The sequence below is a fragment of the Marinobacter sp. M1C genome (assembly GCF_023314135.1).
Classification (GTDB): Bacteria; Pseudomonadota; Gammaproteobacteria; order Pseudomonadales; family Oleiphilaceae; genus Marinobacter.
On sequence record NZ_CP092289.1, the window covers coordinates 1840602 to 2301974 of the forward strand.

The window sequence follows — 461373 nt, forward strand, 5'->3', positions numbered from 1 at the left end:
GCAGCGTTTGTTAACAGTCACGAACGCCCTCAAGACCCACGTCGCCGGCAGCAGAGCTCACTGGATGTAACCGCAAGCACCTTTCATAACCACGATGGCTTTTACGGAAAGTCCGTAAACGGCAAACGCCTGGGTGATCACGACAACTACGGTGAAAACCCTGGGGTTGCCAGCCAGTAAAGACAAAACGCCGTCAACCACAACAGTTGACGGCGTTTTGTCTTAGGTTTGAGCTGCGGCTATTAGCTTTTCTTATCAAGCGCTTCTTTCAGGCCAGCAAACGGATTGTGCGTAGCCGCCTCCCGTCTTTTTTCACCGCCGCCACCGTAGCGCACGAAATCCTCAAATTTACTGTGTTCGTTGTCGTGGCAGTAAACGCACAATAATTCCCAGTTACTGCCATCGGCGGGATTGTTGTCGTGGTCATGGTCGCGATGATGCACCGTCAGTTCTCGCAAATTGACGCGGGTAAACTCTCGGGTGCAGCGCCCGCATATCCACGGGTACATTTTTAGGGATTTTTCGCGATAGCCGCCTTCGCGCTTCGCGATGTACTCACGCTGCTCAGCCAGAATCTTGTCAAGTTTGCTTGTGTCGCCGACGTTCTGGCTCATGGGTGTTTCCTCGGTGCGGTAGGCTTGCTTTCGTGTTTGAGGGTCAGGATACCTTACAGAAAGGTTAGGCGGCATAATGGCTTCACCGTTTGAACTCATCTCAACCTTTAGCTACCGTATTATACAGGCGCAAATTGATGCATGGCCGGGAGCGTACGGTAAATCCTACGTATTGTTTTCAAATGTCTCAATTTGTTTGGATAAAATACAGAGGAGTATGGCCGTGGCTAATCAACCATTTCTCACCGATATCAAAATCATTCGCGAACGCGCTCGCATGCACATTGAACAAGGCGCCGTTACCGAAGGCTACATGGCAGATCGTGAAAACGTCATCAACCTGCTCAACGCGGCCCTGGCTACTGAAATTGTTTGCGTACTGCGCTATAAACGCCACTACTACATGGCAGACGGCTTGAGCGCGAGCATCGCCAAGGCAGAGTTTCTGGAACACGCTCAACAAGAGCAGCAACACGCGGATTGGTTGGCTGAACGTATCGTACAGCTAGGTGGAGCGCCGAACTTTTCGCCTGAAGGCTTGCTAAGCCGCTCGCACGCAGAATACGTCGAGGGCGAAACTCTACGGGAAATGATAAAAGAAGATTTGATCGCCGAACGTATTGCTATCGACAGTTACCGCGAAATTGCGAGTTATCTGGGGGAGAAAGATCCCACGTCCCGACGTATTATTGAAGACATCCTGGCTCAGGAAGAAGAGCACGCGGATGATATGGCGGGTTTGCTCAAAGGGTTGGATCAAATGCAGGGCAGCGGCGGTTAAAGTGCCGTTTTTGGTGTATTAACAACATCAAACGAATTGCTACGGCTACGGCTATGGCTATGGCTGTTGCGTTGCAGGTTTTATCCAGCTTTATCTTTGAACATAAAAAAACGGCCCCGCGGGGCCGCTTAGAAAGCTTCATAGCAGAGTATTACATTCCCGGCATGAGCACTGTATCGATTACGTGCACAACACCGTTGGACTGTACAACGTCGGCCTGAATAACCGTCGCCACATTGCCCTGGCTATCTTCGACCATCAGCTTGCCGCCTTTGGTGGTAAGCTTAAGTTTTCCACCCTGAACCGTTGGGGCGGGGTGCATTCCACCATCGTCTTCTACCATTTTCATGGCTGCCATTGAGCTCGCATTAGCTGGCACCACGTGATAGGTCAGTATCGATTGAAGCTTTTCCTTGTTCTCAGGCTTCAACAGCTCTTCAACAGTGCCTTTAGGCAGTTTTTCAAAAGCAGCGTTTGTTGGCGCAAATACGGTAAACGGACCTTTGCCGGAAAGTGTTTCGGCCAATCCCGCAGCTTTGACAGCGGCAACAAGCGTCGTTAGGTTTGCAGCATTTGATGCGTTCTCAACAACGGTCTTGTCGGGATACATTTCAGCGCCACCAACCATGGGGTTGCCGGCAGCAGCGGCATAACCCGCCAGCCCGGTGCCTGCGACAAAGATCATGGACGCCATCAACGTTTTCAGATTGCCTATGTTTTTCATTATTTATTCCTCAGCGTTTACAGTTTGAATACACATAGGTAAAACGCGTCGACGTCTTGTTTAGATGCAGCTGCTTAAAAATAAAATTGATGCACTGACATTGGTTCCGTGACGCACTCGAGTGTCATTCAAATTCTGGCCCCTCGTGCTGCATGCAGCTTCTTATAGCTTTCAATCAGCCGTAGATGTTTGTCCAGGCCTTCCAGCTGCATATTGGTTGGGGTAAGGCCGTAAAAGCGCACGTGGCCATTCACCGAACCCACTACCGCGTCCATCGTCTGTTCACCGTACATGCGCCTGAGGTTAAACAGGTAATCACTCAGCTCAAGTTCGTCATCGATAACAATTTCCAGTACCGCGCTCACCGCCCGATAAAACAACCCGCGTTCCACGGTATTGTCATTGAACTGGATAAACGTTTCTACCCGCTCAAGGGCATCTTCGTACTGTTCCAGAGCCAGGTTAATCAGCAGCTTTAACTCCAGAATAGTGAGCTGACCCCAGACTGTGTTTTCGTCGAATTCAATACCGATCAAGGTAATGATGTCCGTGTAATCGTCGATCTGGCTTTCTTCCAGGCGCTCCACCAGAGCATTCAGTTGGTCGTCATTTAAAGAGTGGAGGTTGAGAATATCTTCGCGATAATCCAGGGCCCGATTGGTGTTGTCCCAGATCAGATCTTCTATTTGGTAAACCTCGGAATAGTCAGGCACCAGCATGCGGCAGACCGGGGCGCCCAAGTCGTCATAAACCGCTGTATACACTTCTTTGCCCAAGTCTTTGAGGATGTTGAATAGGGTGGCGACTTCTTCTTCGTTAGTGCCTGAAAAATCCCACTCGCGAAACTCGAAATCCGCTTTGGCACTGAAGAAACGCCAGGAGAGCACACCGCTGGAATCAATAAAGTGCTCTACGTAGTTGTTGGGTTCGGTGATCGCAAGGCTGTTAAACGTGGGGGGCAGAAAATCGTTCAAGCCTTCAAAACTGCGGCCTTGCATCAACTCAGTCAGGCTGCGTTCCAGTGCTACTTCCAGAGAAGGGTGCGCACCGAAGGAGGCAAAAACGCCAGAGGTTTTCGGATTCATCAGAGTGACACAAGCCACCGGGAACTGGCCGCCAAGAGAGGCATCTTTGACCAACACCGGATAACCCTGTGCTTCCAACGCCCGAATGCCTTCCAGAATATTGGGATATTTTTCCAATACGTGTAGGGGCACATCCGGCAGTGCAAGTTCTTCCTGAATGATCCGTTTTTTAACCGCCCGCTCAAAAATCTCTGACAGGCACTGAACTTGCGCCTCAAACAGGGTGTTACCCGCACTCATGCCGTTGCTTAGGAACAGGTTCTCAATCAGATTGCTGGGGAAGTACACCGTTTCGCCGTCTGAATGGCGCGCAAAGGGCAGCGCGCAGATTCCGCGCTCTGCATTGCCGGAGTTGGTGTCAATCAGGTTAGAACCGCACAGTTCATCATCCTGGTTGTAGATGGCCAGGCAGTGCTCATCCAGAATGCCCTGTGGTAGTTCGTCATTGGGCCCTGGCTTGAACCAGCGTTCATTGGGGTAATGAACAAACTCGCTGTTGGCGATTTCTTCGCCAAAAAACTGATCGTTATAGAAGAAGTTGCAGTTCAGGCGCTCAATAAATTCGCCCAGGGCCGAGCACAGGGCGCTTTCTTTTGTTGAGCCTTTGCCATTGGTAAAGCACATGGGTGAGGCCGCGTCGCGAATGTGCAGTGACCAAACGTGAGGCACAATATTGCGCCAGGATGCGATTTCAATTTTCATGCCCAGGTCCGCCAGAATGGCGGTCATGTTGGCGATGGTCTGCTCCACCGGCAGGTCTTTACCCAAAACATAGGTGCTGGTGTCGCCTTCTGGCTTCGCCATCAGCAGGGCCTGGGCGTCTTCATCCAGGCTGTCTACGATTTCAATCTGGAATTCAGGGCCGGTTTGCACCACCTTTTTGACCGTGCAGCGGTCGATAGAGCGCACAATGCCCTGACGGTCTTTGTCAGAAATGTTTTCTGGCAGCTCAACCTGAATTTTGAAAATCTGGTTATAGCGGTTCTCGGGATCCACAATGTTGTTTTGCGACAGGCGGATATTGTCGGTTGGAATGTTCCGCGCTATGCAGTAAACCCGCACAAAATAGGCCGCACACAACGCCGATGACGCCAAAAAATAGTCAAAAGGGCCGGGCGCTGAACCATCGCCTTTATAACGAATGGGTTGATCGGCAATCACCGAGAAGTCGTCAAATTTGGCTTCAATGCGGAGGTTGTCGAGAAAATTGACGTTAATTTCCATTACGAGGGTACCGATTTGTAGAATTTGGCGCTTTATGGCCTTAGATTGCGGCTATTATCCAGTTTTTGACGCCGAACGTCTTTCAATTCGGTGAAAGTTAGCCATAGCTAACAGAGAATGGTAGGACACAAGATAATGGGATGGACTAAAAAATGGAGAATGACCGTATTAGCGCGACGATAGAAGGGCCAGACGGAAAACAACGTTGTCTCTGGTGCGGCACCGTACCGGAACTGCGTGTTTATCACGACACCGAATGGGGCTTTCCTGTGGGTGATGATTTTCGCTTGTTTGAGAAGCTGAGCCTTGAAGGCTTTCAGTCTGGATTGAGTTGGCGCACCATTTTGGCGAAGCGCGAGAATTTCCGTGCGGCCTTTCATCAATTTGATTTCAATAAAATTGCATGCTTCGACGAGTGCAGTGTCGAACGCTTAATGATGGATGAGGGCATTATTCGGCATCGCGGCAAGATTGAGGCGGTGATCAACAATGCGCGATTGGCTAAACAGATCGTTGAACAGGCGGGCTCCTTGGCGGCTTTTGTATGGCGTTTTGAGCCCGACGCAAAGCCGCCCGCGGATCTACAAACAGTATCGACTTCTGCGGAATCCATCGCCTTGTCGAAGGCACTTAAGAAACTGGGTTGGCAGTTCATCGGGCCAACCACGGCTTACGCCTTCATGCAGTCAATGGGGTTGATCAACGACCACGCCGCGGATTGCGTCATTCGGGCCGGCGTAGAGCAAGCGCGTAAACGTCTTACCCATTGCCACATTCGATGATGCTTACCGAGTCCGGGAGGCCTTCCCGCTGCTGATTGGGCATAACGTCGGTGTATAAGCGATCAACATACTTGAACGAGGCGACTTTACAGTACGAGCTTAGCGTCCATTTGCTGTAATCGGCCACCAGCAGGCGGCCCCGGGTATTGCTTATAATGGCCCGGCTGACTTCGGCCTCACGGATATCATGATCCATCAAACCGTGCTGAAGATCCATGCTGCCAGTACTGATGATGCCAAAGTCGGTAACGAACGAGCTGAAAAAATGGGTGACTTCCGGCCCGACCACGTCTTGGTCTTTATGCCGGTACTGCCCGCCAGACACGATAACGTCGATATTGGGATTCACTGAAAGCGCTGCGGCCACGCGGAGGTTGTTGGTCAAAATCTTGAGCGACCGGTGATGGATCAGCGCTTGTGCCACCCGCTCAATGGTACTACCCACCCCAAGGCTGACGGTGGCCCCTTCCGGAATATCCGCTGCGACACGCTCGGCCATGCGCTGCTTGGCCCGTAAATTACGTACCTGTAGTTCGTCAATGAGATGAGTGGCAGCGCTGGGGGGTAAACTGACGCCCCCGTAACGACGGCGCAACAAGCCTTGCTCGCAAAGCTTGTTGATGTCGCGACGAATGGTCTGAGTAGTAACGCCAAAGCGCTGTGCAATGTCTTCAACTTCGACATGCTCCTGCTCGTGCACCCATTCTATTATGCTGTGCTGCCGCTCTTTGGCGCCCATCAGTTTACAGTCACGGTCAGTTGACTCATGTTGTTGCTATGTGCGGCGGGTGTCGGCCTGGCTCAGCCCAGACTCGGTGCGTTGCTGCAGCCAGGCATCCGCCATTTCAGCAAAGCCCAGCCCGGAAGGCTGGCTGGCGATCGCTGCAGGTTGGTATGTCATCACCGGCAGGTGCCTGCGAATGTTTGCCACACCAATACTCAGCGGAAAGTTGCGGAACATACATTCGTCATTGGGCGCATCTCCAATAAACACAGAGCGTTGCCGCAATGCCTGCGAATCCAGGCCCAGTAAATCACGGCCTACCCGCATGGCCATGGTGGATTTATCGAAGTCACCCTGCCAGATGTTGATGTGAATCGAGCTCTCCCGAACGTTGAATCCCTGAGCTTTTAGGGCATCGTGAATCTGATCCACCTGTTGAGAATTTAATGACTCTTGCTGGTTATAATCCACCGCCACATCCACCGTGCGAAAAGCCTGGTCGCCGGCCAGTTTGGGTTCAAAGTCCAGCTTCAATGCAGCAACAGCCGCCAAAATGCGAGCCTGGTCTTCACGGTGGGACAATTCGTTATCCCAGTAGTGCCAACGAACGGTCATGGGTGCGGTGCGTTCTGCGTAAAAGGCACCGCCTTCACCAATCACGGCCTTTACGGGCCAGGTTCGAATGATTTGATCACACCAGCCGGCGCAGCCTCCGGTGACCGGAATCACTTTGATACCCGCAGCCGCCAGCTTACAAATCGCAAGGTAGGTTTCGGGCAGCAGCTGGCCTGCGGTAGTCAGCGTATCGTCCACATCGGTGAACAGAATATCCGCGTTACCAAACTCAAAATTTTTCAACATATTGTCTGCTTTCTCGTTCAAATTACTTTTTTGCGCAGGACACTGGTGATTGCCTCGCCCAGAATAACCAGAACGATGATGGCTAACAGGATTGTCGCAACGGTTTGCCAGGCGAACAGGTCAATCGACCCCTGCAGCAACACCCCGATACCACCGGCGCCCACCAGGCCTAAAACGGTAGACTCACGAATATTGATGTCCCAGCGCAAAATGATGATGGCAAAAAATGCCGGCATTACCTGGGGAACAATCGCGTAGAGCACCACCTTCATCTTACTGGCGCCCGTTGCCTGCATGGCCTCTACCGGGTTGCGGTCGATCTCTTCAATGGCTTCACCCATCAGCTTGCCAATAAACCCGATGGACCGGAACATAACCGCCAAAATACCGGCCAGCACGCCCGGGCCAAAAATGGCCACGAACAGCAGCGCCCATATAATGGTGTTCACTGAACGGCTGGATACCAGAATAAACCGGCCAAGCCACAGCGTTGCCTTGTTCGGCGTTGTATTCTGCGCCGCAATATAAGACACCGGTAAGGCGATGAATATCGTCAGCATGGTCGACAGCGTGGCAATGTGAACGGTTTCCAGCATGGCGCTTAAGATTGCGTCCCACCGGCTGAACTCTGGTGGCCACATGCGTGAACCCAAGCTTTGAATCTGATTGGGGGCGTCCCATACCCAAGGCCAAAAAATGTCGATGTCTTTTATCGTCCAGACAACGGCCACTAAAGTTGCCAGATAGATCGCGTAGCGGATCAACTGCTCTTTCCGGTCATAGCGTGACCAGACGTGGTCTTTCAGTTTTGCAGCGTGATCTACCATACTTTTTTCCTCACCCATCCGCTGAAACCTTCACTGATCAAAATGATCCCGATAATCATCAGCAGAATGGCAAATGCGAAATCGTAATCGTAACGTCCGAAGGCGTTCATCAGCGTGCCACCAATACCGCCTGCCCCTACAATACCGACCACCGCCGAAGCGCGAAGGTTGCTGTCCAGCTGGTACATAGACAGCCCTATCTGGCGCGGCATAATCTGTGGAAAAACCCCAAAGACCAGTATTTTGAAATACCCGGCGCCTACCGAGCGCATGGCTTCAACCTGACCCCAGTCGATCTCTTCGATTTCCTCAGCCAATAACTTGGCGACAAAGCCGATGGAATACAGGGTTAGGGTGAGAATGCCCGCCAGCGGGCCAAAACCGACCGCGGCTACAAAAAGAATCGCTACGATAACCGGGTGAAAGCTGCGGGATATAACAATCAACGCGCGCCCTAACAAATAGACAGGCAAGGGCGCCACATTTTTAGCGGCCATCACCGCGATGGGCAGCGACAGGCCAACACCCATCAGGGTTGCCAGAAAGGCAATCTGGAAACTTTCCTTGAACCCGGTCCATAACAGACCGCCGCGCTCGAAACTGGGCGGAAAAGCGCCACCGAAGATTTTAGCGGCACGGGGCAAGCCTTCTGAAACCCGCTCCCAATTGAACGGCAAGGTTGAGAAGGCCCAGTACAAGTAGGTCAGGGCTATGACGATCAAGCCATAGCGAACCCAGGGGTTTGCTATGAACGGTGGCTTTTTCCAGACCCTGCCTGACTGGGCGTCGGCCCCGGTTCTGAGGCGTGTCATGCCGAAGCCTCCTGATCCTGCGATGCCTGCTTCGCCGAATCGTCACCGTCTTCTTCCGGTGATTCGATACCGCCGTATATGGCGTCTAGCGCATCCTGATTGAAATCTTTGGGTTCACCGTCAAAAATCATTTGGCCATGGCGCATGCCCACAATGCGGTCGGTATACATTCGCGCCTGGGTTACGTTGTGAATATTGATCAACACCGGCAGTGACATTTCACTCGCCAGGCTTTGCAACAGGCTCATGATCTGCTGCGACGTTTTTGGGTCCAGCGACGCTGTTGGCTCATCGGCCAGCAAAATCTGCGGCTCTTGCATCAGCGCACGTACCACCGCAACACGCTGCCGCTCGCCACCCGATAGCTGGTCTGCGCGTTTGTCGGCGTATTGGGCAATGCCCACACGCTCCATCAAGCTGAAGGCACGGTCGATGTCAGTTTGCGGAAAGCGGCGGGTTAAAGCCTGGAAAAAAGACACGTAACCCAAGCGCCCGGACAGCACGTTCTCCATCACGGTCAAACGATCAATCAGGTTAAAACCCTGGAAAACCATACCAATGCGCCGGCGGGAATGACGCAATGCACTTCCGCGAAGATTGACCAACTCGTGGCCGTTCAGCTTGATCGAACCCGATGTTGGTTCGACCAACCGGTTGATGCAGCGCAACAGGGTACTTTTCCCGGCGCCTGAAGCGCCAACAATGGAAACAACACTGCTGCCATCGACCGTCAGATCAAGACCTTTGAGCACGGGATCGTTCTGCCCGTATCGCTTGACGAGGTTGGTAATCTCTAACATGTGATTAACTCCGGATAGAGCCTCTGGCGGGTTAGCCGGAGGCTCCGGTTTTCTTATTGAAGATTATCGGGGGTGTACTGAACGCCATTGGACGCCTGAATGGTGCGAATGACGCGCCAGTTGTCCTTGTAGTTGATCGGAATGAAGGTTTCAACGCCTTCAAACTCGTCACCCAGCTCGGTGCCGGCAAATTTAAAGGTATAAAAAGCTTCGCGAATTTTTTCGACCAGATCAGGGTGTAGGTTGTGCGCATAGTTATAAGACGTCGTCGGGAAACGATCTGATTCCCAAACCAGGCGCACGTCTTCTACGTCATACAATCCACGCGCGGCCATGCGCTCTACCACTTCTGAGGCGACTGGAGCGGCATCGTAGTCGCGAGCGACCACACCAAGCATGGATTGATCGTGGCTGCCCGAAAACGAAATCTCGTAGTCTTCACCCGGTACTATCCCCATTTCTGGAAACAGCGCTCTGGGTGCCTGGTTGCCCGAGTTGGAGGTTGGCGACGTATGCGCAACCCGCTTGCCTTTAAGGTCTGCCATTTCATAAATGTCAGAATCGCTGTGGGTGAAAACCTGCAAGGTATAGCCAAACTGGCCCGTGTCTGACCCCATCAGCGCAAAGGGAACGGCACCGGCAAGATTAACGGCGAAAGGCGTCGGGCCAGTGGAGAAGCCTGCGATGTGCAGGCGCCCACTGCGCATGGCTTCCACCTGGGCAGAGTTGGATTGCACGGCGAAGAAGCGAACATCTTTACCGGTCACTTTCGCCAGGTGGTCAATGAAAGGCTGCCAGATATCCGAATAAATGGCCGGATCTTCAACGGGTGTGTAGGCAAAAATCAAGGTGTCGGGATTAACCCACTCTGACTCATCCGTCGGCAAGTCGGCTACCATGTCGCCGTCTGCATCGCAGTACATGGCATCGAGTGCGCCGCGTTCACAGTCCGCAAGAGCCGGGCTGCTGAAAGCAAACAGTAAAGCCGAGGCTGCCAAGGTGACAGACGGCAAAGCGCCGGAAAACAATTTTTTCTGCATATTCATTGAGATTCTCCACTGGAAACGGTCCCTGCATAAGAGTCTCATGCGTTGAATTGAACATCCTGAGAGGACCCGTTCCGCCAGGTTATTGTTATAAGATGTTCAATTGAACACTCATAGTAGCAGCAAAGCACCATTAGGCAAGGTACCTATGCCTGCAACGACAGTCTGCAATGAGCGTGTTCGGCGGAGAAGCTCCCGCGGAGCGTGTTCAATTGAGTGTTGAGGTGCCTTTTTGGGCGCGTAAGCATTGGCCAATGTGGTCTGCCAGGCCTGTGAATTGCGTATTCTTTACCTTAAGCTTGAACTAATACATTGGCAGAACAAGGCGGTTTGCAAAAGCGTATGTCTGACAAAGAGCTCCGTACAAAATCCGATAAGCAGTCGATTGACCAGTTTATCCATCAGGTCCGTAAGTTGCCTCAGCAAGGTGGAGGGCAGGGCGGCGAGCAGGGCCGGCTGATTTTCGCCCTGGATGCCACCGCCAGCAGAGAGGCTACCTGGGACCAGGCTTGCCACTTGCAGAGCGAGCTTTTTCTGGCGACCCGGGATTTGGGTGGCCTGGCCATTCAGCTTTGTTATTACCGCGGTTACGGGGAATTCAAGGCCACCGGGTTTGTTAACCAGACCAGCCAGCTGCTTAACCTGATGAACGGCGTTTCCTGTCTGGGCGGCCGTACCCAGATTCACAGGGTTTTAGCGCACGCCAGAGCAGAAACCCGGTCAAAGGCCGTCAAAGCCGTGGTGTTTATTGGCGATTGTTGTGAGGAGCCGGTAGACGAGCTCTGCCACATCGCCGGCGAGCTGGGCATGTTGCGCACCCCGGTGTTTATGTTCCTTGAAGGTGGCGACGCACACGCCAAGGCGTTTTTTCAGCAAGTGGCCAAACTGTCGGGTGGCGCCTATGCACCCTTTAACAGCAACAGCCCGCAAATGCTGAAGGATCTTATGGCCGCTGTTGCGGTCTATGCTTCCGGGGGAGCCAAAGCGCTGCAGGACTACTCTAGCCGCAGCTCACCAGAAGTGAAGCGCCTGACTCAACAAATCCGTTAGGGCTTGTTTCATTTAATCGGTGGGCCAATCGGCCCGAGGTATCCGAGTGCTATTCGTGCTTTTGATTGCTGTGATGACCGTTGTTGCCTGGGTCTGGTTGCGTAACCAGCCGCCCGGCCAGCAAAAACCGGCCATTATCAAGCTGGTGGTGATTGCCGGTGTCGTGATGGTGGTTCTGATGGTCATCACCGGTCGCCTGCCCATCTTGTTCGCAGCGTTGGCTTTCCTGTTTCCGCTATTACGGCGGGTTCTTCCTTCGCTATTGATGGGTCGTCTGTCGGGTTTGGGCGGCGGCCAAGCAAAGGCAAAACCGGGCAACCAGTCCCATGTTTCCAGCGATATCCTCAAAATGACTCTGGACCACGACTCCGGAGATATGATCGGTGAAATAGTGAAAGGCCCCATGGCCGGGCGGGCACTGGCGGACTTGGCCGAGAGTGAATTCATCGGGCTATTGCAGTATTGTCGGGAACAAGACGAGGATTCTGCCCGGCTTTTGGAAACCTATTTAGACCGCCGCTTCGGCGATTCCTGGCGTACTGACGATCCGACTGGCGATGACAGGGCCCAAAACGGCGAGCAGAACGGTGAGCGCAAAAGCTCGAACAGTAGCGGCACTCTGACCGACAGCGAAGCTCTGGATATTCTGGGGCTTCAGGAGGGCGCCAGCCGCGACGAAATTATTCAGGCCCACCGCAGAATGATGCAGAAAATGCACCCGGACCGCGGCGGCAGTAATTACCTGGCTGCCCGTGTTAATGAAGCCAAAGAGCGGTTGCTGAGCTAAGGTGCCGCTGAAGCTGCTTCCACCCGCGCTAAAAATCCGCTTATGTCGTCAAACGCCTCTTCCGCCTCTGGTAACAGTGGCGTAAACATGTGCCAAACATGAACCATGTCGGGCCAGGTTTTCATTTCCACCGGCGAGCCGGCCTTTTGCGCCTTTGATACATACCGTTGGGCGTTTTCGTGCAGCAACTCCGATTCGCTGACGTGAATCAGTGTTGGCGGCAGATTGTGGAGTTTTCCCCGCAGGGGTGATGCCATTGGGCTGGTGGGCAATATGCGAATGCCAAAAACGGTTCCCCACCACAGCAGCGGTGAGGGTATGCGCGCCAGCTTTTCAACGGCTGGCCCCAGCATTGCGTCGGTTTTCAGGTTGGCTCTCTTGCTTAGTGACGTAAGCATGAGCTCGGTGGAAGGTGAGAGGGCAATCGCGGCATTCGGTGATGGCAGATTCTGGTCTCGTATCCAGGCAATCAGGCCCAGGGTGTGACTGCCGCCGGCGGAATCCCCGGCGATCACTACAAAATCGGGCGCAGCCTTTCCGTCCGGGCCGTTATCGAGTATCCAGCGGTAAGCCTGCTGGCAGTCGACAATGCCTTCAAGATAGCGGTTTTCTGGCATTAACCGGTAATCAACGGCGAATACGCAGGCGTGGGCCAACCTAGACAAACGATCAGTGATTGCGCGATGACTTTTGGGGCTGCCTGCAATCCAGGAGCCGCCGTGAATGTAGAGAATCCGGCGGTTGGGGTCTGATCCGGGTGCAATCACCCACTCCCCATTGGGCTCGCCCTCTTTAGCCGGGCGGATATCTGAGACGAGTTCCAGCCCGTCGTTCATACTATCCATGTAGCGCCGCAGGGCCTCTATCCGAGCCCGGCCGCGCAGGCCTTCAGACGCAGCGTGCATTCCCTTTACCTTTTCAAGCACTTGCTGCCGGGCATCGCTTTGCGGCTGGTGGGTGATCGTTCCGCTATCAGTCCCGGCATCGTGTTTTTTGCGCAGAATAAACACCACTGCAGTCACCAGTGCGACCATCACCAGGCCAAGCCACATCATTACAAACCAGGCGATTCCGAAAATCATCTTTAAACCCCTGCGTAGTTTTAAGACAGCTCGTTTGTGAGCCGCCATGTTAGTTTACTCATGGTTCTTACACTGATCTGTCTAGCTATGATCGCTCTAGCCTCGAACATGCTAGTTTTATCACTCTAGCATGGCGCGAATCAGCGTCTATAATTCTGGTCACAGAGTTTGAAAGCCCATGAAATGCATCACTAAAAAATGGGCAGGGTGGGGCATTTCGAGAAAATACGTTGACCCATTAAACCGTCAAACATCGCCCGAGCGAATGATTTATGGCCTACTTTAACAAACACTACCACAGCCCAGGTACAGCACCCGGAACCCTGGTGACCATTCAAAAACCGGTAGCGCCGGTTACCATAAATCTGATTGATTACACGGAGTCCTCGGTTGAGGAGCACCGACTTGCTCTGGCACGTGATTGCCAGCCATTTCTGGCTCGGGAGAGCAAAACCTGGATTCAAGTAAACGGGCATATTGATCCAGACACCCTTCGAGATTTTGGTGAGCTGTTTGATCTTCACGACCTGGCGCTGGAGGACATCATCAACAGCGGTCAACGCCCCAAAATCGAACTGTATGACGACCAGGTTTTTATCATCGCGACACTGCCTGTTTACGATGGCCAGAATTTGGAGCTGGTTCAGGTTAGCCTGTTTGTTGGAAAGAACTATCTGATCTGCTTTTGCCCTCTGGCGAATGACCCTTTTGAGCCGGTGCGCAAGCGAATGCGGCAACCCAACAACCGCCGCTTCGCAAACCGCGGGATTGATTATTTACTTTATGCGCTGATGGATTTTGTTATTGATGCCGGTTTTCCGGTATTGGAACAATTCGGCGGCGAACTTGAAGCACTTGAGGAGGAGTTGCTGGAGCGCCCGAGTCAGAAAACGCTGGCGTCATTGCATGAGTTAAAACGCGAGCTGCTGACCCTGCGCCGGGTGCTCTGGCCCCAGCGGGAACTGATCACAACGCTCATGCGGGGTGAAGACGAGCTGATTCTGGCAGACACCCTGGTGTATTTCCGGGACTGTTACGACCACAGCATTCAGATTATCGAATTATTGGAAAGCTTTCGCGATATGGCTGCCAGTATGCTGGATATCTACCTGTCCAGTATTAGCCAGCGCACCAACGAGACGATGCGGGTGTTGACGATCATTGCAACCATCTTCATTCCATTGACGTTTGTGGTGGGTGTTTACGGCATGAATTTTGACCATCCGGGCAGCCCCTGGTCGATGCCGGAACTGGGCTGGTATTACGGTTACCCGATGGTCTGGGGCACCATGGTTCTAATCGTTCTGGCGTTGCTGTGGTTCTTCAAACGCCGACACTGGATATAGCCCTTCACGTAGCCCTTCACGTAGCCCGCTTCGGTGGCCGTTATGTTGTTCTGCGATGGCAGCCAACAGGCTGGATACGGCGTCTTCCACGTTGCCATTGTTCTCGATGACAAGGCAGTCTGAAGGGAGTTGCTGTTCCAGCTCTCGGGCACGGCGAATCCGCGCGTCGATCTGTTCGGCGCATTCCCGGCCGCGCAGCATCAGGCGCTGTTGCAGCCGGTCCGGGTCGACACGGATCAGTACCGGAATAAGCGTGTCGCCATAGCGCGACCGAGCCTCTTCGAGATAGCCGCGGGATCCATTCACAAGTACCTGGCCACCGCGAGCAAGCCACTGGTCGATCTCGCGGCCGATCCCGTAGCGGAAACCATTGGCTGACCAGTGCATGGCAAAGGCATCTATGGCTACCCGCTGCTTGAACTCGGTGTCTGAAAGCCAGATATGGCGCTCGGTGCCGCCATCCGGCTTCCGGGTTATATAGCGGTGGGCTACGAGTGGCCTCAAATCATCGTTAGAGCCTGCCCGGCAGCCTCGCAGTAGTGTGTCCTTGCCCGCTCCTGACGCCCCCATAATGTAAAACAGGCGTCCCAGCCCGGCCGTGAGGGGCTGTTTACTGTTTGATTCTGGCACCTTTAGCTCCTCATTAGCGTTTTAATACACGCGTTTTCCGCTTCGCCAGACGTTTTGAATCACCGGCAGTTGATTTCTGGGTTGCACCAGCACCAGGTCCGCCCGTTTGCCACGTTCGATTACGCCGCGGTCATGGAGGTTGGCGCAGCGCGCGGGGGTGGCAGTGACGGTGGCGATGGCCCGAGCGATGTCATAGTCGTTGTCTTCCATGCTGGCCAGGCGAAATGCCGCGTCCAGCATGCTGGCGGGATAATAGTCGGACGACAGTATGTCGAGCACCCCGGCGGAGGCCAGTTCGGCCGCTGCAATGTTGCCAGAGTGGGAGCCGCCCCGGACAATATTGGGCGCACCCATCAATACCCGCAACCCCTGCTCATGGGAGGCTTTAGCCGCTTCCCGGGTGGTGGGGAATTCCGCAATACGCATACCTAATGCTGCCGACTCTGCAACGTGGTCCAGGGTCGCGTCATCATGGCTGGCCAGCGGGATGCCTCTGGCCTGGCAGATGGCGACTATGGCTTTGCGGTTCCGGTCGCTGTGCAGCAGGGCGGATTCCTTGCGCTTGTGCGTAAAGGTGTCCATTTCAGCATCATTGAGGTTGTGCTTGCCCTGGTAATACTGCCGGTACTTGTCTTCCCGGACGAATTGACGCTGCCCTGGCGTGTGATCCATGACCGAGACAAGCTGGAGCAAGGGGTGATCAACCAAGTCTTCGAACAACTGCAGGGTTTCGCCAAAACTGACTTCGCAGCGCAGGTGCAGCAGGTGATCTGCCCGCAATAGGCCCGCGTCACGTGTTTCTGACAGAGCGTCGACGAGGGTCCTTAGGTGGGTCAGGCGGTTGCTGTCATCAATAATATCACCGACGGACAACGCGTCGAATACCGTGGTTATGCCAGACGATACGATATGGGCGTCGTGGGTGAGCACGGCCGGGTGGCTGGGCCAAATAACGCCCGGCCGTGGCGAAAAGTGCTTTTCAAGATTGTCCGTATGCAGTTCCACCAATCCCGGAATCAGATAGGCTCCCTGGCAATCCTGGGCTTTGGCTGCCCGGGTGTTCCCCCGATCTATAGCACTGATCAAACCATTCCGGACTTTGAGTGTGCCGGTAAATACTTCGTTTTCAGTCACAATACGGGCGTTGGTGAGCAGTAATTCACTGCTTTCAAGCTGCGGCCGTTCCAGTGTCAGGTCCATGGCGCTCATGCTGCTTCCTCTTTTGCGGGGCTGGTCAGAGGTATTCTGCGGTCGGCCAGCTGATCGCGTAGCCCGGCGTCGTGGAAAATTCCTACAATAGCCGCGCCGCGTTCCCGGGCCTGCTGGATAAGCGACACCACAACAGCGCAGTTGTCTGCATCTAAAGACGCCGTGGGTTCGTCCAACAAAAGGATGGGGTAATCAACCACGAAGCCCCGGGCGATATTGACCCGCTGCTGCTCGCCGCCGGAAAAAGTCGAGGGAGCCAGGTGCCAGAGCGTCTTGGGTATGTTCAGTTGGCGCAGCAATCCGGAGGCTTTTTCGCGGCAGGTCTCCCGGTCTACGCCTAGGGCCCTTAGCGGTTCCATCACCACTTCGAGGGTCGATACCCGGGGAATAACCCGCAGGAATTGGCTGACATAGCCCAGGGTTTGCCGCCGGATGGTCAGAATCTGCCTGGGTGTTGCTGTGACCAGGTCGGTAAGCTCGCCCTGGTGCCGAACATGAAGTTGACCGGACTGGGGCTTATAATTGGCGTAAAGCGAACGCAAAAGGGTACTTTTGCCGGACCCGGAGCGCCCATCCAGTACCACGCATTCGCCAGCGTTCACGTTAAAGGACACATCCGTGAGGACAGGGTAGGAAACACCACCCTGATTGTGCAGGGTGAATCGTTTGTTCAGGTCGGTAACCTGGATCATGACTGTCATTGCAGTTCTCCAGTTCGATCACAGTGCGGTGTCACGGGGTCAACACCGAAGACACAAGCAACTGACTGTAAGGGTGTTGTGGGTCATCCAGTATCTGGTCGGTAAGACCCTGCTCAACCACTTTGCCGCCACGCATGACCATGAGCCGGTGGGATAACAATCGGGCGACAGCAAGGTCGTGGGTAACCAGCACAACAGAAAGGCCCAGGTCTACCACCAGGTTGCGCAGCATATCCAGCAGGCGGGCTTGAACTGAAACATCCAGCCCGCCGGTGGGTTCATCCATGAAAACCAGGCGCGGCTGGGTGACCAGGTTGCGGGCAATCTGAAGGCGCTGCTGCATGCCTCCGGAAAACGTGCGGGGCAGGTCATCAATACGGGCGGTATCAATCTCCATTTCTCGCAGCCAGGCCTCCCCTGTTGAACGCAGGTTGCCGTAATGACGTTCACCGATGGCCATCAATCGTTCGCCAATATTGGCGCCGGCGCTTACGCCCATCCGCAGGCCATCCCGGGGGTGCTGGTGAACAATCCCCCAGTCGGTGCGCAGCAAAAGCCGGCGCTGGCTTTCGGTAATTTTGTAGATGTCGAGTTTATCGCCTTGTTTGCCTGTGTACTCAATCTGTCCGGAGTCTGGTGTCAGCATTCCGGACAGGCATTGCAGCAGCGTGGTTTTGCCGGAGCCAGACTCGCCCACTATTCCCAGTACTTCGCCGGGCCAGAGTTCAAAGTCGACGCCATCCACGCCTTTGCCAGGGGCATAGAGTTTGCGCAGATTTTTCACCTTCAGCAGAGGCTCAGCCAAGGCCTCTTGTGTCATGGCCATTGCCGCGTTCGTCATACAGCCTCCTGACGGGCGCCGTTCGCGAAGCGCTGATTGCAATAGTCGGTGTCCGAACAGATGAAAATGCGCCCGCCCTCATCGTCTGTCACCACTTCATCCAGGAAGGAATGGTCCGATCCGCAAAACTCGCAGGTCTGGTCCCAGCCCTGAATCTCGAAGGGGTGATCCTCGAAATCAAGACTTTCAACCCGGGTAAACGGCGGGATAGCGTAGATGCGTTTCTCCCGGCCAGCGCCGAACAGTTGCAGTGCAGGGCTGCCGTGCATCTTGGGATTGTCGAATTTGGGGATGGGCGAAGGGTCCATCACATAGTGGCCGTTGACTTTGACCGGGTAGGCGTAGGTGGTCGCAATGTGGCCGAAACGAGCAATGTCTTCATACAGTTTGACGTGCATCACCCCGTATTCCTGCAGTGCATGCATCTTTCGGGTCTCGGTTTCCCGCGGCTCGATAAAGCGCAGAGGGTCGGGAATCGGTACCTGATAGACCAGTATCTGGCCGTGGCTGAGCGGCGTCTCCGGTATCCGGTGACGGGTCTGGATAACGCTCGCTTCACGGGTAGATTCTGTGGTGGCAACGCCGGCGGTGCGGGCAAAAAAGCGCCTGATGCTGACCGCATTGGTGGTGTCGTCTGCGCCCTGGTCGATCACTTTGAGAACGTCATCCTGACCGATAATAGTGGCCGTGACTTGCATGCCACCGGTGCCCCAGCCATAGGGTAACGGCATCTCGCGTCCGCCGAAGGGTACCTGGTACCCGGGCACCGCCACGGCTTTCAGCAAGCATCGGCGAATCATCCGTTTGGTCTGCTCGTCCAGGTAGGCGAAGTTATAGCCGGTGCTGTTACTTTGGCTGTTACTTTGGCTGTCATTCTGGCCGTCATTCTGGCTAACAGGGTTGTGGTAAAGAGCTGCGTTGGTCATGCCTGTTTCACCTCACGGCGTTGTTCGTTATCCGTGCTCGGCTCATCTTGGTTGCCGGGTTTGGATGTGGTGTTAACTTTTGGGCCCTGGCGGCCTGATTTGCGTTGTTCAAACTCTTTGCGGAGCCGTCGCAGCAGTACCAGCTCAGACTGGAAATCGACGTAGTGGGGTAGCTTCAGATGAGACACGAAACCCGAGGAGTCGAGGTTGTCGCAGTGAGCAAGAACAAACTCCTCGTCTTGCGCCGGCGAAACCACGTCCTCACCCAGCTCCCGCGCCCGCAGTGCGCGATCCACCAGCGCCATCGCCAGTGCCTTGCGCTCGGAATTGCCAAACGCCAGGCCGTAGCCACGGGTGAAGCGTGGTGCCTCGGTTTCAGTGCCGATAAACTGGTTGATCATGTCGCATTCGCTAACCTGAATGTCACCGACAATAACGGAAAAACCCAGTTCTTCCGGTGCGATTTCCACCGCCACTTCGCCCTGGCGGATTTCCCCTGCAAACGGGTGATTGCGGCCGTAACCGCGCTGGGTAGAGTAGGCGAGTGCCAGCAGGAATCCCTCGTCGCCGCGGGCCAGGGCTTGAAGGCGCAGGTCCCGGCCAGCGGGATAGTCCAGTGGTTGGCGGGTAAGATCGGCCGGCGCTTCTGACTCGGCTGAACCGTCGGATTGAGTGCGACCGCTATTGGCCAGCGGGCTTTCAATCAGCCCCTCGCTGTTGAGGAAATCCAGTACCCGCGGGCAGTCTTCTATGGTCTCGTCGCCGGAGGGTGGTGCTGAGGCACGCTCGCCATTGGCCAGCAAGGTAAAATCCAGCAGTCGGTGAGTGTAATCGTAGGTCGGGCCTAACACCTGGCCGCCAGGCAGATCCTTGTAGGCAGCGGAAATCCGGCGCTGGATAGCCATGGTGTTGGTTTCCATTGGCACAGACGCGAGAAAACGCGGCAGAGTCGTGCGATAGGCCCGCAGAAGGAATATGGCTTCAATGGCATCGCCGCTGGCCTGCTTGAGCGCCAGTGCTGCAAGTTCCGGGTCGTAAAGAGAGCCTTCGGCCATCACCCGGTCTACCGCGAGCCCCATTTGCTGGCGAATCTGGGCAACGCTTAGTTCCGGTAGCGAGGTGTCGCCGCGGCGGGTTTCGTCAAGCCAGCTGTGGGCCTGATCGATGGCTTTTTCGCCGCCTTTGACAGCTACGTACATGCTATATCTCCACTCGGGTGGTGCGTGGCAGGCCCATCAGGGCCGTTCCGGCGGTGAACAGAAGGTCAACTCCACAAGGAAATCGACTGCAATTATCGGCCAGCATGCCAGGCCAACGCGGGTCCAGACCGGCGATGCCGACCTTGCGTATGCCATCGATCCCCGGGCCACGCAGAACCCAGGTGCTGGCTGAATCCAGGCTCTCCACCTGCACGATAACCGTGGTGGAGCGGTCTGGGTATTCATGGCTGCCTTGGGCAAATTGGGTCAGATCGCCGTCAAAATCAGTTGATATCAGAGCAAACTCTGCCTGGCCCGGCTCGTCCACAAGGCGACAGCCACAGTGAAAACGCAGCGCGCTCACCAAGGCATCGGTTCTTAGGGCCGGGGCGATCCACAAGGGTGTTTCCGCGTCCAGAAGTGCCAGGCAAAGCTGGTATGAAGCAATGTTTGCGCCTTCAGGCGCTGGGCTTTCCGACACGTTTTGCACGGTTCCGGGCTCAGACAGCGCCGTGAGCGCGCGACGAAAAACCTGTTGTGACTGATGTACCGGATCGTCGAATCCGGCGCAAAGTCCGGCTAGTGAGAATGTTGAGGAGAGAGCTGGTGAGAGCCCCGGCATGGCGAATGGATGAATTTCGTTTGTCGCGGTCATCGGTTAGCTCCCTCTTACCATGGTCATGAAGTTAACTTTGGTTGTGGCGGCTTTGCGAGAGACTTCTTCACGGCGAGCTAGCCACTGCTCGTGCAGTGGCTGTATCAATGCAGGGCCGTGTTTACTGCTGTTTTCGCACATCAGCCCGTCGAACAGTGCCGCCAGTTCAGCGTGGCGCCGGCTGCGGCCAGTAACATAGCCAAAGCCCTGTGCACCACCACCCAGTTCCACCACACATCGGGTGAGCGTTATTTCGCCGAGATTAAAGGGCGAACCTGTGCCTCCGGTGCGGCCACGCAACATGGCCATGCCAATTTCCGGTTTACGCAGGTGGCGGAAAGTCGGTCGGTTTGCCAGGTTCTGCCAGTAAGTCTCCAGATCATTAAGGTCTGCTCTTGCCAATACCGACATCCAATATTGACGATTAGCGACCTCGGACGTGGAATCCGCAGTTTGTGACGAGTTCTGTGAAGAGTCCTGTGAAAAGGCCTGCGCATGGGTCATGGGCCGTTTTCTCCTGTAGATGGGTCAGTTATCTAGATAAAGCGTTTGCGGATCCACTGAGAAGTGATATCCAGTGAGGTCACGACCAGAATAATGATGATCATCACCGCGCAGGTTTGAGCGAACTGGAAGCCGCGCATGCTCTCCCAGAGAATCACGCCGATGCCGCCAGCGCCCACCATGCCCACAACGGTGGCGGAGCGGACATTGGATTCGAATCGATACAGTGAATAGGAAATCCACAACGGCAGAACCTGAGGGATAACGCCATAAATGATTTCCTGCAGACCACTGGCGCCGGTGGCTCGGACACCTTCTACCGGCCCTGGGTCAATGGCCTCCACGGCTTCGGAAAACAGTTTTGCCAGTACCCCGGTGGTGTGGATGAACAACGCCATGACCCCGGCGAACGGTCCCAGCCCCACAGCGACCACAAACAGCATGGCAAAGACCATCTCGTTGATGGCGCGGAACGAATCCATCAGGCGGCGAACCGGCTGGCAGACCCACCAGGGCACCAGATTTTCCGAGGACATGATTCCGAAAGGGATGGCCAGAATGACCGCCATCACGGTGCCCCAGATCGCAATCTGTACGGTGGTGACCATCTCGCTTAGATAGAGCCGCCAATAATGAAAATCGGGCGGGAAAAAATCAGCGGCGAATACGGCCATGTTGTTACCGTCGGCAATCAGAGCCGCCGGATTCATCTCGGCGCCTTCCCAGGCCCAGATCAGGACGGCGCCGGTGATGCCCCAGCCCAGCAAGGCCGCCCAGTTCCGTGAAAGCAGGTTGTTTTGGCCTTCGGGAAGATGTGAGTGTGTTGATGCGCTATGCATGAGAGCTGCCTGTCGCGTTTACGTCTGGAGGTGCCGGGGTCTTCTCTGGCGCGAAAAGGGCTGGCGGTATAAGCCAGCCCTGAGGCTTGTCAGTTGGACTCTTCGCGGGCAGCGTCTAGCGCTGCAAGCCGACGATCCAGACCGGCCAGCTGGGCTTCGATGTCAGCCAGCTTTTCGGTCTTTTCCTGTGCTGAGTAACGGATGTCGTTCTCGATGGCCGCTTTTTGCTTGAACATTTCGAGCTGACGAATGGGGATCAGCTGGTCATTGCTGGAAGCACGGAAGGGCGCCCACTGAAGGTCGGCCAGAATTTTCAATTCTTTTTCGTCGCCGGTAGTGCCGTAGCTCATCAGGAAGTCGTAGACCTTCTGTTTGGTTTGTGCCGGCAAGTTTTTGCGCCAGACCAGCGGGTCAGACGGAATCAGCGGTGATTTCCAGATCACTTTGAGGTTGTCCGCTTTTTCCGGAAACGTGAGCTGCAATCGTGCCATGCTCTCGGTATTGAAGGTGGCCACGTCTACCTGTTTGTTAGCCACGGCCATGGCGTTGGTTTCATGGCTCGAGTTTAGAGTGCGCTTAAAGGCTTCTTTGGGATTGACGCCATTTTTGGCAAAAATGTAGTAGCTGGGAACCAGGAAACCGGAGGTGGAGTTCGGGTCGCCATTACCGAACGTAAGGTCTTTGGCGTTGGCCAGAACATCCGCGACCGTATTCAGGTGGGTACTGTCTTTGTGAACGATCATCAGGCTCCAGTAGCCTGGTGAGCCGTCTGCTGCAACGGTCTGGGCCATAATTTCACCACCGGCACGGTCCACAGCTTCCATGGCCGACTTGTTGCCGTACCAGGCAATGTCGACCTTGTCGAAGCGCATTGCCTGGATGATGCCGGCATAATCCGGTGCAAAGAAACCTTTCACCTCCATGTCCAGCTTTGCAGACATGTCTTCAAGAAAAGGTTCCCAGACGCCTTTCAGATTGCTGGAAGATTCGGTCGAAATGATGCCAAAATTGAGGGTATTCAGTTCCTCTGCCTGCAGGCCAGCGGCGCCCACTGTGACGGCTGCCGCCAGGGTCATGCGGCCTATCCATTGTTTGAACATAATTGTTTCCTTTGGCTTTTAAGTGTTGGTGAAAATACAGGGCCGTTTTCCAGTCAGCCGGCGGCTGCCAGAGCAAACCCTTTGGCGGGTGTGGGGATTTTTCGGTTCTTGACCGGTTCGCCGTCGATGTCGAAAGAGGTGGTGCCGTAAATACTGGCCAGCACCGCGGGAGTCAGATTCGCGGATGGGCCGTCGTACACTATTTCGCCAGCCTTCAGTGCTACCGCTCGGTGGCAAAATTCGCGGGCATAATCGACTTGATGAAGTGTGACCACAACGGTGCGTCCGTCCTGGTCATTAATGTCGGCAAGAATTTCCATGACCCGGCGGGCCGATTCAGGATCCAGCGAAGCGATGGGTTCGTCGGCAAGAATCACTTCGGCTTTCTGAGTAAGTGTGCGGGCGATGGCAACCCGTTGCTGCTGGCCACCAGACAGGCAGGATGCCCGCTGGGTTGCCCACAGATCCATTCCGACGCGGTTCAGGCATTTTAGGGCCAGGGCTCTTTCTTCAGCATTGAAAAAACCGAGGCATCCACGCCAACCGGGCACGCGGCCCAAGGCGCCGGTGAGCACATTGGTCATTACCTTCATGCGGCCCACAAGGTTGAACTGCTGGAAGATATAGCCTATTCGCGCCCGCGTTCTTCGGACGTCCGGTGACAGCCGTCCGTTGCATTGCACGACTTGTCCCAGTACGCGAATTTCGCCGCTGTCTTCATCGCCGCAGCTCAGCCCGGCCAGGTGCCGAAGGAGCGTGGACTTGCCAGAACCGGAGGGGCCGATAAGGGCCACCATCTCGCCGGATTCAATGGAAAGGTTGATGTTCTTGAGGGCTTTATCCTTGCGTTTGTTTTTGCCAAACGTCTTTGATAAACCTTGAACCTGAATTTCGGGATCCATAGATCGCCTATCCTGTCGTGTTTCCAACGTGTGCAGGTAGTGTCTCTGGCGGCTGTGACGATTCGATGTCGTTTAGATGACAGGTAGTTGAAGGTTTTAAGACGGGAGTGTGAAATCTACCCGGTCCCCATCCTGGGCAACCTTTATACGATTCGGCAAGTTCGGATTCGTGCTCTGGCGCCAGCTATCCACCTCGTGGCTGATGTGGATGAGCCATGCGCGGTCTGGATTTACAGCTTCAATGCAATCCAGGGCCATGGTCCAGTCGTTATGGCCTTTCGGCTGATCAGACGGCGGGAAGGAACAGTCTATTGCCAGCCCATCAGGCTTCATTGTTTGTAAAAAGTGCTGGGTGTCATGGGGTAGGCCGCGGGTATCGGTCAAATAGGCAAACGTGGGCCCACCGGTAACTTCGAAGACGTAGCCAAAGGTGGGCTTTGAGTGAATCAGCGGCACAGGTGTGACCTTTAACCCCCCGACTCCAAACGCAGAGAACGCTTTTTGGGGGTTGAAATCGAGTATGCCAGGATGGCGGAACAGATCGCCGCAGCCGTCAGGGTCAGGCGGCATGAACACGGGGATACTTGGCCCCTTGCCCCAGCGCAGGTGAAACAGCCCCTGAACATGGTCAGGGTGAAAATGCGTCAGCACAATGGCGTCCAACTCGCCGGGAGCAAAGCGTTTGTGCAGATCCATCAGGCCGCCATCAATCAGAATGCGGGTGGTTCCGGATTCGATCAGGGCGGAGCAGGGCTCGCGCGCAAAGGCTGCATTCATTTTGGCGACGGAACAGGCCGCGCAACGACAGCCGTAAAGTGGTACGCCACCGGCTGCGCCCGTTCCTAAAAAGGTTATCCGCATCGGATGCTCCCGGAAGGGTCAGGGCCCGGACAGGCCTCATGGTTTCCAGACCATAGAATAAGTGGTGATGATAACCCTTCAGAGTTAAACAAATGTGACAGTCAGAAACAGGTGTCCCTATTTACGGTTGCTCACCACTTTCCACGGACGCCACTTCAGTTTTTACGAGCGCGCGGCCAAATTCTCTAAGCATGAAAGGGCGGAAGCTTGCCATGCTGGGGCCATCCTGATTCAAGTCCGGTTTTGCACCCGTTTGAAACCCGGGTAATCCTCCGCCGTTGTCTCCGATCGCAAGGAATGGCGCAAGTAATGCCGGATTGCCGCTGATCACGTGAACAATAACGTCCCGGCTGGCGCCTTCGCCGGTCACCAGTGGTGCCGGCTGGTGATCGCCTAACAGCACCAGCAGGGTATTCTCATCCACATGGCGCGTTGCATAGCCTGTTGCCACGTTCAACGCGTAATCGATAGCCAGGGCGTAGTGTTCACGAACTCGATTAGGCTCTCGCCACAGGCTGGCAGGTGTTTCGCCAGCGCCTTTCCATTGATTGAACGCCGTGCCGTTGCCAACGCTGTCCCAATCGTCCAGCACCGGTAAAATAGGCACCCAGGGAGCATGGCTGCTAATCAGAGCCACTTCTGCAAACATCGGCCCAGCAGCTTGTTCACGAACGCTCTGCTGAAACCAGGACCAAGTGTACTGATCCGGCATAGTCACCCAGTTAAACGGGGGCCCCTGGTAATCCATGGTGGTGGATTCGTAAATACGGTTGTAGCCAAAGGCCTGACCTTCTGGCCAGTCTTGGGTAATAGCCGGCATCACCGCGACGGTATCGTGGCCGGTTTCCGCCATATCGTCTATCAGTGTGGGGTAGTGGCTGGCTAGCAAAATCTCGTAGTCCAGCTGGGTATCAATCCACTGACCGCTTAATAGCGTGGCGTGCGCCAGCCAGGATTGCCCACCTTGCACCGGTGAACGCAAACGGCCAGACACCATATGCAGGCCCGCTGCGCTAACGGCGGCTTCCATTTTGTCGAGACGGGGCCCGATAAGGTGTTTAAAGCGGTCGTCTGCGAGGCTGGAGATACCGTAGGATTCGATAAACCCAAAAATCACATCGATGCTGGCCAGGCCGGGCAGCGCCACAGGCTTTCCTGCCGCCGGATCGTTCGCCAAACTCTGGCTGAACTCAGCCGTTGACCGACGGGTGTCGATAGCCAGCTGTATCTGGTGGGTTGCTAGCTGCGCAGCGCTAAGGCTTACCACCGACTGCGGCACAAATGACACCGCCACCACCAGCAAACCGGTGGCAAAAGCCGCTTTGCCAAAATTAGAGTGCAGGCCTCCGGCAAGGCGACTCAGCAGTTTGCCTACCCACAACGCCAATCCGCAAAATGCCAGTAGCAAACCCAGTAGTATCAGCAATGAAAGGCCAGTGCCGAGGTTACTTAGCATCAGATCGACCACAGAACCGACCACTCCCAGTTCCAGATAAAGGTTGAGTCCCCGCCCAAGACTTTGGCGAATCAGCAAATCGCTCAGCGTAAATAACGCCAACACGGCGTACAGCGTACCCACCACGCCGGCCAGCACCCGGCTAAATAAAGAGGGCGATAACAGGCTAAACACCGCACATACCATTAGCGCCTCGGCGGCAACCCAGGGAATCCATGGGTAGCGCGGCAACAGTAACGCCAGCAACAAACCATTAAACAGCAACAACGTGAGCGCAAAACGCTTCAAAAGGGGACTTCCTTTAAGAAAGGGCGCCCGCTGGTGGGGTGCCCTGTTTCGATATCGATAAAAAACAGATACGCATGAGGCGGGGTTTTCGGATTGCTAAGTGTGTGAAATGTCGTTCAAGTATTTAGCCGCATGGCACATAGCCATTAGCTAACTGTACGATACTGCAAAATAAGACCAACAATTTCATGATCACTTTTCGATGATGCTAGAGAATCATTCAGAGACGTTCTCTGGGGCAAGTGAATGTTGAATTTAGAACGTAAAATATTTTCCACTTGGCCATCAACAGCTGGGTCAAAGTCTTTGCCAACATAAATACGAATGCGCTGATAAATAAATTCTTTATTGGCCATTATAATCATTTCTGTTATTTAGCATTAAAGTGTTTTCCAATATCTTGTTGGGTAACCTGAGCAGGATGTTTTCGAATAATGACCAGCGCGATTCCGCCGAGAATGGCAGCGGAAGCCAACGCCAATCGCAAGGTGATGGATTCGTCCAAAAAAACAATGCCGCCTGCGGCTGCAATCACGGGAACACTGAGCTGTATGATAGCTGCGTTCGTGGCTTTTAGCATGGGCATTACCATGTACCATACAACATACCCTAGCCCGGACGTGAGCGCACCTGAGGTAATTGCGTACCAGATGCCCGCAACATCCAAAGAAAGCCGGCTTACCATGAAAATGCTTAAAACGACCGTAAAGACAAGGGCGCGCGTAAAGTTCCCGGCGCTTATGCGAACGGGATCGCCTGCGCCTCTGCCGCGCAGAGAATAAACACCCCAGAAAACTCCGGCTGCCAACATCAACAGGGAACTGGTCAATGGCGGTGTTGTTGATAAACCAGGCAGAAACAACACCAATAGCCCGCCAAAAGCGAGCGCAAGGCCGGCTAATTGCAGCTTGAATAGGCGTTCTCCTACCCACAAACCGTAAACAATCATGGTGACTTGAACTGCGCCGAACAACAGCAGTGCGCCCGTGGCCGTGGGCAAGCTCACATAGGCAAATGAAAAGCCCGCCGCGTAGGCAAATAAAGCCGCCGCAGACCACCAGCTTCCGCTGCCGCCGCTGGGCCGGTTGCTGATCCCCACGGCCAGCAACAGAACAATCGCTCCGGAAATTAAACGGATCGTCGTGAAGCTCGCAGCATCAATATCCGTGTGTTTCAAGGCCATCCGGGCCAGTACCGAATTGCTCGCAAAGGCAATCATGGCGAGGGTTGTCAGAATGATTATTCGCATAAGAAACGCTCTATCTGACTGCTCGTTGCCACCACGTCAGCCTGTCTGTTACTCAAATAAGGAGCATTTTCTTGCTGACGAAAAGGCACGGCGCGCCAACGAGTATGTGCTCCGGCGAGCGCCGCGAACGAGTTTGATGGGATTATTATATCTGCTTGTGGCTACCATCACACAGTGGCTGTGATGCTGTTAATTTGCAGCCGCAAAAAAATACTTTTTTAGTTTCTGACGCCGCGTATTTCACGGGTTTAAAATCTGAGCCACTATGAGAGCCGTCGCAAAAAGGCTGTTTTGCGCTTTTACCACAAGCACACCAAAAGTAATTTTTACCAGATTCCACTTCCACTGCGTAAGGCGTATCAGATGCCCGAATGGCTTTTGTCATCATTATTCTCTCTCAATCATCGAATGAACACAGCGCAGACAGTTTACACCAATACCTGCCGCGTATTAGCAATGTAGTGATGGATCTGGCGCTCAACTTTGGCTCCAATCATGACGTCGGGGCGACGACCGTTAGGGCAGGGCATACTGGGGGTTGTGCCAAACAACCGGCAGATTAAAGGGCGCTCCCCGTAAACTGTGCAGCCATTGGGGCCAAGGTGCACACAGCTAAGGTCACCTAATGCGGTTTCATGTTCAGCGTCAGTTTTTACAGGCAGGCGCGATATTTCTTCCGAAGACGTCGTTACCGGCCCGCAACAATCGTGACAACCCGCCACACACTCGAACGATGGGATCTGCTCGCGCAGACGCGCAATAATATCTCGATTTTTATACATCTATACCCGCCATTTACCCAAACATAAACTGTGTTTCAAAAACCTGCTGTGGTTCAAAAAAATCCATTCTATCGATGTAGCGCGCAGATTTTGTTGCCCGAGGGATCTCTTAAGTAGGCAATGTATAAGTTGGCTGCCCCGCGAAGGCCGGGTGGGTTTTCGCATGACGTACCACCATTAGCAGTGCCGGCGGAGTGCCAGGCATCAACGGTTGCGGAATTTTCTGCAGAAAAGCCGATGGTGGTGCCGTTACCATGGCAAGCGGGCGCGCCATCAATGGGCTTCCCAATCGCAAAGGTGCCGCTGTTCGTTCTATAAAAGCAGCGCCCTTTGTCATCCACCAGGCCGGGCTCGTACCCTAGAGCACCAAGAATTGCATCGTAAAAAATCTTTGATTCCTGAACGTCGTTTGCACCAACCATAATGTGACTGAACATACTAACTCCCGTATAAAATGCGAATGGACTGTGTTGCCCAGAGCTGAGGTATTGTCGAGGGAAAGCGAAGACGTAACAAGCCAAGATTCATTTGCCGCTATAACGGGCACTATGGCGCGCGAGTCAATATTTTTTTAAAAGGAGGCAAAGACAGGAAACGAGGTTAGCGAGGCACTTGATCAGTACAGCCGAATATAGCCGCTTGTCACAGGCTCCGTTAGACGGAGCCTGTGTTCCTCGAATTTCAGATTCAGAAGTTAAAGCCAATACCGGCGCTGTACGCCCACGCGCCATCGTCGAAGTTATCGTTGGCTTCGCTCGCGCTATCAAAGAATACTTGATATTCCGCCTGAACTGTAATGAAGGTTTTTGGCTTTACGTAGTATTTCACGCCGGCTTCCGGTCCAGCAAAGAAGGTTTCATCGACACCGTCTCCGTAAATACCGCCAATGTTTGCACCAACAAATGGCTGCCATTTTCCCGCATTAAAATGATAGTCGGAAAACACCCGGGTTGCACCGCTCCAACTTGAATCATTCTCGCTATCCGCAAAGCCAACACTTTGGCGGAGACCAAAAGCTGTGCTGTCAGAGTAAAATTTACCCAGATCAAAGCTGACACTGGTTGTATTGTTATCAAAGCCCGAATCGCTTGCTCCTGAACCGGTAAGAGTAAAAAGCCGATCACCGGCCTCAGGTTCAGCTAATGCTAACGCCGGCGATACGGCCAGACACAGAACAGCCACAGAATTTTTCCATTGCATAGCGCTTACTCCTGCATGATTCGGCAGCATATGACCAAGATGGTGAGCTGCCGAATGTTAACGAACACTACGAGCTTAGAGCAGACTCGCACAGTTGGTAATCGCCCAGCAGATTTTGTAATATCCAGCACGGATGTGTGTCACAAATATACATATTAAAATTTGCAATGAATCGACGCATTTCGACTCTCGCCAAGCATTTACTTTGAGGCTTAAAAAGCTTTTACTTGCAGCATCTTTAATTATTTGTTTTTATGGATTTTTTCAGAGTTTTTGATATTTTTTTTAAGGTCTAGTGACAAAAAAAGCGACGTATTATTATGAGGTTATAAACAGGTCTTATGGTAATTTCTAGAGTATGTTATGGATCACTTTCAGGGTGAGCAGGAGGTAATGTCAATGAAAAAGATGAACAAGAATTAATAAAAAGACACGATTATTCAATAAATACACCTAGAATTTAAGGTCCATTCAAGACCTTTCTCATGCATGCTTAATACATCAATTCCGTATATCGTTTTGACGCATGGGCATTGCGTCAATTTTCAGAAATAGTGCCTTTAAGTCCACACTGTTGTCGCTCTGAACGTTATCAACAACGATAACCCTGTTCTTCCACTGTAAGCCGGTTGAGTCAGTAACCTTAGATAGCTCCTTAACCCCTGCGTTACCCCGTGCGCTGTGCATAGTGATCACTGATTTCTTGAAGTCATAACGTTGTAAGTATGCCCTTATGCTGAGTACCAACCCTGAATCTGAGTCAGGACTTTTTGGCGGAATAATCCTTGCCCGTGAACACCTCTGAAAGAATTGCCTGTTCAATGTAACTACGCTGCCCGGATTTAGTGGGCAGGCGAACGGTAAGGTGAATTTCGCTGGCCACTGGAACCTGAATGGTCACCCTGGGGTCCACGGAGGGCACTTCCAGGCTCCGCTTTGCGCCAACTTTATTCATGTATTTGCGCACCGACTCCAAATAAGGCTCGCAATGGCGATTGGCGGCAGCCAGTAACGCTATTTGGGCGGCGTGCCAGTCGTCTTCCCGCTTAAAAGGCACAACGAAAACGTGGAAATCCCAGTGGTCTGTAAAGCTCTCGTTAATGACCGGCTCAGACACGAACAGCGAGTTGGGTATTATAATCATCCGCCCGGTACGCTGTTGAGCTGTTTTGCCGGGGCCCACTTCAAGGACTGTCGTTGCCAAGAGGGTCTGATCGATGACATCACCCCTAAAATCTTTAATCTGGATGCGGTCGCCCAAATTGAAAGAGCCGGCTCCCCCTTTTAATATTGAGCCGGAAACACACATGATCAACTCTTTGGTGGCAACCACAAAAGCGACGGCGATCGCGACGATAGACAGGGCCAGAGATCGGATCTGGTCGCCCCATATTAGCGCCAGACCCAGTAATCCCAATAACAGGAAACCATTGCGAAAGTTCATCAGTAACCGGCCCCGCAACTCCGACGACGTGACGTGTCGACGAATAAAGCGAGCGGTCAGCGTCCGCAGAATAACGATGGCCAGTAACAACAATCCAGTGCTGATCAGCAGGCGCCAAATCGCGTCTGGCAACGAAAAATTCTGAGGCATCAGCGCCATAGTTTCGAGCATATTTTGGTCTCATGACAAGTAATTCAAAGGGGTATTGTCGGGGCAAAGCAAGGGCGTAACAAGCCGAGATTCACTCCCCGCTCTGCCCCTGTTATCGTCAGATCTTCAACATCGAAACCGAAGCGCGATATGACGCAGAGTTTTATACCGTAGCCGAGGTGCCACCCCTGGCTGCAGGTGAATTTAATCACCACTTTTGCCGCGGACCCAGCCACCGCCAGCAGTATTTTTCTGATCACCTTTACCAACATCATTGGCATGGCCCTGATGCGGTTCCTGGCAACCTTACTGGTGCTGTGAACAGGCTGCATTCACAGGGTAGTGCCAAATCCGGGCTACCTGGTCGGCATAGTCTTTCCAGCACAACGACTTTTCTGAACGCAGGCGCTGTTTCAGTTTTTCCAGTGTATCAGGTTGCCCTACCACCGAGGCAGGCAGGTACACCAGGCTCTGCAATAGCTGCTGGCGAGTACTCGCCAGCAAATTGTAATCCGACTTAGCATGCGGCGTTAGGCTCGCAGGAGCCACCGGAACGTTTTACCGTACAGAGCGCGAATACCAAAGCGGCGGTTTCGGCAATCCAGACAAACATCCCTATGTCTGGGCGGTGGCTTTACTGGTCGACGGTCTGTGGGCGCGTGTGCACAACACCCGTGACCAGGGCCGGGAATGGAGTAATCTGGGCCGGCTGGAAATATGGTTGCGCGAGCAGGGCATCTCGCGGTGGCAGGTTGTTAATGATTTAGAGGAAGTAGGCGGCAAAAGGATAGGTGACGCTTATTACACGCCACCGAAATAACCTTTATCCAATACCTTATTACGCCCGGTTTCCTTGGCTTCGTAAAGTGCATCATCTGCTTGTTGTATCAGCACTGCAGGTGACATTTTTCTGGTGGGAATCAGACTACAAACTCCGGCGCTGACGGTGATCACCGGCGCCACATCCGAGAGCTCATGAACAATGCCAAGCGCCTGAATAGCGACCCGACAGGCCTCCGCAACCGCGGCCGCATTTTGGGTGTCCGGCAGCACCAGAGCGAACTCCTCACCGCCGTAACGTGCCGCCAGGTCGGTAGGCCTCTGTACTACCTGTTCCAATGCTTGCGCAACCTGTTTCAGACACTGGTCACCGAGCGGATGACCATATGCATCATTAAATGCCTTGAAGTAATCTATATCCAACATAACCATCGAAATTGGCTGACTTTGGCGTAAAGCCCTTGACCATTCCTGCTCAAGGTAAAGGTCAAAATGCCGGCGATTGGCAAGCCCCGTGAGGGCATCGGTCAGGGAAATCTTTTCTAGTTCGCGCTTGGTTTGGTTTAGTTCGGCGTTCTGTCGCAGGCTTCGTACCGCAAAGAACACCAGCAATACGATGAAAGAAAATCCGAATCCAATGACTAATAAAGGCAGATAGCCCCGTCTGGCACTCACAAACGTCGCCCCGGGCATGGCTTGAACCACCCAGTTTCGGCCCGCGACGGGCGCGAGAGGTATTTCGTGAATCAGGCTTCTGAGCCAGCGCTCATCGCTGGAGCGGCCAGTGCTGTATATCACGTCCTGGGCGCCATCGGTGCGATCCACAATCTGAACCAGAATGTTGCTGTCAATCGCCGTCGGAATCGACTGTTTAACCAGTTCACCGATCCGAAACACGCCGTTCATAAAACCATAATTGCGCGCCGCCCGGTCCTCTGGAGTGGTGTCGGAGGCCCCGCTGTACAAAGGTGCGAAAACCAGCAAGCCGTTTTGATTGTCCTGCTCCTGCAACAGCTCTATGGCAGCCGTCGAGACCATTTCCCCGGTCTCCCTCGCGGCCAACAGCGCCGTCCGCCGCTTGCTCTCGCTCGACAAGTCAAAGCCGATAGCTGCCCGATTATCCGCTATTGGTTCGATGAACTGCACAGGAACGAGCCAGGGCGGCGCTTCCGCTGGCAGTGCGCCTGCCGCTGCCGGAATCTCAGACAACACAAACCCGGGATACCAGTTCTGCTGCCGTTGCTCGAACCCAGCCCGGTCTTCCTGACTGACAACCGGCGACCAGGCAATCGCCTTGATGGCCGGAGAGCGCTCAAGTACTTGCCGGGTCAGCTTTTCAAAAAGCTTTGCATTCATCTCTGGCATCATGCCCACAGAGGCCTTCAAGGCGAACAGAATTTCAAGATTCAGCTGCACTTCACGCTCAAAGGCGGTCGCAAGCAGAGTAACATCTGCACGAAACTTTGCGGTGATGCTTTTGTTTTCTTCCAGATACAGGCTACGGCTAAGGGCGGCACAAAACCCCAAACCAATCAACGCTAGTAAAATCACCATTAGTGAGGGGTGCCGCTTCATAGAGTCCGAATCGCTATCCCATTCACTGTAGGGGCTAGATCATTCCTTGTTGTATTCAAAAAAAACCTCCATTCCCTTGTGAATTCGGCAGGTAGGCCCGCTTCGGCGACCACATAAATTAGAATGTTAGCAAATGTAACCAGGCGGAACACGGTGTTATTGAGTTGGTTAACAGATCCTCACTAACCGCTTGCGATCTGGCACCATGGGCCTAGGATAAAGGTAATCAGAGAAGGTATCTCACTGTGTGGAGGAAAGGGATATGAAATGGATTATCTTGATCATTATTGGCGCTGTTGTGGCCTTCTGGCTTTTTCGGGGCCGCGGTAGTAATCGCATTGAAGATCCTGAGGTGAAAATATTCGAGGAAAAGGATTACTACCTCACATCCGATGACAACTCATCCGATGAAAAGCCATCCTCTGGTGATAGTAACCCGCGTCACTGAGTTGTTGTAGGAGTGCACCCAACAATCCCAATAATTAGAAACTGTCTAAAAATTTCATCATTAACTGGCCTCGCAACTCCAACGACGCGACCTGCCGACGAATAAAACAGGCGGTCAGCGCCCGCAAGATAGACAGCCCCCGACACTCGTCGGGGGCTGTCAGGTCGTCAGGCGGGTGTCAGTCTTCTAGCGCTTCAATCGCGCGCTGACCCACTTCGAAGCCGGTTTCGGCGTTGACGATGCGAGCCAGATTGGCAGGCGTTTGCTGGTCTTTATCCAGCGCGTCGAACTGGCTATAGAAGATATCGCCATAGGAGGACTTCTGTTCGTACAGTGTGTCCAGGGTCGCCACGTCGCCGAAGTTAAAGGCGGGCTTGAACTGCTGATCTTTGAACACATTGCCTGGCAGGTCACGTCCGTGGGGTAGGTCGTTGGCAGAGTAGCTGAAACCAAAACCACCGGTTTCGTGATCGGCGGTCACCACAATCAGGGTGTCATCACGGCCTTCAGCCCAGCCCAGCACGTAATTCAGTGTTTCGTTTATCCGCAGCATTTCGTGCAGCATGGTGCCGGTGTCATTGTAATGCGCGGCCCAGTCAATTTGCCCGGCTTCGATCATCAGGAAGAAACCTTTGTCGTTCTGGGACAGCGAGTCAATCGCCTTTGCTGACATTTCTTTCAGTGTCGGTATGGTGCGGGCGGGGTCGTCCTTGGTCTGGGTTTCGGTGATGCCGTTGGGCAACGCCGAGTAGGCAAACAGGCCGAGGATTTTGCCATCGGCTTGTGCCAGCTGCGAGCGGTTGAACGCAAGGTCGTAGTTCTTCTGCTGCGCTTCGGTGATCAGGTTACGATCGTCTTTACGCTTTGACTTGATGCGCACGCTGCCTTCCGACAAGGTTTCCAGCTCTTGACGCGCGGCTGACTGTTCGTCATTGGCAGATTCCGGAATCCAGTAACGCAGGCCGTCTGACAACATAACGTCCACGTTGTTGTTCAGCAGATCGACCGCAATTTCATTTTCGAGGCTGCGATGGCTCTGGTGGGCAGCGAAACCAGCCGGGGTCGCATGGGTAATGCGGGTGTCAGATACCAGCCCGGTGGATTTGCCAAGTTTTTTGGCTTTTTCCAGAATGCTTTCCGCGCTGTTACCGTCTTTATCTGTGCCAATCATCTCGGCGCAGGCCAACTGACCGGTTGCCAGTTGCGTGGCGGAAGCGGCGGAATCCACCACCAGGTTGTTGTTGGCGTGGGTCATGGAAAGGCCCATGCGGCTGTTGGCGGCGATCCAGTCAAAGGCCGTGGTGCCGTCGGTGATCACCGAATTTGGCGCCTGCTTGGCGTACGCCAGTAGCAGACCGATTTGTTGTGGGCCCATACCGTCGCCAATGATCATGATGACGTTTTTGGCCTTTTTCGGTGGGTGTCGTTATATTCACAAGGCATCGTGCGGCCACATATTGCGACCGCCGATGTTTCTGCCCTAGCTGTCGTCTAAATGTTTACCCAGCATCGCGTGGTATAGCTCCCGGTCGCCGATGGCGCCGGTGATCTGACCGTTCTCCTCCACCAGCAGGCTATGACCGGTGAAGTACCGAATCTCCACGGCATCCCGTAAGGGGGTATCTGGTGCGATGCGGGTGGGCTGCTGGGCCAGGCTTTCGATGGACTGACCTTCTTGCCAAAGCTGGGTCTGGAAGGTTTGGCCACCGCTGGTGACCACCGCTTTTTCCGCTACATCCGGTGTGTGTAGCCAAATGCCGTAACGTTTATTAATGCAACGGTTACCATTGGCGTCTTCCTGTATCTGCCCGATGGGTAGCGCCAGGGAACGCGCGGCCAGAACATTGAGCGGATTGGTGCTGGCAACAAAACTTTTGACGTAATCGTTCGCGGGTTGCAGCACGATGGCTTCCGGCTTGCCATGTTGAACGATCTGGCCGTCCTTCATGATCGCAATGTGCGAACCCAGCTTTAGTGCTTCATCCAAATCATGACTGACGAACACAATCGTTTTCTGCAGTTCTTCCTGCAGGGTCAGCAGTTCGTCTTGCAGCTGGTTACGAATCAGCGGGTCAAGGGCAGAGAATGGCTCGTCCATAAGTAGAATTTCCGATTCCGTTGCCAAGGCCCGGGCCAGCCCCACGCGCTGCAGCATACCGCCAGACAGCTCAGCCGGTCTGGACTTGGCCCAACCGGAAAGGCCAACCAGCTCCAATTGACGCGCGACCTTTTTGCGGCGCTCGGCCTTGCCCAGGCCTTGCAGCTCCAGACCAAAAGCGACGTTGTCTTCCACTGTTAGCCAGGGCATCAGGGCGAAGTTCTGAAACACCATGGAAATGCGACGAGTGCGGATGTCCCGCTGAACTTTATCGCTGGCCTGGGTGAAATCCACCATCTCACCATCGTGCCGAATGCGTATAGCGCCACTGGTGACATCGTTTAAGCCGTTAACACAGCGCAACAAGCTGGATTTGCCGGAACCGGACAGCCCCATCAGAACGCAAATCTCACCTTTCTTGACACTCAGGCTGGCGTTCTGCACCCCGACTACTAATCCGGTCTGGTCACGGATTGCGGCGCGGTCCAGGCCCTGTTCGATCAACGGCAGCGCGCGTTTGGGATTTTTGCCGAAAACGACATTTACATTCTCAAATTCGATCATGATGACGTCTCCTTAGCATCACTTTGGCGGAAGAACCGGTCCATCCAGATGGCCAACAGCACAATCGCCAGACCGGCTTCGAAGCCTTTGCCGATATCGACCGTATTCAAAGCCCGAACCACCGGGACACCTAAGCCATCGGCGCCTACCAAAGCAGCAATAACAACCATTGAGAGCGACAACATGATGCACTGGGTAATACCGGCCCCAATGGAGCTCATGGCAGCGGGTAACTCAACCTTGAACAACAGTTGCCGGTTGGTGCAGCCAAAGGCCTTGCCCGCTTCGACCAATTCTTTCGGCACTTGGGAGATGCCCAGGTGAGTCAGCCGCACCGGGGCAGCGATGGCAAAGATCACGGTTGAAATCACGCCAGGAACCACCCCCAGACCGAACAAGGTCAGCGTCGGGATCAGATATACAAAGGGTGGAATGGTTTGCATCAAATCCAGCACCGGCTGCAGAAATTTGTACAGCCAACGGCTATGAGCCGCATAAATGCCCAGAGGAATGCCGATCACCACACATAATAGGGTGGCGTACAACACCAGCGACAGTGTCGCCATGGTGTCTTCCCAATAACCAATATTCCAAATCAGCAAAAAGCTGAAGGCGGTAAAAGCGGTCAATCCCCAACGGCGATGACGAAGATGTGCCGCCACCGTAAAAAACAATACCAGAGCGCCAGGCGGTACCCATAACAGGGCCTCGGTCAGGCCGTGGATCATGCTACTCAGGGTATCGGAAACAGCGTCAAAAAAGCCGCTGAAATTGACGACGAGAAAATCAACAATGCCTTCGACGAAGTCGCCGAAAGGCAGTTGGTGCTCAGTTATCCAGCTCATGGCGTTCAGTCTTGTTGGGTGCGGGCCTTGGCCGACACCGGAAATGGGAGGTGTTCGTTACACAATCGGGCGCTCTGAACAGGTCAGTTCAGAACGCCCCCAAAGTGCTCGCTAAGTTAATCTCTAAATTATTCTCATCAGTGCTTTTTTCGGTGCTGTCTTCATTACTACTTCAGGGATGCCTTAACGGCAGGCAGCGCTGCATCGCCGTTCAAGGTCGTAACACCTTTGAGCCAGCCATCCAACACGGCCGGGTTGTTGGCGAGCCAAGTGTGAGCAGCATCCCGTGGCTCTTCGCCGTCATTCAGAATGGTGCCCATCACTTCGTTTTCCATGGGCAGTGAAAACGTCATGTTCGTTAGCAGCTTGCCCACGTTCGGGCATTCGTTCAGGTAATTCTTGCGCACGTTGGTGTGAACGGTTGCGCCGCCGTAGTTGGGACCAAAGAAATCGTCACCGCCGTTCAGGTAGGCCAGGTCATGATTGGCGTTCATGGGATGCGGTTCCCACCCCAGAAATACTACCCATTCATTACGACGAACTGCGCGGCCCACCTGGGACAGCATGCCCGCTTCGCTGGACTCTACGAGCCGAAACTCACCAAGACCGAACGCATCTTGGCCGAGCATGTCCTGAATCAGGCGGTTGCCATCGTTGCCGGGCTCAATGCCATAAATACGGCTGTCAAATTGGTCGGCGTGCTTGGCAATGTCGGCAAAACTGGTCACACCGGCATCGTAGACATACTGCGGTACCGCCAAGGTGTATTTGGCGCCTTCCAGGTTAGTGAGGATGGTTTCAACATCACCACTTTCCAGGTAAGGGCGCACGTCTGCCTCCATGGTGGGCATCCAGTTGCCCAGAAACACGTCAATGTCTTTGTTCTTAAGCGACCGGTAAGCCACGGGCACCGACAGCACTTTCGCTTCCGACTCGTAGCCCATGCCTTCCAGTACCTCGGAGGCCAGGGCGGTGGTAGCAGTGATGTCGGTCCAGCCAACATCGGCAAAACGAACGGTTTGACATTCGGTGTTCGGAGCCGCCACGGCAGCGCCGCTAATAGCAAGGCCAGCACAGGCCAAAATAAGTTTTTTCATTTGTCGTTCTCTTTTATGGATTGTCGGTCACAGCGTCAGCGCTGTGCATTTTTCCAATCAGGGTGCCCGCACAGGGTAGTTTTAGGCCACGGGTTTGATCCGCGCATTAAAGATGGTGGGAGCTGCTTTTGGCGCCTCGCTCGGGGGCGAAGCAAATGCAAATAGCGCTCAGATTCGAACGATCACCCAAAAAGTTGAACAAGCGTTCAATGAATATAGGTTAATGGTATGAAGCCTAAATATCAAACGCGTAAAAAAAGGCCAGAACAATAAGGGCTTAGCGTTAAATGCGGTTAAAAGCGGTAGAGCAGCATAGAAAATTATTTAGAAGACAAAGAAAAGTAACGTTTGATTATTTTCGCTTTTGCCGGTTTGTGGAAGTTGATTTTTGTACGGTCGCCGTCCACATGCGAGACCAATCTGGGGTTCATCACCGCAAACCACAGTGGCGGGATGTAGGCGAGAATAAACATGCCGAGGTAACCGTTCGGCAGCGTCGGCAAATTGTCGAAGTGGCGTAAAGACTGATAGCGACGGGTCGGATTTGCGTGGTGATCCGAGTGACGCTGCAAATGGAACGTCGCCCAGTTTGAAAAGATATGATTACTGTTCCAGCTGTGGTGGGGCTGTGTTGGCTCGTAACGACCGTTTTCACGTTTTTTGCGCAGCAGACCGTAGTGCTCGATGTAATTGGCAGAGGTGAGCTGGAACATTCCCCAGAAGGCGATTGCGATAATAAAGGGCAGAACCTCAATGCCGAGCAGAGCGACGGCGGTCCCCCATGCGAATGCGGTGATTAACGCCGGTTGCAAAATCTCATTGTTGAGCGACCAAACCGGCTTGCCAGCTTTGTTTAATCGCGTTTTTTCAATGTCCCACGCGCGAAAGAAGGCGCCAGGAATTTCGCGCAACACAAACCTCCAGATTGTTTCGCCCATGCGTGATGAAGCCGGATCTTCCGGGGTTGCAACGTCACGGTGGTGGCCTTTGTTGTGCTCGACAAAAAAGTGACCATAGGCGCAGGGCGCAAGAATGATTTTCGCCAACCAGCGCTCCATTCTGGTTTTTTTGTGGCCCAATTCATGGCCCAGATTAATGGCCGTGCCCTGAAGCGTGCCGATCACAAGCACGGTCGCGATCATGCCATGCAGGGGGGCTTCTTGAGTGCCCACAAACCAAACCCCGAGCGCCCACATTGCCCAAAGCACAGGGACCAGTAAGTAGGTGACATAGCGGTAGTAGCGATCTTGCTCTAGCTGCGCCACAACCTCTTCTGGCGGGTTGTTGGTGTCTTCGCCGAGCACCATGTCCAGAACCGGAATCACCACGAAATAAAATGCCAGCGGAGCCCAAAGCCAGAGCGCATTGCCGGTGACGAAGAATAGGCCGGGGCCGACAAGGGCTAGCATCGGTACCAGCACGGACAGGGCCCATAAATAGCGCTTACGATCTCGGTAGATCTCGCCTGATGGAGCAACAAAGACACCAGCTTGGTTCATGTTACCGTCCTCATAGGGATTGGGGGGATGTCGCCATATTGGCCCCTTCCGCCGGCGTCGGTCACCGCTATAAGTGGCAATTAATCGTCAAATAGTGCCATTATAATGATTGTAAATGGGTGCAATGCAGGAAGCGTATGGCGTTATTGGCAACGGAAAGACTTCGACCCGCGATACACCCGACCTATGCGCGGTTGGTGTGCGCGTATTTGCATCAACAGGGCTTTGATAACGAGACGATTCTGCAAGGTACGCGGTTGCACTGGGACCAATTATTGGGCGGGAATCGCTACCTCAGTCTTGAGCAGCTTGCGCGTTTATTGCGGCGTGCCACAGCGCTAACCCGAACGCCGTGGCTGGGCCTTGATATCGGCGGCATTACCTCGGTTTCTGCCCATGGTGCGCTCGGTTACGCCATTGTGTCGGCGCCGAATCTTCGTGTGGTGTTACACACTCTGGCGCGCTTCACCCGCTTGCGTTTTCAGTTGGTGAACGTCGTTATTTCTGAAACGGACGAATACTTTACGGTGAGCATGGAGGAGCTGTCAGACCTTGGCGATGTGCGCGAATTTGTCTATAGCGCGCTACTGGTTACCTATCTTCAATTGGTCGACACCGTGACCTCTCAGCGCTTGCGCAATATTCAGATTGAATTGCCGATACCGCACCCGCAATGGGCAGACGTTTACCAACAGCGTTGTGGTTGCCCGGTGCTGTTTGATGCGCCGGTGTTTCGTTTGCAAATGCCAGTGAGCGTGCTTGATACACCTTGCCTGACCGCCGATGCCGGCACCTTTCGCACCGCACTGCGTGATTGCGAAAATCAGCTGCGCCAGCTCGATAACGGCGGCGCGTTGAGCCAGCAGGTGAGTCATTGTTTGCTGAATAGCCCGGAGGGCTACCCGAGCCTTGACGATGTGGCGTCCCGATTAGCTATGTCGCGACGCACGTTGATCCGTAAATTAAAAACCGAGGGCACCAGCTATCAAGAGCTGCTGGATGGCGTGCGGCAAGAGCTGGCTGCCTGGTATCTGTTGGAAACCACTGTCGCGGTTGAGCAGATCGCGGAACGACTGGGTTATCAAGACACCTCTAACTTTAGCCGCACCTTTCGTCGCTGGTTTGGTGTAACCCCGCAGGCCATGCGTGGCGGGGGCTTAAACTAGCCTGCTAATAGCTTTTCAAGCAGCTCATCTATTTCTTTTTTAAGATTTTTATCGTCAATTCTGTCAGCGCTGATTTTCGCATTTTCAAGATTTTTGATCGCTGCGTCAGTCTGGCCTAATTCGATTTGCATTGTAGCCATGGAAAATGCGATGGATGACATATGGTCTTTCGAATCCATAGTGATGGCTTTCCCCAGGGCTTTTTCGTAGCCAGCCAGAGCATCCTCTATCTCTTCTTCAAAGTCGGCCAGAGTTTCCCATTGTTCCGGATGATCTTTATCAGTGTTTTCGTTATCGATGCAAACCGCTTTCAACTCTGCATAGAGCGAGTTGAAGGCCTCTCTATCGTCTTTATCGGCAGCCTTCATTAGCTTTTCAGCTAACTCATAGACGGACTTGTGTATTTTGGTATTAATCATTACGAACCACCTGCTGCCGATGCCTGTTGCAATAAAAATCTAGCTGAATTGCTTACTTCGTAGGCGCCTTTGCAAAGCGCAGGTAAGGCAATTTAATGTCGAGCTTGCCGAACTTCTCTTTTGCCTGCTCATCGTTCAGAGCCAGCCCTACAATCACGTCCTGACCGGGAACCCAGTTAGCAGGCGTTGCGATACCGGCACCGTCTGTGATCTGGACAGCGTCCAGCGCACGCATGATTTCCGCGAAGTTGCGACCTACAGACATGGGGTACGACATGGTCAGGCGAACCTTCTTGTCCGGACCAATAATGAACACCGTCCGTACGGTAGCACTGTTGGCAGGCGTACGATTGTCGGGCATATAGGCGCCGGCCGGCAGCATGTCGTAAAGTTTGGATACCAGCAAAGACGTGTCATCAATAATTGGGAAGTCGGCAGCCGCACCGGAAAACGCTTCGATATCGCGCTTCCACTTCATGTGCTCTTCAACGTTGTCTACCGATACGCCCATCACCTTGGTATTGCGTTTGGCGAACTCAGGGACAAGCTGAGCAACCGCACCAAATTCGGTGGTACAGACCGGTGTGAAATCCTTTGGATGTGAAAACAGGATCGCATAGCTGTCACCAATCCACTCGTGAAGCGTGATCTTACCGTCTGTGGAATTCACAGTGAAATCTGGAGCTACATCGTCGATACGAATAGACATAATTGTATTCCTTGGTTGTTGTGACGAAGCAGCAGCGACTAAACCGTCACTCTGCCTGCTCTGGTTAAGCTGCGTCGAAATCCAGGGGACGAATACCGCCCGGGTTGATCGTACTGCGGGCCACCCAAGAATTATACATAGTTTGCATCGCCAAGCGGATCTCTAGGTTCGCTGGTCAAGCGGCACATCGTCGTACCAGTCCTCCATTGTGTCGTACATCTCACCCTTGAGGATGTAGTAGGGCGCTTTCTGGTAGATCTTGATGTCGTGAAAAGGGTCAGTGAGAATCTTGGTCATCCACACCAGGCCGGACTGCACACCCATGAGTTTGAACAGATGTAGCGTTCTGAACACCACGGCACCCAGGCCGACGAACAGCCATATCAGTGCGGTGCTGCTGATGAATCCAACCAGATCCGTTGCCGGGGAGAGCAGGCCGAGCAGATCGGGGCTCAGCAGCAATGCCACCGGGGTCAGTGCCCAGACCGATAGCAGCACCACCTTGCGGTTGAGGTTGTAGCCCACTTTCACACGTTCCTTGAAGTCGTGGCTGGCCTTGTTCACCTCATCGTAAGTCTTGGGTTCAAAGAAGAAATGACCGGTCTGGCGCAGTGTCATGGCCAGTAGCCAGCCAACAAGAGCCGCTGCCGCCGGATAAAAAAACACCAGGGCATAGCTGATCAGAAAACAGCTGGCGCTGAGCAGGTGCAAAAACTGGTTGATCCGGTTGTGGTGATAGTAGCGGTGATCGTCCCACCGCTGTTTTTGTAATTCCTCACGAAATGTCATGGCAGCGTCCTTATACATCAAGTGTTGAAGTGGGTTCTTTGGAAAGACCGGGATCGTGCAAAGGTCGGGCTGGCAATGGGTGGCCTGACAACAGCGCTTCACCCATCCTGACTGGCTCACCTTCGGCGATTCCGGGGCTTAGCTGGTATTGCTCTGAGGCAAAAACAAGGATGGTAGAGCCGTGCTGGAAGTAGCCCATTTCCTGGCCTTTGCGCAGCGTCGCATTGCACGGAATCAGGTTGGCACCCCGGTATTTCAGATCCAGCGGCTCGGCCAGAAAATGAAATTTCATGCTGGCCACCAGAATGGCGGCAACCGGCACCAGCGTCAGGCCGTAATCTGAACGGCCAAACTCCAGTTCCAGAACCGCCCGCTCGTTTTTGCAAAACAGTTTTTCGACTTTTTTCAGGGCGATGGGGTTCACGTTCCAGGTGTCCCCGGACACATAGTTCACCCGGCGAATCTGGCAGTCTACCGGCGCATGAAATCGGTGATACATGCTGGATTTAAGCCGCAGGGTGACAAACTGGCCGTTGCGGTAGCGCGCTGCCAGCCTGGCATCCGGGATCAGTTCTTCCAGGGTGTAGGGAAAACCCTTGGCCTGGAACAGCCGGTTGTTCCGAATGCGGCCGCAGGCGCCAACGATGGCGTCGCACGGGCTGCTGACAGTATCCAGCCGGCTGTCTAGCGGGCGCAGGCCGGGTTTGAGCTGCCGTGTGAAGCACTCCTGCAGGCTTTTAAAACGCGGGTTTTTAGCGTCCTGTAATCGGAGGTCGTCACAGAAGCACTGCCAGATGGCAATGGATAGCCGGGTCAGGGCGGGGCTTTCAATACGGCTGAACCAGCCCATAAAAAAGGTGAGCCAGCGCCGGGGCAGGCGGTTGGTCAGCAGAAAATTCAGTTGTTCGCCGGTGGTTAAACCAGGCGTTGTCTTTTTAACCGAACTCACTAAGCTACCGTCACTTCAGCGTGAACCTGTTCCGGGTAGTCCAGCCCCAAATCCTCAAGAAATTTCCGCATGATGGGTTCTGCCTGGAACCGGGCAGCGCGTTTGCGAGCATTCTCGGCCATAACATTGCGGTCGGTCGAGGCGCTGAAGAAATCCACAACGGCTTCGGCCATCGTGTTTACATCCTCCGTCAGGTAACCGCTAACCCCGTGCTCAAGGATGTCTTTCGGCCCCTTGCAGTTGTAAGCCACTGCGGGCATGCCGTGGGTGAAGGCTTCAAGCAGCACGTTGCCGAAGGTGTCAAAACGCGAGGGAAATACAAACAGATCCAGCCCCAGATACAGTGACGCCAGTTGCTCCCGGGTTTGCCAGCCTAAAAATACGGCATCTGGCATGGCTCGCTGAAGGTCGTCGCTGGCAGGGCCTGAACCGGCCACAACGATTTGCAGGTTGGGTAGTGAACGGCGCGCCTCCTGAACGATTTCGGGCAGATCGAAAATGCCTTTTTCGCGGCTTAGCCGGCAAGCAATAAACAGCACCGGTGTTTTGTCGTTGGCGCCTGGAATCAGGTCCGACTTGCGGACAGGTTGCACCTGGAGGTCCCGCGGGGCGGTGTGGTGGGCGGTCAGGAATACCCGGTCTTCTGGCAGCTGCATTTCATGACCGGTCAGCCAGTCTCTGTGTTCACGGTTGAGCACGAACACACCGTCAAACCGTCTGTAAAGCGCCCGCATCAGGCGGCGAACCCGGTCTCTTTCGTGCTGATTCAGATGGGTGGTGTGAGCTATAAAATCAATCCAGTCTGTGTGCATGAAGAAGTAGCAGGGCACGTTGAACATCTGTTGCAGAAACAGGGCAACCAATGCCATGGGGCCTTCGGTGGAGCAGACAATCCGGTCGTAGCCGCCTTCATAGAATATTCGGGCAATTTCCATCACATCCGGCACCCGCAGGGTTTGATCGCCGAAGGGGTGCAGGTCAATGTCCGCAATAGGCCGCACCACGCTGAGGTGGGGCTCGGGCACGGCGTCGGAATGGCAGATCAGAAAATCAAGCGGCAGGTTGGTGCGTTTGATCTCTTTGAGCTTCCCGCTCAGCGAGGTGGATACGCCATTTTTATCCAGCAGCGTGTCGGTCAAACACAACGCCCGCCGGGAGTGCTCGTTTTTGCCAAGTTGCCGGGCGAACCGGTTGAGCAGATCGCGGTTCTGATACAGCACGCGGGTTGAGGCAAGAGTAGACCCTGCCAGTACGGTGCTGATCAACACCGGGAACGAGAGGCTGTCCAGAACCTCGGCCAGGTTAATATTGCTCATGTTATCCTGGCGCTTGCCGTCGCCCAGAAACAGGGCCGTGAGCTGGCTGGGTATTTCCAGTTTGCGGGTTAGCTCCTCGGTGGAAAAATCTTTCAGGCTGGGGCCCTGATGCTTGTCTACCGCTTTGCGAACCCGTTTGGCAATCAGGTGGTTCAGGTGGTTGAACAGCTCGCCGATGATCTGGTTGACGGTGTCCACAAACGCTTCGGGATGGTTGCGCTTGCTGTCGGCGATTTTATCCAGCTGGGTAATGCAGAACGCGTAGTCTTTCGACGCCTGCCATTTCAGAAACCGCTTGGGCTTCTTGCCTTGAAGTGCATCGTGTATGAGCGCGAAAAACACGGTGGTTTTCTTGTGCTTCTGCATTTCCAGAAACAGGTTGGCGACCATAAAGCAGCCCATCTTGTCCCAGGTAGACCCGCGGTGAAGGAGAATTCGAAGCAGGCCCGGGTCCTTCAGTTTGGTGGCCGCCTGGGCGAAGTAATCCAGCAGGGCAATGTTGAGTTTCTGGTTCTCGCCAACGTTGCCGAAAGGCGCGACCTGGCCGTTGCGCAGCGCTTCCAGTGCCAGATGGGATGCGGGTTGGGTTTTCAGGCGTTGTTGCAAATCGGGCACGTAAAGCTGTGAGCCGCAAAGGCCGGCAAAAATGCCGGTGTGGTCGTCAGAGCCGCCCGTCACCACTTTGGGCTTATCCGGGTTCACCCCAAATTCTGAGGGGTCCAGCTTGTGCTTGCGGGCATAGGCTCGAATGCGGTCTGGCGTCAGGCTTTGCACCCAGTTCAGTGTGAGTACGCTCTGCCATAGATCGCGCTGGCCGTTCAGCACTTCAAAGCGCCAGAACATCACCGCCAGCTTTTCGAACAGGCACAAATCAATCCGCTCGTTGCGGCTGTAAAAATAGAGCGGGTGGGGCAGAATCACCGGGATATCGTAACGGGCGGCGTAGCGTAGAAAGTCGTAGATATTCTGGCGCTTCTCGTTAAGGAGTACTTCCTGTTCGCGGGTGAAACCGTAAGTGAGCACGTGAATAAACAGATCGTACTCGGGGAAGAAACAGGTGAACTCGCAGCCCACCAGCACATCCACGCCTTTGTCTTGAAGCGCCCAGCAAGACCGCGCGTTGTTGTGGTTGGTGACGGTCACCACGGAACTGCCGTTCTGCCCCAGAACCTCCATCAGTTTCTTGGTTTTAACCCAAGTTTCGGGCAGGCGCAGTATTCGGCCCCAAAGTTCGTCGGGCACGTCGCTGTTATGGTCGTGGCAGTGAAAGTCGATCTGCAGGCAGTTTTCGGGCTCGAAACGCCGGGCCTGCTGACTGAGAAAGTCGTCAAATTCTGCTCTAAGCCCAATACGGAACTGCGGTTCGCCGTTGCTCTGCCATTGCATAGTCATACTCAACCCACCTTCCTGGAGTATTGGCGTTGGTTCGTCATCGGGCCGGAACCGGACGCTTTACCTAATTCTTCACCCGACTCTTCACGAAATGTTGTCAGCGGGCCAGACAGCCTGCCTGCAAGAAACGGGAATCGGGCGGTCAGCATGTCAACCAGAAACTGTCGCTTGATCGCCTTATTGGTCAGCTCCGGGCTTTGCCACCACCAGCCGTCTGCCTGCATTTGATGAGCGGCGCTGACAAATCGCTCAATCACCTGGCTGAAGTCGTGATCGGTAAAGCGGTAAGTCATGATCAGCCGTCCGGTGCCGGTCCAGCTCAACTCAAGGCCTGCCTGTCGGAGGTAGAACTGGAACATCCAGTTGTAGCGGCCGGGCAGGGTATAGAGCACCGACAGAATCGAATGAATGTTGGTGATTCGCAGTGGCAGCCCTTCGCTTTCCAGCCGCTGATTGAATTGGGCCACCCGGCTGTTCCACAGGCTTTCGGATTCGAGGTATTGCTGCTGTATATCAGACTGCCCTATGCGGTTCAGGAACACATTCATCGCACCCATTACATAAGGGTGGGAGTTGAACGTGCCGCGGGCAAAGGAGACGTTGACTGGCTGGTTGTCTTTGAAGCGCTGCATCAGCTTCTGAGTTCCCGCCAGCACACCGACCGGCAGGCCGCCGCCCAGGGTTTTGCCGTACGTCACCAGGTCCGCCTGTACGCCGTAGAATTCCTGGGCACCGCGATAGGCCAGCCGGAAGCCGGTAAACACCTCGTCAAAAATCAGCACAATGCCGCGTTCAGTGCACACATCCCGAATTCGGGTGAGCCACTCGCTATAGCGTTGTTTGTCGAAACCGTTGCTGCGATCGCTGGCGACAAGCGCAGTGTCAGAGGGGGCGTCACTGTTGGGGTGGAAAGCCTGCAGGGGGTTAATCAGCACACAGGCGATGTCGTTGCGGGTGCGCAGTACGTGCAGGGTCTGTTCGCTCAGGTCTGCCAGAGTGTAAACATCGCGGGCTTTGCGGGTGTTGCCGATGCCCGGCTGAACGCCATCCCACCAGCCGTGGTAGGCACCGCAGAAACGCACAAGATGGGTCTTGCCGGTGTGGTAGCGCGCCAACCGCACCGCCTGCATGACGGCTTCAGTGCCGGACATGTGAAACGACACCTCGTCTAGCCCGGACACCTGGCGGATAATATTCACGTTTTCAGCAATCAGTGGGTGATACGTGCCCAGCACCGGCCCGAGGGCTTTGGTTTGTGCGATGCCCTCATCCATGCACTGTTTGTAGAAGTCATAGCCGAAAACGTTGACGCCGTAAGAGCCAGACAGGTCATAGCGCCAGTTGCCGTCCAGATCGCGAACCTGGGAGCCACGGGTTTCATCGGCCATGGAGCCGAGCAGGAAGCAGTCTGGCAGTTGCCGGCTGTAGGGGAATGGCACCCGGTACCGGCTGGTAAAGCGCATATCCGAAACGCTGTTTTGAATGGCACGGCAGTGCGCCAGGGTTTCGGCACACTGCCGCTCGGCATTGGCCTGAAGCCCTTGAATTGCCTGGCGCCGCTGTTGCTGCACGGCTGATGGTGCGCCGTCACTGGCGAAAAAGCCGTGCTCGCTGTAGCTGAAGAAAGGAATCAGGCGGGCAACGCGCCGGGACAGGTTACTGTGCCCACGGAGCGAGGGATGTTTTGCCCGAGAAAGCTGAAGCCTGCCCGCAAGCCTGTAAATAAGATAAGGGCTGGCCATGGCTGCGACGGCGTAGAAAACAAAGATAGACGTCATACACTCTTTTCCTGCTGGATTACGCTGAAACTAGCAGGGCAAGGTGAAGGCTGTGTGTCAGTTTTCCGACAGTTAGATGACAGGGTTGAATGCACCCCGCAAAATATCTATGGCATTAAACGGTGATGTAACCTCTTGAATACTGAACCGCGCTGCCGGAAATGAGCACCCGGTCGCCTGAAACTACACAATTGAGCAGGCCTCCTCGTTTTGAGGCTTGATACGCCACCAGGTCAGTTTTATCCAAACGCTCTGCCCAGAATGGCGCCAGGCCCCTGTGAATGGAGCCGGTTACAGGGTCTTCATCTGAAAACGAAATCTGTAAAAGCATCTACTACGGTTATTTCAAGATCCATTCTACTTACTCCATGAAAACATCATCTGACGGGGTAGGTACCAGTCCATCGTCAATAAAAACGGGAAGCTCAGCTCGGCTGACAGCGAAGAGCGGAAACTTTGGGATGAGTACAGAAGGGCCCATAAAACCGGCCCGGATAACACAGACAATGAGGATTTTCCGTGTGTGGCAGCCTGCAGACGACAAAAAAGCGCACGACTAGCGATCGGCTCAGGTCAGCATAAATAGATCTAGCCTGCCCGCATTTTCGACCAGAGACACTGAATCAAAATTTTCATCAAGGATGGCGCCAAAACAGACCAGCTGATCTTTGGGTGCAATCGGTGAACGGGAATGTAGGTGCTGATTTATTGGCGCTGTCGCTGACCCAGCGCCGGTATAGCTCCACTCTGGCAAATTGTAATAAATCGAGCGCTATAAACTGCCTGCTTCACAAAACTGCTCCCAAGGCTCAGTCTCTATAATAGTGTTGCGCTTGGCGCGTAAGACCGCCCTTTAACCTAATTCTTAGCCTTGTAAGCTAGACAATACCTTGGCTTTAGAGGCGTTTTCACGTTCGGCGTAAAGGGATAATTCATCTGTTATCCGCACACCCAGAGAATCTTCAAAGGCAACGCGATTGGCGCTACCTGCATAGGCCTCATTCTTTTTGCCCCCGAGGTTCGACTGGAATATACCCGCTGCACTCACCGGCAAAAAGTCTTCATAGGTAATCGGCTGCGCTTCAACCAGTTCTTGCGCGATCAAGTCTTCCATCTCTTTGTCGGCGCTACCTTTAGCGGTTTGACCAATCTCGGTCAGATGATAGTGGAAATAGGCCAACCCCTCACGACGAATTGCCTCATCACTATCCGGAAACGCGGCAAATACTTTGTTCATTACTGTTTGGTGCCCATCGTTATCCAATCCTGTTGCTTGCTTGCGGCCTTCATTAAGGAGTTGGTCATAAAGCGCACGCCCTTTTGGCGTAAGCGCCATCCCGCGCTGCTCAATTTCACCAAAGCGAGCAGTGTGGGTACTTTGCGCATTACCGGCGAAGCGAATCGACTCCTCTAGCGCGTTAAAGCTCGTTTGGCGCAACAGAATAGGGCATTCACGCCGTGGTGGTCCTTCAATCACGGCTTTGGGATTCATGCCCACGCCAGGCATGCGGCGCTGAACCTCATCGATATCTAACGTGCGCGGAGTGAGGTGATTGATGTGCGGCCCACGGAAGCAGACCACATCGGCAATCAAACGATGTTCGTTATACAGCGCATGATATGTATCCAAATCTACAGTGGCTTCCTGATGCCAACGGAATGTTTCCAGAGCCTCCTTCACAAACTGATCAGTTTCCTCGCTGGACAGCCCGCGCTGCGACTCATGGCGCTCGATCAGCTTTCGCACTTTGGGTGTAAAAATATCGCGCGCTGCTAAAATGGTTTCTGCACGCTGGCGAAGCGCTTCATTTTCAATTAACTCTAAGCGTAGCAACGAGGTAAAAATACGGAACGGATTTTTTGATAGCGCATCATCTTTGATGGGTCTGAAAGCGGTTGAATGAACCGGTACACCCGCTTCAGAAAGGTCGTAATAACCAACCGGATACATTCCCATAACGGCAAACAAACGCCGCAGCATAAATAATTCGTCCGCAGTCCCCACGCGAATGGCTCCGTGGCGCTCTACGCTAATGCGTGCCAGTTCACTCAGCGCTTCCAAACGGCGGTGAAGCTCAGGTTGTTGGGTAAGCGTTTCCTGGTTTACGCGTTCTACAAGCTCAAGCAGCGTGCCGTACTGAGGTACTTCTGCTTGATACATGGCCGACATAGCCTTGGAGAAACGGTCGCGAACATCATCGGTTGAAAGAAGTGTTTTTTCGGGCATTTCATGGCTCTCTATTGCATATTGTTGGGATGAAGGTGAGATGCCTGCGGCAGCAGTAGCCCGCGGCTTCAAATGGGAATGGAGGTGGTGTCGCGATCTTGCCGGAGTTGAGTTGGTTATCGGGATCATACCTGCAGCGTACACAGCGCTTGCTTTATCATGTCAAGTCCCTCAGCCATCACCTCTGGCTCCGTAGTCAAGGGTGGCAGCAAGCGTAAGACATTCCGTTTCCGGCCACTTGCAATTAATAAAACGCCTGCATTGCGGGCTGCTACCAATAGATTGGCTAAGTGCTCTGCGCCTGTCGCGTTTTCGGTATCTTCAAAGACAATGCCGCGCATAGCGCCAATACCTGTCAGAGCTCCTACCATTGGAAAGTGCCCACACTCTTGCCACGCCTGGTGCGAATGAACAATTGCCTCCTCTTGCTCGGTTGCCCATGCCGTTAGTGCATCGTCTTGCATTATATCCATCACTGCTAATGCCGCTGCACAAGCCACAGCATTGCCTGAATAGGTACCCCCCAAGGCTCCTTTTGGTAAGGCATCCATAAACTCTTTGCGGCCTACTAATGCAGCGAGCGGCAGGCCGCAGGCAATACTCTTTCCCAGAAGCATCAGGTCGGGCTCGATACCTAAATGGCTGAAACCAAAACGCTTACCAGTTCGTCCAAAACCTGACTGAATTTCATCACAAATCAATAAAATGCCGTGCTTGGTGCAAATTGCGCGCAGGGTTTTGGCAAATTCAGGGCAAAGCAAACGAAAGCCGCCTTCTCCCTGGATTGGCTCAAAGATGAAACAAGCCACCTCACTTGGCGCAATTTCCACCTCAAATATACGGTCTAATGCAGCAAGCGACTGTTCTGCAGATATTCCACTATCTCGACTAGGAAACGGTATGTGATAAACCGGACCCGGCAAGGCTCCCAGTCCTGCTTTGTATGGCTTAACTTTGCCGTTTAAATTAAGTGCTGCCAATGTGCGCCCATGAAAAGCATCGTCAAACGCAATAACGGCTTGGCGGCCAGTGACTCCACGGGCGACTTTCAGTGCATTCTCTGTCGCTTCTGCACCACTATTTGTCAGCATGCATGAAAGAGGATAGGAAACAGGAACAAACTGGTTGAGTCGATCTACGACAAAGAGGTAGGTACGATGAGGCAGCGCATTAAAAGCAGAGTGCATCAGGGTGTCGACCTGAGCCTTGACGGCCTCGACAATCACTGGATGGCAGTGGCCCAGATTGAGAACGCCAATACCGCCAATAAAATCGATATAGCGCTGTCCCTCCTCATCCCATACTTCTGCATTACGTCCTTTCGCAATACAAACTGGATGTAGGATGCCCAATGCACTGCTGACGTGGGGAAACTCCATCGCTGTAAACGCTCCTGAAATTGCCAGATTTTCCGCTATCAGACAGGTTCTTACGGCAGATCACAAACGAAAAAAAACGCTAAATGCATGCCGCGCAGGAATGTATAAAATGAGACATGTGGTGTAAAGTCGTATCCCAGCATTGGCTGCTGCACCGCCTACTACAGGAAAACCTTTCGTTGCGAGAGCTCTGAGGCGGAGTGTGGCAATGGTGTGCGCCAAATGAACTTGCGCCGGTCACTCAAAAATACGTGCATGAAAAAAAGGAATGCATACGCAACTTAATTTCTTTTGTCTGTAGGGCTGCGTACGTGAACAATGACCAAATACTTTTTCGTGAGGGTTTTCGCTGATTGATTTTCAGGTGGTCAGATTTTGAAAATCTTCCGAAACAAGATTATTACAAAAATTCTAATTAGTAGGAGCAAATATGAAACATTTTCTGTCTAAAGCACTATGCGGTATTGGTGTTCTATTTTTATTGACAGGCTGTGGTGCCGAAAGCAAACCTAATGTCGCCATTGGACCTCCCGCAAGTACAACCCAAAGTGTTTCTCAATTACTGTTTGATGCCTACGGAATAGGTGACGATAGTTACAGTGCGTATCAAGAAGGTTTTGGGGCTGCACTTAACGGTGTACAAGATGGCAATATCGATATTTCTATCGGAATTCTTGGTTTGCCTTCCGGCAGTATCGAAAACCTGCAAGCTACCAGCGGGGATGCCCGTCTAATCAGCTTAAGTGATGATGCAATCGAATATATTGAAAAAAATAGCGCCTATCAACGTTTTACTATTCCAGCCGGCAGCTATGATTTTCAAAAAGAAGATGTAAACACCATCACGGCTTATGCGATTTTAGTCGGAAACACGAATACGATTGACGAAGAGCTAGGGTATGAATTAGCGCGCATAATGCACGAGTACGCTAAAGAGAATACCCACTCTCAATCTTCTTTTATCACGCTTGAAAATGCATTGAATGGTTCAAACGATTTGCCAATTCATCCTGGTGCAAAAAGGTACTATGAAGAGCAGGGGCTCACAGTAGAAAATGCTGTTGCTGAAATTGGTGATGTAGTGCCTAAAAGCGAGTTTATATTAGGCACCGGTAGTCAGGGCGGCACCTATTATCCGTTGGGTGGTGAAATGGCCACTATATGGAACCGCTACGTGGATGGCCAAAACTTCACTAATATAGAAACCGGCGCTTCAATCGAAAACTTAGTCAGCATTCGTGATGACAACATGGACCTCGGGATGACCGTGCACGCACCCGCGCAAGATGCTGTTGCAGGACGCGGAGAGTTCACAAGCGGGTCAATTGATAATGTGGCATTTATTGGACACATCTATCCTGAAGTAATTCAGATTGTCACGCGTGATCGCTCTAACATAAAAAGCCTAAGCGACCTGGCTGATTGATTGTTTATTTTCGCCGCTGACTTTGTCAGCGGCGTTATCTGTATGGGGTTTAATTGTGAAAAAAAAAAACGTCTAATGAATCGACTTTATTAGAAAAATACGATCGAGAATCGCAAGTACGCTCGGCAATCCAGCTGGGTAAGTGGAGCTGGCTCGTTACCTTAATGGGTTTGTCACTTACTTGCTTTCATCTCTATACAGCTTACTTTGGAACATTACCCTCACAGCAGCAGGGCGCAGTTCACTTAGGGCTTGCCTTGGGTATGATATTTATTCTGTTTCCTGCAACCCGCAAAGGGGCGCCTCGCCATGGAGTGCCCTGGTACGACGTGCTATTGGCATTCACAGCAACATTTGCTGCTTACTATAAAATATTATTTTATGAAGAAGTTCTCCGGGCACGAATCACGGGTTACTCAACCATTGATCTAGTGATTGCTGCACTGGGTATACTCTTTTTGCTAGAAGCAACTCGCCGTACGATTGGCATGCCAATCGTTGTTATGGCCACGCTTGCAATTCTATACGCGCTATTCGGCAATCTAATTTCGAGCCCGTTGCTTTCGCATCCCGGATTTTCCCTTGAACAGGTTTCTCCATACTTATGGTTCAGAGAAAGCGGTGTGTTTGGCACGCCTCTTCAGATATCTGCTCGCTTTATCTTCTTGTTTTTGTTTTTCGGTGTTGTACTGATGCATACAGGCGTAGGTCGCTTTTTTAACGACCTGGCCTTTGCGGTAACCGGGCGTTTTACAGGCGGCGCGGGAAAGGCTGCTGTAATGGCAAGTTCTTTACAGGGAATGATTTCAGGAAGCTCCATCGGCAACACCGTTGCCTCTGGTTCTTTTACAATACCAATGATGAAAAACGCAGGCTTTAAGCCGGAAGTGGCCGGGGCGATTGAAGCTTCCGCCTCAACGGGCGGCCAGATTATGCCTCCATTAATGGGCGCTGCAGCGTTCATCATGGTGGAATATGTTGGTGTCTCTTATCGGGAAATAATGTTTTCGGCTTTGATCCCCGCAATACTTTATTTTGCGAGTATTTTCATAGGAGTTCATTTTGAAGCTAAACGCCACCGTATTTTAGGCCTTCCCAAGGACCAGTTGCCCAACAAGCTTAAGCTGTTGCTGTCAAAAGGCTACATGCTGCTGCCCTTAATCGTCATTATTACAACCGTTTCCGTTGGTTTTACAGCACAGCGTGCAGCACTTCTGGGCATAGCGTGTGCCTTTGCCGTTAGCTTGGTGAGAAAAGATACCCGGCCATCTCTAAAAGATGTGTTGGATATTTTCGAAAAAGGTGCCCGCGTTGCGTTGCCTGTGATCGCAGCCGTCGCGTCTGCAGGCATTATTGCTGGTGTGGTCGGTATGACCGGATTAGGAGCGAAATTTGCCGCCGGCATCATAAGTTTGGCTGATGGCGTTTTGATACTCGCGCTACTGTTCACGATGATTGCGTGTATTGTACTCGGGATGGGTTTGCCCACGACAGCAAACTATGTTGTAACGGCTACGATTGCAGCACCGGCGCTTATTAATGAGTTTGGTCTTCCACCAATGGCTGTGCATTTATTTGTATTTTACTTCGGTATCATCGCTGATATAACGCCCCCCGTTTGTTTAGCCGCTTTTGCTGGTGCGGGAATTGCACAAGCTAACCCGATGAAGACGGGCTTTACAGCGGTTAAGTTAGCAATTGGCGCGTTTATTATTCCTTATGCTTTCATCTATAATCCCATGCTGGTTTTAGTTGACCCTACGCTACTTGGTCTTTCAAGTGCATTGGTCTTCTCACTGTTGGGAATTATGGGAGTGAGCAGCGCACTCTTGGGTTACTTTGTGCGTGATTCACTCTTTTGGGAACGTCTGGTACTCTTTGCGGCAGGGCTTGCAATGGTGGTTCCCGAGTTGCTAACGAGTGGCGCGGGTTTAGTTGCCATGGTGGCGGTGGGTTGGCTTCAATCACGCCGCTCTGAAACGCCTCAAGAGGCCGAATCGCTCGCTTCTTGAACCATTATAAAAGCCTTGTTTCCCCCGGTTTTTGTTCACCGGGGTGGCTTACAGGTTATCAGGAGCTTTTGGCTTGGCATCACGCAATCTTCCTTCAACAGCTGCCATGCAGTGCTTCGAAGCGGCTGCCCGTCATATGAGCTTTACTCGGGCAGCCGACGAGTTGAACCTCACCCAAAGTGCTGTCAGCAAACAGGTAGCTCATCTCGAAACTGCCTTGCAACATAAATTATTTCGACGGGTGCGACGTAGTTTGTTGCTTACACCAGAAGGAGCCATGTTTCTAAGTGACGTGCGTAAAGTGCTGACTCAGATTGAAATGTCGGCTCACGCCATTATGACGTACAGCGGAAATAGCGAAGTTCTAAAGATTGCTACATTGCCTAGTTTCGGTAGCCGTTGGCTCGCAAAAAAATTGCCGGCTTTTTTATCATCTAACCCAAATATTAGTTTGGAGTTTCATGACCGGGTAAAAGACTTTAATCTTGAACAAGAAGACATCGATGTCGCATTTTTTTATGGCCATGGTAGTTGGCCAGGTCTTGCATGTCATAAACTCATAGATGAAGAAATGGTCGCGGTTGCCTCTCCAGAACTACTGGGTCAGTGTTCTATTCACACAGTCGACGATTTAACTCAATTGCCTTTGCTCCACCTTTCGACCCGGCCTGATGCCTGGCACCATTGGTTTTCCGTGCAAGAGATTATTACTGATCGCAGTTATCACGGTACTCGCTTTGAGACCTTTCCGATGCTCGTGCGAACCGCAATGGCAGGGGGGGGAGTCGCGTTGGTTCCTCATTTTACCGTAGATGAAGAACTGGAAGCAGGTCGATTAAAGCTGGCCTCGCCCCATAGATTGCTTAGCAAAAGTGCTTATTATCTTGTTTATCCAGAGCACTTAGGGGAACTTGCTAAGGTGCGGCGTTTTGTAGAACATATTACTGAGTCACGTGATTAACAGTAAACTGCTCGCAGACTTCTTTTAAGACGCTTTGCATCGTTTTACGCACTTACTCGGCATAAAATTATATTAATATTTTAATTATCTGAGGGTGATCTCCCTATTTTTTGCAGGAAATTACCCAGCGATGGCATTTATAGGCGCGAAGAAGTTGAGCGTTATGTCTACAATCAATGGGTTTTACTTCAAATAGTAGAAAGATCTTTAATTACCACTTAATCATGTAGCAAAGAGCATAGTTCGAGGTAGAGGTTTTCCGATACCTCAATACCGTATTTCTCGCTTTTCTCTCTGCTTTCGTAGCGTCTTTTAGACGGAAGCCGGGCGCCTTGAAACTCGACCAAGCTGAAAAAGGTTTCGGCGCGAGAGAGATGCATCTCGACGTTGTTTCCTGCCGTAAACGTAGGATCGATGGCGATGATAACTTGGCCGTGGTAGGGCAACGCGCCTTTGCCATCATCGTGTTGAGACGATTCGTAGCTCATCAGGTCGCCTATCAAAGGGCCGGCGATCAACTCGATCATCATTGAGAGAGCCGTACCTTTGTGCTCACCAAAGGTCAGTAGGGCTCCTTCCTCGAGCACCACCTGCGGGTCGTTGCATCCTTGTCCTTGTGCGTCGACTCCCCAGCCATCAGGTATCTGCTTGCCTTCGCGTTCGTGAAGTTCGACATCGCCTCTTGCGATCGCGCTGGTGGCAAAGTCAAAAACGAAAGGAAGCTTGCCGGGCCTTGGCCAGCCAAATGCGAACGGGTTGGTGCCAAGAAGCGGTTTGCTTCCTCCATGAGGCGCTACGTAGGCTTGGGTAGGATTGCAGACGATAGCGACCAAACCCCTTTTAGTAATCTGCTCCACTTCAATCCAAAGTGCGGAAAAGTGTACGCAGTGGTTAATGGCAAGAAGCGCGATACCATTTTCTTTGGTCTTTTCTATCAGCACCGGTAAACCGAGAGAGAAGGCGAGTTGTGAGAACCCTCCGTTAGCGTTTACTTTGACGATGCCGCCAGAAGACGGCTCGATGTAAGGCTCAGCATTAGGGTCGACGCCTCCTGATGCTAATGTATTTATGCAACCCAGAATCCGATAAAGGCCATGCGACCCACATCCATCCTTTTGCCCCGCAGTAACCGTCTCGCTTATCGCGCGAGAAAAATCATCGCTAAAGCCTTTTTTTAATAATATTTTTCGGGACAAGCTCAGCGCTTCTTCCTCGCTCAATAACACTGTTTTTTCGGACATATTAACCTCGTTATTGTTGAATGAAGTGTGTGTATGGATGATCGGCCTGGGTCGAATAACACTCTTTGCGTGCTCGCGTGAATCGACAAGCCAAGCATGGTGTGAGTCTCGATGCAGCTGATCGACTGTCCTTTGTGGGTTCTAGATTTTTCATGTCATGATTCGCAAGCATTGGCCAGCGTGATAGAGATTAAACCCGTTTTCGTAGGCAAAGCTGCGCGCGCGGATAGCAGACACGGGCTTTGAATGGCGAATGGGCAGTGGAAGACCATCATCAGAATTTTCATGAATTAGCTTGGCAAACCCTTTACCAACTACTGTGCCTGTGGTGACACCACGGCCGTTGTAACCAGCTACCGCCAATATGCCTTGAGCAGGCGAGAACAGGCGTAGCATATGGTCGGGAGTGAATGCCATTCTACCCGTCCACGTGCACTCCCATTCCACTTTAGCCAGGTCCGGAAAGTAGATGCACTTCATACGATTGGCCCAGGCCCGGATGAAGGCTCGAGGCTTGGTCTCGCCACGCCCCAGGGTTCCCATCATGAGCCTGCCTTCCACATCGCGCCTGATGCTACTCAAGACTGTACGGGTATCCCAGGCGCCTTGACGACCGGGCAGGATATGTTTGGCCGCTTCGCCGAGAGGCGCGGAGGCCACTTGGCAGTAATAACCCGGGAAAAAATGCTTCTTGACCGCGTTCCAATCCTCCTCGGTGTAGGCATTCGTGGCGAGCACAATACGGTCGCAGTGGATCCTTCCCTTCGGCGTTTCCACCTCCCACTTGTCACCCTTGCGGGCGATTCGTATTGCCGGGGTATGAGTATAAAGTTTCGCCCCCGCACTGTCGGCCGCTCGGGCGAGTCCACGCGTATAGGCGGCCGGATTGATGGTGCCGGCGCGGCGATCTAGCAAGGCACCGTGAATATGCGAGCTTCCTGTGGCGTCCGTTGACTTCTGACCCTGAAGTAGCTCCACAGGAGCGCCTCGCTGTCGGAACTGCTCGCAGCGACGCTCCAGATCCTTCATGCCACTTGCATTGTGCGCCATGTGCAGGGAACCGGTCCGAGTGTCGTCGCACTGGATGTCGTAGCGGTCAATTAGTTTGAAAACTTCGGATGGGGCACTGCCGAGAAGGTTGTTGATACGCTCACCATCGCTTTGGCCCAACAACTTGACGATATCAAGGGGAGGTAGCCAGAGTCCCGCATTTACATAGCCAACGTTGGCGCTGGAACCTCCGGTGGGAATACTTTCTGAGTCGATCACCACCGTGGATGTATTGCCCTCTGCCAGATGAAGTGCCGTGGAAAGCCCGGTAATTCCACCTCCGATGACACATACATCGCTGGTGACCTCACCCTCGAGGGTTGCGTAAGTTGACTTCTCTTCTTTGGACGTTTTTAGCCACAGACACTCTTCACGCATCTCTCAGTCCTTTACTAAGTATAGTTTATAAACATCAGGGGCAGCCAAACCAAGACTTACAGCGTTGTTTGGCTGCCGCCGAGCTATATCTCCTTCATAATTTCAACATCGGACTGGTCCCAAATATAGAAGTAGCTTTTACACTTTTGCAGTGCTTCCCGCTGCTCATCATGGACGTCACGCATCTCTTGAACATGTTCGCTCGTGTTGTTTTGTTCAATCCAGCGATCAAGGTCGCGAAGCGCCTTAGGTGAATAAGGCTCAAAGCTGCCCTGCTTTTTTATCAATTGTAATTTACGTTCCTCTTGGCGCATCGAATAAACGAGAGCCACGCTGGCTACACCCCACAGGACAAAAATGCATGTAATCATGACGATTATGGCAGCGATACTCATGATGATTGGCCTACGACGTTAGTAACAGAGTGGGCGTTTGCCTCGCGGCGACTCATGATCCACATGCAAAGCGGGATCGTCAGCGTCAGGATTGCAAGGCCACTGACGGTCTTCCAAGGCGTTGTGGTCAGGTTGCTATAGAGGAAGTAAACCATGATAAAGAGCATAATCGCGGGAATCCCGAAGCGAATGATGCTCTCCCAGAATTTAGGCACGTACAGATCGGCACCGCGATTGAGGCTGAGGGTGCGCAAACGGCTGGCATCGAACTTCCATCCGATAGTGATCATGATGATGAAAGTCGCTAACGGCAGGCCCCAGTTGCCCACCACGAAGTCGAGATAGCCGAGAATGGAGGAGTCCATGGCACTCGGAATGCCTAGCAGCCAGATGATGCCGCACATGGTCAACACCGCTTTGCTGCGCGAAGTATTGCGCTCTTCCTTATAAGTTGTAACGCCGACTTCAGTAATAGCTATCGCGGTCGTAAGGTTGGCGAAGAAGAAGCCCATGAAAAACAACAGTGCCCATCCATAGCCACCAGTCATGCTACCGAAGGCGCTGGCCAGCGCGACGAAGGTCAGTTCCGCTCCCGATGTTGGCGATATGCCGAAGGCAAAGACGATTGGGAAGACAGCGAAGATGGCCAGTAAGCCGAAGCTAGTATTACCGATGGCGGTAAATATTCCACCCCCTAGGGGGATATCGTCATTACGTCCCAGATAGCTCCCATAGGTTAAAGCGATGCCCCAACCGAGCCCCGTCGAGAACAGTGCCTGGCCCAGGGCGGCGAGCCAGGTCTCACCGCGAGCCAGATACTCCCAGTTGGGCGAGAAGGCGAACTCGAGTCCTGCCATGGCTCCTGGCAGGGTAACGCCGCGAATGGCAATGGCGATCAGCGAAACGGTGAGGATGGGCATCATCCATTTGGCCATGCGCTCGATGCCGCCCTTGATACCCATCAGCAGAATGCCCGTGACGATTAGCATCGCGACGGTGTGCATGCCCACGTTCAACGCCGTGTTGCTACTGAATGCTTGCCACAATGCGGCGGTATCGAACTGCGTCTGAGTGAAGGAGCCGATCACCGCGTGGTAGGCGTAATAAAGCGACCAACCGACGATCGATGAGTAATAGGACATCAAGACGACGTTGAAAATCAGGATCACCAGCCCCAAGCCGACGAACTTGTTATTACCGTAGATTTTGCGGAAGGTGCCAAGCAGCCCTTGCCGGGTATAACGCCCGAGGCTGGTTTCTCCCATCAGGCCGGGAACGGCAATCAGATAAAGCAGCACGAAGTAGGCGATCAAAAAGGCGCCACCGCCGTTCTCACCAGTGACATAAGGCATTCGCCATATGTTGCCGGCGCCGACCATGGCGCCGACTATCGCCATCAGGTAGCCGAACCGGCTACCCCATTGCTCTCTAGAAATTATTGTTTTTGTCATCTGTTGGCTCCATAGCACATTATTGGGCTTTTTGTGTCCAAACGTTGCCACCCGGCTACAAGCCGGGTGGCAACGTTTGGATCAATCGAACTTGATTCCTTGAGCTAAGGGCAATTCGCGAGAATAATTGATCGTATTGGTCTGGCGGCGCATATAGCTTTTCCAGACATCTGAGCCAGACTCGCGACCACCGCCGGTCTCCTTCTCGCCACCAAAGGCGCCACCGATCTCCGCGCCGCTGGGGCCGATATTGACATTGGCGATGCCACAGTCGCTTCCCACATCGGAGGTGAACATCTCAGCTTCGCGCACGTCGCTGGTGAAGATGCACGACGACAGCCCCTGAGGCACATCGTTATGTAACGCCATGGCCTCATCGAACTCCCCATAGCTCATGACGTAGAGGATCGGTGCAAAGGTCTCGCGCTTAACCAGTTCGTTCTGCTGGTCAACCTCGACGATGGCGGGTGTCACATAGTAGCCACCCGCTGCCTTGTCGATCTGCTGGCGCTCACCGCCGAATATCTTGGCGCCTTCCTGGCGTGCTTGGTCGAGAGCGTTACGCATCTGATCGAAGGCTTGGCCGTCGATTAGTGGGCCGACCAGGTTCCCTTCCATGGGGTTCCCGATGGAGACGCCGGCGTAGGCCTTTTTGAGGCGTTCGACGACCTCGTCTTTGATAGACTCATGGACAAGTAGACGGCGTAGGCTGGTGCAGCGCTGTCCCGCGGTGCCCACCGCCGAGAACAGAATGGCGCGCACGGCCATGTCCAAGTCGGCGCTGGGGGCCAGGATCATGGCGTTATTGCCGCCCAGTTCGAGAGTGCTGCGCCCGAAGCGTGCCGCAACCCGTGGACCTACATCGCGACCCATACGCGTGCTGCCAGTAGCGCTGATCAAAGGAATTCTAGGGTCATCGGCCAAGCGTTCACCGGCATCACGACCACCAATGATTACTTGGCTTAAGTGCTCAGGCGCATCATCGCCGAATTCGGCAATCGCACGCTCCAGTAAGGCCTGACAAGCCAACGCAGTGAGCGGAGTTTTTTCTGAGGGCTTCCAAATCAGGCTGTTACCACAAACCAGCGCTAGGGCGGAGTTCCAGGCCCAAGGGGCCACTGGGAAGTTAAACGCGGTAATCAATCCGATGGGGCCGAGTGGATGCCAGGTTTCGCGCATGTGGTGGCCGGGACGTTCGGAGGCGATAGTCAGCCCGAACAGCTGGCGCGACTGACCAACGGCAAGATCGCAGATATCGATCATTTCCTGTACTTCACCGATACCCTCGGGCAGGATTTTTCCGCATTCATAGGTGACTAGGGCGCCGAGATCGTCCTTATGGCGACGAAGCTGTTCGCCGAGCAAGCGCACCAGCTCGCCGCGTCGCGGCGCTGGAACCCGACGCCACTTCTCGAACGCTTGCTCGGCCCTGGCGATGCGTGCATCGATCGCATCGGCACCTTCCATGGCGACCTTGCCGATGACGCTGCCATCGATAGGCGTAATAACCTCCATGCTGCCCTGCTGATAGTGTTCAGTCTTGACGCCGAGGCGTTGCATAATAGTATCGATCATTCTATCTCCTACTGGATTTATTCGAATTTTGTGTCACTGCGGTTTGTGCGTATAGACAGTATCTATGCGGGAGTTGACACGTTTCAAGCGATGTTTAATATGGAGGTCATTCGATTTTTTCGCATAGTGAGGTCTTGCGATGAGCCGTACTCAATTGCCAACGTTGACTGCAATGCAGTGTTTCGAGGCTTCGGCTAAGTATCTCAGTTTTACGCGAGCTGCCGATGAGCTGAGCCTGACGCAGAGTGCAATTAGTAAGCAGGTTGCCCAACTTGAGTCGGTGCTTCAGCATCCGTTGTTTCTCCGGGTGCGCAAGCGTCTTCAGCTCACACCAGAGGGCTCGCAGTATTTAACCGAAGTGCACAAGATTTTGGCGCTGGCGGAGATGTCCACACGCTACATGCAGTCTTACGGGGCTCAGGGCGAGGTGCTAAACGTGACCACGTTGCCGACGTTCGGCGCACGCTGGCTGCTCCCGCGTATCAACGGTTTCCGTTTCCGGTATCCAAATGTCTATCTCAATATCGCCAACCGTATGGAGCCCTTTGACCTGGAGAAAGAGCGTATCGACGTGGCGTTCTTTTTTGGTCACGGCACCTGGCCGAATGCGGAGTGCATAAAACTTCTAGACGAGGAAATGGTGGTGGTATGCGCGCCGTCGATCATCCCAGCCTTGGGGATTGATGATCCCTTGGCGTTAACCCGATTGGTTCTTCTACAAAGCGCGACGCGCCCCAGTGCTTGGCATGACTGGTTCGAAGCCCAAGGTGCTTATACCGAGCACAGTTACTATGGGCCACGCTTTGATACCTTCGATATGGCGTTACGGGCCGCCCGTTCGGGTTGCGGTGTGGCTCTGGTGCCGCGCTTTCTAGCCGAGGAGGAGCTATCGGCGGGTCAACTCGTCATTCCGTGGCCGTTCTCGTTAGCCAGTCGCGATGCCTACTACATAGCCTACCCCGAACATAAAGCGGAGATGACCAAGGTGAAGGGCTTCATCGAGTGGATTCTCGAGCATCTTGAGGTGCCACCCACGAAGCCAGAGGCCGGTTGCCGTAGCCTTCCAAAGGCGTAATCTCGATACAGGGCAGTAATTGGAAAGTGGCGGATTTTTGGGTGTACTGTAATGTCACCGACGTACGCCTTGTCAGGCTCAGCGGCGATAAATTCTTGTGCCAGTACGTTGCCGAACACCGGCTACCTGCCCGCAGACCTCTTTCAAAGCGTTTTGCAGCGTCCCGTTCAGTTCGCTCGAGTAGGCCAGCCCGATCTGAATGTCCGATTGGAAATCCGTCAAGGGTCGCAAAACCATGTCCAGGCGTCGCCGGGTTTCTGGCCAGTCTGGCACCAAAGCCAGGCCTATGCCCGCCGCCACCAATCCCAAACTGTATTCAATAGTGCGCAGGTGAGCCCTCGGTGCGATGACCACCCCTTGATGAATCAATGCCTGGCGTAACGCCTCTGTTGCCTCGCAATAAGCACGCAAGATAAAGGGCTGCTCGTTAAGGTCACTCAATGTCAGCCGCTTTTTGAGTGATAAAGGATGTCCCGACGGTAATGCCAAACGATAACGATCGTTCCAGATAGGCACGAAAATTTCATGAGGTTGGCGCATGCCGGCCGTTACGATACGGGCATCACTAGCTTCTTCCGGATCAACCAGCGTCAGCTCCAGGTTTTCGCTGTGGGCCATTAAACGTTTTAACCAATTACTCATTCGTTCAGCACCGAGCGACCGCATCAACCCCAGTCTTAGCGGCAGGGGCCGCCCGCTGCGGTTGAAGCTGCTTACTATCGCCTCGCTGTCTGCAATCAACCGCGCGGCAAGTGGGTAAAGACGCTGACCGGCACTGGTTGGGCGAACCCCTTTGGAATGGCGTTCGAACAACGGAATGCCTAGCTCACCTTCCAGTTGGGCTATGGCGGCAGAAATGGACGGCTGCGCGACAAAGCAACGGCGTGACGCGGCGCTGACCGAACCTGTTTCGTAGGTAGCGAGAAAGTATCGCAGCAGTCGCAAATCCATAGGAAAAACCGATGTCACATAGAGTCATTGGATATTATACCTCTGGCTATCGAGGCGATAGGATAAGTAAGCAACTAAACTGGAGAATTACGCCATGACTGTCGAACTCTTCCGGGCCCTGCGGCATCGGATTACCGAGGGAGAACTTCCGGACGTTTCCGCCGGCACCGCTCACGCGGCAGGGTTAAGTCGTTTCGACCTCATCGAACTGTTTGAGAGCCAGGTACAAAGTCGACTGATTGATTTGCGGGCCAGAGTGCTGCAAGCCCGTGGCGATGCTTATTACACGATCGGCAGCGCCGGTCACGAAGGCAATGCTGCTATCGCAAAGGCGCTGCGACTGACCGACCCCGCTTTTTTGCACTACCGCGATGCCGCCTTCTTCATCCAGCGAAGTAAGGCGTTACCCGGGCAGACCGTTAGCTGGGACATGTTGCTAAGCTTTATGGCGTCTTCCGATGACCCGATCGCCGGTGGTCGGCATAAAGTGCTGGGGTCGAAAGCGCTAAGCATACCTCCGCAGACGAGCACCATTGCTTCCCATTTGCCCAAAGCAGTGGGGGCAGCCTATGGCCTGGGCTTGTGGAAACGCCTGGGCGGAGCAGGAGAGTGGCCAACAGACAGTGTCGTTTTATGCAGTTTTGGTGATGCCTCTCTCAATCACTCTACCGCCCAAGGCGCGATCAATACGGCGTGCTGGACTGCCTATCAGGGCCTGCCCATGCCGCTGATCTTTGTATGCGAGGATAATGGTCTCGGTATTTCCACACCAACGCCCCAGGGCTGGGTGGCCGCCTCCATGGCGAATCGCCCCGGCCTGCATTATATCGCTTGCAACGGCCTGGACCTGCTGGACACCTGGCAAGCGGCTAGCCGCGCCGCCATTTTTGCCCGCACCCACCGGCAACCGGTTTTCCTTCACATGCGCTGTGTGCGCCTTTATGGCCACGCCGGATCTGATGCACAACAAGCTTACCTGAGCCAGGCCCAGATTCAGGCCATGACCAATGAAGACCCGCTGGCCCACGGTGCCGCCCGACTGCTGCGTGAGACCCACCTCAGCCGAGCCGATCTGGGCCAGCTGCTCGATACGGCCTGGAATCGCTTAAGTGCCGTTGGCGATCAAGCATCCCAACGCCCACGCTTGCGCGGCTCGGAAGCCGTAATGAGTGCTATCGTGCCACCCATCAGGCCCAGCCTTGCCAATCCGGCTGCAGAATTACCGGCAATCGATCCCACGCCCCAGCCCATGGCCCGATTAATCAATCAGAGCCTACACAGGCTGATGGCACGCTTCCCACAATTGGTAATGGCGGGCGAGGATATTGGCAACAAAGGGGGCGTCTACGGGGTAACCCAGCGACTTCAGCAACAATATGGCCGCCATAGAGTGATTGATACTCTTTTGGATGAGCAAAGCATACTGGGGCTGGGCATCGGCATGGGGCAGAACGGCCTGATCCCGATTCTGGAAATCCAGTTTTTAGCCTATCTACACAATGCCGAGGATCAACTGCGTGGCGAAGCGGCAACCCTGAGCTTTTTCTCTAACGGCCAATTTACAAATCCGATGGTCGTTCGTATCGCCGGGCTGGGTTACCAGAAAGGCTTTGGTGGCCACTTCCACAATGACAACAGCCTGGCCGTATTGCGCGACATCCCCGGTTTACTGGTGGCTTGTCCCAGTGATGGCACCAGTGCCGTAGGCCTCCTGCAAGAAGCAGTACGCCTGGCCGATGAAGAACAGCGGGTGGTCGTAATCATCGAACCCATCGCCCGTTATCATAATCGCGATCTGCTGACCGAAGGCGACCAGTTGGCCTGTCAGCCAGACCCCGGACCGGATTACCGCTTGCCCCGCGGCCGCTTCCGCCAATGCCGTCCAGGTAGCCACCTGGCTATCATCACTTACGGCAATGGTGTGACGCTCAGCCTGCAGGCGGCCGAGCAACTGGCACCGGAGGGTATCTCGGTGCGGGTAATAGACCTCTGCTGGCTAACCGAAATTGACCATGCTGCCCTTTATGAAGCGGTGAAGGATTGCAAACAGATTCTGGTTGTCGATGAATGCCGTCGACACGGCTCGATCAGTGAAGAGCTGATCAGTGAGTTGAGTGCTCAGGGTGTCGCCAGTTCCCGCATGGATCGCGTGACCGCGCTGGACAGCTTTATCGCCCTGGGTGAAGCCTCCACCAGCACGCTCCCAGCCGTTGGAGATATCCTTGAGCATGTTCGTGCCCTGACCGGGGCCGATTCCACTGCAATTGAGAAAGGTGCCTGATGTCCACATCCAAACAACGCGTTGTTGTCGTCTGTCCCGGACGCGGCACCTACAATGCCCCCGAATGGGGCTACCTCAAGCGTCACCATGCGGATAAAAGCGCTTTGCTGGAGAGCTTCGACGACTATCGGCGTCAACACCAGCAGCCAACTCTGACAGAGCTGGACGAAGAGAAAGCCTATTCGCTGAAACTGCACAGCCGGGGAGACCATGCATCGGGACTGATCTACGCGTGTGCCTACGCTGACTTTTTGGATATCGACCAAGATCGCTATGAGATCGTTGCTGTTACCGGCAACTCCATGGGTTGGTATATCAGCCTGGCGATCGCCGGTGCGCTGGATGCACAAAAGGGCCTGCATCTGGTCAACACTATGGGCGGATTAATGCAGGAGCGCCTGATTGGCGGCCAACTTCTCATTCCCTGGGTGGATGACGACTGGCGTCCAGACTGGGATGCCCGCGCCCGCTACCTGGCTTTAGCCGATGAGATCTGCAAAAGTGGCGAAGGCCGGGCTTATCTGTCCATCGATCTGGGCGGTATGATGGTGTTTGGTGCCGACACACCGGGTATGGCAGCCCTGAATCGTGGACTGCCCAAAAAAGACCATTTTCCCATGCGGTTGCTCAATCACGCGGCCTTCCATACGCCACTGCAAGAGCCGGTGCGGGCGATGGCAAAGGAAGCCTTGGGGCCAGCGCTGTTCGGCAGGCCAGAGATTCCTTTAATTGACGGCCGCGGCCACATCTGGTCTCCCTGGAGTACAGATCACAAGGCGCTTTGGGACTACACCCTGAGCCATCAGTTGACCCAACCCTACGATTTCAACGCTGCTTTGCGTGTTGCTGTTCGTGAATTCGCGCCGGACAAACTGATTATTTTGGGGCCGGGCACAACCCTGGGAGGAGCCGTCGCCCAGAGCCTGATTCTGAGCAACTGGCAGGATATGAACAGTAAAGCCGCCTTCAAGCAGCGACAGGAAGACAACCCACTGATGATATCCATGGGAATGCCAGAGCAGCGGCCAATCGTGCTTCGCCAGTGATGAGCATTTTTGCGGCTGAAACGGGCCGCATTTATTATTTCGACTCAGAGTCATAAGCCGTACGCGCTCGATCATGGTGGTCTTGGCATGGTCGAACAGGATTTTTTGAGGCACTGCGCCGAAGAATTGGCACGTATCTTCAATACTACGCAACCAGTCATCTTGGAGGTTAAAACGGTTTAAGTGCTTAGTGTTAAGAAGGAAAAACCACAACGTCATCTCCCTCTTGCCATGGCCTAAACTTGGTCATGACTTGCAGAAAGAATGAGTGCTCTAACCAGTGTTGTAACCACAGATGCAGGTTCGGATAAGGGAGGCTGTAAAAAACATCGCGATCCACATGGGCGAATTGGCGGACAAAAGGCATGATGCCAATATCGGCAATAGTCGCGTTATCCCCCAGTAAGCAAGGGTTTTTAGTCAGCAACGCCTCTAAAACCTGTAAAAAGACCTCACCCCGTTGCCGGTACTCTGATTGGCTCATTTCGAGATATCGGTCGGCGTATTTGTAGCGATCCAACCAATGTTTAAATTCGTTGTCGTTTTGCTCAATCAGAGCATTGGCCTGATGCAAAACCGTTGCATCCAACAGCCCTTGTGGATCTTGCTGCCGAAGCGCCCACACCATTATTTCCCGGCTCTCTTCAACCACGGTACCATCACAACGCTGTAAAACAGGCACGGTGCCTTTCGGACTAATCGCCAGCATCTGGTCCGGTTTGTTTTTCAATATTATCTCCCGCAGTTCCACCTGCAAACCAGCAAACAAGAGGCCGAGACGGGCGCGCATAGCATAGGGACAGCGACGAAAAGAGTACAGGCGATGACGTGAGGAAGTCATGGGTATTTTTCGCAGTTGAATCGAAATCCGTGGGCTTAGAGTCACTGATTTCAGTGGTTACTTAATGTCACTCTTGATCGCTGTTAAAGAGGGAAGTCCTGTACAGATTTATATCGTCAATTTTTTAAAATTAATGATTTTAACCTGAATGGCGCTCAGCCGACGCAATTGCACCGATATCTACACATAGAAACCCAGCTGTAGTGGTCAAGAGCACTTGAGATCGCTTTCTGGACTTGTTTGGCTTGAGGATTCCAGCTCCTTAAAGATTCCAAACATGATGATTACCTGTGGAGTACGCTCAAACCTAACGCCCGGCTCACGCGCCAGTTTGGAGCCGCGAAGCGGCGGAAAATCGGTCGCTGTGCAGACGTTGGTTATGCCCTGTGCCCCATCTCTGGCCCGGAGTTCCAGGGGCGAATATTCTTCAACTGATCCTCAAGGGCATCTTCTGCAATCTCAGTGTCATAGGCTGTCTGAACCCGCAGCCAGTAGCCGTTAGATAAACCAAGAAAGCGACAGAGCCGGAGATCGGTGTCTGCGGTTATTGAACGCTTACCCGCGATAATCTGGCCGATTCGCTGGGCCGGGACCCCAATTTCTTTTGCAAGACGGTATTGAGAAATACCCATGGGCTCAATAAATTCTTCTTTCAGCAACTCGCCGGGCGTTACAGCATCAATGTTGCGCATGATTTAGCTCCTAGTGGTAATCAATAATTTCAATGTCTTCCGCACCAGCTTTGGTCCAGCGAAAGCACACCCGAAACTGCTTGTTGATTCGAATGCTATGCTGACCTCGACGATCACCAGACAACGGCTCCAGCTTATTACCGGGTGGTACTTTAAGATCATCCAGCTGACCTGCTGCCTGAAGCTGCCGAATTTTCCTCAAGGCAACGCGCTCAAAATTGACGAATCGCCTTACACGGCGACCACCTGCCAGCTTCTCGGTATCCTTACACTTGAACGATATGATCATGCATAGATAATGACGCGATGCGTTAATAACGTCAAGCGTTAATGCTGGAGCGATCAGGCTTTACGAAAAGGCATAACGTAAAAGTAACCGGCGCTGCGCGGTTTCATAGCGCAGCGTCGGGTTGACTGCCGGGTTGGGCGGCACTATCCGGCATCGGAGAGCACCGCCCCCCAAAACTCCCGGCACCGGACTTAACTTTTCACCTTCTCGATCATGTGGTTGATGACATGGCTGTGCTCGCGCTGAGGGCTGAACATAACGATCTCCGCGTCTGCATCGACCTTTACGTTGTGCCCGGGTGGCCAGTAAAACAGATCATTCGCGTTGACCGTCTCCTGCGCGCCGCCAACGTCGGTCGTGGTGAGTTGACCACGCAAGACGTAGCCCCAGTGGGGGCATTGGCATAAGTCGCCTTCCAGTCCCTGGAACAGCGGGGTGGTATCAACGCCCGCCGAGAGACTGAAGTACTCGCAGCTGATTTTGCCTAATCCGGTCGCATCGCCGAAATCCGTTCGCTGACGGATCACGGCACCTGGGATATCCATCTTAACGTCCACGTCCTCTTTGGCTATTCGCATGCTCGTTTCTCCGATGTATCAATGGGATGCTTTTGTTTGGTGATCTGTCTATCGCCGCATCCGCTTCAAGCAATAGACGCCCAACGCTGCCAACACGTGCAGCTTTGTAGTGAAGGCAAAGCCGCAACGAAAAAGCTGTCGCTGTGCTTGGCCTTGTTAGGGCTATTGCGATATAGTTGTACGGATTTTCCGTACGTGATGGTGAGACTATGAATATAATCAGTGTAAACAAGTTCAGAGACAACCTGAAAAGCGTTGTAGAGCAGGTTATTAGCAGACACGAACCTCTCAAGGTGACGCGTCGTGCTGGAGAAGCATTCGTGATCATGAGTGCTGAGGACTGGGAAAGAGAACAAGAAACACTGCATGTTCTTCAGAATCAAGATCTGATGCAACAAATTGCGGCCTCCCTCGATACTCACAGCCGTGGCCAAGGATACATACCTAATAATGAGCAGATGAATGAGATTACTGGTATTTGAGGGCAGCACCTGGGAGGCATATGAAAAGATGCGCGAGAAGGACAAGAAGCTGCACAAAGCTCTCTGCAAACTGCTGAAAGAAATGCTCCGCTCTGACGATCCATCAGCTGGCATCGGCAAACCCGAGCCGCTTAAACATAGCTTGTCAGGTTTGTGGTCAAGGCGCATCTCACAGAAGGATAGGTTCATATACCGGTTCGACGAAAGATCCATTTATGTTTTTGCCATTGGAGGACATTACGATAAACCCTAACGCCAGCAGCAGGCGCGGTTTAGGTGTTGCGACGAAGGATCAACGACTAAACAGTCGCCCGGCCTGCACTGGTTAAGCTGCTTCGAAGTCCAAGGGATGAATACCATCCAGATTGACCGTGCTACGGGCTACCCATAGATCATACATATCTTGCATAGCCAACCAGCTCTCAGGAGTACGCCCGAGAACCTTAGATAGCCGCAAAGACATCTCCGGGCTGATACCACTATCCCCTTTGAGCAAGCGAGACAACGTAGAAGGGGAAACGCCCAAACTGGAAGCAAGCTGACGGGAACTGATGCCGAAAGGCTCCAGATACACCTCCCGAATGAACTCACCAGGATGTGGCGGGTTATGCATAGTCATTAGTGGTAATCCTCATAATCAAGAATGTAGGCGTTGCTGTCCTGAAATTCGAACGTCATGCGCCAATTTCCGTTAACCCAAATCGACCACCGCCCTTTGTCTGTTCCCTTCAATGAGTGAAGCCGAAAACCAGGGATGTCTATGTCTTCTACCGAAATGGCGGTATTCAGAGCAGCGAGCTGCATGCGCAGCTTCTTGGCGTGATCAGACTGTATGCCAGACGAGTAGAACCGTTTCAGACCTTTGTGACGGAATGATCTAATCATGAGGGAGCTCTAGCATGTTGCGCACCACGCAACAACAAGGCATAACGCCCGCATAAACTGCGGAGTAAAGTTGGCGCCTTTTTTGCGGCCTTTTGAAAAAAAGACGACAACTTTACGGAGTCAGATTTAATGCGTTTGTGTACGCCCAGCATGGGCATGAACTAATGGGGTGAAAGTCCCCTGTGGAAAGATCACCGTTCAGCCGGTTTTACCGATTGAACGCTAACCACTAGCGAATGGCAGGGGCCAACCCGTGAGGCGCGGTCTCCGGAACGCCGGCCGAAAGTAAGCCGCTAGCACAGCTGCGAGCTGATGAACAGTAAGCGCCCTTAAATCGACCCACTTGTCCTCAGTCGATCTGCGACACTTTTTTTGAGACCCGCTCCAGATCCACATTCCACGGCAGTAGTGCCTCTAGCTTTTCCAGCGTGTCTGCCTCGGCAATGCGCTCCAGTATATGTTGGATATAGACCGAGGGTTCCAAGCTATTTGCCTTAGCGGTCTCGACAAGGGAATAGCACGTTGCGCTGGCGCGTGCGCCCCGCGAAGTGTCTGCGAACAGCCAGGCGCGGCGTCCCAGAGCAAACGGGCGGATGGCATTTTCGGCCAGCACGTTGCTGATCTGCAGATCGCCTCGCTCGCAGTAACCGATCAGAGTAGGCCACTGGTTCAGCGTATAATCCATGGCCTTGCGAGTCATCGTGCCCTTGGCGACCTTGCCGGCATTGGCCTCAAGCCAGGCCTTGAATGACGCCAGTCTGGGCACGCTCAGCTCCTGACGGATGCGATGACGCTCGCCTTCACTCAGCTCTTTGATCTGACGCTCGATGGCGTAGAGTTTGTTGATATGGCTTAGAGCTACATCGGCCTTGGAGACCTTTATGGCTTTGCCTTTACCTTGAGGCTTGGACCCTTTGATAGCTTCCACGAACTTACGTCTCGCGTGGTCCCAGCAACCAATTCGAGTGATGTTGTTATCCCGGCAGACTTTGCCATAGCCAGAGTAACCATCGGCTTGCAGGATACCGTTAAAATCATCGAGCAGACGCACCGGTACTTTGCCTGCTCGTGAAGGGTCGTATTCAAATAGAACCGACGGTCGCCCTGGCGGGCCACCGCGGGTGACCCACATCCACTTATCAGATTGCGCCGTTTTGCCGTCTTCTTTCAGAACGTACATTCGGGATTCATCGGCTTGCAGGTAATCACTGCTGTTCTGCACTTCTCGCATCAGGTTGATCAGCGGTTTGAACACGTCATCCAGGCGGATCACCCAATGGGCCATATTGGTACGGCTGATCTCATGCCCCAAGCGCTTGAACATGTATTCCAAACGATACAGCGGCAAGCCATCGGCGTATTTTGAGGTGATGATGTACGCCAGTAAGGAGGGTGTGGCCGTGCACTTGCCCAATGGGTGTATTGGGCGAGCGGCTGCCACCAAACGTTCCTCACCGTTGTTTTCGAATACGGCTTTTTCCTGCCAGTATTCGAGAACCTTGAATTGGGCTGGAATGAACTGCAGTTCTTCTTTCACTTTAGTGAAGAAGGTCTTACTGGCACCGGCTTTGTCTTCGTCGCTCAGAGTCAGTTCGATGCGCTCACGCACCAGCTTATCCGAGAAGCCACGTTGGCGACGTTTACGGGTCGCAGGTGGTGCCTCTTCTTCTTTGACATCGTCTGGCAGCTGATTGCGCAGATCATCAATCTCGGCTTCCAGTTCTGCTTCGTCAAACAAATGAATCTGGTGTTTGGACTTTTCGCTGCTGGCGCCGAACTGCTGAATGCGCTTCCAACGCAGCAGCTCTTCGAGGATCTGGATGTATTGGTCGCGTTGTTTGACCGCCTGGGTGCTCTGTGCAAGCGCTTCATCGCGCTGCTCAACTTCAGCGCTCTTGGCGGCCAGTTCTTGCTGAAGCCCCTCAATCACCGACAGCAATTCAGCGGCCATTAGGCCGCTGATATCGGGTGCTTCTGAAGGGGTTTCAGGCTTTAATTTCATGAACAAATTATAGCAAAACCAGTGCCTTGAAGCACGTAAAAAGCCTAAATAACCGCCTCATAATGCAGAGTTTTATGGCCTTTTAGCAGGGCAATATCGTAGCCGTCCAGCAGCCAGTTAATCTGCTCGCCGGTCAGTGCCATCAGCTCATCCGAGGCCTTTGGCCACTTGAATTTCTCCTCAGCCAGCGCCTTGTAATAGAGGACAAATCCGTTGTCTTCCCACATCAGGCATTTGATCTTATTCCGCTGTCGGTTGGTGAAGGCGTAAAGCGCCCCGGTGAACGGATTGTGGCCCAACTCCTGCTCAACCAGTACCGCCAGACCATTGGCCTGTTTGCGAAAATCCACCGGCGCCCGATACAAATAAATCTGGGGCAACGATAAGGATGGACGTAAGTAACGATGGCGCATCACAGTTGCCTCAGCACTGCGCCCAGCAACTCAATATTGCCGGCGTGTAAACCGGTGATCGCAACACCGCCGGGCAAGGATACGGTCAGGCCATTGGCGTCGCCGGCATCAACACCCATGCGAGAAGCAGAAGAAACAACCCGCGTGAATCCGGTGGTTACCGGCGCCTGAGTTCGATAATCTTCACCAGACGTTAGCTTCTGGCGCCAATAAACGAATTGATGGTAAATCAAAGACTGCTGTTTACAGAAAGCGTTGCCGGACAAGCCCGTGGCTTCCCAGTCGTTAATCTGCTGCTGCCAGAAGTGCACTTTTTCGGTCGGGGTCATGCTGATTCCTCATGGAACGGGTGAGGAGTTCAGTGTGTGCAATTGCGGGGCTGGGGTGTAGGTGCTGATTTATGGGCGCTTACGATGAACAAGAACATCATATGAGGCGTAGGCCGGAGGCGAGTTCGCACAAGCCGACGGGGCGGCCTCCCGCGAAGCCACGTGATCTGACGGCCACCGTAAATGATGCAGTTGTGCAGTGAAAGTTCATGTTCTTATCTGGGGCGGTCCGACGCATCGGGATCTGCTCAACGAGCGATCGGTCAATTACCAGTCAGGCCACTGGTCGATCAAGCCTAGGCGCAGCCGTTGCCATCGGCGGTTGCGAGCGAACGAGGTGGACACCGATAGCGCCGATGGGGGCAATCCCGCCGGTGATTGAGCAGAAGTCAGCAGCCGGCATAGTAGCCAAACGCCCATCGTAATGGTTGGGACACGGTGAAGGCCTGAACACTTAGTTGAATAAAGCCGAAAGGAGGAGCCATGACAGACTTGAACACACGAACACCGTCCGGTGATGACGTGATTCAGCGTATGGATATGAAGCCAGCCTTTAGCGAAGATCTACTCGGACAAGCGTTGCAACCTGAAAACCTTCAGGCGGCATGAAAACGCGTTCGAGCCAATAAAGGGGCGGCTGGCATCGACGGGATGACCGTTGATGAGTTCCCCGCTTGGGCAAGGTGTCGACTGGTACAACTTCGAGCACCATCACGGCGGTCTGGCCGGGTTCACGCCGGAACAGGTGTTTACCGGTCGATATCAGGAACTGGCTGTTACACGGCAGCAAGCGCTGGACCGCTGGTATCAGGCAAACCCTGAACGTTTTGTGTGCGGCCGGCCAGTTGCCCACATGCCGCCGACATCCGTGGCCATCAATCCGATTTCATCGGAAGAGGCTAAACTGGGAGTGCCATCTGCCGTGAACTTTCCCACACTCGCAAGAGCAAAACACACAGCACGAGAAACTACATTAATTCTGGAGTAGCTGTCCGAAACAGGTTGACAGGTTCCGCCCTCGGCTACCCGATTATGCTATAAAGAATAGATACTAGTGTGATCCTTGCTATATACCTTTAACTACCTTCTTAATGGATTCACTTTCCAGAAAATCAGAGTCTACCTTCACAAGTTTGCCGTTATCCCCAATTATGAAAATGTACGACTTTTCTTTATCGCCAGAGTACACGATAGAGTATTCGCCTGAAGACCATCTCTCAACATCCCGACCTTCGACAAAGGACTCTTGCATTAGCTTGATATTATCTTGGTCACATTCAGGTTTATCGGTATCGAAGAAAACAGTTTTAAAGAAAGTACTGGATGGGCATCCATAATTAATGGTTTTGTCATTTGTCATATCTGAAAAAGCCAAGAACCTCTTACCCAGCTCATCCCCGTATCTAAATATTAAAATATTTTGGTTATCTCCTGCATCGCCTACCACAGAGAAGTTCCCGGGGATTTCAAACCTGAGATCAGAATAAACCAGTTCAACACCTGTCTTTGCAAATGCGCTAATAGAAAAAAATGACAGAAGAATAAAAAATCCGGTTTTAAACATATTAAATTCCTTTTAACGCCATAGTTACTTCAGATTTATAGCTTGCGCTAATTTTGACTTTGCAAACATGGTAAACCGATGTATTTCCGGAAATTATATTCTTACCAATACTTGCAATCTGTTTAACTATGTATGAGATTCCCGGCTTGCCGCCACTGGGCCTTGGAACGAGATCCATTGATGCAGAACACGACTGAGCTTCAGAGATTGCTGTGTAAACTACCTCAGCAGATCTCTCATTTACTGACTGAGGCGATGCTGTGCCGTTCCCCCAAAAATAGTTGATAACTGCAGATATGTATTCCCTATCGTAGTAATCCATGCCCAAATCTCCCTTTGGCTTGTTTTATGAATGATGTCCTCGTGGACCGCTTAGAAACTACCAAAAAATGATGGCTCCCGCCAGAGCATAACGCCTGGCTCACGCGCCGGTTTGGAGGCGCAGGGCGGCGTAAAACCGGTCGCTGTGCAGCCGATGGTTATGTTGATACTGTACCGTCGCGTACTTTCAAACTTGCCCGGCGAGGTTGGACACGCACCTACTAAGGCAGCAATTCCTTAGATAGATCCTGCCAGTGGGGACTTGCTTCCACGCGAATATCCCTCGCGGTCACCGGCTCACCGCAACAGGAGCATACAGTAACCGGCTGCATGGCCTGGCCGCACTTTCTATGTATGTGAACAATCGGGCCACCGCGTTCACCTACCATATGCTTATCACCCCAATGAACCAAAGCCAACATAACCGGGTGCAGCTCCAGTCCTTTCTCTGTTAACCGGTATTCTTCCCGCACAGGTTTCTGCTGATACGGGGCTTTGTACAAAACCCCGTTTTCAACCAGCTTCTTGAGACGGTCGGCTAGAACGTGACGGGTAATCCCGAGGCGCTTCTCGATGCCATCGAAACGCCGCAAACCCAGAAAGCATTCCCGCAGAACCATCATTGTCCACCTGTCCCCGACAACCGACAGCGTTCGAGCCAACGAACAAGGCTGTTTGTCCAGATCCTCCCACCGCATAAATCACACTCTCTTAGAAACTCCTGTAAAGAATAGCTTGACAGGTTCTAAAAAGGAACCCAGTCTACGTGGGTTCCAAAAAAGAACTTAGGAGAGGGCACATGAAAGAATCGCAAAAAGCGCCACCTGTAGCAGTCGTTATCGGCGCTGGTGATGCAACTGGCGGGGCCATTGCCCGGCGGTTTGCCCGCGAAGGTTACACCACCGTGGTCACTCGCCGACGCCAGGAAGCTTTGACTTCACTGGTAGAAACCATTAGGGCGGAAGGCGGGCAGGTTCACGGGTTTGGGTGCGATGCTCGTGACGAAAAGGCCATGGTCGAGCTGTTCAGGCACGTAGAGGAGCAGATTGGAGAAATCGATGTCGTGATCTTCAACATCGGCGCCAACGTCCGTTTTTCAATCACCGAAACCACCGAGCGTGTATATAGGAAGGTTTGGGAAATGGCCGCACTAGCCGGGTTCTTGACCGGCCGTGAAGCCGCCAGGGCCATGCTACCGCGAAACAAAGGCACCATTATATTCACTGGTGCCACCGCGTCACTTCGCGGAAGCAGCGGCTTCAGCGCATTTGCAGGGGCCAAGTTTGCCCTGCGCGCCCTGGCTCAGAGTATGGCCCGAGAGCTAGGCCCCAAAGGCATACACGTTGCTCACCCCATTATTGACGGCGCGATTGATACCGATTTCATCCGCGAAAATTTCCCAGACAGGTATGCTCAAAAGGACCAGGACGGCATCCTGAAGCCTGAACACATCGCCGAGCAGTACTGGCAAATACACTGCCAGCCCCGGGACTCGTGGACCCACGAGCTGGACTTACGGCCCTGGATGGAAACTTTCTAATAAGGATGAAATTATGAGCGAAACGATAGACGTATACTTCGACGTAGGCAGCCCCGCCAGCTATCTTGCCTGGACGCAATTGCCCGCACTGGCTGACCGGAACAACGCCAGTATAAATTGGAAGCCCATGCTTCTGGGTGGTGTGTTCAAGGCGACAGACAACCAGTCTCCGAGCACCATACCGGCAAAAGGACGCTACACAAGAGTCGACCTTTCGCGTTTTGCCAAACAATACGACGTCCCGTTCGAAAGCAATCCATACTTTCCGATAAATACCCTGCAACTGATGCGGGGAGCCACGGGCTACCTTGATAGCCCTCGCTTTCAGGAGTACCTGACCGCCGTCTTCACAGCTATCTGGGTGAACAAGAAGAACCTGAACGATCTGGAAGTTGTGTCGGAGGTCCTCACTAATGCGGGGTTTAATCCATCCGAAGTGCTGGCACTCAGTAATAGGCCGGAGGTGAAGGAGCAGCTCAAACAAACTACTGAGGAAGCCGTTTCCCGGGACGTTTTTGGCGCGCCCACTTGTTTCGTAGCAGGCGAAATGTTCTTTGGACAGGATCGCCTTGACTGGGTAGAAAAGGCGTTGCGTTGACAGGAATCAAGGTACCCCACCCCAATTACGCTTGATGGGGTGAGGTGCGTCATAGAACTCATAACGCCTGCCATCACCGGTGACAAAACCGCAGCGAAGCGGAGGGTTTGGCCTCCGGTGCATGGATTGGTTATGTGCTGCTTTAGGCCGCAACAAGCTTCTTCACCTTGAGCTCTTTGCGATGTTGTTCAGCATGCCAGAGCTCATATTGGGACTGCTGGTTTAGCCAGCTCTCTGCCGAAGTGTCGAATGCTATAGAAAGCCGGATAGCCATTTCGGGACTAATACCAGCCTTGCCGTTCAGCACGGCGCTCAAAGTCTTACGACTAACACCCAATGCCTCTGCGGCCGCCGTGACCGATAGGTTCAGGGGCTCCAGACAAAGCTCTCGCAGTACTTCACCAGGGTGGGGGGGGTTATGCATCAACATTGGCGGTACCTCAATGGTAATCTTCATAATTTACGATCTCGGCATCTCCGTCCTCAAATCGGAACGTCACTCGCCAGTTGCCACTGACCATCACTGACCAGATTCCGGCGCGATTACCGGAGAGTTCGTGCAACCGAAGGCCTGGCAGGTCCATATCTTTGGCATCTGAGGCTGCATTTAATCTACCGAGAATAAGCCGAAGCCTCTTGGCGTGAGCGGCCTGAATCCCTGCGATGCTGCCGGACTTGAAGAATTTGGCCAAGCCCTTGTGTTTGAAGCTTCGAATCATTCCTTGAATGTACCCTGTAACGTATCAGGTGTCAAAACACATAACGAGGCTGTAGAAAAACCCTTCTCAGAGCACAATCCGCAGCCGCTTTGTTATTTTTTCACCCGCTGCGATCAACTGGCTCACGTTTGATCATTTGATGGCAACACCGCAGCATTATTAATATCTGGCGCTAAATACCCTTCACATAACCGTCTGTGGCCTATATCTGGCCATATCCTAGCCCGGTATCATGCCGCTAACGGCCCATAGTTCGCCAGCTTCTTAATATTGTGCACCAGGCAATACAATTGCCACTGGCCTTGCACCTTCTTTTTACTCCGCAGGCTGAAGCGATTCAGACGTTTGTTGCTGCCGATGTTACCGAACACGGGCTCAACCACCGACATGCGATGACCGTAAATCGCTTTGCCTTGCTGGCTATCGACTCGGTGTTTCATCCAGTCGGTATACGTTGGGCCTCGCCTGAGCTCCAGGGTGTAAGAGACCTGTCTTCCTTTGCCTTTACGATGATCTGCTGAGCTGGGGTTTTGCATGCATTGATGTTTTTTTGGACAGTGGCGACACTGCAATAACCGGCCTTGGAAGTGGACTCTGGGTACGCCGTTTTGGTCGGTTCGGGTGCCTTCGTGGCGCAGGGATTCTCCGGCGGGACAGATGCACGTCATCGTAACCGGGTCGAACTGAAATTCACTGGCGGGAATCACGTGTTTCCAGCCGCTCTTCGATGGAGTTTGTGAGCGCTTACCGTACTTTTCTTTCTGCTCGGCGAACTTGGGATCACGGCTGCGGAAGCGGTTGTCCGGGATGTAGCCGTTGATCTGTTGCTCATGCAAGTACTTCATATTGGCTTCGTTGGCGAAGCCGGTGTCGGCGGTCACGATCGCGCCGGTTTGACAGATGTTGTCGGCAATGCCGAGCTTTTTATAGCGCTGCTGAACTGCCTCCAACACAGGTTTTAACGTGTGGAGTTCCTGGCCTTCACCGAAAGCTTGGGCATCGATGATAATCTGGTGTTTTTTGTCCACCGTAGCCACGCCGTTATAGCCCTGGATCGTGCCTTTGCTGGTGGTCATCTTGCCGCTTCCGTTTCAGCCTCGTCCCGCTCGTGATGCTCATGCAGGTGGTGGCGAATCAACCGTTTCAACTTGTCGCGTTTTTCGCTAAGTTCCTTAAAGGTGCCAGACCATTCCTTCGCGGCGTCCGACGACATTTTGCAGCCGTCGATAGCAAACAGCTCGTTGCCCAGAAGGCGCTGTTCATGGTACACCAGCAGTATTTGTTCGAACAGTTCTTCAATCTCATCGGCGTGCTGGCTGACAAACTTGGCCAGGGTGGTGAAGTGCGGCACGGTATCGCAGGATAAAGCTTTAAAAATGATGTTGGTCTCGCAGCACCACTGGATCTCGCGGCTGGAGGTGATGCCTTTGGAGTACGCGAACAGAATGATCTTCAGCAAGATGGCGGGATCGTAGGCCAGGCGGCCGGTGTCGTCGTTACGATATTTCGGGTGAAAAACCGTCAGGTCTAGCTTGTGCTCAATCAGGTAGTGAACCGCGTGTTCAAAGGTGCCGGGCTGGAGCTGCTCTCGGTAGTTGATGACCACCATCGTATCCTGGTCGTAGTTATAGTGCTTGAAACGAGGCATTCCGACGGCTCCCTGTCTGTTTTCTCAATACTACCAAAATCGATCCGACTTGGGGTTTTTCTACAGCCTCAACGCTTGCAGCATGCGCGCCCATGGAATGAAGCCAAAGGCGCAATGTAATGGGCGTCGCCGTGCCTGCACTGGTTATGGGCTTTAGAGTATTAGTAGCAATCAGGTTCAGGAAAATTATAGATAACTTGAGAATATGTCCTTGATTCCCTCTTTGTTCAAAAAATTTGACTCTATTTTATATGTTTTATTATTAGTGCCTTTTTTTATCAAAAATACCGTAGACTTATCTGACCCGATAAAATAGAAAAACTCCTTATTGGTGCTTGACCAAATTCCCGACTCTCTGTCTTTCATAAAAACATACCGAAAAGAATCAATGGCCTTTACATCACATTCAGATTTATTTTTACTTAGAACAGATTTAAAAAAAACTCCCGGACTACAGCCACCTGTATTTACCTCTTTGTCTAAACTAAAGCCAACAATATCTTTGCCAGGTTCGTCACTATATTTGGCGATTAGAATTTCGCTATCTGTCCCAAGGTAGCCCACTAAATTAGGATTATTAGGAATATAAAATTCAAGTTTTCCATAAACTATACGCAAATCACTGCCGCTCGCGGATAAAGAGAGCGGAAGAATTGACATAAGCGCCAAAATAAAAAATTTATTCATATTAAAGCCCCCACAATGCTGCGCGAATATGAGTTTTATAGTTTGCAGCGACTTGATCCCGACACATATTATAAATTGAGGTATCTCCAGACATTATTCGCTGGCCAATTTTTGCTATCTCTTTGATTATGTAATTAATGCTTGGCGTGTAAGTCGGTCTTGGCACTAAATCTATTGAAGCAGTACATGACTGCGCCTCTGTGAGGGCTTCATACATGACTTTTGCTGAGTTTTCATTCACTGAGTGAGGCTGTGCCAAACCTTGCCAGAAAAAATTGATTACAGCAGCTACATATTCCCTGTCATCTGATCTCATTCCCTTCTCCTTTTTGAAAATCACTCCTCGGCATCTTCCTGATACCGAGAAAAAGTCTATCAAGTCCGCTTAGTTAACTCCAGAGATGAAAGCGGCGATCCTCCCGATGGCCCGTGCCCATAACGCTTGCAGCATGCGCGCCCTTGGAATGGAGCCGAAGGCGCAATGGAAAAGGCGTCGCCGTGCCTGCACTTGTTAGGCTTTGTGGCTCTACATTGATAATTCGGGAGCCAAGGTGCTCATTGTGATCCCCACTAACAACCAAACAAGACCCAAAAGTGATGTTACCAAGTAACCTGTGTGCAGAGATTCAAGATTTTTCTGAATTTTTTCTTGTATCTCAACTCTTTCTTTAGCAGTTTTTTTCTCATGTTCTTGGTGCTCAGTTGCAAGACTATTAATCAATTTCTTCTGACTTCCTTGATCAGCCCTAAGTTGACCAAGATTTTTTATGACTGCGTTCAATCTATGCTCCAGTGTACTTTCTGGATTGTCAGGGGCCCAAGCCTCCACATGCGGATCTAGCGCTGTCATTACTGAATAGGCAGTAGGCACGCTTATATGAGCCCCGACTTTCCATTTCGGAAATCGTTTCAACCATCTTAGACACATAATCCCCAGTGAGGGATGCCCAAAATGAGAGCGAACCATAAATAAGCCTTTGACGGCTACGATCATACCTATTAATTGGAGTACATAGCCTATTATCCTGATTGAGGTTTCGGTTGGCCACACCACGAACCCAAAAAACACTGCCAATAGGATCACAAAAACGCCTATAAAAATCAGCTTGGCTTCTTTTAGCCAGTGCTTAAGCTCTATTATCCAGCGTTTGAATTGATGCATAATTATCGATCCTACTTTGGCCTAACGAGGCTGTAGAAAAACCCTCGAGTATTTTTTGATGACGCTCCTACGTAAAATCTGGGTGTGTTTTCGATGATGGGTCCTCCAGATTTTAAGAATAGGCGCTATTTTTAGATCGTTTATTGATCAATTTCAGATCGAGGATTGTCTTCGACCTTTTTCTACAGCCTCAACGCTGAAATAAGCGGCGGCCCGACAGGGGCCGTCTGGTGGAGGCCGCAGGCCGGAACGAACTTGATTGACTGGTTACAAAGCAAGAGCACCCGTTTATCCCCGCAGCTCTGGTGAAAACCGATGCTCGATGACTTCATAGTGCTGCACTGAAAGGTCAGGTTCAAGCTCGTAAACCTCATCTTCCGGGTACAAACGCGCCTGTGAAATATCGTGGCCAGCAAATGTGTGGATTGATTCCAGTTTGTCCCAGTACGTGATGAGGGTAAGTTCAATTTTGCCAGTCAGGGAGCGGCGGAAAATCTGAGCACCGAGAAAGCCTGGTGTTGCGGACGAATCCTTGACGCCGGTTTCGTATAAATAGGCCGTGAACCCTTCATTATGGGCTTCAGGCACTCGGCATTTCCATTCCCTGGCGATCATTGGTACGCACTCTCCCTTGCTTTGTAACGCTGAGCTTAGCGGCACCCTTGTAATGGAGGCGAAGCCGCAATGTAAAGGGCGTCCGGCGGCCATCGGCCGCGTACTACAGCGATTTGTTATCTTATTCTCGCAGCGACGCACGGTGAATCGCGTCTATATGAATCAGTGCGCTGTCGGTGTAGTTGAACCCACAATCCTGCCCATCGAATGCAACAAATAGGTCGGTGCCAGCCAACACGATCGTTTGAGCACCCTGTTCCTCACACATTTTTTTGCCGGCTTGAAAAATGGTGCGCCTCTGTTCCTCCGTGACCGCTCCCGAGACAGCAATACTCATGTACGCTTTGTGGACATCATCTAAGCTCTTCTCAGGTGGCACAACAATCTCGATGTTCTGAAAACTATCAAACAGCCGCGTTTTCATGACCACTTTGTTTCCTAAAACGCCCACCTTTCGATAATCGCTTTCGCCCAACACGCTCTCAAGCCCAGATAATGCGTTGATTATGGGAATGGGTGAAATTTTCTCCAGTTCAGATATACAAAAATGCCCCGCTATAGACGTTACCGCCATAACATCAGCTCCAGCCGCCTTCAGACGGTTAGCGAATACCTCAAAGATTTTCACTTGCTCGTCTACGGCACCGGTTTGGATATTCTGTATGAGATCGGAGGCTTGCGCGTGACAAATCGTCAGCTCAAGTTTCGAACCGTTACCAGATAATTGGTGCGCCTTGACAAGGTTTCGGTAGTAAAACTCTGTTGCGGCGGGTCCAATACCGCCGATCATTCCGATATGCATAGGCCTCCTCCTTGATGTGCAGTAACTACTTAAAGATAACAGCGTATTGGGCAGCGCCCTTCATTATTGAATCATCTGACATCTTCGTTTTCACCCATCACGATTACGCAGTTTCCAGGCAACTTACTCATAAAACTAGCCCAAAAACAGACAATTACCAGCCTACCGTCGTCAAATTTGGTAATATCACAACGTAATAACGAAGCAGCCACGCGATTACCAAAAATACTCGGCCACCATCCAAAAAAAAGACCCGAAGCAAACCCCCGGGCCTTTTTCTCACTTCATTGCGCTATCACCTCAACCACACTTACTATCACCACAATTCAAGCAAGTCGCACAGCCATCCATCACAATTACCGCTTTGGTGCTGCACTTGCCACACGTTGTGGCGTTGGGTGGAAAGTCACCGGACGTATCGTCGTTGGTGGCTTTGCTCTGATTGGCTTCAAAATCAGCCCGCTTTTCAGCCAGGATGCGTTTGGTGGTTTCGCTCATTTCTTCGCTTTCCATCAGGCCAACGGCTTTCAGGTGCTTTTCAATCACGGCGCCAATTTCGGCCACCAGTGAGGGCATGAACACGCCGCCTTTTTTGAAGTAGCCGCCGTTGGGGTCGTATACCGAGCGCAGTTCTTCCACCAGGAAGGTCAGGTCGCCGCCTTTGCGGAATACCGCAGAGATGACGCGGGTGAGGGCGATAACCCACTGGAAGTGTTCCATCGACTTGGAGTTGATGAACACTTCGTAGGGCTGGCGGCTTTCGTGGTCGGTGTCTTCATTCAGCAGAATGTCATTAATAGTAATGTACATTGCGTGCTCCGCCACCGGCGGTTTGATTTTGTAGGTGGTGCCCAACAAAAACTCTGGCCGCTCGATGTATTCGTTCATCTTAACGAGTGTGCTTTCTACAGCCGGCGCAGGCTGGTTGTTTTCGTCGGCTTTGGTTACCCGATAACCGACGATTTTATTGCTAATTTTTACTGGCATGTCTGTATTCCTGTGTCGGTTTTCGGATCAATATTTTCCGTAAGTGCCTTCTTTCAAAGCATCAAACAGGTTGGCGGCGCTGTGAATTTCGCCGTCGTAATCGACCTGTTCGTTACCCTTCAGTTTTACTTTGGTGCCATCGTCCAGGGTGAATTCGTAGACGGTGTTTTCCAAATCGGACTCTTTGACCAGTACGCCTTGGAAAGCTTCTGCGTTGAAGCGGAAGGTGGTGCAGCCTTTCAGGCCTTTGTCGAAGGCGTACATGTAAATGTCTTTGAAGTCTTTGTAAGGGAAGTCTGTGGGCACGTTGGCGGTTTTGGAGATAGACGAATCTACCCACAACTGGGCCGCGGCCTGGATGTCTACGTGCTGGGCCGGGGTTACGTCATCTGATGTGGTGAAGTAATCCGGCAGTTTTTTGTCAGCGTCGTCCGAGAACGGCATGGCGCCCGGGTTGCTCAGGTGGCGGTAAGCCAGCAGCTCGAAGGAGAACACGTCGACTTTCTCTTTGGTTTTACGGCCTTCGCGAATGATGTTGCGGGCGTAATGGTGCGAGAAGCTTGGCTCTATGCCGTTACTGGCGTTGTTGGCCAATGACAAGCTGATAGTGCCGGTGGGCGCGATGGAGGTGTGGTGGGTAAAGCGGCCACCTTTCTCGGTCAGTTGGGCTATCAGTTCTGGCTCTACTTCAGCGATGCGCTGCATGTAGCGGCTGTACTTGGCGTGAAGCACACGGCCCTTGAGCTTGTCGCCCAGGTTGTAACCGTCGGCTTTCAGCTGCGGGCATTTGCCGAGCATTTTCGGGGTAATTTCGAACTCGTCGTCCATGATCGGCGCCGCGCCTTTTTCCTCGCCCAGGGCCAGGGACTGGCGCCAGCCTTCTACGGCCATTTCACGTACGACGTCTTCGGTGAACACCACAGATTCTTCAGAACCGTAAGGCATACGCAGCATGGCGAGGGTAGAGCCCAGGCCCAAAATGCCCATGCCGTGGCGGCGCTTGTAGGTAATTTCGTGGCGTTGCTGTGCCAGTGGCAGGCCGTTGATTTCCACCACGTTGTCTAGCATGCGGGTGAAGATGCCGACGACTTTTTTGTACTTTTCATAGTTGAAGCTGGCTTTGTCGGTGAACGGGTAGTCCACGAACATGGTCAGGTTCACCGAGCCTAGCAGGCAGCTGCCGTAAGGGGGCAGGGGCTGTTCGCCACAAGGGTTAGTGGCACGGATGTCCTCGCAGAACCAGTTGTTGTTCATCTGGTTTACTTTGTCGATCAGGATGAAACCCGGCTCGGCGTAGTCGTAGGTGGAGGTCATGATGGTGTCCCAGATGAACTGGGCTTTTAGAGTGCGGTAAATGCGGCAGGCTACTTTGCCTTCGGCGTTCATCACGTAGTCTTTTACGACCGGGAAGTCACGGTATACAAACTTGGCCGGGTCGGTCAGGTCCAGGCCTTCTTCTTCCACTTCTTTATCGGTCACCGGGAAGGACAGGTTCCAGTCGGCGTCGTCACGTACGGCGTTGATGAAGTCTTCGGTGATCAGCAGCGACAGGTTGAACTGGCGCAGGCGGCCATCTTCACGCTTGGCCTGAATGAAGTCGATGATGTCTGGGTGGTGAATGTCAAACGTAGCCATTTGAGCGCCGCGGCGGCCACCGGCTGAAGACACGGTGAAGCACATACGGTCGAAGATATCCATGAACGACAGCGGGCCGGATGTGGTGGCACCGGCGCCGGCGACGTAGGCGCCGCGGGGGCGCAGGGTAGAGAATTCATAACCAATTCCACAGCCGGCTTTGAGCGTCAGGCCTGCTTCGTGGTTTTTCCCCAGAATGTCGTTCATAGAGTCGTTAATGTTGCCACTAACGGTGCAGTTAATCGTAGAGGTGGCAGGCTTGTGCGACTGTGCGCCGGCGTTGGAAATAATGCGGCCGGCAGGAATGGCGCCGTGTTTCAGGGCCCAGGCGAAGTCTTTGTAATGTTTGGCGCGCAGGTCTTTGTTTTCGACTTCTGACAGGGCACGGGCTACGCGCTCATAGGTGGCCAGAATGTCTTTGTCGACGGCGTCGCCGGTTTTGGTTTTCAGCTGGTACTTGCTGTTCCAGATGTCGAGTGATGCGTCTTGCATCGGAATGGTTGTGACTAATGCCTGTGCTTTAGCGTTCATTGCCGCCCTCGAACTGTGTGTGTCGGGAAAAAAAGCGTCGCCGCGTACAGCGCGCCATGTCATTACTTTATCAGTGCTTTCGCCAGACGCTTCTAGTGAACGCCGGACTGGAAATTTGCGTGTGTTTACGTATTTATTTCTACAACAGATTAGTGTGTAGCCCTATATATAGGCCGGAATGAGTATGAGTATAACAGGATGTAGTGTTTTTAAAAGAAAAGCCCGGCTATGGATCGGGCTGATTCGAGGGTTAAAATCAATGGTAAAGCGCTTGCAAAATCGCAACAAACTGAAAGCCAAAGGGCTTCAATGTGTTGGGGAGCGGGTGTGTCTTTTCAGACAATCGCCTTGTGGCAGGGTTTAACTTAGCAGCAGGTTGTCGTCTACGGCCAGGCCACCCGCAGTCTATTTGTCCGCAAAACGAGCACTCACCCAGGACCCGACACTTGTTCAAAAAATCGTCAGGTATTTTTACATGTGAAGCTAGCCGCCAAAGACTAAAAATACTAACCACTTGCTTTTGATCAATTAAATATGATGGCTTATTTTTTGCTTCAATAACTTTTGGGAAAAGTTGTATCGGGCGTCCGAAGGCAGTATGTGGTGCCCGCTTGACGGATTCACAGAAAACAATTGCCTTTACACGACAACCGAAACAAGGATTTTTCTCATGGCAAGTTTGAGCAAATTTAAGCAAGTGATGAACAGCTTCCAAGGAGCAGGTGTGGGTATTTGCCTGTTGACGATGGTGGGAACGGCCAATGCCGCGTTTATTGATCTGACGGGAACGGTAACCGGTGGCGGCGCATTCGATCCAGTGCCTGCCGCACCCTTCACGATCGGTGACTTGCTCACCGGGTTCATCGAGATCCGTGATGATGCGGCGACCGCCGGCTCGTCTTTTGATGTCAGCGATCTTCTCGGCTTCAACGTCACCGTAGGCCTGGCCAATTTCAGCCTTCCCACTGCTTCGCCGTTCGGTTTCTTCAATGGCACCATCTCGGAGGATGGCCGCACCCTGACGCAGCTCAATGCAACCACCGAATTTGCGACTTATCCCGGATGCGGATTTTGCAACCTGACCCTGAACGCGGACGCGGATTCATTTCTAGTCATCCTTCTCGATCAATTCGGATTCGCTGAAGGATTTGATTTCAAAGCCACGGTGCGCCAGCAGGCTGTTCCAGAACCAGCCAGCGTGCTGCTCTTTGGTGCCGGCCTACTCGGCCTGGGACTGGCACGCATCCGCAGGACCTGATTCCGGTTCAGATGGATCCTCATAAATGCGAGTAATCAGGGGCAATTTACGCTACCCCCGATTACTGCTTTTAATCGCATCGCAAGAACCCGCCTGACGGCCTGATGGGATGTAAAGTGTTTAAAAGAAAAGCTCGGCTATGGGCCGGGCTGATTCGAGGGTTAAAATCAATGGTATAGCGCTTGCAAAATCGCAATAAACTGAAAACCGAAGGGCTTCAATGTGTTGGGGGCGGGTGTGTCTTTTCAGACAACCGCCGTGTGACAGGGTTTAGCCCAGCAGCAGGCTGTCGTCGTCTACGGTCAGGCCGCGTTGTTGTTCAAACAGGTTGAGCAGATCTTTTACTTCCAGCCCTTCGCGGTCTTTGCCGGCAATGTCGAACACCACTTCGCCTTGGTGCAGCATCACGGTGCGGGTGCCTACTTCCAGCGCCTGCTTCATGCTGTGGGTGACCATCAATGCCGTAAGTTTCTGTTCAGCAATAATATTCTGGGTCAGCTCCAGCACGAAAGACGCGGTTTTTGGGTCCAGCGCGGCGGTGTGCTCGTCTAGCAGCAGAATGCTGGACGGTGTCAGGCTTGCCATCAACAGGCTAACGGCCTGGCGCTGGCCGCCAGAGAGCAGGCCCATTTTGTCGCTCAGTCGGTTTTCCAGGCCCAAACCCAACGTGGCCAGGCTGGAGCGAAAGCGTTCCCGATACTGTTTTTTCACGGCTGTGCCCAGGCCGCGGTGTTTGCCGCGTTTGATGGCCAGGGCCAGATTTTCTTCAATGGACAAGCCTTCACAGGTTCCCGCTAACGGGTCTTGAAATACCCGCGCTACGCGACCGGTGCGCTTGTGGGTTGGCAGCTTGGTTACGTCGATGTTATCCACAAGAATTTTGCCGCTGTCGACCAGTACTTCGCCGGCCAGGGCGTTCAAAAAAGTGGATTTTCCGGCGCCGTTACTGCCAATAACGGTGACAAATTCGCCTTGGTTGACGGTCAGGCTCATGCCACGCAGAGCCGGGTTTTCCAGGGGGGTGCCTTCGCCGAAGGTAAGCCGGAGGTCAGTTGCGGTAATCATGGTGCCTCCTCAGGCTTTTCTGCGTTTGAATTTGTTCATCAGTGACACGCGGGCACCGGGCAGAACAATGGCCAGGGTGACCAGCACAGCGGTAATCAGGTTCAGATCTTGCGCCTTCAGGCCCAGTGCATCGGCGTTCAGTGCGAAGGCGATGGCCAGGCGGTAAATGATGGCGCCGACCACGCAGGCCAGCAACGCGCGAAACACGCTGGTGGGCGTAATAACCGCTTCACCGCCAATCAGCGATGCCAGGCCGATCACAATAACGCCTACGCCTATGGTGACGTCGGCTGCGCCCTGGCTTTGGGCGAACAGTGCGCCGGCCAGGCCCACCAAGCCGTTAGATACCGCGACACCCAGAACAATCATGCCACCAGTGGCGATGCCCTGGGCCCGAGCCATACGGGCGTTTGCACCGGTGGCGCGCATGGCCAGCCCGGTTTCAGATTTCATGAAGCGCCAAAGCAGAAACAGCGACACACCAATAACGAGGGTGAACAGCAACACCGGTACCTGATGATATTCAAGCCCCAGGCTGTACCAGGGCGTTAGCACCGTGTCTTCCATTAACAGCGCCACGTTGGGGCGACCCATAATGCGCAGGTTTATGGAATAGAGCGCAATCATCGTCAAAATAGACGCCAGCAGATTCAGGATTTTAAGTTTTACGTTAAGCAGGGCGGTTACGGCACCGGCGGCCATGCCGGCCAGTATCGCGGCACCGGTTGCCAGCCAGGGGTTCCAGCCGGAAATAATCAGCATGGCGGCTACGGCGGCACCAAGGGGGAAGCTGCCGTCTACGGTTAAGTCGGGGAAGTCCAGAACACGGAATGACAGGTAGATTCCGAAGGCAACCAGGCCGTATATCAGGCCGGTTTCTAATGCGCCATAAAAGGCAATGTTACTGAGCATGAATAAGGTTCGCTGTAAAAGAAAACGGACAGGTCGGGTTGGTTACCGCCTGCCCGTGTAAGTCAGGCTTTACTTGGCGTTGGAAACCACTTCTTTGGCTTCCGCAATAATGTCATCGGCAATGGTCATGCCCATGCGTTCGGCGGCTTCCGGGTTCACAAACAGGTCTAGGGTGTCCATGGTTTCTACCGGCATATCGGCGGTGTTAGCACCTTCCAGAATGCGTACCACCATGGCACCGGTCTGGCGGCCGTGATCGTAATAATTGAAGCCCAGCGCGGCAGCTGCTCCGCGGGAAACCGTGGCTGTGTCAGCGGCGAATACTGGAATTTTCGAGCGTTCACCCACAGAAATCACGGCTTCTGCTGCGCTGATGACGGTGTTATCCGTGGTCAGGTAGATGGCATCTGCTTTGCCCACCAGCGAACGCGCAGCGCCCAGTACTTCGGAGGTTTTGGTGGCGGCGGCTTTCACCAGCACCATGTCGCGGGCTTTCATGCTTTCTTCAATCATGTCTACCAAGGCCACGGCGTTGGCTTCACCCGGGTTGTAAACCGTGCCGATACGCTTGGCGTTGGGTACCAGGCGCTGCAGCAAATCCAGGTGCTTTTCGATGGGCAGCATGTCTGATACGCCGGTGATGTTGGCGCCGGGTGCATCCAGTGATATCACCAGCTTGGCGCCCAGCGGATCGGTTACCGCGGAAAATACAACCGGAATATCGCGGGCTGCGGCCGCAACGGTTTGCGCAGACGGCGTGGCGATGGCGACGATAACAGCCGGGCTTTCACCCACAAATTTACGCGCAATCTGGGCGGCAATGCCGGTGTTGCCCTGAGCGCTTTCGTGGATGATGCGAATGTTGTCGCCGTCTACATAGCCGCGCTCTGCCAGTTCATCTTTTATGCCTTCATAGACCGAGTCCAGAGCGGGATGTTCTACAATCTGGGTAATAGCAACAACAGGGAGCTCTGCGGCCTGAACAAAACTGGCAGCGGCAAGCACGGATGCACCAATCAGGGTGCGCAACATTCTCTTGGCCATACAACCATCTCCGGGTCGGTTAACTGATTTTATGTCGGTTATTTTTGCTTTGCCTGTGCAAGGAGCGGAAGTTTACCACAGGATTTGCGCTTGCGGGCTTAGGGAGCCCGGCGCGATTTTGCCTTGGTCTGGCGGGCGTTACAAGGCCGGCAGGCGATTGCGGATATTGGTAGCATTTTATGTTTGGCTCACATATTTTAAGACATCATACGTTGGTGTAATGTGTCATCGTGATATACAGACCAATAAGCGCTTACTGCCAAGGTTTACAAGGCTGCTGTCTAATCGGACTGCATGAGCAGGGTATCAAATGAAAACAACGAATAAGCTACCTCTCGACATGATTTACCACTGGGAGGCCACCATAGGGGACTCTTTATACCTGACTCAGCCGATAGGAAACGGCCAGGTTGACGAGTTTACCTGGCGCCGTGCAGCTGATGAAGCCCGGCGCATGGCTGTGTATCTGCAATCGCTGGATCTGCCGGCTGGCAGCAGTATTGGGCTGATTTCGAAAAATTGCGCCCACTGGGTGATGGCGGACTGGGCAATCTGGATGTCGGGCTATGTGTCTGTACCCATTTATCCGACGCTGAACGCGACCACGGTTGGCTATATTCTTGAGCACTCCGAGTGCAAGGCGCTGTTCGTTGGCAAGCTGGACGACTGGGACATGATGAAACCCGGTGTGCCAGAGACCCTGCACTGCATTTCGTTTCCAACCAGCCCGCCCACCGATTTTGTAACCTGGAACGACATTATTCGGGATACGGCGCCGCTGGAAGGCGAGGTAAAGCGCGAAGCCGGTGAACTGGCAACGCTGGTTTATACGTCTGGCAGCACCGGTCAGCCCAAAGGCGTTATGTTGAGTTTCGAAAACATGGCGTTTGCCGCCGAGGGAGGCACCCAAACACTGGGGCTATCGCAGAGTGAGCGCATGCTGTCTTATTTGCCGCTGGCCCATGTAATGGAGCGCACGTTTGTTGAGCTGGGCTCACTGTATAACGGTTTCCAGCTGTATTTTGCTGAATCTATGGACACGTTCGTGAGCGATATACAGCGTGCTCAGCCCACGCTCTTCCTGTCTGTGCCCCGGCTGTGGGTGAAATTCCAGCACGGCGTACTGAAAAAAATGCCTCAGAAAAAGCTCAATCTGTTGTTGAAAATTCCTCTGGTCAGCGGTGTCATCAAGAAAAAAATTGTCAATGGCCTGGGGCTTGGCAAGGTGACATTGGCGGGCAGCGGGTCTGCGCCGCTGTCTAATGATGTGCTGAGCTGGTATCGCAGTCTTGGGCTGGAATTGCTGGAAGGTTATGGCATGTCCGAGAACCTGGCCTATTCCCACATGAACAAACCGGGGCGCTCGCGAATCGGTTATGTTGGCGAGGCCTTGCCCGGTGTGGAAACGCGCATCAATGACAACGGTGAAGTGCTGATAAAAAGCCCGGCCACTATGATGGGGTACTACAAAGATGAAGAGCGCACCCGCGAAGCCATGAGCGAAGACGGTTTCCTGAAAACCGGTGATAAAGGCGAGATGGACGAGATGGGGCGCCTGAAACTGACCGGTCGCACCAAAGAGATGTTCAAAACCAGTAAAGGTAAGTACATTGCCCCGGCCGCTTTGGAGAACCGGCTGATGGCAAATCAAAGCATTGAGATGGTGTGTGTTTCCGGCGCCAATCAGACCAACCCGTTTGCACTGGTACTGCTCAATGAAAATTTGCGGCCGCAGATGGCAGACCCGGCGGTACGCAAAACCGTTGAAGCAGAGCTGAACACCCTGCGGGAGCAGGTAAACAATGCGGTGGACCCACATGAGAAACTGGCGTTCATTGCGGTGGTTACGGATGAGTGGTCGATCGAAAACAGTTTTTTAACGCCTACGCTTAAGCTTAAACGTAACGTGGTTGAAGCGGCTTACGAAAGCCAGGTAGAAGGCTGGTATGCCGAACGTAAACCGGTGATCTGGCATTAAACACCGGTGATTCTGTGAAAAGCCCGGCAATGGCCGGGCTTTTCTGTAAAAAAACCAAAGTTTATTTGTAGGTATGCCGTTATAGGGGTGTACCTTTTTTTCAGGAACATGTTTTCCGCAGCATGTTTTCAGGAGTATGGCATGTCGAGCCTTGCGCAGTTTCAAAAGCGTATCAATCAGCAGATTCCATTAACCAAGGCTATGGGCCTGACATTGCTGGAGTGGGACGGTACGGCCTTGCTGTTGAGCGCTCCGCTTGCACCCAACAGCAATCACCAGGGCACGGGCTTTGGTGGCAGCCTTTACGGTATTGGCGTAACCGCTGCCTGGAGCCTCGCTGAACTGGCACTGGCTGACCTTCAGCTGGCAGGCACAGTGGTGGTGCAAACGGGCACGATTGAATACAAGTCGCCGGTGGATGGGGACTTCTTTAGTGTGTGCCGTTTGCCCGACGGCGAGATGCCGGACCACTTTCGGAAAAGCCTGGCTCGCCACGGACGTGCGCGGTTGGAGCTGACGGCCGAGATTTTTTGCGGTGCACCCTCGCTGACACCGCAGCAAGAGCCTGCGGCTATTTTTAAGGGGCGTTTTGTGGTCACTGACGTGCGTTCGCGAGCCGGTTAACGCGCTGAAAGTCTTTTAGAATAAAAAGGGGCGTCAGTTCATGGCTCGCGAGTTGGAAATGGAGCGGCTCATCAGAATAATGGGGATAATGCCGGCCACCACGATAATCAGGGCCGGCAATGCGCTGTGAAACAGCTTTTCGTCAGAGGCAAACTGGTACACGTAGGTTGCCAGGGTTTCAAAGTTGAACGGCCGCAGAATCAGCGTGGCTGGCAGTTCCTTCATGGAGTCTACAAACACCACCAGCGCTGCGGTTACCAGGGTGCCCCGCAGCATGGGCAGGTGAACTTTCACCAGAGTTTTGCCCGGCGTATGCCCCATCGAGCGTGACGCCATGTCCATACTCGGGGTGATTTTCTGCAGGGCGCTTTCCACGCTGCCGGCGGACACCGCCAAAAAACGCACGGTGTAGGCGAATATCAGTGCAAACGCGGACCCGCTAAGCAGCAGGCCGCTGCTGAAACCAAAGTAATCCCGCATCAGGCTATCTAGCCAGTTATCAAATCCTGCTAATGGCACAATCACACCGACCGCAAGTACGGCGCCGGGCATGGCGTAGCCCAGGCTCGACAGCCGCATTAGCACCTGCATGCCACGGGTGTTATGCAGACGGCGGCTGTAGGCCAGAGTTACGCCAATAACCAGCGTGGTGAGCGCGGCAGCGCTAGACAGGAAAAGGCTGTTCAGGGTGTTTTGAATAAAATCCGGGTTCCAGCTTTCGCTGAAATATTCGATGGCGTAGGTGGCCAGAGTGGCGCCTGGAATGGCAAAGCCCAACAAAACCGGAATGCCACACACTGCCACACAGATCATCTGGCGTGGAAACGACATGGTAAAGCGGCGAATGGGCTCGCGGTTGTCGCGGGCGGCAAACTGCTGCTGGCGGCGGCGGGAATAGCGTTCGAGGGTAACCAGCACCAGTACAAATATCAGCATGACGCTGGCTATCTGTGCAGCGCCGCCAAGATTGCCCAGGTTCATCCAGGTATCAAACAGGCCGGTCGTGAGGGTTTGCACGGCGAAGAAGTCGACGGTGCCAAAATCGTTGAGGGTTTCCATCATCACCAGTGACAAGCCAACGGCAATCGCCGGGCGGGCGATGGGCAGCACGATACGAAAAAACGTGCTGATGGCGGAGTGGCCCAGGCTGCGGCTAACAGCGAACAGCGACGGTGACTGTTCCAAAAACGCCGCGCGGGCCAGCAGGTACACGTAAGGGTAGAGCACCAAACCGATCATCAGGATGGCGCCTTCCAGGCTGCGGATTTCGGGAAACCAGTAATCCGCTGCGCTGGTCCAGCCAAACACGGAGCGCAGGGTGGTTTGCACCGGCCCGGCGTAGTCCAGCAGGCTGGTGTACACATACGCAATAACGTAAGCCGGCACGGCGAAGGGCAGTAGCATGGCCCACTCAAAATACTTGCGGCCAGGGAACTCGCACATGGTGACGGCCCACGCACTGGACAGGCCAATGCCCAAGGCAAGTATGCCTACGCCCAGCATCAGTTTAAGGGTGGTTACCAGGTAGCGCGGCAGGGTGGTGCTCATCAGGTGCGGCCAGATGTTTTCGTCTGGGAAAAACGCCATGTAAATAACGGCAAGCACAGGTAGAGCGACAATGGCGGTAATCAGTGCCGCGGCAATCAGCCAGCGTTTAGATGTGCGCTTGATGTGCAGCGGTTGGGCCAGCGCAATGTGGGCGCCGGTGGCAGCTTCAGACATGTGGATCCTTCTGATTCAGCCCGACACAGAGGCTGAAAGGCAATGAACCATTGACGAAGACTGGTTCAAAATGATGATGAAAAGGATTCCGATTCTAGACAGCTGAGGGCTAGCCTGCAAGCAAGCCTGCGGCAGAAAGTCGCTGCCGCAGGCTGTTTCACGATTAAACGGGCTTATTCGCCGTCAAAATCTACGCGGTCCACCAGTTTCACGGCGGCGTTGCGATTGTCAGCAATTTTCTGCAATGAAAGGGAGTCCGGATGAATTTCGCCCCACTCGGCAACCAGGCCAACGGGCTTAACATTCGGGTTGGCCGGATACTCTGAGTTCGCTTCGGCGTAGATGCTTTGCGCTTCTGCAGAAGACAGGAATTCCATCAGTTTGATGGCGTTGTCTTTGTTCGGTGCGCTTTTGGTCAGCGCAATGCTGCTGATATTAATATGGGTACCGCGGCCATCGGCGTTGGGAAATACCAGGCGCACAGCTTCGGCGGCTTCACGTTCGTTATCATCCTGCAGCATGTTGCCGTAGTAGTAGCTGTTGCCGATCGCTACGTCACACACGCCAGCTGCTATGGCCTTAATCTGATCGCGATCGCCGCCTTGGGGTTTGCGTGCCAGGTTATCTTTCACGCCTTCCAGCCACTTTTCGGTGTCTGCTTCACCGTGGTGAGCAATCATCGAAGAAATCAGAGCGATGTTATAAGGGTGTTTGCCGCTGCGGATACAAATGCGGTTGTTCCATTTTTCGTCTGCCAGGTCTTCGTAGGTGGTGATTGCGCCTTCTTCAACGCGGTCTTTGGAGGTGAAGATTAAACGGCCACGGGTTGTCAGTGCGAACCACTGGCCATCTGGGTGGCGCAGGTTTTCAGGGATGTTCTTATTCAGACTCTCATTGTCAGTAATGCCCTGCAGCAGGTTACGCTCTACCAGTTCGTCGATGCGGGAAATGTCGACGGTCATCACCACGTCGGCGGGGCTGTTACGACCTTCGCGGTCCAGGCGCTCGGCCAGGCCTTGCTTGGCGAATACCACGTTGGATTCGATACCGGTCTCTTTTTCGAATGCGTTCAGCAGAGGTTCCAGCAGGTAAGCCTGGCGGTAGGAATAGATGTTCACTTCGCCATCAGCAAACGCGGCCATGGGCATGGCGGTCAGGGCAATGGCAGCTGTGGCAGCAAGTTTCAATCGCATAATGGAAACCTTGGTTGGGGGAGTGTGTTTTGTCAGACTTTGCTGAATGAATATTAACAACGCCAACCATTCTCATTTGTATTACCCAAATAGTCAATACTGCCTGCCTATACTTTGAGAAATTTGGTGGTACTCTTCATGGAAACAGCAACCTTCAGCATTGGTGCAAATTCTATGAGCCCAGATGATCGCCGCGAACACTTGCGTACATCCATGAGTGCGACTGTGAAAGTTGAGCATGAAACCCTGGGCAACTTTGTGTTTGGTACCCGCGACATATCTGACGGTGGCGTGTTTATTGCGATTGAAGACCAACAATTTGCCCCTCAACTTGGGGACAAAGTGACCGTTCAAGTGCAGGGCTTGCCAATGGCGGCTCCGATTTTGCACATGGTGGTGCGGCGTAAAACCCCTGAGGGTTACGGTTTACAGTTTGCCGACAGCAACCCATAACGGTTAATATTCCTGCTCGAACAGGTCTGCCGTGCGCTTTGAGGAGTGGCGCGGCACGCAGTCTATAAAAAGTGACGCAGTATCCAGTCACGCCGTTCCCGCATTCAGCCCCATGTTTTTCTTTCAGGAATGTCTATGGCTTACGCTCTGGAAATCCAGGGCCTGACCAAAACCTATGGCAATGGTTTTCAGGCCCTCAAAGGTATTGACCTCAAAGTGGCCAAAGGCGACTTTTTTGCGTTGCTAGGCCCCAACGGCGCCGGCAAATCCACCACCCTGGGGGTGGTGTCATCGCTGGTGAATAAATCCGCCGGGCAGGTGCGAGTGTTTGGCCATGATCTGGACACCGAGCTGTCGGCGGCCAAGCTTAACTTGGGCGTGGTGCCCCAGGAATTCAACTTTAACCAGTTTGAAAAAGTGCTGGATATTGTGACGACTCAGGCCGGCTATTACGGTATTCCACTAAAGCAGGCGTTGATCTCTGCCGAGAAATACCTGAAACAGCTTGGGCTATGGGATAAGCGCAATACACCGTCGCGCATGCTGTCTGGCGGCATGAAGCGGCGCCTGATGATTGCCCGCGCGCTGGTGCACGAACCGCGCCTGTTGATTCTGGACGAGCCCACCGCGGGCGTGGATATTGAGCTGCGCCGTTCTATGTGGACGTTTCTGCAAGAAATGAACCGCAATGGCACCACCATCATTCTGACTACCCATTACCTGGAAGAAGCCGAAGCCCTGTGCCGTAACATCGCCATTATTGATCACGGCCAGATTCTGCGAAACACCAGCAAGCGCGAGTTGCTGCAGCAGTTGAGCGTGGAAACCTTTGTGCTGGATCTTGCCAGTGGTCGTCAACAGCTGCCCGAGCTCAACGGTTATGTTTGCCGCTTTGATAATGACGGTGCTTTGGAGGTGGATGTGCAAAAAGGGTCCGGTTTGAACCAGGTTTTTTTGCAGCTACAGCAGCAGGGCATCGAGGTAGACAGCATGCGCACCAAAGCGAATCGCCTGGAAGAGTTGTTTGTTCGCATGGTCGAAGCCAACGCCGATAATAGTGACAACGATCCAAAGGCTCAGTTATGAACTCGTACGCGTTATGGACCGCATTTTATACCATTCTGAGCCGTGAAATTCGTCGCTTTACCCGTATTTGGCCGCAAACCCTTTTGCCGCCGGCGGTCACCATGACCCTGTATTTTATTATTTTTGGCAATTTGATTGGTTCCCGCATCGGTAAGATGGACGGTTTCGACTACATGCAGTTTATTACGCCTGGCCTGATCATGATGGCGGTGATTACCAGTTCCTACGCCAACGTGGTGTCGTCGTTTTTCTCGATGAAGTTTCAGCACAGTATTGAGGAACTGCTGGTATCGCCGGTGCCAAACTGGATTATTCTGGCCGGCTACGTGTTTGGTGGTATGGCCCGAGGCCTGGGCATCGGGGTGATTGTTACGCTGGTATCGCTGGCGTTTACCCACTTGCAAATTCACAACCTGCTGATGGTTGTGGTTACGGTGTTTCTGACCTCGGCGCTGTTTTCCCTGGGCGGTTTTATCAACGCCATGCTGGCGACAAAATTCGATGATATTTCCATTGTGCCCACGTTCATACTGACACCGCTGACCTACCTGGGCGGCGTTTTTTACAGCATCAATCTGCTGCCAGACGTCTGGCGCGCGGTGTCTATGGCCAACCCGATTCTGTACATGGTAAATGGCTTTCGCTACGGCATTTTGGGTGTTTCAGACGTGAATCCGTTTGTGTCTCTGGGTATGATTCTACTCTTTATTGTGGTGTTGGCAGCGGTTGCATTGAACTTGTTGCGCCGTGGCAAAGGCATTCGTAACTGATTCAGGAAAATGTATGGCACTTGATAACGCGCCGCTGGGGAAAGCCAGCGAATACCCGGACACCTACGATCCCGGCCAGCTGTTTCCGATTCCGCGGCTGCACAACCGGCAGCGCATAGGCCTTCAAGACGGTCGCTGGCCCTGGTTTGGCGGGGACTTATGGCAGGCTTGGGAAGTGTCTTGGCTGCGCCCTGGCGGTGTGCCGGTGGTGGCCTGGGCGGAAATTGAGTTTCCGGCAGAATCGCCGCAGCTGGTTGAGTCAAAATCGCTGAAGCTGTATCTGAATTCACTGAACCAGACCGTGTACGCCAGTGCTGAGCGGGTTTGCGAAGTGATTGTTGCAGACCTGTCGTCAGCGTGCGGCGCCGCGGTTCGGGTGACCCTGCACAGCGTAGATGAAGGCGCTCTGGCCCAGGGGCGGCCGCAGGAATATCAGCTGATTGATGACGAACCTCTGGTGGATGTGGTTTACGACTATGCGCCAGAGTCCCTTGTAACCGGTACAGAAATCGTCAGCGAAAAGTTGTGTTCACACCTGTTGAAAAGTAATTGCCCGGTAACCGGGCAGCCAGACTGGGGTTCGGTATTGATTGACTATACCGGGCCGAAACTGGATCGGGTTGGCCTGCTGCGTTACATCGTGAGTTTTCGCCAGAAGCAGGACTTTCACGAGCATTGCGTAGAGACTCTGTTCACCGACCTGATGCGTCATTGTAAGCCGCAGGCGCTGACGGTAGCCGCCCGCTATACCCGCCGCGGCGGCCTGGACATTAACCCTTGGCGCAGCACCCGTGCTGATGCCAATTCCGGCCCGCGCCTGATACGGCAGTAGCCTTTTTTGAGTCGCGTTTGCGCTGTCTAGTCCCGCTGATGGCGCAAGCGGCTAGAGGCTTCGTCTAGCGCTCGCAGTATGGCGGTTCGGTCGTTTTCGTTCACTTTTGCGGAATCCAGATACAGGGTAAAACCACTGTGTTCGTGTTCCAGAAAGCTGCGGTTGCGGCCCAGGTCGCAGCGATAATCGATTACCTGATACACCGCAATGGGCCTGCTGAAGCCCTTAACCGTTACCTCGCCTTTATCGCGGCACATGATGCTGTCTTTAATCAGCGAAAAGGCTTCGTGTGTTACCAGAATTTCACTGGCCTGTGCCAGATGCTCCAGGCGGCTGGCGAGGTTCACTTCCTTGCCAATGATGGTGTAATCCATGCGATTCTCGGCGCCAAAGTTGCCAACGGTGGCATAGCCGGTGCTGATGCCCATACGAATCTGCAGCGGGGTTTTGATGCCTTTACTGCGCCAGTTCTGGCGCAGTATTTTCATGTGTTTGCGCATGTCGATGGCCATAGACACGCAGGCCAACGTATCTGCCCGTTGACCACGGCTGGTGGGGTCGCCGAAAAAGATCATGATGGAGTCGCCCACAAACTTGTCAATGGTGCCGCCGTGTTTGAGGGCAATTTGCGACATTTCATTGAGGTAGTGGTTTAACACATCGGTCAAGGCTTCCGGCTCCATTTCTTCCGACAGCTCGGTAAAGCCCTGAATGTCTGAAAAAAACACCGCCAGTTTTTTGCGCTGGGTTTCCAGGCGTACATCCCGCTGGCCGGTAAAGATGGTTTGCCATACCTGCGGTGACATGTACTTCGACAATTTTTGCGACAGTGCGATGGACTGTTCGCGCTGGATTTGAATCAATAAGGTTGCGTGGCGCAGGGCTTTGGCTTGCTGGTGGGAAAACAGAGCGGTTGCGCAAATGTAAACACCGGCTACGATCACCGCCAGTAAATCTGCAAGGGGGGGTAGGGTGATGGCATGGTCAGGGTTGAATAGAAAGAACATGGCCAGCGCCGACGCAGAAAGTATCAGGCTACCCTTTGCCCATTGCTTTAAGCCTCCCACCATAAAGCAGGTGAACATCACCATTAACGCAATGGTGGCGGCGGATATGCTTGCCAGCCCCAGGCTACCGATAAACGCCCCGGAAATGGCGCAATCTATTAGCAACAAATTTTGACCAACAGTGGTTGAGTTCCGCTTGCGGGCATCCAGGGAAAACAGCTGGGCCAGGTGTGGCCAAACCAAGGCAAACCCCGCCATGCCAAAAAGCCATTCTGAGTGAAGCCTACCCACAGCAGCTGCGACCACAATCACGGCGACGGCGGCGTAACCCAGTGTGCGGCCAAGATAAGGGGGCATGATGGGCACTGGTGTTTCTTCAGCGGTGTCGATAGCGTTAGCGGGGGTTGTTCCGGTACCGCGAATGTTGGCAGATGCTCTGCTCATTTCAGAATTGAATCCTTCCTGTCAGCATGTCTTTGAACATAACCCAGTCGCCCATCAAACTATAAAGGGGGTGGCGGAATGTAGCAGGGCGATTTTTCTCATAGCCAAAATGGCCAACCCAGGCGAAGCCGTATCCGATCACCGGCAGCGCCAGCAGCCAAAGCAGATTGCCAGACACAGCCACCCAGGCTATGACCGCCAGCACCAGTGAACTGCCAATAAAGTGCAATCGCCTACAGGTTCGGTTACGGTGCTCATTTAAGTAAAAGGGGTAGAATTCAGCAAAGCTATGAAAGATGTTGGGCGCGCTCACAGTAGCCTCCATGTCGCTTTTAATTGTTGGTTTTACACGAGGGCACTCAGCCTAACAGCAATATTCGATTGTCACCATTGAGTGCTATACCAAGGATTTATTTTAACACCTGACAGGATTATATGACGGCTATCAGCGATTTTATTCTTGCCCGAAGCTCTGAGCCCCGGCTGCAGGCACCGGCGCCGGGGCCAGACGTTCTGGCGCAGGCTTTTTCCTGCGCGGCACGAGCGCCAGATCATGGCCTGTTGCGGCCCTGGCGTTACCTGGTAGTAGAAGGCGAAGGTCTTGAACGCTTGGGCGATTTGTTTGCAGACACCTACGATCCGGAAGCCGATGAGAAAACCCTGGCGAAACTTCGCAAATCGCCGCTTCGGGCGCCCATGGTGATTATCGCGATTGCGTCACCGGTCGAACATCCGAAAATTCCGGCCAGCGAGCAAGTTTTGTCCGCTGCAGCGGGCACCACGTTGCTGGAGCTGGCGCTTCAGGATGCGGGCTTCGGTGTTATGTGGCGAACCGGGTCGCCGGCTTATAATCCGGCGGTTACACGGGCGTTGGGTTTGAGCGAGCAGGAATCGGTGATTGGCTTTATTTACACGGGCAGCGTTGTTTGTGCCAAGCCTGCGGTGCCACGTCTTGAGCCGGGGGCGTTTGTGTCACGCTGGCCGCAGTAGCCAGCGGCTATTTACGCTTAAAAAACACCCTTAATAGAGCACTTCCCAAAGCACCCTTTTTAGGGCACTTTTTAGGGCACTCTTTAGGTAAGGGCACTCTTTAAGCCACTCTTTAGGGCACTCTTTAGAGGTCGTTCAGTAGCCCCAGCGTTTGGGCCAGGCGCTGGGGCGCTGAATCCATTTCCAGAATTTCCTGCATGAGCTCAGGCTCAAACTGCACCACGCCAAACAGCGCCAAGCTGAACTGGCCGTCGGTTTTTGCCTGCCATTCTTCCGATTCCGCCAGTTGGTTTACCGATTTCCGAATCGTCGGGTCGCCGTGGCCCAGAGCGGCCAGCCGATGCAGAATTTTATCCCGCAATTCGGCGCATTCGCGGGTTTCACTGTCGCTAAGCGGTTGGTCATTAAACTCTGTGCACTCATAGATTTGATACGGCAACTGCTGCAGTTGCTGATCCAGCCGGTAGCGCTGCTGTATGTGCACGTTCAGCAGCAGGCGACCGTCTTCCATGGTTTCCAGAAGCTCGCAGCGGCCTGCGCTGAACACGTTGTAGGGCCGATAGGTGGCTTGATTAGAACTCAGCGCTTGCTCCAGAGACTCTGCTTGTTTGCCCGGGCTTAACTGTTTTTCGGTGTGGCAGATGGCCAATAGGGTGTCGGTTTCCAGGCAGTGTTGAATCATCGCGCGGTAGCGCGGTTCAAACACGTGTAGCGGGAACACAGTGCCGGGGAAGGTGACGCACCCGGGAATGGGGAAGATGCAGATCTTTGCCACGGGCTTGCTCCACAATAATTGGCTTGAAGATTCAGTAGCCAATCTACGTGAAAGAGCGGCTTTTCGCTCAATAGTGTGACGAGAATAAACGTTTTTCTGACAAGGCAACACAGCCGGAGCGAACCCCGGCTGTCATTGTTACAGGTGGAAGGGTAAGTAAAGCGCAACAATAGGGAAGAAATAAACGATTAACAGGCAGCCAAACATCAGCAAGATAAATGGCCATACGCCGCGCACAACGTCCATGATTTTGCCCCCGGCAACGGCTTGTATCACGAACAGGTTAAGCCCCACTGGTGGTGTGATCAGGGCGCATTCGATCATGATCACGAAAATGATGCCGAACCATATGGGGTCAATGCCCAACGGGGCCAGCGACGGATAAAGCACCGGCATCATAATCAGCAGCATCGATATAGACTCCAGGAAAAAACCCATCACCAGCAACACCAAACACACCGCCAGTATGAACAGGCCGGCGCTGCCAATGTGCATGCTGACGAACATCGAGATGTCCTGGGGAATCTGATACAGGGTGATGGCTTTGCCGAATACTTTGGCGCCGGCCATGATTATGAAAATGGTTATTGTTGTTTTCATGGTGGCAATACAGGCCACCTTGAAGCTATCCCAGCTGAACGTTTTCAGGGCCAGCACAATAACCAGCGACAAGGTCACGCCGATGGCTGCAGATTCCGTAGGCGTGAATACACCGGCGTAAATACCGCCAATAATAATCACCGCCAACATAATGATGGGCAGTGCGCGCAACGTTGCTGCAAGGCGTTCGCTTTTGGATGCCTTAGGCACCGGAGTGCAAGCTTTGCCAAGTGTTGCGTACACAAAGCTGAATACGATAAAGCTACCCGCCATGATCAAGCCCGGCCCAACGCCCGCCAGGAACAGATCCACTATGGATTCTTCGGTAATAACGCCGTACACAATCATCGGAATGGACGGCGGAATCAGAATGCCGAGCGTGCCCCCGGCCGCAATCAAGCCCAATACAAAAGGCCGATGGTAGCCGCGGTCGGTCATCTCTTTAATGGCAACACTGCCTATGGTTGCGGCTGTAGCCACAGACGACCCTGAAATAGCCGAGAAAATCGTGCACGAGGCAATGGTTGCGATGCCCAGACCGCCGGGCCAGTGGCCAACCCAGGTTTGAACCGCATTGAACAGATCTTTACCGACGCCACCTTGCAGCAGGATGTTAGACATCAACAGAAACAGCGGAACAGACAGCAAAATAAAGCTGTCGAACGAAGAATACAAAGCCATGGGGACCATTAGCGGCGACATGTCAGCCAGCAACAGCATGGCAAGGCCAAGCCCGCCCAGTACAAAACCCACCGGTATACCTGAAAGCAAAAGCATTAGCAGGGCAAATATAATCAGCGCAACAGACATCAGACGTGCACCTCTTCAGCGGGCTGCAGATGGCCTGTCAGCACAAGTGCGGCCTCGGTCAGGCATTGAATAAACAGTAAACCAAAGCCCAGCGGAATAGCGCTTTGGGTGATCCACATCGGCAACCCCAGCATGGAGGCGGATGCAGCATTTATGGCAATGGCGCCAATCACGATTTGCGCGCCGTACCACGTAACCCAGCCTGAAAACACCGCAATAACGAGCAGCGACCAAAGCTCTGCGATGACGCGTAAGCGTGGGCCAAAGCGGCTGATAAGCATATCTATCCGAATCAGAGCTTGATGCTGCAGCAGCCAACTGGCGCCCAGGCAAGATGCCCAGATCTGACACATCAATGACAGATCTCCCGCCCAAATGGTGGGGGACAGGAATAGGTAACGGGCAATCACTTCGTAGGTAATCATGGCTGCAATAACCACAAACAAGGCCGCAGCAAGTCGCCCGCAAAGGGTGACAATAGCGTGGTTTATGCGCACCCAAAGTGATGGATGAGTGGCGCGCCATGCCTGCGGATCTTTTAATGAGGCGTTGACATCTGACATGAGTAATTCCGACAACAGAACATCGACAGTAACGGACGCCTGTTAAGCAGGCGTCCGTTACTGGAGGGTATGGCTAGATTTAAAGCGCGCGAGCGGCGTCAATTACTTGCTGTCCGAGTGGGCCTGCGTTTTCAATAAAGCCATCAAGCACAGGGAGGGTTGCCTCCTGCCATTTGGCGATATCCGCTGGGCTAAGTTCAATCACATTCATTTCGTTCTTGGCGTTTGCGATGGCATCGGCCTCAAGGGTCTGAATTTTGTCGCGCAGCTGCTTTTCCACCTTTACGGCTGCATTATGCAGAATAGTCCGTTCGCCATCGGTAAGGTCCTGCCACACTTTTTCGTTGATGATGGTCATGAACTCAATGTTGGCGTGGTTTGTCAGGGTCAGGTGGTCCATTACCTGATAAAGCTTGCGAGGGCCAACGGCTGTCACGCCTGTCATGCCGGCATCCACGGTTCCGCGCTGGTAAGCCAAAAACTGTTCAGACCCTGCCATTACGGTAGGGGCGGCGCCCACAGCTTTGGCGAATTCACCGAGGGTTTTGCCGAACACGCGCACCTTCATGCCTTTCATGTCGTCCGGCAGCTGAATAGGTTTGCTTTTGGAAAGCAGCGCTACGCCGCCGTACGCCTGCCACCACAATGGGCGAGCGCCGGTTTTAATGATTTCATCGTCTAGCAGGGTACGCACGGGGCTTCCAGGCGCGGTGGCTTTTACAACTTTGTCGTTGTTTGGAAATAAGAAGGGTACGTAAAAAACGTCAACCGCCGGAATGGTGCCAGCCAACTGGGTGACGCTTATGACGCCCATTTCGATGGCGCCAGAGCTCACGGCGCCGTGGACTTCTTTGTCTTTATACAGCTGCGCCGACGGGAAGATCTGAATTTTGATGTCGCCGTTGCTGTTTGTTTCTACTTCGTTTTTGAAATCGACCAGGTTCTGACCCAAGTGGTGCGTCAGCGGCAGTTGCAGCGTCACCTTTAAGGTGGTTTCAGCAAGTGCTGGCATGGCGATAAGGCCAGACACGAGTACGCCGGAATAGAGAAGGTGTTTTAATTTCATGATCATTCCTTGTTTTTTTTAGTTCTCTTTGGGGTGGCCTGATCAGTTGCGGCCGTTTTGCATCAATTGCTTTACCGATTGCGGGAGTGGCCGGGTCTGGTTTCGTGGCCCTGCTTTGCGAACCTGCCCGGGCAGGTCGTGATTGACGATCTCGGCCAGGCGTTGTGATTGCAACAGCAAGCCGTTCAGGTCTACGCCTGTATTCAGGCCCATTTCATTCAGCATGTGAACCAAGTCTTCGGTACAAATATTGCCGGTAGCACCTGGTGCAAAGGGGCAGCCGCCCAACCCACCTAACGAGGCGTCAAACTGGTTAACCCCGGCGGCGAGTGCCGCAAGCACGTTTGCTAGGCCAAGCCCTCGGGTGTTGTGGAAGTGTAGTGTCAGTTCCAGCTCTGGCCAGCGTTCGCGCACAGCCATGCACAATGACTGTACCTGGTTGGGCACTGCCATGCCGGTGGTGTCGGCCAAGGTTAGGCTGTGCAGGCCGCGCTCGAGATAAGCGTCAACAAAGCGCAGTACCCGCTCTTGTGTTTGCTGGCCTTCAAATGGACAACCAAAGCTGGTGGCCAAAGAGCCATTCAGGCGCATAGGCGTTCCGGAGGTCATTTCGGCAATTCGCTGAAATTGCTGCAGCGACTGGTCGCAGGTCATGCGCATATTCGCCAGATTATGGCTTTCGCTGACCGACATTACCAAGTTGATTTCATCAACGCCGAGTTCCAGTGCACGGGTGCAGCCTTTTTCATTTGGCACAAGCGCTACATAGCGTGTCTGGGTGTCATTGTTGATAGCCCGAATGACATCGGCGGCATCACTCAGGTTAGGCACGGCGCGCGGCGAAACAAACGAAGTAACCTCAATTTTGTTCAAACCAAGGCTGGCAAGGGCGTTTATCAGGTCAACTTTGGTAGCTGTCGGAATAAAATCCGGTTCACTTTGAAAACCGTCACGGGTGACGACCTCGTTGATCAGTATTCGTTTTGGCAGTTCGGTAAACATCAGATCACATCCTTGTCTTTTAGTGCCTGAATGTCTGCTGCAGAGTAGCCCAGGCCCTCCAGAATCTCGATGTTATGTTCGCCAAGGCCAGGGCCCAGCCAGCGGGTGGTGCCGGGGGTGGCGCTCAGTTTAGGCACAATTCCTGGCAACGATATTTCACCGCCACCGGGAAGTGGTTGTTCGGTAATCATTCCGCGAGCTCGGACGTGAGGGTCTTCAAAAATATCGGCCGCGGTATTGATCCGGCTGGCAGGCACCGCCGCGTCTTCAAGCACGGCCAGGGCGTCAGCAAGATTATGGCTGGACGTCCAGGCTTCAATGGCTTCATCCAGTTCGTCGCTGCGCTTTGCGCGGCCATCGTTGTGGGCAAGCTCGGGGTCGTCCGCCAGGTCTTGACGGCCAATCGCATTCATCAGTCGTTTGAATATGCTGTCGCTGTTTGCAGCGATAACAATGTAACGGTCGTCACCGCTGCGGTAGGTGTTGGAGGGTGCAATACCCGGCATGCTGGCGCCGGTGCGCTCACGCACAAAGCCGAACATTCCATATTCGGGAATCATGCTCTCCATAACGCCAAACACAGCTTCGTAAAGCGCAACGTCCACGTATTGGCCATTGCCGCCGTTTACCTTGAGGTGGTGCATGGCCATCATCGCGCCAATCACGCCGTACAGCGACGCCAGGGTATCGCCAATGCTGACGCCTGCTCTTACCGGGGGGCGGTCCGGATAACCTGCAAGATAGCGCAAACCACCAATCGATTCGGCAATAGCTGCAAAACCCGGACGTGAGGAGTAGGGCCCATCCTGGCCATAGCCGGATACCCGAATCATGATTAGCGAGGGGTTTATAGCCGACAATTGCTCCCAGCCCAGATTCCACTTTTCCAAAGTTCCGGGACGAAAGTTTTCGATAACAATGTCGCTCTCTTCCACCAACTTATGAACGATGGCTTGAGCATCGGGGTCTTTCAGGTTCAGCGTCAGAGACTTTTTGTTGCGGCTCTGTGAATACCACCAGAGAGACGTATCTTTGTGCATTTTTCGCCAACGCCGCAGTGGGTCACCGGTGCCTGGTGGTTCAATTTTGATGACGTTAGCGCCAAACTGGGCAAGGAGGCTGGCGGCATAGGGGCCGGCAATTAGCGACCCTAATTCGAGGACACGTACGCCTTCAAGGGGCAGCGGTTTGGTTTCCTGATCCCCGGCGCCGGAAGATTCCTTGGTCATGTTCATCTCACCTTAAAATGGTATCGCTTTCTTAATGTTTTCCAAAATAATGAGCTGGAACCTGAAAATGCCAAAATGGTTAAATGTGAGGCTGCCATCTCCGTTTGCGATGGCTGGATTCAGGAGCTTGGTTTCAGATGTTCAAGCAGGCGTAGCGTTGCATGTGACAACGGGTGCAGATTGCTTGTGCAAAGCTTCAGTTTGCGGCTTGCCCAGCGGTCGGTGAGGGGTATGGTTTTGATGCGATGGGTGTTTACGTAAGGCCGCGCAATGTCTTGCGGCATAATGCCGATGCCCAGGTCCTGCTCGACCATTCGCATCAGCGCTTCGTAGCTGGTTACCTGAATACGCATGCGGAATGTTTTTTCTGCGGCGGCGGCTGCCTGCAACAGTTTGTTGTTAATGGCGCTGCCGGTGTGCAAGCCAACGTAATCGTACTGCAGGGTATCCACAAAATTCAGACTCTTGGCTTGGCTTAGCGGGTGTTGGTTGGCGGTAATCAGAGCCAGCCGATCGCATTGGTAGGGGTGAATCGTCAGGTTTTCCGTGTTGCCAAGTACTTCGGTAAAAATACCGATGTCCGCCTGGTTCTGCGCCACGGTTTCAATAATTTCCGAGCTAATCCGTTCTTCCAATTGAATCTGGATAAAGGGGTGCTGGTCCAGAAATGTTTTCAGCTGCACCGGAAGAAACTGGGTGATGGCGGAAATATTGGCGACGATGCGCACTTCGCCCCTTACTCCCTGGGAGTATTCGTGCATGCGGGCATGCACTTCTTCCAGTTGATGCAGCACGCCTCTTGATAGCTGGGCTAGCGCCTTGCCGGCCTGGGTTCCTTCAACGCCACGGTTGGTGCGTACCAGCAACTGGGAATTCAAACAAATTTCGAGCTCACTGATGCGCTTGCTGATGGCGGAGGCGGCGATAAACTCCTGCTCGGCAACCGCTGCGATGGTGCCCGTTTCCAAAACCCGCACAAACAAGCGTAATGATGTGGGATCCAAATGCATACAAACGCTCCAGATACATATAACGCAGTGGAGTCTATGGGTTTGTGCCTAAAAGGAAAGTGTGACGCGACATATTTCCTTGTTAATCCTCAGCTCTGACATTGCCAGATGGCAGGCAGGGCATTGCCGCTTTTCCGATTCTGTTTCTTGCACGTGTTTTTACAGGTGTCTTTATCTTAGCTGTTTTCCGCCTTTTACCTTTTTCAGGTTTGTAAATCGGGCTATTTCAATTAAAAACAGTCGATTTTAAGTGTGAGCCCTAATTCTGGCATCGAGCTTGCTTAATGTTCTGCATACACCTGAAACCGGCAATCTTTCGTTAACCGCCGGCACAGAATTGCGGAGGCAGCATGGCAATCTCATTCGATAGTGCACTGGGTATTCATCAATACGCACTTCAAGCACGGGTTCAGCGCGCAGAAATTCTGGCCAATAATCTCGCCAACGCCGACACCCCGGGCTTCAAGGCCCGTGATATCGACTTTCAGTCGATGATGAAGCAAGCGCAGAGTAACGCCGGCGGCTTCGGCATGAACACCACTAACAGCGGCCATATAACCGAAGGTGGCGGTGCGCCCGGCTCTTTAAGCGACAATGATTTGTTGTATCGCACACCGCACCAGCCGTCGGTAGACGGCAATACGGTAGACGCCCAGCAAGAACAGAGCCGCTTTATGCGCAACGCCATGGACTATCAGGCCAGCTTTCAGTTTCTTAGCAGCAAATTCAGTGGAATTAGCAAAGCGCTGACAGGTCAGTAAGCCGCAGTCAACACGGTGAACACAGGAGGTTTTTATGTCACTGGGTAACATTTTCGACATCGCCGGTTCCGGTATGACTGCGCAATCGCTGCGGCTAAACACCACAGCTTCTAACATTGCCAACGCCGAAACCGCCAGTTCCAGCACTGGCGAGACCTACCGCGCCCGTAAGCCGGTGTTTGCGGCGGTTCAGCAGTCGCTTTTAAACGGCAACCAACCGGCGTTCGGTTCCGGGGCAGAAGGCGGTGCCGGTGTGCGGGTGGAAGGTATCGTCGAAAGCGATGCCGAGCTGCAGATGCGCTACGAGCCCAACCACCCGGCTGCCAGCGAAGACGGCTATGTGTACTACCCCAATGTGAATGTGGCAGAAGAGATGGCCGATATGATGTCGTCTTCACGCAGCTTCCAGATGAACGTAGACATCATGAACACTGCCAAGTCGATGATGCAGCGCATTTTAACTCTGGGCCAGAACTAACAGGCGGTAATCAATCATGAGTGCAGTAAACGCAAGCCAGGCAACGGATGTACTAAGCCAATACCAGCTGAAACAGCAGTCGGCAAGCGGCAAAGGTGAGCTTGGAAAAAATGAATTCATGGAACTGATGTTGGCCCAGCTGAAGAATCAGAACCCGCTGGAACCGCAAGACAACGGCGAGTTTATTTCCCAGCTGGCACAATTCAGTTCGCTGGAAGAAATGCAGAAGTTGTCTGGCAACGTGGACAACGTGGTCGGCGAATTCCGTTCTACCCAGGCTCTGCAAGCTTCCGCCATGGTTGGTAAAACCGTATTGGTGTCGTCGGATTTGGCGATGCTGGGTGCCAGCGGCGAGGTTAACGGAACCGTCGATGTGCCTGCCTCAACCGGCGGCGTGCAAGTGTCGATATTGAACGGTTCGGGTGAGTTGGTGCGGCAGATGGAATTGGGTGGCAAGCCCTCCGGTTCTGCCAAATTCACGTGGGACGGTAAAGACGGCAACGGCAGTGCTTTGCCGCAAGGCTCTTATTACGTAGTGGCTTCCGGTGCCTATCCTGGTGGTTCGCAGCAGTTGGGCACAATGATGAGCGCAAACGTCGACAGCGTGTCTTTGGGCAAAGGCGGCTCTATTTCTCTGAACCTTGCGGGCATGGGGTCTATTGATCTGTCGCAAGTTCGGCAAATCAATTAATACCGGCGTCAGCAGGGGTAAATCATGGCATTTAACACAGGATTAAGCGGCCTGAGGGCCGCGGCGGTAGACCTGGACGTAACCGGCAATAACATCGCAAACGCTAGCACCGTCGGCTTTAAAAGCAGCCGCGTGCAGTTTGGGGATTTGTACGCCAACGGCTTTTTAAGTTCGGGCAACGCGCCAGTTGGCGACGGGGTTCGGGTGCAGGGCGTTAAACAATCGTTCGGCCAGGGTAACGTCAGTTTCACCGATAACGGATTGGACCTTGCTATCGACGGTGACGGGTTCTTTGAGCTGAATAATGGCGGCGAAAAGCGATACTCCCGTGCCGGTCAGTTTGGTACCGACAAAGACGGCTTTGTGGTGAACAACCAGAATATGCGGTTACAAGGCTATATTGCAGACGCCGCCGGCAACTTGTCAGGCAGAACGGGTGATCTGCAAATTGGCAGCGATAATCTGGCGCCACAGCGCACCACCGATCTGCGGACAGACCTTAATCTGGATGCGCGGGAGCAGGTGCTCACTGCAACTCCGTTCGATCCGTTAAATCCGGGTACCTACAACCACGTTACCGCAACCACGATTTTCGACAGTTTGGGTAACCCTCATGAACTCACCCAATTCTATGCCAAAAAAGACCCATCGAGTCCGTCACCTGGGGTAGACCAGAGCAATTGGTCATTATTCTTGCAAATAGATGGTGAAGATGTAGGCGACACGACTACAACTGGAGCTACGTCCAACCCTGCTGCTAGCTTAGTGTTCGATCAAAGCGGGAGCCTGACATCACCCGCCAATGGCGTAATTCCAATCAATAATTGGGTGCCGAAAGATGGAAGCGGAGCCAGCAATGGCGCCGCAACAATGGCTAACGCGAAGTTTGATTTGGATTTGGGTAACACCACTCAATATGGCGCCAACTTCGGTGTCAATGATCAGCGCCAGAATGGCTACACCACCGGCCGGCTGTCGGGGCTGGATGTGTCGCAGCAAGGCGTCATTTTTGCCCGCTACACCAACGGCCAGTCAAAATCGTTAGGGCAGGTGGCTTTGGCCAGCTTTAATAATACCGACGGCCTGTCACCGTCGGGTGACACCAGCTGGGTGGAGACCTTCGAATCTGGCCAGCCGATTATTGGCAGGCCAGACACCGGAACCCTGGGGGCGATTCAGGCCAGCTCAGTTGAGGAATCCAACGTAGACCTGTCTGCGGAATTGGTGAATCTGATTATTGCCCAGCGTAACTACCAGGCGAATGCCAAAACCATTGAAACCTCGGATGCGGTCACCCAGACCATCATCAACCTGAGGTAAGTAATCGAGCGCCCGCCAGGGTGCTTTTAGCAAAACCGGGCCAGATAAGGCCCGGTTTTGCTTACTCCCGAACTTTTCTTATTTCGTCGCCAATAAAGCTGGCACGACTCCTGCTTTAAGACTGGTAACAGTCAAATATCCGGCAGGAACCTTCCCCATGGACAAAGCCCTTTATATCGGAATGTCCGGTGCCAAGCAGAACATGCTGGCCCAGCGCGCCCATGCTAACAACCTGGCGAACGTGACCACCACTGGTTTCAAGAGAGACTTCGCCCAGGCACGCAGTATGCCGGTGTTTGGCGAGTATCATCCTACTCGCGCCTACGCCATGACCGAAAACCCCGGCACAGACTTGTCTTCAGGTGCTCTGATGGAAACCGGGCGGAAACTGGATGTGGCGATTGAAGGCGACAGCTGGCTGGCGGTGCAAAACAACCTGGGTGAAGAAGTGTTTACCCGCAGTGGCTCCCTGCAGATAGATGTCAATGGTCTGCTGCGATTGGCTAACGGTGAAATGGTTCTGGGCAACGGTGGCCCGGTGGCTTTGCCGCCTTTTGATAACGTTGAGATTGGTGCCGACGGCACCGTGTCTATTGTTCCGGTGGGTGGCCCTCCCGATCAGTTGGTGGAGGTGGACAGGCTCAAGCTGGTAACGCCGCCGACAAAGGCACTGGAAAAAGGCCCGGATGGCTTTATACGTCGCAAGCCCGATCAAGCGCTTGGTGGTGGTGAACCGGCTGATGCCAACGCCCGGGTTTCCAGTGGCTTTCTGGAAAGCTCTAACGTAAACGCGGTGGCCGAAATGATTTCCAATTTGCAGCTGTCGCGGCAATACGAAATGCAGGTGAAGGTAATGAGCACCGCGAAAGAAAATTCTGAAGCAGCGGCACGGCTATTGCAGAACCTCTGATAACACTTGCATCAAAACGTGTATCAACACTTGAAACAACACGCCGGCGGGCGTGAAAGCGGCAAGATTTCGCCGCCATCCACAACAGCCTGACGGTAGGGAGCGATTAAAATGCATCCAGCATTATGGGTTAGCAAAACCGGGTTAAGCGCGCAGGACACTAACATGTCCACCATCTCTAACAACCTGGCGAACGTGAACACTACCGGTTTCAAGCGCGACCGCGCGGTGTTTCAGGATCTTCTGTATCAGGTGAAACGCCAACCCGGTGGCCTGAACACACAGAACACCGAATTACCCTCCGGGTTGCAGTTGGGTACCGGTGTGAGGGTTGTGGGTACCGCCAAACAGTTTACCCAGGGCAACTTGCAGATAACCGAGCAGCCACTGGATATGGCGGTTAACGGTCGCGGCTTCTTGCAAGTGCAATTGCCAGACGGCCAAACCGCCTATACCCGCGACGGTCAGTTTCAGTTGAATTCCGATGGTGATGTTGTAAACCCCGCGGGCAACGCCTTGCAGCCCAACATCAACATTCCGGCAAATGCCACTAATGTGACCATCGGTCGCGATGGCACTGTAACCGCTGTCACCGACGATCAGGCCGCTCCCATCAACCTTGGCCAGATAACCCTGGTGGACTTTATTAACCCGCAGGGTCTGCAGGCGATTGGCAATAACCTGTTCAAGCAGACCAATGCCAGTGGCGACCCGACCGAAGGTGAACCGGGCTTGGCCGGCCTGGGCACGCTGGAGCAGGGCTCTATTGAATCGTCCAACGTGGAAGTGGTGGAAGAGCTGGTGAATATGATTACCACCCAGCGCGCCTACGAAATGAACTCGAAAGTAGTATCGACTGTTGACCAGATGCTGCAGTTCATCACCAACAATATTGGTTAACGCCGGTTGTTGCCGGCCAGAGGTTTCGCTATGACAGCTAACACCGTTTTTTTACAGTTCCGTCGCAGCGCCAGCGTTGCGTTGGTTCTGGTGCTGGCGGTGCTTCAGGGTTGCACTGCCATGAGCCGGCCCCGTGCCATGCCGGATGACCCGGAATACGCTCCGGTGCGGGCCCAGGCGATGATGCAGCGCGATCTCGAAACCGGTTCTATTTACCAGATTAGCCGCAATTACAATTTTTACGGCGACACAGTGGCGCTCAACGTGGGCGATGTGCTCACGGTGACCTTGAAGGAGTCTACCCGCGCCAGCAAAAACGCGGAAACCAGTATCTCGAAAGACAGTGACATCAGCCTGGCCGAGCCCAACATATTGGGTAGAAACCAACTAGGGCTAGCAACGGCTATCAAACAACAGCGAGATTTTCAGGGTGCCGCCGACGCCGATCAAAGCAACAGCCTGGCCGGCAGCATTACCGTGACCGTGACCGAAGTGCTGCCTAACGGCGTGTTACGTATTCGTGGCGAAAAGTGGCTGTCGCTGACCAATGGCGAAGAATACATTCGCCTGACAGGATTGGTGCGGCCCCAGGATATCAAGCCGGACAACACTTTGGCGTCTAACCGCATTGCCGATGCCCGCATTGCTTACGGTGGCACTGGTGATTTTGACCAAGCCAACCAGATGGGCTGGATGGGGCGTTTCTTTAACAGCGAATGGTGGCCTCTGTGAACTTATTTAAAGCGAGCTCTTTTAAGGTGAATCTGCGCAAGTGTGTGGCTACAGCGTTAATGGCTCTGCTGGTGGCGTCGCCGGTGATGGCAGACAGGCTGAAAGATCTGGCCCGCATTAAAGGTGTGCGCAACAACCAGTTGGTGGGTTATGGCCTGGTGGTTGGCCTCGACGGCAGCGGCGACAAAGCGCCATTCACTAATCAGACCTTCCGCAACATGATGAACCAGTTTGGCGTTACTTTGCCGGAAGGTGTTGATCCAAAGCTGCGGAACGTCGCTGCGGTTACGGTAAACGCAACCATTCCGCCGTTTGCCAAGCCCGGTCAGGAAATCGACATTACCGTGTCGTCCATCGGCAACGCTAAAAGCCTGCGCGGCGGTACCCTGCTTATGACCACACTAAAAGGCGCTGACGGCAACGTTTACGCACTGGCTCAGGGTAGCCTTATTGTTGGTGGTTTTGGCGCCGAAGGGCTGGACGGCTCCCGCATTACCGTTAATATTCCCAGCGCCGGCCGAATCCCCAACGGAGCTACCGTCGAGCGCGAAGTGGCTTCGCCATTTAACAATGGCGATACCGTTACATTTAATCTGTTGCGCTCAGACTTCACCACAGCCCGCCGGGTTGTTGAAGCCATCAACGGCAACCTGGGCCCGGATATGGCTTACGCCCATGACGCCACTTCTGTGTCTGTGCGCGCCCCGCGGGACGCCTCCCAGCGAGTCAGCTTTCTGTCGATTCTGGAAAATATTGAAGTAAATCCGGCTGAAGCCGCCGCCAAGGTAGTCATCAACAGTCGCACCGGCACCATTGTGGTGGGCCAGAATGTGAAGGTCAGTGCGGCTGCGGTCACCCACGGCAACCTGACGGTGATTATTCAGGAAAACCCCAATGCGGTGCAGCCTAATCCGTTAGCGGCTGGCAACACCGAAGTGGTGCAAGACACTCAGATTGCGGTGACCGAAGACCCGGCTCGCATGTTCAAGTTTGGCCCTGCGGTCACCTTGAACGAGATAGTTCAGGCGGTAAACCAGGTGGGTGCGGCTCCGGGTGACGTAATGGCGGTACTGGAAGCGTTAAAACAGGCCGGTGCACTGCGCGCCGAGCTGATTGTTATTTAGGACAGCAGGGGCAGAGCGATGCAGGACTACCGGATTCAACAGGCCAATGTCTACACCGACTTCGAAGGCCTGAACGCGCTTAAAACTCAGGCCCGTACCGACAAGGAGTCGGCGCTGCGGGAAGTGGCGCGGCAATTTGAAAGCCTGTTTCTGGCGGAAATGCTCAAGTCTATGCGCAAAGCCGGCGATGTGATGGCGGAAGGCAACTACCTGAACACCAACGAAAGCAAGGCGTATCGGGATATGTTCGACAACCAGATAAGCCTGTCGATGTCTGGCAACCAGGGCACCGGCCTGGCGGACGCTTTGGTTCGCCAGCTCAGCCCGCAGGTACCCGGTCTGAGATCTGACGGTAGCCCGTTGGCCGGCCAAAAAACGACGTTGGCCGATTACGATCGCAGCGTGCCGCCTTTGTCACCACGGTTGCCAGCGGAAGTTAAAAGTGTGCAACAGCTAGCGGAAGCCTTGCCGGTTATGGCTGACAGCTCCCAGGACGACGCGCCACTACCCGCGCGCTTTGAATCTCCGGAACAGTTCGTGCAAACCCTGCTGCCCATGGCGCAACGCATCGCCAAAGACAGCGGCATTAACCCACGGTTTATGGTGGCCCAGGCCGCGCTTGAAACCGGTTGGGGCAAACACATGATTGAAGGTAAGGGCGACAGCTCCAGCCCCGTCCCGAGCTACAATCTGTTTGGTATAAAGGCCGACCAGCGCTGGCAGGGTGATTCGGTTGCCGTTACCACCACCGAATTCCGCGAAGGCGTACCGATGAAAGAGCAGGCGGAATTCCGCGCCTATGCTGACTACGAGGCCAGTTTGCGGGACTACGTTGATTTTCTGGAATCTAACCCGCGCTATCGGGACGTGTTGGCCGTGGCAGACAGGCCAGCCCAGTTTGCTGAAAAACTGCAACAGGCCGGTTACGCCACCGATCCGAATTACGCTGAGAAAATTCGCAGCATCATGAACCGGGATTCTCTGATGACGGTTTCCATGGGCCAAGCTGAGGCCAGGGAGTAAACGCAATGGCAGGATTACTGGGCATTGGTTTAAGCGGCATACTTGGGCACCAGGCTGCGCTGAACACCACCGCTAATAACATCACCAACGCCAACACACCGGGTTATAGCCGCCAAGAGGTGCAGTTTGGCGCTCAGACACCCCAGCGCACCGGCGCCGGCAGTATTGGTACTGGCGTTAATGTGGAAAACATTCGCCGCCTGGCAAACGAATATCTGACGCAGCAAATTCGTGAGGATTCCAGTCTGGAGGGCGAGCAAAGAGCGTTAAACACCGAGCTGAGTCGGCTGGACAACTTGCTGGGCGGCGAGTCTACAGGCCTCAGTAAGGCCTTGAACAACTTTTTTGCCAGTCTGCAGAACGCCGCCGAAGACCCCACGTCATTGCCTCAGCGCCAGCTGGTGTTGAGCGAAGGCCAGCAGGTGGTAAACCGCTTTTCCGCGCTTAATGAAAAGTTCATTCAGCAGCGTGAATCGGTCAAAACCCAGATGCAACAGGGCGCTAGAGACGCCAACGCGCTGATTGCCAGCATTGCCGATCTGAACTCGGCGATATCCCAGTCGCCCGGCATCGCCCAGGGCCGTATGCCAAACGATCTGCTGGACCAGCGCGATGAAAAACTGCGCCAGCTGTCTGAACTGGTCAGCATTAAGGTCAGCCGAACCGAAGGCGCTCAGGTGAATGTCACCCTGAACAACGGCCAAGGTCTGGTGATCGGTAATATCGCGGCAAAACTGGGTACCGCGCCAAGCTCCACCGACTCATCGATGTTGAAGTTCACGCTTGCCACCAGTGGCCGAGTTGTGAACATCGACAATGAAATTAACGGTGGAACCTTGGGTGGACTGCGCCACTTTCAGCAACAGGCATTAGCGCCGGCGTTTGACGAGCTTGGCCGTATTGCCATCGCACTGGCTGACACCATGAACAGCCAGCATCAGATTGGTATGGACCTGAAAGGCGATTTTGGGGGGCTGTTTTTTAAAGACTTCAACAGTGCGGCGTTGCAGGCTAGCCGGGTGATTCCCAATGCCGATAACCTTGGCGACGCCCAGTTTTCGGTGAGGATCAGCGACAGTTCAAAACTGGCGGCTGACACTTATAGCCTGAAAATTGGTGCAACTAACTATCAGCTGATTAATGACCGGACCGGCGCGATCGAAAGAGATCAAGCTTTGCCTGCTGCCGGCGACGAAATAGATATGCCCGGATTCAGTATCAGTTTCGACGCCGGCACATTCAATGCGGGTGACCGCTTTCAGATTCAGCCTACACGCAGCGGCGCGGCTGATATTGCCATGGTAGTTAGGCGTGAAGAAGACTTGGCCTTTGCCAGCCCGATACGCGGGGCAAGCGGAGACAATAACAAGGGCACGGGCACCATTAGCCAGGGCACCATGCTGGCGGTGATTGACCCGGCCACCGATTTGCCGATGAGAGTTGAATTTTTCAACGACGTTAGTGGTGGGCTGGCATATACCGTTTTTGATGCAGCTAACAACCGCGTGATCACGGAAGAACCATATATAGAGGGCCAGGGACTGTTTAGCGAAGACCCATTAAATGCCCTCTACGAAGGCTTCCAATTTGACGTGACCGGGCAGCCCAAAACAGGTGACGTCTTTACAATCGAATTCAACACAAACGGTGTATCCGACAACCGCAACGTCGAGTTTCTGGCATCGTTTGGCACAAAAAACACACTGAACAACGGCAGCCAGAGCTTCGCCGAGGGCTACGCCGGGCTGGTGGAAAACGTCGGCGTGCAAACGCGCCAGAGCCAGCTGGATTTGGAGGCGGGGAAGACCCTGCTGGAGCAGTCGTTCAATCAGCGCGAGTCTGTTTCGGGGGTGAATCTGGATCAGGAAGCCGGCAAATTGATTCAGTACCAGGCTGCCTACAACGCGTCGGCCAAGGTAATTACTGTTGCACAGGATCTGTTCAACACATTGCTGCAAACCTTCCGCTAAAACGGGCAAGGTTCAAAAAGGTAATGCGAGATGATTAGAATATCTTCACAGCAAATTTTTTCCGGCGGCATCAACCGGCTGCAGGATCTGAGCGCGCAGCTGAACAAAACCGATGAGCAGATTGCCACCGGCAAGCGCGTTAACCGACCGTCAGACGACCCGGTCGCCGCGGCGCGTATTCTGAAGCTGAACCAGGAAGTGAAGCGCATCGAAACCTACGAGCGCAACGCGCAACTGGCTAACAACCGGCTGGGCCAGGAAGAAAGTGCCGTCTCAAGCTCCCTGGATATTCTGCAGCGCGTGCGTGAGTTGACGGTACAGGCAGGTAACGGCTCGCTGTCGGCCAACGATCGTCTGTCTATCAGTTCGGAAATGAAAGAGCGCCTGCAGCAGCTTGCGCAAACGGCTAATACCCAAGACGCTTCTGGCGAATATATTTTTAGCGGTTTTCAAGGCGGCACACCGGCCTTCGCTAACGAAGGTGGCGGTTGGACGTATCAGGGCGACGAAGGGCAACGGATGCTGGAAATTGATGACGGCGTTACCGTGGCCATCAGCGATAATGGTAAAGGCATTTTTGACCGTATTCCTGCGACGGCGAGTGGGGGGCTAACCGGCCCTCTCCCTCTTCCAGTGCCGCCTCCCGATGGGCGCATTAACAGTATCAGTGTGATTAATCGTTCGGATTTACAGGCTGGCGGTTTCTCTACGCTCGAGGTGCGGGCGTCGGCTTCGATTTTAGGCGGCGAGTTGGATGAGCTAGACGTGCTGAATACAGATGGCACGATTAATAAAACAGTGCCTTTCGTCGTTGGCGAGCCGGTCACCGTCAACGGTGTCCAGTTCACACTGACGGATCCGGTTGACGGCGATATATTCACTATCGAAACGAGCGAAAAGCAGTCAGTGTTTAAAACCATAGAAAATCTGATCAGCGGCCTGGACAATCTGAGCAAAAGTGATGGCGCAGGGTTAGACGCCTACAACGATCTGATTGCCGGCTCTCTGGCCAACCTCGATAATGCTCAGGAAAGTTTTATTTTAAAGCAGACCGAACTGGGTGGGCGGATGAATTCGGTGGAATCCACCCAGGCGTTTCTGGAGGATTCCGCACTCTACAGCAAAGAGATTCGATCTCAGCTGCAAGACATTGATTACGCGGAAGCTATCAGCACCTTGAGCTTTCAAAGCTTTGTGTTGCAGGCGGCACAACAGTCGTTTGCGCGGGTTTCCCAGCTGTCATTGTTCGATCGGTTGTAAATTATTGCCAATTCAGGGCAATTGCTCTGATTTTATTGTTGATTTAAGGCTCAGCGTCAGTATAATTGCCCCTCTTCTGATGGCGGCGTGGTGGAATTGGTAGACACGACGGATTCAAAATCCGTTGCTAGTAATAGTGTGGCGGTTCGAGTCCGCCCGCCGCTACCATATATTTATAAGCCGCACCCTGCGGTTTCGTGCATAGTCATTTTTCATGAATGTCTCCGACTTTCGTTTTGACTTACCGGATGAGCTGATTGCCCGCTATCCGTTGAGTGAACGCTCTGGTTCCCGTCTATTTTGCCTTGATGGTCTTTCTGGCGATATCAATCATCGCCGTTTCACAGACCTACCCGATCTTCTGCAGTCTGGTGATTTGCTGGTGTTCAACAACACCAAGGTAATTCCTGCGCGCCTGTTCGGAAAAAAAGAAACCGGCGGCGCGGTAGAAATCTTGGTGGAGCGCATTACCGGCGATAAGCAGATGCTGGCCCACGTGCGCGCGTCAAAATCCCCCAAGCCCGGGCAACAAGTATTGTTGGAAGACGGAACTGCGTTGAACGTTATCGCCCGCGCCGACGCATTGTTCGAATTGCAGGTTGACGGCAGCGAATCACTGCTGGATATTCTGGATCGTCTGGGTCATATGCCCCTGCCACCTTATATTGATCGCGCGGATGAGGCGTCTGACCGGGAGCGTTACCAAACCGTTTATGCCCGCGAGGCAGGTGCGGTTGCCGCGCCAACCGCTGGCCTTCATTTTGATGAAGCGCTGTTGCAAAAACTCGCAGCGATGGGCGTAGACTCCACGTTTGTGACCCTGCATGTTGGCGCCGGCACCTTTCAGCCGGTGCGGGTAGACAAACTGGAAGATCACGTAATGCATCATGAACTGGTGCATGTGCGCCAGGACACGGTAGATGCGGTGGCCCGTACCCGCGCCCGTGGCGGCCGCGTGATTGCCGTGGGAACCACCTCGGTGCGCTCGCTGGAATCAGCCAGTCGCCACGGCGTCCTGCGCCCGTTTACGGGCGACACTGACATATTTATTTACCCCGGCTACAGCTTTCAGACCGTAGATGCACTGATTACCAATTTCCATTTACCCGAATCTACGCTGATCATGCTGGTCAGTGCCTTTGCCGGTTACGAATACGTGATGGGCGCCTATAAAGAAGCCGTGCGCGAAGGTTATCGTTTTTTCAGCTATGGCGACGCCATGTTCATTACCGGACAAGTGCCCAGTCGTGGCATGCTGCAGCACTCTGCAACGGAGCCGCAGGGCGGCCCCGAAACACAAGAATTTCACGGAGAAACCCGGTGACTGACGTCTGTTTCATGAGCTTTGAAAAACTGGGTGAAGACGGCCGTGCGCGCCGTGGTCGCCTGAGCTTTCCCCGCGGTGTGGTGGAAACGCCGGCGTTTATGCCCGTTGGCACTTACGGTACAGTGAAAGGCATGCTGCCCCGTGACATCAAGGACATTGGCGCCCACATCATTTTGGGTAATACCTTTCACCTGATGCTGCGCCCTGGCACCGAAGTGATCAAAGCCCATGGCGACCTGCATGATTTTACCCAGTGGCAGGGGCCGATTCTGACTGACTCTGGCGGCTTTCAGGTGTTTAGCTTGGGCGAAACGAGCAAAATTACCGAGCAGGGCGTGATTTTCCGCTCGCCGGTGGATGGCTCGCCGGTGGAGCTGAACCCGGAAATTGCGATGCAGGTGCAGCGCGACCTGGGTTCTGACATCGTGATGATTTTTGACGAATGCACGCCTTACCCGGCTACCGAGAAAGAAGCTAAAGACTCCATGGAGTTGTCGTTGCGCTGGGCGGCCCGCAGCAAGAATGCTCACGAGGGTAATCCTGCGGCGCTATTCGGCATTGTGCAGGGCGGAATGTACGAAGGCCTGCGCCAGCAGTCGCTGGACGGCCTGACCGACATCGGTTTTGACGGTTACGCCATTGGCGGGCTGTCGGTGGGCGAGCCCAAAGAGGACATGATTCGCATTCTAGACGACTTGCCGCCAAAAATGCCGGCGGACAAACCCCGTTACCTGATGGGCGTAGGCCGCCCTGAGGATATAGTAGAAGCAGTGCGTCGCGGTGTGGATATGTTTGATTGCGTAATGCCTACCCGCAACGCCCGTAACGGGTATCTGTTTACCGCTACCGGCACTGTTAAGATTCGCAACGCCAAAAACCGCCACGACACTGCGCCGCTGGATGACAGTTGTGACTGCTACACCTGCCAGAACTTTTCCAGAAGTTATCTGCATCATCTGGATAAGTGTGGAGAAATGCTCGCTTCGCAGCTGAACACCATTCACAATTTACGTTATTATCAGAACCTGATGAGTGGATTGCGTGGGGCCATTGAAGCAGGTACATTGTGCAACTTTGTAACCGAATTCTACGCCTTGCGCGGCGCAACTGCGCCCGAGCTTAGCGGCGCCTGAACCTGTTATTCACACTTTATTATTCAATTAACGGAGAAAATGCATGAAATCGATCAAATTACTCGTTGCCGCTATGCTGGCACTGGTTCCCACGTTGGCAATGGCGCAAGACGCGACCGGCGGTAGCATGGGCGTTATAGGGCAGGTTATCTTTTTTGCCGGCTTTATTTTGATTTTTTACTTCCTTATCTGGCGTCCGCAGTCCAAGCGCGCCAAAGAGCACAAGTCATTGATGTCTGGCCTGAACAAAGGCGACGAAGTGGTTACCTCTGGCGGAATGGTTGGCAAGATCACCAAAGTGTCTGATGACTTTATTGTTCTGGAAGTGGCCGACAACGTTTCAGTTCGTATTCAAAAAGTAGCGATTTCCGGTGCTTTGCCAAAAGGCTCGTTGAAAGATATCTGAGCCGCGCCAACGGACGTTCAGCCGGGCTTTTTAGCCCGGCTGGTTCTATCTGGCTGAAACACCACGGTCGGCGCCAGCCCGGCTTATAGGAACCCCATGCTTAACAAGTATCCGCTCTGGAAAAACCTCATTATTCTGGTTGCCCTGGCAATCGGTTTTATATATGCACTCCCCAATCTGTTCCCGGATGATTTTGCCGTTCAGGTTACCGGTGCCCGCAGCAGTACCGAGGTCGACGCACGCGTTCTGGAACGTGCGGTGCAGGCTCTCGAGGCCCAAGGTATCGAGGTAAAAAGCAGCAGTTTGCAGGATCGTGACGCGCTTATTCGGGTAACCAGCGGCGAAGATCAGCTTCAGGCCCGCCCTGCAGTGCAAGCGGTACTGGGTAAAGACTATCTGGTTGCGCTGAATATGGCTGCTTCTACCCCTGGCTGGCTACGCAGCTTGGGCGCAGGCCCAATGAAGCTAGGCCTGGATTTGCGCGGCGGCGTTCACTTCCTGCTGGAAGTGGATATGGAAACCGCTGTGAACCAGCGCCTGGAGGCGTTGGCCGGACAAATCAAACGTGAACTGCGCGAGGAACGCATTCGCTACCGCGGTGGTGAGCTAGAGAGAGATCTGGAAGGCAAACGGGAAATTATTCTCAGCTTTCGTGATGACGAATCCCGCGCCGAAGCCTTCACCCTGATTCGCCGCCAGTACCTGCAGTTTTTGATGGACGAGCGCACCCGTGGCGATGAGCGCTTGATTGCGCTAACCCTGTCGGAAGCCGAAGTGCGCTCCATTCAGGAATACGCCCTTGAGCAGAACCTGACCACCATCCGTAACCGGGTGAACGAATTGGGTGTGGCCGAGCCGCTGGTGCAGCGCCAGGGCTCCAGTCGCATCATTGTTGAATTGCCGGGTGTTCAGGATACCGCGCAAGCCAAACGCGTATTGGGCGCCACCGCGAATCTGGAATTTCGAATGGAAGCTCGGCCAGACACGCCTGCCGGCGGTGTCGAAACCTTTGGTTTTCGCGATACGCCCCAGCGTACCGCTCGCTTAGAGCGTGAGCTCATTGCCACAGGCAATAACGTGGCCAATGCCCAGCAGCAGTTTGATGAGAACGGCCAGCCACAAGTCAGCATTACAATGGATTCTGTGGGCGGCGATTTGATGAACCGTGCCACTCGCAACGCCGTTGGCCGGCGTATGGCGGTGCTTTTTATTGAGTTTCGCACCGAAACCGAAGACCGTATGGTTGACGGCGAAGTGGTCACCGAAGAAAAGCGGGTAGTGGACAAAGGCATTATCAGCCTGGCAACGGTACAGTCTGCATTGGGTGCGAGCTTCCGTATTACCGGCCTGGATTCGATTCCGGAAGCGTCAGAGCTATCACTGCTGCTGCGCGCCGGTGCACTGGCCGCGCCCATGTATTTTGTGCAGGAACGAACCATTGGCCCCAGCCTGGGTCAGAAAAATATCGACGCCGGTATGATGTCGGTATTGCTGGGCTTTGTGCTGGTGCTGATTTACATGGCGCTTTACTACCGCGGTTTCGGGCTTATTGCTAACGCATCCTTAACACTGAACCTGATGTTGCTGATTGCCTGTATGTCGATTTTGTCGGCCACGCTGACGTTGCCAGGCATTGCCGGTATCGTGCTGACGGTGGGTATGGCTGTAGACGCCAATGTGTTGATATTCGAGCGCATACGGGAAGAGCTGAAAGCCGGCGCTGCGCCGCAACTGGCCATAAATGCCGGTTACTCACGGGCTTTTGTGTCCATTTTTGACGCCAACATCACAACGTTGCTGGTGGCGCTTATTTTGTTCGCCATGGGCTCCGGCCCGGTGAAAGGTTTTGCGATTACCTTAAGCCTGGGCATTATGACATCGATGTTCTCTGGCTTGTTGGTCAGTCGCAGTATCGTCAATGTGGTTTATGGTGGCCGCAAGGTCGAAAAACTTTCGATCGGAGGGAAGCAGGCTAATGCTTGACGCTCAGAAAAAACCGTTTGATTTTATGGGCTTTCGGAAGATTGCTTCAATACTCTCGATTGCTCTGGTAGTGCTTTCCATTGGTTTGCTGGGGGTGCGCGGGCTGAATTTCGGTATGGATTTCACCGGCGGCACGTCGGTTGAATTTGAATACCAGCAGGCGCCAGCTCTGCCCAAGATACGTACAGCGTTGAGTGACGCCGGCTATGAGCAGTTTGTGGTGCAGAATTTCGGTTCTGACAAAACGGTTCTGGTGCGGCTGTCAGAGTCGGGTAACGATATGCTGGCCCAAGAGATTACCAGCACCTTAACCGCGGGCGGAGCTGAGCTGAAGCTAATCAGTTCGGAGTTTATCGGCTCCCAAGTGGGCGAAGAACTGAAAGAGGACAGCGGTTTGGGTATGCTGATTGCCTTGTTGGTGGTGCTGATTTACGTTGGCATGCGCTTTCAGTTCAAATTCGGTATTGCTGCCGTGTTGCCCTTGGCTCACGACGTCATTATTGTGCTGGGTATTTTCTCGCTGTTTCAGTGGACCTTTGACCTTACGGTTCTGGCCGCCCTGTTGGCCATCATCGGCTATTCGCTGAACGACACGATTGTGGTGGCGGACCGTATCCGGGAAAACTTCCGCACCATGCGGGTAGGGGACTCATGGGAGGTAATCAATACCTCCATTCACCAGACCATCAGCCGTACCATCAATACCTCTGGTACCACGCTGGTGGTGCTGGTTGCGCTTTACGTATTTGGTGGTGAGGCGATTAACGGATTTGCTCTGGCGCTGATTATCGGCGTGGTGGTGGGTACCTACTCATCTATCTACGTATCGGCGAACCTGCTGATTGCGCTCGGCGTGTCTCGTGAAGATCTGATCCTGCCGGTGAAGGAAGGTGTGGTCGGCCAAGATGAAGACGAGAAGCCCCCAGAATGGCTGAACCGTATGTAGATCTTTTGATAAGGGCTGTTTAGCGACCCTGCCGATAAACCTTGTTGGTTTATCGGCAGCGGTTTCGCAACCATTAAAAAACCGCCAGTCCCTCGGGATTGGCGGTTTTTTTGTGCATGCCTTGCTAGCAGGGTAAGTGCCCTTTAGCGGGGCAAGCGGCCGCGGAACGGATGCAGTTCCTTCAGCAATTCACGAAACAGTTTCGGGTTAGCCACAATCAACTGTTTTGCGTTACTAGCCGATGGGTTGCCAGAGAAGTCCCCGGTCAAGGCGCCCGATTCCATCGCCAGAGCCACGCCTAGGTCCAGTTCGGCGCCTTCCGGACGAAAAGCAATCACTGCGTCCAGATGGCCGGCTGATACCCGTGCGATATCCAGCACCACGCATCCGGATGTACGGAAAATGCGTGAGTTGGTCGCCAGAACAGTGGCTATTTCGCCCCACAGTTGTGGATTTTCGTCTTTACGGGCCTGGTCCAGAACGTTGGTAGCCAGCGCTGCGCTGGTTAGTTGGCGCACCTCTGATACCCGCACCCGGCGGCTATTCAGTGCGGCGCCGTGGCCACGGCTGGCCGAGTATTCTTCGCTGGTGATTGGGTTAACAATCAACAGACTCTCAATCCGGTTGTTCTTTTTCTGGGCCAAAGCCAAAACAAATTCCGGAATACCCCGCAGAAAATTATCGCGACCCAGAACCGGAAAGATGTGCCAGCTTTTGTCATAGGTGCCGGCATCTGCTTGGTTCAGGGGGGCAATGTGGTGGTCTTTGTAGGCTTTTTCGAGCTGTTCTACGAAATTATCGTAAATGGCCTGTTCGACGCGATCCAGCTGACGCTCACGCTCGCTGTTGTCTTTGTCGCTGGGTTCCTGGCGCTCGAAATGTGCTTTCAGGTAGTCCGACCCCTGGCGCGCAACGCGCAGGGCCATTTTAATCGCTGGTTGCATCTGAGTAATCATTATCCGAGTGTATGGAGGCGCAGTATTGTAGCAGTCGGTGTGCGCTTTGTCTGTTTTTAGACTCCGCACAAGCACGGATAATGGCCATTTGACTCACGGGTTGCCCGCCGGCTTTCATGATTTATCTGTTATTATTGCCACCTAATTTTGCTGACAGGCCGTTACCATGCACAAACCGTCCCGCCCGCTGGGCTCACCCGACACCTACAACGACCGAATTCGTATTGTTCTGGTGGAAACCTCCCACTCCGGCAATATTGGTGCGGTAGCGCGAGCCATGAAAAATATGGGGTTGGGAAATCTGTGGATGGTGAACCCGCGATCGTTCCCGGATGAAACCTCGTACGCTCGAGCCGCCGGAGCATCGGATGTTCTGGACACTGCAACCGTGGTGGGCAGCCTTGATGAAGCGCTGGCAGATTGCGTGTTGGTGATGGGCACCAGCGCTCGCGGGCGCAAGGTGCCCTGGCCCGTGATGCCGCCGGATCAGGCCGCAACTGCCGCAGCCAGTCATTGCGGCCAAGGCACAGTGGCGCTGGTGTTTGGTCGAGAGAATCATGGGTTGAGCAATGACGAACTGCAACGTTGCCACTATCATATTCATATTCCGTCCAATCCGGATTACAGCTCATTGAATCTGGCGATGGCGGTTCAGGTAATGTGTTATGAATTGCGCATGAGTTATCTGAAGGGCCTTGACGCAAATGCCCAGCGGCCCTATTTAGAAACAATTGCGCAGCCTGGTGACGCCGGGTGGGACGTCGCTCCTGCCAGCGTTGGCGATGTCGAAGGCTTTTTTGGCCATTTGCAGCAGGTGCTGGAAGAAATTGATTTTCATCGCCGGGACAAACCGCGCCAACTGATGGCGCGTCTGCGCAGGTTGTTTCAGCGGGCGAAAATGGACCAGATGGAAGTTAATATTCTAAGAGGCGTTTTGTCGGCCGTTCAAAAAACGGCAGGCGCCTCGGAAACCGAGCAATCAACCTCCGGTACCGGGCCACAAGCGCCGGAGCAGGACCAGGGCAAAAGTCATGTTTAGACATTTAAGAGAAGATATCAGTAGTGTGTTCCGCCGCGACCCCGCTGCGCGTAATACCTTTGAGGTTCTGACCAACTATCCTGGCCTGCACGCACTTTTACTGCATCGGGTGGCACACTGGTTATGGGGGGTGGGCCTGAAGTGGCTAGCTCGCACCCTCTCTACGCTTACGCGCTGGTTTACCGGTATTGAGATTCATCCCGGTGCCACCATTGGTCGACGCTTTTTTATTGACCACGGTATGGGCGTGGTCATTGGTGAAACTACGGTCATCGGTGACGATGTCACTTTGTATCAGGGCGTTACCTTGGGCGGCACCAGTTGGAGCAAGGGCAAGCGCCACCCCACTATTGGTGACGGGGTAGTTGTAGGCGCCGGAGCCAAAATATTGGGGCCCTTTGAAGTAGGCGCGGGTGCCAAAGTGGGTTCCAACTCGGTGATCACAAAAGCGGTTCCAGCAGGCGCAACCGTTGTTGGCATACCGGGCCGCGTGATTGAAAAAGACAAAGACGAGCGGAGCTCGCGGCGACGGGAAATGGAAGAGCGCATGGGCTTTGACGCCTATGGCGTTACCGAAGAAATGCCAGACCCCCTGGCGCGGGCAATGCGTTCGCTGCTCGATCACATGCACGCGGTAGACGACCGCATGGAAATAATGTGTAAAGCCTTGCGCAAGGTAAGCGCCGACTATCCGAACGGAGACTTGCCGGTGTTGTCAGAGGACGATTTTGATTGCCTACGCGATACAGACAGCGAGGCTTTGCGCAAAAAGAACCGCGAAGACGCAAAAGTAGTTGCAGCGGCGGCGGTCGAGCCGAGCGCCAAAGTGGGTAGTCTAGACAATGCAAAGGAGAACGTTAAAGAGAGCGCTGAAGAGAGTGTGGAAGCAGGCGCCAGGAAGAATGCAAGCGAGTCCACCAAGGATAGCCGCTGAATACTTGACTGAATTAGTAGGTCAATTCATACTCATGACTGCGAATAGAGGTCAATTTCCATCGCGGGGCGGAGTTTATGAAGTTGACAACAAAAGGCCGGTATGCGGTAACCGCTATGCTGGACCTTGCACTGCACGGTGATCATGGGCCGGTTACGCTTGCTGATATATCAGCCCGCCAGGAAATCTCCCTGTCGTACCTGGAACAGCTATTCTCACGGCTGCGACGCAGGCATTTGGTGGCCAGCATTCGCGGCCCGGGTGGTGGCTATCGCCTGAACCGCGGCGCTGATGCCATTTTTATATCAGAGGTGGTAGACGCTGTGAGCGAATCACTTGATACCACACGCTGTGGTAATAAAGGCGATTGTCAGAGCGGTGAGAAGTGCCTGACTCATCACCTGTGGTCTGATCTCAGCGAGCAGATTTATCAGTTTCTGGATAACATTAGCCTGAGCGACCTGATGAAAAAACGTGAAATCCGTCAAGTGGCGGACCGCCAGAATCTGCGCCAGAGCGATGCAGGTTTTGAAACGATCAACACCCGGCTGCTAAGCGAACAGGCTCCGGTTTAAGTCTGGTTTCTAACGCCATGAAAAAACCCGTTTACCTCGATTATGCGGCCACTACGCCCGCAGATGTCGCTGTTGCCGAAGAAATGATGCGCCACCTGACATTGGATGGTGCCTTTGGTAACCCGGCTTCGCGTACCCATGGTTATGGTTGGCAGGCTGAAGCGGCAGTAGAAACTGCACGCCGCCAGGTGGCCACATTGATCAATGCCGATCCCCGCGAGATCGTATGGACATCTGGTGCGACCGAGTCTGACAATTTGGCGATTAAAGGCGCGGTGGCCGGGCACGATGCTCCTCACATCATTACCTCTATGATTGAACACAAAGCCGTTCTGGATACCTGTGGCTGGCTGCAGGAGCAGGGCGTGAAGGTTACCTGGCTGAAGCCTGATGCCTGTGGGCGTATTCATGTCGAACAAGTGGTTGAGGCGCTAACGCCCGAGACCGTGCTGGTGACCCTGATGCTGGTAAACAACGAATTGGGCAGCATTAGTGACATTGCGGCCATTGGTGCCCAACTGCGTGGCCGCAATGTGCTTTTTCATGTTGATGCGGCCCAGGCCCCTGGAAAAATACCGGTGGATGTAAAGGCCTTGAACGCCGACCTGCTGTCACTGTCGGCGCATAAGGTCTATGGCCCCAAAGGGATAGGTGCGCTCTACGTGCGACGCTCTCCGGATGTGCGTATTCAAGCGCAGATTCACGGCGGCGGTCATGAGCGCGGTATGCGGTCCGGCACCCTGCCGACGCACCAAATTGTGGGCATGGGTAAAGCGTTTGAGTTGGCAGCAGACAGCCTCTCTGCCGATAGTGCCAGGCTGGAACAACTGCGTGGGCGTTTTCTGGGGGCGCTGGCTGAGCTTGAAGGAGTTTCCCTTAACGGGAGTCTCAATAACTATCTCAACGGCGATGACCCCAGCTTGCGAGTGCCCGGCATTATTAATTTGTCATTCGCGGGCGTTGATGCAGAAACCCTGATGCTGGGCCTGCGTGAATTGGCAGTGTCTTCCGGTTCCGCCTGTACATCGGCGACACTGGAACCGTCTTATGTCTTGCGGGGCATCGGGCTAGACGATAAGCAGGCTCACCGTTCGCTGCGGTTTTCATTTGGTCGGTATACCAGCGGCGAGGAAGTAGACTTTGCGGCGGCACACATTATTGATGTTGTTAGCCGGCTGCGGTCTGCGCGGTAGGCACCGGCCCCGCGACTGCGTATAATTAAATGCTCGTTTTTTTACCCAACCTCTTAATGGAGAATCCCCATGGCAAATGAACGCACGCTGTCGATCATCAAGCCTGATGCCGTTGCAAAAAATGTAATCGGCAAAATCATCAGTCGTTTTGAAGATGCAGAGCTGCACGTTGTTGCAGCAAAGATGATGCACCTGAGCCAGGAACAGGCTGAAGGCTTTTACGCCGAGCACAAAGAGCGTCCGTTCTTTAACGACCTGGTTGCGTTTATGACGTCTGGCCCGGTGGTTGTTCAGGCTTTGGAAGGCGAAGGTGCCATTTTGAAAAACCGTGATCTGATGGGTGCTACCAACCCGAAGGACGCAGAAGCGGGCACTATCCGCGCCGACTTTGCATCGTCTATTGATGCCAACGCGGTTCACGGCTCCGACTCGGCTGCTTCTGCCGAGCGCGAAATTGCTTATTTTTTCAATGATAACGAAATCTGCCCGCGCGGCTGATTTTGTACACCGGGGGCGGCGTTGCTGCCCCCGGATTGGTTATTTGATCGAGGTTATACAATGACAGCACCCGCTGAAAAAACGAATCTTCTGGGAATGCCCAAAGCCAAGCTTGAGGCCTATTTTGAGTCCCTGGGGGAAAAACGTTTTCGCGCTACTCAGGTGCTGCAATGGATTCACCAGCGTGGTGTGGGTGACTTCGATGAAATGACCAATATGAGCAAGCCCCTGCGGGACAAGCTCAAGTTGATCGCTGAAGTACGTGGCCCGGAAGTAGTCTACGACGAAGTGGCCAAAGACGGCACCCGTAAATGGGTGATGCGGATGGACAACGGCAACAACGTAGAAACCGTGCTGATACCTGACGGTGAGCGTGGCACTTTGTGTGTGTCATCACAGATTGGTTGCAGTCTGGATTGCAGTTTTTGTTCAACGGGTAAGAGAGGCTTTAACCGTAACCTGACTTCTGCCGAGATTATTGGGCAGGTGTGGGCTGCGCGCAAAACGTTCATGCCCTATGCTCCGGGCCCAGATCGTCCGATTACCAACGTGGTGATGATGGGCATGGGCGAGCCCTTGTTGAACTTCGATAACGTCGTAGACGCGATGAACCTGATGATGGAAGACTTGGCCTACGGCATTTCCAAGCGCCGGGTAACCCTGAGCACGTCGGGCGTGGTTCCAGCGATCGACAAATTGGGTGAGGTTACCGATGTTTCATTGGCTATTTCTTTGCACGCCGCAAATGATGAATTGCGTAATCAATTAGTACCTATTAATAAAAAGTACCCAATAGCTGAGTTGCTGGCAGCTACCCGCCGTTATTTAAGCCGTCTGCCAGACAAACGCAAAGCAACGATTGAATACACTTTGATGGCTGGTATAAATGATCATGTCGATCAAGCGCGAGAACTGGCCGAGGTTCTGCGTGGTTTGCCGTGTAAGATCAACCTGATACCATTCAATCCGTTCCCGGAAAGTGGCTATGAACGCCCGAGCATGAATGCCACCCGACGATTCCAGACGGTGTTGAACGAGGAAGGGTATATTGCGACTGTACGCATGCCCCGTGGCGATGACATAGACGCTGCTTGTGGCCAGCTGGTGGGCAAGGTGGAAGACCGAACCCGCCGCAGCGCTCGCTATATTGCTGTGCAGCAGGTTTCAGCGTAAATGCCCGGCTGTGGATGCGGCAGGTCTTCTCCAATAGCAGCTTCAGGATGAGTTCACGGCTATGGTAAATCAGTTTGTCAGTGCCCGTTTTATGATGTCGCTGATGCTGGTGGCAGCGATGTTATCGGGCTGCGTGACGACCACCGACAGCCGCTTTGCCCGCGAAGCCGATCGCCAAAAAGCGTTGGCAGATTACGTTCAGTTGGCATCCGCGTACATTGGCCAAGGAAATTTTGAGCGAGCCCGTCATCACTTGGACCGGGCTCTGGAAATTGATTCGAATAACTCGCCGGCGTTAGCCGCAAAGGGCATTATTTTCGCCAACGAGGGTGAGCCCGAGCTGGCTGAAAGCAATTTCAGACGCGCAATCTCCACCGATTCAAAAAATACCCGCGCCTACGTTTATTATGGCGCATTTTTGTATGGTCAAGGCCGAATGGAGCAGGCACGCGATCAGTTTGCCAAGGCCTCTGGCGATACCGGTTATCGGGATCGAGGTTCCGTTTTTTTCAACCTGGGAATGACCCAGGAGCAGCTGGGTGATTTTCCAGCTGCGGTTAGCAGCTATCGCCGTGCCACCGAGTTGGCGCGCAGTGATCCCAAAACATTGCTGGCGTTGTCGCGAGTACTGTTAGAGACCGGTGATGTGAGAGCAGCCGATTTCTATTACAGTCGGCTGCTAACTACAATGCAGCGCAGTGACCGCTTACAGCACTCGTCTGAAAGCCTATTGGTGGGAGTTCGCATTGCCCACCTGCTCGACAAACGTGACCAAGAGGCCAGTTTGGCATTAATGTTGCGGAATAATTTCCCCGAATCAGCAGAACTCCGGCAATACAAGGTACTGATGTCTAATGGCCAATGAAGAGAATCGAGCTATCCCTGGCAACCGGCCGGTGGGCCCACAGTTAAAAAAGGCCCGCGAAGCGAAAGGGCTCAGTGTCGTCGAAGTGGCGGAAGCCCAACATCTTCGCCCGGCCATTATCCAGGCCATCGAAAATGGCAAATACGAGCTGATTGATACAGAGCTCTTCCTGAAAGGCTACATACGCGCTTACGCACGCCAAGTAGGCTTGGATGGTAACGCCCTGATTGCCGACCTTAACCTCGAGCTGGAGCCCATGCGCCAGGAACAGGCGCAGGCGAAAGCTGCGAATCCGCTGGTTGATATAGAACGCCGGCGGCGCAAAAAACGCCGTGTAGCAAAAGCCGCATTGTGGCTGGTCGCACTGGCGGTATTGGGCCTTTTGGTGTTTTCGTTTATTTACAATCCTTCGCAGCTGGCTAATTTGACGGGCGCCGGCGATGACTCAACAACACAATCTACGCCAGATAACTTGTTGCCAAACGAAACGAGTGATGGCGATGTGACGGCTTCGCCCGCGAACGCAGAGGGTGAGTTAAAACCGCTTATAGCGTCAGGCACAGGAACTTTTTCTGACGGTGAGGCTCCAGCTGACGGCTTGGGGTCTTCACCGGCGCAGCCAGTAGGAAATTCGGCCGTTATCGCCGACAATGAGCGTTCGACGATAGACACGGAGCCGTCACCCCAAGTTGCAGACAACCGGGGTCGGTTGGAAATTGACTTTATTGATGACTGCTGGGTCCAGATTCGAGATGCTAACGGCAGAAGCCTGGCCAGCGGTCTGAAGCGCCAGAGCGACCGCATTGATTTGCGTACTGAAACCGACATTCGCCTGGTGATTGGTGCCGCTAATGCGATAGGGAGCATGCGCTTTGAAGGCGCCCCGGTCGATCTTGGCAGTAAAGGTGTCGTTGGTAATCGTGCCGAGTTTGTTTTAGCTTTGAATTAATAGCTCAACGTAAACGCCGATACTTTTGGTTTTCACAGATTGGTTCTCGCAAATGAAACACGAATCTCCGATTAAAAGACGTAAATCCCGCCAGATTATGGTGGGCAATGTGCCAGTGGGTGGCGACGCGCCGATTGCCGTCCAGAGTATGACCAACACCGAAACCTGCGACGTGGAAGCAACGCTGGGGCAGATACAGGCTCTTCAAGACGCCGGTGCCGATATTGTCCGCGTGTCTGTGCCGTCAATGGAAGCCGCAGAAGCGTTTGGCCGTATTCGCGCCCGCGCGGGTGTTCCGCTGGTTGCCGATATTCATTTTGATTACAAGATCGCGTTACGGGTGGCCGAACTGGGCGTTGACTGCCTGCGCATCAACCCGGGTAACATTGGTCGGGAAGACCGCGTCAGTGCGGTCATCAGTGCCTGCCGCGACCGCAATATTCCAATTCGGATCGGCGTTAACGCAGGCTCGTTAAGTAAGGACCTGCAGCGTAAATACGGCGAGCCTACTGCAGACGCGCTGGTAGAATCTGCCATGCGCAACGTCGATATTCTTGACCGCCACGACTTCCAGAATTTTAAGGTCAGCCTTAAAGCGTCCGAAGTGTTTATGACGGTAGAAGCCTATCGCAAGATCGCCACGCAGATTGACCAGCCTTTGCACCTGGGCATCACCGAAGCCGGCGGTTTCCGTTCCGGCACCGTGAAGTCGTCCATCGGGCTTGGTTTATTGCTGATGGATGGCATTGGCGACACCATCCGCGTATCGCTAGCTGCAGACCCGGTGCAGGAAGTCAAGGTTGGCTACGACATACTCAAAAGTTTACGTTTGCGCTCCCGCGGCATTAACTTTATTGCCTGCCCCAGTTGTTCGCGGCAGAATTTCGATGTTATCCAGACCATGAACGATCTGGAAGTGCGTTTGGAAGACGTGCAGCAGGCTCTGGATGTGGCCATTATTGGTTGTATCGTGAACGGCCCGGGCGAAGCGAAAGAGGCCGACATTGGTTTGACCGGTGGCAGCCCAAAAAACCTGTTTTATATGGGTGGTAAGCCTCAGCAGAAATTGGACAACGCAAACTTGACTGACGATCTTGAGCGCCTGATTCGCGAAGAAATTGCGCGCCGTCAGGAAGCCGAAAACGCCATTATTGTTCGCTCCGCTGACTGACAGGCAACGAATACGGTGACAGCTATCGATAACACCGACCGATGACAACAGGCATAACAGGCAGGCAGTGCATTGGCGCAGTGCCACTGCTCAAACCACAGAGACGCTTAAGGGTTTAACTTGGCTAAGATTCAGGCAATTCGCGGGATGAACGATATCCTGCCCGAACAGACTCCGGTCTGGCAATATGTTGAAGCAACGGTGCGCAAGGTGTTGGGGCAATACGGGTACCAGGAAATCCGTATGCCGATTGTGGAACAGACCGACCTGTTCAAGCGCTCTATCGGTGAAGTTACCGACATTGTTGAAAAAGAAATGTACACCTTTGAAGACCGTAACGGCGATAGCCTGACTCTGCGCCCGGAAGGCACTGCGGGCTGCGTGCGCGCGGCCGAAGAGCACGGCCTGCTGTTCAATCAAACCCGGCGGATGTGGTACACCGGCCAGATGTTTCGCTACGAGCGCCCACAAAAAGGGCGTTACCGCCAGTTCCACCAAGTGGGTGTCGAGTGTTTTGGCATGGCTGGGCCAGACATAGACGCAGAGCTTCTTATTCTGACGGCGCGTTTGTGGAAAACGTTTGGTCTGGCTGGTCATGCGCGTCTCGAAATCAACTCGATTGGCACCGCTGAAGCCCGCCGAAACTATCGCGAGGCGTTAGTTGCTTACCTGCAGCAATTCAAAGCCGAGCTCGATGAAGATAGTCAGCGCCGCCTTGAAAGCAACCCTTTGCGGATTCTGGACAGCAAAAGCGCGGCTACCCGCAAGATTCTGGAGCAGGCACCAAAACTGGACGCCTGGCTTGACGACGAATCTCGTGATCATTTTGAACGTTTGAAGCAATTGTTGGACGCCGCCGGAATCACGTACACGGTGAATCCGGCGCTGGTCCGCGGCCTGGACTACTACGGTAAGACGGTATTTGAGTGGATTACAGACAGCCTGGGCGCCCAAGGCACGATTTGCGCTGGTGGCCGCTATGATGGATTGGTAGAGCAACTGGGCGGGAAACCCACGGTCGCCGTTGGTTTTGCCATGGGCGTCGAGCGTCTCATCCTGCTGTTGGAAACCCTTAATTTGATACCCGAGTCGGTCAATAACCAAGCCGATGTTTACGTTACCGCCATGGGCGATCAGGCAGTTGCGCCGGCGTTGCTTCTTGCTGAAGAACTGCGGGACCAACTTCCTGGCTACACCATTATTAGCCATTGCGGTGCGGGCAGTTTTAAAAGCCAAATGAAAAAAGCCGATCGAAGCGGTGCCCGTTATGCACTTATTCTGGGTGATAACGAGCTTCAGAATCAAAGTGTTGGCCTTAAACCTTTACGTACAGACGAGCCCCAGCAAGAGCTTCCGCGGCAGCAGGTTGCCGAGGCTCTAACGCAGGCGCTGTCGCAGTAATCCTTTTAAAGCGCCGTTTCTAATTTACAACAGGAGTTATCATGGCCGAGTTGCGTACAGATGAAGAGCAGGTTGAAGCGATCAAGCAGTGGTGGAAGAACAACGGTAGTTCGCTGCTGATTGGTATTGGTGCGGCCCTGGCGATTGTGTTCGGATGGCAAGCGTGGCAAAACCAACAGGCCCAGCAGCGTACCGAGGCTGCCAGCCAGTTTGTTACTCTGATGAACGCCTTTGGCACCGAAGATGAAACCAGCGCCGACACCGTCGCTTTTGTGGCTAAAACCCTGCGCGATGAACATGCCGACAGCGCTTACGCGGTTTACGCTAATTTGATGCTGGCTCGGGTTCAGCTCATGCAGAACAGCGACGCCGAAGGCGCTGTTGAATCCTTGCAGTGGGCACTGAATAAAGCGGCGGAGACTCAGCCTCTGGCTCTGGTCGTGCGCAGCCGTCTGGCTCAAGCCCAAATGGCTCTGGACGATTATGATGCGGCGTTGGCCACCATTGACGGTGCCAAAGACAGCGACGCTTTTGGTGCTATGTTTGCCGAATTGCGCGGTGATATTTTGCTCGCGAAAGGCGATCAAGAAGGGGCCCGTGAAGCCTACCTGGCGGCCCGCGAACAGGGCGAAGAAAATCGCAGTGGCGTTCTGCAACTCAAACTGGCGGATCTGGGTGTCGGGGGTGATGCGTGACGTTAAGCGCAGGTTTTCGGCAGCTGCGTGCCAGTGCTGTGGTGCTTATAGCAGCCGCCCTTGTAATTGGTTGCAGCGCCAACGATACGTTTGAGCAGCCCGCACAATTGCCTGATGTGAATCAGCAGGTGTCATTTGAACGGGTGTGGGACGTTACGGTGGGTGACGGCCATGACGGCGAGTTTTTGTACCTTGCACCGCTGAACGCCGGCGACGTTGTGTACGCCGCATCGGCTGACGGAGAGTTGCTTGCCCTAAACGCAGAAACCGGCAAACAGATCTGGGAGAATTCGGTGAAAGACCGGATTTTTGCCGGTGTTGGTGGCGATGACAAGCAACTGTATCTGGTGAGCCGTGATGCCGATTTGCTGGCGCTGTCGCGGGAAGATGGCAGCGAGCTTTGGCGCGCGTCATTGCCGACCGAAGTTCTGTCGGCGCCGCAGTCCAATGGCAGTCTGGTGGTTGTGCAAACCACCGACGGCCGTGTGCTGGCATTCAATGCCGCTGACGGTGAAAAACGTTGGCAATATGACAGTGTTGTGCCGGCCTTGTCGGTTCGCGCCTCAGCAGCACCACTGGTAGGGGCTGACGTTATAATAAGCGGCTTTGCCAACGGCAAACTGCTGGCTCTGTCCGCAGAATCTGGCCAGCCGCTGTGGCAGTACGAAGTAGGTGCGCCCCAGGGCCGCACAGAGCTTGAACGCTTGGTCGACATTACCAGCCAGCCTTTGGTGCTGGAAAACGCGATTCTGGCGGTGGGCTATCAGGGCAAGCTGGCGCTGATTGATTTGCGCACCGGCAATGACATCTGGAGCAAGACAGCCTCCAGCCTGTATTCACCAATGGTCAGTAACGGCAACATTTTTCTGGCATCTGCTAACGGCGACCTGGTTGCTATGCGCGGTTCTGATCGCCGTGACCTGTGGACCCAGGACAAACTGGCCTGGCGCCAGCTGACCCAGCCGGTGCCCCTCGACGATTATCTGGTGGTAGGTGACTTTGACGGTTACCTGCACGTGGTGTCCCAGGAAAGTGGTGAACTGGTAGGGCAGATGAAATTTGATGGTGACGGTATCCGCGTACCGGCCCAGCGCCTGAGTAATGGTAATCTGCTGATCTTTGGCAACGGCGGTAAACTCGCCGCTTATAAGTTGCAATCGAAAAACTGACGCGACACGCGGCCCGGCCTCCAAACCGGGCCGACTTCTTTTGTGAGTAGCGAATGACATTTTTTTTGAGTAGTGAAACACTATGAATCCAGTCATTGCCCTGGTGGGCCGCCCGAACGTGGGCAAGTCCACACTGTTTAACCAGATGACCCGTTCGCGGGATGCACTGGTCGCCGATTTTCCGGGACTGACCCGCGACCGTAAATACGGTGAAGGCAATTACGAAAATCAGCGCTTTATTGTCATCGATACTGGTGGCTTGATGGGCGACGAGCTTGGGCTTGACGCCGCGATGGCCAAGCAGTCTTTGCAGGCGGTTGAAGAAGCCGACATCGTTCTGTTCATTGTGGACGGCCGCGCCGGTGTGATGCCTGGTGATCAGGTACTTGCTGATCAGCTGCGCCGATCGGGCAAGCACGCGCACCTGGTGATTAACAAAACGGATGGCCAGGATCCAAACCTGGTAGCATCCGACTTTTATGCACTGGGTTTTCAATCCCAATTTCGCATTGCCGCATCCCACAATCGCGGCGTTCGATCTATGTTGGAGATTTTGCTGCCGACGCCGGAGGAAGATGCAGATATAGACGCAGCGCATAATCACCCCGGCATTCGCATTGGCATTGTTGGCCGCCCCAATGTGGGCAAATCGACCCTTGTAAACCGCATGCTGGGTGAAGAGCGCGTCGTTGTTTACGATCTGCCGGGTACCACCCGCGACAGCATTTATATTCCCTACGAGCGTTTGGGCCAGGAATACACCCTGATTGATACGGCCGGGGTGCGGCGGCGCAAAAATGTGCGAGAGACGGTTGAGAAGTTCTCGATCATCAAAACTTTGCAGGCCATAGACGACGCCCACGTAGTGATTTTGGTGATCGACGCCCGCGAGGGGTTGGTTGACCAAGACATGCATCTTATGGGCTTCGTGCTGAGTGCTGGCCGTTCGTTGGTGATTGCTATCAATAAATGGGATGGCATGAACGGCGAAGACCGTGACAAAGTAAAGGAACAGATTCGCCGGCGTCTGGATTTTCTGGACTACGCCGACAAGCATTATATTTCGGCTTTGCACGGTTCTGGCGTGGGTGTGATGTACGAGTCGGTTAACGCCTGCTACGAATCGGCTATGGCAAAATGGCCAACCAATCGGCTGACCACGATTTTGGAAGATGCGATTGCCCAGCACCAGCCGCCCATGGTTCATGGCCGTCGTATCAAGCTGCGTTACGCTCACCAGGGTGGCTCTAATCCGCCGACCGTTGTGGTACACGGCAATCAAACAGATTCTTTGCCCAGTTCTTACAAACGGTACTTGGAGAATAGTTTTCGCAAGGTGTTAGCGGTAACCGGCACGCCGATCCGCTTCGAGTTCCGTTCCAGTGAAAACCCGTTTGCCCATAAAGTGGACCGGATGACGCCGCGACAAAAAGTCAAAAAAGACAATGATGAAAAGAAGGGCGGGGGCAAGCCTAAAAAAGCGCGCCAGAAGAGCCTGAAGCGCTGATAGTCAGAATAGCCTGAAGCGCTGATAGGTAGGAAAGCCTTAATCGCTAACAAAAAACCGGCCCGTAATAAACAATAACGGGCCGTTTTTTTATGGGCGGTGGCTATGCAAGACCGTAAAACCAGACACGATCAGGCTTTGCTGGCGTCTTCCACTTGCTTGGCTTGAACAGCGGTTATGGCGATGGTGAATACGATGTCCTCCACCAGCGCTCCCCGTGATAGGTCATTCACCGGTTTACGCAGACCCTGCAGCATAGGCCCAATGCTGACCACGTTAGCGCTTCGCTGCACCGCTTTGTATGTGGTGTTGCCGGTATTCAGGTCGGGAAACACAAACACAGTTGCGCGGCCGGCTACCTGGCTATTAGGTGCCTTGCTAAGGCCCACGCTTTCAATGGCGGCGGCGTCGTATTGCAGGGGGCCATCAATCAGCAGGTCTGGGCGCCTTTCGCGCGCTATCCGGGTAGCTTCGCGTACCTTATCCACATCTCGGCCGCTTCCAGACTCTCCAGTGCTGTAGCTGATCATCGCCACGCGTGGCTCGATGCCGAATGCTTCGGCTGATTGGGCGCTCTGGATGGCAATATCTGCTAACTGCTCCGGGTTAGGGTCCGGATTTATGGCGCAGTCTCCGTAAACCACAACCTGTTGCGGTAACAGCATAAAAAATACTGACGACACCACTTTGGCGTTGTCGTGGGTCTTGATCAGCTGCAGGGCAGGGCGCACGGTGTTAGCGGTGGTGTGGATGGCGCCGGACACCAAGCCGTCGGCTTCGTCCAGCGCGACCATCATGGTGCCCAAAACGACATTGTCTTCAAGCATGCTTTCCGCCACTTCGGCTGAAATGCCTTTGTGTTTCCGCAATTCTACCATGGGCGCCACGTAGCGCTTGCGCACCACAGCCGGCTCGATAATTTCCAGATCGGGTGGTAATTCCAGGCCTAGGGAGGCCGCTACGGTACGTATCTCGGTGGCGTGGCCGATCAGCGCGCAGCGCGCAAGCTGGCGCTGATGGCAGATGATGGCTGCCTGTACTGTGCGTGGCTCGTGGCCTTCTGGTAAAACAATGCGCTTGTTGGCAGCACGGGCACGCTCAGAAAGCTGGTGGCGAAACGCCGGTGGTGACATACGGGTTTGGCGCGGCACCTTAAGGTGTTCCTGCAGCCAGTCGGTGTCAATACGCGGCGCGATCAGGTTCATGGCGGTGTCGATCCGCTCCGGATCGTCGATAGGGATAGACCTCGACAGGCCGGCCAGCATGTGTGCGGTTTCGTAGGTGTTGGTGGTGGTGCTAAGAACCGGCATGCCGGTTTCCATGGCCCGTCGACACAATTCGATCACCCTCTGGTCTGGTATTAGACCGCCGGTGAGCAGAATGCCGGCCATGGGCACGCCATTCAGGGCCGCCACTGCGGCGGCCACAAGGATATCCTCCCGGTCTCCGGGAGTCACCAGAAGAGTGCCGGACTTGAGGATTTCGGTCATATTGCTGATGGTCCGGGCGCAAACAGAAACACGGTGCACCCGGCGGGCCTGCATATGGCCCTCGTGCAGTATTTTTACCTTCAGTTCGCGCGCTATGTCTGAAACCCGCGGTGCCAGCAGGCTCGGTTCCCAAGGTATTTCGGCTAACAATCGATACTGCCCGCTACTAAACACTTTGCATTTGTTGCGGTAATCTTCAGACGGTGTCGCGGTAAGGGTCGTCATGCCGGGCATGTTGCGCTCTTTTGGCGCACCGATTTTGTTAAGAATGACGCCCAAAACGTCAGCTTCATTCTGCCCCGAAAACAGTCGCGCAGAAAAGCCCAGTTGTTCGTCCAGCTCGACGGGGTCACAGCCTCTAGGTGACGTTAGCAGAATGATCTCAGAGCCCAGGTTCCGCGCGACTTCGGCGTTCAGACGGATAATGTAGGTGCCATCCTGGCCGGGTTCCAGGCCCTCTATAATCACCACGTCGACCGTGCACGCCACTTTCTGGTACTCACCCACCACACGCTCAAGCAACAGGTCAGATTTGTTGTGATTGAGCGCGTACTGTGCTTCTTTCAGGGTAATCGGTGTCGGCGGCTGAAGATGGCTGTGTGTGCGCACAAACTCAACGGAAGAGTCTTTGCCATTATTGTGGGTTGCATCGGCTTGGTGCACCACCTGGCAAAACGGCTTATAAAAACCAACGCTGACACCCACCCGCTCAAGTGCTCGCAACAGGCCCAGGCAGACGGACGTCAGGCCGGAATCTGTGGAGGTTGGTGCAATAAAAAGACTTTTTGCCATAGTTAAAAATTCCGCCGCTAGCGTGGTACAAATCGGTTAGTTGAGTTTCGCCAGGCGTGCTGCTTCGCCAGCGATGACCCGTTCTTCGTCGGTAGCAATCACCAGTATTGGGAAGCGCGATTCTTTACAGTCAATTCGGCCATCACGATTCAGGCCGTTATCATCGTTATTGTGCTCATCAATGGCGAAACCAAGCAACGCCAGGTGTTTGACGGTCTGCTGGCGTACGCGGGCGCTGTTTTGACCAATGCCACCGGTGAACACCAGGGCGTCGAGCCGGCTCAGCGATGCCATCATGGCCGCGACATATTTGGCCAGGCGGAAGCAGAATACATCGATGGCCAGTTGCGCTGGTTGGTCGCCTTGATCCGCCAGGTCGCTCAGGGTGCGCATGTCGTTGGTTTGCCCCGAGATCCCCAGAAGACCGCTACTGTGGTTGAGTTCGTTGTGCAGTTGCTCGGCGCTCACGCCTTTGCTCTGCAAGTAATCAAACAGTCCGGGATCGACATCCCCACTTCGGGTACCCATTACCAGCCCCTCAAGAGGTGTCAGGCCCATGCTGGTGTCAACGCTTTTGCCATCGCGTATGGCGGTAATGCTGCAGCCGTTGCCCAGATGCGCAGAAATGATGGAGGTTTCAGCCGTGGATTGTTCCAGGCGGAGAGCTGCCTGTTGCAGCATATAAGCGTGGCTCGTGCCGTGGAAACCATAGCGGCGTACACCCCAGTCACGGTAGTAGTGCTGTGGCAGTGCGTAGTGGAATGCCTGTTCCGGCAGGGTCTGGTGGAAGGCTGTGTCAAACACCGCAATCTGAGGCACCAACGGAAACAGCTCGCGGGTTGCCATAATGCCTTCAAGGTTAACCGGGTTGTGCAGTGGGGCCAACGAATTACAGGCCTTTATAGTGGCCATTACTTCGTCGTCGATCAGTACCGCTTCGCGAAATGTTTCACCACCATGAACAACCCTGTGGCCAATAGCCGCCGGTTGTTTCGGCATCAGGCCCTTTTTCTGCGCTATATCCACCAGCACGGCCAGGGCTTCCCGGTGCGTGGTGTTGGGAGGCAGCATGGTGACGTCGCGTTGTTTTCCAATACGAAAGCGGGCATTGGGAGTGTTCAGTCGTCCTGCCAGCATCGAGGCAATCTTTTGTCGATCTTTGTCAAAAAGCGCAATTTTTAGCGATGAGCTACCGCAGTTCACCACTAACAATGTGTCTTTCATAGTTCTAGATTTCCGGTTTGTCAGATTCTTTAACGGCCTGTGTACGAATCGAGCCACTGACTGAATTCAATTGCGGGTAATGGTCGGCTGTAAAGGTAGCCTTGGGCGCAATCGCAACCTGCCTTTTGAAGAAATTGGACCTGTTCTTCCTCTTCAACGCCTTCTGCGATCAGTCTGAGCCCCATGCTGTGCGCCATATTGATGATCGCGCTGACAAGAGCTGCGTCATCCGGATTTTTGAGAACGTCTTGTACAAACGATTTATCAATCTTGAGTGTATCAAACGGGTAGCTTTTTAAGTAACTAAGGGCCGAATAGCCAGTGCCAAAATCGTCTACCGACAGGCGCACGCCGTGCTGGTCAAGCTCCCGTAAAATCTGGGCGGTTTCAATCGAGTTATCCAGAATGAGGCGCTCGGTAATTTCGAGTTCCAGAAGCTCGGCTGCGAGGCCGGTGGTAGACAGTGCGTCCATCACGGAGGTAACAAAGCCCGGGTCGCGGAACTGGCGAGGTGAAACGTTCACCGAAATTCCAACATCGCGACCCAGTTGGTTTTTCCACGTCATGGCAGTTTTGCAGGCCTGTTGAATTACCCATTCACCAATGGCCGTTATAAGCCCGGTCTCCTCCGCCAGAGGAATGAATCGGTCGGGCATGACCTGGCCAATTTCCGGATTGTTCCAGCGCAGTAAAGCCTCTGCCGCCAGAAGGTTGCCGTTAGCGGTGTTTACAATGGGTTGGTAAAATAACTCGAATTCTTCTTGCTGCAGAGCGCGCCGGAGGCGGGATTCAAGCTGAAGGCGTTCGTGGGATACTTCGCTCATCTCTGGCGAAAAGTGCACGTAATCGCTTTTGCCGTTACGTTTGGCCTGGTACATAGCCGCATCGGCGTGCTGCATCAGCTCGCCGCTGTTGTTAGAATCTGCTGGGAACGCCGCAATACCGATGCTGGTGGTGACGTACACCTCGTGACTATTTAGCTGGTAGGGCATTGAAAAAGTTTCGAGTATGCGTTCGGCTACTTGAGACGACGCCTCGGCGTTTTGCAGCCCAGGCAGAATCACCAGAAATTCATCGCCGCCCAGGCGTGCGACTGTGCTGGTGCCTCGCAGGCAGCTGGAAATGCGCCTGGCGGCTTCGATCAGCAGGGTGTCACCGGCATCGTGGCCCAAGGTATCGTTAATGTGCTTGAAGTTGTCGAGGTCAAGAAACATCACTCCAACTTCGGTGTTTTCGCGCCGAGCTTGCGCCAGCGCCAACTTCAGGCGGTCCAGTGCCAGCATACGATTTGGCAGTCCGGTCAGGATATCGTAATTGGCCTGGCGAAGTAGCTGGCGCTCATAGCGTTTCCGAATACTGATGTCTTCACCCAGAATAAGAAATCCGGTGGTATCTGCTTTTGCATCCTTAATGGGCGTTACGATGAGCTGCTCCCAGAAGCGCTCTCCGTTGCGCCGGGCACTGGTCACTTCGCCCTGCCAGACACCCACTCGCTGCACCTGCAGGCGAATGGACTTCCACAGTTTTTCGGCATCCCGATTATCCGAGTCACCGCTGCCCAGTGACCCCGGGTGTTTGCCGATGATGGCGCGGGCACTGTAACCGGTCAGTTGGCTGAATTTTTGATTAACAAACTCAATGTGCCATTGACGGTCGCAAATGATGACGGATGAAGGGCTTTGTTCAATGGCCTGAGAAAATTTCTGGATTTTAAGGGCATCTTGCTCTTGGCGGGCGATGTCCTGATTCAGGCGCTCGCGCATTTGGTTAATCGCGTCGGTTACCTGGCCCAATTCGTCTTGACGCCGGCCGGGCGTGTCCGGTCGATTCAGCGCCAGCGGACGGTTCAGATTATGAATTGAAAATTCTCTGGCGTAATTCGCCATGGTGGTCAGATGTCGGGTAACAAAAAACCGGAAAATCCAGATAATAAGAATGGAAATAAACAGCGTCTGTAAAAACTGGGTGGCGAGAATAATGCCCACCCGTCTGTTCATTTCTTGATTTACCCGCGCAAGGTCAGCGGTAATGGTAAGTCGCCCCAGCTTGAACTCGCCACCCTCACCATGAGCTAGCGTAAAGCTGTGAACGATGGTGGGAACGTCGCGGGGAATTTCACCAATCACCAATTCAGAGCCGGGCTCAATCGCAAGCCGTAAGTGCACAATATCCGGGAGGCTGAGAATTCCTTCCAGCTGGATTTGCAAAAGCTTCTGATCCAGTGCCCACAGGCTTCGCGCCAGCCCGGAGCCATCGCTGGCTTCAACGGCCTGCATGCGTGCTGTGATTTGCGTAAGCTCTTTGCGGTAGTCTGAGTAAAGTTGAATGGCAGAAGAGATGAATGTAAATACCAGGCTGAATATCAAGACCCAGGCCAGTAAACGCAAAGACAGCAGCGAGCGCTGACGAAGCAGGTTCAGGTGCTTAAAAAATGTTGTCATATCAGGGATCGGTTGCCCGCAAGTGGTCAGAATCCAGCGAAAGATTTTAATGGACTATAGCAGCCAAGGTTTCGCGTTGTCTTGTCTTGGTCGGGGTTAGAAGGAAGAAAAATGCACGTTGGATTAACATGCAATGGCTTATTTTTTTAAGCCGTTGTAGAGCTTGATGTAGATCAACATGGGGGTATGCGGCAAGTCGTAACCTGAACTCAGATCGAAACACGAGAATTTAGGAGATTTGCCATGTATCTGGACACTGTTGTTATCGCTGGAATCGTAACTGTGCTGCTGATGGTGGCATTCTTTGTAGGGTTTGGCGTCTTTATTATGCGCGATCAAAAAGCTCATGGTCCTGACGTTACCAAAGTCGCGGGTAAGAAGGTCGACAAGCCAGCTAAGGCCTAACAAGAGAAAAGTAAGGCGTGTGACATAAAAAATCTCCGGAAACTTAAACAGCTTTCGGAGATTTTTTTATCCCAAAACGAAGTACTGGTAAGTAGAACAAATTGGCGTCCCCTAGGGGGTTCGAACCCCTGTTGCCGCCGTGAAAGGGCGGAGTCCTAGGCCGCTAGACGAAGGGGACGCAACATATTCAACTACTTGCCTCGTTGAGGTGGCGCATATAGTATGAGGCGACCTTGCCCGTGTCAACACTTTCTGTAGCTATTATTCAGTTTGCGATCGCATCCTTTAGTGCAGGCTCCAGATCCGTGAAACGGAATTCGAAACCCTCAGCCTGAAGCCTGGCGGGAATTGCGCGCTGTCCGGTCAGCAGCAGCCCGGACATTTCGCCCAGCGCCAGCTTTAGGGCCACGGCGGGTGCCGGCAGAATCGTGGGGCGATGGAGCACACTGCCCAAGGTTTTTGTAAAGGTTGCGTTGGTCACGGGAGATGGGCTGACAACGTTGTATGCGCCCGATGCGGCCTCGGTATTCAGCATCCACAGCACAGCCCCTACAACATCCTGGCGGTGTACCCAAGGCATGTACTGCTCGCCGCTGCCAAGCTTGCCACCCACACCGAGTTTGAACGGCAGAATCATGCGTTGTAAAAAGCCGCCGTTGGGGCCGACCACGATTCCGGTGCGCGACAGGCAAACGCGCACACCCATCTCAGCGAGTTCCATAGCGGCCTGTTCCCAGTCACTGCAAAGGCGATGGGTGAATTCGTTGTGTGGAAGCGTTGCTTCGGTTACTTCAAGGCCACCCTGGGCGCCGTAAAAACCAACAGCGGACCCAGATACCATGACTTGCGGCGGTTGCTGCCAGGTTTTTACCACCTCTACCAGCTGCTGTGTAAGTTCAATGCGGCTGTTGCGAATTTCCTGTTTGCGTGTCTCGCTCCAGCGCTTTTCAGCAATGCCTTCTCCTGCCAGGTTAATAATGGCGTCAAAGCCTTTATGGCCCTGCAGTTTGGCCAAATCCTGCAGCGCTTCAACTCGACCGCATACAGCGCTCACATCAACTGCACTCTGGCGGCTTAAAACCGTAATCTGGTCTCCGTTTGCCAGTAATTCGCGGCATAAAACCCGCCCGATAAAACCGGTGCCACCGGTCAGCAATATGTGTCTGCTCATGGTGTATCCATTCCTTGCGTGGAAGACCCCTTAGTGGTGAAGGGTGTCTGTTGCCCTGTTTCCCACGTACACTGGCGCAGAGACAGGTAATATGTCAGCAACCTTAACAGGGTGATAGTGAATGTTCGATTGGAAAGACATTCTGGATTTCTGGTTTGGTGAGTTAGACAAAAATGGGCTGCCTGACTCGGCTCATCGCAACCGCTGGTTTCTGAGTAACCGAAAGTTTGATCAGGAAATCCGTAGGCGTTTTTTGTCGCTGGTGTTGTTTGCTTCGGAGCAGGGTCTTGACCACTGGCAGAAAGAAGCTGGCGGCGTGCTCGCTGAAATTCTGCTGCTTGACCAGTTTTCGCGCAATATTTTTCGCGGTGGTGCTTTGGCATTTGAGCAGGATGTTCTGGCTCGGAAGTTATGTAAGCAGGGTATGAATAAAGGTTTTGACGTGTCGTTACCGGCCATTCAGCGGGGATTCTTCTATATGCCCTTGCAACACTCAGAACGTAAAGAAGATCAGTTACTTGCGATAGAGTGCTACGAACAGCTCATAGCATCCACCAGCGGTTTGTTAAAGGAGTTCATGGGTAGCTTTTTGGAATCGGCTCTTGAGCACCAGGCAATAATCACGCGTTTCCGTCGTTTTCCGCATCGTAATAAAGCATTGGGGCGAACCAACACAAAAGAAGAGAGCGACTATTTGCTCAATGGAAAACGTTTCGGCCAGTAAGTTTATAACGTTGGTATTACCGGCTCTATAAGTAACGGACTTTCCTCAATAGGGACGCTATGCACCAAGCAATCACCACTGCGCAATTTATTTATGATCTGATCGGGCGTGGAAATCCGCTCGGTGTCATTTTGTCGGCGATAAGTACGATGGTTGAAGAGCAATTTCCCGATGCCATGGTGTCGGTGATGCTCTATTCGGCGCAGAACCGAACGCTGAGTTTGGTCGCCGGTGATGCTTTCAGCCAGAACTACCAGCAAGCAATGCGCGACATGCAAATTGGTCCGGAGGTGGGTTCTTGCGGAGCTGCCGCCTATCTTCGCAAAATTGTGGTGTGTGAAGACCTATTAAACGATAGCCGCTGGGTGGGTTTTATCGACCTGGTGAGGTCAGAGAAAATCGCAGCCTGCTGGTCAGCACCGATCATTTCCCCCTCTGGTGAACTACTGGGAACCTTCGCCACCTATTACCGACACTGTAAATCGCCAGAATTGTCTGAAATCACCCTTATCCGCAAAGCGGCCGGCCTTGCCGCCCTTGCGATAGAGCACCAGGCGGAAAGAAATCGCAGAGTGTCGAATGAGCAGCGTTTCCGGTCTCTGTTCAGCCAGCACCCTGATGGTGTCTTCGAGATTGGGCTTGATGGCCGCTTTGTGGACTGTAATCAGGCAGCGGAAGTCATCGCCGGTTATGGTCGCGACCAATTGGTCGGAGAGCATTACAGTAAGGTGCTGTTACCCGAGTTTTACGACGTCGCCAGTGACGCGTTGATTTTGATGGCTGAAGGTGAGTCTCATAGTTACGAAATCGCTGGTTTGAACGCGTCGGGCCAAGCCATATTTGTAGACGTCATTAACCTGCCCATCGTTGTTGATGGTGAAGTTAGGGGCGGTTACGGCATCGCCCGGGACATCAGCGAGCGTAAAAAAGCCGAAGATCGTATGCGTTTGCTTGAACGCGGCATTGAGGCAAGTCCGAACGGCGTCGTGATGCTAGATGCGAGCGTGCATGGCTATCCAATGGTCTATGTGAACCCGGCATTCACTGAAATGTCGGGCTATCAGCCCGAGGAAGCGATCGGGAAGGGTTTTTTGGTGCTCTTTGGCAAAGGCACTGCGCCGGAAGCGTTGCACTTGATTCAGTCAGCGTTGGAGGATCAGGAAGAGCTTGATATTACGCTCTTGTCGTACCGAAAAAATGGTTCCACCTTCTGGAAAAAACTAACAATAACCCCGGTCTACGATGGCCGTGGAGATTGTACTCACTATATTGCGGCCCAGCAGGACATTACGCGTCAACTCAAAAGTGAAGAGCTTCTTGACTATCAGGCTTGCCACGACCCTGTTACCGGACTGCAAAATCATCAGCTGTTTGAGGCGCACCTCAACCAGGCATTTGCCCGCGCGCGCGGCAAGCCCAGCGACATGGTGCTGTTATACGTCGACCTCGACGATTTCAAGTCGCTGAACGAAAGTCTTGGTCGCCAGGTGGGGGATTTGTTGTTGGCGGTAGTCGCCGATCGCCTGCGCAATTTGTTAGCCAACGATGATGAGCTCACCCGCTTGGCGGCAGACGAATTTGTTGTTATGCGGCCGGCCCTGAAAACCGAGGCCGAAGTAAAGATGCTTGCCAGCCGCATGTTGACTCGCCTTGCGGAAGCCTATGACATAGAAGGCCAGCGCTTGAGTATCAGTGCCAGTATTGGCATTGCGTCAGACGACGGTTCGGTCAAACAGACAAAAGAGCTTTTGGATAACGCCGCTTTGGCAGCGCGCGAGGCCAAACTCCAGGGCGGTAATACCTTTTGTTGGAACCATGGTGCAGCGTCTACCAGCGGCGCCGAACAGGTGATTATGCGGCGTGAATTGATGGAAGCCATCGAAGATCGGCAGTTTGTGGTGCATTACCAGCCTCTTTTGGATGCGAAAACCGGGCGCTTGCGCAGCGCGGAAGCACTGGTGCGCTGGAATCATCCGGCTCGCGGGCTGTTGCTGCCCGGGGCCTTTATTTCGTTGGCGGAACAGACCGGGCAAATTGTTGCCATTGGCCGCTGGGTGCTGCATCAAGCGTGTATGGACATGGCCCAACGTTGGCGCCAGACGGGCCAGGCGGTATCGATTGCGGTTAATATTTCGCCCTTACAGTTTCGTCGGCCAGAGTTCATCGAAGACGTGCTTGCCGTGCTTGAAGCCAGTGGGTTACCGCCGGAATTGCTGGAGCTGGAAGTGACTGAGGGTGTGCTGCTTTCTGGCATTGATAAGGCCATCTCCATGCTCAAGAGTCTTCGTGACCTGGGAGTTCAGGTGGCTATTGATGATTTTGGTACCGGCTTTTCCAGCCTGAGCTACTTGCGCCAGCTACCCATTACCAAGGTAAAACTGGACCGCAGTTTCATCATCGATGTCACAACCGATCGGGGCAGTGCTGCGATTGTACAAGGGGTGATTACCATGGCGCACCATCTTGGCCTGTTGGTAGTGGCCGAGGGCATAGAGACGGTTGAGCAGCAAAACTACCTGGCAGTCAGTGATTGCGATTTGCTGCAGGGGTTTTTGTATTCCAGACCCGTGCCATTGGGCCAGTTCGCTCTGGGGCTGGAATACTGATTCGCTAAACATACTTTACTGGTCGGGGGTGTCTGCCGTCTGGTTTAGCAGCTCGGGTCTTTTCAGTGCCCGCGCCAGCAGCTCCCGTTCTTGTGCCAGCACCAGCGCACATTGCTCAGCCATCTGCTCGCCGATGCCTTCTACCCTGCGCTCCAGAAATACCCGCAGTTCGTCAGAAAACTCCAGCATTTTATCGCGTTCATCTGCTTCCTTTTTAGAAGTGAACAGCAGATTGTTGGGATCAGCCATTGCTTTCTCCTTGCCATCACGGTCGCTGAAGTAAAGCGCTTGTACGCCCATATACGTCTCCTTGCCGGGTGTTTAAGCCGGTATCGACTGTTTAAAAATGAAAAGAACCTGATCAAGGCAAATGCCCCGATCAGTGCGCGAGGCAGCTTAGCACTGTTTATATATACAGTGCTAGTGGCGCAGGCTGCACCAAACAGTATATTGGTGTTAATGTTTCGCCTTTAATTTCACCAATCAGGCCATTACCATGCCAAGGTTCCTTCATACCGCCGACTGGCAAATAGGGCGCTATTTCAATCGCTTTGATACCGATAACAGCAGTGCACTTGCCGATGCACGCTATGGCGTTATCGAACGCTTGGCGCGACTGGCGGTTGAGTACAATTGCGATGCCGTGCTGGTTGCCGGCGACGTTTTTGATGCGCAAACCGTATCTGATCGCTGCATCCGCCGCACTTTTAACGCGACCTCGGGTTTTAAAGGGCCTTGGGTAATGCTGCCCGGCAACCACGATGCAGCGTTGGCCGAAAGCGTGTGGACCCGCGCCCAGCGTATCAACGCCGTGCCGGACAACGTGCACCTTGCGCTACAAAGTGGCGTTATAGAGTTACCGCAGCAGAAAATTGCGGTATTGGCGGCGCCTTTGACCCAGCGCCACACTTACGAAGATTTGACCGCGCCCTTCGATTCAATCAGCACTCCGCCGCAATGGCTGCGGGTGGGCCTGGCCCACGGCAGTGTGCAAGGCGTGTTGGCGGAAGACATTGACGCCACCAATCCGATTGCCGCTGATCGCAGCGTAAGCGCCGCGCTGGATTACCTGGCGCTGGGTGATTGGCATGGCCTGAAGGAGATTAATGAGAGAACCTGGTACAGCGGTACGCCGGAGCCTGAGCGCTTCCGTAATAATCAGCCGGGTTTTGCACTGTTGGTGACCGTGTCCGAACCTGGCGCTCTGCCGCAGGTGGAAGCACTGGAAACGGCACGCTATCACTGGCATCAATGGCAAGAAAAGTTGGTGGTAGAGACCGATATTGATGAGCTGCTAAAGCGTCTTGACGAGCTACCGGAAACGTCCGTTTTGGATCTAAAGCTGGAAGGTAGCATCACTCTGGCGGGTGAGCAGCGTCTGGCGGATGCTTTGTCCCGCGCTGAGGCGCGTTATCGCAGCGTTACCTACGATCGCTCCCGTTTGTTGCTGGCGCCCACGGAGGAAGATCTGGCGGGGTTGCAGGCTAGCGGCTACGTCGGTGATGTGCTTGAGCTACTGCAAACCCGGCAGAGTGGTGCAGAAGCGCAGACTGCCCGCGATGCCCTGGCCATACTCGCCAGCCTGTTACTTGAAGCCCGCAAGGAGGAGCAACCATGAAACTTGAAAGTGTGCGGGTGGAGCAGTTTAAGCGGTTCAAAAAATCGTTTTTATTGAATGGTTTGAGTGGTGGTATTAATGTCATTTCCGGACCAAACGAGGCGGGTAAGAGCACACTGGTGCGGGCAATTCGGGCGGCATTTTTTGAGCGCCATCGCTCCAAGTCCGGCGAAGATTTGCGGCCTTGGGGTGATTCATCCGCAGCACCCGCCATCGAATTGGTGTTCCACCATAACGGTCAGAAATGGCAGTTGAACAAGAGCTTTCTGCAGCGTAAACGCTGCGACCTGTCGATACAGGGCACCACTTACAGTGGCGAGGAGGCAGAAGAAAAGTTGGCTCAGCTGTTGGGTTATCAGTTCCCCAAAAAAGGCGCGAGTAAAGAAGAGCACTGGGGTATTCCGGGGCTACTCTGGGTAGAACAGGGCAGTGGGCAGAATATTGAGCAGGCCGTTGTGCATGCGGGCGATCATTTGCAATCGGCGTTGAACAGCCTGGTATCGGAAGTTGTCAGTGAGGGCGGTGATGGGTTGATTCACACCGTACGCCAACAGCTTGGCGAACTGTTGACCGCAGGCGGCGTACCAAGGGGTGAATACAAGCAATTGCTGGCTGACGAACTGCCCGGACAGCAAGAGCTTGATGCGTTAGCAAGCCGCATAGACCAGTATCAAAACCAGGTAGACCGGCTCGCCAAGGTTGCGCGGGAATTTTACAAGATTGACCGTGAGCAACCCTGGATAAAGGTGCGTCAGGCTCTTGCCGAAGCCCAGGAGCGTTACCGACATATTGAATCGTTGCAGGGTCAGCAGCAAACGTTGAACCAAGCCTTGACCTCGGTACAACAACGGGCGGCACTGTTGCAGCGCAATAAGCAGCAGGTACAGGCAGATGCCAAACAGTTGCAGCAGCGCGAGGAGGAACACAACACGGCGCAGCACGCATTGAATGACGTTCAAGCGTCTGCAGCCGGTTTGCATGCTGCCTTAGAGCAGTGCCAGAGCCAATATCGCGATGCATTGGAGGTAGAGCGTCAGGCCGGGCTGCTGGAAGCTCGGCAACGACTGGAGCACAGCAGCGAAAGAGCAAAAACGCAGTTGCAGCAGCTGTCTGAGCGCCAATCACGGGCGGTAGAGTTGCAACAGGCCCTGGGCGAGAGCCGTAAGCTGACGGCACGGCATCACATCAGCAAAGCCGCCGTCGATCAGTTGCGTACAACCCAACGCCAGCTGGATGATGCACGTCTGCGTTCGCAGGCGATTGCTACGCGAATTGAATGGCAACTGGAAGCTGGCCAACAGATCGAGTTGGGCCAGGATACGTTGCCGCCTCAGGGCGAGCAATTGTTGCTAAGCAGCACGCGCCTGCGCATTGCGGGTGTTGGCGAATTTACAATCACCCCTGGTGGCGGTGATTTGGCCCGCTGTCAGCGCCAGCTGGAACAATTGCAGTTGGCCTTGGGTGAGCAGTTGCAGGCTCAGGGTGTTACAGACCTGGCGGCGGCAGAACATACGCTGGTCGCTCAGGAGCGTGCGCAAGCGGATGTGCATCGATTGCTGGAACTGTTGCAGTCTTTGGTGCCCGGCGGTCTGGCAAGTCTGGACAGCGACTATCAGGCCTTGAGCGCGGAGCTTGAACGTAACTGCGCAGAAAAAGAGGCTTTGGCACCCGTAACGACAGTGGCTAAAAGCTTACCGGCTCTGGCTCAGGCGCAAGATCTGCGAGCTGACGCTGAAAATCGGTTATCAGCATTAGAGAAACGCTTCGGCGAGCACGAAAAGGCGCTTTTGGCCGCATCCCATCGTTACCAGAACGCCGATCGCGAGTGGCACACGTTGCGCACCAGTCTGAACAGCGAGCAACGCCAGCAGGAAGTGGCACAGTTAAACAGCGATTTGATTGCAGTCGAGCAAGAGCAGGTAGGGCAACAGGGGCGTTTACAGCAGATGCTGGCGCACATTGCCGCGGCGCGGCCGGAGTTAGTGCAGCAGGACATTCAGCGCTTGGGCGCCAGCGCGGATCAGCTTGAGCAAGCCCAGCGAGGGCGCGAGCTTGAGTTGAAGGAACTGCGGGCACGATTGGAAATCTGGGGTGCCGAAGGCCTGGAGGAGCAGCGTGGCCATTGCCAGGCTGAACTGGAGCAAAACCAGCGCCGTTGCCAGCAACTGCAGCGCCGGGCAGAAGCGCTGCAGTTGCTGCTCCAGTTATTAACGGAAAAGCGCCAGGCGTTGACTCAGCGTTTGCAAGCACCGTTACAGAAACATCTGAATCATTACGTTACGGTGTTGTTTCCCGACGCTCAGCTGGAGGTAGACAGTCAATTGCTCCCGGGCCGTTTCACCCGCGACGGGGAAACTGGTCAGATGAGCGAGCTCAGTTTTGGCGCCCGAGAGCAGATGGGCCTTATCAGTCGTTTGGCTTACGCTGATTTATTGAAAGAAGCCGGCAAGCCGACGTTGATCATTCTGGATGACTCGCTGGTACACAGCGACAGCATTCGGCTCGACAGCATGAAGCGAATTCTGTTTGACGCGGCGCAGCGCCATCAAATTCTGTTGTTTACCTGCCATCCGGATAGCTGGCAGGACATGGGCTCAGAGACTATTAATCTGGAAGCGTTAAAGGCCAGGGCAGCGCTTTAACGGACCAAACGCGGGTGTCCTGATGATTATGTTGAAAATTTTCGCGTAAGTTTGTTGACCCTAGAGAAAACATCCGTATAATGCGCATCCGTTGTCAGGCAACAACTTACGACAACATTAGCGGGAATAGCTCAGTTGGTAGAGCGCAACCTTGCCAAGGTTGAGGTCGCGAGTTCGAATCTCGTTTCCCGCTCCAAATTTGAAAACCCGGTCTTGTAAAAGGCCGGGTTTTTTTATGTTCGTTTCGATCACAAGGGCAAACACAAGGGCAATGGCGTTAGGGCTCGGTTATACTCTTCCGTCTTCATTTTTCATGCTGTCCGCCGGGAGACCTTCATGCGCGTGCACTCGTTGTTTCTGTATCCGGTTAAATCCCTTGCGGGTATTGCCGTGGACTCGTTTGGGCTGGACGAATTTGGCCCGGCCGGCGACCGGCGCTGGATGCTGGTTGACGACGAGTGTCAGTTTGTAACCCAGCGCACCCTGCCACAGCTGGCATTGGTTCAGCCTTCGCTGGGTGCCGATGGCGAGGTTTCTATTACCCTGCCAGGGCAACCACCTATTGTGCTGCAAGCCAATGGTGAGAACCTGTCTGTGCGAGTGTGGCGCGATTGGGTTCAGGGCCAGGCGGGTTGTGACGTGGCCAATGGTGCCATCAGTCGCTTTTGTGGCCTGTCTTTGCGCTTCGTATTCATGCCTGATAGCAGCTTTCGCCAGGTGCAGACCAATCTGGCAACAGAACGCCGGCGCGTGAGCTTTGCCGACGGTTATCCGTTGCTGATGACCAATATCGCGTCGTTAGCGGAGCTGAATGAACGCTTGGCGGTGACGGTGGATATGCGTCATTTTCGCCCCAATATCGTGGTTGATGGCGCCGCTGCCTGGTCGGAAGATAACTGGCAGGCCGTGACCATAGGCGAGGGCAGTTATCGGGTGCTTAAGCCCTGTTCCCGCTGTGTAATGACTACTGTTAACCCGGATACCGGGGAAAAAGCCGCCTCGGTTCAGCCATTGCGGACCCTTGCGACCTACCGCCGCACCGCTGGCGGCATCATGTTCGGAATGAACGCCATTCACGACTCGCCTTGCCGGCTGAGCGTGGGTGACTGCGTTATCGTGAATCAATCGGAGTAATAGACTACGTGCCTTTGTTAACGCTGGACGGGGTTTCCCTGTCGTTTGGAATGCAGCCGCTGTTGGACAATGCCTCATTGGTGATGGAAGCCGGTGAGCGGGTGTGCCTGTTGGGCCGTAACGGCGAGGGTAAGTCTACCCTGCTGAAAATCGTCAACGATGAAGTAACGCCAGACGGCGGCATCGTCCGCCTGGAAGACGGCGCGGTGCTGGCGGTGTTGCCACAGAATTTGCCCTCTGGCGATACCCGCACCGCCTACGATGTGGTTGCTGGCGCTTTTCCTGAAACCGGCGCACTGCTCATTGAATTCCACCACCTGACCCAGCAGACAGACGAAAAAAGCCTGAACCAGATGATGAAGGTGCAGGAGCGTCTGGAGGCTTTGGACGGCTGGCGCCTGGACCAAAAAGTCACCAGTATGCTGGCGCAGTACGGCGTAGACCCCGATCGCACGCTGAATACTCTGTCGGGTGGCTGGCAGCGCCGGGTTCTGTTGGCGCGGGCGCTGGTGTCCGAGCCGGATATTCTGCTGCTTGATGAGCCTACCAACCACCTGGATGTGCCCGCTATTGCCTGGCTGGAAGACGCTTTGGTCCAGTTCCGTGGTGCCATCCTGTTTGTGAGCCACGACCGTGCGTTTATTCGCCGAATGGCCACCCGGGTGGTGGAGCTGGATCGCGGACAGCTGGTCAGCTTTGCCGCCAGTTACGATCACTATCTGGACCTAAAAGAAAAGGCCCTGGAAGAAGAAGAGCGTCACGCAGCCTTGTTTGATAAGCGCCTAAAGCAGGAAGAAACTTGGATTCGCCAGGGCATCAAAGCTCGCCGTACTCGCAATATGGGTCGGGTAAGGGCACTTAAAGCGATGCGTGAAGAGCATCGCCAGCGCCGAGTGCGCGGTGGCACGGCCACTTTTGCGGTGGAAGACGCTGCTCGATCTGGCAAGCTGGTGGCCGAAGCCTTGGGCGCCGGTTTTGCTTATCAGGGTCACCCCGCGGTTATCCGTGACATGAATCTGACCATTCTGCGCGGTGACAAAATCGGCCTGGTGGGTGAAAACGGCACCGGCAAAACCACGTTGGTGCGCCTGCTGCTGGGCGACCTGGAAGCCACTGAAGGCAGTATTCGCCGCGGCACCAACTTGGAAGTAGCCTATTTCGATCAACTGCGGGGCGAACTAGACTTAACTCGAAATGCGATTGATAATTTGTCGGAAGGCCGTGATTTTATTGATATTAATGGTCAGAGCAAACATGTTATGGGGTATCTACAGGACTTCCTGTTTACCCCGGAGCGGGCACGGTCGCCTGTCAGTGTGTTCTCCGGTGGCGAGCGCGCCCGCTTGCTGCTGGCTAAGCTGTTCAGTAAGCCCGCCAACGTACTGGTGCTGGACGAACCCACCAACGACTTGGATGTTGAAACTCTAGAGCTGTTGGAAGAGCAGCTGTCGGAATTCCGCGGCACGGTGATTGTGATCAGCCACGATAGGGAATTTCTGGACAACGTGGTCACCGAAACTCTGTTTTTGGACGGTACTGGCCAGGTGCACGAGTTTGTTGGGGGCTACACTGACTGGCGCCGCCAAGGCGGCCAATTTCCAGCCGAAAAAAGCGGCAGCCGGCCCGACAAGCAGCAAAAGCCGGAAAGTAAGAGCAAGAGTAAGCCAGCTGCGCAGTCCGGCACTAAGCCCACGGCGGCAAAAATCAGTTATAAGTTGAAACTGGAGTTGGAGCAGTTGCCGAAAACCATTGAACGCCTGGAGCAGGAGCAACAACAGCTGCAGGACGCCATCGGTTCAGCGGACTTCTACGCTAATTCTGCGAAGAAAGTTGATGAAACCCTGGCTCGTCTGACAGCGGTGGGATCAGAGTTGGAAACCGCAATGGAGCGTTGGATGGAACTGGAGGAAATGACCGGGAAATAAGCCTGGCTCTTTTAATTGCCGAATTGCTCGATAGCTTGCCGGAGTTTCGCCGGCAAGCTATCAGCTAATTACGATCAGTGTTAAAAAATACGTACGGCCAGCACATCGCACTCGGTGCCGTGCAGAACTCCGTTTGCAGTAGAGCCGAGCAACAACTGGAAGCCTTTGCGGCCATGGCTGCCCACAACCACAAGGTCAATGGCGTGTTCTTTGACCAAGCGATGCACTTCAGACTCGGGGCGGCCAACGGTCACCACCTGACTTTCTTTGGGAATGCCGTATTCTTCACCGTACTTGGTCAGCTGCTCACGGGCAGCCTTGTCGAGCTGGTCCTGTAATTCGGTCAAATCCATCGGAATATCGCCACCATAGGCGTAACCTACAGGCTCTACTACGTGTGCCAGGATCAGTTCAGCACCTTGGCTAATAGCCATTTCTTTTGCTTTGTGCAGGACTTGTGGCGCTTCTTCCGTTAAATCAATGGCAACCAGCAACTTCTTGTAAACAGACATGGCTCTATTACTCCGTGTGTTGCGAATGTCAGAACTCCTGATTACAGGATAGTATGGTTCAGCCCGGCGGAAAAGGGGTTAGGCTGACTTAGGCGTTGTTAGCAGCGCTATTGAGTAAACCTGCGCAGTACCAATTGCCGGTGCCTGCGATGGGGCGTGTTAAGAAAGAAATTGACAAACGGACGGTTTCTTCTCATCGTGTGGTCTCGATATTCAAACGGCTGTATGAATTTGAATTGAAGATCGGGCAGCGGCCGCAGTGGTTAAAGGTTCGCTGCATCTGCAGTCGGGATCTTGCAATTAAACGTGCAAGCACACCGGCGCACAAAACAGTTTCAATCACAGACTGGAGATCAGTTGATGATTTACGAAGGTAAAGCCATCACGGTTAAAGAGATCGAAGGCGGTATCGCTCAGTTGAATTTTGACTTGCATGGCGAGTCTGTCAATAAATTCAACCGTCTTACCCTGGAAGAACTCCGCAATGCGACAAACATACTGACGTCACGGACGGATCTGAAGGGTCTTGTTGTTACCAGTTCCAAAGACAGCTTTATTGTTGGCGCAGACATCACCGAATTCAAAGACTTGTTTTCCGGCCCGGAAGACGAGCTGGTGGCCAACAACTTAAGCGCCAATGAAATTTTTAGTGCCATTGAAGACCTACCATTCCCCACGGTTACCGCGATCAACGGTATTGCGCTGGGCGGCGGTTTTGAAATGTGCCTGGCCACCGATTACCGGGTTATGGCACCAAAAGCCAAAGTGGGCCTACCGGAAACCAAGTTGGGAATCTTCCCGGGCTTTGGCGGTACCGTACGCCTGTCGCGCCTGATTGGCGTAGATAACGCGGTTGAGTGGATCAGTGGTGCGACCGAAAATCGCGCAGACGTTGCGCTCAAGGTGGGTGCGGTCGATGCGATTGTTGAACCGGATAAGCTGGTTGACGCTGCGCTGAGCATTATTCACCAGGTAAACAACGGCAAGCTCGACAATTTGGCGCGCCGCGAAGAAAAGAAAGGCAAAATAAAACTGAATGTCATGGAAAGCATGATGGCGTTCGAAATTTCAAAAGCGTTTGTAGGTGCCAAGGCCGGGAAAAACTACCCGGCGCCGGTTGAAGCGATCAAGGTGATGCAAAAGCACGCCGGTATGACGCGCGACAAGGCCATTGAAGTAGAAGCCAAGGGCTTCGCAAAAATGGCGAAAACGGACGCTTGTGCAAATCTGATCGGCCTGTTTCTGAATGACCAAGAACTCAAGCGCAAGGCGAAACGCTGGGCCAAAGACGCTGCCGATGTAAAACTGACAGCGGTTCTGGGTGCAGGCATTATGGGTGGCGGCGTGGCGTATCAGTCTGCGCTTAAAGGCACTCCCATCATTATGAAAGACATCAATCCCGAAGGCATCGCCCTGGGCCTGAAAGAAGCCAAGAAGCTTCTGCTCAAGCGCATTGACAAGGGACGCATGAAACCCGATCAGATGGCGGACGTTCTGAACAGCATCACGCCAGCGCTAAACTACGGCGATTTCAAGAACGTAGATCTGGTTGTTGAAGCCGTTGTTGAGAATCCCAAAGTGAAAGATGCGGTTCTGCGCGAGGTTGAAGGCCAGGTTCGCGAAGACACCATTCTTACGTCTAACACCTCGACCATCTCTATCGACCTGTTGGCAAAGAATCTCAAGCGCCCGGAAAACTTCTGTGGCATGCACTTCTTTAACCCAGTGCACATGATGCCTCTGGTTGAGATTATCCGCGGAAAGAAAACCAGCGATCGTGCGATTGCGACCACCGTGGCTTATGCCACTGCCATGGGTAAAACGCCAATAGTGGTTAACGACTGCCCGGGCTTTCTGGTCAACCGGGTGCTATTTCCGTACTTCGGCGGCTTTATTGGACTGGTACGTGACGGCGCCGACTTCCAGAAAGTCGATAAGGTGATGGAAAAGTTTGGTTGGCCCATGGGCCCCGCGTATCTGCTGGATGTGGTTGGCATGGACACCGGCAAGCACGCTGGCGAAGTGATGGCTGAAGGCTTCCCTGACCGTATGAAGCACGAAGGCACCACCGCCATCGACGTGATGTTTGATAACAAGCGTTACGGCCAAAAAAATGAGAAGGGCTTCTACCGCTACGAGCTGGACCGCAAGGGCAAGCAGCAAAAAGTAGTCGACGAAGAATCCTATAAACTGCTGAAGCCGGTTGTTCAGGGTGATAAAGAGTTTGAAGACGATGAAATCATTGCGCGGATGATGATCCCGCTGTGTATGGAAACCGTTCGTTGCCTGGAAGACGGCATTGTAGAAAGCCCGGCTGACGCCGATATGGGTCTGATCTACGGTATTGGCTTCCCTCCGTTCCGCGGTGGTGCACTGCGCTACATCGATCAGATGGGCGTGGACAAGTTTGTGGAGCTGGCTGACAAATACGCAGATCTTGGGCCGCTGTATAAGCCCACCGACAAGCTGCGTGACATGGCAAAAAATGGCCAGACCTTCTTTGCTTAACCCTGAACGAGATTTCCGAACGGAGAAAGATCTATGAGCCTTAATCCGAGAGACGTTGTCGTCATTGATTGCGTGCGGACTCCGATGGGCCGCGCCAAAAACGGCTGTTTCCGCAATGTACGTGCAGAAACACTGTCGGCAACCCTGATCGACGCACTGTTCGAGCGCAACCCCAAGCTCGATCCGAAAGAAGTAGAAGATGTCATTTGGGGCTGCGTGAACCAGACCCGCGAGCAGGGCTTTAATGTGGCACGCCATATTTCCCTGCTAACAAAAGTGCCCCACGAAGCCGGTGCGCAGACAGTTAACCGTTTGTGTGGTTCAGCCATGAGTGCGATTCACACCGCCGCCCAAGCGATCATGACCGGCAACGGTGAAATGTTCGTGGTGGGTGGTGTCGAGCACATGGGTCACATTAGTATGACTGACGGGTTTGATCACAACCCGGCGGCGTCTAAGTACACTGCGAAAGCTTCCAATATGATGGGCCTGACAGCAGAAATGCTGGCCAAGATGCACGGCATTACGCGTCAGCAACAGGACGAATTCGGAGCGCGTTCCCATCGCCTGGCGCAGGAAGCCACCGAGGAGGGCCGTTTCAAGAACGAAATCGTTCCCATAGAGGGCCATGATGAGAACGGTTTTAAAGTGCTGATTGAGCACGACGAAACCATTCGTCCGGAAACCACCGTTGAATCACTGGGCCAGTTGCGCCCGGCGTTTGATCCGAAAAATGGTACGGTCACGGCCGGTACATCATCGCAGCTCACCGACGGTGCCGCAGCGATGATATTGATGTCTGCCGAGCGTGCCCAGGCCCTTGGCCTCAAGCCTATGGCGCGTATTGTGAGCATGGCGGTAGCGGGCGTTGACCCTGCTATTATGGGCTACGGCCCGGTACCTGCGACCAAAAAAGCGCTCAAGCGTGCCGGCCTGAAAATCGAAGATATCGATTTTTGGGAGCTGAACGAGGCCTTTTCCGGGCAGTCCTTGCCGGTGTTGAAAGATCTCAAACTGATGGGTGTCGTGGATCAGAAAGTAAACCTTAACGGCGGTGCCATTGCACTTGGCCATCCGTTAGGCTGCTCTGGTGCGCGCATTTCAACCACGCTGCTGAATATCATGCAGGCCAACGGCGGTAGATATGGTGTGTCCACCATGTGTATCGGCTTGGGTCAGGGTATATCTACGGTGTGGGAGCGGCTGTGATTCCCTGCGGGACATAGCTGACATTTAACAACAAGGCCCGGCAATTCGCCGGGCCTTGTTGTTTATCAAAATGAAAAAAGTTGTTTATCCGGATGAAAAAAAGCCGGTTGGAAACCAAAGAATGGGTTGTCTTGCTATTCTTGACCCTGTAAAACAGTGATCCTATACATGTCAGCGGCAAGGTTGTATTTATAGCCGACTGATTTTACAGCGAGTTTGCGGTTTGCTGCACAACTGACCGATTTATCGCCAAGGATACAGATCTCCGATATGGGTAAAAGTCTCGTAATTGTCGAGTCGCCAGCGAAAGCGAAGACCATCAATAAGTACCTGGGGGACGACTTCATTGTTAAGTCGTCCGTCGGGCACATTCGTGATCTTCCGGTTAGCGGCAGCGGGTCCACCAGCGACCCCAAAGAGCGTGCTCGTCAGGCCGCCGTCACGCGTAAATTGAGCCCTGAAGACAAGGTGGTGCACAAGAAGCGTAAAGCTCGTGAACAGCTGGTCGCCCGTATGGGGATAGACCCGGATCACGATTGGAGCGCGCGCTATGAAATTTTGCCGGGCAAAGAGAAGGTCGTTAATGAGCTGAAACGCCTGGCCAAGTCGGCCGACCACATCTACCTGGCGACGGATTTGGACCGCGAAGGTGAGGCCATAGCCTGGCACCTTCAGCAAACCATTGGCGGCGAGCCGGAAAAATACCGGCGCGTTGTGTTCAACGAAATTACCAAGCGCGCTATTCAGGGCGCCTTCGAAAATCCAGGCAAGCTAGACACCGATATGGTGCATGCCCAGCAGGCAAGGCGGTTCCTGGACAGGGTAGTTGGTTACATGGTGTCGCCGCTGCTTTGGGCCAAATTGGCCCGCGGTTTGTCTGCCGGCCGTGTGCAATCGGTTGCGGTAAAGCTGATTGTTGAACGTGAACGGGAAATTCGCAAGTTTGTGCCGGAGGAGTACTGGCAGTTGTTTGCAGGCCTTGCAACCACCAGCGCCAAGCAGCCGGTGCGTTTTGAAGTGACCCGCTACAACGACAAACCTTATCGCCCGGTTAACGAAACCCAGAGCAATGACCACGTCACGCGGTTAAAAGTGGGTAAGTTTGCGGTAACCAAGCGTGAAGACAAACCCACCCGTTCGCGCCCGGGTGCTCCTTTCATAACGTCGACGTTGCAGCAGGCTGCCAGTAACCGCCTGGGCTTCAGTGTTAAGAAAACCATGATGTTGGCCCAGCGTTTGTACGAGGCCGGGTTCATCACCTATATGCGTACAGATTCCACCAACCTGAGCCAGGATGCCGTTAACAGCAGCCGCGACTACGTAGAGGCGACCTTTGGCAAAGAATACCTGCCGGACAGCCCGCGAATCTATGGCAGCAAGCAAGGCGCTCAGGAAGCTCACGAGGCTATTCGGCCGACCGAAGCTACCCGCAAGGCGGTCGCTATTACCGGTATCGAAAAAGACGCCGAGAAGCTTTACGACATTATTTGGCGCCAGTTCATTGGTTGCCAAATGGCCGACGCCGAATTTCTCAGCACGTCTATCGTCGTGTCCAACGGCGATTACGAGCTGCGCACCCGTGGCCGCATCAGCAAGTTTGAAGGTTTTTTGAAAGTGGCGCCCCAGGCGTCAAAAAAAGACGAAGATTTAGTGCTGCCAGACATCCATGTTGGTGAGAACCTGGGCCTGGATAAGCTCGAACCCACGCAGCACTTCACCAAGCCGTCACCGCGCTTCACTGAAGCGAGTCTGGTTAAAGAACTTGAAAAGCAGGGTATTGGCCGGCCTTCTACCTACGCCTCAATTATTTCGACCATTCAAGACCGTGGTTACGTGCGCCTGCAAAACCGTCGTTTTTACGCCGAAAAAATGGGCGAAATTGTGACTGAAAGGCTGTGTGAATCCTTCGGTAACCTGATGGATTACAGTTTTACTGCGCAGATGGAAGGTGATCTGGATCATGTTGCCGAAGGCAATGTGGAATGGAAAAAAGTATTGAATGATTTTTATGGCCGTTTCCGACAGCAACTGGAAGTGGCTGAAGCGGATGACGACGACGGCGGCATGCGCCCTAACGAGCCTACCGAAACAGACATTCCGTGTCCTACGTGCAGTCGGAATATGCAAATTCGCGTGGCCAGCACCGGCGTTTTTCTGGGCTGTTCGGGTTACTCGTTACCGCCAAAAGAGCGTTGTAAAACCACCATTAACCTGGTGACCGGCGACGAGGTGGTCAGCGCCGAAGAAGACGTGGAAGGTGAGGGCGAAAGCCGCCTGTTACGGATGAAGCGCCGCTGCCCGAAGTGCAGCACGGCCATGGACAGCTACCTGGTAGACGAAACCCGCAAGCTTCACGTGTGCGGTAATAACCCGGATTGCTCCGGGTATGAAGTCGAACAGGGCAGTTTCCGTATTAAGGGTTACGATGGCCCGACGTTGGACTGCGACAAGTGCGGCAGCGAAATGCAGCTGAAAACCGGTCGTTTCGGTAAGTATTTTGGCTGCACCAACGATGAGTGCAAAAATACCCGTAAGCTGCTGAAAAGTGGCGAGCCGGCACCGCCCAAGATGGACCCGGTGGCGATGCCGGAGTTGCAGTGCCAGAAAGTGGACGACACCTATGTGTTGCGCGATGGCGCGTCCGGCATGTTCCTGGCAGCCAGCAAGTTTCCCAAGAATCGGGAAACCCGTCCGCCGCTGTTACTGGAAATTAAACCTCACCGCGAAGAGATTGATCCCAAACACAACTATTTGATGGAAGCACCGGAGCGCGATCCTGAGGGTAATCCGTCGGTGATCCGCTACAGCCGGAAAACCAAAGAGCAGTATGTAATGTCGGAAAAAGACGGCAAAGCGACTGGTTGGTCGGCTTGGTACGTGAGCGGCAAGTGGCAGTCTAAACAGAAATGATGGCGGCGGATTGAGTCTTGAAGCGATGGGCGGGTGAAAACTCGCCCATCGCCGTTTATAAAGACGAAAAAATTCGCTATTGAACTTAGTCGCTTTACTTTTTAGGGCGCAAACGCGTGATAAGCGATGACGTATCCCAGCGCTCGCCACCCATCTGTTGTACATCTCCGTAGAACTGATCCACCAGTGCCGCTACCGGCAGACGAGCACCGTTTTTGCGCGCCTCTTCCAGGCAGATGGCCAGATCTTTACGCATCCAGTTCACTGCAAAGCCGTGTTCGAATTCACCAGCAATCATGGTGGCGGACCGGTTTTCCATTTGCCAGGACTGGGCTGCCCCCTTAGAGATCACTTCAACGACTTTACTGGCATCCAGACCAGCCTGTTCGGCAAAGTGCAGGGCCTCTGACAGCCCCTGAACCAACCCCGCAATGGCAATCTGGTTGACCATTTTCGTCTTTTGACCCGCGCCAGCTGGCCCCATAAGATTCAACGCTTTAGCGTAAGTGCTTAATACCGGTTCTGCTGTTGTAAAATCGCTGCTGCTACCACCGCACATGATGGTCAGTTGGCCCTTTTCGGCGCCTTGCTGTCCGCCAGACACCGGCGCATCCATAAAGCTCAGCTGGCGCTGTGCGGCTAGTTGGGCCAGGCGTTCGGCAGCCATCGCTGAGGCGGTAGTGTGGTCAATCAGCAGTGTGCCCTGGGTGGCATTAGCGAGAATGCCGGCGTCGCCTTCATACACCGCCAGTAAATCATCGTCGTTGCCCACGCAGGTAAGAACGATGGTGCTGCCTTGCACTGCCTCGGCGATGCTGGCGCAGGCTTTGCCGTTATAATCTTTTGCCCACTGCTGGCTTTTGCTGTTGGTACGATTCCACACCTGGACATCGTAGCCGGCAGCTGCCAAATGCCCGGCCATGGGATAACCCATAACGCCAAGACCAATAAAGCTCACGGTTGTCATGATTTGCTCCTCAGGATTGGTACAAAACAAAAAAACCGCTAAAACTAGCGGTTTTTCTGATATTTGATCAGGATGTTTGCATCACTGAATCAATCTTTTGGGTAATCGCGCTTGGGCGAACCCGTGTAAAGCTGGCGCGGACGACCAATGCGATAATCGCCGCTGACCATTTCGTTCCAATGAGAGAACCAACCGATGGTGCGTGCCATGGCAAACACAACGGTGAACATGGACGTTGGAATGCCGATCGCTTTGAGAATCAGGCCAGAGTAAAAGTCTACGTTCGGGTAAAGCTTACGCTCGACAAAGTATTCGTCTTCGAGGGCGATCTTTTCCAGGCGCTTGGCAATGCGCAGCAGCGGATCGTTTTCAAGGCCCAGTTCGGTTAGTACTTCATGAGCGGTTTCGGCCATGACCTTGGCCCGGGGATCAAAGTTTTTGTAGACCCGATGACCAAAACCCATCAGGCGGAACGGGTCGTCTTTGTCTTTGGCTCTTTCGATGAACGCTTCGATGTTGGCTTCGTCGCCAATTTCGGCCAGCATGGCCAAAACCGCTTCGTTGGCGCCGCCGTGAGCAGGCCCCCAGAGTGCTGCAATGCCGGAAGCCATACATGCGTAAGGGTTGGCGCCGGTAGAGCCCGCCAGGCGCACGGTAGAGGTGGATGCGTTCTGTTCGTGGTCAGCATGCAGGATAAATATTTTGTCCATTGCGTTGGCCAGGACCGGATTTGGCTTGTATTCCTCACATGGGGTGGCAAACATCATCTGCAGAAAGTTTTCGGCGTAGGTCAGATCATTACGCGGGTAAACAAACGGCTGGCCAATACTGTATTTGTAACACCAGGCTGCGATGGTGGGCATTTTCGCGATCAGGCGGTGGCCGGTAATTTCGCGCTGGTGCTCATCGGTTACGTCCATCTGGTCGTGATAGAACGCCGATAAAGCGCCCACAACGCCGCACATTATGGCCATTGGGTGCGCGTCACGACGGAAGCCGTTAAAGAAATTGCGCATTTGGTCATGCAGCATGGTGTGGTTTTTGATGGTTTCGTGAAATGCTACGTTTTCTTCGGCAGTGGGGAGTTCTCCGTGCAGCAGCAGCCAACATAGCTCCAGGTAGTCAGAGTGTTCTGCCAGCTGCTCGATCGGGTAGCCACGGTGCAAGAGCACACCCTTTTCGCCATCAATAAAGGTGATGGCGGACTCGCAAGCCGCTGTGGATACAAAGCCGGGATCGTAAGTGAACACGCCTTGCTGGACCAGGCTCCGTACATCAATAACGTCTGGGCCGACGGTGCCAGAGTAAACCGGCAGCTCAAGGGACTTGTTGCCCACTGTTAGCGTGGCTTTCCTGTCGGTCATGGTGCTCTCCTGTTTAGAAGCGTGTCAGATTTTCTGATTTTCAGAGTTTAACAATGCGCGAGTAGGGCGCGTATTATCGCAAAACTGGCGGCAAAATATAGGCTGATCGCTTTCTTTGTCAACAAAAGGCTACGCAAAAGATAAAAATGCTCGATAACGTCAATGAGTAAATGCCGGTATCCGTTATGGCGGTTGCAGGGCTTTGTTGTCAATAAGCCTTTTGTCTTCATATACATTCGTTTACTGGCAGTGATTTGCGTCAATTGCAGGTTTGTAATTAATTCGCTTACTCCTTATAATCTTTAGCCCGGAATTGGGGGGTTTAGCCAACCGTGGCGCCTTTCCCCAACGCAACCTTGCCAGCGCGCAACGAGTTGTCGGGGAAAAATCCCTTCATACCCTGAGCCAATCGTGTGTCAGCCTCGTATTTGCACACTGATCCTTACAAACCAATCATCTGCGTCCGGCTTGCCGGTTCCGCGGCAACAAAGAGAGTGTGAGAGCGCTGTGAATAGTAAACGACCAGTAAATCTCGATCTCGGCAAGTTTCATTTTCCATTGCCAGCCATTACTTCCATATTGCACCGCGTCAGCGGCATCATCATTTTTGTCGGTGTAGCGTTCATGCTTTATGGTCTGGATCTTTCCCTGTCAGGGGAAGAAGGGTACGGCCATGTAAGTGAATTGCTGAGCGGCTTCTTCGCCAAACTGATTATCTGGGGCATTTTGTCTGCCCTGCTATATCACCTGGTGGCAGGCACCAAGCACCTGTTGATGGACATGGGTATTGGTGAAGAGCTGGAAAGTGGCCTGGTGGCTGCCAAAGTGACTCTGGCCGTTGCCATAATTCTGATTGTACTGGCAGGAGTTTGGATATGGGCAATGTAAGTAGTGTAACCAATCTGGGCCGTAGCGGTGTTGCAGACTGGCTAATGCAGCGGGTTTCAGCCTATGTTCTCGCATTGTACACGGTGGTTCTTTTTGTCTTCATTATCGCCAATCCCGGCTTGGGCTACGAAACCTGGGCAGGCTTCTTTAGCCAGACCTGGATGCGCATTTTCACGCTGATGGCTCTGCTTTCGATTGGCGCGCACGCTTGGGTTGGTTTGTGGACAGTAACGACTGACTATATGAAATCAGCCTTACCGCGCTTTCTGGTGCAGGCCGCGTGCGGTCTGACCATGTTCGTGTATGTGGTTTGGGGTATTCAGATCCTGTGGGGGGTTTAATTAATGTCTAACATCAAGACCATGACCTTTGACGCCATCGTGATTGGCGGCGGCGGTGCCGGTATGCGCGCAGCGCTACAGTTGACTGAATCCGGCGTTAAAGCCGCGTGTATTACCAAGGTGTTTCCAACTCGTTCGCACACTGTGTCTGCCCAAGGTGGCATTACCTGTGCGATCGCCAGCGCGGATCCCAACGACGACTGGCGCTGGCACATGTATGACACCGTGAAGGGGTCCGATTACATTGCTGACCAGGACGCAGTTGAATATATGTGTTCGGTAGGTCCGCAAGCTGTATTCGAACTTGAACACATGGGTCTGCCATTCTCACGCACCGAGCAGGGTCGTATTTACCAGCGCCCGTTTGGTGGTCAGTCCAAAGGGCCGAATGATTCTACCCAGGCAGCTCGTACCTGTGCGGCGGCCGACCGTACAGGTCATGCGCTCCTGCACACGCTGTATCAAGCCAACCTGAAAGGTGGAACCACCTTCCTGAATGAATGGTATGCGGTAGACCTGGTCAAAAACGCCAAAAATGAAGTTGTTGGTGTTGTTGCCATCGAAATCGAAACGGGAGAAGTGGCATACATCAAGGCCAAAGCAACGGTTCTTGCGACCGGCGGCGCTGGCCGTATTTATGCCTCTACCACCAATGCCCTGATTAACACCGGCGACGGTATCGGCATGGCCCTGCGTGCCGGTTTCCCGATGCAGGATATGGAAATGTGGCAGTTCCACCCCACCGGCATTTACGGTGCGGGCACGCTTGTGACCGAAGGCTGTCGGGGTGAAGGCGGTTACTTGATCAACTCCGAAGGCGAGCGGTTCATGGAGCGCTACGCGCCCAATTCCAAAGATCTTGCAGGCCGTGACGTTGTTGCACGCTCTATGGTCATCGAGATTCTTGAAGGCCGTGGCTGTGGTCCTGAAAAAGATCACGTTCTGTTGAAGCTCGACCACTTGGGTGAAGAAACCCTGAATCTGCGGTTGCCGGGTATTTGTGAGCTATCAAAGACCTTTGCCCATGTAGATCCGGTGAAAGAGCCTGTTCCTGTTGTTCCAACCTGTCATTACATGATGGGCGGTATTCCGACGAACGTCGGCGGCCAGGCGCTGACCCAAGACGATGACGGCAAAGATCAGCCAATCCGTGGTTTGTTTGCCTGTGGTGAAGCGGCTTGTGTTTCAGTTCACGGTGCCAACCGTCTTGGCGGCAACTCGCTTCTGGACCTGGTCGTGTTTGGCCGTGCAGCTGGCCTTCACATTGAAGAGCAGTTGCGCAACGGCTTTGACGTAGACGGCGCCAGTGACGCTGACATCAAGCGCGCCATGGCGCGACTGGATCGGTTGGCGAATGCCCGCGAAGGTGAACACGTGGCGGCGGTTCGTAAAGATCTGCAAACCTGCATGCAGCTGTATTTCGGTGTGTTCCGCGACGGCGAAAGCATGGAAAAAGGTCTGCAACTGTTGAATGAAATCGGTGAGCGCGTTCGTAACACCCGCCTGACCGACACCAGCAACGCGTTCAATACCGCGCGTATTGAGGCGTTGGAACTGGATAACCTGTTTGAAGTTGCTTACGCCACTGCCGTATCAGCGGTAGAGCGAAAGGAAAGTCGCGGTGCTCATGCCCGCAACGACTTTACTGAGCGTGACGACGAGAACTGGTTGAAGCACTCGCTTTATTTCCCGCTGGACAAGCGGGTTGGCAAGCGTGATGTTAACTTCTCGCCGAAGACTGTCGACACATTCCAGCCGATGATTCGGTCGTATTAAGGGGACGAAGACTATGTTGGTAAGCCTTTATCGTTACAACCCGGAAGCAGACAACGCCCCGTTCATGCAGGATGTCGAGGTTGAACTTCCGAAAGGTAAAGACCTGATGGTGCTGGACGTGCTCAATCTGCTGAAAGAAAAAGACGTCACCCTGTCTTACCGGCGGTCATGCCGTGAAGGCGTGTGCGGCTCTGACGGCATGAACATGAACGGCAAAAATGGCCTGGCGTGCATCACGCCGGTGTCTCAGGTGATCAAAAAAGACAAGCTGGTATTGCGCCCGTTGCCTGGTTTGCCGGTTATCCGTGATCTGGTTGTGGATATGAGCCTGTTTTACAAGCAGTATGAAAAGGTCATGCCGTACTTGGTCAACAACCAGCCGGCACCCGCTATAGAGCGTTTGCAGACGCCGGAAGACCGTGAAAAGCTCGACGGTCTTTACGAGTGTATACTATGCGCATGCTGTTCCACGGCTTGCCCGTCGTTCTGGTGGAACCCGGATAAGTTTATTGGCCCCGCAGGCCTGTTGCAGGCTTACCGCTTCCTGGCGGACAGCCGTGACACCGCCCAAGCCGAGCGTTTGGCTGATTTGGACGATCCGTTCAGCGTGTTCCGTTGCCGCGGTATTATGAACTGTGTCAGCGTGTGCCCGAAGGGTCTTAATCCGACCCGGGCTATTGGTCATATTCGGAACCTGTTGCTGCAGCGGGCAACTTGAGCAGCAAAATGTAATACAGACGTTATACTGTGTCTGCTGAGTAAGACCCTTGAAGGCCTCGCCAATTTGGCGGGGCCTTCAACCAAAGGCGTATAGTCAATAGTCTGGTAGCGGTTCAAAATTCGTGTGCCGTGATTGTTAGCCGTTAGATGGCTTGCACTGCGTCGCTAAGTATAAAAAATTTCGGGGAAAGCAGGCATCCGTTCCGGATGTGGCGGCCAAAGTCGACAGCGTAAAAACCCGTATTGACTGGCATGAGGCACTGGCCGACCATAACGGCTTCCCGTACCAGCCCAAGGTGAGCTATTCAAAATGCACGAAAGCATCATGGAGCAGTTGTGGCAAACTTCCCATTTACAGGGAGGTAATCTTGCCTACGTTGAACAGCTTTTTGAAACCTATCTTTCAGACCCTAACGCCATTCCTGAAGAGTGGCGAAGTTACTTTGACAAGCTTCCCAGTGTCGATGGCTATCAGGGTAAAGATATTGCCCACTCCGCAATCCGCGAACAATTTAAGCATATTTCCAGCAATCAGCGTTTCCTGGCTAGCAATACTGCGCCAGAAGGTGCCGTACCTGATGCGGACAAAAAGCAGACACGCGTACTGCAATTGATTAACGCATACCGCTTTCGTGGTCACCAGCACGCGAAACTGGACCCGCTGAATGTCAAGCCGCGTGAATTGGTTGAAGATCTTGACCCGGCTTTCCACGAGCTTTACAGCGCCGATAACGATATCGAGTTTCAGACTGGCTCGCTGAGTTTCGGTTCGGAAACAATGAAGCTGGGCGACATCATAGAAGGCTTGCAGCAGACCTATTGCGAGAGCATTGGTGCAGAATACATGCACATTGTTGACACTCGCATCAAGCGTTGGTTCCAACAACGTATGGAGCCGATCCGCTCCAACCCCGGTTTTGAAGCCGACACCCGCATTCATTTGCTCGAACGCCTGACCGCCGCCGAGGGCCTGGAAAAATATCTGGGCTCACGCTACCCCGGCGTTAAGCGTTTTGGCCTGGAAGGTGGCGAAAGCCTGATTCCCTGCCTTGACGAAATCATTCAGCGCGCCGGTTCCGGTGGCACCAAAGAAATCGTTCTGGGAATGGCGCACCGTGGCCGCCTGAATGTGTTGGTTAATATTCTGGGTAAAAATCCGACAGAAATCTTTGACGAGTTCGAAGGCAAAAAACTGGCGGACTCGGGTTCCGGTGACGTTAAGTATCACCAAGGCTTCTCATCCAACGTGATGACCCCGGGTGGTGAGGTTCACCTGGCCTTGGCCTTTAACCCTTCGCACCTGGAAATTGTGTCCCCGGTGGTTGTGGGCTCGGTTCGCGCTCGCCAAACCCGCCGTGAAGATAAAGACGGCAGGCAGGTTTTGCCGGTGATCATGCACGGCGATGCTTCGTTTGCAGGCCAGGGCGTGGTGATGGAAACCTTCCAGATGTCACAGACCCGCGGTTTTGGTACTGGCGGCACTGTACATATTGTGATCAACAACCAGGTTGGCTTTACCACCAGCAAAAAAGAAGACGCTCGTTCTACGGAATACTGTACAGACATCGCCAAAATGGTACAGGCTCCGATTCTGCACGTGAACGCAGACGACCCGGAAGCGGTGTTGTTTGTAACCCGAATGGCAATGGACTATCGCACCGAATTTAAAGGCGACGTGGTTATTGACCTGGTGTGCTACCGCCGCCGTGGTCACAACGAAGCCGACGAGCCTGCCGCTACTCAGCCGATGATGTACGAAAAAATTCGTAAGCTGAAAACCACGCGCAATATCTACGTAGATAGTCTGATTGATGCTGGTGTCGTGAGCGAAGACCTCGCCAAGCAGATGGAAAATGATTACCGCACGGCTCTTGATAATGGTGAGCACGTAGTCAAAGCGTTGGTTAAAGAGCCAAACGCCAAGTTGCATGTTGACTGGACGCCGTATTTGGGCCATGAGTGGACAGCCAAGTGCAAGTCTAGCGTGCCACTGAAAACGATTCAAAAGCTGGGTAAAAAACTGAGCGAAGTACCGGAAGGTTTCAGTATTCAGCGTCAGGTGTCTAAAATCGTTAAGGATCGTGACAAGATGACGGCCGGCGCCTTGCCTCTTAACTGGGGTTACGGCGAGATCATGGCCTATGCAACATTGTTAAACGAAGGCTATCCGATTCGTATAACGGGGCAGGATGTGGGCCGTGGTACTTTCTCCCACCGTCACGCCGTATTGCATAACCAGAAAGATGGCTCTACGCACATTGCGCTGACTCATTTGTCTGACGATCAGCCCAAGTTCGAGCTTTACGATTCTCTGCTATCCGAAGAGGCTGCACTGGCCTTCGAATACGGCTATGCGACCACATCACCTAGCGCGCTGGTTGTCTGGGAAGCGCAGTTTGGCGACTTTGCCAATGGTGCCCAGGTGGTAATCGATCAGTTCCTGACCAGCGGTGAGCACAAGTGGGGCCGTCTGTGCGGCCTTACCATGTTGTTGCCCCATGGTTATGAAGGTCAGGGCCCAGAGCATAGCTCGGCGCGCATTGAGCGCTTCCTGCAGTTGAGTGCGGAACAGAACATCCAGGTGTGCGTACCCACAACGCCGTCGCAGGTATTCCACATGCTGCGCCGACAGGTGAAGCGCCCGGTTCGTAAACCATTGATTGCAATTACGCCAAAGAGCCTGTTGCGCCATAAAGAAGCTATTTCCAGCCTGGACGACCTGACTTCAGGTACATTCCAGACCGTTCTGCCGGAAAAAGAACCGTCTGATGCGAAAAAAATCACTCGGGTTATTCTTTGCAGCGGTAAGGTCTACTATGAATTGCTGGAGAAGAAGAAGACCGACGAGCGTAACGACACGGCCATTATCCGTATAGAGCAGCTGTATCCGTTCCCGGGTGAAGATCTGGACGAATTACTGGCGGGATTCAGCAAGCTTAAGCACGCTGTCTGGTGCCAGGAAGAACCGATGAACCAGGGCGCCTGGTATAGCAGCCAGCACCATATGCGCAACGCGCTGCAACGGCTGAACCCTAAACTGCACCTCGAATATGCGGGTCGTGATGCCTCGGCTGCACCCGCGGCCGGCCACATGTCTGTGCACATCGAACAGCAGAAAAAACTGGTTAACGACGCATTTGAAGTTTGACGAGCTACCGAGCTATCGAACTTCCGAGCTATCGAACAAAGGAACCGTAATGTCTACAGAGATTAAAGCCCCCGTATTCCCGGAGTCGGTCGCAGAAGGTACTGTCGCGACCTGGCACAAGCAGCCGGGTGAAGCCTGCGCGCGCGATGAGCTGATCGTTGATATTGAAACCGACAAAGTGGTGCTGGAAGTTGTTGCACTGGCTGACGGTGTCATCGAAGAAATCTTGAAAAACGAAGGCGACACCGTAGAGAGCGGTGAAGTGATCGGAAGATTCAAAGCAGGCGCTGCTGGTGAGTCTAAGGGCTCCGACAGTAAAGACGCTGCTGAAAGCAAAGACAAAGCCGAAAGTAAAGACCAAAGCGCCGACGTGTCGCCCTCTTCAGACACGATTCTGAGCCCGGCTGCGCGTAAGCTGGCTGTCGAGAACAACGTTGAGCCAAGTACATTGAAAGGTACTGGGAAAGACGGCCGGATTTCTAAAGAAGACGTTCAGAGCCACATTGATAACGCCAAGTCTTCCACTGACTCGTCTGCTGCCAAGCCTGCCGCTGCGCCCGTAGCCGAGATCAGTGCCGGTGAGCGGATTGAAAAACGCGTTCCCATGACTCGCCTGCGCGCCAGCATTGCGAAGCGCCTGGTCAATGCACAACAGAGCGCTGCCATGTTGACCACCTTTAACGAGGTGAACATGGGGCCGATCATGGAACTGCGCAAGCAATACAAAGAAAGCTTCGAAAAGCGCCACGGTATTAAGTTGGGCTTTATGTCTTTCTTTACCAAAGCCGTTACCGAAGCCCTGAAACGCTTCCCTGCGGTGAATGCGTCCATCGACGGCAACGACATGGTTTACCATGGCTACCAGGACATCGGTGTGGCGGTATCCACCGAACGCGGTTTGGTGGTTCCGGTAATACGTGACGCTGACGCACTGAGCCTTGCTGACATCGAGAAGAAAATTGTCGAGTACGGTACCAAGGCCAAAACGGGCAAGCTGGGCATTGATGAAATGACCGGTGGTACCTTCACCATTACCAACGGAGGCACCTTTGGTTCCCTGTTGTCGACGCCTATTCTGAACCCGCCACAAACGGCGATTCTGGGTATGCATAAGATCCAGCCACGCCCGATGGCAGTGAATGGTCAGGTGGTAATACAGCCCATGATGTATTTGGCGCTGTCTTATGACCATCGCATGATTGACGGCAAGGAAGCAGTGCAGTTCCTGGTTGCCATTAAGGATATGCTGGAAGATCCTGCGCGTATCCTGCTGGACGTATAGGCACTCCACTTATCGAATCGGAATACAGGATTAACTATGGCTGACAAGTTTGATGTAATCGTAATTGGCGCCGGCCCCGGTGGTTATGTGGCCGCAATTAAAGCCGCACAACTGGGCCTGAACGTCGCCTGCGTAGAAAGCTGGTCTTCTGACGAAGGCACGCAGGTGTTGGGTGGAACCTGCCTGAACGTGGGTTGTATCCCGTCCAAGGCGCTGCTGGAGATTTCTCACAAGTACGAGGAAGCTCAACACGGCTTTGCCGAGCAGGGCATTATTGCCAATGACGTCTCCATTGACGTTGCTAAAATGATGGAGCGTAAGAGCGGCATTGTGAAGCAACTGACCGGCGGCATTGCGGGGTTGTTCAAGTCAAACGGCGTTACCGCGATTTATGGTCACGGCAAGCTGCTGGCAAGCCGGCAGGTGGAAGTGACGGATAACGACGGCAAGACTAAGACCTATGAAGCCGATAACGTTATTTTGGCGACAGGCTCTCGTCCGATTGAAATTCCACCAGCGCCAAAAACCGAAGGTTATATCACCGATTCTGAAGGCGCTCTGGAATTTACCGAAGTGCCCAAGCGATTGGGTGTGATTGGTGCCGGCATTATTGGTTTGGAGCTGGGCAGCGTTTGGGCCCGACTGGGTTCTGAAGTGACCTTGCTGGAAGCCCAGGATACGTTCTTGCCAGGGGTGGACCAGCAGATTGCCAAGGCCACTTTGAAAGAGTTCCAGAAGCAGGGCCTGAATATTGTCATGGGCGGCCGTGTAACGGGTGCCGAGGTCAAGCGCAAGTTGGTCTACGTCAGTTACGAAGACAGCAAGGGCAAGCAGGAGCTGATGGTCGATAAGCTGATTGTGGCTGTTGGTCGTCGCCCCTATGCGGACAACCTTCTGGCAGCAGACTCCGGTGTCAACATGGACGAGCGCGGGTTCGTATCCGTGGACGACCACTGTAAAACCGACGCCCCAGGCGTTTGGGCGATTGGTGACCTGGTGCGTGGCCCGATGCTGGCCCACAAGGCTTCTGAAGAAGGCGTTATGGTTGCCGAACGCATTGCCGGCCATAAACCACAGGTAAACTATGACTGCATTCCCAATGTCATTTACACCGCGCCGGAAGTTGCGTGGGTTGGGAAGACTGAAGAGCAGCTAAAGGCTGACGGTGCAGCCTATAAAGTCGGAACCTTCCCGTTTGCGGCAAACGGGCGCGCCATGGCCGCCAATTCGGCGGTGGGCATGGTGAAGATTATTGCGGACGAGAAAACCGACCGCATTCTGGGCTTTCACGTGTTGGGCCCCGCGGCGTCTGAAATTGTGGCTCAGGGCGTTATCGCCATGGAGTTCGGTTCCAGCGCAGAAGATCTTGCGTTGACCTGTTTTGCCCACCCGACTCTGTCTGAGTCAGTGCACGAGGCAGCGCTTGCAGTTAACGGTGGTGCAATTCACATTGCTAATCGTCGCAAGAAGAAATAGTAAGCCAGAAAGTCATGGGGCGCCTTAGGGCGCCCCATGACTTTTAGAGACTCTTGTTTTAACGACTCTGGTTTCTCTATACGCAATCGTTGGGCCGGTGTCATCAGGGTCCATCAAGATGGATTTTCCGCTAGCGGGTTTATCCCACAGGTGTTTATCCTTCATCAAAAAGCAGGACATAAACTATGAATTTGCACGAATATCAGGGCAAGCAGCTTTTCGCTGAATATGGCTTGCCTGTATCACAGGGCATTGCCTGTGATACCCCGGATGAGGCAGTAGCAGCTGCAGAAAAGATTGGTGGCGATAGCTGGGTTGTTAAAGCCCAGGTTCACGCCGGTGGCCGTGGTAAAGCCGGCGGTGTAAAGCTGGTTAAAAATATCGACGACATCCGTGCCTTTGCCGAGCAGTGGCTGGGCAAGAAGCTGGTGACTTTCCAGACTGACGAGCACGGCCAGCCGGTTAGCAAAATTTTGGTTGAATCCCTGACGGACATCGACCAAGAGCTTTATTTGGGCGCGGTTGTAGACCGTGGTACCCGCCGTATTGTATTCATGGCCTCCACCGAAGGTGGCGTTGAAATTGAAACGGTTGCGGAAGAAACCCCGGAAAAAATTCTTAAGGCCGAAATCGATCCGCTGGTAGGCGCACAGCCTTACCAAGGACGCGAGCTGGCGTTCAAACTGGGCCTGGAAGGCAAACAGATCGGCCAATTTACCAAGATCTTCATGGGTCTGGCGAAGCTGTTTGAAGATTACGACCTGGCGCTGTTGGAAATTAACCCGCTGGTTATCACCCCGGCTGGTGATCTTCACTGCCTGGATGCGAAAATCGGCGTTGATGGCAACGCTCTTTACCGTCAGAAGAAACTTCAGGCCATGCGCGATCCGTCACAGGAAGATTCCCGTGAAGCCGAAGCTGCAGCCTGGGAACTGAACTACGTAGCGCTGGATGGCAACATCGGCTGCATGGTTAACGGTGCTGGTTTGGCCATGGGTACCATGGACATCATCAAGCTGGCTGGCGGACGCCCGGCTAACTTCCTGGACGTTGGCGGCGGTGCTACCAAAGAGCGCGTAACCGAAGCGTTCAAAATCATCCTGTCTGACGATGCCGTGCAAGCCGTACTGGTCAATATCTTCGGTGGCATTGTACGTTGCGACATGATTGCTGAAGGCATCATTGGCGCGGTTAAAGAAGTAGGCGTGAAAGTGCCTGTGGTTGTTCGCCTTGAGGGCAACAACGCTGAACTGGGTTCTAAAGTTTTGGCAGAAAGCGGTTTGAACATCATCGCCGCTAGCAGCCTGGCCGATGCCGCAGAGCAAGTCGTTAAAGTCGCGGGGGGCAAATAATGAGCATTCTGATCAATAAAGACACCAAGGTAATCTGCCAGGGCTTTACCGGTTCACAAGGCACATTCCACTCCCAGCAGGCTATTGAATACGGCACCAACATGGTCGGTGGCGTAAGCCCCGGCAAAGGCGGCACCGAGCACTTGGGTTTGCCGGTGTTCAACACCGTACGTGAGGCTGTAGAAAAGACCGGTGCACACGCGACCGTGATCTACGTTCCGGCTCCGTTTTGTAAAGACGCCATCATTGAAGCGGCAGATGCCGGACTCGAGCTGATTGTGTGCATCACCGAAGGTATTCCTACCATCGATATGCTGTACGCCAAAGAGTACGTTGACCGCAAAGGCGTGCGCATGATCGGGCCCAACTGCCCGGGCGTTATCACACCGGGTGAGTGCAAAATCGGCATCATGCCGGGCCACATTCACAAGCCGGGCAAAGTCGGTATTGTGTCGCGCTCTGGTACTTTGACCTACGAAGCCGTCAAGCAGACGACAGATTTTGGCTACGGCCAGTCTACCTGCGTCGGCATCGGCGGCGATCCGATTCCTGGGTCTAACTTCATCGACATCCTCAAGCTGCTGCAAGAAGACCCGCAGACTGAAGCGATTGTGATGATCGGCGAAATTGGCGGCACTGCGGAAGAAGAAGCCGCAGCGTACATCAAAGAGCACGTCACCAAGCCGGTGGTTTCTTACATTGCCGGTGTAACAGCGCCTCCTGGCAAGCGTATGGGCCACGCCGGTGCGATCATTTCCGGTGGTAAGGGTACCGCAGACGAGAAGTTTGCTGCTCTGAACGACGCCGGTGTGAAAACCGTGCGCAGCCTGGCCGACATTGGCAAGGCTCTAAAAGAAGTGACTGGCTGGTAAAACCCGCAGTCATTTTTAAAAACCCCCGTTTCTGTTCTGCAGAGCGGGGGTTTTTTGCTTATAATGTCTGGTCGCCTGGCGTAATATGTCGCCTCTTATGTTCCATCAGAAGGAGTTCTTGCTTTGAGTTCTGTAGATTCCCAGCAACGGATATTGTCGGGCATGCGTCCGACAGGCAAGCTTCATCTTGGCCACTACCACGGTGTGCTTAAAAACTGGGTGAAACTCCAGCATGAGTTCGAGTGCTTCTTCTTTGTCGCCGATTGGCATGCATTGACCACGCAGTACGACGATCCATCTAGTATTGAACAAAGTGTGTCGGACATGGTTATCGACTGGCTTGCCGCAGGGGTTAACCCGGGTTCGTCCACTCTGTTTATTCAGTCACAAGTGCCTGAACACGCCGAGTTGCACCTGCTGCTGTCGATGATTACACCCTTGGGTTGGCTTGAGCGCATTCCGACCTACAAAGACCAGCAGGAAAAGCTGCGCGAAAAAGATCTCGCCACCTACGGGTTCTTGGGGTATCCGCTGCTCCAGTCCGCTGACATTCTTATGTACCGGGCAGGGCGCGTACCAGTGGGTGCCGATCAGGTTTCGCACGTCGAATTTACGCGTGAAATCGCACGTCGCTTTAATCACCTTTATGGGCGTGAGCCGGGGTTTGAAGACCAGGCCGAGGCGGCCATCGTGAAAATGGGTAAGAAAAACGCGAAACTTTATCGCAACCTGAAGAAACGTTATCAGGAAGAAGGTGATCTGAATTCGTTAGAAACGGCCCGTGCTCTTTTGAAAGAGCAGCAAAATATTTCCTTGGGGGATCGCGAGCGCCTGTACGGCTACATTGAGGGTGGTGGCAAAGTGATTTTGCCGGAGCCTCAAGCGTTGTTGACCCCTGACTCAAAAATGCCAGGATTGGACGGGCAAAAAATGTCCAAGTCCTACAACAATTACATTGGCCTGCGGGAAGCGCCGGAGAGCGTAGCGTTGAAAGTACGCACCATGCAGACCGACCCGGCGCGGGTGCGTCGAACCGACCCGGGCGAGCCGGAAAAATGCCCGGTGTATGCCATGCACAAGGTTTATTCCGATGCGGACACCCGCAGCTGGGTGGAAATCGGCTGTCGCAGCGCCGGCATCGGCTGCCTGGACTGCAAAAAACCACTGATTGACTCCATTGTGGAAGAACAGCGGCCCTTGCACGAACGTGCGGCCGAGTACGAGGGCAATCCGGATCTGATTCGTTCCATTCTAGAGGAAGGGCGCGAACGCGCTCGCGACGCAGCCCGTGACACCCTGGGCGAAGTGCGCTCTGCCATGGGCCTGAGCTATCGTTGAAGTGCTGGCGGGCCCAGCAGCCCCAGCCGGTCCGGCGGCAAAGCCACAGGGAGTGAGTTCGCGGCCCTTGGTGCTGATAGCGGGCAAGCCGCTGGCGCAGTTGCCGCTTGATCTTTATATCCCGCCAGACGCTCTGGCGGTGTTTTTGGATGCGTTTGAAGGCCCTCTGGATTTGTTGTTGTACCTGATTCGGCGCCAGAATATGAACATTCTGGAAATCGACGTCAGTGCCATTACCCGCCAGTACATGGAATACATTGCCGTTGTAGAGTCCATGCGATTTGAGCTGGCGGCGGAGTATCTGGTGATGGCGGCCACGCTGGCCGAAATCAAATCCCGGATGCTGCTGCCGCGGCAGCAGATTGAAGAAGACGAAGAAGACGATCCACGGGCAGAACTGATTCGCCGTTTGCAGCAGTACGAACGTTTTAAAAAAGCGGCAGAAGACATAGATCAGATGCCGCGCCAGGAGCGGGATATTTTTGTTGCCGATGCCGGGATGCCAAAACTTCCCTCGGTACGCAGCCATCCTGAGGTGGCTATGGCGGAGATTTTACTGGCACTGCAAACCGTGCTCAAACGTGCAGACATGTTTAGCAGTCACCACGTTGAGCGAGAGAAACTGTCGACCCGTGAGCGCATGTCGGCGATTTTGGCTCGGCTGCAACAAGGCGGTTTTATTCGTTTCGAAAGCCTGTTTCTACCAGACGAAGGGCGTCTGGGGGTTGTTGTCAGTTTTTTGGCAATGTTAGAGCTGGTAAAAGAGCAGCTGATTGAGCTGGTTCAGGCTGACCCGTTTGGCCCCATTCATTTACGGGCGCGGGTTGCGGTCTCAAAGCCCTGATTACTGGTGCAACGAATTATGATGAGTGATGCTGCCTTACCTGTTACAGGGATTATCGAAGCGGTTCTGCTGACAGCGGGTAAGCCGTTAACGGTGCAGCAGCTCAGAGAAGTGTTTGACGAAACCGAGCGGCCAACTCATAAGGCAGTGGAGCAGGCATTGGTGGAATTAGAACAACTTTGCTGTGGTCGTGGTATTGAGCTGAAAAAAGTTGCCAGCGGTTACCGCCTTCAGGTGCGTGAATCTTTCGCTCCCTGGGTGGCTCGGCTGCTTGAAGAAAAACCACCGCGTTATTCGCGGGCACTATTGGAAACACTCGCATTGATCGGTTACCGCCAGCCTATTACCCGCGGTGAAATTGAAGATATTCGCGGCGTTGCGGTAAGCAGCAATATCATTCGTACGTTGGTTGAGCGAGAGTGGGTACGAATTGTAGGTCATCGGGAAGTACCGGGCCGGCCAGCTATGTATGCCACCACTCGGCAATTTCTTGACTACTTTAACCTAACAAGCCTGGACCAGTTGCCGCCCTTGTCTGATAGTCGGGATCTGGACGCGATCGGGCGCGAAATTGAGCAGAAAATCGAACAAACACCATTTCACTGATGCAGGCCCTGCATCGGTCCGTTATTTAAGGATTAACCCATGGCGTCAGAACGCCCCTGGACTACCGGCAAGCCGGCAGCCAAATCAGCATCGAATGCGAACAAGCCGAACGCTAATCGCCGTAACCCAACCAAATCATCGGCAAAAGCGGCGAAGCCAGGCAAACCTGCGCCAGAGGCGCTGGCGACTGTGCCAGTAGGCGGTCCTGAGCGAATTCAGAAACTGCTGGCACGTGCCGGTGTTGGGTCGCGGCGCGAAATTGAAGGCTGGATGGACGCGGGTCGCCTGTTGGTCAATGGCAAACCCGTTACTCCAGGCCAGAAAGCCACGGTGAGCGATGTTTTTGAACTCGACGGCAAGCGCTTGGAAGTTGCCGCCGCTGCTGAGGTTTTGCGCCGGGTGCTGATTTACAACAAGCCAGAAGGCGAAGTAACCACTCGCAAAGACCCGGAAGGGCGCCCAACCGTTTTCGACCGGCTGCCGCGATTGCGTGAACACCGTTGGATTTCTATTGGCCGGCTGGATTTGAACACCACTGGTCTGGTGATGTTCACCACCGATGGCGAGCTGGCTAACCGGCTTATGCACCCTTCTAGCCAGATTGATCGGGAATACGCGGTGCGTATTTTTGGTGAAGTAGACGACGCCATGATTGAGCGCCTGCGTACCGGCGTCACTCTGGAAGACGGCGAGGCTAAATTTAGCGACATTTCTGCCGCCGGCGGCACCGGTATGAACCGGTGGTTCCACGTGACTTTGTTGGAAGGGCGCAACCGAGAAGTGAGGCGCCTTTGGGAATCCCAAGGCGTGCGCGTCAGCCGCTTGAAACGGGTTCGTTACGGCTCAATATTTTTGCCCAGCAGGTTAACCGTGGGTAAATGGGAAGAGTTGGATCAGAAAGCCGTGGATTTGCTGAGCCGCACGGTTGGCTTGGCTAAAATGGCGGTTCCGCAACAGACACCGGATGAAGCGGCGGCGCAGGCGCGCCAGCAAAGAAAGGCAGCTCCGGTAACCAATCGCAGCAATCGTGCGGCAGGCTCCCCTGGTTCAAAAGCGGGACAAGGCGCTCGCAAATGGGCGGTTGCAGACTCTAAACCCCAGCGTAGCGGCGGCAAAGCGCGCACAGATAAGTCCCGCGGTTAAGTGCCCGAGGTTAAAGCTGGCGTTAAACAACAGAATGCCATCAGCTAATGGTCGCAAACACGCGCGTGCAGTTGCGGCCTTGGTCTTTAGCTCGATACAGAGCTTCGTCTGCGCGCGCTAGCCACTGCCCTGTGCCTTCACCAGTGCGGTGAAGCGCAACGCCGCAGCTGGTGGTCACCGTCACTGAATGTTCTCCGCAATCAATTTGTAAGGCTTCAATGGCTGAGCGAATACGCTCGGCCACATCGACTGCATCAAGCTGATCGGTATGAGGCAATAGCGCCGCAAATTCTTCGCCGCCGAACCGGTATACGCTGTCGGAGCTGCGCACTGCGGATTCCAGCGCTTCTGCCGCGCGCTTAAGTACAATGTTGCCTACCACATGGCCGCAGTTATCGTTTACTGCCTTGAAGTGATCGAGGTCGCACAGTATCAATGAGTAAGTCTCGTTGTGACGGCCGGCTAGCAGCTGAGCTTTTTGCAAGGCTTCGTCCATGGCGCGTTTATTGCCAATCCCGGTCAGTGAGTCGGTCAACGACGCCAGCTCCATGGCGCTGAACTGACAGGCGTTGCGCAGCGGGCATATTGCCGCACCAATCAGTATTTCAAGGGCTTGCAACTCATCGCTACTGAAGCGTTTACGCCGATGCAGTGACAAGGTGCCATAATTCTCGCCCTCCAGGTTCAGGCGGAACTCGCAGCGGTGAGGGCCACCCATGCCAGTGGTAAACATAAACTCTTGACGCGCAAATTGGTGGCGGTACTGAAAGGCATCAAAAGGAACAACCTGTACCATTTCTTCTGCCAGTATGGTCAGCTGTGCTTCCAGCTTCAGGGTGGTTGAAAGTCGGCGTACCAAGCGGTTGAGAATACCGGGTTCGCTGTTCCATTCCTCAAAATTCTGGCGCAACTCTGCCAGTTTTTGTGGCTGTGACGCTGTAAGCGGGAAAGGCGAAATGTGTTTCACGGTGGCTCAACTCACTCTGTCATTGCGTGGCAGTTTGCACACTGGGTAGCTGGCAAATTTAAAGCATATATTGTGCCTATTTTATAAAAAATTAATAAATCAGTATCTTGAGAATAATTTTTGGAGTTTTCTTTCAGTTTTGAGGCTGTTATTGGATTTTTGTCAAAAAATCGGCAGGCGCACCTCGCTGGGTCCCTGTGTGTTAAACTCAGCCTTTCGTCACCGATGCCATCATGAGTCGAGTTTCATAGTCTATGCGGTTGAAATCCATAAAGTTGTCAGGGTTCAAGTCGTTTGTGGATGCGACCACGGTAGCGTTCCCGTCAAACATGACAGCGGTAGTAGGGCCAAACGGCTGTGGCAAATCGAACATCATAGATGCTGTGAGATGGGTCTTGGGTGAAAGCTCAGCCAAGTATCTGCGCGGTGAATCCATGACCGATGTGATATTTAACGGCTCGAGCGCGCGCAAACCGGTGGGCCAGGCCGCGATTGAGCTGGTGTTCGACAATCACAATGGTTCGGCCCCGGGTGAATTCGCCCAATACAGCGAAATTTCTGTGCGCCGCCGGGTGTCCCGCCAAGGCCAATCTGATTACTTCCTCAATGGCACCAAGTGCCGCCGCCGCGATATTACCGATCTGTTTCTTGGTACAGGCCTTGGGCCGCGCAGCTATGCCATCATTGAGCAGGGCATGATTTCCCGGTTGATTGAAGCCAGGCCCGAGGAGCTCAGGGTTTATATAGAGGAAGCTGCTGGCATCTCGAAGTACAAGGAGCGTCGCCGTGAAACCGAAAACCGCATTCGCCGCACCCAAGAAAATCTTGAGCGCCTGAGCGATGTGCGCGCCGAGCTCGGCCGGCAACTTCAGCACCTGGAGCGGCAAGCGGTTGCCGCTGAAAAGTACAAAACCTTCAAGCAAGACGAGCGTCGTAAACAAGCCGAACTTGCCGTGTTGCGCTGGCAGCATCTAAACACCGAGCTGCAATCTTGGCATGGGCAAATTCGTGATACCGAATTGCAACTGGAAAAGCACCTGACCGGACGTATTCGACTGGATACCGAGCTCGAAAATATGCGTGCAGAACATCAGCAGCGCAATGAGCAGTTTAACCGTACCCAGGCGCGCTACTACGAAGCCGGGGCAGATATCGCTCGGCTTGAACAAAGTTTGCAGAACAACCGCGAACGCAGCCGTCAGGCCGGCCTGGAAGCTGATCAGGCACTGGCCAGCGAACGCGAGCTGGCCAGTGAGCTGGAGCAAGACAACGACAAACTTGTAGCGTTTGAAGAAGAACTGGCAATACTTGAGCCAAAGCAGGAAGAGTTAAGCTTGCGGGTAGAAACCGCTGGTGAGCAGCTCCATAACGCCGAACACGCCATGGCCGACTGGCAGCAACGCTGGGACGATTTCAGCGTTCGTTCAGCAGACGCGCGTCGCCAGGCCGATTTGGCACAATCGAGCATTTGCGCTTTCGAAAACGCTATCGAGCAGCTGCGGCTGCGGGATCAACGGCTGCAGCAGGAGCACCATACTCTGCAGCAGCAGCTGGATCACGAAACCCTTGATGAACAGCGCGAACTGCAGGTTATTGTTGGCCTGAAGCGCGAAGGCGCACAGCAAATCATTGAAGATAGCCAGCAGCAGTTGCAACAGCAGCGTTTGCAGCAGCAGCAAGCCGAACAGCATCAAAATCAGCAACGCCAGCAGGTTCAGCGCCTTGACGCCATTCTTGAGTCACAACAGCAACTGCTGGGAGAGCAGCTGGGCAATACCAACGGTGCGCTGCAAGACTGGCTGAACCTGCATCAGTTGGCACAAGCACCACGCCTTGCAGCCGCTCTGGATATTGATGATGGCTGGGAATTTGCAACGGAACAGGTGCTTGGTCGCCTTTCCCACGGCTTGGTATTACCGCAGCTTGCAGCGCAACTGACGCTGCTTGACGATGCCCCCGCTGGCGCTGCGCTGGTGTCTGCGGATGCTAATGCCGATGCGCCAGCAGAATTACCAGAGGCCACCAGCCTGGCTGCCAGAGTACGCGGTAATGCGGCCATTACTGATGTATTGGCGAATATTTTGGTGGCAAACAGCCTTAAGCAAGCGCAGCAACAGCAGCGGCAGCTGCAACACGGACAGAGTGTGATAACGCCGCAAGGGGTATGGATGGGGCGCCACTGGGTATTGATGCCCGCAGCCGATGCCAGCCAGACTGGGGTGATCGAGCGTCAAAAAACCGTACGGAGTTTGAACGCACAATTGGCGCAGGCGCAGCGGAAGCTTGAGTTGGCCGAAACGACGAGCGCAGATGCAAGTCAGGCATTGGAACGGACAGAACAGAAGCGTGAGCAAGCCCGTCGCGAACTGACCGAGGCAGATCAGCACCTGGGCACCATTGCCGCTCAGCTTGGCGCCCTGCAAGCCCGTAGCGAGCAGATTACCCAGCGTTTGACTCAGATTGACGCTGACGCCGCGGAGTTAGAGTTCGAGCGTGAGCACCAACATCAGGAGCTGGAGTGCGCACGGGAAGAATGGCAGCAGGGACTTGAGGCAACAGAGGAACACGACGAGCACAAAGAACAGTTGCTGGGGCAACGTGACGGACTGCGAGAGAACCTCGATCAGCTGCGCCAGCAGGCTCGCCACGAACGCGACTTGGGCCACCAGCTGCAACTTACGCTGCAGAGCCTGAACAGCCAGAGCGACGGCTTGCGCCAGACCATCAGCCGCGCACGCCTGCAACAGCAAAGGCTGGAAGAGCGCCTGGAGCTGTTGCGGCAGTCCCGCGAGCAGGCGGAAGAGCCTTTAGAAGACCTTCAGCTGGAGCTGGAAGGCTTGCTGGAGCGCAGGCTTGCCGAAGAAGACAAACTGTCTGAGGCCCGCGAGGGGCTAGAAGACCTCGACCGTCGGGTGCGCGAGGCAGATCAGGGTCGCAGCGGAGCCGAGCAACAGATCCAGCAGGTGCGCGCCACGTTGGAAACGCAAAAAATGGAATGTCAGGCGCTGGAGATTCGCGCTGGTAACCATTTGGAGCAGCTGAGCGGGTTGAACATCACTTTGCACGCTGTGCTTGAACAGCTGGACGATTCTGCCAGTGAGCAGGAATGGTCTGAGGAACTGGAAAAGATTGCCAGTCGAATACAACGTTTGGGCGCCATTAACCTGGCGGCTATTGACGAGTTTCAGGTGCAGAGCGAGCGTAAAACCTATCTGGACAGCCAGCACGAAGACCTGACCGAAGCGCTGGAAATCCTGGATGGCGCCATTCGCAAGATTGACCGTGAAACCCGTCAGCGTTTTAAAGAGACCTTTGATCGGGTTAATGAAGGTCTGCAGGGTTTGTTTCCCAAAGTTTTTGGCGGAGGCCACGCCAGCCTGGAACTGACAGGTGAGGATTTGCTGGAAACCGGCGTTACCATCATGGCGAGGCCACCGGGTAAGAAAAATAGCACCATTCACCTGTTATCCGGGGGTGAAAAAGCGTTGACCGCCATTGCTCTGGTGTTCGCAATATTTCAGCTTAATCCGGCGCCTTTTTGCATGCTGGACGAAGTGGACGCTCCGCTTGATGATGCCAATGTTGGCCGTTACGCGAATTTGGTGAAAGAGATGTCAAAGCAGGTACAGTTTATTTACATTACGCATAATAAAATCGCCATGGAGCAGGCTGATCAATTGATGGGTGTGACCATGTACGAGCCGGGTTGCTCGCGACTGGTTACAGTAGACGTGGAAGCCGCCGCTTCGCTGGCCGAGGCCTGATTGGGCCGCGAGTATGACAATCCAGCCATAAGCCGTGGTTGTACGTTGTATTACGCCGGTTCAATTTTTATAGTACCCACTTTGATAGTACCAAATTTGCTAGTATCGATTTTAATAGCACCGACTTTCATAGTACTGACTCTGATAGTAACAACATTCTCCGATCCGCAAACAGGACAGCAGCACTATGTCACCACTTAGGGAATGGCTAATCGCCATCGGTACCCTGGTCATTATTGGTATTGTCGTTGACGGCATTCGGCGCATGCGCCGCGCGCGCAAAGAGTCTTCGGCTATTTCCTCTGGCATGGGCGTTGATAACCTGCAGGATTCGCCGCTGGACGAGCATTTCAACCCGGAATTGCCATCAGGCGGTGCTCGAACCATTGCCCGCAACGAGCTGGGTCAGGATCGTACGTCCAAGAAAAAATCACGGACTGCGCCCCACGTGCAAAAACCGACTCGGCCGGTAATCGCAGCTGGCCGAAACAAAAGCTCTGAACCTGCAAAAGTGGCAGCGGCGCCCAAATCTCATTCAGCGTTTGTGACCGCTGCTGATAGCACCGAAGCTGATAGTATTGAGCCTAATAGTATCGAACCTAATAGTATTGAAGCTGATAGTGCCAAAGCAGATCGCGACAGCAGCGAATTTACCGAAGCGCCGCTGAGTGGCATCCACGATCAATGGGAACCCGAGCCTTTCAGCGCAGACGTAGGCGATACCCATAACTTCGAAAGTGATTACCCTGATATCCGCCACGCCGATGAAGACGCAGATCCACCTGTCATTGAGACGGCTGAGCCCAAACCCAAACTGGCCCCTCTGCCCCGCGACCCTTCCCAGCCTTTGCCAGGTGCCAACCGCCCGCCGGCCAAAGAAGTGATTGTTATCAACGTACTGGCCCGCACCGGTGAGGAGTTTCAGGGCCCGGCTCTGCAGCGGCTTCTGGAAGCTTGTGGCCTGCTATACGGTGATATGGACATTTACCACCGCCACGAAACCACCGATACCGCAAGCCCTGTGCAATTCAGCGTAGCCAGCGCAGTTGAGCCGGGCACCTTCAGGCCCGCAGAAATCGCGGCTCTGAGTACGCCCGGCATCAGCTTTTTTATGAGCCTGCCAGGGCCGGGTAATGCCCTGCAGGCTTTTAACTTCATGTACGAAACAGCGCAGGCCGTGGTGCGTAATCTCGGAGGTGAACTGAAAGACGAACGCCGCAGTGTGATGACATCACAGACCGCTGAGCACTGCCGCCAGCGCATCCGCGAATTCGAGCGCAAGCAACGTTCAAAACGGGATTAACATGAGCTCAGTCAGTACCAGCGTGCGCGACCGGGTTGACCAGCTGCGCACAACCATTACCGATCACAATCATCATTATTACGTGCTCGATGATCCGCAAGTTCCCGACGCCGAATACGATCGGCTATTCCGTGAATTGCAGGCGCTAGAAGCCGAGTATCCGGAATGGGCGATGGCAACGTCGCCGACCCAGCGTGTAGGCTCTGCGGTCGAAACCAGCTTTGCGGAAGTGACCCACCGTATCCCCATGTTGTCTTTGGATAATGCCTTCAGTGCCGACGAGTTACGGGATTTCGATCGCCGCGTGCGCGAGCGCCTGAACCGGGGCAATACCGCGGGTGAAGACAGCACTAAGGAAGAGGGCTCAAAGGAAGAGAGAACCATAGAGTACGTGTGCGAACCCAAGCTCGACGGCCTGGCGGTCAGTCTGCATTATCAGAACGGAGAGCTGGTTCGGGCTGCCACCCGCGGCGATGGTTACACCGGTGAAGATATTACCGCCAATATACGGACCATTGCGTCTGTGCCTCTTACCCTGCGAGGTGAATCTTTTCCACAAATCGTAGAGGTGCGAGGTGAGGTGTATATGCCCCGCGCCGGTTTCGACCGGCTGAACCAGCGATTGGCTGGGCGCGGTGAGAAAACCTTTGTAAATCCCCGTAACGCCGCTGCCGGCAGTCTGCGCCAGAAAAAATCCAGCGTGACCGCCAGGCGTCCATTGGAAATGTGCGCTTACAGCGTAGCGGTCACCGACGAGTCATCGCTGCCGCCCACACATTGGGAAGGTTTGCAGCAAGTCAGTGAGTGGGGCTTTCGCATCAACCCTGAAATGTCTCTCGCCATCGGGGCTGATCAGTGCCTTGAGGCTTACGAGGTATTGATGGCCAAACGCGACAGTCTGCCTTATGAAATCGACGGTATTGTGTTCAAGGTAAACCGTCTGGATCTTCAGCAGCAGTTAGGCTTTGTCAGCCGCGCGCCGCGCTGGGCCATCGCACAAAAATTCCCGGCTCAGGAAGAGCTGACGATGGTTGAAAGCGTGGAGTTTCAGGTCGGCCGTACCGGCGCTATTACGCCCGTGGCCCGCTTGAAGCCGGTGTTTGTCGGTGGTGTTACGGTATCCAACGCAACCTTGCACAATATGGACGAAGTACGACGACTGGATTTGCACATCGGCGATACGGTATTTATTCGCCGCGCTGGCGATGTTATCCCGAAAGTGGTCAAAGTGGTGCAAGACAAACGGCCCGCCAATGCCGGCGTAATAGAGCTTCCGGCGCAGTGTCCGGCGTGTGGCTCTGACATTGTGCAGATTGAAGGCGAAGTGATCGCCCGCTGCTCTGGTGGTCTGTTTTGCCCGGCTCAGCGCAAAGAAGCCATTCGCCATTACGCCTCACGTAAAGCACTCGACATAGAAGGCTTGGGTGACAAGTGGGTGGATATTCTGGTGGACAGCGAAAAGGTGGAAACCATTGCCGATCTGTATCGGCTGCGTAAAGCAGATTTGACCGGGCTAGAACGCATGGGCGACAAGTCTGCCAGTAATTTGATTGCTGCTATTGACGCTTCCCGCCAGCCGTTATTGTGGCGGTTTCTTTATGCGTTGGGTATTCGCGAAGTGGGCGAGGCAACCGCCAAAAGCCTTGCTGGCTATTTTGGCAGTTTGGAGGCTATTGCCGAAGCCGATGAAAACGCCCTGCAAGCAGTGTCTGATGTTGGGCCCATTGTGGCCGGGCACCTGCATGTGTTTTTTGAGCAGCCCCATAACCAGGAAATTCTGCAGAATTTGAAGCAGGCCGGCGTCATCTGGCAAACCCAGGAAATTACCGCGGCTAGTATGCCTCTGCATGGGCAAACCTGGGTGCTGACCGGCGCTATGGAGCAGATGACCCGCGACCAGGCAAAACAAATGCTGGAAGGTTTGGGCGCAAAAGTGGCCGGCAGCGTGTCGAAAAAGACGGCGTGCGTGGTGGCCGGTGAAGCGGCGGGTTCCAAACTGACCAAAGCGCAGCAGTTAGGCGTTGAGGTTCTGAGTGAGCAGGGTCTATTAGACCTGCTGCGTGGGCATGGCTTAGAGGTCTGATTGCCCTTGATTGCATCAAATGGCAGGGTTGGTGTTATTGGCCGTCAGACGTCAGCTTGATAACTGCCTGAATCGGCATAAAGGCGCAGATAGTCGATGCTGGTAACGATACCCACTGGCTCGCCAGATGTATCAATAATCAAGGCTGCATCCAGCTGGTGTGCCAGCATCAGTCGCGCTAACTGATGCGCATCGGTTTCCGGAAAAGCGGTTAAAAATGCCGGCAGCTCGATAGTTGCCAGGCTTTGATCTGCAGCCTTGCCCGGGAACTCGTTGGCCCAAGTCAACAGCCAGAGTTCGTCTACCATTCCTGCAATGATGTTACCCACCGTAACCGCTAAGTGGCGAGTCTGGTTCTCCCCCATGGCGACCAGTGCCTCCGCCAGAGTGGCTGTTGCCGGTACCGATGGTACGCCCGACACACACATGACAGACACTGGCAAGTAGGCGCGCTGCTCTATAGGTTCGCCGGCGGTACTGCGGCCATACTGTTGGGCTTTACGTTTGCCAGCCTGCACTCCAGCCTGGAATTCCGCGTCTGTTGTTTCGCTGTACTCCGGGTTTATTTTTGCGCTTTCGGCCACCTCGCTCACGTCTCCCACCCGGCGGTTGCGAAATATTTCTGGCAGGCGCGTTCCTATTGGCCGGCCTGGTTCACTAACGTGGATAGACATGGGCGTTTCCCTTATTCCTGCTGTAAAACGCGCTCGACACGGAGTCTGTGTGCCAATGCATGGGGTAGGGCCGCTGGCTGGCTACACATGCGGTCAGCCAGGTATTCTGCCAGCAGCGGTGCGTAGGTCAGGCCCTTACTGCCGAGACCGGTGAACATCCAGGCGCCGGCATTAGTCTTCATGCTGTGCGTAGCAACGGCGCCTGCCACCGGTTGATAATCGTGGGTAGTGCAGCGAAAAGCCACTCGCCCTTGCAGAATTTCGCCCGCCACAGCCGGGTGGTTTATGTCTACTACGCCCGGTAGCAAGCGGTCCAGTTCCGTCAAATTTTCCTGATGACTGGCGGTGGTCGGCAGCGGGTTTCCATCGCGTAGGTCGAATGTGGCGCCGGTTACTGCTATGCCGTCGTGCTGTGGGTTTAAATAGCGTGAACCACAAATAACGGCGCTGGGCGAGGTGATCGCAGCCGCGGGTAAATGGCTGACTTGCCCGCGGATGGGTTTTAGACGCAGGCGCTCGCCAGGTGCCAGCCATGCCTGGGGGAACAGTTCGGGGGTTTGTGCACCCGCGCAGATAACCAATTGATCTGATTCTAGATTAAAGAGTTCATCGGACCCCGTCGCCGCATCGCTCTGTCGCGCACTAATTTGCCATAAGCGGTCGCTTTGGATCAAGCCGGTTACCCTGCAGTGGGGGTGCACTGTAATCAACGGATGTTGCACCAAGGTCTGGCACAATTGCGACGGCGCCAGCCATCCGCCCTGGGGAAACCAGAGCCCGCCGCGATGAACCGTTACACCCACCAAGTCACTGGCCTGTTGCGCCGTCACCGGATACAGCACGCCGGTGGGATAGTGGTTGCGGGCCAAAAATTTATGCTGGCGTTGTTGTTCGTGGTCGTTAAAGGCCAGTTGTAACAGGCCTGTAGCGTGGAAAAAGGGCGCGTGACCGGTGCTGCTCTGGTGCGTTTGAAACTGCTGGTAAAAACGCCCTGCGAACAGCAGTGCAGACAGCGCTAGCGCCGTTTGCGGCGAATAATCCACACCCAACTTGGCGTAAAGCGCACCCTGCTTATTGCCCGAAGCGGCTTGGCCTGGCGCCAGTGAATCCAGTATTTGCACAGGCACTCCGCGTTCTGCCAGGTTGCGCGCCAGGCAGGCACCGGCAATGCCAGCGCCGATAATCACCGCGGAATCCGGGCGGTAGGCTGGCTGCGGATCGGGTTTGTTCAGGTCGTGCCAGGCGTCGCCTTGCGGGCCGAAGTGCAGTGTCAGTCGTACTTGCCCATCCGCAAATACCAATCGGTGCAGGCCCGCCACGGCGGGTGGCCAGGCTTGTACCAGCTGCTCGCTGAATTTCGCCAGTTGCGGCCAGAGTGAGACTGCACGCTCGAGATCGTCGCGGCTAAGGGGGTGTTGCTGGTGGGCAATAAAATGCAGAACATTGCCGGGCTCAGGGCGTTGAGCCATCCAGTTCTGCCAGCAGGCCAGAAAGTTCAGCCCGAGGTCGAATTCGCCCGCGGCAAAAACCGTCTGCTGAGAGTGGGTGACTCGCTCAACGTGCTGTATCTGTATTTTCTCCAGACTGAGCTCGTCATAAATCCGGTTACTGGCGCCGTTTAAGTAAAGCCTGCCACTCCCCAGCCAGGTTACTTCAGCGTGAGCAAGGGCCGGCCCGATCATTGATCACTGGAATCAACAATCGACATGCTTTCAATCCTAATCGTCTGAAGCGGAACATCATTCATGCCTTGGCGTGGCCCGGTTTGTAAAGTGGCTATGGCGTCAACCACGTCCATGCCGGAAACAACCTTGCCAAACACCGCGTAACCTGCACCGCGCGAGTTGGGGTTAAGGAAGTCGTTATCGATCAAGTTGACAAAAAATTGGGCCGTAGCCGAATCTGGCGCATTCGTCCGCGCCATGGCGAGGGTACCACGCAGGTTTGGCAGAGAGAGAGTGGCTTCGTTGCGGATGGGCGGGCTGGTTTGCTTGCGCTGCAGCTGTTCAGTGAAACCGCCGCCTTGAATCATAAATCCCGGAATCACCCGATGAAATACGGTGCCTTCGTAATAACCCGAACGCATGTAATCCATAAAATTAGCCACGGTTTCCGGTGCAACGTCTGGCCTGAGTTGAATCGTAAAACGGCCTTCGGAGGTTATCACGTCTACTTTTACCAAATCCTGAGTGCCGAGGTCGCTGGCGCTGTCGTCAGCATTGGCGGTGCCGGACATTGCGACAGATGCGGTCAGAACGGAAAAGCAAAATGCGGAAAGAAAACGTTTTACAGCGGGCATACTCTGGCTACCTTGGCAGATTGGGATTGAAAATATGATTAAAAGACGGCAGCAAAGCGCAACAGATCACTGGCGCCTCAGGCGCTGGCCAGAATAGTACTGGATGACACCGCCGTATGCTGGCCACCAGCACCGTAGAGTTTCTGCCGGCTGCTGGAACCGCGCACTATATCACTTAATCTGGCCAGGCGTTTTTGCATATGAGCCATTACCCGGCCGTTGTTTTGATTCAGCTGCTGGCACTGGGTCAGTGCCTGATCGGCCTGTTGCCAGAGTTGGTGAAGTTCAGTTAGTCCAGCGGCGGCAATAAAGCGGGAAGGATTACCGCTCTCAGGACGAAAGCCCATAGCAACCAGAGCGTGAATTTTGAGTTTGGCGCGTTCGCGAATTTGCTCTAGCTGAGCGTTTTTTTCATCAGTCAGTGCTTGCAGCTGCTTCATGTCAGAGGTAGACAGCAGTTCTTTTTCAGCGCGCAAAAGATCCGCCATAGCAGACAACTGGCGGATATCTTGCGCAAGAAGGTTTTTCAGATCATCAATAGCGGCCATAATTTATTCATCCAAATATGCTTTTATCCATATCAAGCATTTTCTGGGCCAATTGTTGAGCGTCTACCTTGTAACTGCCGTCTTCCAGAGCACTGCGAATCTGAGCGATCCGCTCATCGTCCATTTCCGGGAAGTCGCCCAGCTTTTGTTCTAGCTGTTTGAGATCGCGGGCCTGACTGCTCAAATTAACACTCTCACCGCGGGCCTGCGTGCTTTGGGCCGTGGCCTGCTCCACCGTTGCGGTTTTGGCCGCGTTGCCGGCTTTGTCGGCAGTGGGGCGCTGGGTGTTGATTTGGCTTTGGTTGATTCCATTGAAGTCAACGGACATGTTAGTACCTGCTGTATTGGTTGCGGCGCCGATCGAGGCGCAAAATATGGTCTATGACTGAGTAACGGCGGCGGTCAAAAAAGCTTTAACATATTTTTACAAAAAAATAGCCGGTTAGTTTTTGCCGCTTGTGTTTTCGCGGCACGGGCTTACGCAATGTAAACGGCAAAAAAGTGCCGGACAGCGTCGCCTGGTTTTTCGTTCGTTTGTTACATCGGAATCAGCACTTGGCCGGGCGCGGTCACTCGGCCTTTGATGGTCCGTAAAGACTGAAGATTTTCTACCAGCACCTGCTCACCAATCGCCGCATTGGCCAGGGCCTTCCCGCGCGAACGTACGGTAAAAGAGCCGCTGCTGGCGGTGATCATAACATGGTCGCCACGCTCCACGGCATCGGGTGCCGAAAGTAGATCCGGGGTGATCAGCGAGCCACTGTTAATGGACCGACGAACTTCCATACCGATGATTAACTGCGCTTCAGCAATGGTTCCACGGCGGCTGGCATTCACCACAACGGTCTGCTGGCTTAACATATCGGCGCGAAGGCGCTCGCCGCGGGCGAGTGGGCGGCTAGCCACCAAAGCCGGTCCCCGAATGTCTACGGTAGCACCCAGATACATGCGCCATGGTCGCTCGCCGCTGCACTCGATTAACATAGAGGGCTGGCCGGATTTCCAAGGGTCACCGCTGAAATGAACGCTCAGCGGACCACTGCAGGCAGCCAATGACAATCTGGGGTCGGGTTTTGCACTTTCATAGCTGACTTCATAGCCTGCAGCGGCCTGTTCTGTGGCAAACTGTTGCAAAAACAGATTAGCCGCAGTGTGAATGTCATGTGCGGTAGAGTTTGCCAGTGCAAACGGGCTTAGGCATAGGCCGAGAAGGGCAGTGACAAGAGTGTGTTTGCGCATATATATGAAAGCGTCCTGTTTTGCCGATGTGTTGGTAAAGCCGGTTGTGCTGCGAAAAATTCATTCCGGTGGCATCACGATTTGCGGGCACTGGCCGTTAAACCTGACATGCGATAGCGATATTTTGGCGCATGTGAGAAAAATTGCTCTTTCAAGACACTTGAGAAAGCAAAAACTGTGCCGGTTAGCCCGGCCGTCGGGAGAAAGAACTATGGCAGGTGTATTGGACAGCGTGAACCAGCGTACGCAGTTGGTCGGAAAAAACCGGCTGGAGTTGCTATTGTTTCGGCTCCGCGGGCGCCAGGTTTATGGCATTAACGTGTTCAAGGTAAAAGAGGTATTGCAGTGCCCTAAGCTGTTCAGCATTCCCAGCAGCCTACCGGTGGTTCGCGGCGTGGCCTACACACGCGGCGCGACTATTCCGATTATTGATTTGGCGATGGCGATTGGTATGCCGGCCATTCCTCAAGAAGATCTGGTCACCAGTTTTGTGATCATTACCGAGTACAATCGCAAAACCCAAGGCTTTCTGGTGAGTGGCGTGGAAGGCATTGTGAATATGAACTGGGAAGATATTCTGCCACCGCCTAAAGGCGCAGGCCGCGATGTATACCTGACAGCCGTCACAAAAATTGACGACAAACTGGTTGAAATCATTGATGTAGAGAAGGTTCTTTCGGAAGTGGCTCCGTTAAAGGAAAACGTTGGCGAAGACATTCTCAGCCGCAGTGCAGGGCGGGTACAAGGCCATCTTCCGGTGTTGGTGGTGGACGACTCGAATGTGGCCCGGCGGCAGATTGAACGTTGTTTGAAAGCCATAGGTATGGACGTTGTTGCCCATAATGATGGCAAGCAGGCTCTGGACTATCTGACGGAGATCACCGCCGACGGTTCCAAAGCGACGGACCATCACTCGATGATGATTTCCGACGTTGAAATGCCTGAAATGGACGGCTATACACTGGTTGCGCGCTGCAAGGAAAATCCGCTGATTAGCGAACTGTTTATTATGCTGCATACTTCCCTGAGCGGCGTGTTTAACAAAGCGATGGTTCAGAAAGTGGGGGCAGACGATTTTATGGCGAAATTCAGCCCAGACGAACTGGCCGAGCGGGTTATGGATATTATTGATGGAAAATAAACGTGTTACTTCACAGGCTGTCAGAATCGAGAATGCATGAAATCTGAAATCACTCCTCAGGAATACGCGGCGTTCAAGACCTTTTTACAAAACGCATCGGGCATTCTGCTGGGCGACAATAAACAGTATCTGGTGAAGAGCCGGCTGCGCCGGATTCTGGAAGACAATCAGCTTGGCTCTCTTGGCGAGTTACTTGATCGCCTGAAGCGTCCAGGCCGCAATAATTTGAGTGAAGTGGTTATTGATGCTATGACCACCAACGAAACCTTATGGTTTCGTGATAATCACCCGTTCCGCATTTTACAGGCTATTTTGTTGCCTGAGTTTGCAGACCGTAAAATGTCGCAACCGTTACGTATCTGGTCGGCGGCATGTTCTACCGGACAAGAACCTTATTCCACAGCAATGGTGATTGAAGAATATCGCCGCCTGCGGCCCGGGCGCCTGCGTGACGTGAAGATTGTTGCCACCGACATTTCCAAAACGGTTCTCGATGCGGCGCGCCGCGGCGAATACGAAACCATTGCCATTGGCCGGGGCTTGTCGCCGGAGCGGCAAAAACAGTTTTTTACCGCTGCTGTCAACGGCAGTTGGCAGATCAAACCACAGATAAAAGCGATGGTGGAGTATAAGGAAATCAACTTATTAGAGCGGTATCTTCTCGGCAAGTTTGATATTGCCATGTGCCGCAACGTGTTGATCTATTTCTCCGCGGAGCACAAACGCGACATTCTTACCCGTATTCACGCGTCGTTGAACCCAGGCGGTTATCTTATACTGGGCGCATCGGAATCCCTTACCGGGTTAACTGACTTGTACGAGATGGTCCAGTGCAGTCCGGGTATTATCTACCGAAAAAAATAAACTATGCCATTGAATGTCTGGGTGTTAATTGCGGCACAGGCGATGGCCATGTGTACGGCGCCATTTATTGTGTTTATTGGCAGTATTCAGGGCCGGGCGCTAGCTGGCAGCCCTGAATATGCGACCTTGCCGGTAGCATTCGTGGTGGTCGGTACGGTGTTGTCCATCAAGCCCGCCACCTGGCTTATGGCTCGCGTCGGGCGCAAGCCGGTGATGCTTTTGGGCACTGTTATGGGCGCGGTCGCTGCTGGAGTGGGTGCGCTGGCTTCCTGGCAAGGTGCTTTTGCCCTTTTGTGTCTAGCGGCGGTACTTGGCGGCAGCGGCCTTGCAGTTGTGCATCAGTACCGCTTCGCCGCTATGGAATCTGTTCCCCCCAAACTGGCCAGCACTGCAGCGGCCCGCGTTCTGTTAGGTGGATTGGTTGCGGCCTGGGTCGGTCCGGAAATTGCCTCGATTGGTGGTGACGATCCGCTGCACCCCTTTCTGGCCAGCTGGCTGGGACTGGCAGCGGTTCAGCTTGCTGCCATGATCATATTGGTGCTCGGTTACCGCAGCAGCGGCGAACTACCGCGACCGGTGCATGAAGGCGGTGGTCGGCCAATGCGTGAAATTCTTGCAAATCCGGTGATATGGGTTGCTATTAGCGCTGCTGCGGTGGGTTACGCGACCATGAGCTTCATTATGACGGCAACGCCCTTAAGCATGACCGAAATTGCAGGGCACCCCCTGAATGATGCCAAGCGTGTTATTCAGTTGCACATTATGGCTATGTACTTGCCATCCCTAATAAGCGGCTGGTTGATTCGAGTGGTAGGCATAGGGCGCATGATGTTAGCGGGTATGGTTGCCTATCTGATCTGCATTGCCCTGGCGGTCAGCGGCGTCAGCTTTCATCATTACTTGAGTGCGTTGATTTTACTGGGTATAGGCTGGAATTTTTTATTCGTTGGTGGTACCAGTTTGTTGCCGCAAGGCTATAACGATTCCGAGCGTTTCCGCGTTCAGGGACTGAATGACATGATGGTTTTTGGCTTTCAGGCCGTTGCGTCCATGTCAGCCGGCCTGGCCTTAAGCTCCCTCGGCTGGGGCGGCCTTTTGCTGCTTGCGATCCCACTTTTACTGTTGCACTCTGGACTTATGCTTTTTTGGTATCTGCGACGCAACTCGGCCATCACGCAGCTGCCCTGATACTTTTACTCTTTGGCTCCTATCCACTCACCAACCGCAAGGAGTGACGATTATCCTGTACGACTTCCGCAAACTCATTATCGCACCGCTGTTATTGATGGTGGGTGCCTGTACCGGCTTACCCGAGGGTATCCAGCCGGTAAACAGCCTTGATACCGAACGCTATCTGGGTACCTGGTATGAAATTGCCCGGCTTGATCACTCTTTCGAGCAAGGTTTAAGCAGGGTGACTGCCAAGTATGAAAAGCAGGACGACGGAAGTCTGAAAGTGATCAACCGCGGTTACAATGACGAAAAAAGCGAATGGAAAGAAGCTAAGGGTCGGGCGCTCTTCGTGAATGAAGACACTGACGGCCACCTGAAAGTGTCGTTCTTCGGCCCCTTCTATGCGTCGTACGTTATTTTTGAGCTGGATGACCAGTACCAGCAGGCCTACATTACCAGCTACAACCGGGATTATTTGTGGTTTCTGTCACGCACCCCGACGGTTAGCGATGAGGCCATGGCCGAGTTCAGAAAAACAGCTCTGGACGCAGGGTTTGATCTGCAAGAGCTGATCGTGGTGGATCACAGCACCGTCAATTAACTCGTCTGTTCAACAGGCAAGTGGCCGATTTTTACCCAGATAATAGTCTCCTGTTCTACAAAAGGATGATGTTGGCTTAAGTGAGGGCTTCTTATCCAGGTTCCTTGAGGATACCGCCCGTTCTCGTCACAAAACTCCCCTGAAATAACATAGATTTCTTCCCCGCCAAAATGCCGGTGGGGCTGGAATCGTTCGTTTGCCGGCCATTTCACCAGTGCCACATGTTCGTGCTCGAATTCGTGTAGGGGCATGACTTCAAGCCCACCGATTCCGGGAAGCCAGGGAGTTTTCTGGGTATTGATTCGCACCGGAGTGCGGTCGCGTTTGTCGAACTGATGCAGTTTTACCAGCAGGGTACAGCCAGGCTTGCTAAAAGGCGCGTGACCCGTGCCCGGCGGGTTGCGTAGATAGGTACCTGCCGGGTAATCGCCGGTTTCATCCGAGAACACGCCCTCAAGTACCAGTATTTCCTCACCCAGTGGGTGCTCATGGCGACTGAACGACGCACCGGGCTTATAGCGAACAATACTGGTAGCGTGGCCGCGCTCCGCCTCTTCTCGGGCCAATGGCTTTCTGTCCACGCCGCCTGAAGGGCTGGCAAGCCATTCCTGTTCACCGGTATGAACCACAACCCGGCGGGCAAAATCCATATTCAGCATTGTTGACCTCTTTACTGGTGAAAACAGGGCTAATTTTTACGCTGCCCGGTTATGAACGGATGATTGGGTTTTATGCCTACTTAATCAACCGCTGCACCTCTTTGAAGGCCGTGTTTTTACAGTGTCGCATCCACTCGAACGCGACCATTTCAACGGTAACGATGTGCGCGCCGCAAGAGTTGAGCCGGTCAAGGGCGACATCCCGATCGAATTCTTTACGCGACCCTGTAGCATCTGCCACAACCCAGAGCGAGTAGCCGGCATCAATCAGGCTAAGTGCCGTTTGCATCATGCACACGTGGGTCTCGCAGCCGGCAATAACAATATGTGGCCGGCCTTCTGGTAGAGCCTCGACCAGACCGTCCGAGCAGGCATCGAAGTGGTTTTTGGCCAGGGTAAGGTGGCAAAGCTCCTTAACCGTTTTCAGATTTGATCCCAGTTTTTCTGGCAACTGCTCCGTGGCTAAAACCGGTACGTTCAACAGACCAGCAATCTTAGCGAGCGTGACACACTGGCTGACGACATCCTGCCCATGGGCAATCGCTGGCATCAGTTTTTCCTGGAGATCGATTAGCAGCAGAGTCGAGTGTTCAGATCGCATCAACATTCATTATTCGCCTTTAAGTTCTGCTCATATCCTGAAACGAATCACGCTGCCTGATAGACACATAAGGAATGACGTCTATCGTACAGACAATTACCTGCGCAAGCTGGAAGTTTTGCGGCTTTTGGTTTCAAGGTGGTTGCCAAGCGCCGATAAAACGATTAAAGTCTGCGCCCTCGAATCGACGATCATCTTGCTGATTCGACACCGTTTTAGGAGAGGTGGCCGAGTGGCTGAAGGCGCACGCCTGGAAAGTGTGTAAACGTTAATAGCGTTTCGAGGGTTCGAATCCCTCTCTCTCCGCCAATACTGCTTTTTGCTTATAAATCATAAGCTTAGAGCCACACAAAAGAGTCAATGTTGACTTCCTTGTTGACTGCTTTATTTAGCCCGACACATGAGCCTATCGTTCGTAATGTCGGGCTTTTTCTTATCTGTACACTGCAATAGATGCGCGTCTGAAGCTGGTAGGTAATCTACCGTAATTGGTCACTCGCATAAAGTCTGCCTCAACGTGACGTCCCCGTGACCTCAAGTGCTCTCTGTGTCTGACCTTAGGCCCGTACTCTAGGTTCTCTTTGCGCAGCCTGCTGCTTGCCTGAGGACGTTTGAGTGACCCTTTGACTCAGTCATAGCGCCCTCCTATCTATTTAGATTAAAGACATTCTTGAGTGCGGTTATGGCCTTTTGGTTACGCTTGGCGTCATCAGCCAGAACGCTTCCAAGAATCCGGGTGCACTTACGGGTGCGCCGGGGTCATACGTAACCGAAAAACCATCCACTACAGCCGATAAGCAAATACACTGCTGAAAGCTGCTAGCGAGTTAACCAACTAGGACGGTACTGCGCACAGTTACAGTGCTTACGCAGGACCTAGCAGTAAAGTTAAAGACTAGAGCCTCAAAGGTTGTCCTCAGGTAAACGCTACTGTTGATTTCTTGTCGATTGGGCTTGTAGCCGTCGGCCTGGCTCACTTTTTCTGGCGCGTCCCTATGAGCGATTGGAACAGCTGCAGGATATCGATTTTCGTTCGGCCGCTGCTAATAATCGCGAGGAACTTGTCAAAAGTGAGCCTAACGGTTGCACCACTACGCGGGTTAAACAGGGCAAACTCCTTCCATTCGGTGCCTCGTCCCTCGATTGCAGCGGCGTAGCTCAACAGCCAATAGATTGCTACCTGCCGATAATCCGAAGAAGAAAAACGCTTGGCGGTACATTTAACTTCGATAAGGCACTCTCCTAAAGCAAAGTCGCCTTTTCCGCTACCAACCCACTCCAGTCCTGGGATGTCAGGTCTCTCCACCAAGGGCAGACCATGGGAGCGACTCATCTGCTGAAGCGACTCAGCTAAATTCTTTCCAACTAGCTCGGCCACCTCTTTATCTGCAGTATCAAATTGTTCTGGAAGCTTGGCATCAAAGTATGCCCGCTGACGCTCTAGGGTAGCTTCGCAGCACGCAGTCCAGTCGATAAACTGTCCTCTAAGGATGTTTTCAGCCACCGAATATGCCAACTCAAAAAGCATCGCCCGCTGGAGTGTCGACGCGTCCAAGAGTTCTTTGGGTAACGCTCGAACCGGCATCGTTTGGGCCTGCGAGTTGAAATGCTTAACGATGCTAGGTGTCAGCTGCGGAAATATCTCATCGAAGATGCCAGGAATATCGCGCGCGATTGTGCGTGGGTCAACCTGCATCATTCATCTCCAGCGCCCAGCTTTCGTACAAGGTTGAAAAGCGCGGCTCAGCTCCACGCGGATGTGCTTCGAGTTTATCCTTGTCTTTCTTCTTATCAAGTGGCACCTCAACGCCAAGAGCCCAACCCTGACGCAATGAGGGCTCGAATTGACGGCGAACGCTTTTGCCTTGGTTGCCGAACGAGAACGTCGCGAGCCAAAATATACGCTGGCAATCGGGTGACATTTGATCCCATCGGTTTCGTAAAAAATTAAAGGCAATACTATCTTTCCAGCTCCGCCAACACTCAATGCAAGCACGCTGTATAACATCGGACCCCCTTCCATCGAAGAGGGTCTTTATGTATCTGCGTCTTTCGGGCGTCGCCTGGAACCTGAGGCACCTTAAGTAGTGGAGTCGGTTCGTATCCACCTGCAATAGGTGGCCAGATGTAACCGGAACGGCGTCAAGCAGGATATCGATTCTGCCATGTATATTGGCAAATGTTGCATCCGAGCGGAGATGCGCAATGCCGCGCATAATAGTCGAAAACGATGAGCGAAACGCATGCAGGTTTGCTGGCATCAGCAAGGTCGTAGCGATCTCTGATGCTACGCCAGGCGAATGCAGGCGCATGGTCCGCCCAATCTGCGCAACAAGGAAGTTATCTGGTAAGGATTTCTCGAGCTCGCGATTTAGCAAGCGGCGAACATCCAATGATTCTACAATTCCCTTTAGCGATTCGTAATCAATATCTGGTTCGTCTGAGTACGGATCAAATTTTAGGTCGATTCTTCGAAGCTTTTCGGCCTCCTCGTCATTGTCGCCAAGCTGTGCGCGAACATAATCCTGATAGTGTTTAGATGTCAGGAAAATCGTCTTGGATTTGTTGAGCGATAGGCCATAGTCGGCTAAAATTTGCGCGAGTGTACCAAGTACCCGGTATGCATCCGAAGTGTCGGCAGCTATGAGAATGTAATCGTCGACGTACCTGTGCCAGCTAACACCGGCTGCACTAAGAGCGTTGTCGACGTAGCTGAGAAAGAGCTCCGAAAAGACCCTGGATGCCTGGCCGCCAACGGGCAACCCAAATGAGCGTTTGCCTGAAAAACGACCTAGTAACGCGTCGATCTGACTCGCCATTACTGCGGATTCCCCCCCAAGGTCGTTAATAAAGTGCTCTAGGTGGTGATGCGAGACATGATCATAGAAACTCGATATATCCGTTTGCACAATGACTGCTTCCGTACCTGCTTCATTAGCGTGCTGAACGGTGGCCTCTTTAAAGGCACGCCAAGATCGGTTGGGATCAAATAGCTTTTCTTCACCATGGGGTAAAAGCCGGTACGAATGTGCATGCTCGTCGCGCAGGGGTTCTAATGTTTCAGCAATCGCAATCGCCAATCCATTTAAGTAGATATTCCAGAACGGATGAATTTTCGTTACTACACGGAATCCGTTAGTGCTAGACGGGGCGATCAGCCGTTCGCTGTATACCCTCAGTCCATGGAGCCGAGTTCTATTCTCCTTAGGTGTCCCAGCTTTAAGCTCTGAATAAAATCCGAAGGCAATTGCAGCGAGTTCGTTTGCCTTCTGACCTACAAATTTCACATCTAGATCAAAGGGCAGCGTATCGTTATCTCCGTGCGCAGCAATCTCCTGTGCGGCGCGCTCAAAATGTCGAAGCTCTGGTGTTGCCAATTCGTTTTCCTCTCTGAATACGTCATCACATCGAACTAACGTTCGTTATCGTGCGGGCAGTTAATTATTTTCTGTTGTCCCGAGAATTGTACCGAAGGTCTGGCAACTCTTCGATGGCATGCCGATCTATCATGGTCTTTTCTTTCCAAAAGGAACCTATGGAGTTGCCTTTGGATCGCTTAGAGGAAATCCAAGGCTGGCGCAGCCGGGACACGATGGCGCACCGCTTCGGCGAACATACTGAAGTGGTTGAATGGATGTGACCAGCCCAGTTAAGGAATAATACCCTGAACCTGGAGAACCTACATGACCACAAGAAAACTGTACTCAAAAGAATTTAAGCTGGACGCCATCAGTCTTGTACTGGAGCAGGGCTATTCAAGAGCCCACGCGGCGCGCAGTCTGGAGATCAACCCAAACATGCTGGGGCGTTGGATAAAAGAGCATGAGTCGGTCGATGGGCAGGCTTTCAGAGGGAACGGCAAACTGACCGCTGAACAGTTGGAAATTCGTCAGTTGCGAGAAGAAAATCGCCGTTTGAAAATGGAGAAAGACATCTTAAAAAAAGCGACGGTCTTCTTTGCCAAGGAAACGCATTAAAGTACGCGTTCATCACCCAGCATAAGAAGACCTGGCCGGTCGACGTAATGAGTCGGCTCTTGGGTGTCAGTCGCAATGCCTATTATCGCTACTGCCAACGTCAACGCGAACGGCTGCCGAATGCGGAGCACGAGGCGATGATTGAGGCTGTGAAGGAGGTCGCTCAAAGTAGCGACAAGAGCTATGGCTCCAGGCGGATGAAGCACGCTCTGAACGCCCTGGGCTATCCAGTGGGTCGGCGAAAGGCGCGGTCGCTGATGCGTGAAGCAGGCGTTAAAGCCCGGTACCGGAGGAAGTTTAAGGTAACCACCAACAGCGACCATAAACAGCCGGTGTTCGACAATGTACTGGCACGAGACTTTAGCGCTGCTGAGCCTGATCAGGCGTACGTCGGTGACATCACTTACATTTGGACCCGAGAGGGCTGGCTGTATCTGGCGGTGTTCATTGATTTGTTCAGCCGACGGGTAGTCGGTTGGAGCATAGGGTCGCGGATGACCACCAGGCTGGTGACAGACGCCCTGAACATGGCCCTCTGGCAGCGGCAACCGAAAACCCGGTTTAATCGTCCATTCGGATCGAGGCTCTCAATATGCCAGCAACGCTTATCGGCGGTTGCTGTACGCAAACGGCTTCGTTGGTAGCATGAGTCGTAAAGGCGATTGCTGGGACAACGCGGTCGCCGAAAGCTTTTTTGCGAGCTTGAAAAAGGAGCGTGTGCAGTGGCGAAGCTACCAGACGCGCACCGAGTCACAGCGGGATATTCTGGATTACGTTGTGATGTTTTATAACAGTCGACGACTGCACTCTACGCTGGGTTATCTCAGCCCGATGGGTTACGAAGCAGCCGCTGTTGAACTGAGGAAAGCAGCTTAACTGGGTCGTCACAAAGTGCTTGACCACTCCATACAGCCCTGAAGAACATGCAAGAGGGATTACTGAAGTCGTTGACAGTTAGTGCTGAGGGTTCATAGCGGTAACACCGTACGCTCCAAAATTCGACCCTCCGTCATTGCCCGGTTCGCTAAGGTGTCCGCCAGTTCGTTGCCGGGGTTCCCGCTGTGACCCTTCACCCACGCCCACTGTACGTTATGCTTTTGGTTCAATTCGTCGAGCCGCTGCCATAGTTCTTTGTTCTGTACAATCTTCTTGTTTGAACCGCGCCACCCCTTAGTTTTCCAATTCCTCATCCATTCGGTCATCCCCTTAACTAGATAATCGCTGTCAGTGAATAGCTGAATAGGGCGGCCTTGGTGTGCGCCCAAAGACTCCAGAGCCTTAATGGCGGCTGTCAGCTCCATCTTCTGGTTCGTCGTGTTGTCAACGCGGCCCGCCTTGCATAGACGCTTGGCCTCATCTTCGATAACCAAGCCCCACGCGCCGGGGCCGGGGTTGCCCTTGCAGGCGCCATCTGTATGTACTGTTATTGCTGTCATTCGTTGTTGTCCTTCTGTTGGTTGTGTGCTTCGTCAAGGATGTGAAGCAACGCTACTGGGCGGGATACTCGGCGCACACCTAAGCGGGCAGCGAGCTCTTTCTGTGTCCGTTCGATGAGTGACCAATGGTAAGCGCTAAGCCTTACCTGCCGGGTCGTGGCTGTTTTATCGTGGCGCAGGTATGCGCGGCAATCCGTGGTGTACATGGATTCTCCAAAGCTGTGTAGGAAGTTGAAAAAAGTAGGAGTCGGCAGGGGATGCCAAACGATTATGTCCGGTGTCGATTTGACAAGCCGTGGGCTTGCTCGGTGCAGCTGAATATCAGGCGGGAGTGCAGCGGGCGCCGCATCCTAAGGCGTGGGCTATGCTATGCGGTTGGCTGCGAACTTCATGATCTTCAGGAACTCTGCGCGGCTAGCGGCTCTGGCCTCGTTGTCGTCAGTGAGGTAATCATCAAACGTAGCCTTGCCGTGCTTCTTCCAAGCGCCGATCAGCATATCAAAAGCGGCTTCAACTTCTTGAGCGGGTATCTTCTCTCTAGCCTGGCGCTTATTCTCAAGCTGTTCCAGTGCTTTTTGCTGGGCCTCGGCTGGGTTAATTACAGGCGCTTCGCCTTCCTCTTCCTCAAACCCGACGAACTCTGGATTTCCGATTTCGTCAGCACTGAATCCGGTTTTCGTACTGTGCGCTTTACGGATTTCGTCAGGCGCCGTAACTTTCTTGAGGTAATCACCCAGCCCTGAGGTAGACATACCCACAGCTTCCGCGATTTCCTTCTGGGTATGGCCTTCCGCCCGCATCTTTGAAATCTTTGCGTTGCGTCGTGCAGTGATCTGTTCGCGTACTTGAGCTGTGCATTTTTCCAGCCAGCGTTGGGACGCCTTAACGCCTGCTCTCCTGAGGGCTGGGACAACGGCCTTGGCGTCATATCCAAAGCTATCCATCATCGCTTTACACAGCGTCTCAATCGCATTCTTCTGGTCACTCGCTGAAGGCTTGCTGCCTCCTTTCAGGTGCGCGAAGTTAGCAGCCATGGCGTACTGGATCGCTTCTTCTCGTGTGCCATGAATCACCTTGGCGATAATATCTTCTGACCCAGCCTTTTCATGTGCAAAGAAGCGGTGGAAGCCGTCAGTGAGCAGCAGCTCCGTGTCGTTTGCGTTCGTGACTTCAAAGACGTGGACTGGAGGTAGGTGTGCCAGATTATCTGCGTAGTCATCAATAACGCTGTGGTCCATCTTTTCGCGCATCTGGAAGTCGGAGTCTACGCTCAGTTCCTTCATGCTGATCAGGAAGGACTCGGCTTCATTGAGCTTTTTCACTAGCGCGGCGTGGCCGTAACTGTCGGTCATGTTGTCACTCTGTGTGTGAGGGTGCGAAAAGGGGCGCAATAATCCCATGCTCTGGGAAAGGGCGCAACGGTAGTGCCACGGGTGATACTAAAACCCTGAACAATCCAGTAAATTATTGTTTATAAACGATTATTTATCGTTATGTTAACCCGTCAGCGAACTAGCGAACTAGCGAAGTATCAGAAATGATTAACCAAACCCCATTAGTCCATGATGTCCTGAGCATTCACTCGAAGTTTGACGTGGTGGGCATTTTCCCGGACGCCGTTCTGTCCCATAGCTGGTGGGCTGTGGCACCTGTGGTGGCTGAAGAGGCTTTAGAGTGCGTGAGTGCTCATGGCGGCTCGGCTGGGGTACGGTTAGCCGTGGCTACGCTGGATGGTAACGCTTGGTTGGGCATAGCTGCTTAGTGTCGCTGAAGCTGGTGACCATATTATATATATCTAATGTAGAGCTTAGAGTCTGACCTACAATCACTTAAAGTCTGACTGTAGGTTTTACATTAAGTCATCTTTTAGTTTCACTAGGTTTTTCCTAAGGCGTGGGTTATCAAATAACCAACTCATCCCGCTTCTCTGGCTTCCGCCAGAACACGACAAACCGTCGCCTTGAAGTATCCGGCAAGCCTGGCAATGTATACCCCACTACGACCATCACATACCTTCCTTTCAAGTGTCGAAACACGTAATGTTTCTCGGAGACGAATCATAACTTGAGGAGGTGAAAGAATACGTAATGACAGCCACGAATCCATGGGACATACCAGAATGGCATGCCATTCGCCGAGAATGCATCCTTGCACGTGACCTGATCGGCTCAGGAGCCACAGCATTGTCACCGCCACAGTAATACTGACCCACCAACGCCAACTTAAAATTGACCCACCTGAGGCAAAATAGCCGCTTAATCACACGATCAGAGCGGCGGCCGATGTTGACTCAGGAGACACTTGTGGAAATTCATGTATTGCATCGTCAGGGCGAGAGTATTCGCGCCATCGCTCAGAAACTGGGCGTGTCCCGCAACACCGTGCGCCGCTATCTGCGGGATCTGAGCGCGGTGCCCACCTATCCCGACCGAACGCAGAGAGCGACTAAGCTGGATTCCTATAAAGACTATTTGCTGGCGCGGATCGAAGCCGCGAAGCCACACTGGATACCGGCAACCGTGCTGTTAAGAGAGATCCAGGACCGCGGCTATGCCGGCGGGATCAGCCGGCTCAAGTCCTACATTGCCGACTTCAAAACCGTCGAATCTGATCCGGTGGTTCGCTTTGAGACGCCGCCTGGCAAGCAGATGCAGGTCGACTTTACGACCATTTCCCGTCACCGGCGCAAGATCAAAGCCTTTGTGGCCACGCTGGGGTTCAGTCGTGCCACTTACGTCCGGTTCTCCGAGCACGAGCGCCAGGAAGACTGGTTGCAAGGCATCGAAGAGGCCTGCCATTACTTTGGCGGAGTCCCCCAGGAGATCCTGTTCGACAACGCCAAGACCATCATGATCGAGCGTGATGCTTACGGCGAAGGCCGCCATCGCTGGAATGCTCAACTGTTGGCAACGGCTCAGGATTACGGTTTTATCGCCCGCGCCTGCCGGCCCTACCGAGCTCGCACCAAGGGCAAGGTTGAGCGCTTCAATGGTTATTTGAAGGGCAGCTTCATCACGCCTCTGGCGGCCACCCTGAACCAGGCTGGACTGAGGTTGGACGTGGCCACGGCCAACGCTCACATAGGGCCTTGGCTTGAGTTGATAGCGCATCAGCGCATTCACGGCACCACCGGTGTTAAACCTCAGATACGGCTGGATCAAGAACGCTTTGAGCTCGCGCCGCTGCCATCACGGCCACAACCGGTGGTACAACAAGCGCCGGCCTCAATCCGACCTGTTCCGACAGAGAGCTTTCAGCATCCCCTCAGCGTGTACGACCGGCTGTTGGAGGCTCGCCTATGAACCTGCAACATCAACGTATCGAGCACGCCTGCGCAAGCCTAAAACTTGATACCTTGGCCAGTGAATGGGCGGCTATCGCCGACCATTCTGCTTCAAACGAAGGCACCCTGGCTGACTTCCTGGAACAGCTATTAAACCTGGAACTGAACGCCCGGTCACAACGATCCCGAGAGACGTTGCTGAAGTTCGCGGGTTTCCCGGGGCGAAAGTTATTTGAAGATTATGATTTCAAGTTCGCCAGCGGAGCCCCGCGTAAACAGCTGAATGAACTGACGAGCATGGCCTTTGTAGAGCGAGCAGAGAACGTGGTGCTTCTGGGCCCCAGTGGCGTTGGCAAAAGCCACCTGGCCATCAGCCTGGGCCACAAAGCCGTCAGCCAAGGCATTAAAACGCGCTTCATTGCCGCGGCCGACATGATGCTGCAACTGGTCATTGCCCGAAAACAGGAACGTCTGGATCAGTACTTAAAACGCAGTATCTTAGCGCCACGGCTATTGATCATCGACGAAATCGGCTATCTGCCATTTGGTCGCGAAGAGGCCAATCTGTTCTTCAATGTCATCGCCAAACGCTACGAGCACGGCAGTGTCATCGTCACCAGTAACCTCCCATTCTCACAGTGGGCCAGTGCCTTCTATGGCGACACGACATTAACCGCTGCGCTATTGGATCGGCTGTTACACCACGCGCACATCGTCCAAATCCGGGGAGAAAGTTATCGATTGAAGGATAAGAAAATGGCGGGTACCGCACCGATCTCAACCAGCAGCCAAGACCTATTAACCAATACTTAAACGCCCAGGGTGGGTCAGTTTTAGATTGGCGATATTGCCAATAAGTGGGTCAGTTTTAAACTGGCGTTGACACAGCATTAGGCAATGCCAACTACGCAGACAAACTCGGACAGTACTACACCGCATTTTTTGGACTCTCGGTCGGAATCGAACGTCTCTGCAAACTCGTGCTTGTTGTTGATCACGCCCTAAAACACCAAGGTGTCATGCCGGCAGAGAGCGTTGTCAGAAAGTACGGACACAGTCTCACAAAGCTCCTAAACACTGTTGATCAGCTTGCATTAGAAAGTGGAGTGCGGCTGACCTATCAACGTCCAAAGGACACCATCGCTCTTAGCATCGTTGGATGCCTTGACTCCTTTGCGGACGCTCGGCGTGGACGTTATGCAAACTTTGGCTCACTCGATACTCCGAGTCTCAACAGCGACGAGCCGATTCAAAACTGGTGGGAGATTGTTGCAGTAACCATCCTCGCTAAGCATTACGAGAACAAGCCAATTCAACGGAAGGTCGAAAGCCAAGCGTCTGTAGCCGATAGCATGCTGTCACAGTTCACCCAAGTGCTGCACTTGAATGAGTCGGGGCACGCCATGCAAGACGTGAGAACTGCATCAATACGAACTGGTCAGGCTGCGCTCGTCCAAAAGTATGGTCGCTACCACGCTCTGAGCACTGTCCGCTGGCTTTCTGATGTCTACTCTCAGCTCGCTCGCTCAGCTGCTTATCACCATCGCATAGATGCGTTCTTTGGTAGCTGGGAGTTCTTTCAAACATACACTGTCGATGACAGCTTCTTAAAAACCCGAAAGGTCTGGCCACTTGTCTAGAATGTGCTGCACATCGGGCACGGACTCCCAGTCTATGACCGTGCTGAAACCCGTTAGCTCGCTATAGCTTTCGGCAGCTAGGGCCATAACCCAGTATGCATGCTCAGTGGAAATGACAAAGCTATCGTGAACCGGCAGGATCGGAATCAGACGAGCGGCGGTCTTAGTTAGCACTGCATCGACAATCTGGCTGTCGAGATATTGGAGTCGCTTCCAACCCGCCGCAAAGAAGCGATGAGATATTATCGCATGCTCCTCTGAGTAAGACTTCAGGTGCTCTCTCGCCTCATCAGAGGAAAGCTTAGTCTCTCGCATGAGAGCCCGATGCGCTTGGCTAAAGGAAGTGCAGTTAATACTGAGTAGACTGACCAGTTTCGTCAACGCTCTCGATCGTTTGGCGGACGCATAGCAGTCTTCGGGAGCCTCGATACCCTCCAAATTGTAAATTAGGCGCGGGTGAAGGCTTTTGTAGTCCAGTTCAATCGTCGGCTTCCCATCAACGGTAATTGTCGCTCTCTCGCTTTGTCGCAAGCCTTGGGCTCCACAGTAGAACCGCCCGCCTGACCGAAAGTCGCCGTTAAATACGCGGTAGCATCGTAGGCTACTCGAGAGAATGCCATGTCGCTCGTTACCTTCCAGATAGCTTTGCGCATTAATCATCGGAACATATGACCAAGAAAAGGATGACCTTAAGCTATTCCCAGCCTCGACCCGCTCTCGCATAGCTTTCACGGTGTCATCGTCATCGTATTCCTGAAGGCGCTTATTGTCGTCTTTGAGAATAATCGTTTCGTGAGATTGACACAGCGACATCACCCTTAAGCTTTTAAAGTTCTCGTTAAGCCACAAACCGAAGGACTTACTTGGAAGCCATAGCGAAGTAACACCTCTTACCGAATGTTTCCCCTTGAATCCCTTCCAGCACTCAACAAAATCCAAACTTACAAGAGCATCGAGCGCCTTCGTGAATTGCGTAGTGCTAAAATCGCACACTTTATAACGTCGAGGCGTTCCAGTGCGAGATGTCGACCGCTCATGAAGGAAACCGCAGTTAGCGCCCTTCAACTGGCTACAATTCACAGCCTGCGCTAAGGCGAGGAGTGCGCTCATTAGCGCCTGACATTGGCCACGCTTAGCCCTATTCCCGACCGAAGGAAACAGATTATCAAACATCACGTCCACGCCAGGGCCGCTCAGAGCCGATCCAAAGTCCGGACGGAATGACCATATAGGCTCATCTAGTCCCGAGTTCGACACTGCCTGTTTCTGGCGCGTTACTTCCCAGATTGGGTTGCGCTTGATATTCGCTAAGGGAAGGATCGAGTAGGCCATTGGTTCTAAGTGATTTCTTAACGAGACGAAGGGGGGCGAGGAGTGTACCTATCTCCTGCTATTGGCTCTACAACGGATTGATACTATTAATGAACTATTCTTGTATCTACTTGAGGACAGCAGGGGTGTAGACACCCAGAACAATCCGTAACCAGTATCTTTTCTTCCTAAGGCGTGGGTTATCAAATAACCAGCTATAATTGATCAACTATTAACCTCCCAGCGCCATCCCACCCAGCGCCCACCACTGGCCAGATGGTCAACCTGAAGTAAGGGGCGCTGTGTATGCTGTGTGGCGTAGTGTCGACGCTAGGTGGCGTGGTGAAAACGGCAGGGCAATGGACACACGCGCCACCATAAGAAAGAACTATTAACCTTATCTATCCCTAAGGTGTGGGTTATCAAAACTTATGCCGCCTCAGGCTACCTCAAGTGCCGTGTACAGCGTTTGTCTGCTAACCCCATACTCACTAGCCAAACCCTTCTTAGCGTAGCCTGAGGCCACTCTAGCCCTTATTTCGTCCACCTGTGCCGGCGTCAGCTTCTTCTTAGCGCCTATCTGCTTACCCTTTGCCTTCGCGGCTGCTATGCCTTCCCTCTGGCGCTCCTTGATCATGGCCCGCTCAAACTCTGCAAAGGCTCCCATCATCTGCAATTGTAATGTCTGAAATGGATTGACCTCACCAGTGAAGGTTAGCTTCTCCTTGTGAAACTCAAGGGCCACACCACGTCCTGTAAGCTCATCCACCAGCTTCAGAAGGTCGGACATATTGCGGGCTAGGCGGTCAATGCTGTGCACATGCAGCGTGTCACCCTTCCTCACATGGCGTAGACACTCAGTCAGCGCGGGTCTGTTCGTGTCCTTGCCGCTGGCCTTGTCAGTGAACGTGGCATCAAAGGTCAGACCGTGCAGCTGGCGGTCTGTGTTCTGGTCTACTGAGGATACGCGGATGTAGGCTATGTGCTGACCACTCATGTGCTTGCTTCCCTGTGTCATGCGATAGTGTCCAACAGACTCTAGACTTACCTTTACAATGTGTCAATTATTAATTAATCAACTCAACTAGACACGGCACAATGCGGGCTGGCGGCTAGGTGCTGAGCGTGTCCAACAAGTTTACTTAACTGGACATATGCAAAGCTGCAGTTCACTAAATATGTTTTCCAGTGTTTTGTCGGAAAAGCTTTAAAAATCAGAGATAACTAGATAGTCAAGTGCTTTGTCATTGATTCTAACCGTCATATCAGTCCGGGTCATAGGGGGGCTTTTCTTTTAAAAACACTACATCCTGATATAGTCCTCATAGCTTTAGGGGCGTTGAGGCATAAAAAAACCCTAAGGCCAGAGACCCCAGGGTTTCGATCGGCAGCGAAGGTGTTCTCTTGGTCGGATTATGACCTTCGCTTAAACACACAAGGCCAGAAGAGACCAAAGTGCGTGAACTGATGGTACAGAACCTCATGGTAACTAGCCAAGAAATTTTGGCTGTTGCAAGGAGCTTCACTTCGATACTGCACTCTCTCTGGTCCCTACACGAGGGCTGTCCTTATGCTCGTTCGTCCTGATGTTTATGTCAGGTCTTACTGTCGGACGGTGCGAGGCATACTGCAGTACGTATGCTCGCATTTCCGCAGTAAACCTAGACGATAACCGACAAGCTATCTGGCTGGCGGTTTTTCATACATGGCCGTCAGCTTTTATATCTGGACACCAGAGAGGTTATTAGCAATGTCTAGCCCAAAGAAACATCGAAGTGCAGTAAATGGCCGGTATGTCACTGAGCGCTATGCCCAGTCACACCCAGACACCACGGTGTCTGAAGCTTCGAGCAAGCGGAAGAGGCGGAAGAAGTAAGAAGTAAAGGACTACCGTGACACAAGGATGTGTCATTGACCTATTTGGCGGAGCCGGTAGTCTCAATTATATATATGCTGTGACGTTTAGGGCAGCTTAACCCTCGCGGGTCATATTTATAGACATCTCAATTATGTCTGTAGGAAATAAATGGGTCGAACTTCTAGGCCCAGCCGTGCCGTCTTTCTTGCCTTGAGGGCGAGTCTGTTCTAGGCAAAGCTTTTGTGACATCGCAACAATGTATTGCAAGCGTGATTCATCAAAGTCATGTTCAGAACAAAACTCAGTGACGGTGACGCACCCTGCTAATCTATCTGGGCCTGCCCCTTCAGTTATCCGATTTGCTAAAGCTTCAATTCTCGCTTCATGCTCGTCAAACTTGAGCTTGGTCTGACGCTCCAACTCTTCCCGTGCTTTGATCTCTTCCAGCAGAAGTTCAGTGGCTCGTCTGATGTCAGATGAATTGCTGTGATCTAGCGGCGGCGGGTAGGTGCCGTGTTTCTGAATAGATGGGAGTACCTCATGGAGAACCCAGCGCTGAAACTGTTTTGCAGCGGGGCTAGTGTCCCGAAGTACAACCCTGAATAGGCCAGGCTGGGTCACGTAGGTTTGATGGGGAAGGTCGTAACGCCGGACTTGAGGCTCTGTTACTAATACTTGTTCGTCAGAGTCCAGCGCTTCTATTTGCGCAGCAAATATTCCCTTAAAGCCCTTTCCGCGCTCGTCACCAGAGAGTCGGCCATTTTCTGCAGCCAGCACTTTTACAACATCCTCAAGACTGAAGAGTACTTCATCGCCTCTCTTGATGGTTCTGACTGCTTGTTGTCCTGCGGTCCCTGGGTAGGACAAGACAATGTGGTTAAATGAGGTGGAATTGTTCAAGGCTACCCCCAGTTCTTTTGCGTCCATGGAAACCGTAACGTTACCACAAAGCTCCGTTCTGGGTGTGGTATCCGTCTTTGAAGGCGTTCTCGGTCCTCCCGTATGGCCACCATGAAGAAGTGTTGCAATAACCTGATATGGGGCGCGGGGGGGAAGACTGGTGGTCGAGTCTTTTAAATGTGCTGATAGATTTTTGAGTATTTTATGATGGCTCTTTGATTGGCTTCGGAATGGTATCAATAGCCGCCTTTAGTTCTGTTATGGCCATACCTTTCGAGTACAGGCCATAACTCAGCGATAGGTTACGAGTGTGGCCCATAATCCATACAGCCGTTGTTTCCTCTACCTTGCCTCTCTCTAGGTTGGTCGCCATGTGTACGCGGAATGAATGAAAGGAACGGCTGCGCCCGCCTGTGATATTCAGCTGCTTCTTCAATCGACTAAACCACTTAGACGCTTTGTCACCGTGTTTACCGTCATTGCGCTGCGTGGTTAGGGTCGGAAATAGTAGGCCAGAGCCAGCTCGTTCCACTTGCCGCATCACATCGTCTTTCACCCAGTCGTGCAGGGGTATCTTTCGCTTGGCGTTGCTGTTCTTGCCGGTTCTGACTTCCAAATAAATAATAGCCGTATCAGGGTCAGTCACGATCTGGTCACACTGAAGGCTGCATAACTCCTCAATGCGGCATCCTGTCATGTACCCAAGTCGGGGCAGGAGGTACTTGTAGCAATCATTTGCTGATTCTTTGTACTTGCTGGTTTCTTTGAATATGGCCTTCAGTTGTACGTCTTCAAACAGTTGGTAACTCTCTGTCTGGCGCTCTACTTTATGTTCACTGAAAGGATTGTCACCTTCCACATCCTCAAGGTTTCTGGCGTGTTTCCAGATAGTCGAAAGGAATGACACATAATTGTCTACGGTCGAGCCTGAGCGCAGTTCCGATGAGTGAATAATGAATTGGTGAACCTGCTTACGCCGGATTGATTTAAGCGCGACGTCTGGCCTGTCTGAGAACTCAAGAAAACGGGCTACGGCGTTGCGTGTCTGTGTTCGGGTATTGACCTTTACTCGTGGCCCGTTGTCCTTCAGGTGTTGCTCAAGGGCTTCTTTGAGGGTCACGTGTGCTAGGTCGGACTGGTAACCAAGCGCCACTTGCTGAACGGCTTTAGCTCGCGCCCCCTCGCTCTGCTGGGTCTTCAATCTGGTCATAGAATGCAGATTGCACTGTATTGGCGTGTAGTTTAATCCTGTCCTCTTCGGGCAGGTTCGCCAACTTATCGGGCAGGTCTTCCGGTATCTCAATGCGAACACCACTGCTGACCATCTCGGTTATCTGCTTTTGATATGACACAAACTCTTGCCAGACGCTTTGCTTATCCATCATCACCAGCTCACGCACAGCATTACGATAGCTGACTGCTTCGCTGTGGCCGCGCCGGTACTCCTGAATCTGCTGCTCAATTTCCGCCAACATCTGGTTGCGGCGAAATCTAGCCTCGGTAATGGATTGGGTCTTGAGTGATTTAGTTATGAAGGCCTTGCCGCCGAAAACGTCTTTACAGTCCTTCGGGACGCGCCAGTTGAATGACCAAGTGTTGCTCTTGAGTACCAAGTATTTTCTATCGGACATAGTGAGGTTATTGGCCAATGTTGACTGATTTGTTGACACCCTAACCGCTTGAATGCCTTATGTCCCGTGCCTTCTGGGGTTTCGAGGTGATTGGAAAAGTATCCCTCTCTCTCCGCCAATTTAAAACCCCTGATTTTCTTATAGAAGATCAGGGGTTTTTTCATTTCCGGGACAAAACCAAAGCGGAATTTAGGCCTTTCTGTCCGTTGTTACTTTTATCAAATCCTAGCATCTCTGAGACCTGCGCTGTGCCACTATACATAGCGCCCACGTTGCTGTGGGTTTCCCAAGCGTAGCTAAAAGTGGTGCAACATACTGCGATTCGCGAACCGCTAAGGATGATCAGTTTCCCGGTGCAAGAATTCTTGTATAGCAGCGACTTAACCGGTGGTTCTTTGTTGGTGTCCATCCGGAAAAAGTGGTTTTCAGCACTACCTCTGATCGTATTTTATACAGTCGTGTGGTGGTCAATCTACCATTAGCTGTAGCGGGCGGCATCTCTTTCTGGGGCCATCTTTTTGGCCATTCAGAAGACGGCCAAAAGCCGTGCCACTCATTCTGGCGTGATATGTGTTTTGCTCAGCGGCTACCGGTTCAGGTCTGAAGCAGTCGTGCCAGCAACAGCACGTTTCTCGAGACCATCGCAGATCAGACTCGATCCAGTCTAGTACGATCGGGTGGGCGTCGAGCAGGTTGGACATGGTTTGGCTTTTCAGGATAGCTAAGGCAAACAGCGGCTTCTCTTCCTTTATTGTAATTCAGTAAAATTTAGACTTTTACGTTCCCGAATGGACATGCGCTCGCGGCAGCTCGCGCATATGTTTATAGTAAGCTGTGTTTATATTTCGTAGAATTTGAATTCTATCAAGCGTAGTTCGGGCCGGTAAAATCAGTACGGTCGATCGAATCCTCGTTTACCATCAATAAGGAAACCGCCATGATTAGTGCTGTTGCCCGACACTCTGGCACCGCGCTGTACCCGCTTCACCCGCTGCATGCGTTTGTTCTAGCCGGAATAGTGCCTCTGTTTATCGGAGTTTTACTCAACGATTACGCCTATTGGTCCAGCTACGAGCTGCAATGGAAGAATTTCGCTTCCTGGATGCTTATAGGTGCGCTGGTGTTCAACGGCCTGGCCTGGCTGGGCTCGATTGTATCCCTGGTCCGCGCTGATAAGCGCATGGGTGCACCAGTGGCCTATTTTCTGTTGCTACTGGCGACCTTTATGTTGGGTGTCATCAACTCGTTCATCCATGCAAAGGACGTCTGGGCCAGCATGCCGGCCGGGCTTATTCTATCCGTTATCACTGTCATCCTGGCCTGCGTTGCAACCTGGATTGGCCTCGCGAGCTGGCGTATTGGAGGTGCAAGATGAAACCCCTCAATATCCTGTCGATAGCTTTGGTCGCTGCGCTCTTAAGCGCATGTGGCGAAAACAATGTAGACGACGCAGCACAGTTAGGTGCCAACCCGACCTTGCCCAAAGCTCAACGCGGCCTGTTACCCACCTTGAAAATCGCCGAGCCGGCAGGTTGGGATGATCGTCAGCCTATTGTGCCGTCCAACTACGAAATCAAAGCCATTGCCACTGACCTGAATATTCCGCGGCAGACGTTAATCTTGCCCAATGGCGACATTCTGGTGGCTGAGGGCCGGGGCGGTAACGCGCCTAAGCTACGCCCTAAGGACCTCATTGCGGGTTATTTCAAAGGTAAGGGCACGACTGCGGTCGAGAGTGGTGACCGTCTGACTTTGCTGCGCGACAGTGATGACGATGGCACTTATGAGACACGTACCGTGTTCGCCGAGAATCTGAATGCGCCTTATGGCCTTGCGCTAATCGACGACCAACTGTACGTCGCCAATCAGGATGCGGTGATGCAGTTCGATTATCAGCCCGGTCAGACCATGGCTAGCGGACCGCCACGCAAACTCACGGACCTGCCCAGTGAGGTCAATCATCACTGGACCAAGTCCATGATTGCCAGTCCTGACGGGCGTTTCTTGTACGTTGGCATTGGTTCCAACAGCAACATTACAGAAAATGGACTGGAGGTAGAGCAGAATCGCGCCAGAGTCTGGGAGATCGACGCCAAGAGCGGTGCTCACAGACCCTATGCAACCGGTCTGCGTAACCCAACGGCACTGGGTATTTTGCCCGGCACTGACCAATTATGGGCGGTGATCAACGAGCGTGACGAGCTCGGTCCACGACTGGTACCCGATTACTTGACCTCGGTTCAAGAAGGTGAGTTTTATGGCTGGCCCTACAGCTACTGGGGACAAAATGTCGATTCGCGGGTCAAACCGCAGCAACCCGATATGGTAGCCGCTGCGATTGTCCCAGATTACAGCCTGGGGTCGCACAAAGCCCCTTTAGGCCTGGCGTTCTCAACGGCGACCATGGGTGACAAGTTCAGCGAAGGGGTATTCATCGGCGAGCATGGCAGCTGGAACCGGTCTGACCCGGCGGGTTACAAGGTAGTCTTCGTCCCCTTCAGTAACGGCAAGCCAGCCGGAGACCCATTGGACTTCGTCACCGGCTTCCAGGGTGAGGATGGCAAGACCCGTGGCAGACCGGTGGGCGTGACTGTGGATCCCGAAGGGGCACTCATCGTTGCCGATGACCTTTCTAATACCATCTGGCGGGTGACCCCAACTAGATAAGCGGTATGTAAAAAACCTCCTGCGCGGGTCGCTTTAATCCGCGCAGGAACACTGAACAACAGTTCCCCTATCATGACCTGAGCGGTATCGACTACAACCGCGCCAGATGACTTTTCGGAAACCCGATACCTCCAACACTTTGGGACCGGTCCCTTGGCACCGCTGCACGTAATGGCTCGTTTGGTCTGAAATCTCATCTGCCATTTACCATCGGAACCCCTAATAATGGCGGTTCAGTCATTACCGCTGGCGGCCTGACTTTTGTGGTAGCGACTACCGATGATATGCTACGGACGATCGATCTGCGGACCTGTGAAACCGTCTGGCGCACCAGTTTGTTAGCGGGAGGACAGGCAATATCCCTCGTCTACTCTATCGATGGTCGCGAGTATGTGATGATCATGAATGCCGGGCATCACTTCATGGGAACACCTGGTAACGATTCGCTGCTGGCGTTTGCCTTGCCGAAATAGAGCAGTGTTAGAGCCGAGGATCAACTCGTAATTCAATTGGAGTGTTATTGAAACACCCGCTAATTATTCGATAGGTTGGTCCAGAGTGGACCAACTGCTATTGTCCCTCACCTGTAAACGGAACGTCATGACGAAGCTGATTGGCTCCACGATATCTCCGGGTAGAGCGCCCAGAACTATGAAACAACCAAACTACACCTTTCTTTTATTCAGTGGACTGATCGCCCCGTCAATCACAATGGCAGCACCTGGCCAGCCAACGGCCGATATTGTGGTTACGTCACCTATTATGGAACGTACGCTGTACGAAACGCCGGCCGCTATGTCGGTGGTCAGGCGAGAACCCATTCAAGAAGGCCAACCCAGGCTAAAGCTGAATGAAACTCTAAGTCAGGTTCCGGGCATTTTCCTGCAGAATTCTGAGAACTTTGCCCAGGGCGAGCGCATAGCTATACGTGGATTTGGCGCACGGGCACCTTTCGGGGTTCGGGGCGTTACTATTATGGTGGATGGCATTCCTTACACGCTACCGGATGGTCAGGCGCAGCTCGATGCTATCGACCTGGACAGCGCCGAGCGTATTGAAGTCATTCGCGGGCCTGCCTCGGTTCTTTACGGTAACGCTGCGGGCGGGGTCATCAGTGTAACCACTGCCGATGGGCCTAACCAGCCAGATCAGACATCCGTTCGGGTTATCGGTGGCAGCCATGACTTTGGCAAACTTTCGATAAAAAACAGTGGCAGTGATGGCCCCTGGTCGCACAGCATCAGCGGTTCGGCCCTTAACTATGAGGGTTACCGCGATCAGGCTAAGGTCGAAAAATACCTGCTTAACACCAAGCTACGTCGGGAGCTGGGTAACGATCGCTCAGTGACTGCCATCCTGAACCTGCTGCAGAACCCACGGTCGGAAGACCCTGGGGCGCTCACGATTGAACAGGTTAAAGCAGACAAATCCCAGGCCGGGAAATTCACCAAAAAATTTGATACCGGGCAAACCGTTGATCAGCAAGTGCTTGGGCTGCAGTATCAGGATCTTTCCGCGGGACCAGGCGAATTACACATCAAAACCTTCTACATGCGGCGGAACTTCGAGCAGCAGCTTCCTTATCCCGGGGATAGCCGTATCGACTATGACCGCGATTATTTTGGAGCCAGTGCTGATTATCGCCAGTCTCTTGAGCTTGCCGGGTTCCCGTTTCGCTACGTTGCGGGTGTGCAGGCAAGGGAGCAGCGGGATGACCGTATCCGCCGGGAAATGAGTTTTAATGGCAACCTGGAAAAATTAACTGCCGACGAACTGCAAACGGCAACGGCCCTGAGCACGTTTGCGCAAGGTGATATGAATCTTACGGATGAGTTGATTTTGTCCCTTGGCGGTCGTTTCGACCGGGTTCGTCTAAAGATTGACGATGATTATCCGCGGGATGACGACCCAAGTGGAAGTCAATCGTTCAATGAATGGAGTGGCTCTGCGGGATTGAGCTATCGCTACTTGCCATCTCATCAGGCGTACGCGAATATCAGTACCGCCTTCGAAACGCCGACCTTCTCAGAGTTTGCTAATCCATCGAGAGTTGGCGGCCTTAATCCAGAGGTTGAACCGCAGAAATCACTCAATCATGAATTAGGGCTGCGCGGGGAATTCAACAGCGGTATCGATTATGATTTCGCGCTGTTCTGGATTGATGTTCGTGATGAATTAATTCCTTATGAGTTGTCCGACCCCGATGATACGCGGACGTTCTATCGCAACGCCGGCGACACGACTCGCAAGGGTTTCGAAGCCGCCGTCGGTTGGCTGTTTACCCCAAGCTGGCGTGTAGACAGTGCGCTAACGCTGGCCAGCTACGGATTTGATACCTACCGTGCGGATGACAACAACTACGATGGAAACAGGTTGCCCGGCCTGCCGGAGCAAACTTGGAGTAACCGTCTGCAATGGCACGGCTTCGGTGGTGCTTTCGCTGCGCTGGAAACCCATTATGTTGGCAGTATGGTCGCCAGTGATGCCAATGACACAAAAGTTGATGACTACTGGTTATTGAACGTGCGCGGTGGACACACCGTGTATGCCGGCCAAAACCTGCTTCTGAAAGGCTTTGCCGGCATTCGTAACCTGACTGACAGAAATCATTTCGCCAACGTGCGTATCAACGCCAACAATGATCGTTACTTTGAACCTGCTGTCGGGCGCACCTGGTACGCCGGAGTCGAGTTCGTTTTCTGAACCCCGACCCCTTTATATAACAGAGTGCCGTTTAAGGTAGCTTATAGGCAATCACATAGTCGCCGAAGGTGGTCCCAATGGAGCCGTGGCCACCGGCGACCAGCACCACCATCTGCTCTCCTTTGCTGTTCAGGTAGGTCATTGGTGTGGCCTGGCCACCTGCTGGCAAGCGTTCTTCCCAAAGTTGCTCACCGGTTGTCAGGTCATAGGCTCTCAGGTAGTTATCAACGGACGCTGCCAGAAAGGCGACGCCGCCACCTGTGATGATAGGCCCACCGATGCCCGGTACTCCTATTTCAATGGGCAGTGGCAGGGGCGTCATATCGTAAATAGTGCCGTTTTTCTGCTTCCAGACCACTTCGCCAGTGCGAAGGTCTGCACCCGCTACATAACCCCAGGGCGGCTGCTGGCAAGGAATGCCAAGAGGCGACAAGAAGGGCTTCATCTCAACCGCATAAGGCGCGCCGGCGTTCTCATTAACACCCTGTTCCCCCTGATTTGTCTCGCCAAGGTCGGCGCCTTCTTTGGGAATAAGCTTTGAGGTAAACGCCAGATAAAGTGGCATACCAAACATCACCTGTCTTTCAGGATCAACGGCGATGCCGCCCCAGTTAAAGACGCCAAAATTACCCGGATAGACGATCGTGCCTTGCTCGGAGGGCGGCGTGTATTGCCCCTCATAACGTAGGGAACGGAATGTGATGCGACAGATCATTTGATCTACGGCACTGGCACCCCACATGTCTGCTTCTGTCAGTTCGGGAGGTCGAAAGTTAAGGCCAGAAATCGGCTGCATTGCTGAGGCGTAGTCCTCCTCGACGGTGCCTTGAGGCGCTTTCTGCTCGGTAACCGGAATGATTGGCTCACCTGTTTCCCGGTTCAGTACATAGACATCACCTTGTTTGGTCGGAACTACGAGTGCGGGTTCCCGACCTTTTTCCGTTTTCAGATCTACGAGGCTCGGCTGCGCCGGTGTGTCCATATCCCACAGGTCGTGGTGCACAAATTGCTGTACCCAGGCGACCTCACCGGTCTCCAAGCTTAACGCGACAACGGATGAAGCAAACTTTTCATCATTTTCCGAACGGTACCAGCCTAGCTGGTCCGGTACCCGGTTGCCCATGGGGAAATAGATCAGCCCAAGTTCTTCATCGGCACTGGCGACGGCCCAGCTGTTGGGAGAGCTTTTGCTGTAAGTCTCATCTTCAGCAATAGGGTCTGTGTTTTCAGGATGACCCGGATCCCAGTTCCATTCCAGCTCTCCAGTTTTGACGTCGTAGGCGCGAATTACGCCGGACGGCGAGTCAATGTCGTAATTATCGTTGACGGCACCCGAGACGACCACAACGCCATTAGCCACAACAGGCGGCGACGTAGCGTAATAAAAACCGGCCTGTTTAAACGGCATGTTGTGCAGCAAATCCAGCTCGCCATCGTCAGCAAAGTTGCTGCACCGCGCACCTGTCTCAGGATCGACCGCTATCAGTCGGGCATCAGATGTCGGCAGAAACAATTGGGCATCGCACTGAACGCTGGCAAGCTCTTCTGCGGGTTCATTGATTGCCCTGGCGCTTATATTATTTGCGTCACCCTCAGCAGGAGGCAGATAGGAAACGCCCCGGCAGGTCTGGTGCTGCCGCTGGCTTTCCATGGGCACTTTTGCATCGTAAACCCATTGTTCCTCGCCAGTATCGGCGTCCAGCGCTATCAACCAGTTGTGAGGTGTGCACACGTATAGGCTATTGCCAATTTTTAGAGGGGTTGCCTCATAAGTGATTTCACCAACGTCTTTTGGCCCCTGCAAATCTCCGGTCTGGTATACCCATGCCTTCTCTAGGGTGCCAGCATTCTCAACCGTAATTTGGTCCAACGGTGAATACCGCTGTCCCATATTGCTCCGGCCATAGGCATGCCAACTGTCATCTGAAATGTCTCCCATTTCGGGGTCGGCAAACACACTGTCTTCGTTAAGTTGCCCATCAATCCGGTGTTGGTCAAAGGCCAGGCTTGATACCGTGATTAAACCGACCACCACCCATACCGGAACCAGGGCCATAGCGCCGCCCCGCTGAGCCTTCGGACCGGGGAACAATAGCGGGATAGCGAGCAACAAAAATAACCCTAAGCGTGTGGCCAAAGGCCACCAGTCGAGGCCGGACTCCCACAATGCCCAGATGGCGGTGGCAGCCAGAAAAAGGGCGTATACCCAGCGGGCAGTCGGTCTGCGCGTTTTGGCTGTAAGCCCGGCAATAATCAGCGCTATGCCTGCAATTGCGTAATATAGGCTACCGCCAAGCGAGATAAGCCAAACGCCACCGGCCAGCAGCACTAAGCCTAACAGCAGCAAAATAATCGAGAGTACAATCATTTGTTGAGCTCCATAATCAGCTGATATTCCATGTTGTGTGGAGGATGTATTTCAGAAAACAGAAAATACCTGCCACTCATGTACCAGCAGTCTGGGTGAAGGAAATATGTCAGTTATGGCTGAGTTGATGCTTAGCCAAGGAAGTGGTCAAGGGCCGGCAATATAGAGTGAGACTCAAGGTGATTCGCCTCATTATTCCGCGTCAATATATTCAGTGTGGCGGTTTGCATAGCCTGTCATCCTCTTTAAAGAGTTTTGCATTAATTCTCAGAAAACGATGCAGTTTGAAATATATGTTTTTTGCACTAACCAAGCGCGTAATTACCGTGTCTGTTAAATATAGTGAAAAACAGATAAAATATCCAATTGGATAGTTCAGAAATAGCGCACTGTGGTCTAAGACGAACAACGGAAGGCCTCAGAATTTCCCACATTGCTAATACTAATAGTGACGATCCGGCAGACGGCTCTACTAGCACTGGCAACCATACTGGGGTTCCGGTGACATTCCGTTTTAATGTAACGTTTATCGCTACAGACCTTGCCTCATAGGGTATCTAGAGGTGTCTTAATTTTAATTTTGTACTATTGAATGCATAATCTCATCCAAGTCGAGCGGATTTTGTTCAAAGCTGAAGCTGTAGGTCTCGTTCAAATTGATATTATTTCAGGCCGTTGGTAAAACCCGCTTGATAATTTCGAGATTCTTATCGTCACCTTCCTCTTGAAAATACCCAAATTAATATAGTTTAGTAAGTATATGGCCTGGAGCATACGGTTGCACTGAGTTAAAGCTATCAGCGAGGGATGGTTTTGACTATAGCCGGAACGCTTTCTAACAATTGTTGCCTGCGTTATCGTCTTTTGCTGCAGCGATATAATAATGCATTTATTAGTATCCCAATCATCGATAATTAGTGCTGTATTGATAAGATTTTTCAATGAGAGCGTCGCCTTATTATATTCTCCCTCGCTTACATCAAAAAAATCTAGTATCATCGTTCCAGGCTGAGCATAGCGCGGTGTATAGGTATAGCCAAACAGGTCCAGCAAGGCAAGGCTTACATGATTAACTCCCTGCCTATCCATTGATAATATATCCGAATTAATTTCAGAGGTGTTATTATAAAGCAAGTCTAAAATAAAGTGTGATTAATATTCATTAGCACCGATAATTCGAACATTCAATGCTATATGATTGGCAATCAGCGCGCTTTCTCCAACTCTGAAACATTAAAATTTTCGCAGCCTGCTTAAGTTATTTGACCGTTAGTGTACTTTCTCCATCGACTAAATCCGCCAGTTTCTCAGCCAAATCAGCAAATATAGTTGCTTTTAATGTGTCAGAAAATTGCTTACGATCATGCTTGACTACCTGACTTATAATTCGTTGAAGTATAGTTTATTTTGGAATAGATATATGATTACAGTCCAGAGATTCGGGACAGGAATAAAATAAAAATCGTATTTATATCAAGGATTTAGAAACTTTTTTAAATAGATAATAGGAGGTTCCTAATGTTGCTTTGCATCCCATTTTTTAAAACCCTGAAGGTTGAGAATTTTGTCGTCGATACGTGATTTTGGAAATTAAGGTGCCTCTGGATGCCTTATGGCAGTTAGGCTGTAGCGATAAGTGTTACATTAAGACGGAATGTCACCAGAACCGCTATGGTGGCGGTATCAGATGACGAGTTCAGCCCGCTTGCGGTTGGTTTGAACTACAAATTCTAGTCAGGCTGACTTGTGAAAGAGCGTCCCCTCGCAGTTCATTGGCGCTGCGCCTTTAAAGTATTGAAAGATTTGATTATATTTAAAGAATGCTTCTGGAATGCTCGCCGTTGAAACAAAACTGTCATGATCATGACTTATGCTCAGCGTGAACGTTTCGAGAGGTAGTTCACGTTATGCGCCTTACCGTCCATCAGCGCTTAGTAGTGTTTTCCGGGTTTTGTTTAATAGCTCTTGTTGGTCTGACATGGCTTTCTATGTCAGTGGTACGGGAGGCTGAGGAGGCGACGGATCGACTCGTGCGAGAGCAGATGTCGGATGTCTGGCTGCTGACGGATTTAGATCGCAGCCATCGCCAACTCAAGGATCTTTCCTACAAAATTAAAGCTCAACTGCTGCTGTGGGATGAGATCAACGCACAGTTCGAAGAAACCTCGCTGGCGATAAAGGCGCAATGGCAGTCAGCTCTTGGTAACCCGCGCCTGCAAGGTTGGGCTGAGAAGAACACAGAGGCCCATCAAGCAGTTTTGAGCCTGCTTGTGGCTCTGAAAGAACCAATCGATGAAGCCAGTTATTATTCGGCCGGTAAAGTGGTGGACTTTCAGCTTTATCAAGCTCTTGATCCCATGCTTGAAGATATTGATGCCCGGCGTTCGGTTGGCCGCCAACAGGCGGAGGCAGGGTCTGCCGCGCTGGTCGAATTTCTCGAACAGCAACAACACTTGCTGGTTGGGGGGGCCCTTTTTGTCTTGCTTGGTATCCTGCTATTAACGTACTGGCTCCGCCGCACGGTGACCACCAGGCTTCAGTTGATCGCGGAACGTCTCCGATCCATGGAAGCCGCGTCAGACCTTTCCACCCCGCTGCCGATTTCAGGGGGTGATGAAGTTACGGCGGTGGCGCTAGCAATCAACGGTCTGATCGAAAAATTCAAACTGTTCGTGGGGGACGTCACAGACGCTGCGGCTGCCTTACAGCAGCGTTCAGCCAATCTGGATGAGCAGGCGGATGCCGTGCAGGCCTCGTCGCTACATAACACTCGCCAGATTCACGATGTGGTTTCATCAATGAGCGCCATTACGAATAGTGCGAGCCAGATTGAGCAATCGGCACAGCATTCCCGGACGCAGGTTACTGGCGCTGTGGAAGGCAACGATGATGTTCAGAATCAGCTGCGCGAGAGTGAGCGTGCCGCTGAACATGCGATTGAGGTTATCAATCGCGTGGCAGGAGCGATTGAGGCGCTTCACGGTTCCAGTAAAAAGATTGAACAGGTGATCGGCGTGATTGCGGACATCGCTGAGCAGACCAACCTGCTGGCCCTGAACGCAGCGATTGAGGCGGCCCGCGCCGGAGAGCAGGGTCGGGGTTTCGCCGTTGTGGCCGATGAAGTGCGAAGCCTGTCCCGCCGCACTGGTGAATCCACCAATCAGGTGCGTCAGTGGGTTAGCGAGCTTGTCACCCAGGTTAATAGTGCTAACGGCTTACTGGATGAGACCCGGGCAGCCGGTGGCGCTAACCGGGAGACGTTGGGAACACTCAAGACCCACCTGGTGGCACTTAAACAAACCTTTGATGATCTCAGCCATTTTAGCAATGAGGTAGACGAGGCAATTCACGTTCAACGGGATGAAATTGGCCGGGTGGGGCGGCGCGCGGATGCGCTGGGAGAAAGCTCTCAGGGTCTGGAACAGCATATCGGTCACACTAAAACGGTGAGCGATCAGTTGCGTGGGCAGTCAGAATCGCTGCGAGCCCTGATTTCTCGTTTCCAGATTCAGGGGGCATAACACAGAATGACAGCCGGTGACCAAGCGAGAGAGCTACAGCGCATTATTGATCAGCAGCTCATTTCAACGATGTTTCAACCCATTGTTGACTGTCAGAAAGGAACTGTTCTTGGCTATGAGGTACTTAGCCGGGGACCTTCGGACAGCCCGCTTCACGGGGCTCCCGCATTATTTCAGGCAGGAGAGCAATGCAAGCAGGTGATCAGCCTGGAACAGGCGTGTCTGCTGGAAGCCGGGCAAAGCTGCATTCGTCACGGAGTCAGCCACCTGGTTTTCGTGAATGTTTCACCGGGTCTGCTGCTACCGACAGAGCTCGCAGAGGATCGCTTGCAGTCTTTGTTGACGATGAACGGCCTCAAGCCGGAAAACGTGGTTATTGAACTATCCGAACGTTATCCGGCGGATAACCCGGAAGCGTTAAAGGCTCGATTGATTGCATTGAAAAAAAGGGGTTTCCGGGTTGCGATAGACGACCTGGGTACGGGTTATTCCGGGTTAAAACTCTGGTCTGAAATTCAGCCGGATTTTGTCAAAATTGACCGCCATTTTATTCGCGATGTTGATCGAGACCTGGTGAAAAAAGAGTTTGTTCGGTCCGTCATCAACCTCTGTGAAAGGCTGGGGTGCCGGCTGATTGCAGAAGGCGTTGAGACGGTTGCTGAGCTGACGCTGCTGCGCTCAATGGGAATTCATCTGATTCAGGGCTTCCTGCTGGGGCGCCCCAATCCGTTTCCTACTGCCGAATTGTCAGCACTGGACAACCCGGTTCCCGTCGGCGGGGGCCAGGCGACCTCGGATGCGGGATACCTCGGGCGCTACATCGTGCCACTTGCTCCAACGGCGTCACTGGGCGATGCCTGGCAAGTCTTGCAATCTTCGCCCTCCATATTTGCGTTGCCCGTGGTGGACAATGACCGGCCTCTCGGTCTGCTGCATAAATGGCGTGTAATGGAAGTGTTCAGCTCTACCTATGGCCGTGCACTTAATGAGACAAAGCCGGTGTCGAGTTTGACCGCCTACGATGCGCTTGTCGTGGAGCATGACGAATCTTTGGAAGCCGTCAGTCAGTCGCTTTTAGAGGACGACCTTCATTATCTCAAGCAGCATTTCATCGTGACCAGGAACGGCCTGTACATAGGGTTGGGTTCAACCCGGTCTCTGCTTCGTTTGATGACCCGGAGCCGGGTGGAACAGGCAAGACATGCCAATCCTCTTACTCAGTTGCCGGGGAATGTTCTGATTCAGCAGGAAGCCGTTTGCCGGCTTCAGCAAAACAATCCGTTCACCTGCATCTACTTCGATATTGACCACTTTAAGCCTTTCAATGACTTGCTGGGCTACAGCAAAGGTGATGAGGTGATCTTGTCGTTGGCACGACAACTGTGTGCGGTTTTCAATGGGGATAATGAGTGGGTCGGCCATATTGGCGGAGATGATTTTGTGGTATTTAGCGACCGACTTGAAAACCGAAAGCGCTGCGAAGAAGTGCAACAGCTTTTCGCCTCGGAGGCAGCGACGCGTTATCCGGAAGCGATACGTCAAGCGGGGTTCATAACCGGTGAAGATCGTGATGGCCAGCCAAGACAGTTCCCCCTTGTGGCTCTCTCAGCAGGAATCGTTGTTGCAGATAGCCGGGCATTTGGGTCCGCGGCAGATCTGGCAGCGACCGCAGCGGTTGCCAAGTCCAAGGCCAAGAAAGCAATAAGCGGGATCCAGATTGTAAGTAACATTTCGGCTCTAAACGAGATGCCTGATGAGCACAAAACGGCTCTTTTGGCCTGACGTGGTTTAAACGGCCCGACTGGCTTTGGTGCGACCGCCGGGCGTCTCTACAAGGTGCTACCGGCAGCTAATAATCTGATCGGCGAGGTCAGTCAGTTCTGCTGCAACCAGGTCGGGAAGGGGTACGCCAGGCGCCGTCAGAATAGCGTTGTAAGGGCGTGTTAAAAACGCACCGCGGCAACCGGCTGCCTGGGCGCCTATGGTGTCCCAAAGGTGACAGGCGACCAGGCACAAGTCTGAGGTCTCGACAGACAACGCCTTCGCGACCAGGCGATAGGTTTCAGGGGCGGGTTTGAATTTACCGGTCTCCTCGATGCTGAAGGTTCGCTCAAAAAAGTGACTTAATTCCGCCTTTTCCAGCGGGGTGGGCGAAGCGCCGCTGGCCGAGTTGGTCAGGGTTACCAGTCTGAAACCTGCATCGCGCAGCCGGGTAAGAGCGGGAATAGCGTCCGGATGCGCCGGCATTGTACTCATCCGCTTTTTCAGCTCCGCAATATCGTCATCCCCAATGTCCACCTGGTGAATGTCGGCGGTCATTCGCAATGCGCCCACGCCAAGCTCTCCAAAGGGCGTGTAAAGACCGGACAGAGTCATTGTCTGTGAATAAAGCACCAGTGCCGAAAACCATTCCCTCAGCACCTGTCGATCGCCGAACACGCGATGAAATAAAGGCTCCAGAGTCGTTATATCGAGAAGTGTTTCATTCACATCAAACACAATAATGGATGGAAACTTCTTGTTGGGCATGAGCATTCTCTTTTGGGTTACAGTATTAATCGCGGAGACGAGACATCAGTTCATGGCTAGTTGGGCATCTGTGCGTTTACAGCTTAAGAATTCAGACGTTGCCAACCACTCGGGATCCGGGTAGTAGGTAAACAGATACTGGTTTTCTTTCAGACTATCGATCAGTTTGATGGCGACTTCCTGGCGAACCGCGGGGCAGCCGTGGCTGCGCCCCAAACGCCCGGTTTGTTCTATGAAGTTCTCGCTGACGTAATCGGCACCGTGAATCACGATGGCCCGCTGGTAGGCCAGGTCGTTTACGCCTGCCTCCAAGCCTTCCAGGCGTAATGAATAGCCGTTGCGGCCACGATAGCTGTTAAGCGTGCGAAACAGGCCGATACTGGATTGATAGCTTTCCGGAATGTTCGAAAATGACTTGGCCTCGGCATTGCCCGAGCCCCGGCCATGGGAAACAAGCTCTTTAAATAGCAGTTTCTGGCGTTTCAAATCAAACACCCAGAGCCGCTGCTCAGTGGATGGCAATGAAAAATCAATGACGGCAAGCCTCTCGGCATCGGGTTGGGCGCAGGCCAGTGCCCGCGCTGCCAGGCGCAAGACTTGAGGATTGGCTTTTGGTGCCAGCTTTGCCAGCGTGTTGTTGAGGCGAGTTTGCTGGGCTGAAGGCGTTGCACTATTAGAAGTTGCAGTATTAACGGTCGCGTTTTTTGCTGGTTTGTGGGAGTTGGCGGCCATGGCATTGTGGCCCCCCAGAATTATTTGACTACACAAAGCTGCGCCGAGCAGCCATCGGTTTAAACGTATCATCGGCATTCAGAAAATCCGTATTAAAGGCAGGATCTTACCTGACGTTGGACTGTCTTACTGGTAATGGCGGATCATGCTGTCATTATAAAAGCGGAGCATCCGGTTTTCCGCAAGGTCCATTATTATAATGATAGAAGCTGAAATAGCCAGATTTCCGCTGGCACATGGAGGAACTGTATGCTAAGGCGCTATGCGCTAAGCCGCGTTTTGTTGCTGCTTGCATTGTGGCTGGGCGTTGCTTGCCACAGCGTGGCTGTGCAAGAAAACAGCGAACCAGACGAAGTTTTTGCGGTCTATCTATTGTCTGAAACCGAGGATTTACGCGCTTTTTACGCGGCCAGAGACGGTCGATTTGTGTGGCAGCACAGCGAATCAGTTGCGGCTTTTGCGGCTGCACTCAATACCCTGCAAAGTGATGGCCTGAATGTAGCCGACTATCAACCCGGCGCCATTATGGCGCGTTATCGTGAACTGCAGACACCGTATACGACAGCCGGTGATCGTCTGCGCTTTGAACTGTCAGTGAGCCGAATTCTGTTGACCGCGTTGACGCACCTGCAGCGCGGCAAGGTGGACCCATATCAAATTGATCCTCAGTGGGAAATACCGGTGTTGGCGCGCGCTTTGGATTATCAGGGGATTTCCGAGGCGGTAGATGCGCAGCGTTTTGAACAGGCGTTTTCCCTGGCACGGCCGTACGCTGCGCCCTACCAGCGCCTGCGTGCAGGGCTGGCATACTATCGCAATATCCAGATGGAAGGCGGCTGGCGGCAGTTGCCGCAACGGAGTCAGTCACTAAGGCCGGGCGATGTCGACGCCGATGTCCTTCTGTTGCGCCAGCGATTGGCGATGATAGGAGGCCCGGGCCTACAAAGCGCCATGCCTGCTGGCCAGCAGGACCTTCAGGCTGCGACTCTTCTTCAATATGATGAAACCCTGGTAGAGGCCGTGCGCCTTTTTCAGCAGCATCATCTGTTAGAGACTGACGGTATTGTGGGTCAACAAACCCGAGACGCGTTGAATGTTTCTGTTGACGACCGTATTAACCAGATTCGAGCCAACCTGGAGCGCGCTCGCTGGTTGTTACACGGCGAAGCCAGCGCTTTTATTCTGGTGGATATTGCCGGTTATCGCATCAGCTACTTTCGCCCCAACGGTAAAATCTGGCGTTCGCGGATTGTGGTTGGCCAGCCCTACCGCAGCACGCCGTCGCTGCGGTCCGAGATCACCCACTTAACCGCCAACCCAACCTGGACAGTGCCGCCGACCATTTATCGGGAAGACTCGTTGCCAAAAATCCGCGACGACATTGGCTATCTTTATCGCCAGAATTTGAGCGTGCTTAATCTTCGGGGGCAGCGCTTGGACCCGCAACAGATCGACTGGTGGAATCCCGGTAGCATTATGCTGCGCCAGGATCCGGGCCCGACGAACGCGCTGGGACAATTGGTTCTGCGTTTTCCTAACAATCACTCGGTGTACTTGCACGATACGCCTGCGCAGGCACTATTCGGGCGCCAGCAGCGGGCATTCAGCTCGGGTTGTATTCGGGTGCAAGGCATCACGGAGTTGGCACAACTGCTGTTTGACGACACCGACACGGCTGCGGATGTAAAAGCATTAATTGCGACTGGAGACACTCGCAATATTAACCTGCGGCGCGCGATGCCGGTCATATTGCATTATTGGACGGTACACCCGGGCGAAGACGGCGAGCTGGTGTTCCGCCCGGATATTTATCGACAAGATGCCAGATTACAGCAGGCACTTGACCAGCCTTTGGAGCCGCAGGGCTGGTTCGAGTTTACTCATTTGACGCCAAGTGAGTTCGTATCAGGTCCGCCAGTTGACGTGCCGGTTCCGATGGCCGTCCAATAGAGCGGTGCAGGGCGATTTCAACGGATTGTAACGCTGGCATGCCACTGCGCTCGTCAATCACCCGCAGTTGATCGGTTAGCATGTTGCGGGTTACCACAACCACCGCCAAACCGGCTACTACAACCGGTAAAAGGCCGGTCATGGATTGGCTGGAATAGGCCATGCGCCAGCTCCGGCCTGCAGAGGCCAGCGACGCTTCAGCAACATCACGAAACACGTCTGCGCCCGGCGAATAAAGCGCCAGCGGTATCGGGTCGGCCAATGATGGCTGCGCGGTGGCGCCAACGGCCCATACCAGCGGTTCGCGGCGAATCACTTCACCGCCCGGTGAACGCACCTGGCGCGTTACCACCGCCATATCCAGATCGCCATCCTGTACCTGCTTCACCAGATCAACGCTGGAGCGGCAAATAACCTGTAACTGAATCGCCGGATATCGCTGACTGAAGTGCGATAACACGGAGGTCAACAAAAAGGCATAATCCTCGGGAATGCCCAGGCTCAGCTCGCCGGAAATCTGCCGGCGCTGAACGTCGTCTACCGCTTCACTGTTCAACGCCAGCATTTTCCGCGCGTACCCCACCAGCTTTTGCCCCTCCGCTGTCAGGCGAATTTTACGCCCTGCGGGTTCATGCAGGGCAACGTCCAATGATGCTTCCAGCCGGCGCAGCTGCATGCTCACAGCCGATTGTGTGTAAGCCAGGCGTTCAGCCGCCGCGGTCACGCTGCCGGCGTCGGCAATCGCGACCAGCGTGTGCAACATGTTCAAATCCAAAATGCGCCGTCTCAAATCATCAATTCCTGTTAGGTTATCAATCAAAAAATGTCGATTTTGTGATGTGTTGAAAGTGTATAGGGTTAAGCCCTGTCTTGCTAATTCACCAGCGCAAAGGGAGCACTAACCGTGAGCAGCCACTTCATTGCTTTACATCAACCTCTTTACGTCAGCGTTTTTGCGGCGCTTGTTGCCGTTGTTCTATGGGCGATCGCGCCGCTGCTGGTGGATATCGCAAGCGCGGTACCTCCGTTTCGGCTGGCAACAATTGCTCTGTTAAGTGGTGCTGTGGCGGCTTTGCCCACGACGTTGTGCAAGCGCAAAAAAGCGCAAATTAAACCCATGCAATTAACGCTGTCGTTCAAGTGGAAACTGGTGATTTACGGATTGGTACCTGCGCTGATTTTTGGCGCTGTGGCAAGTTATCTGGTGGGAATGGGTAAGGCGCCTGCTGCGGAGGCTGCGTTGATTACGTACACCTGGCCCATACTGTTTATTGTGCTCAGCCAATGGATGTTTCATCGGCGTATTCCATTGCCAGTCATCGTCGGGGCCGGTATTGCATTTTGTGGCGCAGCGGTCTTGATAGGGCCCGATTCTCTAGGATCAGGCGCTAGCGCCCATTACTCCGGTTATGCACTGGCACTGTTGGCCGCTTGTTGCTGGGCCTTGTATTCGTGGATTTGCCAGGCGGCACCGGTGGCAATTACACCGTTGATGCCATTGCTGTTTCTGGTTGCAGGCGCCGGAGCGGCAACCGCTGACACCTTGGCTGGAAGCGCACCGGGAATGCCTACCGGTGGCGCATTGTTGGCCGGCATCGCTCTTGGCCTTGGGCCTTATGGGCTTGCTATGGTGGCTTGGGATTTGGCTTTGCGCACCGGGCCTACTGCGTTGATTGGCAGCTTGGCTTACGCGGTGCCGGTATTGGCCGCGGTGCTGTTGGTTGTTGCCGGCATTGCCGCCCCGGACTGGCGTTTGCCGGTGGCGGCGTTGCTGGTAGTGGCGGGCTCATTGGTGGCGTCGATGAAATATGGCCGCCAACAATCGGCCTAGATTTAATCACGCTATTATCAACCCGCTTAGAACCAAACTTATTGCTTGATAGCTTCAAAACCAAAACGCAGGGTAACTTCGTCGCCCACCATGTCGCCATCAAGGCCGTAGGTCATGCCCCATTCGCTGCGTTTCAGGCTGGTTTCGGCGCTAATGCCCAGCGTGTATTCCTCGTGCCCGAACGGGTAAACCGCCGATTTGTTGAGTGTTACGTTTAACACAACCGGATTGGTTTGGCCGAGCATGGCCAGGTCTCCAGTGACCTGGCCGGTGTTATCGCCGGTGGTGTTGAAATCGGTCACAGTGAAAACGATGTCGGGGTGCTTGGAACTGTCGAGGAAGTCTTTTTTGGTGACGTGCTCATCGCGCTTTTTGTGATTGGTAAACACACTGTCGCTTTTAAATATCAGTTTGCCGGAACTAAGCTCTCGGGTTTCTTCATCATAGACAAATTCACCTTCTATCTCGCGGAACATGCCCATCACCGGGGCATAGCCGACGTGCATAATTTCAAACACCATGGAAAAGTGCTCATCATCAACCTTGAAATTGGTCGGCTCAGCGTGAACCAGCGGGGCTGAAGCCAAACAAGCCGGCACTAGAACAGCGGTAGCAATTCGGCGCAAGGATAGGAAAGCGATTTTGGAAGTACGGTTTTTCTCAATGTGTTTCATGTTGTTCTCTCCATTATCTTCTCCGTTGATAGAGCCAATATATGTCTAGAAAAAACGACCAGGTTAACAGTAACAGCGCCGTTGCCAGCGACACGCTGACAAGCAGGGAAGGCGCTGGCGGCACAATCGCCACCATTAACGTGACAATCTGCCATACGCACACTGTTTTGCGGCGAAAGCTCGGCGGTAGCGGCTGGTTCATCCAGGGCAGAGCCCAGGCAGCCGCCACAAAGCCATAACGCATCAGGCCCAGCGCCAGCACCCAGGCGCCAGCTTTGCCAATGGCGAAAACCATCAGGCACAGGCCAAGAATAAACAGGGCGTCCAGTTCCATATCGAATCTGGCGCCGAACTCACTGGCGCTGTTGGTGCGCCGCGCCAGTTGGCCGTCTACGCCGTCCAGTATAAGTGCCAACAAAGCTGCAACGGCATACCACCAAAGGTTGTTAACCGACAGTTTAGCGCCTGCGGCCACAGCGCAGGCAATGGCAATCAACACAATGATCATGCAACCGCGCAGCAGAGTTGCCCGATTGGCCCAGCCAAAATTTAGGTGTGACGGCCAGCGTGTCAGCACACTCGCTACAATAGCACCATAAAGAATGATGGTTACCGCAGTGGCCAGCGTGGCTGCTGCCCGGGTTGACGCAACAGGTGGAATCACCAGTGCAAACAAAACCGCCATTACAACGGCACTCCACAGCAGGTCCATCCATGGCGCAAGGCCCTGCGCCCGCGCTTGGGGTGCTGAATTCATCAGTGAACTCCATCAAGAAATCTGTAGACTGTTTAGCTTTTAGTATAGACACAAGGAGTACTGGATGAGTTCCATAAATGATGGCTCATCGCACACAGCGACACGGGCATTCTGGATTACCGCCGCTGGCGAAGGGAAAATACTGAACACGGTTCTGAATAGTCCGCCAGGCACGAATGCAAGTACCAAAGACAATGAGGTAACGGTGCAATCGTTGTACTCCGGTGTCAGCCGTGGCACCGAATCTCTGGTGTTTCACGGCCGAGTGCCTGCCAGCGAATACCAGAGTATGCGCGCACCTTTTCAGCAGGGAGATTTCCCTTGGCCGGTCAAATACGGCTATGCCAATGTTGGACGGGTTGTTAGCGGCCCCGAGGCGCTAGCCGACAAGACGGTCTTTTGTCTGTACCCCCATCAGCAGCGTTATAAAGTGCCTGCCGCGGCCGTTATGCCTTTGCCGCCGGGGTTACCTGCGGCTCGTGCGATTCTGGCTGCTAATATGGAGACCGCCGTAAATGGCCTTTGGGATGCCATGCCGGGCGTGGGCGACCGTATTGCGGTGGTGGGCTTAGGGGTTGTTGGCTTGCTTGTAGCCTGGTTAGCCAGCCGCATACCTGGAACCCGGGTAGTCGCTTTGGACACCAACCCGGGTCGCGAGGCAGTGGCGCGCAAGCTGGGCTTAACCTTTGCCAGCCAAAGCAGCGCGGATGATTTTGACCTGGTGATTCATGCCAGTGGCCAAAGCGCCGGCTTGGCAACAGCTCTAGGCTTGGCAGGTCCGGAGGCAACAGTGGTGGAAATGAGCTGGTACGGCGACCAGCCCGTTAACGCACCCCTGGGCGCGGCCTTTCATCCCCGTCGCCTGACCCTGAAATCCAGCCAGGTGGGTGGGATTAACCCGCTTCGCCAGCCGCGCTGGGATTATCGCCGTCGCCTGACGCTGGCTCTGGATTTACTGCAAGATCCGGTGTTGGACGCTTTGATCAGCGCAGAAACCCCGTTCGAGAAAATGCCGCAAACCATGGCGCAAATTCTTGCCCCGGGTGATGATACGTTATGCCATCGAATTCGTTATTAGTCATAGTTCGTTACAGATAGCTCTTCATAGACAGTTCTGCACAGTAGGCTATTCACTTTAGGCTTTGCCAAAGGAGATTTAAATGTACAGCCTGACCGTTCGCGATCACATCATGATTGCCCACAGTTTTAACGGCGAAATTTTTGGGCCGGCTCAGAAAACCCACGGCGCTACTTATATCGTTGACGTTAGCTTTGAGCGTAAGACGCTCGACCATGACGATTTGATTGTGGACATTGGCCTGGCTTCGGAGCAGCTGAAAGCATTGCTGGCGGAGTTCAACATGAAAAATCTGGACGACGTGGAGGAATTTGAAGGCCGCAATACCACCACCGAATTTATGGCAAAAGTCATATTCGAACGACTTGCCACAGCAATTCGGGCCGGCCAGCTGGGGGAGTCAGGCAAGGGTGTTGAAAGCGTAAAGGTAACCTTGGCGGAATCCCATATTGCGTGGGCCAGCTACCATGGCGACATTTGAATCCAGCCACGAACTGCTGTTTGTTGTGCCGGGTGATCCGCAACAGAACACCGGTGGTTATCGCTACGTGCGCGAGTTAGTAGCCGCGCTAAACAAAGCCGGCGCGTTAAATCAGCCCGGTACAAGCGCACGAATAACCGGGTTGCCCGGCCAATTTCCGCAGCCCGACACCGTGGCATTGTCTGCCATGAACGAGTTGCTTGCGAGTGCGGCAGAGCAGTCTTGGGTGGTGCTCGACGGACTTGCCATGAGCGCCATGCCAGAAATACTGGAAGCACACCGGTCGAGGCTGAATCTGGTCGCGTTGATTCACCATCCGCTGGCCGATGAAACCGGCCTGAGCTCGCAGCAGCAAGCCTGGTTTTTTGCTGCTGAAAAGCGGGCGCTGGCGGCGGTGCCCCATGTTATAACCACCAGCCGCTTCACTGCAGAACGCCTTCGGGGCTTTGACGTGGCGCCAGACCGAATCCACGTTGCTGAACCGGGGGTTGAAAAGCGTGCGTCTGCTGCGCCGGAACACTCTGCTAATGGCAGGGCTGAAGGTGCGAAAACGATACGGTTGTTATGCGTCGCGCAACTGTCGCCGCGTAAGGCCCAGCATCAGTTGGTCGAAGCTCTTTCCGGGTTGAAGGAGCTGCCATGGCAGTGCGTTTTGGCGGGCGCTTGTGACCGCGATCCGCACTACGCCGAGCAGGTGCGCCAGCAGATTCAGCAGGCTGGTTTGTGTTCGCGTATTACGCTGACCGGCGAGGTGGATGGCGATGCGCTGGCAGCGCTTTACAACAACACCGACGTTTTTGTGTTGCCGTCGCTGTATGAAGGTTATGGCATGGTAATTGATGAAGCACTGGGTGTTGGTTTGCCGATTATTTCCTCAAACGGTGGCGCTTTATTGCACACCGCCGATCGCCCCGGCGTTGCGATGTACCACGCGGGGGATGTGGCAGCGTTGCGTGAACGTTTGGTTATTTGGATAACCAACCCTGACGTCCTTGCGCAAGCCCGCCTTAGTGCCGAATCCGAGTCGCGGCTTGTGCGCACCTGGGCTGATACAGCCGCTGCTTTTACGGCCGCGCTTGCCCATTTTCAAAGTCATCACCCACATACCGAGTTCAGCGCTGACTGGCTCAGCCTGCGGCAGCCGGCGGATTATAAGGCGCGGTCGCATAACCTTAATACCATGTTGCGTGATTGGCTAAAACAGCAATCGGGCGACCAAGTTGAGCCACTTCCGCCAACGCTGGTCGATCTGGGGACCGGGCTGGGGTCCAATGCCGGGTATTTGGCCAAGGTACTTGATAGCCCGCAGACGTGGCTTTTGATCGACCAGGACACGGGTCTGTTGGCAGCCGCAGCAGCGCGACTAGAGCCGCTGGGCCTGAGCGTTGAAACCCGGGCTTTACAGCTGTTACCACAGACGTTTGCCGGGCTATTACCCACACAGACACGCCTGGTGACTGCATCGGCGCTGATTGACCTTGTGTCGGCCGAATGGTTGCAGGCGCTGGTGAAAGAAGTCGCGGACAAACGCGCGGCCCTATTGGTTGTGCTGAGCTACGCCGGACGCTTCGAACTTATCCCCCAGCACCCTGATGACGACCTGCTGCGCGTACTGGTTAATCAACATCAGCACGGCGACAAAGGCCTGGGAGCGGCACTGGGGCCAAGCGCCACCGCAACGCTGACCGCAGAACTACAAAGCTGTGGTTATGAGGTGCACATCGCCGCCAGTGACTGGCAGCTGGGTATGGATGCAGGTGAACGTGAAGGTGATGGTGCAGATGAAGGTAAAGAGCATGCTGAGCTGGCGCGCCAGCTGATGCGCGGTTGGGTCAATGCCGCCATCCAGCAGGATTCGGATCAAAGCGCGCGCTTAAGGGTCTGGTTTGACGCCAGAGAACGGCAGCTGGGCACAGGGGAGTTGCGCATTAAAGTGTGCCATGAGGATCTGCTCGCGTTGCCGCCAAGGGTCGGGTAGCGATGTCTGCTACGGCAAAAAAGGGTGGGCGGGGCAGCGCTGCCTGGCGATGGCTGACGAGTGCAATTTTGCTTGGCACACTTTTTCTGTTGGTGGATACCACGGCCCTTTGGCGGGAGTTGCAACGAATTCCGCTCTGGGTGGTACTACCGGCCGTTTTACTGAGCGTGGTTCAGGTCGTCATTTCTTCCTGGCGCTGGCGTTACACCGGCAAACGCCTTGGCTTGAGCATCGGCTTAGGTGATGCCGTGCAGGAATATTACCTGGCCACGTTTATAAACCAGGTTTTACCCGGCGGCATTCTGGGGGATGTGAGCCGTGCGCTGCGCCACGGCGCCAAAGCCGGCAAACGACAAAAAGCGGCCCACGCGGTGGCGATTGAACGGTTGTCTGGGCAACTGGTTTTGGCGCTGATGGTTGGCCTGGGCCTGGTCGTGCTTTGGCAGGCAAATGTGTTCAAACCGTCGCTGGTGGGCTCTTCTGCTGCAATTGGCTGGCTGCCCATTATTTTGCTGCTGGCAATAGCGTGCGGTTTGCTGTTACTACGACGGTACAACGCCCGATTCAAATCTTACCTTTTGGCCTTCCGTGACGACGTGCACCAGGCGTTGTTCAGCTGGCCAGCTTTGCCGCTGCAGCTGATATCCTCGCTGTTGGTTATGGCCAGTTATCTTGCGGTTTTTTTATTGCTGGCGGTGGCTGCGGATTACGTCAACAGTGCCGCTGCAGCGGCTGTCATTCTGGCTCTGTGCACAGTGTTATTACTGAGTATGGTCGTACCATTGACCGTGGCCGGTTGGGGAATCCGCGAGGGCGCCGCGGCTTTGTTGTGGCCACTGGCGGGGCTGCCGGCCGAGCAGGGCGTGGCGCTCAGTGTTGGCTACGGTGCGCTGGTGTTTATCGGCAGTTGCCCCGGCGCCCTGGTGCTGCTTAAAGGCGGCCGCGATTTGAGTTGAATTCCAGGGCAAACAGCATATCGGAACCCAAATTGACCATGGTTGCCTGGGGCCGCAACGCATCGTCGAGTTGATCAATTTCGGGCAGTGTAAACGCTGGCCGACCGCTACCGATGATTATTGGCGCCACCATCACGTGCAATCGGTCCAGCAATTGCGCGTTCAGAAATGCCGATACAGTCACTCCCCCACCTTCTATGAATATTTTGTGCAAACCAAAATCTGCCAGCACTGCCAGTATCTGCGCGGGGCAAACGGGTTGTTGGTTGTGACCCAGGCAAGGAACTTCTAAAACACCCCGTTGCAGCTTGGGTTTCGGGCCGGGTTGGTAATCGCCGGCGATCAGCCGAAGCGTTGGGGCTGCGTTGTCGGTAAACAAGTGATGACTGGCGGGCACCCGGCGGCGGCGGTCGATAACCACGCGAATCGGATTGTCACCAGAGGTGCGTCTGACCGTAAGCTGGGGGTTGTCGGCAACGGCCGTTCCAGCGCCCACCACAACCGCGTCTGATAACGCCCTTATGCGATGTAAGTGAGTAATACCATCGTTACCATTAATAAATCGCGAATGGCCGCTCACCGTGGCAATGCGGCCGTCCAGGCTTTGGCCTAGTTGTCCGATAACCGATGTGGTCCGGCCCTCTGCCAGTGGGCTTGCCAAAGGTAAAAACAAATCAAACAGCCGCTGTGCCTGTTCGTTGGCAGGCCGCAACAAGCGCCAGTTCCCGCCGGCTTCAGACAAGGCAAGCGCGGGCACGGTGCTGTTTGGGATAGGCAAAATAACGTTGGCACAATCCCGAGCCTGCAGTATAAGTTGCCACGCTAAGTGGGTGTCCAGAAGTGGGGAATTCATAACCAGTCTATTCATAGCCATTCTATCCATAACCAGTCGGTCCATAGCCAATCGGTCCGGTTGCGTTGGCTTTATCTAAACAGGGAAAGCGCGCAAGGTACACCCGCCCACGCTAAATAATGCCGGAACTGCGCAAAACAAATACCCCTATTGTAACGGTTACACTGGCAAACAAAGTGGTCAATCCGATAATGTTTGCGGCCAGGCGGTCGTTCCCCCCTAACGCTTTAACCATCACAAAACTGGCGGCTGCCGTCGGGCTGGCAAAAAACAGGAACATTAAGCCCAGTTCCGCGCCGCGAAAGCCCCAGAGCCACGCCGCTGTTGTGGCCAGCGCCGGAAGCGTTACCATTTTCATCAGGCTGGCGCCCATCGCCGTGCGGCTGTCGATGCGAATGGAGCTCAGTGATACGGTCGCGCCAATGCACATAAGCGCCAGCGGCAAGGTAAGCGAGGCAAAGTAATCCCCCGATGTCATTACCCAGGCGGGCAGTTCCAGATTCAGCGCGGCGACTGGAATGGAAATAACCACTGAAATAATCAGCGGATTGCGCAAAATACTATGGAAGATTTTTCCTGGGCTGGCGCTTTGGCCTTGCTGATAGGCCAGCAGTACCACCACAGACAAGACGTTGTAGGAAATAATCACCAGGCCCAGCAGAATGCCACCGGCAGACAAACCATAATCGCCGTACAGATTGGCCGCTAGAGCCAGCCCCACGACGCCACAGTTGCCGCGGAATGCCCCCTGCACGTAAACACCTCGGTTTTCCCGACGCACGCGGAAGTGCGCCCACACCCAGGCCAGGCCAAAGGTGCCAACGGTCGCCATCAAAAAGAACACAAGCAAACCGGGATTCAGAGCGATGCTCAGATCCGCACGGGTAATGCTCAGAAAAATCAGCGTTGGCAATGTTGCTTTGAACACCAGGGCCGAAGCGGTATTGACGAACGCATCATCTATCCAATTAACGCGGCGCAGCCCCATGCCAATAAAGACCATGATGAATACCGGCAGTGTGGTTTCCAGGGTTCGGGCAAAGTTATCCAGCAATTCCATAGAGGTGTTTTCCAATGATTCCGGCCCGGTCATTCAGAACGCTATGACTCAGAACGCTATGACTCAGAACAGACCGGCCTGTTGAATGGCCATATACGGAAGGGTACCCGCAGCGATAGACAGCAGGGCATTGCGGCGCCAAAGGTGAACCAACGCCACCAGAACGCCGGGGATTAGTGCGTCCAGACCAACAACCGGTACCGACCATGTCGCCGAACGTTGTAAAAATATGATAGCCAGCAACGCCATAACAGCGGCGGGTAAATAGCGCCCCAGGTGTTTGATGAGGGGGTGTTCGGTATGGCGCTCGAAAAATACAAACGGAATGATGCGGGTGGCGAACGTTGCTAGCACCGTTACTGCTATAAAACTGGACAGATAGTAGTTTTGAAACAGGTTCTCAGCCATGAGTTGCCTCCCCGCTGCGATTGCGGGCCAGAGTGTCTCTGTGGCGGCGGTATTGCAGTAACAATACCAGTGAAACAATCACAATAGCTCCGATGAGTTGGTGCGGTGCTGGTAGGACGGCCATAGCCACCCCGGCGGCCAGAGCACCCAGCCAGAGCGGGAAGGTTTCACCCAGGGCTTTGTACTGCTCAATAGTTAGCACAATGAACAGCGCGATCAGCGCAAATTCAATGCCGGTGCTGTTGAAGGCAACGCTGTGCCCCAAAAACCCACCGGCTGCACAGCCAACTACCCAGTACAACTGGTTCAGTAGGGTAATGCGAAAATCCGTATGCAACTCCTGCTCACGGGTTTCGGTGCGCTGGCGGCTGGTGAGAAGCGAGTAAGTTTCATCGGTCAGGCCGAATATCAAATACAGCTTGCGCCAGCCAGCGCCGCGAAATTGCCCTAACAAAGACAAGCCATAAAACAAATGCCGGGCGTTGAGCACAAACATTGCAATAAATACCTCCAGCAATCCGGCATGGGCGGCCAGCAAACTGACAGCCAGTATTTGCCCTGCACCGGCGTAAACCAGCACGCCCATTAGCGGGGCTATCCACCATGGGTAATCAAGCTGTGTGGCAAACAGCACGCCAAACGCCATGCCCAGCGGCAAATAGCCGAATAGGATTGGCAGGGTGAGTCGAAACGCAGAGGGAGTCATTAGCATCCAAACTATTTTAGAGGCGGCCATGATAGTCAATTTAAAGCCCAGATTGAAGAACCAAAAAACCGCGACGAAGCATAAGCTTCGCCGCGGTTTTCGGGTGGATCACTTCATACTCTACGATCAGCTTTTCGCCGCATCCGCTGCGCGGACTTTCACGTAGCTGCCAGGGGCATCTTCCAACGCCTTCAGCTTACCGTCGCCTGGGACGCGGGCAGGAACCTGGTCGCCTTGATACTGCGCCAGCCACTCAACCCAGTGCGGCCACCATGAACCAGGGTGCTGCTCGGCTTCTGCCAGCCAGTCGTCCGGATTTTCTGGCAATGTATCCACATTATTGGTCCAAAAACCGTACTTTTCTTTGTACGGTGGGTTAATAATGCCGGCAATGTGGCCGGAGCCGCCCAGCAAGAACTTCACTTTTCCGCCGTGAGCCTGAGCGCCGGTGTAGCAGGATTTCCACTTGGCAATGTGATCCTGGCGTGCGGCTATGAACATAGACGGCACGTCAATATCCTGCAGATTATTGGTCTCGCCACAGAATGTCAGCGAATCCGGTTGCACCAGTCGGTTGTTCAGATACATTTCACGCAGATAAGGTCCGTGCAGAGCCGCGGGCAGGTTAGTGCCATCGGTGTTCCAGTACAGCAGGTCAAAGGCCGCTGGTTTTTCGCCTTTCAGGTAGTTTTTGGTCCAGAAAGACCAGAACAACTCGTTTTCCCGCAGCAGATTGAAGGTGAAGGCCATCGCGCGGCCATCCAGGAAGCCCTTCTTGTTCATCATCTTCTCGATGCCCGCAAGCGAACGATCGTTGATGTAAATGCTGATGCCGCCTGGATCAGTGAAGTCCAGCAGCGTGGTAAAGTAGGTAACGCTGACGGTTGGTTTGCGGCCTTTTTTCTTCAACCAAGAAAGGGTTGATGCCACCAGGGTGCCACCAACGCAGTAGCCAATAAGGTTCATTTTCGCTTCGCCGGTCGCTTTGGTAACGTTGTCCATCGCCGCTACCACGCCTTTCTGCATGTAGTCGTCCCACACCAGGTCTCTCTGGCTGGGCCCTGGGTTTAGCCAGGAAACAACAAATACGGTTTGACCCTGATTAACCAACCACTGAATAAACGAGTTGCGAGCGGTCAAGTCCAGAATGTAAAACTTGTTGATCCAGGGCGGCACGATTAACATCGGGCGCTTTGCTACGGTTTCTGTTGTCGCGGTGTACTGAATCAGCTGAATCAGTTCGTTCTGAAATACAACTTTGCCTGGCGTCGTGGCCAGGTTGCCACCGACCTCAAACGCAGAACGGTCGGTCATACCGACGTTGAACAGCTTCGGGTTCTGGCGGTAGTCGTCAATGAATTGCTTGCCACCCGTTACCAGGTTTTTGCCTTTGCTTTCCCAGGTAATGCGCAGGGCTTCCGGGTTAGTGACCAGGAAGTTAGCAGGGGACAGCGCACTGGTGACCTGGCGCGCGTAAAAAAGCATTTGGTCGCGGGTGTCTTTGGGCAGGTTGTCCATGCCCTCTAGCCAATCTTGAAATGCTTGGGAGTTGATCAGATAAGCTTGTAACAGCAAATCAAAGGGCAAGTGCTTGGACCAGTCCTCAGCTTGAAAACGGCGGTCGTCTGATTCCGGGCTAGCCACTGCGTCCTGATCTTTACCCATTGCGCGGCTAAACGTATAGGAACCAAGCGCCAGATATTTGCGCAGCAAGTCGCTTTCTGCCGAAATCGTGCGCAACGGATTCTTGGCAACATCGGCGGCCATGGCCTTATAAATATCCGACATTTCTCCCATCATTGACAAGGTGGTTGGGCTGACCAAGCCTTTATCGCCCAGCATTTTTGCCAGTCGCTCTTGACCACGACGCACATTAGTGTCGACGACACCCGCCACTAATTTTTTGGTTTTACTTAATTTCTCCATTCCCAGCATGCAGAATTCCTCAAACGAAACAAGAACAGCCGGTCAAGCATTAGAGCCTGACCGACCGCAAAAATCTTAGTTTTAAACTAGGCGCAATTAACTTTTTTGCGTGCCCGCTTTGCCTTTTTGTGTGGCAGACTCATCCGCACTGGCTATGGATTTTTGCACTTTTTCGCGCGCTTCGCTGGAATAATCCTGCCATGCTTTCATGTCGGCAGTAAATTGCTCGTTCAACGCTTTCAGCGTCTCGCTTTGCTCAGAAGCCAGACTCTTCAGGCCGTCCAGATCACGAACCTCAGAGGCTTTTTTTGCCTGGCTCAGTGCCATTTCGGAATAGCGTTGAAATGCATTCATTTGCATCTCGGCGGCTTTGCCTAATTGCTCCAGCAAGGTTTCGTTCAGGCGGCTCGCTTTTTCGAATATATCGTTAGACATATTAAAACTCCTTTGTGGTTGGAATCAATAAAGAAACACACTTTGTATTACCGTATAATAACTTTACGCAAAAAGTGAATACCGTGAATTCATCCTTTTATTCTTTGCCATAGTATACATGCAACTAATCAAATGACGATTGAAACAATATATGGTTTTTACGAGCGTACGCCAATTAGACCTTCGATATTTATGAATCACTGACTGAGGTTTTAAATAATGAACGAGTCGCGTTCTACCGTATCTGAACAGGACCCGCGAGAAGAACTATTTGTTGTACCTGCCGATTTGCTGGCCGACGACCAGATACAGGGTCTTGTTGAAGAATACTGCACCCGCTATCACGGCCTGAACGATCAGGAAAATCCTCTGGGGGAAACCAGTAGGGTCAAGGCTGCGGTCGACAAGGGGGAGCTGGTTGTGTGGTTTGATCCAGTCACCAATACCGCCAGTTTGGACAGGCCGCAGGCCCATCATTGACAGCGTTTCGTCACGGTCGGTTGCCTATCGTGATTCGGCGTTAAACGTTACAATTGCGGCTTGAATGTTAACAGCTGTGTGTGAGGTGCATATTGATCAGAGTGTTACTGGTAGACGACCATGACCTGGTTCGATCAGGGATTTCACGCATGCTGTCTGACAACCCGGACATCGAGGTAATCGGCGAGGCTAAAAATGGTGAAGATGCCATTGAACAGGTGCGCCGTAACCCACCCGATGTGGTATTGATGGACATCCGCATGCCAGGTATTGGTGGTCTTGAAGCAACCCGCAAAATTCTGCGATTGAATGACGCCGTTCGGGTAGTCGTGGTAACCGGTTGTGCAGATAACCCGTATCCGGTTCGGGTTATGGAGGCCGGTGCGTCCGGCTATATTACCAAGTGCGCCGATATCCGCGAGATCATTCGTGCTGTGCGCAAAGCCCACGCCGGACAGCGCTACATCAGCCCGGAAATTGCGCAGCAAATGGCGTTGGGGCAGAGCAATGAAGATCACCCGGAACTGACGTTGTTCAAACGTCTTTCCGAGCGGGAACGTGAAATAGCGTTGATGGTGGTGAATTGCAGAAAGGTTCAGGACATATCCGACGCACTTTGCCTGAGCCCGAAAACCGTCAATACCTACCGTTACCGCGTGTTTGAAAAACTTGGTATTTCCAGTGATGTTGAGCTGGCCCTCATGGTTGTACGCCTCGGGTTTCACGATGCCAGTATCGTCTGATGTGGCCGCCCCTTCGGCGGCGCCTTTTGATAGCCGGCACTTCCTCAAGCAACTTACCGAAAGGCCAGGCGTTTACCGGATGTTCGACGCCGCCGGCTCGGTGCTGTATGTGGGTAAAGCGCGCAATCTGAAAAACCGGGTTAGCAGCTACTTCCGTAACAGCGGCCTGGCGCCAAAAACCCAGGCTTTGGTGGCAAAAATCTGTTCCATTGAAGTCACCATAACCGGCAGCGAAACCGAAGCTTTGCTGCTGGAGCAGAATCTGATCAAGTCGTTGCGGCCGCCTTACAACATATTGCTGCGGGATGATAAATCTTACCCCTACATATATGTATCCGCGCACCAGGATTATCCCTCACTGACCTTTCGCCGGGGCCGTACGAAAAAAGGTGGCGGAACCTGGTTTGGGCCTTTTCCCAGCTCGGGCGCGGTTAAAGAAAGCCTTAATGTGTTACAAAAAGTATTCCGCATAAGATCCTGTAATGAAAGCTATTTTAGGAACCGAAACCGACCTTGCCTGCAATATCAGATCAATCGATGCACCGCGCCCTGTGTGGGCTATATCTCGCCAGAGGACTACCAGCAGGATATACGCCGAGCAGCGATGTTTCTTGAGGGCAAGAACCCGGTAGTAATTGAGGATCTGATGCAGGCTATGGAAACGGCCGCGGCAGAACTGAATTTTGAAAAGGCCGCCGCTTACCGCGATCAGATGAACCACCTGCGACATGTTCAGGAGCAGCAGTCGGTTGATGGTGAAGGCGGCGATGCCGATGTGATCGCCATAACCCAAGACGCGGGCATCGTATGTGTGGTGGTCATTATTGTGCGCGGTGGCAGAGTGCTGGGTACCAAAGACTACTTTCCGAGATTTATCATTGAGCAGTCTGACGGCGAATTGCTGGGAGCGTTTTTGGGCCAGTACTATTTTGCCGGAAACACCCGTCGCGAGATTCCCCAGGATATTTTGGTGAGCTCTGAACCCGAGGGCATGGCGCTGTTAGCAGAAGCTTTGTCAGAGGCAGCCAAGCGAGACACCCGCATTCGTGGTAATGTGCGCGGCGAGCGTAGGCGTTGGTTAGAGCTGGCGCAAACCAACGCCCGCCAGACGCTGCTGACGCACCTGGCCAGCAAGGAAACTGCATACCGCCGCTTATTGGCGCTAAAAGACCTATTGGACCTGGCAGAAACGCCGGCGCGCATGGAATGTTTTGATGTCAGCCACAGTCATGGCGAAAATACAGTGGCGTCTTGCGTGGTATTCGACGAAAACGGCCCATTGAAAAGCGATTACCGGCTCTACAATATTGAGGGTATCACCGGCGGCGATGACTACGCCGCTATGCGCCAGGTTCTGACCCGTCGCTACAAGCGATTGGTAGCCGGAGAAGGCAAACGGCCCTCATTGGTGTTTATTGACGGCGGCATAGGTCAGCTTAATATTGCCCGTGAAGTCTTTGAATCGTTGGAAATTACAGACATTCCACTGATTGGCGTTGCAAAAGGCGCCGCCCGACGGGCGGGCATGGAGCAGTTGATCGATGCGGTTACCGGACGGGTGTTTCGGGTGCCAGCAGATTCACCCGGGCTGCACTTGATTCAGCACATTCGCGATGAATCACACCGTTTCGCAATTACCGGCCATCGCGCACGCCGTGATAAAAAGCGCCGCCAGTCTACCCTTGAGGGAATCGAAGGTGTAGGTCCAAAGCGCCGGCGGGATCTGATACGTTACTTTGGTGGCATCCAAGAGCTGCGCAAAGCCGGCATTGAAGAAATGATTAAAATTCCGGGCATCAGCAAAGCTCTGGCTGAAACCATTTACGCAGCATTGCACGACGAATAGGCACCGAATGAACATACCGAATATTCTCACTCTATCGCGCATCGTGATGATTCCGGTGTTTGTTTTTATCTTTTACATGCCGGTGCAATGGAGCTACCTGGTCAGCGCAGCTATTTTTTCACTGGCCGCCGTAACGGATTGGCTAGATGGTTATCTGGCGCGCAAACTGAATCAAAGCACGCCCTTCGGCGCCTTTCTGGATCCGGTCGCTGATAAACTTATGGTAGCTGTGGCTCTGGCGGTGCTTATTGAAGAGCATGCGGCGTTAATTCTGACGTTACCTGCAATCATTATTATTAGCCGCGAGATTGTAATTTCTGCACTGCGGGAATGGATGGCAGAAATCGGCAGCCGCGCCAGCGTAGCGGTGTCTTACATTGGTAAAATTAAGACCGTTGCTCAGATGGCCGCGATTATCGGACTGCTGGCTTTCCCGCCTGGTGTGGTTCAATCCGACATTGCAATCGGGTTGCTGTATGTCGCCGCCGGGCTGACATTGTGGTCTATGGGGTTATATTTGAAGGCGGCCTGGCCGGACCTGTTTCCGCGCAAATAAGCGTTCAAGGCCATTCGTTTCCCCTTTTCAGTCGGCCGATAGCCCCTCACAGGCGCTCGCCCAAAGCGCAAGCTCTTTCATCAGGCGTTGGCCGGCGCCATCAAATGCAATAATGACATCGTCCAAACGATTACTCGCGGCGCTGGTTTTAATATCAAAGACCTGCGAGCACGCCGTTCTGCGACTGCGATTTTCCATGACTTCGCTGTATAGGCGGATGACCACATCGCTGTGGTTAGCGCCGGGTTGGCTTTGAAAAGCCAGCAATTCGGTGACCATGGTCAGATCGGCTTCGGCCGGGCTAACGTCAGTAATGACCCGCTCAAAACCCTGACTTCTGCGCAATGCCGCAGTCATCGCATCGCGCATGATAACGGGCGCTGTGTCGCGCCAACGCACGCCACCGTATATCCGAAATTCTGTAGCCTCGGGTTTTGCCAGAATACGAGTGCTGTTGATGGGCTCGGATGCAACAGGTGTATCTACACGAAGACTATAAGGCTGCTGGTCACCAGCGCGGCCGAGGGTTAAAGGCGCGGGCGCGAAATCCATTACCCGTGGCGTCTCGGGAACCGGAAAAATGGTGCAGCCGGTCATCACCAGTACGCATAAGGTAGCCGGTACAAAACTCATTGAGTAGCGAATCATTGTGGCAATTCCTTGATAGTGTCGACGCCCCAGAGTGTCCCTGCCGGGTTTTCATCCAGCCGGCGGGTAAAGCGATTCAGGTTACTAAGTGTGTTACGCAATTCCCGCAGTGCCGGTGCCAGCTCGCCCATGCCCTGCAGCCCTGCATCCAGTGCGCCGGCGTTGTCGGAGGTAAGGGTGTCCAGCCTGTGCATAACGGCGTCAAAATTACCCAGGGCGCGGTCCATCGAGCGCAGCGCCGAGCGACCCTCGTTACGCAACAGCGCATCGGCGGTGCCGGACACTTCGGCTATTTGGGCGGCGGCCTGACTGGCATTCGCGCTGGCCTGATTCAGATTTGTAAACAGCTCGTCCAGAGCGGCGCTCTTGCGCACCAGAGTTTCGCTGGCCTCACGGGTATTGCTCAGAATGGCAGACACCTGATCGATATTGTCAGTAGAAAATAACTGATTGGCGTTACGAAGCAGTTGGTCGGCTTTGTTCATTAGCATCTGGCTGTTGTCCAGCAGGCCGCTGAGCGCTGAGCGCTGGGCGTCAATAATCGGGGGGTTCTCACGGCTACCGATTAACAACGGGCTGTTCTGGCTGCCGCCGCTGAACTCGATGCTCATACTGCCGGTGATGTTCGCCAGCGCCAAGCTGGCCCGGGTGTCTTCATGCATCGGAATGGTTTCATCGACGCGTACCAGCACTCGCACTTCCCCAGGATTTTCCCGCACCAAACGCAAAGACACCACGTCGCCCACATCGACGCCGTTGTAAAGAACCGGATTGCCTTCAGAAAGGCCACCTACGGTGTAATCAAACGCCACTTCATACCAGGCCCATTCCCGCTCATTACTGGTTTTGCCAAGCCACAACGCGAACACCAGGGCGGCAGCCGCCGTAATAATCGTAAACATTCCAATCAGGAAGTGATGGGCCCTGGGTTCCATTATGATAACTCCTGCTGGGAATGGGGTGCTTGTGATGCCTGGTTGTTTTGAACCGCGTAGCTGGCGGCCCGCCCCCGTGGCCCAAGAAAATACTCCTGAATCCACGGATCGGGATTTTCGATAACTTTCTGCAAACGGTCGGCCACCAGAACTTTTTTCTGCGACAGTACCGCCACTCGGTCACAACTGGTGTAGAGCGTATCCAGGTCATGGGTCACCAGAAACACGGTTAAACCCAGTGCATCACGCAGGGTGACAATCAGTTGGTCGAAGGCGCCTGCGCCGATTGGGTCTAGCCCGGCGGTTGGCTCGTCCAGAAACAGAATTTCTGGATCCAGAGCCAAGGCTCTTGCCAGCGCAGCGCGCTTGATCATGCCGCCAGATAACTCCGACGGATATTGGGTAGCCGCTTTTACCGATAAACCGGTCAGTGCCAGTTTCATGCGTGCAAGATGCTCTGCTTCGGATCGCGGCAGTTTGCGATGCTCGATTAGCGGCAGGGCAATGTTTTCCTGAAGATTGAGCGAGGTAAACAGCGCGCCTTTTTGAAACAGCACGCCAAAGCGCTGTTCAGTGAGCGAGCGTTGGCGAGAGGACAGTGCGAGCAAATCCTTGCCAAATACTCGAATGTCGCCGCCTGACGGCTTGACTAAACCAACGATGCTGCGCATCAAAACCGACTTGCCGGTACCAGATCCGCCAACCACTCCCAGAATTTCACCGCGAAACAGGTCCAAATCAAGCTGTTGGTGAACAATGTGATTTCCAAAGCGGTTTTCCAGGTTTCGCACCTGGATAATCGGAGTTTGGGATCTGTTTTTTTCGTCCGTTGTTTGTGTCATTTACCAGCCCATCTCCATAAAAAACAGCGCCGCGATGGAGTCGAACAAAATAACCATAAAAATCGACTGTACTACGCTGGATGTGGTGTGTACGCCTACCGATTGGGCGCTGCCGCTGACTTTGAAACCTTCAAGACATGCCACAGCTGCAATTAGAAAAGCGAATATGGGTGCCTTGGATAAACCCACTAAAAAGTGCTTCAACGCGACATCCTGCGACACAATCGATATGAATTGTGTCGCAGGAATGTCCAGCGTCACTGCGCACACCAGGGCGCCACCCACCATGCCGGATATCATCCCCACAAATGTCAGTAGCGGGAGGCTCACCATCATTGCAAGCACCCGCGGCAACACCAGCAGTTCGATGGGGCTGAGGCCCAGCGTGCGCAGCGCGTCCACCTCCTCATTCACTTTCATGGCGCCAATCTGGGCGGTGAAGGAACTGGCTGTGCGGCCAGCCAACAGGATAGCCGCCAATAAAACGCCAAACTCCCGCAGGAACGAAAAAGCCACCAGGTTAACGGTGTAAATGGTGGCGCCAAAATCTGCCAGTACGGTGGCCCCGAGGAAAGCGACAACGGCACCCACCAGAAAGGTGAGCAGGGCCACAATGGGTACCGCATTCAGCCCGGTGTCTTGAATCGCAGCCACAAAAGCCGTCATGCGCCAGCGCCGTGGGTGCAGTGTTGTCCACGCCAGGGCCGCAATAATCTGGCCGATAAAGCCGATAAGGGTAACAACGACCTGGTACAACTGATCTACCCAAGCGCCGATATCGCGCACCATACCAAACAACGTAAAGCCGGGCGGGGCTGGCGGTGGCTGGTGATCGGCCATGGCGGCTGCGACCACACTCAAAAGCGCGGCGGTTTCGCGACTAACCGCTTGCGGGTTGTCCGCCAGCCATTGCTCCAGATTATGAGGCCCAATGAGTTCGGCCAGCAGTGACGCACCGGCGGTGTCTATACGCCCCAACGTTTGCAGGTTCAGTGTTTGATAGCGGTCAGAGTCTTGGCCAGCTGCGGTAACGGATGAGTAGAGGGCGTGGTAGTAGGGCAGGGTCCAGTCGCCGCAGGCGCTTATTTGGTCGCCGTCGATCAGCAGTTCGCCAGCGGCGCTCGGGCCAGGTTGTGAGTAATCCGACATGTCAGCACGGGTCACGTTGTTGCCAAACTCCCAGGATCATCATTAATTGATATCAGCTTAAAGACTCCAGACCTTATCCGCCAGTACCTGGCGGTCTTCCACATCGTGGCTGGCCAGTATCATCGCCACGCCGTCGCGTTTTTGGTCCAGCAGCAGGCCGTGCAAAATATGACGGGCGTCTGAATCTAGCCCGGTCAGTGGTTCGTCTAGCAGTAACAGAGGTTGGCCGCGCAGCAGAGCCCGTAGCAAGGCTACCCGCTGACGTTGGCCGCCGGACAGTTGTGCAGGGCGGCGCTTAACATGAAACCCAAAAACTCCCTTGCCAGCGCTTGATGTTGTGAACTGGGGGCCACGACTGCCAATAGCCCAGTGGCGCGAGCCAGTTCCATTGTGCCTATGACGAGCTAAGCCTCATAAAAACGATACCGGAAATCGACAAAACTATACCAACATGCAAATGCTCGTTTAAAAACTCAAAGCGGCATCGGAGATCGCATCAAACTCGGTGGTACACGAATGTTTCGCAAAAGTGTTTAACCAACGCATCCATTACGCAAACCCCACTAACCAAAGCACGGTACTATTGCGAATTTAATGGCTTGTAGCTGTACTTGAGTGGTTGTTCAATATAAAATTGAGCAATTACTCAAAATGTTTCCTTGTGCCCTATATCGGCCTCAAAAATCTGGAATTAACCATGGCTCGCGCGATGATTCACAACCGGCAAGATTCTCTAGAACGGGCTCTTCAGCTGTTCTGGCAAAAGGGCTTTCATGCCACCTCGTTGAAGGATCTGGAGAAAGCGCTCGACATGCGGCCGGGTAGTATCTACGCCACCTTCGGCAGCAAGGATGGGCTTTTTCAGGAGTCTCTTGAGCGCTATGCTCGCTTGGGACTGGCCGAGTTTGAGCGCACTTTGAGCGCTTACCCATCACCACTGGCTGGGTTGGCTGCCTATTTGCGCGGGTTAGGTGGCCTTCGCGATCGGGAATTGCCAAGTCGAGCGTGTATGCTGGTCAAGAGCCTGTTGGAGCTGGGCGAACGAGAGCACGCCGCCTGGCGTAAGGCAGAAGATCTGCTGGCAAGTATGGAAGAACGCTTTATTGACCGTTTCGATGCGGCACAGCAGATCGGTGAACTGGATAGCCGGCTTGATCCTGTTCGCCTCGGCCGGCGGTTGCAGGCCGAGGTCATGGGGCTGCGCGCTTTTGCTCAGCGCGACGTCGACAGTGCGACCGTTCATGCTCTTGCTGAAGATATGGCACTGTCCCTGGAAGCACTGCGTAAGGACGATGTTATAGGTAAACGATAATATTTTTCGCATACTTGCCTGTTCTTGTTGCCTTATGGCAGGGAACAGGCTGTCTGCAAAATAGACTCTTCAGTCAGCTGTTGAAGATGCCACTTTGTCCTGGGTTTTCAAATCAAAATCCGAGGCATCATGCCGCTCGTGCAGTTGCTCTGAAGGCTCACCCCAAGTCCGGTTCACTTTGCGGCCACGTTTGACAGCGGGGCGTTCAAAGATCTCTTGTGCCCAGCGGCGCAGGTTCTTGTAGCTTTCGACCTGCAGGAATTCACCCGCACCGTAGGCTTCTCCCAGCACCAGGTTGCCATACCATGGCCAAGTGGCTATGTCGGCAATGGAATACTCGTCTCCGCCGAGAAAACGATGCTCGGCTAGCTCTCGGTCAAGCACGTCCAGTTGGCGTTTCACTTCCATCGTGAAGCGATTGATTGGGTATTCTAACTTCTCGGGTGCATAAGCGTAAAAGTGCCCGAATCCGCCGCCCAGATAGGGCGCTGAACCTTGCAGCCAGAACAGCCAGTTCAGTACTTCGGTGCGTGCAGCCGTGTCCTTTGGAAGAAAGTGCCCGAACGTCTCAGCCAGGTAGAAAAGGATCGCACCGCTTTCAAAAACTCGGCTGCCGCTCTCCGTATCAAACAGAGCCGGGATTTTCGAGTTTGGATTTACGTCAACAAAGCCGGATGAAAACTGGTCGCCTTCGCCAATCTGGATCAGGTGAGCATCGTATTCGGCACCGGTTTCACCGATGGCCAACAGCTCTTCGGCCATAATGGTGACTTTCTGGCCGTTGGGTGTTCCCATCGAATAGATCTGCAAAGGGTGCTTTCCACGCGGCAGCGTCGCCTCATGTGTAGCGCCGGCTATGGGGCGATTAATGCTGGCCCATGTTCCGCCGCTTTCGGCGTCCCAGGTCCAAACCTGTGGTGGTTCATATTGATGGCTGTTCGACATGATCCTGGCCCTCTTTCAAAAATAGATAATGCGTTCAATACAGCAGCGACAAGTCAGAGCGGCTAATGAGAACCGCCTCCGACTTGCTCGGCATGTTAGTCAGCCTTGTGCCACTCAAACTTCTGGAAGGGCTTGTCTATCGGCGTGTCGGCAAGGTGATTTGTGTAGTTGCTCATCACCTTCTGTGCGGTGCCAAGAACGACCTCAAGAATCTGGCGCTTGGTGAAACCAGCCTCCAGAAATGCTGCCACGGCGCTGTCATCCACGTTGCCGCGGCCGCGCACAACGGCGAGGGTGAAGTCGCGCAGGGTTTCCAGCCGGTCTGTCGGTAACGGTGTTTCGTTTCGCAGAGCTTCAGTGATGGAGTCATCAACGTTCATGCTTTTGGCGATGCCGGTGTGAGCGGGCACGCAGTAATGGCAAGCATGCTCGACGTTGATGGTTTGCCACACAACGGTGGTTTCTTCGTCGTTGAAGCTGCTATCAAGAAAGAGCTGATGAAGCCGTTGATAGCCTTCAAGCAGTCCCGGCGCTTCGGACATAACAGCGTGGAGGCCTGGAACCATACCGAAAGCTTTAATAGAGTTGTCGAGCAAACTCTGGCTTTCTTGTGGGGCGCTTTCTTTGTTGTGAAGAGTAAAGTTTGTCATGGAATGACTCCTTGCCGTAAAGATAAAAGTGATGTGACTTACATCGAGTTAGAGGTTACCGCTTAAATTGAGTGATCGATCAAATTTAGGCGTTAACTTTTCGGAGTAGGTTCAACAGGAATAACTGTAACTGAACTTGAGTGATCGTTCAATATTAATTTGAGCGATTACTCAAAATTAATTCAATGAGGCGGCCCGGCCCATCATCGATATTGTTGAAGGAAGAATCGTATAGAGTGAGTGCAGAGTATTGGAGCCGCTCAGCACTCATTTTGAAAAGCCGATAATGCAGTGGATAAAGCGAAACTTTGGAGTGGAATACTCGCCAGTCTTTTTCCGTGAGTTGTGTAATTGCCGAAGGTTTCTGTGCGCGGTGATGGGAGGAATTATTTTATAGTGACGCTGGCCCACTGACAGATCACTAACGAGGGCTTCCGGGTCGAGGCCGGGTGCCAGTTCGCTTAGGTAGCTGAGAATCTCGCCGGAGCTTGCAGTCGAGGTTTCAAACAGACGGCGGAAAGTCCAAAAGGGTGCCTTCGGATACGCCAGCAAGAGGTTGTCCAGTACCGAGAGTGCCGGAATAAGGTTGAAAGGGTGCCAATATCATGCTTCGCACCGCCGGCTACACCGCACCTATCCGTCACTCTTGGAAAATTACCAATCAGGCCAATGTTTTTTGCAACCTAATGGTCACCGCCAACGTCTGTCTGGCGGGCACCGATGGTACCTTCAATTCTATGGGCGAAGGCATGATAGTGAACTTTGATGGCGTTCCCATGGTGGAGGGCAACGGGTTGGCTGATGAGATCATCACCGCCGAAGTCCGTCCCGACCTGGTGGACGAGGCCCGAATTCACTGGGGGGTAGAAAACAATATTTACCAGCTTGGGCACCGCGGGTACGTGGCGGTGAAGGGTGGGGCAACTGACTGTCCCTATACTTTCATGCACGATTTGGTCAATCAACGATATGTTTTGCCCTGGGACAAGAATGTTGTGGTGACAGACGGCCGTGACTTCGGGTTTCCGGCGCCAGAGCGAAGCTACCAGCCTGAAGATTGATATTCGACGGATTTAAACCAGGCAAAGTAGCGATAGTGCATTCCACGAGTTCAAACAGAGTGCCGTACTGAGGTACTTCTGCTTGATACATCGCCAACATAGCCTTTGAGAAACGGGCAGGGGTCCTGCCCCTTATCGCTTCCCAATACTTACCGGTAAATAACTGAACCCGCCGGTCGGGAAAGCTGCACGTTCAGGCGTCTCATGGAGTGCGAATTCCAGGGTATCGATACCGCGAAGAAATTCCTCCATCAGAATTTTGAGTTCCATCCTGGCCAGAGGCGCGCCAGGGCAAACATGAATGCCTGCACCATAGAGCAGATTTTGGTCGCGGTTTTTCTCGGGACAAAAAACATCCGGATCGCCAAATACGCCTTCGTCACGATTGGCGGATGCCCACAGAACGGTGACTTTTTCGCCGGAGAGAATCTTTCTGGTACCCATTTTTATTCCCCGTGTTGTTATCCGGCGATTGGATATTAAAGGTGCGTCGATACGCAGTATTTCATCGATCGCATCCTGTACCTTGTTGATATCGTTGGTCAGGCTTTCTTTTAAGTCAGGATGTTCAGCCAAATAATTCAGCAGAATCGATACGCTTGAGCTGATGGTGCCGAGTTCACCAACCGTCCAGTTTCGCATCAAGCTGGTGAGCTCTTCATCGGTTAAGGGCCGACCGTTAACGGTTTCTTCCATCAGTAACGTGGTGACGTCCCTTGGGGCGTTCGCTCCGGCTTGCCGCCGGGTTTTCAGTAGGTCATGAATATAGCCGTCAAATTCTTGGGCAACATCAGCCATGGCCTTGCGGTCTCGGGCGAGCGTGGCCTGATGGTTCTTCAAGACCCACTCACGAAGTGGTTCATGGAGGGAGTCGGGCCATCCCATAAAAGCGCACTGTATTTGTAACGCAAAGGCTCTGCTGAACCGTTCGACAATATCAAACGCTTCACCACTAGGCAGGCTGTTTACAAGATTACGAGCTATGTTCCGACAGATGGGCTCAAACTCGCTCATCGCCTGTTCTGAAAAATAGGGTTCGATCACCTGGCGATAATGGGTGTGCTCGGGCGGGTCCATGCCATTCGGCACAGAAAGATGGCTGGACGACGCACTGCTAAACGTTTGGTGATCTTCCAGCGCCCGCATAACATCGCTATGCCTGAATAATGTCCAGTGCTGATAGTCACTCCACGCGACCGGGCACTGAGTACGCATGGTGTCGTAGGCGCGTATCTGGTCTTTTAAAACCCCACCTGCACGGGGGTTCCAGTCTGGTTCGCGGGGCTTGTTGACCATTGCAAATCCTCGAAAGAAAATCGTTTTTTCAGACTAACAGATGGCCAAATTGTCTTCTTAAAGATAAATCAATTAGCGCTCAAAGTTTCATACTGCCTCTCCAGCGGTCCAGGCTTGATCTGGAACAAGTAGTGCCATAGCTCAACCACCTCGGTGGCGTTATCGTGCGATGAGTGTTTGTTGCCTCTCTAGAACGTGTTAATACGCCACTTTTGAGGCTGCAATTATTTGTACACGTGTCTGTATTTATCCACTAAAATTTATCTAACATAAATCAAATAGGACGGTTTATGACGCCTACCATTGCCATTCTGCTGATCATTACCTTCGTGCTCTCAACGGTTGGTTTGCTGTTGCTGATCTGGTCTATCGCCAACAATCAGTTCAGCCATGGCCAGGAGGCCGCACGTAGCATTTTCTCGCCGGGCGAGGAAGGCCACAGTGAGGACCCTGCGCGCCCCGCCGACCCGTTGTTCACCGGCGAAAACACAGCTCAGGCCGCCGCGATCAAAGCACGCTGGATTGCCGATCAATCTTCCCGAACGGCCGTGCTGACGTGGCTGAGTTCGTCCATTTTCTGGTTGGTGTTAGGCTCGTTTTTCGGCCTGGTGTCGTCCATCAAAATGCATCTCCCCGAATTTCTGGCGGCCAGTGAGTTTTTAACCTTCGGCCGGATACGCCCTGCGCACCTAAACGCAGTTACATACGGTTGGGCGTCTATGGCCGGCATTGGGGTAGCGTTATTCCTGATTCCCAGGTTGTTCAAAACGTCGTTGGCAGGTGGAAAGTACGCCGTTTTTGGTGCTGTTATCTGGAACATTGGTCTGATTCTTGGCTTGACGGCCATCATCATCGGCCTTTCCGATGGCAAGGAGTGGCTGGAGTTTCCATGGCAGATCGACATTCTATTTGTGGTTGGGGGTGCTCTGTGCGCTATACCCTTGCTGTTAACCGCTGCCAACCGCCAGGTCGAACACCTGTACGTGAGCAGCTGGTATCTGATGGCGGCGCTGGTGTGGTTTCCGATTCTGTTTCTGATCGCCAACTTGCCTTTTACTTTTCCCGGCGCATCCGGCGCCACGGTCAACTGGTGGTTCGCCCATAACGTTCTCGGGCTTTGGGTAACGCCCATCGGCATCGGCATAGCCTATTACATGATTCCAAAAATTCTCGGCAAGCCGATTATCTCTTATCAGTTATCTTTGATTGGTTTCTGGTCTTTGGCGTTGTTCTACAGCCAGGTGGGTATTCACCACATAATTGGCGGCCCCATACCGACCTGGCTGGTGACTCTGTCAATCGTCCACAGCGTGATGATGTCGATACCGGTTATTACCGTCGCCATCAACCACCACGGGACGATGATGGGCAACTTTGGGCGTCTTAAAGATTCGCCGACACTTCGATTTGTGTGGATTGGCGCTCTCATGTACACGGTGGCGTCGCTTCAGGGATCTATGGAAGCACTGCGCAGCGTTAACGTAATCACTCACTTTACCCACTACACCATTGCCCACGCGCACCTGGGTATGTATGCCTTTCTGAGCTTCATTCTGTTTGGTGCGATTTATTTCATCATGCCCCGCCTGACCAACTGGGAGTGGCCATGGCGCAGGCTGATCAGTCTGCATTTCTGGCTGGTGAGCGTTGGCATCGTAATTTATGTGGTGTCGCTGACCATTGCCGGCTGGAAGCAGGGTGTGGCTTTGCTCGATGCGGCAATGCCGTTCATGGACATTGTTCGAATGACAATGCCGGCACTTCAGGCCCGCACGGTAGGTGGCGCTCTGATGACGCTTGGGCACCTGGTGTTTGCGTTCCATTTCGTTGCGATGCTGACGCGTCGTGGAATTGGCAATCAGCAACCAACTCTCTTTCGTCCTGCTATTAAGGAGATCACGCAATGAAAGGTGCTCTTGCAATTATGGTCGGTGCGGCCCTTATTTTATTGTTGGCCATGCTTACGCTGGTGGTTATGCCGTATCTGCAAATGTCGGCAGAACAGATTCCGCCTGATCTCAAGCCTTATACCGAAACGCAGCAGCGCGGTCGGCAGTTGTACATTGCGAACGGCTGTATTTACTGCCATAGCCAGCAACCGCGGGATCCGGGTTTTGCTCCCGGAGACAGAGATCGGGGCTGGGGGCGCCCTTCCGTACCCGGGGACTACGCTTACGATCAGCCCCACCTGCTTGGCACCATGCGCACCGGACCTGATCTGTTCAATGTCGGCGCACGGCTGCCCAGCATAGACTGGCAACTGCTGCACCTTTACAACCCGAGGGCGGTCTATAAAGACAGCATAATGCCGGCGTATCCCTTCTTGTTTCGTCATGTAGACGAGGCTGAGGCGGGTGACAAAGTCGTTTACCTACAGGCGTCTTTTGGCCCTGAGTCCGGACAGATTGTTGCTACCGACGATGCGCTGGCACTCGCCGAGTATCTGCTTGCCCTTGACCATACTTATCCGGCACCTACGTTGCCGAAAATCGATAACTCCAGGGAGTAACGAGCGCTATGAACCAGCATGATCATCGCGCCCAAAACCGGGAAGCAGCCGAACCGGAAGAGGGCACTCGCGCCGCTCCAAAAATTGTATTCGTCTGGATTGCCATTCTGATTGTCTGGGGCGTTGGCTACTACGCCTGGCAGATTGGCAAGCCATTGATGGGTGGTGACAGCCGCACACCCGTTATAGCTGACCATCAAGAAGTGAGGCCGGCAGATGGTTCAAGCGCTGATAGCGTTATTGAATCTAATGATGTTGCAAACGCTGGCAGCGCTGAAGTCCGGGTAAACCCGACTGCGCCGAACACGGATAAATCAGATACTTCGAATGCGGGTTCGTCAGGTACGTCGGATCAAGCAATTTCAAACACTGCTAACTCAGAAGGTTCGGTCTCTAACAGCAGCGTCGCAAGCGCAAAACCGAACGGCGCTGCTATTTTCAGCGCCCAGTGCAGCGCCTGTCATCAGGCAACTGGACTGGGTATACCGGGCGCCTTTCCACCCTTGGCTGGAAGCGAGTGGATTTTGGCCGACGCGGCCGTCCCTGTCGCTATCGTCCACGATGGTCTGCAGGGGAAAATTGAAGTTGCAGGCAATCAGTTTCAGGGTGTTATGCCCAAGTTTGGCGGCCAACTTTCCGATGCGGAATTGGCGGCTGTATTGAGTTATGCGCGCAGCCAATGGGGCAATAACGCGAGCGCGATCAGCCCGGGCGCGGTCACCGAACATAGAGATCGTTTCGGTGACCGTAAGGAATGGTCAGCAGAAGAGCTAACGAAGGTTTTCGGGAAACTCTGAGATGCCCGCCAATAACGCAAACACAGCACAGGAACCTCTGCACCGGGACCAAGAGCACCAAAAACCCGAGCACCAGGAAATCCTGATGATTGAAGGGATGCGCTGCGGCAGTTGTGCTATCGCCGTCGAAGCCCTGTTAAAAAAGCAACCGGGCGTTAGTGATGCGGCGGTTAATTTTGCAGCCGACGTCGCCATGATTTGCTGGGTCAAGGAAAAGCCTCCGCTTGCCAACCTTCAGCAAGCCGTCGCCCGTTTGGGCTATCGATTGCACGGTTCGGTTGACCCCGAGCGAAGCAAATTCCAGGCAGAGTCCGTGCGCAAGCACCTGCAAAGGCGACTGGCGGTGGCGGTTGTCTTTGGCATGTGGAGCATGATGCCAGCTTTGTTGATTTATCTGGCACCGTTCGGAGCGGCAGAGCCGGAGGTTTTGTGGCCGCTTGCTCTGGCCAGCGGTCTGTTCGCGGTGCCCGTTGTACTTTACTCCGGATCCCACTTCTATCGCGTAGGCTGGCGCACGCTGATTGCTGGCGCACCGGGTCTCGACAGTTTGATTTTTCTGGCGGTTTTTTCGGCCTGTATCATCTCCACCTGGCAGCTTTTTTCCGGCAGCCACCATGTGTACTTCGATGCGGCCGTTATGCTGATCACTTTCCAGCTGATCGCAAGACTGCTGGATACCAGCGTGCGCCGGCGCGCCTCGGAGATTATTCGCCGTTACCTTCAGGACGTGCCCGAGCAGGTCACCCTGAGAAACTCTGACGACAGCTGCGAAATTCGCCATGCCAAGGACGTCGAGGTCGGCGAACACATTATTCTCCAGGCCGGCGAGCAGCTTGCATTGGATGGCGATGTTATTCACGGGCATGGTCAAGCCGACCTGTCCATGTTGACAGGCGAGCACCTGCCACAACCGATCGGGCCGGGGGGCGAGCTGCTTGCGGGATGCCAGTTGGTTGAGGGGGAACTCGAACTGACAGTAACTGCCATTATTGGCCAGCGCCGCATCGACCGCTTGTCGCGATCGATTAGTGCTCTGCTCAGCCGTAAAACAACCCTGCAGCGGCTGACTGACCGTATTGCCCGAATCCTGCTGCCGGTTATTGTAATAGCGGCCGCGTTGGCCGTGGGTTTGGCTCTTTTTCAAGGCGTTTCTGCACCGGAAGCTGCAGCCCGTGGCCTGGCCGTTATGATTATTAGTTGCCCTTGTGCCCTTAGCCTCGCCATTCCGCTGGTAATCACCATGGGCCAGGCGAACATGGTAAGCCGCGGCATTATATTGCGCGATCCCGCTGCACTGGAGGCTGCCGCAGGGGTTGGCGCTATTGTCTTCGACAAGACAGGCACCCTGACTACGGGCGAGCCCAGCGTGGACAACATCACGCCGGCGGGCCAATGGACCGAAGGCACACTGCGGCAGCTAGCACGGGACATTCTCCGGGAGTCGACGCACCCTGTCGCCCGGGGGTTGTTGGCGGATGCGGGATCTTCGTTTGCAAGAGCCGCCGAAGGCACACGAGAGAGTTTTGCAGGCGCAGGCACGCTCTGGGTCAATGGCGGGGATACCGCTCTGGCCGGACAAGCGAGCTGGCTCCGCAAACACGGTGTCGAGGTACCCATAACCGAGGATACCGGAATGAGCGTTCACTTAGCTTGCAACGGCCTTTACGCGGGTAAAATCGGTTTTCAGGAGACACTCAGGCCGGAGTCTGAGGCGACTATCCGCCAGCTGAATCGCGAGGGCTATACCCTTTACCTGCTCAGCGGCGATACGCGCAACGCATGCCTTGATTTGGCCGAACGCCTTGGAATTTCGCCCGCCCATGTTCTTTCCGGCTATTCCCCCGAGCAGAAGCACCGTTTTATCGAGACTCTCGAGAAGCAAACTAATGTGGTATTCGTAGGTGACGGCCTCAACGATGGCCTCGCTCTGGCGGGCGCCAGGCTTGGCATTGCCGTCGGTAATGCCGCGTCTGCCACCGGTGCAGCAGCGGCCGTTTACCTGACCGAGAGCATCGCCAAAGTGCCTGCCACTCTGCAGTTCGCGCGACGAGCTCGAAAGCTTATGCACCAGAACCTGTTCTGGGCAGTAGGTTACAACGCTGTAGTGATCCCACTAGCCGTTATCGGCTGGGTTCAGCCCGTCATTGCGGCCATTGCCATGTCACTCAGCAGCGTATGTGTTTTGGCTAACAGCTTGCGTATGCAGAAGGCGGTGTCTGGTGATGATCCGAATAGCCCTTTAACGCCCGGATGTTCAGCGCTGAGATAGGCCGGCACTGACTCTTGGCTTTTAAAGCGTTCGCATCGAGTCGCGAGAGAAAATGCTTCAACACTCGGTTGAATTCTACAGTCTTTTCAATGTTTGGAAGATGGGCCGCGTCATTGATGACGCAGAGCGTCGAGCCCGTGATGTGGTCGTGTATGAGTTGCGCCTCACTGGTGGTTTGCTGCTAGAAGATAACTGGAAGGAGTTTTCTGTACAAGCGTAAGCTCATGTTCAGACGAGTCTTTCCCAATATGCCGGTTACGTCAACTAAACACGGTAGGGCTGCTGACATCCAGCGATTCCAAGACATCTCTCAGATTTCCAAAACGCGCTAGGTTTATAATTAAATGTCTTCGTGAAAAGGCTAATCGGGACGGGTGCATAGGTTAGTGAGAAATGAAATTTAGGCACTGAACAAGGCGGATTATTTTTTCAGTATATTGTCAGGGCACTCGACAGTTAATTTGATCTGTCTGGCGAGATGAAAAATAACGAAAAAATGGAGGCGCGGGTCGGAATCGAACCGGCGTTAACGGAGTTGCAGTCCGCTGCATGACCACTCTGCCACCGCGCCTGATAAAGCCTCTTGGCTTTGTGCTCTCAAGTGGGGTGAGAGACTTTTGAAGCATTTTCTCTGATTTATCCAGAAAAATTGGAGCGGGAAACGAGATTCGAACTCGCGACCTCAACCTTGGCAAGGTTGCGCTCTACCAACTGAGCTATTCCCGCAAATGTTGTCGTAAGTTGTTGCCCGACAACGGAAGCGAATTATACGGATCTTTCCTCGAGCGTCAACAACCTGATGAAAAAATATCGGTAGATGCTGTAGGGGACAAGGATTTTCTAGTTAGCCTTAGAAAATACTAGCGTGGGTAACCGCTAATCCGGCGAATGGTTTTTTATAGGCTTTGCAGTTGCGGATAGATTTTCAGATATACCTCGCTCTACAGCTGTTGGCAAAGCACCGTGACTAGCCGCATCTGGTGGGTTCGTTGTTATCGAGTTTCAGGGTTGTGCGGACTGTTGCATCCGCTGGTTCAAATCGCGCCAACGAGACAGTTTGTCGGCCTCGCCTATACGTTTGTTTTGGCCTGCTTTGTTGGACCAAAGGCCGCTACCGTTGAAGCTGTAAACGGGCTCAAGATCCGATCGTTGTGAGGCAAGTTTAATGTCGTTTATCAGGTTGTCCAGAATCAGTGGGTCGGCATCCGGGCGTGGATACCAGGCCAGAACCATGTGCGCTTGATTTAGCTCCAGAGCTTTGACATACACAATTCGTAGCTGCTCGTCGGGCACACCCATTGAAAGCAGAGTCTGGTATTTGGCAATGGAAAAATCCTCGCAGTCACCGGCGTTGGTGGTCAGAAGTTCCACCGGCGTGGCCCAATAATCTTCTTCGCCCCAGTGTTCAATGTCGCTGACAAAGCGCGCCTGGTTGAAAAACGAATTTACCAGGCGTAACTTTCGGTCTATCGGGGCTCTACTGGCCAGCAGTTGCAGGCGCTGATAATTCTGCAGGCGCTGGTAGGCTTCTTCACCAAACTCGGTGCGCACATAGCTCATCAATTTATCGGTGAGCTCTAACGCGTTCCCAACCGAGCCCAGTGTGGCCGTCAGTAAAATTGCACACAACCAAGAGCGGCCATCAAGAAGCCGGCGCAGCGCCAATATTGTGGCTGCGGGTAACGAAGCGCGGTTTTGGGGCGCTAGAATCAATCTTATCAACCTCCATTGCGCAAACTGCGGCGTAACTGCTCAAGCCTTTCGCGTATTTCGGCTCGTCGTTTTTCGTCCGTAGGTGTAGTGGGAGCGCTTGTAGATTGTGAAAGTGTGGGCTGCGTAAGTGCCGGTGGAGTGTAAGCGGACTCTAGGATTTGCGTTTCATCGGCAACGGCGCTGAAACCACTGCGGTTGTCAATTTCTGGAAAATACAAATTTTCCAGCTTACCTGAGCGCTCAATGATGATCCGTGCAGGGTGGACCGAGCGTAATGTTGCGTTGCCAGGCAGGGTGTCGCCCACTAGGTAGGCGTCGGTGTTATTGCGATCGTCTTCAATCAGCGCACTGCCAGAAAAGTCGCCGTCGGCAGCCAAAACGCCCCGTAGGATCAGTTGTAGATTGGTTTCGGGCAGATTCTCTGTGCTTTGTTGAACGCTCGTATCATCGGACTGTGCATTGCCAAACAGCTGAAGATTGGACAACGAAATCTGTGGAATTTGCTTTTGCGTCGGGGCTGAGCCCGTGCTGACGGCTGCGATAACGCCGCCCCCGACCAACTCCTGTTGCCACACGCCCCAAGCTTGCCAGGCCGTAGATGCTAGCAATAATACTGCCAGCGCAAGGGAGGCCGCCGTTATAAGATGTTTCGAATCCAGGCGCATGTGTTGTTCCGGCTAAGACAGGTTTGGCAGATAACACCAACAGGTTACCAGAGAGCCACCGATTAATGGCAGTATAGAACATCGGGTGATTCAGCCGGCTTGCCCGCTATGGTAGACTTTAGCCTTGTTTTATCGGCACGCCGACCAGCAGCGAGAAACGTCGTGAGTTCAGAAATCCAACAACTGCCGCACAACAATAATAGCGCTTCCAGCAGGCTGCCGTTTTCGTTTGCGAAACGCAACGGCGTGATTGTGACCCGTGCAGGTAACGGCGAAACGATTATTCTGGTGCGCCCCGGCTCTTCCCACATGGCGCTGGCCGAAGCCAACCGTCTGTGCGGAGGGCGCGCCCGTTTTGCCACCGTTGAGGCGGACCAGTTCGATCAAGCCCTGAACGACGCTTACCAAAAAGACTCTACCGCTGCCATGCAAATGGTCGAAGGTATTGGTGACGATATGGATTTGGCGTCGTTAGCGGATTCGGTGCCAGAGACCGAAGATCTGCTGGAGCAGGAAGGCGATGCGCCCATTATACGCCTGATCAACGCAATACTGACCGAAGCAGTAAAAACGGGCGCCTCAGATATTCACATTGAAACCTATGAAAAACATTTGATAGTGCGCTTCCGTGTAGACGGCGTGCTGCGCGAAATTGTGCAGCCCAAGCGTGCATTAGCGCCTTTATTGGTGTCGCGCATCAAGGTTATGGCCAAACTCGACATTGCCGAAAAGCGTGTTCCCCAGGATGGCCGCATTGCGCTGCGGGTTGCGGGTAGGGAAGTGGATATCCGCGTGTCGACCATGCCCTCGGCGGCCGGTGAAAGGGTGGTGCTGCGATTGCTCGACAAGCAAGCTGGCGCTATACGCCTGGAATCTCTGGGTATGGGCGGCGACGACCTGAAAAAACTGCGCAAGCTAATCTATCGCCCCTACGGCATTTTGCTGGTAACAGGCCCAACCGGCTCCGGTAAATCCACAACGTTGTACGCGGCGTTGCAGGAAATAAATGACCGCAGCCGCAATATTCTAACGGTGGAAGATCCCATCGAGTACAACCTGCCCGGTATTGGCCAGACCCAAGTCAATACTAAAGTGGACATGACCTTTGCCCGTGGCCTGCGCGCAATTCTGCGGCAAGATCCTGACGTGGTGATGATCGGTGAAGTGCGGGACCTTGAAACGGCGGAAATTGCGGTTCAGGCGAGTTTGACTGGCCACCTGGTGTTCTCCACTTTGCACACCAACTCTGCGGTGGGTGCGATTACGCGAATGATGGACATGGGCATCGAACCTTTTCTAATTTCATCAAGTATTGTGGGCATTGTGGCCCAGCGCTTGGTGAGAGTGCTTTGCTCCGAGTGCCGTGAAGCCTATAAACCGACACCCGAGCAATGCGATTTTTTACAGCAGGATTCAGACAATCCGCCGACTATATTCCGGGCCAAAGGTTGCGCGCAGTGTAACGATTTAGGCTATCGAGGTCGTGTCGGTATTTACGAAACCGTAGGAATTACTGAGCGCATCAGTGCGCTAATCCACCAGCGCGCTGGTGAGCGGGATTTGGAAAAGGAAGCCCGCTTGCACAGCCCGAGCATCCACGCAGACGGTGTAGCCAAGATTTTGGCGGGCATCACCAGCGTGGAAGAAGTGCTGCGCGTTACCCACCGGAACCAATAAATCATGCCGGCTTTTGAATACAAGGCGCTGGACGCTCGCGGAAAACAGACGCAAGGCGTACTTGAAGCCGATGCACCACGGGCGGTACGGCAGCAGCTGCGAGAAAAAGGGTTGACGCCACTGGCGGTAGAGCCTGCTGTGGAAAAACCGGGGCGAGGCCCCTCATTGAGTGGCCGAGGCTCCCTAAGTGCAGCAGATCTGGCCTTGGTTACGCGGCAAATGGCGACTTTGATCCAGTCCGGAATTCCCATAGAACAGACCCTGAGTGTCACCTCAAAACAGTCGGATAATCCACGTATTCGCAGTATGTTAATCGCCATTCGCGCCAAGGTGATGGAGGGTTATAGCTTCGCCGATAGCCTGGGAGAGTTCCCGCGGGCTTTTCCGCGGCTGTTCTGCTCAACCGTGGCTGCTGGCGAACACGCCGGCCACCTTGACCTGGTACTGAACCGGCTCGCGGACTACACCGAAAGTCGCCAGGAAGCCCGTCAGAAAATTCAGTTGGCAGCTATTTACCCGATTATTCTGAGCGTAGTCGCCATCTCCATTGTGGTGTTTTTGCTCACCTATGTAGTGCCAGACATCATTGCTGTGTTTGTGCGCCAAGGGCAGCAGTTGCCATTGCTGACGCGGGTCATGCTCGCCATGTCGGATTTTTTGCTGAGCTACGGTATCTATCTGCTAATGGCTCTGGGCGCTGGGCTGGTGGCGTTTCGCTTTGCTATGGGCAAACCGGCGTTTCGCTTGCGCGTGCACAAGCGTCTTCTGCACCTGCCGCTACTGGCAGGCATGGTGCGGGGCGTTAACACGGCCCGCTATGCAAGTACCCTGAGTATACTGACCACCAGTGGTGTGCCGCTGGTAGACGCCATGCGCATCGCTGGCGAAGTGCTCGGCAACGACTATTTGCGCCAGCAACTGAAAGACGCTGCGCGCAAAGTCAGTGAGGGCGGGGCACTGCACCGGGCCCTGGACCAGAGCGGCTATTTTCCGCCGATGATGCTTCATATGATTGCCAGCGGTGAAACCAGTGGCGAGCTAGACAGCATGCTGGAACGCACGGCTAGAATGCAGGAAAACACCCTGCAGGCAAAAATGGCCGCCATTGTCGGCCTGTTTGAGCCATTGATGCTGTTGCTGATGGGTGGAGTGGTGCTAATTATCGTGATGGCCATTATGCTGCCGATTCTGAATATGAGTAACCTAGTGGGCTAAATTATCAATGCTCTTGAAGCGCAATCCAAACAGACCCATAACCAAGGACACGAATATTATTATGAAGCGTTCGAACTCTACCGATATTCGCCACAACCGAGGCTTCACCCTTATTGAAATTATGGTGGTGATGGTCATTCTTGGTTTATTGGTCGCCATTGTGGCGCCCAACATCATGGGCCGTAGTGACCAAGCCAAGGTCACAGTAGCGCAGACCCAGCTTAGCAATATTGGTAATGCCCTGGATTTGTATCGCCTTGATAACAGCCGTTACCCGTCAACCCAGCAAGGGCTTGAAGCCTTGGTTACAAAGCCCGCGGGCAGTCCGGAGCCGAAAAACTGGAACGCCGACGGCTACCTGAAAAACGTTCCAGAAGACCCTTGGGGCACGCCTTACCAATATGTTAGCCCGGGCACGGAAGGCGATTATGACCTTTACTCGTTGGGTTCAGACGGCCAAGAAGGCGGTGAAGGCGACGCTGCGGATCTCAGTATATGGAACACCAAAGGCTGATACACCGTGCCACGTAACTCTGTCCAGAACGGCTTCACTCTGATAGAAATATTGGTGGTGTTGGTTATCATTGGCCTAATGGCGGCCCTGGCGGTGTTCACTATGGGCGGCAGTTCCCAGCAGCGTGAGCTGGAAGTCGAGGTTCAGAGTCTGTACTTATTAATGCAGGTGGTGTCCGAGCAAGCCGTGTTGAACAATCTGGAAGCGGGTTTGGTGATAGATACTGACACCTATCAGTTTGTGGTGTTCGATGATGAAAACCAGGCTTGGGAAATCAGTCCGGAACGGCTGTTTCAGGCCCACGACCTGCCACCTTGGTTGTCATTGGATGCAACCGTGGCGTCTGAAGCTCCACGCTTAACGAATGACAACAAAGAGTTACAGCCGAGTATTGTATTTTTTTCTAGCGGGGAAAGCACCGCTTTCGACATCGAGCTGATGGTGAAGGGCCAGGCATCTCCCCCCCATCGTTTGTATTCTGACGGTATTGCACTCATACATTGGCAAAAGCCCGGCGCTGAGCCGGAGGGTCTATGAGGCGGTCACGGGGCTTCACTTTGATTGAAGTGCTTGTGGCCCTTCTAATTTTTGGTTTGATTGCAACCGCGGCGGCGGAAGTGGGCAGCCAGTATATCGCCAGTTACGAGCGTGTTCGCGACAAAACTCTAGCGGCGTGGTTGGCGGAAAATCGAATCAACGAAATACGGCTGGAAACCCGTTTACCAACTACCAGTGAAGTCGCCGACGACAGAGAGTTCGGGCCTTATCGCTGGCAGGTGATCACTCGTGTAACAGCCACCGCAGACGCCAGCATACGACGCGTTGAAGTGAGTGTTGGCCGTTACCGTAACGAGTCTTCGGACCCTGATACTGTTCACAGTCTGGCGGCTTTTGTGGGTGAAAAATGATGGCCGGCCAGCGCGGCTTCACGTTAATGGAAATGCTGATAGCCGTTACCATTACCGCAGTGATTGGGCTGGGCGTTTGGCAGGTTTTAAACGGCGTGATCAACGCCCGTGACCGGGTAGACGAAGTTGCCGATGAGTTCGCAGCGCTTCAGCGCACCATGCTGTTGTTTGAACGAGATGTGAACCAGGCTATCAATCGCCCGGCGAGGGATATTTTTGGTGACGTTCAGCCCGCAATGACCAGTCTTAGCGAACCTTTCAACCTGCTATTTACCCGTCAGGGCTGGCGTAACCCTCTAGGTCAGCGCCGCAGCGAACTGCAGCGCGTGGCATGGGAATACGATGGCAATGCACTGGTGCGTAGTTACTGGCCAGCGGTGGACCAAGGCCAGGAAGACAATCGTAGGCAAGCGCAGGTGCTGGACGGGTTAAAAACGTTCAAACTGCGTTTTCTGGACAAAGACCTGCAGTGGCAGGACAACTGGCCGGTGCAGGATCCGTCTACCGGCGCTAAATCGCTCGCGCTGCCTGCGGGTCTGGAGTTGACCATAGAGCACGACCGTTTTGGCACGCTGGAGCGCCTCTTCGTACTGACAGATTTCGATGCAGGCAAGGCTCAAGCCGACCTGAGTCGTCCCGTTGAAGGTGGTTCCACTGACAGCGCTGCTGATAATGATGAAGAGTCGGCTCTAACAGGTGTCCAATGATGCGCCACAGTAACGCTTCCTCGAAGTGCGGGACACAGCAGGGTGTGGCATTAATCATGGTGCTGCTAGCGATGGCACTGGTGGTTATACTGGCAACCGGGATGACACGCCAACAAAGCCTTCGAGTGTTCAAAGCAGGGCATTATTTGGCCCAGCAGCAAGGGCTGAGTGTGGCTTTGGGTGCAGAAGCGTTCGCCCGCCAGATACTGATCAAAGACCACGACGAAGACAAAGAAGCCGGAACGCCAATCGACAGTCTGGACGAATTCTGGGCGGCCAACTCCGTTGTACTGCCTTTAGATGACGGTGGCGTAGCCGAGATACAGCTGGATGATTTGGGAGGCAGGCTAAATCTGAACGATCTGATTGGTGCGGATAACGAGCCAGACCCTGTCAGCCGGAAACGCTTGGACCGATTACTGCAGAACCTTCAGATAACCGGACTGAAAGCCGATGTGTTCATTGATTGGGAGGATGCCAATGACCAGACCATCAGTGCTTTTGGCGCCGAAGACGGTCAATATCTGCTGGCGCAGCCCGGTTACCGGGCGGGCAATCAGAAATTTGCCAGCGTAACCGAGTTACGCCTGCTGGAAGGCATGACCGAAGAAGCTTATCAGACGCTTCGGCCCTTCGTAGCGGCGCTGCCGGTCAGCGGCCTGGGTATCAATGTAAACACCGCCAGCGCGGAAGTGTTACGAACCCTGCATGCGGATTTGAGTGCAGCCCAAGTGAATGCGGTAATTGACCTGCGAAAAGAACAACGCTTCGAGAACATCAAAGATTTTCTGGCGTTGCCGCAATTTTCCGGTCTAGGCTTGAGACCAGAGGGCCTGACGTTGCAGACCCAATTTTTTGAGGTTGTTGCAAGAATTACCTACGATAAGCGAGTTGTACACATGGTTAGCACTGTTTACCGCGACCCGGAGGGTAAGGTGTCTACGTTGCACCGGGACACAGGGCAAAAAAACCGAATTACCAAAGCGCCGTTTACCATTTTGGAAGGATAACCATGTCTTATCGCCTATACGTGCGGTCGGTTTCAGGCTTTGCGACTGTAGAGCAGCAGCCAAGCGAACGGCGTTACAGTTGGGCGCTGCTGGACAGTGCCGGCCATTGCCAGGCCAGAGGCGAAGCCGATAGTCAGGAGGACATCGAGCAAACGCTGGCGCAGAACGCTATTGAACGCAGCCTCCTGATTGGGTTGATTCCCGGTGACGAGGCGGCATTTTGTTTGGCCAGTATACCCGCAAAACAACAGCGGTTTATTGCCCAAGCACTGCCTTATGCAGTTGAAGAACAGCTAGCGCAGGATATAGAAACCCTGCATCTGGCGCTTGGTAACCGCGGCAACCAGGGTTATCTTGTGGCCGCGATTGATCGTGAGCGCATGGCCCACTGGTTCAGTGTGTTCAGCGGTTGGCGCGATCTTACCTTGAGTGGCATATACGCCGACGCATCGCTGCTCCCGCCCAGGGCCGACGGTTGGAGCGCCTGTATGGATGGCGAGGTGACTATGCTGCTGGGCCCGGCCGGTGAGTGGTTAAGTGTGCAAACCGTTAATTTGAGCATGTTCCTGCAAACACTGGCAGTGCCCGGCAGCGGTGAGGCTATGGCTTTGACGTTGTATCTCGCGGGGCAGACGGGCGATGAGCCGTCTTTACTTATGGAGGACAGGGTCGCTCAAGATGGAATAGAGATTACTACTGAACATTCCGAGCGCTTGCCAGTGGAACTATTAGCGCTGTCTCACCAACGCCAGAGTGCAGGCGCCATTAATCTGTGCCAGGGCAATTTTGCCGCTGGCCCGGCGAAAAAAAGTGCCTTGGCGCCTTGGCGGCCTTTGATTCTGGTAGCGGCGGCCTGGCTGGTGCTTCAACTGTCTTTGGACACAGGGCTGGGTTGGTACTATCAACATCAGGCCGACAATCTGAATGCACAGGCCATGAATGTGTACCAACAGGCGTTTCCAAACGACCGGCGCACCCACCCCGGCAACGTGCGCAGGGTGGTCGAAGGCCAGCTCAAACGAAACGCTGACAGCGGCCCAAGTCTGAATTTTATAACCCTGATGAAATTTACCGGCCAGCAGTATGCGGCTGTTTCTGGCAGCAAGGGTATTCGCTTCAACTCACTGAATTACAACCAGGCCCGCGGTGAGCTGATAGTCGATTTACGAGCAGACAGTTACGACCTGATGAGCCAATTGCGCAACGGGCTCGCGGCACAGGGGCTGGATGCGCAAATTGGCTCGGTGGTGAACGAAGCCGGTGAAATTCGCGGGCGTTTAACGGTTTCAGGAGGTTAAACGATGCTGGAAAAATTGAAAAACCAGGCCGGTGTTCGCAAACTTCAGGTGCAGTATCTGCAACTTCCCCCTCGCGACCAGAAAGCCCTGCGATGGCTAGTGGTTGCCGTACTGGCGGGTTTTTTGTACTTCGCACTGTGGCTGCCCGCTACCCATTATCACGATCGCGCGCAGGCATCTCGTGATAACGCCGCCCAGCTACTCGTCTGGATGAACGGCAACGCTGCCAGTATAAGCACGCTAGCGGGAGCGAGCCGTATTGATGCTGACGCAGACACCGCTATCGAAAAACCAACAGATAGCCGCGCGTTGATGGCCCTGGTCACCCGTTCGGCACGGGAGTCCGGGCTGGTGTTGCAGCGCTTTGAGCCTAGTGGTGATAGCTCTGTTCGTATATGGATGGATAACGTACCCTTTTCCGATGTGGCCGCCTGGCTGGAAACCCTGAGTGTCGAAAATGGTGTTTTAATAGATCAGGCGGCGCTGGAAAAGACCGCCGAAGGGGGCAAGGTAACAGCCCGTTTGACACTTGGCCTCTAATCGCCCTGCCAGCGTAAAACTGAACGGAATGAAACAGCTTCAAATCAATTAATGACGGGAGACCTTGTGTCTAACTCAGCAGATTACGACTTGATTGTGATAGGCGCCGGCTCTGGTGGCGTTCGATTCGCCCGCATGTCCGCCCAGCGCGGTGCGCGGGTAGCGGTGGTGGAATCGCGTTACCTGGGTGGCACCTGCGTGAATGTGGGTTGCGTGCCAAAAAAACTGTTTGTTTATGGTGCCCACGTTCACGATGAACTGGAAGACGCCGCCGGCTACGGCTGGCAGGTGCCTCTTGCCGACGTAAAATTCAACTGGCCCACATTGCTCGCAAATAAAAACACCGAGATCGAGCGCCTGAACGGCATTTACGGACGCCTGTTAGAAAATGCTGGCGTAACCGTTATTAATGGCAGTGCCCGCTTGAGCGGTCCAAATACCGTGGTGGTAGACGACAAAAGCTACAGCGCCAAACACATTACCGTTGCCACTGGGAGTTGGCCCGTGGTGCCTGACATTCCCGGCAAAGAGCACCTGCTGACGTCCAACGAAATGTTTTTCTTGCCGGAACTTCCACAGCATGCAGTCGTTTGGGGCGGTGGTTACATAGCCGTGGAGTTTGCCGGTATTCTGGCTGGCCTTGGCGTTAAAACCACACTGCTGTACCGCGGCGATCTGTTTCTTCGTGGCTTTGATGACGATATCCGCACATTTACAGCCCAAGAGATGGCGAAGAAGGGCGTAGATTTGCAGTTTAACGTCACCATCGAATCGGTAGCCGGCGTAAACGGCGATTATTCAGTGCTATTGAGCAATGGAGAAACACTTAAAACCGGGCTCGTTATGGCAGCGACCGGACGCCGCGCACTGGTTGACGGCCTTGGGCTGGCTGAGCTTGGCGTGGCGATGAATAACTCAGGCCATGTGGTGGTAAACGACTATTTTCAGACGGAAGTGCCCTCAATCACCGCGCTGGGTGACGTGATTGGCACCCCCCAGCTGACCCCGGTCGCTTTGGCCCAGGCGATGGTGCTGTCACGCAGATTGTTTGGCGACGGTGAAGGCGAAATGGACTATGCGGCGATTCCTACCGCGGTTTTCTGCCAACCGAACATCGGCACCGTTGGTTTGACTGAACAGGAAGCGCGCTTGGCCGGGCATAGCCTGCGAGTTTACCGCTCGGAATTCAGACCCATGAAGTACATCTTAAGTGGGCGAGATGAGCGCTGCATGATGAAACTGGTGGTCGATAAACGCACAGACAAAGTGCTGGGCGCTCACATGGTGGGACCAGACTCCGGTGAAATCACCCAGGGCCTGGCTGTTGCGATCAAGGCCGGGGCCACCAAAGCGCAATTTGACGCAACGATGGGCATTCACCCAACGTCAGCGGAAGAGTTTGTAACCATGCGTGAGCCGGTGCTGGTCGATCCTGACTGACAATCAAGGCGAAATCAAAACGCTGGCTCTGGCGAACGGAGCTGGCGTTTTTTATTTTTACTGCAAAACTTCATCACGCCATTCTTTTCGATGACCCGAAGGCCCGAACCGCGCTTTCAGCGCACGAGTGATATCTCAGCATTCCAGGGCGTTGCCCAATACTACGATCTTGACACTCCGGTTATTCAGCGCATGAAGCGCATTATCTATGAGATGGAGGTGGCGTTTTGGCAAACCGACACCGCCGTGCAAACCGATTTGGTCGAGCATGGCTTTCGACGTCTACAGGAAGTGAACGGGCGGACGAGCGTCTCTGCGCAGTGTTATCTCCGGTTCTTCGATAGCGTTGAGCAGACTCTGAATGCTCATGATTCGGGGGAGTTGTTTCCACTTGATGCTCTGCTGAGTCGTTGCGAGTCCTCCAGAGCCGTCACCACCGCTTCGAAAGCGGATGCTCATACACCAAGTGACGTTCGTGAGGTGGATCTCGAAGCGGTTCTATCAGCCATTGACCGAGGCAAGCGCGTGGTTTTCGTCGATGTGCGCGAGCCGAGTGAATTCCATGAGCAGCATATACCGGGCGCCCTGAATATTCCTATTCGCGATCTAAATGAAACCACGCTGAGTCAGATCGGTCCGGCGGATTATGTGGTCAGTTACTGCGTCAAGGACTTCAGAGGCTATGAAATGGCCAAATTGCTTGCCCGGGCTGGAGCTCAAAACTCCGTGATCATGAATCCTTACGGCCTCAAGGGCTGGATGAGCTCGGGCTTACCGGTGGCTGGCCAGAGAGCATTGGCTCGGGACGAGGCCAGTCGACAACTTACAGACTGTGCAGCAACCGGACACTGTTTGAAGAGGTAATGTGCGATGGATCGCAGAAAAATTTCATATCTTATAACATCGATGATATTTCTGGTGCCTTTGGGTTTGTGGCTACTTACCACTGGTAACCCGTTATTTTATTTCCTCGAAGACACCCCCCCGGGGCAAGGGCTTTACGTTATCTCTAAAGGCTTTGCACTGCTGGCGCTGAGTCTTTTCTGGTTTCAGTGCGTAGCGGCTCTTACAAAAAGCACGCCGAACATTGCCGGATTTTTCCGATTATCTCCCCGCGCTCACAAACTCATTGGCAGTACATTGCTGGCACTGATCCTGGCTCACGTCTTTCTCTTTTTTTACGCGGTTTCCCTGCGTAGCGGGCATTTCGCATTCGGTGTGCTCATACCAAGCTTCAGTCATGGTTTTTATAAATTCTACGTCTCCCTCGGCGTGATCGCGCTGGCTTTGCTTATTGTGGGTCTCGTGGCGGGCATTTTGCGCTCAAAATATCTTAATGTTTTCACCCGCTGGGGCCATCGGCTTTGGTTTGTCGCCTTCGGCCTGATCTTCCTGCATGGCGTCAACATCGGTACGGAAACACGGCTCGGCATTATGCTGTACGTCTATTATTTCATTCTTGTCAGTATTGTTTTTTTGGTCGCCAATAACGCGGTTTACGGGCTGCGGTGCAAGCTGGCCGAGCGTGCGCAGCGGAATGCAAATGTTTTCACCGATGGGTAGGTCTATGGTTCATTTACTCAAAGCATCACTCGCCATCCTGGTGGCTCTTGCCTGTCAGGGAGCGTTCGCTGCCAGGCTTAACGACACTTCGCAGCGACTATTGCTCACCGCACTCGTTGATGATCAGTGGGCACTCTATCACTCGGACAATCTGGCTGACTGGTCCGCGATCAATGTCGAGGGTGAGCCCAGAACGCCAACGATCAGCAACAACGGCAACCGTGTCGCCTTCGTGACGGCAGATGGATCACTTCGTGAGCTAGAACTGTCGAGCCTTGAAGTTAAATCGATCACCGATGGCAGCACACTCTCGCTAACTCACCCCTCTTACGATGATGCCGGCAATCTGCTCGTCGTCAGACTGATTGATGGTGCTAGCGTGAACACTGAGATCGGCGTCATTAAAGGAGGCGGCTACCGTCCGATCCATCAGCAGCGTTCGGCGCATTTCGAACCCGTCTTTACCCCAACACCCGAGCCCCGCATTTATTTCAGTCATGTGTCTTGCACCGTGGCTTGCGGTGGTGTGATCCAGGAGATATGGATGCGTGATCTGGTTTCTGGCGTCGCCCGGCAAGTCACCTTACTGAATAGTACCTCTCGGCAACCCTTTGTAGGTCCGTCTGGCGATGTTTATTTCTCGTCGAACGCGCAGGGCACCTATGACATCTGGACCGTCTCGTCTGGCGGCACCAGCGAAGCAGTGACAGCGGGCCCCGAATTCGATAGTCAGCCGGTGGTGCGTTTGAATGGCGATCTGCTGTTTATTCGCCATTCCGTCGATGGCGCATCACTTATGCGTCGAGCGGCAGGTTCCAGTGCGCCTGAGCGTGTTTCCCTGCCATTCGATTTCTCCGACCTTAAAGATCTCAAGGTGAGCCAATGATCTTCTCTCGAATCACTCAACGCCTTTTGATTATAGCACTCTGCGCCGCTGTACCGGGTTTGGTATTACCCGCACCGTTGGAAGCTCTGCCAGCGGCAAGCCAGAGTTTCAATCCCTCTGCGGGCGACGTCAAAACAATTCGCTTTTCGCTGGAACAGCCGGGCAAGGTGCAATTGACCCTTTACTCGGGCGACGGCAATGCCGTTAGAGTGTTGGAGACAATCGTAGCGAAGGCCGGCAACCATGCGCTGCGCTGGGATGGCAAAGACGAGTCGGGGGTAGTCGTCCCTGATGAAGCGTATACCCCGGTCTTTCAGTGCGTCTGTGGCGGAGAGCTAATAACCGTCGACTCCAGGGGGACTTCGGGTGGGTATCCGGTCGCAGTTTCGAATGTGCAGATCGACCCGTCAGGCGCCGTCAGCTATCAGTTGGCTAAGCCCTCTCGGGTATTGGTTCGCGTCGGCATCAAAGGTGGCGCTTTGGTGCGCTCTATAGCGACCTGGGTACCCAAAACCGAGGGGCGGCAGCGCCAGCCCTGGGACGGTCTCGACCACGCCGGCCAAAATCTTCTGTCCCACCCAAAATTGACGCTTCTCGTGCGCGCTATTGCACTGCCTGATCACACGATTCAGACGGTTGGCAATAACAACGTTTCATACCGAACTTACCGTGAGCAGAACGAATGGGCGCTTCCGACCGCTGATTTCAGCCAGGTCAAACTCGAAAGAAATGGTGAGCGGATCGCTCGCGAGTCCCAGATTCCGATCAGCTTGCTGCGCAACCCGGAGACACAGCTCAGTTTTGAGACCAATGAAACCCAAAACGGTATTGCGGTTGTTCGAGGCCCGGTCACCTTTCGAGTCGATATGTCGCCGAGCAACAAATGGGTGATGCAGCAGAGCCTGTATGAAGTTGCGTTCTTTGTCGACTATCAGTTCGTGTCAGAGGAAGAAACCGGATACACGCCCCTGAGTTGGCGCTGGTCCGCAGACGTGGATCCGGGGTTCCACACGATGACCGTCAATATATCGGGCCTCTGGGGTCAGGTTGGCGTGGAAACCGTTCAGTTCCTGGTCAAGGAATAACGCATTCCAGACAATGGGCATTTTCGTTAGTTTTTTTGAGAGGGATCGAATATGAGATGGGTAGGGATACAACGGATGGCAAACCGCTTAAGGGCGAATCGAAACTGGGTGCTGGTCGCGCTGTTGGTTTCCACTTTCGGGTTTCCGGCCTCAGCAACGGCCGCCGGTTCCAGTTGGTGGTGGTTCTTTGGGGATGACCTCGCGCCCGTCTTCTATAGTGTTACGCCGTCAGCAGGCGCCGAGGTTGCAAACTCTTATGTAATCGTTGAGTTTGACGTATACGACCCATGGCGCATCGGCCTTCGCACCAGTCGCCTTGACGGCGGTTCCATTCAGGTCTCTCTCAAAGGCCAGCCCTATGACAATGTTGAATTTGAGCGCAAAGGGTTAAGCCAGTGGTTTCCATGGATATTGCCTATTAAGGGGACGATTCAGGTCAAAACAGCACAAAGCTGGGAAGACGGCCCGCAGCATTTTATTGTTTCTATCGCCGATAAGTCAGGCAACCGGGGTAGCGTCGAGCATTCCTTTTTAATGGATACCAAGGGCCCGACATTTACTCGCGTTGCACCGGCGCCCGGCAACCCGATAAAAGATTCAACAGCCGCTCTTCAAATCAGAGCGGCGGACGACGGTGTGGGAGTTGATTGGGAAACCCTGTCGGTCAATGCGTCGCCAAGTTCGGCTGTGATCACCGGTTATGATACCGAATCCGGTGTCATCGAAATTGTGCCCGAGTCGGAATGGTCCGAGGGCGAGCTAGCCATTGCACTGTCCCTCAGCGATAGCCTTGCTAACGAGTCGAGCCAGACACTGGTCTATGATGTTCAACCAGAAGCCGGGTTGTCTGCAACCATTGACGCCGAACCCCTGTCCGGTAGTTCCCCACTCACGGTATCTTTCTCGCCTGAAATCGAGACCAATACGGCCATCGAAGTTTATCGGTGGGACTTTAATAACGATGGCGTCTTTGATCGGAGCGAGCCCATTGGGCGCGATCAGTCATACACATTTGACGCCCCGGGATCCTACCCCGTAACGCTCCAGGTTCTCGACAGCGCCGGCGAAACCGTTGATGCCATGGTCACCATTGAGGTCGACAATGCGCCACCGGAAATCACCGCCGAAGCGCAACCTTCTAATGGGACACCACCGCTGGTGGTCAGTTTCAGTGCCACTGCGTCCGATGACAATGGCATCGAAAGTTATGAATGGGACTACAACGGTGACGGTGTCTATGACGAGAACACCTCAACAGGCAGCACCACATTCACCTACGCGAGTGAAGGTCAATTCCAGCCCCGAATCCGCGTCACGGATACGCTGGGTGCTGCCGCAGACCTAGCAATTCCATCTATATCTATTCGAGTTATCACCGGTGCGCCAACTGTATCTGGAACGGCCAGTCCCACATCGGGCAAGGCGCCGCTGACGGTGCAATATAATGCAACGGCGTCGGATCCGGATGGCTTGCCGATCACGGCGTGGGCCTGGGATTTTGATGGCGATGGTACCGACGACTACACCTCAGTTGACAGTGGTTCGGTGTCCCACACTATCCCGACACCCGGCACCTTTTATTCCCGTGTGACGGCGACTGCCGAGGACGGTGGCACCGGTGAAGATTTCGTCAAGGTGACGGTGTTGCCCTCATTTGCGCTGTCATTGTCGCGCGACACGATCGATACCGAGCTGGCCGAGAATGTTCAGGTGCAGACAACCCTGGGCGGTGATACCGATGTCAGTGTTGTGATCCAAGACTCGGCTGGCGGAACGGTGACCACGCTAGTTTCCTGGCAAGTCAGACTAGCGGGCGACTATACAGACGCCTGGGATGGTCGCAATGCGGCCGGTGAGTTTGTGTCTGAGGGCGACTACCGCGCCGTCATGTTTTATCGTATTGACGGTGTCGAAAAGCGCTTTAATACCGTTCTCTCGACGGGTGGCCGGGAGTACAACCCGCCGCGTAATCGTCTGCCAAGCCAGTTCTCGCCATTTGACGGCGACCCGCTGGATATTACGTTTACCCTGAGTGAGGCGTCGGAAGTGACCGCCTTCATCGGACGCTACAATGTCAATACACGCTTGGTGACGTTCTACCAGCGCAAACCGTTGGGCCGTGGTAGCCACACCATTACTTGGCATGGCGAAAACAACAATGGCGAACTTATTCACCCCCCAGGCAATGATCGTTTTCTATTCGGCATCTTCGCTTTCTCACTTCCGGACAACGCGGTCTATGTCAAAAGCGGTGTGCATGTAAGTGCTATTTCCGCCGCACCTCCAATCGTAGACCCCACAAGATCCGGTGACGAGGACAATCAAGGCACCTCCACAATCAGTTTCCTACTTAGCCGGGGCGGAGCGGCGGAAATGACCGTTTACGATGCAGACACCGGTGCCTTTGTGGCACAAAAAATGGTCAGCGGGCTCTCGCAAGGCGAAAACACGCTCACCTGGAATGGCAAGGACAACAACGGAACGTATGTCAGCCCCGGAACCTACCGTATTGGCATCCTTGGTCTTGACGAGCGTGGTTCACGAACCATGGAAGTGTTCACCCTGCAACGGGTCTATTACTAGGAGGGCATGACGATGCATTCAGCGCGAAATGGACTATTGACGATCATTCTACTCACACTTATGACGTCGTTTGCACAAGCGGGCGGCGTAGGCGCTGCCGAAGATTTTGTTTACCTCGACCAGCAAGCCCGACTCATTACGCTGGAAGGCATGAAGTCCCGACGCGACGGCCTGAATGCGTCGCTGACCCGATCCGAGTTGATGAAAATTGATGAGGGCACTCGCGACGAGGTGATTGCCCTCTTTGCCGAGCACGGTGTAACCCCGAGCCAGCACGCGACCTATGGCAGTCGTCATGCGCAAGAGATTGATCAATGGCTCGAAGCACACCCCTCCTGGGATGCAACTTACGATGAACTGCAGCGGGAATTCGACTCGCTGTCTGCGGCGATGAGGTAAGACATGGACGTGAAACGACTCTCCAAAATGACGAAAGGTGGAACGGCTACCAGTGGCTTCTTCGCTACCCTGCTGGTGTTCCTCGTCGCACTCTCGGTACAAAATCAGGCGTTAGCTTACCATTACCCCTGGGATCAGGGGCACGACACCTTCGATTGGAATGATCCGAACCAGGAAGGACCGTGCGAGGGGTCGGAGTGCGACCCTTGTAAGAGTACCGGGTCGCCCGTCTATATCCCGACGGGACACTTCGTCTGGAGTGAACAGGATGTTCAAATCCCGGGTCGGCCGGGCCTGTCTATTTCACGCTCTTACAATTCAAACGATCCCCAGGTAGGCATGTTTGGCAATGGATGGAGTTCGAACTGCGACTCCATCGCAATTAAAACCGTCGATTGGGAGCAAGGCGCCGAGGGCACCCCTTTATCGTCAACAACCTACCTACTGCGTGAACCCAACGGCAAGCGTTACTCCTATACTGTGGGTGATGATGGCCAGATCGAATCGCCGGTCGGTCGCGACGATCAGGTTGAGCTGCTATCTGAAGGGCGCATCAAGTTGTCCGCACAGGCGGGCAGTTATCGAATTTACAGTGCCAGCGGTCAGCTGCTAAAGGATGCAGCACCTTCGGGCGAGTCGATCAGCTACGAATACAACGCCAACGGCCAACTAACCCGGATGGCTGCGTCGTCTGGCGCCTACCTCGACTTCTACTATGACCCCCAAGGTTTTGTCAGCGCCATCACCGACAGCGCCAGTCGTCAATGGCAGTATTTTTACGATATCGATGGCAATCTTGTGCAAGTACAGGAACCAACAGGGGGTGTTTGGGCGTACGGCTACCGGAAATACAGCCCGCCTGCTGACGCCCAAACGTATTACCAACTGACCAAAATTACCGATCCAGACGGTGTGGTGGTCACTGATGTGACCTATAGCGGTACCCGGGTATCGAGCTATACGTTGGGTGAGAACACTTTCTCCTACAACTACAACGTTAGCCAGAAAACCGTGGTCAAAACCGACAGGGTCGGTTCCTCCTGGACCTTTGTTTACGACGATGATGCGGTGATTACCAAAGTCACGGCGGCAGACGGCACCAGCCAGGAATACGTCTACGACGACGAGGGCAATCTGGTCACCTTCGCTGACGAAGCGGGTAGCCAGTGGACGTCTACTTATGATCAGCAAGGGCGGCGCATTTCCTTCACCGATCCGCTGGGCAATACCGAGCAGTGGACCTACAACTCGGAACTGCTTTACCCGACGACGACCACCTCGCCAACAGGGCGTACTACCACCGCCCGTTACGACGAGAACGGCAATCTCGCGGCTATTACTGATCCCTCCAATGCGACCACGCAATTTGAGTGGAGTGAGCAAGGTTTTATCCAGTCCTCCCAAAATGCGTTGGGCCAGCAGATGACGTTCGAGACGGATGCGTCGGGATTACCCGTCTCGGTGACTCAGCCTGACGGCAAAACCGGCCGGATTGGTTATAACGCCGCAGGTCACATTGTCAGCCTGAGTGACAACACCGGGGCCGTTTACGCCATTGAGCGGGATGCGCTCGGAAGAGCGCTTAAAAATATCGAGCCATCCGGAATAACTTTGACCTACCAGAGAAATGCGGCGGGTGATGTCTTGTCGTTGACTGACGGCAAGGGACAGCTAACCCGCTACAGCTATGACCAGTATGGCCGCCTGGCCGCCGAGACACTCACCGACGGCCGGCAGCGCACCTACGACTACCGCACTGACAACCTCCTTGAAAGCGTCACCGAACCGGACGGAACGGTCGTTGAGTTCACCTACGACACCACCAAACAGCTCGTCTCGGTGTCCAGGGGCAGCCAGACAAACACCTACGAGTACAACGCACGTGGTTTGCTCACCAAAGCCTCGAATGAGGTGGGGGTGGTCACACGTACATACGATGCCGCCGGGCGGTTAGTCACGGAAAACGTGAACGGCGAGACCGTTGCCTATGCCTACAACGCTGAAAATGAGTTGATGTCCGTTTCGGCACTGGGTCAAACTCGCAGCTATGAGCGCGACTCCCGCGGCCTGTTAACATCCATGACGGCGCCGGAAGGGCAGTATGATTTTGGTTACGATGCCCTGGCACGACGCACGTCTATGTCGATGCCTAACGGTGAGAACGTCGCTTACGGTTACAACGTTTCGGGCCAACCCACAAGCATCAGTCATGCCGGGCCTTATCAAAATAACCTGCAATACAGCTATAACCCTCGTGGCCTTATCAGTAACTACTCGGGCAAGTGGGTCGATTTAAGGGCGCTTACTCACTACCAGCAAATTCTGAACAATGGAAATTTTTGAGCGTCGTGTCGAAAATTAACAAAAATTTGTGTAATCAAAACCCTAGAAATAAATTTGTGACTTGACGATTAACATTTTTTCATGTGACCCTATCTAAAAGGACGTTACACGATATAGAGGTAAAGGATGTTCTCTCTCTTCTCAAAAGCAATCCTGCTTTCATTTTTTTTCATCTATTTTTCAGCCAGTGCAGTAGCAAGCCCCATAGTCCTCAACGATTGGGCTTTCAATATTGACGATGACCTATACGAATACTTTGCCGGGGATACCATGCCGGGAAGTGCGCAATTGGACGCGTCGGGTCTGGGGCAGGTTGATCTCGAGTTTGCCTCAAACGGCAGCCACTCTGTTGGCGCATTCTTTGACTTTGAATTTGGCCGTTCCGCCAACACCTATTTCAATGAATATGGGCAAGCCGTTGGCGCTCCCGCACCTGGCCAGAGTTGGGAGATCGACGAGCCCGGCTTTATTTTCGGAGACATCTACGACAACCTGGTATTCAACTCATTGGGCAATGACAATGCAGTTCCGCAGGGCTCTGAAGAAGATGTATCTTTTGCCCTTGGATGGGACTTCAATCTTGCCGCCGGTGAAACCGCTTATCTGTCACTCTTTACGGCCCTGACAGCGCCGGTCGATGCTTTTTATCTCTCCCAAACCGACCCTGAAATGGGCCTCTCCTTCAATCAAGAACAGTCGCTTTATTTCTGGGGCGAGCTGGACATTGTTGGAAAACCAGTAGCGGTTTCAGAGCCCTCTGCAGGACTTCTCCTGGCGATTGGCCTCTTCTCACTGCTTGTAAGAAGGCGCGTTATCGCATCCTGAATCACCAAGATGCGACTCCCCTCACTTCTTGATACTGACAACCTGTATAGCAATAAGGGATCCCTATGAAACGGAGTTTCTATCGCGCCCTGATGGCCAGCGTCTTCGCCGCTGGCATGGGCTCCGCCCCCCTAACCGCCAACGCAAATCAGGCCCCTTTAGCAGCAGATGTCATTGTGGTTATAGATGAGTCTGGCTCTATGTCCGGAGAGCAGCGCTGGATCGGTGAAATGGTTCGCTTGCTTGACGAAAACCTTCAGCAATACGGAATAGGCAGTGAGTCGCAGGCGAATCTCTATGGTCTGGTAGGATATGGTAGTCGCTCCGTTGTACCCAGAGTATTGCAGGTAGACGGCGAGAAGCTTGGGTCTGTCGCGGGGTTTGAGGCTGCATCGAATCGTTTGGTTACCAGCGGTGGCACAGAGGATGGCTGGCGCGGCATTGAATACGCGCTGAACGAGTACCCCCGAAGAAACGGTGCCGCTGTCAATATTATCCTGGCCACGGATGAGGATCGGGATAATACGAGAAGTTCAATCACGTATCAATCTGTCCGGTCTCTTCTCGAAGCCAATCGCTCGCTATTGAATGCTGTTGTGAACGCGAGAATAAAGTGCGGTGATGGTCGAAGGGCTCTAGGGTTAGACAGCCTGGGGACAGGTTACGTCGTGGACGGAAACGGCGGTTTTACCCGATGCGATGGCGCTTATGCAACCTCAGGCTCCGGGCGGACCGTAGATGATTATGTCGACCTTGCATTGGAAAATGGTGGGGCAGCCTGGGACCTTGCGTTTCTGCGTTCAGGGGGAACGAACGCGGAGTCTTTTACCAAAGCACTTCTTGATATCAAGGTTGAAGAAATTCTCAGTCAGCGGCCAACCGGTGATCTGGTAGCCGTTGCGCAGGCTACTCCAAATCCGGCTGTGGCCGGGGAACAGATATCACTGGATGGCACGGGTTCTTTCCACCAAAAAGATGAGCGAAGCATCATTCGCTGGGAGTGGGACCTTGATGATGATGGCACCTATGATGCCCAGGGGCCGATCATTACCACCAGCTTTCCAGAACTTGGAGACTATCCGGTAACTCTGCGTGTAACGGATGATGGCAGTACGCCGCTTGTTCAGACGGCTCAGGTTGTTGTCAAAGTTGACACGCCACCACTGAGTCCCACAGCGGATGCCGGCGGGCCCTACCTGTTCTGCCCGCAGACACAACCCTGGTATCTGGATGGCACGGGTTCCGTTAATCCGGATGATGGTCTGAGTGAGCCTGGTCAGCCAGGCGATCAGTTGGTCTCCTGGCTCTGGGATCTTGATAACGATCTGTCGTACGGCGATGCCAGTGGCGATCTGGTGGATGTGACCAGCCGCTTTGCTGGCGAGGGCGCGGGAGACTATCTGATCCGCCTTCAGGTCAGTGATAATACTTCCAATGCCTTCCCCAGTAGTGGAAAGCCCGACCTGACTGACACAGCTGTCAGGCAGGTGCGAATCCGAGACGAGTCCGATGCCGCCTGTAACTGTCTGACCGATATTGCTGTTCGTGGAAAAATGACGATTGCCCAATTGACCTGGACAGATTCCGGCGCGCCGTCTTATGCCGTGCATCGCAGCACCCAGGCCGGTGGGCCCTATCAGCAGATTGCAGTGACGGACAACCGTTACTCCACCTATCTGGATATGGGGCTGGATCTCGACACTACCTACTACTACACGGTGAGTGAACTTGGCACGGATGGACGTCCGACCTGTCGGTCCAGAGAAGTGAGCGTTACCCCGTCGGCCCGCAGGCGCAATGTCTCGAACCGCGCCCCTGTTATTCAGTCTGATCCGGTAGTTAGCGCAATCGAAGGACAAGCTTACACCTACCAGGTTGAGGCGACCGATCCTGATCGACGCGACCGCAAAGAGTTCTCTTTGCAGGTGGCTCCGGCTGGAATGGTGATCGATGCTGTTTCGGGTCAGATCGAATGGACGCCATCGAATGTGCATGTGGGCAGTCAGACAGTGGTTGTGCGTGTAGCAGATACTCAAGGGGCCTTTGATGAGCAGGCATTTACGATCAGCGTAACGAACGTGAATCAAGCCCCTGCAATTGTGAGCTCGCCGGAGCTGGCTGCGACGGAACTCGAAAAATATAGCTATCAGGTTCAGGCGGTGGATCCGGATCTTGGCGATACTTTGAATTTCGAGTTGGTTAACGGCCCTGCCGGTGTAACCATTGATAGCTCCGCAGGTTTGCTTACCTGGACCCCCGAACAGGGCCAGCAGGGTACTCGCGAAATTTCTCTGAAGGTTATCGATAGCGAGGGCGAGTCCGACAAGCAGTCTTATCAATTGCAGGTTAGAGAGCGCAATTACCTGCCCTCCATTGATAGTACGCCCGTGATTGAGGCCGAAGCAGCTTCGGAATACCGTTATCTGGTGCAAGCCTCAGACGCCAACTCAGACGCAACACTGACGTTTGCTCTGGGCGACTTCCCGGAAGGCATGACCATCGATCCGGTGACCGGGGAAATACAGTGGGTGCCAGCTGCAGACCAGGTCGGCGTGCAGCCGGTATCCGTCGTGGTTTCCGATGATCGCGGCAGTTCGAGCTCGCAGAACTTCGAAATCCGGGTGCTGGAAGAAAATATCGCTCCCGAGATCATAACGCAGGCTTTACCGGCTGCCAGGGAAGACCAGAGCTACACTGCCACGATTGTTGCGGAAGATCCGAACACTACGGAGACCTTGCAATTCAGCTTTATTTCTGGCCCGACCAATATGCAGCTAGACCGGGAGACCGGCGAACTGAGTTGGTTGCCACTGACAACGCAGATCGGTAACAACCCGGTCACGATCCGGGTGAGTGATAGCAGAGGGCTCAATGCAGAGAAAGACTTTGTCATTGAAGTTCTGGATGTGAACCAGGCCCCGGGAATCACTTCAGTGGCGCTGGAATCTGCAGAAACCGGCAAACTGTTCACCTATCAGGTTCAGGCGTCCGACCCGGACAGCGGTGACGTACTTGAATACCTGCTCGTGTCAGGGCCAGCGGGCATGTCAATGGATCCTGAATCTGGCCTGCTGGCATGGACGCCTGGCAGTGAGCAAGAGGGTACTTATCCTGTCAGACTGCAGGTCAGGGATGCTGATGGGCTATCAAGCAATCAGACATTTGATATCAGTGTCAGTGCTGTCGATGCACCACCGGAAATTACCTCCACGCCGGTCATTTCGGTTTTGGCTGGTGCCGAGTGGCAGTATCAGGTAATGGCATTGGACGATCAGGATACGGAACTGGTTTACCAGTTGGTTGCAGGCCCCGATGGAATGTCCATGAACACGGCTAACGTTGCCACCTGGAGCCCGTCAGAGAGTGATGAAGGCGCTAATGCGGTAACGGTTCGGGTCTCTGACCAGAGCGGCAACGCGGTCAGCCAGAGCTTTACCCTCACTGTGGTGACCTCGAACGAACCGCCCGTGATTAGCAGCAATCCACCGGCGAGCGCACGGGTCGGACAGGCATACCGCTACCAGGTTGTGGCTGAGGATCCCGAATCCGGAGCACTCACCTATAGTCTCGGGCAGGCACCAGTTGGTATGACTATCGATGCTGGCAATGGCAGTCTTCAGTGGACGCCCGCTGAGACCGATGAGGGCGCCCAGCCCGTTGCCGTTGATGTTTCCGATCCGCAGGGAGCAACAACGCGTCAGGCCTTTACTCTAGATGTGACCACCGACAATGCGCCACCGTCTATTACCAGCCGTCCTGGCTCTGGGGCTCTGGTTGGCGAGACGTACAGCTATCAACTCGTAGCCACAGATCCTGAGAACGAAGCGCTGACCTACGCTCTGCTGTCCGGCCCATCTGGCATGACCCTGTCTGCCAATGGCCTGGTGCAATGGACGCCGGATGGAAGTCAGACGGGCGAGTATTCTGTCAGCCTTGAGGTGCGTGACCCACAGGGTGCATCGGCGACACAAAGCTATATTCTGAATGTGCAGGCAGAAAACAGTGCGCCGGTGTTTGAAAGTTCGCCGACCACCACCGCGAGAGTGGGCGTTGAATACAGCTCTACCATGACTGCAACAGATCCTGAAGGTGATGCACTGACATGGAAGCTGGTCTCTGCCCCTGCGGGTATGGCGATCAATTCAGGAATGGGAGAAATCTCCTGGGTGCCCAATGAGAACCAGATTGGCACACACCAGGTTGCCGTTACAGTCACCGACGGCCGTTTCCCGGTTGGCAGGACTTATTCGGTGACAGTAGCTGGCGATATGCTGCCTCCGAGTCTGGGCAATGTGCCAAAGGATACAGCCGAAGTCGGCAAACCGTACGTTTATCGCATCGTTGCGATCGACGCTGAAGGCTACTCGGTGGACGTCGAACTCTTATCTGCCCCGGAGGGAATGACGCTGGCCGATGAAAATGGCGTGCCGACCATCCGCTGGACGCCGGTAGAGGGTGACTGTGTAAAGAATGTGCGCCTGGGGCTGGAAGACAGGTTTGGCCAGACCGCAGAACCGACCTGGAGCATCCAGGTATATGCAGCACCCAAAAAGCTGAATCGTATCCAGTGCTCAGCGCAGTCTGAAGCGTGTGGCGGGTAAGAGAACTCAGGGAGAGAGACAATGTTTGCCGATTTCAGAACCGAAGCCATGTTTTCCCAGCGCCTGAAGCGGGCGGTCAGTGCCCTGGTGCTGTTCTTCTTCTCATTCACCTTCTATTCGCCGGCGGTCCTCGCGGCATTCAATGAAGCGGATCGGCAGTCAAATCCGCCGCGAAATTCGTTGGCCTACACGAATCCGCTCGGCGAGACCATAGAGAGCCTGGAACAGCAGGTCAGTTCGCTACAACAGACGGTCGCTGGAGGGCGGATGGATCTGATTCCTGCCCACCTGGACGCGATAGGGGAGTTGGCGGAGGTATTTCACGAACGGGATGCAGGGGTCAGAAAAGAGCTCGATGCTGAGCGCCAATCCCTGATTGCTAAAGGATTGCCCGATGACATTCTTGCCCGCCACCAGACGTTCGAATCTAATTATCTGGACCATGCTAAAAGCATAGGAATCGGTCTCGATAAGCTCTCTCGCTGGAAAAATGGTGCCACTGATAAAGACGGGTTGCTGAACATAGCGAACGCTCTTCAGAGCCACCTGCAATACCCGGTGCGCAACCCGCAACAGAGCTTCAGTGGTGATCTGGATTTCGTGACGCCGCCACCGCGAAACCTGTTCACCAGTCAGGCCGCGATTGAAGGCCTGCTTGGCGTCAGTGGCGAGCCCGCCTGGGATTTAAGTGATTATCTGCAAACGGACAGTGCGACCGCTAACACCGACCGAGTCCGGGATATCGTGGCAGATCTGGGCCCGGATCCATTGGCGTTGTACAAATGGGTACACGACACCATCCGTTTCGTGCCCAGCTATGGCGTAATGCAGGGTGCTGATTACACCATTCAGAGTGAACAGGGTAATGCCTTTGATACGGCCAGTACCCTTATTGCGCTATACCGCGAAGCGGGCATACCGGCGCGTTACAGCTATGGCACCGTAGCCGTCCCTGCCGAGGGTGCTCAGAACTGGGTTGGCGGTGTCTCCAATGTTGACGCCGCCACCAACATCCTAAGCCAGGGAGGCATTCCCCAGCAGCAGTTTTCCTACGGCGGATCGATTGAAGAAGTGGAGCTGGAACATGTGTGGGTCGAAGCGTGGATCAACGGCCAATGGGTTGGCCTTGATCCCAGTTTCAAAGAGCATACCTTCACCGAAGGCCTGGACATTGAGAATGAGGTACCCCTTGATGCAGAAGCGTTCCTGAGCAACCTGCAAGCCTCCGCAACCGTAAACGAGGCAGAGGGCTGGGTTCAGGGTCTGGACGCCCTTGCGGTCCAAAATGAACTGGAAGATTACCAGGCCCGGGTCCAGTCGTTCATTGACGGCACTGGCAACGACACCACCCTGGGCGACGTGCTGGGCACCCAGCAGATCGTTCCCGAAAACGCCGACGTCATCGAAGACGTCGCATTGCCCTTTAATCACGTGCGCGCCAGCGCCGTTGTCCCGAATCTTCCAGAGTCACTGTACTATCGCTTCCGTCTGCAGATTGGCAACACCTTTGGCGGCAGTTTTGGCGCCCCCGTGCAATGGGCCGGAACAGCAGCGGAGATCGACCGCCTGACGCCAGAGCTCGTTGGCAAGTCACTGGCGATCAGCTTCCGACCGGCCACTGAGGCCGACCAGCAGACGCTGGAGAGCTACCTTCCCGACACCGTCGAATCGTTGGAAGACCTGCCCTCCCAATTACCGGCCAATACCGTTAACATGATTGGCGAGATCACCATCGACGGCAACGTGGTGGCAACCACGTCCTCGGTCACCCTGGGCCAGTCATTAATGGCGCGCCTGGGTTTTCACGCGCCCGAACGAAGCTGGAACTACAGCGAAAACAACCTGATTGCCGGCCAATATCAGGCTGTGGGAATTGATATGCAGGGCATCAGCCCAGCCCAGCTGACGGCATTGCAGGGGCAACTGGAGAACGTGAAAACCAAGCTGGATGCAGAAGATTTCGCCGGTCTGACCAAGCATGACCTTGTCGGTGGCATCCTTCAGTCTGGAATCCAGGGCTACCTGGCAGAGACCTACGCCATGGATAAAATTGCCGCCAAGGCATCGAACATTGTGTACAACCGAAGCCCAAGCTACGGCACCTTCTCTACGCAGATGAACGTATCCTACTTCTTTGGCTCCCCGCGAAATGTTCTGTTCAGTGGTGTGGTGATGGACGTGGATAGGATGTCAGCCAATACGGAATCGGTGGATAATTGTTATGAGGACTGGGTGGCGTTTAATCGCAGTTCCGGCATGCGCTCCAGCGCGTACGAGCACCTGATCCCGGAACGTATCTTTTCGACCGAAGAGCAACCGGCGGAAGGCGTCTCAACGGCCAAAGCGCTAACGCTGGCTATGGCCCAGGGCCAGAGGATCTACACACTGACTTCTGAAAACGCCTCGAGCCTGAACCTGATCACCATCGACTCGGCGGCGCGTTCTGAAATCCAGACCGCCTTGCAGCGTGGCTATGAAGTGACTGTTCATGCGCAGCCAATCAATGTGAATGGCTGGGAGGGGAGTGGTTATTCGATTATTGATCCTGAGAATGGGGTTGGGGCTTATAAAATTAGTGGTGGGGCCAGCGGTGGTTTTGTCGTCGCGCTGGGGACTACTGTCTTAGGCATATTGGGAGGTCTGGCACTGCTTTCTGGTGGGTTCTTTTTCTTGGGCCTTGCGTTACTTGCTTGGGAATTAATCAACTTCTCGTTCTGGATTGATTCAATTCGAGAAGCGGATAGTAGCGATGAACTCAATGAAGCAAACTTTGGGCAGGCAATCGTTGGATCGCTAGGATTGCTTTTGATCCCCGGAATAGGCGCCCCGGCGCTTGCGACGGTGGTATTCGGTATATTGTTTTCAGCAATTCTTACTTCCGTTCTGTGAGAAATTAAAATGCTGTCAATTTCTTTTGGATGCTTATATTTCGCATTCTCTCTCATTTACATGCACGGAGAAGAAAGCTCGGGTGCTCTTGGGCTTTCTTGTTTGTATGCATTTGTATCGTTCCTGGGTTTACCCTTTTTCTTAAGGTACTTTGAGGCAAATAGTGTAAAAACCAGGCTAATCGTAGGTTTCGAGAAATTGATTTTTATAGTATCAATAGCTGCAATATCAACGAAGTTAGAAGTGTTACTCGAACCGAGACTTTTGCCTTCGTTTTTATTTTTTGTTTACGTCATGTTATTTCTTTTTTTCTCAAGCGCTCTTGATGCAAGCTACCGAAAAATCGGTATCTATTCCCAAGAGTACTACAGTCGGGTTTTCGGTGAGTTTCCGTTAAAAAGTGAAAAGCAAATTTTCAAAATGCGAGTTTTAATTTATGCGATTCCACTAATGATCATAGCAGCGAGCCTTTTCTGGGGGAGTATATCTGAATCCGGTTGATAGCTGCCGCGTTTTACGATGCAGAGTCGTTTCTGGGCGACCTGCGAAAATCCTCAACCTTATTAGCAACACTACTATTTGGCGTGATATTTTCTTGGATACTTACTACGGCTTTATAAAAGTAAAAATAGCGTGAGGTCCATAATATGTTTTATTTTTATTTCCAGATAATTATATTCAGGATTGACGATGAGTAATATTATTACAATCCAAGATTTAAAATTTTATTCGCCTAAAGCTTGAAGGCTATAGGTATTCTCAGGATTTTAAATATTTGGTTATAAAATCGCATGATATTATGTTTTCATGCAATTATTAATATAATAACTTATAAGGTTTAGTGAAATGTATGCGTTTATATTTAATAGTTTTTATTTTTTTTGCATATATTTTAATATAAAAAGCGGTTTTAATGAATTAAGTGCCATAGCTATGTCAGTTCTTATCACGACATTTAGCGTTTCGTCGACTCCGATTTTCATTAAATATTTTAAATCGAAAATTTCGCTCTCAAGAAAAGTATCTCAGGTAGAGAAGTTGATCGTCCCACTAATGTTAATAGTTGTAGGGACACAAGCTAATATATTCATGAATTTTCATCTCGTGTCGTTGATTTTTGGAATTGCATATTTTTTAATGTTCATCGCTCTTTTAAGTAAAATTGATGACAGTTACTCGAATCTGAGGATTTATTCTGAAAAATATTATCGTAAAGCTTTTGGAGAATATCCTATAGAAAGCAAGAAAGCTACTAATGAAATCCGGAAACTGATTTACTTGATTCCATTTGTAAGTTTTATTGTATACCTATTATGGACACCCTTGAGTCTTGGATTCGAGTAATAGTTTGCTTTACTATACGGGTTGCAATGATTAGTCTTCGATTTTTATTGGGCGCTGTCATATCAGCGCTCATTTGTATAAAAATACAAGGAGATTATTTAAATTTCGCCCGCTATTATTCAAATATAGCGGCTGGTGTTTTCTCTGGTTTGATGTCATTGCTATTGTTTGTACATGGGAAGTGGGCCTGTTTTATTGAGCGCAACAATGGTAGTCCCTCAAAAAAATGGAGGTTCTTTGAGTTCTGGGTTCTACCATCATCGCTTGTTTATATGTTTACTCTGCCCTTTGCAGGAATTCATGTCTTTACCTTAGAGTTTTTTTTCTCCTTATTGCTGTGTGTTGCCCTGTTGGGTGACCGTAACCACGATATCTCTAAATACTTGTGGGAAAAGCGTCCAAAGGAGTATCGGAAATTCCCAGATTCTGGGGAGGCCTCATGGCGGACGTTGAACGAAAAAAAAATGCTTTGTGTCGTAACTTTTTTCGGGCTGCCTATTGGGATATATCTGTTTTCCGCACTGTATCAGCTTTGAGAATATAAAATAATTAGGGAGACTCTGAATAAGTCTCCATGGATCCTATGGCTATGGCCGGTAAGCGGGGTTAAGTACACCCCCCATGCTGACAGGCGTCTGCCTGCTGCAGGATGGATAGCTTATACTCTACAGTGAATGCGCGGCACCCCCGCTTTTCTAGCTTCGGATTTGGCAAAATTTGTGTCATCGGCTTCGGCATAATGATCTCCTAAGGCACCCTGATTTCTATGTTAACTCAAAATCAGTTGGTTCATGCTTAGGTTGACACACAGGGCGCTAATATTTAATGGTTTTATTTATATACCTTAATGCAAAGGATAGTTTTAATGAGCTAAGAACGACAGCTGGGTCCGTTTTTTAGGACATTTAGTATTTCTTTAGCTCCACTTTTCATTAAATATCTTAAATCGGAAATTGCATTTTAAGAAAAGTAACTCGTATTGAAAAGTTTATCGTTCAAATGGAATTTCGAAGCGTAATAGCGAATGCCCATCGGCGCTGGCTTCTACTTTTAGTTGGCCTCCCATCAGTTCAATAAGCCGTTGTACCAACGGCAGGCTCAGGCCCATAAACCCGGTGTTTCCGCTCAGGTTACCCTTGCCTATCTTGTCGAAGTCATCAAAATTGTCAAAGTTAGCGCCTAGGCTGTGCGATAAGTTTTGCGCCGCGGTATTAGACACTGCAATGCTCAGTAATGCCGCCGGAGGAAGTTGATCGGCATCGTTCCGATGAACCGGCAATTGTGCGGAATCCAGGATTTTCAGGCAGGCTTCAATCTGTATGCTGCCGTCGTGACTGCCTTTAATAGAGTTATCCAGAAGGCCTGCTATTATTTGGCGCAATTTTGGCGCATCTCCATACACCATCGCTACGTCTGGAAAGCCCGATTGAAAGCTGAGATCCAGGGTTAATCCGGCTTCTACCGCGATTTGTCTGTGGGACGCCACGCAGTTGTGAATCAACTGGTGCAAATCAAATGGATAAGACCGCAGCACCGCAGTGCCGCGATCCAGACGTGAATACTCCAAAATATCGTTTATCACCAGTAATAGGTCCTGCGCAGCGCGACTGGCGGTCGTTAGGTATTCGCTCTGGCTATTGCTCAGGCTTTCGCCCTCGATCAGTTTGACAGTGCTCAGCACGGCCCGCAGAGGAGTCTGTAACTCATGACTCGCAATGTCCATGAAGTCGGATTTGGCTTGGCTGTTGCGCTCGGCCTGATCCAGGGCAGAGCGGGTTTGAGTCAAGGTGTGCTCCTGCAATTCTCGTTGCTCTTCTAGATGTTGTGCTAGCTCGTTTAAGCGTATTTCTATGGTGATCAGTTCCTTAGAATTACGATATTGATTTACCGGCGTTACGCTGTAATCGTGGTGGCTGAGGGCTTTAATTCGTAGCCCGATGCTACGTATGGGGCGCAGGATACCGGTAAGAAAGTAATTAACAAGAAACATAGTCAGAAGCAGCAGGGCAGTACTCAAAGCCAGTGACGTCCAAAGGATGCCGCGGCGCTTGCTGGCCAGAAGGTTCGGATCAACACCTACCTGCACGCTGCCTACCCGCAAGGCTCCGCCGACGAAGCTCAAACCTGGATCGAACCACACAGGGGTATCTAAGCCATTCATGTTTAAAGGTTTTTGAAGAATCTCAGCCGTATAAATGTTTTTGTCCAAAGCGGGTGCTGCAAACGTCGCTATTCGCGCTTCCACATCGGCCCGCTTGCGATCACTGGCGTCGGCGTTCGCGTTACTGACAAAGCCGATCACATCGCCGCGAACGTTAGTCACGCGTATCCAGTCAGCATGGCTGCGGCGTAAAGATTCGGAAATAATGTCGTTGAGCACACTGGTGTTGCCGGATACGACCGCGTATTCCAATGCGGGCGCCAGGCTGTCAGCGACAATCTGGCTGTGTTCCGCCACCCGGTCGTTGGCGTCTTGCAAGCGCACATAGGTAAAAAATAACATCAGTGCGGCGAACATCAGAACAGCGGGCAAAGCGCCAAGAATAAGCAATTTTCGGGCAAGCCTGGCTGGTGGACTGTGCGCCTTAAAGGACCGCGGCCGAGATGTCATGGCAACATTCCTCTCTTTTCGGCATCCGCGACCGCGTCTTTGGTGGCGGGCATTGCCTGTTCACGCAACTGTTCTATTACCTGTTCCTTTACGTTGGCCTCTGACGGCAGAGGGATGTTTAGGGAGCGTCCGACTTGCTCGTTTATTTGAACATTGAAATCGGTCGGGTACGCCGGTTTCGGCAAGAAACCCTCGTGAAACCACTGTTCCAGAGCGTTAACCAAGGCTTGCGCCACCGCAGAGTAGGGCGCGTAGCTTGACGCCAGCGAACCAGCTTTGACATAGGCTTGGCTAGGACCAATCACCATGATGTTTCGCCGGTAGGCGGTCAGCAGAATGTGTTTGATGGTGCTTGGGTTGTAAATACTGGGGTCTTGAGCTGCCAACACGAAATCACCGTAATAGAGCGCGCGCACCAGAGCCGGTATGAGCTCGCTACTACTGTTTACAACAAACATCTGCGCTTCCAGATTGTACTTTGGCAACTGCGACAGCAATTCGCTGTAAAGGTGAGTGCTCTTTGGAGTAGCCAATAGGGCAATCCGGCGGGATTGGGGCAGTATGGCCTTGCCGGTAAGCGCTTGGTTGAGCAGAGGCACGTCGTAGTAAATGGCAGACACAGAGCGCTCCGTTTTCTTATCCGAACGCGCATGGGTTATAGCCCGATAGTATTCCTGTGAAATCAGTGTTGCCAATATCGGCGACTGCGGATATCTGCCCAACGCCGTTGTAAACGCTCTGCGGCCAATGGTCACTATGGGTATGCCCGGGTTTAATGCCGCTTCAGACTCGTTAACCGGCATAACGCGTACTTCTCGACCAACCAACTGGCGAACTTGATCCAGCAAATAGTTGTCCAAGACATCGTTACCCGAACCCACCACATAGATCAACGGAATCGTAATGTCTGAGCGAGCAGCGCCGGCGGCCAGCATCAGGATAAAACAGAAGAGCGCAGCAACCGCAAGACGTCCGGGAGCGATAAAATATGTCGTCCGGAACAGGCGTACCTTGCTAAGCGATCGATACATGGGAGCCATTATCTATTCACATCCATTAAAAACGTAGCCCTGCTTCCACAAAAAATTGGTTGTGGTCCGCAATATTGTTATCAGAGCTAAGATCAAACTCCCGGTTCAGGTAGTGCTGCATAACAAACGCAAATTCCGCAGTGTAACGTGGCTGAACAAGCTGCTTGGCCAGGCGAATATCCAAGCGCTCAAATTGGGAGTTTCGGAACTCATCTACCCAGTAAAATGCGCTCGCCGCGGTAATATTCCATGGAAGTCGTTGAATGGCTGCAATGCTTCCAGAATGTCTTGCGGAAAGGCGCCCAAGCCATGTTAGCTTGTTTCCCTTCTCCTCGGCGGATAACGGTTTGCCATCATAACTATCAGGGCCGCTGTAGCGAGAATCCTGATCGAGATAACCATAGCTTAGACGCAGAGTTGTTGAAGGAAAGACCACGGAGCCTTCAACCTCAAAACCTTTTTGATCAATATCCACGCTATTATCAATATTCCATTCCTCGAACTGGATTACACCACCGATCATATCCCGCATCTCGTCCCTGAATCCACGCACCTCCAGTGTGAGCAAGACAGGTGACACGGGGAACTGGCCGAAATAACTGATTTCGTGAGAGCGGATTTTTTCCTCAGTCAAATGAACATCCAAGGTGTTGACGTAATTTTTATCGAGTAAGTCGTTTGTCGTTAAGCGGTAACCCTCAAGTTCCTCAGCGTACGCAGCGTTGACGTTTCGAAGTGTATGACCGTAGTCCGGGTTTTGCTCAAAACTGTCCGGTGTGCGCACGGCCTCAGAGTAAACAAAACGCAGTGCATGTTGATTATTGAAAATCAGGTTGGCCGCTAAGCGCGGGGAGAAGTAACCCTGGCCGGTCGTGTCTGTATGTTCCCAGTTGCCACCGCCGTTAAAGGTCAGCCAATTTGTAGGGCTATATTCTACATTGGCGAAAACTCGGTACTGTTCACTGGTGCCGCGGCCATTGAAAAAGGTTTCCGAACGATAGGTGTCGTGGCGATAACCCAGCCCAGAGACCAGTTTGGTCGTGTCAGACAGAATCAACGTGTCCTGCAGCTCCAGCTCCAACCGGGAATCTTCTGAATCGGCGTTCAGATTAGCTGATAATGGTTCAGGCGCGGTGTTCAAGTTTGAGCAGTTAACGGAAATACCCGCTGGGTTTGAACAGATTCCATTGAATAAAGGCAAGACGTCCTCTGTGGGTACCTTAATTGGCCACCGCTGGCGCCGTTTGAAATTCTCGAAACTTACCTGAACGTGGAAAAAATGATCGGCTGATGGGATGACGTTAAAGCGGCTATCCAGATAATAATCGCGTACATCAATATCTGGATTGGCTTGCGCCGGGAAGTAGCCCGTTTTGTATTGATCTTCTTCGTTAACACCGTCTGTAACGCCAGCCCGCAATTCTATATTGAAGTCTGGTTGCAGCTTCAAGCGCGAGTCGAACGTCAGAAAGTTCAGATTCTGGCCATCATGGAACGGTATAAAATCACCATCCTCCCTCTGGTAATCGAATCCTCCAAACTCGCGTTTCTCGAAAGCCATGCGCCAGTCAATGTTGGCGTTGGCATCGCCGACGCTGGCAAATGTACGCCGATAATCGCGAGATCCGGACATTACCCGCAGTTCCGTACCGGCAGTATCGGCCGGGTCTCGGGTAATAATATTGATGCTGCCCAGAAACGCGTTGACGCCGTAAGCCGCAGAGTTGGGCCCGCGGCTTACTTCAATTCGTTCAATCAGCTCCAGCGCCACCGGCATGGTTTGCCAGTCCATATCTGACAGAGTGGCGCGATGGGCTGTGCGGCCATCAATCAGCACCTGCATGCGCCGTTGCTCGTAATGCGCGGTGCCATGGTAGGTGGTCACTGGTGTACTGCTACCGACCTCTGCGACGACCATGCCGGGCACGAGCCGGAAAATTTCAACCAGGCTGTTGATGCCTAATTGCCGCACCAGATCACCTTCAATAACGGTGGTACTGCCCGGCACCCGAGTTTTGGGCTGCCGCAAGCGGGTTGTGGTCAACACTTCTGGAATGTCATCGTTGAAACTGTAAAAGCCGGGCAAAGGCTCAATCTTATCGGGAATGTCATTGCCGTCGGCCCAGGCGGGTGCTATCGCCGCCGTGACTCCCAGCAAGGTTGCCGAAAAATATGGCCGAAAGCTGCTGATTGCCTGGGTTGCACAGCGTAAAATGGCCGCGCGCGGAGCCACTTGCAACGGCGTTATTGCAAAACCCGAGCTCGCCCCATCACTGTTCGGGCAACAGAAGCAATTCGTAACGGCCATGATTGTCACTCTATACTGGTGGTGTAGTGCAGTTTGAGTAATCGATTTGTATAGCGTAAAGCGTATGCTATTGCAGTGGGGCTTAATTGTCTCGCGTAAATGTACATTTGTTAATAATTGGAGACCCGTAGCAATGAACTGCTGGGACCTACTTGGAATAGAACCGACATCCGATCGCCAGCGCGTAGAACAGGCTTACCAGCAACAACTGAAATTTGCCAGCAGCGATGAGGCGCGAAGCCTGGAGCAAGCCTTTCGCGAAGCCACCGGCGCAGCACCAGCCGCCTCCGATATCGAGGCACAAACGTCGCCAAACACTCCAGGCGCGCAGCCTGAGCAAGGGCCTGAGCAACCCCAAGAGCTGGGCGCTCATTCAGCGCAAGTGGCGCGTGAGGTGGTTATTCAGATCAAAGCGCTGCTGAACGACAGCATCCGGGCGGAAAATGCAGACGTGTGGAAGGCCATTCTGTGTGAGCCACCGGCTGATCAGCCTGCTTTGCGCGCTGAGATTGCCCGCCGGCTTGAGTCACAGTTGCGTCCGATGGCCGAAAACGGCGTGTTTCCGGTATCAGTGACGGCATTTTTGGGTGACTGGTTTGAATGGCCGAGCCTGCGAGAAGCGCCGAGCAGCCATGGGAAAAAGCAACAGCCGGACGAGCGTAATTATCCCGAACCAGAGATGATGGGCGGGGAAGGAGAGCAGAATGAACAACCACCGCAATCCGTTAACTTCTGGCCGGCGGTGATTGGTTGGATTATTGGACTCGCTATTTTGACCAGCCTGTTCGGCGGCATGGGCGGGAGCTGACGAACCCCTTAAATCTGATTTAGAAAATCGCCTGCCGGCTGGGCCAGCAGCCGGGCCAGAATGGCAGGCTCGAATCGGCGGCGGATGCTGATGGCGTAAAATTCCTCGAAAACACCGGGTAAGGCACCGTAATCCACCAGGCTTCCGGCTTTCAATTCGTCACGGACGACCACCGGGGGTAGTACCGAAAAGTAGCGGGTGTCCCGTGCCAGCAGCCGCATCATGGCCATGTCGTCCACCTCTGCTATCAGCCTTGGCCGCACTTTGTGGTAGTCGCAGAATTGGTCAAAAGCGTGGCGTATATTGTTTTCGGCCCCGGGAACAATGAGCCGCAAACCCTGGAGAAAGTCAGGGAATACTACGTTGGTGGCCGCGTCGGGAGGCCCGATAATGCTCACCGGCTGACGTGCGATGCGGCGAGAGCGAAATGGGTTCTGTTGGTCGCCCTGAACCGGCTGATTTGACAGCACCAGATCCAGCCGATGTGCCGACAGGCGCCGCAGTAAATCGTCAAGCCCGCCGCTTTGTAGGCTGAGCTCCAGATCATCCCGCTCTAGTAGCGGCGCAAGAAACCCTTCCTGAAAGTTCCGCGACAGCGTCGCCACAGCACCTACCTTTAATGTTTCTCGCGCCGGTTGGTGCCCGCTTTCAAACAAAGCAGATAACTCCGCCCCTTGGCGAAATATTTCTTCTGCGTAGCTGAATGCCACGCGACCGGCCTCTGAAAGCTTCAGGCGCCGCCCTTCGCGAATAAATAGCGCTTCACCAAAACTATCCTCTAGTTTTCGTATTTGTCCCGACAGTGCCGATTGCGATATGTGCAAAGCTTCCGCAGCGCGGGTCAGATGTCCGGTGCGGGCTACTTCCCAGAAGTAGAAAAGATGGTGGTAATTGAGTTTCATGTATTCGTTCTTTAAAAGTGAATGTTACGTTCTTTATAAACTATTTTTTAAATGTATGCACGGTGGGCATAGTAGCGAGGTTGCCTAATTTGCTGTTCAAGGAGTTGCTGAATGAACCCCATCGCCACCGTCGTTGCAGAGCTTGCCCTGTTGGGTTGGCTGCTAGTCCCGTTGTCGTTGCTGTTGCTTGCGGCATATGCCAACTGGACCAGCAACCCACGCAAACTTGCCCATTGCTGGACCGCCGCCAAGAGCTTATTCGTTGCCTTGATGGCCATCACGGGGTTTGTCGGCCTGATGTTGTTGGCCGATGGCCCGGGCTTCACAACCGGCTTGCCGGAAATTGGTGCCCAGTTTGGCCTGTTCCCCAGCGGCCTGGCATTGTGGATGTCGATGCTGGTTGGTTTTATTGGCTGGGTCATCATTCGTTACGCGGACGACTATCTGCGCGGCGACCCGGGCCGTGCGCGCTTTTTCCCCTGGTTCCTTATTACCCTGGCCAGCGTTCTGGTTCTGGTGTTGACTAACCACCTGCTGGTCCTTGTGGGTGCCTGGGTGGGCGTGAGCCTTTCATTTCACCACTTGCTTACCCTTTATCCCCAACGCGCCGCGGCGAATGCGGCTGCTTTGCAGAAGTTCATTATCAGCAGAGTAGGAGATGTGTGTGTACTTAGCGCGGTTTTGCTGCTGCACCATCACTACGGCACCTTTTATCTTCCAGAAATGATGGCCGCTGCGGGCGATGGGGCGGGCCAATCGTTGGCCTTGCAATCTGCGTCTGTACTGCTGGCTATAGCGGCGCTGCTGAAATGTGCTCAGCTGCCAGTTCATGGGTGGTTGCTGCGGGTTATGGAAGCGCCGACGCCGGTTTCGGCACTGCTGCACGCGGGCATTATCAACCTGGGTGGTTTTCTGTGGCTGCGTTTGTACCCAGTGTTTGACGGCTTTACGCCGGGCCACGGCATTCTTCTTGTTGTCGGCGGTGTGACCGCAGTCGTTGCTGCGCTGGTGATGATGACGCAGTCATCAGTAAAGCACTCACTGGCGTGGTCTACGTCAGCACAGATGGGGTTTATGTTGTTCGAAATTGGTTTAGGCGCTTACACCTTGGCCTTCCTGCATCTGCTGGCGCACTCGCTGTACAAGGCGCATTCGTTCCTGGCCAGTAGCCGCACGGTTGTGGCCAGCCATTCGCTGGCAGGGTACGCCGGAGTGGAGCGGGTTCAGGTGATAAACGGCGTGCTTGCCGCCGTGGTCGCCGCGGTTATATTGTCGGCGGTGCCGGCACTGGTGGAAGGGAAACTGGTTCTGGGTACGCTGCTGGTGTTGGCGTGCACCGCTGCCGCACTGGGCATTCCAGCTTGGGTGAAGGCTCCGGTTCGAGCCAGCCTGCTGCTTTGTACCCTGATGTTGTTGCCACTTTATAGCTTACTGCATGCGTTGCTGTCGCCGGCTCTGGGTTCAACCAGCAACTTGGTGCTTCCACTTGCAGCACAAGTGGCGGGCTTGGCCATCGTCGCTGCTCTGGCGGCTGGCTCTCTGATGATTTTGCTTAAACCGCAGAGCCGCATCAGCCAGGCACTCCATCATTACTACTGCGAAGGCTTAGGGCTAGATCTGCCGTTGAACCGCGTCAGTGCCGCATTGGCAAGAAAAACCAACAGCTTGAGCCTTCGCGGCGCCAAACCGACCAACCTAAATAAAGTTATCCCGTTGAGTTCAGGAGAGCGGTCATGAGCCCTAGCTACCTTGTACAAAATGAATTACAGGCGGCTGTAATCGCGGCTTGCGAGGCCATAGCGCCGATATGGCCTCTGGACCAGTTTATTGCCGTCAATCCCTGGTGGGGAATGCGGGAGCAATCGGTGGCAGAGGCGGCCGATCAACTGCAGCGCCGTGGCGGTATCAGCATGTTAATGCCTGCGTCTTTTTACTTGTCGGCCTGGGACGGCGGGCGCATACGCCCCGAAGACGTGCAGGATGTGTTACAGGCGGTTGGCCCTGAACCTGCGCCATCGCTTGAAGACCTGCTGAAGCGCTTGCGCGCGGGTGATTTTGTTCAGCCACGGGCGGCCTGCTCTATTTTCCTGAGCCATGAAGGCCTTGCGCCGGCCGGCGATGGCAATTCCCAAGAAGCCGTTGTACGTCAGACAGGTCGTTTCTGTGCCCGTTACTTTGATCAGCGCCAGGCACGCTGGGCTGCAGACAAGGAACACAGCCTTTACACGGCCTGGCATGAGCATGTAAATGCCAGTCATCTGGTAGACAAGCAGATTGGCGTTAAAGGCTTACAACGTATGCTTGCAGGCTTGCCGCAAGAGACCGAACAGGCCCTGGCACAACTGACCCGCGATCTGGCCCTGCCGCCCGCGGCGTTGGAAGCGCTTTGCCACGGATTGTTACTGGATATGATTGGCTGGGCGTCCTGGTGCCGCGGAATAGACTGGCGAGCCGAAAACCAAGGGGGCACCAGTAAGATCTGTCGTGAGCTGTTGGCTGTGTTGCTGGCATGGGAATGGGCAGGGTTCGCGCTTGCCAATAACGCTACCCAGAAAGCTTGGCAAAGCCAGTGGTTTCTGGCAGCCAAGAGTGGGTTTGATGAGGACGGGCTCGATAACGGCGCAAACACTGACGGCCAACTCTGGTTGTGGCAGCAGGCGTTTGAGCGGGCCTGGCAGCGGCAGCTGCTATCAAGCCTGAATCTTGATGCAAGCCCGGTTGCCGCGGTAAGGCCAGACGTTCAAGCGGTATTTTGTATTGATGTGCGTTCGGAAGTCATCCGGCGCAACCTGGAACAAGCGGACGGCGGTATTCAAACCAAGGGTATGGCCGGCTTTTTTGGTTTGGCGCTGGCCCATCAGACACTCAGCGACAAGCCCGGCATGCGTCAGCTTCCGGGCCTGTTGGAGCCGGCAATCATAGCCGCTGACACCACGGGTACCAGCCAGGGTGATAACGCACAGCGAAGCAAAACCAATCAGCAAGAACTGTTCCGTCAGGCGGTTCGCAGCGCCAAGTATGGCAGCTTGTCAACTTTTACCTTGGTGGAAACCACCGGCTTGGCCTGGGCCTGGAAGCTGGTGCGTGACAGTCTTAATAAAGGAAATAGCAGTAAAGGTGAAGATCACGAGCCTGGACAGCTGCGCATGCATCATGCCGGAACCGGAGATCCGTTGTCTGATGCGAACAAAATCCGCCTGGGCACAGATTTTTTGCGGTCGCTGTCGCTGACGGAACATTTTGCCCCGTTGCTGGTTCTGGTGGGCCACGGCGCGCGCACAGACAATAACGCTCACCACGCGGGTTTGGCGTGTGGCGCCTGCGGGGGCCGCAATGGCGGCCTGAATGCGCAGATTGTGGCTGATATGCTGAATGAGCCGGTGGTGCGTGCAGGTTTGGAAAAAGAAGGTATCGTTATTCCGCAGGAAACCTGGGTGGTTGCGGGCCAGCACTGCACGGTGACCGACCAAGTGCAGATTATTCGCCGCAGCGCCTTACCAGCCAGTCATAGGGGTGTCCTGTCGCGTTTTGAAAAGGCCCTTAGCATTGCTGGCACCAGCATGCGGAGGGAGCGGGCGACACCGCTTCAGCTAAACGGTTTGGGGGATGACGCGCTGCTGGCCGAACTGCAAAGACGTACCCGGAACTGGGCCGAGGTGCGCCCTGAGTGGGGTTTGGCCAACAACGCCGCAATGCTGATTGGCAATCGCACATTGTCGCGCGGACGCGACCTGGGTGGCCGGGTGTTCATGCACGATTATGACCCCGAGGCAGACGAGGATGGCAATGTACTGACCGCCATATTTGGTGGCCCTGTGGTGGTTGCCAGCTGGATTAATTTACAGTATTTCGCCTCGGTGACTGCACCGGAAACCTACGGTGCGGGCAATAAGCTGCTGCATTCGGTGATCGGCGGCAACGTGGGCGTGATTGAAGGCGATGGCAGCGATCTGCGGATTGGCTTGCCGTGGCAGTCGGTTCACGACGGCACGAACTGGCGGCACGAGCCCATGCGTTTAACGGTTCTGATTGATGCGCCTCAAGAGCGGATTGATTTGGCTTTGGAGCGCACCCCGGCGCTCGCCACACTGGTTAAAAACCAGTGGCTGAGCATGACCAGCCTTCAGCTGATCAAGCGAACCCGGGGTGCCAGTTCCGCTTCGGCCCAGTTGACCGTTGCGGGCTGAGCGTCGTTACCGGTAAACAGATGCCCGACCTCCGGCACTGCATAACGCAGATCGCCGCGAGTCGGGCGCTGACTGTTGAATTCAGCATGGCTGATGCCCACTTCCCAGATGTTATTCGAACCTTCGCTGTGCCAGCCTTCAGGGCGTAACTCAACCCGCACTTCCGAGCCAATGAGGCTAACCGCTTCAATGCGTAGCGGCAAATTGGCGTGTGCCACCGGCGCTGTTGCCAGCCGCACTTCATGTGGCCGCAGGTAGATCTGGGCGTCTCCCTTGTGCTGCACTCCGGGTAAGGTTACCCAGGCATTACCCTGGCTTAGGCTGCCTTGCCTTACCTGGCCAGAAATAACATTTACCTGGCCCAAAAAATCGAATACAAAGCGGCTCTCTGGCCGAGCGTAAAGCTCTATGGGTTCATTCACCTGCTCCACACGGCCCTGGCTCATAACCACTACCTGATCAGACAGTTCCAAGGCTTCTTCCTGGTCGTGGGTCACGAAAATGCTGGTGAAGTGGAATTCATCGTGAAGATTGCGCAGCCAACGGCGCAAGTCTTTACGTACTTTGGCGTCCAGCGCTCCAAAGGGTTCATCTAAAAGCAGAATTTTCGGTTGGGTCGCAATCGAACGAGCCAGTGCCACCCGCTGTTTTTGACCGCCGGACAATTGCGCCGGGTAGCGTTGGGCCAGGTGCGGCAACTGAATCATTTCCAACAGCTCGCTAACGCGCTTCTGAATATCCGTTTTTGACGGGCGCTGTTTGCGTGGCAGAGAATCCAGGCCGAAAGCAATGTTCTGTGCCACGGTCATGTGGCGGAACAGAGCATAGTGCTGAAACACAAAACCGATGTTGCGCTCGCGTACGTGAAGCCCGGTAACATCCTGGCCTGAAAACGAGATTTGCCCGCTGTCTGCAGACTCCAGCCCGGCAATAATGCGCAGCAGAGTCGTTTTGCCCGAGCCGGAAGGACCCAGTAAAGCGGTGAGTTTGCCCTCGGGAATATCCAGAGAGACGTTATTCAGCGCCTGAAACTTGCCAAAGCGCTTGTTGATGCCATCAACGGTAATACTCATGAAGCGATCTCCTGTGCTTGCAGGCGGATCAGGGTGCGAGCCTGCCGCCATTCCACAAAACCTTTAGCGGCCAGCGTAAACACGGCAATGCCGGCCAATAGTGATGCGCTGGTGAACGCGCCGACAACGTTGTAATCCTGGTACAACAATTCCACGTGTAGGGGCAGGGTGTTGGTTTGCCCGCGAATATTACCCGCCACCACGGATACCGCGCCAAATTCGCCTACGGCACGTGCATTGGTCAGCACAACGCCGTAGATAAGCGCCCATTTGATGTTAGGCAGTGTAATGGTACGAAATATTCTCCAACCCGACGCGCCAAGCACAACGCCGGCCTCTTCTTCCTCGCTGCCTTGCTGTTGCATAAGCGGAATCAGCTCACGGGCAACAAACGGGCAGGTAACAAACACGGTTACCATCACAATGCCGGGCCAGGAGAACATCAGCTGAATGTCATAGTCCGCCAGCCAGCTGCCAATCCAGCCGTTACGGCCATACAGCAGCAGATACAGCAAACCAGCCACCACCGGCGACACCGCAAACGGGATATCAATCAGGGTGATCAGCAGTTTACGGCCGGGAAAACGAAACCGGGTGACCAGCCAGGCCAGCGCTACACCAAACACCAGGTTTAGCGGCACGGTCAAAGCGGCCACAAACAAGGTCAGCCCGATCGCGTGTAGGGTGTACTGGTCTAGCAGGTTATCAGCGAACGTGCTCCAGCCGGCGCTCAGGGCTTCGGTAAAAATAACCACCAGCGGCATAATTAAAAGGCCAGCGGTGACTGCGATGGCGATGCTAATCAGCAGCCACTTTATGGCCGGACTGTCGCCAACGCGACGGTGTTGTAAGGAGTGTAAGGAGCGGGCTCGGGTGCGTGCCATGGCGCTAGCGTCCTTCCAGGCGTTTGAGGTAGCGCGCTTGCCATACGGTAATGGCAAACAGCAGCAACAGTGATGCCAGCAGGATAACCGAGGCAATCGCGCTGGCCGCGGCGTAGTCGTACTCCTGCAGGCGGATAAAGATCATCAGACTGGTGACCTCACTGATGTAGGGCATGTTGCCGGCAATGAAGATAACCGCGCCAAACTCGCCAAGGCTGCGGGTAAACGACAAAGCCACACCGGTGACCAATGCCGGCCATAGTGCCGGGAAAATAACCCGGCGAAACACATGGGCGTCGCTGGCGCCCAGGCTTACGGCGGCTTCTTCATCTTCCGGTGCCAGCTCTTCCAGAACCGGCTGCACAGTGCGCACCACAAACGGCAGGCTGGTAAACGCCATGGCCACCACAATGCCCACGGGTGTGAAGGCGACGTCTATACCCAGTTTGGTCAAAAATTGCCCGTACCAACCGTTTGCAGCGAACAGCGTAGCCAACGTAATGCCGGCAACAGCGGTGGGCAATGCAAAGGGTAGATCTACCACCGCATCAATCAGGCGTTTTCCGGGAAATTCATAGCGCACCAGAACCCAGGCCAACAGTAAGCCAAAGGCGCCGTTAAACAGTGACGCAGCTAATGCGGCCAGCGCAGTCACTTTATAAGAGGCTACAACCCGTGGATCAGTGATTACAAACCAGAATTCACTAAGGCTCATGGCCGACACTTCAATAACCAGCCCTGTCAGCGGCAATAGCAAAACCAGGCTGATAAAGAACAGCGATATGCCGAGGCTCAGACCGAACCCCGGCAATACCCGCTTACTGCGGCTCTTGGTCAGCGGCCAGCGCTGTGATTTCACTGCGCTGGCCTGATTAGCGGTGGACATTGATTACTTACGACGCTGCAATTGGTCAAGTTTTCCGCCACTGGCAAAGTGCTCTTCGGTGGCGCTTTCCCAGCTGCCGGCAATGGCGTCTATGGACAGTAATTTCACGTCCGGGAAGCGGTCAGACGTTTCTTTTTTCACGGTGTCGTTGTGCACGCGGTAGTTGAATCCGGCCAGCAGGCGCTGGGCGTCTTCACTGTAAAGGTGCTCAAGATAGGCTTTGGCGAGGTCTTCGGTGCCGTTCTGCTTAACGTACTCGTCTATCCAGGTAACCGGAAATTCGGCCAAAAAACTGATCTTGGGCGTGACCACTTCGTATTCGCCATTGTCGTAACGGTCAACCAGGTTCAGCACTTCCGATTCGAACGTCAGCAGAACGTCGCCAATTTCGCGTTCAATAAAGGTTGTAGTGGCGCCGCGACCACCGCTGTCAAATACTTTTACCTGACCCAGAAAATCCCGAAGGAACCCGTCAATTTTCTGCTGGTCGTCACCAAAGGTTTCTTGAGCGTAGCCCAGCGCAGCAAGATAGGTGTAACGGCCATTGCCGGAGGTTTTCGGATTGGGCATAACCAGAGCTACGTCTTCTTTTACCAGGTCGTCCCAGTTTTGAATATTTTTTGGATTACCCTTACGCACCAGAAATGCCATGGTGGAGTAATACGGGGAGCTGTTGTTTGGTAACCGCTCGGCCCAGTTTTCAGGAATCAAATTGCCGCGGGTGTGCAGAATGTCAATATCGGTGACTTGGTTAAAGGTAGCCACGTCGGCTTTCAGGCCTTGAATAATCGCTTGTGCCTGCTTGGAAGAACCTGCGTGCGACTGGCTGACTTCAACGCTGTCGCCGGTCTTTTCTTTCCAATATTCATTGAAATGCACGTTGTAAGCGGCGAACAGTTCGCGGGCGACATCATAGGATGAGTTCAGCAATTCTCGTTCGGCCGATACAGCCGCGGGGGCAAAAAGTGAGGCGCTGAGCGCGAGGCCGGTCACCAGGCCTTTGAGTTTACGTTGCATGACATTCCCCTAAAACAGATGATGTGTTGAGGGGTAAGTTACCAAAGCGCGGTTAAAACTGGAAAGAATAAAGAATAACTAAAATATAAATTTTTGGAATAAGAGCGGGAGGAAGAGGTTCAGTCGATTACATGACAGCAAAAACTCCGGAGCCCGTGATAAGTGCGGGCTCCGGGGTTGGCCGTTACTGCTTGGAGGCTTCGGCGACGTAATGCGCCACCGCTTTCATCTGCTCTTGCGACAGGCTATCTGAAAAATCCGGCATAATGCCAACACCGCCGTTAAGCGCCTTCCAAACCTGCTCTTCGGAAGGCTTCAGATCATTGAAGTTGGGCCCAATAGCACCAGCCGATCCGGCGTCTGCCAGTGTGTGACAAATGGCGCAGGAAGGCTCAGCCTGATCAAACACCTGCTTACCCTGTGTGTAAAGCTCGTCTGCATAAGCGGTCCCTGCGCACAGACACAATATAAGACTAACAACCGCTATTTTCATAAAAGAGTTTCCACGCTCAAGACACGCTAACGGTGACGCCGTGATCTTGCCAACTGGCGTTGCCATAACCGCGTTCGTTCGGCGTACGCTCAGGTGGTTGAGTGTTGCCTTCAACATCGGTAGCACGGCTGACAATAAGATGCTCACCGGCCGGCAGATCGGTGCCCAGTACAAACGGACGCCATGCAAAAGGTCCTAAATCCGGCCCCAGGAAACGCGCCTGTTTCCAATTTTTGCCACCGTCGACAGAGACTTCTATTTTCTCAAGATCATTCACGCCGCCTAAGGCCACGCCATAAATCATATTACGACCAGTTTTTGCGCCTTCCAAAGGAGCCGTTATCCAGGATTTGACCGGCATTTCCCACATGGAGGGTTGGTCCGGGGCGCCTTTTACGCCAACGTCGCGAAGTCGATAGCCCGAGGCCTGGATTTTGGCGTCGGTCTGGTCTTTTGTGAAAGAAATGTTTTTGACGTATTTAACGTTGTTAACACCGAAGTAGCCCGGTACAACGAATCGCAATGGTCCACCGTGGCTCAACGGCAGCGCTTGGTCGTTCATTTCCCAGGCCAGCAGAACCTGATCCAGAGCCTGGACGGGCACTGACCTTTCAACCATCAGGGTTTTCGGGTCCAAACCTGCAGGCAGAGTCTCGCCGCCCGTGGCGGTTATGTAACGGGCATCTTCGCTGTTGCCACCCAGTTCTTTGATCACATCGCTTAGGGGCACGCCTGTCCAAACGACACAGCCTGCAGCACCGGTTGCCCACTGGGTTCCGCCTGGGCCATGGGTAAAGAAAGCTCGGCCATTGCCGGAACATTGCAATACAGACGCAACCGACGTCACATTCATTTTTTTCAGATCTGCAACCGTAAAGGTTTTGGGCGAGGCCACACCCTCGATGGTGACTTCCCAGGCATCCGGGTTATCCGTGATTCCGTCGGGCGCGGGCAGGTTGTTGCGCACAAACAAATGGGTGCTTGGCGTTACCACGCCGCTACCAATGGCACCGCGCTGGGTTTCCATGGTGTTCGCGCTGTGCACGATCAACGCAGATTGATCTTTCCATTTCACGAAGTCAGGCAGGGTTTTGGGCTCGTCGGCGCGCGCCAATGGCACCATGCCTAACAAGCTGACAGAGACCATGGCGCCGGCGCTGCCAACCAGTAGCCGTCTACGGCTGAGGCTCGCAGGTTGGGTTGTCATAGCTTGAGTATCCCGAGGTGACATTTTCATCATTTCTTCCTTTTATTTTTTTTGATGCACATCGGGACTAAGCTTAAACCAGCTTCTTATATGCTGCCACTTAAAAACGTAGTAACGCAGACCCCCAGGTAAAACCGCCGCCAAACGCTTCCAGTAAAACAACCTCGTTACGCTTGATCCTGCCATCACGTACAGCTTCATCAAGGGCCAGAGGAATAGACGCTGCTGAGGTATTGCCATGCTTGTTAACGGTTACCACAACCTGATCCATCGGCATGTTCAGTTTTCTAGCGGTCGCTGCGATAATCCGCATATTAGCCTGGTGGGGCACAAGCCAATCAATATCCGATTTTTTCATATTGTTGTGAGCAAGGGTTTCATCAACAATTCTACCCAGCGTGTTTACCGCCATTCTGAAGACTTCATTCCCTTTCATTTCCACATAGCCCAAGCCTGCCTTGAACTTTTCAGGATTTTCGGCGATGCCACATGGCACGTGAAGAAGTTTTTCATAGCTGCCGTCGGCGTGAAGATGGGTGGACAAAATCCCAGTTTCATCACTGGCTTCAAGAATAACCGCACCGGCGCCATCGCCGAACAACACGCAGGTACCACGATCGCTCCAGTCGATAATACGAGAGAATACCTCTGCACCAATGACGAGCACTTTTTTGCTGGTTCCCGTTTTGATGAATTTATCCGCGGTGGCCAGCGCGTACACAAAACCGCTGCATACAGCCTGAATGTCAAAAGCGGGACAGCCTCGAATTCCCAGGCGTGCCTGCAGAATACAGGCGGAGCTTGGGAATACTTTATTGGGCGTAGAAGTAGCAAACACGATCAGATCAATATCCGCAGCGTATATTCCGGCGGCCTCTATGGCTCTTAAGGCAGCCTGTTCGGCCAGGTCAACGGTGGTTTGACCTTTCACCGCAATATGGCGCTGTTCAATGCCGGTTCGTTCGCGGATCCACTGGTCCGTGGTGTCCACGGTTTTTTCTAGATCCTTATTGGTCACAATCTGGTCCGGCAGGTACGAGCCGGTGCCGGTAATACGTGCGAAGGTCATTCGTAACTTCCTGCAGCATTGATTTTTTGTCAATCCGCCATGCTATACCGGTCTGTACCAGCGGCGTTATTAGCGATTTGTCGGTTGAACGTTAGTTTGTCATCTTGCAGCATGGCAGCGACGGCTAGTTAGGTCTAGATTTAATCTTCGACTCGACCGCAATACACTTGAATGGAACGGAATTATGACACAGGGACGTTTGGTAAAATCTACCATTAGCTTTTCTGGTGCAACCTCCGTTAGCCTTGCGTTAAGCATTCAAGCTTGGAGCCGTCACACATCTTCTACCGCGGCAGCTCGCAAACCCTTGGTTCAACATTGATATGGTCACCGAATGACACTCACTGAAATGGTTTTGCTGGCTGCCCTGGGTGGGGTCGCCGGCTTTATTAATGTGCTCTCCGCCGGTGGCTCAATGCTCACCTTGCCCTTGCTGATGTTTCTGGGCCTACCGCCTCAGGTTGCTAATGGCACCAATCGGGTCGCTATAACGTTGCAGAGCATTACCGCCGTTGGCAGTTTTTTCCGTAACGGACACGGTCAGCTGGGTATTGGTTTGCGGCTGGCTGTGCCTGCCGTGCTGGGGTCATTGCTTGGAGCTTGGCTAGCGACAGACGTCTCCGCAGCCGTTTTTGAATTCATTCTGGTTGCCGCCATGATCGCCACTTCGACATTTTTGCTGCTGCCCGCTCCAAAGCTGGACACTCGTCCGTTAACCCCCGAGCGACTCGGCCCGGTGATCTACGCCGCCATGTTTGTGGTGGGTCTTTACGGTGGATTTATTCAGGTGGGGGTAGGGGCGCTGTTTATTGTCGCGCTGCACCGTATGCTGAAAATAGACCTGCTTCAGGTAAACGTGCTCAAAGTCTTCATCATTCTTCTATATACCATCCCGGCACTGGCGATATTCGCCGGCAGTGGGCAAGTACGCTGGGCGATGGGTTTGACGCTGGCCGCAGGTAATATTGCCGGGGCGATCATTGCGGTGAAGGTCAATGTTGGGCCACGGGGTGCACAGTGGGTGAAATGGCTGACTCTGATTATGGTGTGCGCCATTATTATTCGCCTGATTGTCGCGTAATTGCCGGCTGACCATTGTGATCTTTTACTTCCCCAGCAATTCACCCAGGGGCTTCAAGTTGACCACCGAATCACACAGGGATTTTGTCATCATCAACAAGGGCGTGGCGACAATTAAACCGACCGGCCCCCACAACCAACCCCAGACCAATAACCCAATAAAAATAACAACAGCGTTTAGGCTCGACATCCGCGCCGTTAATACCGGTGTCAGTATGTTGCCCTGAATACTGGTAATGATCAGTGAGGTGCAAGACACCACAATGGCCATATTGAGAGTGCCAAACTGAACAAACGCTGCTACACCCGTGCTCAAGAAAATTAGCACAGGCCCTAAATAAGGAACGGCACTGGCGACACCGGCGAGTACACCCCATAGGCCGGCTTGTTCAAAGCCCAAGGCCATGAACGCCAGCCAGGTTATAACGCCTACAAAAACGGAACCGATGAGCGTCACAAACAAGAAGCGCCGTACCTGATAATGGAAGTCGGCCATGATATGGGCCGCTTTGCGCATACGGCCAAACGACGGCCCGGCAATTCGCACAACTTTTAAACGGTAGAGCTTGCCCACAGCCAACAGGAAAAACACCAGCAGCAGCACTGATAGCACCTGCGAAAACAGCACCAATGCCGCGGGTGAGCCTTGCATAATGAAATTGCGAAGGTCAAAAGGTTCCTTTGCAACGCGCACCAATGTAGCCCGAGGCCCAGAATGGTCTGTTTGATCGTCTGGCGACGTCGTCTCTTCAATTTTGGCTGCGGCCTTTTGCGCCTTGTCCATAACGCTGGCTTCTGCTGCCGGCTTTTTGGCCTCTTCACGCTGAAAGCGCTCAACCGCTTGCGGAATTTTGTCCAGCAGATCCATCGCCTCATTTTTCAAAGGCACGCTTGCGGCTGCGCCTATGGCTATAACTATAGTGATCACCAACCCAGCGGAAAGAGTTCGCGGCAGTCGTAAACGTTCGAGCCCTGTTACCAGCGGGGCGAGCGCATAGCTGATCAGCACTGCCACCACCAAGGGCAATAAAATGGCTTGCGCCCAGTCGATAAAAACCAACGTTGCGATGGTCGCTATAATGACCAGTGACACGCTTTGCACGTTTACCGCCTGAGTCATTCCTTGGGAAGCGTTTAGGGGGTTCCCATTGGTTTTATCGGGCTCTTTAGAACCGGTCTGTGCTGTCATGAACCTGTGCCTGGCAGATTGGTGAAATGGGGTCATTTCAGTCTAGTCAACGCAGAGACACAAGCCTATACATTTTGTTAATAGCTACTCAACCTTCCCGCAGCAGCAGGGCCGGGTTCAACCGCAGCGCCCGCAGTGTTGGCAGCAGGCCTGCCAGCAGGGCAAGCGAACTGACGGCACCCGCCACCAGCGCGCCAAGCCACCACAGATCGCCTGCTGGCAGTTTTAGCAGCATGCTTGCCAGTGGTAGGGCGATCAGCGCTCCGAGTGCAGTTGCGAACACGGTAGAAAGCAAGGTAAGTAACCCGGTTTCCAGTAACATGGACTGCCGAATAGCCTGGTGCCTGGCGCCAAGGCAGTGAAGCAGGTTGGCCTCGTAGAGCTGTCGTCTGCGACTGACACCGACCACACTGGACAGCACAAGAAGACTCGCCGTCAGGCTGACCATGGCAACGGTGGCAAGGCCGGCCGCCGCCTTGTTCAGCAGATCACCAGCTGTTTCGAGCCAGTCGGCTGTGCGCAGGGTAATCACATTCGGAATGTTTCTGGCGAGCCACTGCTGTGACGTTTTTGCAGCTCGGTCGGTTTGATAGACCACGCCTACGTACCTGCCAATCAATTCGTCCAGCGCGCCATCTTGCAGAACGCCTTCGAACCAGAATCGGGTTTGAAGGCCTTTTTGCTGGTATAGGGCTCTGATTTCGGCGGCAATTGTCTGGCCCTCAGCCTGAAATTCCACCCTGTCGCCTACCGTCAGCCCAAGCTGGTTGGCTTCCCGATCTTCCATCGCCATGAAGGCGGGCTTACCCTCTGGTGCCGGTGACGACCACCAGCTGCCACTGACGAGTTCTAGATCCTCCGGGTTTCCAGACAGATAACTGAGCTTGTACTCATCACCCATGGCCTCGCGTCTGGCTTGCGAGTTGTCGGCCAGAACATCGGCGATTGGCTCATTGTTGATCGCTGCCAGGCGGCCACGAACCAATGGCAACAGTTCAATCTGGCTGGCCGGATCAAGGGATTCGAGGCCAGACTTGAGCGGGTCAATCTGATCAGAAAAAACTTCATACAGAATCAGGGCAGGTGCTTCCGCCGGTATCGTGGATTCCAGCGCTCGAAGGAGGGTGCCTACAAGCAGAGTGCAAGCCACCACAAGCGTCAGCGCGGTGCCCAGCGAGAGCAGGGTTGCCCGCAATGGTGAATCTGGCCTGTGCAAATTGGCCAGCGCCAGTCGGCGGGCAAAATTTCGACCAGCAAAGCCGCTGTCTTCCAGAGCTCTGGCAGCGCGTTGCAGTCCCTTGACCAGACCTTCCAGCAAGCCCCAGAGCACCACAACAGCCAGCAGGAACAGGAACCCGAGTTGTGGAGAGGGCAACCAGAGCAGAGTGGCGGCAATGTAGACCACTAGCAGAAGATAACTCGCTATCCGCCAGCTACGAGGCTCATGACTGGCCGCCTGAACCCGGCCTCGGAACAGCCCGGCCGGCGACGCAGCAAGTGCTCTGGCCAGCGCCGGCAGTGCGAACACGTAAGCCGTCAGCACAGCAAACAGCCAGCTCAGCAGCAACGGCACCACCCAAAGAGCTATCCACTGGCCCGCCACACCAGCGTCGCCAGATCCGGGCAGCGCAAAGGCATCGCCGGCCAGGCCAATAGCTGCAGCAGACAGCGCCAAGCCGATGGCGCCGCCGATGATGCCTGCCAGGCTGCCCAGCAGGCCAATCTGCAGTAGATAAATGCCCACTAAAGGCCTGCGCCGCAAACCCAGAGTTTGCAGTGTGGCGATGGTGCCAAGCTTTTCGTCCAGGTAGGCATGTATGCTGTTGGCGACACCCAGGCCGCCAATGAACAGCGTGGTAAAAGCGATCAGAATGAGCGCCGTTGCAATCTGGTCAAGCCGTTCGGACAAGCGTTCGCTGCGCTCGGCAAAGGTTGTGGTATCCCAGCGAGTATCGGGAAACGCCTGCTCGAATTCATCCAGCCAGACGTTCAGGTTGCGGTCAGTCTGCACCCGGTACTCGTAGTCAACGCGGCTGCCGGGCCGGATCAGCCCGGTTGCCTCTACCGCCGCTTCGGAAATCATGATCGGTAAACCGCGCCAGTTGGCATTCAGGCTACGATCCGGTTGCGCCTCAATCAGGCCGCTGATGCGAAAAGTTGCTGCGCCAATCTGTATCTGGTCGCCAATGGACTGGCCCAGACGCTCAGCCAGCAAAGGGTCGATGATGGCCCCCCAAAGATCATCCTTGGGTGCCGTGAGTTCCGACAGTGGTTGGTCGGGCGTCAGTTGTAGCTCGCCGTAAAGCGGGTAGGCGGCATCAGGAATCAGTATCTCGGCTCTGACGAAGCTTGCGCCTCCGTCTTCACTTGAACCACTGACCGTTGCACCACTAACCATAGTGTCTAGCTCTCGAACCAGCGAGAGGCTGCCGGTCGCACGAACCCATGCAAGCACTTCATCCGGCAGAGGCTCACTGGCTTCCAGCTCGACGTCGCCGCCTAGAAGCATGCGGGTATCCGCTAGCAGACTCTGCTCGATAACCCGGTAGAGACTGGCCGTGGCAGCCACCAGGGTAACGCCCAGTATGAGGCAAGCCAGAAAAACCTTGAGCGCGGAGATGCGCGAGCGCAGATCCGAGATCGCGAATTTCAGCATCCAGAACGGTCTTGCGGATGTTTCAGATTTCATAGAGGTGCCCGCCGTCCATCCGAACCCTGTGCTGACAGCGTTCCGCGACACGCTCGTCGTGGGTCACCAGCACCAGCGTAGACTTGCTTTTCTTATGCAGGTCGAACAGCAGCGAAAGCACTTTCTCGCCGGTTTCCTGGTCCAGATTGCCGGTAGGCTCGTCACCCAGCAGCAAACTCGGCTGATGTACCAAAGCCCTGGCAATCGCGACACGCTGCTGCTCGCCACCAGACAGTTGCGACGGATAGTGCTGCAATCGATGGTTCAGCCCAACGGCCTCTAACATGGCAATAGCTTGCTCACGGGCGTGGGCTTGCCCGGCAATTTCAAGTGGCAGGCTGACGTTACCCAACGCGCTGAGGCCGGGCAGCAAATGAAACGACTGAAAAATAATGCCGAGGTGTTTACTGCGCCAGTCGGCCAATGCATCTGAATCCATGTCACCAAGGCGCTGACTGCCAATCAGGATCTCGCCCTTGTCCGGGCGCTCAAGACCAGAAAGCAGCAAAAGCAGGGAGGTCTTCCCGCTTCCGGATGGGCCAGTAATCGCCAGTGTCTCGCCGGGTGGAACCTTGAGTGATGCGTTATTGAGCACTGCGACAGCACCTGATTCTGTTGGATATGTAAGGTAAATGCCGCTCATTTCGACGCTGGTGGACACAGAGGCTCCTTGTTTTGTGATTAATGCGAATCTGATCTGTTCGTCATGTTACTGTATAACACTATGAAGCCTAATAAACGTGAACTTAAACACATGGAACGACAGCTTGTTGTGGCGCTCACCGAAGCCTGCGAGGCTGCAAAAACGGAAATACCCGGTTTTTGCTGGCTTACCCACGATAACGGGGCAAATCAGTTTCCGGCGGGCCTTCGAGTGACCTGGATTTTTGATACCCGGGCCAACCTTGAGCAAGCGCTTGTGGATGGATTTAAACAGTATGCGCGTGTGCGGACCCTGGCCGCGCTTGAACAAACCGGCCTGGACCCAGGCATCATTTCCAATTGCCTGCAGTTCGACAGCGAGGAAGCCTGCACGAATTCCCAAAAGGGTAACTGGTTGGCGCGGCTGGCGCAGTTACGGCGCATCAGGCATTTAGGTGACAACTGACGATCTGCTGGCCGGTATTCTGCCGACAGCCGCTTAGTATTTGCCAACTCGATTCCCGATAACTTGAGTGAAAAGTGTCAAATCAAAGAGTTCCAGCATGAAAATCACTAAAGCAGTACCAACCAATATCATCACCGGATTCCTGGGGGTGGGCAAAACCACTGCCATTTTGCACCTGTTGGCCAATAAACCCGCCAATGAGCGTTGGGCGGTATTGGTCAATGAGTTTGGCGAAATAGGTATCGACGGCGGTTTGATGGCTGGAGGCCCGGGGGCTCAAACCGGCGTTTTTATCCGCGAGGTACCCGGCGGCTGCATGTGTTGCGTTTCAGGTTTGCCCATGCAAATGGCGTTGAACAGATTATTGATGGCGGCAAAACCAGACCGGTTGCTCATCGAACCAACGGGGTTGGGGCACCCTCAAGAAGTTATTGAGTCTTTGCGCCAGCCGCATTACGCAACCGTTATTGATTTGAGGGCGACGCTGACCTTGATTGATCCTCGGCGCATACGAGATTCGCGTTATACCCGGAACGCCACATTCATACAGCAAATTGCAGTAGCCGATGTACTTGTGGCGAATAAATCCGATCAGTGTACGGATGAAGACTTTTCTTCCCTGGACGCTTACCTTTTGGAAAAAGCCAGTCACGAAAAGCCGTTATATCGAGTGAGTTTCGGGGAGATCCCGTTCACGGCTCTTTTGGCCCCTTCTGCCCACGCAACGTCCGAGCCTGAATCGTCGAGGCGCTTTACGATGCCCGCATTATCAAAAAACGTCGTTGGGCAATCCGAATCCACAGAGCGTTCAGATCACAGGCCATTGCCTGAGGGTGATTACATTAAAATCAAAAAACAGGCTGACGGTTTTACGTCGGTTGGCTGGCGTTTTCACGCCAGTATTCTGTTTGATAGGGGCCGGTTGTTTGAGTTCTTTTCCGGTCTCACCCTTCAAAGGGTTAAAGCCATATTGATCACGCCAGACGGTGTTTTTGGCTACAACTTCAGTGATCAGGCGTTAACTGAGGTGGAGTTGGACGAAGCCCAAGAGAGTTGCATCGAAGGCATCGACAATGACGAGACGGTTTTTGAAGGTTTCGAAGCGGGCCTTCTGGCCTGCAAGGTCCGCGTCAGTTGATGTCTGGATGCCCATCATCAATAGCGACGACAACGAAAACGATCGCCAATGACAATAGGGTCTTATGGGTAAGTGTAAAAAAGTGTCGAAATAACATAATTGCGAGCTGTCTCCCCGAGCTGCACAGAATCGCCGGTCAGGCATGAGTTTTTTGTGGCCGGATGAAGTACCGGAAAGCGCTGGATACACCGAAAAGCACAGCGACAATACAGACGATTGTTGGGCCTGTCGGGGTGTCCATAACGTAAGACACCTGCAATCCGGCCAGTGAGGCACCGCACCCGATAATCGCTGCAATAATGGCCATGGTTTCTGGCGTTCTGCTGAAGGGGCGAGCCGTCGCTGCCGGTATGATCAGCATGGCGGCAATCAGCAATACACCCACAACTTTAATGGCGACAGCCACAACAACCGCCAACGATAAGGTAAGAATCATTTTCTCTCGCTTGGGCGAAATGCCACTTGCGCAAGCGAGTTCAGGGTTAACGGTTGATATAAGCAGAGCCGACCAGCGCCAACCAACCAGTGCGAGAACAAGGGCTGCGCCACCCCAAATTACACCAAGGTCAAGTGTGCCCACAGAAAGAATGTCACCAAACAGATAGGCCATCAGGTCGATGCGAATACCCGACAGAAAGGACACTGCCACCAGGCCAAAAGCTAACGAAGAGTGCGATAACACACCAAGTAGTGTATCCATGGCGTAACCGCGCTCACTCAGAGTTGCAACGGCCAGAGCCATTAACAGAGACACCACCAAAACCCCTGCGAATATTGGCATGGATAACGTGAGTGACAACGCTACCCCCAGAATGGCGGCATGTGCGGTTGCATCGCCGAAAAAAGCCATACGTCGCCAAACAATAAAGCAGCCAAGCGGCGCCGCGGCGATTGCGACACCGAGGCCGGCAAGAGAAGCACGGAACATAAAGTCATCGAACATTAAACAGCTTCCTCGTGCTGGGGAGCCGCATGGTCATGGTGGTGGTTCTGGTTATCATAGCTAGCGAACATTTCCGCATTATCGAGGCCAAATAATAATCGATATTCGGGGGCGACCCTGACAACCTCCGGCGCGCCTTCGCAACAAATACGGCCGTTCAGGCAGATAACCCGATCCGATGTTCGCATCACAGTGTGCAGTTCATGGCTGACCATCAGGATGGCGCAACCCAGTTCCTGCCGCACCCGCTCAATCTGTCGGTAAAAGTCTGCTGAGCCAGAATGATCCAGCCCTTGGGTGGCCTCATCCAACAAAAGCAGATCGGGTATCTCTATAAGGGCCCGAGCCAGCAAAACGCGCTGGAACTGTCCTCCGGACAAGGTACTTAACTGATGTTTGCCAAGGCCTGACAACCCCGCTTGCTGGAGAGCAGTCTCCATGTCGTCCTTTTGCTGGCGTTTAGGAAGCGATAGAAACCGATAAACCGTCATTGGGAGGGTTTCATCAATATTAAGGCGCTGTGGAACGTAGCCGATGATCTGTTTACTGATAATTTCAACCTGACCGGACGTGGGTACCTGGGCGCCGATAATTGCGCGCAGAAGCGTCGATTTTCCTGACCCGTTCGGGCCAACAATCGTCACAATTTCGCCCCGCTCTATATGGATATTAATGTCTTGCAGCACACTGTTCCCGCCAAAATTAACGGACAGGTTTTTGGTGGCAAGGACTCTCATTTGTTTTTCCATCGAAAACAGGTCTCACACATCCGCACAGGTCTGCAGCTTTTTTCAGCTTTCACAATATAAGTCTCTCTTTTCGCGTTTTATATATGTTATAACATAACATTAAAGCGATAAAGCTTCCACCAGGAAAAAGGCTGAAAGAGAATGAGAAAGCGCCAAAAATTAATGACTACTGCGTTTTTAGCGACCTTGCCGTTTAGTGCAAACGCTGTCCCCAATGTAGCGACCGACATCACACCCATTCACTCCCTCGTGTCGCAGGTAATGGCGGGAGTAGGCACGCCGGATCTGCTTGTTCAGTCTGGCGCTTCGCCGCATAACTATTCGCTCAGCCCGTCGGAAGCTCAAGCCTTACAGGACGCGGACCTCGTGTTCTGGGTAGGTGAGGGCCTGGCACCCTGGCTGGAAAGGTCTCTGGATAACCTGTCTCCCGATTCAAAAAAAGTCGAGTTGCTGGAGGCGATGGGCACAACGACCTATACCTTCAGAGAAGGAGCCACGTTCGGCGCTCATGAGGATAGCCATCATGACGGAGAAAAGGAGGGTGAGCACGACGCTCATGATGACCTCCATCATGGTGAAGAGAAAGAAGATGAACATAGTGAAGGCCATCATCATGAGCACAGCGGTACTGACCCGCATGCGTGGTTAGACCCCGCCAACGGAAAGGTCTGGCTTGATGTGATAGCCGCGGCTCTGGCAGAAAAGGATCCTGACAATGCCACTCAGTATCTTGAAAATGCAGCGACGGGAAAAGCTGACATTGATGCCGCAGTCAGTCGTATTGAAATCACCATAGCGCAGCTCAAGGATAGACAATTCATTGTTTTTCATGACGCCTACCAATACTTTGAAAAACGCTTTGAGATTCCGGCAGCAGGGGCGATCTCGATCGGGGATGCATCAAAACCAAGCCCGGCCCGCATTGCAGAAATCAGAAAAATTGTGACGGATTTAAACGTCAACTGCGTGTTCACTGAGCCGCAATACAATCCAGGTATCGTTAAGGCTGTTTTTGGCGGAACGGGTGTTAATACGTCTGGAGTTATTGACCCATTAGGATCAGGCCTGGCTACCGGTGCCGACCTGTACCCGGACTTACTGATCGAGATCGCGGACGGGTTCCAATCATGCCTTGGAAAGAAATAGGGGACTACGAACCCTCAACTTTTCTCATACTTTCCGCTCGCGGCCTTCAAACCGCTTTCGGGCCTGATCCGAGTTAACGTAAACCGACTCGGTAAAAGCCGCGCTGGCATGGCCGAGTTCTTCGCTGATGTGGCGAATATCCGCACCGGATTCGATGGCCTGGCTGGCGCCGGTGTGGCGCAGGTAGTGAGTTTCTGACCTTATAGCTTCAAGCTGTCTGGCTTCGTCAAAAAAACCGGCGTCCTCCATGCGCGCAACAGCGAACATAACGGCCTGCTCGTAAATGCGTTGAACCTGACGTTTGCCCAGTGCTGTGCCATGGGTTGAGGGTAGGACAGGGTGGTGATCGCCCGGGTCTGGCATAGGCGATGGCAGACCCAAGTAGGCGCGCCAACGTTTTAAGAAGGGCAGGTAGGCATCGGGCAGGGTGACTGAACGGGCTTTATCACCTTTACCAAACACAAAATACGACCAATATTGCTCGCCTTGAATCACTTTCCGGCGGAAATCACCAAAAACCGGAATCCGTTCTGCGCCATCCTCTAGCGGGCGCGGCGCCAACTCGCCAACTCGAAGAAACAACGATTTCATGGTTACGATCACAAACAAATGTCGCTCACATTTGGGGTTTTGATCGGCTTCGGTAACCAAGGTCTCTAGCAACCAGGACCACTGCCAATCGGTTAGCCGGCGCACAGCAACTTCGAGATCTTTGGCGAGTTGCGGTTTGGCGCGACGATCACGGCGGCGTAGATCGTTAAGCGGGTCTGTTAGCAGATATTGCTGATAAACCAGATATTTAAAGAAGGTTTGTAAAGCAGTTCGGCTAGCGTTCAGGCTGGCTTGGCTGGCATTGTAAACGGCGTTTTCATCACTGGAGCGCAACGCGAACGGACGCCATTGCCGGTTTGGTAGGCGTAAACCGTTGGCATGGGTGAAAGCCGAAAACACGCCGCGAGCAATCCAGCTATGCGGTGGATTCTTCAGGGTCTTGAAATACGCAGTCACAACATCGGCGTCGGTTTGCGCCAGCGTGCGTTTGGTGGTTACCCAAAGATAATTCAGAAAACGCTGAACCTCACCGCGAAAGCGTGAAAAGGTTCCAGGTACATCGGCGTATTTCATCAAAAATTGGCGACTAATTTCATAATCGTCGCGCAGTGTGGCTAAGGGCTGAGGTAAGGACGCCAGAAATGTCGGTATGGATGGGTGGCAATGAAAGTCTGACAGATCTTCAAGGTAATGAGCGGTATCGAACAGCGGCTGACCGGTAAAGGGTGCTGACACGTTAGTCCTTGATATCGATGATTTTTGGATTGCGCCGCTAATCTAATCCTTTTAATGTTCGATTTGGCCATTATTTTCAATAAAGGTCTGAAAATAATCATATTGAGGTTATTCCGCTTCGGCCGGTTGGTGCCCGGCGACGCGCCAGCCACCGCCAAGGGCTTTGTAAATGTTTATAACGGCAACGAGTTCAGCACGTTGCCTGGCAGAAATTTGTGTTCTCGAGAGGCGTAAACCTCGTGGTTGCATCAGCATGCGGATCCACTGAGTTGTGTTTGCTTCGTGTTGTTATTGACGTGTATAACTATTTGGCGATCGCCATTTTTTCTGGCATGGAATGGTCCAATTAATTGTAGCTCTGCTACTGAGGTCGGTATGAGTTCTAGCGCTGTTCCCGAGCAGAATCGTCTGCTGGCCGCTTTGCCGGCGGGTGTCAGAAAGCGGTTTTTTTCCCGTCTTAAGTTAGTTGAACTCGAACTGGGTGATGTGGTTTACGAATCTGACCAGTCCCTTGAGTTTGTTTATTTCCCCACCAATTGCATTATTTCGCTGCTTTACGTGATGCGTGATGGTGCTTCCGCCGAAATCTCGGTTGTAGGGAGCGAAGGCATGGTTGGCGTTGCAGTGTTCATGGGTGTCGAAAGCACCCCCACCCGGTTGGTTGTGCAGAGTAAAGGCTTCGCATACCGGATGTCCTCGGTGGACTTAAAGGAGGAGTTCAATTCCAATGCCGAGATACGGGCGTTGATGCTGCGCTTCACCCACGCACTGATCATTCAGATGTCTCAAACGGCCGTGTGCAATCGTCACCATTCCATTGATCAGCAATTATGTCGCTGGCTGTTACTGTCTCTGGACCGCCTCGGGGATAATCGCCTGAACATGACCCAGGAACTCATCGCCAACATGCTGGGTGTTCGCCGCGAGGGTGTCACTGAAGCCGCTGGTAAACTGCAGAAGCTGGACGTTATAAAATACCATCGCGGTCAAATAACCGTCATCGACAGGCCGGCACTCGAAGTGCTTTGCTGCGAATGCTACGCCGTGGTCAAGCGAGAAACCGACCGTCTGTTTTCCTACGGCATCACTCCTTAGGCCATGAAATTGTCCGTTATCACACGGGCTGGCTCAAACTCCTATGATCTATTACATGTTGTTCAGAAATTTTGACAAGATCTTAAACGCCGTCTAGATTTTGAATTCAGAAGAGAGTTAAATAAGTACATCGCGATTGGGTCGCCGCTATGGGTGAACCACTTTAGCAGGTACACCCAGAAATCGTGATCAGGACAACTATGCAACAGAATGCGACTGCGTTGATTGCGGAGTATTGGGCCATCGGGCTTTTCGTCTTAGCTGTCATCGGCCTGTGCGCTTTTATGATCGGCGTGTCCGCGCTGCTTGGCGGGCGCAGCCACGGACGCAGCAAGGACTTGCCCTTCGAAAGCGGCATTATCGGCACGGGTAGTGCACGTCAGCGTTTTTCCATTCAGTTCTATCTGGTTGCAATGCTCTTTGTGATCTTTGATATCGAAGCCGTGTTCCTGTTTGCTTGGTCTGTGTCGGTGCGAGAGGTAGGCTGGAGCGGTTTTTGGGGTGCGGCGGTGTTTATTCTGATACTTCTCGCCGGTCTGGTTTATGACCGCCGTGCCGGTGCATTGGACTGGGCTCCCCAAGGCAGTGATCGGCCGCATCGAGGAATGTAATCAGTTATTGGCTTTCATCTGAGAGGCAAACATCATGGCGTACACCCTAACGCGGGTTGAAGATGCACTTGCAGCGGAAAATGCACACTATCCTTTAGGTAAGCGTCAACGCGTCGAAGACCCTATGCAGCAGCAGGTGCACCGCAGTGTGTTTACCGGCAAGCTTAAAGACGCGCTCAACTCGACGGTCAACTGGGGGCGTAAAAACTCTTTATGGCCGTACAACTTTGGACTGTCTTGCTGCTATGTCGAGATGACCACAGCGTTCACTTCGCCCCACGATATCGCTCGTTTCGGTGCGGAGGTGATTCGTGCCTCCCCGCGCCAAGCAGACTTTATGGTGATTGCCGGTACCTGCTTCGTCAAGATGGCGCCGATTATCCAGCAGCTCTATGACCAAATGCTTGAGCCCAAGTGGGTGATTTCCATGGGCTCCTGTGCCAACTCCGGCGGCATGTACGATATTTATTCAGTGGTGCAGGGCGTTGACAAGTTTCTACCAGTGGATGTTTACGTGCCGGGCTGTCCGCCGCGTCCGGAAGCTTTTTTGCAAGGATTGCAGCTACTGCAGGACTCCATTCAAGAAGAACGTCGACCGCTGTCATGGGTAATTGGCGATCAGGGCGTGTACCGCGCCGAGATGCCGTCCCAGCGCGAGAAGCATCGCGATCAGCGTATTCAGGTGACGGAACTGCGCACACCAGACAGCGTTTAACCCACCTGCCTGCCATCAGCGTCGCAAGATTATGGGTGGGTTCCAGACTGGCATTCTTACCGCATTCCAGAGTGAGAGGGACTTTGCCAAGATGAGCACTGCTAAAACCGACACCTTCAAGACAGCCGCTACCGATCACCGTGCAAGTTCCCTTGTGGCGTTGCTGCGAGAGAAATTCGGCGATCAGGTGCTTTGTGAACAGGCCACCTTAACGGGCATGCCGGTGTTGTGGGTGAAACGCAGCGCACTGGTCGAGGTTCTGGCTACGCTGCGTCGGTTGCCCGAGCCATTCGAGATGCTGTTTGATTTATCCGCTGTGGACGAGCGCCTGCGCAGTCATCGGCACGATCTGCCGAAGGCCGACTTTACGGTGTTCTATCAACTGCTGTCGGTTTCCGGTAATCGCGACATCATGCTCAAGGTAGCGCTTTTTGAACACGATCTGTCGCTGCCCACAGTGATCCCGGTCTACCCCAACGCCAACTGGTATGAGCGTGAAGTATGGGACATGTTTGGCATTCGCTTTGAGGGTCACCCCAACCTGTTTCGCATTCTGATGCCGTCTACCTGGAAGGGACATCCGCTGCGCAAGGATCATCATGCCCGGGCAACAGAGTTTGATCCTTACACCCTGACGGTTGAGGGTCAGGACAGGGAGCAGAAGGCGCTGCAATTCAAACCAGAAGAGTGGGGCATGCGGCGCCAAAGCGATGATACCGATTTCATGTTTCTCAATCTGGGGCCCAATCATCCTTCCGCGCACGGCGCTTTTCGCCTTGTATTACAGCTCGACGGCGAAGAGATTATCGACTGCGTGCCGGACATTGGCTATCACCACCGCGGCGCGGAAAAAATGGCGGAACGCCAGTCGTGGCACAGTTTTATTCCCTACACCGACCGTATCGATTACGTCGGTGGCGTGATGAACAACCTGCCTTACGTGCTGGCGGTAGAGAAGCTCGCCGGCATACAGGTGAACGATCGCATCCAAACCATTCGGGTGATGATGGCGGAGTTGTTTCGCATCACAAGCCATCTGCTATTTCTTGGCACCTATTTTCAGGACCTCGGCGCCATGTCGCCGGTGTTCTACACCTTTACCGACCGCCAGAAGGGCTACGATGTGATCGAGGCGATCACAGGTTTTCGCATGCACCCTGCCTGGTTTCGCATCGGCGGCGTAATGCAGGACTTGCCGAAAGGCTGGGACAGGCTCATGCAGGGCTTCGTTGATTGGATGCCTGCCCGCCTCAAGGAATACGAGCGAGCAATGATGGAAAACTCACTGGTTCGCGATCGCACCAAGCACATCGCCGCTTTTGATACGGCCAACGCCCTGGCCTGGGGTGTTACCGGCCCCAATCTGCGCGCTACCGGCTGCGACTTCGATCTGCGCAAGCAGCGCCCTTATTCCGGGTATCAGAACTTTGACTTCGAGATACCACTCGCCCACAACGGCGATGCCTTCGATCGCGGCCAACTGCGTATTGATGAGATGCGCCAGAGCGTGAGAATTCTCCAGCAGTGTATCAATCACATGCCCGCAGGCGATTACAAGGCGGGTCACCCACTGACCACGCCACCCCCCCGGGAGCGGATGCTTGAGCACATCGAAACGCTAATTACCCATTTTTTGCAAGTGTCCTGGGGCCCCGTATTGCCCGCTAATGAGTCGCTACAAATGATCGAAGCCACTAAAGGCATCAACAGTTATTACCTGACCAGTGACGGCAGCACCATGAGCTACCGCACGCGCATTCGCACGCCGAGCTTCCCGCATCTGCAGCAAATTCCCGTACTGATGCGCGGCGGCTTCATACCAGATTTAATCGCGCATCTGGGCAGTATCGATTTCGTCATGGCCGACGTGGACCGCTGATTATGTCGCAAACACCTATGTCTCCTAGCTCAGCCAAAAACGTCATAGTCACGGATGGTTTTCAGCTGCATGAGGACGACCGCAGCGCCATGCTCACTCAGCGTGATCACTACGAGCAGCCCCAGGCGGCCTGCATCGAAGCGCTGAAAATTGTACAGCGGCGCCACGGCTGGGTGCCGGACGGGGCGATTGTTGCCATCGCCGAAACCCTGGGCATCGGCGCAGGCGAGGTAGAGGGCGTGGCGACGTTCTACAGCCTGATCTTTCGCCAGCCGGTGGGGCGTCATGTGATTCTTTTGTGCGACAGCAGTTCCTGCTTTCTCACCGGCTATGAGCCATTAAGCCTGGCCTTGAGCGAGCGGATCGGCATCCGCTTTGGCCAGACCACAGCAGACGGGCGCTTTACCCTGTTGCCGGTGTGCTGCCTGGGAGCCTGCGATCGCGGCCCTGCGATGATGATCGGCGATGACACTTTCGGCCCCATCGGGGTGGACGATCTGGATGAACTTCTGGAGGCCTATCAATGAAGGCGATACCCAAGGATTCACGGCTGCGCTATCACTGCCAGTTGCGCCAGAGTGTCGAAGAACGCCACGCCGATACACATCCGTTGACCTGGCGGCTGCGCGAGGACGGCGCCCGAGTCGGTTACCAGGAATATTGTGCGAAGGAAGGCTATCAGGGCGCAATGCTCAGCCTTAAGGAGTGCACGCCTGATGACGTGATCAATACCATGAAGCAGGCCAATGTGCGTGGTCGGGGCGGCGCCGGCTTTTCTGCTGGCGTCAAGTGGGGACTGACCCAAGCCGGGGGGAATCTCCCGCGCGGTTACCTGATCTGTAACGCCGACGAGATGGAGCCTGGCACCTTCAAAGACCGTCTATTGATGGAACAGCAACCGCATTTGCTGATCGAAGGCATGATCATCGCCGGCTATGCCAACCGCTCCCGCTACGGTTACATCTTTCTGCGCGGCGAATACGTTGAGGCGGCGCACGCCCTGGCCCTCGCCATCGAAGAGGCGCGGCAAGCGGGATTGTTGGGGAATGATATCGCCGGCAGCGGCTTCGATTTCGATATTGCCGTGCACACCGGCGCCGGGCGCTACATCTGCGGGGAAGAAACCGCGCTGATTAACTCCCTGGAAGGCAAACGCGCGAACCCCCGGGCCAAACCGCCGTTTCCTGGCCAGTCTGGCGCTTGGGGCAAACCCACGGTGGTCAATAACGTGGAAACCCTATGCAATGTGCCAAGCGTTATGCAGCGCGGCGCAGACTGGTATCAAGGACTATCCGGCGGGCTCACTGAAGATGGCGGCACCAAGCTGTACGGTGTCTCCGGGCTGGTCCAGCGCCCCGGGCTTTGGGAACTGCCTATCGGCACCAGCGGTCGGGAAATTATCGAACGGGCCGGCGGCATGCGCCAGGGCCACACCCTAAAGGCCTGGTTGCCTGGCGGTGGCAGTACTGGCTTTTTATTGCCCGAGCACCTCGAACTGCCCATGGATTTCGACACCATCGGCAACCATGGCAGTCGCATGGGTACCGGCCTGATCGCGGTGGTAAGCCAGCGTCAGAGCCTGTTGTCGCTGCTGCGTAACCTGGAGCAATTCTTCGCTCGGGAATCCTGCGGTTGGTGTACCCCCTGTCGCGACGGTCTGCCGTGGACAGTAAAGCTGCTGTTGGCCCTGGAACGCGGTGAGGGTAAGCCGGGCGATATTGAGATCCTCGAGCAACATACGAAAGACCTGGGGTCAGGGCTGACCTTCTGTGCCCATGCTCCGGGAGCGATGATGCCGCTGGAGACAGCGCTCAAACACTTCCGGGGGGAATTTGAAGCCGGTGTTGCGCAGCCGACGCTGGCAGGGGTGAGCTGATGGCAACGATTCACGTGGACGGCAAAGCCTTTGATGTGGACGGTGCGGACAATCTGCTGCACGCCTGCTTGTCTTTGGGGCTCGATATTCCTTACTTTTGCTGGCACCCCGCCTTGGGCAGCGTCGGCGCCTGTCGGCAGTGCGCAGTAAAGCAATACAAGAACAAGGACGACATCCAGGGCAAGCTGGTGATGTCGTGCATGACGCCGGCTAAAGACGATAGTTGGATCTCCATCGCGGATGAAGACGCCAAGGTGTTTCGTGCTCAGGTAGTGGAATGGATGATGACTTATCATCCGCACGACTGCCCGGTTTGCGAGGAGGGCGGCCACTGCCATCTGCAGGACATGACGGTAATGACCGCCCACGACCGGCGGCGTTACCGCTTTAGCAAGCGTACGCATCGCAACCAATATCTGGGGCCGTTTATTGCCCATGAGATGAACCGCTGCATCAACTGCTACCGTTGCGTGCGTTTTTATAACGACTACGCCGGTGGCACCGATCTGGGCGTGTTCGGCATGAACAACAATCTGTATTTTGGCCGCCATCAGGAAGGGGTTCTGGAAAGTCCGTTTGCAGGCAACCTGACCGAAGTGTGTCCCACCGGGGTGTTTACCGACCAGACCCATTCGGATCGTTACGTTCGCAAGTGGGACATGCAGTTTGCGCCCAGCGTGTGTCACCAATGTGCGGTGGGCTGCAATATCAGCCCCGGGGAGCGCTACAGCGAGATTCGCCGCATCGAGAATCGCTACCACGGCGAGCTCAATCGCTATTTTCTGTGCGATCGTGGGCGTTTTGGCTACGGCTACGTCAACCGTGCTGACCGGCCCCGTCAGCCTGAATGGCACAGTGACTGGCGCAGCGAGCGCGCCGATCATGTCACGATTCTGGACGTGGACCCTGCGCTGGACCGCGGTGCGGATTTGCTGCGCAGCGCCAAGCGGGTGATTGGCATCGGCTCACCGCGGGCCAGCCTGGAAAGCAATCATCAATTGATTGCACTGGTCGGACGCGACAACTTTTCCAGTGGCATCGTCGCCGCGGAACTGGTGTGTCTTGAACGCATGGCGGAACTGGAGGTCTCTTGCGGCTTGCCGATTCCTACCCTGCGCGAGATAGAAGCGCACGACGCAGTGCTGGTGCTGGGCGAGGATTTGATGCACAGCGCAGCGCGCCTGGCGCTCGCCGTGCGTCAGGCGGTACTGGCTCGGCGCGAAGCCCTGGCACAGGAGCGCGGCATCCCGACGTGGAACGCCGAAGCCGTCAAAACTCTGGGTCAGGATAGCCGGCATCCATTGTACATCGCCTATCCCAGCGCCACCGAGCTCGACGGGGTCAGTGCTGGAAGCTGGCGGCTGGCGCCTGCCGATATCGCCCGGCTGGGTTTCGCCATTGCTCATGCTATCGACAACAACGCACCGGCGGTAACAGAGCTTGATGAAGCCTTGGCAGCGACGGCGCAGACGGTGGCCCTCCAGCTGATGGCGGCAGACAAACCGCTGGTGATCAGCGGTGGCTCGCTGCAATCCATTCAGATACTCGACGCGGCAGGTAATATTGCCCAGGCGCTGTCACGGCGCGCTAAACCCGCCGGCCTTATGCTGGCGCGCCGGGAAGTCAACAGCAATGGCGTTAACATGCTGGGCGGCCGGCCGCTGGAGTGGGCCCTGGATGAGGTTGTTGAAGGCCGTGCGGACGCTCTGCTCGTATTGGAAAACGATCTGTACGCTCGACTGCCGGCAGCGCGCGTCAATGCTGCGCTGGATGCTGCGACCACTTTGGTGGTGCTGGATCATCAGCGTACCCGCACGTGGCAGCAGGCGATACTGGGGTTGCCGGCGGCCAGCTTCGCCGAGGCGGATGGCACTGTGGTCAATCTGGAGGGTCGCGCCCAGCGCTTTTTCCAGGTTTTCGATCCGCGCTATCTGCGCCCCGAGTGCCGCATCCACGAGAGTTGGCGCTGGTTGCACGCGCTGCGCGCCAGTCTTGCCCGAGACGAAGACAGCACCATTACTCTGGACCAAGCGACTGCGGCCTGTGTCCGGGACTACCCGGCAATGGCCGGAATCGTGTCTGACGCCCTGGGGGCGGATTATCGAGTCGAAGGCGTGAAACTGGCCCGAGCCCCGCACCGTTACAGCGGGCGTACCTCTATGCGCGCCAATATAGCGGTGAGCGAGCCACGTACTCCCCAGGACCCCGATACGCCCTTCAATTTTTCAATGGAAGGCTACAGCGGCTTCGACCAGCCACGAAAGGAAGTGCCGTTCGCCTGGGCGCCAGGCTGGAACTCTCACCAAGCCTGGAACAAGTTTACCGATGAAGTGGGCGGACATTTGCGTGCCGGCGATCCCGGTGTGCGCCTGGTTGCACCTCGTCCTGGTGCTTATTGCTATGCCAGCGATATCCCCGCGGCCTTCCAGCTGCGACAAGATTGCTGGCAGTTACTGGTGCTGCCGCGACTGTTTGGCGGCGAGGAAACCTCTGCCCGTTCTGCGCCCATCGAAGAACGGGCGGAAGCGCCGAGCATCGGTTTATCCAGCGCTGATGCAGCGCGGCTGGGGTTTGAACCAGGTATGTTGCTGACACTGGCAACCGCCACGGCGCGTCTGACCTTGCCGCTGCGCTGCGATCAGCGCTTGCCAAGCGGTATTGCCAGCGTGCCAGAGGGAATGTCCAGCGACGTAAACAGCGGTGACTGGGTAAGGCTTGAGGTTGCGGATCCGAGCTACAAAGAGACGCGCGCATGAGCCCCTTGGGCGAATGGCGCCCCGATTGGTTAACCCCAGCGCTAATGGATATCGCTGTGGCCATGCTGCAGGCGCTGGCCATTCTGCTGGTAGCGGTGCTGGTGGGAGCGGTTCTTACGGTGGTAGAGCGCCGCCTGTTGGGCTGGTGGCAGGACCGCTACGGCCCCAATCGGGTCGGCCCTTTCGGCTCCCTGCAGGTGGTCGCTGACATGATCAAGATCTTCTTCAAGGAAGACTGGATACCGCCGTTTGCTGATCGGACCATTTTCGTGCTGGCGCCGGCAATCGCCATGGCCTCGTTATTGTTGTCGTTTATGATCATTCCCATCACGCCAAGCTGGGGTGTGGCGGACTTGAATATCGGCCTGCTGTTCTTTCTGGCGATGGGCGGCATCAACGTTTATTCGGTGCTGCTAGGAGGCTGGGCCAGCGCTAACAAGTATGCGTTGATCGGTGCCATGCGATCTTCGGCTCAGACCATCTCCTATGAGGTGTTTATGGGTTTATCGTTGATGGGTGTTGTCGCCATGGCAGGCACCTTCAACCTTCGCGAAATCGTCAACGCGCAGCAAGATATGTGGTACATCGTTCCGCAGTTTCTGGGCTTTTGTAACTTTCTCATCGCCGGCTTCGCGGTGGTACACCGTCACCCCTTCGATCAACCCGAGGCGGAGCAGGAGCTGGCAGACGGCTATCACGTCGAATACTCCTCCATGAAGTTCGGCATGTTTTTTATCGGCGAATATGTCGGCATGTTGCTGATATCGGCGCTGGTGGTCACGCTGTTCTTTGGCGGCTGGCACGGGCCTTTTTTGCCGCCCTTCGTCTGGTTTGTACTCAAAACCAGCGTCTTTTTGATGTTGTTCATTCTCGTGCGGGCGTCTTTGCCGCGCCCGCGTTACGACCGGGTGATGACCTTCGGCTGGGTGGTTTGTCTGCCGCTGACGCTGATCAATCTGCTGGCGACCGGCGCGGCAATACTGCTGGCCGCACCGGGCTGAGAGTAATGATTCAAGATACGGAACCGAAACACGGGCAGGGGCATTCAAACCGATCATCAACATGGAGCAGTTGCCATGTATAAGGGGCTTTTAAAAGGCATCTGGTCGCAATTGCGCACGATGGGCATCGTTTTCATGCATGGCTTTCGCAAGCGTGAAACCCTCAACTATCCAGAGCAAGAGGTCTATCTGTCGCCGCGCTATCGCGGGCGCATTGTGCTAACCCGCGACCCAGACGGCGAGGAGCGCTGCGTGGCCTGCAATCTGTGCGCCGTAGCCTGTCCGGTGGCGTGTATCTCGCTGCAGAAGGGCGAACGGGAAGACGGGCGCTGGTACCCGGAATTCTTTCGCATCAACTTCTCGCGCTGCATTTTCTGCGGTATGTGTGAAGAAGCCTGCCCGACCTCAGCGATTCAGTTGACGCCAGACTTTGAGATGGGCGAATACAACCGTCAGGAGCTGGTGTATGAAAAAGAAGACCTGCTGATCAACGGCCCCGGCAAAGACCACAACTACAACTTTTACAAAGTAGCGGGCCTTGCCATCGCCGGCAAAGACAAAGGCAAAGGACAGGCCGAGGACGAGCCAATCAATGTCACCACGCTGTTGCCCTGACGCTGTAGGGCGGGTTTTGCTTGGCTGGAAAGGAGGGGAGCATGGAATATGCATTTTATCTGAGTGGTTTGGTCGCAGTGCTGGCGACTCTGGGGGTTATCAGCAATCCCAATCCGGTGCATGGAGTGCTGTATCTGGTGGTGTCGTTGCTGGCGGTGGCCATGGTGTTTTTTGCTCTGGGTGCACCCTTCGCCGGGGCGCTTGAGATCATCGTTTACGCCGGGGCGATCATGGTGCTGTTCGTATTTGTGGTGATGATGCTCAACCTGGGCCAGGCGGCGGTCGCTCAGGAACGCATTTGGTTGCAGCCACGTACTTGGCTGGGGCCATCGCTGCTCGCGGTTGTGCTGCTACTGACGTTGATCGACATATTGTGGCGCGGCGATGCGGGCATGCTGATTCAAGGCGATGTGCTAAGTGCCAAGCAAGTCGGCATGGTTCTGTTCGGCCCCTGGCTGCTGGTGGTAGAGCTGAGCGCACTGCTGCTGCTGGCCGCGCTGGTTACAGCCTCTCATGTAGGGCGCCAATCAAGGTCTGACTCAACGGCTGGCAAGGAGGCTCCATGAACGGTGTACCCATGGAGCATGGCTTGGTACTAGCCGCCATTTTGTTCGCATTAGGGTTAGCGGGGCTGATGTTCAGACGCAACATGATTTTCGTGCTTATGAGCCTTGAGATCATGCTCAACGCGGCTGGGCTTGCCTTTATTGTCGCCGGCTCAGGTTGGCAGCAACCGGAAGGCCAAGTCATGTTTTTGCTGGTGATCACCGTGGCGGCGGCAGAGGCCAGCGTTGGCCTGGCGCTGCTGATTCAGCTGCACCATCGCTTCAAGTCGCTGGATATCGATGCGGTCAGCAGGATGCGTGGATAATGGAATTAATGACGTTACTGCCTTCGACGGCGCTACTGCTGCCACTGACCTTCGTGTTTCCGCTGGCGGGAGCGCTGATTCTGGCTTTCTCGCGCGGTACGCTTAGCTACCGCATTAGTACCTTGGTGGGTGTGGGCAGCGTGGGATTGGCCGCGCTGGTTACTGCGCTGCTGGCACTGGGTTTTGTGGACAGCACGACTCATTCCGGTCAGCCTCAAATCGTTACCCTGTGGACCTGGATATCTGTGGGGGACTTTCAGCCGACAATCGGATTGGCTCTGGATGGGCTGTCGCTGACCATGCTAGGTGTCATCACCGGCGTCGGTTTTTTGATTCATCTGTTCGCCGCCTGGTACATGCGCGGTGATGACGGCATCACGCGTTTTTATACCTTTATGAACCTGTTCGTGTTCAGCATGGTGTTGCTGGTGTTGGGTGACAACCTGCTGCTGCTGTTTCTGGGCTGGGAAGGGGTAGGTATGTGCAGCTATCTGCTGATCGGCTACTACTACCAGACCAGCGCCAACGGTTGGGCGGGATTCAAGGCCTTCATTATCACCCGCATCGGTGATGTGTTTCTGGCCATCGGTATGTTTCTGCTGTTCGCCAAGCTTGGCACCCTGAACATTGCCGAGATCCTTTCCTTGGCACCGCAGTTGTGGCGCGCTGGAGACCCAACCGTAGAGCTTGCGGCATTGCTACTGTTGGGCGGAGCGCTGGGCAAATCTGCGCAACTGCCACTGCACACCTGGCTTGCCGACGCGATGGCCGGCCCCACGCCGGTGTCGGCTCTGATTCACGCCGCGACCATGGTCACCGCCGGGGTGTATCTGATCGCGCGCATGCACGGGGTGTTTGAGTTAGCGCCCACGGTGCTTTACCTGGCGGGCGTGATTGGCGCCCTGACGTTGCTGGTGGCCGGCGTTGCGGCTTTGGCCCAAACCGATATCAAACGGGTGCTGGCCTATTCCACCATGAGCCAGATCGGCTACATGTTTCTGGCGCTGGGTGTGGGTGCCTACGATGCAGCGATCTTTCATCTAATGATTCATGCCTTCTTCAAGGCACTGCTGTTCCTGTCTGCCGGAGCGGTAATCATCAGTTGTCATCACGAACAGGATATACGTCGCCTGGGCGGGCTGTGGCGCAGGCTGCCTCTGGCCTACATGGGCTTTATTGTTGGTGGTGCGGCCCTGGTGGCCTTGCCACTGGTTACTGCGGGTTTCTACAGCAAGGATGAGATTCTTTGGCAAGAGCTGGCGGCAGGCCGCCAAGGGTTGCTGGTTGCCGGTCTGATTGGCGCTTTTTTGACCTCGTTGTACACCGTGCGGCTAATCATTGGCATTTTTCATGGGGATATGAAAAGTGACAACGCCCGTCAGGCCAAGGCGGGGCGCGGCCTGGCCCACGGCTTGCCCTTGGTTATTCTGGCGTTGCTGTCAACGCTGTTGGGCGCCTGGATTACGCCACCGCTGGGCGGGATATTTCCCGCTGGCCCCGGTGAGGGCGTGGAAGCGGGACATACCGCACTGGAGCTGATTGCTTCGGCGACCGCGTTGACTGGCCTTGGCCTGGGCGCCTGGTTATTTGTTTTCCGCCGCGCCTGGCTTGCGCGCATCACGCGGCAGGGGATAGGCGCCGGGCTGTGGGCCTGGTGGCATATGGCGTGGGGCTTTGACATTGTTTTCGATTGGCTGCTGGTGCGGCCTTATCGTGGCCTGGTGCGCGCACTGCAAGGCGATCTGTTCGATGCTTTCTTTCGCCTGATTGCCCAAACCCTGCGCGCCGTGCATTTCGGGCTTTCCCGAACTCAGACCGGCAAGCTGCGCGGCTACGTTGCCACTATGGTGGTCGGGGCGGCACTGATTTTGCTAAGCCTGGTGTTGGTGCTTTAGGAACTGTGCAAAATCCAGATAAGGAGATCCAACGTTTATGATACTGGTGTGGTTAATCGTGATCCCTTTTATTGGAGGGCTCTTGTGCTGGCAAATGGAGCGGTTCGGCGACAAACCGCCGCGCTGGATCGCGCTTGCCACCATGCTGGCCGAGCTATCGATTTCGCTTTGGCTATGGACCCAGCTCGACTTTCAGTTACCAACATTAGATGGCGCGGCGACCCAGTGGGCGCTGGAGTATCGGGTGGTCTGGATTGAGCGGTTTGGCATTGACTTTCATCTTGCCATGGATGGGCTCTCGCTGGTGCTGATCGCTCTGACCGCCTTTTTAGGCGTGTTGGCGGTGCTGTGTTCGTGGAAAGAAATCGTGCGAAGAGTTGGCTTCTTTCATCTTAACCTGCTTTGGATTCTCAGCGGTGTTATCGGGGTGTTTCTGGCTATCGACCTGTTTCTGTTCTTCTTCTTCTGGGAGCTGATGCTGGTACCAATGTACTTCCTGATTGCTCTGTGGGGCCATAGTGGTTCGAAGGGCATAACCCGCATTGGCGCGGCTACCAAGTTTTTCATTTATACCCAGGCCAGCGGGCTGCTGATGCTGGTCTCTATTCTGGGGCTGGTGTTTGCCAACCATGCCACTACCGGCGAGTATTCATTCAGTTACCAGGTACTGCTGGAGACAGAGTTATCGCCCACGCTTTCCCGGTGGTTGATGCTCGGTTTCTTTATCGCCTTTGCCGTCAAGCTACCCGTGGTGCCGCTGCACGGTTGGCTGCCGGATGCCCACGCTCAGGCACCTACTGCCGGTAGCGTCGACCTGGCAGGTATACTTCTCAAAACCGCCGCCTACGGCATGATGCGTTTCGCCTTGCCGCTCTTTCCAGAGGCCTCAAAGGCGTTTGCGCCCATCGCCATGGGGCTTGGGTTATTAGGTGTCTACTACGGTGCGGTGTTGGCTTGCGGACAGCAGAACGTTAAACGCTTCATTGCTTATACCAGTATCGCCCACATGGGGTTCGTGCTGATCGGTATTTATTCTGGCTCTACGCTGGCGTTGCAGGGCGTGGTGATATTGATGCTGGCCCACGCCTTTTCTGCAGCTGGATTGTTTGTTCTCAGCGGGCAGCTTTACGAGCGCCTAAATACGCGTGAGCTGGGCAAAATGGGCGGTCTGTGGGGACGGCTAGGGAGTCTGCCGGGGTTCTGGCTGTTCTTTATCGCCGCTTCGCTGGGCATACCGGCCACAGCCAATTTCGTCGGTGAGTTTATGGTGCTGTTCGGCACTTTTCCTACAGCACCTTGGGTGGTGGTGATCGCCAGCGTTGGTCTGGTGCTGGCCGCAATCTATTCGCTGATCCTGATGCAGCGCGTGCACTACGGCCCGCCCCGCAGCAAAACACCGTTGAAGGGGCTTGATGCCCGCGAATTTGCCATGATGCTGAGCATCGTTGCACTGCTGCTATGGCTTGGCATTTACCCCCAGCCAGTGCTTGATACCACCGCCGCCGCGATGCACGAGGTGCAGCGGTTGTTCGAGCCCCCGGGCGCCTTGGTGCTGGGCGTCCAGGCCGCGCCGGGTGCGGTCATTCCGCTGATGCCGGAGGCGCGCTGATGCCCTTTGCTGTGATTACCGCTTATCTGCCATTGATTATGGTGGCCGCAACGGCTGTTGCAGTGCTGCTTGGCATTGCTTGGCGCCGCGACCACACCGTGACGGTGGCGGTCAGCGTTTTAGGTCTTGGGTTAGCCCTGGTCGCTCAGGCATTTGCCTGGCGAGTGATCCCCCTGCACACACTGCTGCTCGAGTTCGATGGGCTTGCGTTATTGGCCGGGCTATTAATTCTGGCGTCGACCCTGGCCTGCGCGATTTTGTCTCATGCCTACCTTGAGTCTTTTCACGAACGCCGTGAAGAGTTCTATGTATTGTTGTTGTGCGCGGCCGCTGGGGGCATGGTACTGGCAGCAAGTCGGCACCTGGCCAGTCTGTTCATTGGTCTGGAGCTGCTGTCTATGCCGCTCTACGGAATGCTGGCGTATGCTTTCCATGAGCAACGCTCTCTTGAAGCCGGCATCAAATACTTGATTCTTTCGGCCGCCGCCAGCGCCTTTTTACTGTTCGGTATGGCGCTGCTTTATGCGCAGACCGGTGAGTTACGAATTGATGTGTTGATGGCAAGCCTGAACCAGAGCGAGGGTGTATGGGGCCTTGCTGGAATTGGCTTGATGCTGGTAGGGCTGGGTTTCAAGCTGTCGGTGGTGCCCTTTCATTTATGGACCCCGGACGTTTACGAGGGTGGCCCGGGGCCGGCGACAACCTTTCTGGCCACCGCCAGCAAGGTGGCGGTATTCGCGCTGTTAATGCGGCTGATGCTATCGACGCCCGTTCTGCAAAGTGAGTGGCTGCGCGCAGTGCTCACCGTGTTGGCACTGGCCAGCATGCTGGTGGGCAACCTGTTGGCGCTGACGCAATCCAATCTAAAGCGCATTTTGGGCTATTCGTCGATTGCTCACTTCGGTTATCTGTTGACCGTGCTGGTGGTCGCGGACGGCCTGGCCGCGGAAACGGGCGGTGTTTACCTGATTACCTACGTGCTGAGCACTTTAGCGGCGTTTGGCGTGGTCATCCTGGTTTCCAACACTGCCGGCGGCGAAGATGCAGCGGCACTGCACTACTATCGCGGCCTGTTCTGGCGGCGCCCTTACCTGACCGCCGTGCTGACCGTTGCCATGCTGTCACTGGCCGGCATTCCCGCGACCGTCGGCTTCATCGGCAAGTTCTATCTCATCGCCCTGGGCGTTGAATCCGAGCGTTGGTGGCTAGTGGGCGGCATCCTCTTGGGTAGCGCCATCGGGTTGTACTACTACTTGAGAGTTACGATCACACTGTTTATGGCACAACCGGGAATGCGGCGTCGCGACGCCTCCGATGATTGGGGCGTGCGCGCCGGTGGGCTGGTGGTGCTGGGTGTTGCGGGGTTGGTGATATTCCTGGGAATCTATCCGACGCCGATGATAGAGCTTGCTCGACTTCTTAGCGGGATAGGTATGCCCTAAGGAGCATTTTAGCCTGGCGCAATGACCATGAGCTGAACGTACCGGCTCATGGCGACCCAAACCACCCGTGAGGCCCGCTATGTCCAGCTCGCTCGATCTTGAATGCATCAACACGCTCCGGTTCCTGTCAGTTGACATGATTCAACAGGCCAACAGCGGGCATCCCGGCCTGCCGCTGGGAGCGGCCACGATGGCCTATGCCCTGTGGACCGGTCACCTGAAGCACCACCCGGCCAACCCGCACTGGCCCGATCGCGACCGGTTCGTGCTCTCCGCAGGACATGGCTCTGCGCTGCTCTACAGCTTGTTGCACGTGACCGGTTATGACCTGTCGCTGGACGACCTGAAACAGTTTCGGCAATGGGGTAGTAAGGCGCCCGGGCATCCGGAGCGCGGTCATACGCCGGGCGTCGAGATCACCACAGGCCCGCTGGGCCAGGGTCTGGCGAATGCCGTTGGCATGGCGATTGCCGAAGCGCATCTGGCGGCGTGCTACAACCGCGACGGCCATCTGCCTATTGACCACCGCACCTGGGCCATTGTCAGTGACGGTGACTTGATGGAAGGTGTGGCCTCCGAGGCCGCGTCGCTGGCCGGGCACCTGCAATTGGGCAAACTGGTGTGCCTGTACGACGATAACCGTGTCACGCTGTCAGCAGGCACCGACATCGCTTTTAGCGAAGACTGTGCGCGGCGATTCCAGGCCTACGGTTGGCACACACTGGTGGTCGACGATGGCAACGACCTGAACGCGATACACGCTGCACTGGATGCGGCGCAGGCCGAGAGTACGCGTCCGTCTCTGATTCTGGTGCGCACCCACATCGGCTTCGGCTCACCGGAACAGGACAGTTTTAAGGCCCATGGTTCAGCGCTGGGAGTTGAAGACATCAAACGCACTAAGGATACGCTGGGTTGGCCGCTTGATCCGCTGTTCCTGGTGCCAGCGCCGGCACTGGCGCATTTTCGCCGGGCGTTGGAGCAGGGCGCGAAGGCCGAAGCCGACTGGGACACGCGCTGGTGCGCCTACGCCGAAGCCTTTCCGGCCCAGGCTGCCGAACTGCAAGGCCGCCTGCGGGGTGATTTGCCTGCGGGTTGGGATGCCAATATCCCTGTTTTCGCCACCGACGACAAAGGTATGGCGAGCCGTGTCGCGGGTGGGCAGGTAATGAACGCGATTGCGTCGCGCCTGCCCGCTCTGTTCGGCGGCTCGGCCGACCTGGACCCGTCGACCCACACCGCGTTGAAGGGGCAGGGCACCTTCAACCCACCCATCCGCGAAGGCGAAGACTCGCAGGGCAGTGACGCGGGTGGCTGGAGCTGCACTGGCCGCAACCTGCATTTCGGCGTGCGCGAGCATGCGATGGGCGCTGTCGTCAACGGTCTGGCGGCGCACGGCGGCTACCTTGCATTTGGCTCGACCTTCCTCATTTTCTCCGACTACATGCGCCCGGCTATCCGCCTGGCTGCGCTGATGGGCTTGCACGTGGTGCATGTGTTCACCCATGACAGCATTGCGCTCGGCGAAGACGGTCCGACGCACCAACCCGTCGAACAGCTCGCCAGCCTGCGCGCGATGCCAAATCTCACGTTAATCCGGCCGGCCGATGCCAATGAGACCGCGGTGGCGTGGAAGGTGGCGGTCGAAACCCGGGGTCGTCCGGTGCTGTTGGTGCTTTCACGGCAAGACTTGCCCACATTGGACCGCAGCTTATATGCCAGCGCCGAAGGTTTGCGGCGGGGCGCCTATGTCTTGGCGGAGCTGATCGCGGCCGATAAAAATGCCAGCGCGCCTGATCTGATCCTGCTGGCCAGCGGTTCGGAAGTTGGCTTGATTCTGGCCGCCGCCGAACGCCTGCAGGCCGAAGGCATCGCCGTGCGCTGCGTGTCGATGCCGAGCTGGGATCTGTTCGACGCGCAACCCCGCAGCTACCGCGACGAGGTGTTGCCGCCGGATGTGCACGCCCGGCTGGCCGTGGAACTCGGGGCCTCGCAAGGCTGGCATCGCTACGTTGGCGATCAGGGCGACGTGCTGGGTGTCGATCGCTTCGGTGCATCGGCGCCCGCCGACGTGCTGATGAGCGAATACGGGTTCACAACCGACATTGTCTATGCCCGGGCCAAGGCATTGGTCCAGACACCGTGATAGTCAACGAGTGAACCACCACCGTCTAAGCAATGCCATCCATCGAGGCGGCGGGGTATTGGAGTGGGCCATCGCCGCTTTTCTGATGCCCTCGGCCTGTGTTGGGTAGGCGTGGATAACCTGCGCGATGGTCGAGAGGCCGATGCCGGCGACCATCGCGAGCGACAGGCTGTTGATCATTTCGCCGGCATGGCGTGCCACCACGGTCGCGCCCAGGATCTTGTCGCTGCCGTCTTGCACATGGATTTTCACAAAGCCATTCTCCTCACTGTCGGTGAGAGCTCTGTCGATCTCGTGCAGCGGCACTGTATAGGTTTTCACCGGGATGCCGCGCTCGCGTGCCTGCCGCACATACAGACCGACATGGGCAATTTCTGGGTCGGTGTAAGTGCACCAGGGAATGGTCAGCGCACTCAAGCGCACGCGGCCGAAACACAGCGCGTTGCGCACCACAATGCGCGCGGAAGCCTCGGCGGTATCGGTGAACATATGTTCCAGGCAAGCGTCGCCAGCGGCGAAGATAAGCCGGTTCGTGGTTCGCAGGAAGTCGTCGACCACGATGCCACGGTCAGGATCGTAGTCGACCCCGGCGGCTTCAAGGTTCAGGCCTGCAATGGCTGGCAAACGGCCGATACCGGTGAGGATTTCATCGACCTCGATTGTCGCGACGTTGCCATCGTTGATCGTCTCGACGAGTTTCTTGCCGCCTTCGACACGCACGTTGACCGCTTTGGTGTTCAGATGGGTCTCAACGCCGTCGCGCGCGAGTGCATCGGCCAGTAACTGGGCGGCATCGCGTTCTTCTTTTGGCAGGAACAGCGGCTCGGCATGGGCAATGATGGTGCGACAGCCGAAGCGGCACAGTGCCTGTGCCACCTGGCAGCCCACCGGGCCGCCACCAATAACCAGCAGGCTCTTCGGCAATGCCGTTATATCGAACAAGGTCTCGTTCGTCAGGTAGCCGGCATCATCGAGGCCCGGAATCGTCGGCAGTAACGAGCGCGATCCGGTGGCAATCAGCGCTTTTTTGAATCGTAGGCGCACGCCGTCGACGTCGACGGCGTCGCTATTGACGAAACGCGCCGAGCCGAAGAACAGGTCAACGCCGGCTGCGGCCACATGCCGTGCCGAGTCGACGCGGCCGGCGCGAGCACGAATGCGGCGCATTCGCTCCATTGCCAGCTGAAAGTCGACCTCGATGGCTTGCGGCGTACGCACACCGTAGACCTCGGCATTGCGCATTTCGGCATACAGGCGCGAGGAGCGGATCAGCGCCTGTGATGGCACGCAGCCGTAGTTCAGGGAGAGGCCGCCCAACAAATGCCGTTCGACGAGTGCCACGCGCGCGCCCAGAGCGGCGGCGGCGCGGGCGGCGACCAGGCCGGCCGGCCCCGCACCAATCACCAGCAGGTGGTAAGGCTCTCGCGGCTGTGGATTGCGCCAGCCCGCCGGACGACTGTTGAGACCGAATTCATTGTCGTCGGCCACAACGTGCAAAGGGTTCGGCAGTGGGTAGGAATGGAACATTGTTATTACCCTGACCGGCCGGCTACAGCCAGCCGCCTTTGAAGCCCGCGCGGCGCAGCCCGGTGCGCACGAACGGATTGGCGCGGCCCAATCGCCACGGTAGGCCGCTGCGGTAGTTCTCGATCATCAACACGATCATCCCTTGGTCGAGGCCGAATTCACCCTCCGAAATCCAGCCGTTCGGGCCGGACTCAACCAGTGTCGGGTTGAAGCCACTGGCGCGGGCAAAGCTGGCGTGATCGCCGTTGGAGCGCAGCCAGAGCGCCCGCAGCGCGGGCAGCACGAGTTCGGGTGCGAAGACCAGTGACGACAGCGTCGACGAGCCGCAGAGCGTGCCATCGTCCGGGCCGTAGGGCACGCCACGGGCCGCATAGCCGTAGAATGTCTGGCACCGGCCGGCGATGCGGCGCGCGCTCGCCTGGGGCCCGTCGCCGGCCGACAGGCCCCAGCAATTCGCACCATAGTCGACAAAGCTGCCCGGATTGCGGATCGCGTACTCGCGCTGCACATAGGTGGCGCGGCGGCTGTTCTCGAAGTAGTCACAGTTTTTCTCGCGCATGAAGGCGTCGCGGATGCCGCGAAAGTCAATCCACGCGTGCGAGAACTGATGGATAAACAACGGTCCGGCGTACAAAAACTCGTATCCGTATAGGTTCTCCCATTGGTAGGTCACGGTCCATGCGCTGAAGCTCTCGTCGGTCAGCCTATGGGTCGGTGAGCCCAGGCCCAGCGCATAGAGCAGAATCGCCTCGCTGTAGCCTTCCCAGCCGTAATTGAGAAAGCCACACTCGGGCTTCCAGCCGTGCGTCACCGCGCCGCCCTCGCGCTGTGCCCAGCACCAGTCAACGCGGCAGTACAACGCGTCGGCTAGTCGCCGCAGTTCGCTTTCATCCGGTTCGTCGGCGTCGAAGTAAGCCGCCGCCGTCAGCACCCCGGCTATCAGGAACCCGGTGTCGATGAGCGAAACTTCCGAGTGCCAGACGCGCGTGCCGCTGTGCATATCGAGAAAGTGAAAATAGAAGCCGCGGTAGCCCGTCGCCCGTGCGCTTCCCGACTGGTCGCTGGCCATCAGAAAGCGCAGCGTCACCAGCGTGCGCTGCACTGCGTCGGCGCGTTCCATCCAACCCCGTTCGACGCCCACCGGATAAACCGACAGCGCGAAGCCGATCACCGCGATACTGCACGGTGCGCCCTCGTGGTTGGTGTCGGCCACTAGGCCGTTGGTAGGGTTATAGGCCGTTTGAAAGTAGGCAAACGCAGCGCGTTGCAGTTGTTCGAGTAGTGCGTCGTCCGACGGCGGCTGTGGTGACTGCGCGCGGTTCACCGGGCGTGTATTCATGGTGATGCAATCGCCTTATCGACGATTGTCTGCGCCTCTTTCAGGATGCGTTGCAGGTGCTCGCTGCCGTTAAAACTCTCGGCGTAAATCTTGTAGATGTCTTCGGTACCCGACGGCCGCGCCGCGAACCAGCCGTTTTTGGTGACAACCTTTATGCCGCCAATGGCCGCAGCGTTGCCCGGGGCGTGATCGAGCACAGCGGTGATCGCTTCGCCGGCCAGGTCGTGCGCACTGATGCTGGTTGGCGTGAGCGCCGCGAGTTGTGTCTTCTGCGCCGCCGTTGCTGGCGCCTCAACGCGATCAGCAACCGGCTCGCCAAGCTGTTGAGTCAGCTGCACATAGGCCTGGGCTGGGTTCTGCCCGCAACGCGCCGTGATCTCGGCGGCCAGCAGTGCCGGCACCAGGCCGTCTTTGTCGGTGGTCCAGACCTTGCCGTCGCGGCGCAAGAAGCTGGCGCCGGCACTTTCCTCGCCGCCAAAGCCAAGCGAGCTGTCCAGTAGCCCGGGCGCAAACCACTTGAAGCCGACCGGCACTTCGTACAATTTGCGATCCAGCCTTGCTGCGACGCGGTCAATCAGACTCGTGCTGACCACCGTCTTGCCGATCGCAGCGTGTGCGCCCCACGCCAGGCGGTGTCTGAACAGATAGTCGATGGCCACCGCGAGGTAATGATTCGGTGGCATCAGGCCAGCTGCGGGCGTAACAATGCCGTGGCGGTCGTGGTCGGTATCACAGGCGAATGCGATGTCGAAGTTGTCCTTCATGCCCTCTAGCCGCCGCATTGCATAGGTTGACGACGGATCCATGCGGATCTGGCCGTCCCAGTCGACCGTCATGAAACCGAAGGTTGGGTCGACCACGTCGCTGACCACGGTAAGGTCAAGCCGGTGTTGCTCGGCGATGCGCGCCCAGTAGTGCACGCCGGCACCGCCGAGTGGATCAACGCCGATGCGAATCTTGGCGTCGCGGATAACGTCGAAGTCGATCACGCTGTCGAGATCGGCAACGTAGGCGTTGAGGAAGTCGTAGCGGTGCGTGGTCGAGGCGCGCAGTGCCCGCGCGTAAGGTACGCGCTTGACCCCCGTCAGCCCGGCTTCCAGAAAGCGGTTTGCGGCGGCCTCGATGCCGGCCGTGATGTCGGTCCCGGCCGGGCCGCCGTTCGGTGGGTTGTACTTGAAGCCGCCGTTGTCGGGCGGGTTGTGCGACGGCGTCACCACAATACCGTCGGCCAGCCCCGAGCTTCGTCCCCGATTATGGGTCAGAATGGCGTGGGAGATGGCCGGTGTCGGCGTGTACTCGTCGTCCGTCGCCAGCATTACATCAACGCCGTGGGCGGCCAACACTTCGAGCGCACTCGCGCAGGCCGGCTGCGACAGGGCATGGGTGTCGATGCCTAGAAACAGCGGTCCGCTGATGTGCTGGCTCTGGCGGTATTCGCAGATCGCCTGGGTAATTGCCAGCACGTGCCATTCGTTGAACGAGCACTCGAACGACGAGCCGCGATGGCCGGAAGTGCCGAAGGCAACACGCTGCGCCGGCACCGTTGGGTCGGGCACGCCGGTGTAATACGCACTGACCAGGCAAGGCACGTCGACGAGCAGTGAGCGGGTCGCCGGTTTGCCGGCCAGAGGGCTGATCATAGTGGGCATCGTTGGCTCCTCAGGGTTGGGTTGCAGGCGTATTGGCCGAATGTCGGCGCCGATAACGCCGGATCAGCGCGTTGGTTGAACTGTCGTGGTTGAGTGGTGTGGTGTTCGCGCTATCGAGCTCGGGCAACACACGCTGCGCCAGTACTTTGCCGAGTTCGACTCCCCATTGGTCGAACGAATCGATGCCCCAGATCACGCCCTGCGTGAACACGCTGTGCTCGTAAAGCGCGATCAGCGCGCCCAGAATTTTAGGCGTCAATTGTTCGGCCAGGATCGTGTTGCTCGGCCGATTACCTTCGAAAACATGGTGCGGCACCTGCTCGGATGGGATGCCCTCGGCCGCCACGGATGCCGCGTTCTTACCGAACGCCAGCGCCTCGCTCTGCGCAAACAGGTTGGCGATCAGCAATTCGTGCTGATCGCCAAGCGGGTTCAGGCCCTGGCAGAAGCCGATAAAGTCGCACGGCACCAAGCGAGTACCCTGGTGCAGCAACTGATAGAACGAATGTTGGCCGTTGGTTCCGGGCTCACCCCAGAGGATGGGTGCGGTGTCGACGTCGACGCGCTGGCCGGTCTGAGTCACATGCTTGCCGTTGCTTTCCATTGTCAGCTGCTGCAGGTACGCCGGAAAACGCTTCAGGTACTGCTCGTACGGCAACACCGCGGTGGTTGCCGCGCCGAGAAAGTTGTTGTTCCAGATCGCCAGTAGCCCGAGCAAGGCGGGCATATTCGCCTCAATCGGCGCCTGGTGAAAGTGTTGATCCATCGCGTGGAAACCGGCCAGCAAGTCGCGAAAGTGCTGCGGGCCGATGGCGATCATCGTCGACAGACCAATCGCCGAGTCCATCGAGTAGCGGCCGCCCACCCAATCCCAGAAGCCGAACATGTTTTCGGCGACAATACCGAACTGCGCCACTTCTTGAGCATTAGCGGAGACAGCGGCGAAATGCCGCGCGACAGCTTTGTCGGCGCCGAGCTGGTTGACACTCCACTCGCGCGCCGCACGCGCGTTGGTCAGTGTCTCCTGCGTGGTGAAGGTCTTCGAGCAGACGATGAAAAGCGTTTCGGCGGCGTCAAGATCGCGTGTTGCCTCAACCAGATCGGTGCCGTCGACGTTGGAAACAAAACGCAGCGTTAGATCGCGCTGGCTATAATGACGCAAGGCTTCATAAGCCATCACCGGCCCCAGATCAGAGCCGCCGATGCCGATGCTGATGACGTTACGAATACGCTTACCGGTGTGGCCGAGCCAGCCGCCGCTGCGCACGGCGTCGGCAAATGTCGCCATACGCTGCAGCATCGCCTGCACCTCGGCGACCACGTCGACGCCATCGACGAAGAGCTTGTCGTTAGCCGGTGCACGCAGCGCGACGTGCAGCACAGAGCGCTTCTCGGTGGTGTTGATCAGGTCGCCACGGAACATGGCTTCAATACGCTCGGTCAGACCACAGTCGGTGGCGAGTGCGGTCAGTAGCTGCAACGTTTCCCCGTCGATGCGGTTCTTCGAATAGTCAAGATACAGGCCGGCCGCTTCAAGTGAGAATTGTTGGCCGCGCTGCGCGTCGGTCGCGAACAGATCATGCAGATGAGTGTGGCCAATTTTCCTATGGTGGGCCACGAGTGCCTTCCACGCCGGCTGCAACGTTGGCGAGCTTGGAGTGGCGCGTGATGTCGCGCCTTGGCGGGCGCTCATGTGTCGCTCCCGGTCAGGCTGGTGCGCTTTTCGGTGATGCGCGCAAGCAGTGCCTGCCACGATGCGGCAAAAGCATCGGCGCCCTCGCGCTGCAAACGAGCGGCCAGGGCTTTGTCGTCGATGCCCTCGCGCCTGAACACTTTCAACTCCACCTCGGCGTAGCCCCCATCGATTGGCAGCGTGGCGCTCACCTCGCCGTGATCGGCAAAGGCATGCAGGGTCTTTTCGGGAATCGTGTTGATGGTGTCAGGCGCCGCCAGCGCCTCGACGTACAGCGTGTCCGGTGCGGTAGGGTCCTTGGTTCCAGTACTCGCCCACAGCAGCCGCTGCGGCCGTGCGCCCGCTTCAGCAAGTTGCAACCAGCGCGGCGACGCGAGCAAATTGCGATAGGCTTTGTAGGCGCCCATGGCGACCGCAATGCCCAGGCGATTGTGGAAGACTGGCGCGACGTCGTCCTGCACGGCCACGTCCCAGCGGCTGACGAATATTGAGGCCACAGAGCGTACGTTTGGGTCTAAACCCGCCTCGATACGGCGTTCGATGCCACGCATGTAGGCCTCGGCCGCCGCCAGGTACTGTTCTTGCGAGAACAGCAATGTCACGTTCACCGGCACACCGGCGAAGATCGATTCTTCGATGGCTTCGGCCCCGGCGGCTGTGCCGGGTATTTTAATAAAGAGATTTGGCCGGTTGGCCGCGGTATGCAACCGGGCTGCGGCCTGGATGGTGCTGGCGGCGTTGTCGGCCAACAAAGGTGACACTTCGAGAGAGACCCAGCCGTCAAGCCCGCCGGTGGCATCAAAGACCGGACGAAACAGATCGGCCGCAGCGGTCAGATCCTCCAGCGCGAGCGCAAAGAACAGATCCTCTACGGATTCGCTGCGTCGCGCCAGGCGCTTTATCGCTTCATCGTAGAAGCTGCCGTGACCAATCGCGTGTTCGAAGATCGTCGGATTTGACGTCAAGCCGGTCACCGACCAGTCGGCGATGTAGCGCGCCAGGGTGCCCGTTTCGAGCATTTCGCGGCTGATGTTATCGACCCACAGGCTCTGGCCCAGATCGTGCAGTTTTCGGGTGTTGGTGTTCATCATGCCTCCTTGTTCGCGCGCGGCTTGATCAATTGCAGGAGATCGAGATCTGCGAGTTCGCCGATGTGCTCGATGGTGATGTCGGCAGCTGGCTGGCTGGCAACCACGGCCGGGTCCAGAGCGTAATGACCCTGGCGTGGAAAGATGGTGGTAAGCCGCTGCTGCCAGATTGCCTTCATAGCCGTGAGGATGCGCAGCTTGTCGTCGACCATCACGTAGTGGCGTGCCGGATAGTGGCGGTGTACGGCGTCCAGCACTTGTTCCTTGTGCACGTACACCAGCGCACGACCCTCTACGGCGTCCCACAAGCCCGAGCGCTGCAGTTTGCGCGGCTGGAACACCACGTCGCCGTCGGTCAGGATCACCGTCTGCCCGAACTGATCCAAGTGTCTGATAACCTCCAGGGTGCGCGGATACAGTCGATCGGCGAACGGGTAATCGATCAGAAATGACGACATCAGCAGCAGACGCTGTTCGTCGAAACTGCCCTGTTCGACGTCAATTCGGTAGCGTTGCAAGGCGCCCAGGTAATCGACATAGCCGAGTTCTTCGCGCATGCCGTCAAAAATTGTCCAATAGCGCTGCGCGCAGGCGGCGCCGAACTCGCGCTGCAAGTGCTCGCGCAGGTCGCTGACGATGCGGTCGCCGTCGAGCAAGGTGTTGTCGACGTCGAGCAGAAAGACCCGGTCGGCCGTCATTGCGGACCTCGTTCGGGCTTGTCGTTCTGAGTCGGTGCGTCAGTTGCGGGGTCGTGCCAGCCACCGTCATCGGCGATCAGCATGTCGGCTGCGATCGGGCCCCAGCTCCCGGCTTCATACGACAGTGCGGGGCCATGCTCGGTCAGGACTGGCTCAACCACTGTCCAGGCCGCCATCACCGCGTTCGCGTCGGTGAACAGCGCGCCGTCGCCTGCCATCGCGTCACCGAGCAGGCGTTCGTAAGTGGACATCGCACCCGGCTCTTCTTCGCCATCTCTCCCCCCCAAATATAGCTCACGCTGAACGCCAACGAACTTTTTGCCCGGGCGTTTGATGCGCGCTGCCAGCGCAATGCTGGCCTCGGGCTGCAAACGAAAGCGGAAGTAGTTGGCGCGGCCAGCGGCCGGCCCCGAATCGTCGAACAAACATTGTGGCGGTGGCTGCATCTGCACCTGAACCTCAACCACCGAACGCGGTAGCTGCTTGCCGGCGCGCAGGTACCAAGGAACGCCGGCCCAGCGCCACGAGTTAATGAACAGGCGCAGCGCGCAGAATGTTTCGACATCGGAGTCGTTGGCGACGCCTTTTTCATCGCGGTAACCGATGTATTGGCCGCGTACCAGATCACCAGGCTTAAGCGGCTGCATCGCGCTAAGCACGCTTGATTTAGCGCTGTGCACGGCTTCGAACCCTTGGAAGGCCGGCGGCTCCATTGCCAGCATCGCGACGATCTGGAACAGATGGTTTTCGATCACGTCGCGCAGGCAGCCAGCGCTTTCGTAAAAGGCGCCGCGCCCACCCACCCCGAAGTCCTCGGCCAGCGTCACCTGCACGCTGGCGATGTGGTGGCGATTCCAAACCGGTTCGAGAAACGAATTCGCGAAGCGAAAGTACAGGATATTCATGATCGCCTCCTTCCCCAAGTAGTGGTCGATGCGGAAGATCGATGACTCGGGAAAGACAGCCTGCGCCACGGCGTTCAATTCGCGCGCGGATGCGAGATCGCGACCGAAGGGTTTCTCGACGATGACCCGCGCGTCCTGTGCCAGGCCCGCGTGGCCCAGGCTCTGGATCACGATGGCGAACAGCGAGGGGGGGATCGCGAGGTAAAACGCTGGCCGCTGCGCGCCATCAAGTGCCACCTTTAAAGCGGTGAAGGTGGCGGCATTATTGTAGTCGCCGCTGACGTAATTGAGCAGCGCGATCAGACGATCAAATGCGGCGGGGTCATCGATGCCGCCGGCATGATCTTCGTGCAGCAGGCTGTCGCGTACGTGGCTGTGCCATTCGTCAACGCTCCACTTAGATGATGCCACGCCGAGCACTGGCACTGTGAGTGAGCCTTTCTTCACCATGGCGTAGAGCGCAGGGAAGATTTTCTTGCTGGCAAGATCGCCGCTGAAGCCGAAGATCACCAAGGCGTCGGAATGCGACCGATCTGCGCTCGCTCCGGTGCCATCGGTGGCGTTCATCGCGAGCCGTCCTGTAGCTTCTCGATATGGCCGCCGAAGGCGTGGCGCATCGCCGACAGCAACTGGTTAGCAAAGTCTGCCTCTCCGCGAGACGCGAGACGCTCGTGCAAAGCCGCGCTGAGCACTGGCGTAGGTACCCCCTCGTCGATCGCCGCCTGGAGAGTCCAGCGACCTTCACCCGAATCTGAAACACGGCCGTCGAAGGCTTCGAGCTGCGGATCCTGCAGCAGCGCGCCGGCGGTAAGATCGAGCAGCCACGAGCCGATCACGCTGCCGCGGCGCCAGACCTCGGCAATCTCGGGCAGATTCATCTCATAGCGGTAGAACTCGGGGTCGCGCAGTGGTGTGGTTTCCGCATCGCTGGTTTGTTCTTGTTGGCCGATGTTGGCGCTACGCAAGATGTTCAGGCCTTCGGCATAGGCCGCCATGATGCCGTACTCGATGCCGTTGTGAACCATCTTGACAAAATGGCCCGCGCCCGACGGGCCACAATGCAGAAAACCTTCTTCTGCCGGTGCGTTTGCGCCGCTGCGCCCGGGCGTGCGCGGTGCCTTTCCAACGCCGGGTGCCAGCGCAGAGAAGATCGGTGTCAGGTGTTCGACGACAGGCTTTTCGCCGCCGATCATTAGGCAGTAGCCGCGATCTTCACCGGCGACGCCACCGCTGGTGCCGACATCCAAGTAGTGTATGCCTGTCTCGAACAGGCTTTTTGCGCGTCGAACGTCGTCGCGGTAATAGGAATTGCCGCCGTCGATGACGATATCGCCCGAATCCAGATGTGGCGCTAGCTGTTCGAGAGCCTGATCGACGATGGCGGCCGGCACCATTAGCCACAGCGCCCGCGGGCGGGCCAGTTTGGCCACGAGCTCCTCCGGCGAGCTTGCGCCAGTGGCGCCTTGCGCGCACAAGGCGGCGACCGCATCGGGTTGCGTATCATGAACGACGCACGTGTGCCCATTGGCCATCAGGCGTCGCGCCATGCTGGCCCCCATCCGTCCCAGTCCGATCATTCCGAGTTGCATGTTGTTCTCCGGTTTTCTTTCGGTCTTTTTTTCGATATACAGCCTTAGCGATCAATTGCTTTGAGGCAGGTTCACGATGACCAAGTGCACCTGACCGTCATCGACGAGTGTGAAAGAGCCACCGTCAATTTCGGCGCCATCTAGGACAACGCTCGTAGTAGTTGCAGCTTCGGCGCGGCGACAGGTGATGTCGTAGCGCGAAGCGCCGAAACGGTATTGCATATCGAACGTCATCCAGTGCGGCGGCAGGAGAGGGCGCATGCGCAGTTGGTTGCCGCAGCGTTGCAAACCGAGCAACGACTCACTGATCAACTGAAACATCCACCCAGCCGACCCGGTGTACCAGGCCCAACCGCCGCGCCCGACGTGTGCCGGGTTGGTGTAAACGTCACCTGCGAGCACATAGGGTTCCACTTTGTAGGTGGTAACGGCCGCAACGTCCGCCGTGTGGTTCAGCGGGTTCAGCAGAGCGAACAATTCCCATGCGCGCTTGGCGTCGCCGAGTGCCGCGAAGGCCATCGCTGCCCACACCGCCGCGTGGGTGTATTGGCCGCCATTCTCGCGCACGCCTGGCACGTAGCCCTGAATGTAGCCGGGCGATGGCGTGCTGGTATTAAACGGCGGGTCGAGCAATTGCACGAGTTTGGTGTCACGGTGTACGAGCCGCTCATCGAGTGAGGACATTGCGCGCTGCGCGCGCTCGGCAGGTGCTGCGCCGGACAAGACCGACCAGCTCTGCGCAATCGAGTCGATCTGACATTCGGCGTTCGTGGTAGAACCGAGCACGCTGCCATCGTCGAACCAGGCGCGCTGGTACCAGGCACCGTCCCAGGCCGAGGCCTCAGTGCGCGAGCGTAGCTCCCGAGCCTGGTGTTCGCACAGCTCGGCAAAATCGAGCTCGCCATGCGCCCGTGCCAGCGGCGCGAAGCGCGTGAGTACTTCGTACAGGAAGAAACCCATCCAGACGCTTTCACCACGGCCACCGGCGCCCACCAGGTTCATACCGTCGTTCCAGTCGCACGAACCCATCAACGGCAGGCCGTGAACCCCTTGCGTCAGACCCCGGCGGATCGCTCGTACACCGTGTTCATAAAGGCTTGCGACTTCGTCCGATACATCCGGCCGTTCGTAATTCGACATCTCGTCTTCTCTTAATAGTCGGCTTTGCAGAAAGGCGCAAGTCTCGTCAAGAACGCCGGTGTCGCCGGTGGTTTCGACATAGCGACAGATCGTCAGCGGCAGCCACAGAAAATCGTCGGCGCAGCGCGTACGCACTCCCTTGCCGGAAGGTGGATGCCACCAGTGCTGGGCATCGCCTTCTATGAACTGGCGTGAGGCGGTGCGCAGCAGGTGCTCACGCACCAGGACCGGCGCGGCATGGACCAGCGTCATCACATCCTGGAGCTGGTCGCGAAAACCAAATGCGCCGCTGGATTGATAGAAGCCGGTGCGGCCCCACAGCCGCGATGCGATCACCTGATACAGCAGCCAGCCGTTGGCCAGCACATTCAGCGTCGGATCGGGCGTCTGCACCTGAACCGCGCCCAGTGTGTGATGCCAAAACGCGTTCACGGCGTCGAGCGCCTCGTCTGCCGCGCGGGGCCGGCGCCAGCGGCTTACCAAGTCACGCGCCTCGTCAGCGGTCTTGCCCGCACCGAGTTTGAACACCAAAACGTGCGTTTGTCCCGGTGCCAAGTCAACGCCGACGCGCAGGACCGCACACGGGTCGAGCGCGGCGCCGACCCGGCCCGACAGGTGCGCCTGCGACAGTGCGGCCGGTGCAGCCAGACTGCCTGCTGTGCCAAAGAAGCCGGCTCGGTCGCCGCAGACCTCGGTCGTGGAATTAACGCCGTCGGTATGGACATCGAAAAACGCGGTGCGACCTTCGAAGTCGGTGTTGTAAGCGTTGCGCGCGAATAACGCACCGGTCTGCGCGTCAACCTCCGTCACCACGTGCATTTTTGTCTTCGCGCGTTCGTCGCCGAGCACCCAGTCGACGTAACCGGTGACCGCCAGCTGGCGCGGTCGATCTGATTGGTTGCGTAAGCGCAGAACCGAGAACTTGACCGGGCTGTCGATCGCGACGTAGATGCGCAATTCGGACTCGATGTCGTCTTCAGTGTGTTTGAATAAGCTGTAGCCGAAACCGTGGTGGATGGTGTACGCGCCGGCGCCGGGCCTGGGCAGCAGCGTCGGTGACCAGGCCCGGCCGCTGACGTTGTCACGGATGTAGAGCGCTTCCGTGTTGGGGTCGCTCACCGGGTCGTTGGACCAGGGTGTCAAGCGGAATTCGTGGGCGTTCTCGCTCCAGGTAGTTGCGCTGCCGCTCTCTGACACCACGGTGCCGAAGTCGGGGTTGGCAATCACGTTGACCCAGGGGGCGGGCGTCATGCGCGTCGCTGACGTGGTGATGACGTATTCGCGGCCGTCGGGCGTGAAGCCGCCGTAGCCGTTGAAAGCGAACAGGTTATCGGGTAGGGGGTGGTTTGCGACCGCGAGTGCCGGCGCCTGCTCGGGTTCGTAGCCGGGGCCGGGTGTTGCATCGGTGAAGTGAAGCGCGAGTGGTGCGCTAAGCTCGTTGGCGTCGGTGATGACGATTCTCGCGACGCTTTGCAACAGGATGCGATCACCCTCGTCGAGCGTTGTGCCGTCGAGCACGAAGATCCCGCCGGGTTTGCCAATAAGGGCCGCTCCGGGTCCCGCGTCAACCTCCTGCCGGGCCCGATCAAAGAGCCGCGGTTCATCGTCGGTCGAGGTTGACGGCGTGCACAGCACGGCCAGTTCGCTGCGCAGACCGAACGCGGCCCAGTAGGCGTGCGCGCGCACCATCTGTTGAATGGCTATCGTTAATTTCGGGCCGGTCAGAGCCAGCAGTACAACAGGTACATCGCCCGAGATGCCAAAGCCCCAAAGTCCCGACTGTCCACGTCGGTTTTTCTCGATAACGTCGGCGTTTGCACGCAGCCCGGCTGTGCCGTAGGCAACCGATACCGCCATGCGCTGGTAGAGCACTGCGTCAGCGTCGTGTGCGCCGAGCCTGCGCAGCAGGGCTCGGCGATATGCGCCAGCCTGTTGCAGAATCTGTCTTGCTGCTTGGGCCTTCCGAACTTTTTGTACCAGCGCTACGCAGGCCTCGCGCGTGGTCGCGACACCGGTCAGCCAGTCGATGGTGATTGACCCACCCGCTTCGAGAACGAATGGGACACGGATGGCGGCCACCGCGTCGAGCACGGGGCCCACGGTGCCCGATAGTGAGGCACCATCTTCCAAGGCCTGCGGATTGCCCGCGTCGCGGCCGCGCCCGATGAAACGCATGCGATCGGTCTCGAACGTCATGGTTCCGGCCGCCGCGCCGCCCACCAACGCCGTGTGAAAGAACCAAGGCGTGGGGTCGGCGGGCGCGCTTGGCCGCCGGGTTGCGATGATCGCTTGTAACGGCCGATAAAATTCGGTTTCAATGAAAAGCTTGCTGAACGCCGGGTGCGCAGAGTCGGTTGCCGGCGGGCTCAGCACAATTTCCGCATAGCTGGTCGCGCTGAGCGTCAGGCGTCTTGTAGAAATATTGGTAAAAACAACACGGCGCAATTCCACCGGCTCGTCCAACGAAACCGCGAATTCACTGCGGGTCTCAAGGGTTTCGTCATGCGCCCAGACGCTGGAACGGCCGTCGCGAAAGTCATGTCCGGCGGTTCCTTTCAGCCCTCTGCCTGGCGCTGCATCGCCCCGCACATGGAGGCGCGTGCCGCAGAGGTCGAGCGTCGCGTCTGCGCACCACCGCGTGACCGCCAGGCCCTCCCAAAAGCTGGTTCCATGACCCGACTCAGTGACCATGAGGTGATACGAACCGTTAGACAGAAGTTGAAGCTCAGCCATGATTGGACCGACCTCGCAATACGGTGGCGGTAAACAGTTAGCTCAAAGAGTATGCGCCATTTAAGGTGTTGGTCGGTACGCTGGCGCACAAACCACGCCCGGTGTGGATTAATGTTGCGGCAAACAGGGACATCACAGCATTCCGTGGGTGGACGACGATCGTAGCTGTTAAAGTGCACTCTATCCGATAACACCGAATGGAAATGTTAATGATGAGCACCAACACGGCACTGGGCAGGCTATTTGCGCGGGCTCGATCACGCACCGTACTTGTGTATATCATCGGGGGTGTGTTTCTCGTCGCCGCTGTGATTGCTAGTGTCGATCTGGTTCACCACGTCGCCGCAATCGAAGCCTGGATTGCTCATCTCGGTGTGTGGGGAATTACGGCGTTCATCGTGCTTTTTGTTATCGCGACGTCGTTGCTGGTACCCGAATCGGTCTTGGCGATGACGGCCGGCGTGCTGTTCGGTTTTGCCTGGGGGCTGGGTGCCGTAATGGTGGGCACTTTTATCGCAGCGAGCTTTCAATACGCTTTATCGCGATGGTTCTTGCGTAACAGGATTGCGACGGTGCTGGAATCCCGGCCTTCATTACGCGCGATTCAGCAGGCGGTTCTCACCAACGAATTTAAGCTTCAGGTGCTATTGCGACTGACTCCGCTGAACCCGGCAACCATCAGCTACATGCTTGGCGCAACGGGTGTGCGTTTTTCAACGTTTTTACTCTCCTGCTTTGCCCTAGTGCCGCACGCAGTGATTGAAGTGTATTTCGGTTATGCCGGACAGCACGCGGCACAGATGGTTGGGCGTGACAAAGGCGGGCTAAACCTGCACGACTTTGTCATTTTCGCAGGCTTCGTTGTGACCGTTATCGTCGTCGCAGTCGTTGCGAAGATAGCGCACAAGGCTGTCGTGGAAGCCGCATCACAGGTCGAAGCAAGCGCGTCTGCTGTTGCAACCAACAATACTGCGCCCAAGCTCAAGCCCAAGCCCAAGCCCAAGCCCAAGCCCTGAATAATAGCCGTTTGATACTGACTTGGCGTTGCCTTACGTTTACCTACGAATTTATTGAACCATTAAATCGATTATTCCTTTCTTTTTGTCAGCCAATTTAAATCTGTTTCTTTCATTATTTTAAAGTTTCTGAAAACTTTAATCTTCTATGATTATGGTAATAACAGTGTGGTGCACGGTGGGTATGTGTCGTCTTTTCTTTAAATTGAATACGCAGCAGTTTTTTATTCGCATCCTACTCGAAAAAAAAGGCCAATAGGGCATGTCAAATAATGGGTTGAGCAAGTCGGCCATAGCCTGGCCGGTGCTGATCGGGCTGGTGTTGTTCGGATTGGCAATCTGGTTCATTCATCGGGAACTGGCGCACCTTGATTTGCGCATCATCTTGGCGCAGATCGCTGCCACGCCGCCGGGCCTTATTCTGCTTGCCGTTGCTGCCACGGCGGGCAGTTATTTTACCCTTATCGCCTACGACCGGTTGGCGCTGCGCTGGATCGAGCGCCCCTTCACTCATCGCCGTATCGTTCTGGCCTCTTTTACGGCTTACGCGCTGGCGAACAACGTTGGCTTCGGCGTGCTCAGCGGGGGTGCTGTGCGTTACAAACTCTATGGAGGCTGGGGGTTGAGTGCTGCGGAGATTGCAAAGATCATAGGCTTCGTTGCTCTGACCACAGTTTTGGGGATATCGACCATTCTGGGGATTGCCGCCATCGGCGAAGGCCAGCGTCTGGCGGGGCTGGTGGGTTTGCCAGGTTGGTTCGGACCGCTTTTCGGCGTGGTTGTGCTGCTGATACCTCTGGGGTGGTTGGTGCTGGCGGCGTTGAAGGTTGTGAAACTGACCTGGCGCGACCACACCTTGGCGGTGCCGAGCCTGCCAATTGCGACTGGTCAGATCGCCGTGTCGCTCATTGACCATGCCTTCGCGGCGCTCGCACTCTACGTGTTGTTACCGGATTCGGTGGGATTTGGTCCTTTGGGCTTTTTGGGTCTTTATATCATCGCTAACACCGTTGGCCTGATCAGTAATGTACCCGGCGGGATAGGCGTTTTCGACGCGGTTATTCTGCTCGCCGTGCCTCACGAAGCCAATGCCAGCACGGTGGCGGCCTTGGTGACTTATCGCGTTATCTATTATCTTTTGCCGCTTGGCCTGGCCGGTCTATTGTTTGCGGGACACGCGCTACGCCACTCCGGCCGGGGCTTGATGACCTGGAGCCTGCCCCTGGCGCCCTCGTTGTTCGCGGTTCTGGTGTTCGTCTCGGGCTTGCTGCTGCTTGTTTCGGGGGCGACGCCCAGCATTGAATCACGGGTTGGTTGGTTGAACGCTATTGTTCCTCTTGGCGTGATCGAGTTGTCGCATTTCTTTGGCAGCCTGGTGGGGGTGGCGTTGCTATTGGTCGCCGATGGGCTACGCCGCCGTATCGACGCCGCATGGCTTCTGGCGTGTGGCTTTCTGGCTGCTGGAATTCTCTTTTCGCTGCTGAAGGGAGCGGATTACGAAGAGGCGTTAGGGCTAACGGTCACCTTGGTAATCCTGCTGCCATGTCGTCGCGCCTTTGATCGTAAGACCCGGCTGCTCGCCTTGACTCCATCCCCCAGCTGGTTGGTAACCAGTGCGGCGGGCGTAGCCGCCTGTTTGTGGCTTGGCTTTTTCGCCTACCGTCACGTCGATTACGTCAACGATCTATGGTGGTCCTTCATGCTTGATGAGGACGCGCCGCGTTTTTTGCGGGCAAGTGTCGGTGTCGTTCTGGTGTTGGCAATCGTGGCGCTGCGGCTGGTTCTGCGTCCCGCACCCGCGCTGTTCACCTTGCCAGAGGCCGACGACCTGACCCGGGCTGAAGGCGTGATTCAACATGCCGACGGGTTAGGTAGCTCCGCCTCGCTGGCACTGCTCGGCGACAAGTACTTGCTGTACAGCCCCAGTGGCGAAAGCTTCATTATGTTCGGCATTCAGGGCGTCAGTTGGATCGCGATGGGGGAGCCGGTTGGCCGTCAGAATGAGCGACGGAACCTGGTGTGGTCTTTCGTGGAAGCCTGTCATCGACATGGTGGACGACCGGCGTTCTATCAGATTACGCCAGACGCTATGCCGATGCTGGCAGAGGTGGGCCTGGCCTTCCAGAAGCTTGGCGAGCAGGCCTATGTGCCGCTCGGACAGTTCGATCTGCAAGGTCCGGCCAAGGCCAAGTTGCGCCAGACCTGGAACCGTGGTCAACGCGATAAACTCGTTTTCACGGTCGTGGCTAAAGCGGAAGTACCTGCCATCATCAACGATTTGCGGACGATTTCAGATCAATGGTTGGGCAACAAAAACGCTAAAGAGAAGGGGTTCTCCCTCGGACGTTTTAATGCCGACTACATTCGCCGTTTCCCCGTCGCGCTACTGCGCCTTGAAGGGCGCATCGTGGCCTTCGCTAACCTCTGGACAACACCGGATTGCCGCGAGTTATCCATTGATCTAATGCGCTATGTTGAGGACGCGCCCCATGGGGTGATGGATCTCTTGTTCATTGAGCTGATGCTGTGGGGACGACAGCAAGGCTATGCGGAATTCGACTTGGGCATGGCGCCGATGTCGGGGCTGGAAGCGCGAGCGCTGGCACCCAGGTTGTCCCGAGCGGGGGCGCTGGTATTTCGTCATGCTGAACACTTCTACAATTTTCAGGGCTTGCACGCCTACAAAGAGAAGTTTGACCCGGTTTGGCGCCCCCGTTATCTGGCGGCGCGCCCCGGGATCGAGATGGCGCTAACGTTAGGTGACACGGCGTTGATCATTAGCGGCGGCATGAGAGGGTTGATAAGCCAATGAGCAAAAGAAAGTTTTTTGCTGGTGCACTGTCGATACTGACGCTCGTGGCGGCTTGCCAGCCTCAGGAGACGACGATTGAGGCAGGGCGGATGGGCGAGGTTGCCTATCTGGCACCTGAGGGCGAGCCGAATAACGTCATTTTTCTATTCTCCGATACAACCGGCTGGAACACCGACCTGGACGAGGTGGCCCAAACCTGGCAGAGCAAGGGTGCTGTCGTGCTTAAGGTGCCCCTGCCGAGCTATCTCGACGCGCTGCGAAAAAGCGATGACGGTTGCCACTATCTGATCAGCGAGATCGAGGATACGAGCTATCGACTCCAGACCGAACTGGGTACCGAGCGCTATCACGCGCCGATTCTGGCGGGTACCGGGATGGCGGCGACTTTGGTTTATGCCGCACTGGCCCAGTCACCGGCAGCGACGATTGCAGGTGCGGCAAGCGACGGCCTGTTGTCCCGTCTCGACACCAAGGTGCCGCTGTGCCCCGGTGCCGCATCAACACCGGCAGCCGGGGGCGGTTTCACCTACGCGCCCACGTTGGCTTTGAACGGGTGGTGGCGCTTGTTGTCGTCTGGGGATCAACGGGAGCCGGCGCAGAACTTTGTTCATGGCATGGCTGGCGCCGAGTGGGTCACTGCGCCGCGAAATTCAGGTCTGACCGAACGCTTCGATCGGCTGTTGCAGGCCGCCTTTGTCCCGTCAGTAGGTGGCGGTGACGCGGCGTTGGCGAAGTTGCCTCTCATTGAGTTGCCCGTCAAGAACGACGGAAATCTAATGGTGGTGATTTGGTCGGGTGACGGCGGTTGGCGGGATCTCGACAAGACCATCGGCGAACGCATGCAAAGCCTGGGCGTTCCGGTGGTCGGTGTCGACTCCCTGCGTTACTTCTGGCGCGAAAAGACGCCGGAACAGATCGCCACTGATCTTGCTGCCATCCTGCGTCATTACCAGACAGCGTGGGGGCGGCCGCGGGTGATACTGGTCGGTTATTCCTTCGGTGCCGACATTATGCCTTTTGCCGTCAATCGTTTGCCCGAGGATCTTCAGATGCAAATCGCGCGCATCTCTCTGCTCGGAATGGCGCAGAATGCAGTTTTCGGTATCCATGTTACTGATCAACTGCTGGGCCGCACGAGCGACGACGAGCTACCCGTATTACCGGAAGTGGAGAAGCTCGACCTTCGAAAAGTGCAGTGTTTTTACGGTATAGACGAAGAAGATACCGCTTGCACCGCGGGTGTTTTCGATCGCGCCGAGCGGATCGAGACCCAAGGCGGGCATCATTTTGACGGAAATTATGATGCTCTGGCGCAGCGCATTCTGCGTGGAGCCCAATAGCCGTCTATCAAAACGTGAAGAGACGGAAACTCAGGAGATGATGAAATGATTAATATGTTGATTATCCAGCCTGTTTTAGCACTTATCGCAGGAATTCTGATTCTGTTCATTCCGCGGTTACTGAATTACGTGGTGGCGATCTATCTTATCCTGATCGGATTGGCGGGCTTGGTGCCGCATTTCATGGGCACGGGGATGGGAGGCATATAGGGCCAACGCAATGAAGCATGTCAAGGTGCTGATCCTAGTTGGGATGGCGGCATTACCGCTCAGGCGCAGTTCGATCTGGCGACCCAGAGTGCAGGCGCGAGCGGGTCGAACGTGGCTGTGGCGCGAGGCTGGTGAGTGTCACGGCGGCTCTGACCGAGGCGATGGCACTGTTCGGGTTGGGGGTGGTCGTGGCGCCAATATTAGGCCCGGCGGTCGGCGCCTATCTGCTTCCTCTGGGCATTGATCCACAGTCAAGCGTAGGGGCGAGCGAACTGGCCGCACAGGTCACGCAGCAGGCCAGCATGCTAGCTTTTCAGGATGCTTTCTGGCTAACCGGGATCGCGGCCCTTGCCATGCTGCCGGTGGTACTGATTCTTCAGCGTCCAAAGACGATTGCGGCGCATGCGACCTCATAGCGCAGGTTCTGGCTGGCTGACCACAGCCATACTTGGCTCGACCGGGGCTGAGAACTCATCGCCGAAGTATTCAGCACGCGGGTTGCGTAGGGGGTAACGAGTTAGATACTCATATTATGTTCTCCGACGTTTGCCGGTCCGATGATCGGTGATAAAACCTTTGTAGCGCATCAACCGGACGGAAACTTCGCCCCAATCTTACGTTTGCGTAAGAATCGCGATCAGACTGGCCCACGCTGATGCCGTGACCTAGTGTTAGAAGGAAAAACAGAGGCGCCTATGAAAATCCTGTTGGCCGAAGATGACCTGAAACTGGCCGAATACCTCATTGCCGGTTTAGGCGAGCATGGCCACAGTGTCGATCATGTGACGGATGGGCGTGATGCGTTGAGCTATTGTCTTTATAACGATTGCGACATTGCCATTGTTGATCGGATTATGGCGGGAATGGACGATCTCTCTGTGGTCAAGGCACTTCGGGCTGCGCACAAGGAACTGCCCGTTCTGTTCCTGTCGGCCATGGGTCAGGTCGACGATAGGGTCGAGGGTCTACCGGCCGGGGGCATACGCCTGATGCGGCGACCAACGTCATGGCGAATGGCTGGTTGCTTTACCAGACTCTGGCCTGCCGGGTTTGGGCGCGCAGCGGCTATTATCAATCGGGTGGGGCCTTTGGTTTCAGAGACCCGCTACAGGATGGCATGGCACTGGTTCACGCTGCCCTGGCGGCGTCGGTACAGCGGAGCGTGCAATGATGAAAAAAAAACAGGACGTGCCGACAACAGAAATTCTCGAGCGCATGGACGCTTACTGGCGAGCGGCGAATTATCTGTCTGTGGGCCAGATGTATTTACGCGACAACCCGCTGCTGAAAGAGCCATTAGCGCTGGCGCACGTTAAGCCACTGGTCGTGGGCCACTGGGGCACCACGCCGGGCCAGAATTTCATCTACGTGCATTTGAACCGGATCATCAAACAATACGATCTGAACATGGTGTATATCGCAGGCCCTGGCCACGGCGGGCCGGCGTTAGTGGGCAACGTTTATCTTGAGGGTACCTGGAGCGAGGTGTATCCCAACGTCCCTCAAGACGAAGCAGGACTGAAGCGGTTGTTCACCGAATTTTCCTGGCCTGGCGGCATCTCCAGCCACGTGGCACCGACCACGCCAGGTTCGATCCACGAGGGCGGCGAACTGGGCTACTCGCTTAGCCATGCCTTCGGTGCGGTGTTTGATAACCCAGATCTGATCGTGGCCTGCGTGGTCGGCGACGGCGAGGCCGAAACCGGCCCGCTGGCAACCGCCTGGCATTCTAACAAGATGCTCAATCCGGTCTGCGATGGGGTGGTGCTACCGATCTTGCATCTCAATGGCTATAAGATCAGCAATCCGACCTTGCTGGCGCGCATCAATCATGACGAACTGGAACAGTATTTCCGCGGCTGTGGCTGGTTGCCGTATTTCGTCGAGGGCGACGACCCGGCAACCATGCACCAACAGATGGCGGCCACGCTGGATCAAGTGATGACCGACATACAAACCATCCGCCATGAGGCGAAGAAGTCCGGGCAGGGCATTCGGCCGCGCTGGCCGATGATTGTGCTGCGCTCGCCCAAGGGCTGGACCGGGCCAAAAGAGGTAGACGGGTTGCCAAACGAGGGGACCTTCCGATCCCATCAGGTACCGATTCTGGTGGACGCGGCCCATCCTGATCATATTGGGCAGCTCGAAAGCTGGCTGAAAAGCTATCGCCCAGACGAGCTGTTTGACGACAAAGGCCGCCTGCGGCCCGAACTGGCCGAGCTTGCGCCAGTAGGCGAGCGGCGCATGGGCGCTAACCCCCACGCCAATGGCGGGTTGCTGCTGCGCGACCTGCGCATGCCGGACTTTCGTGCCCATGCCGTAGCGGTGACGGCGCCGGGTTGCGTAGAGGCCAAAGACACGATGGTATTGGGCGAATTCCTACGTGATGTTGTGCAGCTGAACGACGATCACCGGCACTTCCGGATTTTCGGCCCGGACGAGGCTCTTTCTAACAGGCTGGGCGCTGTGTTCGAGGTTACCAATCGCCAGTGGAATGCCATTTACGAAGACACCGACGAATTCCTGGCGCCGAACGGCGCTGTACTTGATTCAATGCTCAGCGAGCACCAATGCCAAGGCTGGCTAGAAGGCTATCTATTGACCGGGCGGCACGGCCTGTTCCACAGCTACGAAGCGTTCATTCGCATCGTTGATTCCATGTTCAGCCAGCACGCCAAGTGGCTGAAAGTTACCCGCGAACTGCCGTGGCGCCGGCCGATTGCCTCGCTTAACTACCTGTTGACATCGCACGTCTGGCAACAGGACCACAACGGCTTCACTCACCAGGATCCGGGTTTTATTGATCATGTGATCAGCAAAAAATCCGACATCGTGCGCGTGTACTTGCCACCCGATGCCAACTGCTTGCTGTCGGTATTCGATCACTGCCTGCGCAGTCGTCAGTATGTCAACGTTGTGATCGCCGGCAAGCACCCGATGCCACAGTGGTTGACGATGGAACAGGCCGTGGTGCATTGCACCCAGGGCATCGGCATCTGGCCATGGGCCGGCAACGACCAAGACAGCGAACCCGACATAGTGATGGCCTGCTGCGGCGATACTCCAACTATGGAAACATTGGCGGCGGTGTCTATTCTGCGGGCTCATTTGCCGGAGCTGAAAATTCGCGTAATCAACGTGGTCGATCTGATGAAACTGCAGTCGGCATCCGAGCATCCGCACGGTCTGAATGACCGCGACTATAATTCGCTGTTTACGACTGACAAGCACATCATTTTCGCTTTTCACGGTTATCCGTGGGTGATCCACAGGCTGACCTACCGTCGTGCCAATCGCAATTTGCACGTTCGTGGTTATATCGAGGAGGGCACCATCACCACTGCGTTCGATGTTCGTGTGCAGAACTCGCTGGATCGTTTTCACCTGGTGCAAGACGTGATCGATCGCCTGCCAAACCTAGGCTCAAAGGGCGCCTATCTGAAACAACAGATGCGCGACACGCTCATCGAGCACAAGCACTTCATTTGTACCCATGGTCAGGATATGCCGCAGGTCCGCGATTGGCGGTGGGAGGAGGAGCAATAAGCTTTTTGATCTAGACAATAGGCGAATGGTAACGCTGCTTCGCTACTGACGCGCTGTCTCCAAGTGGCCGAGGGCGTCGCTAAGGAAGACGCAGACCCGAATAAATGGTCGGAATTCCAAAAGCGCTTGCGTCGTCTGATCCTAGATCTGATGTGGTCGACTGGTGAGCGGGTTTCCATTTTGTCCAATACTCCTAAATATTGGACATTATAGAGTAGGCTCTTCGGAGAGGTTTGGCTCGAAACCTTCGACGCCGTTCCTCGAATGTGGCTGGGCTTCACGTTACCGTCATCAGTTGATGGCAAGGCCACGCTCTATAAGACGACTCCTCAGTAACTCGACTCTGCGCCGATTCACTCCCAGATCGTAAAACCCGATAAGCGATTGAGACCTGACGTCCAGTTGTTGTTTGTCTGAATCGACCAGAAGCTCGAGGTAATCCGGGAAACCCAGCAAATCGCTGCGACAGGTGATATCCGCATACCCAAATCGAGCACTGTTGAGCGAAGCGCCAGGCAGTTCGATCGCCACGGCTCTGATCAACTCCCAGGACGACTGACTCAGTGGTTCGGCCAAACGGATAGGCTCCACAGAATAAAGCCCATTTGTGGACGTGCTTGATACGCAGTTTAAAAACGGCGCACAACCATCGAGGCTGAACTGGACTCCTGAAGGCGGCACTTTACCCGTGGAGGCGCAGCCTGCGAGCAAGAGTATTGAGACGGCCAAGAAATGACGCATAGCTATGAAATACTCCTGAAACGTGTCCCAGTGGGAAAAAGAGGCTTTGGTAATGTGCATCTTGCACTGCTGGCCTGTGAATAGACAAATCCTTACTTCTAGTCTGTACTGCGCATAATGTATATTATGTTAAATGTGATACTGAACAGTGCTCAGACTTACAATTTATTGGTGATTAAACTTTGGAGTGAAATGATTCAATTTAGAGGAGTCGTTTCAGAGATTTCCTGATGAGGTTCTCACCACTGACGAGAATCACGCCCGCAATAACCAGAGCACTCCCCGCCAAAAAGCTCGGTTCTAACGGCTCGGATAACAGCCAGGCACCAAGTAAAACCCCAAAGATGGGAGTCATAAACGACATAATGCCGATTGGCGAAGCGTGATAATTCCGGAGCAACCAGAACCAGATCAGAAAAGCCAAAAAGGCGATAAAGACACCCTGAAAAGCAATGCTGCTAATAGCAACCGTACTCGGAATGAAACCAAGCTGGTCTGTTGCGTAGGCGGCGACTGAAAGCAGGACAAACGCCATCAACAGTTGATATAGCAGAGTTTCTCGGGGCGATGCTTCGGACAATCGGGAGGTTCGAATCACCACAGTGGTTGCGCCCCAGGCAGCGCCCGCGAGTATGGCTAGTACGTCACCGATAAGAATATCTGAAAGGCCGTCTGGCGACGAACCGGATTTGTTGCCGAGAAAGGCTAGAGCCGTCCCTGAAAATCCCAATGCTATACCACTCCATTGCATACGATTCATGCGCTCTGTTGCAATCAGGAAATGAAGGATTAAAGCCGCAAATACGGGTGCGGTGTATAGAAATACCACGGCATGGGAAGCAGACGTGAAGCGTAGTGCCTCGCCCAGGAACAAGTACTCAAGAGCAAACAGTAATCCCACCCATAGGCCCGGCTTCCAGTTTCCACTATTAAGCGATACATGTTCCCGTTGCACCCGCATGTAGAGCCACACCAGGATAGCTCCAATGCCTGAACGGATCGCAATCTGGAGGATTGGGGCCACGTCCGCGGACGCCGCTTTAAGGGCGACTTGTTGCATGCCAAGCATCACGCAAAACAAGGCCATCAGCCAGAATGCGCGAGTATCTGGTGCTTCCCTTTGTTCCACCTGTTCCATCAATTACCCCCAGTTAACTAAAAAACTGGGGGCATTATCCTCCTGTCGCAACTTAAATATATAGCTTAAAATGGACAACATCTTCGGAGAAATTGACAGCCCCCATGGTTTCATCGAAAAAGTACCATCAAACCCCGCCCTTCAAGGACGCGTTACCAGAAAAAGTATTTTTCAGAGCCGCCGACATGCCTGCAGATTCAGAGTATCCGATACACACCCACGACTGGGGCGAATTTGTATACGCGTACATAGGTGTAATGGAGGTAAAAATTGGTAAAAACAGTTACTTGGCTCCGTCACAATACGGGCTCTGGCTCCCACCCAAAATTGAGCATCAGGGATTGAATCGTTACGAGGCCAGCCACTGCTCACTGTACGTCTCTGCGCCTATCACAGAAGATCTACCAAAGGTGCCCTGTGCCCTCGAAATCACACCGCTGACTCGCAGCATCTTGGTGCACCTCAGGAGCCATTCGATATCGTCCCCATATTCCCAGACCGACAAGCGTTTGCTTCAGGTGCTTGTTGACCAGCTCATCTCCGCAAAATGTGCAGGGAGTTACCTGCCCGGCTCAGCTGACCCGATACTGGGTCCAATTCTTGATTTCATTGAGCGAAATCCGGGCGATGCTCAATCTCTCGCTCAGTTGGCGAGGCTATCCCATACTACCGAAAGAACCGTCATGCGAAGGGCAAAAAGGGATTTAGGGATGCCGCTCTCTGAGTGGCGTCAGAGGCTGAGAACAGTCGAAGCTATGAAGCGTCTTGACTCAGGTATTAAGGTAGAGAGTATTGCTCTAGATTTAGGCTATGCCAGCGCATCTTCGTTCATTGCAATGTTCAAGAAGTTAATGGGAGTTACGCCTGACGAATACAGGCGGGGCACAAGATAGGAGTTTTACAGCTTCCATGCCTAGCGTCACTGACAGCCTGAGTTCAGACGCTTACGCTGAAACAGCACATCACCGGTTATGTGCAGCTTAATTCATAACCGGAGAACGATCGCTTAGAACGACGATGGGGACAGCCTGAAAAGCTCCTGAAAATCCCTCGTCATATGGGCCTGGTCAAAGTAACCGTGATTAACCGCCACTTCGAACAGGAAGCGGCACCGAATTCTTGAAAATCAACCCAATGACGTGCTGCATTACCATGTCTTAGCGCACAGCTTTCTATTGGGGTGATAACCGCGAGTTCAGCGTGAAAAGCGATAATCCCTAGCGTTGTTGTACATTCGACAAAACCACCCAATATTATTAGTTTTTGAAGTGGTCGCTCACCAAATTACCCGCATGCTCCCACAACGCAGTAGAGCCTTTCTGGATGGTGATGCCGTACCTCTTTTGGACTTGCTGGTGCGTTACAGCCGCTTCGTTCCAGGTGCCACCGCCAGTAGCAACGTTTTGTATCAACGGCTGCAATCTATCAAGAGCCTTCGCAAAAATTGCGTCATCTGACTCTCCCGCTTCAAACTCAATCCATAGATTTCGCAGACTCTCCACTTGAAACTCCGGTAATAACCCGAATATTCGATCAGCAGCGTCTCGTTCTAACTTATCTTGCTTATCTGTATCAACGGTTTCATGAAGCGGATGGTCGCCTGCATCGATTTCAACAATGTCATGAATCAACAGCATTCGTATTACACGATCCATGTTGATCGCTCTATCGGAGTGGTCGGAAAGTATCAGAGCGTACATCGCCAGATGCCAGGAATGTTCAGCAGAATTTTCCCTCCTTGACCGATCTGTCAAAGGAGACTTGCGAATAATATTCTTAAGTTTGTCTATCTCGTTCAGAAAAGAGATTTGATTATCGATCGTGGCCGGCATAAAACCTACTCGTTTAGTGTCTAAGTGGCGGGACATGCATCATGCAGATTTCAGTGGCACGCTTCAGCACGTCCGCTGACATAGCAAAAAGCGTATCTACAATCCTCTGCCCTGTCACTAATGATAATTGGTTGGTTATCACACCTTGCTAATGGTCGCCGGCGTCCAGCGGTGCGATAGCAACTCAGCAATGGCGTTGTTTTTCTGCGTCGGCAGTCTCGTCATTTTCCTTTATGACGAGCGCTTAGCGATTACTGGCCGTGAGCTTTTATTCGATCAGCTTAATCGGCGTGCCTCTCACTTTGGACACACTTTGATCATTACAGACGTTGGATTCGGTCGTTCTTGATTTTATGTCAACTTTGATGAAATCGGTTTTTCTGAAGACGATCCGGACTACGAAGCCCTCATCGAAAATTGGAATGAGCTGCTCGAATCGTAATAAAATACCTACAGACGTAATGCAGGCGTCGCAATCAAAAATAAATATCCCCGAATAACATGAAATTCTTGTTAAATGCACACTCTACTTCTAAGGTTGAAATACGCAGCCAATGCACCAGAGCCCATCTTGAGCGCACCAACAAGCTGCGTTTTTTGTGCCTGACATACGCAAAGATGAGCGGCCATTTTTAGGAATAAAAGACTATTCCTATAATAATCATAATGTTAAAAAATTTGGCTTATTCTTTGCTGTGACGCATTTGCTGTGTACCTAACGAAACCTTGGAGACTTGCAATAATGAAAAAACAACTTTTACTGGTCGCCATTGCAACTACCCTCGCCGGCACTATGATGGCGGGCAGTTTGCAGGCAGCAACCCTGGATGACGTGAAATCAAGGGGGCATGTGCAGTGTGGCGTAACTTCCGGCTTGCCGGGTTTCTCCCAGCCAGATGAAAACGGCAACTGGACTGGCCTCGACGTAGACACCTGCCGCGCCGTAGCAGCCGCAGTCTTTGGCAGTGCCGACAAAACTCAATTCACACCACTAACGGCGAAAGAGCGCTTTACCGCATTGCAGTCTGGTGAGATCGATATTCTTTCACGTAACACCACCTGGACACTTACCCGCGATGCATCCCTGGGTCTTAATTTTGCTGGCACCAACTACTACGATGGTCAAGGTTTTCTGGTCAGTAAAGCCTTAGGCGTAGACAATGCCGAGCAACTGGACGGTGCCACCGTCTGTATCCAAGCCGGCACCACCACTGAGCTTAACCTGGCCGACTATTTTCGCACCAAGGGCATGAAGTTCAACCCTCTGGTATTTGATACCTCCGAACAGACGGTCAGTGGTTTCGCTGCTGGCCGTTGTGATGTTCTAACCTCTGACCGTTCACAACTGGCCGCCTTGCGCAGTAAGCTGGAAGACCCCAGCAGCGCTATTATCCTGCCGAACATTATCTCCAAGGAACCTCTTGGCCCCGTTGTTCGCCAAGGCGATGACCAATGGTTCAATATTGTAAAATGGACGCTGTTTGTCCAGATCAACGCTGAAGAACTGGGCATCACTCAAGCCAACGTTTCAGAGATGAAGTCATCCACGAACCCTGAAATCCAGCGTCTGCTCGGCACCACCGGCGACATGGGCGAGAAGCTTGGCGTACCAGCTGACTTTGGTTTCCGGATCGTCCAGACCGTCGGTAACTACGGCGAAATGTACAATCGTAACGTTGGACCAGACACCCCGCTTGGGCTCGACCGTGGTCTGAACGCGTTGTGGAGTAACGGCGGTATTATGTACGCGCCACCGGTTCGTTAATACCCGATAGCCATGACATTCCGGTTGCTGCGTGACCGGAATGTTTGACGTTCAGTGGCCCTTGAAAACCAGGGGCGTTTTTCGGGTTAATCTATGAACGAATCCAATATGACTCCTTCAAACGCCGCGCGGCCAAAGCCTTGGAACAACCCTAAGGTACGGACGTTTGTATTTCAGACCCTCGCGCTGGCGACTGTTTTCTGGTTTGGCTGGACACTGTTCCATAACACCCTGAGCAATATGGAAAGCCGTGGTATCAGCACAGGTTTCGGCTTCCTGGACCAGACTTCCGGCTTTGGCATCATCATGAGCCTGATTCCCTACGACTCCACCATGACCTATGGTCGTACATTCTTTGTGGGTCTGCTTAACACCTTGCTTGTGTCGGCCATGGGTGTCGTGGCGGCTACGATCATTGGTTTTGTTGTTGGTGTAGCACGACTTTCCAGCAACTGGCTAATTGCCAAGTTGGCGCTGGTTTATATTGAAACCATTCGGAATATTCCGCTCTTACTGCAAATTTTCTTCTGGTACTTTGCGGTGCTGCAAACGCTTCCCAGCCCGCGTCAAAGCATTGATGTGGCTGACATGTTTTTTCTTAGTAATCGTGGCTTTTACTTCCCGACTGCGAGTGCGGAACCCGGATTCGGCTGGGTAATGGCAGCGTTGATTATGGGCGTCGCCGCGGCGGTTTTCGTACACCGCTGGGCTAAGAAACGCCAACTCCGCACTGGCCAGTTGTTTCCCGCCCTACGGATCGGGGCGGGGCTAATTCTGGCTCTGCCGCTTCTGGTGTTTGTGCTGGTCGGTAGGCCGCTGATTTGGGAAATGCCAGCACTGACCGGTTTTAACTTTACCGGTGGGGCCTCAATCCTGCCGGAGCTTGCAGCACTCTGGATTGCCCTGTCGCTCTACACTGCAAGCTTCATCGCGGAAATCGTTCGGTCCGGCATTCTGGCGGTAGACCGTGGCCAGACCGAAGCTGCCAGTGCGCTTGGTCTGAAGTCCAGTTTCACCTTGCGGCTGGTCGTTATTCCACAGGCCATGCGGGTCATCATTCCGCCTTTGACCAGCCAATACCTGAACCTTGTAAAAAACTCTTCGCTGGCAACGGCGATCGCGTATCCCGACCTGGTTGCGGTATTTATGGGCACTACCCTTAACCAGACCGGACAAGCGGTTGAAGTAGTAGCCATCACCATGGCTGTATATCTCACGATCAGCCTGATCATTTCCGGTCTCATGAACATCTATAACCGCGCCGTAGCGCTGCAGGAGCGATGATGAGTCTTCCATCGGAATTACCGCTCCGGCAGGACATCGGTGTTATCGGCTGGGTGCGTAAAAACCTGTTCTCAACCTGGTACAACATCGTGCTGACACTGGTAGCCGCCTATTTGGTGATTACGAGTGTGGGGCCGCTGCTGAACTGGGTGATTCTTGAAGCGACATTTACCGGTGAAAGTGCCGCTGACTGCAGTGGTGAAGGCGCTTGCTGGCTGTTTATCGGTCAGCGGTTGAACTTCTTTATCTACGGATTTTATCCCGATGCCCTGCAATGGCGCGTTGACATCATGTTCGGGCTGCTCGCGGTAGCCTTCGTCCCTCAGTTCATCGAGCGCTTCCCTTGCCGTAAGTGGTTTGGCATTTTCGGGCTGACTGGCCTGCCGCTGATCGGGTACATCCTGATCCCCGGCGGTTGGTTTGGACTGGAAGAAGTTCAGAGCAGCCGATGGGGCGGCCTGATGCTGACGTTAATCCTTGCCTATGTAGGCATTCTGGCCGCTTTGCCAATAGGTATCGTACTGGCACTTGGGCGTCGCTCAGACATGCCGATCATTCGTGGTATGTGCGTCGTTTTCATTGAAGTCTGGCGCGCCGTGCCTTTGATTACCGTGTTGTTCATGGCTTCTGTGATGCTGCCTTTATTCCTGCCGGACGGGGTCAACTTCGAAAAGCTGATGCGGGCACTGATTGGTATTACACTCTGGCAATCGGCCTATATGGCAGAGGTGGTAAGAGGCGGCCTGCAGGCGATCCCAAAAGGCCAGTATGAAGCTGCAAGCGCCCTTGGACTAGGCTACTGGCGCAAGACTGGGCTAGTAGTCTTGCCGCAGGCACTGACACTGGTCATTCCCGGTATCGTCAACACTTTCATTTCTCTGTTCAAAGACACTACGCTGGTCCTCATCATTGGTCTGTTCGATATTCTGGGGGCGGTACAGTCGACCATCACTGACCCGGCCTGGCGTAACGTCACCACGGAAGGCTATGTTTTTGTGGCCTTCTGTTTCTGGATTTTCTGTTTCGGCATGTCCCGGTACAGCCAGAACCTTGAACGAAAACTCGACACTGGTCATAAATCTTGACGGGACACCAACATGGCTGAGCACAACACTACACAAGATCCGGAGGATGGGCGCAGCTCTCCGGTTGAATTCACCAAACGCACTGACAAGACCATTATCAAAGTCGCAGATATGCATAAATGGTACGGCACCTTTCACGTACTCAAGGGCCTGAACCTTGACGTAAAGGAAGGTGAACGGATCGTTATTTGCGGACCTTCCGGTTCGGGCAAATCGACATTTATTCGGTGCATCAACCGGCTGGAAGAACACCAGCGTGGCCAGATTATTGTAGACGATGTTGAGCTCACCGACGACGTGAAGCAGATCGACACCGTGCGCAAGGAAGTCGGTATGGTATTCCAGCACTTCAACCTATTTCCGCATCTGACCGTCTTGGAGAACTGTTGTTTGGCGCCACTGTGGGTGCGTAAGGTACCCAAGCGAGAAGCCGTCGCCACCGCCATGGAATATCTGGATCGAGTGAAGATTCCAGAGCAGGCGAACAAATACCCGGGTCAGCTTTCCGGCGGCCAACAACAGCGGGTTGCCATCGCCCGCGCACTGTGCATGAAACCAAAAATCATGCTGTTTGACGAGCCCACCTCAGCGCTGGACCCGGAGATGATTAAAGAGGTGCTGGATGTAATGGTTGAACTTGCTGGCAGTGGCATGACCATGATCTGCGTCACCCACGAAATGGGTTTTGCTAAAACTGTAGCAGACCGCGTGATCTTCATGGACCAGGGCGAGATTGTGGAGTTGGCGCCGCCGGAGGAGTTCTTCTCGAACCCCAAGGAAGTACGCACCCAGCAGTTCCTCGAGCAGATTTTACATCACTGATACGGAGGCGGCGGATGGCAACTGACGTCGTTTCTGCAGCTTCCTCCTTACGGGAGTGCCACATCTTACTCATAACCGGCAGCCCAACTGCTGCGGCCGAGTTCTATTGCGCGTTCAACGTCTGTGTCCGGAACGACTGATATGTCTCCCAATTCTCTCGAGTCGTAATGAAATACGCACAAACGTGACGCAAATTCGGCGAACAGCAGCGATGCTTCGCCATGCCATTCTCCATTGCTTTGAGTTGAGCAGTTAATCCCCTGCCCCCAATCCTGGCCGCTGTCATTATTGGGGTTATAAAAGTAGATGCGCATCTCGCCATTGCGATCAAGGCTGACGCGGATGATGGTTATGGCATGGCGTCCAACGAGGCGCCCTCCACTGTCGGTGACGGCGATACCAGCCGGTTGCGGATGAATGACGGGTATATTGCCGTTGTAGTAAGGGTGATAGCAGGCATAAAAGTGGCGTATAAAGTGCTGGTAGTCATGAATCTTTCCTGTTTCGCGATCAAAAATACTAAGAAATCCATGACCTACCCACCAACCGTACATTTCAGGGTTGATCCAACGGTGCAAATCGTCGTCGCGTTCGCCGCATAAGCGCCCCATCTCGGCATAGATTCGATCAAGATGAGGCACCAGAATCAATGAAACCGGGTCTACATCGGTTGGAGGCTCTTTCGCAAGGCCTGCTTTCAAATGCTGTGAGGTGATTTGCTCTCCCTCGAAACGCATGATGATGTCGTCGTCACGGGCCGCCCAGGCCACCAATTGTAATAGAAAATCGGCGTCGTTAAAGGCCCACATCGAAAGACCGATGACCGACTGACACGTCGGGTTATTCCCTTGGCCAACACCCAGCGGTTGCCCAAGAAGACTCAATACACCGGCGAGTAAATACACCCTTGGGGGGTGAGCATCGCCAAAAACCTCGGTCAGCGCACTGGCTGCTGCCGGGCAAAGTTTCAGTTCGAGTTGTCGCCACAGGCCCGCCGCTACCGGAGGTGTAAACAGACCACCACGTTCCAGAAACATAGCCAGACCGTACACCGCCTGGCAAGTTTCAGGGTGTATAACCTGATCAATCAGTTCGAAGACAATTTCTTGGTAGCACTGAAGAACATCGATACCGGTGCTGCTTAGGCCCAATGCCAAAGGTATAAGGTCATCTTGAAGCCCGCGCAGATGTCGTAAAAGGAGGGGGTGATACGGCGAGACCATGCCCGTTTCATGCATCGCTCTGGCAAAACCCAGCGCTTCGGCAGACAGTGCCGGTTCGTCCATGACAGCCAGGCGCTCGCCGTAAACCGCAAAGCCGGGGTCATCACGACAACCTATAGCAGGACCGAACAAAGCACGGACGAGGCGCGCGGCCTTATCCATTCCTTCCGTTTCTATGTTTGGATCAAACAGGCATTTGGCGATCTGGCCGACCATCTGCTTGATACTGGCGGTTTGGATCGGACGTTGGGCCAACAAACGGCGCACCTCGTCCACCAGGCTGTCGAGAATACTTTCGTAGCCCAACCTGCTGAGTAGATACTGATAAAGCGAATTGACGATTTGCCCTAGCCCCTGCGGCCGTTCCCGATCGGCCTCGTTCATCTGTCCTGATAGCAAGTCCAGATTCAATGCCGTCACTTGGGTCAGAAAGTTCTTGGCCTGCTCCGCAGAAATGCCTGGGTGGCGGTAGTCACCCATAGCCACTGCCAGCAGACGAAGCTCACTCAGGGCCTCTATAGCAGTGTAATCCGGCGCTCCCTGGCGCAGGGTGCGCACGGCGAGCGCGGGTCTCAGAATGGCTGGTTGGCCCCAATCACTGTTGGTAAATACGCCATTGGCTTCCATTGCAGGCACTCGGGCGTACAACGCATCCAGCCCTTCGGGAGCTTCCATAACGTAAAGCGCTGCTGCCAGCACTTCCCTGTTTGACGCCATTCGGTCAGTCTGGCGTGAGAGCCCCAGCTGTTCCAGCATTTTGTCAAAACTTGCCACTAAGGCGTTGGTATCTGGATCAAAACAGGTAATAGTCACCATATTTTCCTTACGTGCTAAATAGGCTATTTCGACCGCGTAAAGATGCGCTTAAGGCCTTTCGGAAGCAAACTATTCTGGTAGCTTTTGTATCAATTTGTAACCAAATCGTCTATATTTACCTCGAGTGTTGCGATTAATGACATTGCTTTAACTGCGCCGCAAGAACGTCCCCAATTTAAGTGTCTTGCTTGGTTTCAGGTCATTCAACCCACTCCATTAATGAAAATGTCTGATAATTCAGCTTGCATTTTGAGCTTAAAATTCAGCACATTTTTTAGACACATCATCAAGGAGTACATCGAATGTCAATGACATCTGAGAAAGAGCTATCCCAAGCGGTATCAGCCTGGCTCGACCCGGATATGGACTCGGTTAAAGGTACTGAAACCCCGAAAGACCCGAATAAAGGCTATATCGCCCTGCTTGGCTGGAGCGTTAATGCGATTAAAGCCGCGCAAAAGTTCGATCGCCGCTACATCGTAATTGCACCAGATTGGGCTGCTGATTTTTGTACAGCAAACAAGATCCCTTTCATTGCATGGGATTTTCTCCGTTTGAATGATCGGTCCCTGGAGATTGCAAAAAGACTGCAGGCTGAAGGTGTTGACGTTGCAATACCGCTGTTCGAAGAGACCGTCGAATGGTCTGGTGCAATTAACTCTGTCTTGCTTAACAGCCCGCGCATGTTCGGACAGTCCATTTTGTTCCGCGACAAATCTCTGATGAAGCGCCGCGCTCAACTTGGTGGCATTCGCGTCGGGATTTTTGAAGAAGCACACGATAAAGAAGATATCGTTCGCTTCATGAAGCGCGTCAACCAGACGCTGCTTAAGCTTGACGGTGACCCGGATGACCCCATTCACGTCAAGGCGTTCGACAAAGCCGGTTGCCTTGGTCACAGGATGATCCGCAAGGTTGAAGAGATCGATAACATTCCGGCGGAAGAATATCCCCTGCTGATGGAAAGTCACCTTGATGGCTGGGAGTTTGCCGTCGAAGCCTGGATCCATGACGGGAAGATCAAGTTCCTTAATATTTCCGAATACGTAACCCTGGGTTACTCGGTGTTTGTTCCCGCTACCGAGCAACTGGAAAGCTGGCGCAACGCGATCACCAAGCAGATCGAGTTGCTGGTGAAAACCTTCGACATCCAATTCGGTTTGATTCATCCCGAGTACTTCGTAACGGCTGACGGTGAGATGTACTTTGGCGAAGTTGCTTACCGGCCGCCCGGCTTTAAGGCGTTCGAACTGATAGAGCGAGCTTACGGATTCAGCGCTTATCAAGCCTCAATGCTGGTATTTGATCCCAAGAGCACGAAAGAGGAAGTGGATGCCTTTTTCCCGCGGGAAGTGGTAGATGCGAAATGCTATGCAGGCTGCTTTGGTGTTTACCCAAGGCGTCGTGTGGTCAGCAAACTGGAAATGCCCAAGGAGACGATTGAACATCCCTACTTCGAGTCTCACGAATTGGTTGCACCTAAAGAAGAGACCGTTCCTGATCGGTCAGCCTTCGGAACTCATTGGGGCCTGATCTTTTTCGCAGGTGATGACCCTATCAAGATGCGGGATCTGCTGAAAGCCCAGGAAGATTTGGACTTCTACGTTTAAAGGTTTGGCTTAATATGCCTGGTTTCTCCATGGGAAACCAGGCATATTGTCAGTCTTCAAGAATTTACTCCGCTAGCCTGGCTCAACACCGGGGATTTCATTGTCACCAGGCGCCAACACACCGGCGACCAAACCAACATACGACGACTCGCCAATTTTAAGGTCTGACTGATTTCCTGCATGTGGCTTCAGACGGGGTGAATGCCCTGAGAGCTAGATGCCATTGACTTGGGTGTTCGTGAAACCGATCATCAGGCGATGCAAGTTACAGTAGGTGGTAAGGCAAAAAATGAGTGAAGATGTGTGCGAAAAAGTATCGTTCGACGACGAGCCGCTGATACTCGTTGACGAGAGCGACAACGAAGTTGGCTATCGCTCGAAGGGCGACTGCCACGAGGGCCATGGGATATTGCACCGGGCGTTTTCGATTTTCCTGTTCGACAAACAGGGCCGGGTTCTGTTGCAGCAACGTGCCATAGGCAAGCGGCTCTGGCCACTTTACTGGTCCAACAGCTGCTGTTCGCATCCGCGACGCGGCGAAGCGATGGACCAGGCGCTTCACCGTCGTTTGCGCGAGGAACTAGGGCTGGAAGCGTCACTGGAATTCGTTTACAAGTTCACCTACCAGGCCGACTTCGGCGATCGTGGTGCTGAACACGAACTGTGCCATGTATATATCGGCGCATCGGGCGGAGAGGTCCGGGTGCACCCGGACGAAATTGCCGACTGTCGCTGGGTCCCCTTGGAAGAAGTGACCCGCGAGCTCGAAGACGCGCCATTCCGGTACACCCCCTGGTTCAAGATGGAATGGAAGGCGCTAATGGACCAGTGGCGCGACCATGTCAGCGCGCTGAGCGAACCTTAAGGCCCACGTTGCCTTCTTCTTTGACTCTGGGCACCAAGCTGTCACTGAGAAACAGCGCGGTGCCCAGTGGTTATGGGGCCTTGTCTGATGGACTGACTGCTTTTTACATCACGTGGTTGGCTGTTCTAATCGGTGCAAGTGTTTTGTAGCGATAGGATCGCCTTGCAGTGCTGCGAGGGAATAACAATGAAACGCCAGATTAACGTTCGACTCAGTACCCAACCCATTTTCGTAGAATTCCCCCAGACTTCGCTGCGCCAGCGCAAAATTTTGTTGCGCGGCGAGCTGCATCCAATGAAAAGCGATGGCTTCGTCTTTAATTACGCCACGGCCGCGCTGGTAGCGCATGGCCAGTAAACGTTGCGCGCGAGCGTCGCCCTGCTGAGCATCCGTTTGCAATCCCCCAAACGATTCTTCCCACGTCACAAACGCCTTCTTCTTGTTGAGTTCATCCGTCATGCCCGCGGCTCCTGAATCGGCTTGTGACTTTCGGTTTTCAAAAAATTACGACGAACAGCTATAAAACGACGATCCACCAACCTCAAAAAGCTCCAGCGGCTTCAGCCGATAGTATTTCTCTTCCACGTCTTTCGATTGATCGGCGTACGGCTGAGTCATGACTTCTTGCAGCTCTCGTAGCAAAGAGTAATCTCCCACAGCTGCTTGCTGATACGCAGGCACAACAAACCACTCCCGCAAAACGTATTTCGGGTTGACGAGTTTCATCTGGCTAGAAAGCTCCTCACGAGAGCGTGGCGGAGTCGCAATTTCGCCGGTCGCGCTGCCAATGCCGGCAAGCGATTTCCATTTTTTGAGCCACTCCGACCAGCGTTGATCCATGCCTGTGGGGCCTGATTCATGCGCTGAGCTGTTGTAGAAGCTTTTTTTGAGCGGACTAATGTCGTCTGGCACCGCCGACAGCTGGCGGAAGAACAGGGTGTAATCAACAGGCGTTTGCACCATCAGCGTTGCGAGCTCGCCGAACAGCGCCGCGTGAAAAGTGGCAAGCCCGAGTTTGGCAGCCCACATCTTTTCCATCTGCGCGTTCATTACCTTTGAAAAATCACGTTGAATTTCTTCGAGCTGAAGCAGGCAGCCTTGGTTCGCCGTCAGCAGCGGGCGTAACGCCGAACAAAACGTGTGAAAATTACGTTCTGCCGCCATCGGTTGGTTCAGAAACGAAAAGTGATGTCCCCCACCCGTCCATGGCTGGAACTGTGGATCAAACACATCGCAGAATCCGAAGGGGCCGTAATCGAGTGTGAAGCCGCCGGCCGCGCAGTTGTCACTGTTGAAATTGCCCTGGCAGTAGCCAACGCGAATCCAGTTCGCTACAAGTGACGTGAGTCGGCTGAGAAACTCGCGCGCAAGCAACACCACTTTTTCGGTGGTTTGCAAGGTCTGGTCGATAACGTCACCGTACTCACGATCGATCAGGTGCAACACAATTTTCTCAAGCTCTTCCATCGATTGCGGGTGTTCTTTCTTCCGAGCACGGCGACCGAAGAGCTCTAGTTGACCAACCCTAATGAACGAAGGTGCGACGCGCGTCGAGATGGCAACCGCCTCTGATACCAGAGTATCTGGATCCTTCGAGCGTGAGCCTTCCGAGTACCACGGCCGCCTGACCTTCTCTGTTTTCGACACGTACAAACTCAGCGAACGCGATGTTGGCACCCCAAGCGCGTGCATGTGCTCCTGCGCCAGGAACTCGCGGACACTTGACCGCAGAACGGCACGGCCGTCGGCGCCACGGCAGTATGGCGTCCGGCCACCACCTTTTAGCTGCATTTCCCAGCGCTGACCGTTGATAACGGCTTCGAGCACTGAAATCGCGCGACCGTCACCGTAACCGTTGCCGGTTTGGAACGGGCACTGTTGGGTGTATTCGGTGCCGTAGATGGAAAGTGCATAGCCACACGCCCACCCGACCTTGCGCATCGGCTCCGGAACGTTCTCAAGGTCGCCGGAGAACACGCGAACGAAGTCAGTCGCTTGCGCCATGCTGTCGGCGAAGCCCAGTTCGCGAAACAGGTTTTGGCTGTGGGCGACATACTCGGGATTTTCGATGGGCGTAGGCTTGACGGGCACATAGTGGCCCGTGAAGACTTGCCGCGGGGCGTGATCGTCTCCGTTTACCCTAGCCTCAGGGTCGCAGTTGAGGGAATCCATCAGCGAATAGTTTGCCAAGGTTGCGAGATCGTCGAGGGTCGTCACCATAGGGGCGGTTTCCTGGGGTGGGCGCTTTATCATAAGGGCTCCTGATGGCGCGGATAAAAAGGCTGCTTTCCCGCTGCGTGGTCAGTTACATCAATAACTTCCTCGATTTCTGGGGCGACTCTTTTAAGCATGACTTCGAACCCTTGCCTCAGCGTTACCTGAGAGGAAGCGCATCCCTGACAGCCGCCGCTCATGAAAATGGAAAGCTTGCCTTGCCGGATCTCCACAATGGAAATTTTTCCGCCGTGGTTCGCGATTGAGCGATTGACCTCTTTGTCCAGAAGCTCCTGAACAGCCGCAATAAGCTCTACATCGGACCTCCCTTGCGTGCCGTTATGAACCGGCATTTCCAGAATCGCCGGCACGCCCGTCCGCAACTGTGTACGGATAGCCATTCCGATGTCCGCTTTCAACCCTGACCACGAGGCGGCCGGCTCTTTGCACACGGTCACTACGTTATCGGCAATGAGCAGATTGGCCACGCCCGGGAGTGCAAACAGTTGCTCGCCGAGCGGTGAGCCAACGGCTCGTTCTTTATTGCCAAAAAAGAACGGGCCGCCGGGGTGCAAACTACGGCTCACAATGAACTTACAGGTGTCGGGGTCGGCCAGCGAAGACTCTGCGCGAATGCTGACCGGCTGATCCGCCCGTAAAAAATCAGACATTTTCAATATCGCTTGCTGCGGCGCGCGAACCTAAGATACGCAGATTATTAAACGTATATATTCCGCTGTTATGGCCGTCGTTCCAATCAAACTTGATTGCATAGTTACCTATGCTCACGATCTGTCGCGGCGCCACATCATGGCGTATTGTCTTAGGATCGAGTAGCTTGCGCCCGCTCATTTCCTCGACACAAAGGGCGCAATGGCAGGCCAGGCGCAGATCGCGGACGTCAAAGTCGTCGCGATGACCATCCTCCCAGAGGATGGATAACGTGCGCGGATCGCGACGCAGTAAACCGATCGGGGTGTTCTGCGATCCAGCAGGCCGTGCCGCATCTTCCGTCCAGTCAGGGGCGCCCTCGTTGCTGTCCCACGTCCAGACAAACGGCTTCAGCACCGTGACCGACCCGTTGAGCTGCTCCACAAGCGCCGTGGCGATGGTGGCATACACCTTGGCGCTGACCGACGCTGGTTGCTGTGCCACTATCGGGCGACCCTCATCACCGCTGGTAACGACATCGGCATCGAGAGGTAAGGCACCCAGAAACGGGACGCCAAGCTCTTCGCTCATCTGCTCGCCACCGCCGTGACGGAAAATATCCGTATTCTCCCCGCAGTGAGGACAGGTAAAGGTGCGCATGTTTTCGACGAGCCCAAGAATCTTGACCTGCACCTTCTCGAACATCCGCAAGCCTCGGCGGGCGATCTTGAGGCTAACGGCCTGAGGTGTTGTTACGATCACCACACCCGACAGCGGCATACTCTGTGCCAGCGTCAACTGGACGTCGCCGGTGCCGGGTGGAAGGTCAAGAATCAGGTAGTCCAGCGATCCCCATTGCACGCCGTCGACGAACATTTTCAGGTATTTCCCCACCATCGGTCCGCGTAAAACAGCCGGTTGGTCGTCTTCGGTGAGCATGGCCATCGACACTACCTTCAGGCCATGCCCCTCCGCAGGGATCATCTTGCCACTCTGGGTCGTCGTTGGCTTCTCACCGGTTGCGATGCCGAGCATACCGGGAATACTAGGGCCAAGAATGTCGGCGTCTACGATTCCGACGCGCGCCCCAAGCTGCTGCAGTGCCAGCGCTAAATTCACACTCACCGTGGATTTTCCGACGCCGCCCTTGCCACTTCCGACGGCGATGATATGACGTATCCCCGGCAGTTTATCCGAATTACCGGCCGCCCCGGATGGTGTGCCAGGCGTGTGGGGTTGATTACGGTCAGTGGTCGGCATAGTTAAGTTCCTTAATATTGTCAAGATAGTTTCCAAACGCTACTATTGAAATACCATCACTGCAACCAGGATGGACAAATACCCTATGAATGCGGTTTGACCAGCGAGCCACTGATTCTCGAAGAGCTAGGTGAAGTCTGCATTTACTTTGCTCCAGGCAAGCCCATAACTATCACGGATGTTTCATAAACCTCTCTCTTCACTATTTGGCTTTGACAATTTTTTGATACTTTCTTGACCCGCTAATGACGACGTCTACCCTATTCTGTAGGTCCGTTAATCAGTCGCCTTGGGCAAATGTTCTAACTGCCTAAGCGAGGTTTTCAACTGTTTCAAATGAGAGCTCTGTTATGGTCTCCGTTTCCTCCAAAAATCACTCAATGCCCGACCGCGCGTATCGATGTTTCAGCTGGGCCGGTGCCTACGCTCCGATATTAATGCTGATTTTCGCAATACTGTTGATCGGAGGTCTTTCCCGGGCGTTGTTGGTGGCGTGGCAGTTTGACCGGGTTATGGAGACGTCCGTATGGCCCAGCATATTTTTCCATGGTTTAAGGGTTGACCTGATCATGGCTGGCATGGCCGCAGCACCGCTGGTTTTGCTGCTGCCCATTCTGGGCCATCGGTTCAGCTGGACTGCCTGGAAGCGTGTGACAGCGCTGTGGGCGCTGGTTGTCGTTTTTGGATTTCTGTTCATGGAGCTGTCAACGCCAACTTTCATCACAGAATACGATACCCGGCCCAACCGTCTGTTTATCGAATATCTGAATTATCCCAAGGAAGTGCTGAGCATGCTTTGGGAAGGCTATTTGCCAACTGTGGCCACGGGGGTCTTTTTTTGCGTTTCACTGACTGCTGTTTTCGCCTGGTTAATGCGCCCCTGGTTACGAGAGGCCAAGCCAGGCCGCTATGGTAGAGCGATTCTGGTATGGCCAATCGTTGTTCTCGCCGTATTTATGAGTATTCGCTCCACCACTGGCCACCGCCCTGCCAATCCGGCGATGTTTGCGCTGACTTCCGACGCACTCGTGAACTCGCTGATTATCAACTCTACCTGGTCCGTGGCGTTTGCGATCTACAACCTCAAGCATGAAGTAGATGCGAGTGCCCGTTATGGCGATATGGAAATGGCTGACATCCTGGCAGAGGTCAAGAGCGCGCCTTGGCTCAGTGGCTCAAACTTCACCTCCAGTCAGTTTCCGACCTTGCACCATCAAACCCCTGTGCAACAGAGACCGCGCCCTCTTAATTTAGTGATCGTTCTTGAGGAAAGCCTGGGGGCGACCTTTGTCGAATCGCTTGGTGGCACTCCAGTGACTCCTCGTTTGGAAGCCTTGAAAGAATCCGGTTGGTGGTTCGAAAATCTGTACGCAACTGGTACAAGATCTGTTCGGGGTATTGAGGCTGTGGTGTCTGGATACCTGCCTTCTCCGGCGCGCAGTGTTGTGAAACTATCATTATCACAAACCGGTTTTTTTACGCTGGGTGAGCTGCTGAAACAAAAAGGCTATGACACCGGCTTCATCTACGGCGGAGAAGCCCACTTCGACAATATGCGCAGCTTTTTCACCGGCAACGGCTTTGACGCGATCGTGGACCAGCAGGACTACGATAACCCCGTGTTTAGCGGTAGCTGGGGGGTCAGTGATGAAGATTTATTCGCAAAGACCCATGAAGACATTCAAAAGCTCCATGCTTCCGGGGAACCCTTTTTCCGCCTGGTTTTCTCGTCGTCCAATCACACCCCGTTTGAATATCCGGACAACAGAATTGAGCAGTACGACGAAGAGAAAAACACCGTTAACAATGCCGTCAAATACGCAGATCACGCCTTGGGTGATTTCATAGATACCGCGCAGAACAGCGCCTATTGGAAAGATACAGTGTTTCTGATTGTTGCTGACCATGACGCCAGGGTGTGGGGCGATGAGCTGGTTCCCATCAAGAATTTTCAGATTCCGGGGCTGATACTCGGCGCGGACATTGAAAGCCGTCGTGTCAAAACGATCACAAGCCAGATTGACCTTGCACCAACGCTGCTTTCGCTCATGGGCATTGCCAGCGAACACCCGATGGTAGGCCGTGATCTGGTGAGATTTCCGGACCAGCCCGGTCGGGCGGTGATGCAATTCAACGATTATTACGCATGGATGGACGACCGCTACAACGTGACCGTATTACGCCCCGATCAAAAGCCGTTGGCAGGAATATATTCACGAGAAGCCGGAAGCACTCAATATCTGCAAGATGCACCCGAAGAAATTGCCGTAAGAAAAGCGTTGGCCCATGCACTTCTTCCTCTGGAACTGTATCAGGAGAAGGCCTATGGGCTGCCTGAACAGCCTGACCCGGGCCGCTAGATTAATGAATTGCTGTGCAGCGAGCCGTGCCTGTCAAGCACTATTTTGAAAGTGTATCAGGAACTCCGTTCCCTTGTTGTCTGACTGTGCGATCTCCAGATTCCAGCCCAGTCGTTCACAAACCAACCGTACGATCAGCAACCCAAATGTGGTGTTACTGAACTCGCCAGCCGTGGAGATAATGGCACGGGGCGCTCCGATAGCGCTCAAGTGCTCCGTTATTTTACTAGGAAGCCCGGGGCCGAAGTCTCGCACCGAGATTTTGTTTTTGATCATGCGAACCTCCACTCCGGCATGAGTGTGCCTTAGCGCATTCTGCAACAGGTTGCGCAGTAACATTCGCACCAGCGCGGGCTGGGTTTTGATTCTCGTCCTGTGGCTATCGTTGCAGACAGTGATTCGCCCGGAGTAGGCCGAATTCCCATGCTCCAGATCATCAATGGTGTTTTGAACGATCTCCTGCAGCACAATGGTTCTGGCATTGCCTTCGGGCGCCTCACTGCGGGCAAGCTCAAGCAGGACTTCGGTGTCGTCGCGCATGGTCTGCATTGCTCGACGGATGCGGGCGAGGGTCTTCTGATCCGCCGCCGACAAGCTTTGGCGTTGTTCCAGTACATTCAAGGCGCCACTCATCACCGCCAGAGGCGTACGAAGTTCATGGCTGGCCAACTTCACAAACGATTTTTCCCGCTCGATGTGGTGTTCAAGCGCGAATAGAAACCGGTTAAACGCCTCGGCGATATCGCAAAATTCCTGATCACGATAGTCCGTGGCGATTTGCTCCATCGAAGACCCGGGCACTGTGTTCAGTACTTGGTGGGTCAGCTTTCTGAAAGGACGTATCAGATACTGCGCTCCTGTGCGGGCAACGAAAAAGCCAATAAGGAGCATTAAACCCGCCACACCCATCAGGACGAGCAGAACCAAATTCTCGCGACTCTCCATGATGGTGATATCTTTGGCCAGAAAGAGCTTGCCATCAGGCGCTTCCAACTGCTCGCCGTAAATCAGCAGTGTTGTCTGCCCTACTTCAATTTCCCGGGAAAATGGCAAGGAAAGGCTCTGGAAATATTCTGGCATCACTGCGTCTGCTTCGCCTTCTGGCAGAAAAACGGCCTCAAGCTGCGCCGTTTTGAGGTTCTGAAAACGCCCTTGCTGAAGTTGCTCCGTGAAATACTCGGCTTCAGCCTTTAACTCCAAACGCAGAATGGTGTCCTCAACGTCGTTAACAAACACTTCGACAATAAACATCGACGTTGCTGTGGTGGCGGCAATCAGAAAAAACAGCGTTCGCACCAGGCGTGCGGTCAAAGACGACTTCATGGCGTCTCAGGATTCCCTGTTACTGGCACTTCCAGGCTGTACCCCCGCCCATGAATTGTTTTTACCAGCCCATGGCCCAAGCCTGACTGCAAGGATTTTCGAAGCGTATAAATATGAGTGCGAAGACTGTTGCCCTCGGTTTCGCCATGGCGCGCTCCCCATACGGAATCTGTTAGCGCCTCGTGGCTAAGAAAGCTCGGATACGCCCGCACCAACAATTCAAACAGGCGGGCTGGAGTGCCCGATAAAGTTGTTTTTGATCCACGCAATTCCACTTCCAGCGTACCTGGATCAAACCTTATATCACCGGCCGTTAATACCGGCCTTTGCGGCGAATGGCGTCGATGCAGAGCTTCAATTCTTAGCTGTAATTCGCGCAACTCAAACGGTTTAACCAGGTAATCGTCGGCACCGCAGTCAAATCCTTTTTCCTTGTCGGCCATGGCGCTCAGTGCCGTCATCAGAATAACGGGGGTCTGGCATTGCAGGTCTTGACGAATACGCCGGCAAATATCATAACCATTGACGCCGGGTAGCATCAGGTCGAGTACGATAACGTCATAGCTTTGCGTTGCCAGCAGATGCAATGCCGTCAAACCGTCCGCGGCAAAGTCCAGTCTGTAGCGGTCTTCACCCAGAAACTCGAACAGGTTTTCTGCAAGATCCACCTGATCTTCCACAACCAATAGTCTGAGAGGGGATTGGAGAGGGGGTTTGGGAGAGACCTGACTAGATGTCATTCGAGCGAACTCCGTTGGTGTCAGACACCGGTTGTTGATCACTGGGCAATCCCTCAACGACCAACAGTTGATAGCGAAAATTTTCCATAACCTTTCGAGCGGACGGTAATAAATCAGCTACTTTGTCGTTAGACCATTTTCGGGGCACCGCAATATAAAAGTTTTGAAATTCACGTGTGCCGGGCAATTTATCCAAACCGTTTTCTGTAACTTCCAGAGCCGTTCCACCTGAGTAAAATCTGGCTGAAAATGGCAGGTCATTCAGATAGATCAGCGGGCTGTCATTGGCTTCCTTGATTTCCTGATAATAGCTTACCAGTTTCTTTTCTGTTTTGAGCGGCGTCCAGCCCAAGACCGCAGCACCCACAAATACGGTCAGTAATACAGGCACAAGCGCCACCAAGCCACCACGCACTGAAGATAACCAGAAAGGTTTACATTCTGACACCCAGCGGCCGATCAAAATGGCGGTAAATGGCAACGAAGGCAGGATGTAAGTCCAGAGCGTATTACCTGCGAGCGTGAAAAACAGCATCGGTGCCAGTGCGCTTACCAGCAAAAAGCTAACGCCCGGGTTCGACAGTGTCCTGCTTACGATGCCGTGTCTTTTACCCCTGAACCACGCCAGGGCCAAACTCAGCAACGCGACTATGCCCCAGGGGAACGAAGCCCACAACCAGAACATCCAGATCATGCCTTTTGGCTGATTATGGGCGCTGCCGTAAAGGTCACCCGCCCACCCCGGATCCAGAAACCGGCGGATATGTTCCCCAATGATAAAGTAATCCAGAAATCCGGGCGTCTTCAACTCAGCCAGTATATACCACGGGCAGACCAGCACGGCCGTCATCAGTGTTCCTCGGAACCAGGGCAGCCGCCTCAGATTGTTGGCGGCTTCGCGCCAAGAGAGCAGTAACCACAGCACGATGGGAATTCCGATCAGCACCACGGCCAAAGGCCCCTTGGACAGCAGCCCGATCACCAAGCCAACAAAGAAAAGCCAACGCCACCGACCGCTCTCCCCCATCATCACCAAACAGAAACTGACTAATGTGAGGGTTGTACCCAGGGCTAGAAAGGCGTCTGTCATCACCGCGCCGGCGCTGATGTAAGTCAGGGCCATGGTGGCAAAGACCAGGCTACTCCATTGAGCCACCTGAACACTCCAAAGTTGCCGCGCCAGTCGCCAGACCAGACAGACCATGGCAAGCGTTGCCAGCCAGGAAGGGAAACGCAGCGAAAACTCTGACACACCAAACACCTTGATGGCCGCCGCCTGGGCCCAGAATGACAAAGGCGGCTTACCCCAAAAAGGAACGCCGGGCTCAAACCAGGGTGTAATCCAGTCACCGGTTTCAGCCATCAGGCGGGCAATTTCCGCGTACCGGGGTTCGGTGGTATCAGCAAAGGGAAACAGCGCCATGCCAATGAAACGACTGACCATTATTGCAGCCAGTATCAGCAGCCAGACGTTAAACCGCTTTGACATGTCGCCTCTCCGTCATTTTTTGGCTAGCCTGCTGGCGCATACTATCTCGGCTTTCAATGACTTCCTCGGTCAGATAAATCGGCCGCTGCTTCGATTCCATATAAGTCTTGCCAACGTATTCACCCACGATGCCGACACTCATCAGCTGCATGCCACCCAAAAAGCTGATAATGGCCACAAGCGAGGGATAACCGCTGGTCGCATCGCCCAGCATGATGGCTTTTACCACAATCCACACCCCGAATATCGCACCCAAACTGGCGGCAATGAGCCCGATCACGGTTGCCCAGCGCAAGGGTGAAATAGAAAACGAGGTCAGCCCTTCAAGAGCCAAGCCTACTAGCCCGGGGTAATCCCACTTCGTCTCCCCGGCCACTCGCGGTTCACGGTCGTACTGGATGACCTGAGTGGGCATGCCAATCCAGGCAAACAACCCTTTCATATAACGATTGCGCTCCGTCAGCGCCAACAGAGCGCTAACGGCTTTGCGGCTCATCAACCGGAAATCGCCGGTATCCACCGGAATATTGGTCCGACTGGTCCGGTTCAGTAGCCGATAAAAGAAGTGCGCGCTCCAGCGTTTGAACGCAGTTTCGCCCGCCCGCGAACGACGCTGCATAAGAACCACATCAACCCCGGACTGCCAGCACTCGACCATAGCCGGGATCTGCTCGGGTGGATCTTGCAGATCAGCGTCCAACACGATCACTGCATCGCCCCGGGCGTGCTCCAGCCCCGCCGTCATCGCAGCTTCTTTACCAAAATTGCGGCTCAGTTTGATCAAACGTACGCCCGGCGTTCGGTCGATAACACTGCGGATGTACTGGGCACTGCCATCGTCACTGCCATCATCAACCAGCACAACTTCCCAGTGCAGGTCCAGTGTGGCAAGCACTGTTAAAACCCGGTCAAAGAAGATGGGCAGCATCGGGCGTTCGTTGAAGAGTGGTACCACCAGCGATAGCAGCTGCTTATCACGCGAAACATCAAATGGTAAAACAGGGAATTCAACGCGTTTGTTCATGGAAAACCAGCCTTTGGTAGACGATGTAATTCAGTGCAGCAACAAGAGCTGTTGCCACGACTTGTGACAGCGGTACGGAAAGTGTCAGAACGTTATGGAGCAGGAAGAAAAAGACGAGATTGGACAGCCAGGCAACAAAGCAAGAGCCGATATAGCGCCAGAGCGTTACCCTATGGGGACCGGCATTGCGAAATGCCAGGCGGCGTTGAAGGCCATAGTTGAGCACGGCGCCAGACACGCTTCCGCTTGCGGTTGCCAGTGTTGGCTCAAGGCCTGCGCCGATTAGCGCTGCCATCACAACCCAGTGGAACAGCGTGGCCAGGCCGCCGGCGGCCATAAATCCTTGCAATTGAAGCGGTAAGAATTTGCTCATTACGAAAAACTCCACCACATTGACGACTATTGAAGTCAGCCTGACATTGAGACCTGACGATAACCCACCCCATGTCATGGCTGTGTGGAGGTTTCGTCAGGAAAATGTCAAAAATTGGCAGATTGCGGTCTGTCTCGGAAAGTTTTAAAAACTGGGATGTTTGATGATCCGCAGCCCTCTTCCGTGAGGAATCATGCAACCACACCAAATATTCGACCCACGCCAGCTGTAAGCGCCATTGCCAGTGCACCCCAAAATGTGACCCTGATTGCGCCGATAGCAATTGACGCCCCACCCGCACGCGCAGCCATTCCGCCTAGAAGAGCGAGGAAAACCAAAGAAGACGCTGCAACAACAGAAATAAGTTGGCTACCTGGCACAAGCCACGCCGCCGCTAACGGAAGTGCGGCACCCACGGTAAAAGTGCTTGCGGACGAGAACGCCGCCTGAACAGGTTGGGCGCGGGCGCTTTCCGAGATACCGATCTCATCCCTGGCATGCGCACCCAGTGCATCGTAAGCCATCAGCTGCTCAGCAACTTGCTTCGCCAGAGCCGACTCAAGCCCTCTGCGTTCGTATATTAAAGCGAGCTCCTCTGTTTCAGATTCAAAGTGTTGTTCCAACGATTTTTTCTCAATGGCCAGATCGGCTTTTTCAGTGTCAGACTGAGAGCTGACGGACACGTACTCACCCGCAGCCATAGACATAGCGCCTGCGACTAGGCCGGCAAGTCCTGCTAACAGAATACCTTCATGAGCGCTGTTGGCCGCAGCAACACCAATAATAAGGCTCGCTGTAGACACTATTCCGTCGTTCGCACCCAGGACTGCAGCGCGTAGCCAACCTACGCGATGTGATCGATGGTTTTCAATATGGCTCATAGGCTTCACCAATCACTCAGGTTGTAGAGAACGACGCTGCAGAAAACGCCTTTCAAGAGAATAGTCCGCAGCAGGCTCAATTCTTGATGGTCAATACATTATTGATGGTGTGGGCGCCGTCCGCTCCCTGCGCCAGCTTTATAACAGCATCGATTTGCGTCTGTTTGTCAACGACACCGACCAGGCGCACATCACCCTTCCGCGTGGTCACGTTAATGTCAAAGCCATTAATAGCAATATCACCATCAAGCGCTATCTTGACATTTTTCGTCACGTCGGCATCCGCTACGTTGACGGCGTTCGAGATATTCTGCTGGATACCTTCGAAATTTCCAGGGGGCTTATTATTGCAAGCCGTCAACAGCAAAACGCTGAACAAGGCGATGCTTAAGAGTTGGGTTCCACGATAATGATTCATTTTAGTCTACTCGTTGCTGGCGGGATTTCCGCCCATTTTTAATTTATCAGACTGTGCCTACACACGACGCCGGCCTGTGCGTTGCAAAACACCATCAGCCCCTCAGTGACCGGGGCTGAAAGACGAACTCTATTTCAGCGAAACTCAAAAATTTCCTGATGAAAGCGTACCGACACGGACGGTTGCTTAAGTCCGCTTCGAAGGGCTTTTGCCAGGCCTTGCGGCCCGCAAAACCAGACGTCCACCTTGGAGCTAAGGATCTGCAGTTGGTTTGCGGTCAACCGCTGCCCCTGCAGGCTGTCGTAGATGTGCAGTGATATTGACGGAAGTTGCTCCGTCAGTTGTTTCAGGCGAGTCACCATTGGGTCATTCACGGCTCCGGCGGTGCAGTAGTGGAGTGTCACCTCAGGATGTATTTTTTCTTTATTTATCAGTTGGTTGTCAAGTGCTGCCAGAAACGGTGTGATGCCGATGCCGCCCGCCACCCAGATCTGCTGGGCGCTTTTTCTGCCGCTGTCGAGATCAAAACGACCATAGGGGCCTTCGAGCGTCACCGCCTGGCCACTGTGCAACTGCTGCGGAATCTTGCGGGTGTAGTCTCCTAATGCCTTGATCTGAAAACTGAGTTGACCGGTGGCATTGTCAGCACAGGACAGGCTGAAAGGGTGTGCCCCTTCGACCCTGTCGAATGTCACCAGGGCGAATTGTCCGGCGCGATGCCCGGGCCATCGTTTTCCCATATCACAGACGACTTCCGTGATGTTGGCTGACGTCTGCTTGACGGCCTGAACCAGCCCCTTGTAGCGGTGACTTCTGCCGATCTTTCCGGTCAGTGATTGCAGGCTCGCGGTGGCACCACCCACTATTAACAGGGCCATCAGCCAGCCAGTAGGTTGTTGCCACCACAGCAGCGGAGCCAACAACAATGCGTGGGCGGCCAGTGCCAGATAAATCAGTGGCATCACTCGGTGCAGGTAACGCCAGTAACCGTATGGCACCCAGCGAATCAGGGTAATAACAACCAAAAACACCAGCAGGTACAGGCCGGGTTCGCCCAGATCTTCAGCACCATCCTGGAGACTGTCCAGCAAACCCGAAAAGTGTGCTTCTTTTAAACTGCGATCCGAGCCAAACAGAGCTTCAAGGGCATCATCCGCCATTTCGATCAGCCAGTGCGCCAGGGCAAAACTGACGGCCATAATGCCGGTCCATTTATGCAACTGATACATTCTGTCTAGGCCACCCAACGGGGATTCCAGCCACCCAGGGCGGGTAGCCAGCAGCATAGTGATGGACATGAAGTTGATGGCAAGGTATCCACTGAACGTCAGAAATTGCTCATAACTCAGTCCAGGAGTCCAGAAACTCAGCTGAACCGCTAAAAGCAGAAAAAGGACGACACTGGTACGTAGGTTGGGCACAAACAAACTCCGTTTGGGTTTGTTTGAATTGTGCAGAGTTAACCTGACACCAGCCTTAAACGTCCGGCTTTCATTTGACCACAACAATATTGAGTTCGGCTTCAAAGCCGTCGCTCTGGCCCGAGGCTGGTGACCGCAGGTTCAGGGTTATGCCCGCGCCGCTGGCGATGGCCTCAACAATCGCAAGCCCGATGCCCGAGCCCACTGCGTTTGTGTTGGAGCGGACAAAGCGATTACGCAATAAGGCGAGCTTCTCCGGCGATACAACCTCACCGCGATTGACCACTCGCAGGATACCGTCATCTGTCAGGCTGATATTCACAGGTTGATCGTCCGCGCCATGCCTAAGGGCATTTTCGATCAGATTCCGAACCAGAATGGCGAAGGCATCCAGGTCCAGTAATGACGTAACGTCATCATCCGGCAGGTTGAGTAGGAGTCGGCCGGGCGCCTGATGGTCATAATCGCTGGCGACCATCCGCAGTATGGGCACCAGGTTGTTAGCCTGCTCTGACAAGGCGCTGCCACCCTCAGCCTTCGCCAGTTCCAGCAGCTTTTCTGACAGTTTGGAGAGCGTACGAAGCGACTCTTCAATCTCGCTGGCTCGTGCTTTAACTCCTGCATTCTGCGTTTCCGTCTTTAACCGCTGTAGCTTGGCCAGCGCCGTTGCCAGTGGGGTTCGCAATTCATGGGCGCTGTTGGCGGTAAAACTGCGCTCCGCTTCTAGGGCGCGGCGCAAACGTTCCAGCAGCCGGTTCACCGAGATCATGATGGGCTCAAACTCTTCCGGCAAACGCCCGACTACGACGGGCGAAAGGTCGCCACCACCGCGGACTTCTATCGACTGCTGCAATACAACAACCCGGCGAAGTGAACGTTTTATCACCCACCACACCCCGACCAGGCTGATGGGGATTAGAAATATAAGTGGCAACAGTAATGCAAGGCTCGTGTCCAGCACGGCTTCGCGCCTGTGGTCCAAAGGTTCGGCAACCTCAATGTACAGGGTTTCGCTGATGGCTGATTCCCCGTATATCCGATGAGTTAGCGTGTCAGAAAAGCCTTCTCGCGGAATGGAGCCGAAAATTTTGGGGTCCGCGTCGTGGGATTGCAGCAGCAGCTTGCCTGATTTGTCCCGAACCAGATAGGTGAGATACTCGTTGTGTTCTTTCAGGGCCAATGCCCGCTCCAGGCTTGGGTCCCCTTCCCGGTTCAGTATGTCGGTCACCGCCAATGGCAGGATACGCTGCGCTGTTTCCTCCAAGGCACTGTCGAATACCTCGTTCATTTCGTGCCGTGCCACCACGCCTGACGCTATAACACCCAACAGCCACAGCAAGGTCACGCCAAGGGTAAGCCAGGTGCCAAGGGTTTTGTGTAAGCTGGCTTTAGTGCTCATTCGGTTCCAGCCTATAACCCATACCTCTGACGGTCACTATGGCATCGTGCCCCAGTTTTTTGCGCATACGGCTGATGTAAACCTCTATGGTGTTGCTTTCAATTTCAGCACCGAATTCGTACAGCCGGTCTTCAAGCTGAGCCCGCGATAGCAGTATTCCCGGGCGTTGCAAAAACCCCTCAAACAGCGCCCATTCGCGGGCAGTAAGCTCCACTGGCTGGCCGTTGCGGTTGATGCGGTGGTCACCCAGATCCACTTCAAGGTTGCCAACACGCACCAGAGGATTCGGGTTGCCACGATAACGGCGTGCTACGGCGGCCACCCGGGCAGATAACTCTGATAAGTCAAATGGCTTCACCAGATAGTCGTCGGCACCGGCGTTCAGCCCTGCGATGCGGTCGGACACTTGGTCCCTGGCGGTCAGAATGATCACGGGGGTTGTATCACCGGTTGCCCTCAGTTTTTTCAAAAAATCAAAACCGTGACCGTCTGGCAGCATCAGGTCGAGCAAAATCAGATTATAAGGCGTGGTTTTCACGCTCGTATCAGCGAAAGCAAGGCTCTGAACCCAGTCCACGGCATGGCCATCTTCGCTGATCTGATCCCGCACGGCCTCACCCAACCCGGCTGTATCCTCAACCAACAATACCCGCATATCTCACCCTTCGCGTGATCACCAACAGAACATACTACAGCCATTGCCTGACAGCAGGCTGAAACCGCGTTATTACGGCTCGGTTCCTCCCCGAGCTCTCCTTTAGCTATTCGATGTTTACTGGATCAGGCGCTGGCCTGCCTGCTCATTCAGGCCAGTGTCAGGTAGCAACTTTAAGATGGCTTTAACGGATTCAGCGGGAGACATGCCATGAATATAAAACCCATTGTTATCACCTTTTCGTTGCTGCTAATGAGCGGCAGCGCATTGGCCGACGACGATTGCGATGACCCGGTTGCCGGATGGCAGCCGCGGGAGAACCTGCGACAGAAGCTTGAGGCAGAAGGTTGGAAGGTGTTCCGCATTAAGGTAGATGACGGCTGTTACGAGGTTAAAGGACGGGACCCGGAGGGTCGTCGTGCGGAGGCCGAGTATTCGCCAGCGACCTTTGAGCTGAGGGAAATGGAGCTGGAAGACGATGACGATGACGATGACGATGACGATGACGACTATCGTGGCAAGTCCGGGAACGATAGCAAATCGATAAACAACGAGCAGGCTCCGCGTAAGGGCATCATCACAGGCCGACCCACAGTGACTGTTGAATAGTGAAAGGAGACTACATCATGAAGAACATTCTGTTTGCACTCGGGCTTGCGACTGCCATGGCACTGCCGGCATATGCACAGGCCCGGGAAGTCACCTTCACCACACAACTGAGCAATTACGGCGGTGATGGAGCTTATCTTGCGCTCTACCTCACCGATGCGGACGGCCAATACCAAGGGACTCTCTGGATTGCTGGCCAGAAGAGTAAGTATTACAAGCATCTGCGTGACTGGGCTCGGGGCAGTGGTGAGAGCCAGGCTGAATACGATGGCCTGACCGGCGCCAGTGTGACCAGTGGGCGCACCCAGAACGTGACCTTGGAACTTGATGACGCATTGATCGATGCCGGCTACCAGGTTCGTGTGGATAGCGCCGTTGAAGATATGCGCGACAACCGCTCGGATGTGGTGGTCCCGCTAACCACGGAAGGCTCTGGAAAGTCGGTTGCTGGCCGTGGCTACGTCCAGTCTTTTGTCTATAACCTCAAGTAACTGACGGGAGCCAGCTTCATGCTACGCAAGCTACATGGTTGGCCTGGACTGGTCGCCGCATTGCTGCTTTTGGTGCTGGCGACCACGGGCGTTGTTTTGTCCGTTGTACCCGCCATTGAACGGGCGGGCGCAACCATCCCGCCGACCGGTGAAATCAGCGTTGCTGGCCTGTCTGAGCGTGTCGTGGCGCATTATCCGGGCACCGAGCAGATACAACGTTCTCTTTCAGGCGAAGTTGTCGTCTATTACAGCCGAAACGGCCAGCCAGGCGCGGACCTGGTTCATCCCCTGACCGGTGAGAGTATTGCCCCTTATCAGCCCTCAGCCTTTTTGCGCTGGGTAAAAAACCTGCACCGCTCATTTCTATTGGATGATGCAGGCCGAATGGTTGCTGGCGGCTTGGCGGTAATGATGCTGTTGCTCTGCCTATCCGGCATGTTACTGCTGGCTCGACGTATGGGAGGTTGGAAAGCCATTTTAAAGCCCATTGCTGGTTCCGGTAGCTCGCGGATTCACGCCGAGCTGGCAAGGTTTGCGGTGATCGGTTTGCTACTGTCGGCACTGACTGGCAGCTACATGTCTGCCGTTCGGTTTGGCCTGCTGCCAGAGGCTGCTGCCGCGGAGCCATCCTTTCCGGCGGAGGTTTCAGGCGGCACGCCGGCACCGGTGAGCTCTCTGATCGCGCTAAAAAACGTAGACGCAAACGAGCTGCGTGAGCTGGTGTTCCCTTACCCGGACGACCCCAGCGACGTCTATTCCCTGAGCACCACGCAGGGCTCCGGGTTCGTTGATCAGGCAACCGGAGAACTGCTGCAGTTCCAGCCTCGCTCTGCTGGTAATCAGTTCCAGCACTGGATGATTCGCCTGCACACGGGTGAAGGCCTGTGGTGGCTGGGTTTGATTCTTGGGGTGGCTGCGCTAACCGTGCCAGCGCTGTCGTTTACCGGCATACAGGTCTGGTGGCGGCGACGTTCAACATCCGCGCGCCCGGGTGAAGGTGCCAGTACCGAAATGGCGGATGCGGTTATTCTGGTGGGTTCAGAAGGCAATACCACCTGGGGTTTTGCCAGAGATCTTCAAAAAAAGCTCAATCAGGCCGGTAAAAAAGTACATTGTGCGCCGATGAATGACCTGGCAAAACGCTACCCGCAGGCCTCGGTGCTTTTTGTTCTGACATCAACCTACGGTGATGGTGGCGCGCCCTCCTCCGCCAGTCAGTTTATGACTCGATTTGACCACTTTCAGGCGGATGACGGATTGGAGTTTGTGGTTCTGGGGTTTGGTGACCGACAGTTCCCAAAATTCTGTCAGTATGCGCTGGATGTAGACGCTGCCCTCAGTAGTAAAGGCCTGCAGAAAATGGAGCTTGTTACACGAATCGATCGCGGCTCCGCCATCCAGTTTCGTGAATGGGGCGAGGCTATCGGCGAGCATATGGGCATCTCATTGGCGCTGACCCACAATCCTGCGCCAGCTGCCACTGCGGAATTCGAGCTTGTTGAACGTGTGGACTATGGCGTTGCGGTAAACGCGCCTACCAGCATATTGCGTTTCAGGCCGGTACAAGATCGCAGGAATTTATTGCAGGTGTTGTCTTTCAGAAGCCGGTCGCATCTGCCGAGTTTCGAAGCGGGTGACCTGTTTGGCGTTGCGCCACCCGGAGATAACACGGCCCGATTGTACTCGCTGGCGTCTTCAGCCTCGGATGGGCAGTTGGAAATCTGCGTCCGGAAACAGACCAATGGCCTGTGTTCAGGGTATCTGCACAACCTCAAACCGGGAGATCGTATTACCGGGTTTATCCAGCAAAACCCGGGCTTTCGTCCGGCGGGCGGTGCAACGCCCATTATTCTGGTGGGTGCCGGCGCAGGAATAGGCCCACTGGCAGGCTTTATCCGAAAAAATACAGGCCTTAGCCCCATGTACCTATACTGGGGTGGGCGCAATCCACAATCGGATTTTCTCTATCAGCCGGAACTTGGCAGTTATCTTGATGACCACCGCCTTACCGGACTGAATACGGCGTTTTCGCGATCAGCAGAAAAGGCCTATGTTCAGGACGCCATCATGGATGATGAAACCGCGTTGCGGCAATTGATTGAGAAAGGCGCCCAGGTGTTGGTCTGCGGTGGCCGGGATATGGCCTCTGGAGTGCGCCAGGTGTTTGACTCCATCCTCAAACCATCGCGCATGGACGTCGATGAGTTGAGAGCCGAAGGGCGCTACCTGGAAGATGTTTACTGACCTAGAATGCAGACACAGTTGCAGCTCCGTCACACCGTATTTTTGACGACCACATTGATGGCCAAGGGCTTAACGGGAAGCCTCTTTCGCCACCGGGAAGTGGCCACGGGTAGCGTTTGCAAACCGCACCAGCGCCAGCATAATAGGCACCTCTACCAGCACACCGACCACCGTTACCAGCGCCGCTCCGGACTGCAAGCCAAACAGCGCAATGGCGACTGCCACGGCCAGCTCGAAGAAATTACTGGCGCCGATCATACCGGCAGGCGCCGCAACGCAATGGGGCACCTTCCAGGCCTTCGCCCAGCCGTAAGCGATGAAGAAGATCAGCACGGTCTGAAGAATCAGCGGGATAGCAATCAGCACAATATGCAACGGATTAGCGATAATCACATCGCCCTGAAAAGCGAACAGCAACACCAGGGTGATGATCAAGCCAATGGGTGTGATGGGTGCCAGGCGTTTCATAAAAACGTTGCTGAACCATTCGAGTCCGCGCCGCTTGATAACCGCCTGACGAGTCAGATAGCCGGCGCCCAGTGGAATGACAATATACAAGACCACGGACAGGATAACCGTATCCCAGGGCACCTGAATGTTTGACACGCCCAGCAGGAAAACGACGATGGGCGCGAAGGCGAACAGCATAATCAAATCATTAAGCGCCACCTGAACCAGAGTGTAGGCCGCGTCGCCTCGAGTGAGGTAGCTCCACACGAAAACCATAGCAGTACAGGGCGCAGCGCCCAGCAATATGGCGCCAGCCAGGTATTCATTGGCTCGTTCGGGGGGAATCAAAGGCGCGAACACCACGGTGAAAAAGAACCAGGCAATCGCAAACATGGTGAAAGGCTTGATCAGCCAGTTTACCGCCGTGGTAATAACCAGCCCCTTGGGCTGGCGGCGAACGCCGAGAATCGACGTGAAGTCGACCTGTACCATCATGGGGAAAATCATCGCCCAGATCAGCACCGCGACGGGAATTGAAACCTGCGCAACCTCAAAACGTGACAAGGTCTCGGGGATAGCGGGAGCAAACTGCCCTATCAGCACACCCGCTGCAATAGCCAGGGCCACCCAGAGCGTAAGAAAACGTTCGAACAACCCCATACCTTCAGACGGGCTGGGGGACTGTGAGCTTTCAGGTTTGGTCATGCCTCGTTTCCTTTGATCATTGTGAGCGTTGCGTTGCCTTCCTTCAGCGGCTGTCGAGCTTCTGGCGTCATATAGCGCGCTGATTAACGCGATTTGACAACGCATCGGAGCTCTCTTTGCGCTCCGAGTAACGATCGGTCAACGCAGTGTTGCGGTCGCGTACCAGCCAGGTGAACTTCACCAGCTCCTCCATAACATCGACGATGCGGTCGTAAAAGGGCGACGGTTTCATGCGGTCGTTTTCGTCGAATTCCATGAAAACCCTGGGCACTGACGATTGGTTTGGGATGGTCAGCATGCGCATCCAGCGCCCTAACACGCGCAGTTGATTCACGCTGTTGAACGACTGCGAGCCACCACAGACCTGCATCACGGCCAGAGTCTTGCCTTGGGTTGGGCGTACGGCTCCCAGCGTCAGCGGAATCCAGTCAATTTGTGCCTTCATAATGCCCGTCATGGCGCCATGGCGTTCCGGTGAACACCACACCATGCCATCAGACCATTCGGCGAGTTCGCGCAACTCCGCAACCTTCGGATGAGACACGTCCTCGGCGTCGGGGAGCGGCAGTCCGGTAGGGTCGAAGGTTCGAACTTCACAGCCAAACCAACTCAGCAGCCTCCCCGCTTCCTCGGAAACCAATCGGGAAAAAGACCGCTCTCGCAGCGAGCCGTAGAGCATAAGAATACGGGGGGCATGCTGAGACGCGCCGGGGCCGACCAACGCCTCAATATCGATAGCGTGAAGCTTATCAGGGTCGATGTTGGGCAAGTCATGCAGCGAGGTCGTAGGGGTCATTGTGTTTCTCCCGCATGGTGAATCACGTCTCCGTCTTCCTTGGTGAAGTGTGTAATGGGACTTTCGAGCATATCCAGAACGCGCTCTGACGGTCGGCACAGGCGGGCCCCTTTGTCAGTCACAACAATCGGCCGGTTGATCAGAATCGGGTGCGCAATCATGGTGTCGATCAGCTGGGTGTCGCTCAAAGCCGGGTTGTCGAGCCCTAGCTCATCATAGGGTGTGCCTTTGCGCCGAAGGAGATCACGGGGCGTTATCTGCATCATCGAAAGCAGTGTTACCAACTGTTCTCGACTCGGCGGCGCCTTGAGATATTCCACGACTTCAGGCGCTTCGCCCGAGGCCTTCATCATTGCTAACGTGTTACGCGAGGTGCCGCAGCCAGGGTTATGATAAATCAATGATTTCATAAGGTTTCAAAGCCCGTCCGATTGGGTGGGACAGGCCATTAACGAGGATGTGAGCGGCTCACAGACCTGTGGATGGCCTGCACAGCAGTCATTAACCAAAAATCTGATCGTCTCTTGCACACAATTCAAATTCGCTCGATAGATAATGGAGCGACTCTGGCGCTGGGAGAGAACAAGCTCTGCCCGGGCAAGCACCGACAAATGTGCGGACATGGTGTTGTGCGGTACACCCAGTTGTCTTGCGATCTCACCAGCCGGAAGCCCTTCTGGCTCATGACGAACCAAAAGCCGAAAGGCCTCCAGTCGAGTCTCTTGGGCGAGCGCGCCAAATATTGCTGTTGCTTCTGAAGTTTCCATATGTCCAAGAATATGGACATGATGAGGTTTAGTCAAGCGTCACAACACGAAGGTAGGCAATCAGGGTATGCCCAACACTTGAAGCATTTTGATAGAAGAACTATTGTCTAACGAAGGGTGATTTCCTCACTACCCTGATTAATTTCTGCAACGACGTTTGCTGCGACGTGCTCCAGGCGTTTCTGTGAAAGAGTTTATTTCGCGGTGAATTAACCGTACGGCTTCTCATGGCAGATTCAAATAAACTACGCAGATCAGACCTATAAGGACGCTTATGAGTGAGTCAAATAATTGCAAGTCCGTGTTGGCCTCCACGGTCAGGCATCCAGTAGTGACGCTGCCCTCCCCCCTGAGGGCTCGGTTTTTAGCCTTGTTTACAGTGATAGTATTGACGAATCTTCCCGCAATCACCTTTGCCCAATCAGCGTGCCCTGGCATTCACGTAAAGATTCTAGACATCAGAAACAGCGCTGGAGCGGTAGCTTGCGCGCTTTTCAAAACGTCAGAGGGCTTTCCTACTGAGTTTCTGCAGTCAGCGACCAATATCATAATGACAAAGGTTCAGGATACGCAGGCGCGTTGCGATTTTGTAGGCATCCCGTCGGGAACGTATTCGCTTGCCGTCATTCATGATGAAAATATGGACGGCAAGCTTGGCACCAACGGGATAGGGATCCCCACGGAAGGCTACGGTTTTTCAAACGGTGCAAGCGCCATGATGGGTGCGCCTTCGTTCGAGGCCGCCAGATTCCCGTACGATGGGCAAAACCTGGACCTTACTATCAGCTTGGGTTACTGAGCCGTACCCACTTGTTCTGTGGGATGTGAGGTCTGACCCCATTCCCGCTTGATGCCTTATCCGACGCTCGCCTCCCTGAAAGAAACCAGCTTCCGCTTGTTCTCGTCCCAGAGCGCCAGGCGCACTAACTTTATGCTTTCGCGCAACGTGACCCGGTTGAATGTTTGAAGTTCCGGGTAGTCCTTCAACACCTCGGTCAGGCGGTAGCAAGGAATTCGGCTAGCTAGATGGTGAACATGGTGCACGCCGATGTTCGCGCTAAACCAGCGCAGGATACCCGGCAGTACATAGTGAGAGCTGCCCTGCAACGCAGAGTCATGGGCGTTCCAGTGTTCATCGTGTTCCCAGTAGGTGGCCTCGAACTGATGCTGGACGTAGAACAGCCAAACCCCCATGGTGGTCGCAAGCAGCGTGATTGGAATTTGGACCAGCAGGAAGGGTCCCACCCCGACAAGCCAGATGACGCCAGTTGCCAGAACCGCAATGGCCACGTTGGTGCCCAGAGTACTTATCCAGGGCATTGTGCCCGCACGCATGAATCCGAAAGGCAGCCGGTAGTCCAGCAGGAACGTATACATCGGGCCAAAACCGAATAGCACCAGAGGGTGGCGGTAGAGGCGATAGCGCCATTTCTGCCACCGGGGCAAAGCCTGGAACTCGCGTACGGTGAAGGTGTCGAGCCCGCCAATGCTCGGCCTGTTCAGGTTGCCGGAGTTGGCATGGTGGAAGTTGTGGGAGTGGCGCCAGAAGTCATGAGGCGTGAGGGTAAACACACCGATGATACGGCCGGTCCAGTCATTGGTGCGCCGCGAATGGAAAAACGACCTATGGCTACAATCATGCTGGATCATGAACAGGCGTACCAGAAATCCCGCCGCAGGAACGGCCAGCACCAAGGCCACGGGCCAGTATCCGGCACTGACCGCCAACCACATCAGAGCCCAGATCAACACAAAAGGGAGTGCGGTGATCAGGATCTCCGCAATACTGCGTGCCAAGCGTGGCTTGCAATACGCTCTGAGTGTCTGCCTCAGAGATCTGGGGGCTGTGTTGAACTCGGGGGTCGATGCTGGTGGTGTGCTCATTGTGCTTTTGCCTCGAATCCGATGTCTTAACCACACAGCCTACACCAAGGCCAGTTGAAGTGGGCCAGGTGTTTGGCTCAATCTTAAGGCGATTGTACCTAGACGTAGGTGAGTTTAGAACGCGATTTCGGCTGAATCCTACTTGAGCGCGCCTTCCACAGCGTCCAGAAAACCTGTCATATCCACCACCTGCTCTGAATCCGGGTCGACGGTCTTGCCTTTGAGATCCGCGGTGACAATGCCCCTGTCGACAGTGTCGGTCAGGGCTGCCTTGAGGTTCACCGCGTATTCGGCCAGGGGGGCGTTGCCTTCGCGCTCGCCCAGGTATTCCAGAGCGTTAGCGAGTGCGAAAATCAGGGCAGAGGGATTAAAGTGGGCGTCGCGGCCGTCGCTCGCCAGATATTTCAGGTAGAGGTCATGGGCGGTGCCGTGGGGCGCTTCGAACAGCATGGTGCCATCTTTGCTCTCAATGATGGAGCTGGCAGTGGCCAGGCTGCCGCCGAGAGCAGCGGAGATGTCCGAGAAGATATCGCCGTCCAGATTCTGGGACGGATAGAGCGCATTTCTCGGGGGATCGGTGATCATCTTCTTGAGCTGACTGGAGGGCCGCATGATCATGAAAGACGGCGGTGGCGTGTGCTCCCGTGCCAGTTCCCGCCGAACTTCGGTGATAACATTACTGAAAACTTCGTCGTATTCCATGTACTCGCGTTTGAGGCCGAAGTAGACCTCTTTGTTCTTGCGGGAAGCGTCGCGAAACACCTGTGCCACCCAGTCCTTGATGGCTTCATGGTCATTGGACATGAACAGTATGGGGTCGCCGTTACTGACACGCCGTGCGTGTTTCTCTTCGCCGTCGACAATCACTTTGAGGATGCCATCTTCCTGCGCCGGCATGTTGAAACTACCATACTGGTCGCCACCGCCGGCGGTCATGCGGGAAATAGACACATGGGCACTGCGAACGGGAATACCGACCTCTCGCAGCTGATTGACCAGTTTTAGCAGCTTACGCCCGGTGGTGTTGTCAGGCACGCCCCAAAGCGCGCGCTTTGGCGGGTTAGAGACGATGCGCGCGGCTTGGGCATCGATGAGCTCGTAGTGGTAGCTTAACCCCAGGGCATTGATTTTCTGGCGGTAGTCACTTTGGTAGATGTCTTCAATCACCGTTCGCATGGCGCCGTCGTAGCCGGCGATAACGGTGTCTTTCAGGCCCAGATAAACATCCCGTTTCTCGTTAATAGCACGCTGAAAAAAGCGGTGAGCCCAGGCTTTAACGTCTTCAACATCGTTGGTGGCCAGCAGCCAGGGATCGCCCTTGCGGAGATCACGGCGGTGCAGCTCTACCGGGTCGCCGCTGCTGCCCACAAACATCAGCTTGACCACGCCCGTGGCTTGGGAAAGCTGGTTGAAGCTGTCTTTGATGCCGCCGAATTCCATGGTGTCCACTTCAATATCGCGACCGACCCAGTCCGGACGGCTGATCTTGAGGTTACGAAACTGAATGTCTTCACGGGTTATATTGCCGCTGATGCCCTTGCGAATGGCGCCGTTAGGAGATTTAGTGGCCAGTGGATGAAGGTTGCTAGAGTCCACACTTGGGTGCTTGCGAAGCAGTTCTTCCAGTTGCTGGCGGTTAACGGTCATGCCGGCGTTCTTTACCCCCACACCATGGCGCTTTAGGGCATCAATGGCATCAATCACCACTTGGCCGTTGGTCAGCAGGCGGTATTCCGCGGACAGGTCGATTTCCTCAAGCTGGATTTTCAGGCGCGCGGTCACGAATTTCTTTAGAATCTGCTCGAAAGCAACCTGAGCCATTTCATCGCCATGGAGGATGACCAAAGGCGACGTTACATTAATCCTGCTGTCCATAGATTACTCTCCGCGGTATTGGCAGTTGTGACAGTACTGAAAGTATAGATCGATCTTATTGTGCTTTGGGCTGAATTATCCCCAGCCGTTGATTAGCTGCATCGCGAATCTCCCGATAACGGTCAGGACGGCTGATGAGTGTATCCAGATTATCCTCGGGGAAAATCTCGCTCCTCTTTTCCTTAGCGCCTTCTTTAGCAAAGACAGACGGTATCAACAGTTCCAGACAGCGCAACATAACCTCAGGCGAAACTGACGCCCCGGGCGATGCTCCCAATAGAGTCCCGTAAGTTTTGTCTTTAGACACAAGGATTTCTGTGCCCATCTGTAGATCGCCGTCTTTGATGATCTGCACTCTCTGGCCAGCTTGAACCGGCTTCCAATCAAACTTTTTACTTAACCCAGGCGCAAAGCTGTCCAACTCTTCGAACATGCTCTTTTTGCCCTTAAACGTTTCTGAAATCAGATATTTAACCAAGGGGAAGTGTTCTAAAGCGACATTCAGCAAGCCAGGGATATCATGTAAGCGAATTGATCTTATGTAATCAAAAAACCCTCGGTCTCGCTCGAGGCGAGGTTTGAATGAGGCGAAAGGACCAAACAATAGGTAATGCTTACCGTCAACCACTCGCAAATCCAGGTGCGGCACAGACATGGGAGGCGCGCCCACTTTCGCTTTGCCATAGGTTTTAGCCCGGTAATACCCTGCTTGCTCTTCACTGATCGGCGCCCGAAGAAAACGCCCGCCCACAGGGAAACCGGCGAAGCGGTTACGAAACGGCAAGTGGCTTTTTTTCAGCAGGGGAAATGCGCCCCCACCAGCGCCCACGAAAAGCACATCCGCTTTGTGCTGAACTAGTTTCCCGTTGCACTCAGCCTTGATCACCCATCGCCCGGTCGGGCTCTTGTGCACACGCTTAACGTGGGTGCCATACTCAAATTTCACACCCAGGTTCTGGGTTGCGTAGGCCGCCATTTGCTCCGTTAACGCACCAAAATTAACGTCTGTACCCGTCTCAATAACGGTCGCCGCCATTTTTTCATGGCGTGGGCGTTCGTCCATGGTGTATGGAATCCAGCTCTTGATTTCATCAAAGTCTTCTGAGTAACGCATGTGCTCAAAAAAATGATGGGTCGACATTTCCTTGAACCGCAACTGCAGTTCTTCAATATCAGATTCGGAAACAATGGTGCAGTGTTTCGTTTGATTGATAAACGTTTTAGGGTCTTTGATGGCGCCCTTTTCGACCAGATGAGCCCAGAACTGCTTGGCGACATTGAACTGGGCGTGGATCTTCAGCGCTTTTTCAACCGAAATGACCTCTTCATCGACTGGCGTGTAGTTGAGCTCGCAGTTCGCTTCATGCCCTGTGCCTGCGTTCCAGAACGGAGAGGAATTGCCCGCCCCGGCACTGTCCAGTCTCTCTAAGATGGTGATGTCCAACTCCGGTGCCATCTCTTTTGCCAGGGTGGCAAAAGTGGTACCCATAATTCCTGCGCCTATGATCACTACATTCATAAAGGTCTACTCACCAGCGTCAAATGTTTACAAGGACCCGCTAGAGTCCTGACTCTGTATCGGCGTTAGCTCAGCTGGTTGCCGACAGGAAGGCGCCGAATGCGCTTCCCTGTCGCCGCATAGATGGCGTTGCACAGTGCCGGCGCAACGGGCGGCAGGCCGGGCTCACCCACCCCGCCCATTGCGTCGTTGGGATTGTCGATCAGGTGCACCCTGACCACTTTTGGCGCGTCGGGCATTCGCGGGACCAGATAGCTGTCAAAGTTATCTTGCTGGGCAACGCCATCCTTGAAGGTCACCTCGCTTTGTAGGGCAACACCAATGCCCATCACGCAAGAACCCTCCATCTGCGACCGAATTCGCTCAGGGTTGGCCTGGGGCCCGCAGTCGAAGGCAATGTCCGCCCGATGAATGGTCAATTTGCCCTTGTCATCCACTTCCACGTCAAAAACAATAGCCGTGTAGGACACAAAGCTGTTGTGGAACGCCAGGCCCAGGCCTCGCCCTTTTCCAGTCTTGCGCCCCCAGCCCGCCTCTGCGGTGGCGCGCTCAATCACCCGGCGCATCCGGCCGATGTCGATCGGGTGCAGGTCCGGATCCTCACCGTAGTTCCAGCCATCGCCAACGGTCAGGTTGTGAATTTTCCGGGCCGGCCCAAGCAAATCCAGAACATAATCACGGTGATCCTTGCCAGCGGCCACCGCCATTTCATGGGCAAAGCTCTGGATCGCCCAAGCGTGGGGCAGATTGTACACCGATCGGAACCAGCCAATACGTACATGAGCCGGTGCAGGCGGATTTTCCAGCCGGATAGCAGGAATATTGAAAGGCATGGTGTTAAAACCCATGCCCAGTTCGAATTCCCCTTTGTGTTTGGGGTCCGGCATAAAGAGCGAGGCGATGCTGGGCGACAGGGTGCGGTGGCGCCAGCTGGTGGCTTTGCCCTCGGCGTCCAGGCCCGCTTCCAGATGATCGACGGAAACCGCATGGAAGTAAGCGTGGTGAATGTCATCCTCGCGGGACCACTGCAGCTTGATGGGCTGCCCCTCGAACTCCTTTGCAACCAGGGCAGCCTCCATCACAAAATCCGGTTTCGACTTGCGACCGAAGCCGCCGCCAAGCAACGTCTGATGAAGGGTTACATTGTCCAGCTCCATTTCCAACATTCCTGCGATGCCTTCCCGCGCCGCCCTTGGATGCTGGACCGGAGCCCAGGCCTCGGCCTTACCGTTCTTGATCATTACCACCGCGACCGGGGGTTCCATGGTGGCCTGCGCCATATGGGGCATATAGTAGGTTGCTGACACACGTTTTTCGGCATTCTGCAAGGCGGTTTCAACGTCGCCGGATTGGCGGATAACTTTGCCGGGAGATTGCGCCGCCTTTTCCAGAGACTCCCGGTAAGCATCGGAGGTGTAATCGGCATTGTCTCCGGCCGGTGTGTTATCCCACTCGATCTTCAGGGCGCGGCGACCCTCCATGGCAGCCCAGGTATTGGATGCCACCACGGCAACCCCACCCAAAGGATTGAATGCTGCGGGCTGGCTCGCGCCTTTAATGCGGATCACCTTTTTAACACCAGCAACCTTCAGCGCCTCGCTGTCATCGACGCTTTTCACCTTGGCGCCGTAGACTGGCGGCCGCGCTATGACCGCGTAGAGGGTGTTCTCCAGATCGATATCGGCGCCAAAAATCGCCTTGCCGGTAACAATGTCCTCACCATCAATAGCTTTGGGGTGGGCAGATTTCAGCTCACCGTTGATTAGTCCCGATTCCTTACCAATAAAGCGCAGCTCGTTGTCCGATTTCAGCACCAGATCGTTTCGACCGGGAACGTCCAGCGCCCTTGCGGCTTCTGCGAGTTCGCCAAAGCCGAGTTCCCGGCCCGTGGCTGGATGCACTACCTTGTGGATTTCGGCTCGCACCTCGTGTACCGGTACATCCCATTGATTGGCTGCGGCCTGTTCAAGCATCAGTCTGGCGGCGGCGGCTGCGCGGCGCATGGGCTCATACCAGTGACGCATGCTGCGCGAACCGTCGGTATTCTGGTTGCCGTACTTATCCTGGTCGCCTTCCGCCTGCTGCGCCCGAACCCGGTCCCAGTTCGCACCCAGTTCGTCGGCAGCTACCATAGCCAGACTTGTGCGGATGCCCTGCCCCATTTCGGCACGGTTGCTAATGATGGTGATTAGGCCGTCCGAATCGATTTGGATAAACACATTGGGGTTATCAACCCAGCCACCGGGCATGGCACCGGCGCCAAACTGAGCCTGCTCATTGGCGAGCGCCAGATCCCAGCGAGCTGCCAACAGCAGCGCAGAGCCCCCGACCAATCCTTTCAAAAGACCGCGACGGCTGACATTGGCGAGCAACAGTGTGTCGTCTGATCGGCTCATGAGCTGGCCTCCTCTTTGTCCATATCTCGAGTGTCCATATCCCCAGGGTCAACAGCCTGCGTGCCCGCAGCCCGTTCAATGGCCGCCAGAATGCGATTATAGGTGCCACACCGACACAGGTTGCCCGCCATGGCGTCGACAATTTCCTGGGTTTGTGGTGCCGGGGTTCTCTTCAGCAGAGCCGTGGCGTTCATGATCTGGCCACCCTGGCAATAACCGCATTGCGCCACGCCCATATCCAGCCAGGCCTGCTGAACTTTATGGCCAACGGGATCGTCGGCCATGGCTTCAATGGTTGTAATTTCGCCCTTGGCGGCGGCGACCGGTGTAACACAAGACCGTATCGCGACCCCGTTCAGGTGAACGGTGCAAGCACCGCACTGAGCGATACCGCATCCGAACTTGGTGCCTTTCATGCCGACAACATCTCGAATGGCCCAAAGCAGCGGCATGCTGTCGGGAACGTCGAGCTCGTGCTCTTGTCCGTTTATAGTCAGGGTAATCATGGGTCTGTCCCTCATAGTCTGCCGTTTGGTTCACATTGTCGTTAGTACAATGATTGTAAATTTAACAGTTATGAGGACTTGCCACCAATTCGCATCAGAATGAGTCTTGCGCCAACTACCGCGAACCAGCCTTCTACATTGACGCCGTCCGCTCGTGTGAAATCGGCTGTATCACAGGGTGGATCTGGGCCACCTGCACCGGTTTAGGTGGGGAAAAGGCCCGTGCAAGAGCCCACTCACTCTGAGCTCCTGCACTTTACCAAAACTCTAGTTTAAGAGCGGTTTGCGCCTCCATAAATAGAACAAGACGGGAATCACCAATAGCGCCAAAATGACCGCGGTGAGCATGCCGCCAACCATAGGCGCTGCAATTCGACCCATTACCTCGGAACCTGTTCCGGTGCCGACCATAATGGGAATCAGACCACCGATGATGGCGGCCGCGGTCATCATCACCGGCCGCACTCGCATACCGGCACCGTGAAGCACCGCATGACGGAGCGTTTCCCGCCTGGGCGTCAGGCCTTTCTGTTCGCAGGTTTCAAGCATCGCCTGATAGGACTGGTTGAGGTACACAAGCATAATGACACCAATCTCCACCGCTACGCCCGCCAATGCAATAAAACCAACGCCAACCGCGACCGAGAAGTTATAACCCAACAGATACATCAGCCAAACAGCTCCGATCATTGCGAACGGAAGCGTACCCATGATGATGCCCACTTCCGCAAAGCTCCTGAAGTTCAGAAACAGCAGGATGATGATAATCGCCAGTGTCAACGGAACCACGTAGGTCAGCTTTTCTTTAGCGCGAAGCATGTATTCATATTGGCCCGACCAGGCGATAGAGTAACCTGCAGGCAGGTCTAATTCTGCCTGCACGACCGCCATCGCCTGTTCAACGTAAGTGCCCACGTCTACATCCTCTATATCCACAAAGGACCAGCCGTTAAGGCGAGCGTTTTCACTTTTGATCGCCGGCGGCCCATCTTCTATCCGGATATCGGCGACATCGGCAAGCGCAATCCGCTGGCCTGAAGCCGTCACGATAGGCAGCTGTTCCAGTTTTTCGGGAGAATCCCGATAGTCTTCCGGATAACGAAGGTTAATGGGGTAACGCTCAAGACCCTCTATAGTTTTGGAGACATTAATTCCACCGATTGCGGTGGCAATCACTTGCTGTACGTCCGCGATATTCAGACCATAACGGGCAGCACGCTCGCGGTTGATGTCCACTTTGATATACCGACCGCCTGCTACGCGCTCTGAATAAACCGAAGCCGTGCCGGGCACGTCTGCCAGAATTTCCTCCAGACGTTTTCCAACATCCTCGATGGTTTTAAGATCCGGGCCGGCGATTTTAATGCCTACGGGTGTTTTTATACCCGTTGCCAGCATGTCAATGCGGGTGATGATCGGCATTACCCAGGCATTGGTGACACCAGGAAATTGAATCAGTGTGTTGAGTTCCTCTTTGAGCTTGTCCGTGGTCATGCCCTCGCGCCACTGATCGCGGGGTTTGAGCTGAATGAAAGTTTCAATCATGGTTAAAGGTGCTGGATCGGTTGCCGTATCCGCACGCCCTACTTTGCCGAACACGGTCTTCACTTCTGGCACCGTCGCAATCAGTTTGTCCGTCTGCTGCAGCAACTGACGGGCTTTGCCGATTGAGATTCCAGGATAGGTCGTTGGCATGTACATCAAGTCCCCTTCGTCCAGCGGGGGTATGAATTCGCTACCAATTTTTGTTGCAGGCCACAGGCCAACAGCCAATACCAGTAGGGCAGCCAGCACCGTCGACATGGGAAACCTGAGCACCAGCTTCAAGACCGGCATATAGGCACCGACCAACACCCGGTTGAGGGGATTCTTGTGCTCGGGCAGCACTTTACCCCGGATAAAGTAGCCCATCAGTACCGGAACCAGCGTCACGGCAAGAAACGCACTGGCCGCCATGGCGTAGGTTTTGGTGAACGCCAGTGGCGCAAACATTCGCCCTTCCTGCGCCTCAAGCGCAAACACGGGTACGAAACTGACGGTAATGATCAACAGGGAGAAAAACAGCGCAGGGCCAACTTCAGAGGCAGACCTAGCGACAATCTCCCATCGGTTCTCGGGTGTGAGTGGCGTTCGCTCCATATGCTTGTGCATGTTCTCTATCATAACGATGGCCCCATCGATCATGGCGCCGATAGCAATGGCGATACCGCCGAGAGACATAATGTTGGCGTTGATGCCTTGCCAGTACATGACGGTAAACGCCATCAGAATGCCCACAGGCAAGCTGACAATCGCCACCAACGAAGAGCGGACGTGAAACAGAAAGACGATACACACCAGGCCGACGACCAGAAATTCTTCCAGCAGCTTCAAAAAGAGATTGTCGACGGCGCGCTCAATCAGGCCAGAGCGATCATAAACCGTGACCACTTCAACGCCATCGGGCAGGCTCGATTGCAGTTCGACCAGCTTGGCCTTGACGCCATTGATCGTTTCCTGGGCATTTTCACCGAAGCGCATCACCACGATGCCACCAACGGTCTCCCCTTCCCCGTTAAGTTCGGCAATACCGCGTCTCATCTGTGGCCCCACTTCTACACTGGCCACATCTTTGAGCAGAATCGGTGTGCCGTTTACATCCAGACCCAGCGGAATCACCATCAGGTCTTCCCGAGATTCAATGTAGCCGGAGGTACGCACCATGTATTCTGCTTCGGCCATTTCGATGACCGACGCTCCGACTTCCTGATTACCCTGCTGTATCGCTGTTTGGATAAGGGACAGCGGGATTCCCAAGGCGCGGAGCTTTTCCGGGCTGACCTTGACCTGATATTGCTTCACCATGCCGCCGAGAGCAGCCACCTCTGATACCCCGGGCACCGTTTGTAATTCGTACTTCAGAAACCAGTCCTGCAGGCTGCGCAACTGACTCAGGTCGTTTTGCCCCGTGCGATCAACCAATGCATAAAGATAAACCCAGCCAACACCGGTGGCGTCCGGCCCTAATTGCGGCCTCGCTGAATCTGGCAGGTTGGGTGCCACTTGCGACAGATACTCCAGAACTCTGGAACGCGCCCAATACATATCGGTATCTTCATCGAAAATCACGTAAACGTAAGAGTCCCCGAAAAACGAATAGCCACGCACGGTTTCCGCACCGGGAACCGACAGCATGGCGGTGGTCAATGGATAGGTGACCTGGTCTTCTACTACTTGCGGTGCTTGTCCGGGAAAGCTGGTTTTAATGATCACTTGCACATCGGACAGATCCGGAAGCGCATCAACCGGGGTTTTACTGAGTGAGTACAGGCCCAGCCCTGATATCAACAGGCTTGCTAGCAACACTAAAAAACGGTTCCGGATGGACCAATGAATAATGGCTGTAATCATTAGTTGGCTCCCTCACGATCCATAGTCTCGTGATCCATCGTGCTGGCCGGCATGGCCGACATGCGTTGAAAATCCGAGGTTTTACTGGATTCAGAATCAATCAGGAACTGGGCCGATGTGACCACCGTATCGCCCGATACGACACCGCCGAGAATCTCGGCGTACTGATCACCCATCCGTCCAACATCCACATTGACGGATTTGAATGCCCCGCCATCCAGTGCCAGCACCAGTCGATCGCTCTGGCCCGTGCGAATAACCGATTCGCGAGGCACCAGCAGTTGCCGCTCTGCCCGTGCCCCCTGAATGTTTAACGCTACAAACATGCCCGGCAACAAAGTGCCATCGGCGTTGTCAAAACGCATTCTCACCCGAGCCGTACGGGTCTTGGAATTCACTTCCGGGTACACATAATCCACCTCGCCCGTCCACTGGCGCCCGGGCAGGTAATCCAGCGTCATTACCACGCGACTTTTGGATGCCACGGCCGCCAACTGACGTTCAAATACTTCGCCAATAACCCACACCTCATCCAGTGCCGCAATGGAAAGAACTCGATCCCCTGGTTTGATAAACATACCTTCGCGAACATTGAGGTTGTCGATAACACCTGAGGTGGGCGCATACACTGTCAACGTGCGCCGTGTTTCGCGGGTTTTGGTCAGCTGTCGTATCGCGCTCTCCGGCACATTGAGAGCCGCGAGTCGCTCCTTGGCGGCATTGATCAAACGCTCATTACCCCGGTTCAAAGCGAGGACTAATTCATCTTGGGCGTTGACCAATGTGGGTGAGTAAAGTGTATACAGAGGCTTGCCCTTCTCGACCGCTTCGCCCTCTGCCTTCACGTAGAGCTTCTCGATCCAACCCTCAACCCGAGGATGGACATGAGCCATATCGTCTTCGTTGTATTGAACGTACCCCACCGTTGTTATGTTATTCGGCAGCCGCCCCTGGGTGACCGGGCCCGTCCGCACGCCAAGATTATTTACCACGCTGGGTGAAATACGAACCGTGCCTGGGGCGTCTTTACCCGACCCGCTTTCGGCATAGACAGGAACCAGATCCATCCCCATGGGCGATTTACCCGGTTTGTCACTCTTGAAATTGGGGTCCATGGGCGCTACCCAATGCACGGGTTCTTTACTGACACTGCTCGTGGCCTCGACCACCGAATCCTTTGATGTGTCGGGGGCAAACCAATAGGTTGCTGCCGCACCGGCTATGCCACCTAACAACAGAAAGCCCAATGGGCGCATAACATTTGCCATGAGTGTTAATCCTGGGAATTTTTCAGTGAAAACGAGGGTGAGTCAGAGGTATTAGAGGTATTAGAGGTATCAGCGGTGAGATAGCGAAAGTTCGCCACGTTTTTGGCGCGCTCAGCGGTCATCTGTATAAAATCAACTTGAGCGTTGAGCTCCGCGATACGCGCACGTACGGCTTCGGCAAAATCGCCGTCATCGTTGTTGTAAGCGGAAAGCGCTGCATTGGCCTGCTCCGCTATTTGCGGAAGCAGCGTTTGCTGATAAAGCAGGATGCGGTCATCGAGCCGGTTAATTCGGGCAGCCGCCGCACGCGCTTCGGCTGTTAGTCGCCGAACCTGCAGTATTCGATCAGACTTCGCCGCTTCCACCCGCGCGATTGCCGCGCTTACGGTGCGGTCCTGGCGATTGCCGGTAAAAAAAGGCAGGTCAAATCCAATCCCGACTGAAAAGAGATCCGCCCGGTCTTGCCCGCCCGGAGCCTGGTCACGATATCCATACTGCGCCGATACGGTCCACTCAGGTTTGTAAGCCTGGCGCGCCAGCTCAATGTCGAGTGACCCGGCATCAATCAACTGGTCGGTGGCGCGAATTGAGGAGTGAGTGATCGCGGAGTTGCCGTTGGCATAAGACGGCGTGTTAACAAGCTTGGCTAACAGATTCGAGGGAACACGTTCGCTTACCCGTAAACGAAACGTATCAGCACCTACCCACTCTCCCAGCTCTTCCTGAGCGGTTTCCAACTGTGAGTGAAGCGCCGTTAAGCGGTCATCAAGGCGGGTTAACTCAAGAGATCCACGAATGATGTCCTGCTGCCGTGAACCGGTCAACGTTGAGGTGTACCCGGCTTCAGCAACGTCTGCCAGCTGCTCAAAAAGGCCCCGATTGTTGTCAATTATTCGAATACTCTCTTGCGCTTTCCAAAGCTCAAGCCATAGGTAAGTGACCGATCTAACCACCAGCTCCTGTCGATTCTCCCGCTGAAACGACTGGAATTCGGCGAGCTGTATCTTTTTATCGCGGGCGAGAGACCGACTGTCACCACGAGGAAATCGTTGGCTGAGGCCAATAGTGGCTTGTGTCATGCCCTCTTGGCCGGTATCGAAGGTATCGGTGGGAAGGTTTGCGGCGCCCAACGTAATGCGTGGATCCGGTAAGGCACCTGCTGCAACGGATTCATCAATAAGCGCCCGTTGCAGATAAATGCTTTGGGCTGACCAGGGGTCGCCTCGAATGGCAATATCAATGGCGTCTTCAAGGGCCAGTGTCGGTTCCGCAGAAACACCAAGACTCGTTAGAAGCAAGGCGCCTATTACCGCTGCTTTATATACACGAACAAAGTCATTCACGTTCTATTCTCCACTGAATTGGTACGCAGCGAAGAATCATAAAAGCGCTATCTGAACTCAGGCTGAAATTTCAAAACTTATTGTGTGATTTTGATCTGAATCAATCGCTCTTAATGACTGATAAATATCAATAACAATTATTACATTTATTTTATTACTTCTTTCAGGGTGAATTCAGGAAGAGATGTTTAAATCGTTTCATCAACCAACCAAGAGGTACATCATGAAAACACCCATTGTATTTTTAGCCGCAATCACTTTATCTACCGCAGTTTTTGCTGGCAACATGCAGCAAGACACTAAGAACGGCGGTTCGATGCAAGGCGATATGAGCTCAATGCACAGTAATATGACATCAATGCACAAAAAAATGAATTCGATGCACAGCGGCATGGATAAGGACGCGACGCAGACCGAGGTGCTCGAGAACAAAGACATGCAACGTCTTCATAAAGAAATGACGCTGTACGGAATGTCTGAAGTGGGTATGGAAGCTCGGCTTGATATGATGACGGAAAAAGGTAGAGCCTTCCACCGAGCATTGGAGCAGGATCAAAAAAACACCGCAGGATAACTCCTAGGGTTAGATTGATTCGAAAAATCTCAAGGGTCGTTAGCACTATTTAATTCGCGCTGTTGACACCTTGAGAGATGAGCAGAAAAACATATAAACCTGAAACCAATCTGAATTACGATTTAACGAACAGTAATTCAGAGCAAGGAGTTCAACATGAAAAAGATCATTATCGCGACTGCAATTACAGCTTTGTTCTCAATGACCGCAAATGCCAACTCTGGTTTGGCGGATCGCTTTAACGAGGCGCGAAGCTATCCAAACAAAACAGTCGAGACCGTTAGCCCTAAAATGTTGCATATGCAGCATAAAAACATACACATAAAAATGGATAAAGCTGAATATAAGAATCATTCGAATTCATCGGGTTCGAATCATGCAGAACAGATGGGTGTTCAAGACTCCAGGCACCAGAAATCGTAATAAACCTGTCCAGCCATGCCTCACTTAGCATGGCTGGTTCTTGCCTTATGCCCCGGAAGAAAAGCTAGGACGTACTGGCTTTCACCGCCACCGGCCAAACTGAAAGCGTGAAACGGTACCAATTCTGATACGCCAAACTTTGCTGCTTGGCATCGCTCTTTTCTCCTCGTACTCCGCCGATGCCCGGCTATCTGGCCGTGCGCATCCCTACTATCGCTAATTTTGAAAAGTTCTTCAAAGCTTCCTAAGTCCACAAGAAGGAAGTGCGTACCTCAGAGATTCCAAACAGAATAGAAAAATACCGCAGGATGGCTCCTGCGGCAAATAAAACCCAAAAACGCAAAAACTCCGGAACCATTTGCACCGTTATTCCGTGCTGGTGGCACCTAAAGCTCAAGCATTACAACATACAAACCTGAAACCAAACTGAATCACTAAATCAATTTCGATAATTTGGAAAATAGAATTCAATACAGAAAAAAATTATTGCAGCAGCAACCCTAATCATGTTCTTTACTATGGAAAATGCCAATTCTGGCTTGGCGGATCCTGAATCTCGGCAAACCAACAACCACCCTGCTCCTCGGTCTGCAATCGCGCACGCACAGCCGCTTTATTGTAAGCGCCGCTAAATCGACCCTCTTGCACTTAGTCGAACGGAGTCACTTTTTTGGAGCCTGCTCCAGCTCCGCATTCCACGGTAGTAGCTGTTCAAGTTTTTCTAGTGTCTGTGCGTCAGCAATGCGTTCCAGCACATACTGGATATAAGCTGAGGGTTCCAAGCCGTTAGCTTTTGCGGTCTCGATTAGCGAGTAACAGGTAGCACTGGCACGAGCGCCCCGCGAGGTATCTGAGAACAGCCAGGCCTTTCGATTATGGAAACGTGACCATAACCGAAATTATCCGTGGTTCTCGATTATGGAAGGTTGCGCCTAGAGACATGGACGATATGCCAGAATGGATGCTGTTTTGTTCGATAATAACCAAACAAAACAACATCTATCCTATATCTCCTTACGGTTTAATGTCCCTGTTAACCATGCATAATCACAAGCTCTGTAAGAACCGCAGGACGCTATCCGATGGCCGGTATCGTAATGGGGCGAGGGGAAGCGCTTGCAGGCTCTTTAACGCTCGTTCTTTCATCGCAAGATCAGCTTCGATGTACTGATGAGTGGTGGATAGATTTTCATGACCGAGCCACAGCGCAATGACGGTTATATCAACCCCAGCCTGCAACATATGCATGGCGATGGAATGCCGAATCAGGTGCGGAAATACCCGTCGCTTTGCTAGTTCAGGATATTGTCTGGCGGCGCATTTAACCGCTAGTTTCAATCGCTCGGTCAAGCCAATGCGTGTCAAATGGCCGCCGGATCTATTCGGAAAAAGCGGTTGCTCGAAGGAGCGTGGGGATTCTCGCAGCCAGCGTTTGAGCTGTGCGGCCGTATTTGGCCACAATGGCACCGCGCGCTCTTTGCGTCCCTTGCCGCGGATGTGAATGGAGGAAGCACTGGGGTCAAGAACCAGATCACCCACCAGCATCCCAGTCAGCTCGGATACACGGGCTCCGGTATTGTAGAGCGTGGCGAACATTACTCGATCACGTTGTCCCGTCCAGGTGTTTTGATCCGGTGCCGCGATAATGGCTTGCATATGCTCGCGTGAGAGGAATCCGACCAACGGGTGCTCGAAGCGCTTCATCGGGATTGCCAGCACTGATTGCGCAATGGCAAGAGCTGAAGGTTCTTGGTAAGCAACGTACGCCATGAAGGACCGGATCGCGGCGAAGCGTGCGTTACGGCTACGAACACAGTTATGGCGCTCCACCTCGAGGTACTGGAGAAAATCCAAAATAAGACCCGCGTTCAAATCATCAAGCACCAGGTCGCTGGGTTGTTTCCCTAGCCGCCGATGGGCGAATTCAAGTAGTAATCGGAAGCTGTCACGATAGGCCGCAACGGTACACGGGCTTGCCTGCTGTTGCTGCATCAGCCGCTGTACGAAAAACCGCTGTAATAGACATGGAAAACTTAACGGTGCTGGCGCGCTCATAATAGCTCTCCCTGGTAAAGTTCGGGACGCAAGGCCGCCTTGGCCAGCAACTCGGGTGTCGCCGTCAGGTACCAGTAGGTATCGGTGATCTTAGCGTGTCCGAGGTAGGTAGATAACGCTAGAATGTGGTGTTCGATATCGATGTTTTGCGCATACCAGCGCTCAAGGTTATGGCAGACAAACGAGTGCCGAAGGTCATGGATGCGTGGCGCAGGATGATCACCACGAGAACGCCACTTCAATTGTTGTCGTAATAACTTGAAGGCATATTCCACACTAGAGATCGACGCGGACCGGCCATAATCAAATACAAAGAACGCCTTGGTATTGGCGGCGAGAGGATGGTTATCGCGCAGACGTTCGTAATCTTGCAACGCGTTTGTCGTGGTGGAATGCAATGGCACCCAGCGTGACTTACCGAACTTGGCATTCCGGATATGCAGCAATCCGTGCTCGAGATCTACATCCGGGCGCTGTAACCCGGTAGCTTCAGAGATCCGCAAACCTGTTGAGGCGATAAGTCCGAAGATCGTGGCGCAACTGGCACCCCGTAAACCACCCGACGGGGGCAGAGAGGCGCAGGCTTCCAACAACGCGCAGATTTCGGCGTCCGTATAAATATGCGGTGTCAGCCGACGATGAGCACGCCCGAAGAGCCCACGGGGTGGAATCTCGGTCGCAGGATTAAACTGTAGGCAGTATCGAGCAAAGGGACGCAACACTTCGATACGCCGGGCGGCAGTGATCCGTTTGTGCTGGCGTGAAGCGCAGGCCCACTGCTCAGACAGCTTAATTGTCAGTGGACCCTGATGGCCGATGCGTTCGGAAAAGCGCGCGAAACGCTCTAGCTGCTCACCCTCAATCTTCAGTAAAAACCCTGCCTGCCGCCGGTAATTCAGGTATGCCTCTACCGTGGGGGCAAATGTTTCTGGCGTGTTCATGACTTCCTCCCAGGCCACGGCAGGGCCACCTGTGCTAGCGCCTGAATATCGACTTTGGCGTAGATTGTCGTGGTGTCGAGGCTGCGATGGCGCAACAGGTCGGCGATTTCTTTGAATCTGGCGCCGCTGTGCACCAGTCGACCGGCCAGTGTGTGCCGCAAGATGTGCGTGCCTCGAATGCGGTGTCCAAGACCGCAGCGTTGCGCTGCATTACGTATGGCATTGCGTATGATATCCGGATCGGCCGGGGCGTTGAGTGGTGGGCGATGTCGAACAAACAGCTCACGGCGAGTCGTTTGTGGCCGACCATCCTGCAAATATTGTGCGATCGCTCGGCCGGTTGCGTCTGGTAGCGGGAGGATATCGATGCGCCTACCTTTACCGTGGATATAAAGCGTTCCTGCTCGCCAATCCACATCGTCAAGCTGCAGGCGAGCCACTTCCGTTCGACGCAAGCCCAGATCGAGAAGGCAACGGGCTATCGCATAATCGCGCTTGCCCGTTGCATGGCGGCGATCAAAGGCATTGAGAAATTGCTCCACCTCCTTGGTGGAGAGTACCTGCGGTAATCCAGAAAGACGCCATTGTGCGACTTGAGGAAGGCTGGCAATCAACGCTGCCGTCTGCTCTCCTTGACTTGCTCTGAAGGCAAAGTAAGTTTTTAGCGACGAAGTGGCTGTACTAATCGACGCGGGTGCCCATGCTGCTGTGTAGTGGGCGAAGAAGCGGATCACATCCGCCGGCCCAAGTAAGCTCAGTTGCACTGGCCCAGCGCCAAAACTATCGATGAGAAAATCGCGCAGATGGCGTGCCCGGGCCAAACGGGTGGTCGGAGCCAGACCTCTCACATCGGCAAGATGCTGTTCGAAATCCTCTAGTTGCGCTGCGATAGGAGCAGGAACTACAGATATTTTTGGTCTGCATTGACCATTGCTTCTGAGCATCTTAAGTAAATGCCCGAGTGCGGCGCGGACTTCCTTACGCGCACGTCGGCACCGAGTTGCGCATCGACACACCAGCAGGTGTTCGTCAATGAAGCGTTTAACTAACGCTTCGCCCATGTCTGAGAGATGGACATCTTGTCCTCTGGACCAGTGAGCAAAATGCGCGACACTTCTGGAATATCCCTCGATGGTGCCAGAAGCATAACCGCGCTCGGCAAGGTATTTAACGTAAGGATCCTCACTGGAACCAAGTACTGTACCGGCGAACCACTCACTCGTTCTCTGTACATGCTTCGAATATGCAGAATCAAGCATGGCAACTCTCCTTCGTGATGGTAGAGAGCTACAAAGAAAGCACCGAGAATTATGTATGGCAAGTCAGCGCAGTGAGCCGTTTATAGCGCTGAAAAATAGCGACTTGGTGGGATTTGTCTTAGGCAACCTTCCATAATCGAGAACCACGGATAATTGCGACCAATTGCGAACGGGCGGATGGCGTTCTCAGCCAGTATATTGCTGATCTGCAGATCGCCTCGATCGCAGTATCCCACCAACCAGGTCCACTGGTTCAGTGTGTACTCCATGGCCTTGCGGGTCAGCGAGCCTTTCAGCACTTTGTGAACGTTGGCCTCCAACCAGGTTTTGAGCGCGTCCAGCTGCGGCAGGCTTTTGGCCTGACGGATGCGATGGCGCTCGGCATCACTTAACTCTTTGATCTGGCGTTCGATCGCATAGAGCTTGTTGATATGGCTCAGCGCCACATCGGCTTTGGCGACAATGCCTTTCTTGGCTTTGCCTTTTCCCTGTGCCGCTTTGGACGCTTCGACGAACTTACGGCGGGCATGATCCCAGCAACCGATCCGAGTGATTGCGTTGGCACGGCACACCTGCCCATAGCCGGAGTAACCATCTGCTTGCAGGATGCCTTGGAAGTCGTCGAGCAGGCGCACAGGAACGCTGCCGGCACGGGACGGATCGTAGTCGAACAACACTGATGGCTGATCCGGCGGGCCGCCGCGGGTGACCCACATCCATTTGTCGGACTGGGCGGTTTTGCCGTCCTCTTTCAACACCTGTATCCGGGTTTCATCAGCTTGCAGGTAGTCACTGCTGTTTTGAACCTCCCGCATCAGGTGGATCAGGGGTTTGAGCACGTCTTCCAGCCGGATGACCCAATGGGCCATGTTGGTACGGCTGACCTCATGTCCCAGGCGCTTGAGCATTTTTTCCAAGCGATACAGTGGCAGCCCATCGGCGTATTTGGAGGTAATGATGTACGCCAGCAGTGAGGTGGTGACGCTGCACTTGCCCAGCGGGTGAACCGGGCGCTGGGCGGCAAGGATGCGTTCCTGACCGTCTTGCTCGAACACGGCCTTTTCCTGCCAGTACTCCAGGACTTTCAGTTGGGCCGGGATAAACTGCAGCTCTTCCTTCACCTTGGTGAAGAACACTTTGCTTGCGCCGACCTTTTCTTCATCACTGAGGGTCAGCTCGATACGCTCACGCAGCAGAACATCGGAGAACCCGCGTTGACGGCGCTTGCGGGAAGCGCGAGGCGCGTCATCTTCCTCGACGTCGTCCGGCAGTTGATCGCGCAGGGCGTCGATTTCAGCTTCCAGTTCCGCTTCATCAAACAGGTGGAACTGATGGGCCAACTTTTCGCTGCTGGCTGCGAACTGCTGGATTCTCTTCAGACGCAGCAGTTCTTCAAGCAGCTGGATGCGGGTATGACAGCTCTGGATAACGCTTGCGTGCTGCTCAAGCACTTTATCTCGTTGTTCAAGAGCCTTATCGCGTTGCTGGAGTTCAATCTCTTTAGCCGCGAGTTTTTGCTGAAGTTCCTCGACAACAGCCGTCATTCCAGCGGTAGAGAGACCGCTGAAATCGGGTGTCGTCATAGGTGTTTCAGGCGTTGTTTTCATGCAGAAAGTATAGCAAAAACAACACCCTGAAGCACGATATTTGACTACCCAATGGCGTCATAATGCAGGGTATTATGGCCTTTCAACAAAGCAATATCATAGCCATCCAACAGCCAGTTAATTTGCTCGCCGGTCAGTGCCATCAGCTCATCCGATGGGCTCGGCCACTTGAACCGCTCCTCGGCCAGCGCCTTGTAATAGAGCACAAAACCGTTGTCCTCCCACATCAGGCACTTGATCTTGTTACGTTGCCGATTGGTGAAGGCGTAGAGCGCACCGGTAAAGGGGCTGCGCCCCAGTTCCTGTTCGACCAGCAGCGCCAGGCCGTTGGCCTGTTTGCGGAAGTCGATCGGTGCGCGATAGAGATAAATCTCCGGCATCTCCCGTGCTGGACGCAGATACCGCGTCTTCATCACAACTGCCTCAGGATCGCACCCAATACATCCACATTACCGACGTGGAGACCTGTGATCACGACACCACTGGGCAGCGTCAGGGTCAATTCCGGATGCGTGATAAGGGGCCGGGGCTCAATCGCCGTCACGCGGGTAAACCCTGCGCTACCCTGTTGCTGATTCAGATCGTCTTCCAGAAGCTTGCGTCGCCAGTAGGTAAACTGATGGTAGGTTATCGAGTGTTGCTTACAGTAGGCTGCGCCCGACAAACTAGATACTTGCCAATCGATGAGGCATTGCTGCCAGTATTGGTGACGGTCTTCAGTGGTCATCGCTGATTCCTCGTGGTTGTTACGATGGAATCAGTGTGGCGCGGTCAGGTTGGGCAAAACAGGTGCTGATTTATTGGCGCTTACGCTTTATTTTTGACCTGATAACAAACTCGCCAGTCTTTTCCTGACAAGCCGAATAAGCTGCCGCGAGTGCCGTGACGGTTTGCAGGTGGTCGCTGCTGGAAAACACCCCCGCCAACGGTGAAATGTGTGCCAGCGCATCCACAGCGGCAATCGGATTTAACCAATGGCACTAGACAATATCAGCCGGATAAGCAGGCAGGTCTGGCTGACTGAAATTCCGATGATAAGCCGCGGCCTCCAGCAGGAGCGATACAGCGACGCCAAGCAAGAAGACGGAACTCGGGCGGCCCTGACTTTAATAGCATCATCTTGCTTCCGTAGAGGGTTTCCGGGTTCTAAGGTGTTCACAACTAGACTAATGTAATATCAATCGTTATCATTCGCACTCTTACCTGTTGCGGAGCCAGATCATCATGAATTCCCTCACTACGGACCTCAGCGGAGCGGCCCTAAATCCCCTTCAGCAACTGACCGAGATGGGCGGCCCCGTCATGTGGGCACTGCTGGGACTGGCGGTTCTTGGCCTGGTGGCGTTCTTCTATCTGGTTATCACCGGTGCGCTCTTCGCACCTCGCCTGACTTCACGCTTGCGAAAAACCCTCAACCAGTGGCAACAGCAACCGTCACGGCACTGTGTTGAATCGTTGAACGATGTCTCGGGTTGGCTTGCCCGATGCAACCCGTTGCCACAGATAATTCGCGTGGCGATGACCACCATGCTTGAGTGCCGCGATGGAACAAACGTGCGTGAAGAATTGGCACGCCAGTCCCAGCAGGTGCTGAAACCATTCGAGGCACCCTTGAAGGTGATCGAAGTGATTGCTGCACTGGCGCCGCTGCTAGGCTTGCTGGGCACGGTAATGGGAATGATGTCTGCTTTTAGCGCCATGTCGGTGGCCGAAGGTCAGGCCAATGCCTCGCAACTCAGCGGCGGTATCTACGAAGCACTGACCACCACCGCGGCGGGGCTGGTTGTAGCGATTCCTTTTGCGGCCATTGCCGCCTGGGCGGAATTCCGCCTGCGTCTGCTGAACCTGATGATCAATGACACCCTGGTGCGGGTGATTACCACGCCCATTGAGGTTCGCGAAACCCGGGCTCGATCAACAGAGAAGCCAGCGCCCGCGGTAACTGCAGAGCCCCGGGCGGCTCAACGCGACGCCACCTATGCAACTGGTTGAACCCCGCCCGGCCCGGCCGCTACCGATTCGCTTGACGCCGCTGATTGATGTGGTGTTTATCCTGTTGGTGTTCTTCATGCTGACCACCCGGCTGCTGCCCGTGGAGCATCTGTTGCTGGACAACGCCACCACGCCAACGGGGTCAGCCACCGGCGGCGAGTCAATCTCGGAAATGACACTCTACGGTGATGGCACGCTGGGCTGGCGTGGGCAACGTCTGCCAATCCCCGCAATGGTCAGGAAATTTACTGAGAACGGGACTGGGGAAGTGAACTTGAAAGCAATTGGGGAGGCTTCGCTGGCGAATTTCACGACCAGCCTGAGCGCCCTGAAAAGCGCCGGTATCGACGTTCACTGGATGCGCGCAACCGGGTCATCAAATCGTGAGGGGCAGTGAATCGTGAGATTGTTAGGCAATGCTCAATCGACGACGTTGACCGTTCCGATTGCCGGTAGCGAAAAAACACTGCTGTCCCGGGTGGAGGACAACCTGTTGCCGCTGATCAATCTGGTTTTCCTGTTGCTGATGTTTTTTATCGCGGTAGGCCAGATGAGCTCCACATCCCTGCCCGACCTTCCGGGCTCCAGCGCTCAGCAAACGCCCACAAAACCCCGGGCGGATCTGGTCGTCAAAAGTTCCGGTGACTGGTTCGTTGATGGCCAGTCAATCACCGAAGCCCAATTACTGCATTTGCTGCCCCCACCCAATAACGAAACGCCTTTGCGCATTGGAGCCAACCGCTCCATGCCAATGGCAGCTATGGAAAAACTGTTTCAGCGATTGGAAAGCGGTGGCTACAAGGACATTGTCTTACTGGTCCAGCCCGGCTCATGAGTACACGGACGCATCTATTTATTCTGCTGGCAGCAATCGGCCTGACGGGAACGATACTGCTTATCGTACTATTCACGGCACTTTCCACGGCACAACCGCTGATCACGATCCCCGAGGGTAAGGACCCAGCCGACCAGACGCGTTCGATTCGCATTACACTGGCCGACCGGGCATCCGAACCGGAATCGGCTACGCAACCAGTAGGCGAACCAGCTCCAAGGCCGGAACCGAAACAACAGGCCGGACCTCCACTCAAAAAACCAGCGCCCAAACCCGACCCGATGCCAGAGCCAGAGCCAGAGCCAGAGCCAGAGCCAGAAAGTGTCCCTGTCCCGGTTAAGAAAGCAAGCAAGCCAGTTGTAAAAACCAGCACCAAGCCAGCGGAAAAAGCGGTTACTGACCTATCCGAAAAAGTAGCAACGCCAGCCCAGCTCACAAAAAAACAGCTGCGCGCCGGGGCATCGCTGCAGACGGACAGCTACCTTGCCCAGCTCGTGCGCCACTTGAGCGCCTACCGGGACTATCCGCGTCGTGCCCGGCGACTGGGCCTGGAGGGAACGCCTATCGTAGTGTTCGAATTTAATCGGGCGGGTCGACTCCTGAACTATCGCCTGTTACAAGGCTCATCCCACCGCATACTGGATGACGCGGCGCTGAATATGCTGCAAGAGGCGTCACCGTTTCCGCCAGTACCAGATCACATGACCAGCGAGACTTTCCGCTTCCAATTGCCGGTCTCGTTCCAGCTCCGTTAAACACACGGCAACAGATTGGCAAATACGCGAAACCAAAAGATAAGAATTAGTGCTTGTTGTTAATGATTAACATTCGTATAGTTGCCCCTCTGATTTTAACCCGTTGTAACAGGAGAGCAACATGTCTGCGCTTTTTTCCCGAAACCTTCTGGCACTGTCGATCCTTTCCGCCTCTGTGCCGACCATGGCCCAAGAGCATAGCCTCAACGAACTGGTCATCATCGGTGATGATGCGTCCGCATCCGCCCTGCCCGGTTCCGCCCATGTGGTTACCAGCGAAGACCTGGAAACCATGAAGTACACGGACATTCACAAAGCCGTGCGAGAGGTGCCAGGGGTTTACCTGAAGGAAGAGGATGGCTACGGCCTGCGCCCGAACATCGGCATTCGTGGCTCAGGCTCCGGCCGCTCTTCCAAGATCACACTGATGGAAGATAACGTGATGATCGCTCCGGCGCCCTATTCGGCGCCAGCGGCTTACTACTCACCAACGTTCGGCAGAATGAACGGAATCGAGGTTCTGAAAGGGCCAGACCTGCTGCGTTACGGCCCCTATACGGTGGGTGGAGCCATTAACCTGCGTTCAACACCAATTCCCTCATCGGAAGCTGGTCATGTAACGACCGAAATCTCGGAAAATGCAGGCAAACGCATTCACAGCTGGTACGGCAACAGCACCGACAACGCCGGATTCGTGATCGAAACCTTCCAGGACGAAACAAACGGCTTCAAAGAACTGCAACAATCCAGCCGTGATACCGGTTTCGAAAAGCAGGACTACGTTGCCAAGGCGCGCTTTAATTCCGACGCCTCCGCTGACGTTTACCACCAGCTCGATCTGAAGTTCCAGTACAGTGAGGAACTGAGCAACGAAACCTACCTTGGGCTAACCGACGACGACTTCAGGCGTGACCCGAACAAGCGTTACTTCCTGTCCCAGCTCGATAACATGGACAACCGTCACAAGGGCTACTCCGCCAGGCATCTGGTGGAACTGACTGAAGACCTGTCACTGACCACCACGATCTACCGCAACGAGTTCAAGCGCAACTGGTACAAAGGCAACTTCAATAACCTGATTGAAGCCGCCAACAATGGCGACCAGACTGCCTACAACCAGCTGCAGGGTACCGAGCCCGTTGGCCCGTTCACACTGACCAACGGCGCACGGGAGTACCTGTCCCAAGGTATCGAAGTGAAAGCCGACTATGGCCTTACACTGGCGGGTATGCGCCACGACATTACCATTGGTGCCCGCGTGCACGAAGATGAAGCGGATCGCTTCCAGCCTAAGGATCGCTATGAGCAGGTCATCAACAACGGCCGCCCGGCCTTCGAGTTTGTTGAACAGATCGCACCCACCGGCGGTGATAACCGCATCGACGAGGCCGAGGCCCTCAACCTGTTCTTCGCGGACCGGATCGCCATTAACCCCGACCTGACCTTAACCGCCCTGCTGCGCTATGAAGATATTGAAACCTCGCAGACTCGCTGGAGCACCTCGGAGCGCACATCCGCCAGTGAAACCGAAACTGCCAGCAACAACACCAGCGAAGTGCTGCCCGGTCTTGGCGCAACCTACCGTCTGACCCCGACGGTTACCCTGATCGGTGGCGTGCACCGCGGCATGGCGCCCGCCGGCTCCGGCGGCACCAACGTGGAGCCGGAGTTGAGCACCAACTTCGAGGCTGGCGCACGATATAACGATGATGGCTTGCGTGCCGAAGCCATCGTGTTCTACAGCGATTATGAAAATACCGTGAGAAACTGCTCCATCGCCAATCCCTGCAGCGCCGGCAATCAGATCATTGATTCCGGGACAGTCAGCGAAGGAGAATCGAAGATTCAGGGCATCGAGTTGCTGGCCGCCTCTGAGTTCACGCTCGCCAATGGTCTGACTGCGCCGGTGCAGGCCACGTGGACCTACACCAATGCCGAAGTCACCAAAGACAGCGACGATGGTAGCGTGCGCAAGGGCGACAACCTGGCAGACTTGCCCGAAAATGTCGTATCTGTGCGTGCAGGCCTGCGCGATGGCAACCTCTGGGATGCCTACGTCAATATCTCGTATGTTGACGAAACCTGCATTAACAACAGCTGTGACCGCTCAGGCACTGATAACACATTCCGTAAAACCGACGACTACACCGTGGTGGACCTCTCCAGCAGCTACGCCCTGAACTCATCCACCCGGGTCTATGCCAAGGTCGATAACGTCCTCGATGACCAGGAAATCGTTTCCCGCAGCCCCCATGGCGCCCGACCCAACCTGCCTCGCACGGCCTATGTGGGTATCAGCGTCGATTTCTGACGTCTCAAGGTGGCAAATTCCGTCCTCCGGCGGGTTAACTCAGAAACCAGTAATTGCCCAGAGACTCAATTCTTGATGCCACATCAGCATCAGGGCAACTCACCCGCATGGTGACAAGACAATCGGAATTTCCGTTCCGGGAATGCCGCATGGCACTCCCGGAACGGAAACTGGCCGGCAGGACAGATACGACGTACTGGCTTTCACCGCCACCGATCAAACCGAAAGCGTGAAACGGTACCAATTTTGATACGCCGAACTTTGCCGCTTGGCACCTCTTTTATCTCCTCGTACTCCGCCCTGATGCCCGGCTATCTGCCCGTGCCCACCGGCGGAGTCATTGCTGATTCTGGAACCTGCATAAAAGCTTTTTGGCCGAGCCTTTGCTCTCTCTGTATAGGGGGCTCAACCTTGTCCGCGTCATACGGCCTGGGCGAAGAGGTCAGCTGATAGTTAACTTGGCATCGGAAAATCAGTGCGTCATCCCTCGAACGGTTGTTCATCGTTTCATTGCCAACTTACATTTATAGCTCTTTTCTGTCGTCTATTATACAATACCCCCCTACCCTATAATTTTGACTGGTTACCCATGAGCCATATCACACATAACAAAGCCAAGTTGCTGGGCCGCGTGCGCCGTATACGGGGCCAAGTTGAAGCGTTGGAACGAGCCCTTGATACAGATAAAGGCTGCGGTGAAGTATTACATCAGATCGCCGCCGTCCGCGGTGCCACGAATGGTCTTATGGCCGAAGTCATGGAAGACCATATGCAGATGCACGTCGCTAATCCCGATATCACAAGCGACGCCGAGCGCAATCAGGGTGCCAATGAACTGATGGACGTCATTCGCACCTACCTCAAGTAAACGCGCTCGCCGTGGCTCCCTACTCAACCAAAAGTATTATCAGGACGCGAACATATGCATGAAAAAGATATTTCAAACTGGCACCATGACCACGCTTTTGGGCAAGACCAGAAGCGGTCTGGCGAAAAGCGCACATTAATCGTCGTCGGACTGACTCTGGTGATGATGGTCTGGGAAATTGCGGCCGGCTTGGTGTATGGCTCCATGGCACTGCTTGCCGACGGTCTACACATGGGCTCACATGCGACAGCGCTGGGCATCGCTGCGTTCGCATACGCGTACGCCAGGAAGAACGCCACTAACGCACGTTTCAGTTTTGGTACCGGCAAGGTGAATGCACTGGGAGGATTCACCGGTGCCATACTTTTAGCTGGATTCGCGCTTTTTATGGTGATCGAAAGCGTCGACCGTTTTATGAATCCGGTTGTCATTTCGTTCAACGGCGCTATTTTTGTTGCGGTTATAGGTTTGATCGTAAACGGCGTCTCGGCCTGGATTCTCGGCGATGATCATGATCACAGCCACGCCCATCATGAAGATGAATCACATAGCCACCATCACCACAGCCATCACGATCATAATCGCCAAGCGGCTTATTTCCACGTGCTGGCCGACGCGCTCACCTCTCTCCTGGCCATCATAGCCCTGCTTGCCGGCAAATATGCGGGATGGAACTGGATGGACCCGGTTATGGGCATTGTTGGAGCCATACTTATCACCCGCTGGTCTTGGGGCCTACTGCGGACCACTGCGAGTGTATTACTCGACGAACAGCAAGCAAGTATCATGCAGGACATCAAACGTACGGTGGAATGTGACGATACGCGTGTGAGTGATCTCCATGTCTGGTCGATTGGACCCAATCTGTACGCCGCGATTGTCGCGATTGTTGCCCGCTATCCGCAGTCTCCCGGCCATTACCGTGACCGAATCCAAACCGGCCACTCGTCGCTCGTACATGTGACAGTGGAAGTTGAAACCTGCCCATCGCATTCCTAACGGCGCTGCCACCCAAGTGCGTGGGATAGATTAATGGCTGACAGTTAAAGATTGCCTGACAAGATCCATGCGCCAACGGCAATCAGTGTCAGGCCGCCCATAATTTCAGCCTTCTGGCCGAACAGTGAACCCACCACTCGTCCCAACATAACGCCTAACGTAACCATTACCGTTGTGGCCAGGCCAATTAACCCAGCGGCCAGAAATATGTTCACCTCTACAAATGCCAGGCTTACACCCACTGCCATTGCATCAATACTGGTGCCAAATGCGGTCAAAGCGATCTTGAGAAAAGAATGTCTAGAGGGCTTTTCTATCGCTTCCCTACATGGATTCAGGCCTTCATAGAGCATGTGTAAGCCAAGAGCCACCAATAACGCGAACGCTATCCAGTGACCCCAAATATCCACATAAGACGCGGCGATATTACCGATTAACCAACCGATAAGGGGAGTGATGGCCTCAATTAATCCAAAAATGAGGCCCATTCTTAGCGCTTCGAAGAACCGGGGATTTTTAAGGCTTGCTCCCTTGCATATGGCTACTGCAAACGCATCAGTAGACATTGAAAGAGCCAACAACAGAAGGGCTATGGGGTTCATTCGATGTTCTCCGGCCGGGCGTTGAGTCCACGACATATCGACACGCCCGACCATCAGGCATGGATATATCGATGGTCTCGCCAACCGAGAGGTGTTCGCACCATGGCATTTGGCCAGGTATGTTGACGCGAACTCTTCCGAATACCGGAAGCAGGCTACTCCCCAAAGAGCGCCAAATCTAACACAACCAACGTGTAAATCAAGTGGGAAGGAGATGAATACGCTTCCGCGACCGCAGAATTACCTAAAGTTTTATGGCTATAACAAAATAATGCCAAACCGCTTCATGACGACAGCCAGGACGCTAAAACACACCACGGTGACAATGGCACTTGCCGCAAGAGCCCCCCAGAAGCCAAGCCGCGACAGAAGGAACGGAAAAACCAGAAACATCGGTAACGTGGGCAAAACATACCAGAAGGTATACCAGGCGTGGTTGCTGATTTTTTCAGTTGGTTGATGCTCCAGGTAAAGCCAGATCATGGCTAATACCGTTACCAACGGCAACGCCGCAATCAATGCGCCCAACCTATCACTGCGCTTCGCCACTTCTGAGATCAAAACCACCAGCAGAGCTGTAATGGCGTATTTTGTGATTATCCAGGCCAAATGAAAACCCTCTGAACTCAAACCTGTTAATTTCCCGGTGCTCAGCAGAACCACTAACGAGCGAAGAACAGGTGCCAGTACGTTCGGTGTTTCAGACTATCAAGCATGACCCAACAACGCTTAAAGATAACGGGCAATGGCTTTGAACTCATCAACACGGCTTTTCTGTTCCGGTTCCAGCGGGCCAATCGCATCATCCAGGCAGTGCTCAATGTGGTCCTGTACCAACACCCGCTTTGCCTGTTGAATGGCTTTTTCCACAGCATGGAGCTGCTGCGCCAGTTCCAGGCAGGATCGCCCTGCCTCAATCATTCCTATCACGCTACCCAGATGACCTTGAGCCCGCTTCAGGCGTTTAACAATCTGCGGATGCGAGTGGTGCGTTTGGTCATTCGCCATATTTAATTCCTATCCCCCTAGGGGGGATGCTATCCTCTCTCACCGAATTAATCCAATAGCCTGACTAAAGAACGGACACCTATGGTTACGGCGACCCACCGTAAAAAATTGATTCCACTTTTTGCCCTGCTGCTTGCGCTGGCTGGCATGTCCCTCTCGGCCGTTGGTGAGGCGTCATCTCACGGTATTGCAGAGTTAAGTGTGTTTGTGTCAGCGGGTCACGATAATCATTCACACAGCCACGACGATTTTGACGAAAAGTCAGACAGTCACCAGCATCACGACGCGGGCAATCACAGCCACGAATCCGCGGATCGCCTGACGACCCGCCTCATCCCTGGCTATTCAATCTCACTCCGGCTGCCTATACCCTACGCCGGAGATTCTCCCCGCAGCTTTCGTTATCGGCTCGAACGCCCGCCAAAAACCTCTCTGATTGTTTAAGCCTCGCTGCACCGCAGCTTTTTAAACGAAATTAATTGGAGTCGTTATGTTGTCAACTTTGTTTGACGGCCATTGGCGTGCGCGCACCGCCGCCGGCGGTCGCCGTCTGATCTGGGTATTCCTGACACTGGGTTTGCTCGGAATGAGCGCCGAGGTGCTGGCCCATGCCATTGCCCAGGGAGACAAGGGGTACATCCAGGAAATATCCGGGGTAAACCTCATTGCGTTCATCTATCTCGGGGCCAAACACATGGTCACCGGTTATGACCACCTGCTGTTTCTTTTGGGGGTCATTTTCTTCCTTTACCGCATGCAGCACATTGCAATCTACGTAAGCCTGTTTGCGCTGGGGCATTCCACCACCATGCTGTTGGGCGTGTACTTTAACGTCGGCATAAACAGCTACATTATTGACGCCATCATTGGGCTGTCGGTGGTGTACAAGGCACTGGATAATGTGGGCGCGTATCAGCGCTGGTTCGGCTTCCAGCCCAACACCAAGGCCGCCACCTTGATCTTCGGCTTCTTCCACGGCTTTGGTCTGTCCACGAAAATCATTGAGTACGACATCTCTCCGGATGGGCTAATACCGAACCTGCTCGCGTTCAATGTGGGTGTGGAAATCGGCCAGCTTTTAGCCCTGGCGATGATCCTCATCGTCATGAGCTACTGGCGTAAAACCGATGGTTTTTTCCGCCATGCCTATACCGCCAACGTGGCCATGATGAGCGCCGGCTTCCTGCTCATCGGTTATCAGCTCACCGGCTATTTTGTCGCTTAATTCTGGAGATCTTTTATGTACAACACAGATATGCCCTCACGTAGCGAATTACCCAGCTCCGCGCAGCTGATTCGGTCCACCACCATCGCCGCCATCGTAGCGCTCTTGCTGCTGGTAACCGTGGTGATGCCCTCCGAGTACGCATTGGACCCCACAGGCGCTGGCCGCCTGCTGGGTTTGACAGAGATAGGTGAAATCAAGGAACAGCTCGCGCAAGAAGCCGCACAGATGGTTGCGGTGCAACCCTCCATCAATGAGGCTGAGCCAGAGGCCGTGGAGCCTGTTTTCGAGACAGCCGCGGTTGTTGAAGTTGAAGTTGAGCCTGAGACCGCGCAAAAAGTGGAGCAACCTGCCCCGCCAATGGCCGCCGAACCTGAATGGCAGGACGAAGTCCGTGTTGTCCTCACCCCGGGCGAAGGCACAGAGTTCAAGCTCACTATGCAAGAAGGAGCCGTTGCCCGATTCGCCTGGGTATCCGAAGGCGGCCCTGTCAACTTCGACACCCACGGTGATGGCGGCGGCCAGTCTATCTCCTATGAGAAGGGCCGTGGTGTGCCGGAAGATGAAGGCGAACTGGAGGCAGCGTTTACCGGCAACCACGGTTGGTTTTTCCGCAATCGCAACGATAATGACATCACACTGGTGCTTCGCACCGATGGTGACTATGGTGAGCTGAAAAGGGCGATGTAATAAAAGTAGTCTGAATAATTGCTGTCACGATCGGGCTTATCGTTTTTTGATAGGCCCGACCGGATGCCATCTCGCAATATGCTTTTATTTCACACGCCAGTGCGCCAAAAAAACTCATTGTGGGAGCATGATAAAGTTGGTACTCAAACGACTATAAAACCCTGGAGTGCGGGGCTAATTAGTTTGAATTTGGTATTTGAAAGTCGGCGCGGCCTAACTCACTTCTTGAAAATATTCGTCAGGATTCGAGAGCTTACGAATGTCCACAATAGATCGCCCATCGATGATAAATTCAAAGTGGGTCGTCTGCACAATGGACGCTACATTCTTCGGCGTGAATAACCCCCAACAGGTTTGCCCTGGCGCACGGACAGACCAATACTGAACTCCTTCCGACCCATCGGCCCGCAACTTTGCTCCCATTGCCCGCGAATCCGTGTAGGAGCCAGGATCATAGATCGGATGGCTTTGCTCGACCGTGGTTCCATCGTGAATCGGGTCGCCCGAAAAAACGCATGACAAACCCCGGAAAATTAGTCGGTCAAACGCCAGTCCTTCAACGTTAGAAATATAGGCCTGCTGGTGATAGGCAACTTCCTTGATGGCGGTATCCATCGTATCGGCAAGATACAACATGCCGTAATCACCATTGCTGAAACGGCTTCCATTCGGTGAAACGTGAGTGAAAGGCGCAACAGCATAGGAGCAGCCAGGTATGCCCCAAGGCATATCCTGAGTGTTGATATAGGCCAGTTTGCCTACCTGAGTTGTAAGTCTGGGGTTGGTAAGGGCTTGCAGATCGTAAAGATCCTCAAAGTCTTCCGCGTTTGCCACGTCATCGAACAGTTGTATGGTGGGCAGTCTGGAGTTGACCAACCGGTAACCCTTCTGGTTCGTTAGTATCGTCGCTGGCAGCGCGATACCCATTACCAAAGTCCTCCGCGAAGCGTATCGATTCGCTTGTAGGTTTCATAAAGAGCCCCAAAATCGCCAGTCTCGATAACGGCTAACGGCGCTCTGCCATTGAAAAAAGGGTTGTGGTTCTTCTTGCTCATAAATTGGTACACGTTGTCCTTGTTCTCAAACACGATGCGCAAAGCTTGGTGAATATTCAGCAGATAGCTCAGTCGCGTCAGTTGGTCAGCGTCCAGTTTGGCTTTATCAGGGTTACTGCGGTATCGGTAGAACGTTGCTCGCGGGAGCCTGAGAATGGCCTGCGTCTGCTCAGGCGAGCACCCCCATTTTTCCAGAATATTCATAACCGCTTTCAAGCCCTTAACGCTCATGCGGTTCAGGTCGGCCTGAGATTTCTTTTCTGCTGCCATCATGGTGATGTTATCCCTTGGTACGGCTTAATCATGCCATTTCCCATGGTAGACTAATAAAGTAAATTAGTCCACATCGAGACAATGCCAGACTTGGGATATTACCCGTCGAAATAATCGAAACACGACTGTATAGGCCGCATTCTATCGCTTTGAATCTGCCATGATAAACAATAAAGATGGTAACTTTCGGGCCGGAAACTCGATTTATCGGAGGGTTCCAGATAGCGTGTGAATTAACTAACTCATTGATAAATATTGTTAACAGTTTTTTTATGATCCCACACCAATCATCACTCAGTTTTCGACCGAGAAGTTTGGGCTCAACAACTACAATTGCGAAAGCACAACACCGGCGATTAGCCATTCACAGTTACGCGTGACTTTAACCCTGGTTTCATAGAATAAGAGCAGCAATTTAGATAGTCATTGCACTATTATTATTGATCCTTTTTCGCGGTGCGTGGGCCTCGGATCAGAATGTTCACCAGGCGTCCCAAAGCCTGTCTTTGATTGAATTTGCTGAAAATCACGGACATTTTCACGACTCGTCCCATTATCACCTCCACCTGGATTCCGTCGAGATGACTGACGGGGATCATCAGCTGCCCCGTCGGTCTTCGCGTGGAAGACGCCGATGCGCTTCGAAACCAACCACCCAAGAAACATCCATCTTGTGGAATAGGCCAGCAACATTGGCAAGACTACCCACTGGGCGAGCGGCAATATTCCTGTGCCGGTCACAGCAAGTTCGGGCATTTGTTCGTTGTAGCTCCACCGCTGCCCGTCTCCGGTTGCCCAATACTCAAAAACGATTGTCACGATCAGTCCGACGCAGAGATAGACCAACAGAGTCGACCGGCTCCAGGATTTCGCCACCCAGAACCAATCCCGGGATACACATGCCGCCATCGTGTAAGCGCCAAAGGCTATATTCGCGTCTCCGAGGGTCGCACGTGTACAGAGCCAGACTACGTCCCAGTGACGCGCTTCGGCCATACCAAGGAAAAACGGTACTTGTGCCATTTCCCAGAAAAAATGCAGAAAGAAGCTTACACCCCAGACCATTAGAGCGAGCACGGCTGCGGCCATTGGCCGGCGCGAAATCTTTAGAAAAACCATTGCACCTCCAACAGGGCCAGCGGCTTCCGACATGGATCAAGTCGCCAAACAATACCTTTCGAATTTTATTACGTTTCAGTTTCGGAGAGTTAACCGCACAGATTGAGGACATCTGCGCACGCGTCGGGATTGAACCTGATGGTGAACATTCCATAATCGAAACCGTCGCCACAGCCATCGGGGCCGCTTAAGCCCAGAGGCTTTCGGGACAGCTTCAGCGTGAGGCTTCGAAGTGTCCAGAAAGCTCGGGCATTCCAGATGATCGTCCATGTCAGAGAATTATTTCGAGCGGCCTTGCAACTCCTGCTGATGCTCCAGCATTTGCTCCATCATCAACTGCATCTGATCCATGCGTTTTTCCATAAATTGGAAGCGATCCTCCGGTTTAATTGCAGGTTGACCCTGGCTGGAATTCCCCTGCATACCTTGATCATTCATCATTCCCTCGCCTTTCATCATTCCTTGGCCATTCATCATGCCTCGGTTGCCCATCATACCGTCCCGCATCATGCGCATCTGCTCTTGCATGCGATCCATATGCTCCTGCATGAGCTCTTGATGGTCTTGTCCGGAATTTTGCCGCATCTGGCCGGTCATATCCTGCATGCGGGACATATTCTGCTGCATTTCCTGTGTTTGTTCTAAGGACATCATCATGCCACCGGACCTCTGCTGGTTATCTGAACCCTGCGCCCAGACAACCGGTGTGGCCATAATCAACGAGATTGCGATTACTTTGGTGAAACTCTTCATAGCGAAGCTCCTTAACGAGGTCGATTTGCGACATATCCAGTTAACTGCACCCACCTGAATCGGACCTGAATTTATCCTCAAATCAACCTCTGGATTGCTGTACATCAATTTTTTTGGCTGGTCGATTCAGCCGTCAGATTGCGTTGATAACTTCAGACAGCGTATCTCTCACCTCACCCGCAACCTGCTTGAGCTGCTCATTGTCGATTGCGCTCATGGATGAAACGGGATCAACCGCACTGACTTCAACACCCTCGGCTGTCTCGCGAAGAATAACGTTGCATGGCAACATTGCTCCTACCCGAGGTTCTACGCCGATCGCTTCCCAAGCCATGTTTGGATTACATGCACCGAGAATTGTATAAGACATACACATCTCCTTTTCCGAGGGAGGTTCCATCAGCCTAGTCGTCTGATAGTTTCACTACCCTCAATCGTAGGGCGTTCGTGATGACGCTTACCGAAGACAGCGACATAGCCGCAGCGGCAATAATAGGCGACAGCAGGATGCCGGCAACTGGATACAAGACCCCCGCCGCAATCGGCACGCCGACGGCGTTGTAAACGAACGCGAAAAACAGATTCTGCCGAATATTGCGCATGGTTGCCCGCGACAACTTCCGCGCTTCTACAATGCCCATCAAATCACCGCGCAACAGCGTAATACCCGCGCTTTCGATGGCCACGTCAGTCCCTGTACCCATGGCGATGCCAACGTCTGCGGTGGCCAGGGCTGGCGCATCGTTCACACCGTCACCTGCCATCACAACAATGCGACCTTCGTCCTTCAGGCGCTGAATGATCTTGCCCTTGTCTTCCGGCAGTACTTCCGCTTCCACTTCATCAATATGGAGCTTGCGAGCCACGGCTTCGGCGGAAGTCCGGTTGTCCCCGGTCAGCATCACCACCCGGATACCCTCTTTCTGCAGAGCGGCTATTGCCGCTTCCGTGGTCTCTTTGACCGGGTCCGCAATCGCCAGCAACCCACAAACACTGCCATCCACTGCGGCAAAAATAACGGTGGCACCATCCTTTCGAAGCTGGTCCGCCTCTTCCTCAAAGGCGGAGGTATCGACGCTTTCTGATTCCATCAGCAATCGATTGCCAAGCAGAACCTTTTTTCCGTCGATCTTGCCGGTCACACCTTTACCGTTCGGAGAGTCGAAATCCTCGGCGTCCGGCAGTTTCAACTCCATGGTTGTGGCTTTATCGAGAATGGCGTGTGCTAAAGGATGCTCGCTGCCCTTCTCCAGGCCACCGGCGTATCGCATCAGATCCTCATCGCTGAAACCGTTTGCCGGCACCAGCTTCGTCACCTGGGGTTTGCCCTCGGTCAGGGTTCCCGTTTTATCCACCACTACGGTGTCTACTTTCTCCATGCGCTCCAACGCTTCCGCATCCCGGATCAGGACGCCGCTCTGGGCGCCTCGCCCGACACCGACCATGATGGACATGGGAGTTGCCAGACCCAAAGCGCAGGGACAGGCAATAATCAGCACGCTCACCGCCGCGATAAGACCAAAGGCCATGGGCGGCGTCGGCCCGAAGACCGACCAGACGATAAATGCAATGACCGCAATGAGAATAACCACCGGCACAAACCAGCCAGCCACTTTGTCTGCCAGGCCCTGAATCGGCGCACGACTGCGCTGCGCGCTGGCTACCATCTGCACAATCTGGGACAGCATGGTGTCGCGTCCCACTTTGTCGGCGCGCATAATGAAGCTGCCCTGTTGATTGATGCTGCCGCCAACCACTTGGTCGCCCGTCTTTTTACTGACCGCCAAAGGCTCCCCGGTCACCATGGATTCATCCACATTCGAGCTGCCTTCAAGGACTTCGCCATCCAGTGGCACCTTGTCGCCGGGGCGAACCCGTAAACGATCACCCACCTTTATCTGATCGAGCGAAACGTCGGACTCGCTATTGTCATCCTCAAGTTTTCTTGCGGTGGCGGGCGCAAGATCCAACAACGCTTTGATGGCGCCCGATGTTTTTTCCCGAGCCCGTAGCTCAAGCACCTGCCCCAACAAAACCAGCACCACAATAACGGCGGCTGCTTCGAAATAGACGGCGACCGAACCATCTGCCTGCTGGAACGCGGCAGGAAATAGCTGCGGCGCCAGGGTCGCTACCAGGCTGTAGATCAGAGAAACGCCCGTGCCAATGGCAATAAGCGTGAACATATTCAGATTGCGGCTGAGGATCGATTTCCAGCCGCGGACAAAGAAGGGCGCGCCGCACCAAACGACCACTGGCGTGGCTAGAACTAACTGAATCCAGTTGGATATTTGCGGCGACACAATTTGGTCAATCTTGAAAAAGTGGCCACCCATTTCAAGCAAAAATACAGGAAGCGCCAGGGCCAGACCGATCCAGAACCGACGAGTCATGTCCGTGAGTTCTTCGGAGGGCCCGTCGTTAAGGCTCACTTCTTCCGGCTCAAGCGCCATTCCACAGATCGGACAGTCGCCCGGGCCTTGCTGGCGGATCTCCGGATGCATCGGACAGGTGAACATGGTGCCAGGAGCTACCGGCTCTTCTTGTTCACTCTTGTCACCGAGGTACTTTTCCGGAGCGTCATTAAACTTTGACTTGCAGCCGGACGAACAGAAATACCAGGTCTTGCCCGCATGCTCGCTGCGATGCTCTGCGGTATGGGGGTCGACCGACATCCCGCACACAGGGTCTTTTGATGAATGCTCACTCATTCTGAGCTCCTGTTTTTATCCGCAGGCCAGCCGGCAAAAGCGATGAAATACAACAGCGCCAGGTTGACCATCGGAATGAGTATCAGAATTCCCAGCCAGCCTGGATATCCCGCACGCTGGCATATTCGCCAGACCGGTATGACGACTACAATCGCAATCACCAGCATCCAAAGCCAGTGCCCGGCCCACATGGTGTTTCCAAACATGTTCTCGTCCATCATGGTATTTCCTCCCTTTCAAATTGTAGACGTTAATGGCGGGAACTGGTTGTGCTATTTTTTGAGGACATAATTCGACTATCCTTTTTTGGTTATCATCTTCAATCCAGAAGACCCGATTTTAAATCTTGTATCTAGATCAAGTAGGGACTCATACAGTCTTCTCATCATTGCCGGCTCGCGAAGCAGCCGCGAGTTGGCGCCAGCTGCCCCAACGAGGGATAAACATCGGTACTTGCCGCCTATAGTTGCGATAAGCGTCTCCGAACTGTTTCAGTACTTGCTGCTCCTCACGTCGAGCCAGCCAGGTGTGAACGAGCACGATCACCGGAAAAAGGCCTACCGAAAATAGCGTTGGCCAATGCACCACGCCTTCTCCAAACAGAGCAATGAACAGCCCTGTGTACTGGGGATGCCGCACATACGCATACAACCCGTCTGTTACCAGGCGATTTTCTCCTCGCGCCTTGTGAACCTGGCGCCACCCCTGAATAAAGAATCCTATTCCGGTAAATGCGATTCCGTAGCCAAGCAACATTGAGACAAGCATGCCGGTTTCGCCAAGCCCAACCAGGGTCGACCATAGACTGGCGCTAACATACTCGCTGTCCAGACCGAAAAAGCGCACCAGCAGATAAATAGTAAGCGGAAAACCGTACATTTCAGCATAAAGCGCTATGATAAAAGCCTGCACCACACCGGCACCGGCCCACTCTCGCCAGTTCTTTGGCGCAAAATATCGATAAAAAAACCAAGACACCAAAACGATAACGATCAGTGCAATGCCCCAGGCCCCAGCGTGGTTGAAGGACTCGTTCATAGATCGTCCATCCGGCCAACCTGACTAGCCAGGCGCTTCGACTCGTTTATTTCCATCGTCAATAGTGACTCCATTAGCTCTTTGACCTCCGGAATCTCTGCTTTCCCGACCAGTGTTTGGTAGAGATCGATTATTTGATCGTGAAAATCGAACACCTCACGGCGGATACCATCGAAATCAAGCGTTGAATAGGGCTCGTCACAGGTTCGGTGAGTTTTAATAGGGTTATGGTAAAGGTAGTCATAAACCCTTGTTTCCAATGCATTGTTGTCTGCCTGGCGTTCAAACTCGTTCACAATACGTTCAATTTCGGACTCATGAGCGGCCAGGTAGTCCAGAAGCGCCCTCGCCCGTTCTTCCTCATGCCGTGTCGCACAGTGTGAAAGGCAGCGCGCCAGGTGTGCATGCAGATCACTTGTCCAGCCGATCAGCTCCCTAAACGTTTTAATGTCCATTCGGATTTACCTTTGATGTGTGTTGCGTTCCCGCTTTGAATGACCGGCATCCATAGCCAATGTCCAGCCCACATGGGGTTTCCAAACATATCGCGGTCCATCATGGGATTACCCTCCGATTTACACTGTGAATATCAGTGATGGTGTGCATTAGACTCATCACTGTTCATCGCCTTACGTCTGGCGGAAGACTTCAGGAATATCTGCTCGGCAACCGCAATAACAATCATCGTGACCACAGCCACACCGATCACAAAAGGGTCAGAGTTCAATTTAACCCAAACAAAACCGCCCAGAACCACCAGATCCAGAACGATCGCCACGGCGGGCACCCACCTCTTGGCCTTCACATCCTGATACAGGTAGCGCAGCACACCCCAGTGAATCGAGATGTCCATAATCAGATAAAAGATAATACCGAGGGCCGCAATCCTTGATAGATCAAAAAAGGCGGTCAGAACCAGGCCCAGCACCACGGTATAAACAAGCGTGTGTTTCTGGATGCTACCCGGCATACCAAAGTGGCTGTGGGGTACCAGTTTCATCTCAGTCAACATGGCCAGCATGCGGGAAACCGCAAAGATACTGGCCAGAATGCCCCCAGCGGTCGCCATCATGGCAATCGCCACGGTGAACCACAGACCATAATCACCCAGTGCCGGACGTGCTGCGGCAGCCAGGGAGTAATCCCGGGTCTCGATGATTTCGGCGAGGGACAGATTGCTTGCAACGGCAAAGCCCACCAGGGTGTAAATAACCACGCAGGCGGCAATGGAGATCACAATGGCGCGACCAACGTTACGTTTCGGGTCTTTCACCTCGGCGCCGCTGTTGGTGATGGTGGTAAAACCTTTGAAGGCCAGAATACCGAGGGCTGTCGCACCCAGAAAATTGCCTACAACACCAGTTTCGCCACTGCTGGAAAAGTCGACCGCAAGGCTGTCGGCCAACCATACACCCACCAGCCCGAAGGCAAGAATGCCCCCAATTTTGAGAATACCAATGAACGAAGCGACGCCCTGAATCCAGCGATTGCCCAGCAGGTTGATCATGAATGCCGCCAAAATAAGCGACACGCCCAGTATCGGCACCATGCGACCGCCTTCATCACCCCCGAACAGTTGCATGGTGTAAGACCCAAACGTCCGGGCCAGAAAACTCTGGGCAATCACCATTGAGAAATACATCAGTAAGGCATTAAACCCCGTCGATAAGCGATCGCCGTAGGCCTTGTGCAGATACATGCCAATGCCACCCGCTGACGGGTAGGCATTGGAGATTTTGATATAGGAATAAGAACTGAAGGAAATAACAATGGCGGCCGCCAGAAAAGCCAACGGAAAGAGCGCACCTGCCATTTGCGCCATTTGTCCGGTAAGCGCGAATATGCCGGCGCCAATCATGACACCGGTGCCTAGCATGACCGTTCCTGGCAGCGTCAGGCTGCCTTCCTGATAGCGCGAGGTTCTATCCTGGTCCTTGCTCATGCAACTTCCTTTTATTTTTTCATCGGTGGGATTTTTGAACAGCAAAAGGGATCAAGGTTGGCGTTGGCTCGGAGGTTTTCATCGCCGAATCGGTACCCTGCTAGTTTTCTGCGCTCCCACCAACCGCCCGTCAGATGGCCGCCGTGCGATCCAACCAGTTCAATCAGAGCATCGGTCGACCAATGGGTGGCATCAAAAGTGACAATCAACTGATTTTCCGATTTTCGCTCGGCAAAATCGACGCACGGATGATGATTCAGCTCGTCAATGAAGTCCTCCCACTGAGGTTCAGTAAGGCCCTGAACTGTGAGTTTGCGTCGAAGCAGAAATTGAGCCTGGTTTGTTGCTTTATGAGCTTTCGTCATGAATTTCCCCTGTCAGCCGGTGTTCTCAGCCTCTATCACAACACGCCAGGCTGAACTCCAACTGAAAAAGGCAGGGATAAACGGTCTGTTAGACCAAAGCTTGAGTTACATCAAATTGTGCAGAAAAAAAGGCCGAGGACGGATGTCCAGGGCCTTTCCTGAGTATCAGAAGGTAAGCCGTGCTCCAATCACCGCAAACCAGTCTTCTGTGCCGCCGCCATCGGCTCTGGCGAAGTCAGCTGTGTCGCCGTACTTGCGTTCGTGAACAACACCCACGTAGGGCGAGAAAGCCCGGTCGATAAGGTCATAGCTCAGCCGCAACCCGGTTTCTGTCGATACCAGGCCCGTTCCAACCCCAATTTCTCTGTCTTCACTGAACGCCACAGTCGCATCCAGAGTGGCCGTGAGTATCCAGTAGTTGGTGAAGAGCAGTTCATATTCTGCATCCAGAGCGGCGGACGTGTCGCCATCTTTGCTTACGTAAAAGTTCGCATCGATTCCGAACCACTGTGGCGCAAGGCCCGCGACACCCAGAACGGCGTATGTGCGATCAGGGCCTTCGGGCGTGTCAAACCTTATCCCCGCTTTGGCATCGAAGAAGTCAGAGATGGGCACTTGACCCACCAGCTGGTTTTCCAGCTTTCCGTAGGATTGTTCTTCGATGACGTACTCGCCTTTTGTTATCCAGCGAAATTTCAGCTCGTCCGTGCCATAGAAAAAATCGCCGCCCCATACCCCAAGTTCTTCGTCGTCATCACTGTAGCGGTACTCTAACTCCTCAAATTGAACGCCCCACACTTTTAACGGCGCCTTCCGTTCAGTGGTGTCACGCATCCGCTCTTGAGCAAAGGCCAGAGTTGGCAGAACACTCAGACCTAAAACTGTACCTACTATTAAAGGTGTCCATAGTTTCATGCGTCACCTCCAACATCGCCTGGCTGGCCATCGGACGCCGCTTGCGTGGACTCCGGCCCGCCCTCAACAATGATCTTGCGGAACATTCCAGCCGCTGCGTGGTAGGACAGATGACAATGAAAGGCCCACTGTCCCGGCGCATCCACCTCGGTTTCCATATAGACCGTGGTACCCGGCTGAACGCTGACCGTATGCTTAATGGGGTTCAACTGGCCAGCGCCGACATCCAGAATGGACCACATGCCGTGCAGATGCATGGGATGGGTCATCATGGTTGTATTAACAAACTTGAACCGCACCCGCTCGCCATACTGAAGGCGGATCGGATCCGCGTCCTCATATTTGACGCCGTTAATACTCCAGGTGTAACGCTCCATGTTGCCCGTCAGTTTCAGTTCGATTTCCCGGGTTGGTTCGCGTTCGTCATAGAGCGGTTTTTGCGCTCTCAGGTCGGAATAAGACAGAAACTTGCCACCATTGGCCGCCGTTGGAATCAGGCCGCTGCCCGCCGCATAAAAGGGATCGCTTGCGCCACCCGCGGATGCCATTGAACCCTGGCCCATCGCAGAATGATCCATACCCTCCATGCCTTCCATGCCGGAATGGTCCATACCGGCCATTTTGGAATGATCCATCCCTTCCATCCCCTTCATGTCAGACTGATCCATACCAGCCATTTTGGAGTGATCCATGCCCTCCATTCCCTTCATGTCAGACTGATTCATACCGGCCATTTTGGAGTGATCCATCCCTTCCATTCCCTTCATGCCGGAGTGGTCCATGCCGGACATGCCTTCCATACCGCTCATGTCGGCCATGGTCAATCGGGCCGCTTCGCGCAGTTCTGGCACAGCCGCGACCATTCCCGCCTCAGGGGCCAGCGTTCCCCTCGCATACCCCGAACGCCCCATGGATTCGGCAAAAATCGTATAAGCCTGTTCCTCTTTGGGCCGCACAATCACGTCGTAAGTTTCCGCCACACCAATGCGGAACTCATCCACAGTCACCGGCTGAACATTGTTGCCATCCGCTTGAACAACGGTCATTTCAAGGCCTGGAATGCGGATATCAAAATAGGTCATGGCAGACGAGTTAATAAAACGCAGCCGAATCCGCTCGCCGGGCTCGAAAATGCCGGTCCAGTTCTGGTCAGGGCCTTTTCCATTCATCAAGCCGGTGAATCCTTGCAAGTCTTCAACATCGGCTTTCATCATGCGCATGTCGCCCCAGGCCATCCGATCCTTGATGGTGGCCATCAGACCGTTGTCAGAAGCTTCCGAAAAGAAATCTCCGACGGTTTGTTGCTCGCGGTTGTAATAATCCGCCATTATTTTGAGGTTACGCATGATGCGATCGCCGGAATGGGGATGCTTGTCGGTCAGCTGAACCACGTAATCGCGATCGTAACGAAACGGTTCGCGGCCTTCGGGTTCAATCACAATGGCACCGTAGGCGCCATCGGGCTCCTGAAAACCAGCGTGACTGTGATACCAGAAGGTGCCCGACTGAGTGATGGGAAACTTATAGGTGAAGGTCTCCCCGGGCTTGATACCCGGAAAGCTGATGCCGGGCACGCCGTCCTGAGTAAAAGGCAGGATCATGCCATGCCAGTGAATGGACGTCATTTCATTCAGGTTGTTGGTCACGTTAATCGAGACCTCTTCGCCTTCCTTAAAACGTAGAACCGGCCCGGGGGACGCGCCATTGTAGCCGATACCCTCTTTGACAAAGTCGCCGGTGTCGATCTGAACCCGGTCGACCGTCAGGTTGTATTCACCCGCTAGGCCAATAACCGGTAGAAGCAAGCTTAAAGCGCCTGCGAGAAGGGTTGTCTTCATGGTCAACTACTCCAAAACTATTTTGCAGTATTCAAAGGTTTTGATGCGTCGGCGAGTGAGCGAACGCGAGAGTCGCCGGAGTTAAAATTCACTTCGCCATACATGCCAGCCTGATAGTGCCCCGGAACGTTGCAGGCAAATTCAATGCTGCTCTTTTCCGAGAATTTCCAAACAACCTCTTTGCTCTCGCCCGGCTCTAACAGCACGCTGTTGGGGTCGTCATGTTTCATGGACATGCCATTTCCCATGTCCATTTCCATCATGTCGCGATTCAGCTTGCCACCCTGAATAACCCCGTGCTCGACCATCATCGTCATTTCCTTCTGATGGGATTCATGCATGGCAGGCGTGCCAATATTGAATTCGTGCACCAGGCTGCCTTTGTTTTCAACCACAAAGCGCACCGTCTCCCCTGGTTTGACATCAAAAGACTCAGGCTCGTAGTAGTTGTCGTACATCTGCACAGTAATGCTGCGCCCGGCTTCCGAGGCTTTACCCGGTTCACCGCTCTTTGCACCTTGACCGTGCCCGTGCCCGTCTCCGTGAGCACCCGCCCCAAGAGCTACTGCTGAAACTGACATGGCTAATGCTGCGACTACGAACTTTGATACGCTCATCAAACTTTCTCCTGTGATATGTCATGGCGTGCGTTCAAAACCCACTGGGTTTATCCGGCAACGTGAGCATTTGGCTAAAACGCTTGCTACCATCGCTCATCAACCTGAATTCTTTCTGAAAATGCTGAAATATTTTTAGTTCAGGCTGAATTCAGGTTAATAGCGGACACTGCATCAGCCGGTTTAGCCTGAGGAAAGGAACGAAAGATGAGATTACTGCTTGTAGAGGATGACCGTTTGTTGGCCGAAGGGCTCGCCAGCCAACTTGAGAAGGCCGGCTTCAGTGTCGATGTCACCGGCACGGCCAAAGAAGCGATGCTTTTGGGCGTGCAGGAAGACTACCGGGCAGCTGTGTTGGATCTCGGACTGCCCGACGGAAATGGTTTAGACGTGTTACGGAAATGGCGGCAGGACAACGCAAACTTTGCGGTATTGATTCTAACGGCGCGAGGCGACTGGCAAGACAAAGTCAGCGGCCTGAAAGCCGGCGCAGACGATTATCTCGCCAAACCCTTTCAGGCTGAGGAACTGATTGCGAGGCTGAGCGCCATCGTGCGCCGCAGCGAGGGTCGGGTTCTCTCCTCAGTAAAAGTGGGACATTTTGAGCTTGACGAAAACCGGCAGTGCCTGAAAATCGACGACGATACCGAACACAGCTTAACCGGCACCGAATTCCGACTGCTAAGGTGTTTGATGAGCCGCCCCGGGCATATTTTTTCCAAAGAACAACTCATGGAGCAGCTCTACAATCTTAATGAAAGTCCCAATGAAAACGTCATCGAAGCCTATATCCGGCGCCTGAGAAAGCTGGTCGGAGCGGAGACCATTGAAACGCGGCGCGGTCAGGGGTATTTGTTTAATGACGCTTTTTAGAAAACGGGTATCCATAAAAGGCACCCTTCTTACCCTGCTTTTGCCGGCCGGCATTGGTTTGATGGCCATCGCATGGCTAATACACGGTTTACTCCTGGAAAGGATGTCGCGAGAGTTTCTTGAAAGCCGACTGAAAGGCGAAGTGGCCTTTCTTGAACTCCACATTCGTCAAGCCGACGGGCAAATCGACAGGCTTCAGACCGGTGATTATTTTGAGGAGGTATTTCATCATGCCTTTGCCATCCAATCCCCAGATCAAACGGTCATATCTCCGCTATCCTGGAAACCGCTATTAATGCCATTGCTGCAATCTGATGCCAACGAAAGTATCAGAGTACAGGATGCGACGATCGCCAACGCCCCCTCCGACATTCTGGCCTATCGGAAATCATTTGTTGTAAACGGCGTTCCTATAAAGGTTATCGTTTCGGAAGACATGGGAGCGCTGAAAAAAAGCCAGGCAGAACTGCATGCGTGGACGGCGATCGTGTCGATCTTGCTGATCATTTTGCTTGCGGGAATTATCTGGTTTGGTATTAACCTGTCAATGCGCCCCGTTGTCTCGCTTCAGGCCGCTCTCAAACGACTACAGAGTGGCGAAATATCGCGGATCGACGCAGAGGCTCCAGAAGAGTTTCAACCACTGGTGCAACAGCTCAATCAACTGCTTGATTCCCTGGATCAAAGGCTTGAGCGCTCCCGGGAAGCGCTGGCGAACCTGTCTCACAGCGTTAAAACGCCCATTGCGGCCGTCAGACAGGTTCTCGAAGATACCAGTCGGCCGTTGGATAACAGCCTGAGACATGAGATGGGATTACGCCTGAGCGATATTGACAGGCAATTAGAGGCGGAGATGCGGCGCAGTCGGTTTGCCGGGCCCCAGGTTGGTAAGAGTGCTTACCCTGTTAAGCAAGCCCGGGATCTTTTGTGGATGCTGGGCCGGCTTTATCCCGAAAAGTCATTCGAACTGTCCACTTCACTCACCGAGGAATTTCGCTGGCCGATTGAGGAGCATGATCTAAACGAAATATTGGGAAATTTACTCGATAATGCCGGAAAATGGTCTAAAGAATGCGTTGAACTTTCTTTAGAACAGCGCAATGGCTTAGCGCAGATTGTCGTAACAGATGATGGGTCTGGGGTGTCAGAAGGTGATCAGGTGCACCTGGGTCAGAGAGGGCGACGGCTGGATGAACAAACCCCGGGGCACGGGCTGGGTCTTGCTATTGTCTGCGATATTGTTGACAGGTATAGCGGGCACGCCTCCTTTTCATCCGGGTCGAAAGGAGGCTTGAGGGTGCTCGTAGAAATATCGATCTAGGTCAGGCAGCTTGTTGCTAGGTAAAGCGCCCTAGTCGTCAAAAACATACGCATTGCGGCCAGCTTTCAGACCTGCCAGCACTGCACCTATGCCGATTGCAATGAGAAATCCGCCGGCGGCCTGCCAGCCGCCGAACAGATCGCGCAGCACGCCAACCAACAGTGGCCCAAAGGCCGCCATGATATACCCAAGACTTTGAGCCATGCCGGAAAGGCGCCCAGCACCTTCTGCGTCCCGCGCTCGCACCGCCAGTAAAGTCAGCGCCAGGCTAAAACTGCCGCCCTGACCAAGACCCAACAACACAACCCACAACCACATCTGATCCATTGGCCCGTAAATACAGCCGGCGAGGCCCGCGATAACCAGCAACATCACCAGAAAAATCATCGCCCGATAATCGCGCATTTGGCTGGCAATTAAAGGCGCGGCGATGGCGCTAACCACTTGCACTAAAATAGACACCGACAGCGCCAGCCCTGCTTCAACGGCGCTGATGCCGCGATCTTGCAAAATGGTGGGCAGCCAGCCGAATACGGTATACGCCAATGACGACTGCAAACCCATGTACAGAGCTATCTGCCACGCCAGTCGGTCACGGTAAATGGATTTTCCACGGGTTTCCCCCAGTTCGACGCCCAGCTTTTTATCACTTAACTGAACCCACCAGGCCACAAACGCCAGAACAGCTGGCACCAGCCAGAAAGCCAGTGCCGGACGCCATTGCTGATCAAACAGCTCCCGCAGGGGTTCGGTTGTGCCCGCTGCAATGGCTGCACCTGTGCAAAGCATTGCGGTATAAATGCCTGTCATCAAACTGGCGTGGTTGGGGAAATCCCGTTTTACAATACCCGGCAGCAACACACCGATAATACCGATGCAGCCCCCGGCTATAGCAGTACCGGTAAACAGCCCGGTTAAGCCGGAATAAGGCCGCACGAGCAGCGCCAGCGCTAACACCACCAGAACAACTAGAATCGTTCTTTCAATACCCAAACGGCTTGCCAGCTTAGGCGCCAGCGGTGCCGCCAGTCCTAAAAACAGTACCGGAAGAGTCGTCAAGATGCCCAGTGCTGTAGCCGACAAGGTAAAACTGCCACCGATTGTGCTCAATACAGGGCCGATACTGCTAAGGGCTGGGCGCAGGTTAAGGGCGACCAGCATCAGACCGATAAACGAGAGTACCGCTTGTCGGGTTTCGAGTCTGCTCATTGCGGTGGGAATCCAATTCTAGTAGTTGAAGCTACATTAGGTTTGCTTGGCAAAGCTCTGTAGTTCCGGGAAAAAGTTCAGAAAATGTTGTTCCAACTGAACGTCGTGATCGCGAATTTCATCAATAATACTGGCGAACTGATTGGGGAAACGGATACGCTCGGCTACCCTGTCCAAGGCGTCGCCAATATTGCTCAGATTCTGGTAAGCACCAAACCAGTCATGGCGAACCATGTGGCGCATCACTCTCACCATGGGTGCTGGCATCAGGTGTTCGTTATGCTGAAGCTCTTGGTACACGCGATGCACAAACGCATCCCGTGGCGCCGGGCTGAAACTCTGCCAGTGACGCAACAGGTAGTGATCGTAAAGTACGTCCAGGGCTACCCCGGCAAAGCGCCTGCGTTGGGGCGAAAACAAGCGTTTGCTGGCAAGCACCTCGGCATGGCTGTCCGTGAACACGTCAACGGCTATATGGTGGCGAACCCCTTCCTGCACCTTGCCCGGTAACGCCAACAGGTCAACGCCGCGGCTGAAGTCACCCAGAATGCTACCAACACGACATTCAGCAGAATCCGGGGCCAGAAAAACGTGGGCAAGATGGTTCAAGGAATGAGTCCTGTCAGGTTTCTTATCAGTGTATGCCTCTAAGACTGCAACCAGTCACTAAAGGGCGTATTTGCGGATGAACTTGCCGATTTCTTTAATTTCCTCAAGGCACACGCTGTGTTCCATAGGGAAGGTCATATAGGCCGGCTGATAGCCCATTTCCTTGAGTGCTTTCAAACTGCGAAGGCCCAGCGCTTCCTGAACCATCGGATCAGCGGTTCCATGATAAATATTGATTGGAATACCGGCATTGGCCTGTGAGGGCTTGACCGACTTTGCGGTGGCAAAATAGGTTGAAAGCGCAAGAATACCGGCGAGGCGCTTCGGATACGTCAGGCCTAACTCATAGGCAACCGCGCCACCCTGGGAGAAACCGGCAATTACGATATGTTCGGAGGCGATGCCGCGTTCGATCTCCCGGTCCACCAGCTTGCCAACGGCGCGGGCTGACGCCATCAGTTGTTCGGTATCAATAATACGATCAAGATCCATGGCTTTGATGTCATACCAGGCCGGCATAGACATGCCGCCGTTAATGGTGACCGGCAGATTGGGCGCGTTTGGGAATATAAAGCGCACGGCGGCGCCTTCCGGTAAACCGAGTTCGGGTACTACGGGTTCAAAATCGTGTCCATTGGCGCCCAGTCCGTGCAGCCAGATAACGGCGGCCGTGGGGTTAGCTTGGGTTTCAACCTCAATAGTCTGTAGATCCTGCACCTTATACCTCGTTTATTTGGAACCTGTAATTGCAACCAGGGGCAAAGCCCGCGTAGTAATATGTTCCTGCATGATCGCACACTCATGATCAGCCATGAAGGCCATAATACTGCGCTGCTGGTCGGTGCGGGCCGCGGCCTGCGCCATGTTAAGTGCTGCGTGTTGTTGGCGATAGGTGCCGCGTTGACTCAGGCCGCCTGCCGCGCTGCAATCCAGCCCCGGCCAGTCTTGCGGTACCAGGATATTCCCCTTGCCCCAATTCAGTGCCATCGCCATGCCCGCCGGGTCAAAATCGTAATATAAAGCCAGTCTATCGGACGGCTGTGCCTGCGCCAGCTGGTTAACATCACGGGCGTTTTCGCCGTGGCCGCGATACAGCAATACGGCGTGCTGCCACGCCGGTGGCAGAACAATGCGGTGCCAGTCTGGCATCAACGAGCCGTTTTCAATCACGATCAGGTTTTGTTGGGTCAGCGCCTCGCGGTTGACAGCACTCGGCTTCACGGCGAGTACGGAGCCTGGTTGTGTGGCGCTTGGTTGGCCGTTAATGAACACACTGGCGTTACCGGCGGTTGCCAGCAGTAGCAGGCTGCCGAATACCGACTGGCTGGTGAATTTTTCATTGCTGTGAAGCTCCGCCATGTCCATACGCGGGCCAGCAGGCTGGTAAAACAGAGGGTCCAGCTCACCGCCGGTCAGGGCCCGGCCAAACTGACGCAACTTGTCCAGTTCGTCCTCCGAGAACAGGAATTTATTGCCACGAACGGCGCCTAATCCGGTTTCCTCGTGAATTCTTTTCCAGACGCTACTGCTGCGGGCGATTTCTCGTTTCCCTCCCTGCAGCAGCTTGGTAATGGCCTTAAATTCGGCTTTCATTGCTTCTTCGCAAAGTCATGCCGGTTATGTAGAGGTTGTCTTTATAAAGCGGATCCAGCTGGCTTTTATATTCCACCGTTATCTGGCTCTGGTCGTTAGGCGCCAGCGAGTCAATCTGTGCTTCCAGCGTGGACAGCCAGGTGGCTGCATCCAATGCCAGACCGCTGGCGCTGAGGGCCTCTAGGGCATCAATTTCGCCATCGCCAATATCACCATCCACCACGAACTGCACCAGCTGTTCAATCAGCTCATCCACCGGATCTTCTTCTTCGGGGTCAGAAGCTCCGTCAACGTCAAACTCGACGGGTTGCAGAGCAGCTGCAGGTTCAGTGCCTTGCTGGTCGGCGCCCAAGGTGCGGGCGGTTTGCGCCAGAGTAATCAGGTCTTCGTCATCTGCCGGGTCATAAATATCACCACGAGCGACGATCGCGAAGGACACGACATTGTTCAGCGGCGCCGGGCAGTGGCTTAGGTCCAGATCATCAATCGATGGGATGTAACCGCGATTGTTAGCAAAATAGCTTTCAAAGCCACCGACCAATTTACTCAGGCGCTGATCTTCGCGCAGGCGCACCAGCGTCAGGCGCAGCTGGTTGAGGGCATAACTGAGGTTTTTCTGGCCTTGTTCCAGCGCAGCCGGCAGATATTTCAGCAGCAACCGTTTCAGGAACGGATCGTTGCCGGCCTGATCGGCTAGGTCCTGGGTGTTAAAGCTTTCAAACAGGCTGTTTAGTTGCCCTGCTCGCTCAATCACTTCGTGGTTCTTGCGAATTCGTAGATCCATATCGGTGATGTAGCTGAAACCGCTGCTGATGTAAGACGAGAAGGTATCGGTGGCGTTGCGGATGTCTTCAATGATTTCTGAAAGGCATTCTTTGATTTCACTCTCAATTCGCGATTTGTCCGTAAACGCTGCGCGTTTTTTGGCTTCGCGATAATCCACAAACAGTCGATTCAGGTCGCTCCAAAGGCGGTCAACCTGGGCGCTGGCAAAACGCCGGCGTTCCGATTCGGTGATGTGGTCTAGCAATCGCACCAGAACATTTTTCAGCTGCAGGTCTTCGGTGTCCCCCAGGCGCCACACCAGGCGGTGGTGTTCCAGGGTTTCCAGTACGCCAACGTTGTCGTCGTTCAGGGCAATCCGGTTGCCACGGTTTAGATGGGCTTCCAGAATCACGTCACCGTAGGTGGCCAGCGCCCGCAGGGTGGATTGCGCATCGTGGGTTCTGGCCATCAGACAATCCTCAGCTGCGGGTCGTCTTCGGCGCTGTCTTCGCGGATGCCTTCGTGGGTTTGAATGAAGGTCATCACGTCGTACAACCAACTCCACTTTGCCGTCGCCAGAAACACGCTGCCGCTGGTGCCGATGGGTTTCAGGTAGCCGGCTTTGGTAAGGTTCTCCAGTACCACTCGCAATTGGCCCGCGCTGTCGCTGCGCTTGGTGCGGAACAGGTCTTTTTCACACAGCGAACGCAGTTTGGCTTCCAGCGACGGCGCGGTGGAAATGCGTTCCAGCAATTTGCCTTCACGCAGGTGTTCGCCGGCGGAAATGGGGCGTTGTGCGGCTTCCACCATCATCACCAGCCGTAGAAACTGCACCAGGGCTTCCAGGTGGTTGGCTACCTCTCGAAATTGCTGGCGCACGGCGTCTTTGGCGTCGGGGCGTGACAGATCCTGATAAGAACATAGCCAGGCATCGTGGCTGCTGGTTTGGCGCAGGGTTCGGTTCATCTGTTGTAGGAAATCCGAAACTTTTTGCTGCACCGGTTGCGTCAGTAAATAGTTATACAATTCATCGTGACTGTATTCGCAGATAATTTCACCGGCCAGTAAGGCGCTTACCGTGCGTTCGAACAGTGGGTTAGTTTGCATGGTTGCCTCCTTCGGTGGCGCTGGTAAACAGATCGTCTGGTAAATCGGCCTCTGGGCGTGGGCGGGTCACACTCGCTAGCAAATCTCTTTTTGGCGCACCCGGTGTGGCGCTTTCAAAGTTGTGTACGCGGCCGTGCTGAAGGCTGATTTTGTTTTCGAAGAACTTGCGCAGCGGCCGGTCCAGTTTCGGACACGCCGAAATCATGGTCAGGTTGTTGTGTTCCAGCATTTCCGCCATGCGTGCAATGTTGTTGGGGCTGAGGGTGCCCAACTCATCGATGGGCCAGGTAATGCGTGTGTTTTTGTCCGGGCACAGGTAGCGGGTCAGACCCATGAACACCGCCATAATGGCCAGATACGTCAGGCCTTGAGAACTGGCGGTCAGGAAGTCGTTGTCGTTACGGATTACCGCTTCACGGCCGTTTTCTTTCATGGTCAGGTGCATATCCACCATGGATTCCACGCTTTCGCCCAGACTGGCCGATTTCAAAGTGTCGCTGACCAGCTGGAACGCCATGGTGATGCTGTCATCAGGCATTTCGCGGCGGTGCACTGCGTGCCAGTCGCGCCACTGCACCACAAAACTCTTCAGGGGCTGCCAGCTTTCATCGTCTTCAATTCGCGGCCTTAGCACCACTTGAATATCGCTTAGGGATTCAATGCGCTGATCGGTGTTGATTTTCTGGCGCAGAGTGCGGGACACGGCTTTCACTTCCCGGGCCATGGTTTCCAGGCTGTCGAAGTAACGGCACAAGGTGTTAGCTTCAGAGGTAAACTGATCCACCAAGGTAGAGCGCAGCTGCGGAATGTCGGTGTCCAGCAGTGAGCGCAAGTCTTGCACTTGCATGAGCTGGAAAGCTTCATCGTATTCCTGGGCCGGGTCTGTCAGCCGCTGCCTGCGGAATTCACTCAGCTTTTGCCACGCGCTCTGGATTTGGGTGCCGTTGTACTGGTTCAGTACTGTGAGCGCGCGTTTGAAGGTAGCCATCACCTCGCGGCGCAGTTTGTCCAGACGCTCGTAGGCATCCTGCAGTTCGCCGGTCAGATTAACCATGTTGCCCGGCATCGCCATGTCATCGGGGGCGACGTCGAACTTCTTCAGGATGCCTTCGGCTTCCTCGATCTGTTTGCCCAGCACGCCGATTTTCTGCTGATGCTGAGTGATGTTTACATTCACCTGTTTAACACTTTCCTGGTGCTTGCGCTGACGTTCGCCGCGCCGGGTTTTTATGTCTGCGACCTGTTTTTCCAGCAGATTGCAGTCCCCGGTCAGGCCGTCTTTACGTGACCAGTCCTTGTCGATCCAGTTTTTGTATTCGCGCACCAAAGGCTCTGCTTGCTCAATTTCGTGCACCCGGCTTTTCAGGCTTTCAGCCTTGGCACGTGTCTGCTGCACCACTTTCGGATCTATGCCTTCATCTTCTAATTTCTGGTTAAACGCCGTTTGTTTCAGTTCCAGGCGTTGTACGTGTTCGCTTCGGGCTTGCTGAACCAGCTGTTGGGCGTGGTCGATGTTTAGCTGCAGCTGGGATTCGCGCTCGGCCCACTGGCCGCGCAAATCCATTAAGCGTTTGGCAAACTGGCTGATGGTGGCGGTTTCGCCCATTTCACTGTCTTTGTTGAACTGCTCCAGGAGGCTCTGCAGTTCGGTCACTTTCGCGCCTTGGGCTCGCTTACGTTCATTCAGCGCCTGGCGAATTTGTTCCCGCATGGCCTTCAGGTACTCACGCTGCCGAGTGAGCGAGTCATCGGTAAGCTTTTTCTCGGTGTTCATGTGTTCTACAGCGGAACATCGGGACTGGTAGGCCTCGTTGCGATTACGCGCGGCTTTTTCTGTGTCATCACGGGTTTTGCGGGCCGCTTGGCGTTTTTGATCAATGTCGCGCAGGCGCGCTTGCAGCTCTTCTTCCGAGGCCGCAAATTCCGGGGCGGATATCGCATCGGTGTTCAGCACCCAACCCATGACTTGTCGGCGGTTAGCCGCCGCGGTGCTGTGCATTAACGGGTTGAGGTCGGTTCGCATCAGCAGGTCGGGATGAATGACTTTTGCCAGGCCTTGGGCCCATTCCGGATCTTGTTTGCGCAAAGCCCAGAGCCAGGTGTCGCTGTCTGGCGAAATCTGCTGCTGTAAATCTTCAAACGCCGCCGTTAACGTATCGATCTGCTCTTGAGCGTGGAGAAGGTGTTTCTGGCCGGTATCGCGGTCTTCGCGGGCCTGGTCTTTTTTACGGTTGGCGTCGATCAGCTCGCCAGAAACATGCTGCGCCTGTTCTTCGGCATTTTGCACGGCCGCTTCGGCAGCGGCTATCTGGCCGGTTTCGTCATCGTTATAGCTTTGGTTATCGCGCAGGGTTTCGGCGCGGGCCAACTGGCTTTGAATGGCGGAACGTTCCTGACTGCGCTCTTCGCGCTGCTGGCCTATTTCACGGGTTTTTTCGTGATCCAGAGCGCCGATGGCTTTGTCATGTTGGTAAGCCGCGTCTTTGCGGGCGGTCTCCGCGTCGCTGACCTTCCGTTCGCGATCGCCCTGCTCGCGGGAAAATGCACTTTTCAGTTCGCTGATCTCGTGCCTGAACTCGCTTTCTACCTGAGTCACTTTGCTGGTCAGGCCAGTCAGATCCGAATCAGCATCGGCTTTTTGTCGGCGGTATTCGCCAATATTCTGCAGATCCTGGCTCAGCTCAGGCGCTCTTTCGGTATCGTAGTACTCACGCTTTTTATAGATGCCGTCAAGGTCACCTTCTTTCACTTTCAATTCGTAGGTTTTATCCGCCAGAACCCCCGCAATCTCGTCGTCGGCCTGGCGCTGCTGTTCGCTTTCCTCGTTAATACGTTCTTTCAGTTTGGCAATGTCGCGGGCAATGTCGGCTTTACTGTCATTAGCCTCGTCGACTGTCGCCGTCAGGCTGGCGACAGTGCGCCGGCTGGCAGCCAGAATCGCCTGGCGCTCATTTTCTTGCTGTAGGCACTCGCGAATTTTAGCTTCTTCTTTTTCAAAGGCCTTGATGCTGCGAATGTCACTCACCAGGCCGCTTTCATCGATGGTTTTGGGCCGACTATGGATGTGAATATTCTCGAACTGGGTTTCGCAAATCATCGCCTTAAAGCTGGACATCAAGCGGTTCTTATTCAGCACCACATGGGTCAGGCGTTCAATATGGCTCATGTGCGTGTCGGCGCTGCCCAGGCCGAAGTCCGCTGCAAGGCCGCGAAGTTTGCGGGCATCGGCGGCGGAACGTTTCAATAGGCGGGGGTTGCGCTGGATAATGGCGCGGTAGTTGGTGATGGTGTCGATTATTCGAGACACATTGCACTTTAAATCGCGAAGCTTTTCAAAAACGGCGTCGGCAGTGGCGCCAGCTTTTAACAGTTCAATGACTTCTGGCGCAAAGAAAGTGTCAGCAGCGGAGCCTTCCACGAAGCGGTAGCACAGTTTGCCTGAGTGGTGCCGAAACATGACGGAGCAACAGGTACCGCGGTGGCGGCTGTACTCGAAAATCACCAGGCTTTGCAGGCTCGGCAAGTAATAGTCCAGAAACGACAGGCGACCGGAACCCTTGCTGACAATGCGTTCGGGTTCTTCGCCGTAAAACGCCGGAATCAGTGACAGAATCGAAGTTTTTCCGGCGCCGTTAACGCCGCCGACATGGGTGCGCTCGCGGCAGTCGATGCGAATGGTCCGGCCCTTCACCTGGGTAAATGAGTGGTGCAGAATAATGCTTTCCAGCCCATAATTTTGCTCTGTCGCAGCCACCGTCTTTCTCCTCGCTTTAATGCCTGATCAGTAAATTTCCGGCGAATATTCTAGCCTGTTTTAAGCACGAAACCGTGTTTAATCGAAAGGAATTTGCGCAATCTGGCGGATCAAGATATCGCCTGCGCATTAAAAGCGGTTTGACTAAGGTAGAACCGTTCGGATATCACCTTATTTTAGGTGTGAAAAATTGTTCCAGACGCTCCATAATGTCGTAGTATTTTTGCATGTTGGTATAGTTTTAACGAGACACGGAGTTCAAATGGCTTATTCTCCTTTGCAACTGGAAACCATTCAAAAAATTGTCCAGACGGTTGAAAGTCTGGAACACTTCTGTGCTGACACCAAACTCTTGCTGGCACACGCTACCCCGATTCAGTGCCGCGTCTATCAAATCCCGCGCACTGTTCGTGAAAACGAGAGCCAGCCTGTTACCGATATAAAGCCCACTGCTCTTTTAGGAACAGAAGCCTTTAATGCAGCTCTTCATGCCCTGACTGATTGGTACGGCGATCCACAATACAGCACCAAAGTTGTCAACAGGGTTCCCGGTGCGTTGGTGTTAGCCAACGTCGACGAAAGTCAGGTTCTGGATCGAATCGCTGAAATCAATCGCAGCAAGGCCGCTATAGAGTCTCTAATCCCAGGCCTTGGCAACCGGGATGATCGTTTCGAACTGCTGCACAGGCATTATCCTTGGCTGATTCTGGCCCAACTGACCCGACGTTTGCAGGTGTTACCCTGCTCTCCCCCACTGCAGTCTTGCACCTTTACCTGGGGCATAAAAACAGAGATTAAAAAGATGACTGCGGATCAGGTGTGCGAAAGGCTGGAATCATTCCGGCAGCGCCCGCGCTCAACGATTGACGACGTTCCCTGGGACATCAAGATTGATCGAGAAATCATGTCCATTCGCTCATTGCCAGCATCCGCACAACTGCGGTCACGCCGCGTACTTCGTGTTCGCCCGTTGGCAAATCTTCGCTATCACGCGATTGATGGCGAACCGGCAGAAACCTACATGCGCGAAGCCCATACGCCTATTCTGATCCTGAATCCTAGCAGGCCGATTAAACTCGGGGCTCTGAAAAACTACGATGTGCAAACGCGAAGCGGTCGGCAGCGCCTCAAAGACCGCGGGCACTATGAGAGAGTGAGTGATTTGTTGCCCATTTATCTACAATCCTAACTAATGCCGTTAAGCGTGATGGCTACGTTTAGCAGCAACCATCGCGGTGCAGGTTTACGATTGAGTCTTATTGTTTTCAGCAATTTTCTCGAGGCTGAGAAACTCACATTGTTTAACAGCAATAAAGCCGTTGGCGGAGTCCACCAGAATGTTGTCGTCGCTCATAAAACGACGGCCCAACAGTACCGGGTAGGAAAATCTTGCGCGGTCGGCCAATGAAAACTGGGTTGTATGCACTTCGCCCGACACGCAGAAGTCCATGTTCACCACATAGCGCCGCTGCGATGGTGCTCCCTTACGCTTGACTAGCACTACCCGCTCCACCGGCAGTTCAAATTCCAGCACCACGTCGTCATGGCTTATCTTCCCATCGCTGGGCTGGTCTTCGTGGTCGCCCAAGGGCAACTGAAAGTTAACCCAGCGGTCATCGCCTTTGTCGAATTCTTCAACATTCACTGCGTGCAGCGATGACGTTTTGGCGCCCGTATCCAGCCTCGCCTTTAGCCGCACTCCGGTGTC

Annotated in this window: 408 protein-coding genes, 6 tRNA genes, 11 pseudogenes and 1 riboswitch (2 of these 426 running past the window's edge); of the genes and pseudogenes, 195 read left to right on the top strand and 230 right to left on the bottom strand. The window is 54.2% G+C overall.

Going from position 1 to position 461373, the window contains the following annotated elements; all coding sequences use genetic code 11:
* On the top strand, nucleotides 1–180 hold the end of the coding sequence (locus tag MIH19_RS08755; RefSeq protein WP_249008966.1) for a c-type cytochrome. Its footprint begins 783 nt before the window's first position; the window shows 180 of its 963 coding nt (coding positions 784–963); its start codon lies off the left edge, out of view; its stop codon occupies nucleotides 178–180.
* A 62-nt stretch (nucleotides 181–242) separates the two neighbouring features.
* Here MIH19_RS08755 and MIH19_RS08760 read toward each other — a convergent pair whose 3' ends face one another.
* Entirely contained in the window at nucleotides 243–614 is a 372-nt protein-coding gene (locus tag MIH19_RS08760; protein WP_249008496.1) for a YajD family HNH nuclease, read from the bottom strand.
* Nucleotides 615–831: 217 nt separating this feature from the next.
* On the opposite strand from MIH19_RS08760, the gene MIH19_RS08765 reads away from it, so the two are divergent.
* Complete coding sequence (locus tag MIH19_RS08765) at nucleotides 832–1395, top strand: ferritin-like domain-containing protein (protein WP_249008497.1); 564 nt, start codon at nucleotides 832–834, stop codon at nucleotides 1393–1395.
* A 151-nt stretch (nucleotides 1396–1546) separates the two neighbouring features.
* On the opposite strand, the gene MIH19_RS08770 is transcribed toward MIH19_RS08765, so the two are convergent.
* Together MIH19_RS08770 and MIH19_RS08775 are read right to left on the bottom strand one after the other, a co-directional pair.
* Nucleotides 1547–2119, bottom strand: a complete 573-nt coding sequence (locus MIH19_RS08770) for a fasciclin domain-containing protein (RefSeq protein WP_249008498.1) — start codon at nucleotides 2117–2119, stop codon at nucleotides 1547–1549.
* Nucleotides 2120–2247: 128 nt separating this feature from the next.
* On the bottom strand, nucleotides 2248–4428 hold the full coding sequence (locus MIH19_RS08775; RefSeq protein ID WP_249008499.1) for an OsmC domain/YcaO domain-containing protein: 2181 nt from the start codon (nucleotides 4426–4428) through the stop codon (nucleotides 2248–2250).
* Nucleotides 4429–4580: 152 nt separating this feature from the next.
* Here MIH19_RS08775 and MIH19_RS08780 point away from each other — a divergent pair, with 152 nt between their 5' ends.
* Nucleotides 4581–5210, top strand: a complete 630-nt coding sequence (locus MIH19_RS08780) for a DNA-3-methyladenine glycosylase I (RefSeq protein WP_249008500.1) — start codon at nucleotides 4581–4583, stop codon at nucleotides 5208–5210.
* Here MIH19_RS08780 and MIH19_RS08785 read toward each other — a convergent pair.
* The 6 genes from MIH19_RS08785 to phnD (MIH19_RS08810) are packed head-to-tail and all read right to left on the bottom strand — an operon-like array spanning nucleotide 5188 to nucleotide 10280.
* The gene (locus MIH19_RS08785; RefSeq protein WP_249008501.1) at nucleotides 5188–5949 is read right to left on the bottom strand and encodes a DeoR/GlpR family DNA-binding transcription regulator; all 762 of its coding nucleotides are present in this window, start codon (nucleotides 5947–5949) and stop codon (nucleotides 5188–5190) included. The genes MIH19_RS08780 and MIH19_RS08785 overlap by 23 nt on opposite strands.
* Before the next feature lie 36 nt (nucleotides 5950–5985).
* On the bottom strand, nucleotides 5986–6795 hold the full coding sequence (locus MIH19_RS08790) for an HAD-IIB family hydrolase (RefSeq protein ID WP_249008502.1): 810 nt from the start codon (nucleotides 6793–6795) through the stop codon (nucleotides 5986–5988).
* Nucleotides 6796–6812: 17 nt separating this feature from the next.
* Nucleotides 6813–7622 carry a phosphonate ABC transporter, permease protein PhnE gene (gene phnE, locus MIH19_RS08795; RefSeq protein WP_249008503.1) on the bottom strand — a complete coding sequence of 270 codons (810 nt, stop codon included), beginning with the start codon at nucleotides 7620–7622 and terminating at the stop codon, nucleotides 6813–6815.
* Entirely contained in the window at nucleotides 7616–8434 is an 819-nt protein-coding gene (gene phnE / locus MIH19_RS08800) for a phosphonate ABC transporter, permease protein PhnE (RefSeq protein ID WP_249008504.1), read from the bottom strand. Before phnE (MIH19_RS08800) ends, phnE (MIH19_RS08795) begins: the two co-directional genes overlap by 7 nt.
* Complete coding sequence (gene phnC, locus MIH19_RS08805; protein WP_249008505.1) at nucleotides 8431–9234, bottom strand: phosphonate ABC transporter ATP-binding protein; 804 nt, start codon at nucleotides 9232–9234, stop codon at nucleotides 8431–8433. Before phnC (MIH19_RS08805) ends, phnE (MIH19_RS08800) begins: the two co-directional genes overlap by 4 nt.
* A 53-nt stretch (nucleotides 9235–9287) precedes the next feature.
* Complete coding sequence (phnD, locus tag MIH19_RS08810; RefSeq protein WP_249008506.1) at nucleotides 9288–10280, bottom strand: phosphate/phosphite/phosphonate ABC transporter substrate-binding protein; 993 nt, start codon at nucleotides 10278–10280, stop codon at nucleotides 9288–9290.
* A 342-nt stretch (nucleotides 10281–10622) separates the two neighbouring features.
* Between phnD (MIH19_RS08810) and MIH19_RS08815 the strand changes: the two genes are divergently transcribed.
* Together MIH19_RS08815 and MIH19_RS08820 are read left to right on the top strand one after the other, a co-directional pair.
* Entirely contained in the window at nucleotides 10623–11330 is a 708-nt protein-coding gene (locus MIH19_RS08815; RefSeq protein WP_249008507.1) for a VWA domain-containing protein, read from the top strand.
* Between the two features lie 46 nt (nucleotides 11331–11376).
* A complete protein-coding gene (locus MIH19_RS08820; protein WP_249008508.1) occupies nucleotides 11377–12117 on the top strand; it encodes a molecular chaperone DnaJ in 741 nt (246 codons plus the stop codon).
* On the opposite strand, the gene MIH19_RS08825 is transcribed toward MIH19_RS08820, so the two are convergent.
* A complete protein-coding gene (locus MIH19_RS08825; protein WP_249008509.1) occupies nucleotides 12114–13199 on the bottom strand; it encodes an alpha/beta hydrolase in 1086 nt (361 codons plus the stop codon). The two genes, MIH19_RS08820 and MIH19_RS08825, sit on opposite strands and share 4 nt — an antisense overlap.
* A gap of 326 nt (nucleotides 13200–13525) precedes the next feature.
* On the opposite strand from MIH19_RS08825, the gene corA reads away from it, so the two are divergent.
* On the top strand, nucleotides 13526–14545 hold the full coding sequence (corA, locus tag MIH19_RS08830; RefSeq protein ID WP_249018621.1) for a magnesium/cobalt transporter CorA: 1020 nt from the start codon (nucleotides 13526–13528) through the stop codon (nucleotides 14543–14545).
* On the opposite strand, the gene phnN is transcribed toward corA, so the two are convergent.
* From phnN to MIH19_RS08930, 20 genes and pseudogenes are all read right to left on the bottom strand, one after another.
* The gene (gene phnN / locus MIH19_RS08835; protein WP_249008511.1) at nucleotides 14495–15175 is read right to left on the bottom strand and encodes a ribose 1,5-bisphosphokinase; all 681 of its coding nucleotides are present in this window, start codon (nucleotides 15173–15175) and stop codon (nucleotides 14495–14497) included. The genes corA and phnN overlap by 51 nt on opposite strands.
* Before the next feature lie 21 nt (nucleotides 15176–15196).
* The gene (locus MIH19_RS08840) at nucleotides 15197–16384 is read right to left on the bottom strand and encodes an alpha-D-ribose 1-methylphosphonate 5-triphosphate diphosphatase (protein WP_249008512.1); all 1188 of its coding nucleotides are present in this window, start codon (nucleotides 16382–16384) and stop codon (nucleotides 15197–15199) included.
* The gene (gene phnL, locus MIH19_RS08845; protein WP_249008513.1) at nucleotides 16381–17085 is read right to left on the bottom strand and encodes a phosphonate C-P lyase system protein PhnL; all 705 of its coding nucleotides are present in this window, start codon (nucleotides 17083–17085) and stop codon (nucleotides 16381–16383) included. Before phnL ends, MIH19_RS08840 begins: the two co-directional genes overlap by 4 nt.
* Nucleotides 17086–17116: 31 nt before the next feature.
* A complete protein-coding gene (gene phnK / locus MIH19_RS08850; protein ID WP_249008514.1) occupies nucleotides 17117–17926 on the bottom strand; it encodes a phosphonate C-P lyase system protein PhnK in 810 nt (269 codons plus the stop codon).
* Nucleotides 17923–18852, bottom strand: coding sequence for an alpha-D-ribose 1-methylphosphonate 5-phosphate C-P-lyase PhnJ (locus MIH19_RS08855; protein WP_283164107.1), 930 nt, complete (start codon nucleotides 18850–18852; stop codon nucleotides 17923–17925). Before MIH19_RS08855 ends, phnK begins: the two co-directional genes overlap by 4 nt.
* Complete coding sequence (locus MIH19_RS08860; protein ID WP_249008515.1) at nucleotides 18849–20051, bottom strand: carbon-phosphorus lyase complex subunit PhnI; 1203 nt, start codon at nucleotides 20049–20051, stop codon at nucleotides 18849–18851. Before MIH19_RS08860 ends, MIH19_RS08855 begins: the two co-directional genes overlap by 4 nt.
* Before the next feature lies 1 nt (nucleotide 20052).
* Nucleotides 20053–20706: a phosphonate C-P lyase system protein PhnH gene (phnH, locus tag MIH19_RS08865; protein WP_249008516.1), complete on the bottom strand. Its 654-nt coding sequence runs from the start codon at nucleotides 20704–20706 to the stop codon at nucleotides 20053–20055.
* A gap of 3 nt (nucleotides 20707–20709) precedes the next feature.
* The gene (gene phnG / locus MIH19_RS08870; protein WP_249008517.1) at nucleotides 20710–21210 is read right to left on the bottom strand and encodes a phosphonate C-P lyase system protein PhnG; all 501 of its coding nucleotides are present in this window, start codon (nucleotides 21208–21210) and stop codon (nucleotides 20710–20712) included.
* Nucleotides 21211–21242: 32 nt separating this feature from the next.
* Nucleotides 21243–22049: a phosphonate ABC transporter, permease protein PhnE gene (gene phnE / locus MIH19_RS08875; protein WP_249008518.1), complete on the bottom strand. Its 807-nt coding sequence runs from the start codon at nucleotides 22047–22049 to the stop codon at nucleotides 21243–21245.
* A gap of 89 nt (nucleotides 22050–22138) precedes the next feature.
* Nucleotides 22139–23149 (bottom strand): phosphonate ABC transporter substrate-binding protein, encoded by a 1011-nt coding sequence (gene phnD / locus MIH19_RS08880; RefSeq protein ID WP_249008519.1) that lies wholly within the window; start codon nucleotides 23147–23149, stop codon nucleotides 22139–22141.
* A gap of 143 nt (nucleotides 23150–23292) precedes the next feature.
* Nucleotides 23293–24051: pseudogene (gene phnC / locus MIH19_RS08885) on the bottom strand (phosphonate ABC transporter ATP-binding protein); the annotation flags it as partial.
* A gap of 96 nt (nucleotides 24052–24147) precedes the next feature.
* A complete protein-coding gene (gene phnP / locus MIH19_RS08890) occupies nucleotides 24148–24912 on the bottom strand; it encodes a phosphonate metabolism protein PhnP (RefSeq protein WP_249008521.1) in 765 nt (254 codons plus the stop codon).
* Between the two features lie 121 nt (nucleotides 24913–25033).
* Nucleotides 25034–26656: a hypothetical protein gene (locus tag MIH19_RS08895; protein WP_249008522.1), complete on the bottom strand. Its 1623-nt coding sequence runs from the start codon at nucleotides 26654–26656 to the stop codon at nucleotides 25034–25036.
* A 146-nt stretch (nucleotides 26657–26802) separates the two neighbouring features.
* Nucleotides 26803–27012: a hypothetical protein gene (locus MIH19_RS08900; RefSeq protein WP_249008523.1), complete on the bottom strand. Its 210-nt coding sequence runs from the start codon at nucleotides 27010–27012 to the stop codon at nucleotides 26803–26805.
* Nucleotides 27013–27026: 14 nt separating this feature from the next.
* Nucleotides 27027–27905 carry a DMT family transporter gene (locus MIH19_RS08905; RefSeq protein WP_249008524.1) on the bottom strand — a complete coding sequence of 293 codons (879 nt, stop codon included), beginning with the start codon at nucleotides 27903–27905 and terminating at the stop codon, nucleotides 27027–27029.
* A gap of 145 nt (nucleotides 27906–28050) precedes the next feature.
* Nucleotides 28051–28290 carry a CDGSH iron-sulfur domain-containing protein gene (locus tag MIH19_RS08910; protein WP_249008968.1) on the bottom strand — a complete coding sequence of 80 codons (240 nt, stop codon included), beginning with the start codon at nucleotides 28288–28290 and terminating at the stop codon, nucleotides 28051–28053.
* Between the two features lie 43 nt (nucleotides 28291–28333).
* The gene (locus MIH19_RS08915) at nucleotides 28334–28687 is read right to left on the bottom strand and encodes a YkgJ family cysteine cluster protein (RefSeq protein WP_249008525.1); all 354 of its coding nucleotides are present in this window, start codon (nucleotides 28685–28687) and stop codon (nucleotides 28334–28336) included.
* 68 nt (nucleotides 28688–28755) lie between these two features.
* Nucleotides 28756–29124 (bottom strand): VOC family protein, encoded by a 369-nt coding sequence (locus tag MIH19_RS08920; RefSeq protein WP_249008526.1) that lies wholly within the window; start codon nucleotides 29122–29124, stop codon nucleotides 28756–28758.
* Nucleotides 29125–29374: 250 nt separating this feature from the next.
* Complete coding sequence (locus MIH19_RS08925; protein ID WP_249008527.1) at nucleotides 29375–29887, bottom strand: hypothetical protein; 513 nt, start codon at nucleotides 29885–29887, stop codon at nucleotides 29375–29377.
* 760 nt (nucleotides 29888–30647) lie between these two features.
* Entirely contained in the window at nucleotides 30648–31502 is an 855-nt protein-coding gene (locus tag MIH19_RS08930) for a mechanosensitive ion channel domain-containing protein (RefSeq protein WP_249008528.1), read from the bottom strand.
* A gap of 177 nt (nucleotides 31503–31679) precedes the next feature.
* On the opposite strand from MIH19_RS08930, the gene MIH19_RS22430 reads away from it, so the two are divergent.
* Nucleotides 31680–31802 carry a hypothetical protein gene (locus tag MIH19_RS22430; protein ID WP_283164108.1) on the top strand — a complete coding sequence of 41 codons (123 nt, stop codon included), beginning with the start codon at nucleotides 31680–31682 and terminating at the stop codon, nucleotides 31800–31802.
* On the opposite strand, the gene MIH19_RS08935 is transcribed toward MIH19_RS22430, so the two are convergent.
* Both MIH19_RS08935 and MIH19_RS08940 read right to left on the bottom strand, forming a co-directional pair.
* Nucleotides 31788–31985 (bottom strand): hypothetical protein, encoded by a 198-nt coding sequence (locus MIH19_RS08935; protein WP_249008529.1) that lies wholly within the window; start codon nucleotides 31983–31985, stop codon nucleotides 31788–31790. The genes MIH19_RS22430 and MIH19_RS08935 overlap by 15 nt on opposite strands.
* Before the next feature lie 297 nt (nucleotides 31986–32282).
* Complete coding sequence (locus MIH19_RS08940) at nucleotides 32283–33815, bottom strand: diguanylate cyclase (RefSeq protein ID WP_249008530.1); 1533 nt, start codon at nucleotides 33813–33815, stop codon at nucleotides 32283–32285.
* 283 nt (nucleotides 33816–34098) lie between these two features.
* On the opposite strand from MIH19_RS08940, the gene MIH19_RS08945 reads away from it, so the two are divergent.
* Nucleotides 34099–34284 carry a hypothetical protein gene (locus MIH19_RS08945; protein WP_249008531.1) on the top strand — a complete coding sequence of 62 codons (186 nt, stop codon included), beginning with the start codon at nucleotides 34099–34101 and terminating at the stop codon, nucleotides 34282–34284.
* 178 nt (nucleotides 34285–34462) lie between these two features.
* Here the strand turns inward: MIH19_RS08945 and MIH19_RS08950 are convergent, their stop codons facing one another.
* The 5 genes from MIH19_RS08950 to MIH19_RS08970 all read right to left on the bottom strand — a co-directional run bounded on the left by MIH19_RS08950 (nucleotide 34463) and on the right by MIH19_RS08970 (nucleotide 40387).
* Entirely contained in the window at nucleotides 34463–35659 is a 1197-nt protein-coding gene (locus MIH19_RS08950; protein ID WP_249018622.1) for an alkaline phosphatase, read from the bottom strand.
* Nucleotides 35660–35764: 105 nt separating this feature from the next.
* Nucleotides 35765–36946 carry a choline ABC transporter ATP-binding protein gene (gene choV / locus MIH19_RS08955; RefSeq protein ID WP_249008533.1) on the bottom strand — a complete coding sequence of 394 codons (1182 nt, stop codon included), beginning with the start codon at nucleotides 36944–36946 and terminating at the stop codon, nucleotides 35765–35767.
* Nucleotides 36943–37791: a choline ABC transporter permease subunit gene (gene choW, locus MIH19_RS08960; RefSeq protein WP_249008534.1), complete on the bottom strand. Its 849-nt coding sequence runs from the start codon at nucleotides 37789–37791 to the stop codon at nucleotides 36943–36945. The genes choV and choW overlap by 4 nt, the downstream gene beginning before the upstream one ends.
* A 167-nt stretch (nucleotides 37792–37958) precedes the next feature.
* A complete protein-coding gene (locus MIH19_RS08965) occupies nucleotides 37959–38888 on the bottom strand; it encodes a choline ABC transporter substrate-binding protein (RefSeq protein WP_249008535.1) in 930 nt (309 codons plus the stop codon).
* A 320-nt stretch (nucleotides 38889–39208) separates the two neighbouring features.
* A complete protein-coding gene (locus MIH19_RS08970) occupies nucleotides 39209–40387 on the bottom strand; it encodes an alkane 1-monooxygenase (protein WP_249008536.1) in 1179 nt (392 codons plus the stop codon).
* A 137-nt stretch (nucleotides 40388–40524) separates the two neighbouring features.
* Between MIH19_RS08970 and MIH19_RS08975 the strand changes: the two genes are divergently transcribed.
* Complete coding sequence (locus MIH19_RS08975; protein WP_249008537.1) at nucleotides 40525–41553, top strand: AraC family transcriptional regulator; 1029 nt, start codon at nucleotides 40525–40527, stop codon at nucleotides 41551–41553.
* On the opposite strand, the gene MIH19_RS08980 is transcribed toward MIH19_RS08975, so the two are convergent.
* The 9 genes and pseudogenes from MIH19_RS08980 to MIH19_RS09020 all read right to left on the bottom strand — a co-directional run bounded on the left by MIH19_RS08980 (nucleotide 41550) and on the right by MIH19_RS09020 (nucleotide 52511).
* On the bottom strand, nucleotides 41550–41972 hold the full coding sequence (locus MIH19_RS08980; RefSeq protein ID WP_249008538.1) for a tetratricopeptide repeat protein: 423 nt from the start codon (nucleotides 41970–41972) through the stop codon (nucleotides 41550–41552). The two genes, MIH19_RS08975 and MIH19_RS08980, sit on opposite strands and share 4 nt — an antisense overlap.
* A 52-nt stretch (nucleotides 41973–42024) precedes the next feature.
* On the bottom strand, nucleotides 42025–42681 hold the full coding sequence (locus MIH19_RS08985) for a peroxiredoxin (protein ID WP_249008539.1): 657 nt from the start codon (nucleotides 42679–42681) through the stop codon (nucleotides 42025–42027).
* A gap of 162 nt (nucleotides 42682–42843) precedes the next feature.
* Entirely contained in the window at nucleotides 42844–43470 is a 627-nt protein-coding gene (locus MIH19_RS08990) for a hypothetical protein (protein ID WP_249008540.1), read from the bottom strand.
* 10 nt (nucleotides 43471–43480) lie between these two features.
* Entirely contained in the window at nucleotides 43481–44419 is a 939-nt protein-coding gene (gene asd / locus MIH19_RS08995; protein WP_249008541.1) for an archaetidylserine decarboxylase, read from the bottom strand.
* The gene (locus MIH19_RS09000) at nucleotides 44419–47127 is read right to left on the bottom strand and encodes a glycosyltransferase (RefSeq protein WP_249008542.1); all 2709 of its coding nucleotides are present in this window, start codon (nucleotides 47125–47127) and stop codon (nucleotides 44419–44421) included. Before MIH19_RS09000 ends, asd begins: the two co-directional genes overlap by 1 nt.
* 2 nt (nucleotides 47128–47129) lie before the next feature.
* A complete protein-coding gene (locus MIH19_RS09005) occupies nucleotides 47130–48905 on the bottom strand; it encodes an aminotransferase class III-fold pyridoxal phosphate-dependent enzyme (RefSeq protein ID WP_249008543.1) in 1776 nt (591 codons plus the stop codon).
* A 115-nt stretch (nucleotides 48906–49020) separates the two neighbouring features.
* Nucleotides 49021–49212, bottom strand: a pseudogene (locus tag MIH19_RS09010) (PhzF family phenazine biosynthesis protein); the annotation flags it as partial.
* A gap of 558 nt (nucleotides 49213–49770) precedes the next feature.
* On the bottom strand, nucleotides 49771–51132 hold the full coding sequence (locus MIH19_RS09015; RefSeq protein ID WP_249008544.1) for a VOC family protein: 1362 nt from the start codon (nucleotides 51130–51132) through the stop codon (nucleotides 49771–49773).
* Nucleotides 51133–51257: 125 nt separating this feature from the next.
* Complete coding sequence (locus MIH19_RS09020; RefSeq protein WP_249008545.1) at nucleotides 51258–52511, bottom strand: aspartate aminotransferase family protein; 1254 nt, start codon at nucleotides 52509–52511, stop codon at nucleotides 51258–51260.
* 430 nt (nucleotides 52512–52941) lie between these two features.
* Here MIH19_RS09020 and MIH19_RS09025 point away from each other — a divergent pair, with 430 nt between their 5' ends.
* The 3 genes from MIH19_RS09025 to MIH19_RS09035 all read left to right on the top strand — a co-directional run bounded on the left by MIH19_RS09025 (nucleotide 52942) and on the right by MIH19_RS09035 (nucleotide 56910).
* Nucleotides 52942–53937, top strand: coding sequence for a TAXI family TRAP transporter solute-binding subunit (locus tag MIH19_RS09025; protein WP_249008546.1), 996 nt, complete (start codon nucleotides 52942–52944; stop codon nucleotides 53935–53937).
* A gap of 164 nt (nucleotides 53938–54101) precedes the next feature.
* Nucleotides 54102–55949, top strand: a complete 1848-nt coding sequence (locus MIH19_RS09030; RefSeq protein WP_249008547.1) for a TRAP transporter permease — start codon at nucleotides 54102–54104, stop codon at nucleotides 55947–55949.
* Between the two features lie 73 nt (nucleotides 55950–56022).
* The gene (locus tag MIH19_RS09035; protein WP_249008548.1) at nucleotides 56023–56910 is read left to right on the top strand and encodes a LysR substrate-binding domain-containing protein; all 888 of its coding nucleotides are present in this window, start codon (nucleotides 56023–56025) and stop codon (nucleotides 56908–56910) included.
* Nucleotides 56911–57128: 218 nt separating this feature from the next.
* Here MIH19_RS09035 and MIH19_RS09040 read toward each other — a convergent pair whose 3' ends face one another.
* The 5 genes from MIH19_RS09040 to MIH19_RS09060 all read right to left on the bottom strand — a co-directional run bounded on the left by MIH19_RS09040 (nucleotide 57129) and on the right by MIH19_RS09060 (nucleotide 63000).
* Nucleotides 57129–58151, bottom strand: coding sequence for an Ldh family oxidoreductase (locus MIH19_RS09040; protein WP_249008549.1), 1023 nt, complete (start codon nucleotides 58149–58151; stop codon nucleotides 57129–57131).
* 150 nt (nucleotides 58152–58301) lie between these two features.
* Complete coding sequence (locus MIH19_RS09045; protein WP_249008550.1) at nucleotides 58302–59579, bottom strand: FAD-binding oxidoreductase; 1278 nt, start codon at nucleotides 59577–59579, stop codon at nucleotides 58302–58304.
* A gap of 83 nt (nucleotides 59580–59662) precedes the next feature.
* Nucleotides 59663–59974, bottom strand: a complete 312-nt coding sequence (locus MIH19_RS09050; protein WP_249008551.1) for a hypothetical protein — start codon at nucleotides 59972–59974, stop codon at nucleotides 59663–59665.
* Nucleotides 59971–61425: a sodium-dependent transporter gene (locus MIH19_RS09055; protein WP_249008552.1), complete on the bottom strand. Its 1455-nt coding sequence runs from the start codon at nucleotides 61423–61425 to the stop codon at nucleotides 59971–59973. Before MIH19_RS09055 ends, MIH19_RS09050 begins: the two co-directional genes overlap by 4 nt.
* A gap of 81 nt (nucleotides 61426–61506) precedes the next feature.
* On the bottom strand, nucleotides 61507–63000 hold the full coding sequence (locus MIH19_RS09060; RefSeq protein WP_249008553.1) for an aldehyde dehydrogenase family protein: 1494 nt from the start codon (nucleotides 62998–63000) through the stop codon (nucleotides 61507–61509).
* Between the two features lie 139 nt (nucleotides 63001–63139).
* Here MIH19_RS09060 and MIH19_RS09065 point away from each other — a divergent pair, with 139 nt between their 5' ends.
* The gene (locus tag MIH19_RS09065; RefSeq protein WP_249008554.1) at nucleotides 63140–64075 is read left to right on the top strand and encodes a LysR family transcriptional regulator; all 936 of its coding nucleotides are present in this window, start codon (nucleotides 63140–63142) and stop codon (nucleotides 64073–64075) included.
* 78 nt (nucleotides 64076–64153) lie between these two features.
* On the opposite strand, the gene MIH19_RS09070 is transcribed toward MIH19_RS09065, so the two are convergent.
* A complete protein-coding gene (locus MIH19_RS09070; protein ID WP_249008555.1) occupies nucleotides 64154–65026 on the bottom strand; it encodes a LysR family transcriptional regulator in 873 nt (290 codons plus the stop codon).
* A gap of 94 nt (nucleotides 65027–65120) precedes the next feature.
* On the opposite strand from MIH19_RS09070, the gene MIH19_RS09075 reads away from it, so the two are divergent.
* Both MIH19_RS09075 and MIH19_RS09080 read left to right on the top strand, forming a co-directional pair.
* Complete coding sequence (locus MIH19_RS09075; protein WP_249008556.1) at nucleotides 65121–67307, top strand: thiamine pyrophosphate-dependent enzyme; 2187 nt, start codon at nucleotides 65121–65123, stop codon at nucleotides 67305–67307.
* Complete coding sequence (locus MIH19_RS09080) at nucleotides 67307–68353, top strand: ACP S-malonyltransferase (RefSeq protein ID WP_249008557.1); 1047 nt, start codon at nucleotides 67307–67309, stop codon at nucleotides 68351–68353. The genes MIH19_RS09075 and MIH19_RS09080 overlap by 1 nt, the downstream gene beginning before the upstream one ends.
* Before the next feature lie 193 nt (nucleotides 68354–68546).
* Here MIH19_RS09080 and MIH19_RS09085 read toward each other — a convergent pair whose 3' ends face one another.
* The 4 genes from MIH19_RS09085 to MIH19_RS09100 all read right to left on the bottom strand — a co-directional run bounded on the left by MIH19_RS09085 (nucleotide 68547) and on the right by MIH19_RS09100 (nucleotide 70753).
* Nucleotides 68547–69143: a glutathione S-transferase gene (locus MIH19_RS09085; protein ID WP_249008969.1), complete on the bottom strand. Its 597-nt coding sequence runs from the start codon at nucleotides 69141–69143 to the stop codon at nucleotides 68547–68549.
* Nucleotides 69144–69571: 428 nt separating this feature from the next.
* Nucleotides 69572–69886 (bottom strand): HigA family addiction module antitoxin, encoded by a 315-nt coding sequence (locus tag MIH19_RS09090; protein WP_249008558.1) that lies wholly within the window; start codon nucleotides 69884–69886, stop codon nucleotides 69572–69574.
* Between the two features lie 10 nt (nucleotides 69887–69896).
* Nucleotides 69897–70175: a type II toxin-antitoxin system RelE/ParE family toxin gene (locus MIH19_RS09095; protein WP_249008559.1), complete on the bottom strand. Its 279-nt coding sequence runs from the start codon at nucleotides 70173–70175 to the stop codon at nucleotides 69897–69899.
* A 191-nt stretch (nucleotides 70176–70366) separates the two neighbouring features.
* Nucleotides 70367–70753: a hypothetical protein gene (locus tag MIH19_RS09100; RefSeq protein WP_249008560.1), complete on the bottom strand. Its 387-nt coding sequence runs from the start codon at nucleotides 70751–70753 to the stop codon at nucleotides 70367–70369.
* A gap of 209 nt (nucleotides 70754–70962) precedes the next feature.
* Between MIH19_RS09100 and MIH19_RS09105 the strand changes: the two genes are divergently transcribed.
* Nucleotides 70963–71235, top strand: a complete 273-nt coding sequence (locus tag MIH19_RS09105; RefSeq protein WP_249008561.1) for a type II toxin-antitoxin system Phd/YefM family antitoxin — start codon at nucleotides 70963–70965, stop codon at nucleotides 71233–71235.
* Nucleotides 71216–71488: a Txe/YoeB family addiction module toxin gene (locus MIH19_RS09110; protein ID WP_249008562.1), complete on the top strand. Its 273-nt coding sequence runs from the start codon at nucleotides 71216–71218 to the stop codon at nucleotides 71486–71488. Before MIH19_RS09105 ends, MIH19_RS09110 begins: the two co-directional genes overlap by 20 nt.
* 72 nt (nucleotides 71489–71560) lie before the next feature.
* Here the strand turns inward: MIH19_RS09110 and MIH19_RS09115 are convergent, their stop codons facing one another.
* The 5 genes from MIH19_RS09115 to MIH19_RS09135 form a co-directional block, all read right to left on the bottom strand.
* A complete protein-coding gene (locus MIH19_RS09115) occupies nucleotides 71561–71854 on the bottom strand; it encodes a HigA family addiction module antitoxin (protein WP_249008563.1) in 294 nt (97 codons plus the stop codon).
* Nucleotides 71854–72120 carry a type II toxin-antitoxin system RelE/ParE family toxin gene (locus MIH19_RS09120; RefSeq protein ID WP_249008564.1) on the bottom strand — a complete coding sequence of 89 codons (267 nt, stop codon included), beginning with the start codon at nucleotides 72118–72120 and terminating at the stop codon, nucleotides 71854–71856. The genes MIH19_RS09115 and MIH19_RS09120 overlap by 1 nt, the downstream gene beginning before the upstream one ends.
* A gap of 349 nt (nucleotides 72121–72469) precedes the next feature.
* On the bottom strand, nucleotides 72470–74128 hold the full coding sequence (locus MIH19_RS09125) for an IS66 family transposase (protein ID WP_249006421.1): 1659 nt from the start codon (nucleotides 74126–74128) through the stop codon (nucleotides 72470–72472).
* 38 nt (nucleotides 74129–74166) lie between these two features.
* Nucleotides 74167–74535 carry an IS66 family insertion sequence element accessory protein TnpB gene (gene tnpB, locus MIH19_RS09130; protein WP_249006422.1) on the bottom strand — a complete coding sequence of 123 codons (369 nt, stop codon included), beginning with the start codon at nucleotides 74533–74535 and terminating at the stop codon, nucleotides 74167–74169.
* On the bottom strand, nucleotides 74535–74864 hold the full coding sequence (locus MIH19_RS09135) for an IS66 family insertion sequence element accessory protein TnpB (protein ID WP_249006423.1): 330 nt from the start codon (nucleotides 74862–74864) through the stop codon (nucleotides 74535–74537). Before MIH19_RS09135 ends, tnpB (MIH19_RS09130) begins: the two co-directional genes overlap by 1 nt.
* A gap of 483 nt (nucleotides 74865–75347) precedes the next feature.
* On the opposite strand from MIH19_RS09135, the gene MIH19_RS22435 reads away from it, so the two are divergent.
* Both MIH19_RS22435 and MIH19_RS09140 read left to right on the top strand, forming a co-directional pair.
* On the top strand, nucleotides 75348–75473 hold the full coding sequence (locus MIH19_RS22435; protein WP_283164110.1) for a hypothetical protein: 126 nt from the start codon (nucleotides 75348–75350) through the stop codon (nucleotides 75471–75473).
* 52 nt (nucleotides 75474–75525) lie between these two features.
* Nucleotides 75526–75852 (top strand): hypothetical protein, encoded by a 327-nt coding sequence (locus MIH19_RS09140; protein WP_249008565.1) that lies wholly within the window; start codon nucleotides 75526–75528, stop codon nucleotides 75850–75852.
* 78 nt (nucleotides 75853–75930) lie between these two features.
* On the opposite strand, the gene MIH19_RS09145 is transcribed toward MIH19_RS09140, so the two are convergent.
* The 3 genes from MIH19_RS09145 to MIH19_RS09155 form a co-directional block, all read right to left on the bottom strand.
* A complete protein-coding gene (locus MIH19_RS09145) occupies nucleotides 75931–76428 on the bottom strand; it encodes a hypothetical protein (protein ID WP_249008566.1) in 498 nt (165 codons plus the stop codon).
* 1 nt (nucleotide 76429) lies between these two features.
* Nucleotides 76430–76750 carry a hypothetical protein gene (locus MIH19_RS09150; protein ID WP_249008567.1) on the bottom strand — a complete coding sequence of 107 codons (321 nt, stop codon included), beginning with the start codon at nucleotides 76748–76750 and terminating at the stop codon, nucleotides 76430–76432.
* 220 nt (nucleotides 76751–76970) lie between these two features.
* The gene (locus MIH19_RS09155; RefSeq protein ID WP_249008568.1) at nucleotides 76971–77447 is read right to left on the bottom strand and encodes a helix-turn-helix domain-containing protein; all 477 of its coding nucleotides are present in this window, start codon (nucleotides 77445–77447) and stop codon (nucleotides 76971–76973) included.
* Between the two features lie 101 nt (nucleotides 77448–77548).
* Between MIH19_RS09155 and MIH19_RS09160 the strand changes: the two genes are divergently transcribed.
* Together MIH19_RS09160 and MIH19_RS09165 are read left to right on the top strand one after the other, a co-directional pair.
* A complete protein-coding gene (locus MIH19_RS09160) occupies nucleotides 77549–78289 on the top strand; it encodes an SDR family oxidoreductase (protein WP_249008569.1) in 741 nt (246 codons plus the stop codon).
* Between the two features lie 13 nt (nucleotides 78290–78302).
* Nucleotides 78303–78887, top strand: coding sequence for a 2-hydroxychromene-2-carboxylate isomerase (locus MIH19_RS09165; protein ID WP_249008570.1), 585 nt, complete (start codon nucleotides 78303–78305; stop codon nucleotides 78885–78887).
* A 142-nt stretch (nucleotides 78888–79029) separates the two neighbouring features.
* Here the strand turns inward: MIH19_RS09165 and MIH19_RS09170 are convergent, their stop codons facing one another.
* The 10 genes and pseudogenes from MIH19_RS09170 to MIH19_RS09215 all read right to left on the bottom strand — a co-directional run bounded on the left by MIH19_RS09170 (nucleotide 79030) and on the right by MIH19_RS09215 (nucleotide 87673).
* Nucleotides 79030–79317 (bottom strand): HigA family addiction module antitoxin, encoded by a 288-nt coding sequence (locus MIH19_RS09170; RefSeq protein ID WP_249008970.1) that lies wholly within the window; start codon nucleotides 79315–79317, stop codon nucleotides 79030–79032.
* 10 nt (nucleotides 79318–79327) lie between these two features.
* The gene (locus MIH19_RS09175; protein ID WP_249006800.1) at nucleotides 79328–79606 is read right to left on the bottom strand and encodes a type II toxin-antitoxin system RelE/ParE family toxin; all 279 of its coding nucleotides are present in this window, start codon (nucleotides 79604–79606) and stop codon (nucleotides 79328–79330) included.
* 230 nt (nucleotides 79607–79836) lie between these two features.
* Nucleotides 79837–81254: pseudogene (locus MIH19_RS09180) on the bottom strand (transposase).
* Between the two features lie 186 nt (nucleotides 81255–81440).
* On the bottom strand, nucleotides 81441–81941 hold the full coding sequence (locus MIH19_RS09185; protein WP_249008571.1) for a hypothetical protein: 501 nt from the start codon (nucleotides 81939–81941) through the stop codon (nucleotides 81441–81443).
* Between the two features lies 1 nt (nucleotide 81942).
* Entirely contained in the window at nucleotides 81943–82257 is a 315-nt protein-coding gene (locus MIH19_RS09190) for a hypothetical protein (protein ID WP_249008572.1), read from the bottom strand.
* Between the two features lie 210 nt (nucleotides 82258–82467).
* Nucleotides 82468–83103 carry a hypothetical protein gene (locus tag MIH19_RS09195; RefSeq protein WP_249008573.1) on the bottom strand — a complete coding sequence of 212 codons (636 nt, stop codon included), beginning with the start codon at nucleotides 83101–83103 and terminating at the stop codon, nucleotides 82468–82470.
* Nucleotides 83104–83391: 288 nt separating this feature from the next.
* Nucleotides 83392–83718, bottom strand: coding sequence for a hypothetical protein (locus MIH19_RS09200; protein ID WP_014870926.1), 327 nt, complete (start codon nucleotides 83716–83718; stop codon nucleotides 83392–83394).
* Nucleotides 83719–83839: 121 nt separating this feature from the next.
* Entirely contained in the window at nucleotides 83840–84520 is a 681-nt protein-coding gene (locus MIH19_RS09205; RefSeq protein WP_249008574.1) for an aspartate/glutamate racemase family protein, read from the bottom strand.
* A 300-nt stretch (nucleotides 84521–84820) separates the two neighbouring features.
* Entirely contained in the window at nucleotides 84821–85507 is a 687-nt protein-coding gene (locus MIH19_RS09210; RefSeq protein WP_249008575.1) for an NrdJb, read from the bottom strand.
* Nucleotides 85508–85534: 27 nt separating this feature from the next.
* Nucleotides 85535–87673, bottom strand: coding sequence for an adenosylcobalamin-dependent ribonucleoside-diphosphate reductase (locus MIH19_RS09215; protein ID WP_249008576.1), 2139 nt, complete (start codon nucleotides 87671–87673; stop codon nucleotides 85535–85537).
* A 670-nt stretch (nucleotides 87674–88343) separates the two neighbouring features.
* Here MIH19_RS09215 and MIH19_RS09220 point away from each other — a divergent pair.
* Nucleotides 88344–88931, top strand: a complete 588-nt coding sequence (locus tag MIH19_RS09220; protein ID WP_249008577.1) for a PEP-CTERM sorting domain-containing protein — start codon at nucleotides 88344–88346, stop codon at nucleotides 88929–88931.
* 270 nt (nucleotides 88932–89201) lie between these two features.
* On the opposite strand, the gene MIH19_RS09225 is transcribed toward MIH19_RS09220, so the two are convergent.
* The 3 genes from MIH19_RS09225 to MIH19_RS09235 form a co-directional block, all read right to left on the bottom strand.
* Entirely contained in the window at nucleotides 89202–89996 is a 795-nt protein-coding gene (locus MIH19_RS09225) for an ABC transporter ATP-binding protein (protein WP_249008578.1), read from the bottom strand.
* A 9-nt stretch (nucleotides 89997–90005) separates the two neighbouring features.
* Nucleotides 90006–90908, bottom strand: coding sequence for an ABC transporter permease (locus MIH19_RS09230; RefSeq protein WP_249008579.1), 903 nt, complete (start codon nucleotides 90906–90908; stop codon nucleotides 90006–90008).
* Nucleotides 90909–90977: 69 nt separating this feature from the next.
* A complete protein-coding gene (locus tag MIH19_RS09235) occupies nucleotides 90978–91952 on the bottom strand; it encodes an ABC transporter substrate-binding protein (protein ID WP_249008580.1) in 975 nt (324 codons plus the stop codon).
* A gap of 310 nt (nucleotides 91953–92262) precedes the next feature.
* Between MIH19_RS09235 and MIH19_RS09240 the strand changes: the two genes are divergently transcribed.
* Together MIH19_RS09240 and MIH19_RS09245 are read left to right on the top strand one after the other, a co-directional pair.
* The gene (locus tag MIH19_RS09240) at nucleotides 92263–93930 is read left to right on the top strand and encodes an AMP-binding protein (protein ID WP_249008581.1); all 1668 of its coding nucleotides are present in this window, start codon (nucleotides 92263–92265) and stop codon (nucleotides 93928–93930) included.
* A 141-nt stretch (nucleotides 93931–94071) separates the two neighbouring features.
* On the top strand, nucleotides 94072–94554 hold the full coding sequence (locus MIH19_RS09245; protein WP_249008582.1) for a thioesterase domain-containing protein: 483 nt from the start codon (nucleotides 94072–94074) through the stop codon (nucleotides 94552–94554).
* Nucleotides 94555–94587: 33 nt separating this feature from the next.
* On the opposite strand, the gene MIH19_RS09250 is transcribed toward MIH19_RS09245, so the two are convergent.
* Entirely contained in the window at nucleotides 94588–96276 is a 1689-nt protein-coding gene (locus tag MIH19_RS09250; RefSeq protein WP_249008583.1) for an iron ABC transporter permease, read from the bottom strand.
* A gap of 173 nt (nucleotides 96277–96449) precedes the next feature.
* Nucleotides 96450–97469 carry a Fe(3+) ABC transporter substrate-binding protein gene (locus MIH19_RS09255; RefSeq protein WP_249008584.1) on the bottom strand — a complete coding sequence of 340 codons (1020 nt, stop codon included), beginning with the start codon at nucleotides 97467–97469 and terminating at the stop codon, nucleotides 96450–96452.
* Nucleotides 97470–97643: 174 nt separating this feature from the next.
* On the opposite strand from MIH19_RS09255, the gene MIH19_RS09260 reads away from it, so the two are divergent.
* The 4 genes from MIH19_RS09260 (at nucleotide 97644) to queF (ending at nucleotide 100610) form a co-directional block, all read left to right on the top strand.
* A complete protein-coding gene (locus MIH19_RS09260; RefSeq protein ID WP_249008971.1) occupies nucleotides 97644–97922 on the top strand; it encodes a PilZ domain-containing protein in 279 nt (92 codons plus the stop codon).
* Nucleotides 97923–98057: 135 nt separating this feature from the next.
* On the top strand, nucleotides 98058–99008 hold the full coding sequence (locus tag MIH19_RS09265; protein ID WP_249008585.1) for an ABC transporter ATP-binding protein: 951 nt from the start codon (nucleotides 98058–98060) through the stop codon (nucleotides 99006–99008).
* Nucleotides 99005–99778, top strand: a complete 774-nt coding sequence (locus MIH19_RS09270) for an ABC transporter permease (protein WP_249008586.1) — start codon at nucleotides 99005–99007, stop codon at nucleotides 99776–99778. Before MIH19_RS09265 ends, MIH19_RS09270 begins: the two co-directional genes overlap by 4 nt.
* Before the next feature lie 13 nt (nucleotides 99779–99791).
* On the top strand, nucleotides 99792–100610 hold the full coding sequence (queF, locus tag MIH19_RS09275) for an NADPH-dependent 7-cyano-7-deazaguanine reductase QueF (RefSeq protein WP_249008587.1): 819 nt from the start codon (nucleotides 99792–99794) through the stop codon (nucleotides 100608–100610).
* 26 nt (nucleotides 100611–100636) lie between these two features.
* Here the strand turns inward: queF and MIH19_RS09280 are convergent, their stop codons facing one another.
* Entirely contained in the window at nucleotides 100637–102061 is a 1425-nt protein-coding gene (locus MIH19_RS09280) for an adenylate/guanylate cyclase domain-containing protein (RefSeq protein WP_249008588.1), read from the bottom strand.
* A 1-nt stretch (nucleotide 102062) separates the two neighbouring features.
* Entirely contained in the window at nucleotides 102063–102386 is a 324-nt protein-coding gene (locus tag MIH19_RS09285) for an Mpo1-like protein (RefSeq protein WP_249008589.1), read from the bottom strand.
* 110 nt (nucleotides 102387–102496) lie between these two features.
* Between MIH19_RS09285 and MIH19_RS09290 the strand changes: the two genes are divergently transcribed.
* Nucleotides 102497–103051, top strand: a complete 555-nt coding sequence (locus tag MIH19_RS09290; protein ID WP_249008590.1) for a nitroreductase — start codon at nucleotides 102497–102499, stop codon at nucleotides 103049–103051.
* 124 nt (nucleotides 103052–103175) lie between these two features.
* Here MIH19_RS09290 and MIH19_RS09295 read toward each other — a convergent pair whose 3' ends face one another.
* The 7 genes from MIH19_RS09295 to MIH19_RS09325 all read right to left on the bottom strand — a co-directional run bounded on the left by MIH19_RS09295 (nucleotide 103176) and on the right by MIH19_RS09325 (nucleotide 110106).
* A complete protein-coding gene (locus tag MIH19_RS09295; protein ID WP_249008591.1) occupies nucleotides 103176–103826 on the bottom strand; it encodes an LON peptidase substrate-binding domain-containing protein in 651 nt (216 codons plus the stop codon).
* Between the two features lie 138 nt (nucleotides 103827–103964).
* Complete coding sequence (locus MIH19_RS09300) at nucleotides 103965–105236, bottom strand: TRAP transporter large permease (RefSeq protein WP_249008592.1); 1272 nt, start codon at nucleotides 105234–105236, stop codon at nucleotides 103965–103967.
* Nucleotides 105236–105799: a TRAP transporter small permease gene (locus MIH19_RS09305; protein ID WP_249008593.1), complete on the bottom strand. Its 564-nt coding sequence runs from the start codon at nucleotides 105797–105799 to the stop codon at nucleotides 105236–105238. Before MIH19_RS09305 ends, MIH19_RS09300 begins: the two co-directional genes overlap by 1 nt.
* 79 nt (nucleotides 105800–105878) lie before the next feature.
* Nucleotides 105879–106865 (bottom strand): TRAP transporter substrate-binding protein DctP, encoded by a 987-nt coding sequence (gene dctP, locus MIH19_RS09310; RefSeq protein WP_249008594.1) that lies wholly within the window; start codon nucleotides 106863–106865, stop codon nucleotides 105879–105881.
* A gap of 42 nt (nucleotides 106866–106907) precedes the next feature.
* Nucleotides 106908–107855: a hydroxymethylglutaryl-CoA lyase gene (locus MIH19_RS09315; RefSeq protein WP_249008972.1), complete on the bottom strand. Its 948-nt coding sequence runs from the start codon at nucleotides 107853–107855 to the stop codon at nucleotides 106908–106910.
* 11 nt (nucleotides 107856–107866) lie between these two features.
* Nucleotides 107867–109096 carry a CaiB/BaiF CoA-transferase family protein gene (locus tag MIH19_RS09320; RefSeq protein WP_249008595.1) on the bottom strand — a complete coding sequence of 410 codons (1230 nt, stop codon included), beginning with the start codon at nucleotides 109094–109096 and terminating at the stop codon, nucleotides 107867–107869.
* Between the two features lie 119 nt (nucleotides 109097–109215).
* Complete coding sequence (locus MIH19_RS09325) at nucleotides 109216–110106, bottom strand: LysR family transcriptional regulator (RefSeq protein ID WP_249008596.1); 891 nt, start codon at nucleotides 110104–110106, stop codon at nucleotides 109216–109218.
* A gap of 350 nt (nucleotides 110107–110456) precedes the next feature.
* On the opposite strand from MIH19_RS09325, the gene flgB reads away from it, so the two are divergent.
* The 17 genes from flgB to secF all read left to right on the top strand — a co-directional run bounded on the left by flgB (nucleotide 110457) and on the right by secF (nucleotide 127070).
* Complete coding sequence (flgB, locus tag MIH19_RS09330; protein ID WP_249008597.1) at nucleotides 110457–110867, top strand: flagellar basal body rod protein FlgB; 411 nt, start codon at nucleotides 110457–110459, stop codon at nucleotides 110865–110867.
* 34 nt (nucleotides 110868–110901) lie between these two features.
* Complete coding sequence (flgC, locus tag MIH19_RS09335) at nucleotides 110902–111345, top strand: flagellar basal body rod protein FlgC (RefSeq protein ID WP_014870948.1); 444 nt, start codon at nucleotides 110902–110904, stop codon at nucleotides 111343–111345.
* A gap of 16 nt (nucleotides 111346–111361) precedes the next feature.
* Complete coding sequence (locus MIH19_RS09340; protein WP_249008598.1) at nucleotides 111362–112036, top strand: flagellar hook assembly protein FlgD; 675 nt, start codon at nucleotides 111362–111364, stop codon at nucleotides 112034–112036.
* Nucleotides 112037–112060: 24 nt separating this feature from the next.
* Nucleotides 112061–113356, top strand: a complete 1296-nt coding sequence (flgE, locus tag MIH19_RS09345) for a flagellar hook protein FlgE (protein WP_249008599.1) — start codon at nucleotides 112061–112063, stop codon at nucleotides 113354–113356.
* A 157-nt stretch (nucleotides 113357–113513) separates the two neighbouring features.
* Nucleotides 113514–114266 carry a flagellar basal body rod protein FlgF gene (locus tag MIH19_RS09350; RefSeq protein ID WP_249008600.1) on the top strand — a complete coding sequence of 251 codons (753 nt, stop codon included), beginning with the start codon at nucleotides 113514–113516 and terminating at the stop codon, nucleotides 114264–114266.
* Between the two features lie 111 nt (nucleotides 114267–114377).
* Nucleotides 114378–115166: a flagellar basal-body rod protein FlgG gene (gene flgG, locus MIH19_RS09355; protein ID WP_249008601.1), complete on the top strand. Its 789-nt coding sequence runs from the start codon at nucleotides 114378–114380 to the stop codon at nucleotides 115164–115166.
* Between the two features lie 30 nt (nucleotides 115167–115196).
* Nucleotides 115197–115898, top strand: a complete 702-nt coding sequence (gene flgH / locus MIH19_RS09360; protein WP_249008602.1) for a flagellar basal body L-ring protein FlgH — start codon at nucleotides 115197–115199, stop codon at nucleotides 115896–115898.
* Nucleotides 115899–115957: 59 nt separating this feature from the next.
* Nucleotides 115958–117022 (top strand): flagellar basal body P-ring protein FlgI, encoded by a 1065-nt coding sequence (locus MIH19_RS09365; RefSeq protein WP_249008973.1) that lies wholly within the window; start codon nucleotides 115958–115960, stop codon nucleotides 117020–117022.
* An 18-nt stretch (nucleotides 117023–117040) separates the two neighbouring features.
* A complete protein-coding gene (gene flgJ / locus MIH19_RS09370) occupies nucleotides 117041–118045 on the top strand; it encodes a flagellar assembly peptidoglycan hydrolase FlgJ (protein ID WP_249008603.1) in 1005 nt (334 codons plus the stop codon).
* Nucleotides 118046–118050: 5 nt separating this feature from the next.
* Nucleotides 118051–120015, top strand: a complete 1965-nt coding sequence (flgK, locus tag MIH19_RS09375) for a flagellar hook-associated protein FlgK (protein WP_249008604.1) — start codon at nucleotides 118051–118053, stop codon at nucleotides 120013–120015.
* A gap of 30 nt (nucleotides 120016–120045) precedes the next feature.
* Nucleotides 120046–121275: a flagellar hook-associated protein FlgL gene (gene flgL, locus MIH19_RS09380; RefSeq protein WP_249008605.1), complete on the top strand. Its 1230-nt coding sequence runs from the start codon at nucleotides 120046–120048 to the stop codon at nucleotides 121273–121275.
* Between the two features lie 81 nt (nucleotides 121276–121356).
* Nucleotides 121357–121443, top strand: a tRNA-Leu gene (locus MIH19_RS09385).
* A gap of 46 nt (nucleotides 121444–121489) precedes the next feature.
* Nucleotides 121490–122599: a tRNA preQ1(34) S-adenosylmethionine ribosyltransferase-isomerase QueA gene (gene queA, locus MIH19_RS09390; RefSeq protein ID WP_249008606.1), complete on the top strand. Its 1110-nt coding sequence runs from the start codon at nucleotides 121490–121492 to the stop codon at nucleotides 122597–122599.
* Between the two features lie 14 nt (nucleotides 122600–122613).
* A complete protein-coding gene (gene tgt / locus MIH19_RS09395) occupies nucleotides 122614–123735 on the top strand; it encodes a tRNA guanosine(34) transglycosylase Tgt (RefSeq protein WP_249008974.1) in 1122 nt (373 codons plus the stop codon).
* A 43-nt stretch (nucleotides 123736–123778) separates the two neighbouring features.
* The gene (gene yajC / locus MIH19_RS09400) at nucleotides 123779–124141 is read left to right on the top strand and encodes a preprotein translocase subunit YajC (RefSeq protein ID WP_249008607.1); all 363 of its coding nucleotides are present in this window, start codon (nucleotides 123779–123781) and stop codon (nucleotides 124139–124141) included.
* 96 nt (nucleotides 124142–124237) lie between these two features.
* Nucleotides 124238–126124, top strand: coding sequence for a protein translocase subunit SecD (gene secD / locus MIH19_RS09405; RefSeq protein WP_249008608.1), 1887 nt, complete (start codon nucleotides 124238–124240; stop codon nucleotides 126122–126124).
* The gene (gene secF / locus MIH19_RS09410; protein ID WP_249008609.1) at nucleotides 126117–127070 is read left to right on the top strand and encodes a protein translocase subunit SecF; all 954 of its coding nucleotides are present in this window, start codon (nucleotides 126117–126119) and stop codon (nucleotides 127068–127070) included. Before secD ends, secF begins: the two co-directional genes overlap by 8 nt.
* A 143-nt stretch (nucleotides 127071–127213) precedes the next feature.
* Here secF and MIH19_RS09415 read toward each other — a convergent pair whose 3' ends face one another.
* The gene (locus MIH19_RS09415; protein WP_249008610.1) at nucleotides 127214–128014 is read right to left on the bottom strand and encodes an inositol monophosphatase family protein; all 801 of its coding nucleotides are present in this window, start codon (nucleotides 128012–128014) and stop codon (nucleotides 127214–127216) included.
* A 178-nt stretch (nucleotides 128015–128192) separates the two neighbouring features.
* On the opposite strand from MIH19_RS09415, the gene trmJ reads away from it, so the two are divergent.
* From trmJ to der, 13 genes and pseudogenes are all read left to right on the top strand, one after another.
* On the top strand, nucleotides 128193–129065 hold the full coding sequence (gene trmJ, locus MIH19_RS09420; protein ID WP_249008611.1) for a tRNA (cytosine(32)/uridine(32)-2'-O)-methyltransferase TrmJ: 873 nt from the start codon (nucleotides 128193–128195) through the stop codon (nucleotides 129063–129065).
* A pseudogene (gene cysE / locus MIH19_RS09425) lies at nucleotides 129058–129810 on the top strand (serine O-acetyltransferase); the annotation flags it as partial. The gene trmJ and the pseudogene cysE, both read left to right, overlap by 8 nt.
* A gap of 266 nt (nucleotides 129811–130076) precedes the next feature.
* Complete coding sequence (iscR, locus tag MIH19_RS09430; RefSeq protein WP_249008613.1) at nucleotides 130077–130574, top strand: Fe-S cluster assembly transcriptional regulator IscR; 498 nt, start codon at nucleotides 130077–130079, stop codon at nucleotides 130572–130574.
* Between the two features lie 17 nt (nucleotides 130575–130591).
* Nucleotides 130592–131767 (top strand): aminotransferase class V-fold PLP-dependent enzyme, encoded by a 1176-nt coding sequence (locus MIH19_RS09435; protein ID WP_249008614.1) that lies wholly within the window; start codon nucleotides 130592–130594, stop codon nucleotides 131765–131767.
* Nucleotides 131768–131836: 69 nt separating this feature from the next.
* Nucleotides 131837–132265, top strand: a complete 429-nt coding sequence (ndk, locus tag MIH19_RS09440) for a nucleoside-diphosphate kinase (protein ID WP_249008615.1) — start codon at nucleotides 131837–131839, stop codon at nucleotides 132263–132265.
* A 60-nt stretch (nucleotides 132266–132325) separates the two neighbouring features.
* Entirely contained in the window at nucleotides 132326–133438 is a 1113-nt protein-coding gene (gene rlmN / locus MIH19_RS09445; RefSeq protein ID WP_249008616.1) for a 23S rRNA (adenine(2503)-C(2))-methyltransferase RlmN, read from the top strand.
* A 61-nt stretch (nucleotides 133439–133499) separates the two neighbouring features.
* Nucleotides 133500–134303 (top strand): type IV pilus biogenesis/stability protein PilW, encoded by an 804-nt coding sequence (pilW, locus tag MIH19_RS09450; RefSeq protein ID WP_249008617.1) that lies wholly within the window; start codon nucleotides 133500–133502, stop codon nucleotides 134301–134303.
* Nucleotides 134293–135252, top strand: a complete 960-nt coding sequence (locus tag MIH19_RS09455; protein WP_249008618.1) for a RodZ domain-containing protein — start codon at nucleotides 134293–134295, stop codon at nucleotides 135250–135252. Before pilW ends, MIH19_RS09455 begins: the two co-directional genes overlap by 11 nt.
* A 52-nt stretch (nucleotides 135253–135304) precedes the next feature.
* Nucleotides 135305–136423 carry a flavodoxin-dependent (E)-4-hydroxy-3-methylbut-2-enyl-diphosphate synthase gene (ispG, locus tag MIH19_RS09460; protein WP_249008619.1) on the top strand — a complete coding sequence of 373 codons (1119 nt, stop codon included), beginning with the start codon at nucleotides 135305–135307 and terminating at the stop codon, nucleotides 136421–136423.
* Nucleotides 136424–136543: 120 nt separating this feature from the next.
* Nucleotides 136544–137824 carry a histidine--tRNA ligase gene (hisS, locus tag MIH19_RS09465; protein WP_249008620.1) on the top strand — a complete coding sequence of 427 codons (1281 nt, stop codon included), beginning with the start codon at nucleotides 136544–136546 and terminating at the stop codon, nucleotides 137822–137824.
* Between the two features lie 41 nt (nucleotides 137825–137865).
* Complete coding sequence (locus MIH19_RS09470) at nucleotides 137866–138519, top strand: tetratricopeptide repeat protein (RefSeq protein ID WP_249008621.1); 654 nt, start codon at nucleotides 137866–137868, stop codon at nucleotides 138517–138519.
* A complete protein-coding gene (gene bamB / locus MIH19_RS09475; RefSeq protein ID WP_249008622.1) occupies nucleotides 138516–139688 on the top strand; it encodes an outer membrane protein assembly factor BamB in 1173 nt (390 codons plus the stop codon). Before MIH19_RS09470 ends, bamB begins: the two co-directional genes overlap by 4 nt.
* 82 nt (nucleotides 139689–139770) lie before the next feature.
* On the top strand, nucleotides 139771–141195 hold the full coding sequence (gene der / locus MIH19_RS09480; protein WP_249008623.1) for a ribosome biogenesis GTPase Der: 1425 nt from the start codon (nucleotides 139771–139773) through the stop codon (nucleotides 141193–141195).
* Between the two features lie 131 nt (nucleotides 141196–141326).
* Here the strand turns inward: der and pta are convergent, their stop codons facing one another.
* Genes pta through MIH19_RS09495 form a run of 3 tightly spaced genes read right to left on the bottom strand, consistent with a single transcriptional unit; the run spans nucleotide 141327 to nucleotide 147142 of the window.
* Entirely contained in the window at nucleotides 141327–143477 is a 2151-nt protein-coding gene (gene pta, locus MIH19_RS09485; protein ID WP_249008624.1) for a phosphate acetyltransferase, read from the bottom strand.
* Between the two features lie 36 nt (nucleotides 143478–143513).
* On the bottom strand, nucleotides 143514–144701 hold the full coding sequence (locus MIH19_RS09490) for an acetate kinase (protein WP_249008625.1): 1188 nt from the start codon (nucleotides 144699–144701) through the stop codon (nucleotides 143514–143516).
* A 29-nt stretch (nucleotides 144702–144730) separates the two neighbouring features.
* Nucleotides 144731–147142 (bottom strand): EAL domain-containing protein, encoded by a 2412-nt coding sequence (locus MIH19_RS09495; RefSeq protein ID WP_249008626.1) that lies wholly within the window; start codon nucleotides 147140–147142, stop codon nucleotides 144731–144733.
* Nucleotides 147143–147385: 243 nt separating this feature from the next.
* Between MIH19_RS09495 and ccoM the strand changes: the two are divergent.
* Nucleotides 147386–147478: pseudogene (gene ccoM / locus MIH19_RS22530) on the top strand (cytochrome c oxidase subunit CcoM); the annotation flags it as partial.
* A gap of 171 nt (nucleotides 147479–147649) precedes the next feature.
* On the opposite strand, the gene MIH19_RS09505 reads toward ccoM, so the two are convergent.
* A tRNA-Glu gene (locus MIH19_RS09505) sits at nucleotides 147650–147725 on the bottom strand.
* A gap of 87 nt (nucleotides 147726–147812) precedes the next feature.
* Entirely contained in the window at nucleotides 147813–148718 is a 906-nt protein-coding gene (locus MIH19_RS09510) for a TIGR01777 family oxidoreductase (RefSeq protein ID WP_249008628.1), read from the bottom strand.
* A gap of 121 nt (nucleotides 148719–148839) precedes the next feature.
* Here MIH19_RS09510 and MIH19_RS09515 point away from each other — a divergent pair, with 121 nt between their 5' ends.
* Nucleotides 148840–149442: a DUF924 family protein gene (locus tag MIH19_RS09515; protein WP_249008629.1), complete on the top strand. Its 603-nt coding sequence runs from the start codon at nucleotides 148840–148842 to the stop codon at nucleotides 149440–149442.
* A gap of 59 nt (nucleotides 149443–149501) precedes the next feature.
* Nucleotides 149502–152048 (top strand): EAL domain-containing protein, encoded by a 2547-nt coding sequence (locus MIH19_RS09520; protein ID WP_249008630.1) that lies wholly within the window; start codon nucleotides 149502–149504, stop codon nucleotides 152046–152048.
* A gap of 15 nt (nucleotides 152049–152063) precedes the next feature.
* Here MIH19_RS09520 and MIH19_RS09525 read toward each other — a convergent pair whose 3' ends face one another.
* Nucleotides 152064–152348 (bottom strand): YebG family protein, encoded by a 285-nt coding sequence (locus MIH19_RS09525; protein WP_249008631.1) that lies wholly within the window; start codon nucleotides 152346–152348, stop codon nucleotides 152064–152066.
* A 196-nt stretch (nucleotides 152349–152544) separates the two neighbouring features.
* Here MIH19_RS09525 and MIH19_RS09530 point away from each other — a divergent pair, with 196 nt between their 5' ends.
* The 5 genes from MIH19_RS09530 (at nucleotide 152545) to MIH19_RS09550 (ending at nucleotide 159367) form a co-directional block, all read left to right on the top strand.
* A complete protein-coding gene (locus MIH19_RS09530) occupies nucleotides 152545–153666 on the top strand; it encodes a DNA repair exonuclease (protein ID WP_249008632.1) in 1122 nt (373 codons plus the stop codon).
* Entirely contained in the window at nucleotides 153663–156308 is a 2646-nt protein-coding gene (locus tag MIH19_RS09535; RefSeq protein ID WP_249008633.1) for an AAA family ATPase, read from the top strand. Before MIH19_RS09530 ends, MIH19_RS09535 begins: the two co-directional genes overlap by 4 nt.
* A 120-nt stretch (nucleotides 156309–156428) precedes the next feature.
* Nucleotides 156429–156504, top strand: a tRNA-Gly gene (locus MIH19_RS09540).
* Nucleotides 156505–156644: 140 nt separating this feature from the next.
* Nucleotides 156645–157442 (top strand): MOSC N-terminal beta barrel domain-containing protein, encoded by a 798-nt coding sequence (locus MIH19_RS09545; protein WP_249008634.1) that lies wholly within the window; start codon nucleotides 156645–156647, stop codon nucleotides 157440–157442.
* Between the two features lie 8 nt (nucleotides 157443–157450).
* Nucleotides 157451–159367, top strand: a complete 1917-nt coding sequence (locus MIH19_RS09550) for an ATP-binding cassette domain-containing protein (RefSeq protein ID WP_249008635.1) — start codon at nucleotides 157451–157453, stop codon at nucleotides 159365–159367.
* Between the two features lie 80 nt (nucleotides 159368–159447).
* Here the strand turns inward: MIH19_RS09550 and MIH19_RS09555 are convergent, their stop codons facing one another.
* On the bottom strand, nucleotides 159448–159879 hold the full coding sequence (locus MIH19_RS09555) for a universal stress protein (RefSeq protein WP_249008636.1): 432 nt from the start codon (nucleotides 159877–159879) through the stop codon (nucleotides 159448–159450).
* A gap of 360 nt (nucleotides 159880–160239) precedes the next feature.
* Here MIH19_RS09555 and fadB point away from each other — a divergent pair, with 360 nt between their 5' ends.
* From fadB to topA, 3 genes are all read left to right on the top strand, one after another.
* Nucleotides 160240–162387: a fatty acid oxidation complex subunit alpha FadB gene (fadB, locus tag MIH19_RS09560; protein WP_249008975.1), complete on the top strand. Its 2148-nt coding sequence runs from the start codon at nucleotides 160240–160242 to the stop codon at nucleotides 162385–162387.
* Between the two features lie 33 nt (nucleotides 162388–162420).
* Nucleotides 162421–163596: an acetyl-CoA C-acyltransferase FadA gene (gene fadA, locus MIH19_RS09565; protein ID WP_249008637.1), complete on the top strand. Its 1176-nt coding sequence runs from the start codon at nucleotides 162421–162423 to the stop codon at nucleotides 163594–163596.
* 270 nt (nucleotides 163597–163866) lie between these two features.
* Nucleotides 163867–166506: a type I DNA topoisomerase gene (topA, locus tag MIH19_RS09570; RefSeq protein WP_249008638.1), complete on the top strand. Its 2640-nt coding sequence runs from the start codon at nucleotides 163867–163869 to the stop codon at nucleotides 166504–166506.
* A gap of 94 nt (nucleotides 166507–166600) precedes the next feature.
* Here the strand turns inward: topA and MIH19_RS09575 are convergent, their stop codons facing one another.
* Together MIH19_RS09575 and gltA are read right to left on the bottom strand one after the other, a co-directional pair.
* Nucleotides 166601–167473 (bottom strand): NAD(P)-dependent oxidoreductase, encoded by an 873-nt coding sequence (locus MIH19_RS09575; RefSeq protein ID WP_249008639.1) that lies wholly within the window; start codon nucleotides 167471–167473, stop codon nucleotides 166601–166603.
* A gap of 89 nt (nucleotides 167474–167562) precedes the next feature.
* A complete protein-coding gene (gene gltA / locus MIH19_RS09580) occupies nucleotides 167563–168837 on the bottom strand; it encodes a citrate synthase (RefSeq protein WP_249008640.1) in 1275 nt (424 codons plus the stop codon).
* A 507-nt stretch (nucleotides 168838–169344) separates the two neighbouring features.
* Here gltA and sdhC point away from each other — a divergent pair.
* The 13 genes from sdhC to rluB all read left to right on the top strand — a co-directional run bounded on the left by sdhC (nucleotide 169345) and on the right by rluB (nucleotide 184623).
* Nucleotides 169345–169725 (top strand): succinate dehydrogenase, cytochrome b556 subunit, encoded by a 381-nt coding sequence (gene sdhC / locus MIH19_RS09585; RefSeq protein WP_249008641.1) that lies wholly within the window; start codon nucleotides 169345–169347, stop codon nucleotides 169723–169725.
* On the top strand, nucleotides 169713–170066 hold the full coding sequence (gene sdhD, locus MIH19_RS09590; RefSeq protein WP_249008642.1) for a succinate dehydrogenase, hydrophobic membrane anchor protein: 354 nt from the start codon (nucleotides 169713–169715) through the stop codon (nucleotides 170064–170066). Before sdhC ends, sdhD begins: the two co-directional genes overlap by 13 nt.
* Before the next feature lie 3 nt (nucleotides 170067–170069).
* Nucleotides 170070–171842: a succinate dehydrogenase flavoprotein subunit gene (gene sdhA, locus MIH19_RS09595; RefSeq protein ID WP_249008643.1), complete on the top strand. Its 1773-nt coding sequence runs from the start codon at nucleotides 170070–170072 to the stop codon at nucleotides 171840–171842.
* A 13-nt stretch (nucleotides 171843–171855) separates the two neighbouring features.
* Entirely contained in the window at nucleotides 171856–172560 is a 705-nt protein-coding gene (locus MIH19_RS09600; protein ID WP_249008644.1) for a succinate dehydrogenase iron-sulfur subunit, read from the top strand.
* 312 nt (nucleotides 172561–172872) lie between these two features.
* The gene (locus MIH19_RS09605) at nucleotides 172873–175710 is read left to right on the top strand and encodes a 2-oxoglutarate dehydrogenase E1 component (RefSeq protein WP_249008645.1); all 2838 of its coding nucleotides are present in this window, start codon (nucleotides 172873–172875) and stop codon (nucleotides 175708–175710) included.
* Between the two features lie 49 nt (nucleotides 175711–175759).
* Nucleotides 175760–176992, top strand: coding sequence for a 2-oxoglutarate dehydrogenase complex dihydrolipoyllysine-residue succinyltransferase (odhB, locus tag MIH19_RS09610; protein ID WP_249008646.1), 1233 nt, complete (start codon nucleotides 175760–175762; stop codon nucleotides 176990–176992).
* A 36-nt stretch (nucleotides 176993–177028) separates the two neighbouring features.
* On the top strand, nucleotides 177029–178468 hold the full coding sequence (gene lpdA, locus MIH19_RS09615; RefSeq protein ID WP_249008647.1) for a dihydrolipoyl dehydrogenase: 1440 nt from the start codon (nucleotides 177029–177031) through the stop codon (nucleotides 178466–178468).
* 185 nt (nucleotides 178469–178653) lie between these two features.
* On the top strand, nucleotides 178654–179820 hold the full coding sequence (gene sucC, locus MIH19_RS09620; protein WP_249008648.1) for an ADP-forming succinate--CoA ligase subunit beta: 1167 nt from the start codon (nucleotides 178654–178656) through the stop codon (nucleotides 179818–179820).
* Complete coding sequence (gene sucD / locus MIH19_RS09625) at nucleotides 179820–180692, top strand: succinate--CoA ligase subunit alpha (protein ID WP_249008649.1); 873 nt, start codon at nucleotides 179820–179822, stop codon at nucleotides 180690–180692. Before sucC ends, sucD begins: the two co-directional genes overlap by 1 nt.
* A 162-nt stretch (nucleotides 180693–180854) precedes the next feature.
* A complete protein-coding gene (locus MIH19_RS09630) occupies nucleotides 180855–182030 on the top strand; it encodes a tryptophan--tRNA ligase (protein WP_249008976.1) in 1176 nt (391 codons plus the stop codon).
* 52 nt (nucleotides 182031–182082) lie between these two features.
* Nucleotides 182083–182874 carry a ScpA family protein gene (locus MIH19_RS09635; protein WP_249008650.1) on the top strand — a complete coding sequence of 264 codons (792 nt, stop codon included), beginning with the start codon at nucleotides 182083–182085 and terminating at the stop codon, nucleotides 182872–182874.
* 18 nt (nucleotides 182875–182892) lie between these two features.
* Nucleotides 182893–183480: an SMC-Scp complex subunit ScpB gene (gene scpB / locus MIH19_RS09640; RefSeq protein WP_249008651.1), complete on the top strand. Its 588-nt coding sequence runs from the start codon at nucleotides 182893–182895 to the stop codon at nucleotides 183478–183480.
* A 39-nt stretch (nucleotides 183481–183519) separates the two neighbouring features.
* Nucleotides 183520–184623, top strand: coding sequence for a 23S rRNA pseudouridine(2605) synthase RluB (rluB, locus tag MIH19_RS09645; protein ID WP_249008652.1), 1104 nt, complete (start codon nucleotides 183520–183522; stop codon nucleotides 184621–184623).
* A 40-nt stretch (nucleotides 184624–184663) separates the two neighbouring features.
* Here the strand turns inward: rluB and MIH19_RS09650 are convergent, their stop codons facing one another.
* Nucleotides 184664–185590, bottom strand: a complete 927-nt coding sequence (locus tag MIH19_RS09650) for a GGDEF domain-containing protein (protein WP_249008653.1) — start codon at nucleotides 185588–185590, stop codon at nucleotides 184664–184666.
* Nucleotides 185591–185844: 254 nt separating this feature from the next.
* Between MIH19_RS09650 and smc the strand changes: the two genes are divergently transcribed.
* The 3 genes from smc (at nucleotide 185845) to ligA (ending at nucleotide 192740) form a co-directional block, all read left to right on the top strand.
* A complete protein-coding gene (gene smc, locus MIH19_RS09655) occupies nucleotides 185845–189354 on the top strand; it encodes a chromosome segregation protein SMC (protein WP_249008654.1) in 3510 nt (1169 codons plus the stop codon).
* Nucleotides 189355–189541: 187 nt separating this feature from the next.
* Nucleotides 189542–190657, top strand: a complete 1116-nt coding sequence (gene zipA / locus MIH19_RS09660; protein WP_249008655.1) for a cell division protein ZipA — start codon at nucleotides 189542–189544, stop codon at nucleotides 190655–190657.
* Between the two features lies 1 nt (nucleotide 190658).
* Nucleotides 190659–192740 (top strand): NAD-dependent DNA ligase LigA, encoded by a 2082-nt coding sequence (ligA, locus tag MIH19_RS09665; RefSeq protein WP_249008656.1) that lies wholly within the window; start codon nucleotides 190659–190661, stop codon nucleotides 192738–192740.
* 44 nt (nucleotides 192741–192784) lie between these two features.
* Here ligA and MIH19_RS09670 read toward each other — a convergent pair whose 3' ends face one another.
* The 6 genes from MIH19_RS09670 to flgA form a co-directional block, all read right to left on the bottom strand.
* Entirely contained in the window at nucleotides 192785–193414 is a 630-nt protein-coding gene (locus tag MIH19_RS09670; RefSeq protein ID WP_249008657.1) for a CBS domain-containing protein, read from the bottom strand.
* Nucleotides 193415–193425: 11 nt separating this feature from the next.
* Nucleotides 193426–195096: an FAD-dependent 5-carboxymethylaminomethyl-2-thiouridine(34) oxidoreductase MnmC gene (mnmC, locus tag MIH19_RS09675; RefSeq protein ID WP_249008658.1), complete on the bottom strand. Its 1671-nt coding sequence runs from the start codon at nucleotides 195094–195096 to the stop codon at nucleotides 193426–193428.
* Nucleotides 195093–195713 carry a peptidylprolyl isomerase gene (locus tag MIH19_RS09680; protein WP_249008659.1) on the bottom strand — a complete coding sequence of 207 codons (621 nt, stop codon included), beginning with the start codon at nucleotides 195711–195713 and terminating at the stop codon, nucleotides 195093–195095. Before MIH19_RS09680 ends, mnmC begins: the two co-directional genes overlap by 4 nt.
* 77 nt (nucleotides 195714–195790) lie before the next feature.
* Nucleotides 195791–196261 carry a flagellar protein FlgN gene (locus tag MIH19_RS09685; protein ID WP_249008660.1) on the bottom strand — a complete coding sequence of 157 codons (471 nt, stop codon included), beginning with the start codon at nucleotides 196259–196261 and terminating at the stop codon, nucleotides 195791–195793.
* 7 nt (nucleotides 196262–196268) lie between these two features.
* On the bottom strand, nucleotides 196269–196589 hold the full coding sequence (gene flgM, locus MIH19_RS09690; RefSeq protein ID WP_249008661.1) for a flagellar biosynthesis anti-sigma factor FlgM: 321 nt from the start codon (nucleotides 196587–196589) through the stop codon (nucleotides 196269–196271).
* A 209-nt stretch (nucleotides 196590–196798) separates the two neighbouring features.
* On the bottom strand, nucleotides 196799–197500 hold the full coding sequence (gene flgA / locus MIH19_RS09695) for a flagellar basal body P-ring formation chaperone FlgA (RefSeq protein WP_249008662.1): 702 nt from the start codon (nucleotides 197498–197500) through the stop codon (nucleotides 196799–196801).
* Between the two features lie 211 nt (nucleotides 197501–197711).
* Between flgA and MIH19_RS09700 the strand changes: the two genes are divergently transcribed.
* Genes MIH19_RS09700 through MIH19_RS09715 form a run of 4 tightly spaced genes read left to right on the top strand, consistent with a single transcriptional unit; the run spans nucleotide 197712 to nucleotide 201279 of the window.
* Nucleotides 197712–198641: a chemotaxis protein CheV gene (locus MIH19_RS09700; RefSeq protein ID WP_249008663.1), complete on the top strand. Its 930-nt coding sequence runs from the start codon at nucleotides 197712–197714 to the stop codon at nucleotides 198639–198641.
* A 36-nt stretch (nucleotides 198642–198677) separates the two neighbouring features.
* On the top strand, nucleotides 198678–199505 hold the full coding sequence (locus MIH19_RS09705) for a protein-glutamate O-methyltransferase CheR (RefSeq protein ID WP_249008664.1): 828 nt from the start codon (nucleotides 198678–198680) through the stop codon (nucleotides 199503–199505).
* Between the two features lie 3 nt (nucleotides 199506–199508).
* Nucleotides 199509–200693, top strand: coding sequence for an MFS transporter (locus MIH19_RS09710; RefSeq protein ID WP_249008665.1), 1185 nt, complete (start codon nucleotides 199509–199511; stop codon nucleotides 200691–200693).
* Between the two features lie 43 nt (nucleotides 200694–200736).
* Entirely contained in the window at nucleotides 200737–201279 is a 543-nt protein-coding gene (locus MIH19_RS09715; RefSeq protein ID WP_349292898.1) for a lipocalin family protein, read from the top strand.
* Here MIH19_RS09715 and MIH19_RS09720 read toward each other — a convergent pair.
* Entirely contained in the window at nucleotides 201276–201938 is a 663-nt protein-coding gene (locus MIH19_RS09720) for a cupin domain-containing protein (RefSeq protein WP_249008666.1), read from the bottom strand. The two genes, MIH19_RS09715 and MIH19_RS09720, sit on opposite strands and share 4 nt — an antisense overlap.
* A 76-nt stretch (nucleotides 201939–202014) precedes the next feature.
* Nucleotides 202015–202545 (bottom strand): isochorismatase family protein, encoded by a 531-nt coding sequence (locus MIH19_RS09725; protein WP_249008667.1) that lies wholly within the window; start codon nucleotides 202543–202545, stop codon nucleotides 202015–202017.
* A gap of 212 nt (nucleotides 202546–202757) precedes the next feature.
* Here MIH19_RS09725 and MIH19_RS09730 point away from each other — a divergent pair.
* A tRNA-Ser gene (locus MIH19_RS09730) sits at nucleotides 202758–202848 on the top strand.
* Nucleotides 202849–203512: 664 nt separating this feature from the next.
* On the opposite strand, the gene MIH19_RS09735 is transcribed toward MIH19_RS09730, so the two are convergent.
* Complete coding sequence (locus MIH19_RS09735) at nucleotides 203513–204238, bottom strand: hypothetical protein (protein ID WP_249008668.1); 726 nt, start codon at nucleotides 204236–204238, stop codon at nucleotides 203513–203515.
* Nucleotides 204225–205916: an RNA-directed DNA polymerase gene (locus MIH19_RS09740; RefSeq protein ID WP_249008669.1), complete on the bottom strand. Its 1692-nt coding sequence runs from the start codon at nucleotides 205914–205916 to the stop codon at nucleotides 204225–204227. The genes MIH19_RS09735 and MIH19_RS09740 overlap by 14 nt, the downstream gene beginning before the upstream one ends.
* Before the next feature lie 306 nt (nucleotides 205917–206222).
* Between MIH19_RS09740 and MIH19_RS09745 the strand changes: the two are divergent.
* Nucleotides 206223–207392 (top strand): annotated as a pseudogene (locus MIH19_RS09745) (IS3 family transposase).
* Nucleotides 207393–207484: 92 nt separating this feature from the next.
* Here MIH19_RS09745 and rnhA read toward each other — a convergent pair.
* From rnhA to MIH19_RS09760, 3 genes are all read right to left on the bottom strand, one after another.
* The gene (gene rnhA, locus MIH19_RS09750; RefSeq protein ID WP_249008670.1) at nucleotides 207485–207952 is read right to left on the bottom strand and encodes a ribonuclease HI; all 468 of its coding nucleotides are present in this window, start codon (nucleotides 207950–207952) and stop codon (nucleotides 207485–207487) included.
* Nucleotides 207949–208158, bottom strand: a complete 210-nt coding sequence (locus MIH19_RS09755; RefSeq protein ID WP_249008671.1) for a hypothetical protein — start codon at nucleotides 208156–208158, stop codon at nucleotides 207949–207951. Before MIH19_RS09755 ends, rnhA begins: the two co-directional genes overlap by 4 nt.
* 156 nt (nucleotides 208159–208314) lie before the next feature.
* Nucleotides 208315–209304: a hypothetical protein gene (locus tag MIH19_RS09760; RefSeq protein ID WP_249008672.1), complete on the bottom strand. Its 990-nt coding sequence runs from the start codon at nucleotides 209302–209304 to the stop codon at nucleotides 208315–208317.
* A 185-nt stretch (nucleotides 209305–209489) separates the two neighbouring features.
* Between MIH19_RS09760 and MIH19_RS09765 the strand changes: the two genes are divergently transcribed.
* The 4 genes from MIH19_RS09765 to MIH19_RS09780 all read left to right on the top strand — a co-directional run bounded on the left by MIH19_RS09765 (nucleotide 209490) and on the right by MIH19_RS09780 (nucleotide 212875).
* Complete coding sequence (locus MIH19_RS09765) at nucleotides 209490–209714, top strand: hypothetical protein (protein WP_249008673.1); 225 nt, start codon at nucleotides 209490–209492, stop codon at nucleotides 209712–209714.
* A 520-nt stretch (nucleotides 209715–210234) separates the two neighbouring features.
* The gene (istA, locus tag MIH19_RS09770; protein WP_249005880.1) at nucleotides 210235–211254 is read left to right on the top strand and encodes an IS21 family transposase; all 1020 of its coding nucleotides are present in this window, start codon (nucleotides 210235–210237) and stop codon (nucleotides 211252–211254) included.
* Complete coding sequence (istB, locus tag MIH19_RS09775; RefSeq protein ID WP_249005879.1) at nucleotides 211251–212048, top strand: IS21-like element helper ATPase IstB; 798 nt, start codon at nucleotides 211251–211253, stop codon at nucleotides 212046–212048. Before istA ends, istB begins: the two co-directional genes overlap by 4 nt.
* Nucleotides 212049–212215: 167 nt before the next feature.
* Complete coding sequence (locus MIH19_RS09780) at nucleotides 212216–212875, top strand: hypothetical protein (protein WP_249008674.1); 660 nt, start codon at nucleotides 212216–212218, stop codon at nucleotides 212873–212875.
* On the opposite strand, the gene MIH19_RS09785 is transcribed toward MIH19_RS09780, so the two are convergent.
* The 5 genes from MIH19_RS09785 to MIH19_RS09805 form a co-directional block, all read right to left on the bottom strand.
* Nucleotides 212843–214048 carry a hypothetical protein gene (locus tag MIH19_RS09785; protein WP_249008675.1) on the bottom strand — a complete coding sequence of 402 codons (1206 nt, stop codon included), beginning with the start codon at nucleotides 214046–214048 and terminating at the stop codon, nucleotides 212843–212845. The two genes, MIH19_RS09780 and MIH19_RS09785, sit on opposite strands and share 33 nt — an antisense overlap.
* A 577-nt stretch (nucleotides 214049–214625) precedes the next feature.
* The gene (locus MIH19_RS09790; protein WP_249008676.1) at nucleotides 214626–215183 is read right to left on the bottom strand and encodes a recombinase family protein; all 558 of its coding nucleotides are present in this window, start codon (nucleotides 215181–215183) and stop codon (nucleotides 214626–214628) included.
* Nucleotides 215184–216158: 975 nt separating this feature from the next.
* Nucleotides 216159–216971: a BRO family protein gene (locus MIH19_RS09795; RefSeq protein ID WP_249008677.1), complete on the bottom strand. Its 813-nt coding sequence runs from the start codon at nucleotides 216969–216971 to the stop codon at nucleotides 216159–216161.
* Between the two features lie 175 nt (nucleotides 216972–217146).
* A complete protein-coding gene (locus MIH19_RS09800; protein WP_249008678.1) occupies nucleotides 217147–218154 on the bottom strand; it encodes a tyrosine-type recombinase/integrase in 1008 nt (335 codons plus the stop codon).
* Nucleotides 218111–218614 carry a DUF6538 domain-containing protein gene (locus MIH19_RS09805; RefSeq protein WP_249008679.1) on the bottom strand — a complete coding sequence of 168 codons (504 nt, stop codon included), beginning with the start codon at nucleotides 218612–218614 and terminating at the stop codon, nucleotides 218111–218113. The genes MIH19_RS09800 and MIH19_RS09805 overlap by 44 nt, the downstream gene beginning before the upstream one ends.
* 898 nt (nucleotides 218615–219512) lie before the next feature.
* Here MIH19_RS09805 and MIH19_RS09810 point away from each other — a divergent pair.
* From MIH19_RS09810 to MIH19_RS09820, 3 genes are all read left to right on the top strand, one after another.
* A complete protein-coding gene (locus tag MIH19_RS09810; protein WP_249008680.1) occupies nucleotides 219513–219950 on the top strand; it encodes a DUF2231 domain-containing protein in 438 nt (145 codons plus the stop codon).
* Nucleotides 219947–221242: a sorbosone dehydrogenase family protein gene (locus MIH19_RS09815; RefSeq protein ID WP_249008681.1), complete on the top strand. Its 1296-nt coding sequence runs from the start codon at nucleotides 219947–219949 to the stop codon at nucleotides 221240–221242. The genes MIH19_RS09810 and MIH19_RS09815 overlap by 4 nt, the downstream gene beginning before the upstream one ends.
* A gap of 651 nt (nucleotides 221243–221893) precedes the next feature.
* Complete coding sequence (locus MIH19_RS09820; RefSeq protein ID WP_249008682.1) at nucleotides 221894–223945, top strand: TonB-dependent receptor; 2052 nt, start codon at nucleotides 221894–221896, stop codon at nucleotides 223943–223945.
* Between the two features lie 31 nt (nucleotides 223946–223976).
* Here MIH19_RS09820 and MIH19_RS09825 read toward each other — a convergent pair whose 3' ends face one another.
* Complete coding sequence (locus MIH19_RS09825) at nucleotides 223977–226313, bottom strand: membrane-bound PQQ-dependent dehydrogenase, glucose/quinate/shikimate family (RefSeq protein ID WP_249008683.1); 2337 nt, start codon at nucleotides 226311–226313, stop codon at nucleotides 223977–223979.
* Nucleotides 226314–226887: 574 nt separating this feature from the next.
* Nucleotides 226888–227522 (bottom strand): annotated as a pseudogene (locus MIH19_RS09830) (Tn3 family transposase); the annotation flags it as partial.
* An 821-nt stretch (nucleotides 227523–228343) separates the two neighbouring features.
* Here MIH19_RS09830 and MIH19_RS09835 point away from each other — a divergent pair.
* Together MIH19_RS09835 and MIH19_RS09840 are read left to right on the top strand one after the other, a co-directional pair.
* Nucleotides 228344–229834 carry a methyl-accepting chemotaxis protein gene (locus MIH19_RS09835; protein ID WP_249008685.1) on the top strand — a complete coding sequence of 497 codons (1491 nt, stop codon included), beginning with the start codon at nucleotides 228344–228346 and terminating at the stop codon, nucleotides 229832–229834.
* A gap of 6 nt (nucleotides 229835–229840) precedes the next feature.
* Entirely contained in the window at nucleotides 229841–231616 is a 1776-nt protein-coding gene (locus MIH19_RS09840) for a bifunctional diguanylate cyclase/phosphodiesterase (RefSeq protein WP_249008686.1), read from the top strand.
* A 57-nt stretch (nucleotides 231617–231673) separates the two neighbouring features.
* On the opposite strand, the gene MIH19_RS09845 is transcribed toward MIH19_RS09840, so the two are convergent.
* Nucleotides 231674–232363, bottom strand: a complete 690-nt coding sequence (locus MIH19_RS09845) for a haloacid dehalogenase type II (protein WP_249008687.1) — start codon at nucleotides 232361–232363, stop codon at nucleotides 231674–231676.
* Nucleotides 232364–232408: 45 nt separating this feature from the next.
* Nucleotides 232409–233173, bottom strand: coding sequence for a murein L,D-transpeptidase catalytic domain family protein (locus MIH19_RS09850; RefSeq protein WP_249008688.1), 765 nt, complete (start codon nucleotides 233171–233173; stop codon nucleotides 232409–232411).
* A gap of 171 nt (nucleotides 233174–233344) precedes the next feature.
* Between MIH19_RS09850 and MIH19_RS09855 the strand changes: the two genes are divergently transcribed.
* Nucleotides 233345–235045, top strand: a complete 1701-nt coding sequence (locus tag MIH19_RS09855) for a L,D-transpeptidase family protein (protein ID WP_249008689.1) — start codon at nucleotides 233345–233347, stop codon at nucleotides 235043–235045.
* Here MIH19_RS09855 and MIH19_RS09860 read toward each other — a convergent pair.
* A complete protein-coding gene (locus tag MIH19_RS09860) occupies nucleotides 234972–235835 on the bottom strand; it encodes a LysR substrate-binding domain-containing protein (RefSeq protein ID WP_249008690.1) in 864 nt (287 codons plus the stop codon). The two genes, MIH19_RS09855 and MIH19_RS09860, sit on opposite strands and share 74 nt — an antisense overlap.
* A 114-nt stretch (nucleotides 235836–235949) precedes the next feature.
* Here MIH19_RS09860 and MIH19_RS09865 point away from each other — a divergent pair, with 114 nt between their 5' ends.
* Nucleotides 235950–236876, top strand: coding sequence for a DMT family transporter (locus MIH19_RS09865; RefSeq protein ID WP_249008691.1), 927 nt, complete (start codon nucleotides 235950–235952; stop codon nucleotides 236874–236876).
* 38 nt (nucleotides 236877–236914) lie between these two features.
* Here the strand turns inward: MIH19_RS09865 and MIH19_RS09870 are convergent, their stop codons facing one another.
* Nucleotides 236915–237550 (bottom strand): YceI family protein, encoded by a 636-nt coding sequence (locus tag MIH19_RS09870; RefSeq protein ID WP_249008692.1) that lies wholly within the window; start codon nucleotides 237548–237550, stop codon nucleotides 236915–236917.
* Nucleotides 237551–237563: 13 nt separating this feature from the next.
* Nucleotides 237564–238307, bottom strand: a complete 744-nt coding sequence (locus MIH19_RS09875) for a CDP-alcohol phosphatidyltransferase family protein (RefSeq protein WP_249008693.1) — start codon at nucleotides 238305–238307, stop codon at nucleotides 237564–237566.
* Between the two features lie 64 nt (nucleotides 238308–238371).
* Here MIH19_RS09875 and MIH19_RS09880 point away from each other — a divergent pair, with 64 nt between their 5' ends.
* The 4 genes from MIH19_RS09880 to MIH19_RS09895 all read left to right on the top strand — a co-directional run bounded on the left by MIH19_RS09880 (nucleotide 238372) and on the right by MIH19_RS09895 (nucleotide 242800).
* Nucleotides 238372–239385, top strand: coding sequence for a zinc-binding alcohol dehydrogenase (locus MIH19_RS09880; RefSeq protein WP_249008694.1), 1014 nt, complete (start codon nucleotides 238372–238374; stop codon nucleotides 239383–239385).
* An 82-nt stretch (nucleotides 239386–239467) separates the two neighbouring features.
* Nucleotides 239468–239866 (top strand): 6-carboxytetrahydropterin synthase, encoded by a 399-nt coding sequence (locus tag MIH19_RS09885; protein ID WP_249008695.1) that lies wholly within the window; start codon nucleotides 239468–239470, stop codon nucleotides 239864–239866.
* Nucleotides 239853–241844: a glycosyltransferase family 4 protein gene (locus tag MIH19_RS09890; RefSeq protein ID WP_249008696.1), complete on the top strand. Its 1992-nt coding sequence runs from the start codon at nucleotides 239853–239855 to the stop codon at nucleotides 241842–241844. The genes MIH19_RS09885 and MIH19_RS09890 overlap by 14 nt, the downstream gene beginning before the upstream one ends.
* A gap of 68 nt (nucleotides 241845–241912) precedes the next feature.
* Nucleotides 241913–242800 (top strand): lysylphosphatidylglycerol synthase transmembrane domain-containing protein, encoded by an 888-nt coding sequence (locus MIH19_RS09895; RefSeq protein ID WP_249008697.1) that lies wholly within the window; start codon nucleotides 241913–241915, stop codon nucleotides 242798–242800.
* Here the strand turns inward: MIH19_RS09895 and MIH19_RS09900 are convergent.
* The 6 genes from MIH19_RS09900 to MIH19_RS09925 form a co-directional block, all read right to left on the bottom strand.
* On the bottom strand, nucleotides 242775–243668 hold the full coding sequence (locus MIH19_RS09900) for a RibD family protein (RefSeq protein ID WP_249008698.1): 894 nt from the start codon (nucleotides 243666–243668) through the stop codon (nucleotides 242775–242777). The two genes, MIH19_RS09895 and MIH19_RS09900, sit on opposite strands and share 26 nt — an antisense overlap.
* A gap of 97 nt (nucleotides 243669–243765) precedes the next feature.
* On the bottom strand, nucleotides 243766–244713 hold the full coding sequence (locus MIH19_RS09905) for an AEC family transporter (protein WP_249008978.1): 948 nt from the start codon (nucleotides 244711–244713) through the stop codon (nucleotides 243766–243768).
* Between the two features lie 63 nt (nucleotides 244714–244776).
* A complete protein-coding gene (locus MIH19_RS09910; protein WP_249008699.1) occupies nucleotides 244777–245121 on the bottom strand; it encodes an AzlD domain-containing protein in 345 nt (114 codons plus the stop codon).
* Nucleotides 245114–245827: an AzlC family ABC transporter permease gene (locus tag MIH19_RS09915; RefSeq protein WP_249008700.1), complete on the bottom strand. Its 714-nt coding sequence runs from the start codon at nucleotides 245825–245827 to the stop codon at nucleotides 245114–245116. Before MIH19_RS09915 ends, MIH19_RS09910 begins: the two co-directional genes overlap by 8 nt.
* A 126-nt stretch (nucleotides 245828–245953) precedes the next feature.
* The gene (phaC, locus tag MIH19_RS09920; protein ID WP_249008701.1) at nucleotides 245954–247762 is read right to left on the bottom strand and encodes a class I poly(R)-hydroxyalkanoic acid synthase; all 1809 of its coding nucleotides are present in this window, start codon (nucleotides 247760–247762) and stop codon (nucleotides 245954–245956) included.
* An 87-nt stretch (nucleotides 247763–247849) separates the two neighbouring features.
* Nucleotides 247850–248188 carry a phasin family protein gene (locus MIH19_RS09925; protein ID WP_249008702.1) on the bottom strand — a complete coding sequence of 113 codons (339 nt, stop codon included), beginning with the start codon at nucleotides 248186–248188 and terminating at the stop codon, nucleotides 247850–247852.
* Nucleotides 248189–248407: 219 nt separating this feature from the next.
* On the opposite strand from MIH19_RS09925, the gene MIH19_RS09930 reads away from it, so the two are divergent.
* The 4 genes from MIH19_RS09930 (at nucleotide 248408) to pgsA (ending at nucleotide 251813) form a co-directional block, all read left to right on the top strand.
* Nucleotides 248408–248668, top strand: coding sequence for a hypothetical protein (locus tag MIH19_RS09930; RefSeq protein WP_249008703.1), 261 nt, complete (start codon nucleotides 248408–248410; stop codon nucleotides 248666–248668).
* A gap of 92 nt (nucleotides 248669–248760) precedes the next feature.
* Nucleotides 248761–249411: a UvrY/SirA/GacA family response regulator transcription factor gene (gene uvrY, locus MIH19_RS09935; RefSeq protein WP_249008704.1), complete on the top strand. Its 651-nt coding sequence runs from the start codon at nucleotides 248761–248763 to the stop codon at nucleotides 249409–249411.
* On the top strand, nucleotides 249395–251257 hold the full coding sequence (gene uvrC, locus MIH19_RS09940) for an excinuclease ABC subunit UvrC (RefSeq protein WP_249008705.1): 1863 nt from the start codon (nucleotides 249395–249397) through the stop codon (nucleotides 251255–251257). The genes uvrY and uvrC overlap by 17 nt, the downstream gene beginning before the upstream one ends.
* 7 nt (nucleotides 251258–251264) lie before the next feature.
* The gene (gene pgsA, locus MIH19_RS09945; RefSeq protein ID WP_249008706.1) at nucleotides 251265–251813 is read left to right on the top strand and encodes a CDP-diacylglycerol--glycerol-3-phosphate 3-phosphatidyltransferase; all 549 of its coding nucleotides are present in this window, start codon (nucleotides 251265–251267) and stop codon (nucleotides 251811–251813) included.
* A 27-nt stretch (nucleotides 251814–251840) separates the two neighbouring features.
* Here pgsA and MIH19_RS09950 read toward each other — a convergent pair whose 3' ends face one another.
* Genes MIH19_RS09950 through MIH19_RS22440 form a run of 5 tightly spaced genes read right to left on the bottom strand, consistent with a single transcriptional unit; the run spans nucleotide 251841 to nucleotide 255750 of the window.
* Nucleotides 251841–252461 carry an ABC-type transport auxiliary lipoprotein family protein gene (locus MIH19_RS09950; protein WP_249008707.1) on the bottom strand — a complete coding sequence of 207 codons (621 nt, stop codon included), beginning with the start codon at nucleotides 252459–252461 and terminating at the stop codon, nucleotides 251841–251843.
* The gene (locus MIH19_RS09955) at nucleotides 252458–253396 is read right to left on the bottom strand and encodes an MlaD family protein (RefSeq protein ID WP_249008708.1); all 939 of its coding nucleotides are present in this window, start codon (nucleotides 253394–253396) and stop codon (nucleotides 252458–252460) included. Before MIH19_RS09955 ends, MIH19_RS09950 begins: the two co-directional genes overlap by 4 nt.
* Nucleotides 253396–254238, bottom strand: a complete 843-nt coding sequence (locus MIH19_RS09960; RefSeq protein ID WP_249008709.1) for an ATP-binding cassette domain-containing protein — start codon at nucleotides 254236–254238, stop codon at nucleotides 253396–253398. The genes MIH19_RS09955 and MIH19_RS09960 overlap by 1 nt, the downstream gene beginning before the upstream one ends.
* Nucleotides 254239–255387: an ABC transporter permease gene (locus MIH19_RS09965; protein ID WP_249008979.1), complete on the bottom strand. Its 1149-nt coding sequence runs from the start codon at nucleotides 255385–255387 to the stop codon at nucleotides 254239–254241. It abuts the gene before it with no gap.
* A 57-nt stretch (nucleotides 255388–255444) separates the two neighbouring features.
* Nucleotides 255445–255750: an ATP-binding cassette domain-containing protein gene (locus tag MIH19_RS22440; RefSeq protein WP_349292906.1), complete on the bottom strand. Its 306-nt coding sequence runs from the start codon at nucleotides 255748–255750 to the stop codon at nucleotides 255445–255447.
* 334 nt (nucleotides 255751–256084) lie between these two features.
* Between MIH19_RS22440 and MIH19_RS09975 the strand changes: the two genes are divergently transcribed.
* Nucleotides 256085–256699 carry a TetR/AcrR family transcriptional regulator gene (locus MIH19_RS09975; protein ID WP_249008710.1) on the top strand — a complete coding sequence of 205 codons (615 nt, stop codon included), beginning with the start codon at nucleotides 256085–256087 and terminating at the stop codon, nucleotides 256697–256699.
* A 69-nt stretch (nucleotides 256700–256768) separates the two neighbouring features.
* Here the strand turns inward: MIH19_RS09975 and yghU are convergent, their stop codons facing one another.
* Entirely contained in the window at nucleotides 256769–257644 is an 876-nt protein-coding gene (yghU, locus tag MIH19_RS09980) for a glutathione-dependent disulfide-bond oxidoreductase (protein WP_249008711.1), read from the bottom strand.
* 95 nt (nucleotides 257645–257739) lie between these two features.
* Nucleotides 257740–258294: a carboxymuconolactone decarboxylase family protein gene (locus MIH19_RS09985; protein WP_249008712.1), complete on the bottom strand. Its 555-nt coding sequence runs from the start codon at nucleotides 258292–258294 to the stop codon at nucleotides 257740–257742.
* Nucleotides 258295–258884: 590 nt separating this feature from the next.
* Between MIH19_RS09985 and amiF the strand changes: the two are divergent.
* Nucleotides 258885–259355, top strand: a pseudogene (amiF, locus tag MIH19_RS09990) (formamidase); the annotation flags it as partial.
* A 132-nt stretch (nucleotides 259356–259487) separates the two neighbouring features.
* On the opposite strand, the gene MIH19_RS09995 reads toward amiF, so the two are convergent.
* Complete coding sequence (locus MIH19_RS09995; protein ID WP_249008713.1) at nucleotides 259488–260651, bottom strand: cytochrome P450; 1164 nt, start codon at nucleotides 260649–260651, stop codon at nucleotides 259488–259490.
* A gap of 290 nt (nucleotides 260652–260941) precedes the next feature.
* Here MIH19_RS09995 and MIH19_RS10000 point away from each other — a divergent pair, with 290 nt between their 5' ends.
* From MIH19_RS10000 to MIH19_RS10015, 4 genes are read left to right on the top strand one after another with little or no spacing between them, the layout of a single operon-like run.
* Nucleotides 260942–262558 (top strand): cbb3-type cytochrome c oxidase subunit I, encoded by a 1617-nt coding sequence (locus MIH19_RS10000; protein ID WP_249008714.1) that lies wholly within the window; start codon nucleotides 260942–260944, stop codon nucleotides 262556–262558.
* Complete coding sequence (locus MIH19_RS10005) at nucleotides 262555–263160, top strand: cbb3-type cytochrome c oxidase subunit II (RefSeq protein WP_249008715.1); 606 nt, start codon at nucleotides 262555–262557, stop codon at nucleotides 263158–263160. Before MIH19_RS10000 ends, MIH19_RS10005 begins: the two co-directional genes overlap by 4 nt.
* 8 nt (nucleotides 263161–263168) lie before the next feature.
* Nucleotides 263169–263957: a cytochrome c gene (locus MIH19_RS10010; protein ID WP_249008716.1), complete on the top strand. Its 789-nt coding sequence runs from the start codon at nucleotides 263169–263171 to the stop codon at nucleotides 263955–263957.
* A gap of 1 nt (nucleotide 263958) precedes the next feature.
* On the top strand, nucleotides 263959–266226 hold the full coding sequence (locus MIH19_RS10015; RefSeq protein ID WP_249008717.1) for a cation-translocating P-type ATPase: 2268 nt from the start codon (nucleotides 263959–263961) through the stop codon (nucleotides 266224–266226).
* Nucleotides 266227–266723: 497 nt separating this feature from the next.
* On the opposite strand, the gene MIH19_RS10020 is transcribed toward MIH19_RS10015, so the two are convergent.
* The 4 genes from MIH19_RS10020 to MIH19_RS10035 form a co-directional block, all read right to left on the bottom strand.
* A tRNA-Cys gene (locus tag MIH19_RS10020) sits at nucleotides 266724–266797 on the bottom strand.
* A gap of 79 nt (nucleotides 266798–266876) precedes the next feature.
* Nucleotides 266877–266952: transfer RNA gene (locus MIH19_RS10025), tRNA-Gly, on the bottom strand.
* A 276-nt stretch (nucleotides 266953–267228) separates the two neighbouring features.
* On the bottom strand, nucleotides 267229–267939 hold the full coding sequence (locus MIH19_RS10030) for a transglutaminase-like cysteine peptidase (protein WP_249008718.1): 711 nt from the start codon (nucleotides 267937–267939) through the stop codon (nucleotides 267229–267231).
* A 5-nt stretch (nucleotides 267940–267944) separates the two neighbouring features.
* Nucleotides 267945–268604: a type II secretion system protein N gene (locus MIH19_RS10035; RefSeq protein ID WP_249008719.1), complete on the bottom strand. Its 660-nt coding sequence runs from the start codon at nucleotides 268602–268604 to the stop codon at nucleotides 267945–267947.
* 162 nt (nucleotides 268605–268766) lie between these two features.
* Here MIH19_RS10035 and gspE point away from each other — a divergent pair, with 162 nt between their 5' ends.
* From gspE to MIH19_RS10140, 21 genes are all read left to right on the top strand, one after another.
* Entirely contained in the window at nucleotides 268767–270281 is a 1515-nt protein-coding gene (gene gspE / locus MIH19_RS10040; RefSeq protein WP_249008720.1) for a type II secretion system ATPase GspE, read from the top strand.
* A 3-nt stretch (nucleotides 270282–270284) separates the two neighbouring features.
* A complete protein-coding gene (gene gspF / locus MIH19_RS10045) occupies nucleotides 270285–271496 on the top strand; it encodes a type II secretion system inner membrane protein GspF (RefSeq protein WP_249008721.1) in 1212 nt (403 codons plus the stop codon).
* Between the two features lie 61 nt (nucleotides 271497–271557).
* Nucleotides 271558–272010, top strand: a complete 453-nt coding sequence (gspG, locus tag MIH19_RS10050) for a type II secretion system major pseudopilin GspG (protein ID WP_249008722.1) — start codon at nucleotides 271558–271560, stop codon at nucleotides 272008–272010.
* Between the two features lie 6 nt (nucleotides 272011–272016).
* Complete coding sequence (gene gspH / locus MIH19_RS10055; RefSeq protein WP_249008723.1) at nucleotides 272017–272547, top strand: type II secretion system minor pseudopilin GspH; 531 nt, start codon at nucleotides 272017–272019, stop codon at nucleotides 272545–272547.
* Nucleotides 272544–272918, top strand: a complete 375-nt coding sequence (gene gspI, locus MIH19_RS10060) for a type II secretion system minor pseudopilin GspI (RefSeq protein ID WP_249008724.1) — start codon at nucleotides 272544–272546, stop codon at nucleotides 272916–272918. Before gspH ends, gspI begins: the two co-directional genes overlap by 4 nt.
* Entirely contained in the window at nucleotides 272915–273625 is a 711-nt protein-coding gene (gene gspJ / locus MIH19_RS10065) for a type II secretion system minor pseudopilin GspJ (protein ID WP_249008725.1), read from the top strand. The genes gspI and gspJ overlap by 4 nt, the downstream gene beginning before the upstream one ends.
* Nucleotides 273622–274635 carry a type II secretion system minor pseudopilin GspK gene (gene gspK, locus MIH19_RS10070; protein WP_249008726.1) on the top strand — a complete coding sequence of 338 codons (1014 nt, stop codon included), beginning with the start codon at nucleotides 273622–273624 and terminating at the stop codon, nucleotides 274633–274635. Before gspJ ends, gspK begins: the two co-directional genes overlap by 4 nt.
* A 2-nt stretch (nucleotides 274636–274637) precedes the next feature.
* On the top strand, nucleotides 274638–275933 hold the full coding sequence (gspL, locus tag MIH19_RS10075; RefSeq protein ID WP_249008727.1) for a type II secretion system protein GspL: 1296 nt from the start codon (nucleotides 274638–274640) through the stop codon (nucleotides 275931–275933).
* Between the two features lie 3 nt (nucleotides 275934–275936).
* Nucleotides 275937–276473, top strand: a complete 537-nt coding sequence (locus MIH19_RS10080) for a type II secretion system protein GspM (protein ID WP_249008728.1) — start codon at nucleotides 275937–275939, stop codon at nucleotides 276471–276473.
* A gap of 51 nt (nucleotides 276474–276524) precedes the next feature.
* A complete protein-coding gene (gene gorA, locus MIH19_RS10085) occupies nucleotides 276525–277913 on the top strand; it encodes a glutathione-disulfide reductase (RefSeq protein ID WP_249008729.1) in 1389 nt (462 codons plus the stop codon).
* Nucleotides 277914–278105: 192 nt separating this feature from the next.
* A complete protein-coding gene (locus MIH19_RS10090; RefSeq protein WP_249008730.1) occupies nucleotides 278106–278777 on the top strand; it encodes a rhodanese-like domain-containing protein in 672 nt (223 codons plus the stop codon).
* Between the two features lie 6 nt (nucleotides 278778–278783).
* Nucleotides 278784–279476 carry a hypothetical protein gene (locus MIH19_RS10095; RefSeq protein ID WP_249008731.1) on the top strand — a complete coding sequence of 231 codons (693 nt, stop codon included), beginning with the start codon at nucleotides 278784–278786 and terminating at the stop codon, nucleotides 279474–279476.
* Between the two features lie 4 nt (nucleotides 279477–279480).
* On the top strand, nucleotides 279481–280362 hold the full coding sequence (locus tag MIH19_RS10100) for a hypothetical protein (protein WP_249008732.1): 882 nt from the start codon (nucleotides 279481–279483) through the stop codon (nucleotides 280360–280362).
* Nucleotides 280359–281447: a FlgD immunoglobulin-like domain containing protein gene (locus tag MIH19_RS10105; RefSeq protein WP_249008733.1), complete on the top strand. Its 1089-nt coding sequence runs from the start codon at nucleotides 280359–280361 to the stop codon at nucleotides 281445–281447. The genes MIH19_RS10100 and MIH19_RS10105 overlap by 4 nt, the downstream gene beginning before the upstream one ends.
* Nucleotides 281448–281522: 75 nt before the next feature.
* A complete protein-coding gene (locus MIH19_RS10110) occupies nucleotides 281523–284030 on the top strand; it encodes a PKD domain-containing protein (protein WP_249008734.1) in 2508 nt (835 codons plus the stop codon).
* Between the two features lie 12 nt (nucleotides 284031–284042).
* The gene (locus MIH19_RS10115; RefSeq protein ID WP_249008735.1) at nucleotides 284043–284429 is read left to right on the top strand and encodes a hypothetical protein; all 387 of its coding nucleotides are present in this window, start codon (nucleotides 284043–284045) and stop codon (nucleotides 284427–284429) included.
* A gap of 3 nt (nucleotides 284430–284432) precedes the next feature.
* Nucleotides 284433–286772 carry a DUF6531 domain-containing protein gene (locus tag MIH19_RS10120; RefSeq protein ID WP_249008736.1) on the top strand — a complete coding sequence of 780 codons (2340 nt, stop codon included), beginning with the start codon at nucleotides 284433–284435 and terminating at the stop codon, nucleotides 286770–286772.
* A 126-nt stretch (nucleotides 286773–286898) separates the two neighbouring features.
* Nucleotides 286899–287597 carry a PEP-CTERM sorting domain-containing protein gene (locus MIH19_RS10125; protein WP_249008737.1) on the top strand — a complete coding sequence of 233 codons (699 nt, stop codon included), beginning with the start codon at nucleotides 286899–286901 and terminating at the stop codon, nucleotides 287595–287597.
* Between the two features lie 65 nt (nucleotides 287598–287662).
* Nucleotides 287663–292198 carry a putative Ig domain-containing protein gene (locus tag MIH19_RS10130; protein ID WP_249008738.1) on the top strand — a complete coding sequence of 1512 codons (4536 nt, stop codon included), beginning with the start codon at nucleotides 287663–287665 and terminating at the stop codon, nucleotides 292196–292198.
* A 21-nt stretch (nucleotides 292199–292219) separates the two neighbouring features.
* A complete protein-coding gene (locus MIH19_RS10135; RefSeq protein WP_249008739.1) occupies nucleotides 292220–295087 on the top strand; it encodes a transglutaminase-like domain-containing protein in 2868 nt (955 codons plus the stop codon).
* 1313 nt (nucleotides 295088–296400) lie between these two features.
* On the top strand, nucleotides 296401–296967 hold the full coding sequence (locus tag MIH19_RS10140; RefSeq protein ID WP_249008740.1) for a hypothetical protein: 567 nt from the start codon (nucleotides 296401–296403) through the stop codon (nucleotides 296965–296967).
* 452 nt (nucleotides 296968–297419) lie between these two features.
* On the opposite strand, the gene MIH19_RS10145 is transcribed toward MIH19_RS10140, so the two are convergent.
* The 3 genes from MIH19_RS10145 to MIH19_RS10155 are packed head-to-tail and all read right to left on the bottom strand — an operon-like array spanning nucleotide 297420 to nucleotide 302381.
* Nucleotides 297420–299042 carry a HAMP domain-containing sensor histidine kinase gene (locus MIH19_RS10145; RefSeq protein WP_249008741.1) on the bottom strand — a complete coding sequence of 541 codons (1623 nt, stop codon included), beginning with the start codon at nucleotides 299040–299042 and terminating at the stop codon, nucleotides 297420–297422.
* Nucleotides 299039–300082, bottom strand: coding sequence for an ABC transporter substrate-binding protein (locus MIH19_RS10150; RefSeq protein ID WP_249008742.1), 1044 nt, complete (start codon nucleotides 300080–300082; stop codon nucleotides 299039–299041). The genes MIH19_RS10145 and MIH19_RS10150 overlap by 4 nt, the downstream gene beginning before the upstream one ends.
* A gap of 16 nt (nucleotides 300083–300098) precedes the next feature.
* Nucleotides 300099–302381, bottom strand: coding sequence for a TonB-dependent receptor (locus MIH19_RS10155; protein WP_249008743.1), 2283 nt, complete (start codon nucleotides 302379–302381; stop codon nucleotides 300099–300101).
* A gap of 133 nt (nucleotides 302382–302514) precedes the next feature.
* On the opposite strand from MIH19_RS10155, the gene MIH19_RS10160 reads away from it, so the two are divergent.
* Entirely contained in the window at nucleotides 302515–303189 is a 675-nt protein-coding gene (locus MIH19_RS10160) for a J domain-containing protein (protein ID WP_249008744.1), read from the top strand.
* Nucleotides 303190–303197: 8 nt separating this feature from the next.
* On the opposite strand, the gene MIH19_RS10165 is transcribed toward MIH19_RS10160, so the two are convergent.
* On the bottom strand, nucleotides 303198–304091 hold the full coding sequence (locus MIH19_RS10165; RefSeq protein WP_249008745.1) for a LysR family transcriptional regulator: 894 nt from the start codon (nucleotides 304089–304091) through the stop codon (nucleotides 303198–303200).
* A 111-nt stretch (nucleotides 304092–304202) separates the two neighbouring features.
* Here MIH19_RS10165 and MIH19_RS10170 point away from each other — a divergent pair, with 111 nt between their 5' ends.
* Nucleotides 304203–305828 carry an NADH-quinone oxidoreductase subunit L gene (locus MIH19_RS10170; protein ID WP_249008746.1) on the top strand — a complete coding sequence of 542 codons (1626 nt, stop codon included), beginning with the start codon at nucleotides 304203–304205 and terminating at the stop codon, nucleotides 305826–305828.
* Complete coding sequence (locus tag MIH19_RS10175) at nucleotides 305825–308278, top strand: DUF2309 domain-containing protein (RefSeq protein ID WP_249008747.1); 2454 nt, start codon at nucleotides 305825–305827, stop codon at nucleotides 308276–308278. Before MIH19_RS10170 ends, MIH19_RS10175 begins: the two co-directional genes overlap by 4 nt.
* Here the strand turns inward: MIH19_RS10175 and cysA are convergent.
* The 7 genes from cysA to MIH19_RS10210 form a co-directional block, all read right to left on the bottom strand.
* Nucleotides 308215–309351, bottom strand: coding sequence for a sulfate ABC transporter ATP-binding protein (gene cysA, locus MIH19_RS10180; protein WP_249008748.1), 1137 nt, complete (start codon nucleotides 309349–309351; stop codon nucleotides 308215–308217). The genes MIH19_RS10175 and cysA overlap by 64 nt on opposite strands.
* Nucleotides 309348–310235 carry a sulfate ABC transporter permease subunit CysW gene (gene cysW, locus MIH19_RS10185; RefSeq protein ID WP_249008749.1) on the bottom strand — a complete coding sequence of 296 codons (888 nt, stop codon included), beginning with the start codon at nucleotides 310233–310235 and terminating at the stop codon, nucleotides 309348–309350. Before cysW ends, cysA begins: the two co-directional genes overlap by 4 nt.
* 4 nt (nucleotides 310236–310239) lie before the next feature.
* Nucleotides 310240–311121 (bottom strand): sulfate/thiosulfate ABC transporter permease CysT, encoded by an 882-nt coding sequence (gene cysT / locus MIH19_RS10190; RefSeq protein ID WP_249008750.1) that lies wholly within the window; start codon nucleotides 311119–311121, stop codon nucleotides 310240–310242.
* Nucleotides 311122–311124: 3 nt separating this feature from the next.
* Entirely contained in the window at nucleotides 311125–312138 is a 1014-nt protein-coding gene (gene cysP / locus MIH19_RS10195) for a thiosulfate ABC transporter substrate-binding protein CysP (RefSeq protein WP_249008751.1), read from the bottom strand.
* 184 nt (nucleotides 312139–312322) lie between these two features.
* Nucleotides 312323–312631 (bottom strand): cytochrome c, encoded by a 309-nt coding sequence (locus MIH19_RS10200; protein ID WP_249008752.1) that lies wholly within the window; start codon nucleotides 312629–312631, stop codon nucleotides 312323–312325.
* A 16-nt stretch (nucleotides 312632–312647) separates the two neighbouring features.
* On the bottom strand, nucleotides 312648–313838 hold the full coding sequence (locus MIH19_RS10205; protein ID WP_249008753.1) for a sulfite oxidase: 1191 nt from the start codon (nucleotides 313836–313838) through the stop codon (nucleotides 312648–312650).
* 100 nt (nucleotides 313839–313938) lie between these two features.
* The gene (locus MIH19_RS10210; protein WP_249008754.1) at nucleotides 313939–314907 is read right to left on the bottom strand and encodes a beta-ketoacyl-ACP synthase III; all 969 of its coding nucleotides are present in this window, start codon (nucleotides 314905–314907) and stop codon (nucleotides 313939–313941) included.
* A gap of 334 nt (nucleotides 314908–315241) precedes the next feature.
* Here MIH19_RS10210 and MIH19_RS10215 point away from each other — a divergent pair, with 334 nt between their 5' ends.
* Nucleotides 315242–315988 (top strand): sulfite exporter TauE/SafE family protein, encoded by a 747-nt coding sequence (locus MIH19_RS10215; RefSeq protein WP_249008755.1) that lies wholly within the window; start codon nucleotides 315242–315244, stop codon nucleotides 315986–315988.
* A 24-nt stretch (nucleotides 315989–316012) separates the two neighbouring features.
* Here the strand turns inward: MIH19_RS10215 and MIH19_RS10220 are convergent, their stop codons facing one another.
* From MIH19_RS10220 to MIH19_RS10230, 3 genes are all read right to left on the bottom strand, one after another.
* On the bottom strand, nucleotides 316013–317176 hold the full coding sequence (locus tag MIH19_RS10220; RefSeq protein WP_249008756.1) for an AI-2E family transporter: 1164 nt from the start codon (nucleotides 317174–317176) through the stop codon (nucleotides 316013–316015).
* A gap of 88 nt (nucleotides 317177–317264) precedes the next feature.
* Nucleotides 317265–319865 (bottom strand): FtsX-like permease family protein, encoded by a 2601-nt coding sequence (locus MIH19_RS10225; protein WP_249008757.1) that lies wholly within the window; start codon nucleotides 319863–319865, stop codon nucleotides 317265–317267.
* Complete coding sequence (locus MIH19_RS10230; RefSeq protein WP_249008980.1) at nucleotides 319855–320508, bottom strand: ABC transporter ATP-binding protein; 654 nt, start codon at nucleotides 320506–320508, stop codon at nucleotides 319855–319857. The genes MIH19_RS10225 and MIH19_RS10230 overlap by 11 nt, the downstream gene beginning before the upstream one ends.
* A gap of 111 nt (nucleotides 320509–320619) precedes the next feature.
* Here MIH19_RS10230 and MIH19_RS10235 point away from each other — a divergent pair, with 111 nt between their 5' ends.
* Entirely contained in the window at nucleotides 320620–320973 is a 354-nt protein-coding gene (locus MIH19_RS10235) for a hypothetical protein (RefSeq protein WP_249008758.1), read from the top strand.
* A 97-nt stretch (nucleotides 320974–321070) separates the two neighbouring features.
* Nucleotides 321071–322111 carry a GTP-binding protein gene (locus MIH19_RS10240; RefSeq protein WP_249008759.1) on the top strand — a complete coding sequence of 347 codons (1041 nt, stop codon included), beginning with the start codon at nucleotides 321071–321073 and terminating at the stop codon, nucleotides 322109–322111.
* 136 nt (nucleotides 322112–322247) lie between these two features.
* Here MIH19_RS10240 and MIH19_RS10245 read toward each other — a convergent pair whose 3' ends face one another.
* Both MIH19_RS10245 and MIH19_RS10250 read right to left on the bottom strand, forming a co-directional pair.
* Complete coding sequence (locus MIH19_RS10245) at nucleotides 322248–323054, bottom strand: metal ABC transporter permease (RefSeq protein ID WP_249008760.1); 807 nt, start codon at nucleotides 323052–323054, stop codon at nucleotides 322248–322250.
* The gene (locus MIH19_RS10250) at nucleotides 323054–323791 is read right to left on the bottom strand and encodes a metal ABC transporter ATP-binding protein (RefSeq protein WP_249008761.1); all 738 of its coding nucleotides are present in this window, start codon (nucleotides 323789–323791) and stop codon (nucleotides 323054–323056) included. The genes MIH19_RS10245 and MIH19_RS10250 overlap by 1 nt, the downstream gene beginning before the upstream one ends.
* A 153-nt stretch (nucleotides 323792–323944) precedes the next feature.
* On the opposite strand from MIH19_RS10250, the gene MIH19_RS10255 reads away from it, so the two are divergent.
* Nucleotides 323945–324949 (top strand): zinc ABC transporter substrate-binding protein, encoded by a 1005-nt coding sequence (locus tag MIH19_RS10255; protein WP_249008762.1) that lies wholly within the window; start codon nucleotides 323945–323947, stop codon nucleotides 324947–324949.
* A gap of 24 nt (nucleotides 324950–324973) precedes the next feature.
* Here the strand turns inward: MIH19_RS10255 and MIH19_RS10260 are convergent, their stop codons facing one another.
* Nucleotides 324974–326236 carry a tyrosine-type recombinase/integrase gene (locus MIH19_RS10260; protein WP_249008763.1) on the bottom strand — a complete coding sequence of 421 codons (1263 nt, stop codon included), beginning with the start codon at nucleotides 326234–326236 and terminating at the stop codon, nucleotides 324974–324976.
* A gap of 375 nt (nucleotides 326237–326611) precedes the next feature.
* Between MIH19_RS10260 and MIH19_RS10265 the strand changes: the two genes are divergently transcribed.
* The 15 genes from MIH19_RS10265 to tkt all read left to right on the top strand — a co-directional run bounded on the left by MIH19_RS10265 (nucleotide 326612) and on the right by tkt (nucleotide 344747).
* Nucleotides 326612–327331: a Crp/Fnr family transcriptional regulator gene (locus tag MIH19_RS10265; RefSeq protein WP_249008764.1), complete on the top strand. Its 720-nt coding sequence runs from the start codon at nucleotides 326612–326614 to the stop codon at nucleotides 327329–327331.
* A gap of 200 nt (nucleotides 327332–327531) precedes the next feature.
* Nucleotides 327532–327942: an NADH-quinone oxidoreductase subunit A gene (locus MIH19_RS10270; RefSeq protein WP_249008765.1), complete on the top strand. Its 411-nt coding sequence runs from the start codon at nucleotides 327532–327534 to the stop codon at nucleotides 327940–327942.
* A 34-nt stretch (nucleotides 327943–327976) separates the two neighbouring features.
* The gene (locus MIH19_RS10275; protein WP_249008766.1) at nucleotides 327977–328657 is read left to right on the top strand and encodes an NADH-quinone oxidoreductase subunit B; all 681 of its coding nucleotides are present in this window, start codon (nucleotides 327977–327979) and stop codon (nucleotides 328655–328657) included.
* A gap of 91 nt (nucleotides 328658–328748) precedes the next feature.
* Nucleotides 328749–330536, top strand: coding sequence for an NADH-quinone oxidoreductase subunit C/D (gene nuoC, locus MIH19_RS10280; RefSeq protein ID WP_249008767.1), 1788 nt, complete (start codon nucleotides 328749–328751; stop codon nucleotides 330534–330536).
* Nucleotides 330537–330538: 2 nt separating this feature from the next.
* A complete protein-coding gene (nuoE, locus tag MIH19_RS10285; RefSeq protein WP_249008768.1) occupies nucleotides 330539–331063 on the top strand; it encodes an NADH-quinone oxidoreductase subunit NuoE in 525 nt (174 codons plus the stop codon).
* Nucleotides 331060–332412: an NADH-quinone oxidoreductase subunit NuoF gene (gene nuoF / locus MIH19_RS10290; protein ID WP_249008769.1), complete on the top strand. Its 1353-nt coding sequence runs from the start codon at nucleotides 331060–331062 to the stop codon at nucleotides 332410–332412. The genes nuoE and nuoF overlap by 4 nt, the downstream gene beginning before the upstream one ends.
* Nucleotides 332412–335168: an NADH-quinone oxidoreductase subunit NuoG gene (gene nuoG, locus MIH19_RS10295; RefSeq protein WP_249008770.1), complete on the top strand. Its 2757-nt coding sequence runs from the start codon at nucleotides 332412–332414 to the stop codon at nucleotides 335166–335168. Before nuoF ends, nuoG begins: the two co-directional genes overlap by 1 nt.
* A gap of 62 nt (nucleotides 335169–335230) precedes the next feature.
* On the top strand, nucleotides 335231–336169 hold the full coding sequence (nuoH, locus tag MIH19_RS10300) for an NADH-quinone oxidoreductase subunit NuoH (protein ID WP_249008981.1): 939 nt from the start codon (nucleotides 335231–335233) through the stop codon (nucleotides 336167–336169).
* Between the two features lie 75 nt (nucleotides 336170–336244).
* Complete coding sequence (nuoI, locus tag MIH19_RS10305) at nucleotides 336245–336784, top strand: NADH-quinone oxidoreductase subunit NuoI (protein WP_249008771.1); 540 nt, start codon at nucleotides 336245–336247, stop codon at nucleotides 336782–336784.
* Between the two features lie 41 nt (nucleotides 336785–336825).
* Complete coding sequence (gene nuoJ / locus MIH19_RS10310; protein WP_249008772.1) at nucleotides 336826–337350, top strand: NADH-quinone oxidoreductase subunit J; 525 nt, start codon at nucleotides 336826–336828, stop codon at nucleotides 337348–337350.
* Complete coding sequence (gene nuoK, locus MIH19_RS10315) at nucleotides 337347–337655, top strand: NADH-quinone oxidoreductase subunit NuoK (RefSeq protein WP_249008773.1); 309 nt, start codon at nucleotides 337347–337349, stop codon at nucleotides 337653–337655. Before nuoJ ends, nuoK begins: the two co-directional genes overlap by 4 nt.
* On the top strand, nucleotides 337655–339550 hold the full coding sequence (gene nuoL, locus MIH19_RS10320) for an NADH-quinone oxidoreductase subunit L (RefSeq protein WP_249008774.1): 1896 nt from the start codon (nucleotides 337655–337657) through the stop codon (nucleotides 339548–339550). The genes nuoK and nuoL overlap by 1 nt, the downstream gene beginning before the upstream one ends.
* A 37-nt stretch (nucleotides 339551–339587) precedes the next feature.
* The gene (nuoM, locus tag MIH19_RS10325) at nucleotides 339588–341159 is read left to right on the top strand and encodes an NADH-quinone oxidoreductase subunit M (RefSeq protein WP_249008775.1); all 1572 of its coding nucleotides are present in this window, start codon (nucleotides 339588–339590) and stop codon (nucleotides 341157–341159) included.
* On the top strand, nucleotides 341159–342601 hold the full coding sequence (nuoN, locus tag MIH19_RS10330) for an NADH-quinone oxidoreductase subunit NuoN (RefSeq protein ID WP_249008776.1): 1443 nt from the start codon (nucleotides 341159–341161) through the stop codon (nucleotides 342599–342601). Before nuoM ends, nuoN begins: the two co-directional genes overlap by 1 nt.
* A gap of 79 nt (nucleotides 342602–342680) precedes the next feature.
* Nucleotides 342681–344747, top strand: a complete 2067-nt coding sequence (gene tkt / locus MIH19_RS10335) for a transketolase (RefSeq protein ID WP_249008777.1) — start codon at nucleotides 342681–342683, stop codon at nucleotides 344745–344747.
* 3 nt (nucleotides 344748–344750) lie between these two features.
* Here tkt and MIH19_RS10340 read toward each other — a convergent pair whose 3' ends face one another.
* The 9 genes from MIH19_RS10340 to MIH19_RS10380 are packed head-to-tail and all read right to left on the bottom strand — an operon-like array spanning nucleotide 344751 to nucleotide 359108.
* Complete coding sequence (locus tag MIH19_RS10340) at nucleotides 344751–346274, bottom strand: mercuric reductase (RefSeq protein ID WP_249008778.1); 1524 nt, start codon at nucleotides 346272–346274, stop codon at nucleotides 344751–344753.
* A 22-nt stretch (nucleotides 346275–346296) separates the two neighbouring features.
* Complete coding sequence (locus tag MIH19_RS10345; protein WP_249008779.1) at nucleotides 346297–347613, bottom strand: glucoamylase family protein; 1317 nt, start codon at nucleotides 347611–347613, stop codon at nucleotides 346297–346299.
* Nucleotides 347610–349253: a phosphoglucomutase (alpha-D-glucose-1,6-bisphosphate-dependent) gene (gene pgm / locus MIH19_RS10350; RefSeq protein ID WP_249008982.1), complete on the bottom strand. Its 1644-nt coding sequence runs from the start codon at nucleotides 349251–349253 to the stop codon at nucleotides 347610–347612. The genes MIH19_RS10345 and pgm overlap by 4 nt, the downstream gene beginning before the upstream one ends.
* Before the next feature lie 19 nt (nucleotides 349254–349272).
* Complete coding sequence (gene pgi / locus MIH19_RS10355) at nucleotides 349273–350955, bottom strand: glucose-6-phosphate isomerase (RefSeq protein ID WP_249008780.1); 1683 nt, start codon at nucleotides 350953–350955, stop codon at nucleotides 349273–349275.
* The gene (gene tal / locus MIH19_RS10360) at nucleotides 350952–352043 is read right to left on the bottom strand and encodes a transaldolase (RefSeq protein WP_249008781.1); all 1092 of its coding nucleotides are present in this window, start codon (nucleotides 352041–352043) and stop codon (nucleotides 350952–350954) included. The genes pgi and tal overlap by 4 nt, the downstream gene beginning before the upstream one ends.
* Nucleotides 352043–352741, bottom strand: a complete 699-nt coding sequence (locus tag MIH19_RS10365) for an HAD family hydrolase (protein ID WP_249008782.1) — start codon at nucleotides 352739–352741, stop codon at nucleotides 352043–352045. Before MIH19_RS10365 ends, tal begins: the two co-directional genes overlap by 1 nt.
* Nucleotides 352738–354213 carry a glucose-6-phosphate dehydrogenase gene (gene zwf / locus MIH19_RS10370; RefSeq protein ID WP_249008783.1) on the bottom strand — a complete coding sequence of 492 codons (1476 nt, stop codon included), beginning with the start codon at nucleotides 354211–354213 and terminating at the stop codon, nucleotides 352738–352740. Before zwf ends, MIH19_RS10365 begins: the two co-directional genes overlap by 4 nt.
* On the bottom strand, nucleotides 354210–355235 hold the full coding sequence (gene gnd / locus MIH19_RS10375; protein ID WP_249008784.1) for a phosphogluconate dehydrogenase (NAD(+)-dependent, decarboxylating): 1026 nt from the start codon (nucleotides 355233–355235) through the stop codon (nucleotides 354210–354212). The genes zwf and gnd overlap by 4 nt, the downstream gene beginning before the upstream one ends.
* A 51-nt stretch (nucleotides 355236–355286) precedes the next feature.
* On the bottom strand, nucleotides 355287–359108 hold the full coding sequence (locus MIH19_RS10380; protein ID WP_249008785.1) for a hypothetical protein: 3822 nt from the start codon (nucleotides 359106–359108) through the stop codon (nucleotides 355287–355289).
* A 209-nt stretch (nucleotides 359109–359317) separates the two neighbouring features.
* On the opposite strand from MIH19_RS10380, the gene MIH19_RS10385 reads away from it, so the two are divergent.
* The 7 genes from MIH19_RS10385 (at nucleotide 359318) to MIH19_RS10415 (ending at nucleotide 368032) form a co-directional block, all read left to right on the top strand.
* Nucleotides 359318–360124, top strand: coding sequence for a VTT domain-containing protein (locus tag MIH19_RS10385; RefSeq protein ID WP_249008786.1), 807 nt, complete (start codon nucleotides 359318–359320; stop codon nucleotides 360122–360124).
* Between the two features lie 262 nt (nucleotides 360125–360386).
* Nucleotides 360387–362936 (top strand): bifunctional lysylphosphatidylglycerol flippase/synthetase MprF, encoded by a 2550-nt coding sequence (mprF, locus tag MIH19_RS10390; protein WP_249008787.1) that lies wholly within the window; start codon nucleotides 360387–360389, stop codon nucleotides 362934–362936.
* Nucleotides 362933–364276: an AcvB/VirJ family lysyl-phosphatidylglycerol hydrolase gene (locus MIH19_RS10395; RefSeq protein WP_249008788.1), complete on the top strand. Its 1344-nt coding sequence runs from the start codon at nucleotides 362933–362935 to the stop codon at nucleotides 364274–364276. Before mprF ends, MIH19_RS10395 begins: the two co-directional genes overlap by 4 nt.
* Before the next feature lie 45 nt (nucleotides 364277–364321).
* Nucleotides 364322–364486, top strand: a complete 165-nt coding sequence (locus tag MIH19_RS10400; RefSeq protein WP_249008789.1) for a DUF3096 domain-containing protein — start codon at nucleotides 364322–364324, stop codon at nucleotides 364484–364486.
* A gap of 38 nt (nucleotides 364487–364524) precedes the next feature.
* Nucleotides 364525–364902 (top strand): hypothetical protein, encoded by a 378-nt coding sequence (locus MIH19_RS10405; RefSeq protein ID WP_249008790.1) that lies wholly within the window; start codon nucleotides 364525–364527, stop codon nucleotides 364900–364902.
* 279 nt (nucleotides 364903–365181) lie between these two features.
* On the top strand, nucleotides 365182–365802 hold the full coding sequence (locus tag MIH19_RS10410; protein WP_249008791.1) for a response regulator: 621 nt from the start codon (nucleotides 365182–365184) through the stop codon (nucleotides 365800–365802).
* Entirely contained in the window at nucleotides 365702–368032 is a 2331-nt protein-coding gene (locus tag MIH19_RS10415; protein WP_249008983.1) for a phosphoketolase family protein, read from the top strand. The genes MIH19_RS10410 and MIH19_RS10415 overlap by 101 nt, the downstream gene beginning before the upstream one ends.
* A gap of 291 nt (nucleotides 368033–368323) precedes the next feature.
* Here MIH19_RS10415 and MIH19_RS10420 read toward each other — a convergent pair whose 3' ends face one another.
* Nucleotides 368324–368833, bottom strand: a complete 510-nt coding sequence (locus MIH19_RS10420; RefSeq protein WP_349292899.1) for a DUF1499 domain-containing protein — start codon at nucleotides 368831–368833, stop codon at nucleotides 368324–368326.
* 142 nt (nucleotides 368834–368975) lie between these two features.
* A complete protein-coding gene (locus MIH19_RS10425; protein WP_249008792.1) occupies nucleotides 368976–369911 on the bottom strand; it encodes a DMT family transporter in 936 nt (311 codons plus the stop codon).
* A gap of 104 nt (nucleotides 369912–370015) precedes the next feature.
* On the opposite strand from MIH19_RS10425, the gene MIH19_RS10430 reads away from it, so the two are divergent.
* Complete coding sequence (locus MIH19_RS10430) at nucleotides 370016–370804, top strand: helix-turn-helix transcriptional regulator (RefSeq protein WP_249008793.1); 789 nt, start codon at nucleotides 370016–370018, stop codon at nucleotides 370802–370804.
* Nucleotides 370805–371167: 363 nt separating this feature from the next.
* Here the strand turns inward: MIH19_RS10430 and MIH19_RS10435 are convergent, their stop codons facing one another.
* Complete coding sequence (locus MIH19_RS10435; protein WP_249008794.1) at nucleotides 371168–371743, bottom strand: HD domain-containing protein; 576 nt, start codon at nucleotides 371741–371743, stop codon at nucleotides 371168–371170.
* Between the two features lie 742 nt (nucleotides 371744–372485).
* Between MIH19_RS10435 and MIH19_RS10440 the strand changes: the two genes are divergently transcribed.
* The 4 genes from MIH19_RS10440 (at nucleotide 372486) to MIH19_RS10455 (ending at nucleotide 376699) form a co-directional block, all read left to right on the top strand.
* Nucleotides 372486–373508 (top strand): amino acid ABC transporter substrate-binding protein, encoded by a 1023-nt coding sequence (locus tag MIH19_RS10440; protein WP_249008795.1) that lies wholly within the window; start codon nucleotides 372486–372488, stop codon nucleotides 373506–373508.
* Between the two features lie 93 nt (nucleotides 373509–373601).
* Entirely contained in the window at nucleotides 373602–374792 is a 1191-nt protein-coding gene (locus MIH19_RS10445; protein WP_249008796.1) for an amino acid ABC transporter permease, read from the top strand.
* Nucleotides 374792–375877 carry an amino acid ABC transporter permease gene (locus MIH19_RS10450; RefSeq protein WP_249008797.1) on the top strand — a complete coding sequence of 362 codons (1086 nt, stop codon included), beginning with the start codon at nucleotides 374792–374794 and terminating at the stop codon, nucleotides 375875–375877. The genes MIH19_RS10445 and MIH19_RS10450 overlap by 1 nt, the downstream gene beginning before the upstream one ends.
* Before the next feature lie 111 nt (nucleotides 375878–375988).
* Nucleotides 375989–376699, top strand: coding sequence for an amino acid ABC transporter ATP-binding protein (locus MIH19_RS10455; RefSeq protein WP_283164117.1), 711 nt, complete (start codon nucleotides 375989–375991; stop codon nucleotides 376697–376699).
* Nucleotides 376700–376764: 65 nt separating this feature from the next.
* On the opposite strand, the gene MIH19_RS10460 is transcribed toward MIH19_RS10455, so the two are convergent.
* Nucleotides 376765–378738: a hypothetical protein gene (locus MIH19_RS10460; RefSeq protein ID WP_249008798.1), complete on the bottom strand. Its 1974-nt coding sequence runs from the start codon at nucleotides 378736–378738 to the stop codon at nucleotides 376765–376767.
* A 302-nt stretch (nucleotides 378739–379040) separates the two neighbouring features.
* On the opposite strand from MIH19_RS10460, the gene MIH19_RS10465 reads away from it, so the two are divergent.
* Nucleotides 379041–380348, top strand: coding sequence for a carboxylate--amine ligase (locus tag MIH19_RS10465; RefSeq protein ID WP_249008799.1), 1308 nt, complete (start codon nucleotides 379041–379043; stop codon nucleotides 380346–380348).
* Between the two features lie 289 nt (nucleotides 380349–380637).
* The gene (gene idi / locus MIH19_RS10470) at nucleotides 380638–381213 is read left to right on the top strand and encodes an isopentenyl-diphosphate Delta-isomerase (protein ID WP_249008800.1); all 576 of its coding nucleotides are present in this window, start codon (nucleotides 380638–380640) and stop codon (nucleotides 381211–381213) included.
* Between the two features lie 108 nt (nucleotides 381214–381321).
* On the opposite strand, the gene MIH19_RS10475 is transcribed toward idi, so the two are convergent.
* The 4 genes from MIH19_RS10475 to MIH19_RS22445 are packed head-to-tail and all read right to left on the bottom strand — an operon-like array spanning nucleotide 381322 to nucleotide 385338.
* Nucleotides 381322–381672 carry a tetratricopeptide repeat protein gene (locus MIH19_RS10475; protein WP_249008801.1) on the bottom strand — a complete coding sequence of 117 codons (351 nt, stop codon included), beginning with the start codon at nucleotides 381670–381672 and terminating at the stop codon, nucleotides 381322–381324.
* A gap of 45 nt (nucleotides 381673–381717) precedes the next feature.
* On the bottom strand, nucleotides 381718–383466 hold the full coding sequence (locus MIH19_RS10480; protein WP_249008802.1) for a protein adenylyltransferase SelO family protein: 1749 nt from the start codon (nucleotides 383464–383466) through the stop codon (nucleotides 381718–381720).
* Nucleotides 383463–384098, bottom strand: coding sequence for a NifU family protein (locus MIH19_RS10485; RefSeq protein WP_249008803.1), 636 nt, complete (start codon nucleotides 384096–384098; stop codon nucleotides 383463–383465). Before MIH19_RS10485 ends, MIH19_RS10480 begins: the two co-directional genes overlap by 4 nt.
* Entirely contained in the window at nucleotides 384091–385338 is a 1248-nt protein-coding gene (locus MIH19_RS22445; protein ID WP_283164113.1) for a P-loop NTPase, read from the bottom strand. The genes MIH19_RS10485 and MIH19_RS22445 overlap by 8 nt, the downstream gene beginning before the upstream one ends.
* Before the next feature lie 350 nt (nucleotides 385339–385688).
* Between MIH19_RS22445 and MIH19_RS10500 the strand changes: the two genes are divergently transcribed.
* Nucleotides 385689–387698 (top strand): LTA synthase family protein, encoded by a 2010-nt coding sequence (locus MIH19_RS10500; protein WP_249008804.1) that lies wholly within the window; start codon nucleotides 385689–385691, stop codon nucleotides 387696–387698.
* 33 nt (nucleotides 387699–387731) lie between these two features.
* Here the strand turns inward: MIH19_RS10500 and MIH19_RS10505 are convergent, their stop codons facing one another.
* From MIH19_RS10505 to MIH19_RS10550, 10 genes are all read right to left on the bottom strand, one after another.
* Nucleotides 387732–389021 (bottom strand): HAMP domain-containing sensor histidine kinase, encoded by a 1290-nt coding sequence (locus MIH19_RS10505; RefSeq protein ID WP_249008805.1) that lies wholly within the window; start codon nucleotides 389019–389021, stop codon nucleotides 387732–387734.
* Nucleotides 389018–389761 (bottom strand): response regulator transcription factor, encoded by a 744-nt coding sequence (locus tag MIH19_RS10510; RefSeq protein WP_249008806.1) that lies wholly within the window; start codon nucleotides 389759–389761, stop codon nucleotides 389018–389020. The genes MIH19_RS10505 and MIH19_RS10510 overlap by 4 nt, the downstream gene beginning before the upstream one ends.
* The gene (locus MIH19_RS10515; protein WP_249008807.1) at nucleotides 389751–391250 is read right to left on the bottom strand and encodes a glycosyltransferase family 39 protein; all 1500 of its coding nucleotides are present in this window, start codon (nucleotides 391248–391250) and stop codon (nucleotides 389751–389753) included. The genes MIH19_RS10510 and MIH19_RS10515 overlap by 11 nt, the downstream gene beginning before the upstream one ends.
* Nucleotides 391234–392274, bottom strand: a complete 1041-nt coding sequence (locus tag MIH19_RS10520) for a glycosyltransferase family 2 protein (RefSeq protein WP_249008808.1) — start codon at nucleotides 392272–392274, stop codon at nucleotides 391234–391236. The genes MIH19_RS10515 and MIH19_RS10520 overlap by 17 nt, the downstream gene beginning before the upstream one ends.
* Nucleotides 392258–392647, bottom strand: coding sequence for a GtrA family protein (locus MIH19_RS10525; protein WP_249008809.1), 390 nt, complete (start codon nucleotides 392645–392647; stop codon nucleotides 392258–392260). Before MIH19_RS10525 ends, MIH19_RS10520 begins: the two co-directional genes overlap by 17 nt.
* Before the next feature lie 191 nt (nucleotides 392648–392838).
* Complete coding sequence (locus MIH19_RS10530) at nucleotides 392839–393528, bottom strand: VIT family protein (RefSeq protein ID WP_249008810.1); 690 nt, start codon at nucleotides 393526–393528, stop codon at nucleotides 392839–392841.
* Nucleotides 393529–393604: 76 nt separating this feature from the next.
* Nucleotides 393605–393946 carry a BON domain-containing protein gene (locus tag MIH19_RS10535; protein WP_249008811.1) on the bottom strand — a complete coding sequence of 114 codons (342 nt, stop codon included), beginning with the start codon at nucleotides 393944–393946 and terminating at the stop codon, nucleotides 393605–393607.
* A gap of 134 nt (nucleotides 393947–394080) precedes the next feature.
* Nucleotides 394081–395367: a ferric reductase-like transmembrane domain-containing protein gene (locus MIH19_RS10540; RefSeq protein WP_249008812.1), complete on the bottom strand. Its 1287-nt coding sequence runs from the start codon at nucleotides 395365–395367 to the stop codon at nucleotides 394081–394083.
* A gap of 70 nt (nucleotides 395368–395437) precedes the next feature.
* Nucleotides 395438–396766 (bottom strand): ATP-binding protein, encoded by a 1329-nt coding sequence (locus MIH19_RS10545; protein ID WP_249008813.1) that lies wholly within the window; start codon nucleotides 396764–396766, stop codon nucleotides 395438–395440.
* Nucleotides 396756–397421 (bottom strand): response regulator transcription factor, encoded by a 666-nt coding sequence (locus tag MIH19_RS10550; RefSeq protein WP_249008814.1) that lies wholly within the window; start codon nucleotides 397419–397421, stop codon nucleotides 396756–396758. Before MIH19_RS10550 ends, MIH19_RS10545 begins: the two co-directional genes overlap by 11 nt.
* Nucleotides 397422–397631: 210 nt before the next feature.
* Here MIH19_RS10550 and MIH19_RS10555 point away from each other — a divergent pair, with 210 nt between their 5' ends.
* Genes MIH19_RS10555 through MIH19_RS10565 form a run of 3 tightly spaced genes read left to right on the top strand, consistent with a single transcriptional unit; the run spans nucleotide 397632 to nucleotide 400765 of the window.
* Nucleotides 397632–398030, top strand: a complete 399-nt coding sequence (locus tag MIH19_RS10555; protein ID WP_249008815.1) for a PepSY domain-containing protein — start codon at nucleotides 397632–397634, stop codon at nucleotides 398028–398030.
* Between the two features lie 17 nt (nucleotides 398031–398047).
* Nucleotides 398048–398521 carry a DUF2271 domain-containing protein gene (locus MIH19_RS10560; protein WP_249008816.1) on the top strand — a complete coding sequence of 158 codons (474 nt, stop codon included), beginning with the start codon at nucleotides 398048–398050 and terminating at the stop codon, nucleotides 398519–398521.
* Between the two features lie 18 nt (nucleotides 398522–398539).
* Nucleotides 398540–400765, top strand: a complete 2226-nt coding sequence (locus tag MIH19_RS10565; protein WP_249008817.1) for a PepSY domain-containing protein — start codon at nucleotides 398540–398542, stop codon at nucleotides 400763–400765.
* A 69-nt stretch (nucleotides 400766–400834) separates the two neighbouring features.
* Here the strand turns inward: MIH19_RS10565 and arsB are convergent, their stop codons facing one another.
* The 4 genes from arsB to MIH19_RS10585 form a co-directional block, all read right to left on the bottom strand.
* Nucleotides 400835–401920 (bottom strand): ACR3 family arsenite efflux transporter, encoded by a 1086-nt coding sequence (gene arsB / locus MIH19_RS10570; RefSeq protein ID WP_249008818.1) that lies wholly within the window; start codon nucleotides 401918–401920, stop codon nucleotides 400835–400837.
* Nucleotides 401921–401987: 67 nt separating this feature from the next.
* Nucleotides 401988–402716, bottom strand: a complete 729-nt coding sequence (gene arsH / locus MIH19_RS10575; RefSeq protein WP_249008819.1) for an arsenical resistance protein ArsH — start codon at nucleotides 402714–402716, stop codon at nucleotides 401988–401990.
* A complete protein-coding gene (gene arsC, locus MIH19_RS10580) occupies nucleotides 402713–403126 on the bottom strand; it encodes an arsenate reductase (glutaredoxin) (RefSeq protein WP_249008820.1) in 414 nt (137 codons plus the stop codon). Before arsC ends, arsH begins: the two co-directional genes overlap by 4 nt.
* 6 nt (nucleotides 403127–403132) lie before the next feature.
* On the bottom strand, nucleotides 403133–403483 hold the full coding sequence (locus MIH19_RS10585; protein ID WP_249008987.1) for a helix-turn-helix transcriptional regulator: 351 nt from the start codon (nucleotides 403481–403483) through the stop codon (nucleotides 403133–403135).
* Nucleotides 403484–403757: 274 nt separating this feature from the next.
* On the opposite strand from MIH19_RS10585, the gene MIH19_RS10590 reads away from it, so the two are divergent.
* Nucleotides 403758–404282: a DUF2141 domain-containing protein gene (locus MIH19_RS10590; RefSeq protein ID WP_249008821.1), complete on the top strand. Its 525-nt coding sequence runs from the start codon at nucleotides 403758–403760 to the stop codon at nucleotides 404280–404282.
* Nucleotides 404283–404338: 56 nt separating this feature from the next.
* Here MIH19_RS10590 and MIH19_RS10595 read toward each other — a convergent pair whose 3' ends face one another.
* The 8 genes from MIH19_RS10595 to MIH19_RS10630 form a co-directional block, all read right to left on the bottom strand.
* Nucleotides 404339–405280 (bottom strand): fatty acid desaturase, encoded by a 942-nt coding sequence (locus MIH19_RS10595; RefSeq protein ID WP_249008822.1) that lies wholly within the window; start codon nucleotides 405278–405280, stop codon nucleotides 404339–404341.
* 225 nt (nucleotides 405281–405505) lie between these two features.
* Complete coding sequence (locus MIH19_RS10600) at nucleotides 405506–407242, bottom strand: isocitrate/isopropylmalate family dehydrogenase (protein WP_249008823.1); 1737 nt, start codon at nucleotides 407240–407242, stop codon at nucleotides 405506–405508.
* 55 nt (nucleotides 407243–407297) lie between these two features.
* Complete coding sequence (locus tag MIH19_RS10605) at nucleotides 407298–408761, bottom strand: malate:quinone oxidoreductase (RefSeq protein ID WP_249008824.1); 1464 nt, start codon at nucleotides 408759–408761, stop codon at nucleotides 407298–407300.
* Between the two features lie 65 nt (nucleotides 408762–408826).
* Nucleotides 408827–411157: a molybdopterin cofactor-binding domain-containing protein gene (locus MIH19_RS10610; RefSeq protein WP_249008825.1), complete on the bottom strand. Its 2331-nt coding sequence runs from the start codon at nucleotides 411155–411157 to the stop codon at nucleotides 408827–408829.
* Nucleotides 411154–411663: a (2Fe-2S)-binding protein gene (locus MIH19_RS10615; protein WP_249008826.1), complete on the bottom strand. Its 510-nt coding sequence runs from the start codon at nucleotides 411661–411663 to the stop codon at nucleotides 411154–411156. The genes MIH19_RS10610 and MIH19_RS10615 overlap by 4 nt, the downstream gene beginning before the upstream one ends.
* 267 nt (nucleotides 411664–411930) lie before the next feature.
* Nucleotides 411931–415053 carry a CusA/CzcA family heavy metal efflux RND transporter gene (locus MIH19_RS10620; RefSeq protein WP_249008827.1) on the bottom strand — a complete coding sequence of 1041 codons (3123 nt, stop codon included), beginning with the start codon at nucleotides 415051–415053 and terminating at the stop codon, nucleotides 411931–411933.
* Nucleotides 415053–416321 (bottom strand): efflux RND transporter periplasmic adaptor subunit, encoded by a 1269-nt coding sequence (locus tag MIH19_RS10625; protein ID WP_249008828.1) that lies wholly within the window; start codon nucleotides 416319–416321, stop codon nucleotides 415053–415055. The genes MIH19_RS10620 and MIH19_RS10625 overlap by 1 nt, the downstream gene beginning before the upstream one ends.
* A gap of 5 nt (nucleotides 416322–416326) precedes the next feature.
* Complete coding sequence (locus MIH19_RS10630) at nucleotides 416327–417664, bottom strand: TolC family protein (RefSeq protein WP_249008829.1); 1338 nt, start codon at nucleotides 417662–417664, stop codon at nucleotides 416327–416329.
* 223 nt (nucleotides 417665–417887) lie between these two features.
* Here MIH19_RS10630 and MIH19_RS10635 point away from each other — a divergent pair, with 223 nt between their 5' ends.
* Both MIH19_RS10635 and MIH19_RS10640 read left to right on the top strand, forming a co-directional pair.
* A complete protein-coding gene (locus MIH19_RS10635) occupies nucleotides 417888–418238 on the top strand; it encodes a hypothetical protein (RefSeq protein ID WP_249008830.1) in 351 nt (116 codons plus the stop codon).
* A gap of 156 nt (nucleotides 418239–418394) precedes the next feature.
* A complete protein-coding gene (locus MIH19_RS10640; protein WP_249008831.1) occupies nucleotides 418395–418661 on the top strand; it encodes a hypothetical protein in 267 nt (88 codons plus the stop codon).
* A 662-nt stretch (nucleotides 418662–419323) separates the two neighbouring features.
* On the opposite strand, the pseudogene MIH19_RS10645 reads toward MIH19_RS10640, so the two are convergent.
* The 7 genes and pseudogenes from MIH19_RS10645 to MIH19_RS10675 all read right to left on the bottom strand — a co-directional run.
* A pseudogene (locus tag MIH19_RS10645) lies at nucleotides 419324–419533 on the bottom strand (transposase domain-containing protein); the annotation flags it as partial.
* Between the two features lie 175 nt (nucleotides 419534–419708).
* The gene (locus MIH19_RS10650) at nucleotides 419709–420716 is read right to left on the bottom strand and encodes a tyrosine-type recombinase/integrase (RefSeq protein ID WP_249005996.1); all 1008 of its coding nucleotides are present in this window, start codon (nucleotides 420714–420716) and stop codon (nucleotides 419709–419711) included.
* Complete coding sequence (locus MIH19_RS10655; RefSeq protein WP_249005995.1) at nucleotides 420713–421657, bottom strand: tyrosine-type recombinase/integrase; 945 nt, start codon at nucleotides 421655–421657, stop codon at nucleotides 420713–420715. Before MIH19_RS10655 ends, MIH19_RS10650 begins: the two co-directional genes overlap by 4 nt.
* Nucleotides 421654–422916, bottom strand: coding sequence for a site-specific integrase (locus MIH19_RS10660; RefSeq protein ID WP_249005994.1), 1263 nt, complete (start codon nucleotides 422914–422916; stop codon nucleotides 421654–421656). Before MIH19_RS10660 ends, MIH19_RS10655 begins: the two co-directional genes overlap by 4 nt.
* A gap of 155 nt (nucleotides 422917–423071) precedes the next feature.
* Nucleotides 423072–424523 (bottom strand): annotated as a pseudogene (locus MIH19_RS10665) (IS66 family transposase); the annotation flags it as partial.
* 44 nt (nucleotides 424524–424567) lie between these two features.
* Entirely contained in the window at nucleotides 424568–424936 is a 369-nt protein-coding gene (gene tnpB / locus MIH19_RS10670) for an IS66 family insertion sequence element accessory protein TnpB (RefSeq protein WP_249008095.1), read from the bottom strand.
* Nucleotides 424936–425250: an IS66 family insertion sequence element accessory protein TnpB gene (locus tag MIH19_RS10675; RefSeq protein ID WP_249008094.1), complete on the bottom strand. Its 315-nt coding sequence runs from the start codon at nucleotides 425248–425250 to the stop codon at nucleotides 424936–424938. Before MIH19_RS10675 ends, tnpB (MIH19_RS10670) begins: the two co-directional genes overlap by 1 nt.
* A 497-nt stretch (nucleotides 425251–425747) precedes the next feature.
* On the opposite strand from MIH19_RS10675, the gene MIH19_RS10680 reads away from it, so the two are divergent.
* From MIH19_RS10680 to dmeF, 8 genes and pseudogenes are all read left to right on the top strand, one after another.
* Entirely contained in the window at nucleotides 425748–426515 is a 768-nt protein-coding gene (locus MIH19_RS10680) for a MotA/TolQ/ExbB proton channel family protein (protein ID WP_249008832.1), read from the top strand.
* Nucleotides 426502–426912: a biopolymer transporter ExbD gene (locus tag MIH19_RS10685; protein ID WP_249008833.1), complete on the top strand. Its 411-nt coding sequence runs from the start codon at nucleotides 426502–426504 to the stop codon at nucleotides 426910–426912. The genes MIH19_RS10680 and MIH19_RS10685 overlap by 14 nt, the downstream gene beginning before the upstream one ends.
* A gap of 3 nt (nucleotides 426913–426915) precedes the next feature.
* The gene (locus MIH19_RS10690) at nucleotides 426916–427350 is read left to right on the top strand and encodes a biopolymer transporter ExbD (protein WP_249008834.1); all 435 of its coding nucleotides are present in this window, start codon (nucleotides 426916–426918) and stop codon (nucleotides 427348–427350) included.
* Complete coding sequence (locus MIH19_RS10695) at nucleotides 427347–428105, top strand: energy transducer TonB (RefSeq protein WP_249008835.1); 759 nt, start codon at nucleotides 427347–427349, stop codon at nucleotides 428103–428105. Before MIH19_RS10690 ends, MIH19_RS10695 begins: the two co-directional genes overlap by 4 nt.
* A gap of 121 nt (nucleotides 428106–428226) precedes the next feature.
* Nucleotides 428227–430416, top strand: coding sequence for a TonB-dependent receptor (locus tag MIH19_RS10700; protein ID WP_249008836.1), 2190 nt, complete (start codon nucleotides 428227–428229; stop codon nucleotides 430414–430416).
* Nucleotides 430417–430534: 118 nt separating this feature from the next.
* Nucleotides 430535–430666 (top strand): annotated as a pseudogene (locus tag MIH19_RS10705) (DUF411 domain-containing protein); the annotation flags it as partial.
* Nucleotides 430667–431005: 339 nt separating this feature from the next.
* A complete protein-coding gene (locus tag MIH19_RS10710; protein WP_249008837.1) occupies nucleotides 431006–431284 on the top strand; it encodes a metal/formaldehyde-sensitive transcriptional repressor in 279 nt (92 codons plus the stop codon).
* A 54-nt stretch (nucleotides 431285–431338) separates the two neighbouring features.
* Complete coding sequence (gene dmeF, locus MIH19_RS10715; protein WP_249008838.1) at nucleotides 431339–432283, top strand: CDF family Co(II)/Ni(II) efflux transporter DmeF; 945 nt, start codon at nucleotides 431339–431341, stop codon at nucleotides 432281–432283.
* Between the two features lie 44 nt (nucleotides 432284–432327).
* Here the strand turns inward: dmeF and MIH19_RS10720 are convergent, their stop codons facing one another.
* From MIH19_RS10720 to MIH19_RS10730, 3 genes are all read right to left on the bottom strand, one after another.
* A complete protein-coding gene (locus tag MIH19_RS10720) occupies nucleotides 432328–432885 on the bottom strand; it encodes a manganese efflux pump MntP family protein (RefSeq protein ID WP_249008839.1) in 558 nt (185 codons plus the stop codon).
* A 3-nt stretch (nucleotides 432886–432888) separates the two neighbouring features.
* Nucleotides 432889–433061, bottom strand: a riboswitch (yybP-ykoY riboswitch).
* Nucleotides 433062–433143: 82 nt separating this feature from the next.
* Nucleotides 433144–433494 carry a DUF3147 family protein gene (locus MIH19_RS10725; protein WP_249008840.1) on the bottom strand — a complete coding sequence of 117 codons (351 nt, stop codon included), beginning with the start codon at nucleotides 433492–433494 and terminating at the stop codon, nucleotides 433144–433146.
* Nucleotides 433495–433614: 120 nt separating this feature from the next.
* Nucleotides 433615–433893, bottom strand: coding sequence for a metal-sensing transcriptional repressor (locus MIH19_RS10730; RefSeq protein WP_249008841.1), 279 nt, complete (start codon nucleotides 433891–433893; stop codon nucleotides 433615–433617).
* Between the two features lie 81 nt (nucleotides 433894–433974).
* Here MIH19_RS10730 and MIH19_RS10735 point away from each other — a divergent pair, with 81 nt between their 5' ends.
* Genes MIH19_RS10735 through MIH19_RS10745 form a run of 3 tightly spaced genes read left to right on the top strand, consistent with a single transcriptional unit; the run spans nucleotide 433975 to nucleotide 435808 of the window.
* Nucleotides 433975–434337, top strand: coding sequence for a hypothetical protein (locus tag MIH19_RS10735; protein ID WP_249008842.1), 363 nt, complete (start codon nucleotides 433975–433977; stop codon nucleotides 434335–434337).
* Between the two features lie 46 nt (nucleotides 434338–434383).
* Nucleotides 434384–435118 (top strand): HupE/UreJ family protein, encoded by a 735-nt coding sequence (locus MIH19_RS10740; protein WP_179888212.1) that lies wholly within the window; start codon nucleotides 434384–434386, stop codon nucleotides 435116–435118.
* A gap of 15 nt (nucleotides 435119–435133) precedes the next feature.
* Complete coding sequence (locus tag MIH19_RS10745; RefSeq protein ID WP_249008843.1) at nucleotides 435134–435808, top strand: hypothetical protein; 675 nt, start codon at nucleotides 435134–435136, stop codon at nucleotides 435806–435808.
* A gap of 213 nt (nucleotides 435809–436021) precedes the next feature.
* On the opposite strand, the gene MIH19_RS10750 is transcribed toward MIH19_RS10745, so the two are convergent.
* From MIH19_RS10750 to MIH19_RS10815, 14 genes are all read right to left on the bottom strand, one after another.
* Nucleotides 436022–436735, bottom strand: coding sequence for an RES family NAD+ phosphorylase (locus MIH19_RS10750; RefSeq protein WP_249008844.1), 714 nt, complete (start codon nucleotides 436733–436735; stop codon nucleotides 436022–436024).
* The gene (locus MIH19_RS10755; RefSeq protein ID WP_249008845.1) at nucleotides 436735–437136 is read right to left on the bottom strand and encodes an MbcA/ParS/Xre antitoxin family protein; all 402 of its coding nucleotides are present in this window, start codon (nucleotides 437134–437136) and stop codon (nucleotides 436735–436737) included. Before MIH19_RS10755 ends, MIH19_RS10750 begins: the two co-directional genes overlap by 1 nt.
* Before the next feature lie 423 nt (nucleotides 437137–437559).
* Nucleotides 437560–438288 carry a hypothetical protein gene (locus tag MIH19_RS10760; protein WP_249008846.1) on the bottom strand — a complete coding sequence of 243 codons (729 nt, stop codon included), beginning with the start codon at nucleotides 438286–438288 and terminating at the stop codon, nucleotides 437560–437562.
* Between the two features lie 246 nt (nucleotides 438289–438534).
* Complete coding sequence (locus MIH19_RS10765; RefSeq protein ID WP_249008847.1) at nucleotides 438535–439008, bottom strand: DUF4175 domain-containing protein; 474 nt, start codon at nucleotides 439006–439008, stop codon at nucleotides 438535–438537.
* 133 nt (nucleotides 439009–439141) lie between these two features.
* Nucleotides 439142–439378 (bottom strand): DUF302 domain-containing protein, encoded by a 237-nt coding sequence (locus tag MIH19_RS10770; RefSeq protein ID WP_249008848.1) that lies wholly within the window; start codon nucleotides 439376–439378, stop codon nucleotides 439142–439144.
* 34 nt (nucleotides 439379–439412) lie between these two features.
* Nucleotides 439413–441719: a heavy metal translocating P-type ATPase gene (locus tag MIH19_RS10775; RefSeq protein WP_249008849.1), complete on the bottom strand. Its 2307-nt coding sequence runs from the start codon at nucleotides 441717–441719 to the stop codon at nucleotides 439413–439415.
* The gene (locus tag MIH19_RS10780; RefSeq protein WP_249008850.1) at nucleotides 441716–441940 is read right to left on the bottom strand and encodes a hypothetical protein; all 225 of its coding nucleotides are present in this window, start codon (nucleotides 441938–441940) and stop codon (nucleotides 441716–441718) included. The genes MIH19_RS10775 and MIH19_RS10780 overlap by 4 nt, the downstream gene beginning before the upstream one ends.
* Before the next feature lie 148 nt (nucleotides 441941–442088).
* Nucleotides 442089–442757 (bottom strand): isoprenylcysteine carboxylmethyltransferase family protein, encoded by a 669-nt coding sequence (locus tag MIH19_RS10785; RefSeq protein WP_249008851.1) that lies wholly within the window; start codon nucleotides 442755–442757, stop codon nucleotides 442089–442091.
* Nucleotides 442754–443212 (bottom strand): ATPase, encoded by a 459-nt coding sequence (locus tag MIH19_RS10790; protein ID WP_249008852.1) that lies wholly within the window; start codon nucleotides 443210–443212, stop codon nucleotides 442754–442756. Before MIH19_RS10790 ends, MIH19_RS10785 begins: the two co-directional genes overlap by 4 nt.
* 134 nt (nucleotides 443213–443346) lie before the next feature.
* A complete protein-coding gene (locus MIH19_RS10795; RefSeq protein WP_249008853.1) occupies nucleotides 443347–444699 on the bottom strand; it encodes an APC family permease in 1353 nt (450 codons plus the stop codon).
* Nucleotides 444700–444710: 11 nt separating this feature from the next.
* On the bottom strand, nucleotides 444711–445064 hold the full coding sequence (locus tag MIH19_RS10800; RefSeq protein ID WP_249008854.1) for a hypothetical protein: 354 nt from the start codon (nucleotides 445062–445064) through the stop codon (nucleotides 444711–444713).
* 165 nt (nucleotides 445065–445229) lie between these two features.
* On the bottom strand, nucleotides 445230–445979 hold the full coding sequence (locus MIH19_RS10805; protein WP_249008855.1) for a copper resistance protein B: 750 nt from the start codon (nucleotides 445977–445979) through the stop codon (nucleotides 445230–445232).
* Nucleotides 445976–447817: a copper resistance system multicopper oxidase gene (locus MIH19_RS10810; RefSeq protein WP_249008856.1), complete on the bottom strand. Its 1842-nt coding sequence runs from the start codon at nucleotides 447815–447817 to the stop codon at nucleotides 445976–445978. The genes MIH19_RS10805 and MIH19_RS10810 overlap by 4 nt, the downstream gene beginning before the upstream one ends.
* Before the next feature lie 17 nt (nucleotides 447818–447834).
* Nucleotides 447835–448434, bottom strand: a complete 600-nt coding sequence (locus MIH19_RS10815; protein ID WP_249008857.1) for a plastocyanin/azurin family copper-binding protein — start codon at nucleotides 448432–448434, stop codon at nucleotides 447835–447837.
* Between the two features lie 207 nt (nucleotides 448435–448641).
* Between MIH19_RS10815 and MIH19_RS10820 the strand changes: the two genes are divergently transcribed.
* Together MIH19_RS10820 and MIH19_RS10825 are read left to right on the top strand one after the other, a co-directional pair.
* Nucleotides 448642–449307: a response regulator transcription factor gene (locus MIH19_RS10820; protein ID WP_249008858.1), complete on the top strand. Its 666-nt coding sequence runs from the start codon at nucleotides 448642–448644 to the stop codon at nucleotides 449305–449307.
* Nucleotides 449294–450628 carry a sensor histidine kinase gene (locus MIH19_RS10825; RefSeq protein ID WP_249008859.1) on the top strand — a complete coding sequence of 445 codons (1335 nt, stop codon included), beginning with the start codon at nucleotides 449294–449296 and terminating at the stop codon, nucleotides 450626–450628. Before MIH19_RS10820 ends, MIH19_RS10825 begins: the two co-directional genes overlap by 14 nt.
* Nucleotides 450629–450658: 30 nt before the next feature.
* Here MIH19_RS10825 and MIH19_RS10830 read toward each other — a convergent pair whose 3' ends face one another.
* From MIH19_RS10830 to MIH19_RS10860, 7 genes are read right to left on the bottom strand one after another with little or no spacing between them, the layout of a single operon-like run.
* The gene (locus MIH19_RS10830) at nucleotides 450659–451837 is read right to left on the bottom strand and encodes an MFS transporter (protein WP_249008860.1); all 1179 of its coding nucleotides are present in this window, start codon (nucleotides 451835–451837) and stop codon (nucleotides 450659–450661) included.
* Between the two features lie 36 nt (nucleotides 451838–451873).
* On the bottom strand, nucleotides 451874–452446 hold the full coding sequence (locus MIH19_RS10835; RefSeq protein ID WP_249008861.1) for an acyl carrier protein phosphodiesterase: 573 nt from the start codon (nucleotides 452444–452446) through the stop codon (nucleotides 451874–451876).
* A gap of 57 nt (nucleotides 452447–452503) precedes the next feature.
* Nucleotides 452504–453163, bottom strand: a complete 660-nt coding sequence (locus MIH19_RS10840) for an alpha/beta hydrolase (protein WP_249008862.1) — start codon at nucleotides 453161–453163, stop codon at nucleotides 452504–452506.
* 12 nt (nucleotides 453164–453175) lie between these two features.
* Nucleotides 453176–454039, bottom strand: a complete 864-nt coding sequence (locus MIH19_RS10845; RefSeq protein WP_249008863.1) for a hypothetical protein — start codon at nucleotides 454037–454039, stop codon at nucleotides 453176–453178.
* A complete protein-coding gene (locus MIH19_RS10850; RefSeq protein WP_249008864.1) occupies nucleotides 454023–455273 on the bottom strand; it encodes a hypothetical protein in 1251 nt (416 codons plus the stop codon). The genes MIH19_RS10845 and MIH19_RS10850 overlap by 17 nt, the downstream gene beginning before the upstream one ends.
* A complete protein-coding gene (locus MIH19_RS10855; RefSeq protein WP_098418495.1) occupies nucleotides 455273–455911 on the bottom strand; it encodes a hypothetical protein in 639 nt (212 codons plus the stop codon). The genes MIH19_RS10850 and MIH19_RS10855 overlap by 1 nt, the downstream gene beginning before the upstream one ends.
* Nucleotides 455901–459665, bottom strand: a complete 3765-nt coding sequence (locus MIH19_RS10860) for an ATP-binding protein (protein WP_249008865.1) — start codon at nucleotides 459663–459665, stop codon at nucleotides 455901–455903. The genes MIH19_RS10855 and MIH19_RS10860 overlap by 11 nt, the downstream gene beginning before the upstream one ends.
* A 262-nt stretch (nucleotides 459666–459927) precedes the next feature.
* Here MIH19_RS10860 and MIH19_RS10865 point away from each other — a divergent pair, with 262 nt between their 5' ends.
* Nucleotides 459928–460854 (top strand): DNA replication terminus site-binding protein, encoded by a 927-nt coding sequence (locus tag MIH19_RS10865; RefSeq protein ID WP_249008866.1) that lies wholly within the window; start codon nucleotides 459928–459930, stop codon nucleotides 460852–460854.
* A gap of 54 nt (nucleotides 460855–460908) precedes the next feature.
* On the opposite strand, the gene MIH19_RS10870 is transcribed toward MIH19_RS10865, so the two are convergent.
* Nucleotides 460909–461373, bottom strand: partial view of a RimK/LysX family protein gene (locus MIH19_RS10870; RefSeq protein ID WP_249008867.1) — the 3' portion only. Its footprint extends 144 nt past the window's final position; the window shows 465 of its 609 coding nt (coding positions 145–609); its start codon lies beyond the right edge, outside the window — the gene reads right to left on this strand; its stop codon occupies nucleotides 460909–460911.

Bases quoted from the DNA above. Each gene is read 5' to 3' on its own strand.
- MIH19_RS08760 (WP_249008496.1), bottom strand. From the start codon at position 614: ATGAGCCAGAACGTCGGCGACACAAGCAAACTTGACAAGATTCTGGCT.
- MIH19_RS08765 (WP_249008497.1), top strand. From the start codon at position 832: ATGGCCGTGGCTAATCAACCATTTCTCACCGATATCAAAATCATTCGC.
- MIH19_RS08770 (WP_249008498.1), bottom strand. From the start codon at position 2,119: ATGAAAAACATAGGCAATCTGAAAACGTTGATGGCGTCCATGATCTTT.
- MIH19_RS08775 (WP_249008499.1), bottom strand. From the start codon at position 4,428: ATGGAAATTAACGTCAATTTTCTCGACAACCTCCGCATTGAAGCCAAA.
- MIH19_RS08780 (WP_249008500.1), top strand. From the start codon at position 4,581: ATGGAGAATGACCGTATTAGCGCGACGATAGAAGGGCCAGACGGAAAA.
- MIH19_RS08785 (WP_249008501.1), bottom strand. From the start codon at position 5,949: ATGGGCGCCAAAGAGCGGCAGCACAGCATAATAGAATGGGTGCACGAG.
- MIH19_RS08790 (WP_249008502.1), bottom strand. From the start codon at position 6,795: ATGTTGAAAAATTTTGAGTTTGGTAACGCGGATATTCTGTTCACCGAT.
- phnE (WP_249008503.1), bottom strand. From the start codon at position 7,622: ATGGTAGATCACGCTGCAAAACTGAAAGACCACGTCTGGTCACGCTAT.
- phnE (WP_249008504.1), bottom strand. From the start codon at position 8,434: ATGACACGCCTCAGAACCGGGGCCGACGCCCAGTCAGGCAGGGTCTGG.
- phnC (WP_249008505.1), bottom strand. From the start codon at position 9,234: ATGTTAGAGATTACCAACCTCGTCAAGCGATACGGGCAGAACGATCCC.
- phnD (WP_249008506.1), bottom strand. From the start codon at position 10,280: ATGAATATGCAGAAAAAATTGTTTTCCGGCGCTTTGCCGTCTGTCACC.
- MIH19_RS08815 (WP_249008507.1), top strand. From the start codon at position 10,623: ATGTCTGACAAAGAGCTCCGTACAAAATCCGATAAGCAGTCGATTGAC.
- MIH19_RS08825 (WP_249008509.1), bottom strand. From the start codon at position 13,199: ATGATTTTCGGAATCGCCTGGTTTGTAATGATGTGGCTTGGCCTGGTG.
- MIH19_RS08840 (WP_249008512.1), bottom strand. From the start codon at position 16,384: ATGAGCGCCATGGACCTGACACTGGAACGGCCGCAGCTTGAAAGCAGT.
- phnL (WP_249008513.1), bottom strand. From the start codon at position 17,085: ATGACAGTCATGATCCAGGTTACCGACCTGAACAAACGATTCACCCTG.
- phnK (WP_249008514.1), bottom strand. From the start codon at position 17,926: ATGACGAACGCGGCAATGGCCATGACACAAGAGGCCTTGGCTGAGCCT.
- MIH19_RS08855 (WP_283164107.1), bottom strand. From the start codon at position 18,852: ATGACCAACGCAGCTCTTTACCACAACCCTGTTAGCCAGAATGACGGC.
- MIH19_RS08860 (WP_249008515.1), bottom strand. From the start codon at position 20,051: ATGTACGTAGCTGTCAAAGGCGGCGAAAAAGCCATCGATCAGGCCCAC.
- phnH (WP_249008516.1), bottom strand. From the start codon at position 20,706: ATGACCGCGACAAACGAAATTCATCCATTCGCCATGCCGGGGCTCTCA.
- phnG (WP_249008517.1), bottom strand. From the start codon at position 21,210: ATGACCCATGCGCAGGCCTTTTCACAGGACTCTTCACAGAACTCGTCA.
- phnE (WP_249008518.1), bottom strand. From the start codon at position 22,049: ATGCATAGCGCATCAACACACTCACATCTTCCCGAAGGCCAAAACAAC.
- phnD (WP_249008519.1), bottom strand. From the start codon at position 23,149: ATGTTCAAACAATGGATAGGCCGCATGACCCTGGCGGCAGCCGTCACA.
- phnP (WP_249008521.1), bottom strand. From the start codon at position 24,912: ATGCGGATAACCTTTTTAGGAACGGGCGCAGCCGGTGGCGTACCACTT.
- MIH19_RS08900 (WP_249008523.1), bottom strand. From the start codon at position 27,012: ATGGCCAATAAAGAATTTATTTATCAGCGCATTCGTATTTATGTTGGC.
- MIH19_RS08905 (WP_249008524.1), bottom strand. From the start codon at position 27,905: ATGCGAATAATCATTCTGACAACCCTCGCCATGATTGCCTTTGCGAGC.
- MIH19_RS08910 (WP_249008968.1), bottom strand. From the start codon at position 28,290: ATGACAAAAGCCATTCGGGCATCTGATACGCCTTACGCAGTGGAAGTG.
- MIH19_RS08915 (WP_249008525.1), bottom strand. From the start codon at position 28,687: ATGTATAAAAATCGAGATATTATTGCGCGTCTGCGCGAGCAGATCCCA.
- MIH19_RS08920 (WP_249008526.1), bottom strand. From the start codon at position 29,124: ATGTTCAGTCACATTATGGTTGGTGCAAACGACGTTCAGGAATCAAAG.
- MIH19_RS08925 (WP_249008527.1), bottom strand. From the start codon at position 29,887: ATGCAATGGAAAAATTCTGTGGCTGTTCTGTGTCTGGCCGTATCGCCG.
- MIH19_RS08930 (WP_249008528.1), bottom strand. From the start codon at position 31,502: ATGCTCGAAACTATGGCGCTGATGCCTCAGAATTTTTCGTTGCCAGAC.
- MIH19_RS08940 (WP_249008530.1), bottom strand. From the start codon at position 33,815: ATGGTGATTTTACTAGCGTTGATTGGTTTGGGGTTTTGTGCCGCCCTT.
- MIH19_RS08945 (WP_249008531.1), top strand. From the start codon at position 34,099: ATGAAATGGATTATCTTGATCATTATTGGCGCTGTTGTGGCCTTCTGG.
- MIH19_RS08950 (WP_249018622.1), bottom strand. From the start codon at position 35,659: ATGGGCCCACAACAAATCGGTCTGCTACTGGCGTACGCCAAGCAGGCG.
- choV (WP_249008533.1), bottom strand. From the start codon at position 36,946: ATGATCGAATTTGAGAATGTAAATGTCGTTTTCGGCAAAAATCCCAAA.
- choW (WP_249008534.1), bottom strand. From the start codon at position 37,791: ATGAGCTGGATAACTGAGCACCAACTGCCTTTCGGCGACTTCGTCGAA.
- MIH19_RS08965 (WP_249008535.1), bottom strand. From the start codon at position 38,888: ATGAAAAAACTTATTTTGGCCTGTGCTGGCCTTGCTATTAGCGGCGCT.
- MIH19_RS08970 (WP_249008536.1), bottom strand. From the start codon at position 40,387: ATGAACCAAGCTGGTGTCTTTGTTGCTCCATCAGGCGAGATCTACCGA.
- MIH19_RS08975 (WP_249008537.1), top strand. From the start codon at position 40,525: ATGGCGTTATTGGCAACGGAAAGACTTCGACCCGCGATACACCCGACC.
- MIH19_RS08980 (WP_249008538.1), bottom strand. From the start codon at position 41,972: ATGATTAATACCAAAATACACAAGTCCGTCTATGAGTTAGCTGAAAAG.
- MIH19_RS08985 (WP_249008539.1), bottom strand. From the start codon at position 42,681: ATGTCTATTCGTATCGACGATGTAGCTCCAGATTTCACTGTGAATTCC.
- MIH19_RS08990 (WP_249008540.1), bottom strand. From the start codon at position 43,470: ATGACATTTCGTGAGGAATTACAAAAACAGCGGTGGGACGATCACCGC.
- MIH19_RS09000 (WP_249008542.1), bottom strand. From the start codon at position 47,127: ATGACTATGCAATGGCAGAGCAACGGCGAACCGCAGTTCCGTATTGGG.
- MIH19_RS09005 (WP_249008543.1), bottom strand. From the start codon at position 48,905: ATGACGTCTATCTTTGTTTTCTACGCCGTCGCAGCCATGGCCAGCCCT.
- MIH19_RS09015 (WP_249008544.1), bottom strand. From the start codon at position 51,132: ATGCCCGAAAAAACACTTCTTTCAACCGATGATGTTCGCGACCGTTTC.
- MIH19_RS09020 (WP_249008545.1), bottom strand. From the start codon at position 52,511: ATGGAGTTTCCCCACGTCAGCAGTGCATTGGGCATCCTACATCCAGTT.
- MIH19_RS09025 (WP_249008546.1), top strand. From the start codon at position 52,942: ATGAAACATTTTCTGTCTAAAGCACTATGCGGTATTGGTGTTCTATTT.
- MIH19_RS09030 (WP_249008547.1), top strand. From the start codon at position 54,102: ATGGGTTTGTCACTTACTTGCTTTCATCTCTATACAGCTTACTTTGGA.
- MIH19_RS09040 (WP_249008549.1), bottom strand. From the start codon at position 58,151: ATGTCCGAAAAAACAGTGTTATTGAGCGAGGAAGAAGCGCTGAGCTTG.
- MIH19_RS09045 (WP_249008550.1), bottom strand. From the start codon at position 59,579: ATGCGTGAAGAGTGTCTGTGGCTAAAAACGTCCAAAGAAGAGAAGTCA.
- MIH19_RS09050 (WP_249008551.1), bottom strand. From the start codon at position 59,974: ATGAGTATCGCTGCCATAATCGTCATGATTACATGCATTTTTGTCCTG.
- MIH19_RS09055 (WP_249008552.1), bottom strand. From the start codon at position 61,425: ATGACAAAAACAATAATTTCTAGAGAGCAATGGGGTAGCCGGTTCGGC.
- MIH19_RS09060 (WP_249008553.1), bottom strand. From the start codon at position 63,000: ATGATCGATACTATTATGCAACGCCTCGGCGTCAAGACTGAACACTAT.
- MIH19_RS09065 (WP_249008554.1), top strand. From the start codon at position 63,140: ATGAGCCGTACTCAATTGCCAACGTTGACTGCAATGCAGTGTTTCGAG.
- MIH19_RS09070 (WP_249008555.1), bottom strand. From the start codon at position 65,026: ATGGATTTGCGACTGCTGCGATACTTTCTCGCTACCTACGAAACAGGT.
- MIH19_RS09075 (WP_249008556.1), top strand. From the start codon at position 65,121: ATGACTGTCGAACTCTTCCGGGCCCTGCGGCATCGGATTACCGAGGGA.
- MIH19_RS09080 (WP_249008557.1), top strand. From the start codon at position 67,307: ATGTCCACATCCAAACAACGCGTTGTTGTCGTCTGTCCCGGACGCGGC.
- MIH19_RS09085 (WP_249008969.1), bottom strand. From the start codon at position 69,143: ATGCGCGCCCGTCTCGGCCTCTTGTTTGCTGGTTTGCAGGTGGAACTG.
- MIH19_RS09090 (WP_249008558.1), bottom strand. From the start codon at position 69,886: ATGCGCAACATTGATGCTGTAACGCCCGGCGAGTTGCTGAAAGAAGAA.
- MIH19_RS09095 (WP_249008559.1), bottom strand. From the start codon at position 70,175: ATGATCATATCGTTCAAGTGTAAGGATACCGAGAAGCTGGCAGGTGGT.
- MIH19_RS09100 (WP_249008560.1), bottom strand. From the start codon at position 70,753: ATGCGAATAGCCAAAGAGGACGTGGACGTTAAGATGGATATCCCAGGT.
- MIH19_RS09105 (WP_249008561.1), top strand. From the start codon at position 70,963: ATGAATATAATCAGTGTAAACAAGTTCAGAGACAACCTGAAAAGCGTT.
- MIH19_RS09110 (WP_249008562.1), top strand. From the start codon at position 71,216: ATGAGATTACTGGTATTTGAGGGCAGCACCTGGGAGGCATATGAAAAG.
- MIH19_RS09115 (WP_249008563.1), bottom strand. From the start codon at position 71,854: ATGACTATGCATAACCCGCCACATCCTGGTGAGTTCATTCGGGAGGTG.
- MIH19_RS09120 (WP_249008564.1), bottom strand. From the start codon at position 72,120: ATGATTAGATCATTCCGTCACAAAGGTCTGAAACGGTTCTACTCGTCT.
- tnpB (WP_249006422.1), bottom strand. From the start codon at position 74,535: ATGCGCCATCGTTACTTACGTCCATCCTTATCGTTGCCCCAGATTTAT.
- MIH19_RS09135 (WP_249006423.1), bottom strand. From the start codon at position 74,864: ATGACCCCGACCGAAAAAGTGCACTTCTGGCAGCAGCAGATTAACGAC.
- MIH19_RS22435 (WP_283164110.1), top strand. From the start codon at position 75,348: ATGACAGACTTGAACACACGAACACCGTCCGGTGATGACGTGATTCAG.
- MIH19_RS09140 (WP_249008565.1), top strand. From the start codon at position 75,526: ATGAGTTCCCCGCTTGGGCAAGGTGTCGACTGGTACAACTTCGAGCAC.
- MIH19_RS09145 (WP_249008566.1), bottom strand. From the start codon at position 76,428: ATGTTTAAAACCGGATTTTTTATTCTTCTGTCATTTTTTTCTATTAGC.
- MIH19_RS09150 (WP_249008567.1), bottom strand. From the start codon at position 76,750: ATGGATTACTACGATAGGGAATACATATCTGCAGTTATCAACTATTTT.
- MIH19_RS09155 (WP_249008568.1), bottom strand. From the start codon at position 77,447: ATGCGGTGGGAGGATCTGGACAAACAGCCTTGTTCGTTGGCTCGAACG.
- MIH19_RS09160 (WP_249008569.1), top strand. From the start codon at position 77,549: ATGAAAGAATCGCAAAAAGCGCCACCTGTAGCAGTCGTTATCGGCGCT.
- MIH19_RS09165 (WP_249008570.1), top strand. From the start codon at position 78,303: ATGAGCGAAACGATAGACGTATACTTCGACGTAGGCAGCCCCGCCAGC.
- MIH19_RS09170 (WP_249008970.1), bottom strand. From the start codon at position 79,317: ATGTTGATGCATAACCCCCCCCACCCTGGTGAAGTACTGCGAGAGCTT.
- MIH19_RS09175 (WP_249006800.1), bottom strand. From the start codon at position 79,606: ATGATTCGAAGCTTCAAACACAAGGGCTTGGCCAAATTCTTCAAGTCC.
- MIH19_RS09185 (WP_249008571.1), bottom strand. From the start codon at position 81,941: ATGAATAAATTTTTTATTTTGGCGCTTATGTCAATTCTTCCGCTCTCT.
- MIH19_RS09190 (WP_249008572.1), bottom strand. From the start codon at position 82,257: ATGAGATCAGATGACAGGGAATATGTAGCTGCTGTAATCAATTTTTTC.
- MIH19_RS09195 (WP_249008573.1), bottom strand. From the start codon at position 83,103: ATGCATCAATTCAAACGCTGGATAATAGAGCTTAAGCACTGGCTAAAA.
- MIH19_RS09200 (WP_014870926.1), bottom strand. From the start codon at position 83,718: ATGATCGCCAGGGAATGGAAATGCCGAGTGCCTGAAGCCCATAATGAA.
- MIH19_RS09205 (WP_249008574.1), bottom strand. From the start codon at position 84,520: ATGCATATCGGAATGATCGGCGGTATTGGACCCGCCGCAACAGAGTTT.
- MIH19_RS09210 (WP_249008575.1), bottom strand. From the start codon at position 85,507: ATGCCAGTAAAAATTAGCAATAAAATCGTCGGTTATCGGGTAACCAAA.
- MIH19_RS09215 (WP_249008576.1), bottom strand. From the start codon at position 87,673: ATGAACGCTAAAGCACAGGCATTAGTCACAACCATTCCGATGCAAGAC.
- MIH19_RS09220 (WP_249008577.1), top strand. From the start codon at position 88,344: ATGGCAAGTTTGAGCAAATTTAAGCAAGTGATGAACAGCTTCCAAGGA.
- MIH19_RS09225 (WP_249008578.1), bottom strand. From the start codon at position 89,996: ATGATTACCGCAACTGACCTCCGGCTTACCTTCGGCGAAGGCACCCCC.
- MIH19_RS09230 (WP_249008579.1), bottom strand. From the start codon at position 90,908: ATGCTCAGTAACATTGCCTTTTATGGCGCATTAGAAACCGGCCTGATA.
- MIH19_RS09235 (WP_249008580.1), bottom strand. From the start codon at position 91,952: ATGGCCAAGAGAATGTTGCGCACCCTGATTGGTGCATCCGTGCTTGCC.
- MIH19_RS09240 (WP_249008581.1), top strand. From the start codon at position 92,263: ATGAAAACAACGAATAAGCTACCTCTCGACATGATTTACCACTGGGAG.
- MIH19_RS09245 (WP_249008582.1), top strand. From the start codon at position 94,072: ATGTCGAGCCTTGCGCAGTTTCAAAAGCGTATCAATCAGCAGATTCCA.
- MIH19_RS09250 (WP_249008583.1), bottom strand. From the start codon at position 96,276: ATGTCTGAAGCTGCCACCGGCGCCCACATTGCGCTGGCCCAACCGCTG.
- MIH19_RS09255 (WP_249008584.1), bottom strand. From the start codon at position 97,469: ATGCGATTGAAACTTGCTGCCACAGCTGCCATTGCCCTGACCGCCATG.
- MIH19_RS09260 (WP_249008971.1), top strand. From the start codon at position 97,644: ATGAGCCCAGATGATCGCCGCGAACACTTGCGTACATCCATGAGTGCG.
- MIH19_RS09265 (WP_249008585.1), top strand. From the start codon at position 98,058: ATGGCTTACGCTCTGGAAATCCAGGGCCTGACCAAAACCTATGGCAAT.
- MIH19_RS09270 (WP_249008586.1), top strand. From the start codon at position 99,005: ATGAACTCGTACGCGTTATGGACCGCATTTTATACCATTCTGAGCCGT.
- queF (WP_249008587.1), top strand. From the start codon at position 99,792: ATGGCACTTGATAACGCGCCGCTGGGGAAAGCCAGCGAATACCCGGAC.
- MIH19_RS09280 (WP_249008588.1), bottom strand. From the start codon at position 102,061: ATGAGCAGAGCATCTGCCAACATTCGCGGTACCGGAACAACCCCCGCT.
- MIH19_RS09285 (WP_249008589.1), bottom strand. From the start codon at position 102,386: ATGGAGGCTACTGTGAGCGCGCCCAACATCTTTCATAGCTTTGCTGAA.
- MIH19_RS09290 (WP_249008590.1), top strand. From the start codon at position 102,497: ATGACGGCTATCAGCGATTTTATTCTTGCCCGAAGCTCTGAGCCCCGG.
- MIH19_RS09300 (WP_249008592.1), bottom strand. From the start codon at position 105,236: ATGTCTGTTGCGCTGATTATATTTGCCCTGCTAATGCTTTTGCTTTCA.
- MIH19_RS09305 (WP_249008593.1), bottom strand. From the start codon at position 105,799: ATGTCAGATGTCAACGCCTCATTAAAAGATCCGCAGGCATGGCGCGCC.
- dctP (WP_249008594.1), bottom strand. From the start codon at position 106,865: ATGAAATTAAAACACCTTCTCTATTCCGGCGTACTCGTGTCTGGCCTT.
- MIH19_RS09320 (WP_249008595.1), bottom strand. From the start codon at position 109,096: ATGACCAAGGAATCTTCCGGCGCCGGGGATCAGGAAACCAAACCGCTG.
- MIH19_RS09325 (WP_249008596.1), bottom strand. From the start codon at position 110,106: ATGCATTTGGATCCCACATCATTACGCTTGTTTGTGCGGGTTTTGGAA.
- flgB (WP_249008597.1), top strand. From the start codon at position 110,457: ATGGCAATCTCATTCGATAGTGCACTGGGTATTCATCAATACGCACTT.
- flgC (WP_014870948.1), top strand. From the start codon at position 110,902: ATGTCACTGGGTAACATTTTCGACATCGCCGGTTCCGGTATGACTGCG.
- MIH19_RS09340 (WP_249008598.1), top strand. From the start codon at position 111,362: ATGAGTGCAGTAAACGCAAGCCAGGCAACGGATGTACTAAGCCAATAC.
- flgE (WP_249008599.1), top strand. From the start codon at position 112,061: ATGGCATTTAACACAGGATTAAGCGGCCTGAGGGCCGCGGCGGTAGAC.
- MIH19_RS09350 (WP_249008600.1), top strand. From the start codon at position 113,514: ATGGACAAAGCCCTTTATATCGGAATGTCCGGTGCCAAGCAGAACATG.
- flgG (WP_249008601.1), top strand. From the start codon at position 114,378: ATGCATCCAGCATTATGGGTTAGCAAAACCGGGTTAAGCGCGCAGGAC.
- flgH (WP_249008602.1), top strand. From the start codon at position 115,197: ATGACAGCTAACACCGTTTTTTTACAGTTCCGTCGCAGCGCCAGCGTT.
- MIH19_RS09365 (WP_249008973.1), top strand. From the start codon at position 115,958: ATGGCTCTGCTGGTGGCGTCGCCGGTGATGGCAGACAGGCTGAAAGAT.
- flgJ (WP_249008603.1), top strand. From the start codon at position 117,041: ATGCAGGACTACCGGATTCAACAGGCCAATGTCTACACCGACTTCGAA.
- flgK (WP_249008604.1), top strand. From the start codon at position 118,051: ATGGCAGGATTACTGGGCATTGGTTTAAGCGGCATACTTGGGCACCAG.
- flgL (WP_249008605.1), top strand. From the start codon at position 120,046: ATGATTAGAATATCTTCACAGCAAATTTTTTCCGGCGGCATCAACCGG.
- queA (WP_249008606.1), top strand. From the start codon at position 121,490: ATGAATGTCTCCGACTTTCGTTTTGACTTACCGGATGAGCTGATTGCC.
- tgt (WP_249008974.1), top strand. From the start codon at position 122,614: ATGAGCTTTGAAAAACTGGGTGAAGACGGCCGTGCGCGCCGTGGTCGC.
- yajC (WP_249008607.1), top strand. From the start codon at position 123,779: ATGAAATCGATCAAATTACTCGTTGCCGCTATGCTGGCACTGGTTCCC.
- secD (WP_249008608.1), top strand. From the start codon at position 124,238: ATGCTTAACAAGTATCCGCTCTGGAAAAACCTCATTATTCTGGTTGCC.
- secF (WP_249008609.1), top strand. From the start codon at position 126,117: ATGCTTGACGCTCAGAAAAAACCGTTTGATTTTATGGGCTTTCGGAAG.
- MIH19_RS09415 (WP_249008610.1), bottom strand. From the start codon at position 128,014: ATGCAACCAGCGATTAAAATGGCCCTGCGCGTTGCGCGCCAGGGGTCG.
- trmJ (WP_249008611.1), top strand. From the start codon at position 128,193: ATGCACAAACCGTCCCGCCCGCTGGGCTCACCCGACACCTACAACGAC.
- iscR (WP_249008613.1), top strand. From the start codon at position 130,077: ATGAAGTTGACAACAAAAGGCCGGTATGCGGTAACCGCTATGCTGGAC.
- MIH19_RS09435 (WP_249008614.1), top strand. From the start codon at position 130,592: ATGAAAAAACCCGTTTACCTCGATTATGCGGCCACTACGCCCGCAGAT.
- ndk (WP_249008615.1), top strand. From the start codon at position 131,837: ATGGCAAATGAACGCACGCTGTCGATCATCAAGCCTGATGCCGTTGCA.
- rlmN (WP_249008616.1), top strand. From the start codon at position 132,326: ATGACAGCACCCGCTGAAAAAACGAATCTTCTGGGAATGCCCAAAGCC.
- pilW (WP_249008617.1), top strand. From the start codon at position 133,500: ATGGTAAATCAGTTTGTCAGTGCCCGTTTTATGATGTCGCTGATGCTG.
- MIH19_RS09455 (WP_249008618.1), top strand. From the start codon at position 134,293: ATGGCCAATGAAGAGAATCGAGCTATCCCTGGCAACCGGCCGGTGGGC.
- ispG (WP_249008619.1), top strand. From the start codon at position 135,305: ATGAAACACGAATCTCCGATTAAAAGACGTAAATCCCGCCAGATTATG.
- MIH19_RS09470 (WP_249008621.1), top strand. From the start codon at position 137,866: ATGGCCGAGTTGCGTACAGATGAAGAGCAGGTTGAAGCGATCAAGCAG.
- der (WP_249008623.1), top strand. From the start codon at position 139,771: ATGAATCCAGTCATTGCCCTGGTGGGCCGCCCGAACGTGGGCAAGTCC.
- pta (WP_249008624.1), bottom strand. From the start codon at position 143,477: ATGGCAAAAAGTCTTTTTATTGCACCAACCTCCACAGATTCCGGCCTG.
- MIH19_RS09490 (WP_249008625.1), bottom strand. From the start codon at position 144,701: ATGAAAGACACATTGTTAGTGGTGAACTGCGGTAGCTCATCGCTAAAA.
- MIH19_RS09495 (WP_249008626.1), bottom strand. From the start codon at position 147,142: ATGACAACATTTTTTAAGCACCTGAACCTGCTTCGTCAGCGCTCGCTG.
- MIH19_RS09510 (WP_249008628.1), bottom strand. From the start codon at position 148,718: ATGAGCAGACACATATTGCTGACCGGTGGCACCGGTTTTATCGGGCGG.
- MIH19_RS09515 (WP_249008629.1), top strand. From the start codon at position 148,840: ATGTTCGATTGGAAAGACATTCTGGATTTCTGGTTTGGTGAGTTAGAC.
- MIH19_RS09520 (WP_249008630.1), top strand. From the start codon at position 149,502: ATGCACCAAGCAATCACCACTGCGCAATTTATTTATGATCTGATCGGG.
- MIH19_RS09525 (WP_249008631.1), bottom strand. From the start codon at position 152,348: ATGGGCGTACAAGCGCTTTACTTCAGCGACCGTGATGGCAAGGAGAAA.
- MIH19_RS09530 (WP_249008632.1), top strand. From the start codon at position 152,545: ATGCCAAGGTTCCTTCATACCGCCGACTGGCAAATAGGGCGCTATTTC.
- MIH19_RS09535 (WP_249008633.1), top strand. From the start codon at position 153,663: ATGAAACTTGAAAGTGTGCGGGTGGAGCAGTTTAAGCGGTTCAAAAAA.
- MIH19_RS09545 (WP_249008634.1), top strand. From the start codon at position 156,645: ATGCGCGTGCACTCGTTGTTTCTGTATCCGGTTAAATCCCTTGCGGGT.
- MIH19_RS09555 (WP_249008636.1), bottom strand. From the start codon at position 159,879: ATGTCTGTTTACAAGAAGTTGCTGGTTGCCATTGATTTAACGGAAGAA.
- fadB (WP_249008975.1), top strand. From the start codon at position 160,240: ATGATTTACGAAGGTAAAGCCATCACGGTTAAAGAGATCGAAGGCGGT.
- fadA (WP_249008637.1), top strand. From the start codon at position 162,421: ATGAGCCTTAATCCGAGAGACGTTGTCGTCATTGATTGCGTGCGGACT.
- topA (WP_249008638.1), top strand. From the start codon at position 163,867: ATGGGTAAAAGTCTCGTAATTGTCGAGTCGCCAGCGAAAGCGAAGACC.
- MIH19_RS09575 (WP_249008639.1), bottom strand. From the start codon at position 167,473: ATGACAACCGTGAGCTTTATTGGTCTTGGCGTTATGGGTTATCCCATG.
- gltA (WP_249008640.1), bottom strand. From the start codon at position 168,837: ATGACCGACAGGAAAGCCACGCTAACAGTGGGCAACAAGTCCCTTGAG.
- sdhD (WP_249008642.1), top strand. From the start codon at position 169,713: ATGGGCAATGTAAGTAGTGTAACCAATCTGGGCCGTAGCGGTGTTGCA.
- sdhA (WP_249008643.1), top strand. From the start codon at position 170,070: ATGTCTAACATCAAGACCATGACCTTTGACGCCATCGTGATTGGCGGC.
- MIH19_RS09600 (WP_249008644.1), top strand. From the start codon at position 171,856: ATGTTGGTAAGCCTTTATCGTTACAACCCGGAAGCAGACAACGCCCCG.
- MIH19_RS09605 (WP_249008645.1), top strand. From the start codon at position 172,873: ATGCACGAAAGCATCATGGAGCAGTTGTGGCAAACTTCCCATTTACAG.
- odhB (WP_249008646.1), top strand. From the start codon at position 175,760: ATGTCTACAGAGATTAAAGCCCCCGTATTCCCGGAGTCGGTCGCAGAA.
- lpdA (WP_249008647.1), top strand. From the start codon at position 177,029: ATGGCTGACAAGTTTGATGTAATCGTAATTGGCGCCGGCCCCGGTGGT.
- sucC (WP_249008648.1), top strand. From the start codon at position 178,654: ATGAATTTGCACGAATATCAGGGCAAGCAGCTTTTCGCTGAATATGGC.
- sucD (WP_249008649.1), top strand. From the start codon at position 179,820: ATGAGCATTCTGATCAATAAAGACACCAAGGTAATCTGCCAGGGCTTT.
- MIH19_RS09630 (WP_249008976.1), top strand. From the start codon at position 180,855: ATGCGTCCGACAGGCAAGCTTCATCTTGGCCACTACCACGGTGTGCTT.
- scpB (WP_249008651.1), top strand. From the start codon at position 182,893: ATGATGAGTGATGCTGCCTTACCTGTTACAGGGATTATCGAAGCGGTT.
- rluB (WP_249008652.1), top strand. From the start codon at position 183,520: ATGGCGTCAGAACGCCCCTGGACTACCGGCAAGCCGGCAGCCAAATCA.
- smc (WP_249008654.1), top strand. From the start codon at position 185,845: ATGCGGTTGAAATCCATAAAGTTGTCAGGGTTCAAGTCGTTTGTGGAT.
- zipA (WP_249008655.1), top strand. From the start codon at position 189,542: ATGTCACCACTTAGGGAATGGCTAATCGCCATCGGTACCCTGGTCATT.
- ligA (WP_249008656.1), top strand. From the start codon at position 190,659: ATGAGCTCAGTCAGTACCAGCGTGCGCGACCGGGTTGACCAGCTGCGC.
- MIH19_RS09670 (WP_249008657.1), bottom strand. From the start codon at position 193,414: ATGTCTATCCACGTTAGTGAACCAGGCCGGCCAATAGGAACGCGCCTG.
- mnmC (WP_249008658.1), bottom strand. From the start codon at position 195,096: ATGATCGGGCCGGCCCTTGCTCACGCTGAAGTAACCTGGCTGGGGAGT.
- MIH19_RS09680 (WP_249008659.1), bottom strand. From the start codon at position 195,713: ATGCCCGCTGTAAAACGTTTTCTTTCCGCATTTTGCTTTTCCGTTCTG.
- MIH19_RS09685 (WP_249008660.1), bottom strand. From the start codon at position 196,261: ATGGCCGCTATTGATGATCTGAAAAACCTTCTTGCGCAAGATATCCGC.
- flgM (WP_249008661.1), bottom strand. From the start codon at position 196,589: ATGTCCGTTGACTTCAATGGAATCAACCAAAGCCAAATCAACACCCAG.
- flgA (WP_249008662.1), bottom strand. From the start codon at position 197,500: ATGCGCAAACACACTCTTGTCACTGCCCTTCTCGGCCTATGCCTAAGC.
- MIH19_RS09700 (WP_249008663.1), top strand. From the start codon at position 197,712: ATGGCAGGTGTATTGGACAGCGTGAACCAGCGTACGCAGTTGGTCGGA.
- MIH19_RS09705 (WP_249008664.1), top strand. From the start codon at position 198,678: ATGAAATCTGAAATCACTCCTCAGGAATACGCGGCGTTCAAGACCTTT.
- MIH19_RS09710 (WP_249008665.1), top strand. From the start codon at position 199,509: ATGCCATTGAATGTCTGGGTGTTAATTGCGGCACAGGCGATGGCCATG.
- MIH19_RS09720 (WP_249008666.1), bottom strand. From the start codon at position 201,938: ATGCTGAATATGGATTTTGCCCGCCGGGTTGTGGTTCATACCGGTGAA.
- MIH19_RS09725 (WP_249008667.1), bottom strand. From the start codon at position 202,545: ATGTTGATGCGATCTGAACACTCGACTCTGCTGCTAATCGATCTCCAG.
- MIH19_RS09735 (WP_249008668.1), bottom strand. From the start codon at position 204,238: ATGATGCAGGTTGACCCACGCACAATCGCGCGCGATATTCCTGGCATC.
- rnhA (WP_249008670.1), bottom strand. From the start codon at position 207,952: ATGACAGCAATAACAGTACATACAGATGGCGCCTGCAAGGGCAACCCC.
- MIH19_RS09755 (WP_249008671.1), bottom strand. From the start codon at position 208,158: ATGTACACCACGGATTGCCGCGCATACCTGCGCCACGATAAAACAGCC.
- MIH19_RS09760 (WP_249008672.1), bottom strand. From the start codon at position 209,304: ATGACCGACAGTTACGGCCACGCCGCGCTAGTGAAAAAGCTCAATGAA.
- MIH19_RS09765 (WP_249008673.1), top strand. From the start codon at position 209,490: ATGATTAACCAAACCCCATTAGTCCATGATGTCCTGAGCATTCACTCG.
- istA (WP_249005880.1), top strand. From the start codon at position 210,235: ATGTTGACTCAGGAGACACTTGTGGAAATTCATGTATTGCATCGTCAG.
- istB (WP_249005879.1), top strand. From the start codon at position 211,251: ATGAACCTGCAACATCAACGTATCGAGCACGCCTGCGCAAGCCTAAAA.
- MIH19_RS09785 (WP_249008675.1), bottom strand. From the start codon at position 214,048: ATGTTTGATAATCTGTTTCCTTCGGTCGGGAATAGGGCTAAGCGTGGC.
- MIH19_RS09790 (WP_249008676.1), bottom strand. From the start codon at position 215,183: ATGAGTGGTCAGCACATAGCCTACATCCGCGTATCCTCAGTAGACCAG.
- MIH19_RS09795 (WP_249008677.1), bottom strand. From the start codon at position 216,971: ATGGACGCAAAAGAACTGGGGGTAGCCTTGAACAATTCCACCTCATTT.
- MIH19_RS09800 (WP_249008678.1), bottom strand. From the start codon at position 218,154: ATGACCAGATTGAAGACCCAGCAGAGCGAGGGGGCGCGAGCTAAAGCC.
- MIH19_RS09810 (WP_249008680.1), top strand. From the start codon at position 219,513: ATGATTAGTGCTGTTGCCCGACACTCTGGCACCGCGCTGTACCCGCTT.
- MIH19_RS09815 (WP_249008681.1), top strand. From the start codon at position 219,947: ATGAAACCCCTCAATATCCTGTCGATAGCTTTGGTCGCTGCGCTCTTA.
- MIH19_RS09820 (WP_249008682.1), top strand. From the start codon at position 221,894: ATGAAACAACCAAACTACACCTTTCTTTTATTCAGTGGACTGATCGCC.
- MIH19_RS09825 (WP_249008683.1), bottom strand. From the start codon at position 226,313: ATGATTGTACTCTCGATTATTTTGCTGCTGTTAGGCTTAGTGCTGCTG.
- MIH19_RS09840 (WP_249008686.1), top strand. From the start codon at position 229,841: ATGACAGCCGGTGACCAAGCGAGAGAGCTACAGCGCATTATTGATCAG.
- MIH19_RS09845 (WP_249008687.1), bottom strand. From the start codon at position 232,363: ATGCCCAACAAGAAGTTTCCATCCATTATTGTGTTTGATGTGAATGAA.
- MIH19_RS09850 (WP_249008688.1), bottom strand. From the start codon at position 233,173: ATGCCGATGATACGTTTAAACCGATGGCTGCTCGGCGCAGCTTTGTGT.
- MIH19_RS09855 (WP_249008689.1), top strand. From the start codon at position 233,345: ATGCTAAGGCGCTATGCGCTAAGCCGCGTTTTGTTGCTGCTTGCATTG.
- MIH19_RS09870 (WP_249008692.1), bottom strand. From the start codon at position 237,550: ATGAAACACATTGAGAAAAACCGTACTTCCAAAATCGCTTTCCTATCC.
- MIH19_RS09875 (WP_249008693.1), bottom strand. From the start codon at position 238,307: ATGAATTCAGCACCCCAAGCGCGGGCGCAGGGCCTTGCGCCATGGATG.
- MIH19_RS09880 (WP_249008694.1), top strand. From the start codon at position 238,372: ATGAGTTCCATAAATGATGGCTCATCGCACACAGCGACACGGGCATTC.
- MIH19_RS09885 (WP_249008695.1), top strand. From the start codon at position 239,468: ATGTACAGCCTGACCGTTCGCGATCACATCATGATTGCCCACAGTTTT.
- MIH19_RS09890 (WP_249008696.1), top strand. From the start codon at position 239,853: ATGGCGACATTTGAATCCAGCCACGAACTGCTGTTTGTTGTGCCGGGT.
- MIH19_RS09900 (WP_249008698.1), bottom strand. From the start codon at position 243,668: ATGAATAGACTGGTTATGAATTCCCCACTTCTGGACACCCACTTAGCG.
- MIH19_RS09905 (WP_249008978.1), bottom strand. From the start codon at position 244,713: ATGGAATTGCTGGATAACTTTGCCCGAACCCTGGAAACCACACTGCCG.
- MIH19_RS09910 (WP_249008699.1), bottom strand. From the start codon at position 245,121: ATGGCTGAGAACCTGTTTCAAAACTACTATCTGTCCAGTTTTATAGCA.
- MIH19_RS09915 (WP_249008700.1), bottom strand. From the start codon at position 245,827: ATGACTCCCTCTGCGTTTCGACTCACCCTGCCAATCCTATTCGGCTAT.
- phaC (WP_249008701.1), bottom strand. From the start codon at position 247,762: ATGCTGGGAATGGAGAAATTAAGTAAAACCAAAAAATTAGTGGCGGGT.
- MIH19_RS09925 (WP_249008702.1), bottom strand. From the start codon at position 248,188: ATGTCTAACGATATATTCGAAAAAGCGAGCCGCCTGAACGAAACCTTG.
- MIH19_RS09930 (WP_249008703.1), top strand. From the start codon at position 248,408: ATGAACGAGTCGCGTTCTACCGTATCTGAACAGGACCCGCGAGAAGAA.
- uvrC (WP_249008705.1), top strand. From the start codon at position 249,395: ATGCCAGTATCGTCTGATGTGGCCGCCCCTTCGGCGGCGCCTTTTGAT.
- pgsA (WP_249008706.1), top strand. From the start codon at position 251,265: ATGAACATACCGAATATTCTCACTCTATCGCGCATCGTGATGATTCCG.
- MIH19_RS09950 (WP_249008707.1), bottom strand. From the start codon at position 252,461: ATGATTCGCTACTCAATGAGTTTTGTACCGGCTACCTTATGCGTACTG.
- MIH19_RS09955 (WP_249008708.1), bottom strand. From the start codon at position 253,396: ATGGAACCCAGGGCCCATCACTTCCTGATTGGAATGTTTACGATTATT.
- MIH19_RS09960 (WP_249008709.1), bottom strand. From the start codon at position 254,238: ATGACACAAACAACGGACGAAAAAAACAGATCCCAAACTCCGATTATC.
- MIH19_RS09965 (WP_249008979.1), bottom strand. From the start codon at position 255,387: ATGTCGGATTACTCACAACCTGGCCCGAGCGCCGCTGGCGAACTGCTG.
- MIH19_RS09975 (WP_249008710.1), top strand. From the start codon at position 256,085: ATGGCTCGCGCGATGATTCACAACCGGCAAGATTCTCTAGAACGGGCT.
- yghU (WP_249008711.1), bottom strand. From the start codon at position 257,644: ATGTCGAACAGCCATCAATATGAACCACCACAGGTTTGGACCTGGGAC.
- MIH19_RS09985 (WP_249008712.1), bottom strand. From the start codon at position 258,294: ATGACAAACTTTACTCTTCACAACAAAGAAAGCGCCCCACAAGAAAGC.
- MIH19_RS09995 (WP_249008713.1), bottom strand. From the start codon at position 260,651: ATGGTCAACAAGCCCCGCGAACCAGACTGGAACCCCCGTGCAGGTGGG.
- MIH19_RS10000 (WP_249008714.1), top strand. From the start codon at position 260,942: ATGACGCCTACCATTGCCATTCTGCTGATCATTACCTTCGTGCTCTCA.
- MIH19_RS10005 (WP_249008715.1), top strand. From the start codon at position 262,555: ATGAAAGGTGCTCTTGCAATTATGGTCGGTGCGGCCCTTATTTTATTG.
- MIH19_RS10010 (WP_249008716.1), top strand. From the start codon at position 263,169: ATGAACCAGCATGATCATCGCGCCCAAAACCGGGAAGCAGCCGAACCG.
- MIH19_RS10015 (WP_249008717.1), top strand. From the start codon at position 263,959: ATGCCCGCCAATAACGCAAACACAGCACAGGAACCTCTGCACCGGGAC.
- MIH19_RS10035 (WP_249008719.1), bottom strand. From the start codon at position 268,604: ATGCGCCTGGATTCGAAACATCTTATAACGGCGGCCTCCCTTGCGCTG.
- gspF (WP_249008721.1), top strand. From the start codon at position 270,285: ATGCCGGCTTTTGAATACAAGGCGCTGGACGCTCGCGGAAAACAGACG.
- gspG (WP_249008722.1), top strand. From the start codon at position 271,558: ATGAAGCGTTCGAACTCTACCGATATTCGCCACAACCGAGGCTTCACC.
- gspI (WP_249008724.1), top strand. From the start codon at position 272,544: ATGAGGCGGTCACGGGGCTTCACTTTGATTGAAGTGCTTGTGGCCCTT.
- gspJ (WP_249008725.1), top strand. From the start codon at position 272,915: ATGATGGCCGGCCAGCGCGGCTTCACGTTAATGGAAATGCTGATAGCC.
- gspK (WP_249008726.1), top strand. From the start codon at position 273,622: ATGATGCGCCACAGTAACGCTTCCTCGAAGTGCGGGACACAGCAGGGT.
- gspL (WP_249008727.1), top strand. From the start codon at position 274,638: ATGTCTTATCGCCTATACGTGCGGTCGGTTTCAGGCTTTGCGACTGTA.
- MIH19_RS10080 (WP_249008728.1), top strand. From the start codon at position 275,937: ATGCTGGAAAAATTGAAAAACCAGGCCGGTGTTCGCAAACTTCAGGTG.
- gorA (WP_249008729.1), top strand. From the start codon at position 276,525: ATGACGGGAGACCTTGTGTCTAACTCAGCAGATTACGACTTGATTGTG.
- MIH19_RS10090 (WP_249008730.1), top strand. From the start codon at position 278,106: ATGAAGCGCATTATCTATGAGATGGAGGTGGCGTTTTGGCAAACCGAC.
- MIH19_RS10095 (WP_249008731.1), top strand. From the start codon at position 278,784: ATGGATCGCAGAAAAATTTCATATCTTATAACATCGATGATATTTCTG.
- MIH19_RS10100 (WP_249008732.1), top strand. From the start codon at position 279,481: ATGGTTCATTTACTCAAAGCATCACTCGCCATCCTGGTGGCTCTTGCC.
- MIH19_RS10105 (WP_249008733.1), top strand. From the start codon at position 280,359: ATGATCTTCTCTCGAATCACTCAACGCCTTTTGATTATAGCACTCTGC.
- MIH19_RS10110 (WP_249008734.1), top strand. From the start codon at position 281,523: ATGGCAAACCGCTTAAGGGCGAATCGAAACTGGGTGCTGGTCGCGCTG.
- MIH19_RS10115 (WP_249008735.1), top strand. From the start codon at position 284,043: ATGCATTCAGCGCGAAATGGACTATTGACGATCATTCTACTCACACTT.
- MIH19_RS10120 (WP_249008736.1), top strand. From the start codon at position 284,433: ATGGACGTGAAACGACTCTCCAAAATGACGAAAGGTGGAACGGCTACC.
- MIH19_RS10125 (WP_249008737.1), top strand. From the start codon at position 286,899: ATGTTCTCTCTCTTCTCAAAAGCAATCCTGCTTTCATTTTTTTTCATC.
- MIH19_RS10130 (WP_249008738.1), top strand. From the start codon at position 287,663: ATGAAACGGAGTTTCTATCGCGCCCTGATGGCCAGCGTCTTCGCCGCT.
- MIH19_RS10135 (WP_249008739.1), top strand. From the start codon at position 292,220: ATGTTTGCCGATTTCAGAACCGAAGCCATGTTTTCCCAGCGCCTGAAG.
- MIH19_RS10140 (WP_249008740.1), top strand. From the start codon at position 296,401: ATGGACACCCTTGAGTCTTGGATTCGAGTAATAGTTTGCTTTACTATA.
- MIH19_RS10145 (WP_249008741.1), bottom strand. From the start codon at position 299,042: ATGACATCTCGGCCGCGGTCCTTTAAGGCGCACAGTCCACCAGCCAGG.
- MIH19_RS10150 (WP_249008742.1), bottom strand. From the start codon at position 300,082: ATGGCTCCCATGTATCGATCGCTTAGCAAGGTACGCCTGTTCCGGACG.
- MIH19_RS10155 (WP_249008743.1), bottom strand. From the start codon at position 302,381: ATGGCCGTTACGAATTGCTTCTGTTGCCCGAACAGTGATGGGGCGAGC.
- MIH19_RS10160 (WP_249008744.1), top strand. From the start codon at position 302,515: ATGAACTGCTGGGACCTACTTGGAATAGAACCGACATCCGATCGCCAG.
- MIH19_RS10165 (WP_249008745.1), bottom strand. From the start codon at position 304,091: ATGAAACTCAATTACCACCATCTTTTCTACTTCTGGGAAGTAGCCCGC.
- MIH19_RS10170 (WP_249008746.1), top strand. From the start codon at position 304,203: ATGAACCCCATCGCCACCGTCGTTGCAGAGCTTGCCCTGTTGGGTTGG.
- MIH19_RS10175 (WP_249008747.1), top strand. From the start codon at position 305,825: ATGAGCCCTAGCTACCTTGTACAAAATGAATTACAGGCGGCTGTAATC.
- cysA (WP_249008748.1), bottom strand. From the start codon at position 309,351: ATGAGTATTACCGTTGATGGCATCAACAAGCGCTTTGGCAAGTTTCAG.
- cysW (WP_249008749.1), bottom strand. From the start codon at position 310,235: ATGGCACGCACCCGAGCCCGCTCCTTACACTCCTTACAACACCGTCGC.
- cysT (WP_249008750.1), bottom strand. From the start codon at position 311,121: ATGTCCACCGCTAATCAGGCCAGCGCAGTGAAATCACAGCGCTGGCCG.
- cysP (WP_249008751.1), bottom strand. From the start codon at position 312,138: ATGCAACGTAAACTCAAAGGCCTGGTGACCGGCCTCGCGCTCAGCGCC.
- MIH19_RS10200 (WP_249008752.1), bottom strand. From the start codon at position 312,631: ATGAAAATAGCGGTTGTTAGTCTTATATTGTGTCTGTGCGCAGGGACC.
- MIH19_RS10205 (WP_249008753.1), bottom strand. From the start codon at position 313,838: ATGACAACCCAACCTGCGAGCCTCAGCCGTAGACGGCTACTGGTTGGC.
- MIH19_RS10210 (WP_249008754.1), bottom strand. From the start codon at position 314,907: ATGACCTTCGCACGTATTACCGGCACCGGCTCGTACCTGCCGGACCAG.
- MIH19_RS10215 (WP_249008755.1), top strand. From the start codon at position 315,242: ATGACACTCACTGAAATGGTTTTGCTGGCTGCCCTGGGTGGGGTCGCC.
- MIH19_RS10220 (WP_249008756.1), bottom strand. From the start codon at position 317,176: ATGACAGCACAGACCGGTTCTAAAGAGCCCGATAAAACCAATGGGAAC.
- MIH19_RS10225 (WP_249008757.1), bottom strand. From the start codon at position 319,865: ATGAAATCTGAAACATCCGCAAGACCGTTCTGGATGCTGAAATTCGCG.
- MIH19_RS10230 (WP_249008980.1), bottom strand. From the start codon at position 320,508: ATGAGCGGCATTTACCTTACATATCCAACAGAATCAGGTGCTGTCGCA.
- MIH19_RS10235 (WP_249008758.1), top strand. From the start codon at position 320,620: ATGGAACGACAGCTTGTTGTGGCGCTCACCGAAGCCTGCGAGGCTGCA.
- MIH19_RS10240 (WP_249008759.1), top strand. From the start codon at position 321,071: ATGAAAATCACTAAAGCAGTACCAACCAATATCATCACCGGATTCCTG.
- MIH19_RS10245 (WP_249008760.1), bottom strand. From the start codon at position 323,054: ATGTTCGATGACTTTATGTTCCGTGCTTCTCTTGCCGGCCTCGGTGTC.
- MIH19_RS10250 (WP_249008761.1), bottom strand. From the start codon at position 323,791: ATGAGAGTCCTTGCCACCAAAAACCTGTCCGTTAATTTTGGCGGGAAC.
- MIH19_RS10255 (WP_249008762.1), top strand. From the start codon at position 323,945: ATGAGAAAGCGCCAAAAATTAATGACTACTGCGTTTTTAGCGACCTTG.
- MIH19_RS10265 (WP_249008764.1), top strand. From the start codon at position 326,612: ATGAGTTCTAGCGCTGTTCCCGAGCAGAATCGTCTGCTGGCCGCTTTG.
- MIH19_RS10270 (WP_249008765.1), top strand. From the start codon at position 327,532: ATGCAACAGAATGCGACTGCGTTGATTGCGGAGTATTGGGCCATCGGG.
- MIH19_RS10275 (WP_249008766.1), top strand. From the start codon at position 327,977: ATGGCGTACACCCTAACGCGGGTTGAAGATGCACTTGCAGCGGAAAAT.
- nuoC (WP_249008767.1), top strand. From the start codon at position 328,749: ATGAGCACTGCTAAAACCGACACCTTCAAGACAGCCGCTACCGATCAC.
- nuoE (WP_249008768.1), top strand. From the start codon at position 330,539: ATGTCGCAAACACCTATGTCTCCTAGCTCAGCCAAAAACGTCATAGTC.
- nuoF (WP_249008769.1), top strand. From the start codon at position 331,060: ATGAAGGCGATACCCAAGGATTCACGGCTGCGCTATCACTGCCAGTTG.
- nuoG (WP_249008770.1), top strand. From the start codon at position 332,412: ATGGCAACGATTCACGTGGACGGCAAAGCCTTTGATGTGGACGGTGCG.
- nuoH (WP_249008981.1), top strand. From the start codon at position 335,231: ATGCTGCAGGCGCTGGCCATTCTGCTGGTAGCGGTGCTGGTGGGAGCG.
- nuoI (WP_249008771.1), top strand. From the start codon at position 336,245: ATGTATAAGGGGCTTTTAAAAGGCATCTGGTCGCAATTGCGCACGATG.
- nuoJ (WP_249008772.1), top strand. From the start codon at position 336,826: ATGGAATATGCATTTTATCTGAGTGGTTTGGTCGCAGTGCTGGCGACT.
- nuoK (WP_249008773.1), top strand. From the start codon at position 337,347: ATGAACGGTGTACCCATGGAGCATGGCTTGGTACTAGCCGCCATTTTG.
- nuoL (WP_249008774.1), top strand. From the start codon at position 337,655: ATGGAATTAATGACGTTACTGCCTTCGACGGCGCTACTGCTGCCACTG.
- nuoM (WP_249008775.1), top strand. From the start codon at position 339,588: ATGATACTGGTGTGGTTAATCGTGATCCCTTTTATTGGAGGGCTCTTG.
- nuoN (WP_249008776.1), top strand. From the start codon at position 341,159: ATGCCCTTTGCTGTGATTACCGCTTATCTGCCATTGATTATGGTGGCC.
- tkt (WP_249008777.1), top strand. From the start codon at position 342,681: ATGTCCAGCTCGCTCGATCTTGAATGCATCAACACGCTCCGGTTCCTG.
- MIH19_RS10340 (WP_249008778.1), bottom strand. From the start codon at position 346,274: ATGTTCCATTCCTACCCACTGCCGAACCCTTTGCACGTTGTGGCCGAC.
- MIH19_RS10345 (WP_249008779.1), bottom strand. From the start codon at position 347,613: ATGAATACACGCCCGGTGAACCGCGCGCAGTCACCACAGCCGCCGTCG.
- pgm (WP_249008982.1), bottom strand. From the start codon at position 349,253: ATGATCAGCCCTCTGGCCGGCAAACCGGCGACCCGCTCACTGCTCGTC.
- pgi (WP_249008780.1), bottom strand. From the start codon at position 350,955: ATGAGCGCCCGCCAAGGCGCGACATCACGCGCCACTCCAAGCTCGCCA.
- tal (WP_249008781.1), bottom strand. From the start codon at position 352,043: ATGAACACCAACACCCGAAAACTGCACGATCTGGGCCAGAGCCTGTGG.
- MIH19_RS10365 (WP_249008782.1), bottom strand. From the start codon at position 352,741: ATGACGGCCGACCGGGTCTTTCTGCTCGACGTCGACAACACCTTGCTC.
- zwf (WP_249008783.1), bottom strand. From the start codon at position 354,213: ATGAACGCCACCGATGGCACCGGAGCGAGCGCAGATCGGTCGCATTCC.
- gnd (WP_249008784.1), bottom strand. From the start codon at position 355,235: ATGCAACTCGGAATGATCGGACTGGGACGGATGGGGGCCAGCATGGCG.
- MIH19_RS10380 (WP_249008785.1), bottom strand. From the start codon at position 359,108: ATGGCTGAGCTTCAACTTCTGTCTAACGGTTCGTATCACCTCATGGTC.
- MIH19_RS10385 (WP_249008786.1), top strand. From the start codon at position 359,318: ATGATGAGCACCAACACGGCACTGGGCAGGCTATTTGCGCGGGCTCGA.
- mprF (WP_249008787.1), top strand. From the start codon at position 360,387: ATGTCAAATAATGGGTTGAGCAAGTCGGCCATAGCCTGGCCGGTGCTG.
- MIH19_RS10395 (WP_249008788.1), top strand. From the start codon at position 362,933: ATGAGCAAAAGAAAGTTTTTTGCTGGTGCACTGTCGATACTGACGCTC.
- MIH19_RS10400 (WP_249008789.1), top strand. From the start codon at position 364,322: ATGATTAATATGTTGATTATCCAGCCTGTTTTAGCACTTATCGCAGGA.
- MIH19_RS10410 (WP_249008791.1), top strand. From the start codon at position 365,182: ATGAAAATCCTGTTGGCCGAAGATGACCTGAAACTGGCCGAATACCTC.
- MIH19_RS10415 (WP_249008983.1), top strand. From the start codon at position 365,702: ATGGACGCTTACTGGCGAGCGGCGAATTATCTGTCTGTGGGCCAGATG.
- MIH19_RS10420 (WP_349292899.1), bottom strand. From the start codon at position 368,833: ATGCACATTACCAAAGCCTCTTTTTCCCACTGGGACACGTTTCAGGAG.
- MIH19_RS10425 (WP_249008792.1), bottom strand. From the start codon at position 369,911: ATGGAACAGGTGGAACAAAGGGAAGCACCAGATACTCGCGCATTCTGG.
- MIH19_RS10430 (WP_249008793.1), top strand. From the start codon at position 370,016: ATGGTTTCATCGAAAAAGTACCATCAAACCCCGCCCTTCAAGGACGCG.
- MIH19_RS10435 (WP_249008794.1), bottom strand. From the start codon at position 371,743: ATGCCGGCCACGATCGATAATCAAATCTCTTTTCTGAACGAGATAGAC.
- MIH19_RS10440 (WP_249008795.1), top strand. From the start codon at position 372,486: ATGAAAAAACAACTTTTACTGGTCGCCATTGCAACTACCCTCGCCGGC.
- MIH19_RS10445 (WP_249008796.1), top strand. From the start codon at position 373,602: ATGAACGAATCCAATATGACTCCTTCAAACGCCGCGCGGCCAAAGCCT.
- MIH19_RS10450 (WP_249008797.1), top strand. From the start codon at position 374,792: ATGAGTCTTCCATCGGAATTACCGCTCCGGCAGGACATCGGTGTTATC.
- MIH19_RS10455 (WP_283164117.1), top strand. From the start codon at position 375,989: ATGCATAAATGGTACGGCACCTTTCACGTACTCAAGGGCCTGAACCTT.
- MIH19_RS10460 (WP_249008798.1), bottom strand. From the start codon at position 378,738: ATGGTGACTATTACCTGTTTTGATCCAGATACCAACGCCTTAGTGGCA.
- MIH19_RS10465 (WP_249008799.1), top strand. From the start codon at position 379,041: ATGTCAATGACATCTGAGAAAGAGCTATCCCAAGCGGTATCAGCCTGG.
- idi (WP_249008800.1), top strand. From the start codon at position 380,638: ATGAGTGAAGATGTGTGCGAAAAAGTATCGTTCGACGACGAGCCGCTG.
- MIH19_RS10475 (WP_249008801.1), bottom strand. From the start codon at position 381,672: ATGACGGATGAACTCAACAAGAAGAAGGCGTTTGTGACGTGGGAAGAA.
- MIH19_RS10480 (WP_249008802.1), bottom strand. From the start codon at position 383,466: ATGATAAAGCGCCCACCCCAGGAAACCGCCCCTATGGTGACGACCCTC.
- MIH19_RS10485 (WP_249008803.1), bottom strand. From the start codon at position 384,098: ATGTCTGATTTTTTACGGGCGGATCAGCCGGTCAGCATTCGCGCAGAG.
- MIH19_RS22445 (WP_283164113.1), bottom strand. From the start codon at position 385,338: ATGCCGACCACTGACCGTAATCAACCCCACACGCCTGGCACACCATCC.
- MIH19_RS10500 (WP_249008804.1), top strand. From the start codon at position 385,689: ATGGTCTCCGTTTCCTCCAAAAATCACTCAATGCCCGACCGCGCGTAT.
- MIH19_RS10505 (WP_249008805.1), bottom strand. From the start codon at position 389,021: ATGAAGTCGTCTTTGACCGCACGCCTGGTGCGAACGCTGTTTTTTCTG.
- MIH19_RS10510 (WP_249008806.1), bottom strand. From the start codon at position 389,761: ATGACATCTAGTCAGGTCTCTCCCAAACCCCCTCTCCAATCCCCTCTC.
- MIH19_RS10515 (WP_249008807.1), bottom strand. From the start codon at position 391,250: ATGTCAAAGCGGTTTAACGTCTGGCTGCTGATACTGGCTGCAATAATG.
- MIH19_RS10520 (WP_249008808.1), bottom strand. From the start codon at position 392,274: ATGAACAAACGCGTTGAATTCCCTGTTTTACCATTTGATGTTTCGCGT.
- MIH19_RS10525 (WP_249008809.1), bottom strand. From the start codon at position 392,647: ATGAGCAAATTCTTACCGCTTCAATTGCAAGGATTTATGGCCGCCGGC.
- MIH19_RS10530 (WP_249008810.1), bottom strand. From the start codon at position 393,528: ATGAGCCATATTGAAAACCATCGATCACATCGCGTAGGTTGGCTACGC.
- MIH19_RS10535 (WP_249008811.1), bottom strand. From the start codon at position 393,946: ATGAATCATTATCGTGGAACCCAACTCTTAAGCATCGCCTTGTTCAGC.
- MIH19_RS10545 (WP_249008813.1), bottom strand. From the start codon at position 396,766: ATGAGCACTAAAGCCAGCTTACACAAAACCCTTGGCACCTGGCTTACC.
- MIH19_RS10550 (WP_249008814.1), bottom strand. From the start codon at position 397,421: ATGCGGGTATTGTTGGTTGAGGATACAGCCGGGTTGGGTGAGGCCGTG.
- MIH19_RS10555 (WP_249008815.1), top strand. From the start codon at position 397,632: ATGAATATAAAACCCATTGTTATCACCTTTTCGTTGCTGCTAATGAGC.
- MIH19_RS10560 (WP_249008816.1), top strand. From the start codon at position 398,048: ATGAAGAACATTCTGTTTGCACTCGGGCTTGCGACTGCCATGGCACTG.
- MIH19_RS10565 (WP_249008817.1), top strand. From the start codon at position 398,540: ATGCTACGCAAGCTACATGGTTGGCCTGGACTGGTCGCCGCATTGCTG.
- arsB (WP_249008818.1), bottom strand. From the start codon at position 401,920: ATGACCAAACCTGAAAGCTCACAGTCCCCCAGCCCGTCTGAAGGTATG.
- arsH (WP_249008819.1), bottom strand. From the start codon at position 402,716: ATGACCCCTACGACCTCGCTGCATGACTTGCCCAACATCGACCCTGAT.
- arsC (WP_249008820.1), bottom strand. From the start codon at position 403,126: ATGAAATCATTGATTTATCATAACCCTGGCTGCGGCACCTCGCGTAAC.
- MIH19_RS10585 (WP_249008987.1), bottom strand. From the start codon at position 403,483: ATGGAAACTTCAGAAGCAACAGCAATATTTGGCGCGCTCGCCCAAGAG.
- MIH19_RS10590 (WP_249008821.1), top strand. From the start codon at position 403,758: ATGAGTGAGTCAAATAATTGCAAGTCCGTGTTGGCCTCCACGGTCAGG.
- MIH19_RS10600 (WP_249008823.1), bottom strand. From the start codon at position 407,242: ATGGACAGCAGGATTAATGTAACGTCGCCTTTGGTCATCCTCCATGGC.
- MIH19_RS10605 (WP_249008824.1), bottom strand. From the start codon at position 408,761: ATGAATGTAGTGATCATAGGCGCAGGAATTATGGGTACCACTTTTGCC.
- MIH19_RS10610 (WP_249008825.1), bottom strand. From the start codon at position 411,157: ATGAGCCGATCAGACGACACACTGTTGCTCGCCAATGTCAGCCGTCGC.
- MIH19_RS10615 (WP_249008826.1), bottom strand. From the start codon at position 411,663: ATGATTACCCTGACTATAAACGGACAAGAGCACGAGCTCGACGTTCCC.
- MIH19_RS10620 (WP_249008827.1), bottom strand. From the start codon at position 415,053: ATGATTACAGCCATTATTCATTGGTCCATCCGGAACCGTTTTTTAGTG.
- MIH19_RS10625 (WP_249008828.1), bottom strand. From the start codon at position 416,321: ATGGCAAATGTTATGCGCCCATTGGGCTTTCTGTTGTTAGGTGGCATA.
- MIH19_RS10635 (WP_249008830.1), top strand. From the start codon at position 417,888: ATGAAAACACCCATTGTATTTTTAGCCGCAATCACTTTATCTACCGCA.
- MIH19_RS10640 (WP_249008831.1), top strand. From the start codon at position 418,395: ATGAAAAAGATCATTATCGCGACTGCAATTACAGCTTTGTTCTCAATG.
- MIH19_RS10650 (WP_249005996.1), bottom strand. From the start codon at position 420,716: ATGAGCGCGCCAGCACCGTTAAGTTTTCCATGTCTATTACAGCGGTTT.
- MIH19_RS10655 (WP_249005995.1), bottom strand. From the start codon at position 421,657: ATGAACACGCCAGAAACATTTGCCCCCACGGTAGAGGCATACCTGAAT.
- MIH19_RS10660 (WP_249005994.1), bottom strand. From the start codon at position 422,916: ATGCTTGATTCTGCATATTCGAAGCATGTACAGAGAACGAGTGAGTGG.
- tnpB (WP_249008095.1), bottom strand. From the start codon at position 424,936: ATGAAGACGCGGTATCTGCGTCCAGCACGGGAGATGCCGGAGATTTAT.
- MIH19_RS10675 (WP_249008094.1), bottom strand. From the start codon at position 425,250: ATGACCACTGAAGACCGTCACCAATACTGGCAGCAATGCCTCATCGAT.
- MIH19_RS10680 (WP_249008832.1), top strand. From the start codon at position 425,748: ATGAATTCCCTCACTACGGACCTCAGCGGAGCGGCCCTAAATCCCCTT.
- MIH19_RS10685 (WP_249008833.1), top strand. From the start codon at position 426,502: ATGCAACTGGTTGAACCCCGCCCGGCCCGGCCGCTACCGATTCGCTTG.
- MIH19_RS10695 (WP_249008835.1), top strand. From the start codon at position 427,347: ATGAGTACACGGACGCATCTATTTATTCTGCTGGCAGCAATCGGCCTG.
- MIH19_RS10700 (WP_249008836.1), top strand. From the start codon at position 428,227: ATGTCTGCGCTTTTTTCCCGAAACCTTCTGGCACTGTCGATCCTTTCC.
- MIH19_RS10710 (WP_249008837.1), top strand. From the start codon at position 431,006: ATGAGCCATATCACACATAACAAAGCCAAGTTGCTGGGCCGCGTGCGC.
- dmeF (WP_249008838.1), top strand. From the start codon at position 431,339: ATGCATGAAAAAGATATTTCAAACTGGCACCATGACCACGCTTTTGGG.
- MIH19_RS10720 (WP_249008839.1), bottom strand. From the start codon at position 432,885: ATGAACCCCATAGCCCTTCTGTTGTTGGCTCTTTCAATGTCTACTGAT.
- MIH19_RS10730 (WP_249008841.1), bottom strand. From the start codon at position 433,893: ATGGCGAATGACCAAACGCACCACTCGCATCCGCAGATTGTTAAACGC.
- MIH19_RS10735 (WP_249008842.1), top strand. From the start codon at position 433,975: ATGGTTACGGCGACCCACCGTAAAAAATTGATTCCACTTTTTGCCCTG.
- MIH19_RS10740 (WP_179888212.1), top strand. From the start codon at position 434,384: ATGTTGTCAACTTTGTTTGACGGCCATTGGCGTGCGCGCACCGCCGCC.
- MIH19_RS10745 (WP_249008843.1), top strand. From the start codon at position 435,134: ATGTACAACACAGATATGCCCTCACGTAGCGAATTACCCAGCTCCGCG.
- MIH19_RS10750 (WP_249008844.1), bottom strand. From the start codon at position 436,735: ATGGGTATCGCGCTGCCAGCGACGATACTAACGAACCAGAAGGGTTAC.
- MIH19_RS10755 (WP_249008845.1), bottom strand. From the start codon at position 437,136: ATGATGGCAGCAGAAAAGAAATCTCAGGCCGACCTGAACCGCATGAGC.
- MIH19_RS10760 (WP_249008846.1), bottom strand. From the start codon at position 438,288: ATGTCGGAAGCCGCTGGCCCTGTTGGAGGTGCAATGGTTTTTCTAAAG.
- MIH19_RS10765 (WP_249008847.1), bottom strand. From the start codon at position 439,008: ATGAAGAGTTTCACCAAAGTAATCGCAATCTCGTTGATTATGGCCACA.
- MIH19_RS10770 (WP_249008848.1), bottom strand. From the start codon at position 439,378: ATGTCTTATACAATTCTCGGTGCATGTAATCCAAACATGGCTTGGGAA.
- MIH19_RS10775 (WP_249008849.1), bottom strand. From the start codon at position 441,719: ATGAGTGAGCATTCATCAAAAGACCCTGTGTGCGGGATGTCGGTCGAC.
- MIH19_RS10780 (WP_249008850.1), bottom strand. From the start codon at position 441,940: ATGATGGACGAGAACATGTTTGGAAACACCATGTGGGCCGGGCACTGG.
- MIH19_RS10785 (WP_249008851.1), bottom strand. From the start codon at position 442,757: ATGAACGAGTCCTTCAACCACGCTGGGGCCTGGGGCATTGCACTGATC.
- MIH19_RS10790 (WP_249008852.1), bottom strand. From the start codon at position 443,212: ATGGACATTAAAACGTTTAGGGAGCTGATCGGCTGGACAAGTGATCTG.
- MIH19_RS10795 (WP_249008853.1), bottom strand. From the start codon at position 444,699: ATGAGCAAGGACCAGGATAGAACCTCGCGCTATCAGGAAGGCAGCCTG.
- MIH19_RS10800 (WP_249008854.1), bottom strand. From the start codon at position 445,064: ATGACGAAAGCTCATAAAGCAACAAACCAGGCTCAATTTCTGCTTCGA.
- MIH19_RS10805 (WP_249008855.1), bottom strand. From the start codon at position 445,979: ATGAAACTATGGACACCTTTAATAGTAGGTACAGTTTTAGGTCTGAGT.
- MIH19_RS10810 (WP_249008856.1), bottom strand. From the start codon at position 447,817: ATGAAGACAACCCTTCTCGCAGGCGCTTTAAGCTTGCTTCTACCGGTT.
- MIH19_RS10815 (WP_249008857.1), bottom strand. From the start codon at position 448,434: ATGAGCGTATCAAAGTTCGTAGTCGCAGCATTAGCCATGTCAGTTTCA.
- MIH19_RS10820 (WP_249008858.1), top strand. From the start codon at position 448,642: ATGAGATTACTGCTTGTAGAGGATGACCGTTTGTTGGCCGAAGGGCTC.
- MIH19_RS10825 (WP_249008859.1), top strand. From the start codon at position 449,294: ATGACGCTTTTTAGAAAACGGGTATCCATAAAAGGCACCCTTCTTACC.
- MIH19_RS10830 (WP_249008860.1), bottom strand. From the start codon at position 451,837: ATGAGCAGACTCGAAACCCGACAAGCGGTACTCTCGTTTATCGGTCTG.
- MIH19_RS10845 (WP_249008863.1), bottom strand. From the start codon at position 454,039: ATGAAAGCCGAATTTAAGGCCATTACCAAGCTGCTGCAGGGAGGGAAA.
- MIH19_RS10850 (WP_249008864.1), bottom strand. From the start codon at position 455,273: ATGGCCAGAACCCACGATGCGCAATCCACCCTGCGGGCGCTGGCCACC.
- MIH19_RS10855 (WP_098418495.1), bottom strand. From the start codon at position 455,911: ATGCAAACTAACCCACTGTTCGAACGCACGGTAAGCGCCTTACTGGCC.
- MIH19_RS10865 (WP_249008866.1), top strand. From the start codon at position 459,928: ATGGCTTATTCTCCTTTGCAACTGGAAACCATTCAAAAAATTGTCCAG.